The organism is Rheinheimera pacifica (assembly GCF_900108485.1).
Taxonomy (GTDB): Bacteria; Pseudomonadota; Gammaproteobacteria; order Enterobacterales; family Alteromonadaceae; genus Alishewanella; species Alishewanella pacifica.
Genome location: NZ_FNXF01000002.1, coordinates 56,810 through 445,656, shown reverse-complemented (window position 1 = coordinate 445,656; position 388,847 = coordinate 56,810). Strand labels below are relative to the sequence as shown.

General features: G+C 50.3%; 339 protein-coding genes and 2 tRNA genes (1 of these 341 cut by a window edge). 188 read left to right on the top strand and 153 right to left on the bottom strand.

The window, feature by feature from the left end:
* Positions 1–295 (top strand): transposase (locus tag BLW68_RS04495; protein ID WP_143039918.1); only part of this gene is annotated, 295 nt, incomplete at its 5' end.
* A 74-nt stretch (positions 296–369) separates the two neighbouring features.
* Here the strand turns inward: BLW68_RS04495 and glyS are convergent.
* From glyS to BLW68_RS04465, 6 genes are all read right to left on the bottom strand, one after another.
* On the bottom strand, positions 370–2,427 hold the full coding sequence (glyS, locus tag BLW68_RS04490; protein WP_092790630.1) for a glycine--tRNA ligase subunit beta: 2,058 nt from the start codon (positions 2,425–2,427) through the stop codon (positions 370–372).
* A complete protein-coding gene (gene glyQ, locus BLW68_RS04485; protein ID WP_068237157.1) occupies positions 2,427–3,347 on the bottom strand; it encodes a glycine--tRNA ligase subunit alpha in 921 nt (306 codons plus the stop codon). The genes glyS and glyQ overlap by 1 nt, the downstream gene beginning before the upstream one ends.
* Positions 3,348–3,505: 158 nt before the next feature.
* Positions 3,506–4,153 (bottom strand): hypothetical protein, encoded by a 648-nt coding sequence (locus BLW68_RS04480; protein WP_092790628.1) that lies wholly within the window; start codon positions 4,151–4,153, stop codon positions 3,506–3,508.
* Positions 4,143–5,312, bottom strand: a complete 1,170-nt coding sequence (locus BLW68_RS04475; protein ID WP_177172156.1) for a flagellar assembly protein T N-terminal domain-containing protein — start codon at positions 5,310–5,312, stop codon at positions 4,143–4,145. Before BLW68_RS04475 ends, BLW68_RS04480 begins: the two co-directional genes overlap by 11 nt.
* Positions 5,312–5,770, bottom strand: coding sequence for an LPP20 family lipoprotein (locus BLW68_RS04470; protein ID WP_092790624.1), 459 nt, complete (start codon positions 5,768–5,770; stop codon positions 5,312–5,314). The genes BLW68_RS04475 and BLW68_RS04470 overlap by 1 nt, the downstream gene beginning before the upstream one ends.
* A complete protein-coding gene (locus BLW68_RS04465) occupies positions 5,758–6,510 on the bottom strand; it encodes a flagellar basal body L-ring protein FlgH (protein WP_218141297.1) in 753 nt (250 codons plus the stop codon). Before BLW68_RS04465 ends, BLW68_RS04470 begins: the two co-directional genes overlap by 13 nt.
* Before the next feature lie 162 nt (positions 6,511–6,672).
* On the opposite strand from BLW68_RS04465, the gene BLW68_RS04460 reads away from it, so the two are divergent.
* The gene (locus BLW68_RS04460) at positions 6,673–7,215 is read left to right on the top strand and encodes a winged helix-turn-helix domain-containing protein (RefSeq protein ID WP_177172155.1); all 543 of its coding nucleotides are present in this window, start codon (positions 6,673–6,675) and stop codon (positions 7,213–7,215) included.
* Positions 7,216–7,264: 49 nt separating this feature from the next.
* Here the strand turns inward: BLW68_RS04460 and gyrB are convergent, their stop codons facing one another.
* From gyrB to dnaA, 4 genes are read right to left on the bottom strand one after another with little or no spacing between them, the layout of a single operon-like run.
* On the bottom strand, positions 7,265–9,682 hold the full coding sequence (gene gyrB / locus BLW68_RS04455; protein WP_092790693.1) for a DNA topoisomerase (ATP-hydrolyzing) subunit B: 2,418 nt from the start codon (positions 9,680–9,682) through the stop codon (positions 7,265–7,267).
* Positions 9,666–10,784: a DNA replication/repair protein RecF gene (gene recF, locus BLW68_RS04450; RefSeq protein WP_092790620.1), complete on the bottom strand. Its 1,119-nt coding sequence runs from the start codon at positions 10,782–10,784 to the stop codon at positions 9,666–9,668. The genes gyrB and recF overlap by 17 nt, the downstream gene beginning before the upstream one ends.
* A gap of 2 nt (positions 10,785–10,786) precedes the next feature.
* Entirely contained in the window at positions 10,787–11,890 is a 1,104-nt protein-coding gene (gene dnaN / locus BLW68_RS04445) for a DNA polymerase III subunit beta (protein WP_092790618.1), read from the bottom strand.
* 12 nt (positions 11,891–11,902) lie between these two features.
* Positions 11,903–13,273 carry a chromosomal replication initiator protein DnaA gene (dnaA, locus tag BLW68_RS04440; protein ID WP_092790691.1) on the bottom strand — a complete coding sequence of 457 codons (1,371 nt, stop codon included), beginning with the start codon at positions 13,271–13,273 and terminating at the stop codon, positions 11,903–11,905.
* A gap of 439 nt (positions 13,274–13,712) precedes the next feature.
* On the opposite strand from dnaA, the gene rpmH reads away from it, so the two are divergent.
* From rpmH to BLW68_RS04410, 6 genes are all read left to right on the top strand, one after another.
* On the top strand, positions 13,713–13,850 hold the full coding sequence (gene rpmH, locus BLW68_RS04435) for a 50S ribosomal protein L34 (RefSeq protein WP_068237138.1): 138 nt from the start codon (positions 13,713–13,715) through the stop codon (positions 13,848–13,850).
* Between the two features lie 18 nt (positions 13,851–13,868).
* Complete coding sequence (rnpA, locus tag BLW68_RS04430) at positions 13,869–14,237, top strand: ribonuclease P protein component (protein ID WP_068237135.1); 369 nt, start codon at positions 13,869–13,871, stop codon at positions 14,235–14,237.
* Positions 14,192–14,455: a membrane protein insertion efficiency factor YidD gene (gene yidD / locus BLW68_RS04425; RefSeq protein WP_082694829.1), complete on the top strand. Its 264-nt coding sequence runs from the start codon at positions 14,192–14,194 to the stop codon at positions 14,453–14,455. Before rnpA ends, yidD begins: the two co-directional genes overlap by 46 nt.
* 3 nt (positions 14,456–14,458) lie before the next feature.
* Positions 14,459–16,096: a membrane protein insertase YidC gene (gene yidC, locus BLW68_RS04420; protein WP_092790616.1), complete on the top strand. Its 1,638-nt coding sequence runs from the start codon at positions 14,459–14,461 to the stop codon at positions 16,094–16,096.
* Positions 16,097–16,202: 106 nt separating this feature from the next.
* A complete protein-coding gene (gene mnmE, locus BLW68_RS04415; RefSeq protein WP_092790614.1) occupies positions 16,203–17,579 on the top strand; it encodes a tRNA uridine-5-carboxymethylaminomethyl(34) synthesis GTPase MnmE in 1,377 nt (458 codons plus the stop codon).
* 321 nt (positions 17,580–17,900) lie between these two features.
* Positions 17,901–18,914 carry an aldo/keto reductase gene (locus BLW68_RS04410; protein WP_092790612.1) on the top strand — a complete coding sequence of 338 codons (1,014 nt, stop codon included), beginning with the start codon at positions 17,901–17,903 and terminating at the stop codon, positions 18,912–18,914.
* Between the two features lie 146 nt (positions 18,915–19,060).
* On the opposite strand, the gene BLW68_RS04405 is transcribed toward BLW68_RS04410, so the two are convergent.
* The 4 genes from BLW68_RS04405 to BLW68_RS04390 all read right to left on the bottom strand — a co-directional run bounded on the left by BLW68_RS04405 (position 19,061) and on the right by BLW68_RS04390 (position 23,329).
* Entirely contained in the window at positions 19,061–20,245 is a 1,185-nt protein-coding gene (locus tag BLW68_RS04405; protein ID WP_092790609.1) for a YbfB/YjiJ family MFS transporter, read from the bottom strand.
* A gap of 111 nt (positions 20,246–20,356) precedes the next feature.
* A complete protein-coding gene (locus tag BLW68_RS04400) occupies positions 20,357–20,848 on the bottom strand; it encodes a YbhB/YbcL family Raf kinase inhibitor-like protein (RefSeq protein WP_092790607.1) in 492 nt (163 codons plus the stop codon).
* A gap of 25 nt (positions 20,849–20,873) precedes the next feature.
* Positions 20,874–21,296 carry a thioredoxin TrxC gene (trxC, locus tag BLW68_RS04395; RefSeq protein ID WP_092790605.1) on the bottom strand — a complete coding sequence of 141 codons (423 nt, stop codon included), beginning with the start codon at positions 21,294–21,296 and terminating at the stop codon, positions 20,874–20,876.
* Positions 21,297–21,529: 233 nt separating this feature from the next.
* Positions 21,530–23,329 (bottom strand): DEAD/DEAH box helicase, encoded by a 1,800-nt coding sequence (locus tag BLW68_RS04390; RefSeq protein ID WP_177172154.1) that lies wholly within the window; start codon positions 23,327–23,329, stop codon positions 21,530–21,532.
* Between the two features lie 162 nt (positions 23,330–23,491).
* Here BLW68_RS04390 and mioC point away from each other — a divergent pair, with 162 nt between their 5' ends.
* The 16 genes from mioC (at position 23,492) to glmU (ending at position 38,266) form a co-directional block, all read left to right on the top strand.
* The gene (gene mioC / locus BLW68_RS04385) at positions 23,492–23,929 is read left to right on the top strand and encodes an FMN-binding protein MioC (protein ID WP_092790603.1); all 438 of its coding nucleotides are present in this window, start codon (positions 23,492–23,494) and stop codon (positions 23,927–23,929) included.
* A gap of 581 nt (positions 23,930–24,510) precedes the next feature.
* Entirely contained in the window at positions 24,511–26,400 is a 1,890-nt protein-coding gene (gene mnmG / locus BLW68_RS04380; protein WP_092790601.1) for a tRNA uridine-5-carboxymethylaminomethyl(34) synthesis enzyme MnmG, read from the top strand.
* A gap of 18 nt (positions 26,401–26,418) precedes the next feature.
* Complete coding sequence (rsmG, locus tag BLW68_RS04375; RefSeq protein ID WP_092790599.1) at positions 26,419–27,036, top strand: 16S rRNA (guanine(527)-N(7))-methyltransferase RsmG; 618 nt, start codon at positions 26,419–26,421, stop codon at positions 27,034–27,036.
* Between the two features lie 19 nt (positions 27,037–27,055).
* Positions 27,056–27,850, top strand: coding sequence for a ParA family protein (locus tag BLW68_RS04370; protein ID WP_092790597.1), 795 nt, complete (start codon positions 27,056–27,058; stop codon positions 27,848–27,850).
* 29 nt (positions 27,851–27,879) lie between these two features.
* The gene (locus BLW68_RS04365) at positions 27,880–28,752 is read left to right on the top strand and encodes a ParB/RepB/Spo0J family partition protein (protein ID WP_092790595.1); all 873 of its coding nucleotides are present in this window, start codon (positions 27,880–27,882) and stop codon (positions 28,750–28,752) included.
* 135 nt (positions 28,753–28,887) lie between these two features.
* Positions 28,888–29,268 (top strand): ATP synthase subunit I, encoded by a 381-nt coding sequence (locus BLW68_RS04360; protein WP_092790592.1) that lies wholly within the window; start codon positions 28,888–28,890, stop codon positions 29,266–29,268.
* A gap of 14 nt (positions 29,269–29,282) precedes the next feature.
* Positions 29,283–30,143, top strand: coding sequence for a F0F1 ATP synthase subunit A (atpB, locus tag BLW68_RS04355; protein WP_092790589.1), 861 nt, complete (start codon positions 29,283–29,285; stop codon positions 30,141–30,143).
* A gap of 45 nt (positions 30,144–30,188) precedes the next feature.
* On the top strand, positions 30,189–30,422 hold the full coding sequence (gene atpE / locus BLW68_RS04350; RefSeq protein WP_008985017.1) for a F0F1 ATP synthase subunit C: 234 nt from the start codon (positions 30,189–30,191) through the stop codon (positions 30,420–30,422).
* 49 nt (positions 30,423–30,471) lie between these two features.
* The gene (atpF, locus tag BLW68_RS04345; RefSeq protein ID WP_068237060.1) at positions 30,472–30,942 is read left to right on the top strand and encodes a F0F1 ATP synthase subunit B; all 471 of its coding nucleotides are present in this window, start codon (positions 30,472–30,474) and stop codon (positions 30,940–30,942) included.
* Between the two features lie 12 nt (positions 30,943–30,954).
* A complete protein-coding gene (gene atpH / locus BLW68_RS04340; protein WP_092790587.1) occupies positions 30,955–31,488 on the top strand; it encodes a F0F1 ATP synthase subunit delta in 534 nt (177 codons plus the stop codon).
* A gap of 14 nt (positions 31,489–31,502) precedes the next feature.
* Positions 31,503–33,044: a F0F1 ATP synthase subunit alpha gene (atpA, locus tag BLW68_RS04335; protein WP_068237054.1), complete on the top strand. Its 1,542-nt coding sequence runs from the start codon at positions 31,503–31,505 to the stop codon at positions 33,042–33,044.
* A 52-nt stretch (positions 33,045–33,096) separates the two neighbouring features.
* Positions 33,097–33,960, top strand: a complete 864-nt coding sequence (atpG, locus tag BLW68_RS04330; protein WP_092790585.1) for a F0F1 ATP synthase subunit gamma — start codon at positions 33,097–33,099, stop codon at positions 33,958–33,960.
* Positions 33,961–33,993: 33 nt separating this feature from the next.
* Positions 33,994–35,379 (top strand): F0F1 ATP synthase subunit beta, encoded by a 1,386-nt coding sequence (gene atpD / locus BLW68_RS04325; RefSeq protein ID WP_092790582.1) that lies wholly within the window; start codon positions 33,994–33,996, stop codon positions 35,377–35,379.
* Positions 35,380–35,402: 23 nt separating this feature from the next.
* Positions 35,403–35,819, top strand: a complete 417-nt coding sequence (locus BLW68_RS04320; protein WP_027670541.1) for a F0F1 ATP synthase subunit epsilon — start codon at positions 35,403–35,405, stop codon at positions 35,817–35,819.
* 113 nt (positions 35,820–35,932) lie between these two features.
* The gene (locus BLW68_RS04315; RefSeq protein ID WP_092790579.1) at positions 35,933–36,805 is read left to right on the top strand and encodes a TraB/GumN family protein; all 873 of its coding nucleotides are present in this window, start codon (positions 35,933–35,935) and stop codon (positions 36,803–36,805) included.
* A 96-nt stretch (positions 36,806–36,901) separates the two neighbouring features.
* Positions 36,902–38,266 carry a bifunctional UDP-N-acetylglucosamine diphosphorylase/glucosamine-1-phosphate N-acetyltransferase GlmU gene (gene glmU, locus BLW68_RS04310; RefSeq protein ID WP_092790576.1) on the top strand — a complete coding sequence of 455 codons (1,365 nt, stop codon included), beginning with the start codon at positions 36,902–36,904 and terminating at the stop codon, positions 38,264–38,266.
* 178 nt (positions 38,267–38,444) lie between these two features.
* Here the strand turns inward: glmU and BLW68_RS04305 are convergent, their stop codons facing one another.
* On the bottom strand, positions 38,445–39,584 hold the full coding sequence (locus tag BLW68_RS04305; protein ID WP_092790574.1) for a dicarboxylate/amino acid:cation symporter: 1,140 nt from the start codon (positions 39,582–39,584) through the stop codon (positions 38,445–38,447).
* Between the two features lie 232 nt (positions 39,585–39,816).
* Here BLW68_RS04305 and BLW68_RS04300 point away from each other — a divergent pair, with 232 nt between their 5' ends.
* The gene (locus BLW68_RS04300; RefSeq protein ID WP_092790572.1) at positions 39,817–40,377 is read left to right on the top strand and encodes a YceB family lipoprotein; all 561 of its coding nucleotides are present in this window, start codon (positions 39,817–39,819) and stop codon (positions 40,375–40,377) included.
* Here BLW68_RS04300 and BLW68_RS04295 read toward each other — a convergent pair.
* Together BLW68_RS04295 and BLW68_RS04290 are read right to left on the bottom strand one after the other, a co-directional pair.
* Positions 40,374–41,102, bottom strand: a complete 729-nt coding sequence (locus tag BLW68_RS04295) for a ferredoxin reductase domain-containing protein (RefSeq protein WP_092790570.1) — start codon at positions 41,100–41,102, stop codon at positions 40,374–40,376. The two genes, BLW68_RS04300 and BLW68_RS04295, sit on opposite strands and share 4 nt — an antisense overlap.
* A 41-nt stretch (positions 41,103–41,143) precedes the next feature.
* The gene (locus BLW68_RS04290) at positions 41,144–42,160 is read right to left on the bottom strand and encodes a flavodoxin domain-containing protein (RefSeq protein WP_092790568.1); all 1,017 of its coding nucleotides are present in this window, start codon (positions 42,158–42,160) and stop codon (positions 41,144–41,146) included.
* A 255-nt stretch (positions 42,161–42,415) separates the two neighbouring features.
* Between BLW68_RS04290 and BLW68_RS04285 the strand changes: the two genes are divergently transcribed.
* Positions 42,416–43,183 (top strand): DeoR/GlpR family DNA-binding transcription regulator, encoded by a 768-nt coding sequence (locus BLW68_RS04285; RefSeq protein WP_092790565.1) that lies wholly within the window; start codon positions 42,416–42,418, stop codon positions 43,181–43,183.
* 56 nt (positions 43,184–43,239) lie between these two features.
* Positions 43,240–45,069, top strand: a complete 1,830-nt coding sequence (glmS, locus tag BLW68_RS04280; RefSeq protein WP_092790563.1) for a glutamine--fructose-6-phosphate transaminase (isomerizing) — start codon at positions 43,240–43,242, stop codon at positions 45,067–45,069.
* Positions 45,070–45,132: 63 nt separating this feature from the next.
* Here glmS and BLW68_RS04275 read toward each other — a convergent pair whose 3' ends face one another.
* On the bottom strand, positions 45,133–45,534 hold the full coding sequence (locus tag BLW68_RS04275; RefSeq protein ID WP_092790561.1) for a hypothetical protein: 402 nt from the start codon (positions 45,532–45,534) through the stop codon (positions 45,133–45,135).
* A gap of 95 nt (positions 45,535–45,629) precedes the next feature.
* On the opposite strand from BLW68_RS04275, the gene BLW68_RS04270 reads away from it, so the two are divergent.
* Complete coding sequence (locus BLW68_RS04270; protein WP_245728264.1) at positions 45,630–46,748, top strand: SLC13 family permease; 1,119 nt, start codon at positions 45,630–45,632, stop codon at positions 46,746–46,748.
* A 22-nt stretch (positions 46,749–46,770) separates the two neighbouring features.
* Here BLW68_RS04270 and BLW68_RS04265 read toward each other — a convergent pair whose 3' ends face one another.
* On the bottom strand, positions 46,771–47,364 hold the full coding sequence (locus BLW68_RS04265; protein ID WP_092790559.1) for a hypothetical protein: 594 nt from the start codon (positions 47,362–47,364) through the stop codon (positions 46,771–46,773).
* Positions 47,354–47,878 (bottom strand): RNA polymerase sigma factor, encoded by a 525-nt coding sequence (locus tag BLW68_RS04260; protein ID WP_092790556.1) that lies wholly within the window; start codon positions 47,876–47,878, stop codon positions 47,354–47,356. Before BLW68_RS04260 ends, BLW68_RS04265 begins: the two co-directional genes overlap by 11 nt.
* Positions 47,879–48,065: 187 nt before the next feature.
* On the opposite strand from BLW68_RS04260, the gene BLW68_RS04255 reads away from it, so the two are divergent.
* Positions 48,066–49,526 carry an amidohydrolase family protein gene (locus BLW68_RS04255; protein ID WP_092790553.1) on the top strand — a complete coding sequence of 487 codons (1,461 nt, stop codon included), beginning with the start codon at positions 48,066–48,068 and terminating at the stop codon, positions 49,524–49,526.
* A gap of 44 nt (positions 49,527–49,570) precedes the next feature.
* Positions 49,571–49,849 carry a superinfection immunity protein gene (locus BLW68_RS04250; protein WP_068237003.1) on the top strand — a complete coding sequence of 93 codons (279 nt, stop codon included), beginning with the start codon at positions 49,571–49,573 and terminating at the stop codon, positions 49,847–49,849.
* 4 nt (positions 49,850–49,853) lie between these two features.
* Here the strand turns inward: BLW68_RS04250 and BLW68_RS04245 are convergent, their stop codons facing one another.
* From BLW68_RS04245 to BLW68_RS04230, 4 genes are read right to left on the bottom strand one after another with little or no spacing between them, the layout of a single operon-like run.
* A complete protein-coding gene (locus BLW68_RS04245) occupies positions 49,854–50,951 on the bottom strand; it encodes an MBL fold metallo-hydrolase (RefSeq protein ID WP_092790550.1) in 1,098 nt (365 codons plus the stop codon).
* 35 nt (positions 50,952–50,986) lie between these two features.
* A complete protein-coding gene (locus tag BLW68_RS04240) occupies positions 50,987–53,404 on the bottom strand; it encodes an ABC transporter permease (protein ID WP_092790547.1) in 2,418 nt (805 codons plus the stop codon).
* Entirely contained in the window at positions 53,397–54,098 is a 702-nt protein-coding gene (locus tag BLW68_RS04235) for an ABC transporter ATP-binding protein (protein WP_068237000.1), read from the bottom strand. Before BLW68_RS04235 ends, BLW68_RS04240 begins: the two co-directional genes overlap by 8 nt.
* Positions 54,099–54,108: 10 nt before the next feature.
* Positions 54,109–55,359 (bottom strand): efflux RND transporter periplasmic adaptor subunit, encoded by a 1,251-nt coding sequence (locus BLW68_RS04230; RefSeq protein ID WP_092790544.1) that lies wholly within the window; start codon positions 55,357–55,359, stop codon positions 54,109–54,111.
* Between the two features lie 244 nt (positions 55,360–55,603).
* On the opposite strand from BLW68_RS04230, the gene BLW68_RS04225 reads away from it, so the two are divergent.
* Positions 55,604–56,968, top strand: coding sequence for a sigma-54-dependent transcriptional regulator (locus tag BLW68_RS04225; RefSeq protein ID WP_092790541.1), 1,365 nt, complete (start codon positions 55,604–55,606; stop codon positions 56,966–56,968).
* A gap of 1 nt (position 56,969) precedes the next feature.
* Positions 56,970–58,277, top strand: coding sequence for a sensor histidine kinase (locus BLW68_RS04220; protein WP_177172153.1), 1,308 nt, complete (start codon positions 56,970–56,972; stop codon positions 58,275–58,277).
* Positions 58,278–58,288: 11 nt separating this feature from the next.
* On the opposite strand, the gene BLW68_RS04215 is transcribed toward BLW68_RS04220, so the two are convergent.
* Entirely contained in the window at positions 58,289–60,070 is a 1,782-nt protein-coding gene (locus tag BLW68_RS04215; protein ID WP_092790535.1) for a coiled-coil domain-containing protein, read from the bottom strand.
* A gap of 177 nt (positions 60,071–60,247) precedes the next feature.
* Here BLW68_RS04215 and BLW68_RS04210 point away from each other — a divergent pair, with 177 nt between their 5' ends.
* Entirely contained in the window at positions 60,248–62,227 is a 1,980-nt protein-coding gene (locus tag BLW68_RS04210; RefSeq protein ID WP_092790532.1) for a DNA topoisomerase III, read from the top strand.
* 75 nt (positions 62,228–62,302) lie between these two features.
* On the top strand, positions 62,303–63,079 hold the full coding sequence (locus BLW68_RS04205) for a peptidylprolyl isomerase (RefSeq protein WP_092790530.1): 777 nt from the start codon (positions 62,303–62,305) through the stop codon (positions 63,077–63,079).
* 46 nt (positions 63,080–63,125) lie between these two features.
* On the opposite strand, the gene BLW68_RS04200 is transcribed toward BLW68_RS04205, so the two are convergent.
* Both BLW68_RS04200 and BLW68_RS04195 read right to left on the bottom strand, forming a co-directional pair.
* Positions 63,126–63,548, bottom strand: coding sequence for a DUF3010 family protein (locus BLW68_RS04200; protein ID WP_068236982.1), 423 nt, complete (start codon positions 63,546–63,548; stop codon positions 63,126–63,128).
* A gap of 14 nt (positions 63,549–63,562) precedes the next feature.
* Positions 63,563–63,925, bottom strand: a complete 363-nt coding sequence (locus tag BLW68_RS04195; RefSeq protein WP_092790528.1) for a hypothetical protein — start codon at positions 63,923–63,925, stop codon at positions 63,563–63,565.
* 266 nt (positions 63,926–64,191) lie between these two features.
* Here BLW68_RS04195 and ccoG point away from each other — a divergent pair, with 266 nt between their 5' ends.
* Genes ccoG through BLW68_RS04180 form a run of 3 tightly spaced genes read left to right on the top strand, consistent with a single transcriptional unit; the run spans position 64,192 to position 67,309 of the window.
* Positions 64,192–65,619 (top strand): cytochrome c oxidase accessory protein CcoG, encoded by a 1,428-nt coding sequence (ccoG, locus tag BLW68_RS04190; protein WP_092790526.1) that lies wholly within the window; start codon positions 64,192–64,194, stop codon positions 65,617–65,619.
* An 8-nt stretch (positions 65,620–65,627) separates the two neighbouring features.
* A complete protein-coding gene (locus tag BLW68_RS04185; protein WP_092790524.1) occupies positions 65,628–66,623 on the top strand; it encodes a serine/threonine protein kinase in 996 nt (331 codons plus the stop codon).
* Between the two features lie 50 nt (positions 66,624–66,673).
* Entirely contained in the window at positions 66,674–67,309 is a 636-nt protein-coding gene (locus BLW68_RS04180) for a thiol:disulfide interchange protein DsbA/DsbL (RefSeq protein ID WP_092790522.1), read from the top strand.
* Between the two features lie 47 nt (positions 67,310–67,356).
* Here the strand turns inward: BLW68_RS04180 and BLW68_RS04175 are convergent, their stop codons facing one another.
* Complete coding sequence (locus BLW68_RS04175; protein WP_177172152.1) at positions 67,357–68,220, bottom strand: DUF817 domain-containing protein; 864 nt, start codon at positions 68,218–68,220, stop codon at positions 67,357–67,359.
* A 101-nt stretch (positions 68,221–68,321) separates the two neighbouring features.
* On the opposite strand from BLW68_RS04175, the gene BLW68_RS04170 reads away from it, so the two are divergent.
* Together BLW68_RS04170 and BLW68_RS04165 are read left to right on the top strand one after the other, a co-directional pair.
* Positions 68,322–68,867: a DUF6942 family protein gene (locus BLW68_RS04170; protein WP_092790681.1), complete on the top strand. Its 546-nt coding sequence runs from the start codon at positions 68,322–68,324 to the stop codon at positions 68,865–68,867.
* Entirely contained in the window at positions 68,854–69,321 is a 468-nt protein-coding gene (locus tag BLW68_RS04165) for a hypothetical protein (RefSeq protein ID WP_092790520.1), read from the top strand. Before BLW68_RS04170 ends, BLW68_RS04165 begins: the two co-directional genes overlap by 14 nt.
* A gap of 52 nt (positions 69,322–69,373) precedes the next feature.
* Here BLW68_RS04165 and BLW68_RS04160 read toward each other — a convergent pair whose 3' ends face one another.
* From BLW68_RS04160 to BLW68_RS04140, 5 genes are all read right to left on the bottom strand, one after another.
* Positions 69,374–70,900, bottom strand: a complete 1,527-nt coding sequence (locus tag BLW68_RS04160; RefSeq protein WP_092790519.1) for a PepSY-associated TM helix domain-containing protein — start codon at positions 70,898–70,900, stop codon at positions 69,374–69,376.
* Positions 70,901–71,164: a hypothetical protein gene (locus BLW68_RS04155; RefSeq protein ID WP_092790518.1), complete on the bottom strand. Its 264-nt coding sequence runs from the start codon at positions 71,162–71,164 to the stop codon at positions 70,901–70,903.
* Positions 71,154–71,420 carry a hypothetical protein gene (locus BLW68_RS04150; protein WP_092790516.1) on the bottom strand — a complete coding sequence of 89 codons (267 nt, stop codon included), beginning with the start codon at positions 71,418–71,420 and terminating at the stop codon, positions 71,154–71,156. Before BLW68_RS04150 ends, BLW68_RS04155 begins: the two co-directional genes overlap by 11 nt.
* Positions 71,421–71,427: 7 nt before the next feature.
* A complete protein-coding gene (locus BLW68_RS04145) occupies positions 71,428–73,701 on the bottom strand; it encodes a TonB-dependent receptor (protein WP_218141296.1) in 2,274 nt (757 codons plus the stop codon).
* 184 nt (positions 73,702–73,885) lie between these two features.
* Entirely contained in the window at positions 73,886–74,272 is a 387-nt protein-coding gene (locus BLW68_RS04140; protein WP_092790514.1) for a DUF4920 domain-containing protein, read from the bottom strand.
* Between the two features lie 245 nt (positions 74,273–74,517).
* Here BLW68_RS04140 and BLW68_RS04135 point away from each other — a divergent pair, with 245 nt between their 5' ends.
* The 3 genes from BLW68_RS04135 to BLW68_RS04125 all read left to right on the top strand — a co-directional run bounded on the left by BLW68_RS04135 (position 74,518) and on the right by BLW68_RS04125 (position 76,782).
* Positions 74,518–75,303, top strand: a complete 786-nt coding sequence (locus tag BLW68_RS04135; RefSeq protein WP_092790512.1) for a putative porin — start codon at positions 74,518–74,520, stop codon at positions 75,301–75,303.
* Between the two features lie 201 nt (positions 75,304–75,504).
* The gene (locus BLW68_RS04130; protein ID WP_245728263.1) at positions 75,505–76,179 is read left to right on the top strand and encodes an HNH endonuclease; all 675 of its coding nucleotides are present in this window, start codon (positions 75,505–75,507) and stop codon (positions 76,177–76,179) included.
* A gap of 141 nt (positions 76,180–76,320) precedes the next feature.
* Positions 76,321–76,782, top strand: coding sequence for a methyltransferase family protein (locus tag BLW68_RS04125; protein WP_092790508.1), 462 nt, complete (start codon positions 76,321–76,323; stop codon positions 76,780–76,782).
* On the opposite strand, the gene BLW68_RS04120 is transcribed toward BLW68_RS04125, so the two are convergent.
* The 4 genes from BLW68_RS04120 to BLW68_RS04105 all read right to left on the bottom strand — a co-directional run bounded on the left by BLW68_RS04120 (position 76,779) and on the right by BLW68_RS04105 (position 82,750).
* Positions 76,779–77,153 (bottom strand): helix-turn-helix domain-containing protein, encoded by a 375-nt coding sequence (locus BLW68_RS04120; RefSeq protein ID WP_425438493.1) that lies wholly within the window; start codon positions 77,151–77,153, stop codon positions 76,779–76,781. The genes BLW68_RS04125 and BLW68_RS04120 overlap by 4 nt on opposite strands.
* A 14-nt stretch (positions 77,154–77,167) precedes the next feature.
* Positions 77,168–77,470, bottom strand: coding sequence for a type II toxin-antitoxin system HigB family toxin (locus BLW68_RS04115; RefSeq protein WP_092790505.1), 303 nt, complete (start codon positions 77,468–77,470; stop codon positions 77,168–77,170).
* Between the two features lie 70 nt (positions 77,471–77,540).
* Positions 77,541–80,363, bottom strand: coding sequence for an excinuclease ABC subunit UvrA (gene uvrA, locus BLW68_RS04110; RefSeq protein ID WP_092790503.1), 2,823 nt, complete (start codon positions 80,361–80,363; stop codon positions 77,541–77,543).
* Between the two features lie 119 nt (positions 80,364–80,482).
* Positions 80,483–82,750 (bottom strand): TonB-dependent receptor, encoded by a 2,268-nt coding sequence (locus BLW68_RS04105; protein WP_092790500.1) that lies wholly within the window; start codon positions 82,748–82,750, stop codon positions 80,483–80,485.
* Positions 82,751–83,031: 281 nt separating this feature from the next.
* On the opposite strand from BLW68_RS04105, the gene BLW68_RS04100 reads away from it, so the two are divergent.
* The gene (locus BLW68_RS04100) at positions 83,032–84,063 is read left to right on the top strand and encodes a LacI family DNA-binding transcriptional regulator (protein ID WP_092790498.1); all 1,032 of its coding nucleotides are present in this window, start codon (positions 83,032–83,034) and stop codon (positions 84,061–84,063) included.
* Between the two features lie 157 nt (positions 84,064–84,220).
* Here BLW68_RS04100 and pgmB read toward each other — a convergent pair whose 3' ends face one another.
* Positions 84,221–84,868: a beta-phosphoglucomutase gene (pgmB, locus tag BLW68_RS04095; protein WP_092790496.1), complete on the bottom strand. Its 648-nt coding sequence runs from the start codon at positions 84,866–84,868 to the stop codon at positions 84,221–84,223.
* Complete coding sequence (locus tag BLW68_RS04090) at positions 84,865–87,201, bottom strand: glycoside hydrolase family 65 protein (RefSeq protein WP_092790494.1); 2,337 nt, start codon at positions 87,199–87,201, stop codon at positions 84,865–84,867. Before BLW68_RS04090 ends, pgmB begins: the two co-directional genes overlap by 4 nt.
* A 167-nt stretch (positions 87,202–87,368) precedes the next feature.
* Here BLW68_RS04090 and BLW68_RS04085 point away from each other — a divergent pair, with 167 nt between their 5' ends.
* The 4 genes from BLW68_RS04085 (at position 87,369) to BLW68_RS04070 (ending at position 92,246) form a co-directional block, all read left to right on the top strand.
* Positions 87,369–88,595, top strand: a complete 1,227-nt coding sequence (locus BLW68_RS04085; RefSeq protein WP_092790492.1) for an MFS transporter — start codon at positions 87,369–87,371, stop codon at positions 88,593–88,595.
* Positions 88,596–88,694: 99 nt separating this feature from the next.
* Positions 88,695–90,059: an MFS transporter gene (locus tag BLW68_RS04080; RefSeq protein ID WP_092790490.1), complete on the top strand. Its 1,365-nt coding sequence runs from the start codon at positions 88,695–88,697 to the stop codon at positions 90,057–90,059.
* A gap of 21 nt (positions 90,060–90,080) precedes the next feature.
* Positions 90,081–90,695 (top strand): single-stranded DNA-binding protein, encoded by a 615-nt coding sequence (gene ssb, locus BLW68_RS04075; RefSeq protein WP_092790488.1) that lies wholly within the window; start codon positions 90,081–90,083, stop codon positions 90,693–90,695.
* Positions 90,696–90,905: 210 nt separating this feature from the next.
* Positions 90,906–92,246 (top strand): sugar porter family MFS transporter, encoded by a 1,341-nt coding sequence (locus BLW68_RS04070; RefSeq protein WP_092790486.1) that lies wholly within the window; start codon positions 90,906–90,908, stop codon positions 92,244–92,246.
* 34 nt (positions 92,247–92,280) lie between these two features.
* On the opposite strand, the gene BLW68_RS04065 is transcribed toward BLW68_RS04070, so the two are convergent.
* A complete protein-coding gene (locus BLW68_RS04065) occupies positions 92,281–93,501 on the bottom strand; it encodes an ROK family transcriptional regulator (protein WP_177172151.1) in 1,221 nt (406 codons plus the stop codon).
* 152 nt (positions 93,502–93,653) lie between these two features.
* On the bottom strand, positions 93,654–94,589 hold the full coding sequence (locus BLW68_RS04060; protein ID WP_177172150.1) for a carbohydrate kinase family protein: 936 nt from the start codon (positions 94,587–94,589) through the stop codon (positions 93,654–93,656).
* A 540-nt stretch (positions 94,590–95,129) separates the two neighbouring features.
* On the opposite strand from BLW68_RS04060, the gene BLW68_RS04055 reads away from it, so the two are divergent.
* The 4 genes from BLW68_RS04055 (at position 95,130) to BLW68_RS04040 (ending at position 102,685) form a co-directional block, all read left to right on the top strand.
* Positions 95,130–98,090, top strand: coding sequence for a SusC/RagA family TonB-linked outer membrane protein (locus BLW68_RS04055; RefSeq protein ID WP_092790479.1), 2,961 nt, complete (start codon positions 95,130–95,132; stop codon positions 98,088–98,090).
* A gap of 26 nt (positions 98,091–98,116) precedes the next feature.
* A complete protein-coding gene (locus BLW68_RS04050) occupies positions 98,117–99,838 on the top strand; it encodes a RagB/SusD family nutrient uptake outer membrane protein (protein ID WP_092790477.1) in 1,722 nt (573 codons plus the stop codon).
* A 57-nt stretch (positions 99,839–99,895) separates the two neighbouring features.
* Positions 99,896–101,491 carry a glycoside hydrolase family 32 protein gene (locus BLW68_RS04045; RefSeq protein ID WP_092790674.1) on the top strand — a complete coding sequence of 532 codons (1,596 nt, stop codon included), beginning with the start codon at positions 99,896–99,898 and terminating at the stop codon, positions 101,489–101,491.
* A 207-nt stretch (positions 101,492–101,698) separates the two neighbouring features.
* Positions 101,699–102,685: an LLM class flavin-dependent oxidoreductase gene (locus BLW68_RS04040; protein WP_092790475.1), complete on the top strand. Its 987-nt coding sequence runs from the start codon at positions 101,699–101,701 to the stop codon at positions 102,683–102,685.
* A 72-nt stretch (positions 102,686–102,757) separates the two neighbouring features.
* On the opposite strand, the gene BLW68_RS04035 is transcribed toward BLW68_RS04040, so the two are convergent.
* The 5 genes from BLW68_RS04035 to BLW68_RS04015 form a co-directional block, all read right to left on the bottom strand.
* Complete coding sequence (locus BLW68_RS04035) at positions 102,758–104,875, bottom strand: TonB-dependent siderophore receptor (protein ID WP_092790472.1); 2,118 nt, start codon at positions 104,873–104,875, stop codon at positions 102,758–102,760.
* Between the two features lie 186 nt (positions 104,876–105,061).
* Positions 105,062–106,018, bottom strand: coding sequence for a glycoside hydrolase family 16 protein (locus BLW68_RS04030; protein WP_092790470.1), 957 nt, complete (start codon positions 106,016–106,018; stop codon positions 105,062–105,064).
* 150 nt (positions 106,019–106,168) lie between these two features.
* Positions 106,169–106,996, bottom strand: a complete 828-nt coding sequence (locus BLW68_RS04025; RefSeq protein WP_245728262.1) for a kinase — start codon at positions 106,994–106,996, stop codon at positions 106,169–106,171.
* Complete coding sequence (locus tag BLW68_RS04020; protein ID WP_092790467.1) at positions 106,993–108,363, bottom strand: sigma-54-dependent transcriptional regulator; 1,371 nt, start codon at positions 108,361–108,363, stop codon at positions 106,993–106,995. Before BLW68_RS04020 ends, BLW68_RS04025 begins: the two co-directional genes overlap by 4 nt.
* Positions 108,360–109,859: a sensor histidine kinase gene (locus BLW68_RS04015; protein ID WP_218141295.1), complete on the bottom strand. Its 1,500-nt coding sequence runs from the start codon at positions 109,857–109,859 to the stop codon at positions 108,360–108,362. The genes BLW68_RS04020 and BLW68_RS04015 overlap by 4 nt, the downstream gene beginning before the upstream one ends.
* A gap of 155 nt (positions 109,860–110,014) precedes the next feature.
* On the opposite strand from BLW68_RS04015, the gene BLW68_RS04010 reads away from it, so the two are divergent.
* The 12 genes from BLW68_RS04010 (at position 110,015) to dgt (ending at position 124,139) form a co-directional block, all read left to right on the top strand.
* On the top strand, positions 110,015–110,413 hold the full coding sequence (locus BLW68_RS04010) for a DUF4168 domain-containing protein (RefSeq protein ID WP_092790465.1): 399 nt from the start codon (positions 110,015–110,017) through the stop codon (positions 110,411–110,413).
* Between the two features lie 118 nt (positions 110,414–110,531).
* Positions 110,532–111,845, top strand: a complete 1,314-nt coding sequence (locus BLW68_RS04005; RefSeq protein WP_092790463.1) for a short-chain fatty acid transporter — start codon at positions 110,532–110,534, stop codon at positions 111,843–111,845.
* A 214-nt stretch (positions 111,846–112,059) separates the two neighbouring features.
* On the top strand, positions 112,060–113,208 hold the full coding sequence (locus BLW68_RS04000) for a PepSY-associated TM helix domain-containing protein (protein WP_092790461.1): 1,149 nt from the start codon (positions 112,060–112,062) through the stop codon (positions 113,206–113,208).
* On the top strand, positions 113,198–113,674 hold the full coding sequence (locus BLW68_RS03995) for a hypothetical protein (RefSeq protein WP_092790459.1): 477 nt from the start codon (positions 113,198–113,200) through the stop codon (positions 113,672–113,674). The genes BLW68_RS04000 and BLW68_RS03995 overlap by 11 nt, the downstream gene beginning before the upstream one ends.
* A 66-nt stretch (positions 113,675–113,740) precedes the next feature.
* On the top strand, positions 113,741–114,715 hold the full coding sequence (locus BLW68_RS03990; protein ID WP_092790457.1) for an NAD(P)/FAD-dependent oxidoreductase: 975 nt from the start codon (positions 113,741–113,743) through the stop codon (positions 114,713–114,715).
* Entirely contained in the window at positions 114,712–115,422 is a 711-nt protein-coding gene (locus BLW68_RS03985; RefSeq protein WP_092790454.1) for an SDR family NAD(P)-dependent oxidoreductase, read from the top strand. Before BLW68_RS03990 ends, BLW68_RS03985 begins: the two co-directional genes overlap by 4 nt.
* Before the next feature lie 118 nt (positions 115,423–115,540).
* Positions 115,541–116,797: a DUF2235 domain-containing protein gene (locus BLW68_RS03980; RefSeq protein ID WP_092790453.1), complete on the top strand. Its 1,257-nt coding sequence runs from the start codon at positions 115,541–115,543 to the stop codon at positions 116,795–116,797.
* A 131-nt stretch (positions 116,798–116,928) separates the two neighbouring features.
* Positions 116,929–119,052, top strand: coding sequence for a TonB-dependent siderophore receptor (locus BLW68_RS03975; protein WP_092790450.1), 2,124 nt, complete (start codon positions 116,929–116,931; stop codon positions 119,050–119,052).
* Positions 119,053–119,170: 118 nt separating this feature from the next.
* Complete coding sequence (locus BLW68_RS03970; RefSeq protein ID WP_218141294.1) at positions 119,171–119,836, top strand: ABC transporter ATP-binding protein; 666 nt, start codon at positions 119,171–119,173, stop codon at positions 119,834–119,836.
* A complete protein-coding gene (locus BLW68_RS03965; RefSeq protein WP_092790445.1) occupies positions 119,829–121,277 on the top strand; it encodes an ABC transporter permease in 1,449 nt (482 codons plus the stop codon). The genes BLW68_RS03970 and BLW68_RS03965 overlap by 8 nt, the downstream gene beginning before the upstream one ends.
* The gene (locus tag BLW68_RS03960; protein ID WP_092790443.1) at positions 121,274–122,521 is read left to right on the top strand and encodes a DUF3526 domain-containing protein; all 1,248 of its coding nucleotides are present in this window, start codon (positions 121,274–121,276) and stop codon (positions 122,519–122,521) included. The genes BLW68_RS03965 and BLW68_RS03960 overlap by 4 nt, the downstream gene beginning before the upstream one ends.
* A gap of 160 nt (positions 122,522–122,681) precedes the next feature.
* A complete protein-coding gene (gene dgt, locus BLW68_RS03955) occupies positions 122,682–124,139 on the top strand; it encodes a dGTPase (protein ID WP_092790441.1) in 1,458 nt (485 codons plus the stop codon).
* On the opposite strand, the gene BLW68_RS03950 is transcribed toward dgt, so the two are convergent.
* Positions 124,136–125,950: an alpha/beta fold hydrolase gene (locus BLW68_RS03950; protein WP_092790439.1), complete on the bottom strand. Its 1,815-nt coding sequence runs from the start codon at positions 125,948–125,950 to the stop codon at positions 124,136–124,138. The genes dgt and BLW68_RS03950 overlap by 4 nt on opposite strands.
* Before the next feature lie 107 nt (positions 125,951–126,057).
* On the opposite strand from BLW68_RS03950, the gene BLW68_RS03945 reads away from it, so the two are divergent.
* Complete coding sequence (locus BLW68_RS03945) at positions 126,058–128,094, top strand: winged helix-turn-helix domain-containing protein (protein ID WP_092790437.1); 2,037 nt, start codon at positions 126,058–126,060, stop codon at positions 128,092–128,094.
* Between the two features lie 23 nt (positions 128,095–128,117).
* Here BLW68_RS03945 and BLW68_RS03940 read toward each other — a convergent pair whose 3' ends face one another.
* The 4 genes from BLW68_RS03940 to BLW68_RS03925 form a co-directional block, all read right to left on the bottom strand.
* Positions 128,118–129,572, bottom strand: coding sequence for a coniferyl aldehyde dehydrogenase (locus BLW68_RS03940; protein ID WP_092790435.1), 1,455 nt, complete (start codon positions 129,570–129,572; stop codon positions 128,118–128,120).
* Positions 129,573–129,634: 62 nt separating this feature from the next.
* Complete coding sequence (locus tag BLW68_RS03935; protein WP_092790433.1) at positions 129,635–130,642, bottom strand: LacI family DNA-binding transcriptional regulator; 1,008 nt, start codon at positions 130,640–130,642, stop codon at positions 129,635–129,637.
* Positions 130,643–130,663: 21 nt separating this feature from the next.
* On the bottom strand, positions 130,664–132,025 hold the full coding sequence (locus BLW68_RS03930; protein ID WP_092790430.1) for a glycoside-pentoside-hexuronide (GPH):cation symporter: 1,362 nt from the start codon (positions 132,023–132,025) through the stop codon (positions 130,664–130,666).
* 27 nt (positions 132,026–132,052) lie between these two features.
* A complete protein-coding gene (locus BLW68_RS03925; protein ID WP_092790428.1) occupies positions 132,053–133,387 on the bottom strand; it encodes a GH1 family beta-glucosidase in 1,335 nt (444 codons plus the stop codon).
* Positions 133,388–133,543: 156 nt separating this feature from the next.
* On the opposite strand from BLW68_RS03925, the gene BLW68_RS03920 reads away from it, so the two are divergent.
* From BLW68_RS03920 to BLW68_RS03910, 3 genes are read left to right on the top strand one after another with little or no spacing between them, the layout of a single operon-like run.
* Positions 133,544–134,794, top strand: coding sequence for a sugar MFS transporter (locus BLW68_RS03920; protein WP_092790426.1), 1,251 nt, complete (start codon positions 133,544–133,546; stop codon positions 134,792–134,794).
* A 12-nt stretch (positions 134,795–134,806) separates the two neighbouring features.
* Positions 134,807–137,332: a glycoside hydrolase family 3 protein gene (locus tag BLW68_RS03915; protein WP_092790424.1), complete on the top strand. Its 2,526-nt coding sequence runs from the start codon at positions 134,807–134,809 to the stop codon at positions 137,330–137,332.
* Between the two features lie 3 nt (positions 137,333–137,335).
* Entirely contained in the window at positions 137,336–138,313 is a 978-nt protein-coding gene (locus BLW68_RS03910) for a glycoside hydrolase family 16 protein (protein WP_092790421.1), read from the top strand.
* Here BLW68_RS03910 and BLW68_RS03905 read toward each other — a convergent pair.
* The 7 genes from BLW68_RS03905 to BLW68_RS03880 form a co-directional block, all read right to left on the bottom strand.
* A complete protein-coding gene (locus tag BLW68_RS03905; protein WP_092790418.1) occupies positions 138,310–139,308 on the bottom strand; it encodes a cupin-like domain-containing protein in 999 nt (332 codons plus the stop codon). The two genes, BLW68_RS03910 and BLW68_RS03905, sit on opposite strands and share 4 nt — an antisense overlap.
* Before the next feature lie 15 nt (positions 139,309–139,323).
* Positions 139,324–140,037, bottom strand: a complete 714-nt coding sequence (locus tag BLW68_RS03900) for a SapC family protein (RefSeq protein ID WP_177172149.1) — start codon at positions 140,035–140,037, stop codon at positions 139,324–139,326.
* 83 nt (positions 140,038–140,120) lie between these two features.
* Positions 140,121–143,075: a TonB-dependent receptor gene (locus BLW68_RS03895; RefSeq protein ID WP_092790414.1), complete on the bottom strand. Its 2,955-nt coding sequence runs from the start codon at positions 143,073–143,075 to the stop codon at positions 140,121–140,123.
* Positions 143,076–143,496: 421 nt separating this feature from the next.
* Positions 143,497–144,009 carry an alpha/beta fold hydrolase gene (locus tag BLW68_RS21235; RefSeq protein WP_218141293.1) on the bottom strand — a complete coding sequence of 171 codons (513 nt, stop codon included), beginning with the start codon at positions 144,007–144,009 and terminating at the stop codon, positions 143,497–143,499.
* The gene (locus tag BLW68_RS21230; RefSeq protein ID WP_218141292.1) at positions 143,999–144,493 is read right to left on the bottom strand and encodes an alpha/beta fold hydrolase; all 495 of its coding nucleotides are present in this window, start codon (positions 144,491–144,493) and stop codon (positions 143,999–144,001) included. The genes BLW68_RS21235 and BLW68_RS21230 overlap by 11 nt, the downstream gene beginning before the upstream one ends.
* A gap of 105 nt (positions 144,494–144,598) precedes the next feature.
* Complete coding sequence (locus BLW68_RS03885; protein ID WP_092790412.1) at positions 144,599–145,054, bottom strand: DMT family transporter; 456 nt, start codon at positions 145,052–145,054, stop codon at positions 144,599–144,601.
* Between the two features lie 9 nt (positions 145,055–145,063).
* A complete protein-coding gene (locus BLW68_RS03880; RefSeq protein WP_092790410.1) occupies positions 145,064–145,498 on the bottom strand; it encodes a DMT family transporter in 435 nt (144 codons plus the stop codon).
* Positions 145,499–145,594: 96 nt separating this feature from the next.
* On the opposite strand from BLW68_RS03880, the gene BLW68_RS03875 reads away from it, so the two are divergent.
* From BLW68_RS03875 to BLW68_RS03845, 7 genes are all read left to right on the top strand, one after another.
* A complete protein-coding gene (locus BLW68_RS03875) occupies positions 145,595–146,530 on the top strand; it encodes a LysR family transcriptional regulator (protein ID WP_092790408.1) in 936 nt (311 codons plus the stop codon).
* 152 nt (positions 146,531–146,682) lie between these two features.
* Positions 146,683–147,837, top strand: coding sequence for an efflux RND transporter periplasmic adaptor subunit (locus BLW68_RS03870; RefSeq protein WP_092790406.1), 1,155 nt, complete (start codon positions 146,683–146,685; stop codon positions 147,835–147,837).
* A gap of 10 nt (positions 147,838–147,847) precedes the next feature.
* Positions 147,848–150,931: a multidrug efflux RND transporter permease subunit gene (locus BLW68_RS03865; protein ID WP_092790403.1), complete on the top strand. Its 3,084-nt coding sequence runs from the start codon at positions 147,848–147,850 to the stop codon at positions 150,929–150,931.
* A complete protein-coding gene (locus tag BLW68_RS03860) occupies positions 150,928–153,996 on the top strand; it encodes an efflux RND transporter permease subunit (protein WP_092790400.1) in 3,069 nt (1,022 codons plus the stop codon). Before BLW68_RS03865 ends, BLW68_RS03860 begins: the two co-directional genes overlap by 4 nt.
* Before the next feature lie 232 nt (positions 153,997–154,228).
* Positions 154,229–154,405: a DUF1328 domain-containing protein gene (locus BLW68_RS03855; protein WP_082694821.1), complete on the top strand. Its 177-nt coding sequence runs from the start codon at positions 154,229–154,231 to the stop codon at positions 154,403–154,405.
* A gap of 23 nt (positions 154,406–154,428) precedes the next feature.
* Positions 154,429–154,623 (top strand): hypothetical protein, encoded by a 195-nt coding sequence (locus BLW68_RS03850; RefSeq protein ID WP_092790398.1) that lies wholly within the window; start codon positions 154,429–154,431, stop codon positions 154,621–154,623.
* Between the two features lie 79 nt (positions 154,624–154,702).
* Positions 154,703–156,355 (top strand): diacylglycerol kinase family protein, encoded by a 1,653-nt coding sequence (locus BLW68_RS03845; RefSeq protein ID WP_092790396.1) that lies wholly within the window; start codon positions 154,703–154,705, stop codon positions 156,353–156,355.
* Positions 156,356–156,360: 5 nt separating this feature from the next.
* Here BLW68_RS03845 and BLW68_RS03840 read toward each other — a convergent pair whose 3' ends face one another.
* Positions 156,361–157,707: a sigma-54 interaction domain-containing protein gene (locus tag BLW68_RS03840; RefSeq protein WP_092790394.1), complete on the bottom strand. Its 1,347-nt coding sequence runs from the start codon at positions 157,705–157,707 to the stop codon at positions 156,361–156,363.
* Positions 157,708–157,902: 195 nt separating this feature from the next.
* Here BLW68_RS03840 and BLW68_RS03835 point away from each other — a divergent pair, with 195 nt between their 5' ends.
* The 4 genes from BLW68_RS03835 (at position 157,903) to sbcC (ending at position 163,390) form a co-directional block, all read left to right on the top strand.
* Positions 157,903–158,400, top strand: a complete 498-nt coding sequence (locus tag BLW68_RS03835) for a hypothetical protein (RefSeq protein ID WP_092790392.1) — start codon at positions 157,903–157,905, stop codon at positions 158,398–158,400.
* 101 nt (positions 158,401–158,501) lie between these two features.
* Entirely contained in the window at positions 158,502–159,041 is a 540-nt protein-coding gene (locus tag BLW68_RS03830; protein WP_092790390.1) for a BON domain-containing protein, read from the top strand.
* A 138-nt stretch (positions 159,042–159,179) separates the two neighbouring features.
* Entirely contained in the window at positions 159,180–160,397 is a 1,218-nt protein-coding gene (sbcD, locus tag BLW68_RS03825; protein ID WP_092790388.1) for an exonuclease subunit SbcD, read from the top strand.
* Positions 160,394–163,390 (top strand): exonuclease subunit SbcC, encoded by a 2,997-nt coding sequence (gene sbcC, locus BLW68_RS03820; RefSeq protein WP_092790386.1) that lies wholly within the window; start codon positions 160,394–160,396, stop codon positions 163,388–163,390. The genes sbcD and sbcC overlap by 4 nt, the downstream gene beginning before the upstream one ends.
* Positions 163,391–163,433: 43 nt before the next feature.
* Here the strand turns inward: sbcC and BLW68_RS03815 are convergent, their stop codons facing one another.
* Both BLW68_RS03815 and BLW68_RS03810 read right to left on the bottom strand, forming a co-directional pair.
* A complete protein-coding gene (locus BLW68_RS03815; protein WP_092790384.1) occupies positions 163,434–164,180 on the bottom strand; it encodes a DUF481 domain-containing protein in 747 nt (248 codons plus the stop codon).
* Between the two features lie 3 nt (positions 164,181–164,183).
* Positions 164,184–165,008, bottom strand: coding sequence for a mechanosensitive ion channel family protein (locus BLW68_RS03810; protein WP_092790382.1), 825 nt, complete (start codon positions 165,006–165,008; stop codon positions 164,184–164,186).
* A 156-nt stretch (positions 165,009–165,164) separates the two neighbouring features.
* Here BLW68_RS03810 and BLW68_RS03805 point away from each other — a divergent pair.
* The 3 genes from BLW68_RS03805 (at position 165,165) to BLW68_RS03795 (ending at position 167,227) form a co-directional block, all read left to right on the top strand.
* Positions 165,165–165,240 (top strand) — tRNA-His (locus tag BLW68_RS03805).
* Between the two features lie 55 nt (positions 165,241–165,295).
* Positions 165,296–165,838, top strand: coding sequence for a DUF1285 domain-containing protein (locus BLW68_RS03800; RefSeq protein WP_092790380.1), 543 nt, complete (start codon positions 165,296–165,298; stop codon positions 165,836–165,838).
* Between the two features lie 105 nt (positions 165,839–165,943).
* Positions 165,944–167,227, top strand: a complete 1,284-nt coding sequence (locus BLW68_RS03795) for a metal-dependent hydrolase family protein (RefSeq protein ID WP_092790378.1) — start codon at positions 165,944–165,946, stop codon at positions 167,225–167,227.
* Between the two features lie 32 nt (positions 167,228–167,259).
* Here the strand turns inward: BLW68_RS03795 and BLW68_RS03790 are convergent, their stop codons facing one another.
* The 4 genes from BLW68_RS03790 to BLW68_RS03775 form a co-directional block, all read right to left on the bottom strand.
* Positions 167,260–167,715 (bottom strand): DUF2489 domain-containing protein, encoded by a 456-nt coding sequence (locus tag BLW68_RS03790; protein ID WP_092790376.1) that lies wholly within the window; start codon positions 167,713–167,715, stop codon positions 167,260–167,262.
* A 2-nt stretch (positions 167,716–167,717) separates the two neighbouring features.
* A complete protein-coding gene (gene yihI / locus BLW68_RS03785; protein ID WP_092790374.1) occupies positions 167,718–168,272 on the bottom strand; it encodes a Der GTPase-activating protein YihI in 555 nt (184 codons plus the stop codon).
* 53 nt (positions 168,273–168,325) lie between these two features.
* Positions 168,326–168,976, bottom strand: coding sequence for a class I SAM-dependent methyltransferase (locus BLW68_RS03780; protein ID WP_092790372.1), 651 nt, complete (start codon positions 168,974–168,976; stop codon positions 168,326–168,328).
* Between the two features lie 591 nt (positions 168,977–169,567).
* A complete protein-coding gene (locus BLW68_RS03775) occupies positions 169,568–170,194 on the bottom strand; it encodes a c-type cytochrome (protein WP_092790370.1) in 627 nt (208 codons plus the stop codon).
* Positions 170,195–170,375: 181 nt separating this feature from the next.
* Between BLW68_RS03775 and yihA the strand changes: the two genes are divergently transcribed.
* The gene (yihA, locus tag BLW68_RS03770) at positions 170,376–171,008 is read left to right on the top strand and encodes a ribosome biogenesis GTP-binding protein YihA/YsxC (protein WP_092790368.1); all 633 of its coding nucleotides are present in this window, start codon (positions 170,376–170,378) and stop codon (positions 171,006–171,008) included.
* A gap of 590 nt (positions 171,009–171,598) precedes the next feature.
* Here the strand turns inward: yihA and polA are convergent.
* Positions 171,599–174,391: a DNA polymerase I gene (polA, locus tag BLW68_RS03765; RefSeq protein ID WP_092790366.1), complete on the bottom strand. Its 2,793-nt coding sequence runs from the start codon at positions 174,389–174,391 to the stop codon at positions 171,599–171,601.
* A gap of 560 nt (positions 174,392–174,951) precedes the next feature.
* Here polA and BLW68_RS03760 point away from each other — a divergent pair.
* Both BLW68_RS03760 and BLW68_RS03755 read left to right on the top strand, forming a co-directional pair.
* A complete protein-coding gene (locus BLW68_RS03760; protein WP_092790364.1) occupies positions 174,952–175,347 on the top strand; it encodes a c-type cytochrome in 396 nt (131 codons plus the stop codon).
* 191 nt (positions 175,348–175,538) lie between these two features.
* A complete protein-coding gene (locus BLW68_RS03755) occupies positions 175,539–178,148 on the top strand; it encodes a bifunctional diguanylate cyclase/phosphodiesterase (RefSeq protein ID WP_092790362.1) in 2,610 nt (869 codons plus the stop codon).
* On the opposite strand, the gene rep is transcribed toward BLW68_RS03755, so the two are convergent.
* Entirely contained in the window at positions 178,122–180,137 is a 2,016-nt protein-coding gene (rep, locus tag BLW68_RS03750; RefSeq protein WP_092790360.1) for a DNA helicase Rep, read from the bottom strand. The genes BLW68_RS03755 and rep overlap by 27 nt on opposite strands.
* Positions 180,138–180,241: 104 nt before the next feature.
* On the opposite strand from rep, the gene ubiK reads away from it, so the two are divergent.
* Complete coding sequence (gene ubiK, locus BLW68_RS03745) at positions 180,242–180,565, top strand: ubiquinone biosynthesis accessory factor UbiK (RefSeq protein ID WP_342741233.1); 324 nt, start codon at positions 180,242–180,244, stop codon at positions 180,563–180,565.
* Positions 180,566–180,612: 47 nt separating this feature from the next.
* On the opposite strand, the gene BLW68_RS03740 is transcribed toward ubiK, so the two are convergent.
* The 5 genes from BLW68_RS03740 to BLW68_RS03720 form a co-directional block, all read right to left on the bottom strand.
* A complete protein-coding gene (locus tag BLW68_RS03740) occupies positions 180,613–180,966 on the bottom strand; it encodes a hypothetical protein (protein ID WP_092790356.1) in 354 nt (117 codons plus the stop codon).
* A gap of 35 nt (positions 180,967–181,001) precedes the next feature.
* Positions 181,002–181,937 (bottom strand): SPFH domain-containing protein, encoded by a 936-nt coding sequence (locus BLW68_RS03735; protein ID WP_092790354.1) that lies wholly within the window; start codon positions 181,935–181,937, stop codon positions 181,002–181,004.
* Between the two features lie 42 nt (positions 181,938–181,979).
* Positions 181,980–182,426, bottom strand: coding sequence for an NfeD family protein (locus BLW68_RS03730; RefSeq protein WP_092790352.1), 447 nt, complete (start codon positions 182,424–182,426; stop codon positions 181,980–181,982).
* Between the two features lie 162 nt (positions 182,427–182,588).
* Positions 182,589–183,500: an ABC transporter ATP-binding protein gene (locus BLW68_RS03725; protein ID WP_092790351.1), complete on the bottom strand. Its 912-nt coding sequence runs from the start codon at positions 183,498–183,500 to the stop codon at positions 182,589–182,591.
* Positions 183,497–184,324, bottom strand: a complete 828-nt coding sequence (locus tag BLW68_RS03720; protein ID WP_092790349.1) for an ABC transporter permease subunit — start codon at positions 184,322–184,324, stop codon at positions 183,497–183,499. Before BLW68_RS03720 ends, BLW68_RS03725 begins: the two co-directional genes overlap by 4 nt.
* 303 nt (positions 184,325–184,627) lie before the next feature.
* On the opposite strand from BLW68_RS03720, the gene BLW68_RS03715 reads away from it, so the two are divergent.
* On the top strand, positions 184,628–186,139 hold the full coding sequence (locus BLW68_RS03715; RefSeq protein WP_092790347.1) for a catalase: 1,512 nt from the start codon (positions 184,628–184,630) through the stop codon (positions 186,137–186,139).
* Positions 186,140–186,294: 155 nt separating this feature from the next.
* Positions 186,295–186,789, top strand: a complete 495-nt coding sequence (locus tag BLW68_RS03710) for an ankyrin repeat domain-containing protein (RefSeq protein WP_092790345.1) — start codon at positions 186,295–186,297, stop codon at positions 186,787–186,789.
* Between the two features lie 7 nt (positions 186,790–186,796).
* Here BLW68_RS03710 and BLW68_RS03705 read toward each other — a convergent pair whose 3' ends face one another.
* Both BLW68_RS03705 and BLW68_RS03700 read right to left on the bottom strand, forming a co-directional pair.
* Positions 186,797–187,144, bottom strand: coding sequence for a RidA family protein (locus tag BLW68_RS03705; protein WP_092790343.1), 348 nt, complete (start codon positions 187,142–187,144; stop codon positions 186,797–186,799).
* Positions 187,145–187,313: 169 nt separating this feature from the next.
* Entirely contained in the window at positions 187,314–188,129 is an 816-nt protein-coding gene (locus BLW68_RS03700; RefSeq protein WP_092790341.1) for a YggN family protein, read from the bottom strand.
* Between the two features lie 287 nt (positions 188,130–188,416).
* On the opposite strand from BLW68_RS03700, the gene BLW68_RS03695 reads away from it, so the two are divergent.
* The 4 genes from BLW68_RS03695 to BLW68_RS03680 all read left to right on the top strand — a co-directional run bounded on the left by BLW68_RS03695 (position 188,417) and on the right by BLW68_RS03680 (position 193,544).
* Entirely contained in the window at positions 188,417–190,231 is a 1,815-nt protein-coding gene (locus tag BLW68_RS03695; RefSeq protein WP_092790339.1) for an assimilatory sulfite reductase (NADPH) flavoprotein subunit, read from the top strand.
* Complete coding sequence (cysI, locus tag BLW68_RS03690) at positions 190,231–191,952, top strand: assimilatory sulfite reductase (NADPH) hemoprotein subunit (protein WP_092790337.1); 1,722 nt, start codon at positions 190,231–190,233, stop codon at positions 191,950–191,952. Before BLW68_RS03695 ends, cysI begins: the two co-directional genes overlap by 1 nt.
* A complete protein-coding gene (locus BLW68_RS03685) occupies positions 191,936–192,697 on the top strand; it encodes a phosphoadenylyl-sulfate reductase (RefSeq protein WP_177172147.1) in 762 nt (253 codons plus the stop codon). Before cysI ends, BLW68_RS03685 begins: the two co-directional genes overlap by 17 nt.
* Positions 192,698–192,818: 121 nt before the next feature.
* Positions 192,819–193,544, top strand: coding sequence for a substrate-binding periplasmic protein (locus BLW68_RS03680; RefSeq protein ID WP_218141291.1), 726 nt, complete (start codon positions 192,819–192,821; stop codon positions 193,542–193,544).
* Here the strand turns inward: BLW68_RS03680 and BLW68_RS03675 are convergent.
* Positions 193,526–193,909, bottom strand: coding sequence for an META domain-containing protein (locus BLW68_RS03675; RefSeq protein WP_177172145.1), 384 nt, complete (start codon positions 193,907–193,909; stop codon positions 193,526–193,528). The genes BLW68_RS03680 and BLW68_RS03675 overlap by 19 nt on opposite strands.
* 201 nt (positions 193,910–194,110) lie before the next feature.
* Here BLW68_RS03675 and ahpC point away from each other — a divergent pair, with 201 nt between their 5' ends.
* From ahpC to BLW68_RS03615, 11 genes are all read left to right on the top strand, one after another.
* A complete protein-coding gene (gene ahpC / locus BLW68_RS03670) occupies positions 194,111–194,677 on the top strand; it encodes an alkyl hydroperoxide reductase subunit C (protein WP_092790333.1) in 567 nt (188 codons plus the stop codon).
* 228 nt (positions 194,678–194,905) lie between these two features.
* Positions 194,906–196,450 (top strand): alkyl hydroperoxide reductase subunit F, encoded by a 1,545-nt coding sequence (gene ahpF / locus BLW68_RS03665; RefSeq protein ID WP_092790331.1) that lies wholly within the window; start codon positions 194,906–194,908, stop codon positions 196,448–196,450.
* A gap of 231 nt (positions 196,451–196,681) precedes the next feature.
* Positions 196,682–198,103: a siroheme synthase CysG gene (cysG, locus tag BLW68_RS03660; protein ID WP_092790329.1), complete on the top strand. Its 1,422-nt coding sequence runs from the start codon at positions 196,682–196,684 to the stop codon at positions 198,101–198,103.
* Positions 198,104–198,113: 10 nt separating this feature from the next.
* Complete coding sequence (gene cysD / locus BLW68_RS03655) at positions 198,114–199,025, top strand: sulfate adenylyltransferase subunit CysD (protein WP_092790327.1); 912 nt, start codon at positions 198,114–198,116, stop codon at positions 199,023–199,025.
* Positions 199,025–200,479, top strand: coding sequence for a sulfate adenylyltransferase subunit CysN (gene cysN, locus BLW68_RS03650; protein ID WP_092790325.1), 1,455 nt, complete (start codon positions 199,025–199,027; stop codon positions 200,477–200,479). Before cysD ends, cysN begins: the two co-directional genes overlap by 1 nt.
* Positions 200,479–202,200, top strand: coding sequence for an SLC13 family permease (locus tag BLW68_RS03645; protein ID WP_092790323.1), 1,722 nt, complete (start codon positions 200,479–200,481; stop codon positions 202,198–202,200). The genes cysN and BLW68_RS03645 overlap by 1 nt, the downstream gene beginning before the upstream one ends.
* 13 nt (positions 202,201–202,213) lie before the next feature.
* Entirely contained in the window at positions 202,214–202,813 is a 600-nt protein-coding gene (gene cysC / locus BLW68_RS03640; protein WP_092790321.1) for an adenylyl-sulfate kinase, read from the top strand.
* A 285-nt stretch (positions 202,814–203,098) separates the two neighbouring features.
* Positions 203,099–203,860 (top strand): 3'(2'),5'-bisphosphate nucleotidase CysQ, encoded by a 762-nt coding sequence (gene cysQ, locus BLW68_RS03630; protein ID WP_092790317.1) that lies wholly within the window; start codon positions 203,099–203,101, stop codon positions 203,858–203,860.
* A gap of 45 nt (positions 203,861–203,905) precedes the next feature.
* Positions 203,906–204,601, top strand: coding sequence for a 16S rRNA pseudouridine(516) synthase RsuA (gene rsuA, locus BLW68_RS03625; protein ID WP_092790315.1), 696 nt, complete (start codon positions 203,906–203,908; stop codon positions 204,599–204,601).
* 4 nt (positions 204,602–204,605) lie between these two features.
* Positions 204,606–205,205, top strand: coding sequence for an START domain-containing protein (locus BLW68_RS03620; protein ID WP_092790313.1), 600 nt, complete (start codon positions 204,606–204,608; stop codon positions 205,203–205,205).
* A 231-nt stretch (positions 205,206–205,436) separates the two neighbouring features.
* Entirely contained in the window at positions 205,437–206,027 is a 591-nt protein-coding gene (locus BLW68_RS03615; protein WP_092790311.1) for a hypothetical protein, read from the top strand.
* Between the two features lie 39 nt (positions 206,028–206,066).
* Here BLW68_RS03615 and BLW68_RS03610 read toward each other — a convergent pair whose 3' ends face one another.
* The 20 genes from BLW68_RS03610 to BLW68_RS03515 all read right to left on the bottom strand — a co-directional run bounded on the left by BLW68_RS03610 (position 206,067) and on the right by BLW68_RS03515 (position 222,630).
* Positions 206,067–206,498 (bottom strand): excinuclease ABC subunit A, encoded by a 432-nt coding sequence (locus tag BLW68_RS03610; protein ID WP_092790310.1) that lies wholly within the window; start codon positions 206,496–206,498, stop codon positions 206,067–206,069.
* A gap of 66 nt (positions 206,499–206,564) precedes the next feature.
* Positions 206,565–207,794 carry a beta-ketoacyl-ACP synthase gene (locus BLW68_RS03605; protein WP_092790308.1) on the bottom strand — a complete coding sequence of 410 codons (1,230 nt, stop codon included), beginning with the start codon at positions 207,792–207,794 and terminating at the stop codon, positions 206,565–206,567.
* Positions 207,794–208,516 carry a 3-ketoacyl-ACP reductase FabG2 gene (locus tag BLW68_RS03600; protein ID WP_092790306.1) on the bottom strand — a complete coding sequence of 241 codons (723 nt, stop codon included), beginning with the start codon at positions 208,514–208,516 and terminating at the stop codon, positions 207,794–207,796. The genes BLW68_RS03605 and BLW68_RS03600 overlap by 1 nt, the downstream gene beginning before the upstream one ends.
* Before the next feature lie 2 nt (positions 208,517–208,518).
* Positions 208,519–208,971, bottom strand: a complete 453-nt coding sequence (locus BLW68_RS03595) for a hotdog family protein (protein WP_092790304.1) — start codon at positions 208,969–208,971, stop codon at positions 208,519–208,521.
* Positions 208,968–210,152, bottom strand: coding sequence for a beta-ketoacyl-[acyl-carrier-protein] synthase family protein (locus BLW68_RS03590; RefSeq protein WP_092790302.1), 1,185 nt, complete (start codon positions 210,150–210,152; stop codon positions 208,968–208,970). The genes BLW68_RS03595 and BLW68_RS03590 overlap by 4 nt, the downstream gene beginning before the upstream one ends.
* Entirely contained in the window at positions 210,149–210,736 is a 588-nt protein-coding gene (locus tag BLW68_RS03585) for a DUF3261 domain-containing protein (RefSeq protein WP_092790300.1), read from the bottom strand. Before BLW68_RS03585 ends, BLW68_RS03590 begins: the two co-directional genes overlap by 4 nt.
* Complete coding sequence (locus BLW68_RS03580) at positions 210,718–211,959, bottom strand: NAD(P)/FAD-dependent oxidoreductase (protein ID WP_092790298.1); 1,242 nt, start codon at positions 211,957–211,959, stop codon at positions 210,718–210,720. The genes BLW68_RS03585 and BLW68_RS03580 overlap by 19 nt, the downstream gene beginning before the upstream one ends.
* Positions 211,946–214,198: an MMPL family transporter gene (locus tag BLW68_RS03575; protein WP_092790296.1), complete on the bottom strand. Its 2,253-nt coding sequence runs from the start codon at positions 214,196–214,198 to the stop codon at positions 211,946–211,948. The genes BLW68_RS03580 and BLW68_RS03575 overlap by 14 nt, the downstream gene beginning before the upstream one ends.
* Before the next feature lie 2 nt (positions 214,199–214,200).
* Positions 214,201–214,737 (bottom strand): outer membrane lipoprotein carrier protein LolA, encoded by a 537-nt coding sequence (locus BLW68_RS03570; protein WP_092790294.1) that lies wholly within the window; start codon positions 214,735–214,737, stop codon positions 214,201–214,203.
* Positions 214,734–215,144: an acyl-CoA thioesterase gene (locus tag BLW68_RS03565; RefSeq protein WP_092790292.1), complete on the bottom strand. Its 411-nt coding sequence runs from the start codon at positions 215,142–215,144 to the stop codon at positions 214,734–214,736. Before BLW68_RS03565 ends, BLW68_RS03570 begins: the two co-directional genes overlap by 4 nt.
* A gap of 1 nt (position 215,145) precedes the next feature.
* Positions 215,146–216,735 carry an HAL/PAL/TAL family ammonia-lyase gene (locus BLW68_RS03560; RefSeq protein ID WP_245728261.1) on the bottom strand — a complete coding sequence of 530 codons (1,590 nt, stop codon included), beginning with the start codon at positions 216,733–216,735 and terminating at the stop codon, positions 215,146–215,148.
* Complete coding sequence (locus BLW68_RS03555) at positions 216,716–217,708, bottom strand: lysophospholipid acyltransferase family protein (RefSeq protein ID WP_092790288.1); 993 nt, start codon at positions 217,706–217,708, stop codon at positions 216,716–216,718. Before BLW68_RS03555 ends, BLW68_RS03560 begins: the two co-directional genes overlap by 20 nt.
* On the bottom strand, positions 217,705–218,442 hold the full coding sequence (locus tag BLW68_RS03550; protein WP_092790286.1) for a glycosyltransferase family 2 protein: 738 nt from the start codon (positions 218,440–218,442) through the stop codon (positions 217,705–217,707). The genes BLW68_RS03555 and BLW68_RS03550 overlap by 4 nt, the downstream gene beginning before the upstream one ends.
* Entirely contained in the window at positions 218,435–218,791 is a 357-nt protein-coding gene (locus BLW68_RS03545; protein WP_092790284.1) for an ApeI family dehydratase, read from the bottom strand. Before BLW68_RS03545 ends, BLW68_RS03550 begins: the two co-directional genes overlap by 8 nt.
* A complete protein-coding gene (locus BLW68_RS03540; RefSeq protein ID WP_092790282.1) occupies positions 218,784–220,124 on the bottom strand; it encodes an AMP-binding protein in 1,341 nt (446 codons plus the stop codon). The genes BLW68_RS03545 and BLW68_RS03540 overlap by 8 nt, the downstream gene beginning before the upstream one ends.
* Positions 220,105–220,659 carry a COG4648 family protein gene (locus tag BLW68_RS03535; protein ID WP_092790280.1) on the bottom strand — a complete coding sequence of 185 codons (555 nt, stop codon included), beginning with the start codon at positions 220,657–220,659 and terminating at the stop codon, positions 220,105–220,107. The genes BLW68_RS03540 and BLW68_RS03535 overlap by 20 nt, the downstream gene beginning before the upstream one ends.
* Positions 220,659–220,907 (bottom strand): acyl carrier protein, encoded by a 249-nt coding sequence (locus BLW68_RS03530; protein ID WP_092790278.1) that lies wholly within the window; start codon positions 220,905–220,907, stop codon positions 220,659–220,661. The genes BLW68_RS03535 and BLW68_RS03530 overlap by 1 nt, the downstream gene beginning before the upstream one ends.
* A gap of 16 nt (positions 220,908–220,923) precedes the next feature.
* Complete coding sequence (locus BLW68_RS03525) at positions 220,924–221,178, bottom strand: phosphopantetheine-binding protein (protein ID WP_092790276.1); 255 nt, start codon at positions 221,176–221,178, stop codon at positions 220,924–220,926.
* A gap of 1 nt (position 221,179) precedes the next feature.
* Complete coding sequence (locus BLW68_RS03520; protein WP_092790274.1) at positions 221,180–221,941, bottom strand: lysophospholipid acyltransferase family protein; 762 nt, start codon at positions 221,939–221,941, stop codon at positions 221,180–221,182.
* A gap of 2 nt (positions 221,942–221,943) precedes the next feature.
* The gene (locus tag BLW68_RS03515; RefSeq protein ID WP_092790272.1) at positions 221,944–222,630 is read right to left on the bottom strand and encodes a beta-ketoacyl synthase chain length factor; all 687 of its coding nucleotides are present in this window, start codon (positions 222,628–222,630) and stop codon (positions 221,944–221,946) included.
* 149 nt (positions 222,631–222,779) lie between these two features.
* Between BLW68_RS03515 and BLW68_RS03510 the strand changes: the two genes are divergently transcribed.
* From BLW68_RS03510 to BLW68_RS03500, 3 genes are all read left to right on the top strand, one after another.
* Complete coding sequence (locus BLW68_RS03510; RefSeq protein ID WP_092790270.1) at positions 222,780–223,415, top strand: 4'-phosphopantetheinyl transferase family protein; 636 nt, start codon at positions 222,780–222,782, stop codon at positions 223,413–223,415.
* On the top strand, positions 223,412–223,657 hold the full coding sequence (locus tag BLW68_RS03505) for a GlsB/YeaQ/YmgE family stress response membrane protein (protein ID WP_092790269.1): 246 nt from the start codon (positions 223,412–223,414) through the stop codon (positions 223,655–223,657). Before BLW68_RS03510 ends, BLW68_RS03505 begins: the two co-directional genes overlap by 4 nt.
* Before the next feature lie 89 nt (positions 223,658–223,746).
* Positions 223,747–224,730 carry a catalase family peroxidase gene (locus BLW68_RS03500; RefSeq protein ID WP_092790664.1) on the top strand — a complete coding sequence of 328 codons (984 nt, stop codon included), beginning with the start codon at positions 223,747–223,749 and terminating at the stop codon, positions 224,728–224,730.
* A 34-nt stretch (positions 224,731–224,764) separates the two neighbouring features.
* Here BLW68_RS03500 and BLW68_RS03495 read toward each other — a convergent pair whose 3' ends face one another.
* Positions 224,765–225,007: a DUF1289 domain-containing protein gene (locus BLW68_RS03495; protein WP_092790267.1), complete on the bottom strand. Its 243-nt coding sequence runs from the start codon at positions 225,005–225,007 to the stop codon at positions 224,765–224,767.
* A gap of 369 nt (positions 225,008–225,376) precedes the next feature.
* Between BLW68_RS03495 and ilvG the strand changes: the two genes are divergently transcribed.
* From ilvG to BLW68_RS03430, 13 genes are all read left to right on the top strand, one after another.
* Positions 225,377–227,032 (top strand): acetolactate synthase 2 catalytic subunit, encoded by a 1,656-nt coding sequence (gene ilvG / locus BLW68_RS03490; protein ID WP_092790265.1) that lies wholly within the window; start codon positions 225,377–225,379, stop codon positions 227,030–227,032.
* A complete protein-coding gene (gene ilvM, locus BLW68_RS03485; protein WP_092790263.1) occupies positions 227,029–227,283 on the top strand; it encodes an acetolactate synthase 2 small subunit in 255 nt (84 codons plus the stop codon). Before ilvG ends, ilvM begins: the two co-directional genes overlap by 4 nt.
* Positions 227,284–227,334: 51 nt before the next feature.
* Positions 227,335–229,185: a dihydroxy-acid dehydratase gene (gene ilvD, locus BLW68_RS03480; RefSeq protein WP_092790261.1), complete on the top strand. Its 1,851-nt coding sequence runs from the start codon at positions 227,335–227,337 to the stop codon at positions 229,183–229,185.
* Between the two features lie 346 nt (positions 229,186–229,531).
* Positions 229,532–231,100, top strand: coding sequence for a threonine ammonia-lyase, biosynthetic (ilvA, locus tag BLW68_RS03475; protein ID WP_092790260.1), 1,569 nt, complete (start codon positions 229,532–229,534; stop codon positions 231,098–231,100).
* 206 nt (positions 231,101–231,306) lie between these two features.
* Positions 231,307–232,509, top strand: coding sequence for a methyl-accepting chemotaxis protein (locus BLW68_RS03470; protein ID WP_143039915.1), 1,203 nt, complete (start codon positions 231,307–231,309; stop codon positions 232,507–232,509).
* Between the two features lie 11 nt (positions 232,510–232,520).
* A complete protein-coding gene (locus tag BLW68_RS03465; protein ID WP_092790258.1) occupies positions 232,521–232,889 on the top strand; it encodes a response regulator in 369 nt (122 codons plus the stop codon).
* 11 nt (positions 232,890–232,900) lie between these two features.
* A complete protein-coding gene (locus BLW68_RS03460; RefSeq protein WP_092790256.1) occupies positions 232,901–233,227 on the top strand; it encodes an STAS domain-containing protein in 327 nt (108 codons plus the stop codon).
* Positions 233,228–233,245: 18 nt separating this feature from the next.
* The gene (locus BLW68_RS03455; protein WP_092790254.1) at positions 233,246–235,432 is read left to right on the top strand and encodes a chemotaxis protein CheA; all 2,187 of its coding nucleotides are present in this window, start codon (positions 233,246–233,248) and stop codon (positions 235,430–235,432) included.
* A gap of 13 nt (positions 235,433–235,445) precedes the next feature.
* Entirely contained in the window at positions 235,446–237,071 is a 1,626-nt protein-coding gene (locus BLW68_RS03450; protein WP_092790252.1) for a methyl-accepting chemotaxis protein, read from the top strand.
* A gap of 12 nt (positions 237,072–237,083) precedes the next feature.
* Positions 237,084–237,590 (top strand): chemotaxis protein CheW, encoded by a 507-nt coding sequence (locus BLW68_RS03445; RefSeq protein ID WP_092790250.1) that lies wholly within the window; start codon positions 237,084–237,086, stop codon positions 237,588–237,590.
* 43 nt (positions 237,591–237,633) lie between these two features.
* Complete coding sequence (locus tag BLW68_RS03440; protein ID WP_092790247.1) at positions 237,634–238,434, top strand: CheR family methyltransferase; 801 nt, start codon at positions 237,634–237,636, stop codon at positions 238,432–238,434.
* Entirely contained in the window at positions 238,431–238,919 is a 489-nt protein-coding gene (locus BLW68_RS03435; RefSeq protein ID WP_092790245.1) for a chemotaxis protein CheD, read from the top strand. Before BLW68_RS03440 ends, BLW68_RS03435 begins: the two co-directional genes overlap by 4 nt.
* Positions 238,920–239,984 carry a protein-glutamate methylesterase/protein-glutamine glutaminase gene (locus tag BLW68_RS03430; protein WP_092790243.1) on the top strand — a complete coding sequence of 355 codons (1,065 nt, stop codon included), beginning with the start codon at positions 238,920–238,922 and terminating at the stop codon, positions 239,982–239,984.
* 116 nt (positions 239,985–240,100) lie between these two features.
* On the opposite strand, the gene BLW68_RS03425 is transcribed toward BLW68_RS03430, so the two are convergent.
* On the bottom strand, positions 240,101–240,832 hold the full coding sequence (locus tag BLW68_RS03425) for a MauE/DoxX family redox-associated membrane protein (protein WP_092790241.1): 732 nt from the start codon (positions 240,830–240,832) through the stop codon (positions 240,101–240,103).
* A 162-nt stretch (positions 240,833–240,994) separates the two neighbouring features.
* On the opposite strand from BLW68_RS03425, the gene BLW68_RS03420 reads away from it, so the two are divergent.
* A complete protein-coding gene (locus BLW68_RS03420) occupies positions 240,995–241,180 on the top strand; it encodes an alternative ribosome-rescue factor A (protein WP_092790238.1) in 186 nt (61 codons plus the stop codon).
* 46 nt (positions 241,181–241,226) lie between these two features.
* Positions 241,227–241,568, top strand: coding sequence for an FKBP-type peptidyl-prolyl cis-trans isomerase (locus BLW68_RS03415; RefSeq protein WP_092790236.1), 342 nt, complete (start codon positions 241,227–241,229; stop codon positions 241,566–241,568).
* Positions 241,569–241,622: 54 nt separating this feature from the next.
* Here BLW68_RS03415 and hslO read toward each other — a convergent pair whose 3' ends face one another.
* Positions 241,623–242,471, bottom strand: coding sequence for an Hsp33 family molecular chaperone HslO (gene hslO, locus BLW68_RS03410; protein WP_092790234.1), 849 nt, complete (start codon positions 242,469–242,471; stop codon positions 241,623–241,625).
* A gap of 9 nt (positions 242,472–242,480) precedes the next feature.
* Positions 242,481–242,894 (bottom strand): ribosome-associated heat shock protein Hsp15, encoded by a 414-nt coding sequence (hslR, locus tag BLW68_RS03405; RefSeq protein WP_092790232.1) that lies wholly within the window; start codon positions 242,892–242,894, stop codon positions 242,481–242,483.
* A 169-nt stretch (positions 242,895–243,063) separates the two neighbouring features.
* Here hslR and gspC point away from each other — a divergent pair, with 169 nt between their 5' ends.
* Genes gspC through BLW68_RS03345 form a run of 12 tightly spaced genes read left to right on the top strand, consistent with a single transcriptional unit; the run spans position 243,064 to position 254,316 of the window.
* Positions 243,064–244,008: a type II secretion system protein GspC gene (gene gspC / locus BLW68_RS03400; protein WP_092790230.1), complete on the top strand. Its 945-nt coding sequence runs from the start codon at positions 243,064–243,066 to the stop codon at positions 244,006–244,008.
* Positions 244,009–244,035: 27 nt separating this feature from the next.
* The gene (gspD, locus tag BLW68_RS03395; protein WP_092790228.1) at positions 244,036–246,159 is read left to right on the top strand and encodes a type II secretion system secretin GspD; all 2,124 of its coding nucleotides are present in this window, start codon (positions 244,036–244,038) and stop codon (positions 246,157–246,159) included.
* The gene (gene gspE, locus BLW68_RS03390) at positions 246,159–247,670 is read left to right on the top strand and encodes a type II secretion system ATPase GspE (protein WP_092790226.1); all 1,512 of its coding nucleotides are present in this window, start codon (positions 246,159–246,161) and stop codon (positions 247,668–247,670) included. The genes gspD and gspE overlap by 1 nt, the downstream gene beginning before the upstream one ends.
* Positions 247,670–248,893, top strand: a complete 1,224-nt coding sequence (gene gspF / locus BLW68_RS03385; protein ID WP_092790224.1) for a type II secretion system inner membrane protein GspF — start codon at positions 247,670–247,672, stop codon at positions 248,891–248,893. The genes gspE and gspF overlap by 1 nt, the downstream gene beginning before the upstream one ends.
* Before the next feature lies 1 nt (position 248,894).
* Positions 248,895–249,350, top strand: a complete 456-nt coding sequence (gspG, locus tag BLW68_RS03380; protein ID WP_092790660.1) for a type II secretion system major pseudopilin GspG — start codon at positions 248,895–248,897, stop codon at positions 249,348–249,350.
* A complete protein-coding gene (gene gspH, locus BLW68_RS03375; RefSeq protein WP_092790222.1) occupies positions 249,350–249,949 on the top strand; it encodes a type II secretion system minor pseudopilin GspH in 600 nt (199 codons plus the stop codon). Before gspG ends, gspH begins: the two co-directional genes overlap by 1 nt.
* Positions 249,946–250,314: a type II secretion system minor pseudopilin GspI gene (gspI, locus tag BLW68_RS03370; RefSeq protein WP_092790220.1), complete on the top strand. Its 369-nt coding sequence runs from the start codon at positions 249,946–249,948 to the stop codon at positions 250,312–250,314. The genes gspH and gspI overlap by 4 nt, the downstream gene beginning before the upstream one ends.
* Positions 250,307–250,930 carry a type II secretion system minor pseudopilin GspJ gene (gene gspJ, locus BLW68_RS03365; RefSeq protein WP_092790218.1) on the top strand — a complete coding sequence of 208 codons (624 nt, stop codon included), beginning with the start codon at positions 250,307–250,309 and terminating at the stop codon, positions 250,928–250,930. The genes gspI and gspJ overlap by 8 nt, the downstream gene beginning before the upstream one ends.
* Positions 250,927–251,913 (top strand): type II secretion system minor pseudopilin GspK, encoded by a 987-nt coding sequence (gspK, locus tag BLW68_RS03360; protein ID WP_177172144.1) that lies wholly within the window; start codon positions 250,927–250,929, stop codon positions 251,911–251,913. Before gspJ ends, gspK begins: the two co-directional genes overlap by 4 nt.
* Positions 251,910–253,097, top strand: a complete 1,188-nt coding sequence (gspL, locus tag BLW68_RS03355) for a type II secretion system protein GspL (RefSeq protein WP_092790216.1) — start codon at positions 251,910–251,912, stop codon at positions 253,095–253,097. Before gspK ends, gspL begins: the two co-directional genes overlap by 4 nt.
* Positions 253,094–253,564, top strand: a complete 471-nt coding sequence (gspM, locus tag BLW68_RS03350) for a type II secretion system protein GspM (RefSeq protein WP_092790214.1) — start codon at positions 253,094–253,096, stop codon at positions 253,562–253,564. The genes gspL and gspM overlap by 4 nt, the downstream gene beginning before the upstream one ends.
* 8 nt (positions 253,565–253,572) lie before the next feature.
* Positions 253,573–254,316: a type II secretion system protein N gene (locus BLW68_RS03345; protein WP_092790212.1), complete on the top strand. Its 744-nt coding sequence runs from the start codon at positions 253,573–253,575 to the stop codon at positions 254,314–254,316.
* 17 nt (positions 254,317–254,333) lie between these two features.
* Here the strand turns inward: BLW68_RS03345 and yrfG are convergent, their stop codons facing one another.
* Positions 254,334–255,005, bottom strand: coding sequence for a GMP/IMP nucleotidase (gene yrfG / locus BLW68_RS03340; RefSeq protein ID WP_092790210.1), 672 nt, complete (start codon positions 255,003–255,005; stop codon positions 254,334–254,336).
* A gap of 59 nt (positions 255,006–255,064) precedes the next feature.
* On the opposite strand from yrfG, the gene nudE reads away from it, so the two are divergent.
* The 4 genes from nudE (at position 255,065) to BLW68_RS03320 (ending at position 260,147) form a co-directional block, all read left to right on the top strand.
* Complete coding sequence (gene nudE, locus BLW68_RS03335) at positions 255,065–255,664, top strand: ADP compounds hydrolase NudE (RefSeq protein ID WP_092790208.1); 600 nt, start codon at positions 255,065–255,067, stop codon at positions 255,662–255,664.
* Positions 255,642–256,472: a 3'(2'),5'-bisphosphate nucleotidase CysQ gene (cysQ, locus tag BLW68_RS03330; RefSeq protein WP_092790206.1), complete on the top strand. Its 831-nt coding sequence runs from the start codon at positions 255,642–255,644 to the stop codon at positions 256,470–256,472. The genes nudE and cysQ (BLW68_RS03330) overlap by 23 nt, the downstream gene beginning before the upstream one ends.
* 252 nt (positions 256,473–256,724) lie before the next feature.
* Positions 256,725–258,326, top strand: coding sequence for a phosphoenolpyruvate carboxykinase (ATP) (gene pckA / locus BLW68_RS03325; protein WP_092790204.1), 1,602 nt, complete (start codon positions 256,725–256,727; stop codon positions 258,324–258,326).
* A 201-nt stretch (positions 258,327–258,527) separates the two neighbouring features.
* Positions 258,528–260,147, top strand: coding sequence for a methyl-accepting chemotaxis protein (locus tag BLW68_RS03320; protein WP_092790202.1), 1,620 nt, complete (start codon positions 258,528–258,530; stop codon positions 260,145–260,147).
* Positions 260,148–260,199: 52 nt separating this feature from the next.
* Here BLW68_RS03320 and BLW68_RS03315 read toward each other — a convergent pair whose 3' ends face one another.
* The 3 genes from BLW68_RS03315 to BLW68_RS03305 form a co-directional block, all read right to left on the bottom strand.
* The gene (locus BLW68_RS03315) at positions 260,200–262,050 is read right to left on the bottom strand and encodes a choice-of-anchor I family protein (protein WP_092790200.1); all 1,851 of its coding nucleotides are present in this window, start codon (positions 262,048–262,050) and stop codon (positions 260,200–260,202) included.
* Between the two features lie 92 nt (positions 262,051–262,142).
* Positions 262,143–262,376, bottom strand: a complete 234-nt coding sequence (locus BLW68_RS03310; protein ID WP_092790199.1) for a YheU family protein — start codon at positions 262,374–262,376, stop codon at positions 262,143–262,145.
* On the bottom strand, positions 262,373–263,377 hold the full coding sequence (locus BLW68_RS03305) for a hydrolase (RefSeq protein WP_092790197.1): 1,005 nt from the start codon (positions 263,375–263,377) through the stop codon (positions 262,373–262,375). The genes BLW68_RS03310 and BLW68_RS03305 overlap by 4 nt, the downstream gene beginning before the upstream one ends.
* Positions 263,378–263,429: 52 nt before the next feature.
* Between BLW68_RS03305 and BLW68_RS03300 the strand changes: the two genes are divergently transcribed.
* The 4 genes from BLW68_RS03300 (at position 263,430) to BLW68_RS03285 (ending at position 269,272) form a co-directional block, all read left to right on the top strand.
* Positions 263,430–263,927, top strand: coding sequence for a hypothetical protein (locus BLW68_RS03300; RefSeq protein ID WP_092790195.1), 498 nt, complete (start codon positions 263,430–263,432; stop codon positions 263,925–263,927).
* Positions 263,928–264,084: 157 nt separating this feature from the next.
* Positions 264,085–265,656, top strand: coding sequence for a GMC family oxidoreductase (locus BLW68_RS03295; RefSeq protein ID WP_092790193.1), 1,572 nt, complete (start codon positions 264,085–264,087; stop codon positions 265,654–265,656).
* A gap of 61 nt (positions 265,657–265,717) precedes the next feature.
* Positions 265,718–267,736: an amidohydrolase family protein gene (locus tag BLW68_RS03290; protein WP_092790191.1), complete on the top strand. Its 2,019-nt coding sequence runs from the start codon at positions 265,718–265,720 to the stop codon at positions 267,734–267,736.
* A gap of 138 nt (positions 267,737–267,874) precedes the next feature.
* Positions 267,875–269,272 (top strand): GGDEF domain-containing protein, encoded by a 1,398-nt coding sequence (locus tag BLW68_RS03285; RefSeq protein ID WP_092790189.1) that lies wholly within the window; start codon positions 267,875–267,877, stop codon positions 269,270–269,272.
* Positions 269,273–269,279: 7 nt separating this feature from the next.
* On the opposite strand, the gene BLW68_RS03280 is transcribed toward BLW68_RS03285, so the two are convergent.
* Entirely contained in the window at positions 269,280–270,881 is a 1,602-nt protein-coding gene (locus BLW68_RS03280) for an NAD(P)/FAD-dependent oxidoreductase (protein ID WP_092790187.1), read from the bottom strand.
* A 325-nt stretch (positions 270,882–271,206) separates the two neighbouring features.
* Between BLW68_RS03280 and fdxA the strand changes: the two genes are divergently transcribed.
* Positions 271,207–271,533 carry a ferredoxin FdxA gene (fdxA, locus tag BLW68_RS03275; RefSeq protein WP_092790185.1) on the top strand — a complete coding sequence of 109 codons (327 nt, stop codon included), beginning with the start codon at positions 271,207–271,209 and terminating at the stop codon, positions 271,531–271,533.
* 10 nt (positions 271,534–271,543) lie between these two features.
* On the opposite strand, the gene BLW68_RS20905 is transcribed toward fdxA, so the two are convergent.
* The 3 genes from BLW68_RS20905 to BLW68_RS03265 form a co-directional block, all read right to left on the bottom strand.
* A complete protein-coding gene (locus BLW68_RS20905) occupies positions 271,544–271,684 on the bottom strand; it encodes a DUF3149 domain-containing protein (protein ID WP_143039914.1) in 141 nt (46 codons plus the stop codon).
* A 76-nt stretch (positions 271,685–271,760) separates the two neighbouring features.
* Positions 271,761–272,261 carry a TIGR02444 family protein gene (locus tag BLW68_RS03270; RefSeq protein WP_092790656.1) on the bottom strand — a complete coding sequence of 167 codons (501 nt, stop codon included), beginning with the start codon at positions 272,259–272,261 and terminating at the stop codon, positions 271,761–271,763.
* 14 nt (positions 272,262–272,275) lie between these two features.
* Entirely contained in the window at positions 272,276–274,183 is a 1,908-nt protein-coding gene (locus BLW68_RS03265) for an ATP-binding cassette domain-containing protein (protein WP_092790183.1), read from the bottom strand.
* 103 nt (positions 274,184–274,286) lie between these two features.
* Here BLW68_RS03265 and BLW68_RS03260 point away from each other — a divergent pair, with 103 nt between their 5' ends.
* Positions 274,287–274,493 carry a YheV family putative zinc ribbon protein gene (locus BLW68_RS03260; RefSeq protein ID WP_092790180.1) on the top strand — a complete coding sequence of 69 codons (207 nt, stop codon included), beginning with the start codon at positions 274,287–274,289 and terminating at the stop codon, positions 274,491–274,493.
* A gap of 140 nt (positions 274,494–274,633) precedes the next feature.
* Here the strand turns inward: BLW68_RS03260 and BLW68_RS03255 are convergent, their stop codons facing one another.
* Complete coding sequence (locus tag BLW68_RS03255; RefSeq protein ID WP_068236801.1) at positions 274,634–274,861, bottom strand: SlyX family protein; 228 nt, start codon at positions 274,859–274,861, stop codon at positions 274,634–274,636.
* Positions 274,848–275,828 (bottom strand): WD40 repeat domain-containing protein, encoded by a 981-nt coding sequence (locus BLW68_RS03250; protein WP_092790179.1) that lies wholly within the window; start codon positions 275,826–275,828, stop codon positions 274,848–274,850. Before BLW68_RS03250 ends, BLW68_RS03255 begins: the two co-directional genes overlap by 14 nt.
* A 105-nt stretch (positions 275,829–275,933) precedes the next feature.
* On the opposite strand from BLW68_RS03250, the gene fkpA reads away from it, so the two are divergent.
* Positions 275,934–276,674 carry an FKBP-type peptidyl-prolyl cis-trans isomerase gene (fkpA, locus tag BLW68_RS03245; RefSeq protein ID WP_092790177.1) on the top strand — a complete coding sequence of 247 codons (741 nt, stop codon included), beginning with the start codon at positions 275,934–275,936 and terminating at the stop codon, positions 276,672–276,674.
* A gap of 56 nt (positions 276,675–276,730) precedes the next feature.
* On the opposite strand, the gene BLW68_RS03240 is transcribed toward fkpA, so the two are convergent.
* Positions 276,731–277,369, bottom strand: a complete 639-nt coding sequence (locus BLW68_RS03240) for a YiaD family glycine zipper/OmpA-like lipoprotein (protein ID WP_092790654.1) — start codon at positions 277,367–277,369, stop codon at positions 276,731–276,733.
* Between the two features lie 200 nt (positions 277,370–277,569).
* Here BLW68_RS03240 and BLW68_RS03235 point away from each other — a divergent pair, with 200 nt between their 5' ends.
* The 3 genes from BLW68_RS03235 to BLW68_RS03225 all read left to right on the top strand — a co-directional run bounded on the left by BLW68_RS03235 (position 277,570) and on the right by BLW68_RS03225 (position 280,336).
* On the top strand, positions 277,570–278,088 hold the full coding sequence (locus BLW68_RS03235) for a DUF4124 domain-containing protein (RefSeq protein ID WP_092790175.1): 519 nt from the start codon (positions 277,570–277,572) through the stop codon (positions 278,086–278,088).
* Positions 278,089–278,149: 61 nt separating this feature from the next.
* Positions 278,150–279,256 carry a glutamate 5-kinase gene (proB, locus tag BLW68_RS03230; RefSeq protein ID WP_092790173.1) on the top strand — a complete coding sequence of 369 codons (1,107 nt, stop codon included), beginning with the start codon at positions 278,150–278,152 and terminating at the stop codon, positions 279,254–279,256.
* A 12-nt stretch (positions 279,257–279,268) separates the two neighbouring features.
* The gene (locus BLW68_RS03225) at positions 279,269–280,336 is read left to right on the top strand and encodes a glycerol-3-phosphate dehydrogenase/oxidase (protein WP_092790171.1); all 1,068 of its coding nucleotides are present in this window, start codon (positions 279,269–279,271) and stop codon (positions 280,334–280,336) included.
* Here BLW68_RS03225 and BLW68_RS03220 read toward each other — a convergent pair.
* The 10 genes from BLW68_RS03220 to BLW68_RS03175 form a co-directional block, all read right to left on the bottom strand.
* A complete protein-coding gene (locus BLW68_RS03220; protein WP_092790169.1) occupies positions 280,319–282,421 on the bottom strand; it encodes a DUF6351 family protein in 2,103 nt (700 codons plus the stop codon). The two genes, BLW68_RS03225 and BLW68_RS03220, sit on opposite strands and share 18 nt — an antisense overlap.
* A gap of 139 nt (positions 282,422–282,560) precedes the next feature.
* Positions 282,561–283,880, bottom strand: a complete 1,320-nt coding sequence (gene argA, locus BLW68_RS03215; RefSeq protein ID WP_092790165.1) for an amino-acid N-acetyltransferase — start codon at positions 283,878–283,880, stop codon at positions 282,561–282,563.
* Positions 283,881–284,034: 154 nt separating this feature from the next.
* On the bottom strand, positions 284,035–284,670 hold the full coding sequence (locus BLW68_RS03210) for a hypothetical protein (protein WP_092790162.1): 636 nt from the start codon (positions 284,668–284,670) through the stop codon (positions 284,035–284,037).
* 71 nt (positions 284,671–284,741) lie between these two features.
* A complete protein-coding gene (locus BLW68_RS03205) occupies positions 284,742–288,110 on the bottom strand; it encodes a dockerin type I domain-containing protein (protein ID WP_092790160.1) in 3,369 nt (1,122 codons plus the stop codon).
* Between the two features lie 256 nt (positions 288,111–288,366).
* The gene (locus BLW68_RS03200) at positions 288,367–289,581 is read right to left on the bottom strand and encodes a lytic polysaccharide monooxygenase (protein WP_092790158.1); all 1,215 of its coding nucleotides are present in this window, start codon (positions 289,579–289,581) and stop codon (positions 288,367–288,369) included.
* Positions 289,582–289,812: 231 nt separating this feature from the next.
* A complete protein-coding gene (locus tag BLW68_RS03195) occupies positions 289,813–292,161 on the bottom strand; it encodes a glycosyl hydrolase family 18 protein (RefSeq protein WP_092790155.1) in 2,349 nt (782 codons plus the stop codon).
* Positions 292,162–292,336: 175 nt separating this feature from the next.
* On the bottom strand, positions 292,337–294,076 hold the full coding sequence (locus BLW68_RS03190) for a glycosyl hydrolase family 18 protein (RefSeq protein ID WP_092790153.1): 1,740 nt from the start codon (positions 294,074–294,076) through the stop codon (positions 292,337–292,339).
* Between the two features lie 366 nt (positions 294,077–294,442).
* On the bottom strand, positions 294,443–295,591 hold the full coding sequence (locus tag BLW68_RS03185; RefSeq protein ID WP_092790151.1) for a glutathionylspermidine synthase family protein: 1,149 nt from the start codon (positions 295,589–295,591) through the stop codon (positions 294,443–294,445).
* A gap of 6 nt (positions 295,592–295,597) precedes the next feature.
* On the bottom strand, positions 295,598–296,239 hold the full coding sequence (locus tag BLW68_RS03180) for a DUF1190 domain-containing protein (protein ID WP_092790149.1): 642 nt from the start codon (positions 296,237–296,239) through the stop codon (positions 295,598–295,600).
* Between the two features lie 10 nt (positions 296,240–296,249).
* A complete protein-coding gene (locus tag BLW68_RS03175; RefSeq protein WP_092790147.1) occupies positions 296,250–296,663 on the bottom strand; it encodes a DUF350 domain-containing protein in 414 nt (137 codons plus the stop codon).
* Positions 296,664–296,873: 210 nt separating this feature from the next.
* Here BLW68_RS03175 and BLW68_RS03170 point away from each other — a divergent pair, with 210 nt between their 5' ends.
* Positions 296,874–298,937: a M13 family metallopeptidase gene (locus tag BLW68_RS03170; protein ID WP_092790145.1), complete on the top strand. Its 2,064-nt coding sequence runs from the start codon at positions 296,874–296,876 to the stop codon at positions 298,935–298,937.
* An 88-nt stretch (positions 298,938–299,025) separates the two neighbouring features.
* Here BLW68_RS03170 and BLW68_RS03165 read toward each other — a convergent pair whose 3' ends face one another.
* The 3 genes from BLW68_RS03165 to BLW68_RS03155 all read right to left on the bottom strand — a co-directional run bounded on the left by BLW68_RS03165 (position 299,026) and on the right by BLW68_RS03155 (position 302,310).
* Positions 299,026–299,607, bottom strand: a complete 582-nt coding sequence (locus BLW68_RS03165) for a porin family protein (RefSeq protein ID WP_092790143.1) — start codon at positions 299,605–299,607, stop codon at positions 299,026–299,028.
* Between the two features lie 131 nt (positions 299,608–299,738).
* Complete coding sequence (gene malQ / locus BLW68_RS03160) at positions 299,739–301,877, bottom strand: 4-alpha-glucanotransferase (RefSeq protein WP_092790140.1); 2,139 nt, start codon at positions 301,875–301,877, stop codon at positions 299,739–299,741.
* A complete protein-coding gene (locus BLW68_RS03155; RefSeq protein WP_092790652.1) occupies positions 301,864–302,310 on the bottom strand; it encodes a helix-turn-helix domain-containing protein in 447 nt (148 codons plus the stop codon). Before BLW68_RS03155 ends, malQ begins: the two co-directional genes overlap by 14 nt.
* Before the next feature lie 409 nt (positions 302,311–302,719).
* Between BLW68_RS03155 and BLW68_RS03145 the strand changes: the two genes are divergently transcribed.
* Together BLW68_RS03145 and BLW68_RS03140 are read left to right on the top strand one after the other, a co-directional pair.
* Positions 302,720–305,425, top strand: a complete 2,706-nt coding sequence (locus BLW68_RS03145) for a TonB-dependent receptor (protein WP_092790136.1) — start codon at positions 302,720–302,722, stop codon at positions 305,423–305,425.
* Positions 305,426–305,507: 82 nt separating this feature from the next.
* Positions 305,508–306,998, top strand: a complete 1,491-nt coding sequence (locus tag BLW68_RS03140) for a tryptophan halogenase family protein (RefSeq protein WP_092790134.1) — start codon at positions 305,508–305,510, stop codon at positions 306,996–306,998.
* A gap of 51 nt (positions 306,999–307,049) precedes the next feature.
* Here BLW68_RS03140 and BLW68_RS03135 read toward each other — a convergent pair whose 3' ends face one another.
* The gene (locus BLW68_RS03135) at positions 307,050–308,948 is read right to left on the bottom strand and encodes a glycoside hydrolase family 13 protein (protein WP_218141289.1); all 1,899 of its coding nucleotides are present in this window, start codon (positions 308,946–308,948) and stop codon (positions 307,050–307,052) included.
* Between the two features lie 407 nt (positions 308,949–309,355).
* Here BLW68_RS03135 and BLW68_RS03130 point away from each other — a divergent pair, with 407 nt between their 5' ends.
* Both BLW68_RS03130 and pulA read left to right on the top strand, forming a co-directional pair.
* The gene (locus tag BLW68_RS03130) at positions 309,356–312,244 is read left to right on the top strand and encodes a TonB-dependent receptor (protein ID WP_092790648.1); all 2,889 of its coding nucleotides are present in this window, start codon (positions 309,356–309,358) and stop codon (positions 312,242–312,244) included.
* 21 nt (positions 312,245–312,265) lie between these two features.
* Positions 312,266–316,252, top strand: a complete 3,987-nt coding sequence (gene pulA / locus BLW68_RS03125; RefSeq protein ID WP_092790132.1) for a pullulanase-type alpha-1,6-glucosidase — start codon at positions 312,266–312,268, stop codon at positions 316,250–316,252.
* An 87-nt stretch (positions 316,253–316,339) separates the two neighbouring features.
* Here pulA and BLW68_RS03120 read toward each other — a convergent pair whose 3' ends face one another.
* Entirely contained in the window at positions 316,340–317,065 is a 726-nt protein-coding gene (locus BLW68_RS03120) for a substrate-binding periplasmic protein (RefSeq protein WP_092790130.1), read from the bottom strand.
* Positions 317,066–317,322: 257 nt separating this feature from the next.
* Between BLW68_RS03120 and BLW68_RS03115 the strand changes: the two genes are divergently transcribed.
* From BLW68_RS03115 to BLW68_RS03100, 4 genes are all read left to right on the top strand, one after another.
* Complete coding sequence (locus BLW68_RS03115) at positions 317,323–318,576, top strand: DEAD/DEAH box helicase (RefSeq protein ID WP_092790128.1); 1,254 nt, start codon at positions 317,323–317,325, stop codon at positions 318,574–318,576.
* Positions 318,577–318,739: 163 nt separating this feature from the next.
* On the top strand, positions 318,740–319,156 hold the full coding sequence (locus tag BLW68_RS03110; protein WP_092790125.1) for a hypothetical protein: 417 nt from the start codon (positions 318,740–318,742) through the stop codon (positions 319,154–319,156).
* Positions 319,149–320,333: a hypothetical protein gene (locus tag BLW68_RS03105; RefSeq protein ID WP_218141288.1), complete on the top strand. Its 1,185-nt coding sequence runs from the start codon at positions 319,149–319,151 to the stop codon at positions 320,331–320,333. The genes BLW68_RS03110 and BLW68_RS03105 overlap by 8 nt, the downstream gene beginning before the upstream one ends.
* Positions 320,334–320,336: 3 nt before the next feature.
* A complete protein-coding gene (locus BLW68_RS03100; RefSeq protein WP_092790122.1) occupies positions 320,337–322,763 on the top strand; it encodes a bifunctional diguanylate cyclase/phosphodiesterase in 2,427 nt (808 codons plus the stop codon).
* A 15-nt stretch (positions 322,764–322,778) separates the two neighbouring features.
* Here BLW68_RS03100 and BLW68_RS03095 read toward each other — a convergent pair whose 3' ends face one another.
* Entirely contained in the window at positions 322,779–324,785 is a 2,007-nt protein-coding gene (locus tag BLW68_RS03095; RefSeq protein ID WP_092790644.1) for a PhoX family protein, read from the bottom strand.
* A gap of 195 nt (positions 324,786–324,980) precedes the next feature.
* Here BLW68_RS03095 and BLW68_RS03090 point away from each other — a divergent pair, with 195 nt between their 5' ends.
* A complete protein-coding gene (locus BLW68_RS03090) occupies positions 324,981–325,436 on the top strand; it encodes a GNAT family N-acetyltransferase (RefSeq protein ID WP_092790120.1) in 456 nt (151 codons plus the stop codon).
* A gap of 40 nt (positions 325,437–325,476) precedes the next feature.
* Here BLW68_RS03090 and BLW68_RS03085 read toward each other — a convergent pair whose 3' ends face one another.
* Positions 325,477–327,912: a TonB-dependent receptor domain-containing protein gene (locus tag BLW68_RS03085; protein ID WP_092790118.1), complete on the bottom strand. Its 2,436-nt coding sequence runs from the start codon at positions 327,910–327,912 to the stop codon at positions 325,477–325,479.
* Positions 327,913–328,217: 305 nt separating this feature from the next.
* Here BLW68_RS03085 and BLW68_RS03080 point away from each other — a divergent pair, with 305 nt between their 5' ends.
* The gene (locus BLW68_RS03080) at positions 328,218–330,296 is read left to right on the top strand and encodes a TonB-dependent receptor family protein (protein WP_092790116.1); all 2,079 of its coding nucleotides are present in this window, start codon (positions 328,218–328,220) and stop codon (positions 330,294–330,296) included.
* A 74-nt stretch (positions 330,297–330,370) separates the two neighbouring features.
* Here BLW68_RS03080 and BLW68_RS03075 read toward each other — a convergent pair whose 3' ends face one another.
* Positions 330,371–331,075 (bottom strand): 2OG-Fe(II) oxygenase, encoded by a 705-nt coding sequence (locus tag BLW68_RS03075; protein WP_092790114.1) that lies wholly within the window; start codon positions 331,073–331,075, stop codon positions 330,371–330,373.
* A 12-nt stretch (positions 331,076–331,087) separates the two neighbouring features.
* On the opposite strand from BLW68_RS03075, the gene BLW68_RS03070 reads away from it, so the two are divergent.
* Positions 331,088–331,483 (top strand): acyl-CoA thioesterase, encoded by a 396-nt coding sequence (locus BLW68_RS03070; protein WP_092790112.1) that lies wholly within the window; start codon positions 331,088–331,090, stop codon positions 331,481–331,483.
* 93 nt (positions 331,484–331,576) lie between these two features.
* Entirely contained in the window at positions 331,577–333,301 is a 1,725-nt protein-coding gene (ggt, locus tag BLW68_RS03065) for a gamma-glutamyltransferase (RefSeq protein WP_092790110.1), read from the top strand.
* A gap of 137 nt (positions 333,302–333,438) precedes the next feature.
* Here ggt and BLW68_RS03060 read toward each other — a convergent pair whose 3' ends face one another.
* From BLW68_RS03060 to BLW68_RS03005, 12 genes are all read right to left on the bottom strand, one after another.
* Positions 333,439–334,353, bottom strand: coding sequence for a hypothetical protein (locus BLW68_RS03060; protein WP_092790107.1), 915 nt, complete (start codon positions 334,351–334,353; stop codon positions 333,439–333,441).
* Positions 334,343–336,343 (bottom strand): ORC-CDC6 family AAA ATPase, encoded by a 2,001-nt coding sequence (locus BLW68_RS03055; protein WP_092790105.1) that lies wholly within the window; start codon positions 336,341–336,343, stop codon positions 334,343–334,345. Before BLW68_RS03055 ends, BLW68_RS03060 begins: the two co-directional genes overlap by 11 nt.
* Before the next feature lies 1 nt (position 336,344).
* Entirely contained in the window at positions 336,345–337,262 is a 918-nt protein-coding gene (locus BLW68_RS03050) for a phosphoribosyltransferase-like protein (RefSeq protein WP_092790103.1), read from the bottom strand.
* Complete coding sequence (locus tag BLW68_RS03045) at positions 337,243–338,409, bottom strand: N-6 DNA methylase (protein ID WP_092790101.1); 1,167 nt, start codon at positions 338,407–338,409, stop codon at positions 337,243–337,245. The genes BLW68_RS03050 and BLW68_RS03045 overlap by 20 nt, the downstream gene beginning before the upstream one ends.
* Positions 338,410–338,522: 113 nt before the next feature.
* The gene (locus BLW68_RS03040; RefSeq protein ID WP_092790099.1) at positions 338,523–339,074 is read right to left on the bottom strand and encodes an acyl-CoA thioesterase; all 552 of its coding nucleotides are present in this window, start codon (positions 339,072–339,074) and stop codon (positions 338,523–338,525) included.
* A gap of 61 nt (positions 339,075–339,135) precedes the next feature.
* The gene (locus BLW68_RS03035; RefSeq protein WP_092790097.1) at positions 339,136–339,492 is read right to left on the bottom strand and encodes a DUF2288 domain-containing protein; all 357 of its coding nucleotides are present in this window, start codon (positions 339,490–339,492) and stop codon (positions 339,136–339,138) included.
* Between the two features lie 9 nt (positions 339,493–339,501).
* Positions 339,502–340,851, bottom strand: coding sequence for a sigma 54-interacting transcriptional regulator (locus BLW68_RS03030; RefSeq protein WP_092790095.1), 1,350 nt, complete (start codon positions 340,849–340,851; stop codon positions 339,502–339,504).
* Positions 340,838–341,443: a hypothetical protein gene (locus tag BLW68_RS03025; protein ID WP_092790092.1), complete on the bottom strand. Its 606-nt coding sequence runs from the start codon at positions 341,441–341,443 to the stop codon at positions 340,838–340,840. Before BLW68_RS03025 ends, BLW68_RS03030 begins: the two co-directional genes overlap by 14 nt.
* Positions 341,440–342,858, bottom strand: coding sequence for a sensor histidine kinase (locus BLW68_RS03020; protein ID WP_092790089.1), 1,419 nt, complete (start codon positions 342,856–342,858; stop codon positions 341,440–341,442). Before BLW68_RS03020 ends, BLW68_RS03025 begins: the two co-directional genes overlap by 4 nt.
* A gap of 132 nt (positions 342,859–342,990) precedes the next feature.
* On the bottom strand, positions 342,991–343,191 hold the full coding sequence (locus BLW68_RS03015; protein WP_068236355.1) for a hypothetical protein: 201 nt from the start codon (positions 343,189–343,191) through the stop codon (positions 342,991–342,993).
* A 344-nt stretch (positions 343,192–343,535) separates the two neighbouring features.
* Positions 343,536–344,762, bottom strand: a complete 1,227-nt coding sequence (locus BLW68_RS03010; protein ID WP_092790087.1) for an adenosine deaminase family protein — start codon at positions 344,760–344,762, stop codon at positions 343,536–343,538.
* An 84-nt stretch (positions 344,763–344,846) separates the two neighbouring features.
* A complete protein-coding gene (locus BLW68_RS03005) occupies positions 344,847–345,749 on the bottom strand; it encodes a LysR family transcriptional regulator (protein ID WP_092790085.1) in 903 nt (300 codons plus the stop codon).
* A 147-nt stretch (positions 345,750–345,896) separates the two neighbouring features.
* Between BLW68_RS03005 and BLW68_RS03000 the strand changes: the two genes are divergently transcribed.
* Together BLW68_RS03000 and BLW68_RS02995 are read left to right on the top strand one after the other, a co-directional pair.
* Positions 345,897–346,739: a type 1 glutamine amidotransferase domain-containing protein gene (locus tag BLW68_RS03000; RefSeq protein ID WP_092790083.1), complete on the top strand. Its 843-nt coding sequence runs from the start codon at positions 345,897–345,899 to the stop codon at positions 346,737–346,739.
* Positions 346,740–346,766: 27 nt separating this feature from the next.
* Entirely contained in the window at positions 346,767–347,921 is a 1,155-nt protein-coding gene (locus tag BLW68_RS02995) for an iron-containing alcohol dehydrogenase (RefSeq protein WP_092790081.1), read from the top strand.
* A gap of 84 nt (positions 347,922–348,005) precedes the next feature.
* On the opposite strand, the gene BLW68_RS02990 is transcribed toward BLW68_RS02995, so the two are convergent.
* The gene (locus BLW68_RS02990) at positions 348,006–348,737 is read right to left on the bottom strand and encodes an SDR family oxidoreductase (RefSeq protein ID WP_092790079.1); all 732 of its coding nucleotides are present in this window, start codon (positions 348,735–348,737) and stop codon (positions 348,006–348,008) included.
* Positions 348,738–348,887: 150 nt separating this feature from the next.
* Here BLW68_RS02990 and BLW68_RS02985 point away from each other — a divergent pair, with 150 nt between their 5' ends.
* From BLW68_RS02985 to BLW68_RS02975, 3 genes are all read left to right on the top strand, one after another.
* Complete coding sequence (locus BLW68_RS02985) at positions 348,888–349,775, top strand: AraC family transcriptional regulator (RefSeq protein WP_092790077.1); 888 nt, start codon at positions 348,888–348,890, stop codon at positions 349,773–349,775.
* Between the two features lie 221 nt (positions 349,776–349,996).
* Entirely contained in the window at positions 349,997–350,371 is a 375-nt protein-coding gene (locus BLW68_RS02980) for a PA2779 family protein (protein WP_245728260.1), read from the top strand.
* A 39-nt stretch (positions 350,372–350,410) separates the two neighbouring features.
* Positions 350,411–351,379 (top strand): PA2778 family cysteine peptidase, encoded by a 969-nt coding sequence (locus tag BLW68_RS02975; RefSeq protein ID WP_245728259.1) that lies wholly within the window; start codon positions 350,411–350,413, stop codon positions 351,377–351,379.
* A 1-nt stretch (position 351,380) separates the two neighbouring features.
* On the opposite strand, the gene BLW68_RS02970 is transcribed toward BLW68_RS02975, so the two are convergent.
* A tRNA-Leu gene (locus tag BLW68_RS02970) sits at positions 351,381–351,467 on the bottom strand.
* Positions 351,468–351,847: 380 nt separating this feature from the next.
* On the opposite strand from BLW68_RS02970, the gene leuA reads away from it, so the two are divergent.
* The 18 genes from leuA (at position 351,848) to BLW68_RS02880 (ending at position 368,356) form a co-directional block, all read left to right on the top strand.
* Positions 351,848–353,425, top strand: coding sequence for a 2-isopropylmalate synthase (gene leuA, locus BLW68_RS02965; protein ID WP_092790073.1), 1,578 nt, complete (start codon positions 351,848–351,850; stop codon positions 353,423–353,425).
* A 2-nt stretch (positions 353,426–353,427) separates the two neighbouring features.
* Positions 353,428–354,516: a 3-isopropylmalate dehydrogenase gene (gene leuB / locus BLW68_RS02960; RefSeq protein ID WP_092790071.1), complete on the top strand. Its 1,089-nt coding sequence runs from the start codon at positions 353,428–353,430 to the stop codon at positions 354,514–354,516.
* Positions 354,516–355,940 (top strand): 3-isopropylmalate dehydratase large subunit, encoded by a 1,425-nt coding sequence (gene leuC, locus BLW68_RS02955; protein WP_092790069.1) that lies wholly within the window; start codon positions 354,516–354,518, stop codon positions 355,938–355,940. The genes leuB and leuC overlap by 1 nt, the downstream gene beginning before the upstream one ends.
* A complete protein-coding gene (gene leuD, locus BLW68_RS02950) occupies positions 355,937–356,539 on the top strand; it encodes a 3-isopropylmalate dehydratase small subunit (protein WP_092790067.1) in 603 nt (200 codons plus the stop codon). Before leuC ends, leuD begins: the two co-directional genes overlap by 4 nt.
* Positions 356,540–356,750: 211 nt before the next feature.
* Positions 356,751–358,133: an NAD-dependent succinate-semialdehyde dehydrogenase gene (locus BLW68_RS02945; RefSeq protein ID WP_092790065.1), complete on the top strand. Its 1,383-nt coding sequence runs from the start codon at positions 356,751–356,753 to the stop codon at positions 358,131–358,133.
* A 403-nt stretch (positions 358,134–358,536) separates the two neighbouring features.
* Positions 358,537–358,944 (top strand): hypothetical protein, encoded by a 408-nt coding sequence (locus BLW68_RS02940; RefSeq protein ID WP_092790063.1) that lies wholly within the window; start codon positions 358,537–358,539, stop codon positions 358,942–358,944.
* A 117-nt stretch (positions 358,945–359,061) separates the two neighbouring features.
* Positions 359,062–359,622 carry a DUF6990 domain-containing protein gene (locus BLW68_RS02935; protein ID WP_092790061.1) on the top strand — a complete coding sequence of 187 codons (561 nt, stop codon included), beginning with the start codon at positions 359,062–359,064 and terminating at the stop codon, positions 359,620–359,622.
* 188 nt (positions 359,623–359,810) lie between these two features.
* Positions 359,811–360,941: an alpha/beta hydrolase-fold protein gene (locus BLW68_RS02930; RefSeq protein ID WP_092790059.1), complete on the top strand. Its 1,131-nt coding sequence runs from the start codon at positions 359,811–359,813 to the stop codon at positions 360,939–360,941.
* Between the two features lie 65 nt (positions 360,942–361,006).
* Positions 361,007–361,393, top strand: a complete 387-nt coding sequence (locus tag BLW68_RS02925; protein WP_092790057.1) for a DUF6152 family protein — start codon at positions 361,007–361,009, stop codon at positions 361,391–361,393.
* 6 nt (positions 361,394–361,399) lie between these two features.
* Positions 361,400–361,876 carry a DUF6644 family protein gene (locus tag BLW68_RS02920; protein ID WP_092790055.1) on the top strand — a complete coding sequence of 159 codons (477 nt, stop codon included), beginning with the start codon at positions 361,400–361,402 and terminating at the stop codon, positions 361,874–361,876.
* Between the two features lie 117 nt (positions 361,877–361,993).
* Entirely contained in the window at positions 361,994–362,335 is a 342-nt protein-coding gene (locus BLW68_RS02915; RefSeq protein ID WP_092790053.1) for a gamma-glutamylcyclotransferase family protein, read from the top strand.
* A gap of 35 nt (positions 362,336–362,370) precedes the next feature.
* A complete protein-coding gene (gene blaOXA, locus BLW68_RS02910) occupies positions 362,371–363,150 on the top strand; it encodes a class D beta-lactamase (protein ID WP_092790051.1) in 780 nt (259 codons plus the stop codon).
* A 267-nt stretch (positions 363,151–363,417) separates the two neighbouring features.
* Positions 363,418–363,864 (top strand): YybH family protein, encoded by a 447-nt coding sequence (locus BLW68_RS02905; protein ID WP_092790049.1) that lies wholly within the window; start codon positions 363,418–363,420, stop codon positions 363,862–363,864.
* A gap of 5 nt (positions 363,865–363,869) precedes the next feature.
* Positions 363,870–364,754 carry an RNA polymerase sigma factor SigJ gene (gene sigJ / locus BLW68_RS02900; RefSeq protein WP_092790047.1) on the top strand — a complete coding sequence of 295 codons (885 nt, stop codon included), beginning with the start codon at positions 363,870–363,872 and terminating at the stop codon, positions 364,752–364,754.
* Positions 364,755–364,774: 20 nt separating this feature from the next.
* Complete coding sequence (locus BLW68_RS02895) at positions 364,775–365,932, top strand: MFS transporter (protein ID WP_218141286.1); 1,158 nt, start codon at positions 364,775–364,777, stop codon at positions 365,930–365,932.
* 13 nt (positions 365,933–365,945) lie between these two features.
* The gene (locus BLW68_RS02890) at positions 365,946–366,548 is read left to right on the top strand and encodes a uracil-DNA glycosylase family protein (protein WP_092790042.1); all 603 of its coding nucleotides are present in this window, start codon (positions 365,946–365,948) and stop codon (positions 366,546–366,548) included.
* A gap of 83 nt (positions 366,549–366,631) precedes the next feature.
* A complete protein-coding gene (locus BLW68_RS02885) occupies positions 366,632–367,843 on the top strand; it encodes an NAD(P)/FAD-dependent oxidoreductase (protein WP_092790040.1) in 1,212 nt (403 codons plus the stop codon).
* A 102-nt stretch (positions 367,844–367,945) separates the two neighbouring features.
* Positions 367,946–368,356, top strand: a complete 411-nt coding sequence (locus tag BLW68_RS02880; protein WP_092790038.1) for a DUF2784 domain-containing protein — start codon at positions 367,946–367,948, stop codon at positions 368,354–368,356.
* Positions 368,357–368,433: 77 nt separating this feature from the next.
* Here the strand turns inward: BLW68_RS02880 and BLW68_RS02875 are convergent, their stop codons facing one another.
* Positions 368,434–369,384 carry a hypothetical protein gene (locus BLW68_RS02875; RefSeq protein ID WP_092790036.1) on the bottom strand — a complete coding sequence of 317 codons (951 nt, stop codon included), beginning with the start codon at positions 369,382–369,384 and terminating at the stop codon, positions 368,434–368,436.
* Positions 369,385–369,543: 159 nt separating this feature from the next.
* Between BLW68_RS02875 and BLW68_RS02870 the strand changes: the two genes are divergently transcribed.
* Complete coding sequence (locus tag BLW68_RS02870) at positions 369,544–370,176, top strand: trimeric intracellular cation channel family protein (RefSeq protein WP_092790034.1); 633 nt, start codon at positions 369,544–369,546, stop codon at positions 370,174–370,176.
* Here the strand turns inward: BLW68_RS02870 and BLW68_RS02865 are convergent.
* From BLW68_RS02865 to BLW68_RS02830, 8 genes are all read right to left on the bottom strand, one after another.
* The gene (locus tag BLW68_RS02865) at positions 370,142–371,215 is read right to left on the bottom strand and encodes a PepSY-associated TM helix domain-containing protein (RefSeq protein ID WP_092790032.1); all 1,074 of its coding nucleotides are present in this window, start codon (positions 371,213–371,215) and stop codon (positions 370,142–370,144) included. The genes BLW68_RS02870 and BLW68_RS02865 overlap by 35 nt on opposite strands.
* A 30-nt stretch (positions 371,216–371,245) precedes the next feature.
* Positions 371,246–373,333 carry a TonB-dependent receptor gene (locus BLW68_RS21545; RefSeq protein ID WP_092790030.1) on the bottom strand — a complete coding sequence of 696 codons (2,088 nt, stop codon included), beginning with the start codon at positions 373,331–373,333 and terminating at the stop codon, positions 371,246–371,248.
* Positions 373,334–373,424: 91 nt separating this feature from the next.
* On the bottom strand, positions 373,425–374,135 hold the full coding sequence (locus tag BLW68_RS02855; RefSeq protein ID WP_092790028.1) for a response regulator: 711 nt from the start codon (positions 374,133–374,135) through the stop codon (positions 373,425–373,427).
* Entirely contained in the window at positions 374,132–375,730 is a 1,599-nt protein-coding gene (locus tag BLW68_RS02850; RefSeq protein ID WP_092790026.1) for an ATP-binding protein, read from the bottom strand. Before BLW68_RS02850 ends, BLW68_RS02855 begins: the two co-directional genes overlap by 4 nt.
* 81 nt (positions 375,731–375,811) lie before the next feature.
* On the bottom strand, positions 375,812–377,320 hold the full coding sequence (locus tag BLW68_RS02845) for a tripartite tricarboxylate transporter permease (RefSeq protein ID WP_092790024.1): 1,509 nt from the start codon (positions 377,318–377,320) through the stop codon (positions 375,812–375,814).
* Between the two features lie 3 nt (positions 377,321–377,323).
* The gene (locus tag BLW68_RS02840; protein WP_092790022.1) at positions 377,324–377,794 is read right to left on the bottom strand and encodes a tripartite tricarboxylate transporter TctB family protein; all 471 of its coding nucleotides are present in this window, start codon (positions 377,792–377,794) and stop codon (positions 377,324–377,326) included.
* 15 nt (positions 377,795–377,809) lie between these two features.
* Entirely contained in the window at positions 377,810–378,775 is a 966-nt protein-coding gene (locus BLW68_RS02835; RefSeq protein ID WP_218141285.1) for a tripartite tricarboxylate transporter substrate binding protein, read from the bottom strand.
* An 11-nt stretch (positions 378,776–378,786) separates the two neighbouring features.
* On the bottom strand, positions 378,787–380,031 hold the full coding sequence (locus BLW68_RS02830; RefSeq protein WP_092790020.1) for an OprO/OprP family phosphate-selective porin: 1,245 nt from the start codon (positions 380,029–380,031) through the stop codon (positions 378,787–378,789).
* Positions 380,032–380,324: 293 nt separating this feature from the next.
* Here BLW68_RS02830 and BLW68_RS02825 point away from each other — a divergent pair, with 293 nt between their 5' ends.
* The 5 genes from BLW68_RS02825 (at position 380,325) to BLW68_RS02810 (ending at position 387,377) form a co-directional block, all read left to right on the top strand.
* Positions 380,325–383,990: an ATP-binding protein gene (locus BLW68_RS02825; protein WP_092790018.1), complete on the top strand. Its 3,666-nt coding sequence runs from the start codon at positions 380,325–380,327 to the stop codon at positions 383,988–383,990.
* Complete coding sequence (locus BLW68_RS02820) at positions 383,990–384,610, top strand: condensin complex protein MksE (protein ID WP_092790016.1); 621 nt, start codon at positions 383,990–383,992, stop codon at positions 384,608–384,610. The genes BLW68_RS02825 and BLW68_RS02820 overlap by 1 nt, the downstream gene beginning before the upstream one ends.
* Positions 384,610–385,851 carry a hypothetical protein gene (locus BLW68_RS02815; protein ID WP_092790014.1) on the top strand — a complete coding sequence of 414 codons (1,242 nt, stop codon included), beginning with the start codon at positions 384,610–384,612 and terminating at the stop codon, positions 385,849–385,851. Before BLW68_RS02820 ends, BLW68_RS02815 begins: the two co-directional genes overlap by 1 nt.
* Entirely contained in the window at positions 385,851–385,976 is a 126-nt protein-coding gene (locus BLW68_RS21540; RefSeq protein WP_281246193.1) for a hypothetical protein, read from the top strand. Before BLW68_RS02815 ends, BLW68_RS21540 begins: the two co-directional genes overlap by 1 nt.
* A gap of 258 nt (positions 385,977–386,234) precedes the next feature.
* Positions 386,235–387,377 carry a PQQ-dependent sugar dehydrogenase gene (locus tag BLW68_RS02810; RefSeq protein ID WP_092790012.1) on the top strand — a complete coding sequence of 381 codons (1,143 nt, stop codon included), beginning with the start codon at positions 386,235–386,237 and terminating at the stop codon, positions 387,375–387,377.
* 76 nt (positions 387,378–387,453) lie between these two features.
* Here BLW68_RS02810 and BLW68_RS02805 read toward each other — a convergent pair whose 3' ends face one another.
* Entirely contained in the window at positions 387,454–388,005 is a 552-nt protein-coding gene (locus BLW68_RS02805; protein ID WP_092790010.1) for a histidine phosphatase family protein, read from the bottom strand.
* Positions 388,006–388,067: 62 nt separating this feature from the next.
* Positions 388,068–388,847, bottom strand: the 3' portion of a protein-coding gene (locus BLW68_RS02800; RefSeq protein ID WP_092790008.1) for an acyltransferase family protein. 438 nt of this gene lie beyond the right edge of the window; 780 of the gene's 1,218 nt are visible here — the last part of the coding sequence; its start codon lies off the right edge, out of view; the stop codon is at positions 388,068–388,070.

Here is a 388,847-nt window from a genome sequence, read left to right as displayed (position 1 = left end):
GATTAAATCCTGGCGCAACAAATGGCAAACGCTATCAGCCTATTTTAAATACCCTGACTACGTCAGAACGGCTATCTACACCACCAATGCCGTGGAAGCCGTGCATCGCCAGTTCCGTAAACTGACCAAAACCAAGGGCGGATTCGCCAATGAAAACAGTTTGCTTAAGCTGCTTTATGCCGGTATCTTGCAGGCATCTGAGCGTTGGACACACCCGGTGCAAAACTGGAATCTGACGCTGTCACAGCTGTCGATACACTTCGAGGGGCGCTTAGACGCTCATATCGACCTGTGACCAAGCTGACACAGAATATTGAACACCCTCAAAAAAAAGGAGCCGAAGCTCCCTTTTTATCAATTAATTAAAAATCACTGCAGTACGGAAATATCGGCTACTTGCAAAAACAACTCGCGCAATTGCTTTAACAGTGCCTGACGGTTGGCCCGCACGGCGGCGTCATCAGCATTTACCATTACTTTGTCGAAGAAGCTGTCGATAACATCCCGCATTGACGCCAGGTGCGCCAGGCCTTCGGCATAGCTATGCTGGCCAGCCTGATAGGCTTGCTCCGCCACTATGGCGCTGTACAGCGCTTGCTCGGCCTCTTCCTGTAATAAAGCGCTATTTACCGTAGCAGCAATATCACCCTCTACTTTAGCCAGTATATTCGCAACCCGCTTATTCGCTGCGGCTAAGGCTGCCGCGGCGTCCAGCTTACCGAACTCTGCTACCGCCTTAACACGACGGTCAAAGTCCGCCGGGTTAGTTGGCCGGCGCGCTAATACGGCCTGGATCACATCGACACTGTAGCCTTCGGCTTCATACCAGGCACGGAAACGGCCGAGCATAAAGTCGAGTACTTCTTCCGCCACTTTGGCGTTACTCAGCTTAGTGCCGAAGGTTTGCTGGCTAAAGGCGATAATATCCACCAGATCCAACGGCAGCTGTTTTTCTACCATAATACGCAGCGCACCAATGGCAGCACGGCGCAGCGCAAACGGGTCTTTGTCGCCTTTCGGCGCCTGACCGATACCGAAAATACCGACTAAGGTATCCAGCTTATCGGCAATGGCAACAGCGGCACCTTCTAACCGGCTTGGCAGCTGGTCACCAGCAAAACGCGGCATATACTGTTCATTCAAAGCCAGTGCTACGGCTTCGCCTTCGCCATCCAGCCGGGCATAGTGCATGCCCATAATGCCCTGTACTTCGGGGAACTCGCCGACCATATTGGTCATTAAGTCCGCCTTCGACAGTAAGCCGGCCCGCTCGGCAGCGGCTTGCTCGGCGCCAATTTTCGCGGCAACAAAGCCAGCAACTTTACTGATACGCTCTGACTTTTCTGCCAACGTACCCAGCTGCTGCTGAAACAGTACCGTTTTTAAGCTGTCTAAACGCTGTTCCAGCTTTTGCTTGCGGTCGGTATTAAAGAAGAACTGCGCGTCAGACAAACGCGGCCGTACTACTTTTTCGTTACCTTCAATAATTTGCTGCGGATCTTTACTGGCAATATTGGCGACAAAGATAAACTTATTTAGCAGCTTGCCGTTTTGGTCCAGCAACGGGAAGTACTTCTGGTTATCTTTCATAGTAGAAATTAACGGCTCGGCCGGCACCTGCAGGAAGCTTTGCTCAAAGCTGCCCACTAACACCACCGGCCATTCTACCAGCGCCGTAACTTCTTCCAGCAAAGCATCGTCCATCAGCGCTTTACCGTTAAGGCCGGTTGCAGTTTTCGCTACCTCTGCGGCGATAAAGGCTTTGCGTTCGGCAAAATCTGCCACCACAAAAGCGTTACGCAGCGTTGGCAGATAGTCATCCGCATGCGTAACCGTGACTTTTTCCGGTGCATGAAAGCGATGGCCGTGGGTCTGGTTGCCACTAACGCGGCCCAGAATCGTCGCTGGTACCACGTCTTTGCCGTACAACATAATAATGGTGTGCACCGGGCGGATAAACTCAGCAGTAGAGTTGCCCCACCGCATTGGTTTGGCAATTGGTAATTTCGCCAGTGCCTGCTGCACCACTTCCGGCAGCAAAGTTACCGTAGCGGCGCCCACTACTTTAGCTTTATGCAGCAACCAGGCGCCTTTATCGGTTTCCAGCTTTTCCGCCTGTTCTACGGTAATACCACAACCGGCAGCCCAGCCCTGGGCGGCTTTAGTCGGTTTGCCATCAGCATCATAGGCACTGCTTAATGCCGGGCCACGTTTTTCAACCACTTTATCGGCTTGCTGCGCAGTTAACGCATTAATACGTACTGCTAAACGACGCGGTGCGGCATACCAAAGTACGTCAGCGTGGCTTAATTCCAGTTTGGCCAGTTCGGCACTCAGGTTGTCAGCAAAGGCGCTGGCCAGCGTTTTTAATGACTTGGGTGGCAGCTCTTCGGTGCCAATTTCAACAAAAAAATCTTGCACGCTCATTATGCCTCCTGCTTGCTGCGCTGGTTGTTACATAGTGGGAAACCCAGCTTCTCACGCGTGGCGTAATAGGCTTCTGCACAGGCTTTAGCCAGTGCCCGCACGCGCAGAATATAGCGCTGGCGCTCGGTTACCGAAATAGCATGGCGTGCATCGAGCATATTAAAAGCGTGCGAGGCCTTCATTACTTTCTCGTAGGCAGGTAAAGCCAGGCCTTGCTCAATTAAGTACTGGCTTTCTTTTTCGCACTGGTCAAAGTAGCTAAACAGCGCAGCAACGTCGGCGTGTTCAAAGTTATACGTGCTCTGCTCTACTTCATTCTGGTGGAACACATCGCCATAAGTTACCCGGCCCAGTGGGCCGTCGGTCCATACCAGGTCGTAAATAGAATCGACGCCCTGAATGTACATCGCTAGGCGCTCTAAACCGTAGGTAATTTCGCCGGTAACCGGGCGGCACTCTAAGCCACCTACCTGCTGGAAGTAAGTAAACTGGGTGACTTCCATACCGTTTAACCAGACTTCCCAGCCCAGACCCCAGGCGCCCAGCGTTGGCGATTCCCAGTTGTCTTCAACAAAGCGGATATCGTGTACCAGGGTATCAATACCCAGTTCACGCAGCGAGCCTAAATACAGCTCCTGAATATTGTCCGGAGATGGCTTTAAAATCACCTGAAACTGATAATAGTGCTGTAACCGGTTTGGGTTTTCACCATAGCGGCCATCTGTTGGCCGGCGGCACGGTTGCACATAGGCCACGTTAGTGGGTTCCGGCCCCAGTGAGCGTAAAAAGGTCATAGGGTGGAAAGTACCGGCACCTACTTCCAGATCCAGTGGCTGCACCAATACACAGCCCTGCCGCGCCCAGTAATCCTGTAAGGCCAGTATTAACCCCTGGAAGGTTTTAATATCGTACTTATGCATGCGTAGTGACTCACTGAAAAAATGACTGGAAAGTATACTTGGTTGTGGCGGCGATCTGTAGGGTCAGAACCGGCTTTTGGCAAAAATGTTAGCAGCCCGGTTGAGGTTATTGCAGGATTGGGGGCCGCAGTGGCCCCAAACAGATGAATTAACTGCCGTTAACTACTGGCAGGGCGTACTGTAGCCGGGGTTTTTGCTGCTGTTGCTGTATTACCAGTACTTACATCCGCAACATCGTCAGCGGCAAACAGCTGCTGAATATACTGCGACGGGCTTTTACCCATTACGCTGGTCAGGCCCAGGTTAACAAAAGAGGTGGCAACACCCACGCCGCCACCCCAGAAGGCGCCACCGGCCACTTGCGAAATATAACCCATATCATCGCCGGTCCAGTCGCGGTAGTACTGGCTTACCAGCGGAATATGCTGCAGCGGGTTAATAATATCCAGCGCATCAGCAAGGCCTGGTGCATTGCCATCAGCAAAGGCTGTTGGCGTAGGATCTGCCAGTTCTGCAGCCGCTGCGGCAGCTTGCTCCGGTGTGGGTTCCAGTGCTGCCTGCACCATGCTTTGCATCATATTTTGTGTTAACGCTGCAAACATTGCGTCCGGGCCGCTCATTGCTGTGGTATCGCTCTGGCCGCTTAGCATGCTTACCAGTTGGTTAACTTGCTGCTCTGCGTTTTCACTGTTGGGGTCCAGCGCCGAGTTCAGGGTTTGCATAAAGTCAGCATTGTTATCACTTTGTGCTGTGCCGTCACTTAACCAGTCTGTCATGGTGTTAAACATATTGCCGTTAATTTGCATATTGCCTCTCCCTCACACTGTCTAGTTGCACCTGATCCCGCACCTGCACCGGAGCCAGATAATGAGATTTAACCGCCCGTGTTTCTGCATGGTCCGGATACACCCGCACCACCTCAAGTTGGCTGTCATTTTCTGCGGTTACCGCGTAGCTGTTACCCCAGCTGTCGGTAAAGCTGTCGCTATGCAGCAAGCTGAACGTATCTCCCGGCTTTATCCCCTGTCTGGCGCCAACGCTGATAGTTATGTTGCTCCCCGCCACCCGGATAACCTGCGCCTTCACCCTTACACAACTCAGCGCATTGGCAATATCATCTACCGCCTCATACACCAACCGTTGCACTTCAAGGCCAAAATCGGCGCGCCACAGCTGATCGCTGGCGGGGTTTACTTCGGTGGTAATAGCAAAGGGCCACTGCACGCGGGTTTGGTATTGTTTAGTTTGGATCAACCGGCCACTTGCGCCGTCAAGCACACTGACTTCCAGTGCAAACTGACGCACCCAACGCTCTTTTTTTAATAACCCCGCCGCCTGACGGCCAAAAGCCAGATTACGTAACCGCCCGGCGACAATAAACTGCGCCTGTGCCGATTCCGCCATATAACGTAGTTGGTGCTGGGCGGTACTATGCTGAAATTGTTCAGGCGCAAATAACGGCTCGCTGCTGATGGCTTTCACCAGAAAATCGGCCGGGCTGCGCTGAATCGCCGTATGAAAGCGGCTGGTTATTTCTTTATTCAGTTCATTATTGCCCAGCGCAACCTGAGTCGCTCCGGCCGACAAACTAAACGGGGTTAGTACCAGCGCTTTTGCTATACTGCGATCGTCACATAAATTTACCTGCGGCCAGACGTCGGCCTTCAGTGTTATTGATAACTGACCGTCACGCTCATGCTCTTCCTGAATAATAATTTGCGATACCGGCACCGAGGAATGCAGCGTAAACAGCTCTTCGGCCAGGTCCTGCTGGCGGAATAACTCCAGCGCAGCCAGTGATACATCGGCCTGCAGCAACACTTCGCGCAACGCCTGCTTTGCTGCCTGTCGTCGTGCCAACTGGCGGTTATCATCAAAAATTACCGCGGTGCCGCTGCCGCTGTACCATTCGGCCTGTATATTAAATGTCAGTAACACTGCCAGTAGCAGCCAGAATATACGCATCAGCGCCACCATTTCTGCCGGGGGCTGGCCGGGGTTAAACTAGCCTGCGGCAGTGTAATTAAATTAGCCGTGTCCAGTTTTAGCCGGGTAACAAACAACTTGCCGTCTACTGTCGCTTCAATCAGTTCGGCCCCTTTTATCACGCCCTGCACCTGGCTTTGCACAGTATCCTCGAGCAGCACTGACTGTTCGGCGCTGGAGCTGGCGGTTAACTTTTTGCCGTACAGCTGCTCCGCCAACTGGCGGTACGCGTCCTGACGCGACGCCGCCATAGCCAGCAATAACTTGTCTTCATAACTGCTGCCGGGCTGTGATTCCACCACAGCATAGCCGGTTGCTTCCAGTATCAGCGTTTGCTCTGGCGGCTCCAGCGTATACCGGATGGTGCGCTCGTAGCTGCAGCCACTAAGCAGCATCAATGCTACGGCCAGCAACTGGCGGCGGTTTAAAATGGCCATAGCTCAGGATTATTCAGTTTTTCGGTTAACCAGCCCAAACGCTGGCTATCAGCCAGCGCGCCGGTACCGGAATATTCAATGCGGGCGTTGGCAATTTTGGTCGATTTAATTTTGTTATCTTTATCGACATCTTTGGCCCGGATAATTCCGGTTAACCTTATGAATTCTTTACCGTTATTAATAAGCATCCATTTGTCGCCACGCACCAGCAGATTATCGTTATTCAGCACCCGCATTACCGTTACAGTAAGCTCGCCTTCAAAGTCGTTACTTTGGCTGGCTGAACCATCCCCTTTAAAACGCTGATCCTGGCTTAGGCCCAGGTTGACTTCTCTACCGGCAATTTTCAGGTTACCGCCAGGGATTTGGATTGGGTCCAGGTTATAGTCAGAGCTTTTCTTCAGTTCGGTATTACCCTTTTTCGTCGCCCGGGTAGATTCCGACAATTGCACCGACACTATATCGCCGGCTTTAAAATGCGAGCGCTCAACATACAAACTGTGCAGCCGGTCGGGGTTAAATAATGAGCCATTTCTTTTTAGCGGCATCACTTCCGGCTCGGGTTCGAGCGCAGCGTAGTACGGATCATCCGGATCCGGGCTGTCCAGTTTTGACACCGGTAAACCAGCTGCCGGTTTTACTCTGTCCTCCAACCCGGCAGGTGGTGCCGTATCATTAAAAGCAGAGCACGCCGTTAGTGTATTTATGCTTAGCAGTAAGCCAACAAGATATTTGTTCATCGCCATTATTACCTTAACCGAGCCGTATTCAGCCAGCATCAGGTTAGCGAAACAATATGGAAAAATTATGGAAGAATTCGGGAAAAGAGTTAATAAAAGTAAAATACCCTTCACATTATTCAGTTTTCATTCATAGTATTGTTTTCGGGAGGTGTGATGATAGTGACAGATAAAACGGATAATCATGAAGGCGCACAGCTTTCACAGAAAGCGTTTTTGCTGGTATCGCTGCTGGAACAACAGGTGCGCAAATCTGATATTCCACCAGATCTCTATCAGCGTATGGCTGCACAGATCACCGAATTAAACGGCGTACTTGGCGACTTAAGCTCGCATTTAAAGGCCCTGGCTGGCCCGGCTAGCACTATTATTGCACCTGCCAGCCCGCAGCCACCGCCACTGTTAGTTATGGATACTCTGCGCTTTACGCTAAGCTCGCCGCAGCAATCGGTAAAGCTAACTAAACTGGAATTTAAGTTTCATCAGTTAATGGCAACCCACCCCAGGCAGGTATTTAGCCGTAGCCACTTAATTGACAGCAGCTATACCGACTATGCCGATATTTGCGAACGCACCATAGATTGCCATATTCGTAAACTGCGCGCCAAACACCGCCAGCTCTACCCCAAGCTGCGTTTTATCCACACTATGTACGGTGTCGGTTATTATTATGCCGAATCGGAAGTTAGCACTGAGCAGAAATAAAAACGGGCCCGCAGGCCCGTTTTTGATCGCACATCAGACTTCCGTCAAATTACACGTCCAGGTTAGCTACGTAGAGCGCGTTCTCTTCAATAAAGGCACGGCGTGGTTCTACGTGGTCGCCCATTAGCGTGGCAAACAACTGATCGGCGCCGATGGCGTCTTCAATCGTTACCTGCAGCATACGACGGCTTTGCGGGTCCATGGTGGTTTCCCACAGCTGGTCCGGGTTCATCTCACCCAGCCCTTTATAGCGCTGAATATACAGGCCGCGTTTTGATTCGCTCATCAGCCAGTCCAGCGCTTCCAGGAAAGTCTCTACCGGTTTGATCTTCTCACCACGGCGGATATAACCACCTTCTTCTACCAGATCACGGATGGCATCACCTAAAGCAGCAATGCTCAGGTAATCACGCGAGGTAATAAAGTCGTAGTGCAGCAGGTATTCGTTGTCGATACCGTGCTGGCGAATAATCACTTTTGGCAGGAACAATTGACGCTCGCGGTCTTCATGCACCACATAGCTGTAGCTTGAGCCGTCGCCTTCTTTGTCATCTAAACGCTGCACCAGCGTTTTCGCCCACTGCTCGCTGTACTCGGCCGATTTTGCCTTTGCAACATCTAATGCCGGTACGTAGATCAGCTCGTTTAACAGGTTGTACGGAATTTTCCGCGTTAACCGCATGATAGTGGCTGACACCTTGTGGTACTGGCGTACCAGAGTTTCCAGCGCTGCACCACCAATGCCCGGCGCTTCTGCATTAACATGCAGTGAGGCTTCGTCCAAGGCCAGTGTGGTCAGGTATTCTGTTAGGGCGGCTTCATCTTTAATGTATTGCTCTTGCTTGCCCTTTTTCACTTTGTACAGTGGTGGCTGAGCAATATAGATGTAACCACGTTCGATTAGCTCTGGCATTTGACGGTAGAAGAAGGTCAACAGCAGCGTACGGATGTGCGAGCCGTCGACGTCAGCATCCGTCATCAGGATGATGCTATGGTAGCGGGTTTTATCCGGGTTGTATTCTTCACGGCCGATGCCACAGCCCAGCGCAGTAATAAGCGTACCTACTTCCTGCGACGACAACATTTTGTCGAAGCGGGCTTTTTCTACGTTCAGAATTTTACCCTTCAACGGCAGTATCGCCTGGTTTTTGCGGTTACGGCCCTGCTTGGCAGAACCACCCGCAGAGTCACCCTCTACTATGTATAGTTCAGATAACGCCGGGTCTTTTTCCTGGCAGTCGGCCAGTTTGCCAGGTAAACCAGCGATATCCAGCGCGCCTTTACGGCGGGTCATTTCACGCGCTTTACGCGCTGCGTCACGGGCACGGGCAGCATCGACAATTTTGCCAACGATAATTTTGGCATCGCCCGGGTTTTCCAACAGGTATTCGTTCAGCTTCTCGCCCATTACGCTCTCTACCGCTGAGCGTACTTCGCTGGAAACCAGCTTGTCTTTGGTTTGCGAGCTGAATTTCGGGTCTGGCACTTTTACGCTGATAACAGCCGTTAAACCTTCACGGGCGTCGTCACCAGAGGCCTGTACCTTCATTTTTTTGGCGTAGCCTTCCTGCTCAATATAAGTATTTAATACCCGTGTTAAAGCACCGCGGAAGCCGGCTAAGTGGGTACCACCATCACGCTGTGGAATGTTGTTAGTAAAACAGAACACATTTTCCTGATAGCTGTCGTTCCACTGCATGGCCACTTCTACCGAAATGCCGTCGTCGCGCTGATCAGTAAAATAGAATGCCTTGGGGTGCACGCTGGTTTTTGTACGGTTTAGGTACTGCACAAAGGCTTCAATACCGCCTTCATATTTAAAGTGGTCTTTCTTGTCGGTGCGCTCGTCGGCCAGAATAATACTAACGCCAGAGTTTAAGAACGACAGCTCACGTAAACGCTTAGCCAGAATATCAAAGTGGTAGTTGATATCGGTAAATACCGTTGGGCTTGGCCAGAAACGAATGGTAGTACCCTTGTCTTCTGTTTCACCAATTACCGCTAATGGCGCTTGTGGTACACCCAGATGATAAATTTGCTGGTGTACTTTGCCAGCCCGGCGAATGGTCAATTCCAGCTTGTCAGACAGGGCGTTAACTACTGATACACCTACGCCGTGCAAACCACCGGATACTTTATAGGAGTTATCGTCAAACTTACCACCGGCGTGCAGCACTGTCATAATAACTTCAGCGGCCGATACACCCTCTTCGTGCATGTCGGTTGGAATACCACGGCCGTTGTCGCGCACGGATACTGAACCGTCGCTGTGAATGGTTACCCAAATATCAGAACAGTGGCCAGCTAAGGTTTCGTCGATAGAGTTATCAACGACTTCAAATACCATGTGGTGTAAGCCTGAGCCGTCATCGGTGTCGCCGATGTACATGCCCGGTCTTTTACGAACTGCATCCAGTCCTTTTAATACTTTAATGCTCGAGGAATCGTAGTTATGTTGTTCGGCCATCGTCATCTGTCCGTGCTGTTAGCTGCCCGTGTTCCACGTGAAACATCGCCAGTTGATCGGCGGTGATAAAAGGTGAAACCTGTTCAGCGTTAATTGCAGTAATAAAAACCTGTGAGTTAATATCGCGTAAATAGCTAAAAATCTGCCGGGTTGACTCTTGATCTAACTCCGACGCCAAATCATCGATTAACAACAGCGGTTGTTTCTGGCCGTTGTCACGAATTACGTTGTTTTGCGCAATTTTAAGCGCAAATAATAACACTTTTAACTGACCACGGGATAACACTTCTTCTGCTGCCCATTGGTCTTTTTTAATCTTTAAATCGGCTTTTTGCGGGCCATACTGGGTAAAACCCATACGGCTGTCCTGGCTAAAGCTTTGCTGCAACAACTGCAGCAGTTCTGCCGGCTGGGCTATTTTTTCTGGCCAGCCTTGCTGCAACTGAAAACTAAGCTGTTGCATTAACTCATCGCCGTTAGTTAGCTGGCGAAACGCTGCTTCCAGTTGGCTCACATAGTGCTGGCGCAACTGCTGTAGCTCAAACGCCAGCAATACAAATTGCTGATCCCAAAACTCGAACTGGCTGTCGTACTGGCGGCTGGTTTTCAGTAAAGCATTGCGCTGCTTTAATACTTTATTAAACCGTAACCAGCTATCGAAAAAGGCAGGTTCCACGTGGAACAATCCCATATCGAAAAACTGTCGCCGCTCTTTGGGGCCACCAAAAAATAACCGAAAGCTGTCTGGCGTAATCAGCTGCACCGGCAACAAGCTGGCAAATTCAGCCAGGCGATGAACATTAGCGCCATTAAGCCGCAGCACCAAATCGCCCTGTTTGTCGCGCTGTAAGCCTAAACTGTGCACCTGTTGCTGCGCTGACACCTTAGCATGAATAACAAAGGCATCGGTATCGTGCTGCACTAAACGCTGCGGCCGGCTGGTACGAAATGAGCGGCCATGAGCCAAGTAATAAATGGCCTCCAGCAAACTGGTTTTACCGCTGCCGTTCATACCAATAATTAAATTAAACTGAGCATGCGCGCTTAACGACACTGCCGTCAGATTGCGAAACTGACTGGCGCTAACTGACAACAGTGACATAGTTACAGGCGCATTGGCATAACAACGTAAGAAGCACCAATATTGCCAACACCCTCTACCAGCGCACTGGAGTTAGCGTCGTTCAGGTGCAGCACCACTAAATCGGTGGCTAAGGTATTGAGTACATCCAGCAGGTAACCCACATTAAAGCCGATTTCCAGGTTGTCGCCCTGGTATTCTACTTCAATAATTTCTTCAGCCTGCTCGTGCTCAGGGTTGTTGGCCACAATTTGCAGCTCGCCACTGGTAAGCGTGAAACGTACACCACGGTATTTTTCATTAGATAAAATAGATGCACGGGTACAGGCATCTTTTAATACGCTGCGGTGCGCAGTAACCAGCTTATTGCTGTTACGCGGCAATACCCGGCGGTAATCGGGGAAGCGGCCGTCAATCAGCTTACTGCTAAATACATAGTTGCTGTCAGTCAGGCGAATATGGTTCTGGCCCAGGCTCAGGGTAATAAGCTGATCATCGCTGGCCAGTAAGCGCATGACTTCAAGCACGCCTTTACGCGGAATAATAATTTGCTTTTGTTGCGCCGTCAGGCCCGGCAAATCAAGGCCGCTTAACGCCAAACGGTGGCCGTCAGTAGCTACTGCTTTTACTGCGCCGTTATCTACTTCAAACAGCAAGCCATTTAAGTAATAGCGCACATCCTGATTCGCCATAGAAAAGGCGGTGTCGTCTAATAATTTGCGCAGCTGCATCCGGCTCAGCTGAATGTCTACCTCGCCCTGCCAGCTTTCCAGGTTAGGATACTCAGACGCACTTAAGGTAGATAACGTAAATTTGGTTTTCCCGCAGGTAAGAATGCAATTATCACCCTGCAGCTGTACGCGAATGTCTGAACCTTCCGGCAGGCTGCGGCAAATATCCAGTAATTTTTTTGCTGGCACGGTAATACGGCCGGGGCTTTGAACGGTAAGGGCGTCAGTAGTGGCCACCAGCTCCACTTCTAAATCGGTGCCGGTAAGTGACAAGCTTGCTTCCGTTACTTCCAGTAATACGTTAGATAAAATAGGCAGCGTATGGCGGCGCTCTATAGCACCAGACACCATTTGTAATGGCTTAAGTAAGGCGTCTCTGTTGATAGTAAATTGCATGACCAAGTCCCTTTACGATGACAAAGTACGGATTAAATTCTGGAAGTCTTCTTTTATTTCGTGTGTTTCTTCTTTTAGCGACTCGATTTTACGACAGGCATGCAGCACTGTAGTGTGATCGCGCCCGCCAAAAGCATCGCCAATTTCCGGCAAGCTATGGTTGGTCAGCTCTTTTGACAACGCCATCGCCATTTGCCGCGGCCGTGCCACCGAGCGCGAGCGGCGCTTAGACAATAAATCGGCCACGCGGATTTTATAATACTCAGCCACTGTTTTCTGAATGTTTTCAATGGTAACCAGTTTATCCTGCAGCGCCAGTAAATCGCGCAGTGCTTCACGGACAAAGTCGATAGTAATAGGCCGACCGGTAAAGTTAGCGTTAGCAATAACCCGGTTTAATGCACCTTCCAGTTCGCGTACGTTTGAGCGCAGGCGTTTGGCAATAAAAAACGCCACTTCTTCGGGCAGGCGAATTTGGTTTTCGTGCGCTTTGCGCATCAAAATAGCCACCCGGGTTTCCAGCTCTGGCGGTTCAATGGCAATGGTTAAGCCCCAGCCAAAACGCGATTTTAAGCGGTCTTCGACACCGTCAATTTCTTTCGGGTAACGATCGCTGGTCAGAATAATTTGCTGGTTGCCTTCAAGCAGGGCGTTAAAGGTATGAAAAAACTCTTCCTGTGAGCGCTCTTTATTGGCAAAAAACTGAATATCATCAATAAGCAGTGCATCAACCGAGCGGTAATAGCGCTTAAACTCTTCTATCGCATTGTTTTGTAAGGCTTTTACCATATCCTGTACGAAACGCTCAGAGTGCATATAAATAACTTTAGCATCCGGCTTTTTCGCCAGTATGCCATTACCTACCGCGTGTAATAAGTGGGTTTTACCTAAACCGGTACCACCGTAGATAAACAACGGGTTGTAAGCGGTGCCGGGGTTATCGGCTACCTGGCTGGCTGCGGCGCGCGCAAGTTGGTTAGATTTACCTTCAACAAAATTAGTAAAGGTGTAGTTAGCGCGCACATTACTGGTAACGATCGTTTTAGGCGCTGGCTCCGGCACTTCTTTAACTACCCTTTCGGCCTGAGGCGCAGCAGCAAGTGCCGGGGCCGGAGTATTTGAGCGGGCTTTATTACTCTGGCTTGAACCTACGTCAAACTTCAGGCGTGGCGCGTCATCACCACAGTAGTCGTGGATCAGTTCCATGATCCGGTTCAGGTACTTCTCGCGCACCCAATCCAGCACAAAGCGGTTTGGCGCGTATAAGGTAAGCCCTGTGTCAGAACTGTCAGCTTGCAGTGGGCGGATCCACATACTGAAATGCTGCGCGGGTAACTCGGCTTGCAGCGCTTGCAGGCAATTTTGCCAAACGGACTGATACACCATATCTCCTGAAGCCTTAGTTATTATGATTAAAAAGGCTGGCGTAAGTTAACGAAGCGCACATTATGGTACTATCTTATCCACAACTTCAATATTGACTTTTGCAAATTAACGCATTAGCAGAAAAATTAACTGTAATAGATTGTTTTATATCACCTAATTTCTCTTATACCTTTTCATAATACCACTGCTTTTTGCCCGAATAATTTAAACTAAAAGCAAAATAACTCACACTTTATTCAGAGCGCACCCGCTTGCCTGTGGAAAACTTTAGTGAAAACAGGATCAGAGATGATCGCAGCGCAATAAAACACAGGATCAGATTGACTTTAAGCCGCAGACTACTTAAAATTCGCGCTCATTTTTGTCAGCTGCGTTTTGGTATATTTACTAAAACACAGAAACCTTTAGTAAATATTTCGACCGGACGGATGAAATTATGAGTAAAAGAACTTTTCAACCAAGCGTATTAAAGCGCAAGCGTAACCACGGTTTCCGTGCACGTATGGCTACCAAAGGTGGTCGTCAGGTATTAGCGCGTCGTCGTGCTAAAGGCCGTCAGCGTTTATCAGCTTAATTAGCTGCTAACCGCTGCGTGGTCAGCTTGAAATTCGGCAGGGAGTTACGACTGTTAACTCCCGGTCAATTCGATAACGTTTTCCAACTTCCTTTTCGGGTTTCTTCCCCGCTGTTCACCATCCTGGCAAAAGCCAATCATCTGCCTCATCCCCGATTAGGCCTTACTATCGCAAAAAAACGTGTTAAATTAGCCGTGCAACGCAATCGTATCAAGCGCTGCGTGCGTAACAGCTTTCGTTTGCATCAACATGAGTTGCCTGGTGTCGATTTGGTACTGATGGTAAAAGGTGATATTAGCAATACAGCTAATGATGAGTTACAGAGGCAACTGGAAAAGTTATGGCGCAAGATCGCTCGCCAGTACACCGCTTCGCTGTCAGCATAGCCTTAACGCTGCTGCGCGGTTACCAAAGACTGATTAGCCCACTATTTGGGCCTAGCTGCCGTTTCCATCCGACTTGTTCACATTACGCTATTACTGCGATAGAACGCTTTGGCATACTAAAAGGCAGTTGGTTAGCAGCGAAACGTTTATTAAAATGTCATCCCTTACATGCAGGCGGTGATGATCCTGTTCCTGAAAAGCACAATGAGAAAAGCTAAGCCATGGAATCACAACGTAGTTTATTAGTTATTGGCCTGGCACTGGTCAGTTTTTTACTTTGGCAACAGTGGAATATCTACACTGCGCCCAAACCAGTAGCCCCGGTAACGCAGCAAAGCCAAAGCGCTGGCGGCAGTTCTGCTGACTTACAGCTAACCACCGCTGATGCCGAACAACCTGCCACTGCAGTAGCCGCTGCGGCGCGCACTATCCGTATCAGCACTGACGTGCTGCAACTGAGCATTGACAGCCGCGGTGGCGATATTGTTGATCTGCAATTGCCCGAGTTTGAACTGAATAAAGGTGCCGGTGATGCTTACCCATTAATGCGCCGCCTGCCAGGTTTTGAGTATGTGGCCCAAAGTGGCCTGATTGGCCGTGATGGCCCGGACGACAGCCGTAACCCCCGCCCGGTGTATAGCAGCGCACAAAACAGCTATACGCTGGCCGAAGGTGCAACCGAGTTAGTGGTACCTTTGCTGTTTAACCATAACGGCCTGCAAATTGAAAAACGCTTCACCTTTACTGCCGGCCAATATGATGTCCGGGTAGAATATTTTATTCAAAACCAAAGCGGCGAAGTTAAAACGGTACAGCCATATCAGCACCTGGTGCAAACTATCGATAACGGTGAAAGCAGCAGCATGATGATGCCAATTTACCGTGGCGCGGCTTTCGGCACTACCTCAGAGCGTTACAACAAGTACGACTTTGATGATATGCAGAAAAAGAACCTGCTTGAAGCCACTAACGGCGGCTGGGTTGCCATGCTGGAGCACTACTTTGTTTCTGCCTGGGTGCCTGATCAACAAGCCGACAACCAGCTATATAGCATGGTGCGTAGCGGCCAGGGCGTTATCGGCTCTAAGGGCCCGACAGTAAATATTGAACCGGGTGCCGAAACGACCTTAAGCAGCACTTTTTACGCCGGCCCGAAAAATCAGGACAACCTGGCAAAACTGGCCAATGGTTTAGACTTAACAGTCGATTACGGCTTTCTGTGGTTTATCTCACAACCGCTGTTCTGGTTACTGACCACCATTCAGGGCTTTGTGGTGAACTGGGGTCTGGCCATTATCTGTATCACGCTGATTGTTAAAGGCGCCATGTACCCGCTGACGAAAGTACAGTACGAATCAATGGCGAAGATGCGTAACTTAAAGCCGAAGATTGAAGAGCTGCAGGCACGCTACAAAGATGACCGGCAGAAGATGGGCCCGGCGATGATGGAGCTGTATCGCAAAGAGAAAGTTAACCCTATGGGTGGCTGCTTACCGATGATTATCCAGATGCCAATTTTCCTGGCACTGTACTGGGTATTTGTTGAAAGCGTAGAGCTGCGCCACGCGCCCTTTATGTTGTGGATTGACGATTTATCCGCGCTGGATCCGTACTATGTATTACCGGTGTTATTTGGCGCCAGCATGTTCTTAATGCAAAAGCTAACGCCGATGCAGGTAACTGACCCAATGCAGCAGAAGATTATGATGTGGATGCCGGTGGCGTTCTCGGTATTCTTCCTCTGGTTCCCAAGTGGTCTGGTACTGTACTGGTTTGTCAGTAACCTGATCTCACTGGCACAGATGCTGTATATCTACCGTGGTATGGAAAAGAAAGGCTTACATACTAAGAAAGCCTGACACCTATACAATCAGGCCGGAACCGGGTGTTCCTGCTCTGGCCAATAACAACACCATCAGCCTGTCAGCATGCCGCGACAGGCTTTTTCCATTAAGAGGCAACCCCATGTTTACTACCGACACCATCGCCGCTTTAGCCACCGCACCGGGCCGCGCCGGTGTGGGTATTATCAGGATCTCCGGCCCCGACACCAAAGCCGTGGCTCAGGCTATCCTGCATAAGCTGCCTAAACCACGCTACGCTGAATACTTACCGTTTTTTGATGGCCAGGCTAAGGTGCTGGATCAAGGTATCGCCCTGCTCTTCCCAGGGCCGAATTCGTTTACCGGCGAAGATGTACTTGAGCTGCAGGGCCACGGCGGCCCGGTATTACTCGATATGCTGTTAAAACAGGTGCTGGCGCTACCCAATGTACGCATTGCCCGGCCGGGTGAATTTTCAGAGCGGGCTTTTTTAAACGACAAGCTCGACTTAGCACAGGCCGAAGCCATTGCCGACTTGATTGACGCCAGCAGCGAACAAGCCGCGCGCAGTGCTATGCAATCACTGCAAGGTGAGTTTTCTCACCGTATTCATCAGCTGGTAGAAAAAGTCATTCACCTGCGCATGTATGTTGAAGCAGCGATAGATTTCCCCGATGAAGAAATCGACTTTTTATCTGACGGCAAAGTCGCCGCTGACTTGGCTGAGATTATCGAAATTCTTTCCACAGTAAAAAAACAGGCCACTCAGGGCAGCATTCTGCGCGAAGGTATGAAGGTGGTAATAGCCGGCCGGCCTAATGCCGGTAAATCCAGCCTGCTAAATGCCTTAGCCGGCCGTGAAGCCGCTATTGTTACCGAAATTGCCGGCACCACCCGCGACGTGCTGCGCGAGCATATTCATATCGATGGCATGCCGCTACATATAATCGACACCGCTGGTTTACGTGACGCCACCGATCAGGTAGAGCAAATAGGTATAGAACGGGCGTGGAAAGAGATAGAGCAGGCCGACCGTGTGTTGTTTATGGTCGACGGCACCACCACCAACGCCACTGATCCGCATGATATCTGGCCCGACTTTATCGACCGCCTGCCAGCGAATTTGGGCGTAACGGTAATTCGCAATAAAGCTGATATTACCGGCGAGATGCTCACGCCAGAGTCGACAGCAGACTTAAGCCAGAAAGCACCGGTGTATCGGTTATCGGCTAAAACCGGTGCCGGTATTGATGCACTGCGCGAGCATTTAAAACAATGTATTGGTTTTGATGCCAGTACCGAGGGCAGCTTCCTCGCCCGCCGCCGCCATTTAGACGCGCTCGACCGCGCCGCCGAGCACCTTGCTATTGGTCAGGAGCAACTGCACAGCTATATCGCCGGCGAAATCCTCGCCGAAGAGCTGCGGCTAACCCAGCAGCACTTAAATGAAATAACCGGTGAGTTTAGTTCGGATGATTTACTCGGTAAGATTTTCAGCTCGTTTTGCATCGGTAAATAAATCTGCGGCAACAACACCTCAACCACGTCTAGCGCCGGGCACCGTTACAAAGCACAAACCAGCCGCAGTTTGGTCAATCGTGGTGATAATTGGCAAAATTTGCCGGTGATAAAACAGCGCTGTCCCGTCTATTTATGCCTTTACTTCCAAAGTGCCTGGAATGCTTAACGTCTACTCAGAGCCAAGCTTTTGCCCTATAACTATATACGTCCGGCAATGAAGCGGGTCGCTCTTGCCTCAGGTTTTCGGGCAAGAGGCAACTCTAGACTATGGCTGAACTAAAGAGTTCGCATCTGGTTAACTAACTTTAAGGTATTGATTATGAGTATTAAAAATATTCTTCCTGGCAAACTGGGGTTTGGCGCCGCCCCGCTTGGCAATATGTTCCGCAATATTCCGGAAGAAGAAGCTGTTGCCACAGTGGCGGCGGCCTGGAACAGTGGAATCCGTTATTACGATAATGCTCCTTTCTACGGGGCTGGTTTAGCAGAAATTCGTATGGGTAATGTGCTTTCTCAATACCCTCGCGAAGACTATGTAATTAGCAGCAAGGTAGGGCGTGTCATTCTCGATGAGATTGAAGATGTCAGTGCCCGCGATCTGGGAGAAAAAGGTGACGTATTCAAATACGGCCGACCAAATAAAATCGTCAATGACTATTCTGAAAATGCCACATTACGCTCCATTGAAGACAGCCTGAAGCGTCTGAATACCGATTATCTTGATATCATCTGGGTTCATGATGTGGCTCAGGATTTCTTTGGCGATGAATGGCTCAGCTACTTTGAAAGTGCCCGTAAAGGTGCATTCAAAGTCCTTGACCGTTTACGTGATGAAGGTGTCATCAAAGCCTGGGGTCTGGGCGTTAACCGCGTTGAGCCGATTGAGCTACTGCTTGATCTTGACGGACCACGTCCAGATGGTTTCCTATTGGCGGGCCGCTATACGCTATTGGATCATGACCGCGCACTACAACGTCTGATGCCTGAAGTAACGAAACAAGGTCTGGGTATAGTCGCCGGTGGTCCTTATAGTTCTGGCGCACTGGTTGGTGGGCCTAACTTTGAATATGCGCCAGCTACGCCAGAAATTCTGCTAAAGGTAGCAAAAATTAAAGCTATTGCCGACCGTTATGGCGTCAGTATGAAATCAGCTGGCCTGCAATTTGCGCTGGCAAACCCTGCAGTTGCAGCTGTGATCCCGGGAGCCAGCAAACCAAGCCGTCTCGCTGAAGACAGTGCAGCCCTTGAAGCTATAGTCCCGGCGGATTTCTGGAAACAGCTTCGTAATGACGGTTTGGTCAATCCTGCCGCACCGCTGCCAGTCGACAAGTAGCAGGAAGATTTAACATTGCAAAAGCTTCAACATTTATCAACTTACCGGTTAGGGCTGAGGATGAGATATCTGTGCTTTTTCAGGGCATTTATGAGGATGGATTAGAGGCTCTGAGAAAACACTTTACCAACAATTAGTATGTTAATTTAAGTTTTTGCGGCATCCAACTGCTGCGCGGTGTTGTCCGTTGTTATCAACACCGCAATCAGTAATGCCCCCAAAGCAACAAACCCAGCTGCCAGATACAAGCCAATATCATACTGGCTGGTGGCTTCGGCCAGATAACCGGTAAGGGCCGGAGCTATTACCTGGGCACTGCCGTAAGCCAGTGTCATTTTGCCCATTAATTTCGCCGGTTTACTTGGGTACAAGCGCCCTGCCATGGTCAGCACTAAACTGACCACGCCAACGAAAGTGGCGCCAAACAATGCTGCGCTTAGCAACACTGCCGTTAACGAGCTAAACCATAGCGGCAGCAAAATAGCGGCACTTTGTGCCAGCAACGCCAGCATAATGGCTTTCAGATAACCGGTTTTACGTGCGATTAAATCCCACAACAATACAGCCGGTGCTGCTGCTAAACCTAAAATGATAAAACTCAGATTACCGCTACCGGTTAAACCCGGCATACGCTCGACAATGGTAACGATAAAGGTAGCACTAATAACATAGCCGTAACCGGCGCAAAAATAGCTGGCCAGCATTAGCCGGATAAAACGCTTTGCCGGTGGCGTGTCGGCCACGCCGGTCTGCCTGGTTAGTGTTGTTTGCAGCGGCTTTGGCAACCAGAGCCAGGCCGGAATGGCCAACACCACGCCGAACAAAGCTAAGTACTGCCACTGGGCGCGCCAGTCCAGCTGCAGGCTTAGCATCAGCTCTACCAACACCGCAGCAAGTGCAATACCAAAGCCCAGACCGGCAAAGTGGATACCCAGCTCGGCCCGCTGTTTGTGGCTTAACAGCCAGTGCATAATCAGGCCGGAGGCAATCAGCATAGAACAGGCGCTGCTTAAGCCCGCCACAAAGCGCCAGAAGGACCACAGCCAGACGTTATCGGTTAACGCCATACCAAGGGTGCTTAACACAGCTAAGATCAAGCCAAGCCGGTACAGGGTATCTTTTAGTTTAAGATTACTCAGGCTGGCCGCCAGCAAAGCACCGGCCATATAACCCAGGTAGTTAACGGCTGCCAGATAACCGCCACTGGCGTCATCCAGCACGTTTTGCTGCTGCATTAGCGGTAACAGCGGCGTATAGGCAAAACGGGCGACACCCAGGCAAAGTAACTGGCTGAAAAACCCGGCCAGCAATACATAGAAACGTTGCGGCATAATGTTAGCTGTGGTTGTCAGAGTAATAACCCCGCAAGGCGAAAACATCAGCTTAGCGCAAGTAAAAAGGCCGCGGTATGCGGCCTTAGTCTGATGTCCCTTTTTTAACGATTAACGGGCATAGGTGGCCGTTAACGTGGCTTTACCGAGTGCCATGGCATTAAGCATAAAGCCCACTACAGCCGCGCTGGCACCATTATCTGCCGGTAGCGTCTCTTCGGGTAAGGCCCACACAGTAAACTGATAACGGTGCATACCATGGCCTTCTGGTGGGCAGGCGCCGCCAAAATTTTTACTGCCATAGTCATTAGTAAAACTGCGACAACCGGGTGGCAGACTGCCTTTACCGGCGCCACGGGCTAAACCTGTAGCGTCAAGCGGAATATCGGTTACTAACCAGTGCCAGAAACCCGAGCAAGTGGGTGCATCCGGATCAAATACGGTAACAGCAAAGCTTTTTGTCCCCGCCGGGGCGTTAGCCCAGTTAAGCTCAGGCGATATATTTTTGCCATCACAGCCAAAACCATCAAACTCGTGATCTTTGGCCATAAAATGGCCTTCTTTAATATCCGGACTGCTTAGCGTAAAAACCTTAGTTGTCATAGTGCCTCCATATGTAAGTAATTACTCACTTATTGCTTGATAGCCATTGATAAAAGGCTTGTTTGGGTAAAGCGCCGGCTTGTTGTGCGACGACCTTACCCTGTTTAAACAGCATTAAGGTGGGAATAGAGCGGATATTAAACTGTGCCGCCAACTGCTGTTGTTGCTCTGTATTGATTTTGCCAAAGCGAAAATGCGGCTCCAGCTCACGGGCCGCCTGGCTGAATATCGGTGCGAAACTCTGACAGGGGCCACACCAGCTGGCCCAGAAATCTACCACCAATGGCAGCTCACTTTTGTGGGCTTGGGCAGTAAAATTGGCGGCAGTTAATTCTATTGGCCCACCACTAAACAATGTCTGCTTACATTTACCACAACGCGCTTCAAGCGCCGGCTTATCAGCCGGCAAGCGGTTTAAACCGTTACAATACGGGCAGGCAACTATCATGTCGATACTCCGCGGATTATTCTGCACTACAGGCTTACAACACCCACTTTGGCTCGTCACAGCAACTCGCGTTTGCTGGCGCAAACACTCAGACACTCTGTGTCGCCCAAATAGGGGTTCTAAGCCTTTCGTTTCGTTAGAACTACATGGGGCGGGCTTTTCGCAGTTTAAAGCTGCAGCCATAAAAAAACCCTGCCGTGGCAGGGTTTTTTTATGTGATATTAAGCTAACACTTAATCGCGTGGTTTACGCGGTGCACGTGGTGCAGCACCAGGGCGTGGGCCAGGGCCGTTAGACGGACGACGCTCACCTGCTGGCGCAGCTGTAGCACCGCTGTCTACCGTGATATTCAGCTTTTGCTTACGCACATAGACTTTTTTCAGGTGCTGGAAAATTTCATTCGGAATAGTTGCCGGCAACTCTACCGTGCTGAAATGATCAAACAGCTTAATATTACCGATAAACTGGCTGTCGATATTGGCTTCGTTGGCGATGGCACCAACGATATCACCGGCACGCACACCATGCTCTTTACCTACCTCAATACGGTAAGTCTGGTAATCGCCTTTCATTTCACGCTTAACACGTGGGCCACGATCCGGACGCTCGCCACCACGGTCTGGGCGATCTGAACGCTCAGGCCGATCGCTACGCTCACGGCGTGGACGCTCGTCACGGTCACCACCACGGGCATGCGGCTCACGGATTTCCGGGAACTGGCTGGCCACATTTAACGGCTGGTCTTTCTGCGCTAAATACAACAATGCAGCTGCCAGATCGTTTTCTGTGGTTTCAATCTTCTCGCGCCAATCATTAATTAAGGTTTGGAAGAAGCTTAAATCCTGCGTTTCTATCGTTTGTGCTAACTGCTCACGGAACGATTCGATACGACGCTGTTCAATCACACGGCCGGTAGGCAGTGACATCTGCTCAATGGGCTGCTTGGTAGCATGCTCAATAGTACGCAGTAAACGGCGCTCGCGTGGCGAAACGAACAAAATCGCTTTACCTTCACGGCCGGCACGGCCGGTACGGCCAATACGGTGCACGTAAGCTTCACTGTCGTACGGAATGTCATAGTTTACGACCAGACTGATACGCTCTACGTCCAGACCACGGGCGGCTACGTCGGTTGCGACAATAATATCCAGCTGGTTAGCCTTCATTTTGCGGATAGTCAGCTCGCGGTGCGCCTGGTTCATATCACCGTTTAAGCAGGCCACAGCATAACCGCGGGCGCCCAGTTTTTCGGCAATTTCTTCAGTAGCACTTTTGGTGCGGACAAACACGATAGTAGCATCGTACTCTTCGCCTTCCAGTAAACGGGTTAACGCATCCAGTTTCTGGTTACCATCTAACATCACATAACGTTGGGTAATACGTTCAACGGTACTGGTTTTAGAAGCAATTTTAATTTCTTCAGCATTTTTTAAATGCTTTTGTGCAATAGCGCGGATCGGTGCAGGCATGGTTGCCGAGAACATCGCAACCTGACGGCCTGGCGGTGTGGCATCCATAATGGTTTGCACATCATCGATAAAACCCATCCGCAGCATTTCATCGGCTTCATCCAGCACGATAGCGCGCAGCTTATCCAGCTTTAAAGTGCCACGGTCTAAGTGATCCAGAATACGGCCAGGTGTACCAACAATAACCTGCGAGCCACGCTTCAGCGATTTCAGCTGGTTGGTATAGCTCTGGCCGCCGTATAACGGCAGAACATGAAAAGCCGGCATATAACGGGCATAAGCCTGAAAGGCTTCGGCAACCTGGATCGCCAGCTCACGGGTTGGCGCCAGTACCAGAATTTGTGGATCGTTTTGCGCAGGGTCAAGCCGTGCTAATAAAGGCAGCGCGAAAGCACCGGTTTTACCGGTACCGGTTTGCGCCTGGCCTAATACATCCTCGCCAGCTAATAATTTGGGAATGGCAGCAGCCTGGATAGGCGACGGCGTTTCATAGCCAAGTTCAGTAACAGCACGAACAATAGCTTCAGGCAGCATCAGCTGGGAAAATGACACAGTGTCAGACATACGTTGTTTAAACCTCAATAACACGCAGGCGTAGTGGTAGTGCTATTGTTGCTTTTACTTAGCCTGCAGAGCAGTAAAAGCACGTAAATCAGACCAAAGCATAGCTTTAACTGATTTTATTCCAGTAGTATAGCCAAACATTCTTATGACAAGAGGCATATCATGATAGACATCCTCGTTGGCAGCCAAATGGGCGCAGCGGAATATGTGGCAGAACAAGTTGCTGAAACACTGGTACAAGCGGGCTATGAAGCAACACTTCATCTGAAACCCGAACTGGATCACCTTAACCCTTCCGGGGTTTGGTTAGTGATCACATCCACCTATGGCGCAGGAGATCTGCCTGATAATATTCAACCCTTTGCGGATCAATTAGCACAAGATCGGCGTGATCTTACCACACTTTCTTATGCCGTGATCACTTTAGGTGACTCTGCCTACGATACTTTTTGTCTGGCGGGTGAAAAAATAGCAAGTTTATTAGATATGCGGCAGGCAAAACGCCTGTTACCGTCACTGCAAATTGATGCCCAGGATGCCGAATTGCCAGAGGATCATGCCCTAAGCTGGCTACCTGACTTTATTAAACTGCTGAAATAAAAAAAGCGGGTGGCAAGCACCCGCAAACACAAGTATATCTCAGGAAGAACAGGATAACGTTAGTCTCTCCCAGGTTGGCCTCAGCAATAAAACCAACTTGTTGTTACCTTACCGGCAATTTGGCTAATCGTCTTGATATCAGCATGATAAAGCCATGATAAAAGCGTTTTCTGCGTTAGGATCCAGTTACACCCAAGTTATCAACAAAATTACAATTTAATAAACCTATCTGTGTATAAGTATAGGTAAAACCGGTTACTAAGCTGTATTTATCCTAAATATAAAAAAAATATTTTTCTGACATGTGGATAAAGTGCCATTTTGATCACCGGTTCAACCGCAACAGATCCTAGCTTGATCACAGGATCTGATCCTTAGTAAGCGTCTGATCATTCATATAAAGATCCGCTTATGCACTGAAAACCGGCTCCTTAGTAGTAAAAATAATAAAAAGATCTCTAAAAAGATCTTATTTAATTTAGAAGATCCTAAGCCCGGTGCAGCATTCCACTTAACCCCGGATCGCGCTACAATAGCGCCCCTTGAACACTTTGACAGATTAACCAGATACTGAGGCAACTATGCTGTACCAAGAGACATTCGACGTTATCGTTGTAGGCGGTGGCCATGCCGGCACCGAAGCCGCTCTGGCAGCTGCACGCATGGGCCGTAAAACATTATTGCTAACCCACAATGTTGAAACACTCGGACAAATGTCCTGCAATCCGGCGATTGGTGGCATAGGCAAAGGCCATCTGGTTAAAGAAATTGATGCGCTGGGCGGTGCTATGGCAATAGCAGCTGACAAAGGCGGTATTCAGTTTCGCACCTTAAACAGCTCTAAAGGCCCGGCAGTAAGAGCCACCAGAGCCCAGGCAGACCGCCAGTTATACCGTGCTGCTATTCGTACTATGCTGGAAAACCAGCCGAATTTAAGTATTTTCCAGCAGGCTTGTGATGATCTGATAGTTGAAAACGATCAGGTCAGCGGTGTGGTAACCCAGATGGGTTTAAAGTTTCATGCTAAGTCTGTCGTACTTACTGTTGGCACCTTTTTAGGTGGCCAAATTCATATTGGTTTACAAAGCCATTCAGGGGGCAGAGCCGGCGATCCACCGTCAATTGCCTTGGCAAAACGGCTACGGGAACTGCCATTTCGGGTAGATCGTTTAAAAACCGGTACGCCACCACGTATTGATGCCCGTACTATTGATTTTTCGCTGATGCAGATTCAACCCGGTGATAACCCTACTCCGGTGTTTTCGTTTATGGGTAAACAGGCTGCTCATCCGGTACAAATACCCTGTTATATCACCTACACCAATGAAAACACCCATGATGTGATCCGCAATAATCTGGACAGATCACCGATGTATACCGGCGTCATTGAAGGTATAGGCCCGCGCTATTGCCCTTCTATTGAAGATAAAATTACCCGCTTTGCCGATAAAGACAAACACCAGATCTTTATCGAGCCTGAGGGCTTAACCACCCATGAAGTGTACCCGAACGGTATCTCCACCAGCCTGCCGTTTGATGTGCAGCTAAGCATAGTACGCTCGATTAAAGGTATGGAAAATGCTCATATTACCCGGCCAGGTTATGCCATTGAATATGACTTTTTTGACCCACGCGATCTGAAAAACAGCCTGGAAACCAAATTTATTACAGGCTTATTTTTTGCCGGCCAGATTAACGGCACCACGGGCTATGAAGAAGCCGGTGCTCAGGGCTTACTGGCGGGGCTAAATGCAGCGTTGTTTAGCCAGGGCAAAGACAGCTGGTCACCAGGCCGTGAACAAGCTTACTTAGGTGTATTGGTAGACGATTTAACGACGATGGGTACCAAAGAGCCGTACAGGATGTTTACCAGCCGTGCTGAATACCGCTTAATGTTGCGTGAAGATAACGCTGACTCACGTTTAACCGAAAAAGGCCGCGAACTGGGCTTAGTCGACGATGTGCGCTGGGCTGCGTTTAACCAGAAAATGGAGCAGATTGCGCTGGAACGCCAACGCTTAAAACAAAGCTGGATCCACCCGCAACATACAGCACTAACCAAAGTTAACGCTCTGGTTAAAACGCCGTTAAGCAAAGAGGCCAGCCTGGAAGAGTTAGTACGCCGGCCTGAGATTAATTACACAGATCTGATGCAAATAGCAGATCTTGGCCCAGGCCTGGCTGATCCTGTTGCTGCCGAACAGGTTGAAATTCAGATCAAGTATGAAGGCTATATTCACCGCCAGCAGGATGAAATTGCCAAACAGCAACGCAATGAACAAACCTTACTGCCACAACAGTTTGATTATAAACAAGTTAAGGGTTTATCGAACGAAGTTATCGTTAAACTAAACCAGACTCAGCCACAAACTGTCGGTCAGGCTTCACGTATTTCCGGTATTACCCCGGCGGCTATTTCGTTACTGCTGGTTTATCTGAAGAAACAAGGGTTACTGCGAAAATCAGCCTAAGCCAGTTTAAGGATTAAGATGTTAGACAAACTTAAAGCACTGGTGGCACAAACCAGCCTGACGCTGTCTGAACAGCAATTACAACAATGTATTGCTTATGTGCAATTGCTGGATAAGTGGAACAGCGCCTATAACCTGACATCTGTGCGTAACCCTGAAGAAATGCTAATCAAGCATGTAATGGACAGTTTAGTCGTAGCACCGTTTTTAACCGGACAGCGTTTTATCGACGTGGGTACCGGCCCCGGTTTACCCGGCGTGTTGCTGGCCATTTATTACCCCGATAAACACTTTACCCTGCTCGATAGCTTGGGCAAACGTATCCGTTTTTTAAATCAGGTTAAATTGCAACTGAAGCTGGCTAATATTCAACCACTGCAAAGCCGGGTAGAAGATCATAAGCCTGAACCTGGCTACGACGGTGTAATAAGCCGCGCTTTTGCCTCAATCAATGATATGCTCAGCTGGTGTCAGCATTTACCCGCGACAAACGGCTGCTTTTTCGCCATGAAAGGTGCTGCAGTACAAGAAGAAATTGCAGCTTTGCCTGATTTTGTTAAAGTAACTTCCGTTCAGCCTCTTGTGGTACCGCAGTTGCAAGCACAGCGGCATTTGGTAATACTGAACCCCTGCTAACTGATAACGAGGACATCTTGTGGCGAAAGTGATCGCAATAGCTAACCAGAAAGGTGGTGTGGGTAAAACCACTACGGCAGTGAATCTGGCTGCTTCACTGGCTGCGACCAAACGCAAGGTGCTACTGATCGATCTTGATCCGCAGGGCAATGCCACCATGGGCAGCGGCGTAGACAAGTATAGCCTGCCCGCTACCGCATACGATTTACTGGTTGATGAAAAACCCCTGGTTGATGTACTGGTAAAAGAGACAGCCGGCGGTTATCACCTGGTGGCGGCTAACTCTGATCTTACTGCGGCAGAAGTGCGTTTAATGAACGTGTTTGCTCGCGAGCTGCGTTTGCGTAACGCCCTGAAAGATTACCGTAACAGTTACGACTATATTTTTATCGACTGCCCGCCGTCACTGAATATGCTTACCGTTAATGCCATGGCTGCAGCCGATACCGTGCTGGTTCCTATGCAGTGTGAGTACTTTGCGCTGGAAGGTTTAACAGCCCTGGTTGATACCATTAATCAACTGGCGGCAGCGGTTAATCCGGAGTTAAAGATCGAAGGTATATTAAGAACCATGTACGATCCGCGTAATCGCCTGGCGAATGACGTATCAGAACAATTAAAACAACATTTTGGTGACAAGGTTTACCGCGCTGTGATCCCGCGCAATGTAAGGTTGGCTGAAGCGCCCAGTTTTGGTGCACCGGTAATGTATTACGATAAAAGCTCAACCGGGGCTAAAGCGTATCTGGCACTGGCGGGCGAAATGCTGCGCCGGGCAGATAAAAAAATGGTTAACAGCACTACCTCTGTCTGATCTGAATAATTTTAGGGAAGCTATTTAGCATGTCGGTAAAGAAACGCGGCCTGGGCCGGGGTCTGGATGCCTTACTTACGTCCAACAGAACCAGTAACAGCGATACTGCCACCACAACAGCCAGTGAACTGCAACAGCTGCCGGTGGAGTTTCTGGTGCCGGGCAAATACCAGCCACGTAAAGATATGTCGCAGGAAGCGCTGGAAGATTTAGCCAGCTCAATCCGTGCCCAAGGCATTATTCAACCGATAGTGGTGCGGCCGCTGGCAAAAGATAAGTTTGAAATTATCGCCGGTGAACGGCGTTGGCGGGCCAGCCAGCTGGCGCAACTGTCTGAAGTACCCTGTATTGTTAAAGATGTGCCGGACGAAGCGGCAGTCGCTATTGCACTTATTGAGAACATTCAGCGCGAAGATTTAAACGCGATGGAAGAAGCGGTAGCGCTGGATCGCTTACTGACAGAATTTGCTCTGACCCACCAGCAGGTAGCCGATGCGGTAGGTAAATCGCGTGCTTCAGTGACCAATTTACTACGCCTTAACCAGTTAAATGAAGACGTAAAGCTGTTGCTCGAGCACGGTGATATTGAAATGGGCCATGCCCGGGCGCTTTTGGCACTAAAAGATAATGAGCAATCGGATGCGGCGCGTTTAGTGGCGGCAAAACAACTTACGGTGCGAGAAACTGAAAACCTGGTACGGCGTATTCTGGAACCCAAACCTGCTGTGGCCGAAAAACCACGTGATCCAGATGTACTGGCGCTGGAACAGCGTTTAAGCGAGCGTTTTGCTGCACCGGTGCAAATTAGTTACAACAATAAAGGCAAAGGCAAATTAGAAATTAGTTATACCAGCCTGGATGAGTTAGACGGTATTATTAATAAGTTGAATGCAGCTGAGTAATAATGCACCACTATTTACCAATAATATGTACTAAACCAGTGCTGGTGCCGCTTTTTGTTGCAAATTAAAGGCAGATAAGTATACTTTCGCAAGTTTTTTCGACCCCCTTCACGGGCGATTTCAGGGGGACAAACAGTGACTGATAAAAATGCGGCGTTGGCGCGCAAATCAGCTTATAAGCTGGTACTGTGCCAGCTTGCAGTAGCCGGGGTTATAGCGCTGGCTTTTTTTTTAGCTGCCGATGCAGCCGCAGCCAAATCAGCCTTTAAAGGTGGCTTGGTTGCCGTAATACCGAATTGTGTATTTGTGTTTTTTGCCTTTCGTTACAGTGCATTAAATAACGCAAATGCAGTATTGGCGGCCTTTATGCGGGGGCAGTCATTAAAACTAATATTAACCGCTGTGCTTTTAGCCGTCGTATTTACGCAGCAACAACTGGTACCAGGTATTTTTTTAACCGGTTTTCTGCTTACGCTGTTAGCACAATGGACAGCACCAGTTTTTTTTAAACATTAACAATGGGATGAAACATGGCTGCAGGTGAAGAGTTAACCCTCTCTGGCCATATTCAGCACCACCTTACTAACGCCAAAATGTGTACCGTTGATGGTAGCGTTGCATTTAATAAAGCGTGTAGTGAGGCCGGGTTCTGGACATGGCATGTCGATACATTAGCGTGGTCTATTGGCCTTGGTTTGTTGTTTCTGTGGGTTTTCCGCAGTGCAGCAACAAAAGCCACTACCGGCGTTCCGGGTAAGTTTCAGTGCTTTATTGAAATGGTGGTCGAGTTGGTTGCCACTAACGTTAAAGACACTTATCACGGTAAAAGTAAATTAATCGCACCACTGGCACTGACCATCTTTGTCTGGGTGTTCCTGATGAACCTGATGGACTTAATCCCGGTAGATTTCCTGCCCGCTTTTGCCGGTTTTGTCGGTGAGCAAGCCCTGGGTATGGACTCGCACGATGTGTACATGAAAATTGTACCGACGACCGATATCAACCTAACTGCTGCACTGGCCATCGGGGTATTTATTCTGATGATCGGTTATTCAATTCGCATTAAAGGCGTATTGGGCTTTATCAAAGAATTAACGCTGCACCCGTTCAGCAGCAAAAATGTACCACTGCAAATTATCCTGATCCCGGCCAACTTATTGCTGGAAACCATAGCATTAGTTGCCAAGCCATTTTCACTGGCACTGCGGTTATTCGGTAACCTGTATGCCGGCGAGATGATCTTTATCCTGATTGGTGCCGTGGGTTTAGCGCAGTTACCACTGCACTTTGTCTGGGCGGTATTCCATATTCTGGTAATAGTGCTGCAGGCGTTTGTATTTATGATGCTGACCATTGTTTACTTAAGCATGGCCAGTTCAGATAACCACTGATTTTTTTAAACTTTAACTTTAACTATTGAAATATCGGAGAAAAAAATGGAACTAGTATTAGGTCTTAAATTAATCGCAGTTGCCTTGTTAATCGGTTTCGGTGCCATCGGTACTGCACTGGGTTTCGGTAACATGGGCGGTAAGTTCTTAGAAGCTTGTGCGCGTCAACCGGAACTGGCCCCTTCACTGCAAGTTAAAATGTTCATCCTGGCAGGTCTGATCGACGCCGTTGCGATGATTGGCGTGGGTATCGCCATGTACATGTTGTTCGCAATGTAATTGAAGCTTTGTGTTATTCCGAACAACTGTTAACTAAGGAGGAGCGGTCGTGAATTTAAACGCCACTCTGCTAGGCGAATTAATCGCATTTGCGGTGTTCGTGCTGTTCTGTATGAAATTTGTATGGCCGCCGCTGATCAATGCGATCGAAGCGCGCCAGAAAAAAATTGCTGACGGTTTAGCAGCTTCTGATCGTGCGGAAAAAGACCTGGCATTAGCACAGGACAAAGCCAAAGATCAGCTAAAAGATGCTAAAGCACAAGCAGCAGACATTATTGAGCAAGCGAAAAAACGCGAAGCCAAAATGCTGGATGAAGCCGTGCACAAAGCCAACGCCGAACGTGAAAACATTCTGGCCATTGGCAGAGCAGAACTGGAAGCGGAACGTAACCGTTTACGCGAAGAGCTGCGCAAGCAAGTTGCTGCATTAGCAGTAGCCGGCGCAGAGAAAATTCTGCAACGTTCTATTGATGAAGCTGCTCACAGCGACATTCTGGAAAAACTGGTTCAAGAACTGTAATGAGGATGAGCTATGTCTGATTTGACTAATATTGCTCGTCCTTACGCCAAAGCGGCCTTTGATTTTGCGGTAGAGCAAAAAGCACTGGACGCCTGGCTGCAGATGTTGGCCTTTGCTGCAGAAGTAGCAAAGAATGACCAGGTTGGTGCTTATTTAGGCGCCAACGGTGCTGCTGACAAGCAGGCCGGTCTGTTTATTCAGGTATGTGGTGAGCAACTCAATGAGCACGGCCAAAACTTTATTAAAGTGATGGCAGAAAATCATCGCTTGTTGGCGTTGCCTGAAGTGTTAGCTGCCTTTATTGCGCTTAAAGCTGAGTTTGAAAAAGAAATCGACGTTACTGTGGTTTCTGCAACCAAGCTGAATAAAGCACAACAAGACAAGCTAGCCGCAGCATTATCGCAACGTTTGGCACGCAAAGTTAAATTAAACTGTAGCGAAGATCCTGCAGTGGTTGGCGGTATGCTGATCAAAGCAGGTGACATGGTTATTGATGGCTCGATCCGCGGCAAGCTGGATCGTTTAGCAACTGCGCTGCAGTCATAATTGGGGAACAGAGAATGCAACTGAATTCCACTGAAATATCAGAACTGATCAAAAGTCGTATTGCTCAGTTTGAAGTGGTCAGTGAAGCTCGTAACGAAGGTACTATTGTTCAGGTAACAGACGGTATTATTCGTATCAATGGTCTTGCAGATTGTATGCAGGGCGAAATGATTGAGCTTCCTGGCAATCGCTATGCTATCGCGCTGAACTTAGAGCGCAACTCAGTTGGTGCTGTAGTTATGGGCCCGTACGCGGACTTAACTGAAGGCACTAAAGTAAAAAGCACCGGCCGTATCTTAGAAGTACCGGTTGGCCCGGCGTTATTAGGCCGTGTGGTTAACACCCTGGGTGCACCTATCGACGGTAAAGGCCCGATTGAAGCCGCTGGCTTTGAACCGGTAGAAAAAATCGCGCCAGGCGTTATCGACCGTCAATCGGTAGATCAGCCAATGCAGACTGGTTATAAGTCGGTTGATGCGATGATCCCTATCGGTCGTGGTCAACGTGAATTGCTGATCGGTGACCGTCAGACCGGTAAAACGGCGCTGGCGATTGATGCCATCATCAACCAAAAAGGCACCGGCGTTAAATGTATCTATGTGGCTATTGGGCAGAAAGCTTCTACCATCGCTAACGTAGTACGTAAGCTCGAAGAGCACGGCGCGCTGGCCCACACTATCGTGGTAGTGGCCTCTGCGTCTGAAGCGGCGGCACTGCAGTTCCTGGCGCCTTACTCAGGTTGTACCATGGGCGAGTACTTCCGTGACCGCGGTGAAGATGCGCTGATTGTATACGATGACTTGTCAAAGCAAGCTGTGGCTTACCGTCAAATCTCGTTACTGTTACGCCGTCCGCCAGGCCGTGAAGCTTACCCGGGTGACGTATTCTATTTGCACTCACGTCTGCTGGAGCGCGCATCACGCGTTAACGCTGACTACGTAGCACGTTTAACCAACGGCGAAGTAACAGGTAAAACCGGTTCTTTAACCGCGCTGCCTATTATTGAAACTCAGGCCGGTGACGTATCTGCGTTCGTACCTACTAACGTAATTTCGATTACTGATGGTCAGATCTTCTTAGAAACTGACTTATTCAACGCCGGTATCCGTCCTGCGGTGAACGCCGGTATTTCGGTATCGCGGGTAGGTGGTGCAGCACAAACCAAGATCATCAAGAAATTAGGTGGTGGTATTCGTCTGGCATTAGCCCAGTACTCAGAGCTGGCCGCGTTCGCGCAGTTTGCCTCTGACCTTGACGAAGCAACCCGCGCTCAGTTAGAGCACGGCCAGAAGGTAACTGAGCTGATGAAACAGCTGCAGTACAGCCCGATGTCTGTTGCCGAAATGGGTGTGTCTATTTTCGCTATCGAAAAAGGCTTTATGAAAGATGTTGAAGTGGCCAAAATCCTGGATTTTGAAGCTGGCTTAATCGCTTTTATGAAAGCTGAACACGCTGAGCTGATGGCTGATATCGATAAAACCGGTAACTACAACGACCAAATCGAGTCTACGTTCAAAGCTGCCATTGATAAATTCAAGGCAACGCAGACCTGGTAAGCAATGTGGGTGGCTTGCCACCCCGTTCGTTGAATGAAACGGAGATACAGTCATGGCCGGTGGTAAAGAGATAAAAAGTAAGATCGGGAGTATTAATAATACTCGCAAGATCACCAGTGCTATGGAAAAGGTTGCGGTCAGCAAAATGCGCAAAGCGCAAGACCGTGTAGCTGCAACACGCCCATACGCTGAAGGTATGCGCAAAGTGATCGGTAACGTTGCCAATGGCAGCCTGGAATACCGCCATCCGTATTTAGCGGAACGCGCAGTAAAACGGGTTGGCTATATTGTCATTTCTACTGATCGTGGTCTTTGCGGTGGCCTGAATACCAACGAGTTTAAGAAAGTTGCCCTTGAGCTGAAAAGCTGGAAAGACAAAGGTGTAGATGCGCAGTTTGCTGTTATCGGCAATAAAGCAACGGCCTTTTTCAAGCGTTTCGGTGGTAAGGTAGTCGCGCAACAGGCGGGTTCAGGTGACGTACCACGTTTGGCTGATGTGATTGGTTCGGTAAAAGTGATGCTGCAAGCATTTAACGAAGGCCGGATTGACCGCTTATTCCTGGTGTACAACAAGTTTGTTAACACCATGAAGCAAGAGCCAGTGATCGATCAACTCTTACCTTTGCCAAAAGCAGACATTGCACAAAAAGAGCATAACTGGGATTACCTGTACGAGCCGGATCCACAACCTATCATCGATATGTTATTGGACCGCTTCGTTGAATCGCAAGTTTATCAGGGCGTGGTAGAGAACTCTGCCAGTGAGCACGCGGCGCGGATGGTAGCTATGAAGGCTGCAACCGATAACGCCGGTAACCTGATGGACGACCTGAAGCTGGTGTACAACAAAGCACGTCAGGCCGCGATTACCCAGGAGCTTAGCGAGATCGTCGCAGGTGCGGCAGCTGTAGGCTAAGGTAAACAGTTTTGAGAAATTTGAGGAAACATCATGAGTCAAGGTAAGGTCGTCCAAATCATTGGCGCCGTTGTGGATATCGATTTTCCACAAGATGCGGTACCTGGTATCTATGACGCGTTAAACGTGACTGACGGTGATCTGGCTGGTTTAGTGCTGGAAGTGCAGCAGCAGCTGGGTGGCGGTACAGTACGTACTATCGCGTTAGGTACTACAGACGGTTTACGTCGCGGCGCTGCCGTGGCTAACACCGGTAAAGCAATTCACGTTCCGGTGGGTAAAGCCACACTGGGCCGTATTATGAACGTACTTGGCGAGCCAATCGACGAAGCAGGCCCAATCGGTGAAGAAGAGCGTATGCCTATTCACCGTGCCGCGCCAAGCTACGAAGATCAGGCAGCGTCTAACGCCCTGCTGGAAACCGGTATCAAGGTTATCGACCTGGTATGCCCGTTTGCTAAAGGTGGTAAGGTTGGTCTGTTCGGTGGTGCCGGTGTAGGTAAAACCGTAAACATGATGGAACTGATCCGGAACATCGCTATCGAGCACAGCGGCTACTCGGTATTCGCCGGTGTAGGTGAGCGTACCCGTGAAGGTAATGACTTCTATCACGAGATGAAAGACTCTAACGTACTGGATAAAGTATCGTTAGTGTACGGTCAGATGAACGAGCCGCCAGGCAACCGTCTGCGCGTAGCATTAACCGGCTTAACCATGGCGGAAAAATTCCGTGATGAAGGCCGTGACGTACTGTTCTTCGTTGATAACATTTACCGTTATACGCTGGCCGGTACTGAAGTGTCTGCACTTCTGGGCCGTATGCCATCAGCGGTAGGTTACCAGCCAACGCTGGCAGAAGAGATGGGTGCTCTGCAAGAGCGTATCACTTCTACCAAGACCGGTTCTATCACGTCAATCCAGGCCGTATACGTACCTGCGGATGACTTAACGGATCCGTCACCAGCTACCACCTTCTCGCACTTAGATGCGACGGTAGTACTGAGCCGTAACATTGCATCACTGGGTATTTACCCGGCGATCGACCCACTGGATTCTACTTCTCGTCAGTTAGATCCACTGGTTATCGGTAAAGAGCACTATGAAGTGGCCCGTGGCGTGCAATCAGTTCTGCAGCGTTACAAAGAACTGAAAGACATTATCGCGATCCTGGGTATGGACGAATTGTCTGATGACGACCGCACAACAGTATACCGTGCGCGTAAAATTCAGCGTTTCCTGTCACAGCCTTTCTTCGTAGCTGAAGTATTCACCGGTTCACCAGGTAAATACGTACCGCTGAAAGAAACTATCCGTGGCTTTAAAGGCATCCTGGAAGGCGAGTTCGACCATATGCCAGAGCAGGCGTTCTACATGGTTGGTTCTATCGACGAAGCGATCGAAAAAGCGAAGAAACTGTAAGTTCAGGCTTTAGGAGAGCGGAGATGGCGATGACAGTGCAACTGGATGTAGTAAGTGCCGAAGAAAAAATCTTCTCCGGCCTTGTCGAATCCGTGCAGGTCACAGGCAGTGAGGGCGAGTTAGGTATTTTACCTTTTCACGCCCCGTTACTGACCACCCTGAAACCTGGCATGGTCCGTATCGTGAAACAATTTGGCGAAGAACACGTGATATACGTAGCCGGCGGTGTACTTGAAGTACAGCCCGATACCATCACCGTACTGGCCGATGTCGCGGTACGCGGCGAAGACTTAGACGAGCAAGCCGCTTTGGACGCACAAAAACGTGCTGAAGAAGCAATGCAACACGCTGGCGCAGACTTCAACTATGCTGAAGCTGCGGCGCAACTGGCCGAAGCCATTGCCCAGCTACGCATTATTCAAAAAATGCGTAAAAAATAAGTTCGGGTTCCGAAATATAAAAAGCCACCTTCGGGTGGCTTTTTTATTGCGAACTATTCTGCAACGGATTAGCCTTCTGATAGTTAAGTAGATAATAGAAAGGTAAGCATATTATGCTAAATGTGAAAGTACTTTGCAGTGCTATGTTATTGGCCATTGGGATCAGTAGTACTGCACTGGCACAAACCTCAATGTGGAAAGTCAGCAAGGGTACTGATTATGTGTATATAGGTGGTACGGTGCACTTTCTGCCAGAATCAGCCTTTCCTTTGCCAGTTGAATTTGATGCTGCTTATAATGCGACCGATACACTGGTACTTGAAGTGAAAATACCTGAGCCAAACGATATCGCGGCTCAAACCAAGCTATTCTTAGCGATGCTTTATAAAGATGACCGCAGTTTATCTAAAGTACTATCGCCAGATGTTTACCAGCAAGTAAGAGATTATTTTGCGACACATGGTGTGCAGTTACAGCAATTTAATGGTTATAAGCCAGGTTTTATTATGCTGCAAATGCAGGCACTTGAAATGAAGAAAGCGCAGATGGCTGGCGAGGGGGTTGATAGCTATTTCGATAAACGCGCCAAAGCTGATGGTAAAACGCTGGCCTACCTGGAAAGTTTAGAAAGCCAGATCCGGCTGCTGGCCAATATGGGTGAAGGTAATGAAGACGATTTTATGACAATGAATCTGGAACAACTTGACGATTTTAAAAACTACTTTGCCAGCATGATTGCTGCTTGGCGTGTTGGAGATATAAACGAGCTGGACAAGCTTCTTCTAGAACCCTCCCGAGCATTAGACCCGATACTGTATCAGGCCCTGTTTGTTGAGCGAAACAGCGCGTGGTTACCGAAAATAGAGCAAATGTTTGGCAATGACAGCAAAGAGCTGGTGCTGGTGGGTGGCGGTCATTTAGCCGGCGAACATAGTGTGTTGGCGTTATTGCAACAGGCAGGTTACACAGTAGAACAGGTAAAATAGCATATTCAGCAAAACTTCACCCTGGCCCTGTAATCTGCTGCGTTATCTATTAGAATAACCACACTATCGATGAAGCATGATTACAGGGATTCTTTTATGGCATTAAATGTAGTGATTCTGGCGGCCGGTAAAGGCACAAGGATGAAATCTGATTTACCCAAAGTACTGCATAAAGTGGCTGAGCGGCCAATGGTTCAACATGTAATTGATACTGCCCGCGCCTTGGGCTCTGCAAAACCACAGTTGGTATATGGTTATGGTGCAGAAGCCTTACAAGCTGCTATGGGCGAGCAGCCACTGCATTGGGTATTGCAGGCCGAGCAGCTGGGTACTGGCCACGCAGTAGCGCAGGCTATTCCGAATATCGCCGATGATGACACCGTACTGGTGCTGTATGGCGATGTGCCGTTAACCCGTTTAGAAACCTTGCAGCAGCTGCTAGCGGTAAAACCGGCCAATGGGCTGGCCATTTTGACGGTAAATTTAGCCAACCCGACCGGTTATGGCCGTATTGTGCGTGAAAACGGTAAGGTAACTGGTATTGTTGAGCAAAAAGATGCCACGCCAGAGCAGTTGCAAATTACCGAAGTAAACAGCGGCATTATGGCACTGCCGGGTAAACAGTTAAAAAGCTGGTTGGGTCGCTTATCTAACAGCAATGCTCAGGGCGAATATTACTTAACTGATGTGATTGCCATGGCACACAGTGAAGGTGTGGAAATTGCCACTGCCCAGCCACAAAACCCGATGGAAGTGGAAGGCGCCAATAACCGGGTGCAATTAGCCGCCTTAGAGCGCGCTTACCAGCAGCGTAAAGCCGAAGAGTTAATGCTGGCCGGTGCTAACCTGCGCGACCCGGCGCGGGTTGATATCCGTGGCACGGTTGAGGTGGGTAATGACGTGATGATCGACATTAACGTGATTTTTGAAGGCAAAGTGATGCTGGGTAAAGGCGTGACTATTGGTGCTAACTGCATTTTAAAAGATTGTGTTATCGGCGATAACACACAAATTAAACCGAATTCAATGATTGAAAAGGCTACTGTGGGCAGCGATTGCTCTGTTGGTCCTTTTGCCCGCCTGCGGCCGGACAGCGTGATGCTGGATGACAGCCATGTCGGTAACTTTGTTGAGATGAAAAAAACCACTTTAGGCAAAGGCTCTAAAGCCAACCATTTAACCTACCTGGGTGACGCTATGATTGGTGCCAAGGTAAACGTGGGTGCCGGTACTATTACCTGCAACTATGATGGTGCGAATAAGTTTGTTACGACCATTAAAGACGGTGCCTTTATTGGCTCGAACAGTGCGTTAGTCGCGCCGGTTACGGTAGGCGTTAATGCCACTGTGGGTGCCGGCTCGGTGCTAACCCGGGATGCCGCTGATGGTGAGCTGGTGGTAGCCCGCGCCAAACAGCGGCATATTAGCGATTGGCAGCGGCCGGTAAAAATTAAAAAGTAAGTTAATAAAACAGCCCGCATTTGCGGGCTGTTTTATATCAGAACGGAGCTACAGTTTTGGCTGCAGGTTGGAATCCCGAATCGGGCGCCACAGAGTGTCTGAGTCCTGCCGCAGGCAAAAGGACGAGTTGCTGTGGCGAGCCGGAGCGGGAGTTGTAACCGGGCAGCTCACTGGATACCTACTCTGCCTTATCTACCAACACGGCAATAGCTCCGTCGCCGGTAACATTACAGGCGGTGCCAAAGCTATCCTGAGCCATATAAAGCGCGATCATCAGTGCAATGGCGCCTTCACCAAAGCCCAGCATGCTGCCCAGTAAGCCAACAGCCGACATTACGGCGCCACCGGGTACGCCAGGCGCAGCCAGCATCACTACGCCTAAGGTTAAAATAAACGGCAGCATGGTAAACAGCGACGGTATTTCCAGGTTACTTTTCATCATAATTACTGCCACAGCACAGCTGACAATGGTAATGGTAGAACCTGATAAGTGCACAGTGGCACACAGTGGCACGGTAAAGTTGGCCACATCTTCTTTTACGCCGTTGTTTTTGGTGGCCTGTAGCGCTACCGGAATCGTTGCCGCGCTCGACATAGTACCCAACGCAGTAAAATACGCCGGTAACATATTTTTGATCAGGCCAAGTGGCGATTTACCGGCCTTAATGCCGGCAATAACAAACAGTGAGCAAATCCAGACCCAGTGCAGCACTATAGCCAGCACCAGCACTATGCCGAAGGTTTGCAGCGTAACAAATACCGTACCTGCGGCAGCCATTTGGGCAAAAACACCGGCAATATACAGTGGCAAAAATGGGATAATAATTTTAGTCAGCAGTAGCTGAATAATGTCGCGGCCCTGATCAGATAACTGCTTTAGCGAGGTGGCCTGCGTACTGGCAATGCCCAGGCCAAAAATAAAGGCCAGGGCTAAGGCGGTCATGACACTAAATACCGGTGGAATATTCATTTCGATATAAGGCGTTAAATTTACCCCTTCGGTGCTGGCTAAGTCAGCCGCGGCTGGCGCCAACAACGGAATAACCAGTGTAGCTATCAAAAACGCCAGAGTGCCGGCGGCAATAGTTGATAAATAAGCTATGCCCAAAGTGCGGCCAAGTAATTTACCAGAACGTCGGGGTAAAGCAGCAATACCACTGGTAATAAAAAACAGGATCAGCAGCGGCACAGTAAAAAATAACAACTGGCCAAACAACGCTTTAAAGGTGATTAAAATCTGCGTAAGCCAATGCGGTGCATAAAGCCCCATCATTATACCCAGCAAAATACCGGCAATTAATTTCAGGATCAGTAACATACAGTATTCTCGTTCTTATAAACGCTTGGCGGTTGCCGGCAGGCAACCACGTACAGAGGGTGTCGAGTCAGAGCATACCATAAGTTGTTTATGCTGACTGCGCTTTGCTGGTCGGTTGTGTTTCACGTGGAGCAACTTATATTCAGGGAAAAGTCAGTCACTAAGCGTTATCGTATTGCCGTGTTAAACTACGCTCAATTCGAACTGGATAGTACATAAGGAAAGGGAAAATATGCGCAAGATAATGCTGTTAATCATAATGACGTTAGTGGCGGCGTGCAGCCAGTTACAGCAAATGTCGGCATATAACGTTACGGAGACAGATTTAGAGCAACTGTTGCGCCAGCAAATACCCAAATTAACCCGCCAGGCCAATGTGGCAGGTATTCCGCTAAAAATGCAGGTAAAAAGCATGCAGGTGGAAATAGGCCCGGATAACTCTGAAGTGGTGCGGGTTAATACCGCAGCCACTGCTGCGCTATCATTATTTGGTTTAAGTTATCCGGCCAATATGCAACTGCAGGTAGAAGGTGTGCCTTATTATGATGGTACAGAAAAAGCAGTATATCTGCGCTCGGTTAAATTACTGGGCTCACAGATTGAAGCTGCCGGTTATCGCGGCAACCTGGCACCGGTAACCAATGAGTTATTGCAGTTGGTTAACAGCTATCTGGCAGCGAACCCGGTTTACAAGCTGGATACTACTAACCCCACGGTTAAATTGCTTACTGCAGTGCCGGTAAATATGGCCGTGCAGAGTGGCCGCATCAGTTTTACGCCGGGTAAAAACTAATACAGATCGCGCCGGTAGCGGCCTTGTTGTTTAAGCAGCGCTAATCCGGCCTCGCCAACAACCTGTTGTAGTACCTCATGCACGGCTTCACCCATGCCGTGCAGGCTGCCACAAACATAAATAGCTGCGCCCTGTGCCAGCCATTGCCGTAACTGTTGCTGCTGCTCTGCCAGCACATGCTGCACATAGCGCTTTTCGGTCTGCTCCTGCGAAAAGGCCAGGCTGCAATGGCTGATAAAGCCCTGTTGCTGCCACTGCTGAATATCACGGGCAAAGAAAAAATCACTTTGTTGTTTGCGCTCACCAAACAGTAACCAGTTTTGCCGCTGGCCCAGGGCAACACGTTGTGCCAGCAAAGCCCGAATACCGGCGATGCCGGTACCATTGGCGATAAAAATAAGCGGTGTGTTACTGCTATCAGCCCGTAAATGAAACTGGTTATGGCTACGCAGGCGAATTTGCACCGGCTGCTGCTCCATCGCCCAGGCTGTTAGCCAGCCAGAGCCAATACCCAAAGCACCGTCTTTACATTGCACCTGGCGCACCAGTAATGTTATTGGGCCTTCAGCCGGTACCGACGCGATAGAATAGCTGCGCAATGGCAGTTTGGGCTGGGCTGCCAGCCATGGGGCTAACGATTCGCCGTGGGCCGGTGGTTGCACTTTGTCCAGTTGCAGCTCGGCCAATGCCCAGCATAGCGGAATGTGCCGGCCCTGATAATGCACGGCCTGGCAGCCATTAACTAAATGCCGTGTTAGCCACAGGGCTACGTTGCATTTGCTGTTTTCCGGTTGAATGTCAACAATATCGCCGGCTTGCCAGTGAGTGCCAGCTGGCGCTTGCAGCTTAACAATATAGCAAGGCAAGCCGGTGCTGGCCGGGTTGGCAATATAGCGGCTGCTAAGGTTGGCCTGCAGCCAGGTAGCGCTGTTGGCGCTTGTTGTGCTGTTAAGGGTGCTGTAAAGCCGGTCAGTAGCTGCTGCCACTGCGTTAATGCCGCGCTTTGCCGCTCAGAGCTGTCCAGCTCCAGCAGCGGTTGTAGCGCTTTTGCTTCACGGCTGTGCAGCCACTGCTGCAACCAGTGGCCAAAGGCACAAAACTGCTGATAGCTGCGATCGCCCAGCGCTAATACGGCAAACTGCAATTGATCGAGCGAGCTTTGCCATTGCTGCGCCAGCTGATAAAACTGGCTGGCGTTATCAGGCGCTTCACCTTCGCCATAAGTGCTTACAACAAAAAGCGCTTTCTGATACTGGTTTAGTTGCTGTTGGGTTAGCTGGTTCAGCTCTGCCAGCGCAACGCTAAAGCCTGCCTGCTGCAGTTGCCTGGCGCTACTTTGCGCCAGTTGTTGCGCCATACCAGACTGGCTGGCATAGCCCACCAGCCAGTTTTGCCCGCTGGTAGCAGGGGCTACGGGTTGCTTTTTCACCGCCCAGCAAAGCCGTAGCAGTAAACCGATAATGGTTAGTTGGGTGCTCAGCCACAACCACTGCGCCTGGGGCTGAATAAAAGGCGCTTGCGGCAGATAAAACCAGCACAACAGCGTAAGAATTAACGCCAGCAGTAAATGTTGCTCCAGCCAGGCTGACGCCGGCAGTTTTTTTACTGCAGCAGAGTAAGGTTTAAGGCGGAAACTGGCAATAAGAGCCGCTAGGTTAAACAGGTAAAGTAATGCCAGGCTACTCGGCAGCAAAGAGTCGGCAGAATAAAAATGATACAGCGGCAACAGCAGCAATACTGCTAAATTCAACCACTCCAGCTTGGTTTGCCAACGCTGTAACATAAAGCCTCAAAAGAAAAACAGGGGTGGCAAAACCCACCCCTTAACGTGCAAGACAAGTAAAACAACGACCAGAGAAGCCCATCCGGGGCCCGGAACTACCTTCATCCCTGAACGCTGCAAACTATAATACGACCAATTCTCAAATGCAAATGGTTCTCATTAAATAATTGCAGCAAATGGGTATCACAACGTTTTGCTTGCAAAAGCAGCAATAGCCAGTAAAATATGTTTCGTTTTGAAACTTAAGCGAAAGAAATGAACAAACGGAACACCCAACAACGGCGGCATCTTATTGTTAGTCAGTTGCAGCAACAGGGCGAATTGTCGGTTGAGCAGCTGGCCGGGCAGTTTAATACCTCTGAAGTGACTATTCGTAAAGACTTAACCGTGTTGGAACAAGCCGGTTTGCTGTTGCGCCGTTATGGCGGAGCCGTGCCGGTGCCGCAGGATTTTGTCAGCGACAGCAGTTTAGAAAAGGTTTCAAAACGAAAGCTGGCCATTGCCAAAGCCGCCGCCAGCCTGATCAAAGATCACTACCGCATTATTATCGACAGCGGCCGCACTACCGCCGCCTTATTGCCCGAGCTGGCGGCAAAACGTGGCTTAGTGGTAATGACAAACTCACTGGCCATTGCCAATACATTGCGTGAGCTGGAAAACGAGCCAACGCTGTTAATGACAGGCGGCACCTGGGATCCGCAATCTGAAGCTTTTCAGGGCCAGTTGGCAGAACAAATGCTGCGCAACTATGATTTTGACCAGTTATTTATTGGTGCCGATGGCATAGATTTAGCCCGTGGCACCACAACATACAACGAGTTATATAGCTTAAGCCGGGTAATGGCCGAAGTCGCCCGCGAAGTTATTGTAATGCTTGAATCCGATAAGCTGGGGCGCAAAATTCATAACCTTGAATTGCCCTGGGCTATGGTAAAAGTGCTGATCACAGATGAGGGCTTATCGTTAGCCGACGCCAAACAAATTGAACAACAGGGTGTTAAGGTAATACGGGTTCAGGCCTGATTCACCGCCACACCTTAACGTAACGTTATAATATTTAAGATTTCCGGAGAATAATTATGTGTGGAATAGTCGGCGCTGTAGCGCAACGTGATGTAGTGGATATTTTGGTTGAAGGCCTGCGCCGTCTGGAATACCGTGGTTATGATTCGGCCGGTGTGGCTGTGGTAAGCAGCGCTGGCGAGTTAACCCGGCTGCGCCGCCTGGGGAAAGTAAAAGAACTGGCCGATGCCGTAGCCGCTGCCCCGGTAACCGGCGGCACCGGTATCGCTCATACCCGCTGGGCAACGCATGGCGAGCCAAGCGAACGTAATGCCCACCCGCATGTTTCCAGCAATATTACTGTGGTGCATAACGGCATTATTGAAAACCACGCACCGCTGCGTGAAGCCTTACAAGCCAAAGGTTATGTATTTACCTCCGACACCGACACTGAAGTTATCGCGCATTTAGTTGAAGAAGAACTAAAAAGCGCCGGTAGCCTGTTAGCCGCAGTACAAAAATCGGTTAAGCAACTGCACGGTGCTTACGGCACTGTACTGCTGGATAAAACCGACGCCAGCCGCGTTGTTGTTGCCCGCTCAGGCAGCCCGCTGGTAATTGGCTTAGGTATTGGCGAAAACTTTATTGCTTCGGATCAACTGGCACTGCTGCCGGTAACCCGCCGCTTTATCTTTCTGGAAGAAGGCGACGTAGCAGAAATTACCCGCCACAGCGTGAGTATTTTTGATAGCAACGGCAATGCGATTGAGCGTGAAGTGCACGAATCAAACGTTAGTTACGATGCCGGCGACAAAGGCCAGTACCGCCACTTTATGCTAAAAGAAATTTATGAGCAGCCAAACGCCATCAACAACACATTGGAAGGCCGTTTAAGCAGTGATTCAGTACTGGACGAAACCTTCGGCAACGGTGCGGCCGAGCTGTTTAAACAAGTAAAACACGTACAAATTGTCGCCTGCGGTACCAGCTATCACTCCGGAATGGTAGCGCGCTACTGGTTGGAATCCTTGGGAGGTATTTCCTGTAATGTGGAAATTGCCTCAGAATTCCGTTACCGCATATCATTCGTGCAGCCAAACAGCTTACTGGTAAGTATTTCCCAGTCGGGCGAAACTGCTGACACCCTGGCCGCGCTGCGTCTGGCCAAAGAAGCCGGTTATGTTGGCAGCTTAACCATTTGCAACGTGGCCGGTTCATCACTGGTACGTGAATCAGATTTAGCCTTTATGACCCGCGCCGGCGCCGAAATTGGCGTAGCCTCAACCAAAGCTTTTACCACTCAGCTGGTGGGCCTGGCCATGTTAACGCTGGCAATTGGTAAATATAACGGTTTAACCGCTGCACAGCAGCGTGAACTGACCGAAGCGCTGAAAAGCTTACCGGGCAAACTGGAACAAGCCCTTACGCTGGCACCACAAATTGAAGCACTGGCCGAAGAGTTTGCCGATAAACACCACGCGCTGTTTTTAGGCCGTGGCGATCAATACCCCATCGCAATGGAAGGCGCATTAAAGCTAAAAGAAATTTCGTACATACACGCTGAAGCTTACGCCGCCGGCGAGTTAAAACACGGCCCGCTGGCGCTGATTGACGCCCAGATGCCAATTATCGTGGTAGCGCCGAATAACGACCTGTTGGAAAAGCTGAAATCGAACGTTGAAGAAGTGCGCGCCCGCGGCGGTATTTTGTACGTATTCGCCGACGCCGATGCCAAATTCCAGTCAGACGCCACTATGCGGGTCATCAACGTACCGCACGTAGCCGACATCCTGGCACCTATCGTCTACACCCTGCCACTGCAGTTACTCAGCTACTACGTTGCTATTATCAAAGGCACTGACGTAGACCAGCCACGTAATTTGGCGAAATCTGTTACAGTGGAATAAAACTGCGATAAAAAATACTAAGGCCATCAACAATATACTGTGATGGCCTTTTTTATTGCAGTTTTACTCACCGCTAAGCAACTGCAAAACAGGTTGCTGCTGTTTACCAAAGTAAATTTGTAGCGAGCGTTGCTCGCGGGCATCCAGCCGTAATTCAAAAGCATGGGGTAACACCCGGCTGCAATCGCCCAATACGGCGACAATATGTTCCTGATTATAAATACGCTGGCCGGATGCGCCGTTACGCAGTGTTACCAGTGCCACCCGCTCGCCGTTATTAGCCGCCATCAGGGCGTAATTTTCTAAAATCAGCGCACTGCGCTTGGGCGTAATCTGTTTGTCGCGCTCGCAGTTAAGCTCAATGTCTTTAAACGGTGTCGGGGTAAAGTGCAGCACGCTGTCTACATCGGCGATGGCAGCAGATGATACGGTAGCCAGCAGGGCGGCGATAAAAGCTTTTTTCATGCTTAACCTTATTCTAAATATTACATGCTGGTTACATTACAATATCCCGGCACTGGCGTCAGCATTCGCGCTAGAATAGCCGCATAATTTACCTTATGCCTTTTACTACTATGCCACTGATACGCCGGGTGTTATCCCGTGTTACGGAAGATTATTTGCTGCTGGCGTTGCTACTGCTGCTGCCACTGTTGTTATGGCTTAAGCCAACAGCACCGGCGGGCCTGTTTGCGTTGGTTGACTGGCATACGGTAGCGGCGCTGGCGGGTTTAATGTTGCTAAGCCGGGCGTTGGAAGACAGTGGCTACCTTGTGCGGTTTGCGGCCTGGCTGCTGCAGCTTTGCCATTCACAGCGTATGCTGGCAATACTGTTGGTGTTATTTGCAGCATTGTTATCTGCCATAGTAACCAACGATGTGGCGTTGTTTATTTTGCTGCCAATCAGCTTAAGTATTGGCCGCTTAACCGGCGTGCCGGCGGGGCGGTTAATTATTTTTCTGGCGCTGGCGGTGAATGCCGGTTCCAGCCTTACGCCCATTGGCAACCCGCAAAACCTGCTGCTGTGGCAGGCTTCCGGTTACAGCTTCTGGCAGTTCACACTGATGATGGCGCCGTTAGCGCTGAGTTTGTTGTTGCTGATCCTGTTATTAAGCTGTGCCGCATTTAGTGGCCACAAGCTGAGTATCTCAGTGCCGCATAACAGCAGCCATGATAACCGCCACTTGTTTGGCTGGTCACTGGCTGGTTACCCGCTATTTATTCTGGCGATGGAATATCAGTTAGCGCCCTATGCTGCGTTGCTGGTACTGGCGCTGTATGTGTTGCTAAAGCGCAGCGTGGTAACGGGGATCGACTGGCTACTGCTGCTGGTATTTATGCTGATGTTTATCGACTTGGGTTTGCTGGCACAATTACCACTGTTGCAGCAATTGGCGATGCAGTTAGTTGCCCTGCCAAATGGCAGCTATACGGGGGCGGCGCTATTGTCGCAGCTTATTTCTAATGTACCGGCAGCAATTTTTCTGCAGCATTTTACTGATGACTGGCGTGCACTTAGCTGGGGGGTAACTGTGGGCGGCTTTGGTTTGGCTATTGGCTCACTGGCCAATTTAATTGCACTTCGGCTTAGCAAACAAGCGGGGCTGTGGCGCGAGTTTCACTACTGGTCGCTGCCGGTATTTGCCGGCAGCTTATTACTTGGTTGGCTACTGTTGTAACTATGCCTGAGCCTTTACTGCGCTATTCGCTCTGCTGAAAATCTGCTGCCAGAGCGGTTAATTGCTGTAACTCAGCGGCTTTTTGCTGGGCTTTTAGCTGCAGCCGGTATAGGGCAAACAGGCAAAGCGGCGATGCGATCAGGCTGTAAAACAACAGCAAGTCGTTGGAGACATCTGCCAGTTGCCACCACTGCAACAGCCAGAGTATCAGCGTAAATAACAGCAGTGCCAAGCAGCTTAGCTGGGTGTAACGGTAGTAGCGCAGGCTTAGCTGGCAGGCTCGACAGCGAAATTGCAACAGCCCGCTGCTGCTCCAGTTGTCATACGCCAGAATAGGCCGGTGCACCTGCCAGCTAATATACAGAGTGCTGATTGCGCCAAGCACAAGGAACCCGGCTGCGATATAACCCAGCCAGCCCGGCAGAACTAATATTAACCAGCAGGCGGTGGCTGCCATTACCAGGGCGCCAAGCCATTCGCCGTACATTAATAGCCGTTGCTGGCGCTGCCGTTGGTTCGCCAGGGCTAAATCTTGCGCGGTTGGCGTGGCTTCAGTTGGGGTGAGCTGTTGTTGCCAGCTTTTTGCCAGGGCGGCAAAGTCAAAGCTATCTGCCATTTTGCATTAACTCCATCAATTCTGTTTTAGCGCGGTTTAACCGCACCCGCACGGCACCGTGGCTGATCTGCAAAATATCGGCGATCTCAGGTGCGTCTAAATCTTCCATGGCCAGTAATATTACCTGCCGGTTGGCGGGTGATAACCGCCGTACAGCCTGAATCAACTGCTGGCTTTGTTGTTGCTCACCTAATTGCTCTGACGGGCAATCATCAAGCATCTGCTGCTGCAAGTCTTCTTCCAGCGGTAGCCATTTATGCCGCTGCGCCCGGGCAATATGATCTACCGTTACATTGTGTACTATACGAAACAGGTAGGCGCGCGGCATGTCTGCAGCATGCAGCCGGCCGGCAGCCTGGTGCAGTGCCAGAAAAATATCCTGTTTTAAATCCTGCCGCGCTGCCGGATCGGCTTCAGACGCCAGCAAGGTGCGGCTTATTGCGCCCTGATTTTGTTGCCATAGCTGCAGTAAAAACTGCTCCGGCGTTATTGCGCTGGTATTGGATACTGTCAAAAACCCCTCGCTGATCAATGTTTTATTGTTCTTGTTAACGTTATCACTGTGTCATAAGTAAGTCTGCCGGGGCAGGCAAAGTGTTACATAAAAAAATAAAAAAAATTTTGTAACAGTGCACAAAACAACCACGACTTATCCAGCAAACACGGCAACTTATCACAACGTTATACCGGAGAACCTTACGATGAAAAAATCACTACTGGCATGTCTGATGGCCAGCCTGGCGCTGCCACAGGTTTGTGCTGATACCCCTTCTCACATACAGCATGAAGCGGTGCTGTACCTCAATGCCACCTTGCTGAACCCGGCAACAGAGCAGCAGCTTAACGATGGCTGGTTACTGGTAAAAGACGGCCGCATTGTGCAAATGGGCCAGCAACAGGCTGATGCCAGCTTACCTGCAGCGGCAAAGCAAATTGATCTGCAGCAGCAGTACGTATTGCCTGGCCTTATTGATGTGCACCTGCACCTGACTGCCGGGCCACACCGGGTTGAGATGCAGGATGGCAAGCCAGTACTTACCATGAAAGGCCATAGTCAAATTACCCGTTATCACGCGCTTAGCACCTTAGCCACCGGCGTTACCACCGCCTTTAGCCCGGCTGGTGCGCCAGAGGCTAATGCCGAGTATGTCCGCCAGCAGCAAGCGGGTAACTGGCCTGGCCCAAAGTTTAGCTATGCGGGGTTTGTGTTTGAACCTACGCCAATTTTAGGCGGCTCCGTGCATCCAAAAGATGAGGCCGGTTGGCAGGCCGAAATTGCCAGCCAGAAAGCGCTTGGCGCGCAGTACATAAAACTGTATCAGGGCCTGACGAAAGACGAACTGGCGATGGGCGTGCGTTTGGCCAAAGCCGCCGGGTTAAAAACCCTGGCACATCTGGACAATGTTAGCTGGCAATATGCGGCGGACCTGGGTATTGATGCCCTAACCCATGCCCTGCCAACAAGTAGCGAGCTGTTAACGGGCGAGGGCAAAACCGCTTATCTGGCCGAGCGCAACATTCCACACAGCGCCCGGTTTATTTACAGCTGGTTTAAGCATGTTGATTATGACAGCGCCCCAATGCAGCAGCTTTTCGACACGTTGGCGCGGCAGCAAACTCATGTCGATTTAACGCTGGTTGTCAACGAGCTGGTGTACTTCGCCCGCGAGCTGGACGGTTTATATCCGGAGCAGGATATGTGGGTGTATCACCCGCAAATGCGTAAGCGCTGGCGTGCGACGCTGGCCGCGCCCAGTTATGACTGGACAGCAGAAGAGCTGGCCACCGCACAGCAACAAATGCCCAAAGTACAGCAATTGTTTAAGCGCTTGTATGACGCCGGTGTGCCACTGGCCATTGGCACCGACAGTGTGGCCAGCGGGCCGTTTTACTTACGCGAATTACAGCTTAGCCAGGGCGCTGGCCTGACAAACTGGCAGGTATTGCAACTGGCTACGGTAGGCGGTGCCCGCCACCTTGGCTTAAAAGACACAGGTCAGCTGGCAAAAGGCTTTGCCGCCGACTTTATTGTGTTAACGGCCAACCCGCTGACCGATCTTAAAGCGCTAAATACGATACATACCGTGGTACAGCAAGGCAAAGCCTGGCAAGTGGATGAACTGAAAGCCCAACTGGCTATGTTGGCCGATATTGAACTTTAACGCTGATTTTCTCAATTAACTTAAAATATAAAGAGGATATAAAGATGGAAACGTTACAACAATTTATCTCTGCATTTAGTACTGCCTGGCAACAAGCCGATTGGGTATTTCTGCTGCTGTTTGGCGTGTTTTTTATAACGGTGTGGTTTTTACCCAGCCTGCTGGCGCTGGTGTTTAACCGCCAGCATGCCGGCAAAATTGCCCTGCTTAATATTCCGGCCGGCTTTTCCTGGATAGCCTGGGTAGCGCTGGCTGTTTGGGCGGTTACCGGCAAGCTGGGTGACAAACTTGCCGCTAAAGCCCGGTTAAAGCCAGTGGCCTGATACGTTACAAGGCTACACTGTCACCTTCGTTTAAAATCAGCAGCGGCACCTGGCTATTCAGTTGCTGCTGCATATGTAGCAGACGTAGCAGTGGTGAGTGCGAGCTGTGATCGCCCATCTGCCAGCTGGCATTACCATACCCCCAGGGGATCATCACTTTACAGCCCAGCTCTGCTGCGGCTACTAAAGCATCTTCCGGCGTGGTATGCACATAGCGGTACCAGTCACCGTCTTTATCATGATGATAAGACGCAATAGGTATCAGGCAGATATCAATATCACCATAGCGCTGCTGAATATCTTTAAAATGCTCTGAATAGCCGGTATCTCCGGCAAAAAACAGGGTTTTTCCGCTATGCTCCAGCAGCCAGCCACCCCACATCGCCTGGTTATGATCATTAAACAACTTACGGCTGTTAAAGTGGTGTGCCGGTACCAGATGGATATTCAGCCCATCCAACTGGCTGTGGCTATACCAGCCTTGTTCCACAACGTTATAGCCGCCTTTGGGCATATAATTTGCCATACCTAATGGCACATAATACTTAGCAGCAGTGCCTATTTGCGCGATGCTGGCATGGCTAAAATGATCGTAGTGTAAATGCGAATATAATACTGCATTGGTAGCTGCCAATTGTTCTGCGCTAAGCTTGGGTGTGTAGGGTCGTTTTATAATACCGGCAAAATGCTGCGCCCAGCTTACCGGCCAGTCAAACTGGCCGAATACCGGATCAATTAGCAGTTGCTGGCCATCAGGTGCATTAACTAAAAAGCTGGCATGCCCCAGCCATTGCAGGCTAAAACCAGTATCCAGCGCAGGTGACTGCTGCGGCCCGGTATACTGGCAATCCTGGGCGGGTGTTTTGCAACTCACCGCAGGATGCGCCGGATAGCAATCTGCTTCACAGTTTGCCGGATATTGGCGCTGTTCAACCGGTGTGCGATACAGATTGCGGTACATGCCTTTGTACTCGCCTTCTGTTACCTGCTCAATTACGGCATCTGCCCCCAGGTGTTGCTCTACCCGGTTGGGTGTACTGCAGGCACTGAGTAACACCGCGCTGCCAAGCAGCGCGGTGGGAGAAACTAAGGTTAGTTTCATTAATAATCCTTTATTTATCATTGTTATTATTGCGCTTATTGCTGTCTTAATACCATGGCAGGTTTACGCCCTGCAACCTGCCAGGCCAATGTGGCCACAGTGCACCAGCAAATAGCGAAGGTAGCGGCGGCGGCCAGCAAGTACCAAAGCGGGTTCTGGCTGATGCGCACGCTAAACTCAGCCAGCCAGCTATCCAGTGCCCAAAAAGTGGCGGGAATGGCCAGTACGGCGCTAATTGCCATTAGCCTGATATATTCGCTGGCCAGCAAATTAACCAGACTAAAGCGCCCGGCACCCAGCACTTTGCGCATTGCTACTTCGCGTGAGCGCTGCTCGGCACTAAAGGCGGCTAAACCAAATAAGCCGACACAGGTTAAGGCAATGGCCAGCGCAGCGAAGATAGCAATAACCTTAGTCTGGCGCTGCTGGTTCTGGTACATGGCGTTGTAGTCATCACTTAGCCAGCTTAGCTGCAGATCCTGACGTTGCAGGCGATCAGTCAGTAGTTGCTGCACTTTGCTGCGGGCGCTAAAGGCTTGCTCTGGCTGCAGATTTAGCAGGATATTGCCGTACGTCATGGGTGAGCGGCCGCAAATCAGTATTAACGGTTCCTGTTGTTTTAGGGCTGAGCCTATCTGGATATCTGCAACTACCCCAACAACTTTCATCTGTAAAACAGGGTTGTCGCCGGGTAACAGCCATTGCTGGCCGATGGCGTCCTGCACCTGGTTATAGCCCGCTTTACGTGCCAGTGATTCAGTAATAATAACTGCCGCAGTAGCATGATCGCCATGCGTTTGGTACCAGTCGCTTTGATAGGTTTCACTAAAATCGCGTCCGGCCAGTAAGGTAAAGCCCGCAGTTTTAACAATGTCAAAGCCTGCTGCCATCTGCGAAATAGGCGGCAGAGCGTTATCCTGGGTTTGCCCCGGCAACTGAATATTCATCGCCTGAGAAACAGTGTCTGTAAGCTGCATATCCATTATCGACGCGGCCGTTACGCCTTCAACCTGCCGCAGGCTTTGCAGCAGGTTTTGGTTGCCCGCCCAGAATACCTGCTCATTCTCAATACCGGAAACCATTAACCGGGCATCACGCTGATAACCGGTGGGCTGGTTTTGCAGCAGTTGCAGTTGTTGCTGCAATACTGCGCTGGAGACTAACAAACCTATAGTAATAGCACCCTGTATTACCAATAAGCCTTTACGCAGCAAAAGTGCCGTATTACCGCGCTGAAAATCACCGCTTAGCACTTTTTTGGCATCAAAGGCCGAAATAAATATCGCCGGATACACACCTGCCAGCATGCCGACACTTAGGGTGCTGCCAAGCAAAATCAGGCCAAAACTGCCAAAGTAGTGCAGTTGTAGCGGGCGGTTTACCAGCAAATTAAACTGCGGTAATACCAGCTCGACTAACACAGCAGCAAATAAACCGGCGCAGGCAGCAATTAGCACCGACTCCAGCATAAACTGCACAAACAACTGGCCACGGCTGGCGCCCAGCGCTTTGCGCACACCGACCTCTTTAGCACGCATAGCGGCGCGGGCGGTGCTCATATTAATAAAGTTAATGGCGGCAATCAGCAGCAGTAAAACCGCCAGCAACAAACAGATATTTACCGTACTGGCCGAGCCATTCACTTTAAATTCGTAAGCCAGGCTGGAGTGCAGGTGAATATCGGTAAGTGCCCGCAATTGCAGTTCAGTAATATGCCGGCCGGTATAAGCCTGTTCGTTTAGCTGGGCAGATAACTGCTGTAACAGAGCGCTGTGATCAATATCAGCAGGCAGTGAGATATAACTGTAAACATTATTCATTGCCAGACGGCTGGCAGCTACTTCATCACTGATCCGGCGCAATGATCCGGCCTGAAAATGGCTCTGCTCTGGCATACGGTACACTGCGCTAACAGTAAAACGCTGTTCTCCCAGTTGTAACTGCTGGCCTGTCACATTGGTGTTACTAAATAACCGCTTAGCTTCCTGCTCAGATAACGCAATCAGGTTGGGTTGCGCCAGGGTAGCGGCCAGATCACCAGACAATGTGTCTATCTGAAAAAAGTCGGTGATATTACTGTCCACCGCTTGTGGCCATTCCAGTGTCAGCTGTTGGTTGGAACCGGCCAGGCGTAGCGCCGGGGCGCCGGTATTAATGCGGGTTACCCGGATACGGTCATCATAATTGTGCAGCAGATCTTTCATCGCCGGGCTGGAGATAGGAAAACGCTGGTTTACCGGGTTAAAAAACTGCTCCAGCCGGTAGGTATTGGCCGCATTGGGGTGCATTTTGTCAAAGCCCAGCTCGTAACTGGCATACAGTAAAATCAGCAGGGCCGACGCCAGACCTGTGGTTAAGCCCAGTAAATTTAACGCTAAATGGGTTTTATGCCGCAGCACTGCACGCACGCCGGTGGTGAAGTAATTGCCCAGCATTGCCAGTGAATTACGCATATTTGGCCTCCATCTTTGCTTCCATGGCACGCTCGGTAATAATCTGGCCGTCCAGCATCCGCACTATGCGGCTGGCGTAGCGTGATTCATGCTCAGAGTGCGTTACCATTACCACCGTGGTGCCGTCGTGGTTTAGCTGGCGCAGCATCTGCATCACTTCTTCACTGTTTTTTGAATCCAGGTTACCGGTAGGTTCGTCGGCTAAAATCAGCGCCGGGTTAATTACCAGCGCCCGTGCCACGGCCACCCGCTGCTGCTGGCCACCGGATAACTGCAGTGGCAGGTGATCAGCGCGGTGGTCAATTTGCATGCGTTTTAATATCGCCTCTACCCGCTGTTTACGCTCGCCGGCCGCCACGCCCTGATACTGCAGCGGCAGCTCAACATTTTGAAATACCGTTAGCTCATCTATCAGGTTAAAGCTTTGAAACACAAAGCCGAGCTGGGTTTTGCGCAGTTGTGCCAGTTGTTTTTCACTGTAATTGGCAATATCCGTACCCTGAAACAAATAGGCGCCTGAGCTGGGGCTGTCCAGCATGCCTAAAATGCTTAGCAAGGTAGATTTACCGCAGCCTGATGGGCCCATAATGGCCACAAAATCGCCCTGCTGAATATGTAAATCAATCTGGTTCAGAGCGGTTGTTTCCAGTTCGCTGGTGCGAAATACCCGGTTTAATTGTTGTAATTGGATCATGATGCTGTCCTTATTGTTGTAATTGAATAGTATCGGCTTGCTGGAATTCGCGATAGCCGGAAATAATCACCTGATCACCGGCATTAAGGCCGCTGACAATTTCGATCTGGTTGGCGCTTTGTTTGCCCAGCGTAACGGCTTGCTTACGCGCCGTGGCGGTGCGGCCGTCCAGCACATACACATACTGGCCTGCGCTGTCGGCTAAGTAGGCGCCGCGTGGCAGCACCAGTGCGGTTTGTTGCTGCTGCTCCAGCAGCAGGTTCAGGTTAACCGACTGGCCGCGTTTTACGCTGTGCTCGCCCGGCAGGGCAAATTCAAGCTGAAACTGGTTGTTTACCACCCGGCTGTCGATGCGGCTTACGGTAAGTGGCAACTGCTGCTGGTTCAGGCTGGCTACTGCCTGCATACCGGTACTAACGCGGCTTAAGTAAAATTCGTCTACGCTGGCCACCAGCTTGTAACGCTCTGGCAGGTCAATCTGGCCCATGCGGCTGCCCGGCGCGCGTGATTCACCGGCTTCTACATTAAACTCGCTTAAATAGCCGCTTACCGGTGCGCGCACCAGCAGGTTTTGTACGTTTTGCCGGGCAAACTCGAGGTTTTTTGTCAGCATGTCTACGCTTTCGCTTAGCTGACTAAGTTGTTGCTGGCGAATGGCTTCTTCCTGCTGCTGTTGCCGCTTTGTCAGTTGTAAGCGTTGCTGCTGATAGCGTAAGTCCTGTTGCAGGTTTAGCAGGTGTTCCTGGGCTAACACGCCGGTTTTTACCAGTGGCTCGCTCTGAGCCCGGTTGCGGCTTAGCGTGGTTATCTGATGCTCAATATCCAGCACATCGCGCTGCAGGTTCAGCCGGTTGGTTTCTATCGTCATTTGCGTGTTGCGCAAAAAATTCATCTGCTCGGTTACCTGAGCTTCGCGGCTGATTAAATCCAGCTGCAAGGCGGTGTTGCTTAGTTTAACCAGTGGCTGGCCTTGCTCAACAAACTGGCCTTGTTCGGCCAGTTTTTCCTCTACCCGGCCGCCTTCAATAACATCCAGAAAAACCGTGTGCTGCGGCAGTACATTGGCGCGCAGCGCTATGCTTTCCTGCAGGCTTTGCTGTTGCACTATGGCGGTACTGACAGAGCTAAGCGGCAGCAATACCGACATTTGCGCGCTGGCCTGCCAGTTAGTGCCAAACCAGGCAGTGGCGGCCAGCAAGCTAAACACAACAACAGGCTTTATCAGCCGACTTTTGACACTGGGGCTTATCTTCTTGTCCATCTGTATGCTCCGAAAAAAATAGCGATGCGAGTTAGTGTTATTAACGCAAAGGCCATGCCAAACACTAAACTTTTAAAATTCAACACTTTATAGTTTTTTCGGTTGCAATAGTGTCCGCTGGTGGTACAGCCAGGTGTCCATTAACGGACACCTGCTGAAATCGCTAACTTGTTGGATTTAAAAGCTTGTTGCGCGGCGCTGGTATTTTCGGGTAGGGTGCAAAGATAAACCCAAGGATGTAACAATGAAGCAGCCATTTAATGTGCTGGTACTGGATGACAACCACGACATTCTTACCGCCAGCCGGATTTTTTTAAAACAGCACTTTGCCCAGGTGGTTACGCTGCATGAGCCGGCGCAACTGCAAAGTATGCTTGGCAGCCAGCCGTTTGATCTGTTGTTGCTGGATATGAATTTCAGCCGCGATACGCAAAGTGGCGAAGAAGGTTTGTTTTATTTAAAACAGGCATTAAAAGCCCGGCCCGGCTTAAAAGTAGTGATGATGACAGCCTACGCCGCTCTGCCGCTGGCGGTGCGAGCCATGCAGCTGGGGGCGGCTAATTTTATTGCCAAGCCCTGGCAGAATGAGCAACTGCTGGAGGCACTGCAGCAAGCATTATTGCAACAACCCCAACCTGGCAGCCCCGGCCACAGTGGCGCAGCAAACAGCAAGACCGCCGCCGCAGAAACGATTCCGCTGCTGGGCGACAGCCCTGCTATGCAACAGGTGTTACGCACTATTGAAAAAGTGGCAAAAACCGATGCTAACGTATTGCTGCTGGGGGAAAGCGGTACCGGTAAAGCCCTGGTTGCCCAGGCTATTCATCAGGCATCGCAGCGTGCAGCTGCACCTTTGGTAAGCGTTGATATGGGCAGCTTAAGCAGCAGCTTGCTGGAAAGTGAGTTATTCGGCCATAAAAAAGGCGCCTTTACCGATGCCAAAAGCGACTACGCCGGACGTTTTGTGCAGGCTAATGGCGGTACCCTGCTGCTGGACGAACTGGGCAACCTGCCGCTGGCGCAGCAGGCTAAGCTGTTAACGGCGTTGCAAAGCCGCACTGTGGTGCCGGTAGGTGGCAGCCAGAGTGTGGCGGTGGATATCCGCCTGGTGTGCGCCACCAATGAAGACTTATATCAGGCGGTGGCCGAAGGCGCCTTTCGCCAGGATCTGTTGTACCGCATTAATACCGTAGAAGTTGTACTGCCGCCGCTGCGGGCGCGCAAAAGCGATATTGCGCAGTTGCTGGACTGGTACCTTAAGCATTACAGCCAGAAATACCAGCGAGATGCTTTACAGATCAGTAGCAGTGATAAACATAAGCTGCAGCAGTACGACTGGCCGGGCAATGTGCGCCAGCTGGCACACGCGGTAGAGCGTGCCGTGGTATTGGCCGAGGGCAGTACACTGGATTTCAGCCAGTTGCCAACGGTAGCGGCTTCCGACAGTGCAGTGCACACTGCCGATAACGACTTTTTTCTTGATTTTGTTGAAGAAAAAACGATCCGCCAGGCGCTGCAGTATTATCAGGGCAATGTCAGCCAGGCCGCCAAAGCACTGGGTTTAACCCGTGGTGCTTTATACCGGCGGCTGGAAAAATATGGGCTTTAATATGCGCTTACTATTGCTGCTGGGCGGTTACACCCTGTTGCTGATGTTAGCCTGTCTGCAGTGGCTGGCCGGGCCTTCGGCGCTGGCTGTTATGCTGAGCCTGGCAGCGCTGTTGTGCGCACTGATTGTCTGGCGGCACAACCGCAGGCAGCAGCACCAGACTGCGCTGGTATTAAAAGCGCTGGCCAATCAGGATACATCACTGACACTGCGGGGCCAGAGCGCTTTACAGTCTTTGCTGGCACAGGTGCAGCAACAACTCAGCAGTAGCCGCCAGCAGGCGGAAGCCCGGGCGCAGTACCTGCAAACCCTGCTGAGCCAGTTGGATATTGCTGTGCTGGAGTTTGCCGATAACGGCCAGTTGCTGCAGGCTAACCCGGCAACGCAGCGCTTGTTGTCTGCGCAGCAGTGGCAACAGCTGCAACAGGGCCGGTTTGACGATACTAACTTACAGCAACTGGCGGCTATACTGAGCCAAACCAGTACGCATTATCAGGGCCAGTTGCAGTGGCAACAGCCGGGCTATACTGACCGGCTGGCGCTGAGCATAGTGTGCACCCGTATTCAGGGCCAGTTGCGTAAGCTGGTAACCTTACAAAGCATTCATCAGGCCTTGTTGCAGCAGGAAGTGCAGGCCTATCAGCAGATGACAAGGGTGCTGACACACGAAATAGCCAACTCGGTCACGCCGATGGCGTCGCTGGCGCAAAGTTGCCGGCAAATTCTGCCAGCGGCAGATACGGTGTTAAACCACAGCGACCATGCTGATCTTGATGAAGCTCTTAGTACTATTAACCGCCGTGGTCAGCACCTGGCGGGCTTTATTCAGTCATTTAAACAGTTAAGCCAACCGGTACAACCCCGGTTAGAACATACCGATCTGGTGGCAATTATTCATAGTTGCCTGGCGTTGCAGCGCAGTGCATTGGCGGAGCAAGGTATACAACTGCATACCAACTTACCGGCACAGGCCATGTTGTGGCTGGACGAAGCATTAATGGAGCAGGTGCTGATTAACCTGCTACAAAATGCCATGGATGCCATGACAGAAGTAACGCAAAAACAGTTAACCCTAAGCCTGCAACCCGACGCTCAGCGGCGCTGGCAACTGGATATTGCCGACAGTGGGCCAGGCATTAGCGAGGCAGTGGTGCAGCAGATATTTATTCCGTTTTTTACCACTAAACAAACGGGTTCCGGTATTGGTTTAAGTTTATCGCGGGCGTTATTGCAGGTGCAGGATGCGCAGCTACACTACGTGCCGGGTGAGGCGCCCGGCAGCTGTTTCCGTATTAGCTTTGCGCAGTAAGTGCGGCGTTATTAAGCGTCTGATGCTTTATTCATACCCAGTTTTTTCTCCAGCTTTTCTATTTTTTCCTGCGCTTGCTCGCGGTAACGGGTTAAGCGCTCAATAGTGGCTGCGGCGTTATCTTTAACAAAGCTGACTTGTTGTTCAAGCTGGTTTTTTTGTTTCTGCAGTTTTTCCTGCTCTATTTGCATATCGTGCACCATATCGCGCTGCTGCTGCAGTTCTTCACGCAGTTGCTTAATGGTTTCGCGCTGTTCGGCCTGATGGCCGGCGGTAATAGCGCTTTGCTCTTTTAGCATGGCATTGTTGGCTTTAAGCTGTGCCACCGTGGCATGAATATCGGTGTCATCGGCTTCATCACTCACTTGTGCCTGCTGCATGGCATCCAGCTGTTGCTGCACTTTTTGCGCAGCGTCACGTTGCTCGGCTGCTTCACGCAGCGCGGTTTCACGTTCTTTTTGCAGGGCTGACAACTGTTTTTCATAGGCGCTGAGTTGTTGTTGCAGTTTTTCCTGTTCGGCTATCTGCTGCGCAGACATTTCGGCTGCGGCCGGCTGTATGCTGTCTGCTGCGTTAAGTTGTGCTTGTGCCTGCTCCAGTTTCGCCAGGGCGTTGTTACGCTCTGCAAGCAATGTTTCAGAATGCTGCTGCAGTTTAGTCAGTTGCGCCTGAGCAGCGTCGCGCTCGGCCAGCAGGGCTGCTTGTTGCTCAGCCACTGCGCTATCATTGGTTGTTGTGCCTTGCTCAGTTGATGTTTGTTGCAACTGGTTTAACTGTGCCTGTAAGCGTTTGGTCAGGGCGACGGCCTGGGTTTCCGTTTTGGTGGCTTGGTGCAGTTTGTTTTCAAACTCTTCCAGCATCGCCTGTAGTTCGGTTACGTCGTGATCGCGGGTTTGCAAATCTTGCAGCGCCTTTTTATTGGCTTGCTGCGCCGCTTCAAGCGCGGCTTTTATTCTGGCTTCAGATTGCTGCAACGCCTGTAACTGCTGTTCGGTTTGTTCGGCTGCTTTGGCCTTGCTTTGCAGCGGCTCAAGTTCTTGTTCGGCGGCTGCCAGTTCGGCTTGCAACTGTTGCAGTTTTTGCTGGTTACGCTGTTGTTCGTGTTGTAGTTGTTCTTCCAGTTCATCCTGTGCCTGTTGCAAGCCAATAACTTTTAACTGGATGGTTTCAGCTTGCTGTTGCGCCTGTTGCTGCGCTTGCTCAGATGCGGCCAGTTGTTGCTGCAGGCCGGTAATGGCCTGGCGGGTTGTTGCCAGTTCCTGTTGCGCCATTGTCAGCGAGGCTTGTAACGTTTCAGACTGTTGCCGGGCGTCAGTTAGCTCTTGCTGCTGCTTCTGGGTTAGCTTAAGGGCCTGATCGCGTTCTTCGGTAAGGGCGGCATATTTTTCTGCCTGAGTGCTAAGTTGCTGTTGCTGCTGCTGTTGGCTGGTTTCAAGCTCGGCTTTACGCTGCTGCAGTTGCTGTAGTTCTTGTTGTAATTCGCGGTTGTGTTCTGCCGCCAGCACTTCGGCCTGCATCGCCTGTTGTAATTGTTGGTTAAGCTGATCGGTATGTTGTTTGGCGCGCAGTTCTGCTTCGTGTTGAAATGCGGCAACAAACTCGGGGCTGAACAGGCTTTCTGCGGATGTTTGCACCGGCGCCCGGTTGGCTTGTTCATTACGCCATTTTTGATAGTGCACTACCAGGCTGGCCTGTGCACCAGGCACTTGGGAAATTAAATAATCCAGAGAAACCGGCTTACCTGTTTTTTGTAACTCATCACAGATTTTCTTAACGTCACTATATTGCGTCATAGTTTACTTATCCGACTGCCTGGGGTGGAAGTACAAAGAAATATCGTAGGTCAACGCTACAAAGATCAGTATTCTATGCACTTTTCCGTTAAAACCAAATTTTTTTATTACATTTTATTTGCATCATGGCGTTTAACTGGCTAAATTACTGTATATAAAAACAGTTAGGTGTTGGCTATGATCCTCTATATCGCAGAAAAACCCAGTTTAGGCAGAGCGATAGCCGCAGTATTGCCCAAGCCACAGCACAAAGATAACGGTTTTATCCGGCTGGCTAATGGCGATGTTGTCAGCTGGTGTGTGGGCCATTTGCTGGAGCAGGCCGAGCCGGAAGATTATCACCCGGAGTATAAGCGCTGGCAAATAGCACAATTGCCGATAATCCCAGATAAATGGCAGTTAAAAGTAAGAAAGTCTGCCGCAAGCCAGTTAAGCATATTAACAAAGCTGATTAAACAGGCTGATCAGCTGGTGCATGCCGGCGATCCAGATCGTGAAGGCCAGTTGCTGGTAGACGAAGTGCTGGCGTACTGTGGTGTTAGCGGCCACAAACTGGCGGCAACGCAGCGCCTGCTGATCAGCGATTTAAATCCTCCGGCAGTAAAGCGGGCGCTGGCACAGCTACAATCAAATAAAGATTTTGTGCCCTTATCTACCTCAGCACTGGCACGCAGCCGCGCCGACTGGCTGTATGGTTTGAATATGACACGGGCTTACACCTTGCAGGGGCAAAAAGCCGGTTATCAGGGCGTGTTATCTGTTGGCCGGGTGCAAACGCCCTTATTGGGGCTGGTAGTGCGGCGGGATCAGGATATTGCTGATTTTGTCACCAAGCCGTTTTATCAGGTGCTGGCAGAGGTAGAAACCAGCGACAAACAGCGTTTTAGCGCCATGTGGCAACCCAGCGAGGCCTGCGCTTCCTGGCAGGATGAAGACGGCCGTGTGCTGTTAAAAGCGTTAGCAGAAAAAGTGCAGCAGAAAATTACCGGCCAACCGGCGCTGGTGAGTAACGTAGAGCAAAAAGAGCGTAAACAGCCGGCACCGCTACCTTATAATCTGTCGGCGTTGCAAATTGACGCTGCCAAACGCTACGGCATGACAGCCCAGCAAGTGCTGGATAATTGCCAGCAGTTGTATGAGCGACACAAGCTTATTACCTACCCGCGCTCGGACAGCCGGTACTTGCCACGCGGGCAGCTAAGCCGGGCTGCTGCGGTAACCGGCGCAATCGCTGCCAATGACAGCCAGCTCAGCGCGGCTGTGCAGCAGGCCGATATGGCACGGGTAAGCAAAGCCTGGAACGACAGTAAAGTTGAAGCGCACCACGCTATTGTCCCGACAGAAAAACGGCAGGCGTTTACCGGCTTAACCCAGGCGGAAAAACAGCTGTATTACCTGATTGCCCGCCAGTATCTGGCGCAGTTTTACCCGGCCTATTGCTATAGCGAAACGCTGGTTGAACTGACTATCGCCGGTGGTTTATTTCGTGCAAAAGCTAACACCGAGTTGTCTGTCGGCTGGAAGCAGTTATACCGCTCTGCCAGTAATCAGGAGGCAAGCCAAAAAAGCCAGCCAGACAATGATTTAATCCTGCAGAGCCTGCCGCAATTGCATAAAGGCCAGCAATTACATTGTTACGGCGCGCAGTTGCTGGAAAAACACACCCAGCCGCCACAACCTTTTACCGATGCCACTTTACTGGCAGCAATGACAGGTATCAGCCGCTATGTCAGTGATCCCGCTATTAAAGCGGTATTGCGCGAGACCGACGGCCTGGGTACTGAAGCCACCCGAGCCGGTATTATTGAACTGTTATTTAAGCGCGGCTTTTTGCAGCGCCAGGGTAAGCAAATTCGTGCTACCGATACCGGCAAGGCGCTGATCCATGCCCTGCCACCACAAGCCAGCCTGCCCGATATGACCGCCCGCTGGGAGGCTGAGTTAAGCCGCATTTGCCAGCGTGAAACCAGCTATCAGGCTTTTATGCAGCCGCTGCAAACTGAGCTTGGCCTGCTTATTAGCCAGGCTGCAACAGTCACGCCGGCCGGTTTACCGCAGGGCAAAACCAGACGCTGGGGCCGGAAAAAATCAACCAGACCGGCAGCCGGTAAAACCACAAACCTGCGGCGTGGCAGACAATCTGTAACTAAAGCGTAATTAATTGTTATCTGGCTGGATTTTGCCACTTTAACTGCCTTAAGCTGCAACTCAATTAAAACGGAGAATTCAGTAATGAAACGCAAGCTAATTAAAACCGCAGGTGCTGCTTTAGCGCTGCTTTGCAGCACGGCCAGTTACGCCACTATTGTTGAAGTAACCACTAATGTGGGCAAATTTGAAATTAATTTATTTGATCAAACTACGCCGGTAACTGTGCAAAATTTTCTTAGCTACGTTAATGCCGGCCGCTATAACGGCACTGTGTTTCATCGGTCAGTACCGGGTTTTGTGGTGCAGGGTGGTGGTTTCACCTTCGATAAGCAATTGCCGTTAAAGGCCGTTGCCACTTTTTCACCGATTGTAAATGAACCTAAATGGTCAAATGTGCGGGCTACGGTGGCTATGGCCAAGCAATCTAACAACCCAAACAGTGCTACCAATCAGTGGTTTATAAATTTAGCCAATAACAGTGGTGGTTCGCCGCGGCTGGATACACAAAATAGCGGCTTTACCGTGTTTGGCCAAATCACGGCACAGGGTATGGAGGTGGTAGATGCTATTGCAGGATTACAGCGTTTTACCTTCCCGGGTATTTCCGATTTGCCGTTGCGTAACTATAGCAGCAGTGACAGAGACGATAATAAACCTCTGGTGGCATCTAATTTAGTTACTATTGAAAGCATCGTTGTGGTTGATGCCCGTGTAAATACTGTTGCAGGCCTTAACCCGGTTGCTAATACGTCAGCTGGCGGTGGCAACAATAACGGTGATGGCGGTAGCTCAGGCAGTTTTGGCTGGTTAAGTTTGCTGGCGGGTATGCTGCTGGTAGCCAGAAGACGGCTGCGCTAGTGCAGGCGGCGGGTACTGTAGTGGTACCCGCTTATACAAGCGCTTTTTATTTAGCTAAAAAAGCGTAAGCGGTAAGAAAGGCAGTTTCCTGAAATACCTTTAAACCCGTGGCTTTAAAATCAACCGGTATCGGGTGGCGTTTTAGCTTCTCTTTCAGTTCGCTGGCGCTGATTAAGTGACAGTTACAACCGGCAATCAGTTGCAATGCTGCTTCAATTTTAAAACCTACCGCGCCACCGGCGAACTTACCTTTTTGTGGCCGCTCTTTAATAACCAGCTGGGTTATCTGGTAATCCTCAATAAACTTAGCGAAAGTAAATTGAAAATGGCGCATTTGCTCCTGATCCTGGTCTTTACTCAGCGCAAAACGGTTTTGCCGGCAATCCGGTAAGTCGAACAAGCCATTTTTCAGGGTCATAAGGCAAATAATGGCTTCGCTGCCTTTAATTTCGATACCACAGGTACGCATTGGCAATCCTCTGCTTAGGGTTTAGTCAGGTTGTGCATTTGGTTTTCAATTATTGCACAGCTTTGCTTTAACGGCTCACCATACAAAAACGGGTTAAAATCACCATTTTTGCAGTAATTCCGCTGAAATTGCAGCAGGTTGTCGATACTACTGCTGGCTTTATCCAACTGGGTACGCTGGCCTTCGCCCCATTGCTCAGATAAGGCCAGTAGTTGCTTGCGTGTAGTTCGCAGTGCAGCTTCTTTACTGTCGCCAGCTATAGCGGCTTTGTCCAATATCAACGTAAATAATTGCTCTTTATGGGGGCGGATCAGGTTATGGTCAGAAAAAGTAATCACCAGCAGAATAACAACAACCAGCCAAAACAACTTCTTCATCAGCTTCTACTCCGGTAAGCAATGGCGGCATTGTAACGGATAGTGCTGCGCTGCGCACGGGGCGGCAGTGAATATCTGCCAGCTGCATATTAAGTTTACACTTTAAGCAGTAGGTGTAAACTTAGTTTACGTTTTTCTGCGCTAGATTGGGTCCGATACAGCAAAAATGCTACAGGCACAGATATTGCTTTGTTTCATGTCAAAAATTCAGCCGGGCAAACTGTTATACTTGGCAGCTGGCGTAATATGCAGTAACGGGGTTTTCCTTGGATCAGCAAAAAATAGACATCAAAAATATTCCGGTACACGTTGAAGTACATAAACCGGATAGTAGCCATAGCGGACATTATAACCCGCGAGACCGCATCTATGTGCGGGCGGTAAAAGGCCTGCATCAGGCCATACGGCGCTATATGGGTTTTGTGTTTATGGGGCTGTTTATGCTGTTGCCCTGGCTGCAGTATGACGGCCATCAGGCCATCTTGCTGGATATTACTGAACAGAAATTCAATATTTTTGCCCTGACATTATGGCCGCAGGATTTCACCATTCTGGCGTGGCTGTTTATTATCGCCGCTTATGCATTGTTTTTTGTTACCGCGTTTTATGGCCGGGTATGGTGTGGCTATTTATGCCCGCAATCGGTATGGACCTTTATTTTTATCTGGTTTGAAGAAAAAATTCAGGGTACCCGTAACCAGCGGATTAAACTGGATAACGATGCCTGGTCTGTCAGCAAGTTTTTTAAAAAAGCCGCTACGCACTTTTGCTGGTTGGCATTTTCACTGCTTACTGCACTGATCTTTGTCGGCTACTTTACCCCTGTCGGGCCGTTATTTATTCAGTTTTTTACCTTTGAAGCCAGCTTCTGGGCGGTGGTTTCCGTGCTGTTTTTCACCCTGTGTACATACGGCAATGCCGGCTGGATGCGCGAAATTATGTGTACGCACATTTGCCCTTATGCCCGGTTTCAGTCGGCGATGTTTGATAAAGACACGTTTACCGTTACCTATGATGAAAAGCGCGGCGAAAACCGTGGCCCCCGCAGCCGGAAAGACAAAGACTACAAAGAAAAAGGCCTGGGTGACTGTATCGACTGCAACCTGTGTGTGCAGGTGTGCCCAACCGGGATAGATATACGCAACGGCCTGCAGTATGAGTGCATTAACTGTGGCGCCTGCATTGATGCCTGTGATGACACCATGAGCAAAATGGGCTACCCGCCGGGGCTTATCAGCTATACCACCGAACACAGCTTAAATGGTAAACCCACCAGGGTGTTAAGGCCTAAACTACTGGGTTATATGCTGGTGCTGGTTGCGGTGTGTGTGGCTTTTGCCTGGACACTGTACAGCCGGGTACCGCTGGAAATGAACATTATCCGCGACCGCGGCGAACTTTACCGTGAAACAAACGAAGGCCTGGTAGAAAATACCTATACCCTGAGTATCTCGAATAAGTCGCAGCATACGGTGCAGTTTGACCTTAGCGTGGCCGGTAGCGAAAGTTTTACCTGGATTGGCCCGCAGCAAGTGAGTATCAGTGCCGGTGAAACCCGTAGCGTACCGATAAGCCTGGCGCTGGACCCATACAGCACAGAGCAGCGCAGCCTGGATATTCGTTTTACTGTGCAGCAAGCTGATAACCCGGATGTTAAACTGGCTCAGTCCACTACCTTTTTTGTTGGCCGCTAAGGAGCCCTATGACGGCCTTTGATTTTTCAACCTTACAGCCGGATCTGATTATCGATGCTTTGCAACAACTGGGGCTGGATGTCAGCTCTGGTTTATCTGCACTAAACAGCTATGAAAACCGCGTGTATCAGTTCAGCGCCTATCGCGGTGATGCGCTAAAGCCGGAAAAGTTTGTCGTGAAGTTTTACCGGCCACAGCGCTGGACAGCAGAGCAACTGCAGGAAGAGCACGATTTTGCTTTTGAACTGGCTGCGGCTGATATTCCGGTAGTTGCGCCGTTAAAAGTAAACGGCCAGTCGTTGTTACAGTATGGTGGTTATTACTTTGCGCTGTTTCCAAGCCGCGGTGGCCGCACGCTGGAAATTGATAACGATGAACAGCTAGCCATGCTGGGCCGTTTTCTTGGACGTTTGCATCAGGTAGGTAAAGTAAAACCTTTTAGCCACCGCCCGGCGTTTAGCGTTGAAAGCCATCTGTTACAAAGCCGCGAGGTGCTAAGCGCATTGCAGTTTATACCGTCTTACCTGCGCCCGGCGTTTGACACTGCATTGGATCAGGTTATTGCGCTCTGTGTAAAACAATATAAGCCCACCAGCCTGATACGGCTGCATGGCGATTGTCATGCCGGTAATTTGTTTTATGTCGATCAGGGGCCCTTTTTCGTTGATCTGGACGATTGCCGCAGTGGCCCGGCGATTCAGGATATCTGGATGATGTTGTCCGGCGATCGGATGCAGCAGCGCGACACGCTGGAGCTGATGCTGGAAGAATATGAGCAATACTGCGAATTTGACCCTTCAGAGCTGAAATTAATTGAACCGCTGCGCGCCATGCGGATGGTGCATTATATGGCCTGGCTGGCGCGGCGCTGGCAGGACCCGGCGTTCCCGATGAACTTTCCGTGGTTTGCCACAGACAAATACTGGGAACAACAATGCCTGGCATTAAAAGAACAACTCTATCTGTTGCAACAAGCGCCACTTTCGCTAGTGCCAGACTACTGAGTTTTTGTTAAGCTGTGCTCCATCTGGTCTATTTAAGGACATAATCCGAAATGAAAAAGCTGTTATCTGTGATTGCGTTAACACTGTTGCTGCCTTTTGCTGCCCAGGCCAAGTTTGAACAGGGTAAGCACTATGAAGTGATCTCTGAGCAGAAAACCGCCAAGCCGGAAGTAAAAGAGTATTTTTCGTTTTACTGTGGTGGTTGTAATGCGTTCGAACCGGTAGCGCAAAGTATTGCTAAAAAGCTGCCAGAGGGTACCGAATTTAAAAAAGTGCACGTTGATTTTATCCGTGCTGCCTCACCCGAGCTGCAAAACGCGCTGGCCCGCGCTTATGTGGTAGCAAAAAGCCAGGGTAAAGGCGATCAGATAGCCAGTGCTATTTTTAATCAGATCCACCGTAACCGCGCCCCGTTTTCCAATGAAAACGAGATCCGCAGCCTGGTATTAATTCATGATATTGACGCCGACACCTATGATAAAGCGATGAAAAGCTTTTCAGTACGTGGTGCAGTTAATCAGATGAAAAAAGAGCAGGACGAGCTATCTGAAAAGCGTATTTTAACCGGCGTGCCTATGCTGGTAGTAAACGGTAAGTACAAAATTAATAATGCCGCGCTGGACTCGCGTAATTATGAAAAAGAAATGCAGGAACTGATTGATTTCCTGCTAAAAAAAGACGCTTAATCACTCATATCCATAGGGGCTGCCAGCAGGCGGCCCTTTTTTATTGCCTAGCGTGGCACATCAATACGTTGTTTTACGTATTTTAACTGCGCCACTATGGTAAAGGTCATAATCACCAGCAGTGACCACGAACTCCACTTACCTAAATGCACTACTGACCAGGCGCCGAGTTGGTTAGGGTAACTCCACAGCCCCATAAAGGTGCTGATATTTTCCGCCAGCCAGATAAAAAAGCCCACCAGCACAAAACCCAGTAACAGTGGCATGCTGCGCTCACGGTCCAGCGGCGTAAAGTACACCACGCTGCGGGCGTACAGCCCCAGGGTGGCAGCGGCAATATACCAGCGGTAATCACCAATATAGTGGTGGGTAAAAAAATTGGCGTATATCAGCAGTGCCACCAGCACTGCCATCCAGTAAGGCGGATGGTGCGCCACCCTTTGCTGCATTAAACGCCAGCTCTGAATAATATAACTGCCGACGGCGGCATACATAAAACCGGCAAATAGTGGCACGCCAAATACCTTAGTGTAGGCAAAATCGGGGTAACTCCAGGATTGAATAGCGCCCGAGGTTTTAAACACCTCCAGCGCAAAACCGACCAGGTGAAACAAACAAATCGCTTTTAGCTCATCGACGGTTTCCAGTTTACTCCACACCATCCAGTACTGAATTAACAGCGCCAGAATAAGCAAAACATCATAACGTGGTATGCCCAGAAACCCGGCGCGTGGCACCAGCAACACCGCGGCAAAAAACAAGGCAACAAATAAACAGGCCCGCGCCTGCTTTAAGCCAAAAAACCAGAATTCCCAGCAAAAGCGGCGAAAGCCGTTGGTATCGGCGGGCGGAGTAACCTGCATTAACCAATGGTCCAGCCGGTTAACAGCAGCAACAGAAAAAGATGACATATGCAGTCCCTGGCAAAGTAATGGCTAAAATTAACCTGCTATAACACTGCAGGCAAGGGCTTATGCTAAAGTAGCAGCCTGAATAAATGCTGAGCAAGGCTATGAAAACCCTACCTATATCAGCCGCAGGCTTTGGTGATACCACCGCTGGCATCCGCGTGTATATTGCTAACCGGCCGCCAATGGCAGAGTATGCTGATTTAGTGACAATGCAGCCGCTGCACAGTGGCGAAACAGAGCTGATCAATCGCGCCTGCGGCAATGGCTGGCGCAAGGTGTTTAATGTGTATGCCAAGCTGTTATTTGCGCTGGACACCAAACAATTTGCCTTTACGCAGCACGCCGGTAGCTGGCAGCAATACCGCGATCAATATTTATTGCAAGCCGGTAGCAATACAGCGTTAATGTTTAGTATGCCTGAGCTTCAGCCAGCAAAGGGCGCTGTACATATTATTGCTGGCCGCACTCACGCCAAAGCATTGCTGGAGGCCGGCTTACCAGCACAGCTTAGCTGGCTGAATAACGAATTTGCCGTTGATAAACATAACCGGCTGTTAGTATGTCCTTACTTTGACTATCGTCAGCTCAACAACGAAAAGCTGGCTTTTCTGGCCCGGCTGATAGGGGCACTGGATGAAGCACAATAATTTACCGGCACAATTGCAGCAACTCTGCACTGTGCTGCAACCCTTTCAGTTTGGTGTTGGCGGCAGTTGCCTGCTGTGGCAACTCGGGCTGGAAGCTAAACCGAATGATATTGATATTGTCTGTACCGAACAGGATTTTGCCGTTATATGTCAGGTGTTGCAGCCGCAGTTTTCGTTGCAGGTAACACCGGCGCATGCGGAATATGCTTCTGCGCATTTTGCCCGCTTTAGCCGTGACGGCTGGCCCGATATTGAACTCATGGCTGGTATAGCGGTAAAACAGGGTGATGCAGTAACCAACTGGCAATTTAATCCGCAGCGTTGCCACTGGCAGGACGGCATCTGCTGGATGCCGCCGGCCGACTGGTTGCAATTGTATCGGCTGTTCAACCGGCCGCAGCGGGTAGCACAGCTTAAAGCTTACTTGCTGCGGTTAACGGCACAAAGTATGTAAGCTGATACGTGTTGCCTCTGCCATACGTTTAGCTACGGTATTTAACAAGGGCTTATGATTTTGCCCAGATACTGTTATCGGTTTTATCTGCCCGCTTTTTCGCCGCGCGCGCCAGTAGCCAGAACAATACCGCCAGTAATATCGCCGTACCTTCCACCATAAAGCGTAAGACGTTGCCATCTAATAAAGCTGCCAGGAAAAACTGGCCACTGTGGTACCAGGCTGCAAAAGGCATCAGCAAGGTTAGCTGTGCCGTTAAATACAGTAACTCTGCACCGGCTTTGGCCGGCTGGCGCAAAAAAGCCCAGCCTAACGCTGCAAAAAACACACTGAAATACACCGTTTTATGCCAGGGTTCTGTCAGTAATATACCGGCGATAAACAACGCTGAAATACCGGCCATTGCGCCCAAACACACTCCAAGCGTAAGTGAGGCCATCAGCCGTATTTTTGCCGGTTGCGCGCTGCTATTGCGCCGCCGCACTTCCAGCCAGAGTAAGTTACCGGTATAAAACAGCAAAGCGCCTGCCAGGCCTAAGATAAAATACAGCCATTTGGAGGCATAGCCGGCAAAATCACCGTAATGCAGGTTTTGTAAACCACGCAGAAAGGTCGTGCCCGGTCGGAACTGCTCCGGGGTTTGCATCCCAGCCAGCTCGCCGGTGCTGCTGTTTAGTACGACTATCGCTCTTTGTGTAAGTGTTGGTGATGGCAATTCGCCGTAGATGGTAACAGTGCCGTTGGCATCGCCGGCATCATGGTAAAACAGCATCTCAGCCTGCATCGCCGGCAAGTGCTGCGCGGCCATGGCCAGCAGGGTTTCGGCGGGTAACAGCGGGGCGGCAATGCCAGATGGCTCAACATGAGCGACCACATCAAAGTCGGGCTCCAGTATTTGCAGCAGTTTGCTGTCAAACACCACAAACTGAAACGGTGCCAGCAGTAAAAAGCCGATGGTTAGTACTGCGCCGCTCCAGGCAAAAATAATATGAAATGGCAGCGACAGCACGCCAATAAGGTTATGTGCATCCTGCCATAGCCGCTTGGTGCTCTGGCCTAAACGCAGCGCAAATAAATCTTTAATAAACACCGGCGCGTAAATAACCACCCCACTTACCAGCGCCAGACCGTACAAAATGCAGGCCAGACCAAACAGATACAACCCCGCCTGACGCGGTAAGCCGGCAGTAAAATGCAGATCATAGATCAGGCTGATAAAATCCTGTCTGGCGGTTTGCTTTTGCAGTTGTTGCTGGCTGTCGGCAACAAATTTATATTGGGTTGCGCTGTCGCTGTCATACCAGAGTACCGCTAAATCGGCACCATGTACTCCCGGCAGCATCAGGTTAAAGCCATGTGCCGCTTCCGGGTATTGCTGCAGTACCTGCTCAATAAGCGGTTGTGCCTGTTGTAGCTGAGCAGTGGTTGCAGAGGGCTGAATGGTGGCATGCCACTGCTGCAGCTCGTGTACAAACACCGACACCGCACCGGCATAAAAGGCAATAAACAGCAGTAAGCCAGTCAGCAGGCCCGTCCAGGTGTGCAGGTTACGGAAGTTTTTTTGAGTAATAACTTTCATTTATATCGCCGTGCCGGTTGTTTTTAACAGCCATAATGCGCCGTAACTGAGGATGGTTAAGGCGCTAACCAGCAGCCACAACCGTTTACCGCTGCGGCTTAAGTACATCAGCGCCATAACCGCTACCCACAACGGAAAGGTCAGTAATAACCACGGCAAAATAGCTTGTTGTGCCGTGCCGGGAAATAACAACGCCAATATGCCAACCCAGGCGATGGTAAGTGGCAAGCCGAACAATGCCGCCGCCCAGTGTTTAGCCGCCATATTTCACCTTTTTAAATACTGCAATAAGCGGTAGCAACAGCCAAACCAGCATTAACCAGGTTAACGCCAGATAACAGGCTGGCCAGAAACCATAGCCCGGTGTTAGCAGTAGCACAGCCGCCAACAGGCTGCTGATAGCAATGCTGCCAAGCCATAGCGTGCGGGGTTTACGGCGTATTAATTGCTGCTGCGGCGCCAGCATATACACCGCCATGGCTGTGATACTCAGGCAGATTAAGGCCAGCAGTAACGTCATACAGCCACTACCATTGCCACTGCACGCCGGCGCCAATGACTCTTGGTGCGCCAAGGATTGCTACCGGCTCATCAAGCCAGCGGTACTGCTGGTAGCCTTTATCCAACAGGTTGTTGACGAACAGATAGGCTGACCAGTTGGTTTGATCATAACTTAGCCGGGCGTTAAACAGGGTTCTGGAGGACAGCCACAGCGTGCTATCGCGTGGGCCGGTACTGACTTTACTGCGAAAGTTACCGTTGACATTAAGTGCCCAGTTATCAGCCAGATACCAGTTTACCCCTGCTGCTGCGGTATGACGCGGTGCGTAAGCAAAAGGCTGGCCGGAAAAGTTGCTGATAATAGCGTCTGTTATGGTATCAAACTCGTCGTACTGGGTTTTCGAATACGCATAAGAGCCATACCAGTCGAACTGGTTATTTAGCCGCTGACGCAGCTCGAATTCTGCACCATATAAATGCGACTTACCGGCATTAACGGTATGGCTGTCGAAGTTATTAATACCAAAATTGGCAATAACCTGCTTATCTGTCCAGTCGATATAATACAGATTGCTGTTAATAGTCAGGTTTTGCTCTGGCCAGTTGCTACGCCAGGCCAGTTCATAGTTAGTGGTGTATTCCGGTTCGTAAGCAAACACCTCGCCGCGGGCAATATTGTAAGAGCTGCCACCAGAGCGGTAGCCGCGCTGCACGGTAAATGCCAGCGATTGCTCGGGGTGATATGACCAGCGCACGCCCAGTTTGGGTAAAAACGCAGTAAAATCGCGGCTGCTGGCCGGCGCATTGCTGCTGGCATCATCTACCATGGCTAATACCGCGGCGTTTACCCCGCTGAATATGGTATGCAGTGCCGACCCCGGCTGGCCGTAATTAGCTGGATCTGGCAGCGTGCCGGCAAACACAGCCGTGGTATCTGACTGATAATCATATTGTTCTTTATCCAGCCGGGCTCCGGCAAGCAGGGCCCACTGCGTTGATAGCTGATACTCACCATCAAAAAACACTGCCAGATTCTCCGATTGGGTCGGGGCTTTACTCTGATAATCTACCGGGATCAGCGGCAGTTCACTGGCGTACAGCGCCGCCAGTTGCGCTGCAGTAGTGCTGTCCAGGCCATTGCCCTGCAATACTGCGCTGATCGTTCCTACCGGGGTAATGACATTACTCAGGGTGGTAGTCAGGGTATCGTTTTCCCGCTTTGACCAGTAGCCGCCAACCAAACCCCGCAGTTTATCGCCGTTGTAATGCAGCCGCAGCTCTTGTGACAGCGTATCGTGCAGCCCTGCGACATTACCGAAAGAGATATTTTGCTCAGTCTGATCGGAATCGTAAGTACGGTTGACGTCAGAGCGGCTTTTAGCGGTAACAGCAGACAATGACCACTGTTCATTGAGCTGGTAGTCCAGCTCCAGCGTGGTGATATCCGTTACAATATCGGTACTGCCTTTGGCGTCCGATCTGTTGGTACGATCATCATAATAGTCGCCGTCGCTGATATCGCTGTAGACATACATATAAGGGCCGTCGCGGTCGTCGCGCATATGGCTTAATCTGGCAGTAAACCCCGGCAAAGCTGACGGTGTCCACAGCAACTTAATACGGCCCTGCAGGGATTCAACCGCGTCTTCCGGCTCATTACGGGTAACATTATGCACAAAACCATCAAAATCCCGCTTCTCCAGCGCCACTCTGAAAGCCAGTTCATCTTTTATTAACGGCCCGCCGCCGGCAACGGCGATACGCCGATCTGAAGGATCGGACCACTGCACTCTGGCTTTACCAGTCCAGTCCATTGTCGGCTCTGCCGAACGCATAATAATGGCGCCGGCCAGGGCATTTTCACCCTGAATGGTAGACTGTGGGCCGCGCATAACCTCGACCTGGGCAATATCCCATAAATCAGTCGGGCCGGAATCGCTGATCTGGCTGGACAGCGCGGCACCATCCAGATAAATGGTGGCCAGTGGGTTAGAGGCACCGGCTTCGTCTGCTATACCGCGGATAGTAAAACCCCGGCTGCCATACATCGCAGATACGTTGGCAGTGCGGTTTAAGATATCGTCCAGGTTTTGCAGATTTTCCTGCTCAATTCTCAATGCGGTGGTTACAGCGACACTACTGGAGGTATCTTGCAGCGAACGATCGGTTTTTTCGCCACGTACAGTAATGGTTTCAATCTGGCTTTCTTGCAGGGGTTGCTGCTGAGCCTGTACGGCTAATGGCAGGCACAGACTGGCCATTAAAACAGAAAGGTTAAAGCGTTTAGTTGGTACTGCCATTTAATTTCCACGTGCAGGTAAGCTGGTTTGTTTTGCAAAGGCTAACGCTAATGATAATAAATCTCAATAATAATTTATTGGTGCGGGCTAAATTTGTCGTCTGAAACACGCCCGGTAGTATTTATACGGGCTATTGTTGTGTGGTAGCGGTTGAATAGGTGGGCATAGCAGTATGCCCACTTTGTTAATCAGCTATTTCTACTGCTGTCGGGTAAAGCTGATAAGCATCAGGTTCATCTTCGCCTTGAGACCATAACCGCACAGTGCCGGTGGCGTAAGCAGTTTTGCCTTTTGCGCTTAGCGGAAACACCATATCGCCATCGCGCACTTTAATGCGGAACGGCCCTTGTTCACTGTTGGCGGTAAATTTCATCCAGCAGCCTTGTTTGCTGCATATCGAGTCTATTTTACCGCTGATCGTAACCACTTTATCCAGATAGCTTGCAGGCTGCACCAGCAATTGCTCAACCGGTATTACCGTCGTTTTATCAACTGCGGCACCAAATAGTGTGGCGGCATGAGCAGTAAATAGCAGGCCGGCAGAAGTAACCGCCAATAGTGTTTTTAACATACTTATTCTCCCTGTAGAAAAGTGTATTCTCAAAGTAAGGTGTTTAAAGACAACTGCAGATAAACCAAGCCAGGTGCTTCAAAGATTAAAGCGGAACTTGTTAGCAGCATAGAGCACTTATCTTTTTTTGTTTAAAAAGTAAACATTTGGTTTGTTTTGTGAGCTTAATTTGTGTTTTTATTTTACATTTGTATTTCCTGCCGTTAGTATGCGCGCCGCAATTACCAACTTAGGGAATAAAAACAATGACGTTAAAGTATGTATTACCTGTTATCGCACTGGCCGCTTCTGTAGCTGCATCTGCAGAAGAATATCAGTTATTCACTGGAGTGAGTGCTGATCATATTCGTGTAAGCGGTGATAACGAAACAAACTGGAGCCTGGACGGTACTTATTTTTTCGATAAAAAAGTGACCTTAGGGCCTTTAGATCAGTTTGAATACATTAATAAAGTAACCAACGTTTCCGCGGCATACCGTGATGATAACAATGTGTGGGCTATTAGCGGAGATTATTTCGCACAAAACGGCCTGGTAGTTTCTGCAGCACATAGCCGTGTCAGTGGTAATTATGCAAACCAAATCGGCCTGGGCTACTTGGTGTCTGATAACTTTATTATCCGTGCTCAGGCTATCAAGCCAAAAGATACAAGCGCTGCTTACCAGTTTTCTGCCAGTTACAACTACCAGTTGCAGGGTAACGACTATGTTGGTTTTACCGCTTATACCGATGACGAGTTCGAATTTTACGGTATCAGCAGCAAGTACTTCGCCGGTTTGAATGATGGCCGTTATATTGCTGTTGGCGTAAAGCTGACGGATCACGATGGCCGCTCATATTGGGCAACAGAAGCAGATTACTATTTCAATACAATGACCTCAGTTGGCGTGTCTTACGACAAAGTTGACAACTACAGCCTGAATGCCAAGCACTTCTTTAACCGCAGCTGGGCATTAGAAGCCGGCTTTGGCAGCAACGCCGATAGCTCTGGCTATAAAGTCTACAGCTTAGGCGTTATCGGCCAGTTCTAAGTTTTCCCTGGTAGCTACACTAGCGTTTTTTGGGGCAACAGTTGTTGCCCCTTTTTTATTGAAGACTTCAGTGACATTATGTTGTTTAAATAGAAATATTCAGACATTTCGGAATAGAGCATGGCGTCATCAGGCTGGACACGGCAGCAAAGTTTAGTGGCTTTTAGCCTTTATGGCCGCTTACCTTTTGGCCGCTTTCATATGCGTAATCCTGAAATTATTCAGTACGCAAATTTGATTGGTCGGACACCTTCGGCGTTGGCAATGAAGCTATCCAATATTGCCAGCTTAGACCCTGCCATCACCTCTACGGGACGCTCGGGTTTAAGCGGCGCATCTAGTGCTGATAAAGCAATGTGGCAAGAAATGCAGCAAGATTGGGCAGCTTTTTCTATTGCGATGGCGCAAGCAGAACAGGAACTTTGTACAACTAGCTTTCCAACTGCCATCGACGGGCCCAGTAACTTAATCACCTCAAAAATAGCCGAAGTGAAAGTGCGAATTGGCCAGCAGTTCTTTCGCGATGCGGTGTTAAGTGCTTACAATCAGCGTTGCTGTATTAGTGGCTTAGCTAACCCCAAATTATTGGTAGCCAGCCATATAGTGCCGTGGCATGAAGACGAGCATAATAGGTTAAACCCGCATAATGGTTTAGCGCTATCGGCACTGCATGACAAAGCCTTCGATTTGGGTATGATCACCATTGACGAGGATTATCGGGTAGTAGTGTCTAGCCAAAACACGGATACAAATGACCTGTTTTTTGACACGGCAATTGCTAGTTTTCATGGCCGACCAATAGTGCTGCCAGAAAAGTTTTACCCAGCAGCAAAATTCCTTGCTTTTCATCGTGAGCATATTTTTCAACAAGCCTGACTGCAGCTTCACACTTTTATGCGCATAAAAATGTAAAAGCTCAACACTTTTCTGCGCCTAAAAATGTAGTTTCAAACAAACTTCAGTTAATAAATCAATGTAAGTAGTATGATACAACGAAGAAAATCTTGGATGGCTGCGATGAAGGCTCTAGAACTTAAAATCCCGCCGCTTGTTTTGGTGGCGCTGTTTGCATTAGTGATGTGGCTACTGGCACAACTGGTGCCGCCTTTAGCCTTGCCTGCGGTTTGGGGGCTGGTATTGGCGTGTATTTTTGCCGGAGCCGGTGTTGCCGTGGCGTTGTCTGGTGTATTGGCATTTCGCCGCGCCAATACCACGGTAGACCCACGTGTGCCGCAGCAAACTTCCAGCCTGGTGGCGCGGGGTATTTACCGTTACAGCCGTAACCCTATGTATTTAGGCTTTTTACTGCTGCTTGCGGCACTGGCCTGTTACCTAATGAGCGCGGCAGCGTTGCTGTTGCTGCCGCTGTTTGTGCTGTATATGAACCGGTTTCAGATCGCGCCGGAAGAGCGCCACTTGCTGCATAAGTTTGGCACTAAGTATCAGGCCTATACCCACCAGGTAAGGCGCTGGCTTTAGTTTGACAAGTTTACCGGCGGTTTAATTAGCGATTCTGCCGGAATGCCTAAGCCTTGATGCAGCCGCCAGATCATTTTCAGGGTTAATGAGCGTTTGTAATTTAGAATCTCATAAACGCGGTTACTTTTGCCGATCATTGGTTCCAGATCTTTTACCGTTAAACCTTTGCGCTCCATTTCAAACTTAATGGCCTCAACAGGGTCTGGCAAGTCCATACGGAAGTGCTTTGCTTCGTAGGCTTCGAGCAACGTAACCATTACATCTAGCTTTTCGCCTTCTGGCGTATCCGGCTGTGCCAGCATAAGTTGCTCGACTTCCTGCAACGCTGCGCGGTAGTCGGCATCATTTCTGATCGGTTTAATATCCATCATTGCTGCTCCGGCGGTTATATGGTTTGCACATCAATCTGATCATACTGGCTGTGAGTACCAACAAACCGCACATAAACGACTTTGTAGGCATAGTTAATCCAAACCACCAGCCGGTATTTATTACCGGCTATGTTGAATACCACTCTGCCATCTTTGAGAATACTGGCATGTCTGAAATCCTGTTTTACATCTGCAGGCGAATGCCAGTCTGCATTTAATACGTGGCGATGCCAGGCAAGGATAGGCTCTTTGGCATCACTATATTCCGGCTTATCTTGCCAGAACGCCTTCAACGTAGACAGTGCAATTATTCTCATAGCGCAATCATAGTCCCGTATTGGGACTTTTGCAATGATGCATTTTTTTACCCGCCACTCAGAAAGCACCTTAACCCAACAACGGCTTTAAGTAATGCCCGGTGTAGGATTTTTCGCAGTCGCCAACTTGCTCTGGCGTACCGGCGATCAGTATTTCGCCGCCACCGCTGCCGCCTTCCGGGCCTAAGTCTACTATCCAGTCAGCGGTTTTTATCACGTCCAGATTATGCTCGATCACTACGATGGTATTGCCGTGGTCACGCAGCCGGTGCAGTACGTTCAGCAGTTGCTGAATATCGTAAAAATGCAGGCCGGTGGTGGGTTCATCCAGAATATACAGCGTTTTACCGGTATCACGTTTGCTTAGCTCACGTGCCAGTTTTACCCGCTGCGCTTCACCGCCCGATAGTGTGGTGGCTGATTGCCCCAGTTTGATATACGACAAGCCAACATCCATCAGCGTTTGTAGCTTGCGGTTAATCGCTGGTATGGCTTCAAAGTATGCCAGTGCGTCTTCGACTGTCATATCCAGCACTTCGTGGATATTTTTGCCTTTGTATTTAATCTCCAGCGTTTCGCGGTTATAGCGTTTGCCTTTACAGACATCGCACGGCACGTAAACATCGGGTAAAAAGTGCATTTCTACTTTAATAACACCGTCGCCCTGACAGGCTTCACAGCGGCCGCCTTTAACGTTAAAGCTGAAACGGCCCACCTGATAACCGCGTGAGCGTGATTCCTGAGTACCGGCAAACAGCTCGCGCACGGCGGTAAAAATACCGGTATAAGTAGCGGCATTAGAGCGTGGCGTACGGCCGATTGGGCTCTGATCAATATCGATAACCTTATCAAAGTGATCCAGGCCTTTAATTTCGCGATGCGCCGCCGGGTCGTCACCCTCGCCTTTGTTCAGTACCCGGTGTGCTACCCGGAACAGCGTGTCGTTGATCAGGGTAGATTTACCCGAGCCGGACACGCCGGTGATGCAGGTCATCAGGCCAAACGGGATGGCAAGATCAACATTTTTTAAGTTATTGCCGGTTGCGCCTACTACTTCTAACCATTTTTTACCCGGTTTATGGCGCTTTTTCGGTACTTCTATTTTGCGCGTACCGGATAAATACTGGCCTGTTAACGAGTCTGGCGCCGCCATAACCTGCTCCAGCGTGCCCTGGGCCACAATATGGCCGCCGTGTACACCTGCGCCGGGGCCGATATCAATAATATGGTCGGCCATGCGCACGGCATCTTCGTCGTGTTCGACCACGATCACGGTATTACCCAGATCGCGCAGGTGGCGCAGGGTGCCAAGCAGGCGATCGTTGTCGCGCTGGTGCAAGCCAATCGACGGTTCATCCAGTACATACATTACGCCAACCAGGCCAGCGCCAATCTGGCTGGCTAAGCGGATACGCTGCGCCTCGCCGCCGGATAAGGTTTCGGCGCTGCGCGATAGGTTAAGATAGTTAAGGCCCACGTTAACCAAAAAGCTCAGGCGGTCCTGAATTTCTTTTAATACTTTTTCAGCAATTTGTGCGCGCTGGCCGGTAAGAGCCAGTTGCTGGAAAAATGCCATGCAGTCGCCAATAGACAGCTCGACAATTTGCGGCAGGTTAGTCTGGCCGATAAACACATGGCGGGCTTCTTCGCGCAAACGGGTGCCGTTGCAGCTTGGGCAGGCCTGATGCGCCAGATATTTGCTTAACTCTTCACGCACCGAGTTAGATTCGGTTTCGCGGTAACGCCGCTCCATATTTGGCAAAATGCCTTCAAACGGGTGGCTGCGCTGCACGATATCGCCGCGATCATTCAGGTATTTAAAATCTATTACCGTTTTGCCGCTGCCTTGCAAAATCGCATCTTGCTGGGGCTTGGTCAGGCTGTTAAAGGGCACGTCCAGCGCAAAACCGTAATGCTCGGCCAGCGATTTCAGCATCTGGAAATAATAGAAGTTGCGTTTATCCCAGCCGCGTATAGCGCCGCCGGCCAGGCTGAGCTCGTCGCTGACAATGACTTTATTGCGGTCAAAGTACTGCTTCATGCCCAGGCCGTCACAGCTGGGGCAGGCACCGGCCGGGTTGTTAAACGAAAACAACCGTGGCTCCAGCTCTACCATCGAATAACCGCAGCTTGGGCAGGCAAAGTTGGCGGAAAACACCAGTTCGGCCGCACCGGGCTCGTCCATCAAAGCGACTTTGGCCACACCGCCGGATAACGCCAGCGCGGTTTCAAATGATTCGGCTAAACGCGTTTTTACGTCATCGCGCACTTTAATGCGGTCGATCACTACTTCAATGGTGTGCTTCTTGTGTAAATCCAGCGTTGGCGGGTCAGATAAATCACACACCTCGCCGTCGATCCGCGCACGGATATAACCCTGGGCGGCTAAGGTTTCCAGCGTTTTTACATGTTCGCCTTTGCGCTCTTGTACCACCGGAGCTAACACCATTAATTTGGTGCCCTCGGGGAAGGCGGTAACTTTATCGACCATTTCGCTGATGGTTTGCGCCGCCAGCGGTAAATCATGCGTTGGGCAGCGCGGCTCGCCGACGCGGGCAAACAGCAGGCGCAGGTAGTCATAAATTTCGGTAATGGTGCCGACAGTAGAACGCGGGTTATGTGAGGTTGATTTTTGCTCAATCGAAATTGCTGGTGATAAGCCCTCAATATGATCGACATCGGGCTTTTCCATCAAACTTAAAAACTGCCGCGCGTAAGCCGATAACGACTCAACATAGCGGCGCTGGCCTTCGGCATACAGCGTATCAAACGCCAGCGACGATTTACCGGAACCGGATAAACCGGTGATCACAATCAGCTTATCGCGTGGAATGGTCAGCGAAATATTTTTCAGGTTATGGGTACGGGCCCCGCGAATATCGATTTTATCCATTGTGGTTTCCGGTTATCAGCAGTGAAGGCATTAAGGCTGTACAAATATACACTATGTGGGGCAAAAAAAAAGCCTCCGCACTAAGCGGAGGCAATACGGGTGAAACAAGGGAGTGGATGTTAAAAGGTATAACTGATACTAAAATCGATACTGCGCGGCATAATATAGCGGCCGTTCGGGCTGCCGGCGCTACGCGGATCGCCTTCGGTAATACCGTCTTTGTCGGTCAGGTTAGCCACTGATAACTGCGCTTTTAGCTGTTGGGTAATATCCAGCTGTATGCCCAGATCGATTTTGCTGTAGCCATCCAGCTTCACGCTATTGGCATTATCACCGTAGCGATCCGCCACTGATGATAAAGTGCCGTAAACCGTAGCGTACATATCGGCCACATCAAAGCCATAGCTTGGCGTTATCCGTAGCATCCATTCGGGCTGGCGGAGGGCCTGATTACCCACTACCAATGGATCCGGGTGGTTGGTAATTTCAGTATCCTGCACGGTGGCGTTCAGGTTTACCGCAAAGCCGTTATCAGCACGGTAGTTGGCGTCAAACTCAATACCCATGGCTTCAGTGGTCAGCACTTCTGCCGGGGCACCTGGGCGGGATACAAACAGCTCGCCGTCGACTTCGTTGTAAAAGGCTGTCAGGTACATGCTGTAATTTTGTTCGGCCCATTTATAGCCCAGCTCGTACTGGGTGACTTCTTTAATCAGCTTATCGCCGCTTTCAAAAGCGCCATAGTTATCGCGGAAGTCATCAAAAAACGGCATTTTATTGCCTTTGTTAACCCGGGCGAACATACCCATATTGCGCTGCCACATCCAGTTAACGCCGGCGGTCCATGCGGTTTTGCTTTCGTCGTAATTTACTGCTTTGCTGATATCGCCGGTTAAGCCTTCATCTACCACGTAAGTAATTTTATGGTTTTCGCGCCGGGCACCTACGTCTACCCGCCATTGCTCATTTAACTGATATTCTACCGCTGCGTAAAAGGCGCTGGTATCACCATCGCCGGTGGCGTCGATATCGTAGTTCCAGCTGCAGCTGGCCAGTGTATCGTTACAATCAATGCCACGTAGTTCTTCGCCGCCTTTTTCTACCACAAACCAGGATTGGTTGCCGATAGACCACCAGTCCTGTACCGAGAAGTTAGTTGCGTAGTAGCCCAGCGTAAATACTGCATTGTCGGTAGTTTTGCTGAAGGATAAATCGTTAGTAAAAGCTTCAATATCTTTTAGTACCACCCAGCGGCCAATTTGCTGTACCACAGTATCACTACCATAGGTGGTACCGGTGGTAACGCCGGTTACCGGGCCATTAATGCCCTCTACGTTAGCCAGCGTAGTAGCGCCGCCTTCCGGTACCAGGCCAAAGGTATTGGCTTCACCTTCAATATGGCTAAAGCGGTACATTAGCCGCCAGCTGTCGGTTAAGTCTAAATCGACGGTACCGCCGGTAATGCCGCCGTTCCAGCCACGGCCATCGCCAAAGTCATAGCTTTTTTGCTCGTTGTCCGGGCCGTAGGCAATGCGGCCTAGACGGTTGTTCGGGCCAATCTGGCTGTATTTGTTATCTACGCCCGGTGCATTCAGTGCTACCGGCAAGTGCCATACACCGTGGTCGTCCGTCTGGCGGGTGTAAACATTAATACTACCGTTATCCAGCTCTTTGGTCACATTAACCGTAAACTGATGGCCTTTTTCTGAATTAAAGCCGGTTTCGCGCGGGCCTTCTGAGCTACTGATATAACCGCCGGCCATAACATACAGCCGATCAGCAATTTCACCGCTAACCACACCATCTACCCGGCGCAGGCCGTAGCTGGAGGTAGAAAACTTCACCAGGCCTTCGGTAACTTCACTGCCTTCTTTTAGCAAAAAGTTAGTGGTTAAGCCGGGCTGGCCGTTCGATAGCACCGGGGTAGAGCCGCCACGCAGAGCTTCCATAAAATGCACGGTTTCATCGAGGCGGAAAATCGACGAGTTTTCTAAAAAAGATAAGGTTGGCGGCGGAAAAATTGGCGCGCCGTTGAGCTGGATGGTTAAAAATGGCGCATCGCCAGTGCTGGGAAAGCCGCGCACAAACACATTAGCGCCTGCCACACCGCCTGAGCTTTCAGCCCAGACGCCCGGCACTACGGTAAACAGCTCTGCGGTACTTTTCGGTGCCAGCCGACCGATGTTTTCGGCCGACACGTTCGTAATGGCGTAACTGGTATCAACTTTAAAACCAGACATACCGCTGGCTTTACCGGTAACAACAATTTGTTCTATTTCACCCTGGCTTTCAGTTGGGGCTGTGGCGTCTGTATTAGTCTGTGCGATAAGGGGCATGCTGCAAACCAGTGCCAGAGCGGCGCTGATCTTATTAAGTCTGGCTACCATTTTTTGTTCTCCTGCTATCCTGTCGATGATTACACTGGCTGATTTTTGATCGCTTTTTAGGCGGTGCTTTAGTCGGTATAGTGCCGTGCGGATTTAAACATAGGCTATATTGCAATCGATTGCAATATGCTGAATGATGTTTTTGCATACGATTGCAAAGGAAATTTATCGGTTAAAAACATAAAATATGCCAGCAGTTGGCCGGTAGCGTTGCGACACCACGCTGCTTAAGGCATTATTGATGGCACAACAGGACATAGCTGTAAAACCAGGTAGGTAAAGTGACCATTAAACCGGCAAAAACCATGACCTTATCTGACATTGCCCGGCTGGCCGGGGTGTCGGAGTCTACCGCGTCGCGCGCCCTGCGCGATAATCCGGTAATTAACGCGCAAACGCGGCAGAAAGTGCAGCAAATTGCCGCTGATCATCAGTTTAAGGTAAATGCCACTGCACGCAGCCTGCGTACGCAAAAAAGCCATACTATCGCCGTCATTATTCTGTTTGACGCCAAAACCCAGCAGGCCATTACTGACCCGTTTCTGCTGGATATTCTGGGCGTCATTGCCGATGAGTTAACGCGGCAGGGCTACGATATGCTGCTAAGCACCAGCAAAACCACTGATAAAGACTGGCGTAGTTACTACTTTGATTCAAAACGGGCCGATGGCCTGATAGTTATCGGCCAGGGCGAGCATGACGAGCGGGTAGAGCAACTCAGCGACGCCGGTGTGCCCTTTGTGGTGTGGGGCGCTGCCACCGGCACAGAGCGTTTTCCGGTAATTGGCAGTGATAACCGTCAGGGCGCACAGCTGGCCGTAACACATTTGCTGGCACAGGGCTGTAAGCGTATCGCCTTTTTAGGTGATATCCGCCATACCGAAATTGAAATGCGTTATCTGGGGTATCAGGATGCGTTGCAAGCAGCCGGTATTAAACCGGAGGCTAAACTGCAGCTAAACACCGATTTTACTGCACAGGCCGGTTATTTACAGACACAGCAGGCGCTGTTTGGCGAACTTGGCAGCCTGGACGGTATTTTTGCTGCCAGCGATGCTATTGCCATGGGTGCAATGAAAGCACTGCTGGAGCGAGGCATTAAGGTGCCGCAGCAACTGGCACTGGTGGGTTTTGATGATATTGCTATGTCGGCCTACTGCACACCGTCGCTGACCACAGTAAAACAGGACACCCATGCTGGCGGTAAATTGCTGGTAGCGCAACTGCTGAGCCGGATTAATGGCGGCAAGGCCGCATCACAGCTGCTGCCGGTAAAGCTAATAGAACGCCAGTCCAGCTTGCGAAAAGAGTAGTTGCACGTAAAGCCGTCTGGTTAGGTTAAACTTTGCCGTGGCTTGCGTTACCATTGCCGTCGGGCTCGCCACAGCAACTCCTTCGCGCTGACGCGCTCAGTCAGACACTCTGTGTCGCCCCGTCAGCAATGCTAACCGCCACTATTTAAGATGTTGCTTATAGCTCAGTTATGTCGTTAAGCTTGAGCGCCTGTACTGTCGGATACACCTTTAGCGCCCCGTTTAACACCCTGGCATCACCAATACCTATCGCTTTCATACCGGCGCGGTTAATCGCTTCAATACCGGCCAGTGCATCTTCGACACCTATGCAGTGCTCAGGCGCCACACCCAAGCCGTTGGCGGCGAGTAAAAACACTTCCGGATCGGGTTTGCTGTTTATTACCTGATTGGCATCGGCAATATAGTCAAACTGCGCCGCTATACCTAAACGCTCAACCACAAAGGCGGCGTTTTTGCTGGCTGAAGCCAGACCGATTTTAATACCGCTCTGCCGCAGTTCAGCAAACAACTGCTGCACGCCGGGGTACAGGTCGGCTGTTGTCATATGGTCAATCAGCTCAAGATAATGCGCGTTTTTTTGCTGCATCAGCCGAGCTTCTTCAGCTTCGCTTAGCGTTAAGCCGCCCTTTTGCAAAATCCAGCGCAGCGAGCCCAAACGGTCAACGCCTTTTAGCTGCTCGTTGTCGTGTTCGGTAAAGGCAATACCCAGCTCATCGGCCAATGCCTTCCAGGCATGAAAATGGTAAATGGCGGTGTCGGTAAGTACGCCATCCAAATCAAAAATTACCGCGCGGCAGCTCATACTGATACTCCAATCGCTTTACTTACGGTTTGGCCGCTGGTTAGCGCTACAGCCTGGCTTGCGTGAAACAGTGTTAACGGTTCGCCACTTAGCAGCTGATAACTGGCCTGCTGGCTGTCAGCACTAAACTGCAGCACCCGGCCGCGGTAACTTAAACGGAAACTTAAGCGAGGTAACTGTGCAGGCAGCTGCGGCTTAAAATGCAGGGCATCGGGGCGCGAACGCATGCCGGCAAAGCCCATCACCAGCGACATCCAGCTGCCGGCCATACAGGCGATATGCACACCAAATTCGGTATTAGCATGGTGGTTATCCAGATCCATCCGCGCGCTGTCGCCAAAAAACTCATGCGCTCTTGTGGTGTCGCCGGTTTCGGCAAACAGAATGCTGTGAATACAGCTGGATAAGCTGGAGTCATGCGTGGTTAGCGGTTCGTAGTAGGCCAGATCGCGCTGCTTTTGTGCCGGTGGTACTGCATCATCCAACAGCAACAGTGCCAGCACCACATCGGCCTGTTTTAACACCTGATGGCGGTAGATCACCAGTGGGTGATAGTGCAGCAGCAGCGGGTACTTATCGGCTGGTGTATTGGCAAAATCCCACGGCTGGCGGCTTAAGAAATTATCATCCTGCGGGTGCACCTGCAGCTGTTCATCGAACGCCAGATACATGGTATCGGCAGCCTGTTGCCACTGTTGTATTTCTTCGTCGGTTACCGCCAACTGCTGTAACAGTGGGCTCTGCTCTGCTTGCAGTTTTTCTGTTATTTGCAGCGTAAAACGCAGCTGCAATTGCACCATGGCGTTGGTGTAAAAGTTATTGTTGACCAACGCCGAGTATTCATCCGGCCCGGTGACCATATGAATTTCAAACTTGCCGCTGCGTGCAGAGAAAAAGCCCAGTTGCAGCCACAATCGTGCAGTTTCAACCAACATCTCTGCGCCCATCTGCTGCATAAAGGCCCAGTCGTCAGTGGCCAGATAGTAACTACGGATAGCGTAGGCAATAGCCGCATTAATATGATACTGCGCCGTGCCGGCCGGGAAATACGCTGAGCATTCTTCGCCGCCAATAGTACGCCACGGGTACAGCGCGCCGTGGCTGTGTGACATCTGTCTTGCGCGCTCACGCGCCGCGCCTAGCTGGCTGTAGCGCTGGCTCAGTAACTGGCGGGCAATGTCCGGCTGGGTCAGGCTCATTACCGGCACCACGTAAATTTCAGTGTCCCAGAAATAATGGCCGTCATAGCCCGGGCCGGTTAAACCCTTAGCGGCAATATTACTCTGGCCGTTACGGCCGGCAGATTGCGCCAGGCTAAACAGGTTAAAACGGATGGCTTGCTGCAGGGCAATATCGCCATCTATGGTTACGTCTGCCTGCTGCCAGAATTGCTGCCACCACTGTTGATGCTCGCTGAGCAAGGCCGCAAAGCCTTGCTGCTGCGCGTTGCTCAGCAATTGCAGTGCCTGTTGCGCCAGGCTGTTGCTATCGTCAACATTGGTGCTGTGGCAGTAGATCACCAGTTTATGCAGCCTTTGTGTTTCGCCTTGCTGCAGTTGCAGAGCAAAGTGCTGGGTTAGTTTATTACTCTGGCTGTCGTCCTGTGACAGCAAAGTGGCATTGGCTGGCAGCACATGGCTTGTTGCTGCCGCGACAATAAAATCAGCGCCTTTGGCCCGGTGCAGCATCAGGCTGTGTTCGACTTCGAATTGCTGGCTAAGCAGGGTTAAGCTGTCAGCGATGGCCATTTCGCCAACGCGCGGATCGTCTTTTTTATAAAAACCCGGATAAGCGGCATCCAGGGCGCTGCTCAGTTTAATCTGGCCGGAGAAATTCAGCGCGGTAATACTTAGCTCAATGGCCATTACATGCGGGTTGGCCTGCGACACAAAACGCCGGCTGGCGATACGTAGCTGTTTACCGCTTTGGCTTTGCCATTCACTGTGCCGGCTAAGTACGCCCTGCTGCAAATCCAGTGTGCGGCTATGGCTGCCGGCTTTGTCAGCACTAAAGGTTTCGCCGTCTACGCTCAGTTGCAGCACTTTGCCATTGGCTACCTGCAGCATTTTATGGTTATGTTTGGCAAAGCCATAAGCCGATTCACCGTAATGAATTGGCTCACTGCTGTACACGCCGTTTAAATAGGTGCCTTCGCAACTGGCAACGCCAGCCGGAGCAGCTTCCTCCAGCGTGCCGCGTGTGCCGATATAGCCATTAGCCAGGCTAAGTAAAGTCTCATGCAGCAGCAGGTGTTGTGGCTGATAGCGGCTGTCGGTTAAAGCCCAGGGCTCGGTGGTAAGGGGCCGCACGGCAGCATGGGGATGTAACGACATTGGGCATACCTGATTTAATTGCAGTCAATAAGCTTAATATACAGTTTTTGCAATCGATTGCAATATGCAATAAAAGCGTTGTATAGTGCAAAATGTCAGCAAACAGACTGGCAACAGGGTAAAACAACTATAGCTGTGTCACACAGCATAAAAATGAGAACCAGACCATGGCCACTTTGCGTATCCGCTTGTCGCTACTGCTAACCTATTTTGTATTTGCCATCCTGCTAAACAGCGTTGGCACTGTTATTCTGCAGGTGATCCACACTTATCAAATCACAAAAGAAGCCGCCAGTGTGCTGGAGGGTTTTAAAGATATTCCTATTGCCGTGGTGTCTTTTATTATTGCTTCTTACCTGCCGCGGCTGGGCTATAAAACCGCCCTGCAAATTGCGCTGACGCTGGTTACGCTGGCTTGCATTATGATGCCGCTGATCCCGGCATTCTGGACCACCAAGTTGTTGTTTCTTACCGTTGGCGCCAGTTTTGCGCTGGTAAAGGTATCGGTGTACGCCAGTATCGGCGTGGTTACCAACACCAAAGCTGAGCATGCATCTTTGCTGAATTTTATTGAAGGCGGTTTTATGCTTGGCGTATTGTCGGGCTACTGGTTGTTTTCGGCTTTTATGGACCCTGCTGCACCAGAGTCTGGCAGTTGGCTGCAGGTGTATTGGCTACTGGCGCTACTTTGTCTAGCCAATCTGGCACTGCTTAGCAGCACGCCTTTTCCAAAACTGGAGTTGCCACCGGCCCAGCCATTAAAGCAGGATTTTATCGCCATGCTGCAGCTGGTGTATAAACCGCTGGTGTTCGTGTTTGTGCTATCGGCGTTTTTATATGTGCTGATAGAGCAAGGTATTGGCAGCTGGTTGCCAACGTTTAACAATGAAGTGTTGAAGCTGCCAAACCAGCTTAGCGTGCAGTTAACCAGCATTTTTGCTGCCAGCCTGGCACTGGGGCGTATTCTCGCTGGCGTAGTGCTGAAAAAGCTGTCCTGGTATGTGCTGTTAAACAGCTGTTTGCTGGCTATGGCACTGCTAATACTGCTGACTCTGCCATTAACCCGCGATATTCAGCACAATGCCGGGGTTGGCTTATTTACTGCGCCGCTGGCGGCCTATTTGTTTCCGCTGATTGGCCTGTTTATGGCACCGATTTATCCGGTAATTAACTCGGTAATATTAAGCGCGCTGCCCAAGGCGAGGCATGCCGCTATGACCGGCCTTATTGTGGTGTTTTCCGCCCTGGGTGGTACCACTGGCTCTATGGTTACCGGCTATACCTTTGCCAACTTTGACGGCCAGACGGCATTTTACCTTTGCCTGTTGCCGCTAAGCCTGCTGCTGTTGTCCGTGGGGTTATTTCATCGTCAGAGTAAACAGGTTGTGGCCTGATTTGTCGCATCTTACCGGCAAACCGGGCTGAAATCCGCTTAAAGCGCGCGGGTTCTGTGCTACACTGGCGCGCTTATTTGGGCGGTTAACTCATACCTGATGCATCAACTGAATTCTTTAGAAAAACGTGCAGCTATGGCGCTGGCGCTGGTGTTTTCCAGCCGGATGCTGGGCCTGTTTATGCTGCTGCCGGTATTTGCACTGTATGGCAGCGAGCTGGACGGTTTTTCGCCGTTATGGGTAGGCCTGGCTATTGGTGCTTATGGCTTAACCCAAGCCATTTTGCAAATTCCGCTTGGTTGGTTGTCTGATCGTATCGGCCGCCACAAAGTGATGCTGGGCGGGCTTACTCTGTTTGCCGTGGGCTCAGTGGTGGCCGCGCTGGCCGATTCTGTTTACATGGTTACGTTCGGCCGTATTTTGCAGGGCGCCGGTGCTATTGCCGGTGCCATACTGGCACTGGCTGCCGATCTAACCCGCGAAGAGCAGCGGCCTAAAGTAATGGCGATAATTGGCGCCAGTATCGGTTTAAGTTTTGCTGTGGCAATGGTACTGGGGCCTTTACTGGCAAAGTGGGCCGGGTTAAGTGGCGTATTCTGGTTTACTGCTGTGTTGGCTTGTGGCGCTATGCTGGTGGTGGCATTGTTACTGCCCAAAAGTGTTAACAAAGCACCGATGGCAGAAACGCTGGCGCTGCCGCAAAGTTTGGGGGCTATGCTTAAACACCGCCAACTGCTGCAGTTGGATCTGGGCGTATTACTGCTACATTTAATGCTGACGGCAATGTTTGTCGCACTGCCGGCACTGTTGCAAAACTACGGCCTGGTATCGGTAAAACACTGGCAGTTTTATTTGCCGGTGTTGCTGGGCTCTTTTGTGCTGATGATCCCAATGATGATTATTGCCATGCGCAAAGCCCAGGAAAAAGGCTTCTTTTTACTGGCCATAGCATTGCTGATCAGCGCTATGCTGCTGGCATTGCTGGTACCCGGTTTTACTGCGCTGACTTTGGCTTTACTGCTGTTTTTTATTGGCTTTAACTTTTTAGAAGCCAGCCTGCCAGCGTTGGTGTCACGCATTGCACCGGCAGGCCAACGTGGCAGTGCTATGGGTATTTATTCCAGTAGCCAGTTTTTTGGTGCATTTTTAGGCGGTGTAACCGGTGGTACACTGGTACAGCACTTCGGTTACCAAGCATTGTTTGCCGCATTGGCGGTTATTGGTTTAATATGGCTGTTAGTTGCCAGCACCCTTCAGCTTCCTCCACGCGCCCAGCGTTTGTCTCTGGCCGTGTCGTTAACCAGCGAACAGCAAGCCAGTGCACTGGCAGCGCAGCTGACCACACTGAATGGGGTGCAGGAAGTTACAATGGTTCTGGCAGAGCAGCGCTGTTATCTGAAAGTCAGTTCAGCACAGTTTGATCACACAGCAGCGCAGGCTGTTATTACAGCCGCCGGGGCTTAAACATTTTTTAGGAGAATTCGCATGGCGCGTGGCATTAATAAAGTTATTCTGATTGGTAACCTGGGTACTGACCCGGAAGTGCGCTATATGCCGCAAGGCGGCGCAGTGGCGAATTTAACGGTAGCAACCTCAGAGAGCTGGACCGACAAAGCCACTAACGAGAAAAAAGAGCAAACCGAATGGCACCGTGTAGTGATTTACCAGCGTTTAGCCGAAATTGCCGGTGAATACCTGCGTAAAGGCAGCAAAGTGTATATTGAAGGTAAGCTGAAAACCCGTAAATGGCAGGATAAAGACGGTGTAGAGCGTTACACCACCGAAATTATTGCCAACGAGCTGCAAATGTTGGATGGCCGCGGTGATGGCCAGCAACAAGGCGGTGGTATGGGCGGCGGCCAGCAAGGTGGCTACCAGAAACCCGCTCAGCCACAAGGCGGTTACCAGCAAGTGGCACCGCAGGCTGCACCGGCTTATCAGGCTCCACAGCAAGGTGGTTATCAGCAGGCTGCACCACAACAAGGTGGCTATCAACAACGCCCAGCCCAGCCACAAGGCGGTTACCAGCAGCCGGCACAGCCGCAACAACGTGCACCAATGGAACCGCCAATTGATTTTGACGACGATATTCCGTTCTAGCCACCTATATTTAAAACGGTAAATTCAAATCCTCTGAAGCCTCACATCTGTGGGGCTTTTTTGTTGGTGCCATTCATACTCACTCCCTGGCAATGCTGATAACGCCGGCTAAGGCTCTGCACCAAATTAGAGATTCTGCTTGACAATCTGCACCGATTTTATTCTACTCAGACGCAATAACTAAAACAGTGTTATTTAATCGGGGGAGTAATGAAGACTATTTTTTTATGGGCGATAACTGTGGCGCTGGCCGGATTTTTATTCGGTTTTGACACCGCAGTTATCTCCGGAGCCGATCTGCCAATCCAGCAGCTTTGGCAAACAGATCCGCTATTTCACGGCATGTTTATTATGTCATCGGCATTGTGGGGCACGGTCATTGGCGCGCTTTTTGGTAGTGTGCCGTGCGACCGGTTTGGTCGTAAGGCTACCCTTATTGCTATCGGTATTTTATATATTTTGTCGGCGCTGGGCTCGGCGTTGGCAGCAGATCCTTATACGTTTTCATTTATGCGGTTTATCGGTGGCTTAGGCGTTGGCATTTCGTCGATTGCAGTGCCGGCGTATATCGCTGAAATAGCACCGGCTAAACATCGTGGGCGCCTGGTTGCGATGTACCAGTTCCAGATTGTGTTCGGTATCTTAGTCGCATTTTTCAGCAACTACTTGTTATCAGGTATTTCAGCTGAGGATTGGCGCTGGATGTTGGGCGTTGAAGTTATTCCCGCTATGGTCTTTTTGTTTCTGGTGTTTAAGGTGTCGGAAAGCCCTCGTTGGCTGATCCTGCATAAAAGAGATGAAGCGGCAGCCAGAGTGGTATTTAACCAGCTGCAAGAGAAAGATGTAGATAGCATAGTGTCTGATATCAAGCGCACCCGGCCGACAGGAAAAAAATCCAGTTTGTTCTCAACCCGCTATCGCTTCCCGGTAATGTTGGCATTTTTTGTTGCTTTCTTTAATCAACTATCGGGGATTAATTTTATTATTTATTTTGCACCGCGCATTTTTTCGCTGGCTGGCCTCGATAGTGACTCCGCATTGCTTTCGTCAGCGGGCGTGGGGATTGTGAACCTGATCTTCACCATGTTGGGTTTGTATTTGATTGATAGAGCCGGCAGACGTTTGCTGATGCTGATAGGTTCAGTTGGCTATATTGTTTCGTTAAGTGTGGTTGCCTATGCCTTTTATGCTGGCATAGGGGGTATGGCTGTGGTGTTTTTTGTGTTTTTGTTTATTGCTTCGCACGCCATTGGTCAGGGCGCGGTGATCTGGGTGTTTATATCTGAAGTCTTTCCTAATGCGGTTCGTGCGAAAGGCCAGTCTCTCGGTGCCAGCACACACTGGGTATTTGCGGCATTAATTGCTTTACTGATGCCGTTTTTCTTAAGTGTATTTACACCCGCCACCATTTTTATCTTCTTTGCTTTTATGATGGTACTGCAGCTGGTTTTTGTGCTGTTTGTTATGCCTGAAACAAAGGGGCGTACGCTGGAGTCTATCTCGGAAGAGGTCCAGACAGAACATCCTGAGGCTATTGTATTAACGAAGTAAAACCAGACAGCATGGCGTACCATTCACCATGCTGTTATTTCTGTTGCAACCTGTCCGGCACGCCGCCTTTCAACAGTACAGTGCGGTCTGGTGCGAAATGCGAATAAAGCGGCAAAATAGCACCACCAATGGCGATCGCATCTTCACCCAGGCTGCCTTTTTCGATCTGTGGCACGAACAAATTTGACGTTGGCATCGCTGCCAAGCGTCTTTTGATCATGCTGATAAGCTCAATTAATAAGAACGCTGGCAGTTGGGAGTCAATAACAACTTTTTCCAAATCCAGGAAACTGACACAAGACATAATGCAGAATACGACGCCTTCTGCGCAGTCCTGCATCCAGTCATGCACCAGTGCCCGGTTATCATCAATAATATCGGCAAGATCGGCAATATTATCGATATTAACCTGATGAAACTGCAGGTGTCTGAGCAGTGTTGCTATCGAAGCCCGGTTAACTAAAGTATCCCAGCCTGAGGTGTTGCTTTGGCTGTCCAGCCTGGATTGCGGCACAGGTAAGGTTGCCAGATTGGCGGCGTTACTATGCACCCCTCTTTCCAGATTGCCATTGAGTATCAGACCGCCGCCGACAAAGGTATCTATGTATATGTAGAGGAAATTGTTTGCCGCTTTTATCTGGCCAAAGTACAGCTCAGCCGCCGCGGCCGCTGAGCAGTCATTTTCAAAGAATATGCTGTAAGGCAGGCGTTGTTCCAATTCATTGGCGAAGTCAATATCAACCCACTGCTGAGCGATGTCAGGTGCCATTTCATGCTGTGCGGCCCAATTGCCTAAAAACCAGGGCATCGCAATACCGACACCAACAAAACGCTGGCGTTGTGCTGGTGATAGTTTGCCCAGCATCACTTCAATGCCGCTACTTAAGCTATCGATAAGCTGCTCTGGAGTGGGTTCTTTATAACGATGGGATGCTTTATCTATTACCTGACCGGCAAAGTCAGATAGCACATACTCAATATTTTGTCTGCCCAGCTTGATACCAACCGAAAACAGGCCATCGGCTTTAATCTGGTACAGGTTGGATGGCTGACCAATACCAACACTGCGCCGGCCGGATTTTTCCAGTAAACCTTTTTCTTCTAGCGCATCGACAATGCGGGTTAACGATTGCAGGGTTAAACCAATACTTCTGGCAAGATCCGGTTTAGATGCGACGCCAGCCTTACGCACGGCGGAAATAACCACGCGCTCATTGTACTGCCTGAGAGTTGATGAATTACTGCCTTGCCCCATAAAATTCCACATTATCTTGGTTGTACAACGGTTGAACGGCGAAACGCCATATTTGCCGTGATAATAACCAGTTAAGGCACATTTTTCTATGATGATACTACGTACCCTAACGGTACGCAGAGTTTAATTGCAGTAAATCAATCACTAATGCATCAGCAAGCCAGTTTCTGTTGAACCTCCACTTTGCTCGGCGGCATACAACCATGGCGGGACACATTGATACTCGCGGCAACAATAGCATGCTTAAGTGCAGGGCGAAGTTGTGTGTCTGACAGCAATGAGGGAGCAATAGTGTCGAGGTTCTCTGACCAGAGGTAAGATAACAGCATACTGTAAAAGGTGTCACCCGCGCCGACGGTATCGCCGAATACGTCAGGACGTATTACCGGCATCGTAATTTCTACCGCTTGGGTGCATAAAAGTGCGCCCTTATCACCTTCAGTGTAAGCAAAGAGTGCATCCGGTATCAGGGATTTAAACTTTGCCAATGCATCGCTCAGTGGCATGTCCGGATACAGTTTAATCAGGTCTTCGTCACTTGCTTTAACGTAATCGCAAAGTGGCATCAGCTGTTCAATACCGGCAATGTAGGCCGTTTTATCGGTGACAAAATCCATTCTGATATTAATGTCTATGCTGATCCTGACCCCTCTGGATTTGGCAAAAGCTAAAAGTGTTTTAACTTTTGTTAAGTCCTCAGGCTCCAATGCCAAAGAGCCGGTGTGTAATATCCGGGTTTTTTCCGGCAGGCAAGAAACCAGCAACCCGGTACTGATATCCCTGTCGGCAACGTGATGGCGGTAAATACTATAATGGGGCTGGCGCTGCGTATCTAACGTGACGATAGCCGCCGAGCTTGGTAGCGCTGAGCGATGCGGCGCACCATACTCAACGCCGTGTGTTTGCATATAGCTCAGAAAGTTGTCACCAAACCTGTCCTGTGAAATGGGCGAAAGGTATGTAACAGGCACTTCCTGTTTGGCAATGCCAATGGCAACGTTAAACGGTGATCCCCCCAGATGAGGGCAAAAATTTCCATCAGGCTGCATTAACAGATCAACAACGTTCTCTCCAAGCACCGCAATCATAGTGTTCTCCGTGTTCATTTAAGGTGCAAACGCCACCTCGTCAATAGTAATGAGCCGCGTATCTTGGCATTACCATGCTTTCTGTTATATGTCACTTATTCTGTTTTAGCTTCATAACTAAATCAATGTTATTTTTTATTTTTGGTTTGTTATTTTCAATATTTTTTGTCAAATTATTGTTTTAAAAAGAAAATTGTAGCTAGTCTCAAAGCTGGTGTCTGATTATTTCTTAATTATTGCATTTTTCTGAACTGGTCAAACTTGATTAACTAAAACTGTGTTGTATATTGGTGCGTGGATGGTCGAATAATGTGCAATATGCAAAACAGGAAAATTGACGGTTTCCAAACATGCATGTGAGAACTGCCTTTAGCTGATACTGCAAAGGGCCAATACAGCCGGATCAGACCTCCAAAAGATAATAACTAAATAGAAATCATTTCTTCATAACAGCAAACCTTGGGGCGAGGCAGAACTGATGTCGTCTGGCCCGATACAGCGATGCTGTCTCTGAAGAAAATAAAACGAGACGGGGGAACTATGAAAAAACAAACTTTTGCGTTAAGTGCACTATGCTGTGCCTTGCAAAGTGCAGGGCTGGCAGCGCAGGTGCAGCAGGACGCAGTGCCTGATGAGTTGGTTGTTCAGCAACAAGACACTGAAGCACAACAACGTGCTCTGGAGAAAAAAGAGAAAGAAATTGAAACCATAGTGGTTGTTGGCTACAGCAGTACGCGGCAGGAAGATATTACCGGTGCCGCAATCGATGTAAAAATCGCCGATGTGAAAGATTTGTCTTCTGCCAATATTATGCAGAATTTGCAGGGGCGGGTACCTGGCGTGCAGATCCTGACCAACGGTAATCCAAATTCAACCGCTCAGGTAAAAATTCGCGGCCAGGGGCTTGGACCACTGGGGTATAACGACCCGTTGTACGTGGTAGACGGGGTGCCAATGAACTCCGGTTTGCACGAGATTAACAGTAACGATATTGAATCACTTGTTGTATTGCGTGATGCCGCCAGCGCGAGTATTTACGGTGCCCGGGCAGCGAATGGCGTCATTATTATTACCACCAAGAAAGGCAGCGGTGATTCGAAATTTGAAGTGAAATTAAATACCTCAACGGAAGACTTCGAGTACGACCTTAATCCGCTAAATACCAGGCAACGTGCTGAAGTTGTCTGGCGCGCAGCCGTTAACGACAGGGCTAACCCGAATAATGTCAGCCCGTTGTATCAGTACGACTGGAACGGTGACTACGATAATCCTCAGCTTAATAATGTCATTCTGAACACTTACATTGATAGTGCGCAAACCATGCGCCCGGCCGATACCGACTGGTTTGATGAAGTGACCCGGCGTTCTACGTCAAAAGATTTAAACCTGTCTTATTCCAGCGCCAGTGATACTTCTGCGGTGTATGCCTCATTTGGGTATCTTGATCGCAATGGCGTAGTGAAAAGCTCTGAATTTACCCGCATCAGTGGCCGGGTAAATTCACATGTTGAGCTATTTGACGGCAAAGTGCGGGTAGGTGAAAACCTTACCCTGACTGATCAAAAGCAGAATCTGGTCAACGACCTGGCTGGCGGTATTCTCGGCCTGGCGATTGAACAGCAGTCTATTATACCAATCCGCACTGAAGACGGCACTGGCTGGGGCGGGCCAACTGCCGGTATCACAGACCGTGATAATCCGGTACGGCTGCTGGAAATGAACAAAGACAACACCAACAGATTTAACAAGGTGCTTGGCAATGTTTATGTGGAATATCTGCCGCTGGATGATTTAACGCTTCGCACTAATTATGGCCTGAGCTATGGCAATTTTAAGTTCCGTAATTTCACCAAGGCGTTTCAGGCCGGTAGCCTGAATTTTAATGACCGTCTTACGGTGACGGACGACTGGAACAAAACTACTGTCTGGTCAAATACCGCAGAATACAAATACTTACTGAATTATGACCATATGTTTACCCTGTTGGTGGGTAATGAAACGGTTGAGTTTGAGAGTGAGTTTTTTAGCGCTTCCGGTTCTGGCTTTGCGTCGCAAGACCGTGACTATGCCTTTTTAGAGCAGGCAACCAGCGGCATTACTGCCAACGGCTTTGCTGATGCATGGACGCTGAAATCCTACTTTACCAAACTCGATTATGACTATGACAGAAAGTATCTCGCGTCTTTTACATTGCGCCGCGATGGTTCATCCCGTTTTGGTCAGAATAATCAATGGGGTAACTTCCCTGCTGCGTCGGTAGGTTGGCGTGTTTCGGATGAGGACTTCTTTAAGTTCGACGCGATGAACCAGCTGAAATTCAGAGCCAGTTGGGGACAAAATGGTAACCAGGAAATTAATACCCGGGCGACTTCATCCATCTTTCAGTCACGTTACGCCACACAGTCACTGTTTACCAACGAACAGGATGAAGGTACCGCATACGATTTAGCAGGCAGTGATCAGGGTAATCTACCGTCTGGCTTTGCCAAAGTCAGTTCCGGTAACCCGGACTTAAAGTGGGAAACCTCGACCCAACTGAACCTGGGCGTGGATTTTGATTTCTTTGACAGTGCGTTATACGGCAGCTTTGACTGGTTCAGAAAGCGCACCGAAGATATTCTGACCACAACGCAGCCGCTGGCGACAGAGGGCGAAGGTGCGCAGATGATCGTCAACGGCGGCACCATAGAAAACACCGGTATCGAGCTGATGCTGGGTTATACCGATGAGTTTACTGTGGCCAGCCTGGGCAACTTTACGTTCGATATTACCGGCAATATTTCAACCGCAAAAAACAAGGTGATTGCGCTGCCTGACTCGGTGGTGAACTCCTTTGGCGGTAATGGCCGGGATAAAACCATTCTGGGCAAGTCGGTAAATTCGGTATTTGGTTATGTTACCGATGGCCTGTTCCAAAGTGCGGAAGAAGTTGCCGCTCATGCCCGCCAGCCTGGTGCGGCTCCTGGCCGGATACGTTATGTTGACCTTAATGGTGATGGTGTCATTAACGATCAGGATCAGGATTTCTTTACCAATACCGATCCGGATTTTATCTACGGCCTGAATTTCACGCTAACCTACGGCCGTTGGGACTTCAATATGTTCTGGCAAGGTGTGAAAGGCGGCAGTGTTCGTAACAGCTGGCGCTTGTTTACTGATTTCACCTCACTGAATATCGGCTCAAACTATGGTGACAGGACACTGAATGCCTGGACACCAGATAATACCGGCAGCAATGTGCCGGCATTAACCCTACTGGATAACAACAATGAAGCCAGAGAGTCCAGTTTTTACTGGGAGGATGGTTCATACCTGAAGCTGCGCAATCTTTCTATCGCATACAACATCGACCCGGCAATTATTGATGCAAGGGTTTACTTAAGTGCACAGAACTTACTGACGATAACGCCAAGCGGCACTTTAAGTCAGGATCCTGAGGCGCCGAACAGTGTATTCCCCATTCCAAGAACCGTGACGTTAGGTCTGTCGATGACATTCTGAGTTGATGCTTAAATAGGACATGAATTATGTATAACAAACTAAAAGCAGGTGTAATGATAGTTGCCGGTACTGTGCTGCTGACAGTGGCGGGTTGTGGCGGCGATCTTGAGCAATCACCGAAAGGCACCTTAACGGAAGAGCAAATTACCAACGGTGGCAATATAGACGGGCTGGTGACGGCCACCTACGCTTATCTTGGTAATGATCACTATACTGCGCCCAATTTTCTCTGGCCAACCGGTAACCTGCGGGCCGGTGATGCTCATAAAGGCGGCAATGGACCCGGCGATATATTTGCCTACCATGCGCTGTCGATGTATACGTCGATTATTGCGGATATGGAGTCTTATCCACCGGATTTTGTCGATCTGAACAATAAAAAATGGGTAAGAAATTACACCGCCATCTCAAGAGCTAATACCGCTTTAAAGGCGCTAGCTAATACCACAGAGGCGCAGTTTGCGAAAAAGACGATTCGTGAGGCTGAGCTGAGGTTTTTACGCGCTTTCTTTTATTTCGATCTGAAGATACACCACAAACATATTCCTTATGTTGATGAAACCATGTCATCAGAGCAGATTAAAGCGCAGACGAACTTTGATTTAACCGATCAGCAATTGTGGGACAAAATCGCCGCAGATTTCCAGTTTGCCGCCGACAACTTGCCACTGACACAGAGTGAAATTGGCCGGGCCAATCAGTTAAGTGCCAAAGCCTATCTGGCGAAAACGAAGTTGTATCAGGCTTATGAGCAAAATGATGTGCATCAGGTCGTCAACATTGATCTGGAGAAACTACAAACGGTGGTCGATCTGGTGGATGATATTGAAGACGCCGGTGTCTATGGTTTGCAGGATGACTTCGGACAAAACTTTCTGCACCGTTTTGAAAACAGCAAAGAGTCGGTGTTTGCGATCCAGCGCTCACGCAATGACGGTTCGCCGGATGGCCGTGGTTCTTGGCCCACAGCATTAAATGCGCCTTTGCAGGGCGGCTTTGGCTGCTGTGGTTTTCATGTGCCGACAGAGAATTTTGTTAACGCATTTAAAACCGATGCTCAGGGCTTACCACAGTTTGATAGCTTTAACAGCAGCAATTATGTACTGGCACAGGACGCGGTTGACCCCAGGTTAGACCACACTGTTGCCATGCAAGGTAAGCCGTTTAAATATGACAGCGAGCTGATGATTGAAAATGGTAATGCCTGGGCACGGGCGCCGGCGGTTTACGGCAATTTCATTTCGATGAAAGAGCTGGAGCATCCGGATTGTGAATGTCGTATACAAAACGGGCCCTTCCCGGTGTTTTCGATGAATACGGTGTTGATCCGTTTTGCCGATGTGTTGCTGTGGAAAGCAGAGGCGCTGATCGAATTAAATCGTCTGGATGAAGCCTTGCAAATCATCAACCGGTTACGCAGCCGGGCTATGAATAGCACAGCAATGCTAAATAATGCCAGTATTTACAATGTCGGACTTTACACTGCATTTACGTCACAAGAGCAAGCCCGCCGCGCACTACGTATGGAGCGACGGTTAGAACTTGGCCTGGAAGGACACCGTTTCTTTGACCTGGTGCGCTGGGGCGTAGCAAAACAGACATTAGATACTTATCTTGAAGTTGAACGCACCCGTAAGCCTTATTTACAGGAAGCCTTATTCACCGCCGGGCGCGACGAGTATCTGCCGATCCCACAGCAACAAATCAATTTAAGCGGTGGTTTATACAAGCAACTACCCGGCTATTAATTGTATGGCAGCAGCTGAACTCAGATGCTGCCGTCTGTTAAAAAGGAATACAGTAAAATGAGAAAAACAGTTTTAGCTTTATGCTTAGCAGTGAGTAGCACTATGGTACCCAATGCCCTGGCGGTAGACGATTTATATCAGGAACCACACCGGCCGCAATTCCATTTCAGCCCAGAGCAGCAATGGATGAATGATCCCAATGGCATGGTGTATCTGGATGGTGAATATCACCTGTTTTATCAGTATAACCCGTACAGTAATATCTGGGGGCCTATGCACTGGGGGCATGCTATCAGTAAAGATTTAGTGCAGTGGGAGCAGCAACCCATAGCGTTGTATCCGGATCAACATGGCACCATCTTTTCAGGCAGTGCAGTAGTAGATTGGAACAATACCTCTGATTTTGGTAGCAAAGACAAGCCAGCTATGGTGGCCATTTACACCTATCATGATCATTTGCAGGAAAACTTCGGTTCAGACACCTTCCAGTCGCAGGGTATTGCATACAGTTTAGATAACGGCAGAACCTGGACTAAGTATGATGCTAACCCTGTGCTGAAAAGTCCTGATATCAGGGATTTTCGCGACCCTAAAGTGAGCTGGCACGAAGATTCTGAGCGCTGGGTGATGTCACTTGCAGTAAAAGATAAAATCAGCTTCTACACGTCAACGGACTTAAAAAACTGGCAGCATACCGGCGATTTTGGCCAGGGCATTGGTGCGCACGGCGGTGTATGGGAATGTCCTGATCTGATTAAGATGCGGGTTAATGGCAGTGACGAAGAAAAGTATGTGTTACTGGTCAGTATTAACCCGGGAGGCCCGAATGGTGGCTCGGGTACACAGTATTTTGTCGGTGACTTTGACGGTAAAACCTTTAAGCTTGATCCGGCATTTAACCAACAGCTTATGGCGGCGGAACAAAGTTCGCCTTCCAAACAACCAGCAGTTTGGCTGGATTACGGTACCGACAACTATGCCGGTGTAACCTGGTCTGATGTACCGAAACAAGATGGCCGGCATTTATTTATCGGTTGGATGAGCAACTGGCAATATGCCAATAACGTACCGACCCAACGTTGGCGCAGTGCTATGACTATTGCCCGGCAGCTGGAATTAGAAAAGCGGGGTAATAGTTATATAGTCAGCTCGCAACCGGTAGCTAGTCTGTCGTCGCTGGCGACGGATACTAAAGTTGTGCGCAATAGCAACGTAAAAGGCGGTAAACCCGTTGAATTAGTTAAGCTAACCAAATCCGCAGAGTTAGGCGAGCATATCAAGCTTAAGCTGGATTTAAAGCAGTCCAAGCTGGTCGAGCTGTCATTTGAAAATGCAAAGCACAGCCTGAAACTAAAAGTAGACGCCGTAGCGGGACAATTGATTTTAGACAGAACTAACGCAGGCATTGCCGATTTTGAAAGCGGCTTTGCCTCTGTGCAGCGGGCGCCATTAGAGATTAAAGCTGGCGTCGTGCAGTTAGAGATATTTCTGGATACCTCTTCTATAGAAGTGTTTGCCGACAATGGCCGCACGGTTATGACCAGTGTGGTATTTCCTGACGTACCCTATAGTCAGCTTAAACTCAGTACTGACAGTGCTGTTAACATTCAGCAGCTCTCTATAACGCAACTCAGGTCAATATGGCAAAAATAGCCATACAGTGTTGGTTAGCGGTTAACGACTTGTCGTTTTTTAAACGCCTAACGCTCCGCTAATTTTTCGGGAAAAGCCTCTAAAATCAGAGGCTTTTTTATTGCCGCTTAGCTAACCCTTGAAACCGCTGAGGTAGGCCCCCATTGCTGTTATAGTTTTATACCATTTGGTATGTAATATCCATATTCACAGCGATGCGGAGCGTACATGATCCCTTTATCCATTTTAGATTTAGCCCCGGTTTCAGCAGGCAGCAGCGTGGCCGACAGTTTTGCTGCCAGCAAAGCCCTGGCACAACATGCCGAACAGTTAGGTTATCACCGCTACTGGCTGGCTGAGCACCACAATATGCCGGGCATTGCCAGTGCTGCTACGTCGTTATTAATCAGCCATTTAGCTGCTGCGACGTCGCGTATTCGTTTGGGTGCCGGTGGTATTATGCTGCCGAACCACTCGCCGCTGGTTATCGCCGAACAATTCGGCACGCTGGCAACCCTGTACCCTAACCGTATCGACTTAGGCTTAGGCCGGGCACCGGGTAGTGATCAGGCCACAGCACGGGCGTTGCGCCGGCATAAAGTGGAAACCGAAGCGCAGTTCCCGGCTGATATCGCCGAGTTGCAGCAGTATTTTGCTGCCGCCAGGCCGGATCAGTTAGTGCAGGCCGTACCGGGGCAAGGGCTGAATGTGCCGTTATGGATATTAGGCTCCAGCTTATATGGCGCCCAATTAGCGGCGCAGTTGGGGTTGCCCTATGCCTTTGCTTCGCATTTTGCTCCGGGCATGATGCAGCAGGCCGCAGAGCTGTACCGGCGCGAGTTTAAACCCTCGGCGCAACTGGATAAACCTTACCTGATGCTGGCGCTGAATGTGTTTGCCGCAGACACTGCAACTGAAGCCAAACGGCTGTTTAGCTCACTGCAACAGCAGTTTGTTAATCTGACGCGGGGGACCCCCGGCTTATTGCCAAAACCGGTGGATAGCATGGACACTATCTGGCAGCCACATGAAAAAGCCTATGTACAGACAGCTCTAGCCTGCTCTGTGGTGGGCGATGCCGCTGCGGTGCAGCAAGGCATTAAGGATTTTATTGCCAAACATAACCCCGACGAGCTAATGCTGACCAGCATGATGCACGACCCGCAAGCGCGGCAAACCAGTTACCGCATAGCGGCAGAGTTACGGGCAGAATAAAGTACAGGTTTTTACAAAACGGGGCTTTCTGTAAGGGCGGCCCCGTTTTAACCGGCCGCTTAGCTTAATGCCTTAGTAGCGCCAGGTAACGGCCGCCTGCCATTGTGCTGGCGCGCCATAGTAAGCCTGTGTCCAGTACAGGCTTTCATAATGTTTGCGGTCAGTAAGGTTAGTTGCGTTGAGCGCAACTGACAGATTTTCGCTCAGGTTGTAGCGGACAAACATATCCACTAAGGCATAGCTGCCCTGACGGATACGGATATCTGTTTCAGGCGTAATGGCGATGCTATCCTGCCACTGCACACTGGCACCTACAGATAAGTTGGCAATGGCCTGCGGGTAATAAACTCCGGACAGTTTTACCAGATTACGCGGTACATAGGTGCGTACCTGCTTGCCGTCGTTGCCTTCTACACTTTGTAGCCAGGTATAACCAAAGCTAAGGTTAAACTGGTCGGTAATGCTGCCGGTAAGTTCCAGTTCAGCGCCTTGTGACTGATAATCAAGGCCGGTGTAGGTATTAACGCCGTTAATAACTTCAACAAATTCGCCGACGTTTTTCAGATCAGCACGAAACAGCGCGGCACTGGCAGTAGCACGGTTATTGTTGAGCAAGAACTTGACGCCCACTTCGCTGTTATCACCTTTGGCTACGCCCAGCGCCTTAAATCCGGTATCAACAAAAGATTGCGGTGTAAAAACCTCACTGTAGCTGGCGTACAGCGATACAGTATCGTTCAGCTGATAAACCCCGCCGACATAAGGCACTGTTTCGCTGGCATCTGAGCTGCTGTCAACGCCATAGCTGTAGCCACTTTGTTCAACCGACATGGCTCTGGCGCCCAGCAACACAGACAAGGCATCACTCAGGTGCAACCGCGTAGCCAGGTAAAACGATTGATGAATTTGTTTGTCCAGATGGCCGGTGGTGTAAGGATCAGTATCGTCAAATACTCCTTTGGGGGAAGAACCCGCTGCCCAGTCGGCGCCCAGCACCGGATAACCGGTTTCGTAATCGAAAAACGACTGGCCGAACAGGTCGATGTTAGCGTAATTAACCCCGGCCATCAGTTCGTGCTTACGCCCAGCCAGCGCATAACTGCCGCTGAGGTAAATATCGGCAATGCGATGTTTTTCATCAAGTTTGTAGGCGCTGGCATAGCCGTTAAGGCCAAGCTCTGTAGCTTTGTCCGGCGTGCCATAGACATAAAATAGCTCGGCATCCTGCAGCATTTTATTCTGGCTCAGTAAAATATTCAGGCTCCAGTCGTCGCTCAGTTGCTGGCGTAACTCGGCAAAGGTCTGGGTAGTTTTGTTATCGCGGTAAGCCCAATCGGTGGCGGTACTGGTAGCAATAGCATAGTTAGTTGGCGTGCCGTCGGTGTAATACAGCGGCAGAGCACCGGATAAGCTGCCATCCGCTTTATTGTTATTTACACTGTGGCCCAGTGTCAGCTCAGTGCGATCTGTCAGATCATACTCGCCCACCAGATACAATTGCGAGGTGTCGTCTGCTTTGCGGTCCAGGTATGAATCTGCCGTATCTTTAGCGGCTACTATTCTGCCGCGGAAACGCTCACTGATGCTGCCGGAAACATCACCTTCCAGCCGGCGGTGGTTTTCAGAACCGGCAGCCAGCGTAACATAGCCAAACAACTCCTGTGTCGGGCGTTTACGCAGGTAATTAACGGTGGCCGATGGATTCGCCAGCCCGGTAACCAAGCCGGCAGCACCTTTGATCACTTCAATCTGCTCAAAAATGGCGGTGTCATAACTGCCTTGTGATAACCCGGCTGAAAACGGTACACCTATGCCGTCATATTGAAAATTAACCACATCAAAACCGCGGGCGGTATAGTAAACGCGTTCAGTTTCTGCCTTTTCTACCGTGACGCCAGGGGTGTAACTAAGTAAATCGTTCACGGAGTAGAGTGCAAAATCTTCTATTTGCGACCGGGACATGACCGTGATGACCTGCGGTGTTTCATACACGGTCAGGTCCAGCTTGGTAGCTGAGCGGCTCTCACCCTGATGGCCATAAACCGCGATAACTTCAACTGCTGCCTCTGCTGCTGAGTTATTTACGCTGCTGTTTTCGGCCAGTACACAGGTGCTGAGAGTAACAAACGAAACGGGTAGTGCAACACGCAGAGCGCTTGCCAGTACAGAAGTTTTAAATTGGCCGGGCATAGAAAATGTTCCTGAAACGTCATGGGTTATTTAGCTGCATTTCAGGCATTTTAAAGCAAGTTTCACCATCTTTAAAGCTTAATGATAATTATTGTTATTCGTATATTATAATGTTGCCAGAGATAATTCAGCCCGGCGCGGGGTGCGGGCCCGGGCTGAGTGGGTATACCGGCAGCTAGGGTTGTATTACAAACCACAAGGCGAAGGTAAGGCCGGTACTGCTTCGGGTACGGTGTCGACAAAAAACTGCTGCCGGGCTCTTAGCTCTGTTACTTGTGCGTTAACTTCGTCAGTGCTGAGCTGTGTTTGCGGAATGTGCAGTACCCAGTCGATATCTTGCTGATACTGGCGTTGCTCAGTTGAGTCAATTGGGCCAACCGAGCCATCCGCCCCTTTTGGCATAAACCAGAGGTTAAAATTAACTGACATTGGTACTTCGGGTGCTACATTAGCGCTGTGTTCGCCAATCAATTCACCATCGACAAAGTAACGCACAGCATCGGCGCTGACGTTCATTACCAGCGTGCGCCAGCCGCTGTAGTCACCTTCAACCCGGCTGTATTCATTTACTTTGGTCCAGGGTTCTAGCTGAAAGGTTTCCCAGCTGGTAGTCCACATTGCGGGCTGGGTATTTTCACCCCATCCGCCATTGGGCAGATATTCGAAATCGACTTCGCTATAGTTGGGATCAAGCGGATACTCCAGTGGGCTGATGGCATAAAATGTCTGGATCACTTCGTCGCCATCCGGCCCGTAGGTTGGCTCATTGCGGAAAAATACCCTGGCGGCATAGGTGCCATATAAGTATTTACGTGCATGGCAAATTTGCGTATGCCGGGTGCCTTCACCTGTGCCATCGGTAACAGAGCTTAAGCGGGCTATACCAAACTGCGCCTGTTCAGGTGCCGGGTGCAGGCTGACGCCATCAACTGACCAGGCAGCCCCGGCAATGCCAGGGTGTCCGGTTTCTGAGCGTGCAGTCCAGCCATTAGCAAACAAGGCGTCAGTGCTGTCATAATTAAAATCATCAAACAGCAGAGCTGCGGTGTTGGCGTGATCTGCTGATGTTATCTCTGCCGCAGGATTACAACCTTGTAATGCCAGCATAATTGCGGTGGTTACTATTATTTTTGTTTTTGTCATTTACCCGTCCTTCCCCATAGTTTGCTGAAACCCGGCCTGACTGAAAGTGAAAGGTGTTAACCGGGCTGAGCATAAGCGCTCAAAAAACAGACTATCAGCAAATTGACAGCGCTGTCAATTTGGTTTTGTTATCTAAAATACCAACAGTTTTTACTGCATTAACCGGGGTTGCTGTTGTTTATTCAGGGCAATAATATAACTGGCCTGCTGCGGCAGCAGCTGCCAGCTGGCTTGGGTTAAACGCTGAAATGGCAACATAAACCGCGCCAGTTCGGCTTCTGTCATGCCTTTACCACGGCTTTGCCATAGTTTGCGTTCCTGCTGCGCGCGCCAGCGGCATACGCAATCCCAGTCGGGTGCCTGTAGCCAAATCAGTGGTGTCATTAAGCGCCAATATTCTGCGTAAGGCCCAGCCAGTTGCTGGTTTACGTAATGTCGCCAGCGGCAATCAGTGTCTGCTTTGGCTTCCAGTTCATTAACCGGCGTAGCCAGTTCTGCTTCGGTTTGCGCCGGTACGCCCAGGCACCAGCCTTCAACAATAAGGATATCCAGCGTTTGTGCCGGTAAGGCAGCTGCAGGTTCATCCAGCGCCTTATCAAACCGGGGTAGTGCTACCGGTACGCCTGCCAGCACAGCTTTGGCATCGGCCAGTGCCTGCGCAATATTATGCGTACCCGGTACGCCGCGTTGTGCCAGCAAGGGGTGTACATTTTCTGCCAGTTGCCGGCGCTGTGCTTTGCTCAGGTAGTAATCGTCCAGCGATACGGCAGCGGCGTTGCAGCCGGTTGCACTAAACATCTGCGCCAGCAGAGCAGCCAGCGTACTTTTGCCGCTGCCCTGAGCTCCGCTGATACCGATAACTACCGGGTGCGGCAGGTTCTGTAGTGCGCTGAATAGTTGCTGTAGCATTTGCCGGTAAGCCTGCTCTGCATCTGCATTAAGCTGTAGGTGTTGTAACCATGCGTTAAGTTGCATCATTGTTGCTCGGCCTGTTGTTCTTCCAGCCAGCGATACAGCGTACGGCGGGTAATACCGAGTATTTCTGCCGTCTGTTGTTTATTGCCATTGGTATACTGCAATACCTGGCGCATATAGTTGTGCTGCACCTGTTGCAGGCTGGGCCAGCTGGTGTCGCTGGCTTGCTGCGGCACTGCCGATTTGCCCTGGTAGCTGACAATACGTTCGGGTAAGTCGTCGGGGGTTATTTCATGGCTGGCAGCGAAGGTATAGGCCCGCTCCAGTGCGTTTTGCAGCTCACGCACATTGCCCGGAAACGGATAACGGTACAGGCAATCCAGCGCATCGCTGCTGATACTGTGTACATTCGCCGGTTGTTTTTGCTTTAACTGCGCCAGAAAATGCTGCGCCAGCAGCTCCAGATCGTCGGCCCGCTCCCGCAGTGGCGGTATATTCAGCGTAAAGGTTTCCAGCCGGAAGAATAAATCGGCACGGAACTGGCTGGCTTCAACCAGCTGTTCTAAATTCTGATGCGTGGCGGCAATAATGCGTACATCAACCGCTACTTCGTCATCGCCGCCCACCGGGCGCATGCGGCCTTCCTGCAATACGCGCAATAATTTGGCCTGCAGCAGCAGGGGCATTTCGGCTATTTCGTCCAGCAGCAGGGTGCCGCCATCGGCCTGTTTAAATAGCCCGGCGCGGCTACCTCTGGCACCTGTGTAGGCCCCGGCCGCATGGCCGAAGAATTCACTTTCCATTAGCTCGGCCGGAATGCCGGCACAATTTACCGCAATAAAAGGCTTGGCTGCGCGCTCACTTTGCTGGTGCAGTGCCTGCGCTACCAGCTCTTTACCGCTGCCGCTTTCGCCCAAAATTAATACGGCGCCCTGCGCTTTGGCTATGCGCTCAGTTTGCTGGTACAAGCGGCGCATGGCACGGCTTTGGCCGATCATGCCGCCCGGCCCTTGCTGGCTGCTCTGGCGGTATTGTTGCACTTCCTGTTGCAGCGCTTTATGCGCCAGTAAGCGCTCAACACTAAGCAGCAGATGTTCTAAATCCAGTGGTTTGGTAAGAAAGTCATCGGCCCCCTGTTTTAGGGCTGCCACGGCCTGGCGCACGGTGCCAAAAGCAGTAATTAGCAGCAGTGCCGGTGGCTTAGGTTGCTGGCGTAAGCGCTGTAACAGGGCCATACCATCAATACCCGGCAGGCGGATATCGCTTATTACCAGATCCGGTGTTAAATCTTCCAGTTGCGCCAGCAAGGCTTCGGCACTGTCACAGGCTGCTACCTGATAGCCATGGCTGGTTAGTTCTTCCTGCAGTAGCTCCAGCAGTGCCGGGTCGTCCTCCACTACTGCAATACGGTACGGTGAGGCGTTTTTCATACGTTGGCCTCCGGTTTAGCGGCTACTTCTGTCTGTAACGGTAAGGATATACGCACACAGCAGCCGCCCTGTGGCCGGTTCGACAACAACAGTTTCCCCTGATGCTCCAGCACAATTTGCTGCACTATGGCCAGCCCCAGCCCGGTGCCACGGCCCTGCGCTTTGGTAGACACAAAGGGTGATAACAGCTGTTCGGTACTAAATTGCGGCGGTAAACCGGCGCCATCGTCCAGCACACTAATGGCCAGCTCGCCGGCTTTTACTTCCACCTGTACCGATACACTGCTGGTTGCCGCCTGCACCGCATTGCGCAGTAAATTCACCAGTGCCAGTTCCAGCCGGCCGGGATCACCATACAGCGTTATTTTAGGGCACGGCTGCTGCAGCTGCGGTTGTGCATCTTCAGCCTGCAATTCAAAACTGAGGCTGTGAATGGCCTGTTGTAATAATTCGGCTACCGACAGCGGCTGGCGCTGGGCCACCGGCGTATAAGCAAATGCCTGTAATTGCCGTACCAGTGTGCTTAATCGCGATACCTGGTTACGCACGGCCTGCAACTGGCGCTCGGTGTCTTCATCATTGTGCTCGCGCAGCACACGTTGCACACGGCCATCAATTACCGTGAGCGGAGCGCCAAGCTCATGCGCTACGCCACTAACCAGCTGGCCGATTACCGCCATTTTTTCCTGTTCTTTCAGCTGTTGCGTTAGCTGTTGCTGCTGCAATTGTTGCTGGCGCAACTGTTGTTCAGATTGCTGCATACTGTCGAGCATAGTGTTTAAGCCACGGCTTACTTCCTGTAACTCGGCCGGGCCGGACAGCACCGCCCGGTGCTGTATTTCGCCCTGTGCTACCCGGCGCATACTGCCCAGTAATTGCCATAAATAGCGGCCAATAGCCTTGTTATGGCCAAAACGGATAATTAAAAAACTGAGCAGAGCCAGTGCGCCCCAGCTAAGCCAGGCCAGACGGGACAAATGGGTTAATGATTGCTCAAAGTCACTGGCACGGCGGGTAATTTGCAGCAGGCCATGAATGCGGCCGCTACGATCGGTTACAGGCATAAACTGCGAATATAACTGCCAGCCGGATACCACACTATAAGATTCCTGCTGCTCGCCGGTACGCACGGCTTCCGAGGCTGCCAGTGAGCGGGTTAAGTCGTTGTCGGCCAGCCCGGTAGAGGCCACCAGCCTGCCGCTGGTGTTATAAACCGCTGCGCCATAAATTTCATTGATAGCAAACACTGATTCCAGATTCGCCAGTATCGCATTGCCATCGCCGTTAAGCAGGGCGTCGCTGACGGGGGTACGAATAGCCCGGCCAATCAGCTCCAGATCACTGCGCAGGCTCTGGCTTACCAGTTCGTGGGTAAAGCTAAGGCCAAAGCGGATGGCCAGGCCACACAGCAATAACATTGGCAATACCACATAGCAGAACAAACTGCGCTGCAAGCTGCTTTGCGGCCAGCGTAGTAAACTGGATAGTTTTGTCACAATGCCTCCTTTGGTGTGTCATAAGTATACACAAGCTTGGCGATATAGCCGAACTTCAAACGGGCTATTAAATATAGTTGTTTATAATCAGTATCTTAAAAGTTGGCACACAACTGGCAATAGCAATACTGAATTATTATCAGAGGAGACTCTTTATGCGTAAAACGTATTTAGCCGCCATTCTGGCAGGCCTTACCTTATCTGGTGCTGCGCTGGCACAACAAACTGCCACAGAGGCGCCTACTCAGGCTGCAGCAACTACGCAGCAAAGTGCCGTAGATCTGAGCGATGCCAATCTGCTGAAGTTCAGTGTTGCAATGGATTCCATCCAGAAGGTTGGTGCAGAGTATGAAAGTAAGTTCCAGGCAGCCGAAACGCCGGAACAAGCCCAGCAAGTGCAGCAAGAAGCACAGGCTGAAATGGTAAAAGCGGTGGAAGCAGCAGGGTTAACTGCTGATGAATACAACGCCATCGCCCAACAGGCACAGCAGGATGAAGCCCTGCGCAACAAAATTCTCGCTATGGCAAAAACCCCTGCGTCAAACAAGGGCTAAACCAGGCAGAACCGCTGGGTAAACCTGCCAGCCAGGCCGGAGCTGATCCGACTGGCTGGCAACCTTTCACTTTTCACGTTAGGCTAAGTGCAACATTCTGTTGATTCAGTGAGTTGCCATGTTAAACGCTGCTGCTAAACCCCTTGTTAAACTGGTTGAACGCTACCTGCCCGATCCGTACATCTTTGTACTGTTACTCAGCATAGTGGTATTTGCCGCGGCAATATTATTTGAGCAGCAAAGCCCGCTGGCCGTTTTAGGCTATTGGGGTGACGGTTTCTGGGGCTTGCTCAGTTTTTCCATGCAAATGCTGCTGGTGCTGGTTACCGGCTTTATGCTGGCCAGTACGCCGCTGGTACAAGGCATACTGGATCGCTTGGCTGCCCTGGCAAAAACGGCCGGCCAGGCTATTTTGCTGGTAACGGTTATTTCGTTGCTGGCCAGCTGGATTAACTGGGGTTTTGGTTTAGTGGTAGGGGCGCTGTTCGCCAAAGCTTTGGCCAGAAAAGTAAGAGTGGATTACCGCTTACTGGTAGCCAGCGCTTACTCGGGTTTTGTGGTGTGGCATGGCGGGCTGGCAGGCTCAGTGCCGTTAACTATTGCCACGCCAAATCACTTTAGCGAAGCGCAAATAGGCATTATTCCCACCAGTGAAACGATTTTTGCCGGTTTTAACCTGCTATTAGTGGCTTTACTGTTTATTGCCGTGCCGCTGGTAAATTACTTAATGCTGCCCAAAGCCGGGGACAGTGTTTATGTTGACCCGGCTAAACTGCAGGAGCCAGCCGTGCTGGATACCGGTACCACGCGTCCGGCCGATAGGCTGGAAAACAGTATGCTGCTGGCGCTGTTAGTAGGTTTTGCCGGTATTGCTTATTTAGTGCAGTACTTTGCTAAGGGCGGCGGGCTTAACCTGAATATCGTTAACTTCTTATTTTTGTTTCTTGCCATAGTACTGCACGGCACACCAAGGCGTTTGCTGCACAGCCTGCAGCAGGCAATTGCCGGCGGCGCCGGTATTGTTATTCAGTTTCCGTTTTATGCCGGCATTATGGCCATTATGGTGCAATCCGGCCTGGCCCAGAGTATGTCGCAGTGGTTTATCAGCTTTGCCAGTGCCGAATCACTGGCGTTCTGGAGCTTTCTTAGCGCCGGTATTGTGAATATCTTTGTACCTTCAGGCGGCGGCCAGTGGGCGGTGCAGGCACCGGTAATGTTGCCGGCGGCGCTGGAGCTGGGGGCCGATGTTAGCCGCATTGCCATGGCAGTGGCCTGGGGCGACGCCTGGACCAATCTGATCCAGCCATTCTGGGCCTTACCGGTGCTGGCCATTGCCGGTTTAAAAGCAAAAGATATTATGGGTTTTTGTCTGGTGCAGCTGGTTATTACCGGGGTAATTATCAGCCTGGTACTGAGCTTTGCCCTAACCTGATAACTTAAGCCAAACTCGACTCTTCGCGGCAAAGACGTTTAAGCCTTCACGTTGCCGATAATATCGGCTGCGCTGTCCAACCGGCTGCCGCGCACCTGTATCACTCTAAATGGTAATCAATCTCAATTTCAATCTTGGTTGATAAGTATTCTTATTAACATTAATATAGTTGGCATTAATCGGGTACATCAGTGTAATCACAGGCAGTTTTAACATGGCTAAACTCAGCAATCGTTTCTGGTTTCAACTACATGGCTGGTTTTCATTACCAATATGGCTGATTTTCTGCTTTGTTTGTCTCACTGGCACTATTGCCGTTTTCAGCCATGAACTGACCTGGCTAACCAACCCGGCTTCGCGCGCGACAAACCCGGATAACTTAGCGGCCAGGCCGGTAGCCGAACTGGTAGCAACGGTACAGCAAGCCTACCCGACTGCTGATGTTGGCACAGTAATGGTATTTGAACCTTATCTGGTTAATGCAGTAATGTTTACCGATCACGATAAGCCGTTTGCTATTGCCTACGTAAACCAGTACAGCGGCGAAATTCAGCAAGTAAATGAAGGTATTACTTTTATCGGCTTTATGCGCAGCCTGCATGGCTGGTTATTATTTCCCTGGCCGGGTAGCTACAGCGTAGGTTATTACCTGGTGTCGGCAATGGCCATAGTGATGCTGGGCGCGCTGATCACCGGCCTGGTGATCTACAAAAACTTCTGGCGTAGTTTTATTCAACCAAAAATCCGTTTTAATCAGGGCAGAAAAACCGTACTGGCCGATTTACACCGGCTGGCCGGGGTGTGGTCGATCTGGTTTTTAATGCTGATGAGTGCTACCGGCCTGTGGTATTTGGTGCAGGCGGTAATGTGGCATGCCGATATTGATATAGAGCCGCATGCGCCTATTGTTGCGATAGCCGATATGCCGGCTGAGCAGAGTACACCGCCGGTCAGTTTTGCTGATGCAATGCATATTACCCAACAGCGTTTCCCGGATTTTCGCCCCAGTTACCTGATGCTGCCAGAGCATAACCGCGGCATGTATACGCTGATGGGCGGTGGCGACCATATTTTCTACGATGAGCAGTCTTATAACCTGAGTATTAACCCCTGGACCGGCGAGATTGCCCACGAGAAATCACCGCAATCGATGACGGCGTTGCAAACGGTAATGCATATTGCCGATCCGTTACACTACGGCACTATTGGTGGTATCTGGACCAAGGCTATCTGGTTTTTGTTTGGTTTGATCTTGTCCGGCATGTCGATTACCGGCTTTATGATATGGGGCAGCCGCACCGTTAAAGCGGTTCGGGCCAGCCGTAGCAGCGAAGCATTGCAGGAGGTTAACCATGGCGCGTAGTAACAGCGTGTGGCAGCGGCATAAATACAAACTGAATGGCCTGGTGCTGGTATTGCCATTCTGGTTTTTATATCAGTCACTGACACCGGAATTTCCGCCCGCCTGGCCGGCACAGCAAGTAGGGCAATTTGAAATTGCACCTATGCCACTAAACCTGAAACCACCTTATGCCCATCATGATGAGTATGTAAAAGATTTTATGCTGATGTTCGGCCAGGGCGATGTCAGCGATATTCGCCAGGGTTATGTCAATATTGGCCCGGCGCCTCTGCCAATTGAAGAACTGCAACAAGGCGATGAAGGCATTTTGCACGGCAGCCGCCATGGCCAGCATGTGCATGCGATAGCACCGAAGCAGTTTAGCGCCACAGATAAACTTTGGCTGACCATTGAAACCTGGCAGGGCGAACAGCTGACCAGCAGCTGGGAGCTACCACCGGAATTACTACCCAAAATTCTGCCATAGCCTGATCGCGCCGCAGTGTTGGCGCGTAACCTGTGCCATGCCAGAACAAACTACAGGTAGTAAAGGGTGACAATAGCAATTATTGGTGCCGGAATCGCCGGAGCCGCCTGTGCCGCTCGGCTGACACGGCAAGGCCACCAGATAGTAGTGTTTGATAAAGGCCGTAGTGCTGGCGGGCGCATGAGCAGTAAGCGCACTGAACAGGGCTACCTGGATTTAGGTGCGCAGTATTTTACCGCCCGCAGTGAGGCTTTTCAGGCGCAGTGCCATCAATGGCTGCAAGCGGGTACTATTAGCCGCTGGAACGGAAGCTTAGCCGTGTTTGATGACAGCGGCCTTCACCCTTCACCTGATGATACCGAGCGTTATATTGGCCAGCCTGCCATGCAGGCACCGGTTGTGCAGTTGCTGGGTAACATCAGCCTGCATTGCAACTGCCCGGTAGATCAACTGCAATTTGATGGTAACCACTGGCAACTGTTCAGTAAGGGTATTGCGCTTGGCAGCTTTAGCCAATTGGTGCTGGCGATACCACAGCAGCAAGCCAGGCAGTTATTACAACCTTTTCTGCCGCAAAGCCCCAAGCTTGCAACACTGTTCGCCGCTACGGCACTGTTGCCATGCTGGGCGGTAAATATACAGCTTGAACAACCTTTGCTGCCGTATGACGCTATTTTTGTTAAAAACCACCCTCTCAGTTGGCTGGCACGGCAAGCCGCCAAACCGGGGCGTTGCCGCGCAGAGCACTGGCTGTTGCATTTTAGCCCGGCGTTCTCAGCCCAACATCTTGAAGCCAGCATAGACGTAATAGTTGAGCAGGCCGTTATAGCCTTACAGCATATTAGCGGGCAACCAATAAAAGCGGTGACAACACTATGCCATCGCTGGCGGTATGCCCAGCAGGCGCCGCAGTACCCGGTGTCTGGCGCGGTATATTTACCGGCTTTAGCACTGGGTTTGGCCGGAGACTGGCTTAACGGTGGCCGGGTAGAAAATGCCTGGTTAAGCGGTGTACAACTGGCGCAGGAGTTAGTGTTATGACGCAGTCTGTGTTGGTTATTGGCGCCAGTAAAGGCATTGGGCTGGCGCTGGCCCGGCATTACGCGGATGCAGGCGCAACCGTTTGTGTTATAAGCCGGCAAAATAATAGTGCCGGCAATGCAGGCATGCATTGGCTGCAAGATCCGTTGTTATCGGAGGAGCACAGCGCACAGGTCGTAAAGCATGCATTGCTGTATCAGCCGGATACCATTTTCATTTGTAACGGCGTATTGCATGACGACAAAGCCATGCCGGAAAAAACTATTCGCCAGCTGGACACCGCCATTCTGGCTGACCGTTTTTTAACTAATGTGCAGGTGCCGGCGTTATACCTGAAACTGTTATTCCCCTACCTTAGCAAGCAAGCCAATGTGCGCGTGCTGGCACTTAGCGCTAAAGTGGGCAGTATAGGTGATAACGCCCTTGGCGGCTGGTACAGCTACCGTATCAGCAAAGCTGCGCTGAATATGCTGGTGAAAAACCTCAGTATTGAAGTGGGCAGACTAAACAAAACTGCCGCTATTGTCAGTGTTCACCCCGGCACCACAGACACCGCATTGTCACAGCCCTTTCAGCAAAATTTACCTCAGGGGCAATTGCAAACCCCGGCTGCGACTGCACAGCGGCTGGCACGTGTGGCCGCCGGGCTTAATGCAGAGAAAACCGGTTTGCTACTGAATTGGGATGGCACAGCGCTACCCTGGTAAATTGTGTATGGTACGTTTTTTAACCAGGTTTGAACTATACTGTTTTCGCAGTCCGGCGCAGTTATCGTAGTAAGGTCGCAGTTAGATATGCCGTTTTTCTGATATAAGGAGAACAGTTATGGCGGCTTCTAAACGGATAATAATTTGTTGTGACGGCACCTGGAATGAGCCCGATGATATTCCCACCAATGTAACTAAACTGGTACGCAGTATTAAGCCCATCGCCAGCGATGGTATACATCAGGTGGTGTTTTATGATGAGGGCGTTGGCACCGGCGGCAGAATAGACAGATTTATCGGCGGTGCTTTTGGCCGCGGGCTGGAAAAAAACGTACTCGATTGCTACCGCTTTTTGGTACACAACTATGAGCTGGGCGACGAAATATATTGCTTTGGTTTTAGCCGTGGCGCTTATACCGCCAGGGCTTTTGTCGGGTTAATACACACCGTTGGCCTGCTGGAAAAAGACCAGCTTGATCAGATGAGGCAAGTATACAAATACTATCGCACCCACCCGGAACAACGGCCGCAAACACAGTATTATGACAACTACCGGCCGGAAATCCGGATGGTAGGCGTGTTTGATACCGTTGGTGCGCTGGGGGCGCCCACGCCATTTCTGGGAAAACTGACCCGCGGCTGGGTTGGCTTTTTTAACACCCATATTTGTGAGCAGGTAAAGCATGCCTATCATGCTCTGGCGCTGGACGAGCGGCGGGCGCCGTTTCAACCTGATTTATGGACCGGCAGCTTAAAAGATGATCAGTATGTGGAGCAATGCTGGTTTGCCGGGGTGCATTCTGATATTGGTGGTGGTTATGAAGAGTGTGGCTTGTCTGATATTCCACTGCAATGGATGCTGATTAAAGCCTGCGCACTGGGGCTGGAATTTAATGACGAGTACCTGTTAACCCTGTGCCAGCCTGATTTACATATGCAGGTGCACAACTCTTATTCGTACAGTTACAAATTACTGGAAAAAATCGGCGCCGGTGAGTCGGTGCGGCGCATTTATGGCGATCCGGCTAACCCTCCTATCAATGTCAGTATTCACGATAGTGTGTATCAGCGCATAGCGGGCGGTAAATACCGGCCACCAAACCCTGATTTTCCAACTGCCGACAAACTGGCCGACCGGCGCAGGCAAATCCGCTATATGGCCACCGATACCCCTCTGGCCCAACTGACGTTAAAAGAGTTTGCTGCCCATTGCCAGCTGCTGGATTTTAGCGCGGCAGGCGGCGCGCGTATTCAGTACAACGGTGAGCTGAAAAAAGGTGACAGCGTTAGCCTTAAAAGCGAACGTTTTGGTAGTAGTACTGCACAATGCGTATGGAAAAAAGGCAATCAGTACGGCCTGCAGTTTGTTGCCTGATATCGTAGGCGGTAACGCACTCAACGCTTAGTACCTGCTTTATGCCTCAAGTTTTACGCAGTTTCATTGCGATGGTAGTTGTGATGTTATAACATTCATAAACCAATCATTTTCCGCAAGCAGTAAGACAGATGAAAAAGCGGTTTTTATTTTCGTTACTCGCTATCTCTACCAGTGCAGCAGCCCAAAATACCGGCAACAATACCATTCAACATCAAGAGGCTAATGCCGGTATTGAGCATATTGAAGTTAAAAAACACTGGCAGCCTTATCGTGGCAATGTACCACTTATTGATACGCCGCAAGCCATAGATCGCATTAGTGTTGATAAATTAGAAAACGAGGGCATTACACGTTTTAGTGACGCCTTAGACTTTTCAGCGTCTATCGTTAGACAAAACAACTCTGGTGGTATGTTTGATAGCTTTGCTATCCGCGGTTTTTCGGGCGATGAATCCAACCCAACTGGCTACTTAATCAATGGTTTTAACGTACGCGGCTACAGCGGCAACAGAAGTACGGTAAATATTGAAACCATTGAAGTTATGAAAGGGCCAGGTTCCGCGCTATACGGCCAGGGAGAGCCTGGTGGCACCATCAATGTGATTACCAAGAAACCGCTGTTTGATGCGCAGGGTTACCTGCAGGCAACAGTAGGAAACTACAACAAGAAAGCACTGGAATTTGACTACACTAACGGCCTTAACGATGCCAGTGCTTACCGTATTACCGGTGCTTATGAAGATTCTGATACACACCGGGATCATGTTTTCTTTAAAAATCTAACCTTAAACCCCTCTTTTATCTGGAATATTTCTGACCAGACCAGCCTCAGCTACGAGATGGAAATTCTTGATCAGGAAAAACCACTGGATCGTGGTGTTTATATTTTAGATAACGATTTTGACGCGGCCAATCCCAGCGATTTTTATGGTGATATTCGGGACCGTGCTCACGAAGTTAAAGCCTTTGGTCATCAATTGATCTTAAATCATACACTGAGTCAGGATTGGCACCTGTTAACCGGTTTTGCCTACAGAGATTCATCCATGAAGGGGCAATCATCAGATACAGAGTTATCAGATGGCAGGCAGTTGCTGTTAACTGATCCTAATCGCTTATCAAGACAACGCAGAGAGCGCGATTACCAGGCGCGGGATCTCTCTTTACGTTTTGAGCTAAGTGGTAACACCGAACTTGCCGGTTTTGTGAATAATATCTTGGTCGGTCTGGATTATTACAACTATCACCTGGACACTGATTACAGATTGTGGCGAACAGCCTGGGGATCTGGCGATACAACCTATAGCATTGACCCGAATAATCCTGATTACACCATCTTCCGCCCCGCAGTGTTACCGGCAACACTGACGGATGAAAAACAGCAAGGCTTAGGTTTTTATGCCCAGGACTTGATTGAACTGACAGAGAAAACGAAGTTACTGCTCGGGTTTCGCGTAGATCGGTTTGAGCAAGATATTTTCAACAGAATCAGTGAAGTATCTCAAAGCCAGGATAAAACACAATTCACACCACGGGCCGGTTTTGTTTATCAAATTACCGACAGTGTGAATTTGTACACCAGTTATGCTGAAGGCTTCAGACCCAATCCGGGGCTGGATTCTGACAGAAATGCCTTTGCGCCTGAAGAAACCAGCTCTTTTGAAATCGGTGCTAAATGGCAAAATCTCGCCGGACGTTTCTCAGGTAGTGTTGCTATTTTCGATGCAGAAAAAACCAATATGTTGACGGCTGTACCAAACTCCAATTTTTCAGCAACCTTAGGTGAAGTAGCAAGCCAAGGTATTGAATTTCAGCTAACGACCAGCCTGACAACCAGCACCAGTATCGACCTGGGCTATGCCTACGTTGACGCAAAAACTGCTAAAGAGGCAACCAATCTCGAGTGGGGTGTGCCTATTGCTAAAGGCTCACGGTTAATCAACATCGCTAAACACTCTGGCTATATCTCTGTGAATCACTTTACTCAGGTATTAGCCAAAGACGCTTTCTTTGCTGTAACGGTACGCCACGTGGGTGACCGCGTGGGTGAAACAACCGATGCGAACTACATTTTACCGTCGTATACCCTGGTTAACCTGGCAGCGTCTGTCGATTTAAGCCAACAGCTTAGCCTGAAGTTTGATGTAAATAACCTGTTTAATGAAGAATACATTGAGAACTCGTACCATAAGTTATGGAACCTGCCGGGTTCGCCGGTAAACTACAGTGTTAGTGTGAAATATCAGTTCTGAAGTTAAGGCTTTCCCCACTACATGTAATATTTTTTATTGAATTTCGGGATGATTTAAAATGCAGGAACTGGTTATAAGTGCTTCAAATTTATGCGTTAACGTAAAAGAAAAGCAAATATTGAAGAATGTTTCCTTTAGTGCCCGAAAAGGCGAAGTAATGGCGCTGCTGGGCGGTAATGGCGCAGGTAAATCCACTACCATTAAAACCTTTCTTGGTCTTATGACGCCATCATCCGGCTCTGTGTCATTGGCAGGGGTTAATGTGCACCAGCAACCGGATATTGTGCGGCAAAAAGTCGCTTATTTGCCTGAGTCTGTCATGCTGTACGGCCATTTAACGGCGATTGAAAATATAAAATATTTTTTATCATTGTCTGGTAAGCAAAAGACAGCTGGCGATATTGCTGAAGCTTTACAGCGTGTTGCATTGCAGGAAGCATCCTGGAATTCAGCACTGGCTGGTTATTCAAAAGGCATGCGGCAAAAAACCGCCATTGCCCTGGCATTGCTGCGTGACGCGCCCATTTTGTTTTTAGATGAACCTACATCCGGCCTGGACCCTGTTGCCATTGATGAATTCAACCGTTTAGTAAAACAGTTGGCCGCGCAGGGCTCTACTATTTTTATGGTAACCCACGATGTTTATGGTGCCTGTCATGTCGCTGACCGTATTGGCTTACTGCACAACGGAGAAATTGTCGGTATGTTCGACGCGCCCGAACACGGCAATATCGACTCTGAGGTCGTGCACAAAGCGTTTACTGCCGGGGCGCACAATGAGTAGCGCGGTAATGGGTAGTAAGGTATTGGCAATCGCCAAAGACGAATGGCGCTACTGGCGACGTTCCAAGTTGGCGCAAACCGTGTTGCTGATTGCGCTGGTGTTAGCAATTGCCTCGGTGTGGGTAACGCAAGCCGCCATTACGGCAACGGCTGAAAAGCGTCAGCATATGCAAGCTGAGGCGAAGCAGGTGTTTGAGGCACAACCAGACCGCCATCCCCACCGGATGATCCACTATGGACACTATTTATTTCGTGCTCCGCCGCCGTTAAGTGCATTAGATCCGGGTATCGATGCGTTTACCGGTAATGCCATTTTTCTTGAAGGCCACCAGCAAAACAGCGCCACCTTTGCCGAGCAAAAGCAAAGCAGTGGCTTAAACTGGCTCGGTAAACTCACCCCTGCCTATGTCATGCAAGTACTCACCCCTCTGCTGCTCATTGTACTGGGCTTCGGTGTGATGACCCGTGAGCGCGAGGCCGGCACCTTAGATTTTCTTAAGGTGCAGGGGGTGTCACCGCTAACGCTTATGCTGGGTAAAGCTGTGGCGCTGGCCGGTGCGGGCCTGTTAATACTGGCTCCGCTTGTTGTGGGTGCATTGCTGACGCTGTTAAACGGTGCTGCGGTGTTACCCGTGGTGGCTTTTGTGATTGCCTATCTGCTGTATCTGGCTATTTGGTGCGGCATCGTGCTGGCTGTTTCTGCTCTGGCATCCGCTAACAGCACCAGTTTTAGTGGCTTAATGGCGGTTTGGATCCTCATGTGTCTTATCCTGCCCAGAATTGCCGGCAACACTGCCAGTGTTGCTCTGGCCTCGCAGGGCAAACTGGAAACCGATTTTGCTGTGCTACAAAGTATTCGTGACACAGGCGACGGGCACAATGCTAACGATCCTGCTTTTAAAGCGCTTAAAGACAACCTTTTAGCTCAATATAACGTTGCGACAGTGGAAGAGTTACCGGTTAATTTCAGAGGTGTGGTATCACGCTATTCAGAGGCGCATCATACGGAAGTGTTGAACAAATTTGCCGAGCAAAAAATGCAAAGTGAACAAGCTCAGGCTGATATTGTCCGCAAATTTGGCTGGTTGTCACCTGCTATTGCCATTCAAACCGCTTCGATGAAACTGGCCGGCACCGATTTGGAAAACTACCAACGTTTCCTGCGCGAGGCAGAAACAATACGCTATGACTTTGTGCAGTCGATGAATACGCTGCACGCTGAAGGGCTTAGCTACGCGCAAGATGCAAACAGATATAGTAGCCAACAAGCAAAGCAAGAGGCGACTGTCAGCTCAGCTAACTGGCAAATACTGGATGATTTTCATTTTACACCGTTAGCGCCAACGCAACGTTTTGCCAACAGCATTATGGCGTTGTTACAGCTATTTTGTGCCATGGCTGTGGTGTTGGGATTTATTTTATTCGCAGGTAGACGTATATGAGTTGGTTAGACATTTGTCGTGAAACCCGATTTGTTTTACACAAGAACAGCGTAGCTTTAGTGCTTTTGGTGGGTTTTCTACTGGCTTTATTTTCTGTGTGGACCGGCAGCGTGGAAGTCGCACAGCAACATGCCACCATAGAACGTATGCAAAAAGCCGATCAACAGGATCAAGCCGATGTAGCACAGCGCTATGATGAGCCGGGTCTCCTTGCTTATTATACTTTCCATCTGACTTATGCGCCGCCATCTTCCCTGGCCTTTGCCGCTGCAGGCGTACGTGATGTTTACCCATGGAAGCATCGCATTCGCATGCTGGCACTTGAAGGGCAAATTCATGAGTCTGATACCCAAAACCCTGAGCTGGCAATGGTTGGTCGCATCGATTTTACCTTTGTTATCGCCGTTATTGCGCCATTACTGCTGATATTGTTACTGCATGACTTGCGGGCAAGCGAGCGGGCTGCCGGCCGGTTAGACTTTTTATCCATTACTGCGCGCACGGGCTATAGTTTGTGGCCATTACGCGCCGCAGTTGTTGTGCTGGCGTTGTGGTTAGTGCTTGTGCTGCCTTTTATCGCTGGCGCTATATTCAATGGTGTCTCTGCCGGGTTAATGCTATCGGTTATATTTATAGTGCTGGTTTATATTCTGCTATGGTCATTACTGTGTTATTGGGTGGCACGTTTTAGCTTTTCTGCCCCGGTACTGGCCTCGTTTTTAATCGGCTTTTGGTTATTAACCACCTTTATTATTCCTGCTGTCGCCAATGTCGCAATTGATAAAAGCTTTCATGGCCCGCAAGGCGGCGATATTCTGCTGACCCAGCGTGAAGCGGTAAATGATGCCTGGGATATTCCTATTGAAACAACCATGCAGGCTTTTGTGGTATCTCACCCGGAGTGGGCTGGCAAAACGCAGGTAAAATCGCTGTTTGAATGGAAATGGTATTACGCCTTTCAGCAACTGGGGGATGAAGCGGCCAAGCCATTAGCGCAAGCTTATCAGCAAACCGCAGCAGATAAATATCGGGCAGCGGGTTGGGTAGCATGGTTATCACCGGCAACCTTACTGCAAAGAACTCTTACCGATTGGGCGCACACAGACGCGAAAGCAGCATGGCGCTATGAGCAAAAAGTAAGAGATTTTCACGCGCAACTGCGTCATTTTTACTATCCGCTGTTGTTCAACGACGATAAATACCATGCAGAAGCCTTGGACGCCCGGCCAGTCTTTGAACCCTAAGGTTATAATGAAACACCGCCGGTTAAAAAAGGCGAGTCTGCGGTAGTGATTGGTATTGTTAATAGAAGCGAATGCCAAAACAGCTGGTTGTAGTTTCACCTTTACAGGTAGCCGGCTTTTGCGCCACACTGGGCCAATTGGTGCAATACCGGATACCTTTATGGATTTTTGCAATAAAATCAAAGCAGATCGCCCGTTGCAAAGCAGCCGCAGTGATTTACAAAGTGCGCTGGAAAGTGATCGTGGCCGTATTATCAACTCTGCAGCTGTGCGCCGCTTACAGCAGAAAACCCAGGTGTTTCCGCTGGAGCGTAACGCCGCTGTACGCAGCCGTTTAACCCATTCGCTGGAGGTGCAACAAAGCGGCCGCTTTATTGTGCAGTCGATATTCCGCCTGCTAACACCGCAACAACTGGCAGAATATGGCTTAACTGAGCTGGAGCGGCCAATGGAGTCGCTGGTAGAAATGGCCTGCCTGCTGCACGATGTCGGCAACCCACCGTTCGGCCACAGTGGTGAAAGTGCTATTAACACCTGGTTTAGCCAGATACTGCCTGAACTGACCACGCGCCATAAGCTGCAGGATAACGCCTTATGGCAGACACTGTGCGTCGAGCTGGCACAGTTTGAAGGCAATGCCCAGGCTATACGGCTGGTGCACAGCTTACAGCGCATGAACCTGACCTATGCGCAAACTGCCTGTATTTTAAAATACACCCGCTGCGCCACCGCCACTAAACCCGATAAGCAGCACAGCCTGAGCTATTTGCAGAAAAAGCCGGGATATTATTTCTCTGAGCAGCCGTTTGTTGACCAATTGTGGCAAGAACTGGACACCGCCCCGGGCTGCCGCCACCCGCTGACGTATATTATGGAGGCGGCAGACGACATTTCGTATTGCCTGGCCGATATTGAAGATGCAGTAGAAAAAGGCTTATTCAACCTCAAAGAACTGGCTCACCAGCTTAACATTGCCTTTGCTGAGCTTGAGCCTGACGGCCGTTTAATCACTACCCAGCGCGGTGGCAGCGCCAGCTTTTCTGCACTGATTAAAACCGCGCTGGACAGCGCTGAGGCTGAGCCGGTAAATACCGCCTCGACGTTTTTTATCAGATTGCGTGTCATGATGATACACCCACTGGTACGCCATGCAGCAGGTCAGTTTATCAGCAATATTGCTGCAGTTTATGACGGCAGTTTAAATCGCGCCCTGCTGGAAGATGGCAGCCAGTATCATGCTATTACCGCCACCTTTAAACAGGTTGCCCGCCAGTTTGTGTTTAACCAACCTGAGGTAGAAACACTGGAGCTACAGGGCTTTCGCATTATTGCCGGTTTGCTTGGCAGTTATCAGCCGTTGTTGCTGTTATCGCGTGCCGATTTTGCTGCTGTACTGCAAAACGACGGTTATCATTTAGCCCAACAGCAACGGCTGGCACACCGGCTGCCCAATAAACATCTGGCGGCCTACCAGCTTGCAGTAGCGCAAATAGCCCCGGACGACAACGCGCTGGAGTTGTATTACCGCTGCCGTTTATTGCAGGATTTTATCAGCGGCATGACCGACCATTTTGCCTTTGACGAGTACCAGACACTGGTAAATTGCCAGAGCGGTTAAGGCAGCTGTAGTGCTCTAAATAGCCAATCCAGTGCCTGTTTGATTTGCTCTGGTTTTTGCACCGGCACCAGATGGTCGCTATTACTTAGCGCAATATATTGACCATTTGAAATTAAAGCCTGCTCAGCACTCCAGGCACTGCCTTCCTGTTGCCACAGGCGCAGCGCTGCAGCCAGTTCGGGCTCGTCTTGTGCCAGATCTATCTGCTGTTGTTCAAAGTCACTGTCAATTACGCTGACGGGTATTGCAGACACCATTGGCAACTGAGCATAGCCGTCTAAGTCCGCGATATAAGCTGCAATTTCCCTGGCACGGGCCTGTTGCTGTGGAATAAGTAAACGTAGCTGCATAATCTGTTCAAAGTAGCTCCAGTCCAACTGCACATTATGCTGTGCCACTAACTGCTGCACTTCCTGATATTCAACATCGAGCTTATCTTTGGTTCTGCCAGTCCAGTTGCCGCCCGCCAGGTGGGGCAGTAAAGCCGGTAAATTCGCCAGATACCAGTCTGCAGGGTAGCCCTGATACAAACTTAACGAATGCGGCAGCGGAATATCGGGGTCAATATACACCATGGCTTTAATATCAAACTGCTGCTGATGCTGCTGATAAAACCAACGCGCACTTATGCTACTGCTGGAAAAGGCGACCAACGCCAGTTGTATTTCCTGTAACTGTTGCAGCACTGCCGCCAGGTCATCGGCAAAACGGCGATAAGATAACTCCTCAGTATTACTGCTATATGCATTACCCAGCCTGTCAATACTGTATACCCGGTACTGCTTTGCCAGTAATGGCTGTAGTGCAGCAAACCATGCACTGTCGCTGTGATAGTTATAATTAGGTCCTGCCAACAATACTACTGCAGGCCCAGGGTTATCCATCCCCATCGCCCGAACATGGAATTGCCCCTGCTCAGTTGATACTAACTGAGAGTGCTCAGGTAACTCAGGCTGTTCTACTTCAGCAAAAAAGTTCAGGATCTGGCGGCTGGTGTCAAAACCAGCAAACTGCCAGGTATGACCTCCGCCTTGCACACTGTACAGCTGAAACTTTTGTGTACCATTGTGATAACTGGTTAGATGGGTATGTGGTGCAACCTGCGTTTTGTGTAATGCATAAGGCAAAGCATCGTTTTTTCCAGCTATTAAAGCTATTGCATCCGCAGAGCTGATAAGTCCAAAGTTGTGATGAACCATGCCATTGTAGGGCAGGACTGTGTCGTCAGTACCATGTACCATCATTAGAGAGACTGCAGTCGATGGTGAGCAACTCGATGCCAGCTGGATTGACATCGGTGCAGCTACCACGGCCACAGCTTTAAATAGCTGTGGCAGGTTACATGCCAGATTTTGTACAAAAAGTCCGCCTTGAGAATAGCCTGCAGCGTATACTTCGTCTGGTATCACGTTATGGCGGCTTTGAATGTCAGTGATTATACGTGAAGTAAACCCCAGGTCATCGGCTCCCAACCGATGTGCAATATTGCAGTTGCAACCTTCGTTCCATTCCACCTGCTCGGAGTCTGGATAAGCGACAATATATTCATTACTGATTTGATCAAAGTGGGTGAATGATTGCATGTCTTTACCATTGCCACCTGAGGGGTGAAAAGCTAATAATAATTTGTAACTATTTGCAGCCTGATAACCTCTGGGTAGTGCTAGCCAGTAGTTTCGGCCATTAAGCTTCACCTGCTGTAATTGTGCCACAGACGTTTTATCGCCTTGATTTTTTTCTGAAGACTTGCAGCTTGCCAGGCCCAATAGCAGCATGATCAACCAGATTGTTGTTATTGTTTGACGTTTCATGTGAGTTTCCTGTTAACCTGAATACAGGCCAAGCATAAGTAACCAGCAGTGTTTTGCCGTGGTCATCCTAATGATGATTTTGTGATGAAAAGCTTACCGGACATTTTATGACGATACTTTCAGCCCCTATTAGCCATTGGCAGTTGGGACCGCTTTACTATGATGCCAGCCAGCGACAGTTAGCTGATACAAAGCAGCAGCTTTATCTGGAACCAAGACAGCATCAGCTGTTGATGTGTCTGTTGCAGAGGCCAGGGCAAGTGGTGAGTCGCGATACTCTGATTATGCAGGTATGGCAGGGGCGCATTGTCAGTGACAGTGCTATTAATCGGGCAGTATCTTTACTACGTAAAGCTTTTTCTCGGCTAGACAACACTCACAATTATATTGAGACCCTACCTAAACTGGGCTATCGCCTTCAGTTACCGGTGGAAACGGTAGTGGGCGACGCTAGTGTTAGCAGCAGACCTGTTATTAGGCCTTATCGGGCACCAGTGTTGTTGGTTTTAGCCAGTCTGGTGTTAGCATCTGTGGCGATGCTTTGGCCGGAATCACTGGAGCATTCTGAAGAGGTCATGTTACTTCGTATACCTTCAGTTCCGGTAACCAGTTTTAATGGTGCTGAATTCCATATTAGTACCGATCGTGCCGGCACCAAATTGTTATATCACCGCACTGCTGACAATGGCCATAATCAGCTTTGGTTGCATAACACCATAACAAAACAACACCAAACCGTTTCAGATACATTGGAAGATGCGCGTTATGGCAGGCTGAGCCCGGATGGTAATCAGATAGCCTACATCCGCTACTTTAATCAGCAGTGTCAGTTAATACTGCTGCATTTACCTGACGATGTATCTCCTTTGCAGGATTGTCCGTCTGACAGTGTGCCACAACTGATATGGCAGGGGGATAGTCGGGCACTTTACTATAGGCAGCGTACTGACAAAACTCAGCCTTATCATATTTTCAAATTATCGTTGATCAGTGGCGTCAGCAGGCAACTTACGCTAACAGCGGTAAATTATGCAGGTGAGGGGGATATCGCTCTCGCACTGTCAGAGACTACACAGCAATTAGCAGTGCTGCGCTACAACACGGCCCACAGCAGAACGTTGTTGTTACTGGACAGCGAAAGTGGTGCAGTGCAGCAGCAACACCAGATCAACCTTGCTGTAAGTCAGCTGTACTGGCACGGTGAACGGTTGCTACTGGTTGCTGGTAGTAACCTATATCAGTTTACACCGCAGCAATCCAACTTGCAGATGATGTATCGGGCGGCGCTGCCGATTAATTCAGTAGCATTAACGGCTGATCAGTTGTACTACTGCAGTAACGACAGCCGGTCTAATATCTGGCGTTACTCTCGCAATGGCGGCTCCAGCCTGGTAATTGACAGCTCACGTATCGACAGCCTGCCGCGCATAGCGCCAAATGGTTCAGCCCTGGTGTTTTTAAGCAACCGAGGTGGCCATTATCAGCTTTGGCAGCAGCAGCCAGAGCAACAGGCCGTTGTATTGGCTGACTTACCTGGAGAGCCCGGTTTCGCGCGTTTTAACTGGCACCCTGACAGTAGCCAACTGGTGCTGGTAAAAGATGGTGCGGCATATACCGTAAGCGTGCCCGATGGAGTAGTGAGAAAAATATTACCGGCTCATAGTCAGATTGCTGTAGCAGACTGGGATGAAGAGGGAAACGGACTTATATACAGTACAGATCGTCATGGTGACTGGCAACTCTGGCACTATGACTTGACCCATCGTGCTGAACAATTGCTGCCCGTTCTGGACGGATATAGCGGTCGTATCTGGCAGGGGCAGTTGTATTATACCCGATACCATCAGGATGGCTTGTGGCGCATGAACTTAGCCGGTGGGGAAAGTAAGCTGCTGTTGCCCGAGCTGGACAAAATAAACTGGCTGAACTGGCAATTGACAGAGGGACGCATTTTCTACTATCAGCCAGGAAATGGCATTTACCGGTACGATATTCAAACCACACAGCAAGAGAAACTTATGGAACAGGCAGACAACTTTGCACACCACTATAGCGTGCACGACAGTCAGGTTTATTATGTTAGGCGGGAACCAGCTCAAGGCGATATCTTTCGTATAGCTCTGAGTAATACAAATAAACTATAGCCCAGTAAAGGGGGGGGAGGTAATTAACCTTGACCTTTAAAGCGGATCAGCCAGTCCGTAAGTGTGCTTGCCAGCTTGCCATAAGGCGGTAGCAACATGCTGACGCTGTTAAAGGCGCCCTGATAAAACACCGGCCGCAGTTTGGAAAAGGTAATAAAACCTTCGTAGCCATGATAGTGCCCCATACCGCTGTGGCCAATGCCACCAAAGGGTAAGTCGTGCTGGCTGACATGCAAAATAGCGTGATTAACCGTTACACCGCCCGACATCACCTGTTCAAGATAAAATTGCTGCAGCGCTTTATCATAACTAAACGGATAAAATGCCAGTGGCCTGGGCCTGGCGTTAATGTAGTTAACCACTTCAGTTTTATCGCGGTAGGTTTTTACCGGTAGCAGCGGGCCGAAAATTTCGCGCTGCATCACCAGCATATCGTCAGTAACATTAAACAGTAGGGTTAGCGGAAATTTGCGCAGCCCAGGTGCCGTAGTTTGGCCCGGCATCAGGTTTACTGCTGTGGCGCCTTTAGCAATGGCATCGTCCAGCGTGTGCTGTAAGCGCTGGTAGGCGCGCTGGTCAATAATGGCTGTGTAATCGTTATGGTTAATGTCGGGGTAGCGCTGTGCCACCAGCTTTAGCGCCAGCCCGGTAAAGGCCTGCTCGCTGCCATGCGGTAAAAACAGATAATCGACATTGGTACAAATTTGCCCGGCATTAAATGCCTTGGCCCATAAAATGCGATCGGCAGCTTTATGCAGCGGGAAATCCGGTGCGACAACGGCGGGCGATTTTCCGCCCAGCTCCAGCGTTACCGGGGTCAGGTTTTTCGCGGCGCTGGCCATAACGGCCTTGCCGGTTTGCGCAGAGCCGGTAAAAAACAGATGATCAAACGGTTGGGCTGAAAAAGCCGGGCCGCTGCCGTTGTTATCGGCAAAAAACTGCAGTTTGTCGGGCGCAAAGTATTTTGGCGCCAGCTCAATTAGCAACTGTGCCAGCTGGCCGGAGTTTTCCGACATTTTTACCATGGCGCGGTTACCGGCAGCGAAAATGGCGACCAGTGGCGACAGTGCCAGCATAATGGGGAAATTCCACGGCACGATAACGCCGACCACGCCCAGCGGTTGTGGCAGCACTTTGCAGCTTGAGGTAGGAAACAACAACCGGTCTATGTGGCGCCGCTGTGGCTTAAGCCATTTTTTCAGCTGTTTTTTCGTGCGGCTAATATCTTCCAGCACCATTAAAATTTCAGAAAAACGGGTTTCAAACCGGCAACGGCTGCCGTAATCGGCATTTACCGCTTCAACCAGCGCGGCTTCGTTGTCGCTTACCAGTGCCGCCAGCGCAGTTAAATCGGCAAGGCGCTGCTGGTAATCAGACACCGGGTTGGCATGATAAGCCTGGCGCTGCAGTGTTAAAGCCTCGGCAAACAGCGCAAAAGAGGTGTGGGTTTCTGCGCTATTATCAGCGGGCAGATGCATAGCAAACTCCAAAAAAATAACAAAAACCCGTTAAGCGCCCGGGGGCGGCCCATTGGCTGCAGTTAACCCGCAGCAATAGCGCTGGCCGAATCGCGGCATACCAGCACCGGCTCAAATACATTCTTTAACTGTAACGCCTGTTGCTGGTAAATATTTTTCAGTACCCAGCGTGCCGCCATGCGGCCCATTTCGCCGATAGGGTAATCAATAGTGGTAAGTTTGGGGTAAATGTAGCGCGCCAGGATCAGGTTATCAAAACCAACAATAGATAAGTCTTGTGGCACATTCAGGCCATGCGCGCGCGCCACTTCCATCGCGCCGGCGGCCATTTCATCGTTGGCACACACCAGCGCGCTAAATGGCAGGCCTTTAGCCAGTAACTGTTGCATACAGGCGCTGCCGCTGCTGTCCTGAAAGTCACCTTCGGCCAGTAAGGCCGGGTTAAAACTCAGGCCATGCTCTGCCATGGCGCGTAAGTGGCCGTGGTAGCGATCTTTGGCATCGCTTTTCCACATTGGGCCGGCCAGATAGGCCAGTTGTGTATGGCCTTGCTGCAGTAATTGCTTGGTTGCCAGATAACCGCCCAGCTCGTTATCCAGGCTAATGCAATTATCTGCCAGTTGCGGGATAAAGCGGTTAATCAGCACTATTGGCATATTGCCACTGGCCAGTTTAATCAGGTAGTCGTCGGATACCGCTTCAACATGCAAAATCAGCGCATCGCAGCTGCGGCTGATTAAAAACTCAATGCCGTCTTTTTCACTGGCTTCTTCGCTGTGGCCGGCGGCAATAATAACGTGCTTACCAGCCGCGCGGCATTCGTTCTCAATGCCGCTGAGCATTTCACCATAAAAAGGGCCGTGCAGCTCAGACACCAGAATGCCTACACTGTTAGAACGGTTTGACGCCAGCGATTGGGCAATAGAATTGGGCCGGTAGCCCAGTTGCTCCATTGCTGCCAGCACTTTGTTGCGGGTGTTTTCGCTGACACGGGCGTTATTATTCATTACCCGGGATACTGTTGCCAGCGATACCCCGGCTAATTCTGATACTTGGTAAATGGTTGCCATGGCCTGCCTGCGTAATAACGTTTATGCAGTTACTCTAGCATGCCCGGGTGCAGTGCCACCAGCGCGCAGCGCCAGCTGGTGGTGGATATCCAGTACGCGTGGCCCGGTTAAGCGGTAACGGCTCATTACCACTGCCACCAGTATCGAGCCAATAGCAGGCAATACGGTAAAGCTGAGCAAAATGCCGTGTTGTGCTGTTGCGGTTTGTGGTACGTCGGCCTGGTAGCCGTATCCGGCCAGCAACCAGCCTGCCAGTGCACCACCTAACGCCAGCCCGAGTTTAATAAAGAATACGATAGACGAGTACACCAGGCCGGTAATACGAATACCGGTTTTATAGTGGCCGTAGTCAACAGTGTCGGCCATTTTTGCCCACAACAGTGGCGTGGCCATTTGTAAAAAGAAACCCCAGAGAAAATACAGTGCAAATGCCAGCACCAGTTGGTCGCTGCCAATAAAAAAGCTCAGTATGCAAATGGCAGCGGAGATCAGTTGCAAACCAATATAAGCTTTTACTTTATCAACATAACGGCTAAGCCATTGGGCTACGGCGCAACCGGCAATATTGCCAATCATACCCAGTGTAACAAAGGCAGTGATTAAGTCTTCCCGGCCTAAAAAGTATTTTACATAGTAAATGGCCAGTGTAGTGCGCAGCACCATGCCGGTAAGCAGAAAAAATGCAGCAACACACAAAATACGCCATTGATCATTTTGCCACAGCGAAGCAAAACTGTTGCGTAGCGTCAGCTGTTGATCCGCCGGAGCCTGCACCCGTTCCCGTGTGCCGGCAAAGCAGAGTAAAAACAGTACCAGGCCCAGCACACTCATGGCGGCGATGGTAAGCTGATAACCTTTGGCGTTATCGCCATTACCAAAAAAGTTAACCAGCGGCAGCGTACAGGCAGTAACCAGCAAACCACCGAGCATACCAAACACAAAACGGTAAGACTGCACCGACACCCGCTCGGTTGGATCTGCTGTTAATACACCACCGAGCGCTGAATACGGAATATTAATGGCGGTATAGGCCAGCATCAGCAAGGTATAAGTGGCGAAGGCGTAGATAACTTTACCGTTGGCAGATAAATCCGGTGTGGTAAATGCCAGCACACTGCACAGGGCAAAGGGTAATGCCAGCCAGAGCAGATAAGGCCGGTATTTGCCGTGGCGGCTTTTGGTTTTATCTGCCATGGCGCCCATTAACGGGTCGGTTACCGCATCAATAATGCGCACCAGCAAAAACATGCTGCCTACCACCGCCGGCGAAATACCAAAAATATCGGTGTAGAAAAAGGTTAAAAACAGCATTACCGTCTGAAACACAATATTGCTGGCGGTGTCGCCAAGGCCGTAGGCCACTTTTTCCCGTTTTGTCAGCATGCTAACCCCGTGATAACTGCTTTATTATTATTTTTTACGCCCGGCGAACACTTCACGCAGTGCTATAGCACTGTCTTTTAATGTGCGCTGTTGTGTAGCGTAATCGACATAGACTATACCAAAACGCTTGGCATAGCCTTCGGCCCACTCAAAATTATCCATCAGGCTCCAGGCAAAGTAGCCATCAATACGCATACCGGCGATAATGGCATCTTCTGTGGCTTGTAAGTGCTGTTCAAAGTACTTAACCCGCTGCGTATCGTGCACCTGGCCAAGGTGCATGGTGTCGGGTATAGCGGCACCATTTTCGGTAATATACACCGGCGGCAGTTTATAGCGCTTATGTATTGCCAGTAATATTTCGGTTAAGCCCTGCGGGTAAATTTCCCAGCCCATATCGGTTAACGGCGGTGTGGCAGGTGGCACATCACTAAACCAGCCTTTGCTGTTAGCGCGGTACACAGTGCGGGTGTAGTAATTTACACCGAGAAAATCCAGTGGCTGGGCAATGATAGCCATATCGCCGTCATGAATTTGCGGCTGCTCGGCCGCAGGCAGCTGTTGTAGCAGGGCCGGATAACAGCCTTCCATTAACGGCTGCAGGTACCATTGATTATGGTATTGATCCGCCATGTCGGCGGCGCGGATATCCGCTGCGCTGTTGCTGGCAGCATGGCAGGGGCTGAAGTTCAGCACTATGCCGTTAAGTGCCTGCGGCGCGTTTTTTTGCAACACCGGCATGGCCAAACCATGTGCCAGCAATAAATGGTGCGCTACCTGGCGGCCTTGCTGGCGGTTTTGCACGCCGGGGGCATGAATGCCGGCTTCATAACTTAAATAAGCACTACAAAACGGCTCATTTAATGTGGCGTAAGAATACACTCTGTCGCCAAAGGCCCGGCTGACAATATCGGCGTATTCTGCAAATTTATAGGCGGTGGCGCGGTTAAGCCAGCCGCCGTTATCTTGCAAATACTGCGGTAAATCCCAGTGATACAGCGTAACAAAGGCTTTGATATTGCGTTCGTTTAGCGCATCAAGTAATTGCCGGTAAAAATTCAGCCCGGCCTGGTTCACGCTGCCGTCGGCATTAATTACCCGGCCCCAGGCGATGGAAAAACGGTAGGCATCGACGCCCAGCGCCGCAATAAGCTCGACATCTTCCTGCCAGCGCGCGATATGGTCGCAGGCCACCAGGCCGTTTGAGCCATCTTTTATCCGGCCGGGTTGTGCACAAAAAGTATCCCAAATGCAGGCCTCGCGGCTATTGGCGGCACCTTCTATCTGGAACGAGGCAGTGGCAACACCAAACACAAAGTCGGGTTTTAGCAGAGGTGAGCTGTTGGCTAAAGTTATTTTCATCGGTTTTGCTATCTTCCGGTCGTATTGTTACGGGCTGCTGAGCGACAAAATGATTGCCAACAGCGTGATATATGCTATAAATGAAAGCGCTTACATCATACTAGACGGCGGCAAAGCGCGCGTCAATGAAAAACATAAAACACCGGGGAGGATAAGATGGCTGTAACACCAACGCTTAGCGAGGCCACGCCACAGGCTGCATCAGGCCAGATCAATTACAGATTTGCTTTAACATCATTAACCACATTATTTTTTATCTGGGGTTTTATTACCTGTCTGAATGACATTCTGGTGCCCTACCTCAAAGGCTTGTTTGAGCTCAGTTACACCGAGGCATTGCTCATTCAGTTTTGTTTTTTCAGTGCCTATTTTGTAGTTTCTGTCCCCGCCGGTATGCTGGTAAGCCGTATTGGCTACCAGTCGGGTATTGTTACCGGCCTGCTGATTGCCGGTGCCGGTTGTCTGTTGTTTTACCCTGCTGCGGCCGCGCATTATTACCCGCTGTTTCTGCTGGCGCTGTTTGTGCTGGCCGCCGGTATTACTATTTTGCAGGTGGCCGCTAACCCCTATGTAAGTGTACTTGGCCGGCCAGAAACAGCCTCCAGCCGCTTAACTATGACGCAAGCCTTTAACTCGCTGGGTACGACTTTGGCACCTTTTTTTGGTGCCTGGTTAATTTTTGGTGGCATGGAAGCGCCTACGCCGGGTGAAGTAACCGAATCTACCGTGCAAATGCCTTACCTGCTACTGGCGGCTGTGCTGATTGTAATGGCGCTGATTTTTGCCTTTTTGCGCCTGCCAAAGCTGGGTAAGAAAGATGCAAATCTGGATATAACCAGTGGCTCTGCCTGGCGTTACCGCCATCTGGTGCTGGGGGCTGTGGGTATTTTTGTTTATGTTGGTGCTGAAGTGGGCATTGGCAGTTTTCTGGTCAGCTTTATTACCCAGCCTGATATCAGCAGCCTGGATGCCCAAAAAGCGTCACATTATATTGCCTGGTATTTTGGCGGCGCCATGGTGGGCCGCTTTATCGGTGCTTATGTTATGCAGTATATCGCGCCCGGTAAGGTGCTGGCCTTTAACGCGGTATGTGCCGTGATCCTGCTGGCGCTAACGATCAGCAGCAGCGGCAGCCTGGCGATGTGGGCACTGTTATTGGTGGGCCTATGCAACTCTATTATGTTCCCGACTATTTTCAGCCTGGCTATTGCCGGCTTAAAGCAACATACCGGCCAGGGTTCGGGCATTTTATGTCTGGCAATTGTCGGTGGCGCAGTGCTGCCGCTGGCGCAGGCGCGGCTGGCTGACGTGGTTAATGTGCAGATCGCCTTTATTATTCCTTTGCTGTGTTATGTATTTATTGCCTGGTACGGCGCGGTTGGCAGCAAACCGCGTGCTGTGGCGTAACGGAGACCCACTATGACTTTTCGCCTGAAACTTTCGCTATTGAGTTTAAGCTGCGCTGTCATTTTGACAGCCTGTGCCAAAGCACCAACAGAGCCTGATACCGTGACAGATAAAACCGCTGCCATTTGGCCAGAATTACAGTTACCGGTAGCAAAAGATGCTGCTGTCGAGCAAAAAATTACCGACCTTATGGCTGGCATGACGCTGGCGCAGAAGGTTGCCCAGATGATCCAACCGGAAATCCGCGATATTACCGTTGAAGATATGCGTAAATACGGTTTTGGCTCGTTTTTAAACGGTGGTGGTGCCTTTCCAAACGATAATAAACATGCCACACCTGCCGACTGGATAGCACTGGCCGAGGCGATGTATCAGGCATCAGTAGACGACAGCCTGGACGGCAGCCGTATTCCAACTATGTGGGGCACCGACGCAGTGCACGGCCATAACAATGTGATTGGCGCGACATTATTTCCGCACAATATTGGCCTGGGTGCGGCAAATAACCCGGCACTAATTGAACAAATTGCCAAAGTAACCGCCCGCGAAGTCATGGTTACCGGTATCGACTGGGTGTTTGCGCCCACGGTTGCGGTGGTGCGTGATGATCGCTGGGGCCGCACCTATGAAGGTTATTCAGAAGACCCCGATATAGTGCACGACTACGCCGCCGCTATTGTTACCGGTTTGCAGGGGGCCGCAGATAAAGACTTCCTCGGTGACGAGCGGGTGATCAGCACCGTTAAGCATTTTGTTGGCGATGGCGGTACTGTGGGCGGTGATGATCAGGGCGACAATATTGCCAGCGAGCAAGAGTTGTTCAGTATTCATGCTCAGGGCTACGTGGGTGGCCTGCAAGCTGGCGCACAAAGTGTTATGGCATCATTTAACAGCTGGCACGGCAGTAAAATTCATGGTGATAAATACCTGCTAACCGACGTACTGAAAACCCGCATGGGTTTTGATGGCTTTGTCGTGGGCGACTGGAACGGCCACGGCCAGATCCCCGGTTGCACTAACGACAACTGCGCCCAGGCTGCACTGGCCGGGCTGGACGTTTACATGGTGCCAACGGCTGCCTGGAAGCCGCTGTATTACAACCTGATTGCACAGGTTGAAAACGGTGCTATTCCGCTAAGCCGGATAGATGATGCAGTACGGCGTATTTTGCGCGTAAAACTGCGCGCCGGTTTATTTGATAAGCCCAGCCCGGCGAAGCGGCCGTTGTCGGGTAAAACTGAACTGATTGGCTCGGCCGAACACCGTGCTGTAGCGCGTGAGGCAGTGCAGCAATCACTGGTGTTGCTAAAGAACAACGACGCTATTTTGCCACTAAACCCTAAGCAACGTATTTTGGTCACCGGTGAAGGTGCCGACAATATTGGTATGCAGTCGGGTGGCTGGACTATCAGCTGGCAGGGCACCGGCAACACTAACAGCGATTTCCCCGGTGGCAGCTCAATTTACGCCGGTATTAAACAAGCGGTAGACGCGGCAGGCGGCAGCACCGAGTTAAGTTCAGATGGCAGCTACAGCAGTAAACCCGATGTCGCGATAGTGGTATTTGGTGAGCAACCTTATGCTGAGGGCAATGGCGACCTGGATAATTTAGAATATCAGCGTGGCAATAAAACTGATTTAGCCCTGCTGCGTAAACTCAAAGCCGATGGCATTAAAGTGGTGTCGCTGTTTATCAGTGGCCGGCCGTTATGGGTAAACCCTGAGCTAAACGCCTCCGATGCTTTTGTTGCAGTGTGGCTGCCTGGTAGTGAAGGCGTTGGCGTGGCTGATGTTGTCATGGCAAAAGCCGACGGCAGTGTTAATGTCGATTTTCGCGGTAAGTTGTCATTTAGCTGGCCTGCCACAGTACAACAAATTGTAAACCGGCATGATGCTGACTATCAGCCGCTGCTGCCGTATGGCTTTGGTTTACGTTACGGTGATAAGAGCACGCTGAGTAACGCTTTGGAAGAGCAGGTAGCTACCGATACGGCACTGGATGATTTAGTGCTGTTTGAGCTGGCAGTAAAGGCGCCGTATCAGTTGCTGCTGCACAGTGGCGGTGAAACCCAGGCCGTGGTTAGCAGCGTACAGCAGCAAGGCAATGTCGCCGTACGCACTTTTGATAAAGTGGTACAGGAAGACGCGCGCCGTTTTGCCTTTAGCGGCGAGGCAAAGGTAGCACTGAGTAGTGCCTTCCCGGCCGATTTACGCTCTTATCAGGAGGCTGGCAGTGCGCTGGTGCTGCAGGTAAAACGCAGCGGTACGGTGCCTGACAGCGTAATGCTGGGTATGGATTGCGCCCAAAGCTGCAGCAGTGCCCTGAATATAGCGCCGCAATTACAGGCCATGGCAGATGAAACCTGGCAAACCATCAGTGTCGATTTAGCCTGTTTTGCCCGGCAAGGCGCTGACTTTAGCCAGATTTTCACGCCGGTATCATTAGCCACAACAGCGCCGCTGGTGCTAAGCTTGGCTGATATACGGCTAAAACCTGCGGCAGCAGGCGACGCCACTATTTCCTGCAACGGAGACTAAAATATGCGTCGTTATCTCGTTACCCTGCTTGCCAGCGCAGTGCTGGCAAGTTGCAGCACCGTGCCGCCAAAGCCAGCTGAAAAAAGTGTGGCACAACATCAGCCTGATGCCATTGCCAGCGCTGACTGGCAACTGGTGTGGCAGGACGAGTTTGACAGCAACAGTATTGATCAGAGCAAATGGAGCTTTGAGCAAAATTGCTGGGGTGGCGGTAACGACGAACAACAGTGCTATACCAACAGGCCGGAAAATGCCTATGTCGATAATGGCGTGTTATATATAGTGGCACGCAAAGAAACCTTCACCGGCCCGGCGTTAAACGAAGATGACCCGGATTTCAGTCCGCATCAGCGCAAAACCCTGCCTTATACCTCGGCACGCTTACGCAGCAAAGGTAAGGGCGACTGGTTGTATGGCCGTTTTGAAGTCCGCGCAAAATTGCCAACAGGTCAGGGCAGCTGGCCGGCAATATGGATGCTGCCAACAGACTGGTTGTACGGCCCCTGGCCGTTATCCGGTGAAATAGACATTATGGAAGCGGTAAACCTGGGTACAGTTTCTGATGAACCCAGCGCGCTGGCCGATGAACCTGAGCGGCGTATTCACGGCACCTTACATTACGGCGAACCCTGGCCAGATAATGTGCACAGTGGCAAGAGCTATAAACTGCCCAACGGACAAAGCCCGGCCGATAATTTTCACACCTATGCGATAGAATGGCAGCCGGGTGAAATTCGCTGGTATGTTGATGATGTGTTGTACTCGACGCAAAAAAGCAGCGATTGGCACACTGGGGCGGTTACGCTAAAAACAGCCCTGCCGCGCCATGCCCCTTTTGACCGGCCTTTTCATATGCTGCTGAATTTAGCCGTAGGCGGCAATTGGGCCGGCTCAGTAAATGAAACCGGCATAAACCCAAGTGCCTACCCGCAAAGCCTGCAAATTGACTATGTGCGGGTATATCAGCGCCAGCGGCCTTAACGGTTTAACCGGCTCAGCAGCATGGCACGTAGCTTACGTGCCGTTTGCTCCAGCATTGGCCCCAGTATGCCGCGTTTATCTGCCGGTAAATGTGCTGTGGTATCATCATTGGCATTAAACACATAGTGATCAAACTGTTGCTGCCAGATTTTACGCTGCACTGGTGGTAAGTTGCGTATGCTGAGCATGGCATGCAGCAGGGCATCGGTGGGTAAACCGCAGTAAGGCGGCGTTTGCCGCCACCAGTAGTTAAGCAGAATATTCAAATCACTTAAGCTGTCTACCTGATGCCACCACATCGACGGAATAAAAATGGCATCACCCGCGCCCAGCTCTGCCGTTAATGCATGCTGCAACGCAGTGCGAAAGCGCGGATAGCGGGCAAAATCCGGCTGGCGAAAATCTACCATGCTGACAGGTTGCCCGGCGGGGGTAACATCAAGCGGGCCTATATATAAATTGGCCATTTGCTCAGGCGCAAATAGCGTAAAACGCCGCTGCCCGGCCGCAACGCAGGCAATATTGTCCGGTACGTCATAATGGGCTACCACATGGCTGCGGTTACCCAGCCATACGCTGATCAGCGGATTAATGCTGTCCAGGGTTAGCGTGTTTTGTGCTGCTAGGCCCGGCACACAGTAATCTGCGGTAGTAGAACCCATATAAAACACCGGTGCGTCGGTTTGCCCGCCATGCTGCAGTATGCTGCTTAGCACGTCGCTAAGTTTGGTTTGGCGCTGCTGAAAATTAAACCCGCTTAAGTCATCATTATAAAAAAAGCGGCCCTTTGCTGCGGGCTCAGCAAAAAAAGCCTGCACCGGCACATCCGCAGCAAAACGTTGCAGATAGGCCGCGGCGGCGGCGTCAGAGTGTTTTGCCTGCTGCACCAACGGCCAGTGTTGCACCAGGCCACGCAGCACCAAAGGTGTAGTGCGATCTGCCAGTAAGCTGCTGATATTGCCACCGGTGTAATCTGTTTCGTCAATTGCCTGCATGTTTATGTCACCTGATTAGGCCTGCATCATACTCAGCATTTTGCTGATATTCGCCTGTGATGCCAGCAGCAGATAAATAGCTTCCAGATAGCCGTGCTGGTGCAACTGCTGCAACTGTGCTGCGGTTAGCTGGCTAAGTTGTTGCCGGTCAATATTATATAAACCGCCAAGCTTATGCACCGCGCCCTGATAACTTAGTTCCAGCGTCAGGCTTTGCAGTAAATGTAATTCGCTTAACATGGCACAAAATGCCTGATTCGCCTGATGCCCCTGCTGGATATGTTGCAAAACAGAGCTGATATGCTCAAGCAACGGGCTGTTGCCGCCATGCGGTAAGAATACCGCTTCGCCTTGGGTTAAACTGACCCGCGGGTGGTCCAGATCAATACATACTACCGGTATCTGTTGCGGTACACCGTTATGCAGCTGCTGTTGAAAGCCGATTAAAAATGGCTGGCGCTGCATACTCAGCGGTATATAACCGGTTTGCCAGCTATCGTGCTGCAAAAACAGATTTTGGCCCGGCTTTACGCCCAGCAACACCACCGGCTCAAAGTTATTCTGCTCAGTATTGTGGCGAAAAAACAGCGGGTACCAGCTTTGCAACTGCATAAATTCACTGATAAAGGCGGTGCTAAGGCTGACGTTGTCGCCGTAAGCGCTGCCACTTTGGGTAATAATTTTTATATCTTTATGGCTGATATTGTCCAGCACTGCATGGTTGGCCATCATCTCTCCCGGGCTTTGGGGCTAATAACTAACAAAAAGCCGCTTGTCACAGCGGCTTTTTGGTTTAGCAAAAGACGTTCTGTTTAAAAGGTATAACGTACGCCTAAATTGTAACGGGCACCATACTGGTAACCGCGCAGGAACTGCTCCGGAAAACGTACATAGGTGCGCTGGGTTTCTTCGGTAACGTTCAACCCTTCTACAAATACGGTCAGGTTGTCGGTTACAGCATAGTTTACGTTAATATCCCATTGGCCATACGACTCGGTAAATACCGGGGCTGAATGCTGATCAAAGCCGGACAGGAATTCGTCACGCCAGTTATATGACACCCGTACCGATAGGCCATAATTTTCATAAATCAATGAAAGGTTGGCAGAATCGCTTAAGCCGGGCAGGGCAAACTGGTAGCCAATAGCATTGCGGTCTGCTTCAACATCACCGTATACGAAGGTGGCGTTAGCCTGCACACCAAAACCGGTTTCGCCGAACATATGTTGCGCCGCCAGCTCCCAACCCCACAGGTTAGCGGTTTCGACGTTAGTATCACGCGCAACAGAGAAGATGGTCAGTGGATCATTTTCATCGCCGGTGATAGGAGTACCTTGCGGTGTACCCTGATTTGCGTTGATGCGGTCATGAATAGCCTGATCGGTAGGTTGCAAGCCTTCTGCTATTAAATCAGCAATAGCTTGATCTGCCCGCGGGCCGATAAAGGGGTCGCGAATGCCGGCCAGCTCTTCCTCAGTAGTGGTATTGACCAGAAAGTTCTCTACCTGCTTGCGATAGTAACCCATAGATACATAACTGCCCGGCTGGTAGTAATACTCCAGCGACAAATCGATATTGTCCGCGGTGTAAGGTTTTAACGCCGGGTTACCAACAGACACTTTACGTTGGCCCACTTTAGGGTTGCCGGCAAAAGTGGTGGTTGAGCGCAAAGCCCCTACCGGTGGCCGTGTTAACGAGCGACTGTAAGAGAAACGGCCAATCAGATCATCCGCAATCTCAATGTTCATATCAACATTAGGCAGAAACTCGCGGGTTTTACCGCTACCTTCAGAGAAAGTACGGTCAGTAGCATAGGTATAAGCCCACTCGTTGCCGTTTACCCACTGCATGCTAACTGCCGGGCGCTCTAAACTGTTTGCAGTGACATCAGTTTGCTCGTAACGCAAGCCGGTAGTGATATTTACCGGCATACCATTAAACTCGGTTTCAAACCGGGCCTGGGTATACAGGGCAACTGTCTCTTCTTTCACTCTGTGGTCATCATCAATCGGGCCGGCGCTAAATACGCCACCCAACTCTTCAGGCCAGCTGCAGGCTCCAATGCCGGCATCAGGATGGTCACAATCAATCCCTTCGGCGATATTTACAATATCGTAGAAGTCAGCCATGTAGAAATAGTTAATCTTCTTATCGCGGCCACCACCGGAGAACTTGTTAAGTAAACCGCTGGTATCGACACGGTAAAACATATCGTCCGGATACCAGTCAGCTGACCACAGCCACCAGCCGGCTGCCAGTTGGCCGGAATAGGCATTAACAGAGCGGAACGACATATCGGTATAGGTTGCGCCAAAATCAAAACTGACCAAGGCACTGTCGCTGCTGTTAAGCCACTGGCCTTTTAGCTGCAGCTGGTCCATTTTGTTTTTGTCTTCATTTTTGCTGACACCGCCAAATAATGAGCCCATATCCTGGGGTAGCAGTTCTGGCTGACCACCTGTCAGCGTAAAGTCGATTACCGGAATGCCACCAGCGCTGAAGTCAGCGGTTTTGGTCTCCAGATTAGCTGTTGCGTTGGGGTGAGCATCGTCACCCGCCCAAGATGTATTACCAATAATCATATAGGCATCATGGCCAAGGCCTGTGCCCATGCTGACTGCTTCTGAGCTATGGTAATCCAGCTCCAGGCTTAGTGCGTCACTAACCTGCCACTCCAGGTTCAGGCCAACTGATTTATTTTCGCTGGCAGAGCCGTTACGGTTCAGGTTCGTGGCATAGTCGCCGTTCACTTCCGTCATATTAACGTAAGTGCCGTTTTCATTAATGGTGGCGCTTTGTACGTTGCCGCCGTTATTAAACCAGACACCAAAGCCTACCCGTTCTACATCCAGTTCAGTTTTCGAATAGGTGTAATCCAGCGTGGCTTTAAACCTGTCGGTTGGGGCAAACTGCATAACCAACTGGCCGTTGGTACGTTTACGATCATTATCCAGAATTTCGTAACCGGCATTTTGCGGATACCAGGTATTGCCGTCAGCACGCTGGTTGTTATCGGTCAGCTGCAGGTTAGGTGAGTTCGACAGATCGACATTCGGGATCCAGTTATCTACGGCCATGCCTTCTGCACGGTTGTTGCGCTCTTGCACTGAGCCAGACAGCAAAATACCAAATTTATCATCAGCAAAGGTGTTGCTGAAAATAGCAGATACTTCCGGTGTAAAGTCGTCACCGACTTCGTTAGAGGTATCGTGTACGGCCTTTAACCCAACTGAAGCTTTCAGGCCGGGGTTGTCCAGAGGCCTTGCTGTAGAGATATTGACCGTGGCACCAATACCACCGCTGGGTACATCGGCGCGGCTGGTTTTATGCACTTGCACACCGCTGACGCCTTCAGTGGCGATATTACCAAAATCAAACGAGCGGCCACCGCCGGTGGTAGGCATCTGGCGGCCATTTAATGTCACCAGGTTAAATTCCGGACCAAAGCCGCGTACGGTAATGCGGCTACCTTCGTTATTTGAGCGGTCAATTGATACACCGGTAATACGTTGCAGTGACTCAGCAAGGTTGGTGTCCGGGAATTTACCAATATCTTCTGCCGTTATAGCATCCACTACCCCGGTTGATTCACGTTTAATATCCATCGACTTGGCTAAGCTGCCGCGAATACCGGTAACCTGTATAACTTCAACCTCAGTAGTTTGTGCTGTTTCGTCATTAGCATAAACAGGGGCCATTGCACCGGCACCTGTGATCAGAGACAAACTTATCGCCAGACGCGATAGCTTGAAACGTGTTTGGTTCATACCCTTTCTCCCGTGTTTTGCTGAGTGTCTAATCGTTTTAGTTATTTGGTAGCGCTTACATTTTTAATCTTGTGGCTAAAACTTATAATGTAAGCGCTTACAAAAGGTAGATGATTAATGCTGCAAGGTCAATACGTCAGCAGTAAAAAGCTGCACAATATTGCAGCGCGGTTGATTCGTGTTGGTGCAATGTATTGGCTTGATAGTGCTGGGTTGTCATTTTCTATTTTAAATACAAATGATTGCAGGTAATTGCGATGGCATGGGAAAAATAATGCCGTTGCGCTGAGTTAGTGCTTCAGAGCATGCTAAAGCGGGTTATGGGTTGTCGGATAGTTTCTGCCAGATGATATGTAAAAAAGCAGCAGCTTGAGAAACGCTGCTGCTATTCCCGTGATAAAGGGAGAAGCTTTTAATACGCCTAGTCTGCCAGGTGCTTTAATAACACCTGATGGAATTCCTGTTCAGCTTCTACCTGTGGTGAATGGCCCAGCTTAGGCAGTTCCACCAGAGTCGCCCGCATGGCTTTAGCGGCGGCCCGGCCCAGTTGTGGGTAGTTACCCAGTTTGGCTGCCAGCTCTTTGCTGGCACGGTTGGCACCCGGTGCGGTGCGATCTTTTCCGCCAATAATCAGCACCGCTGGTACGCGGATATTGGCAAATTCATGTACTACCGGCTGGGTGAATATCATCTCAGAGGTTTGTGCCTGGTTCATCGCTACTATGTTTTTGCCTGCTCCGCCATAAAGGCCGGCTTGCATATTTACCCATTGCTCATACTCTGGCTGCCAGTTGCCGTCGTAATAAAACTTCAGCTGATACGCTTTAATACTGTCGAAGCTGGTTTTCAGTTCGTTAGCATACAGGGCGTCAATAGTGGCATAAGGCACGCCTTTAGCCTGCCAGTCTTCCAGCCCGATAGGGTTAACCAGCACAATTTTTTCCACATCGTGTGGGTATTGCAGCGCATAGCGCGGTTAGCATACCGCCCATAGAATGGCCGATCATAACCGGCCGGGTAACCCCAATACTATTTAGTAAACTGTGTGTATTGGCGGCTAATTGCGCCAAACTAAACTGATAGCCCTGTGGCTTGCTGGATTTACAAAAACCGATTTGATCAGGCACTACCACGCGGTAACCTTGCTGGGTCAGCACTTTAATACTGGCTTGCCAGGTGGCGGCACAAAAGTTTTTGCCATGCAATAGTACGGCGGTTTTGCCGTTAGCTGTTGTCACAGGAGCAACATCCATATAAGCCATTTCCAGCTGTTGGCCCTGAGTTAACAGCGGGTAGTTTTTTACCTCAAACGGATAGTCAAAGCCCTCAAGCCGCGGGCCATAAGAGGTTTGGGCAAATGCCGGGGCAGAAAAAACGTAAGCCATAGCCGTGGCAACAATAGCAGTAAAAAGGCGCATAAAGTGTTCCTGTTTTGTTTTGACACTGTTTGAGTGTAAAGAAAAACGCTGTGATGAACCACCCGATTACGGCACAGGTGTTAACCAGACTATAGTAGCGTTACACTAAGTTGCAGTTTTCGCTTTACTGCCAGAGTGTATAAAAAACAGCGCAATGGCCAGGCAGGCAATGGCAGCCAGCCTGCTACCTGATAGCGTAATAGCTTCATTGCCCAGCCAGCCGAAGTTGTCAATCAGCACGCTCATCGTCAGTTGGCCAAAGATAACGGCTACTGTGGCCACCGCAGTACCAATACGCTGCACCGCAAGCACCATAATAATGATATAAGGCACACCACAGAGCGCACCAAGCAGTTGCCATTTCGGTACATCCAGCAAGGTAACTGCATGGCGTGGTTCAAAAAAGAAAATAAGTAATGCTGTAACTAAGGCGCCAACCGAAAAGGTTAAAAAGGCGCTGCGAAACACCCCCACATTACTGCCAAGCCGGCCATTTAACGCCGCTTGCACACTTAGCGTAGCGCCACCAATTATTGCCAACATAATCATTAAAATAGTCATAGCTTTACCTTACCCTTTGGCCATAAGCACAAGTGCGGCCACAATAAACAGCAGTGCTGTAATACGTTTAACGTCAATTTTGCGATGTGGTGTACCAAATAAACCATAGTGGTCAATAATTAAGCTTTTAAACACCTGGCCGGCCAAAATGCCAATCATGGTCATGGCAATACCAATAGCTGGTGCTGCCAGCGTCAGAATAACTACATAAACCGGGCCCAGTATGCCGCCAAGCAGCAGCAAGGGCGGCTGGGCAAAAAAGGACGGGCTGTTGCGCGGGCTGAAAAACAGCATTAGCAGAAAGGTTAGCGCTGCGCCAACACCAAAAATGCTGAAGGTAGCCCATAATTCACCCACTTCACTACCCAATGGCCCCAGCAAGCCGGCTTCAACCGACAACCCCATGCCACCTGCTACCACCAGCAATATCAATAAAATCTGCATAAACACGCTCTAATAATTCAGGTGGCGCAGCATATAGCAGTGTAGTGTTACGAAAAACGCTATAATCTGGAAATGACCTTTGCAGGAGTTGCACAAGTGAATGATGTAAATGCGGTCAGTATCAAGACATTACTGCTGTTTATCAGCGTGTTTAATGCACAGAGTTTTTCTGTAGTCGCGCGGCGGGAAGGTGTGTCGGCCTCGATGGTGTCACGTACCATACAACAGCTGGAAGATGCGTTGGGGCAGCAACTGTTTTACCGCAATACCCGTGCAGTGGTGCCTACAGAGGCGGGCAGGCTATTTGTTAACTACGCCAGAACTATTACCGAGCAGGTAAGTGAGGCACGTAAAGCACTGCAGGACAGAACCCTGGAGCCGGGCGGCCTGATCCGAATTAATGCTCCGGTATTTTTTGGCCAGCGCCATATTGCGCCCTGGCTGGCAGGTTTAACTGCATGTTACCCGCAGCTACAAATAGAGCTGACACAAACCGACGACTTTATCGATCCGCATCGGGATGCCACCGATCTGATCTTTCGCATCGGCGCCCTGACAGATTCTTCATTTCACGCCCGGGTTTTTGGCACTCAGGTGTATCATCTTGCCGCTTCGCCTGGCTATGTTAGCCAGCACGGTATGCTGCAAAGCCCGGCCGACTTAAACCAGCATAAATGTCTGGTGTATAAAGGCTCTTCCGGCCCCAACCGCTGGCTATTTAAACAGCAGCACGAAAACTGGACCCACTATCCGGTGGCCGCTTTGTTGGCATCTAATAATGCCGAAACCTTGCTGATTTCAGCGCTTAAAGGCATGGGTATAGTGCTGTTTCCCGACTGGCTACTGGGCGATTGTCTGAAAAAAGGTGAGCTGATTAAGTTGCTGCCGGAGCACGATGCGGCCATTAATACTGAGCCTCAACACATCGCGGCTATTTATCCTAATGTACGTCACCCGCCGCTGAATGTCAGGGCAACCATTGACTACTTTGCCGAAGTGTACGGTTCGCCACTTTACTGGCAACTGAGATAGCAGTTCATCCCTGTGCGTTTAACGCACTAAAGCAGTGTTCTGCCGAAATGCTGACAATCTTTACCTAATCTTGACGTTTGCTGCGTTGAGCCAATGTTAACGCTAACTTATAGTAAGCGCGGATTTTACTCAGGTTACAGGAATTACGGAAAATGGCGTTGCTGAAGAAACCTTTGCTGTTGGCAGGTGTGGTGGTAGTAGTTGCAGCTGCAGCTTATTTTTTATGGCCAAAGGCTGGCAATTCAGACGCAGCGCCCGTCGGGCAAATGAACCCCTGGGCAATGCCGGTTCCGGTACGGGTAGTAACGGCTGATGCCGCCGATTTACGGGTACAAATAAAAACTATTGGCACGGTTACGCCATTAAATACCGTAGTAGTGCAAAGCCGGGTAACCGGCATACTGCAGAAGCTAGCCTTTACCGAAGGCGACAAAGTTGAGCATGGCCAGTTGCTGGCAGAAATTGAGCAGGCCGATTATCAGATCCAATTGGCGCAGGCACAGGGCCAACTGGAGCAAAATCTGGCGCAGCTGAAAAACGCTGAAGCGGATTTACAGCTTTACAGCAAACTGCGTGAGCAAAGCTCTATTTCAGCGCAGCAGTATAATCAGCAGCAGGCGTTGGTAGCGCAGCTAAAAGGCACGATAAAATCGAATCAGGCACAAATTGACGCCGCCAAACTGCAATTGTCCTATACCCGTATTCATGCGCCTATCAGTGGTCGTTTGGGCCTGCGCCGGGTTGATCCGGGTAATCTTATTCAGGCCAATAATAGCGAAGGGCTGGTTACCATTACGCAAAGCGCCCCTATTGCGGTGGTGTTTGCCATTCCTGAAAGCCAGTTATTGCAGGTGCGGAATGCCGTGCGCCGTGGTGAAACTTTAACAGTGGAAGCCTGGGACAGATCTGAGCGGCAGTTACTCAGCCAGGGCACGCTTACGATACTGGACAACCAGATTGATGCCGCTACCGGTACATTGCGGCTAAAAGCTGAATTTGCTAATCAGCAGGAAGAACTGTTCCCTAACCAGTTTGTTAACGTCAGGCTGAATGTGGCAGTGCAGCAAGGCGCGGTAACGATTCCGCAAGATGCGGTGCAGTATGGCTCTGCCGGTAATTATGTGTATGTTATTGAGCAAAACAAAGCACAAATTCGTCAGGTTAAACTGGGCGCCACAGACAATGGCCTGGTGGCGGTGGAAGACGGTCTGCAAACCGGCGATCTGGTGGTGCTGGAAGGGCTGGACCGGTTAAGACCGGGCCGCGCAGTGGAAGTGATTACCGATCAACCGGTTCCGGCCAGTTAAGGAGCCGGTGATGAATTTATCCCGTCCTTTTATCCTGCGGCCTGTTGCCACGTCGTTGCTGATGCTGGCGATACTGATAGCCGGTATTCTCAGCTGGCGGCAGTTACCGGTAGCCGCGCTGCCACAGGTAGACTACCCGATTATTCAGGTATTTAGTTTTAACCCCGGCGCCAGCCCCGACATTATGGCGCGCACTGTTACCGCGCCGCTGGAGCGGCGGCTGGGGCAAATTCCCGGTTTAAAGCAAATGTCGTCCAGCAGCTCAGCCGGGGCATCGGTTATTACATTGCAGTTTGCACTGGTAGTGGATATGGGCGTGGCCGAACAGGAAGTGCAGGCCGCCATTAACACTGCGGCGTCACTGTTGCCGTCCGATCTGCCCACGCCACCGGTGTATCGCAAAGTAAACCCGGCTGATGCGCCTATTCTGACGCTGGCTGTAACCTCTGACACCCTGCGCTTACCACAGGTATACGATTTAGTTGATACCCGGATGGCACAAAAGCTGGCGCAGTTGCCCGGCGTGGGCATGGTAAGCCTGGCCGGTGGCCAGCGCCCGGCGATAAGGGTAAAAGCCAACCCGGCTGCACTGGCGAATATGGATTTAAGCCTGGAAAACCTGCGCACCTCTATTGCCGCCGCCAACACCAACCAACCCAAGGGCAGTTTTGATGGCCCGTTTCGCTCTACCATGCTCGATGCCAATGATCAGATCCGCGATATTGCCGAATACCAGCAACTGATTATTGCCTGGCGCGACGGTGCGCCGGTGCGGCTGGCAGATGTCGCCACGGTAGAGCAAGGCGCTGAAGACCGTTTTCTGGCGGCCTGGGCCAACGAGCAACCGGCTGTGCTGCTGAATATTCAGCGCCAGCCCGGCGCTAACGTTATCGAAGTGGCCGACAGAGTACAGGCACTGCTGCCACAGCTTACCGCCACCATGCCGGCAGCGGTAAATGTAACGGTATTAACCGATCGCACCCTGAGTATTCGCGCCTCGGTGCGTGATGTACAAAAAGAACTGATTTTTGCGGTGTGTCTGGTGATCCTGGTGACCTTTGTGTTTTTGCGCACCATACCGGCCACTATTATTCCCAGCCTGGCGGTGCCGTTATCGCTTATCGGTACATTTGCCGTTATGTTGCTGCTGGATTTCTCGGTAAATAACCTGACGCTAATGGCGCTGACTATCGCCACCGGCTTTGTCGTAGACGACGCCATAGTGATGCTGGAAAATATTGCCCGCCACCGCGAGCAGGGGGCTTCACCAATGGAAGCCGCGCTTAAAGGCGCTAAAGAAATTGGCTTTACGCTGATTTCGTTAACTTTTTCCCTGATTGCTGTGCTGATCCCGCTGCTATTTATGGCCGATGTAGTAGGCCGGCTGTTTTATGAGTTTGCAGTAACCCTGACTGTGGCAATACTGATTTCGTTGGTAGTGTCGTTAACCCTTACGCCGATGCTGTGTGCTCATATGCTGACAGCGGTACCACCGCACGACGACAAAGATAACCCCGGTACTATGCAGCGGGTTATCAACGCCTATGGCCGTGCGTTGCAATGGGTGCTGCGCCATCAGCGGCTGGCGATGGCCAGTATGCTGGCAACAGTGGCCCTGACGGCTGGCTTGTATATGATTGTGCCTAAAGGGTTTTTCCCGGTGCAGGATAGCGGTGTGATACAAATCATCACTGAGGCGCCACAGGATATTTCGTTTCAGGCAATGGCGCAGCGCCAGCAGCAACTGGCGGCAAATATTCTGCAGCATGCCGATGTTAGCAGCCTGTCGTCTTTTATCGGCGTAGATGGCAATAACAGCAGTATTAACAGCGGCCGTATTCTGGTGAATTTAAAGCCTCATGCTGAGCGCAGTGAATCGGCGGTGCAAATCATCCATCAACTGGAACAGCAGGTACTGGCCGTACCCGGCATTAAGGGCTGGTTCCAGCCGGTGCAGGAGCTTAGCATCGAAGACCGCATCAGCCGTACCCAGTATCAGTTTAGCCTCAGCACGCCGGACCATGAAATGCTCAGCCAGTGGCTGCCAGATTTATTTAGCGCTTTGCAGCAACGGCCGGAGTTGTCTGAGGTAGCACATGATTTCCAGCAGCAAGGGTTACAGGCTTATATTGATATTGACCGCACAGCCGCCGCACGGCTTGGCCTGAGCGTGGCGCAAATAAGCTCGGTATTGCAAAGTGCCTACAGCCAGCGCCAGGTTTCAACCTTGTTTACCCAGGCCAATCAGTACCGCATAGTGCTGGAGGCTGATCCGGCGCAGGTTACCGGCATCGATGCGCTGGACAGGTTGTACCTGACCAGTAGCAGCGGTGCCACCGTGCCCCTGTCGGCCGTGGCAACGGTAAGCCAGCGGCCGGCCCGGTTGCTGATTAACCAGCAGGGTCAGTTTCCGGCAGTAACGCTGTCGTTTAATCTGGCCGCCGGTTATTCGCTGGGTGAGGCAGTCGCAGCAATTGAACAGGTACAGCAACAAATGCAGCTGCCACCCGAAGTAGAGCTGACGTTTCAGGGCGCGGCCGAAGCATTCCGGGCTTCGCTTAGCAACACGCTGTGGTTAGTGCTGGCAGCTATTGTCACTATGTATATCGTACTGGGTATTTTGTATGAAAGCCTGATCCACCCGGTCACCATTTTATCTACGTTGCCCTCGGCCACGGTGGGCGCCTTGCTGGCTTTACTGATTACCGGCCAGCCGCTGGATCTTATTGCAGTAATCGGCATAGTGCTGCTGATTGGTCTGGTAAAGAAAAACGGTATTATGATGGTCGATTTTGCGCTCGATGCGCAGCGTAATCAGGGCTTAACGCCAGACGAGGCCATTTATCAGGCGGCTTTGATGCGGTTCAGACCCATTCTGATGACCACACTAGCGGCCTTATTTGGCGCTATACCACTGATGCTGGGTACGGGTTCGGGTGCCGAGCTGCGCCAGCCGCTGGGGCTGGTAATGGTAGGCGGTTTAATGGTCAGCCAGGTACTGACACTGTTTACCACACCGGTGGTGTATCTGTGGTTTGACCGGCTGTTCAGCCAGCGCAAACCTGCCGTGCAGCAACAGGCCACTGCAGTATGAATCTGGCGCAGCCTTTTATTCAGCGGCCGGTAGCCAGCTCGTTACTGGCCACCGCTATTTTGCTGCTGGGTTTATTAAGCTGGCGTTTGTTACCGGTGTCGCCGCTGCCCGCCATTGATTTTCCGATGATCGTTGTTACCGCCAGTTTACCCGGTGCCAGCCCGGAAAGCATGGCCGCAACAGTAGCCACGCCGCTGGAGCGTGCGCTTGGCAGTATTTCCGCTATTCGCCGCATCAGTTCGTCCAGTAGTCAGGGTTCTACCCAGGTGCGGCTGGAGTTTGAGCTGGACCGCAACGTCGATGATGCCGCCCGCGAAGTGCAGGCTGCCATTAACGCTGCCCGCAGCCAGCTGCCGTCTGGTATGCCGGGTAACCCGGTATACCGTAAGTTTAACCCGTCGCAGGCGCCTATTATGGCGTTGGCACTAAGTTCAGGCCATCTGGCTGGCAGTGTGTTGTACGACAACGCTTCTACCGTACTGGCACAAAAACTGGCGCAAATTACCGGCGTAGGTGAGGTAGAAGTAAGCGGCTCCTCGCTGCCGGCGGTGCGGGTGCAGCTTAACCCTGGCATGCTGGCACACTATGGTGTAGCGCTGGATGAAGTGCGGGCCGCCATCAGCAGTGTTAATGCCTCCGTGCCGCTTGGCGTGCTGGAAAGCGACAACCATCGCTGGCAGCTGGCTACCAGCGAAACCTTACGTCAGGCTGCCGACTACCAAGACCTGATTATTAAGTACATTAACGGTGCGCCAATCCGGCTGGCAGATGTGGCACTGGTAACGGATTCAACCGAAAACCGTTACAGCGCGGGTTTTCACAATGATAAAGATGCGGTGATCCTGCTGGTAAGCCGGCGTACCGGTGCCAATATTGTCGAAACTATTGATGCTATTTATCAGCAGCTGCCGTTGCTGCAGGCACTGACCCCGGCCGGAGCCGATTTAGCCGTAGTGATGGATCGCAGCCCGGTGATCCGCGCTACGCTGGCGGAAGCTCAGGTTAGCCTGCTGATTGCTGCCGTGCTGGTAGTGCTGGTGGTTTGGGCGTTCCTGGGTAGTTTGCGCAGTGCATTGATCCCCAGCCTGACCATACCGATATCGCTGATTGGCGCTTTTACCGTGATGTACCTGTGCGGTTTTTCACTGAATAACTTATCGGTAATGGCACTGATTGTTGCCACCGGCCTGGTGGTGGATGACGCCATCGTGGTGGTAGAAAATATTAAACGCCATTTAGAGCGCGGTTTGTCGCCGTTACAAGCTGCCCGGCAGGGCGTGGCAGAGGTCGGCTTTACCCTGCTGGCAATGAATCTGGCATTGATTGTTATTTTTCTGTCCATTTTATTTATGGGTGGTTTAGTTGAACGGCTATTTCGCGAATTCTCCATTACGCTGGTGGCCGCCATGGTTATTTCGCTGCTGGTGTCGTTAACTCTTACGCCAAGTATGTCGGCACTGATGTTAAAAACATCACCGTTGGCACAGCAGAAACAAGGGCTGTTTTACCGCTTTGGTCAGGGGTACCGGCGCAGCATTGATATTGGCCTGAACCATTACCGCTGGCTGTTATTGGCGTTGGTGTTACTGTTTGCCGCCAGCGGCTGGCTATACAGCAAACTACCGTCTGGTTTACTGCCAGAGCAGGATACCGGCCAGCTAAATGGTTTTGTGAGGGGCGATGATGGCGCCTCATTTCAGATGATGCAGCCCAAAATAGAAGCTTTCCGCCAGTTTGTTTTGCAAGACCCTGCCGTAGCCGATGTTACCGGCTCCAGCGGTGGCACCAGCGGTGTCAGTAATTCATGGATGCGGGTGCGGTTAAAACCACTGGCCGAGCGTCAGGTTTCTGCCCGCGCTGTGGTTGACCGGCTACGTGCTACTGCACCCAAGGTGCCCGGTGGCATTTTGTTTATGAATGTTGATCAGGATATCCGCTTGTCTTCGCCCTTTGGCCGCAGTGATTACGAAGTACAGCTGCTATCAGATGATCTGGCATTACTGCGCCAATGGGGCAAAAAAGTGGGTGAGAAACTGCAGGAATTGCCCGGTCTGGTCGATGTGAATACGCCGGGCGGCGAAGATGCCCAGCAAATTGAACTGCATATTGACCGAGAAGCGGCGCAACGGCTGGGCATTGATATGCGCACTGTAGCCACGTTATTAAATAATTCCTTTTCACAGCGCCAGATTGCCACCTTGTATGATCAGCAAAACCAGTACCGTATCGTGATGGAACTGATGCCAGGTTACACTGCTCAGCCAGAGGTACTGCAACAATTACAGGTTATTACCAGCGACGGCCGGCAGATACCGCTGTCGGCTATCGCCAGTTACCGCTATGGTCTGGTTAATGACAGGGTGCAGCACGACAGCCAGTTCGCCTCTGTTAACATTGGCTATGGCCTGGCGCCCGATACCACGATGGAACAAGCATCAGCAGCAATCGATCAGGCACTGGCAGAGCTGATGGTGCCCGGTGCTATTCATGCAGTAAGCGGTGAGAACCAGCGCAACGCTATGTTTAAGAGCAGCGACCAAACCTGGCTGATTATCGGCGTAATAGTGGCAGTGTATTTACTGCTGGGCATACTGTACGAGAGCCTGCTGCAGCCGTTGACTATTCTGTCTACTTTACCTTGTGCCGGGCTTGGCGCCCTGCTGGCGTTGTATCTTACCAACAGCGATTTTAATTTAATTGCGCTGCTGGGCCTGTTTTTGTTAATTGGCATCGTGATGAAAAACGCCATTTTATTGGTCGATTTTGCTCTGGCAGCCGAGCGCAGTCAGGGGTTATCGCCACAAGAAGCGGTCGCGCAGGCGGCCCAGCAGCGGCTGCGGCCTATTTTAATGACAAACTTTGCCGCTTTGCTTGGGGCTTTACCGTTATTATTAGGCGTAGGCGAGGGCTCTGAGCTGCGCCAGCCGCTGGGTATTACCATCGTAGGCGGTTTACTGGTAAGCCAGATCCTCACGTTGTACACCACCCCGGCGGTATATCTGCTGATCAGCAAGTGTCGCAAAAGCACGATGCGCACTGATGTCGTATCCTCTGCGGCTGGTTAAATAGTTAAAGCCCTACCGGTTGTCATCAGGCGCCCGGCGGCTGATGGCTTTTTTACCGGTCAACCGGTAAATTTTTCTGTATCCCGTTCATATAGTTGTTTTACGTTATTGCTGCATTTTCGTTAACTCATTAAATATCAATAGCATAGGTCGCGTTCTAAAAACTGGCATGTTATTGGCTATATTCCTACTGACAATTGACCCTGTGCATATCGCACATAAGGAGAACATTATGTTGGGCTGGGCATTAACATTCTTAATTATCGCGCTTATCGCTGCTGTGCTGGGCTTTGGTGGTATTGCTGGTGCAGCCGCAGGTATAGCTAAAGTTATTTTCTTTATCTTTATCGTGCTGTTAGTTATCTCATTATTGGCAGGTGCTTTACGCGGTAAATCGCCAAGGTTGTAAGTGGTAAAAAGAGGAAATGTAGTATGACAATAACTAACGTATTATTCCGTTTAATGTTGGTAGCAACACTGGTTTTTTCCGTCGTAGCATGTGAAAAAAATAATGCTGAAGAAGCGGGTGAAAAGATCGACGAAGTCGCTACTGACGTGGGTAATAAAGTGGAAGACTTATGTGAGGATGTCAAAGACAAAGCAGATGCTAAAGACAAAGATTGTTAAGCATATAACGTAGCCGCCAGCGGCGGCTACGTTTATCTTATTTGTCAGAAATGCAACTTTGCCAGGAGTACAACCGGCTATGATCATCGCTCTGTACTATGTGTTGCTGGCGTTACTGTTGGCTGTGGCTAGCTGGTTAGCACCCTACCTGTTGTTACAATTAGTGTTGGCCTGGGCTGCACTCTCTTTTCTGGTTGTCAGTTCCGCTTACTGGTTAAATACTGCAACGGTGTTTCGTAAACGCGTTAATGGCAGCTTGCCCTGGTATAGCCGTTGGTTGTTTATTCCTTTCTTGTTTAGTGCCAACCTGTACAACCTGCAGGCACGGCGTCGCGACAAAGTAGCGCCAATGCAACGGGTGAGTGGTGGTTTGTATCTTGGCGCCCGTTTAACCGCAGCCGATATGGCACAATTACGCGACGAGCAAATAACGGCTGTGCTTGACGTTACTGCTGAATTTGCCGCTCTGGACGAACTAAGCCAGTCGGATGATATCAGCTATCTGAATATCCCGGTGCTGGATCACGCCAGCCCCAGCCATACCCAGCTACAGCAAGCCGTAAACTGGCTGCAACGGCAGCGTGCTGATGGTCGCAAAGTATTAGTACACTGCGCGCTGGGACGTGGCCGCTCGGTGTTGGTGCTGGCCGCCTATTTACTTAGCCGGCATAACAGCCGCAGTGCCGAAAAAGCGGTAGCGCTGATCCGCCAGGTGCGGCAAACTGCCCGGCTTAATAAACATCAGCTGGCTGCGTTGCGACAATTTACCAACAGTTATACCGAGCAGGGGCAGCAGCCAGTATGGCTGATTGCTAACCCGGCTGCCGGTGGTGGCAAATGGGCAGACGCCGAAGCTGAAGTTGTTGATTTACTCTCGCCTTTTATGCGGCTGAGTCTGCATGTTAGCAGTGAGGACTGTACAGCGCGGCAACTGGCTCAGCAGGCAAAGCAGACTGGCTGCACTATGATAATTGCCTGCGGTGGTGACGGCACGGTAACCGAAGTTGCTTCAGAGCTGGTGGGCACTGAGATCCGTTTAGGCATTATTCCGCTGGGTACCACTAATGCCCTGAGCCATGCGCTATGGGGCATAAGTTCTAAGTTAATGCCGCTGCGTTCTGCTTGTCTGAATATTATTGAAGGCCAGAGCCGTGCCATAGATACGGCCCGTTGTAATGATAAATTAATGTTGTTGTTAGCCGGCGTTGGTTTTGAACAGCAAATGATTGAGGCGGCAGATCGCAGCAGTAAAGACCAGCTTGGCCAGCTGGCTTACCTCAATGGGTTATGGCAGGCGGTACAGGCTAATCATATTCAGCAGTTGCTGGTGCAATTTGACGAACAGCCCGAGCAGGAGTTAGATACCGCCAGTCTGGTGATAGCTAATGCGGCGCCGCTGACAACGTTACTGGCTCAGGGGCATGGTGCGCCGGATTTGACTGATGGCAAACTGGATATTACCTGGCTAACGGCCGACAACAATACCGACAACAATGCTGTATTTGGCCTGGCGGAGCTGGCATTGGCAGGCTTAACCAATATCAGCCTTAATGCGGTTAGTCAGCACTGTAGTGCCCGGCGGGTACAAATCCGCCGGCAAGACGGGCAACAGCTGCAGTATGTTATCGATGGTGAGCTTTACAGCGACAGCGCATTGGATATCAGTGTCGTTCCGGCGTCATTACAGGTAATGCTGGCTGACAGTGCTGACAGCCAGCAGGGAACAGTCTGAGGTATCTACTGTTCAGTTTGCTGATACTTTTCCAGTTTGTTGTACAGAGTTTTAACACTTATGCCGAGCTGTTGCGCGGTATCGGTTTTATTACCGGCATTTTGTTCCAGCGTATTTAAAATAGCGGCTTTTTCCAACTCTTCCAGCGAGACACCACAGGGCACCTCTGTCAGGCACTGCTCATCAGAATCATCTGCAGGCGTTTCTAACAACAAATGCTCGGGCAAAATGAGCTTGTCTGCCAGAATATAAGCCCGCTCTACCGCATGTTTTAACTCACGGACATTACCTGGCCAGCTGTGCTGAGCAATTAGCTGCAGCGTTTCAGCGGCCAGCTGTTTTTGTTGCTGTTCTTTGGCGTTGCGGTAAGCCAGAAAATGTTGCGCCAAACCGCAGATATCATCGCCGCGGTCGCGCAGTGGCGGTACGTGCACCGGAAATTGTGCCAGGCGAAAATACAAATCTTCCCGCAGTACACCCTCAGCGATAGCTTGTTGCGGATCGCGGTTTGTTGCCGCCACAATACGCACATTGGCCTGGCATACTTTGTCACTACCCACCGGGCGGTATTCACCGCTTTCCAGCACCCTTAATAGCTTAACTTGCTGATCCAGTGGCATTTCAGTAACTTCGTCCAGAAACAAGGTGCCGCCTTCAGCCTGGGAAAATACGCCTTGGTGTTCGCGTAATGCTCCGGTAAAAGCGCCTTTGGTATGGCCAAACAATTCGCTGTCAACCAGCTCAGGGCTTAACGCACCACAGTTAATAGCAACAAAAGGCTGCTCGGCACGGTAACTGGCTAAGTGTAGTGTATTAGCTACTAACTCTTTACCTGCCCCGCTTTCGCCGGCGATCAATACGTTGGCTTCCGTTACCGCCACTTTACGTAAAGTCCGGTATAACTTGAGCATAGAGCGGGAAGAGCCCACCAGCAAGCCAAACTGATCTAAGGCACTGACACTGGTTTTTGCCTGTTGCCGGCTGGTACTGAGCTGTTCATAAAAATCCTGCAAAATATCAAGAATACAGGCAATATCCAGCGGTTGACGGAAATGATAACCGGCACCGCTGCGCATCAGCTGATCCAGGGCCGGATCCGGGCAACCATCGCTCACTACAATAAAGTCGATTTCTGCCAGTAATTTACTGTTTAGTAGCCGTTGATAGTCGGCCTGGCTGTGTTTATCTGCCTGAATAAATGCCAGCTCACAAGGCTGTTGCTGCAATTGTTCTGACCAGGGGGCAGAATCGCTGCTTCTTACTACCACGAAGCGGCGTACTGCGGGTGACTGCAACAGCTGAGTGGCGAGCCCGGAGTCCTGCACATGCAAAAATAAACGTGGTTGTGTCATCTGTCAGATCTCAGTTGTGATACATAACTCTAAGCCAGCACTGTAACTTTAACAATGTGGATGGGTAAAACTTACCAGTATTTGTTACGGTGAGAAGGTGTGAACAGAAAATAATTAACGAAATCATTATCTTAAACCTTGGTATATGAATTGAATATGAACTATGACCGCTAAAACCGCACAGGAGGTACCCTTATGGAGTATGCAGGTTCAGCAAAGTCAGAACAATGGGCAGAGGAAAGAATATTAACTGGCGTTTATTCCGTTTGTGTTGCAGCACAGCGATTCTTCCAACAGGCGGCACAGCAAGTCGCCGACGGTAATCTGCGTTATAAATTTCTTGAACTGTCAAACTTACACGGCGCAACCGCACAGCAGTTACCTGTAGCAGCAAAACAGGAAGCCATACCACAGGATTACAGCAGCGAACTTGCCGCTGTGCAGTTTTGGTATCTGCACCAGCAAGCCGCTTTGCATAATCAACCTATGGCGCAATCTATGCTGACAGAACTGGCCGGTTTATTACAGCAGCAGCTGCACGTACTAAAGCAACTGATCCGGGCAGTGCATAGCCGTACAACAAAAGTCACATTGGCGCACTTATCTGCTGCACTGCAAATGGCCAGTGACCAGTTGCAGCCATTGCTGAAAGTTTTACCGGTTGGCAGGCAAAATCTACAAACAAAAAATTAACATAATCTGAATGGGAAAATAATTTTCTTATAAAACAGTTATTTAATTTTTGGCATCAAACTGGCATTAATTTTATCGTCTCAATAACAAGGAGCGACAACATGAAACGTACAACTTTAGCAATGATGATGACTCTGGCATTAACCACAACAGCAGTAGCGGCGAATGACTGGAAAGACGGCGCGAAAGATGCGTGGATTGACGGAAAGGCCGAAACCACATTAATGTTAAACGGTAATCTGAATTCGTTTGATATTAATACTGATGTTAAAAACGGCAAGGTTACTTTAACCGGGAAGGTAAAAAGTGATGTAGATAAAGCGCTGGCAGAAGAGCTGATTGAAAATCTGGATGGCGTAACCGGCGTAGATAACCAGCTGACAGTCGTCAATTCAGGTCAAAACGCTAACAGCAAAGAGGGTAGCGCTTTGAAAGACGCCAAAATTGCCACCGTAGTGAAAACCCGTTTGTTATTTGAATCAGAAGTAAGTGGTACTTCTATCAATGTTGACGCTGAAAACGGCGTAGTAACTTTGCATGGTGAAGTAGATTCTGACGCTGAAAAAGATTTAGCGGTAGCCATTGCAAAAAACACTTCTGATGTAAGCCGTGTAGTCGACAAACTGCAGGTTGCAAAGTAATACTTTAATACCCCTCTGCCGTAATACTGCGGCAGCAAATTAACCGCCGATCTGAGCCTGCCGGGCCAGATCGGCTTTTTGCTGTCTGGCGCAGTATCCGGTATGCTTTGCCGATGATTTCCCCGGCGTTTTTCCGCTATGCGTATTCTGCACACTTCTGACTGGCATCTGGGCCAGCATTTTATTGGCCGCAGCCGGTTGGCTGAGCATCACGCTTTTTTAACCTGGCTGGTGCAGCAGGTAACTGAGCTTAATATTGACGCCATTATCGTCGCCGGTGACATCTTCGATACCGCCACGCCGCCCAGCTATGCCCGTGAGCTTTATAACCAGTTTATTGTTGAACTACAGGGCAGTGGCTGTCAGCTGGTGATTTTAGGCGGTAACCATGATGCCGCCGCAGTGCTGAATGAAAGCAAAAACCTGTTGCATTACCTAAACACCCGGGTATTTGCCAGCAGCAGTGCTGATCTGGCCCAGCAGCTGGTATTGCTGCACCACCAGCAACAACAGCCTGCCGCGCTGTTGTGCGCTATACCTTTTTTGCGTGCCCGCGATTTACTGCAAAGCCAAAGCGGCCAAAGCGCACGCGACAAACAACTTAGTCTGCAACAAGCCATAGCACAGCACTATCAGCAGCTCTATGCACTGGCACAACATTACAACGCTGAGCACCAGCTGCAATTGCCCATTATCATGACCGGCCACCTGACCACCGTGGGTGTTAGCACCTCAGAATCGGTGCGCGACATTTATATTGGTACGCTGGAAGCCTTCCCTGCAGATGCATTTCCGCCAGCCGATTATATTGCGCTTGGCCATATTCATCAGAGCCAACAGTTAAAAGCTGCTACCGACATCCGTTACAGCGGCTCGCCGATAGCCCTGAGTTTTGATGAGGCCAAAGCACAAAAGCAGTTATGGCTGCTGGAATTTAATGGTGCTGTTAAAACGGTTACCAGCCTGCCCGTGCCTTGCTTTCAGCCGTTGCGCAGTATTAAAGCCAATCTGGCAGATGTGCCGGTAAAAGTGCAGCAGGCACTGCAGGGCATATCTGCCGGCAGTACCTTGTGGCTGGAACTGGTGATCAGCGAAACAGACGCTTATCTGACTGACTTACAGCAAAGAGTTGAGCAATTATTGCAGGGTTTACCGGTGCAGTTACTGCGCTTACGCCGCCAGCGTAGCAACCAGGCTGCCGGTTTAACTGCGCCGGTGCAGCAAAGTTTGTCTGAGCTAACGCCCGAGCAGGTATGGCAAAGCCGGCTACACACAGAAACACTGAGCGATGAGCAGCAACAGCAACTGACCACACTGCATCGTCAGGTGCTGGCTAAAGTGGCGCAAACGGCATGAAAATTCTGTCGGTAAGGCTGCAAAACCTCAACTCACTGCGCGGCGAGTGGCTGATAGATTTTCGCCTGCCGCCTTTTGATCAAAGCAATATTTTTGCCATTACCGGCCCTACCGGTGCCGGCAAAACCACCATACTCGATGCCATTTGTCTGGCGTTGTATCACGAAACGCCACGGCTAAGTACCTCCGCTACCAGCAATGAACTAATGACACGCCATACCAGTGAATGTCTGGCCGAAGTTGAGTTTGAGGTAGCCGGGGTTGGCTACCGGGCGTTTTGGAGCCAGCGCCGGGCCCGAGGCCAGAGTGATGGCAAATTACAGGCTGCTCAAACCGAACTGGCGAAACAGGACGGTACCATTCTGGCAGAAAAAACCAGCGATAAATTGCGCCTGGTTACCGAGATCACCGGGCTGGATTTCGGCCGCTTTACTAAATCTATGTTGCTGGCGCAGGGCGGCTTTGCTGCTTTTCTCAATGCCAAACCTAACGAGCGGGCCGAATTACTCGAAGAGTTAACCGGCACCGATATTTACGGCCGTATTTCACAGCAGGTATTTAATGATTGCCGCGAGCAAAAAAGCCAGCTGGACTTGCTGCAGGCCAGGGCCGGTGCGGTAGAGCTGCTTAGCGAGGAACAACAGCAAACGCTTAGCAGTGAGCTGGCCGTATTAAAAGCGGCACTGACAACACAGCAACAGACCATAGCGCAGCAGCGTAAAGCGCTGGCCTGGCGCGAGCAGCTTAGTAGCGCAGAGCAGGAGTTGCAGCGCTCAGAGCAGGAAGTGCAGCAAGCACTGGCGGCAAGTGCCGCACACCAAAATGAGCTGGCCCGGCTAAGTGCTTATCAGCCTGCCAGTAAGTTGCTGCCCTTGTTCACGGCTATGCAGCAGCTGCAGGTGCAACAACAGCAGTATCAGCAACAGCAGGCCACATTGGCGCAGCACTTAACCGCGGGTAGCCGGCAACAGGCCAATTTGCTATGGCAGGGGGTACAGTTTCTTCAGCAACAGCAGAGCAGTTTTGCCCGGCAGGCGCAGCAGCTTGCTGAACAGCAGCAACATATCGAACAACAGCAACTTGCACTGACAACGCAACTGGCTGAGCTAAACAGCCGGTATCAGCAACTAGATAAAGCGTTAAGCGGTGCCGAGCCAGACAGCCTGCGCCAGCAACAACAGCAGCGCCGTGAGCAGCAATATCAATTGCAGCAATTGCAGCAAAAATTACAACAGCAACACAAACTGCAGCAAAAAAGCACAGAGTTAAAGCAGCAGTTAAGCCATGCCGCCGAGGCGCTGGTGCCGGTAACTGCGCAGTTGCTAACGTTGCGCCAGCAGTACAAAGCATTAACAGAGCAGATCAGTGATAAAAAACAGTTATTGGCACAGCAACAGCTGATTATGCAACTGTCTGAGCATCGCTCCCGCTTGCAGCCGGATCAGCCCTGCCCGTTATGCGGTGCTACCGAACATCCGGCCGTTGCTGAATATCAGCAGCTTAGCAGCTCGGCCACCGAGCAACAGTTACAGGCAAAAGAGGCCGAGCTTAGCCAAACCCAGCGTCAGGGGGATCAGCTTAACAAGCGCGAGTCGGCGCTGCAGGCTGAGCAGCAGCATTTAACCCAGCAACTGGCGCAGCTGGATATTGAGCTGGCAGAGCTCAGCACTGATATTAACCAGCAGGCGCAAAACAGTTCGCTGGCAACCATAGCGGTGCAGCTTGAAGCCATTGCCACAGAGCTTACGAACAACGAGCAACATCTTCGCCAACTGGAGCAGTTGCAACTGCAGCGCCAGCAAGTAAAAGAGCAACAGCAGCAGCTTGAGCGGAAACTGGCAGATAATCAGCATCAGTTGCAATTATGGCAGCAACAGGCACTGCGCTTAGACGAGCAGCAGGCTGAGCTGGCCGCGCAGCACGAACACTGGCACCAGCAGTGGCAGACTATGCCAGAGCAAACCCGACAATCACCGGCATCAGCACAATCGGCGGTAACTGAGCTGGCTACCGTTACTGCAGCCTTGCAACAATTACAACAGCAAACACAACAGTGGCAGGGCCAGCAGCAGGTGCTGCAGCGTCAGCAACAGCAAACCGCTACAGAGTTACACCAGGCTGCGCAGCAATGGCAGCAAGCGCTGGCTGGTAGCAGTTTTGCTGACGAAGCGGCGTTTAAAGCCGCCTTGCTGAGCGAAGCCGAACTTAGCGCTTTACAGCAGTTGCAGCAACGCCTACAGCAAAGCGAAGTTGCTGCCAAACGGATGCTTGCCGACTGGCAGCAGCGGCTCCAGCTTATTGCCCAGCAGCAACTGTCGGTGTTATCTGCCGCTGAGCTGGCTAGTGAGCTGCAGCAGCAAGAAGCGCAAGTACAGCAAATGACCGAGCAACTCGGGCAGTTGCAGCAACAGCTTAGTAGCGATGCCCAGCGGCGCACCAGCCAGCAACAATTGCTGCAGGATATTGCCGGCAAACAGCAGCAGTATGAACACTGGCAACGGCTGAATAGCTTAATTGGCTCGGCAGATGGTGCCAGGTACCGGCGTTTTGCCCAGGGCTTAACGCTGCAACAGCTCATTGTGCTGGCCAACCGCCAGCTGGCGTTGTTACATAACCGCTATCAGCTGGCACGCCATACCGATGCCGAACTGGAATTGGTGGTACTGGACACCTGGCAGGCCGACAGTTTACGCGATACGAAAACCTTATCGGGTGGTGAGAGTTTTCTGGTTAGCCTGGCGCTGGCATTGGCACTGTCAGATTTGGTCAGCAGTAAAACCCGCATTGACTCGCTGTTTCTCGATGAAGGCTTTGGCACCCTCGATGCTGATACGCTGGACAGCGCATTAAGCGCGCTGGATAACCTAAACGCCAGTGGCAAGATGATAGGCATTATCAGCCATGTAGAGGCGTTAAAAGAGCGGATAGCGGTACAGATAAAAGTAGAAAAACAACAGGGCCTGGGTTACAGCCAGATCCGTGTTGTCAGTTAAGCGACAGGGAATAAAACTGCCCGCCAACAGGCGGGCACAGCAATTAAAACGAGTACACCAGAGTCAGAGAAGTTTGGGTGTCGGTGCTTTTTTTACCCACTGGCACATCAGAGTCATTTTGTACCAGAAAGGCGGCTTTCATTTGCAAGGCGCCATTAATTTTGGCCAGCAATGAAGTTTCTGCGATAGAGCGGGTATTATCGTCACCGTACTCTACGCTTAACGTCTGGGCAAAGCTGGCCGATTCACTGATTGTCCATTTAAATGAGGCTGCACCGCGCACAATCAGGCCATTTTCTGTTTCACCGGTAGAGCGTTTGCCAGTGAAATAACCCGGACCTATTTCTACATCCAGCGATTTATCTTCAACGTTGTACACCCGGGTGCCATAACCGACTGCCAAAGTGGTGTACTCGGTATAAGCACCGAACTCATCGTCAGTGTATGAGCCAAAAGCAAACAGTTTGTCGAATTCACTTTCCAGTTTGTAAGCCGTTTTTGCCGAGATCATATACCGCTCTGCTGACTTCTGCGTGACTTTGTCACCGTTGGCATCGGTTTTTTCATCTTCTTTAAAGAAGGCGCTGAAAATGTACTGGTTGCTCCACTGCTCCAACTCCTGTTTGGCATCAATCTTACCGGTAATAGAGGTACCAACAGTATTACCTGAGGTAGTAATGGCACCCAGCTCGGCAGAGGTGGTCCATACTTTGCCGGTTGCTGCTGCATCATGCGCCTGAGCCTGCACACCGCCAGCTACCGCCAGTGCCAGAATTGAAAAATACTTCATTACTTACTCCTGCTTGTCTTTTTTGATATGAACGTCCATCTGCGGGAATGGAATGCCAATACCTTGCTCATCGAAAATCAGTTTTACTTTTTCCAGCGTGTCCCAGTACACGCCCCAATAGTCGGCCGAATTTACCCAGGGCCTTACGTTAAGGTTGACTGAAGAATCAGCCAGCGCCGCTACTTTCACCGTGGCTGCCGGTTCCTGCAATACCCGTTCATCATTTTTCAGAATGTCTTCCAGTATCTGTTTGGCTTTGCGTAAGTCAGAGTCATAACTGATGCCAATCACCAGATCCACCCGGCGCCGTGGTTCAGCTGAATAGTTGGTGATAGGCCCGCCGGTTATCTGCGCATTGGGTACTATGACCCTTTTGTTATCAGGTGTGCGCATCATAGTCTGGAATATTTCAATTTTATCCACAGTGCCGCTGACACCGCCGGCATCAATAAAGTCGCCGGATTTAAACGGCCGGAATAAAATAATCAGAATGCCGGAGGCAAAGTTGGCTAAAGAGCCCTGTAATGCCAAACCGACCGCTAAGCCGGCAGCACCTAAAATGGCGATAAAGGACGTAGTTTGTACACCAATCTGTGATAGCGCCATCAACACGGTGGCGATCATAATAATGGCGTAAATCAGGCTGGCGATAAAAGCCACTACCGCTTTGTCTACAGAGCGCGCTACCAGCGTTCTTTCGATAAACCGCGAAATAGCCCTTGCCATCATACGGCCGATATAAAAAATTAAGATGGCGGCAATAATCTGGATCAGTAAGCCCAATAAAACTTCGTGGTTCTCTTCAAATAACTGGGTTATTTGCTCCATAACACTCTCCTTTGCTGGCGAAAATGGCAAAACGGCAAGAGGATACCACAGAATAAAAGCGGGCTAAATGAAAACGACAACAAGTTGTTAACTGATTTCCTGCTTGAAAAGGCTTGGTGTTGAAAAAAAACTTAGTTAGAATAACCGCCCGCAACGGTGACTGTAGCTCAGTTGGTAGAGCCCCGGATTGTGATTCCGGTTGTCGTGGGTTCGATCCCCATCAGTCACCCCACTTTGCTCTGCACTGCTACACTTGGCTAATTCTTCTCTGACTTCCAGGGTTTAAAATGACGGATCTGTCTGCATTGCAGCAACAGCTGGCCGGGCCTGATCTGGCACCGGTGGAAAGCTGGAACCCGCCGTTTTGTGGCGATATTCCGCTGCATATCGATGCACAAGGCCAGTGGTTTTATCAACACAGCCTGATCCAGCGCCCGGCGCTGGTTAAGCTTTTTGCTTCGGTGTTAATTTACCAACACGGTGAGCATTTTTTGCAGACGCCGGTAGAAAAAGTACGCATCACTGTGGCAGATGCGCCGTTATTAATTACCGACTGGCAGTGGACAGACACAGCCACAGGCCCGGCATTACTGCTGAGCACTAATCTGCAGCATCAACTGTTGCTAAGTGCTCAATACCCTATGATTGTCAGGCAGGATCCGCAGCAGCAATTATTGCCTTATATCCAGCTATGGCATGGTTTACAGGCTAAGCTTAGCCGCAATGTGTATTACCAGCTTAGTGGCCAGGCCAGGCCGGTGTATTGTAATGGTAAACAACATTTCCAGTTAAAAAGCGCCGGTTATCCTTACACTTTTGCTATTGTCTAACCCTACGCTGGTCGGCTAAAACCGTTCACCTGTCTCAAGCCGGTTGTTCATTGCTACGGTAATGCTATCACTGAAGCGCAAACTCAAACAGAAGGCACTAACAATATGAATAAAACGCCCCTTGCTATGCTAATCGGCACCTTATGTATCAGCCCCATCACCAGCGCCGCTACATTGATCCACGCTGGCACGCTTATTACCGCTGAAGATAAAAAAGTACTGTCTAATCATACTGTTGTGATAGAGCAGGATAAAATTACCGTTATCGAAGCCGGCTTTCGTAACCCCACTACGGCAGATCAGGTTATCGACCTGCGCCAGCATACGGTCATGCCGGGTTTAATGGATATGCATACGCATTTTTACAGCCAGTTTAGCCCAACGGTGTACAGCGAAGGCTTTACTATGAACGAAGCTGACTACGCACTACGCGGTGCAACCTTTGCTGAAAAAACCTTAATGGCGGGTTTTACCACGGTGCGGGAGCTGGGAGATAACCATCACATCAGTAGTGCCCTGAAAAAGGCTATTGCCAAAGGTTATATTAAAGGGCCGCGTATTTTTGCTGCCGGTAAATCAATTGCAACTACCGGCGGCCACGCCGACCCCACCAATGGTGTGGCCTATGCGTTAATGGGCGATCCGGGCCCGAAAGAGGGCGTTGTAAATGGTGCGGATGAAGCGCGTAAAGCCGTACGCCAGCGTTATAAAGAAGGCTCTGACCTGATTAAAATTACTGCGACAGGTGGCGTGCTCAGTGTAGTGAAAAGCGGCAGCAACCCACAGTTTACTGATGAAGAGCTGGCGGCTATCGTCAGTACTGCCAACGACTACGGTATGAAAGTCGCTGTACATGCGCACGGTAAAGAAGGCATGGAACGGGCAATTAAAGCCGGGGTGCATTCTATCGAACATGGTACCTATATGGATAAAAACACCATGGCGATGATGCGCAAACAGGGCACCTACTTTGTGCCAACCATCAGTGCCGGTAAATGGGCAGCAGAAAAAGCGGCTATTGCGGGGTTTTTCCCGGAGCTGGTGCGGCCCAAGGCGGCCACTATCGGCGCTAAAATTCAGCAAACCTTTGCCGAGGCGTATAAAGCCGGAGTGAAAATTGCTTTTGGTACCGATGCCGGAGTGTATGAGCACGGGGAAAACTGGCGCGAATTTATTTATATGACTGAAGCCGGTATGCCGATGTTGGAAGCCATTCACAGCGCCACTATTGAAGGCGCGCGTTTACTTGGCGTAGCAGACGAGCTGGGTAGTATTAAAGCCGGTAAAATTGCCGATATTATTGCTGTGCCGGGTGATCCGCTGCAGGATATCCAACAGATGGGTAAGGTAAGCTTTGTGATGAAAGCCGGTCAGATATACCGGCAGTAGAGCTACACGCGGCCATTAAAATGCCAGCCGGCTTAGCCCGGCTGGAAACGCTGCAACAGGGCGGCAGTATCTGCCAGAATAAAATCTTTTAAGTCTTGCTCCGCTTTAAGCCTGACTGCATCCTGCTGGCGGGTAAGCACTTTATCCTGTTGCTTGCGTGCTTTGTGCGTTGGCATGTCTTTAACCACCTGATACATCTGGTGCAAACCCGGATACGTAACAACCGGATCAGGCTGGCGCTCAGGTACCAGATGATCCAACAACACCCACAACCGTAACGCGCCCTCAGATAATTCGCACTGTTGCTCCAGCATCGCTTTGCAAATCAGCGTAATGCTGTCACGCAGGTACTGTTCTTTTTCGCTCTTTTGTTGCTGCTGTTGCCGGCTTTGCTGCTGCAGTTGCCACAGCAGGCTACCGGCATAAAATGCCAGGGCTGCTACGATCAGGCTGCCAACAATAATTACCGCTAATAGGGTACTGCTCAATATTAATCCTCGTCGCCCAGTAAATCTTTACGCCAGTCTTTACTCTCAAAAGCGGCCAGAGGATCAACAATAGCATCATCTTCGTCTTCTGTTAAACCCAGCTGTTGCAGTAGTTGCTCCAGGCGTGCTGTTTTAGCATTAAAGTACTTAGCGTCTTTACCTGTCAGCACTTCGTCTTTCTCTACCCGCTCCAGCAGTTGCTGCAAGTAGCTGTCGTTTTCAATCAGTGCCAGTTCCTGCTCTGCCGTTAATTCTACCGCTTTCACTTTAGCTAAGCTGGCTTTGGGTTGTAACAGCGGTTGCACCACAACCGGTTGCTCGGTTACAGGCAGCAGAGAGATAGGCGTTTTGCTACCAATGCGCTTGTCTTTTTTGGTTGAATCTTTAGTGGCTTCCGCTGTTTTCACCGGCGCAATATTATTGCGGTTACCGGATTTAAGGCCAGATCCCTTTTTTTTGGTTTCTTCTCTGGGCTCGCGGGTTTTGCGGGCGTCTTCCGCTGACAGATGGCGTAAACCATTAGGGCCGGCGGAACGGGTTTTTTTCTGACGAGTCATGTTTGTTACCTGTAAAAAAGGGCGCACATTTTAACCAGTTTTGTGCTGAAACACTAATGCTTTGTGCGCTGCAGAATAACCACATCTTTATCAGCAAAATTCAGGCTAAAACCGTCGCGTTGGGCTAAGTAAGTAAAAGTATAGTCAGCAAAAAAACTGACATGGGTTGGGTCCAGTTTGTAGTGCCAGTTAGCAAAAGCCTCTGCCGTAGTATAGCGTTTGGTCATAATAGCCAAAGTGCCGTGCGGTTTTAGCAAACTAAGCCACAGCGCCCATTCTGCTGCGGGCCGGGCAAAGTGCTCTATTGCCTCGCTACAGCTGATAAAGTCATATTGCTGCTGCAGTACAGTATTGTCAGCTGCAAAATAGGGGTCCCATAGCGACATGTGCTGGCCTGCTTCGCTCAGCATTCTGGCCAGCAATGGGCCGGGGCCGCAGCCAAAATCCAGCCCGCTAAGCCCTGTGGCCGGTAAAGCTGCCAGCAATGGCCCGGCCAGACGCTGTAAAAAGCGGCGATAGCCGGCATCGTTAATATCATTGTTGTGCAGCTGATATTGTGCCAGTTCATCTTCAGCAGCCAGCAAGCTGGCGCGATCGGCAAATACCAGCTGACATTGTTGGCATTGGTAGTAGCTTCGGCGTTTATCTTGGTGAAATAAGCCACAGTGCAGGTGTAAGCACAACGGGCATGCAGTGTCGGACATAAGGCTATTGCTGAATTTAAAATAAAAGAAAAGGCGATAAGATCACTTATCGCCCTGGATATGCTTGTGTCAAATGGACACTTCTCTCATTCGCTGTCATCATCCTGATGCTGCTGCAACGCCCTGTCTGTGTGTTCCCTTTGTTATTTTGGCTTTCCGTACCAATTATTTATTCTTTACGATCATCCTGATACTTTCGTAACCATCCCTGAGCGTGAATCACGCAGCACATCATCCTGATGTGTTTATTAAGGCACCGCGCACTTACGTACTGGTACAACCCCTTCCTTGCGACGAATCCCTGTTTTTTTCAGTTACAAAATGTAACAGGTGGTAATTTACTCTGATCTGCTGATATGGCAAGACATTGCTGCAAAAAAAACCATAGCTTTCTTTTTAGTTGAAAATATAGTTATAATTTTCATTGACTTAGGGTGTTTTTGCCAGATCAGAAAAGTTCCCTAAAATCACAAAGCGGGCGTTTGTCCTACAGTGTTTGTGAGATATATCTCACAAATTATGACTGGCTGAGTAGCAAAAACCGGCGATGAACGCCGGTTTTTTTGCGATTATCTGCGCAAAACAGGGTGATTAATGCAAGCCGCCCAGATACTGCGACAATACGTCGATATCATCATCAGTTAGTTTTTTCGCGATATCCTGCATCATGCCATTGAGATCATTAGCGCGCTGGCCACTGCGGAATTCCTGCAGAGTAGTTTTCAGGTAGGTAGCATTTTGAAACGATATTTTCGGAAAGCCGCCTAAGCTGCTGCCTGAGCCGCGCGGGCCATGGCAGGCAATACAGGCTGCGATACCACGGTCAGCATCGCCACCACGATAAAGCTGTTCGCCGCGGGCAATAACATTTTCCGGAGTAGTACCTGACTTCATTTTTTGCGAAGCAAAGTAGGCTGCTAAATCTTTCATGTCCTGATCAGATAACGCCGCTACCATGCCAAACATAATGCTGTTGTTACGCCCTTGTTTGCCTCCGGTTTCCATGCCTTGTTTGTACTGGCGTAATTGCTTATACAGATAAGGTGCATGTTGTCCGGCAATTTTCGGATACATATCAACCGGGCTGTTGCCATCAGGGCCATGACAGGCTGCACAGGTAGCAGATTTAGCTTTACCTGCTTCAGCATCACCGTCAAATGCATGGGCTGTTCCGATTAGACCGAATAACAGCGTCAGTGGAAGTAGAAGTTTTTTCATTTTTTATCCGTCTCTGTCCGCATTAAACCGCCAGCATACTGGCAACCAAGAGTAATAACCTTAATTTTTATGCCTATTTTACACGAAACTGCCCAAAGTAAAATCCCATACAGCGCGCAAAAGCTTCTGCCGATCCGCCAGATCCGCTACAATGGCATCAAATTATTCGCCGGAGAAGGCAGTGTACAAGTCAAAAATCAATTATCAGCAAGCTACTTTTTTAACCAGCGCGCCTGATATCAAAGCATTACCAGCAGACGAAGGCATTGAAGTTGCCTTCGCTGGCCGTTCAAATGCCGGTAAGTCCAGCGCGTTAAATACGCTGACGCGGCAAAATAGTTTAGCCCGCACCAGTAAAACACCGGGCCGCACTCAGCTGATTAACACTTTTAGCCTGGATGAACAGCGCCGGTTAATCGATTTACCCGGTTATGGTTTTGCTAAGGTGCCCTTGACGGTAAAAGAAAAGTGGCAAAAGTCCCTTGCCGAATATCTGATGAAGCGCACCAGTTTAAAAGGTTTGGTGGTGCTGATGGATATCCGTCATCCGTTAAAAGATTTAGATCAGGATCTTATTCACTGGGCGGTAGGCAGTGATCTGCCAGTGCTTATTCTGCTGACCAAAGCCGATAAGCTGGGGCCGGGAGCAAGAAAGAAAACCTTGCTTGAAGTGCGTGAAGCAACATTGGCATTTATGGGCGATATCACTGTGCATGCGTTTAGTTCGCTGAATAAACTTGGGCTGCCAGAGCTGGAGCAAGTGCTGGATCTGTGGTACGGCGTGGGTACAGATAGCGAAACTGCGCCACTGTAGCTTGCAGGCATAAAAAAACCGACACTCGGAAGTGTCGGTCATAGCAAACGGGGAGAAGCTATAATTTCAAATCAACAGGGTGTCTTATCGCTAAGACAACTTCATTATACAGCAAATTTTTATTGTTTGAAGTATTTGCTCTAAAAAATCTAATAAATTTTCATTTTAGTGGGTGTCTTGTTACTCAGTAACCATTTTGCTGTGCTGCTATTATCGGCAGATAGGCGCTGGGCTGCGGGTTTTTCAGGCAAAAAAAACGCCCCACTGCAAGCAGTGGGGCGGCTAAATAAGCCTACTTTCATTCGCTGGAGCCCTAAAGCTCTGGCACTGAAAGATAGAACATCTTACCTCTGTACCCTACGCGTCAAATTTTAACCAGCCCGCCTGATAATGCAAGTTCTTTTTGTAATAAAACTACAAAAACTGCTGATTTTTCGTTCTTATTACTATTTTTGGTAATTTAATTACTTTTTTGTGCAGTGTTGAACATAAAAAAAGCCCCGCTGGGTAGCGGGGCTGAAAAGTGTACACAGGAGAGATGAATAACTTAACTATAACGTCAGACTGACGTCTGCGCAGTTAGTTCAATATTAATGTGCTTCATCCCAATTATCACCGTCACCTGCCTCCGCCAGCAGCGGCACATCCAGCGTTGCAGCCGTTGCCATCAGCTCAACTAACTGCTGCTTTATCTGGCCGACTTTATCGGCATCTACTTCAAATACCAACTCATCGTGTACCTGCATAATCATGGTAGCAGCTGGCTGTTTTTGCTGTTGCAGCCAGTTATCTACAACTATCATGGCTTTTTTTATAATGTCGGCAGCAGTGCCCTGCATGGGGGCGTTAATTGCTGCACGTTCTGCGCCTTTACGCCGGGCCATATTCTGGGCATTGATCTCAGGCAGATATAAACGCCGGCCAAACAAGGTTTCAACATAACCCTGTTCATGCGCTTGCTTGCGGGTACGCTCCATATAGTTAAGTACACCGGGAAAGCGCTCAAAGTAACGGTCAACGTACTGCTGTGCTTCTGAGCGGCTGACGCCAAGCTGTTTGGCTAAACCAAATGCCGACATGCCGTAAATCAGGCCAAAGTTAACGGCTTTGGCACTGCGGCGCTGATCTGAGGTGACATCGTCCAGTTTAACGCCAAAAACTTCTGCTGCCGTAGCACGATGAATATCACGGCCCTGGGCAAAAGCGTCCAGCAGCGCCTGATCCTGTGACAAATGCGCCATAATGCGCAGTTCAATTTGAGAGTAATCCACCGCGACGATTTTTTTGCCTTTAGGGGCAATAAACGCCTGCCGGATACGCCGGCCTTCTTCAGTGCGGATAGGGATATTCTGCAGATTGGGATCGGTTGAGCTTAAACGGCCGGTTGCGGCAACTGCCTGGTGATAGGAGGTATGTACCCTGCCTGTTACCGGGTTCTGCATTTTCGGTAGTTTGTCAGTATAAGTGGATTTAAGCTTACTTAAGCCCCTGTGCTCGGTAATCAGCTTGGGAAATTCATATTCCAGCGCCAGTTCTGCCAATACGTCTTCAGCGGTAGAGGGGGTGCCGGTCGGTGTTTTTTTAAGTACTGGCAGCTTCATCTGCTCAAACAGAATTTCCTGCAACTGTTTGGGGGATGCTAGGTTAAAAGGTTTACCCGCCTGCTCATACGCCAGTTGTTCCAGTTCGGCAATACGGCTGGCCAGTTGCTCACTTTGTATCGCCAGCAACTTACTGTCTATCAGTACGCCATGGCGTTCAATCCGCGATAAAATATCTACCAGCGGCATTTCAATATCCTGCAACACGGTAACTAAGCCGGCATCCTGCTGTAGTTGTGGCCAAAGTGTCTGGTGCAGTTGCAGGGTAATGTCGGCGTCTTCTGCGGCATACCGGGCCGCTTTTTCCAGTTCTATCTGGTTAAACGTCAGCTGTTTCGCGCCTTTGCCGGCAATGTCTTCAAAGCTGATGGTTTTACGGCCTAAATACTTCAGTGCCAGGCTATCCATATCATGGCGCGAGGCCACTGAGTTAAGCACATAAGATTCCAGCATCGTATCAAAGCGCACACCTTTTAGCCTAATGTCGTAACGCGCCAGTACACTTTGATCATATTTCAGGTTCTGACCTACTTTGGCTTTGCTGTTATCTTCCAGCCAGGGTTTAAGCTGCGCCAGTACCCAGTCGCGCTTTAGTTGCTCTGGCGCACCAATATAATCATGTGCTACCGGCACATACCAGGCGTCGCCTGCAGCGGTGGCAACAGACAAACCAACCAGCTCAGCCTGCATATAATCCAGGCTGGTGGTTTCAGTATCAAAAGCAGCCAGTTCGCAACGGTTCAGTTGTTGCAGCATACTATTAAAAGCTGCTTCATCCAGTACAGTAAGGTAGGTATCAGGCGCCGGGTTACCTTCGTCTGGGGGGCTGTCAGTCTCATCGCTGCTGGCAAACATATCCGCTTGTGCTGCGCCGGTTTGCGGCTTGGCCGCTGCTGGTTCATTGTCTAATACTTCACTTAACCAGCGGCGAAATTCGCACTGCTTGTATAACTCGGCCAGTTGCCCGTTGTTTGCCGTTTTAATCATTAGGTCTGTCAGCTGATAAGGCAGGTCGACATCGGTTTTTATTGTTGCTAACTGATAAGATAACTCCAGCTGGGCACGAAACTCTTCCAGCTTTGCCACCATGGTTTTTGCGCCGCGAAAACTCAGTGTTGGCACCTTATCTAACTGCTGATAAATCTGCGCAATAGAGCCCAGCCCCTGCAATAATGCTGCGGCGGTTTTTTCACCTACACCCGGTAAGCCCGGAATGTTGTCTACTTTGTCGCCCATCAGCGCCAGATAATCGATAATCAGCTCAGGGCCCACGCCAAACTTATCTGTTACACCCTGCGGGTCGAGCAGGGTGTTGGTCATGGTATTAATTAATGTGACATGCTCATCTACCAGCTGTGCCATATCTTTATCGCCGGTAGAAATCAGCGTATGCCGGCCTTGTGCGCTGGCTTGGCGCGCCAGAGTACCAATCACATCGTCAGCTTCTACACCACTGACACACAACAGCGGTAACCCCATGGCTTCTATAATGCGGTGTAACGGTTCGATCTGGCTGCGCAGATCATCCGGCATAGGGGGGCGGTTGGCTTTGTATTCACTGTACATGTCGTTACGGAAAGTGGGGCCTTTAGCGTCAAATATCACAGCCATTTGTGTTGGCTGATACTGGCGCAGTAAACTTTTTAGCATATTAACCACACCATAAATGGCGCCGGTAGCTTCGCCACGCGAATTAGTTAAATGAGGTGGTGAATGATAAGCACGGAACAAATAAGACGAGCCATCGACCAGGATCAGTGGAGTGCCGGAGATAGAAACCATGGGTAGTAATATCCTGCAGAAATAAAGCTATAGCATGCCACAGCGCGTGCAGTGCTGCCAGTAATACGGCGGTGTTGTTCCGGATGATAAGCTGTGGATAACTTTGTGCAAAACATAGCTGAACGAACCATGGCGTTTAGTAAGACATAGTTTTCTTGTGTTTTAATGCTTTGTTTTATAAAGAGAAATTGGGGTTTGTCGCAGCGCCCATATTACTATTTTCTAATTTTTATTTTGTGGAAAAGCTTTTCCATGTTAATCAGGTACTTCACAAAACTGCAGAAGAAATCGTAAATTACCGGCCGACTAGACTACCACAAACTTGATGGATTCAAAGCAAAAACATTAAATAATTTAGCTTTAAAAGAACTTGTGTAAGGAACAAAAAAGCATATAGCAGAGCGGCTAATATCTGTTGCAGATTTAGCTTCAGGCTGGTAATAACGTCGTACTTTATTATGCATTTATAACCGCGGCTATTGTTGGGGCTTCCCCTTGCTGTGGCTTGGGGGCTATAATGCCTCAAATTTTGTGCGGCTTTTACCACAGGAACCAAGTAGATGAAAAAATTAACTCTCGCTTTCGCCTTGTTGTTAACAACAGTGAGTGTCAATGCCAGTTCGGATGCGGATAAAGAAGCGCTGGCTAAACGTCTTGCTCCTGTTGGTCAGGTTTATGTAGCCGGAGCTGCAGCTGCTTCTGACGCTGGCCCATCTGGCCCGCGTAGTGGTGAAAAAGTATACCAGACTGCCTGTTTTGCCTGTCATGGCACCGGCGCCCTAGATGCACCGAAAAAAGATGATGCCGCTTGGAAATCGCGTATGGATCAAGGCTTCGATGTTATGCTGAAGCATGCCATTGAAGGTATTCGCAATATGCCGGCTCGTGGTACCTGTGCCGATTGTTCGGATGATGAAATTGCCGCCGCCATTAAGTTTATGACCGACGGCGTATGACATTATATTGTCACACTAAGGCCGCTTAATGCGGCCTTAGTTGTTTTTATCCGCACAGAAAATAAATTAGCCTAAGCAATTGTTAATTAGTGCCGGTCCGGCTCTTCCATGTGGTTAAACTTTGTGCATAATGAGTCGGTCAAAAATAAAGTTGGCCAGCGGCGACTGGCCATATAAGAATCGTATCAGCGTTGAAGGGATCAACTAAACTGAATAAGCGTTTACGTCAGGCTGAAATCAGGTTGCGGCGCCTTACATTACTGGCGCAGCGCTATAAACAAGCCTATGTCATTCAGGGCGCATTGCTGCAGCTATCTGAACTAGCCAGTACTATCAGTGATATGCGGGAGTTTTATCCGGCTATTCACAAGATGGTATCTGAACTGCTGCACGCTGAAAATTTCTACGTAGTGTTTTATAACAACGCAACCGAGCAGTATTCCCCACAGTATTTTTCTGATGAAAAAGATCAGCAGCTTATTGCACAGGTGCCTTCAAGTGCTTTTTCAACCGGTTTAACCGGTTATGTTGCCCGCAGCGGCAAGGCGCTGATGTGCGACAGTGAGCAGTTTGAGCAACTGGTGCTTAACGGCCATATTCAGGCGCAGGGTTCACCTTGCGCGCACTGGCTGGGTATACCTTTGTGTCGGGGCGAGCAGGTTATTGGTGTCATGGCTATTCAGTCATATAACGCTGAGCATTTATATACCGAGGCCGATCTGGCATTGTTCAGCAATATTGGTGGCCACACTATTACTGCGCTGGACAGAGTAAAAAGCCGCGAATTGCTCGAAGACACCGTGCGCCAGCGCACACAGCAATTGCAAAGCATTAATCAGTCATTGCAAAAAGAAATAAAAGAACGCACCAGTGCTGAACAGCTGCAGGTGGCGCTGTACCGTATTTCAGAACTCACCGCCAGCAGCAGCGATATGAGCAGCTTTTATCGTTCGGTGCATCAGGTGTTGTCTGGTTTGATGCATGCAGACAACTGTTATATTGCTTTGCTTAACAGCGATAAAACCAAGCTGACTTTCCCGTTTTATATTGACCAATATTCACCCCCGGCGCGTGAGCGGCCGTTAAGCCGCGGTTTTACTGAATATGTAATACGTTGTGCCGACGTAAAGCTGATTAACGCTGATACCGCCGCAAAACTGGTTGCCAGCGGTGAAATATGCCGCGGCATCAGCGATCTGGCCTCTGCTGTGCGCTATTCTACCAGCTGGCTTGGGGCGCCGCTGATGCTGGATAAGCAGGTTATTGGTGTTATTGCACTGCAGTCTTACGAAAAAAGTTATTGTTATTCAGAGGCTGAGCTGAATATTCTGCGTTTTGTATCGCAGCATATAGCGGTGGCTATTCACCGTAAGCAAACGACTGAGCAGCAAAAGCGCCATCAGGAAGAGCTGGAGCGCAAAGTATTTGAAAGTACCCGCGAGCTGCGCCAAACCAATCTGTTTTTACGGCTGCAGGTAGAAGAGCGGAAAAAAGCTGAGCAAAAACTGTTTTATGAAGCCAACCATGATGCCTTAACCGGGCTGGCCAACCGGCAGATGTTTCTGCAACAGTTAAAGCAGCAGTTTGCGCTGAGTAAACGCCAGTCGCAGCTGAAAATAGCCCTGCTGTTTATCGACCTGGACCGTTTTAAACTGATTAACGACACCCTGGGGCATCATATTGGTGATGCATTTCTGGTGGAGGTAAGTAAGCGCCTGCAAACCACAGTACGCGAGCATGATATGGTGGCGCGCCTGGGGGGGGATGAATTTGTGGTGCTGCTCACCAGTCTGGCCGATGAAGTGGATGCTGAAGAAGTCGCCGAGCGTATTATTGAGATGATACGCCAGCCGTTTTTACTGCAGGGTCAGCAGGTGCACTCTGGCGCCAGTGTTGGTATTGCCCATTTTAGCCATGAGCACAGTAAAGCTGAAGCCTTACTGCGGGACGCCGATGCCGCCATGTATCAGGCCAAGTCAATGGGGCGTAACCGCTTTGTCATTTTTAATGAAACCATGCGCGAGCAAATGCTGCAGGCCCTGAGCACCGAGCAGGTAATGATGCAGGCTTTAGAGCAACAGCAATTTACTGCCGTGTACGAGCCGGTGCTTTGTGGCCAGGCGCGTAATTTAATGGGCTACGAGTTACATGCGCAGTGGCAGCATCCACAACTGGGCACCCAGTATAATTTTTGCCAGCATGCGGCCCAGGTGGGCATTTTGCCGCAAATTGAACAACTGTTGCTGCAACAGGCTTGCCGTCAGTTAATGCTAAGTGATACCAGTGCAGGTTTACTGACCGTGCGTCTTAGTGTGCAGCATTTACAGCAAAATGATTTATATGAAGCGTTAAAAAAACGGCTGGCAGAGGTAACTGAGATACACCGGCTATGTCTGGCATTTTCAGAGAGTGATTTGCTGCAAAGTGGTAATAATACAGTGCAGCATAATTTGCAGCAGTTAAAACAGCTGGGTGTGCGCCTGGCGCTGCATAACTTTGCTGCCGGCATGGCGCCGCTGAGTTTATTGCTGCAGCAGCAGTTTGATTTTGTCAAACTGGACGCCGCTTTTTGCCGCCAGCTGGTACGCAGTGAGCAAAAACGCCAGTTACTACAAATGCTGCAGTCGCTGGCGCTGAGTTATAAATTCCGCTTACTGGCCGATGGGGTTGATAACGCTGATTTATTAAACCTGCTGCTGGCCGAGGGCTGCTGCTTTATGCAAGGCAAATATGTCGCCGAACTGCTGTCGGCCCAAGAGCTAAGTACTACACCGTCAATTGTTCTTCAGCATTTGGCGTAAGCGTTCAATATGCGCCTGGCCGGTTTGCTGGCGCTGCTCAGCCGTTTTTACCGGCGCGGCGCTTTGCCACTCTAAATCGTCCTGCGGTAATTCATACAAAAACCGGCTGGGTTCGGGCCGCACCACTTCGCCAAACTGGCGCCGCTCTTTGGCGTAGGTAAAAATCAGCTCGCGCTGGGCGCGGGTAATACCGACATAAGCCAGCCGGCGTTCTTCTTCAACGTTATCTTCATCTATGCTGACCTGGTGCGGCAAAATGCCCTCTTCCATGCCTACCATAAACACATAAGGAAACTCTAACCCTTTAGACGCATGCAGCGTAAGCAGCTGAACCTGATCGGCGTTATCCTCCTGCTCCTGGCGCTCCATCATATCGCGCAGTGTTAAGCGGGTAACCACCTCGGGCAATGTCATCGGCTCGTCATCATCTTTGCCCTGCAGCATTTCGCTGATCCAGCGGTACAGCTCATTAACGTTTTTCAGCGCCATTTCGGCCGCTTTGGCACTGGTGCTGGTTTCAAACAGCCAGGCTTCATAATGGCTTTGGCGAATTAAATCGCGTATCGCTTCAGCCGGATCGGCGCGCTGCACATTGTCGGCAATGCCAACAATCCACTGGGCAAATTGTTTCACCGCATTGTGGGCGCGGGCCGATAAATGCATCGACAACTCACTGTCGCAGCAGGCCTCAAATAAACTAACTTGCTTCTGGTTCGCCAGATTACCAATATGCTGCAAGGTAGCCGCGCCAATTTCGCGCCGTGGCACATTAATAATGCGTAGCAGGGCGTTATCGTCGTCCTGGTTTACTATCAAGCGCAAATACGCCATCACATCTTTAATTTCACTGCGCGAAAAAAACGAGGTACCACCGGAGATTTTGTAGGGAATGCGGTTGGTCATCAGCGCTTTTTCAAATAAACGCGACTGATGGTTACCGCGGTACAATAAGGCATAATCGCGGTAATGGCTGCGGTTAATAAAGCGGTGCGAAATAATTTCGGCCACCACTTTTTCTGCTTCATCTTCCTCGTGCTTGCAAGGGATCACTTTTAGCGGCACACCATAACCGTTTTCGCTAAACAGCTGTTTTTCAAACTCATGCGGGTTGTTAGCAATTAAAATATTGGCGGCTTTTAAAATACGCTCGGCCGAGCGGTAATTTTGCTCCAGCTTAATCACATTTAAATTTGGGAAATCCGTTTTTAACAGCACCAGATTCTGTGGCCGCGCACCGCGCCAGGAATAAATAGACTGGTCATCATCGCCCACCACAGTAAAGCGCTGGCGCTCGCCCACCAGCCATTTCACCAGTTGGTACTGGCTGGTATTGGTATCCTGATATTCATCTACCAGCAGGTACTGAATTTTTTGCTGCCACTTTTGCCGTACCTCAGTATTATGTTGAAACAGCAAAGTAGGCATTAAAATTAAATCGTCAAAATCCAGCGCGTTATAGGCAGTTAGCTGCTGGGTGTAGTGCTGGTAATAATTCGCAAAGCTGATGCTTTGCGCATCCTGTGCTTCAGCTATAGCTTTGGCTGGCAGCGTCAGTTCGTTTTTCCAGCTACTAATGCGGCTTTGCAGTGCGCGCAGTAAGTCTTTATCGCCCTGAATATCGTTTTCGCTCAATTCCTTTAATAACGCCATACTGTCCTGATCATCAAACAGGGTAAAGTTGGCTTTATAGCCAATATGGCGGTATTCCTTTTTCAGAATTTCCAGCCCAAGGGTGTGAAAGGTAGAAATGGTCAGGCCGCGGGTGGCGGTTTTGGGTAGCTGATGGTTAATACGCTCACGCATTTCGCGGGCGGCTTTATTGGTAAAGGTAACCGCTGCTATGTGCCGGGCCGGCATGTCGCATTCCTGGATCAGGTAGGCAATTTTATTAATAATTACCCGGGTTTTACCACTGCCGGCACCGGCCAGCACCAGGCAGGGCCCGGAGATAAATTTAACGGCAGCATTTTGTTGCGGATTTAACTTCATTCACTCACCCTTACACTAAGGCTGGCATTGTAACGAAATTTGCCGCTAAATAGCATGCGTGATTACGGTTTTGGCCTGTAGAATAAGGCTTACGGTTCAGCATAATGTCGCAAGCTACTGATGCGATACAGGAGATCAGCATGATAGACCCGAAAAAAATTGAAGATATTGCCAAGCAAATCGGCAACGCCATTCCACCACAGCTACGCCAGTTTGCCGACGACGTTGAAACCAAGGTAAAGCAGGTACTGCAAAGCAAACTGGCCGATCTGGATTTTGTCAGCCGCGAGGAGTTTGACGTACAGCGCCAGGTATTACTGCGCACCCGTGAGAAAGTAGAAAAGCTGGAACAGCAACTCGCCGCTTTACTGGCCGAGAAAACCCAGCAGTTTGACACCAAAGAGCTGCCATCGTCTGATCAGCAGTAAGCCTAAAGTGCAATATCAGGCTGATATTGCACCATTTTTCCAGCTAATTACACCAGTAGTTGCTGGCGCAGGTAGTCGTACAAGCGGCGTTCTTTCTGGGCTTCTTCGCCATCGCTTTGCATAATCTGCTTAGCGGTATCCAGCGCTTTTTGTTTATCGAACATCAGCGCGTCTTTCAGCCCTGCCAGATAAACTTCGGTTTTATCAGCACGAATAGCTTCGCGCACATCAGCCATGGCCTGGCTTTGTACAGCGGTAATGCTGTTAACACCATCCCAGCTTAAGTTATCGGCTATTTCGTCAACCAGCTCCTGCTCATTCAGACGAATTTTACCGTCTATGCGATACATCATAATTGCCAGTTTCAACAGTGCTTCGTTAAACGCTTGTTGTGTCGCCATGTTATTTTCCTTTTGGCTATTACCCTACGTTAGCATTACTTCTTCGGCTGGGCGATTTTTAAAATTTCGGTTAAACCGGCTACGGCGCCGCCGATATTGGCCAGCTCGGCGGGTACTATCATGGTATTGTTGGCTTTGGCCAGGTTACCGAACTCTTTTACATATTGCTCGGCTACGCGCAGGCTTACCGCTTCTGAACCACCCGGATGGTTAATAGCTTCGGCAATCTGGCGGATACCTTCGGCGGTAGCGATGGCGATAAGCTCAATTTCTTTAGCGCGGCCTTCGGCTTCGTTAATCTGGCGCATCTTGTCACCTTCAGACAGGTTGATTACTTCCTGCTTTTGGCCTTCAGACACGTTAATCATGGCCTGGCGCTCACCTTCAGATTTGGCAATAGCAGCGCGGCGCTCACGCTCGGCGCGCATTTGCTGCTCTAACGCATCTTTAATGCTTAGCGGCAGTTCAATATCAGAAATTTCATAACGTAGCACCTTAATGCCCCATGGCGATGCCGCTTCGTCCAGTGCTTTTACTACTTCTTCGTTAATTTTGGCGCGCTCTTCAAAGGTTTTATCTAAGTCAGTCTGGCCGATAACAGAGCGCATTGTGGTTTGTGCCAGCTGGGAGGCGGCGTAGCGGTAATCGTTAATACCGTAACTGGCTTTGTGCGGGTCTACCACCTGCAAATACAGTACGCCGTTAATGCCCACCTGAATATTGTCGCGGGTAACACAGGTTTGCCGTTCTACGTCGATCACTTCTTCTTTTAAACTGTGGATATAGGCCACTTTATCAACAAAAGGGATCAGGATATGAAAGCCGGAATCCAGCGTGCGCGAGTATTTACCGAGGCGCTCTATCACAAAGTTGCTTTTTTGCGGCACCACGCGGGCACTTTTGGCAATGGTAATAACAACAGCCAGGGCGAAGCCGGCCATTAAAATAGTGTTTATATCTATTGTTTCCATCAGATTTACTCCTTAAACAGATGGTTAGCTATGACTGAAAAATTAGTCAGATTTGGCGGCAGACACCACCAGCTTGATACCGTGATTGGCTACCACAAAGGCAACATCACCGGCTTTTAGCGCATCGGCAGATTCAGCATCCCACTGCACGCCGTTTAACACCACGCGCCCGGCGCCCTGGTGAAAATCACTGTGTACAATAACGCGACGGCCAATATCATCGGCCAGCCTGGATGGTTGTTCTGTGCTGTCGGCGGTATAGCCAACAAACCAGCGTTTACAGCGGCCACGGGCAGTAAATAACAATACCAGCGATAACACGCCAAACAGTAAATACTGCACGCTGTAGCTTTCGATCAGGCCGAAGTTCAGCAATAAACCGACAATAATGGCGGCAATGCCGAAAAATACCGCCACTATGCTGGTGGCCATAAGTTCAGACAGGATCAGCACTATACCAACAATGATCCAGATGGTAGCGATGTTCACTTATTTTGCTCCGTAACAATTGTTATGCTGCACAGTAACGTAAGGTATACAAAGCGGTCAATCTAATACGTAATTGCTTTGTAACAGCATTTTACGCCGCTGGCACCAAAGCAATACAGCCCGGTGCCAGCAAGAAATGGGTAACATGAGGTGAGTAAGCGGCTATGCCGGATTAAACAGCTTTTGCTCCAGGGTCTGGCCTTTGGTCAGGTTACGGTAGCGCCAGCCGTTGGCAGCTAAGCATTGCAGCACGGCCAGGTCAAAATCGGCGTTGTGCTGCGGGTTATAGCTCAGTACCAGCTCTCTGCGCTGGGCACAGTGCAGATCAATCAGGCCGGGCAGTTGGCGCAGTGCCGCGCTGATGGCCTCGCTATTGTCCTGCTCTAACTGCAGTGTAAGGTATTGCAACTGCTGTGTGGTGGTGTCGCTGCTGCTGTGTTGTTTTAGCTGGCCGTTTTCCAGGTACAGCACTTTATTGCACAGTTGCTCCAGCTCAAAAATATTATGTGAGCTGATCATAAAGCTAACTTCACCACTTAAGCGGCTGATCAACTGGCGGATATGTAGCGCGTTTACCGGGTCCAGCCCGGCGGTGGGCTCGTCCAGCAGCACTAGCCGGGGTGTGCCAATAAACGCCTGGGCAATAGCCGCCCTTTTACGCATACCATGGCTTAGCGCGCCGGCTTTATGCTGCAGTTGCTCTGTCAGGTCTACCAGTGCCAGCACCCGTTTGCTTTCTTCACGCGCGGCTTTGCTGCTCAGGCCTTGTAAGCGGCCGTAAAAATCCAGTTGTTCGCCAATGCTGAAGGCCGGGTCAAACTGGGCATCTTGTGGCAGGGCGGCAACCTTACCAAACAGGGCACTGCTTCCGGCTTTATGGCCAAAAATGCTGGCATTGCCGCTGTCCGGGCGCAAATAACCACATAAAATGCTGAATAAAGTGGTTTTACCGGCGCCGTTGGGGCCAATAAGCGCGGCTACATCGCCCTGCTGTAATTCAAAACTAAGTTGCTGCAGCACGGTTTTGCTGCCAAAGCGCTTTGCCAGTTGCTGGCACTGAATAATAGCGTTCATAGGGCTTTCCTTGTTAACAGCAACGTGGCGCCGCTGAGTAATACCAGAGTTTGTAGCAGCGGCAACAAGGCATATTGCAGTGTTTGCCAGCCTTGCATCGGCAGTAACTGCATTACCTGGGTGCCGGGCATATAACCGAGCAAAAACAAGAAGTCAGGAAAGTAGAAAACAAAGGAGCTAAGCAGCACAAACACCAGCCCCAGGCTAACAATGGCCAGGCTTACCGCAAGGCGGGATGAGCGCACCATGGCAGAAAAACAGCTCATTAATGCCGTAAAAGGCAGTAACACCAGCAACAAATTAACAGCAATAACAGCGGCGGCATTTAGCATAGCCAGGGTTAAACCGCCCTCACGCCAGGCCGCCAGCGATAGGGTAGCCACCAGTGACAGCAAAATTAAGCAGCTTTGCACCAGCATCTGGCCACTAAAACGGCCCAGTACTATGCTTAACCGGCTGCTGCGCAGTGCCAGCAAGCGCAGGGTGCCGCGCTGCAAATCACTACACAGCTGGTTAGCAGTAAAAAATAAACACAGCAGCGGCAGCAGCATTAAACTCAGGATCCAGTAAATTGCCAGCTCTGGCGCTGGCCAGGCAAATAACTGGCTTAAACCAAAGGCGCCAAAAGCATCGCGAAACATTTGCTGAAAGCCTTCGCTGGCAATCAGATCGCTGGCGGGGGCTATGGCATAGCGCAGCAGAAAAAACCACAACACCGCGGTGGCGGCTAATGTCATCAGGCCGCGGCGGGTAAGCCACAGGCGGCGTAGTTCAAAACCGGCATATAAACCACAATGTTGTAAGGTTGTTATAAATAGCGCCATAGCGTGCTTCCTGTGCTGTGCATTATTGTCAGTATTACCACAATACTCCCGCTAGCTTAATGCAGTATTAGTGCCACTAGATAAGTGCTGTTAAATCATATCGTTATATTTTCGTTATCCAAGGCGCTTGCTGAGATCGGTGACTAAATCGTTAATTTAACCACTTTGCAGCCTATACTAATTACCTTCTCTAATCATAAAAATAGATTGAGTTAATTTAATTTAATCATTTTTTACATTTTCAATTAGCTACTACTCTTTAACCTGCAGGAAGGGATAGACAACATTTAAAAGGTAATAGCTATGTTTAAACGATCAATAATAGTAATGGCTATCGGTTTGTCGCTGGGAGTGCAGGCAGCGGGTACACTGACTAAAGACAACGGCGCGCCGGTAGGCGATAACCAGAACTCTATCACAGCCGGGCCAAATGGCAGCACTTTGCTGCAAGATGTGCATTTAATTCAGAAGTTACAACGTTTTGCCCGTGAGCGTATTCCAGAGCGGGTAGTGCATGCCCGTGGCACCGGTGCCCACGGCGAATTTGTTGCCAGTGCCGATTTATCTGATCAAACCGTTGCATCGCTGTTTGCCGCTGCCGGTAAAACCACGCCGGTGTTTGTGCGGTTTTCTACCGTAATTCATGGTAACCACAGCCCGGAAACACTGCGTGATCCGCGCGGTTTTGCGGTAAAGTTTTACACCGATCAGGGTAACTGGGACTTAGTGGGTAATAACCTGCCGGTGTTTTTTATCCGCGATGCGATTAAGTTTCCCGATATGGTGCACTCACTAAAACCCTCGCCGGTGAATAATATGCAGGACCCTAACCGGTTCTTCGATTTTTTCTCGCATGACGGCACCGCCACCCACATGTTAACTCAGCTGTATCACGATATTGGTATTCCGGCCAGTTACCGCCAGATGGACGGTTTTGGTGTGCACGCCTACAAGTTTGTTAATGAAGCCGGCGAAGTGCGCTATGTGAAATTTAACTGGCGCAGCCAGCAGGGCGTTAAAGGCCTAAGCCTGGACGAAGCCGCTAAGGTGCAAAGCAGCGATTTTAACCACCTAACCCGCGATTTATATGCGGCGATTAATGCCGGTGATTTGCCCAAATGGGATCTTTATATCCAAACTATTACTCCGGCACAGTTGAACAGCTTTAGCTACAACCCGCTGGATGCTACCAAAATATGGCCGGATGTACCTGAAGTAAAAGTGGGCACCATGACATTAAACCGGATGCCGGATAACTTCTTCCAGGAAACCGAGCAAGCCGCTTTTGCGCCGGGCAACCTGGTGCCGGGTATAGAGCCGTCAGAAGATCGCTTATTACAGGGGCGTATTTTTTCTTACAGCGATACCCAGTTATACCGTTTAGGCGCCAACCACCAGCAACTGCCTATTAACCGGCCATTGGTTGCGGTAAATAGCAATAATCAGGACGGTGCGGCCAACAGCGGTAACACTAAATCGAATGTAAATTATGAACCAAGCCGGGTTGAGCCTAAAGGCGCGTTAACTACAGCGCGGGCTGTTACCACAGCGTTAAACGGTACGGTACAGCAGCAAACCATAGATAAAACCGACAACTTTAGTCAGGCCGGAGCCTTGTACCGCGCTTACAGCAAAAAGGAAAAAGATAACCTGATCCGTAACCTGGCAGCCGACTTAGGCCAGGTAACAGACAGTGCCACCAAGCACGCCATGTTGTCTTACTTCTACAAAGCTGATGCCGATTACGGCAGCCGTATTACCAAAGCGGTAAAAGGTGATTTAGCCACGGTAAAACAATTGGCGGCACAGCTGTAACCCAGCCCGGCAATATTGCCACGGCCAATAGCGGTGCAGCGCTATTGGTACTGAATAAGCGTTAAAGCCCTGCAAAGCTCAATCAACCCTTCCTGCACTTGGGTGAGCTTTGCAGGCACTTATACAAACAAATACTTAAACACTGAGACCAGGTTATGAGAACACTGACATTAATACTAAGCCTGTGCCTGTTGCTGTCAGCGGGCATTAATACTGCTCAGGCCAGCAGCAATGACATACCTGACCAGACCCCAGCACAGCAACAATTGACCGACTATTTTTTTGCCGCTGCCCGCAGTGGTAACAGTGAAGTGTTAAGCGAATTTTTAGCCGCCGGGTTTCCGGTAAACCTGCAAAACAGCGACAGCTATACCGCGCTGATGACAGCCACTTACTACGGTCATGCCCAGGCAGTGGAGCTATTGCTATCTTACGGTGCTGACGCCTGTATCCGCGATAAACGCGACCACACAGCGATGATGGGCGCTATTGTAAAAGCTGAGTGGAGCATTGCCCGCACTTTATACCGCATAGACTGCGACAACCAAGCCGGGCAGCAAAATATGAAAACAGTGGAAGAATTTGCCGCAGTATTTGGCCAGAGCGAAAAATTAGCGGCATTAAAACAACAGATGCAGACACAGCGTTAAGCCGGGTTTACTGCGCGGCGATAATTTTAATTTCAATTTTCCAGCCCGGGTCGGCCAGTTTAGCTTCAACGGTGGCGCGGGCCGGAGCTTGGCCCGGTGCTACCCAGTTATCCCAGGCCAGGTTCATTGCTGCATAGTCGGCCATATCGGCCAAGTAAATAGTGGCGTCAACCAGTTTAGTTTTATCGCTGCCGCACTGAGCTAACAACGCATCAATTTGTGCCAGCACGTCTTCAGTTTGTAAGGTGGCATTGCTGCTGGTGGTAGATGGCACCATACCGGCACAAAAAATTAAACTGTTAACAATTACAGCTTCAGAATAGCGGCTGGCAGGTAAAATACGTTGAATGGTCATTGGTTACTCCTTGGATGTATCGCTACAGGCTAACCTGAAGTGGCGCGGATAACCAGTCGGAGCAGTAACGGCGGCAGGCAAAAAAAGACGCGCTGTCAGGATGAGAGCAGCGCGCCAAAGTCGTGGTTGGGAGGGTACACGAAACCTTTTTGTCAGTTGAATATGAGTATCAGTTGAACAAATAAAACGCAGTGCTGTTATTGCTGTTTACCTCAATTAAATCGTATTGCTGCATTTGCGGTATTGCCTGTTGAATTTGGCTTTCCAGCGTATCCAAAGCTTGCAGGTTGCTACACATTGCATCGCCACGTTGTTCCAGCGCCTGGGCTTTAATATCCATCCGTGCTTCTAAATCTTCACCAAAGCGTTCCATGCGTTCGCCAAAGGCTTGCATGCGCTGCTCAAAGTTGCCTTCGCCGCTCGTCATGGCCTTACCCACAAGCATTAAAATACTGCCCATCGAGTTAGTAACGGCTTCTTCAATCGCCTGTTCAAACTCGGCACCAAAGGCGTCATCCAGGTTGTCAAAACGGCTGCCGTAAATGTCGATGTTATCGCCGCTGCGCACCACGATGCTCTCGGTGCTGGTTTTAATTTTGTCCAGCGCGGTTTGCAGCGCCGGATGCTGTTGCAGCGAGTCACCGGTTAGTTCGGTTAGCACAGAGTCCACGGCATCAGCAGCCAGCACCAGCGCATCTTCTACCAGTGCCACGGTTTCCAGTGTTTGTGTGCGGATGCCAGCCTGATACTCGCGCAGCAATGCCTGGGTATTGCTGTCGGTAGTAACCGCTTTACCATCCAGCCACAGCTGACCGCTGTTATTAATGCGCCACAATTCAGTGCTGCCATCTTTCATGCTGACCAGTTGGCTGTTAATAGATAAGTCTTTATCAAAATTGATATTACAGCTGTGCTCGTCGTGTGCCATCACGGCAGTGCTGATACTGGTTAATACAAAACTGCTGGCGATAAGTAAGCTTTTCATTTTCGTTATCCTTTTGGCCGTTAGCCGCTATTAATTACGCCAGAGCTATTACAAAGTTAATGCCAATATTTAAGTCGATGTTATTTATAGAAAAGTTTGAATGCTGGCGATAAATATTTTTTCGTACTTAGTGCTTTTCACTATTTTTTGGTGTGTTTATCAGCGCTGTGGTATAGCCAAACGGTGGTTTTTAATTACTTATTGGAATAAAGAAGAGAGATCCATTCTTTTACCGGCATACATATAGACGGCTAAAATAGCTGTAATTATCGTGTGCAGGGTGTTTTATGCTTTTATCTTCTTTAGTGGCGCAGGCCAGTCCGTTGTCCGAGCAGCAGGTAAGCCAGCTGCAGGGCTTAGTCAGTCAGTTAAACCCTATTCAGCAAGCCTGGGTGAGCGGTTATCTGGCGGCCAGCGCTCAGCTTGCCGGGCAACTCTCAGGACAGCCAGCAACTGCACAGGCCGCTGCCAGTGCCAGCCTGACCATTTTATTTGGCTCGCAAACCGGCAATGCGCGGCATCTGGCAGAAGCCTTAGCTAAACAAGCCCAGGGTAAAGGCATAGTGGCCAAAGTGGTTGATATGGCCGAATACAAAACCACTCAGCTAAAGAACGAGCAATATCTGGTTATTGTTACCTCCACTTACGGTGAAGGTGAGCCACCGGAAAATGCCATTGGCCTGCATAACTTTTTATTCAGCAAAAAAGCGCCGAAATTAGCCGGGTTAAAATATGCCGTGCTGGGGCTGGGTGATACCAGCTATGAGTTTTTCTGTAAAACGGCGCAAGACTTTGATCAGCGCTTAGCCGAGCTGGGCGCGACATCAGTACTGCCACGCATTGATTTAGATGTCGATTACCAGGCACAGGCCGACAGCTGGAGCAACGAGCTGGTTACTAAGCTGGAGCCTGAGCTTAAAGCCTCTGCCGCCCCGTCAGCACAGGTTATTGCCTGGCCCGGTAGTGATGCTACAGCCGGTAGTGTTAGCCAATACAGCAAGCAGCAACCCTTTGCTGCCGAGTTGTACACTAACCAGAAAATTACCGGCCGCGACTCCACCAAAGATGTGCGCCATATCGAAATCTCATTGGCCGGCAGTGGTTTAACTTACCAGCCGGGCGATGCACTGGGCGTGTACTTCAGCAATGATCCGGAGTTAGTGCGCGAACTGCTGCTGTTAACCGCCATAGCGCGAGATACACCGGTTACGCTGTCTGATGACAAACTGACTGTAGAGCAGGCACTGACCGAACAACTGGAACTGACGCAGTCGTATCCGGCCTTTGTCGAGAAATACGCTGCAGCCACTAACAACGCAGCCTTAACCGCGCTGGCCGCCGATAAAGCCGCGCTGCGCGCTTATATTAGCGAGCGGCAGATTATTGATATCGTACGTGACTACCCGGGTTTGCTTAGTGCGCAACAATTGGTGGATGCACTGCGTAAGCAACAGCCGCGGTTATACTCTATTGCCTCATCGCAGGCAGAAGTGGAAGACGAAGTACATTTAACGGTGGGCGTGGTGCGTTACGACGCTTACGGCCAGCCGCATTTGGGTGGTGCCTCCGGCTTTTTGGCAGAACGTTTGGCTGAGGGCGCTACGCTAAAGGTGTTTGTAGAGCACAACAACAACTTCCGTTTGCCGGCCAATGACGATACGCCGGTAATTATGATTGGCCCTGGCACTGGCATAGCGCCGTTTCGCGCCTTTTTGCAACAGCGTGATGCCAACAGCGCAGCGGGCAAAAACTGGTTATTTTTCGGTAACCCGCATTTTACCCAGGACTTTTTATACCAGCTGGAGCTGCAAAATTACCTCAAGCGCGGCCTGCTAACTAAGCTGGATGTGGCCTTTAGCCGCGATCAGGCTGCTAAAGTGTATGTACAGGACAAACTGCGCCAACACGGCAGCGACGTATGGCAATGGCTTGAGGACGGCGCCCACCTGTATATTTGCGGTGACGCCAACCGGATGGCGAAAGATGTGCAACAGGCCTTACTGGATATAGTGCAACAATATGGCGGTAAAACCGCGGAACAAGCGCAAGCTTACTTAGACGAATTACGTGTCGCAAAACGTTATCAGAAGGATGTGTATTAATGAGCCAGTATCCAATTAATCCAGATTTAGTGGCACCGGGTGCACTGTCTGATAACGAGCGCTTAAAAGCAGAAAGCCAGCATTTGCGCGGCTCTATTGAAAGCGATCTGAAAGATGAGATCACCGGTGGTTTTAACGGCGATAACTTTATGCTGATCCGCTTTCACGGCATGTATCAGCAGGATGATCGTGATATCCGCGCCGAACGCACCGCGCAAAAACTGGAGCCGCTGCACAACGTGATGCTGCGCGCCCGGATGCCGGGCGGCATTATTACACCGCAGCAGTGGCTGGCGATTGATAAATTTGCTGCCGACAACACTATGTACGGCAGTATCCGTTTAACCACGCGGCAAACCTTTCAGTTTCACGGCGTGTTAAAGCCGCATATTAAGCCGATGCATCAGTTTTTAAACAGTATTGGCATTGATTCAATCGCCACCGCCGGCGACGTTAACCGCAATGTATTGTGTACCTCGAACCCGGTAGAGTCAGAGCTGCACCAGCAGGCGTACCAGTGGGCGGCGAAAATCAGTGAGCATTTGCTGCCAAAAACCCGCGCCTACGCTGAGATCTGGCTGGATGAAGAAAAGGTGGAAACCACCGAAGTAGAGCCAATCCTCGGTGACAGCTACCTGCCGCGTAAGTTTAAAACAGCGGTAGTTATTCCGCCGCACAACGATATCGACGTACACGCCAACGATTTAACCTTCGTTGCCGTAGCCGAACACGGCCAATTGGTAGGCTTTAATGTGCTGGTAGGTGGTGGTTTAGCCATGACGTTTGGTGATGAGGCCACTTACCCGCGCATGGCTGATGACCTGGGCTACGTTGCACTGGAACACACGTTAAAAGTGGCTGAGCATGTAGTAACGGTACAGCGCGATTACGGCAACCGTTCAAACCGCAAAAATGCCAAAACCAAATACACCATTGACCGCATCGGCCTGGAGGCGTTTCGCGCCGAAGTTGAAGCGCGCACCGGCGTGGCCTTTGCACCAGTGGTGCCATACAGCTTTACCAGCCGCGGCGATCGTATCGGCTGGGTAGAGGGTATCGACGGCAAACATCACTTAACACTGTTTATTGAAAACGGTCGCGTGCTGGATTTCCCGGGCAAACCGCTGAAAACCGGCTTAGCAAAAATTGCTGCTATTCATCAGGGTGATTTGCGTATGACCGCCAACCAAAACCTGATTATTGCCGGGGTGCCGGCGGCGCAAAAAGCCGAAATTGAAGCTATTGCCCGGGCCCACGGCTTAATTGACGATGGCCACAGTGAACAGCGTAAAAACTCGATGGCCTGTGTATCGTTCCCAACCTGCCCGCTGGCGATGGCCGAAGCCGAACGCTATTTGCCGGAATTGGTCACTAAAGTGGAAATCTTACTGGGCAAACACAGTGTTGCTGATGAGCATATAGTACTGCGCGTTACCGGCTGCCCGAACGGCTGTGGTCGCGCCATGCTGGCCGAAGTTGGCCTGGTCGGCCGTGGCCCGGGCAAATATAACCTGTATCTGGGCGGTAACCGTGAAGGTACCCGTATTCCGCGCCTGCTGCTGGATAACGTTGGCGAAGCTGAAATTTTAGCTACCCTGGATGGCTTAATTGGCCGCTGGGCCACTGAGCGCAGCAACAGCAGCGAAGGCTTTGGTGATTTCGTGATAAGGGCCGGTGTAATAGCACCGGTAGTGGTGCCAAAAGATGACTTCCATAGCTAAGTCACAACACACAGATTACAGCGCTATTCTGCAGCAGGATGATGCTACACAGCAGGCCTGGCTGGCTGAGATTAACCATTTGCTGACGCCGCTAAGCGCGGCAGAGCGGGTGCGCTGGGCGCTGCATAACCTGCCGCAAAACCCGATGCTTAGCTCCAGCTTTGGTATTCAGGCGGCGGTAATGTTGCATCTGGTAACACAGCAACAGCCGGATATCCCGGTGGTATTAACCGATACCGGTTATTTGTTCCCGGAAACCTATCAGTTTATTGACCAGCTTACTGAGCAACTTAAGCTGAACCTGAAAGTATACCGGGCACAGTTAAGCCCGGCCTGGCAGGAAGCACGCTTTGGTAAATTATGGCAAAGCGCTGAGGGCATTAAGCAGTACAACCAACTGAATAAAGTAGAGCCGATGCAACGTGCATTGCGGGAACTGAACGTAGGCAGTTGGTTTACCGGCCTGCGTCGCAGCCAAAGCAGCAGCCGTGCCGATAAAGCTATTGTTGAGATCAGCCGCGGCGTAGTGAAAATTCAGCCGATCATCGACTGGAGTAATAAAGATGTGTTTTATTACTTAAAAGAACACGGCTTAAGCTACCACCCGTTGTGGGAGCAGGGTTATGTCTCTGTAGGCGATACTCACTCCACGCAAAAGCTGGAGCTGGGGATGAGCGAAGAAGACACCCGCTTTAACAGCTTTGGCCGTGAGTGCGGCCTGCACGTAGATGGTGATGGTATTTAACCGCGGCCGCGGCAAAAAAACTAATGTTACTTTTGTTCAGTCTCTGCCATAGTCACGATCAGTAGTGTTACTAAGGCAGAAGTAGGGTATGCGGAAAATCTGGTCAGGCTTGGTTGTTATCATGTCCGTCTTTTTAACTGCTGCTGCGCCGGTGAGTGGCCAACTGACCATTTACACTGAGCATTTCCCGCCTTACAGCTATCTGGCCAGTGACACTGTTACCGGCATTAACACCGAACTGGTAAGGCTGAGCTGCGAAAAAGCAGGCTTAAATTGTAATTTCTTACTTTACCCCTGGCTGCGTGCTTATGACGCGGCACAAAAAGAGCCGGCAGCGGCCGTGTACTCTACCTCGCGTAACGCATTGCGCGAGCCGCTGTTTAAATGGGTTGGGCCGTTGGCGCATTCGCATGCCAATATGTACCGGTTAAAAAGCCGGCCTGATATTAACCCCGCAACGCTGGAAGAAGCAAAACGTTATGTGGTGGCGGTTGCGCGCGGCGATGTGTATGAACTGTATTTACAAAGCCAGGGCTTTGAGCATGGCGTTAATTTGCTTGGGCTTACCGCCAAGGCAGATGCTGTAGGTTTATTTTTGCAAGGCAAAGTGGATTTACTGATTGGCTCTGAGCTTATTTTGCCGGTGTGGCTGGCAAAATACAACGAAACCCTGGACAGCATTGAGCCGGTGCTGGATTTATCTGTAGTAGGGGCTAATTATTTAGCACTGAACCTGGCGGTACCAAACGAAACGGTCGAAAAATTACAGCTCGCCCTAGACGAGCTGTATGCCAACGGCGAGTATCAGCGTTTAATGCAGCTTTATATTCACAACAATTCAAACTGATATTCAGCGTCATCTTTACGTAATGTCATCACATTATTGTTAAACATTACTTTGGGTTTGCTTTGCAAAAAAGTGCTGAACGCTTGTTCACGCTGCATTATAGGTTCTGAACATGCCATCATAGTACTGGCCAGTTGAGAAACCACCAAACTGCCCTCATCTATGCTGTAATTGCCAATCATGTTGTTGCAACCGGTAAAACCTGTCAGGCGGTTGTCCTGTAGGCTAAGGCGCAGCGGTTTGAGAGTAGTGTCGTTGTTTAATTGCTGGTATTGGCCTTGCGGTAAGCTTAATTGCTGGCAGGCGGTAACTAACAGCAGCAGACAGCAAGCTGCAACAGTACAGATAAAATGCTTAGTAAACATAACAGGCTCCTGATGCGTTTTGTGGCTAAAGCACAATGCCATAGTGTAGCTAAGCGTAGGCTGAACAAGCGGCAAAAAATATTTTACATCAAAAAAAACGATTAAATTAATTTGTTTTATTCGTTTTGACAACTGATTGCAGCACGGTACACTGGCTGCAGTTGAAACATTACCTGTGAACCAACCTAAAGGAGTAAGACTATGTCTTCTATTATCAACACTAAAATCAAGCCGTTTAAAGCTACTGCATTCTATCAGGGTAAATTCGTACCAGTTACTGAGCAAGACTTAGCAGGCAAATGGTCAGTAGTGGTATTTTACCCGGCTGACTTCACATTCGTATGCCCGACTGAATTAGGCGACCTGGCTGATTTCTACGCTAAGTTCCAGGAAATCGGTGTTGAAGTGTATTCAGTATCTACTGACACCCACTTCACGCACAAAGCATGGCACGATGCGTCTGAAACCATCAAGAAAATCACTTACCCGATGATTGGCGACCCAACTGGCGCTATCACCCGTAATTTCGGTGTAATGATCGAAGAAGAAGGTTTAGCACTACGTGGTACTTTCGTAATTAACCCTGAAGGCGAAATCAAAGTTGCTGAAATTCACGACTTAGGTATCGGCCGCTCAGCTGCAGAACTGTTCCGTAAAGTACAGGCTGCACAGTATGTTGCTAACCACGATGGCGAAGTATGCCCAGCTAAGTGGACACCGGGTGAAGCTACTCTGGCTCCATCACTGGATCTGGTTGGTAAGATCTAAGTAGTGCAACAAGCTGCAGTTACTGCAGCGGGATCTGGTTACAGCCTGCATTAAGAAGCTGTAGCTCAGCTTCCCTCTGCCAAACTCCGGTTTGGTATCCGGGCAGGCAACACCTGCCCGGCTTACCCCAAAACTGAATATTCACAGTCTGTTTTACAGGCTGAGGCTTTGTGACGCTGATTTTTTTATCGTCTTATTATTTACCCAGTTAATTTTCCGGGAGTTTTTATGTTAGATACTAACCTGAAGCAACAATTAAAAACCTATCTGCAGAACCTGAAAACCGAGGTAGAGCTGGTGGTATCTTTAGACGATAGCGCCAAAGCTGCTGAAGTAAACCAACTGGCAACCGATATTGCTGGGTTATCTGATTTAGTGTCATTGCGCCGCGATGACAACGCCCTGACACGCAAGCCGGCGATGCTGGTACGGTCGGTGGCTAACGACACCCATATCACCTTTGCCGGTGTGCCGCTGGGCCACGAATTTACCTCTTTAGTGCTGGCACTGCTGCATTCAGGCGGCCACCCGATTAAAGTTGCTGCCGACACCATTGAGCAAATCCGCCAGCTACAGGGCAGCTTCGCCTTTGAGACCTATGTGTCGTTAAGCTGCCAAACTTGTCCGGAAGTGGTACAAGCGCTGAATATTATGTCGGCGATTAACCCCGGTATTACCAACGTAATGATTGACGGTGCCATGTTCCAGCAGGAAGTGGCCGACAAAAACATTATGGCCGTGCCATCAGTGTACTTAAACGGCGAGCTGTTTTCACAGGGTGCTATTACACTGGAAAAAATTATCCAGAAACTGGATGTCAATGCGGAAAAACGCCAGGCAGAAGCGCTGAAAAACAAAGCTGACTTTGATGTACTGGTAGTGGGCGGTGGCCCGGCCGGTGCTGCAGCCTCTATCTACGCGGCCCGTAAAGGCTTAAACACCGGTATTGTCGCCGAGCGTTTTGGTGGCCAGGTAGCGGATACCGTAGGTATCGAAAACTTTATTTCGGTGCAGTACACCGAAGGGCCAAAGCTGGTAAACAGTTTAGAAGCCCATGTGCGCGAATATAACGTTGATATTATGAACAACCAGCGTGCTGTAGCACTGCGTAAAGACGGCAAGGTACAGCTTGAGCTGCAAAACGGCGCCGTACTGAACAGCAAAACGGTTATTTTAAGCCCGGGCGCGCGCTGGAGAGAAATGAATGTGCCTGGCGAGCAGGAATATCGTGGTAAAGGCGTGGCGTACTGCCCGCATTGTGACGGCCCGCTGTTTAAAGACAAAAAGGTCGCAGTAATTGGCGGCGGTAATTCCGGTATTGAAGCCGCTATCGACTTAGCCGGTATTGTTGAACATGTTACCGTGCTGGAATTTGCTGCCGAACTGCGCGCCGATGCGGTACTGGTGAAAAAAGCCAAATCAATGGGCAATATCACTATTATCACTGAAGCGCAGTCTACCGAAGTCACTGGCGATGGTAGCCGTGTAACCGGTATTAACTACACGGACCGCAAAACCGGTGAAGCACATCATGTTGCACTGGCTGGCATCTTTGTGCAGATAGGTTTAGTGCCTAACACCGAATGGTTACGTGGTGCAGTGGAATTATCACCCCGCGGCGAAATTATTGTCGACGAGCGCGGCCAGACGTCACTGCCTGGCGTATTTGCTGCCGGTGATGCTACTACCGCACCGTACAAGCAAATTATTATCGCCATGGGTTCAGGTGCCAATGCTGCTCTGGGTGCCTTTGACTATATGATCCGCCAGTAAGCGGATAACGTAACAGTTTAGCTTCACTCTCTCTGTAGCTTTAACGGCAACTTCGGTTGCCGTTTTTTTTGCGCTGGCTTTACCGCTGCTGATTACAATTCCACTTATTACAATCTTTGCATTAATTCCTTTTAGTTATATCTGAGCGTAATTAACTATTTTATAAAAGCCATACAGACGGCTATGCTGCAAGCTTGAAATTCAAGTAGCAACCTGACAGCAGGAGCTGGTGTGCAGTACTTACCCTTATTTGTAAAGTTAACCGATAAACCGGTGCTGATTGTCGGCGGCGGCTCGGTAGCGCTGCGCAAAGCCGGTACTCTGTTAAGCGCCGGTGCTAAACTGACCGTAGTCGCACCGGAATTTGCTGCTGAGTTTGTGCAGTGGCAGTTGGAGGGTAAAGCCGAGCTGATCACTGGCTATTTTGAACCGGGCCTGCTTGATGGCAAGTTGCTGGTTATTGCCGCTACAGATAATGATGCTGTTAACGCTGCGGTATATGACGCCGCCACCGCGCGTAATATGCTGGTGAACACGGTAGACGATCAGCCCAAATGCGGTTTTATTTTTCCGTCGATTATCGATCGCAGCCCGATATTAATTGCTATCTCCAGCTTTGGCACTGCCCCGGTGCTGGCGCGGCGGTTGCGCGAAAAGCTGGAAACCTTATTGCCGCAGCATTTAGGACCCCTGGCAGAATTAGTTGGCCGCTTTCGTGATCAGGTTAAAGCGAAAATCCGCGGTTTTGCGGCGCGGCGGCAGTTTTGGGAAACCGTATTTGATTCAGATGTGGTGCGTGATGTGCAGGCCAACCAACTTGAAAATGCCGAACAACGCTTGCAGCAACTGCTGGACCAGCCGCAGCAACAAGCCGGTGAAGTTTATGTGGTGGGTGCCGGCCCGGGCGACCCGGAGCTGCTGACGTTAAAAGCATTACAACTGATGCAACAGGCTGACGTGGTGGTGTACGACTATTTGGTATCGGCTCCCATTATGGAGCTGGTGCGCCGCGATGCCGAGCGCATTTGCGTGGGCAAAAAAGCTGGCGATCACTCTGTGCCGCAGCAGGATACTAACCAACTGCTGATTGATTTAGCGCTGGCCGGTAAAAAAGTTTGCCGCTTAAAAGGTGGTGACCCCTTTATTTTCGGCCGTGGCGGCGAGGAAATTCAGGCGTTGATACCACACAATATTGCCTTTCAGGTAGTGCCGGGAGTTACCGCTGCCGCCGGCTGTGCGGCCTACGCCGGTATACCGCTAACCCACCGCGATCATGCGCAAAGTGTACAGTTTGTAACCGGCCATTGCCGGCCGGATGGCAGCGAGCCCGACTGGCACAGCATGAGTAAAGCTAATCAAACGCTGGTGATTTATATGGGGCTGATAAAAGCCGCCCATATTCAGCAGCAGCTATTACTGGCTGGCCGGGCGGCAAATACACCGGTCGCCATTATTGAAAACGGTACCCGCAGCGAGCAGCGCGTGGTAACAGGCAGCCTGGATCAACTGGCGCAACTTATTGCGCACTACCAGCTCGGCTCGCCGGCTTTGCTAGTTATTGGCGAAGTGGTAAGCTTGCAGCAGGACTTACATTGGTTTGGCAAGCGGCCGCAAACTGCGGTGTTCAGCCAGACCATTACCCAGATGGAATGAGGATCATAACATGTCTGACGTAGCAGGCACTTTGTCACATCTACAGCAGCTGGAAGCGGAAAGTATTCATATTTTTCGTGAAGTGGCCGCCGAGTTTAAAAAGCCGGTAATGCTGTATTCAATTGGTAAAGACTCATCAGTATTACTGCATTTAGCCCGCAAAGCCTTTGCACCGGGTAAAATCCCGTTTCCGTTATTGCACGTTGATACCAACTGGAAATTCCGCGAGATGATCGAATTTCGCGATCGCTTAGCCAAACAGTACAACTTTGAGTTGCTGGTGCATAAAAACCCGGAAGGCTTAGCGATGAATATTAACCCCTTTATTCATGGCAGTGCCAAGCACACCGACATTATGAAAACCCAGGGCTTAAAGCAGGCGCTGAATACCTACGGCTTTGATGCTGCCTTTGGTGGTGCACGGCGCGATGAAGAAAAATCCCGCGCTAAAGAACGGGTGTATTCGTTTCGTGATAAACACCACCGCTGGGACCCAAAAAACCAACGGCCAGAGCTGTGGAATATTTACAACGGCGCCATTAATGAAGGCGAAAGTATCCGCGTGTTTCCACTGTCAAACTGGACAGAGCTGGATATCTGGCTGTATATCCTGCAGGAAAATATCGACATAGTACCGCTGTATTTAGCCAAGCCACGGCCGGTTGTTGAGCGTAACGGCACCCTGATTATGGTAGACGATGAACGTATGCCATTAGAGCCCGGTGAAACGCCGCAGTTAAAGTCGGTACGCTTCAGAACCCTGGGCTGTTATCCGCTGACCGGTGCCATTGAATCTACCGCCGATACGCTGGAAGGCATAGTGGAAGAGATGCTGCGCGCCCGCACGTCGGAGCGCCAGGGCCGGGTGATTGATCAGGATCAGTCCGGTATGGAACTGAAAAAACGCGAGGGTTATTTCTAATGTCATCATCTTTGGTTACCTCGTTAAACGAGCAATTAAACAGCCTGGGTATCCGCGGCTATTTGCAGCAGCATCAGGACAAAGGCCTGCTACGGGTGCTGACCTGCGGCAGTGTTGATGATGGCAAAAGCACCTTAATTGGCCGCCTGCTGCACGACAGCCAGCAACTGTACGATGATCAGCTGGATGCGTTAAAACGCGATCATAAAGGCCGTAACAGCGACGGCGAGCTTGAACTGGCGATGCTGGTGGATGGCTTACAAGCTGAGCGCGAGCAGGGCATTACCATTGACGTGGCGTACCGTTATTTCTCTACTACCGAGCGCAAGTTTATTCTGGCTGATACGCCCGGCCATGAGCAATACACCCGCAATATGGCCACCGGCGCGTCAACCTCTGATGTCGCCATTTTGCTGATCGACGCCCGTTACGGCGTGCAAACGCAAACCCGGCGCCACAGCTTTATCTGCGCTTTGCTGGGTATTAAGCATTTAATTGTTGCCGTTAATAAAATGGATATCGTTGGCTACAGCGAGCACATTTATAACACTATAGTACAGGACGTTCAGGCACTGATGGCGCAATTACAGGTGCCAACGGTAGATGTGGTGCCAATAAGTGCGCTAAAAGGCGAGAACATTTTAACGCTGTCGGCCAATATGCCGTGGTACACCGGCACAGCCTTATTACCATTGCTGGAAACTCTGCCAATACCGCAACGCGGTGGTGCCGCTACCCGGTTCCCGGTGCAATATGTTAACCGGCCGGATCTGGATTTTCGCGGTTTTGCCGGCACTTTGGTCAGTGGCCGTTTAGCTGTAGGCCAGGCTGTTACGGCGTATCCGTCGGGCAAAAAAAGTACCATTAAGCAAATTGTCAGCTTTGCCGGTGAACAACCCTCTGCCAGCGCTGGCGAGGCGATTACGCTGACACTGAGCGACGAAATTGATATCAGCCGTGGCGATTGGCTGGTGCCGTCAGACGATACCGTTAACCTGAGCAACCGTGCGCTGGCCTATGTGGTGTGGTTTAACGAGCAGCCGCTGCAAACCGGCCGCTTGTACGATTTAAAACTGGCTACGCGAAAAAGCAGTGTCAGCATTAACCGGCTGAACCATAAGGTAAATATCAATACGCTGGCGCAGGAAGCAGCCGAGCAGGTAGCGATAAACGATATCGCGCTGGTAGAGCTGGAGCTAACCGAAACCCTGCCACTGGATACGTTCAGAACCCAGCCCGGCACTGGTAACTTTATTCTGATTGACCGCTTAACCAATGCTACTGTCGCAGCTGGGTTAATTCAGAACGTACTGGCAGAAGAAAAAGCCGCCAGCACCAATATCAGTGCCTTTGAGCTGGAACTGAATGCGCTGATCCGCAAGCATTTCCCACACTGGGGCGCGCAGGACGTGCGTGAGTTATTTAAGGCCGGGTTGGACAAGGAAGCTCCATAATGCCGTATCAGCAGTATGGTGTAATTGCCCTGCTACTGGCGTTGGTAGCGGGGCTGATACTCAGCAAACGCTCGCCGGCTCAGTGGTTTGGCGGCGCCCTGCTGCTGAGTTATTTGCTTGGCTGGTTACCACTGGAAAGCGCGTTACAAAATTTCGCCAATCCGTCGCTGATTACGTTGCTATTGCTGCTATTAGTGTCAATTGGTATTGAAAAATCGCAACTGGTTAGCTGGTTAAGCCGGGGTTTTGCTGGCAAGCGTTTAAGCAGTGTTATTGCCCGCTTAAGTTTATCCAGCGCGTTGATGTCGGCTTTTATTAACAACACTGCCGTGGTGTCAACGTTAATGTCGTCGCTTAGGCATCATAACCATTTTGCCGCTTCTAAATTGCTGCTACCGCTGTCTTACAGCGCTATTCTCGGCGGTATGCTGACATTAATCGGCACCTCAACCAACCTTATCGTTAATGGTTTTGTTGAGCAAAGCGGTGAACCGGCGCTGGGCTTTTTTGACTTTACCCTGCTCGGGGTATTAGTGTTGGCCGCCGGTACTGTGGTACTGGTGATCGGCAGCCACTGGTTACCCGATAACAGCAAAAATGCCAGCCAGGCAACACCCTATTATCTTACAGCCCATGTGCGTAGTGACAGCCAGCTAATTGGCAAAAGTGTAGAGCAAAACCAGCTGCGTGAATTGCAGGCACTGTTTCTAGCTGAAATTCAGCGCGGCCCGCAGCGTATTTGTCCGGTAACGCCGGAAACGGTAATTGAAGCCGGTGACGAGCTGCGGTTTGTCGGCGATCTGGAAGCGGTATCGCGCTTACAGCAATTTCCCGGTTTAGAACTGCTGCGCCAGGATCAGCAGCAGGGCGAATTGCTTGAAGCCGTGCTTAGCTACAGCTCACGTTTAGTGGGCAAAAGTTTAAAACAAATTCGTTTTCGCCATGAGTATGATGCGGTGGTCATTGCTGTGCGCCGTGGTCATGAGCGCTTGCAGGGCGGCTTAGGCGATCTGGTGCTGCATGCCGGTGATGTATTAATTTTGTCGGTGGGTAAGCATTTTCCCGGCCAGCATCAGCTTAGCCAGGAGTTTATTTACGTTAATGGTTTAGCCATTTCTACGCCATTATCAAAAAAACGCAGCCATTGGGTATTGCTCGGTTTTGTCGCTGCGCTGGCGTTGTCTATTTTCGAAATAGTGCCGTTGATAAAAAGTCTGCCGGTACTGCTTCTGGCCTACGTTGCCGGTGGTGCAGTAACGGTAAATGAAATTAAAAACCGTTTTCCGCTGGAGCTGTGGTTAATTGTCGGTTCGGCTATCGGCCTGGCGCAGCTGATGATCAAAACCGGGGTGGCCGGCCAGGTTGCCGCTGGTTTAATTACGCTGGTAGATGGCAGCGGCGCTTATGGTGCGCTGATCGCAGTATTTGTTGCCACCTGGTTGTTTACCGAGCTGGTTACCAATAATGCGGCGGCCGCGCTGACGTTTCCTATTGCCTATGCAATAGCGCAAAACCTGGGGGTGGACCCGGTGCCGTTTTTTATGGCCGTCGCCTTTGGTGCTTCAGCCAGTTTTATTTCGCCATTTGGTTATCAAACTAACCTGATGGTGTATTCGGCCGGTAATTACCAGTTGCGTGATTATATTCGTCTCGGCGTACCAATGGCCTTGGTATACAGTGCGGTAGTATTGATATTTTTACCGCTGATTTATCCGTTTTAAGTGATGAAGAGCAATGACACATAACGATATTAAATGGCAACAGCATGATGTTAACGCCGCGCAGCGCCAGACTTTATTTGGCCACCAAAGTGCGGTGATCTGGTTTACCGGTTTATCCGGCTCGGGCAAATCCAGTGTGGCCAATGCTCTGGAGCAGGCTTTGGCCGCACAGGGTAAACATACCTATTTGCTTGATGGTGACAATGTACGCCACGGTTTATGTGCCGATTTAGGCTTTAGCGCCGAGGACAGAACTGAAAACCTGCGCCGTGTTGGCGCGGTGGCAGGCTTAATGGTGGATGCCGGCTTGCTGGTATTAAGCGCCTTTATTTCGCCGTACCGTAGTCAGCGCGAACTGGTAAAAAGCCTTATTCCGCCGGGAAAATTTATTGAAGTGCATATTGCCACCCCGTTGGAAGTATGCGAGCAGCGCGATGTAAAAGGCCTGTATAAAAAAGCCCGCGCCGGCGAAATCAGCCACTTTACCGGTATTTCTGACCCGTACGAAGCACCGCAGCAAGCCGATTTGGTGCTGGACACTTCGGTAACATCGCTGGAAGATAGCGTGCAACAGTTGCTGATATTGCTGAAGCAAAGACAAATTATAAACTGATGCCGGGACGTAGCGACAAGGTGTGCTTTCGCAGCAGCGGCAGGGATGCCGCGCAGACTGAGACAGCACAGGGATGTGCTGTTGAAGGCGGCGAAGAAAGTATTTCCTTGTCGCAACGTTTACAGTGGAGCGGACAGCTTCCACAGCTAACAGCACTCGGGGACGCCGTAAATATGTCCCTATAGGCTCCTCTCCGGCATCCTTGCCGGAGACGCCCCGCTTAGCTGTTAGCTGTCTTCGCCGGGGATACCGGTGTAATATCGGATAAAATAAAAGGACATCCGCATGAATTATTTGCCCGCCATTATCGATATTGCAGAACAAGCCGGTCAGGCGATCCTGGCGGTATACCAGCAAGACAACGCTGCCTTTAATATCACCGGCAAAGCCGATGACTCACCGCTGACAGCAGCCGATTTAGCTGCGCATCAACTCATTGTTAAGGCCTTAACTGCACTAACACCAGAGCTGCCGATTTTGTCAGAAGAGGCAGCTGATATCAGTTGGGGTATCCGCCAAAACTGGCAGCGTTACTGGCTGGTCGACCCGCTGGACGGCACCAAAGAGTTTATTAAGCGTAACGGCGAATTTACCGTCAATATCGCGCTGATTGATAATGGCGAACCGGTGCTGGGCGTAATTCATGCGCCGGTGCTGGCTAAAACTTATTATGCCGCCAAAGGCGAAGGCGCCTTTGTTAAAACCGCCGGCGAAACGCGCGCCATTCAGGTTGCCAAGCCTGGTGATACTGTTCGTGTAGTCGGCAGCCGCAGCCATCCCAGCCCCGATTTAGGCGGTTACCTGGCACAATTTTCACAGCACGAAATGGTGCCGGTGGGCAGCTCATTAAAGTTCTGTTTAGTGGCCGAAGGCAGCGCCGATGTCTATCCGCGCTTTGGCCCAACCATGCAGTGGGACACCGGCGCCGGCCATATTATCGCACTGGAAGCCGGTGCCACTGTCAGCTTTGATGGTATTGCCACTAAAGTGTATCAACGTGAAAACCTGCGTAACCCCAACTTTATCGTGTCGGCAGTTAACGACTAACTTTAGAAAATTCGTTACACTAAACGTAATTACTATGGGTGAATTATGCGTTTAGATAAATATATATGTGACTGCACCGGCTTAACCCGCAGTCAGGCCGGTAAAGTGATCCGGCAAAAATTAGTAACAATGAACGGCGAACTGGTAAAGCAAGCCGCGCTGCAGGTAAAAGACAGTGACGTGGTATGCCTTGATGGCGAGCCACTGCAGCTGATAGGCCTGCGCTACTTTATGTTGCACAAGCCGGATGGCTATATCTGTTCTACTGAAGACCCGGATCACCCAACGGTATTTACCTTAATGGACGAGCCGTTAATCGAGCGGCTGCACACCGTCGGCCGGCTCGATTTAGATACCACCGGCCTAGTGTTAATCACCGATGATGGTCAGTGGTCGCACCGTATCAGCAGCCCCAAACATCATGTGGCTAAAACCTACCGCGTCTGGACGGCCGACCCAATCCCTACAGCCGCGATTGCGCAATTTGCCGAAGGTGTAATGCTGCGTAATGAAAAAAACGCCACCTTACCGGCACAGCTGGAAATAGTCAGCGAAAATCAAGCGCTGCTTACCATCCACGAAGGCCGCTATCACCAGGTAAAGCGTATGTTTGCCGCAATTGGTAATAAGGTTGAGCGACTGCACCGCGAGAAAATCGGCGGCCTGCAGCTGCCGGATGATTTAGCTGAAGGCGAGTATCGTGAATTGAGCGCTGAGCAGTTGTTATTGCTCAAAGGATAAAGCGATGCGTTTTTTGCTGAGTTGGCTGGTGTATTTTTCTCTGGCAGTAACGGCTGATGCCGCCGAATGGCAGCAATATAAAACTGTAGGTGCAACCAGCGTTGAGTATCGTCACAATGCAGAGAAGCTGCTGGAAGTCAGAGTGCAAACCGAGGTCAATGCAACAACAGCAGCGTTCCTGCATGTGTTGGAAGACACCGCCAACATCAGTAAATGGGCGGCAAATACCGAAAAAGCGCAGCTGCTGGGCCAGCCGGATGCCAAAACTCATATAGTACATACTTATTTTTCGGCTATTTGGCCGGTATCGAAACGGGATATGGTGACACAATCGGTTTGGCAACAAGACGCCGGCAGCGGTGTACTGACGATGGTTGTTACTGATATGGGCCAGCATTTTCCTGCGGTTAAAGGTTATGTACGTATGCATCAGGTAAAGGGGCGTTGGACCTTAACCCCTCTGGCGGGTGGTCGCCTGACGCTCCAATATCAGGGCCAGGCAGACCCCGCCGGTAAGCTGCCGCACTTTATCGGTGATAAAGTGGCGTTAAAATCCGTTTTGAAAACATTTCAGCAGCTGCAGCAAGTACTGCCCGCCTATTAACGGCCTTAAACGGATTTGCAGAGTAGTCCCAGTTCATATTGAACAACATCTGCCGCAACATTACATCTTGCGTCGCAATTTTTATTCAAGTACATTTTGCTGGTGCTTACATGGCACTGGGTACCCAAGTTGTAAAGCAGGGATTGCTTTAATAAAGCCTTTCTTTTCACTTCTTCAATCTTGTATGGGTTGAACATCGTATCCATAATAAAAAACATAAAGGATATCAAAATGAATAAATTACACTTAATAACGGTATTGTTATGTGCTGGTCTGATGGCAGGTTGTACTATTAAACATCCGATTGCTAAAGATTATCCGCAGTATCTTTCTAATAATAAAGGCGAAGTTTTGCTACCAAAATCAACGCTGGAAGCCGATTATGAAATTGCGGCGGGCACAGAAACGCATCGTTATGAGTTCCGTGCTGCTACTGTAGGTTATGCTCATTTATGGATCGTTGAATTTGGTCACATGCTGGATGCGACGTTAAAATCAGATGATGTACAGATGTCATTTGGCAAGCTGACTAAAGTAAATGGATCGCAACAGAACCCAGGTTTACTGCGCTTCAACTTGGAAAATTATGAGTTTAAAGATCATATGGCCCATGTGACCTTAAATATTAGTTTGGAACAGAATGGCAAAACCGTACTGAATAAGACATATCATGCCAAAGGTAAATCACAGGGCGGCAAGATGTTTTTTGGTGGTCCTTTTGCGATGAAAAATGCAACGCAACAATCGACTAAATTTGCTATTGATGAAATTCTGCGGGACTTTATCAATGACAGCAAAGCTGTAGCTGTGGCAGGTCTTTAATTAATTCAAAAAATAAGGCGCCATTTCGGCGCCTTAATATCAAAACTTAACCAAATCGCCTTTTAATGCGACACCGGCCATAATAGCACCCGCTCCGCATTGGAACTCAGTGGCGCTGGTGAATTCTTTATTCTGATAGTTAGAGCGGATATTAACGACAGCATCATAACCGCGTTGCTGGGCGGCTTCCTGTAATACTTTCAGTGCAGACAACAACACCCACTGACATGCTTCTTCATCTGATTTGCCAAATGCATTGGTCTTGCGACTGGTAGTTACTTCACCCCAATTGCTACTGATAGCTGGATGGCTTTGACCGGCAAAGTATACCGGTACATTATGTAGCGCCTGATTAGCTTTGTCGGTACCGATAATTTTATCCAGTGGCAGGTTTAATACATCGTTTCTGGCTTCAGCAGTACCGCAAATCAGTGCTGCTGACAGTGCAACTAACATTATTTTTTTATTCATCTAAAGCTCCGTATTGTCTGAATTTCCATCTCAAAACTTACACCGACATATCGCGGCAGGCTGCTGTCAGCTATGCCAGCGTTTAAAAATCAGTGAGGTATTAATGCCACCAAAGGCAAAATTGTTACTCATTACATAGTCGGTATCCAGCGTGCGACCATTGGCGGTTATATAATCCAGCTCAGCGCAGGCCGGGTCCACTTCGGTCAGGTTCAGGGTTGGCGCATACCAGTTGTCGCGCAGCATCATAATACTGGCCCAGCTTTCTATTGCGCCACAGGCGCCAAGCGTATGGCCAAGATAGCTCTTTAACGAACTAATCACTTGTTGCCGGCCAAATACTCTTGCTGTGGCGTGGCTTTCGGCGATATCGCCTCTGTCGGTGGCAGTGCCATGCGCATTAACATAGCCTATGTAACCCGCGTCCAGTTCAGCATCGGCCAGTGCCAGCCGCATAGCGGTTTCCATAGTGGTGTCTGTTGGCTGGGTAACGTGCACGCCGTCAGAGTTTGAACCAAAGCCCACCACTTCAGCGTAAATTGTTGCACCGCGCGCCAGGGCATGCTCCAGTTCTTCCAGAATCAGCGTACCGGCACCTTCGCCAATGACCAGGCCATCGCGTGTTTTATCAAAAGGTCGTGGCGTTAACTCCGGTGTGCTGTTTTTGGTGCTGGTTGCGTAGAGGGTGTCAAATACTGCGGCTTCGGTTGCACACAGTTCTTCAGCACCACCGGCGACCATCAGCAGCTGCTTGCCGTATTTTATCGCTTCATAGGCATAACCAATACCTTGTGAGCCTGAGGTACAGGCCGAGCTGGTGGTATACACCCGGCCTTTGATGCCAAAAAATACGCCGACATTGACTGCTGTGGTATGCGCCATCATTTGAATATAGCTGGTGGCGGTGACGCCGGTCATGTCGCCGGTAGACATCATGCGGCCAAACGCCAGTACCGGCTCTGTACTGCCTGTAGACGAACCATAAGCAATGCCACAACGGCCATCACTTATTGCCGGGTGTTGCAGCAGACCTGCGTCACTCAGTGCCAGTTCGGTGGCGCGGGTGGCCATTAATGATACCCTGCCCATAGAGCGAACCAGTTTTCTCGGATAATGCGCTGGCCGGACAAAATCTGGCACCGGTGCGGCCAGCCGGGTTGTCATACTGCTGAACCTGTCCCAATCGGGCATGGTGCAAACGGCGTTACGGCCCTGCTGCAGCGCCTGTTTAAATTGTGGCCAGTTATCACCCAAAGCGGTAACGACAGACATACCGGTAACAACAACTCTTTTCATTAAACTAAACCACCGTTTACCGAAATCACCTGCCGTGTAATATAAGCTGCAGGCTCGGAAAACAAAAATGCTACCGTGGCGGCGACTTCGTCGGCAGTGCCGGCGCGGCGCAGCGGTATCATTTTCATCAGTTCTTCCTGCACCAGCTCTTGTACCATGTCGGTGTCTATCAGGCCGGGGGCCACACAATTAACTGTAATTTTACGCTTGGCCAGCTCCAGCGCCAACGCTTTGGTGGCACCGATTAAGCCGGCTTTGGATGCACTGTAATTTACCTGGCCACGGTTGCCGGCAATGCCGGATACTGACGCAATAGTCACAATGCGGCCCCCGCTGCGCAGTTGGATCATCGGCATAACAGCCGGATGCAGCACATTGTAAAAGCCATCAAGGTTGGTATGAATAACACTGTCCCAGTCGGCTTCGGTTAACGCCGGAAAAGCGCCGTCACGGGTAATGCCGGCGTTACATACCACGCCATAATAAGCACCGTGCTCTGCAATATCCTGCTCCAACGCGGCTTTGGCAGCTGCCCGGTTGGCTACATCAAATTGTAATAGCCAGGCTTGCTTACCCAACTGGCGTACCTGGGTTACCACGGCTTCAGCGCTGGCACGATCACTGCGACAGTGCACGGCAATATCAAAACCGGCTGCTGCCAACTGCAGCGCTATGGCTTTGCCGATACCACGGCCTGAGCCGGTAACTAATACTCTTCTCATTACTACTCCGTTAGCCAGGAACGATGATCATCCGGTTGAAATACATTTAGTTTGGCGTCAACTAACAGTTGGTGTTGCTGATAGATCTGGCAGTCAAATACACTGAGGCCTGAGCTATCTGTCACCATCTGTGTGGCCCTGACAGTTAACTCTGTACCTACTGCAAACACAGTGGTTGAAGGAACATATTTACGGCAGCCAAGGAAAAAGCCTATCTGCACTTTATCGCCGTCTGCCAGGTTATTGGCTCCGGCATAAGCTGCGATAGTTTGTGCCATGTATTCAAGCCCGACATAACTGGGAACGCCAGCCAGTGCGGCATCGTAAAACGGGCTTTGGGGGCTAATCTGCACGCGGCACAGCGCATGCGCGCTGTCAGCTTCAATAAATTCATTCAGCAATATCATCGGGTGCGCATGGGGCAGCACGTGCTCTATGCTGTAGCCAGTAATCATCTTGTTTTACCCAGTATCAATGCCACGTTGTTGCCACCAAATGCGAAAGAATTAGACAGGCAATAGCTTACTGCCTGTTGCTGGCCAATGCTAACCAAGGATAACACTGGCAAAGCAGGGTCTGCCTGACCGTCCCAGCAGTGCGGCACCAGATGTTGGCCGGTATTATAATCAGACAAGGTCAGCCAGCAAAGCGCTGCTTCAATAGCTCCAGCCGCACCCAGCGTGTGGCCGGTCATACTCTTACTGGAACTGGCAGCAACCTGCGTTAGCCCTAGCGTAGCCAGTGCTTTGCTTTCCATGCTGTCATTCAGAGGGGTGGCAGTACCATGCAGATTAATATAATCCAGTTGTGCTGGCGTAATACCCGCCTGCTGGCAAGCTTGTGTTATAGCGTTAATCGCCCCCAGGCCTTCAGGCTGTGGTGCCGACATATGATGAGCATCACTGCTTGCGCCGCTACCTAGCAAGGCAATACCAGAGGCATGCTTTTGCATCAGAAACAGTGCTGCACCTTCGCCGATGTTAATACCATCACGTTGCTGACTAAATGGTTGGCAGTGTGCAGCAGCAACCGATTCCAGTGCGGCAAAACCATTGAACGTAAGCTGGCAGAGTGAATCCACGCCACCCACAATTACTGCGTCTGCCAGGTCGGCCAGTAATAGGGTACGGGCACTTATCAGTGCGCGGGCACTGGAAGAGCAGGCGGTAGAAATGGCATAACAGGGGCCACTGACATCAGCCAGCCGGGCAATAAAGTTGGCCGGGGCCAGCATTTCCTGTATCTGGTAGTGGTAACCTTGTGGATAACATTGCTGCGCCATATAGTGCTGCATTGCGCGTTCACCCTCGGCAATACCAGAGGTACTGGTGCCGATAATCACAGCAATACGTGCTGCGCCATATTGCTGGCGTGCTGTTGCCACATCGTCGGCAATTTGCTGATACGCCAACGCAGCCAACTGGTTGTTACGGCTTTGGTAAGGCACTGGCCAGACGCTCAGATCGGGTAAAGCACCACTGACTTCGCCAGCTATTACTGTCTTGCCACTGGTGAGTAAATCATTACGCCAGCGCATACCCGCACGGCTACCGGTAATGGCATTGTGCCAGACCTGCGATTTGTTATTACCCAAAGCGCAGCACAAACCCAGCGCGGTTAGGCGTGCTACTGTCATGGTAAAAAATCCTGCTGTAAGGTAGTAATTTGCAGCTGATAGTGGCGGCCTTTTAACGTGATTGGCACCGCGGTGCTGATTTGAGCACTGTGGTGAATTTGCAATATCAGCTTGCCGCTGACATGGCTGATATGCCGCTCAGTGCCATTGTCTATCTCATGCTCTGTCAGCGTTAAACCTTGTAAGCGCGGTGTAACTACGTCGCTATCGAGCAGGGCTAACTGCATTTCAGCCAGCAGGCGCTTGGTAAACTCTGGCTGGTTAAATGGCGCTATGCCTGATAACGTTAGCTGATGTTGAGGCTGGTAATGCAGGCGCCACAGCTCTTGCCCAATGGGTGATAACGCCACCAGCAATATACTGTCTGCTGTTAGCAAAACACTGAGCACAAATTGCTGTTGCTGCTGTTCATCGCGCCAGCTTACCTGTTGCAGCAACTGTTGCGGCCGGCCCGGCCAGTTATCAAGCAATTGATAATAACCGCCATCCAGCATTACCCAGCCTTTTGCCGCTGGCGTGCGCCACTGTTGGCAGCCGCTAAGTAATAGCAGGCAAAGTGCCAGTATTAGTCCACGTCCAGACATAGTTCCCTTAATACATTTAAGCGCCGCTCTGGCTCTGCTACATAGGGGTTGGCCTGATCCCAGGCGTAACCGGCCAGAATAGCGCTAATCATGGCTGTTATCTTAGCCTGGCGTTTTTCGCTGAAAATAACATCCTGAAACCGGCCATCATACCAGGCGGTAACAAAGGTACGGAAAGTATCTATCCCCTTACGCAGCGGTTTACTGTACTGCGCCTCCCAATCCGGCGTGTCACCGTTTAGCTGCCGCAATACCAGTGGCACCGCCATGGCGGCAGAGCGCAGTGCTATAGTGACACCGGATGAAAACACCGGATCAAGAAATTCACCGGCGTTACCCAGCAGCGCAAAATTATTGCCATGCAAAGTACGTACGTTGGCTGAGTAACCTGTCAGTGTTTGTACCTCATTCACCGGTGTGGCCTGCGCCAGCAATTCTGCCAGTTCCGGTGTCTGGCGGATATGCTGCCAGAGATTGTCTGTTGCACTTAACGCACTGTCAAAACGCTGTTGTTTACCCACTACACCCAGGCTTGCTGTGCCGTCACTAAATGGGATCAGCCAGAACCAGACATCCGACAGGCTGGAATGTACGGTGATCAGGATTTTATTGCGGTCAAAACGCCCATCGCTGATGTTGTCACGTATATGACAAAAGCACGCCTGGCGTACCGGAAAATCGGAAGGTAGTTCCAGGTCCAGCAGCCGTGGTAACACCCGGCCAAAGCCGCTGGCGTCGAGGATAAAACCGGCGCTTAGCTGATACTGGCTGTTATTTTCATCACTTACTGTCAGCACGGCCTGCTGTGCTTGCAAATGATCACAGTGTTGTACTGTAACGCCATAGCGTATTTGCAACCCCTGCTCAGCGGCGGCATCGGCCAGTAGCTTATCAAAAGCAGCACGCTTTACCTGAAATGTAGTGCCAGGGCCGGGGCTGAATTTGTCGGTAAAATCAAAGGCAGTGCGGATATCATTTTTCAAAAATGCTGCGCCATTTTTAAACTGAAACCCCAGGCTTTCGGCCTGTTGCTGCAAGGCAGATGTCATACCGGCGGCGGTTAAAAACTCCATGCAGTGCGGCAGTAAGCTTTCACCAATGCTAAAGCGCGGAAAATGCTGTTTTTCCAAACACAGCACCCGCTTACCGGCTTGTGCCAGCATGGCACCAGCGCAACTGCCCGCCGGGCCGGCACCAATAATAATAACATCAAAGTGTTCCATGCTTGTCGCTCTCCTTTACGCTGATTACAGTTAACAACGGGGCCAGCAATGCTGCCAGTGCAACGCCACAAAACACGGTAAAACCAAAGCTGGCTACGGCAGGTGTCTGGCTGAAACTCAGTAAACCAAAAGCCAGACAACTGGTAACTGCCGATAACAGTACGGCCTGGTAAACATCGGCGCTGCTTAAGCGGGCAGTAAAGAACACACCGTAATCCAGTGCCAACGCCAGCACCAATAAGGCCGCTACCAGATTAAAAATATTCAGCTGTTGCTGTAAAAGCTGGCTAAGTAACAAAGCGCCGCCTACAGCAATCAGCAACATCAGTGTAATGGCACAGGCCGCTTTGATGCCGCGCCGCCATAGCAAAATAAGTAACGTAACAGCCAATGCCAGTAACAACCAGTGGCTTAGTTGGCTGCGCAGCTGAGCCAGCACCTGATTCGTATCGGCAATCGGGTCCAGCCAGTGTATTTGCGCCATGCTATTAAGCTGGGCCCGCTCGGTATCCGGTATGTTAACACCGCTGAGTAATATTACGCTGGCACTGTGCTGTTGCAGGCTGAATAACTGTTGTAGTAGTACTGAGTTAAAGTTGTCCGGTTGTAAGCGCTCTGGCCGTGGGGCAGGCGCAGCCAGTTGTAGCTGCGATAAATATTGCTGCACCGGTTCACTCTGATAAGCCAGTTGCAGTTGTTGCTGTAGTTGATCCTGCAGTTGCACCGAAGGCAGTTGTTGTGACAGCGCCTGCCAGCCTTTCAGCCAGCCTCGCTGCTGCCAGTGCTTAAGTAACGGCAGCAGTTGTTGTTCTTGCTGCAATACCTGCTCTGCGTTATCGGCCAGCACGACAATAAAACGACTATCCCACTGCTGCGAGCCCAAACTGCGCACCTGCTGTTCTTGTGCCAGTAAACTGGCAGGGCTTTGGTTAAATAAGCGTACGTCATCAACAAACCGCGCCTGGTTTAGCAGCAACAGACAAACCAGTGTGGCGAGCACCAGTGCGCCACTCCACACCTTTAAGGCGGAGGTGTTGTTATAGCGGCCGCTTATCTGTTCACAGCAGTGCAGTAAACTGGCGTTATTATGCAGGCTTTGTGGTGCCAGCCAGTAAGGAAATAACAGCCAGACACTGATGAAAGCCGCAGTTAAACCGGCACACATAAAAATTGCCACCTGATTTAACAGCGCAAAAGGCAGCACTGTCAGGGTAAGGTAACCCAGTAAAGTCGTCAGCAGACCCAGCGCCAGGCTTGGCAGCATGGCGAGAAAATAGCGCTGGCCTTTGTTGGCTGCCAACATGCCATGAAAGGAGTAATCTATCGCTATGCCAATTAACGTGGTGGCAAATACCAGAGCCAGCACATGAGGTTGCGGCACCAGTATCAATAAAGCTGCCAGCCCGCTCAGAGTGGCGCAGCCGAGCACCACAGCGGCAAGCAGTAAAGGTTTGATACTGTAAAAACTAACTCCTAACAGCAGCAAAATGGCCACTAATGATAAGCCACCGTAAAACTGCATTTCAAAGCTGGCGTTGTCGGCCGCATTAACGGCATGAAATAACACTCCGCTGCGCGCCAGCTGTAACTCTGGCTCCTGGTGCTGTAACTGTTGCAGTTGGTGTTCCAGGGCGGCGGCCAGTTTACCGGCGTCAGTGCGGTCAAAGGGATCTATACTCAGGCTGGCATGTAACAAAATAGCCGCGGACTCATTGCTTTCAAACCAGGCCTGGCGTGGTTGCAGGGCTGAAAAAGGCGCTTGTTGTTCGATATACTGCTGTGTTAATAGTAAAGGGTCATACTGCAATGCTTCTGCCAGCATCGGCGCCGGGCTAAGCAGGCGCTGCCAGGCGGCATCCACCAGTTGCTGGTATTGCCCGCTTTGTAATTGCGTTAATGCCGTAGGTGATGCCAGCAGAGCCTGATGCTGCTGGTATTGCTGTTGCAGTTGCTGCATTAAAGCACCAGGCTGATACCAGCTCAGGCCGGGCAGTGTTTGCTGTTGTAATTGCACAGCGGCCTGGCGCAGTTGTGGCAGCGGTTGGCCGGTTAATAACAAGCTCAGATGATGGCTGCTGCTGTTTTGCTGCATTAGCTGGTTTTGCCAGGGTGTGGTTGTGCCGGGCATAGCGGCAGTAATACTGCTGTTCCAGTGCCGTTGTGGCAGTTGCAGCAGCACATACAACAGCATCAGCGCCACGGCTGCCAGCCACAGTATCAACGTAAAGTTGCGGCGCATAGCTAGGGCGTGCCTGGCACAGGTTGCAGGCTGATATCAGTATGGTTACCATTCAGCTCAGTTAGGGTCAGCTGTTCCAGAGTGTGTTGCCCACACAGTTCAATCTGGCTGAACAGCTGGCTCAACGGAGGTTGTACCGGCTGTAATAGCAGGCAGTTATTTTGCCTCGTCTCCAGCTGAAAATGTGCCAGAATAAAGTCCTGCTGTTGCTGCAGTACTGCCAGCAGTAACTGGCCGACAAATTCACTGCCTGCAACGGCAACATATTGTTGCTGCTGCCACTGGCTGACACCCGCCGGGCTTATCAGCAATTTGCTATCTACCGGTGCTGTGGTATGCCACAGCAGCTTGTCGGCACTGATCTGCAAATAACCACTACTACGCAATGGTACCGGTAAACCCTGTACTGTTTTCAACTGGACAAAGTCCAGTTGCCCCTGCAATGGCGCAAACCGTAACAGAGAAGCCGCCTGATCTGCCACTACAACAGGTGGCAGCAACACGATCAGCAGTAGCACCAAAGCAATAAACCGGTTCATGGTTTTGGGTATCCGAGTTTTTCAAACAAGACCGATGGCGACTCAAAGCACATCTGCTGAGTGCTGATATCAATGGCCACCTGAGTAGTACTGGCTTTAGTCAGTTTTTTACCGGTTTCGAGGTCGGTGATCAGATAGCTGATTTTTAACCGGTTTTCCCATTCTTTCAGTGTTGCTACTATCTTGATTTTTCTGGCAAAACGGGCAGAGCCCACATATTTTACGGCTAAATCGACAATAGGCCACATATAGCCGGATTCAGACATCTGCGGATAATCGTAATTAAAGCTGCGTAGCAGTTCACAGCGTGCTACTTCCAGATATTTTACATAATGGCCGTGCCACACCACCTGCATGGCATCAACGTCGAAAAATGGCACATCAATGATCACTTCTGCCGTTTTCATGTCAGGTGTCCTGATATAAAGGCCAGTGCTGCTGTTGCAGCTGGCTGACTAATTGCCGCAGGTTGTACTCTAGCGGTCTGTCTTCTGCAACTAACGGATGTTGCTGCTGCAGTTGTTGCAACATGTGCTGAATATTGCTGTTCAGGCTATTAAAGCATAATTCACCCTGAGCAATACGTAGCTGCACCGCTTGTTGTACGGCCAGCAATGATGCTGCCATTACCTGCTCTGTCAGCTGTAATACCCGCAGGCAATCACGGGCGGCAATGGTACCCATGCTAACTTTGTCCTGATTATGGCACTCGGTTGAACGCGAAAACACACTGGCCGGCATGGTCAGTTTTAACGCTTCTGCTGTCCAGGCGCTGCAACCAATTTGTACCGCTTTAAAGCCGTGATTAATATAGCGCCGCTCTGGTGTTGCGGCAGATAAGTTCGCTGGCAGGCCGTGGTTGAACTTAGTGTCCATCAGCAGTGCCATTTGCCGGTCGTGCAAATCGGCCAGATTGGCGACCGCGGTTTTCATTGTATCCATTACCATAGCGATATGGCCGCCGTAAAAATGGCCGCCATGCAACACATGCTCACCAATGCCGTCGATAATAGGGTTGTCATTGGCGCTGTTAAGTTCGTTCTCTATGGTTTGTTTAAACCACGGCAGCGCATCGCGCAATACACCAATAATATGCGGTGCACAGCGGATAGAATACCGGTCTTGCAGCCGGTCTGAATTGCGCGGATGCTCAACGTGATTTAAGTCTGCTCGGATCCAGGCCGCTACCTGATTCTGCCCCTGATGCGGTTTTACACTGAATAAAATATCATCAAAGTGGTGGCTGTTGCCCTGCAGCGCCAGGCTGGCCAGTGCAGTAATACGGCTGGATAGGCGGGTAAGATATTCTGCGCGCTGATAGGCCAGGCACGCCAGTGCCGTCATCACCGCCGTGCCGTTCATAATGGCCAGGCCTTCTTTGGGGCGCAGCCGGAGTGGTTGCAGCTGATGCAGCGGCAATACGTCTGCTACCGGGCGTATGTCATCGCCATAATATACATCCCGCTCGCCAATCAGGCAGGCAGCAACATAAGACAGCGGGGTTAAATCGCCGCTGGCGCCGACACTGCCTTCCTGCGGAATGCGCGGCACTATATTCAGGTTCAGATAAGCAGTTAACTGGTGTAGCAGCTCAAAGCTGACGCCGGAATAACCTTGTGTCAGCGAACACAAGCGGGTGGCCAGAATAGCGCGGCCTTCTTCAACACTGAAATAATCGCCCAGGCCGCAGCCATGAAAGCGGATCAGATGCACCGGCAGCTCGTATACCTGCTCCAGTGGCACTTTAACGGTAACGCTGTCGCCGTAACCAGTGGTTACGCCGTAAATCACGCCGTCTTCCTGCAACAGTTTATCTAAAAAGGCCACGCCGGCATTAATGCGGCGCACAAATGACGGCTGTTGGCTAAGGCTAACCGCATGTTGCTGGCGTGCAATGGCTGTTATTTGCTCTATGCTGATCCGGCCCTGGCCAAAGCAGACAGGATCCTCGCTGGCGATAGGTTGTGCTGTGCCGGGGTCAGTTACTGCTATTGTCACCGGGGCTTTCCTTTTGTTGTTTGGCTGCGGGCAATTGCCAGAAGTCATAAAAATTAAACCATTGCATAGGGTAACGGCAAGCAACTTGTTCCAGTTGCTGCGCATATTGTGTCACGATGTTTGTAAGTGCCTGCTGCCGGGTTTTGCGCGGCAGCACGATCTGCTCAGCAAAGGGTTCAAACATCAGGTTGTAGCTACGGGCTTCTTTAAGACAAAACATCAGATACACCGGGCATTGCAGCAGACTGGCCAGCACCCAGGGGCCAATAGCAAAAGGCGCTGGTTTGCCAAGAAAGTTGGCCCATACCGCACGCTCAGGTGCTTGCGCTGAAATGCGGTCGCCTACAATGACCACTAGCTCACCATTATCAATACAATCGGTCAGCATAGCGCTGACAGCTGGTGTTAGCTGTGTAACTTCAATCAGATGCAGGTCAACTTCGCTGTTACTCTCTTTCAAAATACGGTTAAACGCTGCAGTATGCCGGGTGTGTGCTAATACGTTAATCCGCACCGGGTATTTGCTGCGCACCAAAGCCCGGCACACTTCCAGATTACCCAAATGGCTACCTATCAGCACTGCACCTTTGTTAGACTGCATAATCTGTTCAAAACTGATGCTGCCGCCATACTGCACAGGTGTTGTATTTAACCGCCCAAGCCAGGCATCAATTTTTGCCAGTGCAGCCATGGCAAATTGCCAGAAATGTTGGTATGCCTGCAAATAACCCGGCATCGCGGTAAAAGGGCTGTGCTGGCCTTTGTAGCTGTGCAGCCGCTGCAGATAACCAAGCGATGAGCGCCGTGCAGTAGCGTCTTTAATAAAAAAATATGCCAGCACCGGCACTAGTACCAACAGAATCAACCATTTGCCACCATAACGATACAGGGTAAGCAGTAACCTAATGGCATAGTAGCTGCCATTTTCCTGCTTTTTAGCCCAGTGTATGCCGCTGTTATCAGAAGGTGTCATCCGTGGGTCCATTTGCGTTTTAGCAATAAGGGCATCCGCCATAACATGCCAAAAAACAGTTTTGTATGCATTTTGCTGATCAGCCAGTTATCCTGTAACAGGCTAAAATGAGAGCGGCCCCCCTGCGGATAAATTACCCGGGTTGGAATAAAGCGCACTTTAATGCCTTGCCAGTACAACCGCACCATAATTTCAATATCAAAGTCCATGCGCTGGCCCAGCTGCACCTGATCAATCAGCCTGATGCTAGCAGCGACCGGGTACACCCGGTAGCCCAGCATGGAATCACGGATATCGCGTGACAGGGTTTCGATATTAACCCAAAAGTGCGTAATGTGGCGGCCAATACGGCGGCTGCGGGGCATATATTCGTCATACAAAGGGGCGCCGCTAATCAGGTCATCCGGGTGTTGCGCCGCCAGTTGCCAGAACGCCGGAATGTCGTTGACATCATGCTGGGCATCCGCGTCGATTTGTAAAGCGTGGCTGAAGCTACGCGCGGCGGCACGGCGCAGCGCTGCACTAACTGCAGCACCTTTGCCGCCATTCCGGGCCAGTGTAACGATATCAACCAACGTGTAACGGCTGCCCAGTTGTTGCAGTGCCTGTTTAGTCTGACTGTCGGAACCATCATCAGCAATGATAATGGGCAGTTGATATGGCAGCAACGCCTCTACTGTAGTTGCTATGGTGTCGTGATGATTATAAATAGGGATGACAAAGCAGTTATGCATCTGGTTGCAGGCTCCATTTTAACCGGCCAGACGCTACTTTTTGTCCATCTTTAAGGTAAGTAAATAAGGTGGTGTTGCTGTTGCTGAGTTCCAGTTGTAATGTAAGGACATCCTCTGGGCGAATCATCAACTGAAACTTCAGCACTTCTACCGATATTACTTCATGTAAACCGGCAAAATATTGTTTGCTGTAGTGTACTACCCAATGCAGCTGGGTTACCCCTGCCAGCACCGGTGCCTGCGGAAAATGGCCGGCAAAATAATGAATATCGGCACTGATATGCAGTTGCAGCTCAACGCGCTGTGCGTTTTGGCTTTGCAGCTGAAGCAGTGGAAATAACTTAGTCATCAGTAAACAGAGCCTCCAGCAGTGACTGCGGTAATTTTCCCTGCTGATTGTAAGGTAATGCGGTTAAATAACGAAAACGTTTTGGTAGTAAAACGGGTTCAAAGCGCTGCAGCAGATGCTGTTTCAACAGGTTATTCACCGCAAGCTTGCCGTTATCACGTAATATTATTGTGCCAGTTGCAGATAACACAGCTACCAGTGCCAGCTGTGCTTTGGGCGTAGCCAACATAACTGCTGCAGCCTCTGTTACCAGCTCAGAACTACAGCAAAATTGCTCCAGCTCTGGCAGGGCCAAGCGTTTTTCTGCCAGTTTAACAATACGATCCAACCGGCCCAACAGGTGAAACTGTTGGTTTGTTATCAGCTGCACCTGATCCTGGGTTTGGAAAAAAGCATTGTTCTCAAGATGAGGCGACATGACCTGCAATGCCTGCTGTGCATCAGTGGCTAAGGTTACACCGGTAAATGCCTGCCAGGGTACATCAGGCCGGTTACGCTGACGAAAGGCAATGCCACCGGTTTCAGTGCTGCCAAATACTTCTGTTGGCGCTTGCCCCACTGCCTGCTGATACAACACCGGCACCGGCGCAGGCAAGGGGCCGCCAGAGCTGAAAATGCGGCTAACTTGTTGTTGCAGCGGCGAAATTTTGGCAATGTCATCAAAACGAGCCAGGTGCGCCGGGCTGGCAACCAGCACTACTTTATTTTGCTGCAACAATGCCTGCCATTGTTCAAAGAAACTGAGCTGCTGGCGATACAATGGCCGATTATTACACAGGGGCCACAACAAGCGGAACAGCAGGCCGTAAATATGCTGCTGCGATACAGTGGCGGCAAACAGGGTATTGGCATCCAGTTGGTTGCCAAACTGCTGCTCCAACGTTTGTACTTCGAGCAGCAACTGACACAACCGTTTGCTAATCAATTTTGGCTGGCCGCTAGAACCTGAGGTAAAAAAACTGATGCGGCATTCTTTACTGAGCAACAGCTGCAAAGGAATATTTGCCTGAGCAACACTAACAGGCTGCAGTTGTGCGGGTACCTGCCAGTCGCAGTGCTGCAACACCATGTGTGTGGTATGGGGCTGGTTGTCCGGTGCCAGCACTATATGTTTACCCAGCATGGCCAGCGCAACAAACCACAAGCTAAAACACAGGCTGTCTGGCTGATATAACAACACTGTATCGCCTGGCTGAGAGCCGGCATACTGCACGGCAGCTGGCAGCATAGCGTGCCATTGCTGGTAACTCAGGTGGTGGTGGTCATCCAGTATTATCGCTTGTGCCGGATAAGACCAGCTTAACTGCCAGTGTTTAGCGAGCTGTTTTAACACGACGACGCACCAGCCATTCAATCAGCATTAGTAAACCCATTAGCACATAGGCAATAAAGCCGTTGTATAACACCCATAAGTTCCAGTTACCCCACCAGGCAGTAAAGGTTGCGACGCTGCCGTTTAAGATAAAAAATACACACCACACCATAGTAACATTGCGGGTATAACGCACGCCTTTGGCATCCAGCCCACCTTCCATTAAGCGGGCGAGGCGCTCCACCACCGTTGGCGGATAACATAACGACCAGCCAAACAGCAGCAGCATACCGGCATTCATCCATACCGGATAATACAACATCGCTTGTTCGGCTTTACCCAGCAGGCTGGCGGCCAACAGCAACACGGCACTGAGCAGAAAAAACCAACGCTGTGAGGTATCGCTGTGGCTGGTTAGTGCTTTAGCTACCGCCAGTAACATTACCGGCAGTACCGCCAAGGCCGGATGCCAGTTACTGACTGCCCACCAAACATAAAAAGGATACAGCAAAAACGCTAGTTGTAAGCCCGCTTTTAGTGGTGTCCTGGCTTGCATCAGTCCTCGATCAACGCGTAAACTTGATCTACCACATTACCAACGGTACGCACTGCCTTAAAGGCATCAGGCTCAATTTTTTTGCCTGTCAGCTCACGCAGTTTCACGACCAGATCCACAGCATCAATACTGTCTAGATCTAAATCTTCGTACAGGTTGGCATCCAACTGAATTTGTTCTGCGTCCAGTTCAAACTCTTTTATCATCAGTTGTTGCAGAACGTTATATACATCTTGTTTGGTTTTCATGGCGAAGCTCCATTTACTACTGTTGTTGCTGCACATAAAGCGCCAGATTGTGCAGGCTGGCGAAATGCTGCTTATTTTGCTCTGAGTTAGCGTCAGGTTTTATGTTGTATTTTTTCTTTAATGCCTGCCCCAGTTCCAGAGCATCAATAGAGTCCAGGCCTAGACCTTCTACAAAGAGTGGCGCGTGGTCATCAATATCATCCGGGGTAATATCTTCTAATTCCAAGGTATTAATAATAAGTAGTTTTAGTTCTTGTTTTAACGTGTCCATCTTAGCTAAGTACCTGCTGATAATAAGCGTGTAAATCCCTTGTCAGCTGGCGGGCAGCTAACGAAGGGGACGACAAAGCCCGGTATTCATCAATATGAATCGGTCTTAAAAAATGGATTGCCAGTGTTGGTTTGGTGCTGGGTACGTTGTACCACTGCTCCTGTTTTGTCAGTGTACTTGGCTGACAGCAAATATGTAATGCCAGATAATCACTGCCTGAGCGTAACGCAATATTGGCGGCGCCCCGCTGAAACTGTAAACGCTGGCCAGGCGTGCTGCGGGTACCTTCCGGGAAAATAATCAGATTATTACCCTGCTGCAATGACGCTGCACAGTCATCCAGCAACTGATCCGGATCTGAGTTGCTGATATAGCCGGTACAGCGGATCACCCCCCGAATAAAAGGATTACGAAACAGCTGCGCTTTCACCACACAATCGGCATTAGGAGTCATTGCTATCAGGGCGACCACATCGATCAGGCAGGGGTGATTAGCAATAATAATTTTACCTTTGCACTGGCGCAGCTGCTCGCTGGCAGTAAAGTTAAAATTAAATACCCGAAAGAAGCGTATCAGGCTGATAAAAAAGCTGAAAGCACTATGCACCGTGCGCCGGGCTACCCGTTTGCGCTGCTGCAGATCAAAAATAAACAGGCGCTGTAATGGAAAAACCAGCACAGACAGCATCAGGGCGCCGATACCAAAACAGACAAAACACAATCCGGTCGCCAGAACGCGATAAGCATGATTCAGTTTTTGCATTATCAAGCCCGCTGCCATAACCAGTGGCGTTGATGCCCGGCGATACTCAGTTGCGTTACGTCACCCTGTAACAGGGGTAATAGTTGCAGCGCATGATCATCCGATGCGGTACTTGCAGCGTCAGGCTGCATTTCAAATAACAGTTTGTCGCCATCTCGTCCCAGCAGCAACGCCAGTGCTATAGGTATGGACGGATCTTTGCAGAATGTTTGGTAAGGGGCAGGTACCGGTTCATCGGCATACACTACCAGCAACTGCTGTAATTGCGGTTCGCTGCTAAAACGTGCTGCAGCTTCTAACAACGCATAGTGTAAACTGTCAGCTCCGGCGGCAATTGCGTTGCTGTCAGCATAATTCTGGCTGAAAATACTAAATTGCCCGCTGATGGCGTTGTGCACCGACAGCGCAAACTGAGATGGTGAAATATCATCACGCTCTGCCAGCTGTTGCAGTAAGCCCAGCGTTTTATGCAAATCGCCATGACGCGACGTAAAAATGGTGCTGATCTGTTGTCCGGTTACAACGGTATTTAGCGCAACCTCAAAGGCAAGTTTCGTCAACTTGCTTAAGCGGCGCCTTGTCATTGCGGGTACTGCAGTTAAAGCAGGCAAGCTGACATCAGGTGTATCCTGTTGTGTCATTGCTGACGGTGGCATCCATACCGCCCAGGACGTTAAATAAAGTTCCATCAGAATTTGTTACCCACTGAGCCGCAGAAATAACCACTAAAAAGCGGAGTATCATATAAAAAAATACACCAAAAAGTAAATAAAAGCTGGCCACCATCAAAGGCGGTGTTGTTATGCAGCTTTAAATCTTAGCTATCAGGCGCTGCGTTGTGGCAGTACTGGTAGCGCAGGTGAAGAAAAACAAACAGGAAATAGCAGCACATTTTATGATATCACTGGCGTATCGCTTACAAACATTAAGCGTGAAAGACTGTCGGGTATGGTTGCATGATAATGAGTGGCAGTACTGCCTGACGCTCAGCAATAAGCGTGCCCGTGAATTTTGTAATGGCCGGGCTCTGATACGGCAACTGTTGTTGCAGCAAAGCGGTGTAGCGGTTGCAGAGATCCAGATTACCCTACCTTCGGCGCAAGCCCCTGCTATGTATGTCGGAGGACAAGCAGTTGCATTAAGTATCAGCCATTCGCGCCAGGCAGTGGCAGTAGTATATAGCCCACAACAACCAGTAGGGGTGGATCTGGAATATATAAAAGTACGTGATTTTGTGCAGTTAAGCGGCCAGTTTGCCGCACTAAAAACTGCAACCGATAGCGCAACCTTTTATCAAAGCTGGACAGCAGCTGAAGCTTACAGCAAATTCAGCAAACAACCACTGTTGGCAGTGTTAGCTCAACCGCTTCCACAGAATATACAACTAACACACTTGCCATTACCCGGTTATATGCTTTGCTTATGTTATCAACATGCTGATACAAAACTAAAAATCACAGGGGATGTACCATGAGCTTTATTCTGTTTTTACTTATCGGTGCCATCGCCGGTTGGTTGGCTGGTACCATTATGAAAGGTCGCGGTTTTGGTCTGTTGGGTAATATTGTTGTAGGTATTGTCGGTGCTTTTATCGGCGGCTTTTTATTTAGCGCTGTTGGCCTGGCTTCTTACGGCCTGATTGGTTCGTTGATCACTGCCACTGTAGGTGCTGTGGTGCTGTTATTTTTGATTGGCCTGATAAGAAAAAGCAGCTGAATTTTCCGTTAACGGAAATATTTTTGGGCAAACATCTGTCCTGTAGTGCAATGCGTAATCTGGTTACGCGCTTGATACAGGATTTTTTTATGCCCGCTGTTTCACTTCGTAAACTGGTATTGTCTGCTGCCGTGGTGGCAGTTTTCCCCTTAGCAGCACAAGCAGCACCGGCGCAGCCGAACGATTTTATCGAGGTGTTTGCTAAAATTTTCGGTGAGCACAAAGGTATTCGTAAAGGTCATGCCAAAGGTGTCTGCGCAACGGGTGACTTTACCGCCAGCGCTGAAGCTACAGCGCGCTTTGATGCAGCGCTATTCTCCGGTTCCGCTATACCTGTCAGCTATCGTTTCTCCCTCGCTGGCGGCAACCCGGCGGCACCTGACTATGCCAGCTCACCACGAGGTTTAGCGGCGCAGTTTACGCTGGCTGACGGCAGCAAACATAATATTGCTACGTTAACCACACCGGTATTTGGTGCGAAAGACCCGGAGAATTTTTTAGGCTTGTTACAGGCCTCTGTGCCTAGCGCGGATGGCAAACCAGACATCGCCAAAATTCAGGCTTTCCGTACAGCCCATCCCGATACTCAACCACAGGCACAGTGGCTGGCAGCTAACCCACCGCCATGGAGTTATGCAACGGCTGAGTACTTCGGCATTCATACTTTTTATTTGGTCGATAAAGGCGGTGAAAAAGTTAAGATACGCTGGCATTTGCAGCCAAAAGATGGCGTTAAAGGGCTTTCTGCTAAAGAAATTGCGCAGCAAAATGCTGATTTTCTTGATGGCAGATTAAAACAGCGTTTAGCTGATGGTGCCGTCGAGTTTGACTGGATTATTAGCTTTGGCGAAGCCGCCGATAGCGAGAATGACCCGTCAGTGCAATGGCCAGCGCGGCCAACGTTAAACGCCGGTACCTTGCGTATCAATACCAGTGGTGACGGTAGCTGCGTCAATATTAACTTTGACCCCAATGTATTAAGCGGTGGCTTTAGCGCCAGTGACGACCCGGTGTTAAGAATGCGCTCGCCGGCTTATGCTATTTCATTTGGTAAACGGTTAAGCGGGCAGTAGTTGATCTCTTGGCAGGACGCTGATTAGCCTGCGTTTAAAACAAATCCAGCGACTCACCTCTGATTGGTAAGTCAGTGTCCTTTTTCGCTTTGGCGTTTAACCTGGCCCGACGTTGGCTTAGCAGCTTTAGAATATGCGCGCGCTCTTCTACCGGTTTGGCATGCCAGTTAAAGCGTTCATCGCGTGAGCGCAAGCAGCCAATGCAGTAGCCGCGGCTGTTGCTCTGGCACACACCGATACAGGGATTGGGCAGTTCAAACAGCTCTAACTGATCCACAGACAACGCCGCTGGTTAACGAATAACCTAAGTTTACACGGAATAATTTTTTAGCAAATCAGAAAAACCTGTTGACTTCAGACTGATAGACGGCTATTTCTATTAGCCAATTGCGCTGTTAAAAAGCGCTGAATAACAAATACAGATTTCAACCAAGCAGATAAGTAAGAATCAAATTATGCGTTTAGCTACTGTTCTGAACATTATTGTCCTCGTGGTCGTGGTGATTATTAATCTCCGCGGGGGCGGTGTTTTGGAAAAAAAGTAGCGTAAAAAGCGAATTCCAACAAAACCCCCGCTCCGCAAGGACCGGGGGTTTTGTCGTTTCCGGGCCTTGAAAAAAGCGGTTAAGCATACAGAGGATACAAAATGAAAGGCGCAGAATTGGTACTTAAGGTGCTGCAACAACACGGGGTCGATACCATTTTCGGCTACCCCGGCGGCGCTATTATGCCGATTTACGACGCATTATATCAAAGCGACGTTAAGCACTACCTGTGCCGGCATGAGCAGGGCGGCGCCTTCTCGGCCATTGGCTATGCCCGTGCTTCCGGCAAGGTTGGCGTTTGTATGGCCACCTCTGGCCCGGGCGCAACTAACCTTATCACCTCGCTGGCCGATGCTATGCTGGACTCCGTGCCGGTAGTGGCCATTACCGGCCAGGTCTCGCAAGCGGTGATGGGCACCGATGCGTTTCAGGAGATAGATGTACTGGGGTTAAGCCTGGCGGTGACCAAACACAGCTTTATGGTACGCAGTGTCGACGAGCTGGCTGCAACCTTACATGAAGCCTTTGCTATCGCCTGTAACGGCCGCCCGGGCCCGGTATTGGTCGATATCCCTAAAGACGTGCAGTTGGCTGACATCGACTATCAAGCCGAATTTAACGCTGCGCAGCCAGCCGCGCCAATTTACACCTCACTGGCTAATGCCGCCAAAGCGCGCGCTTTAATCGCGGCAGCGCAAAAGCCGATGGCCTATATCGGCGGTGGTGTGCATATGGCCGGCGCGATGAGCCAGCTGCAGCAGTTTTTAGCCGCTAACCCCATGCCTTCTGTGACCACCTTAAAAGCTATGGGCTCGGTAGCCAAAGATAACGCGCATTACCTGGGTATGTTGGGAATGCACGGCACTCAGGCGGCAAATTTAGCGGTGCAGCAGTGTGATTTACTGATCTGCCTGGGCGCCCGTTTTGATGATCGGGTAACCGGCAATCTGCAAAAATTCGCGCCGGATGCGAAGGTGATCCACGTCGATATCGACCCGGCTGAAATTAACAAGGTGCGTTTTGCCCATGTGGCGCTGCTGGGTGATATGAAGCAAATATTGCCGGCAATATCAGCCGGCACAAACTGCGTGGATTGGCTGGCGCAGTGTGCGCAGTTAAAGCAGCAATACGGCTGGCGCTATGATCACCCGGGCGAGCGCATTTATGCGCCGCTGATGTTAAAGCAATTAAGCGAGCGGATGCCGGATAACAGCGTGGTGTGCTGTGACGTGGGCCAGCACCAGATGTGGGTGGCGCAGCATATGCGCTTTAGCAGCCCGCGTAATCATTTATCCAGCGGCGGTCTGGGCACTATGGGTTTTGGCTTGCCGGCGGCGATAGGCGCCAAGTTAGCCCGGCCGCAGGATACGGTTATCACCGTTAGCGGCGATGGCTCTTTTATGATGAACGTGCAGGAGCTGGCCACTATTAAGCGTTTTCGCCTGCCGGTAAAAATTGTCATAGTCGATAACCAACGGCTGGGTATGGTGAAGCAGTGGCAGCAGCTGTTTTTTAACGAGCGTTACAGCGAAACCGATTTATCTGACAACCCGGATTTTGTTGCGCTGGCGGCGGCCTTTGCTATCCCCGGCCACTGCATAACGCGTAAGGACGAAGTAGAAAGCGCACTGGAAGCCATGTTTACCTGGCCCGGGCCTTATTTACTGCATGTATGTATTGACGATAAAGACAACGTTTGGCCGTTAGTACCGCCGGGTGCAGCCAATGAAGACATGATCACGGAGGCAAAAGCATGAACCACGTACTGAATATCACCGCCACTAATACCCCGGCTGTAGTTGAACGCTTGTTACAGGTTACCCGCTATCGCGGCTATGAGCTGGCCGGCTTGCAACTGACACCACGCAGTGATGCCAAAAGTTTGAATATTACTTTGACAGTCAGAAGCGATAAGCCGATTCACTTATTAACCAGCCAGCTGCATAAACTGTACGATATTCAGCAACTGGAACTGGCCGGCAGCGAGCTGGCAGTGCTAAGCGCATAACACTGAATTAAACCTATACTTTTTTATTTACCGAACACACGGAGTACCACAATGCCAAAGTTAAGATCCGCCACCGTTACTGAAGGCCGCAATATGGCGGGCGCCCGCGCACTGTGGCGTGCCACCGGCGTTAAAGACACCGATTTTGGCAAGCCGATTATTGCCGTAGTGAACTCATTTTGCGAGTTTGTGCCGGGCCATGTGCACCTGCGTGATTTAGGCAAGCTGGTGGCGAAAAGCATTGAAGATGCCGGTGGCATCGCCAAAGAATTCAATACCATAGCGGTGGATGACGGCATAGCCATGGGTCATGGTGGCATGTTGTACAGCCTGCCGTCGCGCGAGCTGATTGCCGACTCGGTGGAATATATGGTCAATGCGCACTGCGCCGATGCGATGGTGTGTATTTCTAATTGCGACAAGATCACGCCCGGTATGTTAATGGCGGCGATGCGCTTAAACGTACCGGCTATTTTTGTCTCCGGCGGCCCGATGGAAGCGGGTAAAACCAAGTTATCGGATCAAATTATCAAGCTCGATTTAGTTGATGCGATGGTGTCGGCGGCTGATCCTAAAGTAACCGACAGCGACAGCGAGCAAATTGAACGCAGCGCCTGCCCGACGTGCGGCAGCTGCTCCGGTATGTTTACCGCCAACTCAATGAATTGCTTAGTGGAAGCCTTAGGCTTAGGCCAACCCGGCAATGGCTCACTGCTGGCCACTCATGCTGATCGCAAAGAGTTATTTGTGCAGGCCGGTTTCAGAATTATGGAGCTGTGCAATCGCTGGTATAAAAATGATGATGCCAGTGCCTTACCGCGTAGTATCGGCAATAAAACCGCCTTTGAAAATGCCATGATGCTGGATATTGCCATGGGTGGCTCAACCAATACCGTGCTGCATTTGCTGGCTGCAGCGCAAGAGGCAGAAGTCGACTTTACCATGGCCGATATCGACCGTTTATCGCGCATAGTGCCGCATTTGTGCAAGGTGGCGCCGTCAACGCAAAAATACCATATGGAAGATGTGCACCGCGCCGGTGGCGTGATCGGCATTTTAGCCGAGCTGAACCGTGCCGGTTTGTTAAACCCCAATACGCCGCATGTGTCCGGTAGCTCGCTGGCAGCCGTGCTGGAGCAGTGGGATCTTAAAACCAGCCCTTCCACGGACGTGCAGCAGTTTTACGCCGCCGGCCCGGCCGGGATCCGTACCACCCAGGCCTTTTCACAAAACTGCCGTTACCCCAGTGTTGACGACGACCGGGTGGAAGGCTGTATCCGCAGTAAAGAACATGCTTATTCGCAAGACGGTGGCTTGGCCGTACTGTTTGGTAACCTGGCACCGCAGGGCTGTATTGTGAAAACCGCTGGTGTAGAGAAAGAAAACTTAGTTTTTACTGGCCGCGCCCGGGTGTTTGAAAGCCAGGATGATGCGGTAGAGGCGATATTAAAAGGTAAAGTCGTGGCCGGCGATGCGGTAATTATCCGCTACGAGGGCCCCAAAGGCGGCCCGGGTATGCAGGAAATGCTGTACCCCACCAGCTACTTAAAATCGATGGGTTTAGGTAAAGCCTGTGCCTTGATCACTGATGGCCGCTTCTCCGGTGGTACTTCGGGGTTATCGATTGGCCATGTGTCACCAGAAGCCGCCAGTGGCGGCGCTATCGCGCTGGTGCAGGAAGGTGACAAAATTGAGATTGATATTCCCAACCGCAAAATTGGTATCGCTATCAGCGATGACCAGCTGGCGCGCCGCCGTGTGGCGATGGATGCCAAAGGCAAGCAGGGCTGGAAGCCAGAGAACCGCCAGCGGGTGGTGAGTTCGGCATTGAAAGCCTATGCCCTGCTGGCCAGCAGTGCCGACAAAGGTGCTGTGCGGGATTTGTCTAAGTTAGAAGGGTAAATATCGGAACCTATTAAGTGGGCTTCGACCACAAACTGCACACAAGGACGCCGTAAATACGTCCATGTAGGCTCCTCTCCAGCATCCTTGCTGGAGACGCCTTGTTTAGCAGTTTATGGTCTTCGCTAGCGACTTAAGCGATACGGATGGCACAAGCAGCAAGACTTAAGACGAAGGGACAAGGTGTACTTTCGTAGCAGCGGCAGGGATGCCGCACAGGCTGAAAGGGCACAGGGATGTGATCCTTGAAGGCGGCGAAGAAAGTATTTCCTTGGCGCTGAGTTTAAACCTGGGTCGCAGGCTTGGACCACAACGAAAGTAGTAGAACCAAACAACCGGAGCAACAATGAACAACCTGGCAACAGTACAAGCAGCGCAGACAGATACCGATTTGATGCAGCAGTATCTGCGTGAAATTCTGCTGTCGCCGGTATATCAGGCTGCGGTAGAAACGCCGCTGGATAGCATGACAAAACTCAGCCAGCGGCTGGGCCACAACGTACTGTTAAAGCGCGAAGACAAGCAACCGGTGTACTCGTTTAAGCTGCGCGGTGCTTTTCATAAGCTGCACAAAGTAAAACAGCACAGCCCCAATGCCAGCGTGGTGTGTGCCTCGGCCGGTAACCATGCTCAGGGTGTGGCGTTATCTGCCAGCAAACTGGGGCTTAATGCTACTATTGTTATGCCGATCACTACACCGGAAATAAAAGTTGCGGCGGTAAAAGCGCTGGGTGGCAATGTGGTGCTGCACGGTACCGCCTTTGATGAAGCCAACAGCTACGCTATTAACCTGGCCAACAGCGAGGGCGCTATTTATATTCCACCCTTTGACGACAGCGACGTTATTGCCGGCCAGGGCACAGTGGCCAAAGAGTTGCTTAGTCAGCATAACCAGCTAAACGCGGTGTTTATTCCGGTTGGCGGTGGTGGCTTACTGGCCGGGATGGCGGTGTATATCAAGGCGATACAGCCGAATGTTAAAGTAATAGGTGTTGAGCCGGAAGACGCCGCCTGTTTAAAAGCCGCCATGGCCGCAGGGGCGCCGGTAACGCTGGAGCGGGTGGGCTTATTTGCCGATGGCGTGGCGGTAAAGCGCATCGGCAATGAAACCTTTAATCTGGCCAAACGTTTTTGCGATGAAGTAGTTACGGTTAGCAGTGACGAAATCTGTGCGGCAATAAAAGATATCTTTGATGATTTACGTGCGGTGGCCGAACCGGCTGGCGCGCTGGCATTGGCAGGCTTAAAAAAATACAGCCAGCAGCTGAAAAACAGCACCTTAGCTAAGCCGCAGCAGTTCGCTGCAGTGCTAAGCGGGGCCAATTTAAACTTTGATACACTGCGCTATGTGTCCGAGCGCTGTGAGCTGGGCGAGAAAAAAGAAGCGGTGTTTGCCGTAACTATTCCGGAAGAAAAAGGCAGTTTCCGCCGTTTTTGCCAGACGCTGGGCGGGCGCGCTATTACCGAATTTAATTACCGCTACGCCAGCGACAATAAAGCGCATATCTTTGTTGGTATTAAGCTGCGCCACGGCCAGCAGGAACTGAACACCGTCACCAAACTGCTGAGTGACGCCGGTTATGATTATCAGGATTTATCCGATGATGAGCTGGCCAAGCTGCATGTGCGGCATATGGTCGGCGGTATGCCACCACGTGAACTGCAAGAGCAGGTGTATCAGTTTAACTTCCCGGAATACCCGGGCGCGTTAATGAATTTTTTAAATACCCTGGGCGAACACTGGAATATTACCTTATTCCACTACCGTAACCACGGCGCCGCCACCGGCGATGTACTGGCCGGCTTTGAAGTTGCCAATCACAGCGATATTGCAGCTTACCTGGATAAACTGGGTTATCAGTATCAGCAGGTCAGCAATAACCGCAGCTACCGGACGTTTTTAACGGCAGGCTAGTCAGCTACTGTTAGATGCGATGTCACATTTTTGTTTCCGTTAACTTGACGGCATTAACTATGTTGCCCAGACTTGATGGGTATGTTGCTTGGCCGCGTTGTCCGTTTTCCTGCAGTTTAAATCTGCTTATCAACACTAACAGCGGTTATCACTAATCTTGCAACGTCGCCGGATACTGCTGTTATTTGTTAACAAGGATCCTGTTAATGCTGAATGATAATCTTGGCTCTGCTATGAGTCAGCCCGATGCTATGCCCTTTTACTGGCCGCTGCTGGCACTGCTGTTGCTGGCGTTGGTTCTGTTGTTAAGCCTGGCTGGTGTATCGCTGTTATCACTGCTGTGTGCCGGTTTGCTGCTGGCCGCTACAGCAGGAGGGCTGGTATGGACCCGCCGCACAGTGCAGCGGCAATGGGCGGCAACGCAGCACAGTGGTAATACGCCGGCAGACAGCAACACGCAACATGCCGCTTTTAGCCGCGATTTGATGCAGTTGTTTTTACAGGCCATGCCAATCTGGACCAAGCAGATAGAAAGCTCGCGCAGCCAGACCGAAGAGGCCATAGTCGCGCTCAGTAGCCGCTTTTCCGGCTTATACACCAAACTGGAACAGACAGTTGCCGGCGCTGAAGCGGCACAGGCTAGCGGCGGCAAAAGTGGCGCCTTAAGCGTGATGACGCAAAGCCAGAGTGAACTGACCCAGGTGATCAATTCACTGAAGCTTACCCAGCGCAGCCGCGATGACATGCTGACACAGATAACCAAATTAACCGACTACACCGGCGAGCTCAGAACCATGGCGACAGAAGTGGCGGCAATTGCACAGCAAACTAATCTGCTGGCACTTAATGCTGCTATAGAAGCTGCCCGCGCCGGCGAGGCCGGTCGCGGTTTTGCCGTGGTAGCTGATGCGGTCCGTACGCTGTCGAGCCAGTCGAGTGAAACCGGTCAGAAAATGTCGTCTACCGTCGATATTATTAACGCTGCCATTACCAAGGTAGTGCAAGTGGCCGGCAACGCCGCGCAGACCGATGCACAGTCTGTTAGTCAGTCTGAAGCCAGCATTCAGCAGGTGCTGGATCGCTTCGCCACGGTTACAGAGCAAATGTCTGCTTCGACAGCGCAATTGCAGCAGCAAAATAATGATATTCGCCATGAAATTTCTGCTGTGCTGGTGGCGCTGCAGTTTCAGGACCGGGTTAGCCAGATAGTGTCTCACGTGCGTGACAACATTACGGCGCTGCACCAGTATTTACAGCAATGTGAGCAGGATCCAGAGCAGCGGCCCACGCTGGATGCCAAAACCTGGCTTAAGCAGATGGAGCAAACCTATGCCACTGACGAACAACGGCTCAACCATCATGGCCGCTCTGCCGCCCCGGCGCAGCAGCAAGATATTACTTTCTTTTAGGAGGCACCCCGATGGCAAAAACGGTAATGGTAGTTGATGACTCCAGCAGTGTGCGGCAGGTAGTTAGTATTGCACTGAAAAGCGCCGGCTATGACGTTATTGAGGCCAGCGATGGTAAGGACGCACTGGCCAAACTGACAGGCCAGAAAGTGCACTTGATGATCAGTGACGTCAATATGCCAAATATGGACGGCATTACCTTTGTCAAAGAGGTGAAAAAGTTACCGGCGTACAAATTTACGCCAATTATTATGCTGACTACCGAATCGCAGGAAACAAAAAAGCTTGAGGGGCAGGCTGCCGGCGCCCGAGCCTGGGTAGTAAAACCGTTTCAGCCGGCACAAATGCTGGCCGCCGTATCCAAGCTGATTCTGCCTTAACAGGAGCAGGTATGACTATTCGTAGCAGTATGTTCAATGAAGTGCCACTGCTGCATATCGAAGGCGAGATGACAATCTATACCGCAGCCCTATTGCAGCAGCAACTGCAGTTATATATTGCGCAATATAGCGAGCTGGAGCTGAATTTATCGCAGGTCAGTGATATCGACAGTGCGGGGCTGCAGTTATTAATGGCGGCCAAACGGCAGGCCGCCAACCAGGGGGCTGTACTGCGGTTAACCGGCCACAGCCCGGCCGTGCTGGAGGTATTTGATCTGTGCAATATGGCAGCCTTTTTTGGTGATCCGCTAATTATACCGGATGTCAGCCATGGTTGACGCTAACTGGAGCCAGCGATGAGCCTTAATCTTGAGCAGGCACTGCAAACCTTTATTGCTGAAGCCTACGAATTATTAGAGGAAATGGAAACCTGTCTGCTGCAACTGGAGAATAACCCGGCAGACCTGGATGCGATTGGCGCCATATTTCGCGCCGCTCACACTATTAAAGGCTCTGCCGGCTTGTTTGGTCTGGAGCCCGTCGTCAGCTTTACCCATGTTGTGGAAGATGTGTTAGACAGGCTGCGCGCCGGCGACATTGCTATCAGCCGTACGCTGATAGCGCTGTTGCTCGAATGCGGCGATCATATTCATTATCTGGTAGATGTGGTGGCGGTGCGCGCGCAGCAGCCTGATGCGGCAGCGACAGAGCGTGAAGCAGGCCTGCGCCAGCGTTTACAGCTATACCGGCAGACGTCAGTGAGTGAAGCAGTCAGCACCACTCCAGGCGTTAGTGCCGTCCGCCAGGAAAGAGGTAGCAGCTTTGATTTATGGCATATCTCAGTGCGGTTTGGTACAGAAGTGCTGCGTAATGGCATGGATCCGCTGGCATTTTTACGGTATTTGAACAGTATCGGCCAGATTGTCCGTATTACCACGCTGGCCGATAGCCTGCCTGAACTGAGCCAGATGGATGCCGAGAGTTGCTATCTGGGTTTTGAAATAGACTATCAGTCTGATGCCAGCAAAGCAGCCATTGCCGATGCGTTTGAATTTGTCCGGGACGATTGTCAGCTGCATATTTTGCCGCCACACAGCAAAACCGAACACTATATAGAACTGATAAAAAATTTGCCGGAGCAGGCCACTTTATTGGGCGAATTGCTGGTAGCCAGCGGGGCACTGACGCTGAAAGAGCTGGAAGACGGCTTACAGCAACAGGTTGATGCTGCGTTAAAGCCGGCTACGCCACTGGGTGAAATTCTGATAGAACAGCGCTTTGTAGAGCCCGAGCTGGTACAGGCAGCACTGGAAAAACAAAACCAGATCCAGGAACACAAAAGCAAAGAAAGCCGCTTTGTGCGCGTGCAAGCCGACAAGCTTGATGAACTGATAAGTCTGGTTGGCGAGCTGGTAATCGCCGGCGCCGGAGCCAACCTGCTGGCAAAAACCAGTCAGGATGAAACGCTGTATGAAGCTACGTCAACCGTGACGGCGCTGGTAGAGCAAATCCGCGATGGTGCCCTGCGTCTGCGGATGGTGCCCATTGGTGATACCTTTAACCGGTTTCAGCGCGTTGTACGCGATGTCAGCCACGAGCTGGAAAAACAGATTGAGCTGCAGATCAGTGGTGCTGACACTGAACTGGATAAAACCGTAGTGGAAAAGATCAGCGATCCGCTGATGCATCTGCTGCGAAACGCGATGGATCATGGCATTGAATCACCCGCGGCCAGGCTGGCGGCTGGTAAAAGTGCGACCGGCGTATTGAAACTGAACGCTTATCATGACTCTGGCAGTATTGTTATTGAAATTGCCGATGATGGCGCCGGCCTGAATACGGAACGGATATTACAAAAAGCCCGTGAGCGCGGTTTAGTGGCCGCCACTGCGCAGCCGTCTGAGCAGGAAATTTATAACCTGATTTTTGAGCCGGGCTTCTCTACCGCCAGTGCCATTACCAGCCTGTCGGGCCGTGGCGTTGGCATGGATGTGGTAAAACGAAATATTACCGCTTTGCGCGGTACGGTAGATCTGAGCAGCGCGGCAGGCCTGGGTACTAAGGTAAGGATCCGGCTGCCGTTAACACTGGCCATTATTGATGGTTTTCTGGTTGGTGTTGGTGATGCCAGCTATGTGGTGCCACTGGATATGGTGCAGGAGTGTATTGAGCTGGCCGACGACAGCAAAGCTGCAGCCGAACCCCGGCATTATATAAACCTGCGCGGCGAGGTGTTGCCGCTGGTGTTTCTGCACCAGCATTTTAATACCGGTGGCGGCCAGCGGCGGCGGCAAAATGTGGTGGTGGTAAAAAATGCTGACCAAAAAGCAGGTCTGGTGGTAGACGAGCTGCAAGGCGAGTTTCAAACGGTCATTAAACCGTTAGGTAAATTATTCAGCAACTTACGCAGTATCAGTGGCTCCACGATATTGGGCAATGGCAAGGTCGCATTAATTCTTGATGTACCATCGTTAATCCAGCAACTGGCGCAACAGCAGGTCCAGCCAAGGCTGGCATTGCAGACGCCTGCACTGCGCAACTAAAAGGTAGATAAAAATGAACTGGTTTTATAACTTAAAAATTGCCACTAAGTTGATCGCCTCATTTCTTGCTGTGCTGACATTAACGGCTTTTATTGGCCTGTTTGCTATCACGCAGCTGGCCCAGGTGAATGAGTCAACCACTGAAATAGCTGAAAGCTGGATGCCATCAATGCGGGCAGCGCAGGGCATGCGGTTTTACGCTGCGCAGTACCGTTTGCGTGAGATGCGGCACATACTGGCAGATACGGTAACAGAGCGCAGCCAGATTGAGCAGGAGGCTGCGCAAGTGATCCGAGAATTTGACAGCCGGCGCCAGACATATGAAAGCCTGCTGGCCAACGCTGATGAGCGCCGCCTGTACGACCTGTTGGTGGCTCACTGGAATAAGTATTTAAGCCAAAGTAATACGATGCTGGATATTTCCCGGCAAAACAGAAACGAAGATGCCAGAAGTATGCTGGCCAACGAGCAAAAACAGCTGTTTGATCTGCTGGCAGCTGATATTCAGCAAATGGTGCAGCTGAACGACGATGGCGCCAATGCAGCGAATGCACGCGGTGACAAATTGTATGACGGTGCGCGGCTAGCCATTATTATCGCGCTCATTGCAGCGCTGTTAATTGGCATGGTGCTGGCGTTGTTTATTTCACGCATTATCTCCAGGCCATTAATCAGTGCTGCTGAAGTTGCGGCTCAACTGGCAGAAGGCGACTTAACGGTAACGATTGACGTTAACTCAAAAGATGAGACCGGCATTTTAATGCGCTCAATGCAAAATATGGTGGCAAAACTGGCACACATTATTGGCGAGGTGAGAAATTCGGCTGACAACCTGGCCAGCGCATCAGAAGAGGTCAGCGCCACAGCTCAGGCTATGAGCCAGGCTACCAGCGAACAGGCCGCCAGTGTGGAGGAAACCAGCGCCTCGATTGAACAGATGAGTGCCAGCATTAATCAGAACACCGAAAACGCCAAAGTTACCGACGGTATGGCCAGTAAAGCGGCGGCAGAAGCCACAGAGGGCGGAGCTTCAGTGCAACAAACCGTGGCCGCAATGAAACAAATAGCGCAGCGCATCGGTATTATTGATGACATTGCCTACCAGACGAACCTGCTGGCGCTGAATGCTGCCATTGAAGCGGCGCGGGCGGGCGAACACGGCAAAGGTTTTGCAGTGGTTGCAGCAGAAGTGCGAAAACTGGCAGAGCGTAGCCAGGTGGCCGCGCAGGAAATTGGCGAGTTATCGAGCAGCAGCGTCGAACTGGCAGAAAAAGCCGGCCGGCTGCTGGATACGATGCTGCCGTCTATTAACAAAACCTCCGATCTGGTGCAGGAGATCAGTGCAGCCTCAGAAGAGCAAGCGTCAGGCGTCGGCCAGATTAACGCTGCAATGAACCAACTCAACCAGATCACACAGCAAAATGCCTCCAGCAGTGAACAACTTGCGGCAACATCAGAAGAAATGAGCAGCCAGGCGGAGCAATTACAACAGGCAATGAGTTTCTTTACCGTCGATGCGGCCATTGGCAGGCCGCAGGCTGCGCCCATAACAAAGCCGGCTAAGCCCAGGTTTACAGCGGCGCCAGTAAAAGCGCGCGCTACAACCACGCCCTCTGAAACCGAATTTACCCGCTTTTAACCGGAGGTAGTGATGGCCACAATGATGACCACCCGCCAGCAGGCGCTAGCACCGGAAGATGCTCAGTATCTTACCTTTACACTGGGGGGGGAAATGTTTGCTATCGGCATTTTGCATATCAAAGAAATACTGGAATACGGCCACCTGACGACAGTGCCCATGATGCCGGCATTTATCCGCGGGGTTATTAACTTACGCGGCGCGGTGGTGCCGGTGGTGGATTTATCTGCCCGTTTTGGCCGGCCTTCATCAGAGGTAAGCCGCCGCAGTTGTATTGTGATTATGGAAGTTGAGGTAGATGCTGGCGTTCAGGATGTTGGCTTGCTGGTTGATGCGGTATCTGCCGTGCTGGAAATACCGGCCAGTGAAATAGAACCTGCGCCAAGCTTTGGTGCGAGGATCCGGGCCGACTTTATCAGTGGTATGGCTAAGGTAAATGGTAAGTTTGTCATTGTGCTGAACGTTAACAATGTGCTGTCTGTGGATGAAATGGCGCAGCTGGCTGAAGCTGCACAGTAAATTACCGGCAGGCCTGCGGTACTGAGAATTTGCAGGAGTAAAAATGGAGGTTGTGCTTAACGACACCGAGTTTGAGCATTTTCAGCGCTGGCTGCATCAGGCGGCGGGCATTAAACTGACGCCGGCCAAGAAAGCGCTGGTTGCAGGCAGGTTGTTTAAACGGCTCAAGCATTTTCAGTTAGCCAGCTACAGCGATTATTTTTCTCTGATCAGCAGTGGCGAAGTACCCTCTGAACTACAGGTAGCACTGGATTTACTGACCACTAACGAAACGTATTTTTTTCGCGAGCCGCGGCATTTTGACTTTCTGCAGCAACAGATACTGCCGACAGCACGGGCTGCGCGGTCATTCCGGATCTGGAGTGCGGCCTGCTCCAGCGGCGAAGAGCCGTACAGCATAGCGATGACGCTGAGCGAACAGCTGACTACCCCGTGGCAATTGCTGGCGTCTGATATCAGCAGTCAGGTACTGCAGCAAGCCCGTTCGGGGCATTATCCACTGGCCCGTGCTCAGCATATCCCCCGGCCATTACTGGTGAAATATTGTTTAAAAGGCATCGGTAATCAGGAGGGGACCTTTCTCATCAACCGGCAGTTGCGGGAGAAGATCCACTTTATGCAAATTAACCTGATAGAGCCGTTTCCTGATATTGGCGAGTTTGATGTTATTTTCCTGCGGAATGTGATGATTTATTTTGATCAGGACACCAAACGTAAAGTGGTGGCGCATATGCTACCCAGATTAAAACCAGGCGGCCATTTTATTGTCAGCCTGTCGGAAAGTCTGAATGGTGTTACCGCCGCGCTCAAACTGGTCAGCCCGTCGGTTTATCAGAAGCTATGACACCTGTCTTACCGGAAAGGGAGATTTTTTTACAGCCAGGCGAGTTTTATTTTGGTCAGGCCCCCGCGCGCATCCGCACCTTATTAGGTTCCTGTGTGGCCATTACACTGTGGCACCCCCGGCTGCTGATCGGTGGTATGTGCCACTATATGCTGCCACGGCGCAACCGCCATCAGCATGGACTTAGTGGCAAATATGCTGATGAAGCAATGCAGTTGTTTCAGCAACAGGCGCATCATTACGGCACCCGTATGCAGGAATATCAGATTAAGCTGTTTGGCGGTGGCAATATGTTCCTGCCTGCCAGCTACTCTGCTTATGCCGACGTCGCGCTGAACAATATCACTGCTGGTCATATGTTACTGGCACAGTATGGCCTGACACTAACAGCGCAGGATCTGGGACTAACGGGGCACAGAACAGTTATTTTTGATCTGACCGACGGCCATGTATGGGTTAAACATCAGCGGCTGCAGGAGAGTTAAATGGCATTAAAAAAAATCAAAGTGATGCTGATTGACGACTCTGCCGTCGTACGCCAGGTATTACAGGCGCTGCTGGATAAAGAGCCTGATATTGAGGTCAGTGGTGTGGCGTCTGATCCGCTGTTTGCGATGGAAAAAATGCAACGCGACTGGCCCGACGTTATCGTATTGGATATTGAAATGCCCCGAATGGATGGCATTACTTTTTTAAAGAAAATTATGCACGAGCGGCCGACGCCGGTAGTCATTTGTTCATCCCTGACAGAAAAAGGCGCCGAAACGACGATGCAGGCGCTGGCGGCCGGCGCAGTAGAAATTATTACCAAACCCAAAGTAGGGTTAAAAGGCTTTTTACAGCAGGCGTCAGCTGAACTGCTGGCAGCGGTGCGCTCGGCTGCCCAGGCCCGGGTAAGAAAGTTGTTCAACGCAACTGCGCCGGTGCCGGTAAAGCTCAGTGCAGAAGCGATACTGCCGGCAGGCAGCTCCGCCATGGCACAGACGACGGAAAGAATCATTGCTATCGGTACCTCTACCGGCGGCACCCAGGCACTGGAATATGTGCTGACCGCGCTACCCCGGGTGTCGCCGGGTATTGTTATTGTGCAGCATATGCCGGAAAAATTTACTGCCTCTTTTGCTGAGCGGCTAAACATGCTGGCTCAGATTGAAGTGCGCGAAGCGCGCAATAATGATCGGGTAATGCCCGGGTTGGCGCTGATTGCTCCCGGCGGCAAGCATATGTTACTAAAACGCAGTGGCGCTTTTTACCAGGTTGAGGTTGTCGACGGCCCCCAGGTTAACCGGCACCGGCCTTCTGTTGATGTGCTGTTTCGCTCGGTCGCCCGTTTTGCCGGCAAAAATGCGGTGGGCATTATTATGACAGGCATGGGCGATGACGGTGCCCGCGGCTTAAAAGAGCTGCATCAGACCGGTGCCCGCACCTATGCGCAGGACGAAGCCAGCTGTGTGGTATTCGGTATGCCAAAAGAAGCGATTAAACTGGGCGCGGTGGACCATACCATACCGCTCAGTGACATCGCGCAGGTCATTATCAATGTAAAGTAGCCCCACCGGCGAGAGCCGGGTAATAGCGCTGTAGCACATCATAGGTGACAGCGTTTGCCGTATCCTGATAATGGTGCCGGGGTTATTGCCGAGTGGAAGCGCAGCAACACGACCAGTTAACGCATAAACATCCATACCCCGGCGGCCAGCATAAACAGGTTCTCAGTTAGCGAGACAAAACCCAGTGGTACCTTGCTGTCGCCGCCAACGCAGGCGCAGGTTAGTTCACGCTTATCAATATACACAGCTTTGATAACTGATATAGCGCCCACAGTGCCAATTAAAATGGCTACCGGTGCCACCAGAATGGCAGATAACCCCGCTATCATGCCAAGGCCGGCATAAGCTTCTAAAAACGGATAGATATAAGCATAAGGGATCAGTTTCATTGCCAGTAAATCGTAAGTAATAAACGAATTGGAGAAGGTGTACAGGTCGCGTAGTTTTTGTATTGCCAGCATGATCATCGCCAGCGCGACAAACAGTTCTGTCACTTGTATCACACCGCCGCTGAAGCCCCGCGCAGAAGCGATGGCCAATGCTGTCAGTAGGGCGGTAGCAAAAACAGCAATCACAGGCGTATAGCTGGTACCTTGCTGGCCAGCAGGAGGTTTATCGAAATAGCGGCGCAGGTCGTCATAACCGCCAATGCGTTTACCGTCGATAAAGGTTTGTGGTGTCGTCTTTACGTCGTGCTGCTGCTTAAAGCCGTCAGTTTCTTTGCGTGATGTCAGCAGATGATCTGTCACAGTAAAACCTTGCTGGCGTAGCAGATACTTCGATTTCAGCCCAAACGGACAGATATGCTCATCTGTCTTCATCCGGTATAAGGTTGCGTGTTTTGTCATCTGCTGCTCCTGCAAACTTGTTTAAAAGACACCTGATACTACTGCAGTATAGACTGTCAGGTTTCGCCGCCGTTAAACAACGCTGCAGCCGGAACTTATTGCCGTTGCTCAGGCCTAAGCATGCGGTTACACTGTGCATGTTTTTTAACCAGGAGTAAAAAGATGAACAAACCAGCGGCAACCGAGCATGGCCGCGGCGAGATCCGTGATAATGCGATAAAGGCCTTAGTCACCAGCAAGTTGTTTCAAACCAGGGTGGTAAAGGCGAAAAAGGGCAAAGGGTCCTACAACCGAAAAGGGCGTAATTCAAAAGATTACGCCCTTGTTGTTTCTGCACATCGCCATTAAATATCTCGCTATAATACCGGCATTAATTTTATCTAAAGACCAACCCATGCAACCCGAAGTAAAAATTGAAGACCTTATCGAAGGCACCGGCAAAGCCGCTGAGCGCGGGGCGCTGATTACTGCGCATTACCGTGGCTGGCTTGAAGATGGCACTGAGTTTGATTCATCTTACAAACGCGGTGAGCCTTTTCAGATAGTGCTGAGCAATAACCGCGTAATTCAGGGCTGGATATTGGGCCTTAAGGGTATGAAAACCGGCGGAAAGCGTAAGCTGTGGGTACCGGCAGCGCTGGCGTATGGCGAGCGCCAGATAGGCACTATGATCCCGCCCAACAGTAATCTGGTCTTTGAGATCGAACTGCTGGAAGTGCTGACGCGGGATGATTAAGCCGTAAAAAGCTATTACAAAGCCGCCGCCGCGATAGCGACGGTGGCTGGCATACTATATTTGCTGTAGTAAAGCGCTTAAATCATCTGCATTAAAGTGGTAGGTTTTATTGCAGTATTCGCAGCTGATTTCGAGCTTACCTTCGGCGATATGTTCGTTAATGATGTCGCGGCCCAGGCTGATAATGGCTGAGGCGCATTTCTCTTTTGAACAACCACAAACAAAACTGACTGGCTGCGGGGCAAACAGTTCTACCTCTTCCTGATGGAATAAACGGTATAACAGTTGTTCGGCCGGCAGGCTGAATATTTCGTCTTTGGTTAGGGTATCGCTTAACATCACTAAATCTTCGAAGTCAGCTTTAGCTTTTTGCTGATCTACCGGCAGTACCTGCAACATAAAGCCGGCCGCGCGGCAGTGTGCTGCTTGTAAGTCGGTGTACAGGTATAAGCGGGTGGGCAGTTGCTCTGACTGGGCAAAATAGGCTTCCAGCGTGCTGGTTAAGCTATCACCGCTTAGCGGAATAATACCCTGATAACGCTCGCCCTGTTTTGGTGTAATAGTTACCAGCAGATAGCCTTCACCGATCAGATCGCGGAAGCTCTCACCGGAAATTTCTGCCTGCATCCGCACTACACCGCGAAACTGCTGTTGATCAGTGCCATTTACTGCGGCAAAACGTATTGGGCCATCGCCCTGAATTTGTACGGCAATATCGCCATCCAGTTTTAACGTGGCAGTTAATAAACTGGTGGCCGCAACCAGTTCAGCCAGCAGTTGCTTTACCGGCTGCGGGTAGTCGTGGTGCAGTAACATTTGGTCCAGGCTGTCTGCCAGCTGCACCAGCTCGCCGCGCACGTTGCGGTTTTGAAACAAAAAGCGGAATAAATTATCTGAATTCATGCTGTTCTCTTACTGCTGCGATTTTAATAAAAGCAGCTTACGCCGCTCTTTTTTGTCTGGTTTAGTATCCGGGTGCGGTGCAAACAGGCTGTTGGTTTTTCTCAGCTCAGCCCGTTTTAACCGTTGCTCTATGCTGTCGGCTGTTTCTTCGTACAGCTGTTGTGCCAGCGGCGCGGCCAGGCGTTTTTCCGACAAACCCAGCACTATTACCACTTTTTCATCCGTGCCCTGTGGCAGGCGCACGGTGGCGCCGGTCTCTACCGTTCTGCTGGCTTTGCAGCGCTGGCCATTATAATGTACTTTACCGCCCTCGATCATCTCTTTGGCTAAAGCGCGGGTTTTATAAAAGCGGCATGCCCATAGCCATTTATCTAAACGTAACGCAGGGCTGACAGAATGTCCGGATTGTTTTGCTGACGACATAATTTACACTGTGTGGTCGAACTAAGATCGCCATTATAGTGCCAAAGCAGGCAAAATGGCGGCAGATACGAAAAAAACATGGTTAATACCTTGTAAATTTTGGCGCTGGCCTTGTTGGCTGCCGGACAACTGGGTAAGATAAATTTCTCTCTTAAAGTAGAAGTGTGCAATGAAGCCGTTATTAGACACGCAGCAGTTAGTGAGACAACTACAAAAAGTGCCATTAAACCGGGTGCAGCAGGTGCTGAACCTGGTTTTGGTTATTGTACTGGCATGGTTGTTGGCACGCTTTAGCTGGCAGGTGGTGCCTGCGCCTGCAAATAATGCTTTACCACCGGCCACTGGCCTTGCTGCAGTTAAACAAAGCGGTGGTGTTAATCTGGCCGCGTTAACCGGCTTTTCGTTGTTTGGCAAAGCATCTGCTGGGCCGGTACCACGGGCTGCACCGGTAGTGACTGAGGCGCCGAAAACCCAGCTAAATGTTAAGTTGACCGGCCTGGTCGCGGTGGGCGCCAGCCCTAACCAGGGTAGTGCCATCATAGAAAGCCGCGGTAGTGAAGCAACTTATGCTATTGACGATACCATCGAAGGCACCAGTGCGGTGTTAAAACAGGTGTTGTCAGACCGGGTATTGCTACAACAAGCCGGACGCTATGAAACCCTGATGCTGGATGGTTTTGAATATACCAAAATTGCGCAGGCTAATGCCGGCCTTGGCCGCGCCGATGAGCAAACAGACGAGCCCATAATGGATATGGCGCCGGCACCTGAACCGATGGAAATGCAGCCATTGCAGGTAAGTGAAGACCTGGATTTACGCCGTGACGAGCTGATTGCCCAGCCGATGAAATTTTTCGATTATATCCGGGTGTCACCACACCGGGACAATGGGCAGCTGGCTGGGTACCGCTTAATGCCCGGCAAAGACCCGTCATTGTTTACCCAGCTTGGCTTGCAGCCTAATGATCTGGCGGTAGAAATTAATGGTATTCGGTTAAATGATATGCAGCAGGCAATGAACGTAATTAATGAATTGCGCGATGCCAAAGAAGCGGCAATAAAAATAGAGCGCGATGGCGAGATCAGGGATATTCTGGTTAATCTGTCACAATAATTATTAAAACTAATTGGTTATAAATTAATGAAATCAGGGCAATTTTCTTTATTTTCCCGTCGTTCGCTGGCCAGTTTGCTGGTGGCGGCTGCGCTCACTGCCGTTGTGCCTGGTGTTACTGTTGTAGCACAGGAAGAGGTGATGTATTCGCCTAACTTCAAAGGCACCGATATTAATGAATTTATTAATATCGTTGGCATGAACCTGAAAAAAACCATTATTGTTGATCCGCAGGTGCGTGGCCGTATTAATGTGCGCAGCTACGAAATGCTGAACGAGAAACAATATTATCAGTTTTTCCTTAACGTGCTCGAAGTTTACAGCTTTGCCGTAGTGGAAATGGATAATGGCGTATTAAAGGTAGTGCGCAATAAAGACGCCAAAACCAGCAATATTCCGGTAGTTACCGATGATGCTCCGGGCCAGGGCGACGAAATGGTTACCCGGGTGGTGCAGGTGCGTAATGTTTCGGTACGCGAGCTGGCGCCGTTATTACGCCAGTTTAGTAACCAGGCCGGTGGCGGCCACGTAGTAAACTACGACCCGTCTAACGTGATTATGATGACCGGCCCGGCGGCCGTAGTAAACAGGCTGGTCGATATTATTCAGCGCGTAGATAAAGCCGGCGATCAGGAACTGGAAATTGTTAAGCTGCAATACGCCTCTGCACCTGAGGTCGTGCGTATTCTGGAAAACATTTATAAAAGCCAGGGCCGGGCCGAACAACCGGATTTTCTGGTGCCGCGTATTGTTGCCGATGAGCGTACCAACAGCGTGATTGTCAGCGGCGAATTGCAGGCGCGCCAGCGCGTTATTGAACTGGCCAAACGGCTGGACAGCGAGCTGCAAACCAGCGGTAACACCCGGGTGTTTTATTTAAAATATGCCAAAGCAGAAGAGCTGGTGCCGGTATTAAAAGGCGTGAGCGAATCTATAGTGGCTGAAGTACAGGGCGGTAGCGGTGCAGCAGGCGCCCAGGGTGGCCGCGGTGCAGCGGCTAATACCGGCCGTGCTATTAGCATTGAAGCCCACGCCGACAGTAACTCACTGGTGATCACCGCCCAGCCGGATATGATGCGCTCGTTAGAAGAAGTGTTGCGGCAGTTGGATATCCGCCGCGCTCAGGTACTGGTAGAAGCTATTATTGTTGAAGTATTTGAAGGTGATGGCACCGATTTAGGTGTGCAATGGCTTAATAAAAACGGTGGTGGCACTAACTTTAGCAATGGCAATACCATTTCTATTATTGATGCTGCAGGGGCTGCTCTTGCTGCCAGGCCAATTAAAAACCCGCCACGGGTTGAACAATCAACTATTCCTGGTGTGCCCAGTGTGACTGTACCTGTTCCTGATACGGAAGGTGACTACACGCTTGCAGGGCAGGTATTGGGCGGATTAAATGGTGCTTTGCTGGGCTTTGTCAGCGGCGATTGGGCTGCCCTTATACAAGCTGTACGCACCAGTACAAATTCTAATGTACTGGCCACCCCGCATATTACTACGATGGATAACCAGGAAGCGTTCTTTCTGGTAGGTCAGGAAGTACCGGTTATTACCGGCTCTACCACTGGTTCCAATAATACCAACCCGTTCCAGCAGGTACAGCGCCAGGAAGTGGGTATTAAGCTTAAGGTTACACCGCAAATTAATGAAGGCGATGCAGTGCAATTAACCATCGAACAGGAAGTGTCCAGCATTGGTGGTGCTACTGCGGTGGATATCACTATTAATAAGCGTGAAATTAAAACCACAGTTATGGCAGATGACGGCGCCACCGTAGTGCTGGGTGGTTTAATTGATGAGGACGTTCAGGAAAGTGAGTCTAAGGTACCTATTTTAGGCGATATTCCTATTTTGGGGCATTTGTTTAAATCGACTAGCGTCACCAAGCAAAAACGTAACCTGATGGTATTTATTAAAGCCACCATAGTGCGTGAAGGCTCGGCTATTTCCGGTATTTCTAAAACCAAATATAACTATATCCGTGCTGAGCAGTTAAAGCGCGAGGAAGAGGGCATTCGTTTAATGCCAAACACCCGGCAGGTGGTATTGCCAGAGTGGGATGATTCATTAACCCTGCCACCTACTTTTGATGATTATATGAATAAGCAGCAACCACCTGCCGGTATTGAGCAAGGGAAGCAAGACTAATGGATGCGCTGGAAGCAGAACAGATAAAACCTGCCAGCAGCCGTATCCGCTTGCCGTTTGGTTTTGCCAAACGCCATGGCGTCTTACTGAAATTGCAGGCCGATGAAGGCTGGCGGCTGTATATTCATACCGCGACCACCGCCGCTGCCGTGTTAGAAGTGCGGCGGATGCTGGCTGAGCCGTTTCAAATTCAGCGTTTATCAGCGGTAGAGTTTGAAGCCATGCTGGAGGCCAGCTACCAGCGGGATTCCTCAGAAGCGCAGCAACTGATGGAAGACATTGGCAATGAAGTTAACCTGGCTTCGCTGGCTGATGATATTCAGGAAAGCGAAGACTTACTGGAAAACGAAGATGATGCGCCCATTATCAAGCTGATTAACGCCATGCTGGGCGAGGCCATTAAGCTGGGTGCATCCGATATTCACGTGGAAACCTTTGAGAAAGCTTTAATAGTGCGTTTTCGGGTAGACGGTATTTTGCGCGAAGTGCTGCGGCCAAACCGGCGCTTGTCCAGCCTGCTTGTGTCGCGTATTAAAGTAATGGCCAAACTGGATATTGCCGAAAAGCGCGTGCCGCAGGATGGCCGGATCAGCCTAAGGATTGCCGGCCGGGCGGTAGATGTGCGGGTATCTACCATGCCGTCCAGCCATGGCGAGCGGGTGGTAATGCGTTTGCTGGACAAAAACAATTCACACCTCAATTTAGCTGATCTTGGCATGACGTTGTCAGTGCAACAGGCGTTTTCGCAGCTTATTTTAAAGCCACACGGCATTATTCTGGTTACCGGCCCTACCGGCTCAGGTAAAAGTACGACCTTGTATGCCGGTTTAACCGAAATTAATACTAAAGATCGCAATATTCTTACCGTAGAAGACCCGATTGAATACGAGCTGGAAGGCATCGGCCAAACTCAGGTCAATACTAAAGTCAGCATGACCTTTGCCCGTGGCTTGCGCGCTATATTGCGGCAAGATCCTGATGTAGTAATGGTGGGTGAAATACGCGATCTTGAAACTGCACAAATTGCCGTGCAGGCCAGTTTAACCGGCCACTTAGTGTTATCTACACTGCACACCAATACTGCCGCCGGTGCCATTACCCGGCTGGAAGATATGGGCGTAGAAGCGTTTTTATTGTCGTCCAGTTTGCTGGGTGTACTGGCACAGCGTTTAGTGCGAACCTTATGTATACACTGCAAAGAAGCCCATGAGCCCGATAAAGAAGAGCGCAGCCTGCTAAGCGTGACCAAAAAAGAAGGTGTACTGATCTACCGCGCCAAAGGGTGCGATCAATGTAATTTTACCGGCTACCGTGGCCGTACCGGTATTCATGAATTGTTGCTGGTAGACGAACATATCCGCGAACTTATTCACAACGGCAAGGGTGAACAGGCCATCGAAAAATATGTGCGCCAACACAGCCCCAGCATTCGCGCCGATGGTTTTAGCAAAGTACTTAGCGGCGAAACCACGCTGGAAGAAGTGCTGCGTGTTACACGTGAGGATGTATAGTGCCAGCCTTTGAATATCAGGCACTGGATGCCAGAGGCAAAAACAGTAAAGGTGTACTGGAAGCCGACAACGCCCGCCATGCACGCTCATTGTTGCGTGAGCAAAAACTCACTCCGGTTAGCGTAGCGCTGGCGTCACAGCAGGAAAAAATGCTCGCCTCAGGCAAGCAATGGTTTAAGCGTAATATTTCAGCTTCTGAGCTGGCGCTTATTACCCGCCAGCTGGCTACGCTGGTTGAAGCCGCATTACCGATCGAAAGCGCATTGCTGGCCGTTGCCGAACAATGCGACAAGCCACGGCTAACCAATATGATGATGACCGTGCGCTCTAAGGTAGTAGAAGGTTACAGCCTGGCAGAAGGCCTGGCCGAGTTTCCGTATGTATTTGACCATTTGTTTCGTTCTATGGTGGCCGCGGGGGAAAAATCCGGCCATTTGGACCAGGTATTAAACCGGCTGGCCGATTACACCGAGCAGCGCCAGCATATGCGCAGCCAGATTTTGCAGGCCCTGCTGTACCCTATTATTCTGACCTGTTTTGCCGTGCTGGTGATATCAATCCTGCTGGCGGCGGTGGTACCCAAAATTGTCGGCCAGTTTGAACATATGGGCCAAACGCTGCCCGGCACTACCTTGTTTTTAATTGCCGCCAGTGATTTTTTACGCGCTTACGGCATCGTTGTACTGATTGGCTTTATGCTGTTGCTGGTGCTGTTTAAGCGGGCGCTGCGCAAACCGGCATTTCGTTTTCGCTGGGATGCTCTGGTGCTAAAAAGCCGTATTATCGGCAAGGTTACCAAAGGCCTGAATACCGCCCGTTTTGCCCGTACCTTAAGTATTCTTAATGCCTCGGCCGTGCCATTGCTGGAAGCTATGCGTATTAGTGCCGATGTGCTGAGCAATACTTATATGCGCCAGGCAGTAACAGATGCTACCGCCAGGGTGCGTGAGGGTACGTCGCTGCGAAACGCGTTGGAGCAAACCAAGCTGTTTCCGCCGATGATGCTGCATATGGTTGCCAGCGGCGAAAAAAGTGGTCAGCTTGATTCTATGCTTGAGCGTGCTGCCAATACGCAGGACCGCGAGTTTGAAACCTTAGTTACAGTGTCGTTAAAAGTGTTTGAGCCGGTGTTGGTAGCGGTAATGGCCGGTATGGTGTTATTTATTGTCATGGCGATTTTGCAGCCGATTTTAGCGTTAAACAATATGGTAGGTGGTGGTTAATATGTTAAGGCAACACAAATTCAGACAGCACAGCGGTTTTACGCTGTTAGAAGTGATGGTGGTTATTGTTATTCTGGGCATTATCGCCAGTATGGTGGTGCCTAACCTGATCGGTAACCAGGAAGCCGCCGCACGGCAAAAAGCCGTAGTGGATATTCAGCAGCTGGAAAGTGCACTGGATATGTACCGTTTGCGCAATGGCTTTTACCCCACCACAGAGCAAGGTATGCAGGCATTGGTTAACGCACCAACGTCGCAACCGGTGCCGCGCTCATTTCCGGAAGGTGGCTTTATCCGCCGCTTACCGAAAGACCCATGGGATGAAGACTATATCCTGATAAGCCCGGGCCAGGTTGGCCGTATTGATATATTAAGTAAAGGCCCGGATCGCACAGCCGGTACTGATGATGACATCGGTAACTGGAATCTGGATGCCAACGGGAATTCAAACAACTAATGCTCTCGCGGCCAGCTGTTCAGCATCGTAGCAACGGCTTTACCCTGGTTGAGGTAATGCTGGTGATGTTGCTGATTGGTTTGCTGGCTACCACAGTGGTAATGAATTTCAGTGGCGAATCACGCGAAGAGCGGCTGGAAAAAGAAGCCGAGCGGTTTCAGCAGTTATTTCAGTTTGTCGCAGAAACCGCCATGTTAAAGCAGCAGGAGTGGGGGCTGTATGTGCTGCCCGATCGCTACGGCTTTTTATATTACGACAACAAAGAAGGTAAATGGGCTGAGGCCAATGAACCTGCCGGCTTGCGGCAATATAAATTACCGCATGATATTGCTTTAAAGCTGGAGCTGGAAGGCTTGCCGGGCGAGGAAACCAACCTGCTAAGCCAGCTGGACTGGCAACTGGCTGACGATGACAAACAAAGCGACGAAGACAGCAAAGTACCGGTGCTGCCACAGGTATTTGTATTGTCGTCGGGCGAAATCAGCCCGTTTCAGTTGTTGCTGACCGAAAGTTCTGATTTGACACCGTTGTATAGCGCAGTATCGACCGATTTTGCCATACCGCTTACCCGCACGCCGGTATCTGCGGAGCTGCCATGAAACGCAACGGCTTTACCCTGCTGGAGCTGCTGGTAGCCATGGCCATTTTTGCCACTGCCGGCATGGCTATTATGCAGGCCAGTTCGGCCCATATCCGCAGTTTAAGCCAGTTAGATGATTTAACCATGGCCAGCTATATTGCCAATAATCAGATGCAACTGGCGATGATGGAAACAGAGTGGCCGGGCAAAGAAAAAGATCAGGGCCAGGTAGAAATGGCCAATCGCAACTGGCTATGGCAACAGCAGCTAACCAGAGTGCCAGACGAAGATTTGCGCCTGATACAAATCAGCGTCAGCCTGGCTGAATCGCCGGAGCAGGTACTGTTTCAGTTACAAAGCTACAGGGGCAAACCCGGTGGTTAAGGCAAACGGCGGTTTTACCTTTATTGAAATGCTGCTGGCGGCGGCCATTTTTGCTTTGGTGGGGCTGGCGTCGGTAGCGGTGCTAACCAGCGTAACGCAAAGTGATGAGTTATCGCAGCAAGCCAGCGAACGCCTGGTACAGCTGCAGCGCACTATGCTGATGCTGGAGCGGGATTTTATGCAAATTAGCGTGCGGCATGTACGTATTGATGGCGAAGCTGCGCAAAAATACCGCTTGTTTGGCGAGAAGTTTTTATTGGAAAGTGAAGATCATGGTGTCAGCTTTGCCCGGCAGGGCTGGCGTAACCCGGGCATGATTTTGCCACGCAGTGAAATTCAAACTGTTGCCTACCGGCTACAGGAAGGTACCTTGCAGCGCTTATTCACGCTGTACCCGGACGCCGTAACCGGCACCGAGGCTAAAATCCAGCAGCTACAAAGCGGTTTATCCGGTTTTGAAGTGCACTACCTGCAGGGTGAAGAATGGCTGGAGCGCTGGCAGGATGCGAATTTCCCGGCAGCAGTGCGCATTACGCTGGTTGATGAAAGCCTTGGCCGGTTAGAGCGTATTTTTATGCTGCCCGATGCTGCCGTTGCCGCAGGGGCAATAGAATGAGGCCGCACAAGCAAGCCGGCGTAGCACTGGTTGCGGTATTAATGATTATTGCCATCGTAGTGGTGATTGCAGTAAATATGACCGGCCGCTTACAACTGCAGCTGCAGCGCCAGCAGAATATGCAGCAACAACAGCAGGCATTTTGGTATGCCATGAGCGCCGAGCAGTTTGCCAGAGTATTGCTGGCACGCGAGCTGGCCGGGCAGGAAACCGTAAACCTGGCACAAAACTGGGCGTTGGCGGGTGCGACCTTTCCGGTAGAAAACGGCACTATCGCGGGCGATATTATCGATTTACGCAGCTGTTTTAATTTAAATGCGCTGCAAAATGTTACGCCGCAAAGCGGTGGCAGAGTAGAGCAAAGCACAGCACAAAAAGCGTTTCAGCGCTTACTGGAGCTAAAAGCAGCAGATTTATCCATGCCGGCCGAATATCTGACAGCGCGCCTGGGCGACTGGCTGGATGAAGACAGCCTGCTAAGCACTGCCGGTAGCGCCGAAGATGATGACTATGCCGCGCTGCGGTTTCCGTATTACGCCGCTAACAGCCTGATGGCCAGTGTGTCAGAGCTGCGGGTAATACTGGATATCACACCGGCAGATTACCAGTTACTGGCGCCTTTTGTTTGTGTGGTGCCGGAGGATAACCGTTTACTACTGAATATTAATACGCTGACTGAGAATACAGCAGTGTTGCTGGCGGCGCTTATTCCTGAACTGACAGAGCAGGCAGCACTGGATATTATCGCTAACCGGCCGGAAGAGGGTTTTGCTACATTAGAAGAGCTGTTTGCCACCGCTGAGCTTAGCGCTATTACCGTGCCGGAAGATGCGAAAAGTATGCTGTCGCTTAAGTCAGATAGTTTTCAGCTAACAGCGACAGCGGCCTATCTGGAAAGTGGCTTTGTATTAACGTCGGTACTTAAAATAAATGATAATAATCAGGTCAAAGTATTGGCCCGGCGATTTGGAGGCCAGGGGTGAGTGAACAGTTGGTGATCCGGCTAGGTAGCCGGGCAGAACAAAGCATCAGTTGGCTGGTGTGGGCCAGCCATAGCCAGGAAGTGATCGCCAGCGGCGAACTTACCGGCACTGAACAATTGCCGGAACTGGCAGTACGGCTGGGTAACCGGCCGGTGGTGGCACTGGTACCGGCATCCGATGTGGTGCTAAAGCAGGTAACCCTGCCGGGCAAGCCTAACCGGCAACTGCTGCAGGCATTACCTTATATGCTCGAAGAAGATCAGGCCGAAGATATTGAGCAGCTGTTTCTGGCACTGGGTGATGTAACGCACCACGACGGCCAGTACAGCCAGCAAGTGGCCGTGTGTCAGCATGAGCGGATGCAGCAATGGCTGGATGCGTTGCAAGGTGCCGGTTTTACTGTCAGCCGTATGGTGCCCGATGCTTTGTTACTGCCAGAGCAGCAGTTACCTGCCTGCATTCAGTTACATGAGCAGTGGTTGCTAAAACAAAGCAGCTGGCAGGTTGCGGCCATTGATGCGCCCTGGTGGGCAGATTACTTGCAACTGGCGGCTTTGCCGATGCTAACCAGTTACAGCCCCTGGCCAGCAGAGCTGATGCAACCACATCAACTGGCAGAGCCGGAATTACCCTTGGCGTTGCTGGCCAGCCAGCTAAGCCAGAATAGCTTTACGCTGCTGCAGGGTGAATATAAACCCAAGCGTCAGGTTAACCGGCACTTACAGCTGTGGCGCAGCAGCGCCATTCTGGCCGGTGCCTGTTTAACACTTTATGTACTGCAACTGGGTTTAACTAACTGGCAATTAGGGCGGCAAAGTGCTGCGCTGCAACAACAAAGCCTTAGCGTATACCAGCAGGCCTTTCCCAATGAGCGGGTGGTTAACCTTAACCTGCAATTGCAGCAAAAGCTTGCCGCTGTCGGTGGCAATAATGAACAAAGCTTTCTGGCATTGCTGGACAGCCTGCAGCAACAACTGGCAAAAGTGCCGGATATCAGCCTGGAAAACCTGCGTTTTGACGGCAAACGCGCCGAGCTGCGCTTTCAGGCCAAAGGCGAGGGTTTTCAGAGTTTTGAGCGCTTAAAAACAGCACTGGAACAGGCCGGTTTTATTGTTGAACAGGGCGCGCTGAGTAATGACGGCGGCAAGGTACAAGGCAGTGTCGCGATGCGGGGCAAAGTATGAAGCAGCAGTTTTTAACCTGGTGGACAGGGTTACAGCAACGCGAACAGCGGCTGGTTGCCGGTGCAGCAGTAGTAGTGGTATTGGGTTTATTTTACTGGATGCTATGGCAACCGCTGCATCAGGCCCGTGATGTACAGCAACAAAAAGTGCAAAGCGCCCAACGTCAGCTTAGCCAGTTACAGCAATTACTGCCGCAGTTAAAGGCTGCCTCGGTTACTACTGCACGTAGCGGCGGCAGCCTGGCACAAATTATCAGTAACAGTGCACGCAGCAGCGGTATCAGCGTCAGCCGGATGCAGCCGCAAAACGAGCAGCTAACACTGGTGCTGGAAGATGTCAGTTTCGACAAACTGTTAAGCTGGCTGCATGCGCTGCAGTATCAGCATGGTGTGAAACTGGTAAATTTAGACGTAGCCACTGCTGAAACACCCGGCATAGTGCGGGTGCGGCGTATGGTAGTGGAGTAAATAAAGCTATGTCAAAAACCAAACTTATTGTTATTGGTGTAACCTGCTATTTAGTGTTTACCTTGCTGTTAACGCCAGCCAGCTGGTGGTTAAAATTAGCACCGCTGCCAGCCCAGCTGCAGTTAGGTACCGTGTCGGGTACTTTATGGCAGGGCGAAATAGCCGGTTTGCGTTATCAGCAGCTGCAGTTTGACAGCCTGCAATGGTCTTTAAGCCCCTGGCGGTTATTTACCGGCAAATTACAGTTTGAGCTGCAAAGTGGCAGCGCACAAAACCCGGCTCAGCCTTATGTAAAAGCCACCGCCAGTTATGGCTTTGGCGGAGGCGCTTTGCAAAACAGTCTGTTAAAGCTGCCGGTAGCGCAATTGGTACCCATGTTACCCTTGCCATTGCCGGTAGATGCCAGCGGCGAGCTGGTGCTGGATGTGGCAGGGTTTAGCCAGGGCCAACCCTGGTGTAAGGCCTTAACCGGCCATGCCAGTTGGCAGGATGCCCGCCTACAAACACCGACCGGTACCTGGCTTGAGCTGCAAAGCCTGTTTGGTGATTTAAGCTGTGCTGATGGCACTATAGTGCTGACGACAGATGGCGCTAACCGGCTGGGGCTGGATATTAAAGCCGTGGTTAATGCTGAGCAGTTACTGGTAAACGGTACGCTAAAACCCGAGGCCGATATGCCCGGGGAAGTGCATCAGGCGATGCAATTCCTCGGTAAACCCGATGCACAGGGGCGGTACCGTATCAGCTTTTAAGCCGTGACTTTATCGGCTTAGCTGCGATAGTTGCGAATATCATCCAGCAGCACGGTGTAGTCGGTAATGGCCGGAAACTCGGTAATTTGCCGGCTTAATTGCTGGCTGTCCGGGTTGGCTACGGCCAGTAAATGCTTAATACCAAAATTCTGCGCGGCAGTTAAAATTGGCAGGCTGTCATCAACGAATAAGGTACGCTGCGGGTTAAATCCGAGCCGTTGCTGCAGCTTTTGCCACAAGGCCCAGTTTTCTTTGGTGACACCAAATTCGTGGGTAGAGATCAGCGTATCAATATAACTGGCCAGCTCAGTGCGCTCAATTTTAAGCGATAAACTATCCGGATGAGCATTGGTTACCAGGGCTATCTGGCGGCCACTTTGTTTTAACGCAGTAAGAAACGCCGGCACATCGGCACGCATGGCAATTTTATGCATCACTTCGCGCTTTAGCTCGTTGATCGGCAGTTGCAGGCGTTTACCCCAGTAATCCAGACAATACCATTCCAGTTTACCGGTAAGCTCGGCGTACTCGGCTTTTAATTGTGTTTCTGCCTCCGTAACGCTAATGCCACTAATCTCGGCCCAGCGTTTTGGCAAATGCTGTAGCCAGAAATAATTATCAAAGTGCAGATCCAGCAAAGTACCGTCCATATCCAACAACACGGTATCAATTTCAGCCCAGTTCAGCATAGGTTTTTCCTGTTAATCGTTTTATAGTAGCAGCATTGGATTGTACCAGAGGTGGCAGCATGGCGCAGCGGCAGGATGACAAACACAGCAGCAAACAAAAGCCTGAAATTTTAAGTACAGATATCGTTGCACAAAGCCGCTTATTTAAAATTGAACAACTGGAACTGATGTTCAGCAATGGTGAGCAGCGCACCTACGAGCGCATGCGTGGTAGTGGCCGGGGCGCGGTAATGATTATTGCCTGCCCTGATGCGGAACATTTTTATCTGATCCGTGAGTATTGCGCCGGCACCCATGATTACCAGCTGGGTTTTCCTAAAGGCTTAATTGATCCGGGCGAAGATGTGATTACTGCCGCGAACCGTGAGCTAAAAGAAGAAATTGGTTTTGGCGCGCAACGTTTTGTCCAGCTGAAGTCGCTGGCCTTAGCCCCGGGCTATTTTAATGCTACAATGCATATAGTTCTGGCCTTTGATTTATATGCAGAAAGCCTTGAAGGTGATGAACCCGAGCCACTTGAACTGGTGCCTTGGGCACGAAAAAACAGCGAAGCTCTGTTACAGCAGGCCGATTTTACTGAAGCCAGAAGTGTCGCCGCTCTGTTATTAGCGCAGCAATATTTGGAAGCGAACCCGGATGTTTTTAAGCAGACTGCTTGACCCTGTTAAATCTGCGGCCAGAGAGGCCGGCGCGGAGCTATGGCAGCTATACCAAAGCGGTGATTTTCAGCAGCAGCAAAAAGCCGATTTAAGCCCGGTAACCTCGGCCGATCTGGCCGCCAACCGTATTATTATTAACCGTTTGTCTGAGCTGACACCCGATATCCCGATTATTTCAGAAGAATCTCATCTTATTCCGCTGGCTCAGCGCCAGCACTGGCCACGTTACTGGCTGATCGATCCTATGGATGGTACCCAGGAATTTGTTGCCAAAAGCGGTGATTTTGCTGTCAGCATTGCGCTGGTGGAACATGGCTGGCCCGCGCTTGGGGTGATTTACTGGCCTAAAGAAGAGGTTATGTACTACGCCTGCCGAGGTAATGGCGCTTTTAAACAGCGGCGTAACCTGATTAACCGTATGCGGGTTAACCAGCACCAGGCCGGGCAAACACTGAAAATTGCTGTTAGCCGGCGCCAGCCGCTGCAGCCTATTGTCGATTTACTGCAAAGCCAGCACGATGTGGAATATATTGCCCTTGGCAGTTGTTCGCTAAAAAGCTGCCTGGTCGCAGAAGGCAAAGCCGATTGTTACATGCGCCTTGGCCCTACCGGCGAGTGGGACACCGGCGCAGTACATGTTATTGTTGAAGAAGCTGGCGGTAAAATTCTCGACAGCGAATTTACCCCGCTAAGCTACAACCAGCGCGATACACTGGCAAACCCTGACTTTATGGTAATGGGGCAAGCGAGCATTCCGTGGCCCAAATTAATTAAATCCCGACCTACCGAACGTAGCCTTACCGCTTGATACTGAAAGCTTTCAGTATGGGTTACGAAGTGTTTTTCCTTACTATTATCTTACCGCTGGTAGTTTGGCAACTCCATATCTGGTAAGGCTTTTAGCCAAATCAGCGCATTTTCCGGCTATCTTTTATTCTGGCAAAACGCTATTATGTAGCCGGGTTTTTGCACAGAAAAACAGCATATTGTGACAAAAATACCGAAAATTAAGTCCGCCAGAGACTGCACCCTTACCTACAGTACCCTTAGGAGTTACATCATGTCCGATCTGGATCTGGGCCAATACGGCATCACAGATGTCACGGAAATCGTTTATAACCCTTCGTATGATCAGCTATTTGCGGAAGAAACCCGCAGTGATTTACAAGGCTATGAACAAGGCAAACTGACCAAACTGGGCGCGGTTTCAGTCGATACCGGTATCTTTACTGGCCGCTCGCCAAAAGACAAATACATAGTACGCGACGACACTACGCGCGACACTGTGTGGTGGTCTGATCAAGGTAAAAACGACAACAAAGCCATTACACCTGCAGTATGGGCTGATCTGAAAATGCTGGTAACAACACAGCTTTCGGGTAAGCGGTTGTTTGTCGTAGATACTTTCTGTGGCGCCAACAGCGACACCCGCTTAGCGGTGCGTTTTATTACCGAAGTGGCCTGGCAGGCGCATTTCGTTAAAAACATGTTTATCCGCCCAACGGATGCCGAGCTGAAAACTTACAAGCCAGATTTCATTGTGATGAACGGTGCTAAGTGCACTAACCCTAACTGGCAGCAACAGGGCCTGAACTCAGAAAATTTTGTCGCCTTTAACCTGACTGAGCGCATTCAGCTGATTGGTGGTACCTGGTACGGCGGCGAAATGAAAAAAGGTATGTTCTCCATGATGAACTACTTTTTACCGCTGCAGGGTATTGCCTCCATGCACTGCTCAGCTAACGTGGGCAAAGACGGCGATGTTGCGGTATTTTTTGGTTTATCCGGCACCGGTAAAACTACCCTGTCTACCGATCCTAAGCGCCAGCTGATTGGCGACGACGAGCACGGCTGGGACGACGATGGCGTATTTAATTTTGAAGGTGGTTGTTATGCTAAAACCATTAACCTGTCGAAAGAAAACGAACCGGATATCTACAACGCTATTCGCCGCGATGCGCTGCTGGAAAACGTAACGGTATTAACTGACGGTGAAATTGACTTTAACGATGGCTCTAAAACCGAAAATACCCGCGTGTCTTACCCGATTTATCATATCGATAATATCGTTACACCGGTGTCTAAAGCGGGCCACGCGAAAAAAGTGATTTTTTTAACTGCTGATGCCTTTGGTGTATTACCACCGGTATCTAAGTTAACTAAAGATCAGGCCAAGTACCACTTCCTGTCTGGCTTTACTGCCAAGCTGGCCGGTACTGAGCGAGGTATTACTGAGCCAACACCCACCTTCTCCAGCTGTTTTGGTGCGGCGTTTTTAAGCTTGCACCCAACCAAGTATGCCGAAGTATTAGGCAAGCGTATGGCGGCATCGGGCGCAGAAGCTTATTTGGTGAATACCGGTTGGAATGGCAGCGGTAAGCGTATTTCCATTAAAGCCACCCGCGCCATTATTGATGCCATTTTAGATGGCAGCATTGAAAATGCGGAATTTGTGCAACTACCGTATTTTAATCTGGCAATGCCAACCGCACTGCACGGGGTGGATGATGTATCTATTCTCGATCCGCGGAACACTTACGCTAATGCGGCAGAATGGCAGCTAAAAGCCAAAGACTTAGCCACACGTTTTATTGATAACTTTATTAAATTTACCGATAACGAAGAAGGTAAAGCATTAGTGGCCGCAGGCCCGCTGCTTTAATTTTAAGGTTATTGTTTAAAAGGCCGCACCTGCGGCCTTTTTTTATGATGCGTTTTATGCTGTTGTTATTGATATGCTACTATGTGCAGTATTAAGGCTATTAGGAATGCAAAAAATAGTGCAAAAAAGTATGCTGGGTAAGAGTAGATGGCTTATAAACCCTAATTGGCAGTGAATCATTATTTGGGAACGAGGTAACCGATGTTAAGAACGATTTCGATTCAAAAGCGGCTGTTAGCTGCTTTCGGTACACTGGCACTGCTATTGGCTATTACAGGTGTGTTTAGCTTACACAGCTTATCTAAAGTGCGTGAGCAGGCTAATTTGGTAGAAACAAATTTATTGCCTTCGGTCAGTTACTTAGGCGATGTTGATGCTGATATTGCCCGAAGCCAGGCGCTGACATTGCGGCTACTGCTGGCGATTGATATCAGGCAGGAGAGTGCTACGTTTGACAGACTCGAAGTGCTGAGGCAAGGAGTTGAAAAGTCAGAGCAAGCTTACGCTGCAACGGTTTATATGCCCGAAGAGCGCAAGTTGTATGAGGCATTTAGCGGCGTTAAAACGCAATATTTCGCGTTACAACAACAGGCTCTGGCGCTGCTGAAGCAGGAAGAAGTTGGTGCGGCTACAGATATGCTGGACAAAATGAACCCGTTGGCTGATCAACTGACCAGCATTTTAAACCAGCTGTCAGAGCTTAATCACAAAGCAGCCGCTAATGCACGGCTGGAATCTATAGCTACTTATGGCTCGGCACAGATGACGGTTATAGTGTTAATTGTTATTGCAATTATGATTGCGTTGGCTATTGCTATGCTAATTTCCCGCAGTATTAATCAGCCTCTTTCACGGGCTGTAGTATCAGCACAGTATATTGCTGATGGCGATCTAACCCAACAGGTTACGGTAGAGGGTAGTGACGAGCTTACCCAACTGGCAACCGCGCTCATGCAAATGCAGGAAAAACTGCGAGATGCGATTGGTCACATTGCCAGCTCTTCTAATCAGCTGGCTTCAGCTGCTGAGGAACTGAATGTCGTTACTGATGAATCAGCCAAAGCACTGCAACTACAAAATGATGAAGTACAACAAGCCGCTACCGCTATTACTGAGATGAGCTCAGCAGTAGATGAAGTGGCAGGCACTGCTCTGAAAACTTCTGAAGCCTCCGCACTATCAGCTAATCTGGCTAAAGACGGCACACAAAAAGTGGTACAAACCCGCAGCGTTATTGAAAAAATGAATGCCGATGTGCGCCAGAGCACTACTGTTATTAACACCCTGGCCGAGAAAGTATCATCTATTAATCAGGTACTTGAAGTTATTCGCAATGTAGCCGACCAAACTAACCTGCTGGCGCTTAATGCTGCGATAGAAGCGGCCCGTGCCGGTGAAGCCGGCCGCGGTTTTGCCGTGGTAGCCGATGAAGTACGCAGCCTGGCACATCGCACTCAAACCTCTACCGGCGAAATTGAATTGATGATTCAGCAAGTGCAGTCATCCGCCAAAGAAGCGGTAAATGCTATGCAACTTATCAGCGGCAACGCAGACAACGCGCAGAATGTAGCAAAATCGGCGGCGGATGCATTGGAGCTGATAGCTGAAAATATTATGGCCATCAGCGATCAAAACCATGTCATCGCCGGGGCTGCAGAAGAGCAATCAAAAGTAGCGCGCGAAATAGATCGTAATATAGTGACTATCAGCGACTTAGCCGCACAAACGGCGGCAGGCTCCAACCAGACTACCGCCAGTGCATCAGAACTGTCGCGCCTGGCAGTTGAGTTAAATACACTGGTAAGCAAATTTAAGGTGTAGCGTTTGGCAGTAATAAAACAGGCCGCAATTGCGGCCTGTTTTATTGGAGATATTAGTAAGTTAAATCAATCTGATATATTGCCGTGGTGCCGCTGACTTCATTACCGATAAGCAGTAGCGGTTTACCGTTTGGTGAGTTTTCTGCACTGACAAAAGTAATGCCTTCAGGCCCCAGATCACCGGTATTCGCCAGGGTGGTGCCTGGGTTGGCTGTAGTCCAGTCTTCACGGGTATTGAGGTAATCAACAAAGGTGGGGGCTGTTGGTGTACTGATATCAAATACCATCACACCGCCCATGCGCTCTAAGCCAACAAAGGCGAAGGTCTTCTCACCGAAGCTGCCAATAGCCAGCGCTTCCGGCTCTGGCCCTTTGTTATCGCTGCGGTTACCAAAGCTGCTGCCGGCACTGTGGTTAGAGTTAAAATAGTCAGCACAGGCAATATCGCGGGCACTGCCAAGTTTGCACTCGTCACTGGCCAGGTACTGTTCAAAGAAATCGCCTGAGTCCCACACCAGTTCACCCGCGGCAGACCAGATAGCAAAAGAGCGGCCGCCGTAGGCATAGACTTTGTCATACATCAGGCGGTCACCGTTTTCATCTTCAACACCGCTGCGGTTAAACAGTACCGGGTTGCCGTTGGCGTCTTTACGATAGCCGTCGGTCCAGGCCACGGTTAAGCGGCCCAGCAAATCATCTTCCCGACAATTACCGGGTTCACCGGGCTCAGCACCGCAATAGGCAAATACTTCCGGGTTTAATAAGGCACCCGCCGCCAGATTAATCAGCTGTGGTGGCATATCTTCGCCGACCCGACGGGCAAAACCGCTTTTATGGAACAGGTGTTTAAAGCGGATTTCTTCAACAAAGCCCTGGCTGGCATCACCATTCCAGTATGCCGGGTTGGTTTCTCCCCAGGCGCGGGCATCGCCTTCATTGGCGGTTACAATATAGGTAGCACCGTCTGCGGTATAACTGGCGATAGTATCTGGCTGGTACATGCCTACCACACCAGGCCAGCGCGCAATATTAATGCTCTTTTGGGTATCGCTGGCGGCAATGCCATTGCCATCAATACCATGATCTTTGTAACCCAGCGGCAGGATATCGGTAATGGTCGCCGTGGCAATATCCAATACGGCCAGAGCATTGTTCTCCTGCAAGCTAACCCAGGCTGTTTTGCTGTCGGCTGACACGGTAATGTATTCTGGTTCTAAATCCTGCGCTACGCTGGCATTGGGGCCGAAAATACGTACGCCTGCAGTTTTCAGCTCGGCTTTTTTACTGTTAAAAGTGCGAAAATCTGCTGTGGCAGCAAACAGTACATCAGGGTTACTGACATTGATTACACTGACAGAACCTTCGGGATCAATTTGATAGTCGTCGCTGGGTTCGCCTTCGTTGGCCACCAGAATATAGTTGCCATCGGGGGTAAAGGTCAGCATATCCGGCAGGGCGCCAACTTCAATGCTGTCGCGCAGGCTCAGATCTGCGGCGTTATATACAGCAACGAAACCGCGGTCTGTTTTCGGGGCACTTTCAATTGCCAGCGCCACCAGGCCATTGTGCACCGCCACGCTGTTAACTACGGCATTTTCTGCTATCGCTGTGGCGCTGATGCTATCGAGATATACCGGGTTTTGCGGGTCAATCAGGTACAGCACATCCACTACACCAGATTGCGCATTCACCACAAAAGCGCGTTTGCTGTCCGGGTCGTAAGCGGTAATTTCAGCGGCACTAACCAGGTACTCGCCACTACTGTGGCGGCCTAACAAACTTAAGCTTAACGTCGTAGGTGTTTGCACAACAGGTTCAGTGACAACAGGTTCCCGGTTATCAGATGAATTACAGGCGGTAAGAACCGCCAGCGTCAGCGCGCTTAGCAGGTAGCGGGTTTTCATTATGGCTTGTTTCCTGAGGGTTAGAATAACTAGCCCGTTAACATAAACAAGAAAAATGAAAGAGTTATGGCAGTTTTATGTCGTAATTATGACTACTGGCTGTTTTCCTGCTGCAGAAATAACTGTTTTGGCATCAGGTTAATGCTTTCATGTAGTTCAGAATACACAATCACAATTTCGCCACTTTTTAGCTGGCGTTTTACCGCGGCGACTTTTTCTGCCATCGTTACTTCGTACTCGCCATAATCGGTGCCTTCACGCAGTACATAGTATTCAATCAGGTTGTTTAGCGTATCTTCAGCGATGTCGGTATAGGGAATAATCATAGGGCTAACTGCTCAGTAATAAATTGCGGAATACGCTGGTTTAACCAGAATTTGGGTTTTAACGGGCTGCCATAAACAAAACCGACATGGCCGCCACCGCTGGTTAGCTCGTAGTGAATATACGGGCTTAATTCGTTAGCTTTGGGGATCACCTCAGCACTTAAAAACGGGTCGTCTTTGGCATGAATAATCAGTGTGGGTATGCAAATATGGCGTAAAAACGCTTTGCCACTGGCTTTTTGGTAATAGTCCTGCGCGTTTAAAAAGCCATGAATAGGCGCAGTGTAGTGCTCATCAAACTGTTCAATACTGCTAAAACGCCTTACCTGCTGCGGCGTGAGTGGCAGCGGAAAATCAGCAAATTGCTCGAGTTTGCGTAAAGTGCTGTGCTTTAAGCGCCCCAGCAAATAATGCTGATATAACTTACTGCTGCCGGTATTAATGCGCTTAGCACAGGCCGACAGCGACAGCGGCGGGCACACGGCAACGGCTGCTGATAGCGGGTTTTGCCCGGCTTGCTCGCCGCAATATTTCAGCAATACATTACCACCCAGCGAATAACCTACTGCCACCAACGGCCGGTTTGGGTAGCGGCGCTTAACTTGTGTTATTACCAGTGCCGCATCGGCAGTATCGCCACTATGATAAGCCCGTGGCAGCTTGTTGGGTTTGCCGTTACAACCGCGAAAATGCAGTAATACTGCAGTCCAGCCCAGTGTGTTGCATTGGGCCAGCATCGCCTGAATATAATGGCTGTTAATATCTCCGGCTAAACCGTGCAACAAAATAACCACCGGAGCGTTATCACTGTTGTTTTTACTATTATGCAACCAGTTTAGCTGTACTTCATCGCCATCTGGCAGGGCAATTGTTTCTGCTTCAGTGTTCAACCGGTGTTTCGGGCTTAAATATTTGGCAAAAATGGTTTGCAGATGAGCATGTTTCAGCCACCAGGCAGGCTGAAACGGTGTATGGCTTACTGGTCTGATCTGGTCTTGCAAAGTAGCGTATCCTGATAAACAATAAGTGAGTTTTTACTGCAGGCGCAGCACTATGGATCGGCGGCAATTTATTTTATCTGGCATAGCCTTAGGTACAACAGCCAGCTTAGGTATCGTTAGCTTAAGTTGGCAGCAAAGCCTGCAGCAGCATAATGATAACCGTGATCTGGTACTGTCTGCTTTATTACCTGCCTTATTGTACGGTGCTTTGCCACAGGATGCGACTTTAGCCGCCACTGAGCTTAGCCGCACTAAAGCCGCTGTTGCCGACTTTATGCCGTTTTTACCGCTGCGCCAGCAGCAGGAGCTGCATCAGCTATTTAACCTGCTGGCCAACCGGGTTACGCAACTGGCGCTAACCGGCTATATTGCTGCCTTACCACAACTTTCGATCAGCCAGCGGTTGCAGTTGTTAAACCAGTGGCGTGACAGCTACCTTGGCTTATTGCAGCAGGCTTATCATGGCCTGCGCGAACTACTGTACGGTGCCTACTACGGCCAGAGTGAACACTGGCAAGCGCTGGCTTATACCGCGCCAAGGTTTAGATAAGTTAGACAGATGGCACGACAAGTTGGGACAAGGTGTTCTTACGTAGCAGCGGCAGGGATGCCGTGGAGGCTGAGACAGCACAGGGACGTGCTGTCGAAGGCGGCGGAGTAAGAATTTCCTTGTCGCAACTATTGCAGCAGATTAATGAGATAAATACATGATGACTCACCATCTTGATGCCAGCCAGTTTACGCAGAACCGGCAGTTTGAAGCGGATATCGTTATTATCGGCTCCGGCGCCGGTGGTGGTATTGCGGCAGAACAACTGGCGCAGGCTGGCTTTAAGGTGCTGCTGTTAGAAGAAGGCGCCTGGTATACCCGCGACGATTTTGTTATGCAGGAACGCTGGGCTTATCCGCAGCTATACCAGGAAGGTGCTGCGCGCAAAAGCCGCGATCAGGCAATTAGCATTTTACAGGGGCGCACCGTCGGCGGTTCTACCACCGTGAACTGGACGACGTCAATTCGCACACCAAAGCCAACTTTAGATTATTGGCATGCTGAATTTGGTGTCAATTTCAGTGGTGATGCCGATTTAACCCGCTATTTTGCAATGGCAGAGCAGCGGCTGAATATTCAGCCGTGGCAGGTAGCACCCAATGCCAATAACGCCAAACTGCAACAAGGCTGCCAAAAGCTGGGCTGGCAATACACCGTGATTAACCGCAACGTTAATGGTTGTGCCAATTTAGGTTATTGCGGCATGGGCTGCCCGATTAACGCCAAACAATCGATGCTGGTAACTACTATTCCGGCGGCAATGGCGCTGGGAGCCACGCTGATATCGCGTATTTCCGTACGCCAGCTGCAGTGGCAGGGCGATAGCATCACGGGGCTGGACGCCGTGCCGGTAGATCAGTATTTTCAGCCGCGCAGCGATCTGCGCATTCGTATTAAAGCAAAACACTATATTGTTGCCGCTGGTGCCATTGGTTCACCGGCGTTATTGCTGCGATCAAAGGTACCCAACCCGTCTGGCCGTTTAGGTAAACACACTTACCTGCATCCTACGGTGATTTCCGGCGCTTTATTCGATGAAGGCATTAATGGCCACAGCGGCGCGCCACAGTCGATTTATTCTGATCAATTTGTCTGGCCACAACATAGCGATAAAGCCGGTTATAAACTGGAAGTGCCGCCGCTGCACCCGGTGTTAATGGCCACCAAGCTAACAGGTACCGGCGGGCAGCATGCCGCGCTGATGCAGCAATTTAACCATTTGCAGGTCACTATAGCACTGCTGCGCGATGGTTTTCACCCGCAAAGCCAGGGTGGCACCGTGCAATTAGATGATGCACAGCAACCGGTGCTGGATTATCCGATCAGCGAATATCTGTGGCAGGGTATGCGCGAAGCCTTGCTGTCGATGGCGGAGTTGCAATTTGCTGCCGGTGCTAAGCAGGTGCTGCCAATACATCACGATGCCAAACTGTATAGCAACTGGGGTGAAGCAAAGCGCGCGATACAGGCGTTGCCAATGCAGGCGCTTAAGCAAACTGTGGTATCAGCCCATGTAATGGGCGGTTGTAATATGAGTGCCAGTGTGGCCAAAGGTGTGGTAAACCAAAATGGCCGGCATCATCAGTTGCAAAACTTATCGGTGTTCGATGGTTCTATCCTGCCAACCAGTCTTGGCGCTAACCCGCAACTGACTATTTACGCTTTGGTGTGGCGCAATTGTCAGCAGTTAATCACCAGCTTGCAGCAAAACCACAAATTCGCCAGCTGATCCTGCCTTAATATTAAGAGCTGCTATAGTTTCTGAGTTTATTTCCTGATAAGGACACACCATGAAACTTAGCTCTATGTTGATCTGCAGCCTGATGTTGTTGCGTTGCGCCGTGCTTAATGCGGCGGAACACAAAGTTGTTAATAAGTTATATTCAGAAAAAGGTGAGGCCGGAGAGCAGGTTATTACCCGGCAGGAAGACGGTAACTACAGCGCATCGCTTAAAATGAGCTGGAACAACCGGGTAGTTACCGTTAACGAAACGCTGCAGGTTGATGCCAAAGGGGTACCCATAGCGTTTTCTGCCAGCGGTACTTCGGCTTTTGGTGCGCCAATAGCTGAGCAATTTAGCCTGGTTGATGGCGTGGCGCGCTGGTCCGGCAATAAAGATGAAGGCATGCTGCAAACTGGCGAGCAACGTTTTTACGTGCCTACCGATGAAGCCGGTGCTGCCAGCCATGTGCTGATGAAAGCATTAATGGCATCGCCAACCCGCTCGGTCGACTTATTCCCCGGCGGCACAGCCAGGCTGGATGCGCTGAAAACCGTTACGGTAAGCAATGGCAGCAATAGTAAAGAAGTGACGTTATATGCCATCAGCGGCCTGGCGTTTAACCCATCCTTTGGCTGGTTTGATAAAGATGGCCACTATTTCGCTCAGGATTTCAGCGGTTTTATGCGGGTGATCCGCGATGGTTTTAGCCTGGATAATTTTGCTGAGCTGACAAAAATACAAAAGCAGGCCGAGAATGACTATCTGGCCGATATTGCTAAACATCTGAGCCATAGTTACAGCACCGTGTTGCTACAAGGCGGTAGCGTGGTAGATGTGCTTGAGCGCAAAGTGCTGCGCAATACCGACGTATTGCTGCAAGACGGCAAAATAATGGCGGTAGCAAGCGGCCTGACTGCCCCGGCTGGGGCAAAGGTGCTCGATGCGCGGGGCAAAACTATTATACCCGGCCTGTGGGATATGCATGGCCATTTGTCGAAAAACGATGGCTTACTGAATATTGCCGCCGGGGTTACCAGTGTGCGTGATATCGGTAACAGCCATGACAATATTATGGAAATTGCCGGTTTGTTTAACAGCGATCAACTGATTGGCAACCGGGTATATCGCGCCGGCTTTTTTGATAAACAAAGTGAATATTCGGCCGGTTTGTCGGTTAATTCCTTACAGGAAGCGCATGAAAAAATAGACTGGTTTGCTGATAACGGTTATCTGCAAATTAAGATCTACAGCTCCATAGACCCGACCTGGGTAAAACCTATTGCTGAGCATGCACACCGCCGCGGCATGCGTTTAAGCGGCCATGTACCGGCCTTTATGACAGCGCGCCAGGCGGTAGAGCAGGGTTTTGATGAAATTCAGCACGTAAATATGCTGTTTTTAAACTTTCTGGCCGGCACTGAAGTAGACACCCGCACCCAACTGCGGTTTTCGCTGCTCGGTGAAAAAGCCGGCAGCCTGGATTTAGCCAGCAAACCCGTAACGGATTTTATTAAGTTGCTGGCTGACAAACAAATAGTGGTTGACCCCACCGTCGCTACTTTTCGCAGTTTGTTACTGGGGCAGAATAAAAAAGTTGACCCGGAATTTGCCGCTATTGCCGATCATTTACCGCCTGGCGTTGTCAGGCAGTTAAAAGGCGCGTCAATGGATGTCACGCCAGAGCTGCAACCGGTGTATCAAAAGTCGGCCGATGCTATGCTGAAAATGGTAAAAAAGCTGTATGACGCTGGTGTGCCTATAGTACCTGGCACCGACCATATTGCCGGTTTTACCTTACACCGTGAGCTGGAACTGTATGCCCTGGCCGGTATACCGCCGCTGGATGTACTGCGCATTGCCAGTTATGAGCCGGCACGGCTGGTAGGCGCGGCCTACCACAGTGGCTCAGTTGATGTCGGCAAAGATGCCGATTTACTGCTGATAAACGGCGATCCCAGCACCAATATGGCTGATATCCGCAAAGTGGCAATGGTATTTAAAGGCAAACACTACTATAAACCGGATGAACTGTACCCGGTGCTTGGCGTAACGCCCTTTACCAGCCCGGTCGCGTTTAAACCATAACCAATACAGGGTGCTATAGCACCCTGTTGCTTTGTAATATTAGCTTTATTTTATGTAAACCGGCCTGTACCACCAGATATCCTTGCTGATCCATGCTAAGGTTTAACAAATTTCCTGTTGTAGTCGTTTCGCAGTTTTATGAATACTGACAGTTATAAAGCCCTTAGCCAATATATTGATTTACTGCTGGATGCTATCTGCGTAGTAGATAAAGATGGCCGGTTTGAATTTGTCAGCGCCGGTGCTGAACGTATTTTTGGTTATACCCCAGAGGAAATGTTGGGCAGGCCAATGATTGAACTGGTACACCCGGATGACAGAGCCCGCACGTTACAAACAGCCAGTGAAATAAATGCCGGTGCGGTAAAAGTAGACTTTGAAAACCGCTATATCCGCAAAGATGGCCAGACAGTGCATTTGCTCTGGTCGGCCCGTTGGTCACAAACCGATAAACGCCGCGTGGCAGTAGCGCGCGATATTACCCGCAGCAAACAAATTGAAGCACGCCAGGCGGCAATTTACGCGATTTCAGAAGCGGCCTTTGCCAGCGACGACCTACCTGCGTTGTATCGCAGCATTCAGCAAATTATCGCTGGTTTAATACCTATGCGCTGTTTTGCGATTGTACTGCCCGATGTTAGCAGCGGACAGCTGGGCTTTGTTTATACCTCGGTATTGCAGCAAACGGCTGCACCGGCTGGCTGCGATATACTGGCACTATGTGCTGAGGTAGTAAGACGGTGTGAAACAGTATTAGTTACCAGTGATAACCAGGCTGAACTGCCGGTAAAGTTACAGCAACTGGTAGCCGGTGCGGCAATAAACTGGCTTGGTGTGCCGCTAAAATCGCACAGCGCTGTGATGGGGGCTTTAATGGTGCAAAACAGTGCTGACGCGCCCCGTTACAGCAATAGTGAAATGGAATTGCTCGAATTTGTTTCGGTACAGGTGGCAGTGGCCATAGAGCGCAAACAAATGCTGGACCGGCTGCACCGCAATGCGCTGTATGATCAATTAACGCAATTGCCGAACCGTGAGCTGTTTTACGACAGATTGCAGCTGGCGCTGACGACGGCTGAGCGTGAACAAAGCCAGTTTGCGCTGTTATATCTGGATTTAGATAAATTTAAACAGATTAATGACAATTACGGCCATCATATTGGTGACGAATTACTGCAGCATACTGCACAGCGCATACAGTGTTGCTTGCGTAGCAGCGACACTGTGGCCCGCCTTGGTGGCGATGAATTTGTTATCTTACTGCCGCAGGTAGACAGTGAAGATTTGGCGCTGCTGCTGGCAGAAAAAATCCGCCAGGCGCTAAACCTGCCTTTTACTTTAGCTGACAACTCCCTGCAGGTGCAGCCCAGTATTGGCGTGGCCTTGTATCCGCAGCACAGTAAGGAGGCTCAGGCCTTGATGCTTAGCGCCGACAATGCCATGTACCGGGCAAAAAAAGCGGGCGGTAACAGAATTATGCTAAGCGACGCTACGGTAGTAAAACACCGTGTTACAGCACCTGGCGAGCCTGTTTAAGCCTGATTTAGCCCAGCATCGCCAGGGCTACTGCTTCGGCTACTTTAATGCCATCGATACCGGCGGATAAAATACCGCCGGCATAGCCTGCACCTTCACCGGCCGGATACAGGCCTTTGACGTTAATACTCTGATAATCGGCGCCGCGTTTAATGCAAATGGGCGACGAGGTGCGGGTTTCTACGCCGGTTAATAAACCGTCTGCTTTGGCAAAACCTTTAATTTGTTGATCAAATGCCGGTATGGCTTCGCGCATGGCAGTAACAGCAAACTCCGGCAGTAACTGGGTTAAATCAGTTAGCGTAATATTGGGTGTATAAGATGGTTTGACATCGCCAAGCTCGGTAGAGGGTTTGCCGGCCAGAAAGTCGCCAATCAGCTGCGCCGGCGCAAAGTAGTTTTCTCCGCCCAGTTTAAATGCCTGCTGCTCCAGCTTACGCTGTAGCGCAATACCGGCCAGCGGGTGGCCGGGGTAGTCACGCTCCGGGTCTATGCCGACGACAATAGCGCTGTTGGCATTACGCTCGTGGCGTGAATACTGGCTCATACCGTTGGTAACCACGCCGCCGGGTTCTGACGCAGCGGCTACCACAGTACCGCCGGGGCACATACAAAAGCTGTAAACGCTGCGGCCATTGCTGCAATGGTGCACTAATTTATAATCAGCAGCGCCTAAAATCGGGTTACCGGCGTTAGGGCCAAAGCGGCATTCGTCAATCATCGATTGCTCATGTTCAATCCGAAAGCCGATAGAAAACGGTTTGGCTTCAACATACACGCCTTTGTCATACAGCATCTGAAAAGTATCGCGCGCGCTGTGGCCTACGGCCAGCACCACGTGGCGGCTGTTTAGCCGCTCGCCACTGGCCAGTGTTAACCCGGTAAGCTGGCCATCGTCGATATGCAGCTCATCAACGCGGCTGCTAAAGCGGATCTCGCCCCCCAGTTCTATAATAGTGGCGCGCATTTTTTCCACCATCGCCACCAGCTTAAAGGTGCCGATATGTGGCTTGCTAACGTACATAATTTCATCCGGTGCACCGGCTGCGACAAACTCGCTCATGACTTTGCGGCCATAATGCTTAGGGTCTTTTACCTGGCTGTACAGTTTACCGTCAGAAAAGGTACCGGCACCGCCTTCACCATACTGCACGTTTGACTCGGGGTTTAACTCTTTACCGCGCCAAAAACCAAAGGTGTCTTTGGTGCGCTCACGTACTTCTTTGCCGCGTTCTAAAATAATCGGTTTAAAGCCCATTTGTGCCAAAATCAAGCCAGCAAATAAACCACAGGGGCCCAGGCCGATCACAATGGGCCGCTCGGTTAAACTGGCCGGAGCCTGCGCGACAAATTTATAACTGGTATCGGGTGATGGTTTTACATGCTGATCTTTGGCAAAGGTGTGCAGCAGAGCTGCTTCGTTATCCACCTCAATATCCAGCGTGTAAATAAGCTGGATATCGGTTTTTTTGCGTGCGTCAAAGCCACGTTTAAATACCGTATAACTGTGCAGCTGCTCTGGTTTTAGTTTTAGTTTGGCAATAATGGCGGCAGTTAGGGCATTTTCGTCATGGTTTAACGGCAGTTTTATTTCGGTCAGGCGCAGCATAGGGGTTCCAAATCGGTGTCATTGCTGCACAGCAACAGGCGGGCAGCTCACAAGATAGAGGCTATTTTACGCCAAGCCTGAGGCATTGTCCGTATTCGTTTGTGGCAGTCATGCAGAAAAGTCTGTCTGTGAGCTTCGATACGAACAGGTTTGCCCACACCAACGCGCCGTAAACCCGTCCCTGGGGGCTCGATTCGGCCATCCTGGCCTGCAACGGTTGGTTTAGGGCAAACCTGTTCTCACTTAAATCCGGGTTGGCAGATAGTTGTTTTTTTACAGCGCTGCAGTATGATCGCCAGCCTGAAACATTAGGAACCAATACACTATGGCCTTTGTGGTGCTGGATAACTGTATAAAATGCAAATACACCGACTGCGTAGCGGTATGTCCGGTAGATGCATTTTTTGAAGGGCCCAACTTTCTGGCAATTGATCCGGTTATTTGCATTGATTGCGGCTTATGCGAGCCGGAATGCCCGGCCAATGCGATAGTGCAGCAAGATAAAGTGCCGGCAGAGCAGCACGGCTTTATTCAGCTAAATGCCGAATTGGCCGCGCTGTGGCCAAATATCCGCGAAGTAAAACCGGCGCCAACAGATGCTGACACCTGGAATGGTGTACCGGATAAACTGCAGTATCTGGCAATAGAATAACTATCAGCAGTTATTTGCCGTCGGGCTGTTCGTGCCCGACCTTATACATAAAGTACACGGCGTAAAAAATACATAAGCCAATCACAATTGCCAAACCAGTAAAAGAGATAAAAATTACCGGATCGTTTAAAAATTCCTGCCACAGGTTCATAACTTTACCCTCTTGCTGTGTTGTTAGTGCAAGTGTAGGTAAAGCAATAATCGGCTTAACTGATACAGATCAAAGATCAGCCACTGTGCTGATTTAGGCGTTGGTAAGCTTGACGCAGATCAATTATTTGCGCGGCTAGGGTATCGCTGTCAGCGTTGCTATCGGTATTAAACTGGGCTAAATACAGCTCCAGCAACGGTGTGGCTTGGGACATTACTGGCGGGCAGTGTTGTAGCAGCAGTTGTTGTTCTAACTGCTCCAGTGTCAGTTCGGCCTGCAGCAAAGCCTGCTTTAACGCTTGCTGTTGTGCCGGTGTTACCGCAGCAACTGCGGTGTTTTTGCGTAGTGCGCGTAATGGCTTGGTAAACTGCGCGCTAAAGTTGTTTAACTGTGCTGCCAGTTGCTGCAGCTGGGCGGCACTTAAACTAAGTTGTTGTTGTTCTAGGTAGCACAGTAACAGCAGCAGATTTACATTTACGCCAAGCTCGTCCTGCCATTGCAGGCACAGCGCTTTAACCTGCGGATACAGCTGCAGGCTAAAGTGCCACAACTTGTCTGCTGTGATGGCTTCAGACATTTTTTCTGCCACGGTTAGGCATTGTTCTGCCAGAACTGCGCAGTTTTTTGCTCCAGTTCGTCCTGTGCCATAAACCAGTCTTCTTCAATGCTGGCCAGGCTGCTGCTGGCGTTGGCTTGTTTGGCTAATAGTTCAGTCAGTTCGGCTTTGCGTTTGGCTTCGTAAATATCCGGGTCGGCCATTTTTTCTTCTATCGCCGCCAGCTCTTTGGTCAGCTTTTCCTGCTGTTGTTCTAACTTTTCCACTTTTTGCTTTACAGGCCTGAGCAAATTGCGCAAGTCCGCTTCCAGCCGCTTCTGATCTTTACGTACCACGTTGCTGCTAACGGCGCTGTCAGCCTGGGCGGCATTGGCTGTTTGCCGGGCGTCTTGTTGCAGCCACTGGTAATAGTCGGCTAAATCGCCGTCAAACGGCGCAACCCGGCCATTAGCGACTAAATAAAACTCGTCGGTACAACTGCTAAGCAAATGCCGGTCGTGCGATACGATAACAATGGCGCCTTCAAACTCCTGCAGCGCCATCACTATGGCTTCACGCATATCTAAATCAAGGTGGTTGGTTGGCTCATCCAGCAGCAACAGGTTGGGGCGCTGGTAAACTATAAGTGCCAGCACTAAACGGGCTTTTTCACCGCCGGAAAACGGTGCGCAGGCTTCCAGCGCTTTATCGCCATGAAAGCCAAAACCGCCCAAAAAGTCGCGCAGCTTTTGCTCGGGTACTAACGGGTCTAAACGCACCAGGTGTTGTAGCGGTGAATCTTGCGGCCGCAGCGTTTCCAGCTGATGCTGGGCAAAGTAGCCTAAACTTACGCCATTGGCGTACCATACTTCACCGCTTTGCGGTGTCATGCCGCCAGACAGCAGTTTAATTAACGTAGATTTACCGGCGCCGTTGCGGCCAAGTAAACCAATGCGGCTGCCGGGCAGTAGCTGAAATTTAATCTGGCTTAAAATAATTTTGTCGGCATAACCGGCCTGCACGTTTTCCATTTTTAATAATGGATTGGGCAGCGCTTTGGGTTCACGAAAACTAAAACTGAATGGCGAATCAACATGCGCCGGCGCTAACACCGTCATCCGCTCCAGCGCTTTAATCCGGCTTTGTGCCTGCCGCGCTTTGGTAGCCTGGGCTTTAAAGCGGTCAATAAACTTTTGCAGGTGCGCCACCTGGCGCTGCTGTTTATCAAAATTGGCCTGATGCTGCGATAACTGCTCTGCACGCTGGCGTTCAAACTGGCTATAGTTACCTTTGTACACTGTCAGGGCTTGGCGCTCGATATGCACGATATTGTCGGTTACCGCATCGAGAAAATCGCGGTCGTGGCTGATCAGTAGCAAGGTGCCCTGATAGTTAGCCAGATATTTCTCCAGCCACAGCACAGCGTCTAAATCGAGGTGGTTGGTCGGTTCATCCAGTAACAACAGTTCGGCGCGTTGCATTAACGCCCGTGCCAGGTTTAACCGCATACGCCAGCCACCAGAGAATGACTTTACTGCATGCTGCTGTGCTTCACCGCTAAAGCCCAGACCGTCGAGCAAAATACCGGCTTTGGCTTCGGCACGGTAGCCGTCTAAGGCTTCAATTTGCAGGTGTATTGCAGCTAAATCACTTTCGCTGCAACCGGTGCGCACTTTTAACAATAACGGAAACAGCTGCTCGTCGCCTTGCAGTACATAATCCATGGCGCTGCAGTCCAGCGCCGGTGTTTCCTGGGCTACAGTAGAAATATGCCAGCTGGCCGGAATGCTGACATTACCTGCATCGGCGTGCAGTTTATTTTGCAGTAAGGCAAACAAGCTGGATTTACCACAGCCGTTAGCACCGACAATTCCCACCTTTTGCCCCGGAAATACGGTAAGATCGGCGCCCTGAAACAAACACTGAATACCGCGGCGCAATTCGACCTGTTGCAGTTGGATCATGTTTTTTCCTGTGTACTGAATTGGGTTGCTAATTTACCCGTATAACCGCAACAAACCAAGGCTTGCCGGATAAAATTGCTGCCACTGATAAATGAGATACAAGATGACAACACGTAAAAAGAAACGTTTTATTGCCGGTGCCAGCTGCCCGAAATGCAAAGCGATGGATACGCTGATGTTGTTTTTGGAAAATAACGTAGAAAAAGTCGAATGCGTGGAGTGTGGCCACCAGATGGTGCAGCCCGAAGCGCAGATAGCCAAAGCCAGCCGCGCCGCCGAGCAGGTTATTGGCGTTTTTAAGCCAGAATAACGTAAGCAAGGTTAAACTTTGCGAGAACAGGGTTGCCCACACCAACACGCCGTAAACCCTTCCCTGGGGGCTCGATTCGGCCATCCTGGCCTGCAACGGTTGGCTTAGAGCAACCCTATTCTCTCAGATAGACTAATAACTTAATAATGCGGCGGTGGTGGCTCTTCCTCCGGCCGCAATATACCCTGATCGTCCGGCAGGTTGCGTAGTTTTTCGGCCAGTAGCATTACCTGCTGCGCCAGCCGGTCTATGCGTTTTTGGTGCTCGAGCAATTCATTGCTTAAGCTGTTTACTGTATCTTCCTGAAACGCCAGCTTGCTCTCTAACTCAACAATATGCAGCTGTAATTCCTGCTCACTTGGTGTCATGTGTTATCTCCCATACTTCGGCTATGCCACTGGAGCTTTCGCTTATCAGCTTATTATCTGTTAAAAAGGCAACCGCATGCACTACCGCACTGGGCGGACGGCTGTCAGGTTTTACGCCGACTTGCCACTGCTGTAACTCGCGGCCGCTTTGTACATCCCATAATGCCAGTTTGCGCGTCGGGGCGCCGGTGGCCAGATATTTACCATCACGGCTAAAGCGCACTGCACTGAATATTTGCTGGCGTGCGACAAATTTTAACGCACTGACTAACTGGCCGGTTTGAATGTCCCAAATCTGGGCTAAATCCTGACTGTCGGCGGTAAAGGCATAGCGGCCTTGCGGGTCCAGCGCTACTTTGGTTACCCGGCTGGGGTGGCTAAAGCTATATAAAATTTGCGCACTTTGTGTGTCCCATAAATGTGCTTTGTAGTCATTGCCGCCGGTTAGGGCATAACGGCCATTGGGCGACATGGCCACACTATTAATGCGCTCGGTATGGCCCAAAAACTCCAGCCGCCGGCCTGATGCCAGCGTAATATGCTGTACACCACCATTGCTTTTGCCAATAAGTAAATGCGCGCCGTTGTCCGACACTGCGACATCACGTACCGTGGCAGCGTCTAACTGCCAAAACCCGACATTTTCGCCGTTACTAAGCTGCCATAACGCATAAGTATTTTGATCGGCCGTTAGTACATGGCTGTTGTTATTGCTGATAGCCAGGCTAAACACCAGGTTTTCAGCGCTGTCCTGATGCTTCCACTGGTATTTTAATGCATTCGTTTGCAAATCCCATAACGCCACGCCATCCTGAATTGACGATACGGCACTGTAGCGGCCATCATCTGACAGAGCAGCGGCGTAGCTACCTTGTGCTACATGCGGAAATTGTTGCAACGGTGGCGTTGATGTCAGTTTTTCGCAGCCACCAAGCAGTAATAGCAGAAAAAACACAGGATATTTCATGTCGGGTGTTAACCTCATCCGCACAAACCGTTAGTATAGGTCAGTTCATTGGACACTATTAAAACATACTTTTGCAGCCTGGCTGCGTAAATCTTGGAGAACCGAATGCGCTTAGTTACCAAAATGTCACTGGTCGCAGTGGCTGTTATTACTCTTGCAGCCTGTCAGAAAGAAGCAGAGCAAAAGCCAGCTGCGCTGGATACTGACGAAGCAAAACAATCTTACAGCTTAGGGGTGTCTGTTGGCCGTTACCTGGACAGCACGCTGGATGAGTACAACAAAATGGGCCTGTCGCTGGACAGCGCATTAATTTTACGTGGTGTACAAGACGCCATTGCTGATAAAACTGCACTGACCGAAGAAGAAGTGCAAACCATGATGACTGCGCTGGAAGAACAATTCCGTGAAAAGCAAGCTGCAGTAATGGAAGCTGAAGCGGCGCAGGCTATTGCAGCCGGTAAAACTTACTTAGAAGAAAACGCTAAGAAAGAAGGCGTAAAAGTAACTGAATCAGGCTTACAGTACGAAGTGCTGCAAGCGGCAGATGGTGCAAAACCGGCAGCAACTGACACAGTAAAAGTGCACTACGTTGGCACCTTAACCGATGGCACCAAGTTTGACAGTTCACTGGATCGTGGCGAACCGGCACAGTTCCCGTTAAACCGCGTTATTCCGGGCTGGACAGAAGGCGTGCAACTGATGAACGTGGGTTCTAAGTTTAAGTTTACTATTCCATCAGAGCTGGCCTACGGCGAGCGCGATATGGGCGTGATTAAGCCAAACAGCGTACTGGTATTTGAAGTAGAGTTATTGGAAATTGTCTCTGCAGAAACGGTAGAGCAATAATCCGAGCCAATAAAAAAAAGCGGCCCCGGCCGCTTTTTTTGCTTTATGCGTAATGCTTATTGCACTATAGGTTCAATATGAATTTCTACCCGGCGGTTTAGTGCGCGGTTAGCTTCAGAGGTGTTTGGCACTATGGGGTAACTTGGGCCATAGCCTTGTGTTTCAATACGAATAGCCTGCACATTTTGTGCTGTCAGATACTTTTTAACACTGTCAGCGCGCGCTTGCGACAGCGTCATATTGTATTGATAGGCACCGGTATCGTCAGTGTGGCCGGCAATAACCAGCATGGTTTTTTCATAATCGCGCAGTACCTTGGCAATATCATTAAATACCGGGTACAGGTTAGAGCGGATGTCTGAGCGGTTAATATCAAATGTCAGCTGGGCAGGAATGTCCAGGCGCAATTTGTCACCATCGCGTACCACTTTTACCCCACTGCCGCTTAATTCTTCTTTCAGCGCTTTTTCCTGATTGTCCATATAGCTGCCTACAGCGGCACCGGCTAAAGCACCTACAGCGGCACCAATAACCAGACGTTTGTCTTTATGGTTACCTGTGGCTTTACCTGCAACAGCACCTACTACACCACCTATAGCCGCACCCTTGGCGGTATTGGAATATTCTGTAGACGCGCAACCTGCCATCACCAGGCTGGCAGATAATAAAGATACTAACAAAGCTGAACGGCGCATAATAAACTCCCGATAAATTATTCTGTTTAGCATAGTGCTGACAGCTGAATTCGGGCTGAACTATAACGGAACTAAGCAAAAGGTTTTGTTGCTATTTTGTATGTTTATGTAAGCATGATTCACTTTAGGTAGTTTTTTCAGTATTGTAAGCAGGATTTTGTCAGCATACAGTTTGCCAGTGTGCGTTAAGGGATTGAATAATGACAATAATGATACGGTTATATTTGCTACTCGCCAGTTTGCTGGTTGTGCCTTATGCCAGTGCTGAAGTATATAAATGCACGGCAGCTAATGGCGATGTGGTATTTCAGGGCGAGCCTTGCCGCAGTGGTAGCGAAGTAAAAGTGGATATCCGCTTTGGTGAACAGCAGGTGGTGGACATTAACCAGCTGATTTCTGGCAGCTGGTGCGAGATAGGTACCTCCGTTGTGGCTGATGGCACTGTGACACTGGATAACGCCATGCGTAAAACCTGGATTTTCAGCGAGCGCCAGATGGTGCAGCACATCAGTCAGGGCCAGCGGCAAGACACTTTTAAATATGCCATTCGCCAGACTCCGGGCTCTTTTGTTATTGACCACCCGGCCTTTGGCAGTGGCCAGGTTAGCTGGCAGGTAAGAAAGCTCACAGACGAGCAACTGGTTATTTCTGCTTATGGCGGTTTTACCCATTTATCGCCCGGTAACTGTGACGTAAAAGTGGCCCGCGCTCAAAATTAAATAGACATATAGACGCCTGAACTTTAAGCTGCTGGCACTATAGCAGCGTGAAGGTGTGTCTATGTTAAATTCAGCCTGGCGGCGCATTGTGATCAAAGTAGGCAGTGCGCTGATCTCCCCCGATGCCAAAGGGTGTTCTACCCGTTATTTACTTGCTATTGCCCGCTTTATCAGCGAATGCCGCCAGCTCGGAGTTGAAGTGGTGCTGGTGTCCTCCGGCAGTGTGGCCGCCGGGCGCTCGGCTATTGCTTTCTCACACCATCCGTTACCTATCAATATTAAGCAGGCTATGGCTGCAGTTGGCCAAACCCAGATGATGGCTACCTGGAGCCATTTATTTGATTTTCGCTGTGCGCAGATTTTACTGACACATGACGATCTGGCCGACCGGCGCCGTTATCTTAATATCGACAATACGCTGCGTACCCTGCTGGCAAACCAGGTGTTGCCGGTAGTGAATGAAAACGACAGTGTTGCCACGGCGGAGCTGAAAGTAGGCGACAACGACAATCTGGCGGCCATGGTGGCGGTACTGGTTGATGCTGATGTACTGATTATTTGCTCGGATATCGACGGCCTGTACAGCGCCAACCCAAGAACTACACCAGATGCGCGGTTTATCCCCAGAGTAGAGCGGGTTGATGCCAGCATTTATGCTATGGCTGGCGGCAGCCACCACGCCATTGGTACCGGCGGCATGGTAACCAAAATTCAGGCGGCAGAAAAAGCTACCCGGCTTGGCGTAGATACACTGATTATTAACGGCCAGAAAGCCGAAAGTTTTGATGCTTTACTTAAAGGTGAGCAGGCCGGTACGTTATTTGTACGCCAGCAAGACCGGCTCAGTGCAAAAAAACACTGGCTGCTGCACAGCCTGAAAAGCCATGGCAGTATTGTGCTGGACAGTGGTGCGGTGCAGGCATTGCTACATAAGGGCGCATCGCTACTGGCAAAAGGCATTGTTGCCGCTGAAGGTGATTTTGATAAAGGCGATGCTATCTGGCTATGCGACAGCGGCGGCAAGCAACTGGCAAAAGGTATCAGCCAGTACAGCGTGACTGAACTACAGTTAATTAAAGGCTTACACAGCCAGCAAATTGCAGACACACTGGGATTTTGCCCCAGCGAAGAAGTGGTACACCGCGATGATATTGCACTGACCAACTAAGGCAAATACCGGATGAAAATAGCAGTAGTAGGCGGAGGTATTAACGGCTTAAGCAGTGCCTGGCAACTGGCACTGGCCGGGCATGATGTGAGCCTGTTTGAGCGTGACGGCCTGATGCAGGCTACCAGCCAGGCATCTTCCAAGCTGCTGCATGGTGGCCTGCGTTATTTAGAGCAGGGTGAGTTCCGGCTGGTGCGCGAAGCATTGCAAGAGCGGCGCTGGTGGCTTAAAAAAGCACCGCAGTTAACCCGCCGCCTGCCCATTTTGTATCCGCTGTATAACACCTCGCGCCGGGCCCGCTGGCAATTAAAAATAGGCCTGTGGCTGTATGATACTTTTGCCGGCAGAAAAGGCATTGGCCGCCATCGCTGGTTAACGGCTGCGCAGGCACTGCGCTGTTCACCGCAACTAAACAGCGAAGGTTTAGCCGGGGCTTACCTGTTTTTTGATGGCCAGATGGACGATAAAAAACTCGGCCTGTGGATGGCTCAGCAATGTACCAAAGCCGGAGTGCATATTTTTGAGCACAGCCCGGTGCAACAGGTAACCACGGATGGCAAGGTATTGCTGAGCAGTGGCTGGCAGCAGTTTGAACGCATAGTAAACGTGGCCGGGCCCTGGAGCCAACAGCTGTTGCAGCAATCGGACTTACCGCAGCAACCGCTGGATTTAGTGCGTGGCAGCCATTTATTGCTGCCGCCAATCAGCCGTTACGGCCATATGCTGGAAGTGCCTGGCGAAGCGCGGATTGTATTTGTGCTGCCGTATCAGGGCAAAACACTGCTGGGAACTACCGAAGTGCGCCAGCAATTGGATGAGCCCATAGTGTGCTCAGATGCCGAGCGTGATTACCTGCTTGGTGTATATAACCATTACTTTTTACCCGCGCGCCAGCGTGAGGCGGTGCTGGCAGATTTTGCCGGTGTGCGGCCTTTGCTTGGCGGCACGGCCAATGCCAGCAAAGCCAGCCGCGAATATCAGCTTAACTGGCAGGGCCAGCTGTTAACGGTGTCGGGCGGGAAATGGACTACCGCGCGGGCGCTGGGTAAGCAGGTTGCGCTGTCAGTACGTAAAAGCTAAATCTTCCGGCATGGCCTGATCCGGCCGGGTGTAATCGCACACCCCATCTGGAAACACTGCTTTGAGCTGTGCGGCAAAAGGGCGCATGTCCTGCGGCTGGTAATCGCCGCGCGCTATTGCTTGATCCACGCTGATAAGTGCACAGCTGAACATCAGACCATGCTCAGGCGCACCGGCCTGGCGCCTGCTGTTGCTGAGCGGGGGATAGGTTGCTGCACATAGCTCCCCGCTGTGCCAGACATGATCGCCGCTGGCGATAACAGAGCCATCGGCAGCAAAACACCGGTCGCTAGCCTGCATTGGCTTTTCCTGCCGGGTTAGCCACTGGTCCATCAGTGCGATGGCTTCAGTTAAAGGGGTATAGCCGGGGTGGCTTACCCAGATTAACTGGTTAGCAGTGTGGCCGTTGCGTTTTTGCAGGCGTTCGCGCGCAGCAAACGACGGCTCAAGGTGATGCATGTCCAGCTCCGGGTCCAGATAATGCCGCAGATCCAGAACAGGTTTTTCTGTCATGCCGAGAAACAGCTGACCATACCGGTAAGCACGGGCAATGGCAGCTATATTGGCACTAAAACGGGGGGCGGTTTCATTGTTATTACGGCTGATAATATTTTGCCGGCCAAAAGCGGTATGCCACAGCGGTACATCAACCAGCGGCAAGTAGCTAATTTGTTCTGTCCGCATATCTGCCTGCACCCGCCAACTGCCTATAGCCGCGTTAAGGACGATAAAGTCTTGCGCATCAAGCTCACCTTTAATTAATGCGCTAAGGCCGTATTGTACGCCGCTGTTACCCCACAGGCTGTGGCCAAAACCATGTTCGTCTTTACCAAAAATACCGGCCATATCGCCCCAGTAACTCCAGTTAACCTGCGCCAGCAGCGGATCTGTGGTTAGCCGCTTCAGTTTACCCTGGGTGGGGTTATGTATCAGTGACGATAAACCAAGCCAGGCATTGTGGCATTGGGTAGCACCGTCGGGCAGCGTGGGCCGGATACCGCTGCCAAGCTGAGCCAACACCACCTGTTGGCTGAATTTTAGGCTGTGCTGTGCCGACACACTCAGCCCTTCGAGCAACTGGCGCTGGCTAATCTGTTGCCAGCGGGTTTTATCTGCGGCATTAAAGTAGTAATAGTTATGCAGTAAATCACAATCGAGCGCATACAGGGTCTGGCTTAGCATATCGGGGTAACTGTACAGCGCTATACCGCCGTCGAGCAGATCCGGGTGGTTCTGCAGCAGCAGGTACTGTGCTATACCCCCGCCCGACCCACCAATACCCAGAGTGTACAGTGGCTGACCGTACAGGCTGATAAACTGGCGCTTTACCCGGCTGGCGGTATCTTCTGCCAATAAAAAGTTATAACCGTAACTGGTTTTATTAATGCTGGCACTGGCAACAGCAAAACCGGCCTGCAGTTCTGCCAGCCGGTCGCTAATCAACCGTTCGGGACGTAAATAACCCTGGCGGTAACCAATGCCAACGCCGCCATGAAACTGGTAAATCAGTTTGCCGTTCCATAGCTTAGCGCTGCTGCGTGACGCGCTTTCTTCCGGTAGTACCGGCATTAGCAGATAGTAAAAGAACCGGTTGATTGTACCCAGTTCAAGCCGCAGTAATATATCGCCGGGCATTAAAGGTTGCTGCTGATAATGGCTGATGCTGCCGGCGGCGTTGACATAAAAATACTGCTGGCTGGCCGGGTGCAGGCAGTCTTTGCTGTAACCCACAGTGTTGTCCTGCTGTGTTATAGCAATACCATAGCCTTGTGGGTTATCTGCCAGCGGTGGTGGTAAACCCTGTTGCGAAAAATCGCAATACAGCGGGTAACGCAAGCCGCCACTGTATAAGGGCATTACCGGGCCGGGTTCACCCAGTGGTATCGGGTACGGATAGGGATCTGCCGGGCGGGCACTGTGGCGAATATGAGTGGTTACGGCCAGGCTATAACCGGCCTGATCAGGGGCAATAGCCTGCACCGGGTTGGGCTCACGCCAGCGCGGACCAGGGGTGCCGCTGCATTGTATTAGCAGCAGTGCAGCCAGCAGCAGTAACAACAGGCTTAGTATGAGTATACGTAGCACAGCTATCTATCCGTTTGGGTGGCAGATATTTTTAGTGTAGCCAGTTTGCAGCCGTTGGCAGCTGGCAAAAATAATTTAGGCCTGGTTTTATTGCCGGGTAGTATAAAAACACCGGGCCGCTAAAGCGGCCCGGTGTGGATCACAAGGTAATGGCCAGAATTTTAGAGCGGCGCTGGTAGTTATACAGTTGCTTTTTCTGTGCCGGTAAATCATCTACCGTTAACAGTTCAAAGCCTTGTTCTAAAAACCAGTGAATGCTGCGGGTGGTCAGGGCAAACAGTTTGTCGTATTTACGCTGTCGCGCCTGCTGGATAATACTTTTTAGCAGCAGGCTGCCGCGGTCTGCATCGCGGTAATCCGGGTGCACTGCCAGACAGGCAAATTCGCCGACATTTTCTTCCGGAAACGGATACAGCGCTGCACAGCCAATTACCAAACCATCGCGTTCAATTAAGGTAAACTGGTTTATTTCCATTTCCAGTTGCTCGCGGGAGCGGCGCACCAGCAGGCCTTGCTGCTCCAGTGGGCGGATTAAATCCAGAATACCGCCAATATCTGAAATAGTGGCTGCGCGCAGTTTTTCTGCCGATTCAGTCACAATTTGCGTACCGATACCATCGCGTGAGAACAGCTCCTGCAGCAGGGCGCCATCTTCATCGTAACTAACTAAGTGGCAGCGCGGTACGCCAGCACGGCAGGCGGTAATAGCGGCATGCAAAAATGCCAGCGTACCGGGGCAGGCATTGGGTTGCTGCTCCATATCCAGCATGATTTTTTCGGCGTAGTTTGGCATTAACTCTGCTGTTATTTCGCCATTTTCGCCAACGATACCGCCAATTTCACTAAAGCCAATCATTTTGTCGGCTTTTAGTTTTACCGCGACCTGGGTAGCTATATCTTCAGCGGTAAGGTTAAAGCTTTCACCGGTAACCGAGGCCGCTATTGGCCCCATCAGCACTATGCCGTTGTTATCCAGCTGGCGGCGGATACCGGCCGCATCAATGCGCCGCACTCGGCCGCTGTGGTGATAATCAATACCTTCATCGACACCCAGTGGCTGGGCGATAACAAAGTTACCGCTTACCACGTTAATTTGCGCGCCTTGCATCGGGGTATTACTTAAACTCATCGACAGCCGGGCTGTTATATCCAGTTGCAGCGCACCGGCGACTTGCTTAATCAGTTTAAACGAGTCGTCATCGGTTACCCGTACACGGTTATGGTAGGTAGGTTCCAAACCGGCCTGTTGCAGCGCTGCGTTTATCTGCGGCCTGGCGCCATACACCAGCACAATTTTAATACCCAGGCTGTTTAGCAGGGCAATGTCGTTAATAATGCTGCGAAAACCGCTTTGGCTAATCGCTTCACCACCGAGCATTACCACAAAGGTTTTGCCGCGGTGAGCATTAACATAAGGGGCAGACTGACGAAAACCGGAAACAAGTTCAGTAGTGCGCACGGGCTTGGGGCTTCCTTCTGAAAAGACAACACAGGTGTAAGGCTTAAAGATGGCAGCAAGATGACAAAATGCCAACTGCAACTGCGACAAAGTCGGCATTTTAGGTGATTAGTGGGTGCATATCTACTTTTTAAGCATATTTATTCTGCGTCTGTTACGGCCTTGAAAAACGCATACTAACCACCAGCATACCAAGGCTGAGCAGCATCATTAGCAAAGTAGCAGGCTCTGAAATAGCAGTTGTACCTTCCACCATGATTGTAGCGTTAATAAGCTGACTGTTAAGCGCGTTTCCCAAACCATCGGCCAAGCCGTTTAAACTGACAGCTAAATCGGCGTGTCCAGGGCTCAGTGCTATCAATGTCAGGCTGGCAAGGACAAAGCTATTGGCCTGAAAATTATTCAGATCAGTGGGAAGGTCAAAAGACAAATCGAAAATTCGCAGTTGGCCCGGAGCCAGCAGTTCGGTTCCCAGTATGTTCAAACCCAAATTGAATAAATCCAATTGGCCGGACGGATCGATAATTACGTTATCCAGCACGCCATCAGCATCTGCATCGGTACTATCCACCCCCAGGCGTGCACTTGTAAACGTAAATACCAGATCAAAAGCGCCCAGCGATGGCGCACCGCCGGGAGCCAGCTGGTCAATAACAATGTCTACAGCAAAGCTTTGTCCGGGTAGCACAGAACTTTGTGAAGGAACAATGCTGATAAGCGCAGCCTGGCTAAAACCAGATACCAGTAATATCAGCAAACCTAACAGCAATTTTATTGGGTTGATGCTCATTTTTTTAATCCTTATCCTTCTTAGTTTAAATGTCGGGGAAAGTGTTAACTTTCCCCGCTCCTTTATCAGGTTCATTCCTCAGCACATTGAGGACGACTGCAACGTAACCTCAGTAAGCGTGCATCGAGGATGTTGATAATGCCATCCCGATTCAAATCCATGGCGGCATTGCCAGCGTTAACGGGTTGATTTAACTGGCTCATCAGTAACTCCAGATCTTGCCGGTCGACATCGCCATCACCGTCGAAATCGCCTTCAACCTGTCCGGTATAACCTTCAAACTGGTTGGCAGCATACGCCTGGGTGGTGGCACCGACTGTCGACACCAGATTGGCACCGTTATTACTGAATACCAGTAGATCCCGAACGGTGTAGGGCCCAGCTATGCCATTGCTACCGATGGCGTGTCCGGGATAGTTCAGGATTAATGACTGATTACCCTGATTCAGAAAGCCCTGGCCGCTGCCCAAAGACAGTACCCTGCCATTAACATCCACCAGGCTGGCGGTCCAGTTATAATTGCCGGCCAGTACCACCTCGATACCGATGCTTACCCGCAGGTTGTCAAACAGGCCGTTGCCATTGGTATCTATGCCCTGATCACTGTTGCTGCCATTAAGCCGCAATTGTGACGTCTGGCTGGTATTTTCGAATTCTTCATAACTGAAACTTTGCGTAGTCTGAGGCACGATAACGACATCAGATATATAGTTGTTGGCAGTCTGAACCAGTATCAGCGTCAGTGTGTAAGGACCATCCATTTGCAAGTTATATATAGCAGCACCATCAAACAGGAAGCGTAGTAACTGGTTGCTGTTGTCAAAACGGATACTTTGTTCAGCAACCAAAAGTTTATTGCCGCTACTGTCTCTGAGCGTGGCTCTGATATTGAAGTCACCAATGGTACGGCTCAACACCGGAATATCCACCTGCAACTGTTCAAATCTACCGTTGCCATTGCTGTCAATTCCTTGCGCCTGCAGGTTGCCGCTGAACTCGATCAGCCCTTCAAACTGCAAATATTGATAGGGCTGGCTGAGCAGGGTTTTGCTGGCTACCGTGCGATCATTCATATCGGCGATATTGATTGCAATCTCAAAAGGACCGTCCGTTTGGGCGCGATAAATGGCCACACCGGAGAAATCCAGGCTAAGGCTTTGGCTGCCTTGTATCAGGGTAACAGGCAGCAGGATATTCTGCACACTGTTGCCGGCACCAAGCAGTGTCGCTTTAACCTGATATTCGCCAGCTGTCATAACATTCAGCTCAACCTGAACACGCAGCAAATCGAACAGAGAGTCGGCGTCTACATCAATGCCCTGATCGGTTCCAGACAGTATAGACAACGGCCGTTCGCCAAACAGGCGATGATCCAGTATTGGTGACACTGCAGATACCGCAAAGTGGAGACCACCAGGTCCTACAGCCTGCAGATTGAGTTCATAAGGGCCATCAACACCAGATTCGAGGATCTGCTGGCCGGAGAAACGCAGGCTGATTTCGTGTGAACCCGCTGTTGGTGCATCAAAAAACAAACTCACCGGTCTGGAATCATTGTCACTGGTACGGTTGGCTACCAGCGAGCCATCTTTAGTCAGCGATGCCTGAATGAAATAGAAGCCTGCGCCGGGGAAATCCAGTGACAGTCGGACCTGTAATTGCTCAAACATATCGTTGCTATCCTGATCCAGGGGTTCAAATACAGCTTCGGCTTGTACAGACATTGTGGCTTGTTGCGGGGTATCTGCCAGCGGCACCACAGGAGCAAAAGGAACTGGTGCCAGATATTCATAAGCGCCCCAGGTTTGTTCGTACTTGTTGGGTATGGCCGGAGCATAACGATAAATTTTTGCACCCTCTAGCGTAGTATAATGTGGGCCTCTTCCATCGGCAGACACACCGTCGATATTCCAGGCAATAAACTCATCATCCTGGCTGTAACTGCCGTTAAAGGTGGCATCATAGTAAACGGCTGAGCGCAGACGCAGGCTGTGAGTGGAGAACAAATACCTGTCATAACTGCTGCCTATCGGCCTAGCACTGCCTGGAAAGGCTGGGTCGAGCGAGGGGGCAGCGTTTGTTATAAAAAGGCCATCTGCAGCGCTGCCAACTTTCGTGATCGGGCTAAGCCCACTGACGCCTAACAAACCAGACATATTTTCAAACACATCACTAAATACATAGCAATCCGAATAGTTGCAACTGATAGGGTCGGCCATCAGCTCTGTCCATGAACATTTTACCACTGACCCAAATGTGCCGGCATGTGCACCATAACCATACTCCCAATGGCTATTGCCATAGCTGTATACGCCCTGTAGTACCTTGGTCAGGATCTGCTGGTCATCAGATTCGCCGCTGGCCCAGGCAGTAGCTTGCTCATACCAGTATGACAGCGGTTTGGCCAGGGTAGGGGCGCGCTTGGTGACGTACAAACTGCGGGTAACGGTAGGTAAAGCCTCTCCGTTCACCTGATAGTCAAAGGTGACATTGTAGGCCCCTATTTGGGCCGGAACATCTAGCGAAACTGTGCCGGCAGAGCCGGTCCAGGATGCACTACCCTGTTTAGACGTGCCCTGAATTGCCCATTGCGCCTGCACCTGTGCATCGTTGAGTAAATCGCCTGGACAGGAGCTTAACTGGGCATCCACATCCACCAGAGCGACCTCACTGGCAGCTGAAAAAGGTTTGTCTGCTGCAGGACTGCTGTCGTCTGTAAGGTTGCAATTAGCATCCAGGCTTTGGGTAAAAATGTCGGTTATCCGGGTTGCATTATCTTTCCATACTGGATTGCTATTGCTCGGTGTCAGTTTTAACGCCACAACAGGTTTAATTTCCAGGATCAGCGCGACCCAGTCAATTGCGGTACACCAGCGTCCACTGGATAAGGTATCGATATTAATTTGGATCCGGTTAGCTTGCGGGACGCCACTGCCCGGCGCAGGGAATCTGACCCTCCGGATATCAACGCTAAAGTTGTTCAACATCCAGATATTATCGTCGCCGGTAAGGGTACCCAACGATTGACCGTTAAAGAGCACTTCATTGCGCTCCGGTGGCGGTGCTCCGTTAACATCCACGTCAAAAGCAGGCATCAGAATACCCACAGTAGAGGGAATTATCCCTTTCGCAATCAGAGCATCAGCATTCAGCAGATAACCATTTGCATCGACCGGACCTACTGCTTTGTCAATCATTACATCGATCAGCAGTGGATGTCCGGGATCGGTGTTAAAAGTGCAACCGGTATCCAGACCTGGCCCTGAATCTGCTACGAAGCTATGGTTGGCTGGCGGGTCAAAAGGGGAGGAGCGGGATAATATGTTGAACTGATTTCCTGCTTCTACCTGTATGTCACCATCTTGGGTATGCTGGTCGGCAGCAAAGCTGACGGTAGATGAGAATAAGACGGCAATAAAGCCAAGTGTTTTGTGTAGCATTGTTAGATTCCGTTAGTCGGGTTTGCTGAATACCGCTGGCAAACTTTTGCTCAATGTAATGGCGGTGAGAGAACATCTCCCTGACTCACCGGCCGCTGATTCAACAGCGTCGACAAAGCAATAATTGCACCACTATTTTTTACAATAGTAAAAACAATGAGGTAATAATTTAACATTTTGGTTTGGTGTAAATGTGACGGAGGTTGTAAAATATTTTGACAATTGAGGTCGCACAGGCGGTCTCAATACTGCCAGCTTACCAGCTACATAGCTGTACCCAGCTGCTGTCGCTGCCTGGTGTAGATTGTGTCCACCAGTTGGCCTGATACAACGCGTTTTGGTGGATCAGTTGATCACCACCGGCGGCGTGTCCGGGTTGGCCCTGAATGTTGCTTTGCGGCCAGTCAGGGTAGGTGTTTACGCTACTCAGGTCATAACCCGGGCAGTTACCAGGCAGGTTATTGCCACCGCTGTCTGCCGGGCGCAGGTCAAGGTTATAGAAGGTGTTGTTATCCCGCACATAGGCACGGTTAGTTGCCAGATCGCTGCTAAAAACCACATTATCGCCGCTTAACACGCCAATTTGCAGCAGATTACTGTATTGGGTGTTTATCTGTGTTGCCAGTTCAGTGGCCCAGAGTGCATTGCCGATATTGGCGTTGGTGATCTGCCAGCTTTCGTCTATCAGCTCTTGTCCATCGGCATCAAATAGCCGTAGCTGAGCATAACCGCCTATTTCTGCCGGCGTTTGCAGGTTAACAAAAGCACCTTTATCAAACCATAGCACTGGCGAAGGGTCGCTGTTGCCATTTACCAATTCGATATCTGAGCAGTTATAGAAACCTTCGCCAACTACATCGACCCGCTGCCAGCGGGTATAAAGCACTGCCGGGCCGCTGCGATCTGCTGGTAGCTGCACATTAAGATTATAGTAACCGGCCTCGGCGGTTACGTCGTTTTGCTGGTGTATCAGCTGTAGCTGGTTCCAGCTGAGTGTTTCGCTGGCGCTGTCGAAACCGGGTTTACTCAGGTAGATTTGCCAGTAGCTGGGGTTATGTGGCGTGGTGGCGCGAAAACGCAGCGTGATCTCATTGCTTTGTGTCAGGTTAATGCTGGTGCGTTGCCAGTCGGTTGAGGGAATATCCATACCACTTTTGCGGCTGTCACCGCCGGCGCACAGGCTGCCATCGCTGACGACTGCCTGCACCGCTGCCATATTGCGGTAATCGGCAACGTTGGCCGAAAACTCATGGTGCTGCGTTAGCATATAACCGCCCGATTGTTGGTAAGCGGCGCGACAGGCAGAGTTAGGTATGCCGCTGCCATCGGCCGGCCACCAGTAACCGCCGTCGTCTTTACAAATCTGTTGCCGGGCCTTGGGGTAGTCGACATAGCCATGGCTGCTGGCCTGCAGGCTGGTAAATAGCAGGCTTGTTGTTAGTAATGCGGGCACTACATATTTTGATTTCATCGTTGAATCTCCTATGCAGCCAGAGAACCTTCAGGCTGCACCTTAGTTGACATTGGTGAGCGGCGTGACCTTGGCAGGGCGGCGCAGAGTGTTTGAGTGCCCGCCGAAGCGGGCGCGAGTTGCTGCGACGAGCCTGAAAAGCGTTACCCGCTCACCGGATTGCGCCAGGCCATGACCCTCGCAAGGAAAAGCGGTAAGTCTGCTACTCACCGTTTTGCGCTTGGTAACAGCTTACAAATTACAGATAAAACTCCAGCTGCCATCACTGCCCGGCACTGAGTTTGTCCACCAGTTGGCTTTGTACACGCCGCCCTGATGCGACAGGTAATCACCGTTGACAGCGTGGCTTGGGTTACCGGCCCAGTCGGGTTGCGGCCAGGCCGGGTACGGGTGAATAGTGGCGGTAATACCGCCACAACTCTCGCCGTTACCGTCGCCATCTCCGTCACCGGGGCCATCACCATTGCCGATGCTAACAACCGGTAACTGCGGATGCTCTTCAGCAAAGGCATAGCTGTTACCATTGGTGCTAAGGATCCAGTTAGACGGCATCGGCATTGGCAGCTGATAATTCAGCGTAACGGTAACGCTTTCACCGTGGGCTACGCTTAAATAAGCCGGCAGATTAAAAGCGACCCGGTGCAGGCTATTTTGCAGGCCACCAATATTATTGCCGCTGGCGTTTCGGCCGCTTTCCACTACCGTTAAACCAAAACCGCTTTGATCGCTGATGGTATCGGGTATCGCTGTGGGTACATCAAAACTGATGTTACTGCCAGCGGGAATAGTGCTGTTGCTGTGGTTCGTCAGCGTAAGCTTGGGGTTGATAGGAAAGTTTTGATCGCCCAGTTTAAAATCGCTGATACTTAAGCGCACATCTACTGCCTGGGTTGGCATAACGCGTTCGGCTTTTACTGCGCCGTAAGGGCTGGCATTTTTAAAGCTGTTATAAAACAGCGATGTCAGCGTGTTACCAATAAAGTACTCGCCTTTAGCTGCGTCCCAGTCGTAGTCGCCAGCCAGCTCCCAAAACATCACGCCGCCAATGCCGTTGTCAATCACATACTGCGCTTTGGTAGCGATGCTTTGCTCGGTTTCTACCGATAAAAACACCTGTTTTTGCGCATTCCATAACCAGGGGCCTACGGCAGTAGCATCATAGTGGCGGTTGTAGCTGCCGGTCAGCTGATGCTCTGGGTTGCCTGGGTCAAGATCATACAGGCTAAAGTAGCTGGCGCTGATACCTTCGGCCAGGTTCATGGTATGCCAAAGCGGATTTGAACCTGCCGGCATTTCACTGCCCTGGGTGTTTTTATCATGCCACAGGTTATCGATGCCCACTGCACCGTTACCACATTTGCTTACCGTGCTGCCACCAGTGCCGGGAGGGCACTGGCTCTGGTTTGGTAACGCTGCCGTGCCCCATAAACCAAAGCTGCCACCTTGTACATCTTTCCAGCCGCGGCTGTAATACGGAATGCCAATATTAATACGACCTGCAGGCATGGTGCCGCGAAAATACCGGTACGCCCAGTCGGTATTCAGGTAGCCAATTTGCTGGTACTGGCTGGTGTTGTAGTAATTCCACGCTACCAGTTCGGCGTCCTGGCCGGTGTCAAACAGTGCCGCATTGTGGCCAACAAACTGGTTCCAGGCACCGTGCAGGTCGTAGGTCATAATGTTAACGTAGTCCAGATACTGGGTTACCTGAAAGGCTTCCATACCGCGTAACAGATAGCCGGACGAGGGGGAAGCGATGGTAAGCAGATAATGCTTACCGTCGGCAGCACCGGCGGCATCCAGTTTTTGCCGCAGCACTTTCATCAGCTCGATATAAGAGCGCATCAGGCCACCACGCAGGCTGTTAGCCAGCGTAAAGTCGTCCGGGTTGCCGGCATCATTCATGCTGGTGGGGTATTCGTAGTCAATATCCACGCCGTCAAAACCATACTGGCGGATAAAGGCCACGGCTGAGTCGGCAAAGGTATTAATGCCCTGAGTGTTAATGCTTAGATCGCTGTTGGTGGTCATCGTATAAAAACCACCACTGGCAATGCGCTCGCCGTCGTTGTCAAAATAGCCACCGCTTTCGGCCCAGCCACCGACCGAAATCAGCGTTTTTACGTGCGGGTGTTGCTGTTTGTATTTTTGCAGCAGGTTAAAGTGGCCTTTATAAGGCAGGTTAGGGTCCAGCTCAGCGCCGGCCACGCCAGGCCATTCCATACCGGTGGATGCATTATCAGGCGAACCCGTATTACCTACTGAAATCTGGTTCGCACCATTTACATGGGCAAAGGCGTAGTTGATATGGGTAATTTTATCCCACGGAATATCAGAGGCTAAGTAAGCCGGCTGGCCGTTTTTGCCATGGCGCCAGCTGGTAAAGTAGCCAATAATGCGCCGCGGATGATCCGGGCTGATTATTTCGCGGCCTTCAGTATCGTACACCGTGCAGTAGGGTACGTTAATGCCGGGGGTTTGGTACAGGCCATCGGGCCGGCAGTTGTTATGATCAGTTTGCTGTGAAAATGCTGCTGTGCTAACCAGTGCCAGCAGCGACAGTAAAATAGATTGTTTCATAGTGGTATTCCCGGAAAATGCCGCAGGTTGCTGCAGGTCGAACCGGCTTGCTCACACCAACACGCCGTAAATACATCCCTGTAGGCTCGATTCGGCCATCCTGGCCTGCAACGGTTGGTTTAGAGCAAGCCGATTCTCTCTATGCGAGATAGCAACAATCGGCCGGCAATGTCAGTTATTGCTGCGTATGGCCTAAGCCTTCATGCATCGCGTTTAAAATATGGCCGTTGTCGGCATCTATTTCCCAGGCGAAAATACCGCCCAGCTGATGCTGCAGAATATAAGCCCCTTTTTCCCGTACTGAGCGCTTGGTATCAATGCTGATCAGCGTATTGGTTGTAGGGTTCCAGACATAGCTGGCTTTGGCAGTGTTATCCCAGCCCACGGTAAAGCCATTAACGCCGCTGGCTTCAGGCCCGCCCATATAGTCGGTTTCAATTTTTTTGTAGTCCATAATGCCGGGTTCCCAACCGCCACTGATGCCTGCACCACCGGTGCCGGTAAAGGGGTTATTACCGGTTACTCCCGCCACGTTTTGCCAGCCGCGGCCATACATGGCAGCACCCAGCGCAATTTTGCCTGCCGGTACGCCACGGTTAAGCAAATATTGCACGGCTTCATGGGCGCTAAAGCCGGGAGTGGGAGAATTAGCCGACGGATACAGGCCCGTCTGGTGGCCCAGTACGCCGTTCCAGGCGCCGTAGTAGTCGTAGGTCATCAGGTTAATGTAATCCATGTACTGGTGGGCATCTTCCCAATCAACAACACTAAGCTTTTCTACCCCGCCAGACATAGCGGCGGCCAGCTCGTAGTCACGGCCGGTTTCTATACTCAGTGCATCCAGTGCGGCACGCAGTTCCTGCATCAGGGTGGCAAAACCGGCACCGTCCTGAGCAGAGCCCAAATTGGGGTTGGCGCCACCGCCGCCGGGGAATTCCCAGTCGATATCAATACCGTCGAAGAAATCATAGGTGCGGATAAAATCAATAATAGAATCGATAAATACCGCCCGTGCTGCCGGGTTAGTGCCTACGTCGTACAAGGGATCAGACAGCGTCCAGCCACCAACCGATGGCAAAATTTTAATATGCGGATGGGTTTGTTTTAAACGGTACAGCTCGGCAAAAATACCGCGTATCGGTTGATCCCAGACATCGCCGGGGTAGCCTTTTTCCAGCGCGGCAAATTTGTCGTGTACTACCACCGAGTAATCCGGTTTACCGGCACATTGGCTGTTAAGAGCAGCGTAGCCCTCAGGGTTTGCTTGTTGTAAGCCGGCGTTCGGGCCACATAGCGGAATAAAACCGTAGTAAATATGCGTCAGGTTCTGTGCCGGTATATCGGCGGCATGAAAGGCGCGGCCATAAATACCCCATTCGACAAAATAAGCACCCACTTTTTTGCCGGTGGTATTCTGATACGGCAGATTACTTTGTTTTAGCGGGTGCGGCCAGGCGGTTAAATCCAGATCAGTCCAGGGGTTAAAGCCGCCACCATTGTCACCACCACCGTTATCACCTCCATCACCGCCGCCGTTACCGCTAATATTAATAGTGGTAATGCCACTGCTGGCGCACTCTTCTACAGTACCCGTTACCTGGCACAAGCTTGCCTGTAATTGATAACTACCTGGCTGGGTAAAGGTAAGGTTGGTAGAGCCGGTTTGCGCATTCTGGCCGTTGGGCGTTATTGCAGCAGCAAAGACAACGCTGTCATTTTGTTTTAAATACCACTTGTTGCCGTTGGTGCCCCACCACATATCCCAGCGTACCGGTACCTGCACACTACCATTTTGCAGGCTGTATTCGGTGGGCATCCAGCTGATCACCGGTGCGTTTGGTGTGGCAGCCTGTATGCTGGCTGCCAGTAGCAGCAGTGAGACAGTGCTACATAGGTTAACTGTTTGTTTAAACATAACTTCCTCCAGTTTTGTTGCTTATTTTTATGTTTTATTATTTTGCGGTGCCTGGCTGGTTTTACCGTTACGGCACCCGCTTGATGTTGCACATTATGGCGCCAGCCTGGCGTAAAACCCGGATCCGTGTTGTGTAGAAAATGGGCGAATTGACTATGGCAAAAATGACAGCGTTGTCAAAAAAGTGGTTTAATTTTTCAGTGATAAATTTTTGATTTAAGCTTAAATGACTGAAATAAGGCGAAATATTTTTACAGCATAGTGCCGGATTTTTTTACATATTATCGGGCCAAAAATGCACTTATCGGGAAGGATGTTAATTTTAACCGGAGCGCTTTAACCTGCGCTCCGGTGTATAACGGTGGATCAGTCGAGGATAATATGTGGTAAAAAGCGGGAGCTGTCTTTGGTGATCAGGCTGTTGTCTTCACGGATGCAAATACCGGCAGCACTGTCAGCCACTACCCAGCTGCCAATCAGTGTATAGTTGCCGTTAAATTGCGGTAATGGCGCTAACGCCTGGCGGATATAGCCGCTGTCGTTATAAGGGCCGTCTTGCTTTAACGCTTTGCCATCGTTGGTTACCAGCTCAATGTTGGCACCTTCGCGCGATAACAGCGGTTTACGCACCCAGCCGTTTTGCAACGCGCTGCCGTCATCAAAAAAAGCCGGCAACAGGTTAGGGTGGCCCTGATATTTTTGCCATAACAGCGGCAATATGCCTTTGTTAGACAATAAACATTTCCACAATGGCTCAATAAACTGGGTCTGGCTGGTAAGAATAGTGCCGGCAAAATCTTCCTGCAGCATAAATTCCCACGGGTACAGTTTAAATAAGCCCTGTACCGGAAAACCGTCTAAATCGACCAACTGGCCATCAATATCACCCAGCTGCTCTAACTGAATATAACGGCTGTTTAGTCCTGCTTGCAGCGCAATATCCATCAGATAATCTACCGTGCCTTTATCTTCAATACTTTCGGTAACACTGGCAAAGTAAAACGGCTGTGGCAGGTCTAACTCGGCAAAAGCTTGTTGCAGTTTGTCCTGTAAAGAGTTGAACTGATCAGCGCCTTGCGGTAATTCGCCGCGCAGTAGTTGGTCTTCCAGCCATACCCACTGAAAAAAACCGGTTTCATACAGCGATGTCGGCGTATCGTAGTTTAGTTCCAGTAACTTAGCCGGGCCGGTACCGTTGTAGCTAAAATCCATGCGGCCGTATAAATGCGGTTCTTTGCTGCGCCAACTGGCGCGCACCGCATCCCAAAACTGCGATGGAATTTGCAATTGCCGCAGCTTTTGTTCATCACTAATGATATCGTCTACCAGATCCAGCGCCATTTGGTGCAGCTCTTCGGTCGGGTCTTCCAGATCCTGCTCTATCTGCTGCAGGCTAAACTGATAATAGGCGCTTTCATCCCAATACGGTTCGCCATCAAAGGTATGAAAATTAAAGCCGACGCTCTGCGCAAAAGCTTTCCAGCCCGGCCTTGGGGTGCTGTTAACGCGTTTCATCAGTAATTAACCACCGTTGCTGCTGACATTGCGCTGCGCCGCCTGAGCACCAAAGCCTCCACGGCGAGCCATGGCCGCCGGCTTAGGCTGTACCGCTGAGGGCCGTATGCTGGTGCTACCCGGCTGGCTGGCAACGGCAGTATTAGTTGCCGTACGAAAAGTGCTGCGATCATCGCGTGATTTATACAGCGGCTGATTTGGTACCGGTGAACGGTTGGCGGCGGCTGTTTGCTGCTGTGGTGCGCCGGCCATACCACCCCGGTTTAACATTTGGCCGGCCATAAAACCCATCATCATCGGCATAAAAAAGCCGCTGCTTTGCTGGCTTTGTTGCGTTTGTTCTGTTGGCACAGTGTTGTTTGCTGCTAGTACCGGTGCGGTTTCGCACTGGCCAGTGCCAAAATCGGTTTCACATTCCTGCCGGCTGGCGTAGCGTGGTGCCACTTGCGGGTGCAACGCTTTTGCATCGTCAAAGGCGGCTTTACATTCTGCCGGTGGGTTATAATAAGCGGCGCACTCATCCTGCGAGTTAAACACCTGTACCTCAACCGGCTTTTCGCCACAGCCTGCCAGTACCATACCTGCGGCAGGTACCATCATAATCAGGCGGGCGGTTTTGCTGCGTTTAAATGTTTTAGTGTTAGTCATAATGCGCTCCTTAATAACTCATACAGGCGGCGTTTAGTATACCTACGCTGACAGAACAACAAGCTGAGAAAATACCGGCGGCCAGTTCACCCTGCGTAATACGCTGCGGCAGCTTTTTTAGCACAGCGGTGCTGATGAAAAAAGTCAGTACCTGTACCAGCAAGGCTACGCCGCCCCAGATAGCACAGTCGAGTAACGACATGGAATGCGTAATGGCACTGGACAATGGCCAGGCAAAACCAATTAAGGCGCCACCAAAAGCAATAGCTGCAGAGGCGTTATTGGCGCGGATCAGCGCAAATTCGTCATGTGGTGTTACCAGCGTATACAAGCGGACAAACAGCAGCACCAGCACAACGGCCAGTGCAAAGTACGCGGCAAAAGCCGGTAAACCGGTTAGTGAAGTTAAAGCGGTATTTAGCATAATAAATCCTGTGTTGTGGCGGGCTGTTTTAACTCATAGTGCCGATCCTGCGGAAAATACGGCTACAGTTCAAGTTAAATCGGTCTGCTGCGGCAGGTTATTTATCGCAGCAGTCCTTCTGCTTAACCTGTATTGGCTGGACAGCACTAATCATGCTTCTACACTGGCCTGCGTTAAAACAATAAGAACGTTAATAACCAGGAACCACTAATGATAAAAATGACAACAGTAGCGCTGAGTATTGCGCTGGCGCTGGGTGTGGCTTCATGCTCAAACAGCAGTGTAACAACCGAAAATAATACTGCAGTACAAACTCAAACCGGCCTGAGCTCAGGTATCGAGCTGGCGAATATGGACACCAGTGTCGCGCCGCAGCAGGATTTCTTCCATTATGTAAACGGCAGCTGGATGGAGAAAACCGAGATCCCGGCAGACAAAGCACGCTGGGGCAGTTTTGATGAGCTGCGCGAAAACGCCGAAAAACAAGTGCTGGCAATAGTGCAGCAACTGGCGGCTGAACAGCAAGCTAAAGGCTCTGATGAGCAAAAAATTGCTGATTTGTATAAATCTTTCCTCGATGCAGAATTAGCCGAAGTGCTGGGGTTAAATCCGCTACGGCCTGAGCTGGCGCAAATTGACAACCTTAAATCACACCAGGATTTAACGGCGCTGTGGGGCGAATGGCAGCGTTACCGCGTTGGCACACCGGTGGCGCTGTTTGTCGGCCAGGATCAAAAACAATCTGATCAGTATATTACCGGCGCATCACAGGCGGGTTTAGGTTTACCTGATCGTGACTACTACTTAAAAGATGACGAACGCTCGGTTGAATTGCTGGGCCAGTATCAGGCTTTTATTGCCAAACTGTGGACCCTGGCCGGTATGGACAACGCTGAACAGGCCGCCGCCGATATCGTAGCGCTGGAAAAGCAAATTGCCGCCGCGCAGTGGAGCCGGGTACAAAACCGTGACCGTAACGCCACCTATAACAAACTGACCATCGCAGAGTTAACTAAACTGGCACCGGGTTTTAACTGGCAGGCCTTTGTAACTGCAGCGGGCCTTGGCAACATCAACGAGTTGGTGGTGCGCCAGCCCAGTTACTTTACTGAGTTTGCCAAACTACAGGCTAATACCCCGGTAGTGCAGTGGCAGCAGTATCTGAAGTTTCATTTAGTCCGCAGCAACGCCAGTAACCTCAGCAGCGCCTTTGCCGATGCCAGCTTTGAGTTTTACGGTAAAACCCTAAACGGCCTGCAAGAACAGCGTAGCCGTGAGAAGCGTGCAGTTAGCCTGGTAGATAGCAACCTGGGTTTTATGGTCGGTAAAAAATACGTAGAGCAACATTTTAAACCTGAAGCCAAAGCACGCATGGATCAGATGATTGAAAATCTGCGTGTGGCGTTTCGCCAGTCCATTGACGAACTGGAGTGGATGAGCCCGGTAACGAAAAAACAGGCGCAAATTAAGCTGGCCAAATTTAACACCAAAATTGGCTACCCGGATAAATGGCGTGATTACAGCTGTGTAGAAATTAGCCCGACTGACTTAATTGGTAACCTGCGCCGCAGCGCCGAGTGTGAATATCAGCGTATCATTGAGCGCTTAGGTAAACCGGTAGATCGCACTGAATGGGGTATGACACCGCAAACGGTAAATGCGTACTACAGCTCTACTATGAACGAAATTGTGTTTCCGGCAGCGATTTTACAACCGCCGTTTTTTAACGTAGACGCCGACGACGCGGTAAACTACGGTGCTATCGGCGGTGTTATCGGCCACGAATTTACCCACGGTTTTGACGATCAGGGCCGCCGTTCAGACGGCGACGGCAACCTGCGTGACTGGTGGACAGAACAAGACGCCGCTCAGTTTCAGGGCCGCGCTCAGTTGATGATTGACCAGTACAGCGCCTTTAACCCGATAGACGACTTACACCTGCAAGGCGCTTTAGGTCTAGGTGAGAATATCGCTGACTTAGGCGGTTTAACGGTGTCGTACAAAGCCTATCAGAACTCACTGAACGGCCAGGCTGGTGCAGTAATTGATGGCTTTACGCCAGAGCAGCGCTTTTTTATGGGCTGGGGCCAGGTATGGCGCATTAAATTCCGTGATGAAGCACTGCGCCAACAAGTGATCACCGGGCCACATTCACCGGGCATGTACCGTGTGTTAGGTACCTTGTCGAATATGCCGCAGTTTTATCAAGCCTATGACATAAAACCAGGTGATGGTATGTACCGTGACGATAAAGTGCGGGTAAAAATCTGGTAGGCTAAGTAGTTAAATAAGTAGTTCAATAAGCAAAAAAACAGGGGCTTAACCGCCCCTGTTTTATGTCAGCTCAGAATAAGATCCAAGTTTAGAAACGATAGTTTAAACCTACTGTCATCAGCGACACGTCAGACTCATAAAAGCCTTCGTCGTCATCTTCCAGCTTAGGCAGTACATTGTACTCGGCGACTAAACTTAACCTTTCTGTCAGGTTAAACGCGGCGCCGGCACCATACACCAGGCCTTTTTCTGTGCTCTTTTCAGAGCCACTGGCACCTAATATGTCATAAGCGAAGGCGTAACGGGTTTCACCGTAACCGGCAATACCGAAAATGGAGAAACGCTCACCCAGCGGTATACTGCCACGGGCCACTAACGCCATGTGGCGGTCAATTTCAAAGCGGGCTGAATCGTCGCCGTCGAAAATATCTTCGTCTTTAACGCCTACGGCATAACGCGCTTCCAGTGCCAGAAAGCTGGTCAGCTGGTAACCGGCATTCACACCGGCCACGCCAAATTTTAAATCGGTATCCGCTATATCAGATTCCAGTTCAACCTTATGCTGGCCATAATGACCACCAACGTAAAAACCGCTGTCCTGAGCTTGTGCATAACCCGCCACGGCAAGAAAAGAACCGGCAACAACGGTGGTAGGGATTAGCTTCAACATAATGATTCCTCATATTGGATTGCTAAAAGACACTGAAGGTATAGCAAAACCCAGATGAATCAATAATTAACAGATAGTGAAGAAATGTACCGGCAAACCGCTGCAGGGTTTGCCGGTACTTTGCGACGACGTTATTGTCTGGCAGTTTTAATATCGGCTATCAGTGCAAGTACATCCGGACGCTGCAAAATGACGTCGATGTTATCTGTCAGGCGCCGGCGCCAGTTTGGGTATTCGTTGCTGGTGCCCGGAATATTCACCGGGGTAGACATTAACAACAAATCCTCAAGCTGAAAGGCAAATAAGCGGGCCGGTTGTTGCGCGGTAAACAAGTGGCTGGCGCGGATCAACTGCTGATAGTCACCTTCATGTAATTGCAGGCGCTGGCTCATCAGTTGTTTTTCATCGGCACGCAGCTGATAAAGGCTGTCAGCTACCTGCGGGTTGGGAAATAAATCCAGCTCGTGGCGCAGCTGCAGATCATCTTGTTGCCAGTACCCCACCAGCGTGGGCATATCGTGCGTGGTTACCGTTGCCAGTGCCAGTTCCGGATAGGTTTGGGCGGCGTAATCATAGCTGCCTGGCTTTTGCTCAAGCATAAATACCCGGTACGACAATACCTGATATTGCGCCAGCAGGTGGCTGATCTCTACCGGTACTGTGCCTAAATCTTCCCCTATTACCACACAACTGTTGCGCTGGCTTTCCAGTGCCAGAATGGCAAACAGGTCGGCGGCCGGAAAACGGATATAGGCGCCGGCTGTGGCATCAGCACCCACCGGGCAACACCATAACCGTAACAGTGCCATCACGTGATCCAGGCGCAACGCGCCGGCAAAGCGCATATTGGCTTGCAGCAGTGCAATAAAAGGCTGATAAGCTTTTTGCCGCAACGTTTGCGGGTTGTAGGCTAACAAGCCCCAGTTCTGGCCTTTGGGCGCCATAATGTCGGCTGGTGCACCTACGCTTAAATCCAGCAGGTAATCTTCCGGTGCGCCCCAGCTTTCTGCACTGCTGCGGCTGGTGCCAACGGCAACATCGCAATACAGGCCAATGGCCATACCATGCTGCTGACACAAGCGTTTTACCTCTGCCAGTTGTAGTTGTGCCTGCCATTGCAAATACAGTTGCTGGTTGATGGCATCGCTGTTTGCGCTGGCAAATTCAGCCACGGCACTGCTGTGCGGATCGCGCAGTTGCTGCGGAAAGTTTTGCCAGGCGGCCATATTCCAGTCTTGCTGAAATAGCTGGCCCTGCAACACCTGATAAATAGTTAACTGGCGCAGGCTATCGCCACCGTCTGCTACAAACTGCTGAAACTGAGCAGCACGGGCGGTGTTTTTCGCCAGATGTTGCTGTTTAAACTGCTGAAACAATAACGTAGCCACTGCTTTTTTAGCTGCGGCTACGCCGATGTAGTCAACGTAAGTTTGTTCACGTAAATGTTGTAAGCGCTGCTGAAAGCTTTCAGAGTTAACCAGTTGCTGTGCAGCTGCACAGTCAGCATATTCTGCGGTGTGCTCCAGCGCGACATAGTCGGTATTTAGCCATAAGCGGCTGTTCGGGCTGTACGGACTGCAGTCTTGTGGCAGCTCAGGGTACAGAGCGTGTAGCGGGTTTAAGCCAATAAAGTCAACGCCTTGGGCGGCCAATGGCGCTACCATCTGCTGCAGATCGGCAAAGTCGCCAATGCCCCAGTTGCGCGCCGATTTAACCGCATACAGCTGAATGGCCGGGCCAAAAGTTTTATGCAGTACCGCTTTGTCATGCAGCTGAAAGCAGCGCTGCGGTGTAATAATCAGTTGCTGGCTATATTGCTGGCGGTTATTGCTTAGCGTTAACTGGTGATAGCCCAGCGGTAAGCTGATATCTAAAACCAGTTCGGCGGCCAGTACTTCGCCTTGGCGGGTTTGCCGGCGTTCGCTGATATCTTTGGCCGCGATGGTCAGGCTGCCGCTGAACTGCTGTTGCTCTTCGGTATTAATTTGCCATTGCCAGTCACTGACCGCGTTTTGTTGTAACTGCTGTACACGAATGCGCAGTGGCTCGCCTTGCTGGCATACGGTGACAGGGGCTATAACTTCATGCCAGGGTTGCTCGCTTAGCTCAACGATTTTGTCCTGTATCGCATCATTCGACGTTAAGTCATATCCCATGGCTTGCAATATGGCTTGTTGTTTGTCCAGGCTGATCACTTCAGTGTGGCCCTGCGCGTGTACGTAGCTGTCCTGCAAACCCACCAGTGCGGCGAGTTGCTTAATTAATTCCATAATTCACCTGTAACCCCGGCTGATTTAAGCCGGATAAATGACGACGTCTGTTTGCAGCGAGCTGTTGGCGCTGGCGAAATACGCCCGGTGAGCAACCCTGCCAGCACTTAAACGCTTTTTGAAAGCTGCTCTGTTCTGCAAATCCGAGCTGAAAAGCAATTTGCTGCAGGCTCAGGCTGGCGTCTTGTAAATAGTGATGTGCTAACTGTTGCCGGCACTGACACATCAACTGGCGAAAGCTGGTATCCGCTTGCTGCAGGGCCCGTTGCAACGTGCGGCTGCTCATATTTAATGTACTGGCGGCATCCGTTAATCTGGGTGCCTGTGGCAATTGCTGCAGTATAAACTGGCGCAGCTGCGCTAATACCGGTTGTGTACTCTGGCTGCTATCAAAAGCTGCCAGACTGTATCCCGTCGGACTATAATTTTTCATATTTTGCTCCGCGCTGGCAGCAAAGCAAGACCCACAAGTTTGCTACGGGCTGCCATATGGTGGTGCAAGCATAAATCAGGGTTATGTATTTATTAAACCTGTTGCATACGTATGCATTGAAAATATCATGCGACAGTACCCGGCAAGCAGCAGTAGAAGGGTTCAGGCAGGCGGCTTGAGCAGCAATCAGCTTGCCGTTATGCGTATAAAACGCAGCTTGCACCTTGTTGGTGCGTTTTTGCTACGGCCGCTCTGCATTTGTGCAAATTAGTAATTATGAATACGTATTCATGTTGAGGTGTTGCGCTAATAAGTTTAATAAATAGCCTTAGACAAAAGTCTGGTTGTACTGATACGGCTGCGCTTACAGCTGACAGACACCACACACAACACACCGGGGATGAAGGACATGACTAAATTTAAACTCAGTATGCTTACGCTGGCACTGGCTGCGGCCGGTACTGGCTCTATGGCATATGCGCAAACTACTGCTCAGGCTGCAGAAGAACAGGCCAAAGCTGATGAGCAAATCGAAGTAATTTCAGTAACGGGTTTTCGTCGCAGTTTGCAGGATTCGCAAAACATTAAGATGTTTAACTCATCTATTGTTGAGGCAGTGTCTGCAGAAGATATCGGTAAATTGCCGGACGTTAGTATTGCTGAGTCGCTGGCGCGTTTGCCAGGCCTGACCGCACAGCGGCTGAATGGCCGTGGCCAGGTGATCAGTATTCGTGGTTTGTCGCCAGATTTCAGCACTGCCTTGTTAAATGGCCGTGAGCAGGTAAGCTCCGGTGATAACCGCGGCGTAGAGTTTGACCAGTATCCTTCAGAGCTGTTAAGCGGAGTAGTGGTATATAAAACACCAGACGCCGCCTTAGTTGGCCAGGGTTTATCCGGTACGGCTGACATGCGTCTTATCAGCCCGCTGAAACATGGCGAAACCACTGTTGTTGTTAATGCCCGTTACGAGTGGAACCAGATCGATGCGTTAAATGCCGGCGCCGATGATAACGGCCAGCGTTTAAGCATTTCCTATATTGACCAGTTTGCAGATAACACCATTGGTGTGGCACTGGGTTATGCCAATATGTCTAACCCAACCCAGATTGAACGCTTTGAAGCCTGGGGTTACGCCGATACTGAAGATGGCAACAAAGTGATTGGCGGTGCCAAAATTTACGCTAACTCAAACCTGTTAGAACGTGATGGTTTTATTGGTGTATTTGAGTACAAACCTAATGCTGATTTCAGCACCACCCTGGATTTATACTACTCCAAGTTTGATGAAACCCAGCGTACCAGCTTTATTGAAATGCCACTGTTTTGGGGCGGCGCAGAGCTTAGCGATGCGGTGGTAGAAAATGGCCTGGTAACATCAGGCACCTACAGCGATGTAAAAGCCATAGTGCGTAACCATGGTAATTTCCGTGAAAGCGATTTGTTTTCTGCCGGCTGGAAAACCGAATTTAAACTGGCCGATAATTGGTTCGGTACCGTTGATGTCAGCCATTCAAAACTGGACCGTACCGACCTTATTCTGGAATCAGATGCCGGTACCGGTACTGCCGGTTCAGGTGCAACTGACACTATTCAGTTTCAGATGAACGGCAAAGGCGCCACCTTTAATGCCGGCCTGAATTATGCTGACCCAAGCCTGATTTTGCTTACCAGCCCACAAGGCTGGGGCGGCGATATCATTCCTGGCGGCCAGTTAGGCTATTACAATTCGCCTTCCATTACCGATGAGCTGAATCAAATTCGTCTGAGTGCAAAAACATTAACTGAGCATAATGTTTTTGACGAAGTAGAGTTTGGTTTGAACGTTAGCAGCCGCGAAAAAGACAAAAAAGCCAATGAGTTTTTCCTTGGCTTACCAAACGGTGCCACCAGTGCCACCATTCCTAATGTAAACGGTACTACCAGCCTGGCAGGTTTTGGTATTCCGGGCATGGTTAGTTACGACCCACGCGAATTAATATCGTCCGGCGTGTTAGAACTGGTGCGTAACCCTAATGCTGACGTACTGATCAAAGACTGGAATGTGCAGGAAGATGTGGTTACTGCTTTTGTTAAAGTAGGTATCAATACCAGCATTGGTGAAATTCCGGTAACCGGTAATTTTGGTACTCAGGTGGTGCATACCGATCAATCGTCTTATGCGCTGGCGGCCTCTGGTACCGGTATTGATGTATCGTCGTTCCGCCTTGAAGGCGGTGATAAATACTGGGAAGTGCTGCCAAGCATGAACCTGAGCTTTGATCTGGGCGCCGGGCATTTTGTCCGTTTAGGCCTGGCCCGTACTATGGCCCGTGCCCGTATGGACCAGCTGCGCGCCAGCCAGGATTACAGCTTTAACCCGGCTAACAATAACAGCCAGGCCACTCCTGAAAACAACTCGCCGTGGAGCGCAACCGGCGGTAACCCGGCACTTAAGCCATGGCTGGCTAATGCGCTGGACGTGTCATACGAATATTACTTCGATGACAGCCTGGGTTATATGTCTCTGGCCGCGTTCTATAAAGATCTTGAAACCTATATTTATGATCAGGCCACTATTCAGGATTTCACCGGTTATCCGTCAGGTGGTATTACTCCGGTAATTAATCAAGGTGTGGCCACCAAGCCGCAAAACGGCGACGGCGGCCGTATTAACGGCCTTGAGTTCAGCTTGTCATTAAGTGGCGCTATGGTGTCACCGATGTTAGAAAACTTCGGTACTATCCTGACGGGTTCATGGACAGACAGCAGCATAGAGTCTGATCCTAATAATCCAGCTACACCTTTACCTGGTTTGTCTAAGCGCGTTGCCAACGTAACCATGTACTATGAAAATGGCGGTTTTGCTGCCCGCGTCAGTGGCCGTTACCGTTCAGAGTTCCTGGGTGAGATTTCTGGTTTTGGCAGTGGCCGCGATTTAAAAATGATTGAAGCGGAAACCGTGGTTGATGCGCAAATAAGCTACAACTTCGACGAAGGTCAGTTTGAAGGTTTAACGCTGCTGTTGCAGGCCAACAACATTACTGATGAGCCCTTTGTTCGTACTGAAAATGGTCAGTTGATTGAATATCAACGTTATGGCCGTACCTTTATGGCGGGTTTATCTTATAAGTTTTAATCAGTAAGATAGCTGTCTATCAGGCCCTGCTTTAATGTTACGTTAAAGCAGGGCTTTTTTATTGCAGCAGGAGAGCTTCAACATGACAAACAACGCAGTAAAACAAGTGCTGATTGTTGGCGGCGGTACAGCCGGTTGGATGACCGCCGCTATGTTGTCAAAGCTGATGGGGCCCCAACTTAGCATCCGGCTGATAGAGTCAGACGCTATCGGTACTGTGGGGGTTGGCGAAGCCACCATACCGGCTATTCAGCACTTTAATGCGGCTTTGGGTATTAACGAGGCAGAGTTTTTACAATCTACCCAGGGCACTATTAAACTGGGTATCCAGTTTGAAAACTGGGGTAACGCCGGCGACAGCTACATGCACGCCTTTGGTCCGGTGGGCAGGCCACTGGGGTTTACCGCTTTTCATCACTACTGGCTGGCGGCGCAGGCGCGCGGTGATAACAGCAGTTTTTGGGATTATTCACTCAATTATCAGGCGGCCCATACCGGCAAGTATGCACCTTTGCCGCAAATTCCCAATACTCCGCTGCAAGGGTTAGTGCATGCGTACCATTTTGATGCCAGCCTGTACGCGGCTTTTTTACGCCGTTACAGCGAACAGCGTGGTGTGGTAAGAACTGAAGGCACCATTGGCGCAGTGGTTAAAACCCCGGCCGGTGATCTTGCTAGCGTGATATTAAAGGATGGCCAAAGCTTTAGTGCCGATTTATTTATAGATTGCTCCGGTTTACGCGCGTTGTTAATTGGCGGGGAATTGGGGGGCGGCTATGAAGACTGGCGCCACTGGCTGCCCTGTGACAGCGCCCTGGCCGTGCCAACAGCGGCTACCTTGCCGGTTATGCCTTATACCCGTGCTATTGCCCATAGCGGCGGCTGGCAGTGGCGTATTCCGCTGCAACACCGTACCGGTAATGGTTTGGTGTACAGCAGCCGGTTTTTGGACGATAACGCTGCGCGCCAAACCTTAATGAGTAATCTGGATGCTGAAGCCCTGGCCGAGCCGCGTAAAATCAGCTTTGTAACCGGGCGGCGTAACCAGCAGTGGTTGCAAAACTGCGTGGCTATTGGTTTATCCAGTGGTTTTCTTGAGCCGTTGGAATCAACCAGTATTCACCTGATCCAAAGTGCCGTGGTGCGGTTGGTGCAGTGTTTTCCGCAACAGACCGATATGGCCGCGCTGCGCCTGGAGTATAACCGCCAGTCACAGCAGGAGTTTGAAGCGATCCGCGATTTTATTATCCTGCATTACCATTTAAACCAGCGTAACGATAATGGCTTGTGGCAGTATTGCCGCACTATGGCGTTACCGGACTCACTGGCACAGCGCATTGAACTGTTTCGCCAGTCAGGAGCGGTATTTCGTCAACAGGATGAGTTGTTTACCGAAGTAGCCTGGCAGCAGGTAATGCTGGGGCAGCATTTACGGCCACAACATTATCACCCGCTGGCAGATAGCTTAACCGATGATCAGTTAAGCGGCTTTCTGGCCGATTTAAAAGCCATTATAAGCCGCACCGCCGCGCAGTTACCGGCGCATCAGCAGTTTTTGCAGCAAGGCCGTTAAGATAAAAAAGGCCACCTTAACCCGGTGGCCTTTGTGGTGTGGTTAAAGCCGCTATTGCGCCAGCAGCACCGCGCCCCATTTGGCCGGTATGGTCAGGCGGATTTTATCGCCGCTTACCGTTACCGGCAGTTGGTCAATCTGCTCTTGCCAGTTCAACTGGTCACGGCTTAGTGTTACTTGCTGCGGTTTATCGCTGTTGTTCAGAATAACCCGTACCCGTTGCTGCTGATAACGGCGCTCAAAGCCATACAGCTCTTTGTCGTTATCGGCAAGCAGGGTGCTGAAGTCACCCAGTTGTAACGCCGGCAGGCTGTTACGCAACCGGATCAGCTTACGGTAGTGCTGCTGCAGCGTTTTATTCACCGTAACCTTGTCGGCCGGGCGTTTGCTGCCGTCCGGGTTGGTTACTTCGTCTTCGTATTTAATATCTTCCCAGATCATCGGTTTGCGATCATCCGGGTCATTGGCGCCCCACATGCCTACTTCATCACCGTAATACACCATAGGCGCACCGACGTAGGTCATCTGAAAAATCACAAACAGCTTTTGCAAACGCAATTCTTCTTCATTGGGTTTACGTACTTTGTAATCCGGGTTGCTGCCAACCTGTGATAACTGAAAGTAGTCGCCCCAATCACGGAAGTTACCAATACCGCGGTTAACAATGTGCGAGCCAATCCGGTTGGAGTCATGGCTGCCAAACAGGTTTTGCGTTACATAAGCTACGCCTTTAGGGTATAAACCGCGCATTTCCAGCAGCTTGGCATCAAACTCTGTTGCGCTGATCTTATGTGGCGGCGGGTTAAACATAAACTCAGCGGCGGCAAAGGCGAAGTTGTAGTTCATCTCGCCATCAAACTCATCACCCTGCAGGTAGGGTTTTACCAGTTCGGGCGGCATCACAATTTCTGCGGTGATATACGCCTCTGGGTTAAGGGTTTTTACATGACCACGCCAGTCTTTCCAGAAACCATGCGCCACACAAAAAGCCACATCCAGCCGCCAGCCGTCGATACCATATTCGGCGCCTTTGCCTTTGGGGTTCATCCAGCGCTCGGTAGCGGCAAATACGTAATCGCGCGGGCCCTGCACCAGGCCGTTTTTATCTTCTTTAAATTCAGGCAGTGATGGCACACCAAACCAGCCTTCATAGCTAAATTCAGTGCCGGCTTTTTCGTCTTTAAAGCTGTTTACGGTAAACCAATCTTTATAAGGCGAGTTTTGCTGATGCTGTTTCAGGTGTTGAAAAGCAAAACTGTTGGCGCCCATATGGTTAAATACGCCGTCAAAAATTACCCTTATGCCGCGCTGTTTCGCTTGTTTAATCAGCTCCAGTGCCAGTTCGTCGGCTTTGGTCCATACCCAGGTAGACGGATCCAGCGGGTTTTCTTTCGCCATCAGCGCGCGGTCACCGTCCGGGTCCGGGCCAAAGTTAGGGTCGATATGGTGAAAGCTGGCGCCGTCGTACTTATGCAGCGAGGGGGCATCAAACACCGGGTTCAGGTAAATGGCGTTAAAGCCCATATCTTTAATGTAATCAAGCTTGTTGATCACGCCTTGCAAGTCACCGCCGTAGCGACGGCGCAGCAGGTGCTTCCACAGTTCCGGTTCGCCATTGCTAACTTCATACGGTTGCAATTTGTACCAGTCGCTGCCCCAGGGGTGTACCTGCCACACTTTGGGCTCTTCGACCGGATCTGCACCGGCAATATCGGCTACCGTTGGGTTATTTGCCGGGTCACCATCGCGAAAGCGCTCAGGAAATACCTGATACCAAACTGCACTTTTAGCCCAGCCAGGCACAAATTCGCCCTGTTCATTCAGTGCAATGGGGCCTTTGGGTGTGGCATCTGAAGTTTGCGGGCAAAAAGCCGCAGCTGCAGTGGCATAAAACAGTGTGCCTGCCGCCAGCAAGCCGGCCATTACCGGTGTCAGTTTAATGTTGAGCATATTATCTCTCTTTTTGGGGCAGGTGGCCTGCCGCGTACCTGTTAATTTGTTTTATTGGTTAACCATCCCGCTGGTTAATGGATAAACGTTTCGGCGGCTGCATACAAGTTTATGCATACGTATTCGTGCACCAAAGCTGTGCTTTGTCCTTACCTTGCCTGCACGCCAACAGTGCTTTGTGCGGTGTTCTACCTGTTTTATATACCAGTTTGGTGCGGCTGCGGGAACAGCGGTGGCCTTTTTGCACCGTGATGGACGACTGAATACGTATTCATATTGCGGGTTACCGTTTAACGGTCAATAAATAAACACTGAAACAACAGGCTGCAGGTTTTCATGCCGGTCGCATGGAACGCGCAACCCTTTATAAAAATAAACGCTATAAAAATAAAACGGGGATACAGGGCATGAATAAGTTCAAGCTTAGTCTGCTCACACTTGCTATGGCAGGGGTGGGTAGTCTGGCATGTTCTGCTGTGGCACAAACAGCAGAGCAGGCGCAGCAATCAGCAACTCAACAGGCAACTATACAAAACAATACTCAGCCGGCAGCGGAAGATGCGGTTGAGGTTATCCAGGTGCGCGGTTTTGCCAGCAGCCTGTTCCGTTCACTGGATGCCAAACGTTTTGGCGATACCGTATCAGAAACCATTTCGGCAGATGATTTAGGCGCCTTGCCGGATGTATCAATGGCCGATGCCTTAACCCGCTTGCCGGGCATTTCGGCGGTACGTACCGGTGGCCAGGCAGCAGAAATTAATATCCGCGGTATGTCGGGTGGTTTTGTGTTTTCTACGCTGAATGGCCGCGAGCAGGTATCTACCAGTGGCAAGCGTAATATTGAGTTTGATCAGTATCCGTCGGAGCTGATTAATTCGGCGGCAGTGTATAAATCGCCAAAAGCCTCATTAATTGAAGGCGGTGTGGCCGGCACGGTAGAGCTGCAAACGGCCAGCCCGCTACGTAATGACAAACAACACACCTTTACGGTAAATGCCCGCGGCATGTACAACGACCGCGCCAACGAAGTGCCGGACGGTGTCGATTTTGGCCACCGTTTCAGTATGTCGTATCAGGGTAAATTTCTTGGCGATACACTGGGTTTTGCTGCCGGTTATGCCCGGCTTTACCAGCCCAGCGTCGCCACACAGTTTGTCGGCCTGGCGTATAACGGCCAGAAAGACACTAACGATGATGGCGTAAATGAATATATCAGCGAAGGCTTTGAGTTGCAGCATAAAGGCGGTGAAGAAACCCGCGATGGTTACATGGCCGCGTTGGAGTGGACACCACATGATGCGTTTACGTTAAAAGCCGATGCGTTTTTATCTAAGTTTGACAAAGAAGCTTTTGCCCGCGGTTTTCGCGTTAAGTTTGGCGGCCCGACAGCGGCGTTGGGCAATCCGGTATTAAACGGCAGCTCAGTTATTGGCGGCACTTTTAACCGTACTTCCAGCAGCTTTACCCGGGTTGAACTGGTTAATGATGACAACCGCGACTACGACGAAGTACGCAGCTTTGGTATTAATGCCGACTGGGATGTCAGTACCAGCGTAAACCTGTCATTTGACGTATCGCACTCCAGCGCCAAAAGCGATTTTCGCAATGGTTTGTTATGGGGCCTGGTAGCTGAAGATGCTACCGCCGCAACGCCGGTACTGGATAGCAATGTGTCAATTTCTTACCTGCTAAATGGTCTTAACCTGCCAAGCGTGGGCTTTAATCAGGCGGCGGCGTTTTCTGATATCGACAAGGTAATGGTAAGCAAATACGGTATTTACCCTTACGTGAACGAAGATGAAGTTACCGCTTACCGCTTTGATGCCAGCTGGGTGCTGGATATGCCGGTTATTGCCTCACTGGAGGCTGGTGTACGTTACTCCGAGCGCACCTATAAAAATAATCGCTCAGTATTTGAATACGGCAGCGACGGTGCCTTTTTAACCTCGCAGCCACCGCTGCGCCTGACTGCCGACATGGTAGAAGTGGTGAATTTTAAAGGTGACTTTGCCACTTACCCCAGCTACCTGGCGATAGATTTGGATAAGGCATTAAATGCCTGGTTCCCGCAGGGTATTCCGCAACCGGTGCAAACCTGGGGCACCGGCAATGCCGGCATCCTGCCGTCCCAGCAAGTGGCTAATGGCCCTGATACAGGGTGGACAATGCTGGAAAGCGGTGAAGTATACGAAGATGTGCTGGCCGGTTATGTTATGGCGAACCTGGATACGGAAATTTTTGGTATTCCACTAACCGGGAATATTGGTGTGCGTGTAGTGCAAACCGATCAAAGTGCTACCGACTTAGCCGATGTAAATGGCGACCCGTTGCGCGGGGCGCAAAATATTACCGATGATGCCGGCCTGGTAAACACCCGTTATGCGCCTGGCATTTTGGGTGAAAAATACACTGATGTGTTGCCACAGCTTAATCTGAATTTTGCTATTACCGACAACTCGCAAATTCGTTTTGCCGCTGCCAAAGTGATGTCGCGACCACCGATTAACCGGCTGGCGTCTAATACCTCTATTACCATCAGCGATGACGGTGAAATTAATGGTAGCAGCGCCAACAGCCCGTTTTTACGGCCGTTTGAGGCTACCCAGTACGATTTGTCGTATGAATACTACATACCGTCGGGAGCAATCGCTTTTGCTTTGTTTTATAAAGACATTAAGTCATTTGTAAATGATTTTACCATTCAGGAGTTTGATTTCGCCGCGGCAGGTTTTGATGTTCCTGAGGTGATTATTGATGAAGATGGTATTCCGCGTACAACCTTTAACGGCGCTTTCTCTACTGCAGTAAATAACGGCGCAGGCGGTTATATCCGCGGCGCCGAGCTGGCCTTTACCAAGGTGTTCGATTTCCTGCCGGAGCTTTGGTCTGGCCTCGGCGTGCAGGGTAGTTACTCCTATACCGAAAGCGAAGTCAGCCTGATCAACAGCCTGGGTGGCGCCGCGATAGAAACTACCTTTGAAGGCCTGTCGCAGGATGTATTCAGCGGCACGGTGTTCTGGAACTATCAGGGCTTTGACGCCCGTATTAGTGCGCGTTACCGCTCGCCGTTTGTGTCGTCTCAGGTGGGTATAGATGAGCAAATCACTAACTTTGACAGCGAAACCGTTATTGATCTGCAAACCTCTTACGACATTACCGACCAGTTCAAAGTGCTGTTTCAGGTTAACAACCTGACAGACGAGCCAACAAAAAGCTATTTCGGTGACAAGGCACAAACCGGCACTATCCAGTTTTTTGGCCGCCAGTTCTACCTTGGCGCGGTGTACACCTTTTAACCGGATTTTGGAGCAAGAATAATGACTACAACTATAAAACTGCTAAAGCTCGCTGTACTGGCACTGGCTGTGCAACTGCTGGCTGCCTGCGGCGGCGGTGATTCAACTAAACCCGGTGAAGTGCTGCTAACCTGTAATGTGCCGCAAATTCCTGATGCGACAGGCACAGAATGTGTTGATCCACCACCGATAAAATGCAAAAAACCGTCGTTTCCCAGCGCGAATAATGAGTCCTGTATTATTGGCTATGACCCTGGCGCCCCTGTACCTGTGGTAATGGCTGGCGCAAATCAGGCGGTGTTATTCTATAAACGCCCCGATGGCAATTATACCGGTTGGATTTTACACACCTGGAATAATGAAAGCTGCGATGCGTATGAGCAATCCTCTGTTGCGCCATCCTGGCAAAATGGCCTGGTGCATAACGGTGTCGATGTAAACTATGGTGCTTATTGGCTACTTAACTTAAAACCGGGTTACGCTGGTACTGAAGGCGCCTGCGGTAACTTTATTGTGCACAAGGGCGATGAGAAAGACTTAAGCGACGCCGACATGAAAATGCCGCTGACCCAGCAGCAACCGGAAGGTGAGCCGGATTTCTCCCGCATGAACTGGACCTTCTCCGGCAAGCCGGATGTTTATCAGTACCCGGTGGTGTCGTTAGGTGTCAGCATTGCCGGGGCTGCTGCACACTGGATTGATCAGCATACGTTTGTCTGGAGTTCTGCGATAGCCGCAACAGCGACAGAGGTAAAGCTGCACTATGCTGTCGATGCCAGCCTTGACGTAAATTTCGACGAGAAAATAACCGGCAGTGCCGTGTCATTAACGCCGGTAAACCTTAGCGATGAGCAAAAAGCATTAGTGCCGCATCTGGCAGAGCAAAGCGCATTTAGCGTAGATTTTAGCACTGATGAAGCCAAAGCTATACTGAAAAACCAGTTAGTGCTGGCTGCGTATGACAGCGAAAACGTGCTGCTGGATGCGACCTGGGTGCAGGCGGCAAAAGTGCTGGATGATTTGTACACCAAAGCAGATAACGACGCCGATGAAGCCAGCTTAGGGATTATTTACGAGGGCGGTAATATTACTGCCAGAGTGTGGGCCCCCACAGCACGCAGTGTTAACCTGAAGATATACAGTGCGACGAAAACACTTACTGCCACCCATGCGATGACAGCAGACAGCGAAACCGGTATCTGGAGCCATACCGGCAGCAGTGCGCTGGACCGCCAATTTTATCGCTATGAAGTCACGGTATATCATCCGCAAACCCGCAAGGTAGAAACGACCGAAGCCACCGATCCGTATTCGCTCAGTGTATCCACCAATGGCCGTTACAGTCAGTTTGTTAACCTGGATGATGACGACTTAAAACCGGCTGGCTGGGATGCGCGTACTGTTCCTACTGTGGCCAAACCGGAAGATATCGTGATTTACGAAGGCCATGTGCGGGATTTTTCAATCCGTGATCAAAGTGTCAGTGCCGCTAACCGCGGTAAGTATCTGGCTTTTACCGAAACAGACTCTGCACCGGTAAAACACTTAAAATCTTTAGCGGATAACGGCTTAACCCATTTTCACCTGTTGCCGTTAAACGATCAGGCCAATATTAATGAAGATGCCAGCCGCCGTATTGAGCTTACCGATACCGTCGGCCGTTTATGCCAGTTAAATGCTGCCGCGCCGGTATGCGGCAATACCAGTGCCGGTGCAACCTTATTGTCGGTACTGGAAGGCTACTCGCTGTTTGGCGAGAAAGCACAGGAACTGGTGCAGGCTATCCGCGGTATTGATGGCTTTAACTGGGGTTATGATCCACAGCATTTTATTGCCCCGGAAGGCAGCTATGCCTCTAACCCGGAAGGTGTGGTGCGCATTAAAGAAGTGCGGGCAATGATTAAGGCGCTTAATGACCTTGGCCTGCGCACCGTGCTGGATGTAGTATACAACCATACCAGCACCTCCGGCCTGAACACCACCTCAGTGTTCGACAAAATCGTGCCCGGTTACTACCACCGCTACAACCCGGTTAGCGGCGCAATGGAGCGTTCCACCTGCTGCGAGAATACCGCTACTGAGCACCGGATGTTTGAGAAGTTTATGCAGGATTCGATGGTGATTCTGGCGCGGGATTTTGGCTTTAACGACTTCCGCTATGACGTAATGGGCCACCACCCGAAAGACAGTATCCTGGCGACCCGTGACATAGTGCGCAGCGTAGCACCTGATGTGTACTTTTACGGTGAAGGCTGGAACTTTGGCGAAGTAACTAACAACCGCTTATTTGTTCAGGCCAAGCAACAGGATATGGCCGGCTCAGGCGTTGGCACCTTTAACGACAGGCTGCGCGATGAAGTACGTGATGCCGTACTGTTTAGCGACAAAGCAACAGAGGAGAATCTGCGCAAACAGGATTTAATCCGTATCGGCCTGGCCGGTACGTTAAAAGACTATGTGCTGCAAAGTTATCAGGGCATCGCAGCTCCTGCATCCAGTTTTAACTGGGATGGCCAGGCCGCAGGCTATGCCGAAAAACCGGCTGATATTATTAACTATGTCTCCAAACATGATAACGAAACGCTGTGGGATCAGCTGCAGTATGGCTTGGCTCCGGGTGTTAGTATCGACGAGCGGGTACGGGTGCATAATATTGCGCTTGCCATACCACTGATGAGCCAGGGTATTCCATTCTTGCAAATGGGTGATGATTTTCTGCGCTCAAAATCAATGGACCGGGATAGCTACGACTCTGGCGATTGGTTTAACTATGTGGATTTCAGCATGCAAAGCAATAACTTTGCTATTGGTTTACCTCTGGCAGAGAAAAACCAAGCTAACTGGTCGCGTATCAGCAATATACTGACTAACCCCAATGCCAAACCGGCAGCAGACGATATCCGTTTTGCCAGCGACGTATTTAAAGAGTTTTTAAGTATCCGTGCCGGCAGCAACTTGTTCCGTTTGGTCAGCGCTGAGGATGTTATTGCGCGGGTGGGTTTTCACAATACCGGTAAAAACCAGACCCAGGGCTTAATTGTGATGAGCATTGACGACGGAGTCGGGTTAACCGATCTGGACCCGATGTTAGATGCCTTAGTGGTGGTGATTAACGGTACTCCAGAAGAGCAAGCGCATACTGTGCGCACGGCAGCAGGCTTTGACTTACACCCCATTCAGCAGGCATCTGCCGATACCAGGGTACGTGTAGCCAGTTTTAGCCAGGGCGCAGATGAGGGCACCTTTACCGTACCGGCGCAAACTATGGCGGTATTTGTAAAACAACAGCAGGGCGCACAGGGTACAGGGCTGGCAGCCGATGCTACCTCCGGTGCACCGGATATCCCGCCGTATGAAGCTACAACAGTGTTTGTTCGCGGTGCCATGAATGGCTGGGGTGAGGTTGATGCATTTAACTATGAAGGTAGCGGCATCTATATGGCCACCATTGATATAACTGCCGGCAGTTATGAGTTTAAAGTAGCATCGGGCGACTGGTCGTCGGTCGATTTTGGTGCGGGCGGCGATGGCCAGACTGTAACGCTGCAACAGGCGAAAACACTCAGCCCTGGTGGCGCTAACCTGCAGGTGAACTTTGCTAACTCAGCCACTTATGTATTTGTGCTTGATGCCACTAATAAAAATGCGCCGGTATTAACCGTACAGGAGCTGCCACCATACGGTGTGGGGGTTACGGTGTATCTGAAGGGCGATATGAACCCGGCCCCTTGGTCAAATGATAACCCTATGACTTACATCGGCAGCGATATTTACAGTATAGATGTGGTACTAAATACGATAAAAACCTACCAGTTTAAGTTTGCTGATGCGAACTGGGGCACTGTGAATTATGGTGCGCAAAATGGTGCTTTTGTTCTGGGGCAGGGCAAAACACTTGAGTTCGAAGGCGGCAACTTATCACTGGATGTCACCGAAGTCGGCACTTACCGCTTTAGCGTAAATGCCACTGACCCGGAGGCACCGGTAATGACAATCACCAAACTTTAACTGTGTTACCCCGGCATCAGCCGGGTTCCCCTGGTGTTTAGCCGCAGCTTGCTGCGGCTTTTTTATGCACCCGCAAGCATAACCGCTTTATTGATCCGCCTGCTGAAAGTATTTGAGCTGCAGTTGCCGGTATTGCGGGCTTTGCTGAAATGCCAGCAAAGCCTGATTAAAACGTTGTACCAGCCAGGTATCACGCCCCAGCAGGTGATAGCTGTTAATGCCAAACAGCGGCAGTTGCTGCAGGCGGGTATCACCGGGGGCGGTTTGCTGGTAATAGTACTCAAAAATATTTTTGTCCATTACCAATACATCAACCCGGCTTTTTAGCAGCATAGCCGGTAGCTGCTGCTGATCTACCACTTCCTGATAACTGGCAAAGCCGGGGATCAGCTGCGCGTAGTCTTGCGGTAAAAACAGGTGCGCATTTTGAAATGCCAGTACCCGCTTGCCGGTTAAATCGGCCAGCGTATTGACCGGAGGCTGCAGATCTTTGCGGGTAATCAGCACATTTTCGTAATGAATATAAGGCACCGTTGCATTAAAGCCATCCGGCACAGTGCGCTGCAGCGAAACAAAATCAGCCTGGCCTTGCTTAAACAGCTCCAGTAGCCGGCCATTAGGCGTATGCAGAAATACGGCGCAGCGGTGCATTTTTTGGCTGACCTGTTGCAATAACTCCAGCTCATAGCCGGTTTGCGTTGCCACCTCGATATAGGGTGGCTTATTTACGCCAACTAAAAATGTCAGCTCAGGCCATTGGCATGACAGTGCCGGGCAGCAGTAAAGTAAAAGTGCTGTTGTCCATAGCCTCATGCCTGCTCCGGTAGTGACAGCGTTACGCCCGCAGAGGTAACACTTTGCAGTAGTTAATAATTATAAAGTCAGCTTAACCAAGCTATAACGGTTGCGCCAGTGTCAGAATAGGAACAGTCAGCGGGTTGCTGCGGCAAAGGAATAACGGATACTCCTCGCGCTGACAGCGCTTTTGCTGTAAGCTGCGCGCCCCTCCGTATCGGAGGCAACTGCAGCTGCGGCAGACTTTTTTCGCAGCATTAACTGCGGGATATCGCATGCAATTTACTGATTTAAACCTATCGGCAGCGCTGCTTAAAGCCATTGCCGACAAGGGCTATACCACTCCTTCTCCTATTCAGCTGCAGGCAATTCCTGCAGTGCTTGGCGGCCGTGACTTAATGGCTGCGGCGCAAACAGGTACCGGCAAAACGGCGGGTTTTACCCTGCCGTTACTGCAATTACTGACCGATGGCCCTAAGGTGCAACCTAACCAGGTGCGGGCGCTTATTTTAACGCCAACGCGCGAACTGGCAGCCCAGGTAGCTGAAAGCGTTGCGGTGTATGGCAAGTACCTGCCACTGCGCAGCACTGTGGTATTTGGCGGCGTTAAAATTAACCCGCAAATGATGGCACTGCGCCGTGGCGTCGACATACTGGTGGCAACGCCGGGCCGCCTGCTGGATTTATACCAGCAAAATGCTGTGCGCTTTAGCCAACTGGAAGTGCTGGTGCTGGACGAAGCCGACCGCATGCTGGATATGGGCTTTATTAACGACATTAAAAAAGTGCTGGCACTGCTGCCGAAAAAACGCCAGAACCTGTTGTTCTCGGCCACTTTTTCCGATGACATCCGCAAACTGGCTAAAGGCCTGGTAAACAACCCGTTGGAAGTATCAGTCAGTCCGGCCAATACCACCGCTGAGCGGGTCGAGCAGGTTATTTACCCGGTAGATAAAAACCGCAAAGCCGCCTTGGTAACCAAGTTAATTAACGACAATAACTGGCAACAGGTGCTTATTTTTACCAAAACGAAGCATATGGCGAATAAACTTAGCCTGCATTTAGAAAATGCCGGTATTAAAGCTGCGCCTATTCATGGCAATAAAAGCCAGAATGCCCGCACCAAAGCCCTGGCCGATTTTAAAGCCGGCGCAGTACGTGCTTTGGTGGCTACCGATATCGCGGCCCGTGGCCTGGATATTGACCAGTTACCGCAGGTAGTTAACTTTGAACTGCCTAATGTTGCCGAAGATTATGTGCACCGTATTGGCCGTACCGGCCGTGCCGGTGCTGCCGGGCATGCTGTATCGCTGGTGTGTGCCGATGAAAGCAAAGAACTGGCCGGCATTGAGCGTTTAATTAAACAGGAATTACCACGCCAGATGCTGGATGGCTTTGTACCGGTAAATGTATTGCCGCCGTCTAAGCTGAATACCAAACCGTATTCACCGAAAAAGCCTAAAGCGCCTAAGCCAGAACATCGCGATGGCCAGCGCCCGCCAGCCCGGCCGGCTAACAGAGCAAAATAATCTTTAATCAGCTACATTTTGCCCGCGGCAAGGTGTAACCTGCTGTGCTAGAATGATATTTCCCCGAGTGCTCGTTATTTTAACCGGCACTTTTCTATTATAAGCAGATTGCAGTGATCAGAGCATATACCCGGTTTATAGCTATTTTCAGTGTGGTTAGGCAATGAGGTGGTTAGCCTTGTTGGCGGTAGTATTGTGGTGTTGCACCGTTAAAAGTGCAGCCGCAAGCACTGTTGTGGTCAATAACAGTGTGGTGCTGGATAAACTGACATCAGCACAATTACGCAGTATTTTTACCATGCGGCAAATTCAGTGGCCGGATGGCTCACCCATCTATGTTGTAGTGTTGCCCGATGACAGCGCCGAGCATCAACGTTTTAGCCGTGAACAGCTGCGGCTGTTTCCGTATCAGTTAACCAATATTTGGGACAGACAAAGCTTCTCTGGTACCGCCAGCCGGCCATGGCTGGCTAAAGACCAAGCACATATGATGGAGTTGTTACGCACTACGCCTGGCAGCATTGGCTATGTTGAGCAGTATCAGGCCGACCCGGCAGTAAAGGAGGTGCGCATTGAATAATACCTATAATATCGCAGCAGTGGCTTTGTTTAGCGTATGGCTTTATCCGGCCTCTGATGCTTCTGCCGCTATTGATTGGAACGGCTTTATTGCCCAGGGCCTGATCCAGGCCCCAGACAGCGGTTTTGTTAACAGCAGCGGGGATATTTCTGCTGAGCTAACCGAACTGGGCCTGAACAGCCGCCTGCGGTTAGCGCCAGCCTGGCACCTTTCCGGGCAGTTGGTCTATCTGGATGGCGGCAACCGTTATCCGCCGGGCTTGCGGCTGGACTACTTATTTCTGGACTGGTATTTCTACAACAGTAACGACCTGCAAGCCAACCTGTATCTGGGGCGGATAAAAAACCAGCATTGGCTGTATTCCAGTACCCGTGATGTGCCTTTTACCCGGCCTTCTATTGTGTTGCCGCAATCGGTGTATTTTGATGCCTTTCGCGATATAGCGGTAGGCAGTGATGGTATGGCATTGCAGGCGCGCCACTATAACAACCTGGGCGATTTCACCTTTAACTGGAGTCTCGGTACTACGCCGGTGTCAACGCAGCAAAGCGAGTTGCTGCTTGGCGGTGTTATTGACGGCAAACTAAAAATGAATTTTGACCATCAGGCCAGCCTGTATTGGCAGCCACAGCTTAGCCGCTTCAGTTTTGGTATGGTGCTGCTGGATTCTAACTTTAGTTACAGTGCCACTGACACCGAGCCTTTTTTTGCTGCTGACTTTACGGTAAGCCGGGTGATGCTGAATATGCGCTATCAACTGGAAAAATGGGAATTTTCCAGCGAAATCCAACAAGAACGGCTGCAAATTGACGGTTTTTTCTCACCACTATTTCGCCAGGACCAATTGGGCCAGGGCGGCTATGTGATGGCACAATACCGCCACTCAGCGCAGTTAAGATGGTTTGCTATGCTGGATTACTCAGTAGCCAATAAAGATGACCGGCGCGGGCAATTGTTAAATAAAAACAGTGGCGGTACTGTACCGGCATACTTTGCCTACCAGCAATCGGTAGCAGGTGGACTAAGTTATGATATCAGCAGCAGTTTAAGGTTAAGTGCGGAAATTCACTGGGTTGAGGGTGCAGGCCGTTTATCACCGGTAATATTGCCTGATGTGGTAACAAACCGGCACAAATACTGGCAGCTTTATGCCGCACAGCTGACATACAGGTTTTAACCGATGCGTTATCTGAGCCTGTCATGGAAGATACTGCTACTGATGCTAAGTATGTTGCTGCTGTTGCTGATCTGGTTTACCAGCCTGTCGCTGCTGCATATGAATGATCAGTTTAACCGCCAGCAAGCACTGCGTAAAACACAAGGCCAGCAGTATTTTCAATTATATAACCGCTCAGTAGATCAACAGTTATTAACCTGGATGCAAAGCTTTGCCGAGCTGCAACAGGTGACCGGCCGCGAGGGGTTTAGCCGGTTTGCTGCTGCGTTGCCGGGGCAGATTGAGTCATTACAACTTAACTTCGCTCTACGCCATCTGGCCCTGTTTAGCCCGGCACAGCAGGTCATTTATCAGAGTAGCCCGCAGTTATCCGCACACAGTAACGATATTGTGCAACACACCCTGCAGCAACAAAGCCCGCAAGCTATGATCCGCTGTGACGAACAATGCTATAAGCTACTGACTTTGCCATTGCTAAATGCCGATGGTGAGGTTGCAGTGGTGCTAATGGTTACTGAGCTGACAGAAGTGCTGTTTAATCTGCACCAGACACTGGGTACAGAAGTGGCTTTGCTTAGTTACCAGCCGGGCCAGACCATAACGCAGCAATTCCGCCTGCTGCAGGCATCTGACCGGCAGCTGATACGACAGTTGTATCAGCAGTTGCCAGACGATATAGAAGTGGGTTCATTACGCAGTAACGGCATTGTTATTGCGCTGAAAGATATGAGCTATTACCTGCATTTAATTCCGCTGGACCCTGACAACGCTATGTCGTATCAGCTGTTAATGGTAGAAGATGTCAGCAGTGCCATGCAGGATAAACAGCGCTATCAGCGGCAAATTTTATTGGTGGCAGCAGGTTGTTTTGTCGCTGTGCTGGTACTGATTCTATTTATTACCCGCCGTATTAGCAGCCGTATTTTACAACTGGCAGCTGCGTTGCCGTTGCTGGCACAGCGGCGGTATCACGAGTTTCGCCATGCCAGCCAATTGCCCGCTGGGTTACTGCAAGACGAACTAAGTACGTTTAGCCAGTCGGTACTTAACCTCAGTTACGAGCTGGAGCATCTGGATCAACGGTTAGCCGACAACACCACGGCACTGCAGCAAATTGCTATGTTTGACCCGCTTACCGGCCTGGCCAACCGTAACCTGCTGCAACAACAACTGCGGGTGGCACTGGCTGGTTTGCCGCTGCATAGCGGTTATGTCGGCTTGTTGTTTCTCGATTTGGATAAGTTTAAAACCATTAACAATAGCCGCAGCCATGCTACCGGTGACTTACTGTTAATCGAAACCGCACAGCGGCTGCAAAGCCTGTGCGATCACGGCGAGGTGGTATGTCGTTTTGGTGGCGACGAATTTGCACTGGTTATGCCGCATATCAGCGAACCGCAGCAAGCCGAGCTTATGGCATGGCGGGTGCTGGCGGTGTTTGATCAGCCGTTTTTACAAGGGCAGGGCGCCGTGTCGCTCAGTGCCAGTATCGGTATCAGCTTTACTGCAGAGCCAGCACTGGCAGAGGAGGAATTAATCCGCCGCGCTGATTTGGCTATGTACCAGGCCAAAAGTAATGGCCGCAATTGCTACTATGTATTTAATGAGCAGATGTCGAGCGACCTGGCTAACCGGCTGCAACTGGAGGCTGAACTGCGGCTGGCCATAAGCCAACAACAGTTTTCGTTAAACCTGCAGCCTAAAGTAAATTTACGCAGCGGCCAGCTAACCGGGTTCGAAGCCTTACTGCGCTGGCAGCACCCGTTACGTGGTATGGTGGGGCCGGATGAGTTTATCAGTGTGCTGGAGCAAGCCCAGCTGATTGTTGATGTGGGCTACTGGGTGTTTGAGCGCTGTTGTCAGCTAAGCAACGAGTTAGCTGAAATGGGCCTGCCGCATGTGGTTATTGCGCTTAACTTGTCGGCCGATCAGTTTTTGCAGCCAGGGTTGCCGGAGCGGTTTCGCCAGTTAATGCAGCAGTATAATGTCAGTGGCCAGCAGTTTGAGCTCGAACTGACCGAAAGCACCTTAGTCAGCCATGTCAGCCAGACGCTGGATATTATGCATCAACTAAAAGCGCTGGGGTTTAGCTTTGCTATCGACGATTTTGGTACGGGTTATTCATCGTTGAATTACCTAAAACGTATGCCGGTAGATACCATAAAAATTGATAAAAGTTTTGTACTTGGGATGCTGGATAACCCGTCTGACTACCAGATTATTGTGTCAACCATTGCCATGGTGCAAAAACTGGGGCTGCAAGTGGTGGCCGAAGGCGTGGAAAACTATCAGCAATTGCAGTTACTGCAACAGCATCACTGTGATTTGGTGCAGGGGTTCTACTTCTCAAGGCCGTTGCCAGAGGCGCAACTGGCAGCTTTTGTTAGCCAGGTTACGCAAAATAAATGGCCAGCGCAGTTGCTGCGCTGACCGTTTTATAACGTATTAACTACCTATCACACCGCCATCGTCTTTAGTAATAACAACGGTGGCAGAACGTGGCCGGCTGCTGCCGCCATCTGGCCAGTGGCTGGTGAAATCACCCGGTGCTGAGCGATCCCCCGGATGCTGGATATTAACAAACATGGTTTTCCGATCCGGTGTCATAATCACGCCGGTAACTTCGCAGTCAATTGGGCCAACTAAAAAGCGTTTTACTTCGCGGGTCACCGGGTCGGCGGCCAGCATCTGGTTGTTGCCGTAAGGGCCAGTACCTTGCTGCGAACCACTCATATCGGTTTGGATCCACAGTACGCCGTTAGGATCGAACCACAAACCATCCGGGCTGGCCAGATGATTGTCGGCTGTAAGCTCCAGTTCGGTGCCCGGTGTTTGAGTACCGACATCACCAGCCAACAGGAAAATATCCCAATCAAAGGCGGTAGCTGCCTGCGTTTCGCGCTCATTCCAACGGATAATATGGCCGGTGGCATTGCTGGCGCGCGGGTTGGCGGCGTCCACCTGGGCAGCAGTGCGCTGCGTATTGTTGGTCAGGGTAAAATACACTTCGCCTGTATCCGGGTGTACTGCACCCCATTCCGGCCGATCCATTTTGGTAGCACCGGCAATATCAGCAGCCAGACGGGTATTTAGCAACACATCAGCCTGATCGGCAAAGGTAACGCCTGCAGCTGTGGCTTTGGCAATAAAATCAGCGTTGTTGATATCCAGCGGTAACCATTCACCGCTGCCATCTTCGTTAAAGCGGGCCACATATAAAATACCGTCATTGAGTAAATGACCACCGGCGGTATTTTTGTGGTACGGCGCAGTAGAGACAAATTTGTAGATATATTCAAAGGTAGAATCGTCACCCGAGTACACTACTACAGGCTGGCCTTCTTCCAGTTTGCCAAAAATCACACCTTCATGGCCAAAGCGGCCCAGGGCCGTGCGTTTTTGTGGCACGCTGTCGGGGTTAAACGGGTCTATTTCTACTATCCAGCCAAAAGTGTTTGGCTCGTTACGGTAATCGTCTTTCGCTTCAGCGCCGATACTGCTGGCATTAAAGCGCTGATACACATCAGCTGCCGGTGCAGCGGTTTCCCAGAAATAACGGCCGTTAGCTGAAGCTACGCCATAACGGCTGTGTTCACGTGGTTTTTGCGCATCGGTATTAACAAAGTAACCGGCCCAGTTTTCTTCACAGGTTAAATAGGTGCCCCAAGGGGTAAAACCGTTGCCGCAGTTATTCAGTGTACCGCGGGTACGGCTGCCATCCGGGCTGTATTTGGTTACCACTTTCTCACTGCCGCGCACCGGGCCTGCCAGTTCCATCGGCGTTGCGCCGGTAATCCGGCGGTTAAACGGGCTGTTATTAACCAGTGCCCAGCTACCGTCAGCCTGCTGTTGAATATGTGCCACCGAGACACCGTGGGCAGCAACTTCTTTACGTACTTCGTCGGCCAGCCGCGGTACTGTGGTAATGCCATTGGTATGGATCAGGTTATTGTCGATATATTCATGGTTAAACACCAGCAAGCCTTCCTGCGAGTTTTCGCCAGCACCGCGTGCGTCAATTGGGAAAAAGTGTATACCGTCATGGTGGCTGCCCACTTGTTGTTCCTGATCGCTGCCGCTGTTACTGCCATCGTCCAGATATTCCGGGTAACTGCCATTTAACGGCGTACCCCAGGGCAAAAACGCCTGAGCACTATAACCTTGCGGCACGGTGATGGCATCGGCACGGTTAGTGGCAATGGCGGTAAAGCCCAGTAGTGGAACAGCAGTGTCCGGCGGTACTGTTACAGGGTCGTCATTACTGCTGCTGCCACAGCCTACCAGCGAGCCGCCGATAAAGGCTGCAACTGCGGCCCCGACACTGCCTTTAAGAAATTTACGCCGTGCCATACGGCTGTCAACAATGGCAGCAAAAGTAGGGTTAAGCGAAAAGTTAGTTTGCGGGTCAACGCCCGAATTATCTATCGTTACAACGGTTTTACTGTCTGACATTATTGTAGGCTCCATAATAAGCGCTTTAGAAGTTTGTGCTATTAAACCCATGCTTAATGTCAGTGTTGTTACAGTGAGATAGCAGTTTTATGATGCTAAGATGACATGGCGATGTCAGTGTCAGGGTTTCAGGATAGGCGTAAGGCTTTTTCCTCTGGTATAGTACGGTTTTACGTCGTCAGGGAGCGGGAATAAATGCAGTGGCAGGTACTAACCTTCGGTGAATTGGACACATACACGCTATATAGCTTGTTGCAGTTAAGGGTAGATGTGTTTGTGGTAGAGCAAAATTGCCCTTATCCGGAGCTGGATGATAAAGACTTACATACGCAAACCCGCCACATTATTCTGAAAAAAGGCGATAAAGTCATCGCCTATTCGCGGGTACTGGCGCCGGGTGTTAGCTTTGATGGTTTTCCGGGTATTGGCCGGGTATGCGTATCACAAACCGCACGCCGCTTAGGTTTGGGCCAGGTATTAGTAGAACAAACCCTCAGTGTGGCAGCAGAGCTGTGGCCGGATACCGATATTCATATTTCTGCCCAGTGTTACCTGCAACAGTTTTATCAGGATTTAGGCTTTAAGCCTGCCAGCGAACCTTACCTGGAAGATGATATTCCGCATATAAAAATGATAAAACCGGTGCAATAAAAAAGCCGCGTTAAACGCGGCTTTTTGCTGTTGCAAAGGGTTAGAAGCGTACGTTTACGCTAACCCAGAAATTACGCGCTTTATCTTTGTTATTGTAGTCATCCACATAGGTGGCGCTGTAACCATTGGCGCCATTGTCGTCGTAGATACAACTGGCGGCAGTATCACTACATTGAGTAAAGGCGATATTGTAGGTTGTGAAGTCACGGTCAAACAGATTATTAATGCGGGCATTAAAGGTAACCGATTCACTGGCTTCAAACGATGCGCCTAAATGGAATACATTATAGGCTTTGTAGTACAACGCTTCGTTTTTGATCGGATCCCATGAGCGGTAGCGCTTGGTGCGTAGTTCTGATGTCAGAAACACATTCAGTGCGTCTGTCGCTTCCCAGCTTAACGTCAGGTTTGCCATATGCTTAGCACTACTACCCAGTGGACGGCCTTTTTCAGCGCCACTTTTTTGCTCGCTATCGGTATAGGTGTAGTTGGCGCGAAAGGCAACGCTGTCAGTTATTGCCCAACGCCCGGCCAGCTCAGCACCCTCAATAGTCACTTTGTCGATATTCACCGTTTTAGTGCTGGTAGCGTAACCTAAATCAGCATACTCACCGGTGCTGCTACACTCCACATTGGTGCCGGTACCACAGGGCTGAGAAGCAATTTTGTCGTCAAAGTCATTTTTAAAGATGGTGGCATTAAAGTTATGGCCATTTGGATGCTGCCAGTACACGGCGATTTCTGAAGATACACTGGTTTCTGCTTTCAGATCCGGGTTACCAAACATTGGTGAGGTACCCTGGCCGCCAAAACCAACCACACCGTCATATAACTGGGTGGTTTTTGGCGTTTTAAAGCCGGTACTAACGCCACCTTTAATGGTCCATTGCTCATTTAACGTGTAAACACCATACAGTCGTGGGCTTAGCTGGCTGCCAAATACTTCATGGTCGTCACGACGTAAACCGGCAGTTAAAGAGAATGACTCAGTCGCATCCCAGGTATCTTCGGCAAAAATAGCCCACATATTATGCTCCTGGATTGCGCCAGGGGTGCCGCTTTCAATGCCAAACACACCGTCTTCCAGTTCACCGCGGATCACCTGGGCACCAGTGACCAAAATATGCTGGCCTGCCAGTTCAAACGGCATATCCAGTTTGGCATCCAGCGTGTATTGATTGCTGGCCATTTTACGTTTTTCACGCGGTAAGAAAGTCGCTTCAGCTAAGTCTTTGCGTGCATCCAGGCTTAAACCGGCATACTCACCGGTAGCGTCAAACATCGCCAGCAACAGTTCACGTTCAGAAGCGGTGAATGGCAAAGTACGGCCATGATTTTGGGTATCTACGTAAGATAGCGACACAAAGCTGTTACCAAAGTCCCATTTACCTTCATGGGTTAAAGACCAGGTATCACGGGTAAATTCCTGAGTGGGGCTGTAACCTACCTGCGGGTTGGCACGGCGTGCCCAGGTACCACCGCCATCAGCACATTTTTGCTGCTGATTACCGCCAGAAGAGGGGGTAAAGCCGCGACAGAAGTTACCTGCCACCCAGATACTGTCAATATTATCTACCGTACCTACCGGATATTCTTTGGTGCCGTTGTCATTGATAACCGGTGTATTGTCATATTGTTGTTTAGAGCTTTCAATATCAAACCAGATTGTTTGATTAGTAGCTGGGGTCCAGCTTAAGCGGCCGCCGAAAACTTCGTTTTCGTTGTCGACTGTTTTACCACCGGCACCAAAGCCTAGCGAGCGGTTGCGCACTTCACCATTGGGATATTCTACCGGCGCATATTGTGGCATAGAAGATAAACGGTTATAGAAGCTACCGCGCAGAGACATACCTAGCACGCCGGGGATTAATGGGCCCATCACGTTAAAATCGGTAGTGATATCATTGCCAAAAGCGTCATCGGTTTGTACTGTACGGCTGTGGCTGACAGAGCCCATCCACTTATCGGTAACTTTTTTGGTAATAATGTTTATTACACCGCCTAACGCATCGGCTCCGTATAGCGTTGATGCCGGGCCGCGGATTACTTCAATCCGGTCTACCGCATCCAGCGGCGGAATATGGCCAAACTGGTTGCCGCCGAAGCTGTTAGGGTATATATCACCGTGGTTATTCTGCCGCTTACCGTCTACCAGAATTAACGTATAGTCAGAGCCCATACCACGCATACTGATGGTACCCTGGCCGGTTTTATCACGGGTTTCGCCGATATCCACGCCTTCTAAATCCCGCACTGCGTCCAGCAGGGTGGTATAAGGCCGTTTACTTAGTTCTTCCTGTGTTATCACCGAAATACTGGCGGGTGCATCTACCAGCTTTTGCTCAAAACCAGAAGCCGTTACCACTATTACTTCCATATTGTAATCAGGGGCTGCAGCTGCAAGTTCTGCATGGGCAGAGGGGAGGGTAAACACAGCTGCAACAGCGCACGCCAGCGCGGTAGGGCGAAACAACATTTTGAACTCCTTTAATAGTGTTTTCAGGCAGCAGAGCCAGATCGCATGTAAATTAATGTAAATGATGCGGCGAATGATAATTATTATCATTATTAAGATCAATCATTATTCTGTAGTTATTTTCACAACACGAAAAGGCGAGTATTTAACTTAACATTAAGTTATCAATTTGGTTGCTATTCATATGTGCCGTGAGGTTGCGCTGTACCCCTTATAAATACTGAGTTCAAATGAGATTGATTCGTATTTTTTACTGTGTTCTAATTGCGCGCATTACAGGTTATTTGTTAACAAATGGAGTTTTTATGCAGCTGAAATTGTCGCGCTTAGCCGTTGCCGTTGTGCTGGCTTCGGTATCATTAAGTGCTGTGGCACAGCAACAAACCGCTACGAAAGAAAGCAATATTGAGCGTAAAAGTATTATGCCCACGCTGGAAGTCATACGGGTAGTAGGTGAGGCAGCACCTGTATTGTTGGAACAAACCGGTACTGTGGTGGTGATTGACCGCCAGCAAATAGAGCAAATTCAGCCCCTATCTACCGAAGACGTATTGCGCCGTATTGCCGGTATTAACGTCGCCAGCGAAGAAGAAACCTCAATTGTGTCTAACTTTGGTATGCGTGGTTTATCTGCCAGTGAATCAAAATCGTTAGTGCTTGAAGACGGTGTACCAGTAGCGCCTGGGTTGTTTATTGGCAACGACCGTTACTATAACCCACGCATTCAGCGGGTAGAGCAGGTTGAGATATTAAAAGGCTCATCGTCGTTACGTTATGGCCCTTCTACCATTGGTGGCGTAGTCAATTACCAGACCAAAACACCAGACGATGGCGTTAAACTGTCCGGCCGTGCCGGCTCGTTTGACTTGCGTGAAGTGAATGTAGAAGCCGGTGGCAAGAGTGTTTCAGGCGATGCCTTCGCCGGTGTCGTTGCCACCCATGCGACCAGCGATGGTTTTATGGACAAAGGTTACGAAATGACTGACGTGATGGCCAAAGCCGGTGTGGTATTCAGCGACAGCCACAAGTTGGGTATTAAAGCCTCACGCCATGAGAACGATGCCAACATCTCTTACCGGGGTTTATTACTGGCCGATTATCAGAATGGTGCAAAATATAACCCGGCACCGGATGACTATTATCTGACCGACCGTACCGCAATAGATCTGAATCATGAATGGACGTTATCGAGCCAGGCTACATTGAAAACGCTGCTGTACTGGAGCGAATTGACCCGGGATTACTGGCGTTATGATGTTAACACCGCAGCCTCAAATGCTGCTGGCCGCTGGGTATATGCTGATACGTTAACGGGGAACAACCGCAGCTTTGACCGGGTTGGTATAGAAACCCGTCTGACGCTGGATCACAACTTATTTGGCAGTGCAGCCAGCAGTGAGTTTGGTCTGCGTTTTATGCAAGAAGAGGCTAATGACACCCGTATTCGCGCTGTGCGTGGTTCAGACCGTACCGGCGTAAATGACCGGCATATTGTCGATTCAGCCGACAGTGTAGCCGCTTATGCGCAAAGCCGGATTGAGCTGACAAAGCGTTTTGCTGTTACACCGGGTTTACGGGTGGAATCTTACGAGCAAAAACGGCTGGTGTTATCCGACAATAACGCAACAGCCAAAACCAGCAATACAGAGTTTTTGCCTGGCGTTGGTGCAACCTATGATCTGAATCAGTCTGCGCAGTTGTATGGTGGGGTATACCGGGCTTTTTCACCCGCCTCTAATGGCGTGGCACTGGACGGTCTGACCGATCAACAGCTTGATGGCGAGCGCTCGACCAATTTTGAGCTGGGTATTCGTGGTAAACAAGGTGCTGTCAGTTATGAAGTGGCTGCCTTTGCTATGGACTTCAGTAATCAGGTTGTTACCGGCAACAGCGATCCAAACTTATCGCAGTCTAATGCAGGTAAAACTGAACACCGTGGTATGGAGTTTATGTTCGGTTATGCGTTGGGCGCCGGGTTTAGCCTGGATACCAATGCAACCTGGGTACCCACCTCAGAGTTTAAAACCGGCAGCAACCAGGGTAACCGCCTGCCGTATGCGCCGAAAATTATTGCTAACGTAGCGCTGAGCTACCAGTTAGAGCAATTAACTGCAGCATTAAGCGCGCACCATCGTGGTGAGCAATATGGCGATGCCAGCAACCGTGAAGATATTCCGGCAAATGCTGCCGGCGGGATCTGGGGTGGTTTAATACCGTCTTACACCGTGCTGGATTTAACCGCGCAGTACAAACTGGCAGATAACATTAGTGTCTCAGGCAGCGTAAAAAACCTGACCGACAAGCGTTATATTGCCGGCTTACGCCAGGGTATTTATGTCGGGCCAGAGCGTGCTTTCGAACTGGGTGTACGTTACAGCTTCTAACTAATGCCGTACCAATGGCAGCGTATACAGGGCAGACTATTCTGCCCTGTTTTATTTATGCTGTGGCGGCATACTTAACGTTGCGGCGGGCCGTATATTTGCTCGGCACTGTTAAACAGGATCCAGCTGGTTAAAATATACTTGTCATTTGAGACCGGTACACAGCCGCGATGGGTGTGGGTAAAGTAGGCCGGTGCTATTACCATACGGCCGGTTTTGGGCGAAATGCTTTTGTTTTGGTAGTAAAACTCGGTTTGGCCGCCCTCGGCTACGTCATTTAAATAAAACATAAACAATAAGGTACGGTGCAGTGGCTCAGTGCTGCCTTGCTGTGGATACACTTCACTATGCCAGTAACCGTAATTACCTACGCCAGCCTGATATTTCTGCGCCTGAATATTACCCAGCCGAAACAGCGCGCGCATAAAATCCAGTGTTTTGGGCTCACCCAGTTCGGCAAAGTTGTCATGTGTAATGGCGGTGGGCTGGCCGGTTTGCGGGTGCGCTATGGTTAACCCCATTGGGCCAATCAGGGCAAAATGGTACTTTTTAAAATAGTCACTGGCATAGCGGGTGGTGGCTTCCCAGATCACTTTTAGTAGCGGCTGGTATTCTGCATGTTGGTACAGATATAAATCTGTACTGATTTTTTTACTGGTATCCACACCGCCGCCGGTGCGGCCGGCCGTGGTATGCGGGCTTTGGTCAAACACCTTAATCAGCTGTTGGCAAAACTCGCTGCTTAACGCATTATCGTACACCTCTATAAAATCGGTCATCGGGTTACCTTTATGTGGCAAGACATTATTTCTCCGCGTTTCTCTGACACGGATGCGCTGGGGCATATCAACAATACTGTGTTTGCAGTCTGGTTTGAAGGCGCAAGACAAGATGTTTTCAAAATTTTTACACCAGAGCTTAATTTACGCCAGTGGCCGCTGATTATTGCCAGCGTCAAGCTGGATTACCATGCCCAAACGCATTACGGCGCCGATGTTGAAATCCGTACCTATATTAGCCGCATTGGCGGCAGCTCTTTTGATGTGTACCAGGAAGCCTGGCAGCACGGTGTAAAAACGGTGTCGGGTACGGCAGTATTGGTGCAGTTTGATTATGCAGCCAATAAAGCCGTGGTTATTAGTGCAGAACAAAAACAACAGCTTAACCAACACATGTATAAAGCGTAAACATCGCAGGCTACGTTTCACTGGTCGTAAAGCTCTGGTATGGTAGTCGCAAGCTGAGTAAGGTCGAGCAATAATCATTTTCCGGAGTCTGCTATGAAAAGCGTGTTTATGGGGCTGGCCGTTGGCGTAAGCCTGGTGTTGGCCGCTGGTGCCCAGGGTTACGACCGCATTACCGGCGCAGAGTTTGCCAGCCGTTCTGAAGTGATCGCTCCTAATGTTATGGCGGCTACCAGCCAGCCTTTAGCAACGCAAATTGCACTGGATATTATGCGCCGCGGTGGCAATGCCATCGACGCCGCCATTGCTGCCAATGCCGCCTTAGGGCTAATGGAGCCTACCGGCAATGGTATCGGCGGCGATTTATACGCTATTGTCTGGGATGCCAAAACGCAAAAGCTGCATGGCTTAAATGCCTCCGGCCGCTCGCCGCTGAGTTTAAGTTATGAAATGCTGGCGCATGAACTGCAAAAGCTTGGCCGCACCGATTTACCACCACATGGTATGTTGCCGATCAGCGTTCCCGGCGCGGTTGACGGCTGGTTTGAACTACACCAGAAATTTGGCAGTATGCCGATGCCGGAAATTTTGCAGCCTGCTATCAGTTATGCTGAAAACGGCTTACCCGTTAGTGAGTTGATTGCATATTACTGGGATCGCAGTGTGCCGGTATTAAGCCAGCAACCTGGTGATTTCAAAGGCACTTTTACCATTAATGGTAAAGCCCCGGCCAAAGGCGAAATGTTTAAAAACCCGGCGCTGGCCAATACTTTTAAAGCGCTGGCAAAAGACGGACGTGACGCCTTTTATAAAGGCGATATAGCTGTAGAAATTGATCGTTTTATGCGCGCCAATGCCGGTTATCTGCGTTATGCCGATTTTGCTAATCACCGTTCAAGCTGGGTAGAGCCGGTGGGGGTAGACTACAAAGGTTATACCCTGTGGGAACTGCCACCAAATGGCCAGGGTATAGCTGCCTTACAGATGCTGCAAATTCTGAAAAACTTCGATTTAAAAGCCGCTGGTTTTAACACGCCGGAAAGTTTGCACCTGCTGGTTGAGGCGAAAAAACTGGCCTTTGAAGACAGAGCTAAATTCTACGCGGATGAAGATTTTAACAAGGCGCCGGTAGAGGCACTCATTTCAGAGGAATATGGCCGCGAGCGCGCCAAACTGATTGGCGACAAAGCCGCCAAACGGGTTGATGCCGGTAACCCGAATTTGTATGAAGGCGATACTATTTATATGACCACCGCCGACAAAGACGGCAATATGGTGTCGTTAATTCAAAGCAATTACCGGGGCATGGGCTCAGGCGTAGTGGTGCCGGGGTTAGGTTTTGTATTTCAGGACCGTGGCCAGTTGTTTTCGATGGACAAAAAGCACGCCAATGCTTATCAGCCGGGCAAGCGGCCATTTAATACCATTATTCCTGCCTTTATCACCAAAGATGACAAACCGCTGGTGAGCTTTGGCGTCATGGGTGGTGCTATGCAGCCACAGGGCCATGTGCAGATTTTAATCAATATGGTGGATTACGGCATGAACCTGCAAGAAGCCGGAGACGCCGCACGCTGGCAGCATCTGGGCAGCACCGAGCCAACCGATGGCAGCGACATGTATCTGCAAAACGGTGGCTATATTGAAGTAGAGCGCGGCATACCTTACGAAACTGCGCGCGAGCTGATGAAAAAGGGCCACGATGTTCGCTACGGCTTAGGCGGCTACGGTGGTTATCAGGCCATTATGCGTGATCACGCCAACGGTGTTTGGGTGGGGGCATCTGAATCACGTAAAGACGGCCAGGCGGCAGGGTACTGACAAATTGATCTGCCGTCACAGCTACAAATTAGCTGTGACGGTAGCCAATTTAGCTATCTAACATCGTGATCAGAATACCCGGAATAATTCGAATCAACTGCGGGCTTTAGATTCTAATAATACGGCGATTGTTTTAATCACGCAAAGCTGACTTCATATAAGTGAATTTTGGTAACACCTGTACTTCTACCCTTGGAGTTAATTGGATGATCATACATCAACCCAACATTCTCATTCAGATTACTTAGGATAAAGAGACAAGCTCCGATTGCCATAGGTTTTGTGCCAATAGGTGCTATATGTAGTACCTTGTCTGGTAAGCATTTTTTAATAAACTTGAGTTTCCGGAATGTTTCAAAAGGGTTGCTCGCACAGCAAAATTCAGGCTTGTCAGAGACTCTGACAAGCCTATCTATATTTTGATAAGCGCTGTGTTTGTCAAATGAGGGGCGAAAACTCGGGACTCCAAAAATGGGTGTCACTGCTTCGATGAATGCACCTTCATCATTTTGAAGTAACTGCCCTAACCTAACTCTTTCGAATCCTAGTAGCGCTATTAAATGTGCCTTTTTTACGGTAGAAGTTGTTCTAGTGAAACCCGGAAGGGCTCTATATCCGACAGAAGACGAAGATAAATTAAAATGGTGACGTCCATAGTCGCTAGGTGCGTCAAAAACGCTGGGATAGTTCTTGGGTTCAGCGTAAATAATTTTTGCTTTGAGCTCCAGTCTTAATGCCCATCTAAGTATGTACAGTAATTCCGAAACGCCCAAGGTGGTTGCGTCGACGATAATTTGTCCAGTTATATTTTCCGGTGATATTTTATTTAGATATGACGAAAAATCTCTTAATGGAATACTCGCGCCATTAATAGTAAAAGTCATTTTAGAAGCGTCAAATTTAACAATTACTTTTTTGGGGCTTAAATTTTCCTGAAGAGCCAATACGACGAATTTCCCCCTGTCATCCAATGGCTCCCCAAAGAAGAATATGTCTGCTTTTATAGTTAATAGCTTGGAACGATCAACTTCTAATAAATTCTCAAATTTCATCGAACAGAGTTCCTTGCATTTCCCTTGCCGACGAAAAATCTGATTCACTTGTACTCTTGTTTAAATAGGGTTTGCAGAAAGTAATGAAATCATCTTCGGAGCCGCAGAATATTATCTCAATATCTTTTACGCTGAATGTGTGTTTTCGAATCTTTCTAAACGATATTGAGAAATTCGGGGAGAACATTGGGTGTAGCATGTATTCATAGGATGTGAAGTCTAAGTGAGATTTTCTCTTTGTATCTCCTTGATACTCTATTAGCACTGACCAGATCTTAAGCTCACTCAAGAGTAACTTAATATTTTCAGGCAACATTTCGACACTCGTTACCTCAATACCGAAATGGACGATTTCAGGTTCACTTTGAGACTTCCGTTTTTGCAGTAGTTGGAAGAAAAGCCCAAGACGGTTAACTATGAATCGAAGATTGTTTCCCCATCTGCCAAGTTCTACTACTTTTGCAACCTCTAGTTCACTGTTTTTTCGAGCTGCAAGAGCTTGTATAGATACGGGAATTGAAGGAATCACTGTCTCTGAAAGTTCACTAAATCTTTTGTACTCTACAAGGCATTGGTGACAGAACTCGAGGAAATGCCTCATGTTTGACCTTGCCATAAGACATATTCTGTCAAAACCAGAATAAATAGGAATTGTTCGTCTACCTGCGGATATATAAATCCATAGTAGTGCGCCTACAAGAACATCAGTGTAGCTTTTATAAAAGGTGTTATCACCACTCTTCTTGAGTTCATCAAATTTTTCTAAGATATACTTTTCTGATTGAGAGGGCCTATTCAATAGAATACCATTGAGAATAGATTCTACTGGAAATCTAGAATCTATGAAGAGCTCAGGAGTAAGTTTAGTAGAGTGCAATGCGGGCTTGACCAAAAAGTCTCTTAGTCTCTTTTCAAGGGTTTTATCTTGAAATACACCTTTTGCTACATCTTCATATGAAATAGACGGTAGGAAGTTATTTGCGAAAGCAAGTAGATTTTCTGAGTAATTATTGTCCAACCTATGATTTATGAGGGACTCGTCGCACAGTAACTTCCTGTATTCATTTATAAAGCTTTCTTCTACGCATCCTTGTAGTTTTAATATTAGTATTTCTGCAGCAAAGACTTTAAACTCATTAGTGCTAAAGTCCTCTAAATCAATTTTTCTGTAGTCGTTTCTTAAAACAAGACTTTCTTTTCCAGAAGTGCTTCTAGAAACATTAGCATGTTTTTTATACGCAGAGGATATTATTAAATCATCTGCTCCGTGCTTTATCCAATCATTTATTAATTCTTGTTGTTCAGTGGTGAGGTTTTCATATTCGTCGATGTACAAAGTGAAGGCAGTTGACTTTGTATGTTCTGAAAAATCTCTAAAGCTTTCTATAATTGATTTTAATATGCTGCGAGTATCGGGGAAAACAGGCTTTTCAAAATAATCAGGATCACTGACCCAATCGTTTAACTCTGCAAGCAATTCATCAGATAGCGTGCCCAACTCAGATATGTAAGTTAAATTAGTTCTCATTCTATCGTTGAATTTTCTAGGAAGCTCTAAATTAATTATGCTCTTTGACGGGAAGTTGCTTTTTTCGAAATTGCATTGCGATATATTGTTTACAACAGAAGAAAATTCTCTTAGTACGTTGATTAAGATGTATTTAGAAAATATCTTTTTCCATGATGCCCCATATATTTCTTCGGTTATACTGCTACAAAAATGAGTATCAGGTCGTAGATAGAGTCCAATCTTTCTAACCTCTCTTACTGCAACATTTTCTCTTTTATTGCTAAAACGAGTGTCATGGCAGTGATATCGTAGAAACATGGTCTTGCCAGATCCTCGACCACCTTCTACCATCACCGCTTTATCAAAATTAAATAGATTTATCGACTGATAATTTGGTGGAAGGACATATTCTCCCCAGACATCTATAGGGAACTCTTCAGCTCTGTTCTTGGCAAATATTTTAATTAGCTCAGAGTTCATTCTATTTATTCCTATAAAGTAGGTTGTCCCATTCCAACCCATTTTTTCTGTGATAGAGAATCTTTAGATTGTTATTAGGTGTAGAAAGGTAGAATGCAAAGCAAAGGCCTTGCTCACCTTTTCCAAACAGGTAGTTTTCCTTTCCAAAACCTTTGTTAGAGCAAAGCTTTTTATAAAAAGCTATTGCGCTATCGACAGTGTTTGTTTTATCACCTCTAAAGTAACCATTAATTGGATAAAAAAAGGAGTCTTCGAGAGTTAGTAATTCGACAGGAGAAACTTTAACTTCTGGCAACTGTTGTTGGATATGAGCCAATGCTTCGACGTGTGCAGCTAAAGGTATGAAAAGCACCTTAACACCATCAGGTAAAATATTTTTCAGCTGTTTTTGATAGAATCCTACAAACTGTTCTCCCGTTCCAGAGAAATCATCTACTATAACGATAGCTTTTACTGTCGCAGGCATATTAGGAATCTGGTCTATTTTTAGGGATAAATGTCCCGCGAGGTCTAGCGTCTGTTTTAACTGTCTGATAACTACAGGACCACTTTTCCCTGTTTTCTTGTCAACACTTTCTATTGAAATGAATCTTACCGGTACGTTCTGTCCAGTGCTTAAAGACGTTAGCCAACTTTCTATACACTGATTTAACGGGTGACCGATTTCATACAAAAATTTCGGGATTTTTGATGATGCAATTTCATTTATACTAGCATCAATCATTCTTTTTGTTCTGAAAACTAGAGAATCTAATATACAGACAGAAAAGTACTTTTCTTCGTCAGTCTTAAAATTTTCTAGCCAAGACTTGAGTTGGTACTTGTCGATATCTTCCCAGTAGCCGCTCTTGATATAGAACTCACATTTGTTCGTTATGTCGTCGTAGTAAGATTCCCAGTCAGTCGGTGCTTCGAACATCGTTCAGGAATTCCTTTATTATTTTTTGGGTTAGGTACTTCGCACCAACTCCAAGAGAGCGTTTATATAATAGATCTTTGGTGTCTGGTCTTGTGAGTTTGTGCCAAATTTTACTCGCAGACTCTTCGTTGTCGGGTCTAACAACTATAATACAGTCGCTTACAATCGCTTGCCCTGAAGTTACTCTCGCGATTCTACCTAAACATCTCCTTCCAACCCTTGCTATTAAAATGTCCCTAGGTTTAGTAACTACTTGACTCAGGCATGTTTTGTTATCAAAACTAATTTCTGAAGGGGTATTTGTTAGTCCAGTAGTATGTATAAAGTTATATTCGGTTCTCTTTAATTCGGCATAAGAGGTTTTCCCTCGGAAAATGGAGAATTCGATATTTTCTACTTTTTGCTTTATTGGGTTGGAAGTTTGGCTGGAATAAAACTCGTAATCGCTTCTCTGTATAGCTTCATCTTTTGAAATGAAAATAGAATAGTTTTTGTAAACATGAGATAATTCCACGAGATTATTTTTGTCTTTACTTCGCATTTTAAGTATCAGAATAAAAGCCTGAGCTTCTGTATTTTTAAAGCTGCCAGATGGGAGCTGAATTATTCTTTTTATATGAAACTTTTCTAAAAGATGGCTCCTAAGTGATGCCCATCGTTCACCAGAGATTAGCCCAGCAGGGAGTATGATTGCTAGTTCGCTATTTTCATTAAGGAGTCTTATATTCTGAGCAAGGAATACTAGTTCTGCTGGTATTGTTTTAACATTTGTTGAGATGAAGCTGTCAAATCCAACACTTTTAAGAATTTTTATAATATCAAGGTCTAACTCTCTGGAATAATATGGGGGATTGCTAATAAGTAAGTCTATGGTGCCATATTTTTCTGTTATGAGATCAGGTAGATGTGGACAGAATCCGTCGTGATGTATAGCGTTAATAGACTTTTTAAGATTTGCCTCTTGGACATTTCGAGGGTCTATATCGATTCCTATTAAATCTAAAGTGTTCCATCTTCGCTTAGCTGCATAAAGTAAATCACCTGCTCCAAAGCCAAGATCGACGGCACGATAAGGCGCTTCAAGGCTTAAGTTGCTTACAAGCAAATCACTGAACTCAGATTTCGTATAGTATTGGTTTAGATTCATACTTTACACTGGTAGCTAGGGCCAAGTTTTAATTAAATTATTTTAATAGTGCACAGTTATACAGCTAATAAAGCCATTAATGAAGTTGTAAATTCGCCTAGCAAAACATAATGTTAATTTAGTTCAACTTTGACTTGGTAATTGGCTGTGATTTGCTCGATGGCCTGCTGCATATCACCGTCAAAATCGGCGCACAGCTCGGCATAGCTGTGCCGCAGTTTCAGGCGTTGAGTGGTTTTTACAAAGCGCAGCACTTCTTCCTTACTGGTTAAAATCAGCCGGGGTACCCGTACATTGTTGCCCTGCTCATCTTTGGCGATCATGGTAAAGTACGATGAATTACAGTGCTTTACTTTACTGGTTTGAATATTCTGCGCTTCAACGCGAATACCCACCACCATTGAACTGTTACCGACAAAAATCACCGATGCTTTTAACGTGACCAGCTCGCCGACTTCAATCGGGTTAAGAAAATCGACTCTGTCTACCGAGGCAGTCACACAATAACGGCCACTGAATTTTGAACCGCAGGCAAAGGCGATTTGGTCCATCAGTGACAGCAGGTAACCACCGTGGATTTTACCGCTGAAATTGGAATGCGACGGCAGCATCAGCTGCGACAGTGTTACGCGGGAACTGCTGCTTTTTTTATAGAGATCAGTCATAACGACCCTGTATGTTGGTTAAGCTGCACCAAGTTTAGCAAAGCTTAGTGTGCAGCAAAGCTTAATTCAGTTCTTGCTGTAGTGGCTTATGTTGTACCAGTATCCACGGCGAAATTACCACCGCCCATAGCTCAGTTTGGTTATCAAACCACTGTTGTGCCTGCTGTTCACTGGTGCGCCCTACGGTACCCTTTGCCAGCAAGTCAGCAACTGTGGCTTTATCGTCCAAGCTAAAGGCAAACGCTACCTCGATTAGATCCAGCTCAGACGCCACCGTAATAACCGCACCGGCGGCGTAAAACTTCTGTAGCTCCAGCCAGTTAATACGGGCCGTTTCACTGACAATTTTAGCTTTTATCAGCTCAGGGCTTTCTGCTTCGTCAGCCAGATAAGCATCGGGTGGCGTTATTGCTGTCATACCTGCTCGCTATTCCGTTTCATCGCTTTGCTCAGTGATCTGAGCGGCGCTGAGTTCATGTTTTTTCAGTAATTTATAAAAGTCGGTGCGGTTACGCCCGGCCAGTTCTGCGGCGCGGGTAACATTGCCTTCTGTCATCTGCAATACGCGGATAAGGTACTGGCGCTCAAACTGGTCACGCGCTTCGGTTAATGTCGGCCAGTAGCTGCTGTCATGCGATAGCGCCTGTTCTACCTGGGCTGCACCAATAACCGGGCTGTGCGTTAACGCTACGCATTGCTCTACCACGTTTACCAGCTGGCGCACATTGCCGGGCCATTTTGCGGTGGCTAATAATTGCAGCGCATCATCAGAAAAACGGGTTACATCCACCTGGTGTCGTTCAACACTTTGCTGTAGCACATGGCGCGCCAGCAGCGGAATATCTTCCGGCCGCTGCTCCAGGCTGGGCAGTTGCAGGTTAACCACGTTTAAGCGGTAGTATAAGTCTTCACGAAAGCTGCCATCGCCCATCGCCTGCTGTAAATCGCGGTGAGTTGCCGACAGCACCCGTACGTTGATCGGGACGGTTTTACTGCTGCCTACCGGGCGTATTTGCCGCTCTTGCAGTGCACGCAACAGTTTTACCTGCAAAGACACCGGCATATCGCCAATTTCGTCTAAAAACAGGGTGCCGCCATCGGCTTCACGAAATAGGCCGCCGTGCTCGGTAACGGCACCGGTAAAGGCACCTTTGGTGTGGCCAAATAATTCCGATTCCAGCAGGTGCTCTGGCAGGGCGCCACAGTTAATAGCAACAAATGGCTTACTTCCGCGCGGGCTGGCTTTATGAATTGCTTTTGCCAACAGCTCTTTACCGGTACCGCTGGCGCCGGTGATCAGCACGCTGACATCGCGCTGTGCTACGCGGTAGCTTTGTTCCAGCAGCTCTTCCATTAAACGGGAGCGGGTAATAATTTCCGCACGCCATTCGGCCTGTTCCGGCACAGACTGATGCACCGCATTTTGCAGAATATCACGCAGCTCATTGGTGTTGAGCGGTTTGGTTAAAAAGCCAAATACACCGCGCTGAGTGGCAGCAACAGCCTCAGGGATTGAGCCATGTGCAGTCATCAACACCACTGGCAGGCCAGGGTAACGTTTGGCTATTTCATCAAACAGGCTCATACCGTCCAGGCCGGGCATCCGCAAGTCGCTTAGTACCACATCAACGCTGTTTTTCATCAGCAGTGGCAAAGCAGCTTCTGCTGAGTCAGCACTGATCACCTGATAACCTTCACCTTCAAGGCGCAAGGTTAGCAAACGCAGTAAGCTGGGATCATCGTCAACAAGCAATAACTTAGGCTTAGGGCTGGCCATTATTGTCCTCTTTAACCGGCGCGGGCTGGTTTAACTGCGCTTCTATCTGGGTTAGCGCATCAATTTTTTTCTGCAGTTCTTTGTTGGTTTTTTGCAGCCGTTCAAGATTATCGTGCTGCTGGGCATTAAGCCGGGTTAAGGCACTTACCGCCGATTCGGCTTCCAGTAATTTTTGGTTAAACACCAGATCCCAGCTTAGTAGTGCGGCCAAAGGCGCAGGTAAGGCCGCCAGTTGATCGGCCGACTGCATCTGTACCCGTAAGCGGGTAAGGTAAGGCGTATCCGGGTGCAGCTGTAAAATGGTGCGCTTTAATATCCAGACATCGTCCTGTGCCGTTTCGCTGTTAAGTAAATCGCGCTCTTCATTAATGCGGTTTAACATGGCAGCACGGTAATTTACCCAGGCCTGCAACGTTGCAGCATCATCGGCAATGGCTAAAGGGGTTTTTACCGGCTCAGGCTCAGGTAGTATTACCTGCTCTGGTTCGGCCTCCAGCAAGGGTTCGGGTATTGGTTCAGGCGCTACCGGTTGTGGCGTAAGCTGGCAGCCGCTAAGTGCCAGTATGGCCACAAAAATTAACCCAGTTCTCATCCCAGTTTTTCCTCTAATAACGGTAGCCGTACCCTAATACAGACATCGGCATAAATAACATCAACAATATCAGCATGACCGCCCAACAGGCGGGCACAATCGGCAACAATCGACAGCCCCAGGCCAGAGCCCTGCACTGAGTCAAAGCGTGGTGTAGTGCCGCGCTGAAATGGTTCAAACAGTTTTTCCCTTAATGATGTAGGAATAGGGTTGCCGTTATTTGCGACATCTAAAATCAGCTGATGTTCCTGCTGATATAATTTTACCCACACCGGGCTGTCCTGACTGCCATATGCTTGCGCATTGTTGATCAGATTGTCGAGTATACGCCGGAACAGCGTAATATCGGTATAAATTGCGCTTAGCTGGCAGCTAAGCTCAACAGCCTGGCCGCGTTGCTGCAGTGATAATGCATGGTCGTTAAAGCAGTCGGTAAATAATTGCTGTGGCGAATGCCAGTCTGGCTCGGGTTTGGCTTGCTGTAATAAGCGGTTGTAGTCCAGCAGTTGCTCAGTTAACTGGCTTAGCCGATCGGCACTGCCGTTTAGCAGGCCAACCACTTCCAGTTGTTGTTTGTTCAATGGCCCCACCAATTGTTCACTTAGTAAAGCGCAGCCTTCACGAATGCTGGACAGCGGCGTTTTTAACTCATGCGAAGCATGGCGCAGTAAAATCAACCGTAAGGCTTCCAGTTGTTGCAGGCGTGAACTAAGCCAGCGTAGCTGTTCGCCCAGCTCTGCCAACTCACGCGGGCCGGTAAGTTTTTCATCGGGGAATTGATGCTGCTGGCCAATAGCGCGGATCATTTTATCCAGTTTACGCACCGGGGCGGTGATCCGGCCAGACGCCCACAGCACTATCAGCAGCGTTAACAGCACCAGTGCTACTGTCTGCCAGGCTAACTGTTGCTGGCTTTCTACCACAAAGCGTTGTTGTTGTTGCAGGTTTTGCTCCAGTAGCAGCCAGATTTGTTGTGTAAGCTGTTGCTGTTGCTGGCGGAACTGCTGCATCAGCGGTTCAAGTTCTGTGCTGCTAAGCTCAGTAAAGTTATCCAGTAGTATGCCAAGCTGCAGCTGTTGTTGCTGACACAGTTGCGACTGGCCGACATTGTCACATACCTGGCGCAGCAATTGCTGATAACTATTCAGGTGCGTACGCGCTACCCGGGCCAGCGCATCGGTTTTTACCACCGCATGCTGGCGTACTGCGCGTTCTATATCCACCACCAGGTTTTGCATGTTTTCTGCCCGGCGCACACTGGCTACCGAGGTTTCGGCTTCGGCTACTGCATTCTGGCTAACACCGCTTAGTGCCTTATGGCTTTGCCATAGCAGCACCGCCACGGGGATCAGAGCCAGAAAAAAGCTCAGCAATACCAACTGGCGTAAAGACGCGGTCTGAATCGAAAAACGCATAATTGTTTGTCTTAATCTCTGGGTTGTTAAGCATACTCTATTTTCGCGGCAAAAAAAAAAGGCCAGTGGGGTGCTGGCCTTACAAAAATTCAGCAAGTGCTGAACTCATGGGATCATCATGCAAAAGTGCTGTTAAGCGGCCTTTGCCATATAAACCGGTTGATACTGAGTAGCCGGAACCTGAGGTGCTGCAACTGCTGGTGTTGCTACAACCTGAGCCTGCTCCCAAGCCAGTACGCTATCATTGTTTAAATTTACACGGCGTAACATGGATACTGCTACAGCTACGTTAGCCATTAAAAACAACACTGTACCAAGTAAGAAAAAGTCCATAACAACCTCCGTAAGTGCAGCGTCTATTTCGATTTGGCTGCGTTAAGACGTTTTGAAGGAGAATGTTGCAAAGGCAGCTTCCGGTGTATCTGGTTGCGCTTGCGACATTCTCCTGAATCGTCGCTTGCCATAACTAATACAAGCCTTGTGCCAACTTTGAAAATTATTTTATTTTACTTATAAATCAATCATTTAGTTTTATTTCGTGGGCGGGGCTAACAAGGTGGGGGAATTAACTGTCGCTGTTTAGCAACAGTTAATAGGATGCAATTTTAAAAGTGTTATTTTTCAATGATTTAGTGTGTATGCTTTTTGCGACACAGCATATATATTATTGATTTTAATCAAATAAATCCGTATCGCTTTGCTACGTGGTCAAAATACTCCAGACATTGTTTGGCATATTCGCGTTTTTCCACATAAGTGCCCGGAAAAAAGCTCTTTTTAAAGCCATAGGCTACGATGTCTTTTAGCCGCTTTAACGGAATATCAAAGTTATCCAGCGCCAGTTGGTATTCTTTGCTGACAGTGGTGTTAGACACTAAACGGTTGTCGGTACAAATAACGGTGGCAATGCGGCTTTCCAGCATATTTTTAAACTTATGCTGCTTTATATCGGTAATAGCCGGGTTGGTTTGCAGGTTGCTGGTTAAACAAACCTCTATCGCGATACGCTTATCAGCAATATAAGACGCCAGGTTGCGGATATAGGCTGTTTTATCGCTGATATCAGGGTCAGTGATCATCTCCGGGATAAACATAGAGTAACCATGGCCAATACGGTCGGCATAACACTCGGTAATGGCTTCAAATACGCTTTCAGCGCCATAGGCCTCACCGGCGTGCAGGGTTTTTAGCAAAAAGTGCTGATGGGCATATTCGTACACTTCTTTAAACTTACTGGCCGGATAACCGGATTCCTGGCCGGCTAAGTCCAGCCCGACAATAGGAATAGCTTCTTCGTCGCGTAATCGCACACTGGCGCGCACCAGCTCCATGGCGGCCAGCTTAATGACATCGATTGGCGCAAAATCACGCATTAGCTGAAACAGGTTGGTGTAGTAGGGCGAAAAGCCTTTATCGCCAAACATCCGCATGGCGCAGTTAATAATGCCGTAGGCAAACGGTGGCCTCTGGCCGCTCATTACCACTTCGCTGCGGTTATACTCACTCATTGCCCGCTTTAAACCGTTATTAACCGCATGCATTACGCGGTCAAAATCGATACCGTTGGGCAGATCAATTAACAGCTGCGGCGCAAAGCGCACTTCAATATAGTTTACGCCTTCCAACTGGTTATCTATTGCCAGCTCATAAGCTGCACGTTCTAAGTTTTCCATATCGCGCAGCACAGCACAGGTGTACTGAAAACAGTGCAAATATTCGCCCAGGTTGTTGTACTTTTCTTTAAATACCAGCTGTTTTAAGCCTTCCACTGTATCGGCTGGTAGTTTAGTGCCGGTGCGTTTGGCCATTTCTATCAGGCTATCAAGCCGCAGGCTGCCATCCAGATGCAGGTGCAAATCAGACTTGGGCATCTCTTTAATAAATTCAGCAGAATAACGTGGCATAGCGGCTCCTTAACAAACCCTTACTGCAACAAATAATTGTTGCTAAGTGTATCGCAATTTCCGTGGTTTTCGTTGGCAAAGCGCTTAGTTGGCGGCATATTTATTGATATTGGCAAAAGCCAGCAGAATATCTTTGGCGTAACTGACTCTGGGGTGCTTTAGTGCCCCTTTGCGCCACACCAGGTAAATAAAATTCTCTGGCCCGGCTTCACCCAGTTGCACCAGCTCGCCGCCACTTATTGCATCGCGGCATAAATAATCCGGCAGCACACTGTAACCGACACCGGCTTTTACAATACCGGCAATAGCGCGGATATCCGGGCAAATAGCGGCAATGGGTGATTGGCAGTTATCGTTAAACACGGCATTAAAGTAATGGCGGATCAGCGGCAGAGTTGGGTCATAACTGACCACCGGATATAGCCGCAGCCGCTCTGCACTTAGCGGTTGTTGCAATAAATGCGCGCCGGTAAAACGGTTGGCAACCAGCATCAGCCGTTCGCTGTCGATAATCTGATAGTCGTACAGGGCCGCATCGGGCGTTGAACCGCTGATCGCCAGTTCGGCCGTGCCGTCGGCCAGCCACTGGTAAATGCGGTCTTTATTGCCGATATGCACCACCAGATTCACTTCACCGGCCTGTAATAAATTGGCAAACTGTGCACCGGCAATATGGCTGACGTACTCGGCCGGGCCGGCAATGTTCAGCGTGCCGTATACGGCATTGCTGCGGTTACGCACCGAGGCTAGTTTTTGCTCAACAGCGTCTAAATGTGCTGATACCTGCAAGGCCAAATCGTGCGCGGCAGCGGTGGGTATTACGCCGCGTGCTTTGCGCTCAAATAACGCAAAGCCAACCAGCGATTCTATGCTTTGAATATGCGCCGTCGCCGCCGGTTGCGATAAACCCAGGTTAGCGGCGGCGCGGGTAATAGTGCCGCAGCGGTACACTTCAACAAAGGTACGTAACTGTACAAAATACGACATAACCTATCAGCCATCAGAAATATGATGGCTGATAATAAAAGCACTGAATTCTCATCGCAAGCTAAACCGCCTAAGCTGGTGCCACCTGAAACAGCACTGAGAGTGCTTTAATGCTCACCCCAGTGTTCACCTTAATGAGGAAAAACTATGTTTAAGCACACTATTTTAGCAGTGGCCCTGCTGGGCAGCTTTAGCCAAACGACACTGGCGGCCGATAGCAAAGGCCAGATTTTGGTGTTGTTATCCAGCGAAAGCCAGATGCAACTGCAGGATGGCAAAACACTCAGTACAGGCTACTACCTGAATGAATTTGGTGTGCCGGCCGATGCGTTTATTCAAGCCGGTTACGAGTTGGTATTAGCCACACCAAAGGGTAACGCTCCGGTGGTGGATCAGAAGTCGGTAACGGCACAGTATTTCGGTGGCAGTGAAGCTGAAATGCAGCGTATCAGCCAGGTTGTTGCGGCTATTCCGGGCATTGACGATACGCTGTCATTAAAACAGGTTATTGACGGCGGTTTGGCGCAATACGATGCCGTGTTTATTCCCGGCGGCCATGCGCCGTTAATTGATTTAGCCAATAACGCCGAAGTAGGCACTATTCTCACCCATTTTAATGCCGAGGCTAAACCTACCGCCGCCATCTGTCATGGCCCCATAGCGCTGTTGTCGGCGCAGCAAAACCCGCAACAGTATCAGCAGGCGCTGGTACAGCAAAATCCGGCCACGGCAACCAACTGGATTTATGCCGGTTACAAAATGACTATTTTTTCAGACGCCGAAGAAACTGTATTTGAAGGCTCATTAAACGGCGATAAGTTGCAATATTACCCGGGCAAGGCCATGCAACAAGCAGGTGGTACTATGCAATACAGCGAAGCCTGGACACCGAATGTAGTGGTGGATCGCGAGCTGATCACCGGGCAAAACCCGTTTTCAGATAAAGTGCTGGCGCAAGCTGTGTTAGAGCAACTGCAACAGCAGCGTTAATTGTCTTAAGTGAATACCGGAGTAGTTATGTTAAATTTTAACTTTAAAAATCAAACCGAAATCTTATTTGGCAAAGGCCAGATTAAAGAAGCGAAAAGCCGTTTACCCAAAGACGCCAAAGTATTGCTGTTGTACGGTGGCGGCTCGATCAAACGTAACGGCGTGTACGACGATGTGGTAAAGCTGCTGGAAGGTGTTAGTTACCACGAATTTGGCGGTGTTGAACCCAACCCGACACTGGAAACCCTGATGCAGGCAGTTGAACTGGTACGCGCCAAAGGTATTAATTTTATTATGGCTGTCGGCGGCGGTAGTGTAATCGACGGTGCCAAGTTTGTCGCCGCCGCAGCGCACTTTGACGGCGAGCCCTGGCATATCCTGGCCAAAGGTGCTGCTTTTACTTCGGCATTACCGATCGGTGCGGTGCTAACCCTGCCCGCTACAGGCTCAGAAAGCAACGGCAACTCTGTGGTGACCAATAAAGCCACAGCACAAAAACGTGCTTTTGGTTCAGATTTAGTGCAGCCGGTATTTGCCGTGCTCGACCCGGTATACACCTATTCGTTGCCGTTAAAGCAAGTGGGTAACGGTGTGGTAGATGCCTTTGTGCATGTGATAGAGCAATACCTGACTTATCCGGTAAACGCCCCGCTGCAGGATCGCTTTGCCGAAGGCATCTTGCAAACGCTGATCGGCGAAGGGCCCAAAGCACTGGCCACGCCACAAGATTACGATGTGCGCGCTAATGTTATGTGGTCTGCCACTATGGCACTTAATGGTTTGATTGGCAAAGGCGTACCGCAGGATTGGGCTACCCATATGATTGGCCACGAGCTAACTGCGCTATTTGGCCTGGATCACGCGCAAACCTTAGCTATAGTGCTACCGCCGCTAATGTATGTGCAGCGCGAGACTAAACGGCAAAAGCTGCTGCAGTTGGGTCAGCGGGTGTTTGATATCAGTAACGGTACTGAGGATGAGATTATTGATAAAGCCATTAAAGCCACGCAGGACTTTTTCGAGCATATGGGGGTAAAAACCCGCTTGTCGGACTACAACCTGGCCGCGACGGATATCGACAAACTTATCGCTAACCTGGAGCGTAACGGCATGACCGCCCTGGGTGAACACGCAGATATTGATTTAGCTAAAGCGCGGCAAATTCTAACGCTGGCGTTATAACGGTAAAGGTTGCACTGTACCGCTTCTATCAATAGAAAACCCCGGCGCATATGCTGCCGGGGTTTTTCGTTGGCTTACTGAGCTTTAGTAGCCGGACTGAGTGGGCTGCACTATGATCTCATCCACATTCACATCGTCGGGCTGGGCAATGGCATAAGCAATAGCGTTGGCTATGGCTTCTGGTTTTAACGCCACTTTACGGAAATCCTCCAACCACGCCTTAGTTGCGGTATCTGTAGTAGTGTGCGCCAGCTCACTTTCCACTACGCCCGGCGAAATGGTGGTAACCCGCACCTTTTTTGTTTCTAAGCGCAGGCCGTTTGAAATAGCACGCACGGCAAACTTAGTGGCACAATACACCGCAGCGGTGGGAAATACATTATGTGCGGCGATAGAAGCGGTATTAATAATGTGGCCGCCACGTTGTTCCATCGACGTTAAAACAGATTCGATGCCGTTTAGCACACCTTTAATATTAACGTCGATCATCTGCTCCCACTCATTCGATTTAAGCGCTGCCATCGGCGATAGCGGCATTAAACCGGCGTTGTTAACCAGTACATCAATCGGGCCGAACTCATCAGTAGCTGCTGTAACCACGGCTTTAAAATTGTCACGTGATGTCACATCCAGCGCATAGGCTTTGGCAATGCCGCCATCTTGCTTAATTGTCTGAACAAGAGCTTCCAGCCGGTCGGTGCGCCGGGCGGCAACGATAACCCTATGTCCGGCTTTTGCTAACACTTTTGCAGTGGTTTCGCCGATACCACTGCTGGCACCGGTGATCAGAATAACTTTGGCTTGATTAGTTGTCATAACAAAACTCCTTCATAGATAAACAAGACATACAGCTGGTTAAATACGGGTTGCCCCGATGCCTGTTATGCTAACGGTATGAAGCGCTGTTATGGATACCCAAAGATACGGTATCATTGCCTGATTATCCAACTTGTGCAGGTAAGCAATATGGAAAACAATATGCTACAGCAAAAGCTTTTGCAGCTGGTGCAGCAAGTTGCCGTGAATGAAGGCTTAAATAGCACGGCCATCCCCAACGTGTTCTGCTACAAAATCTGCTGCCCCCAAATCACTATGCCGGCTGTGTATGAGCCTTGCCTGTGCATTATTGTACAAGGCCGCAAAAACGTGCTGCTTGGCACGGAAATGCTGTCTTATGGCGAACTGGAGTTTCTTATCGCGTCGGTGGATTTGCCTATCCTGGGCACCGTGGTTGAAGCATCAGAACAACGGCCGTATTTTGTTATTCAGATAAATATTGATGTCCGGCTGCTTTCTGAGTTGTTGTTGCAAATGCAACATCTGGCTGTAGCCAACAAAACAGCGAAAAGCGGCTTATTTATCGGCCAGGTAGACCGGCAAATGGGCAACAGCCTGTTGCGCTTATTTACACTGCTCGAAGAGCCCGACGATATACCGGTGTTAAGCGAAGCACTTATTCGTGAGATGCACTATCGCATGCTGCGTAGTAATTATGGCAAAGAAATTGCCCAAATTTCGTTAAAAGGCACACCGACACAACGCATCTCTGTCGCCATTCAAAAGCTGCGTCGTGATTATGATCAAACAGTAACGATAGAAGAACTGGCGAGCCTTGCCGGTATGAGCGTGTCCTCTTTCCACGTGCATTTTAAATCTGTAACCAATATGAGCCCGCTGCAGTTCCAAAAATCAGTCCGGCTGGTAGAGGCACGAAGCTTAATGATCTCGCAGCAAATGGATGCAGCAAGCACGGCTTACAAAGTTGGCTATGAGAGCCCATCCCAGTTTAGCCGTGAATATGCCCGTATGTTCGGCCGCCCACCAGCACGGGATATTGCCAGAATAAGGCTGTAAACAGTTGAGGTGTTAAACCCTTAATTAAACGGCAACTTTCCTTGCTGTTGTCGGCGCACACAGCGGATCTGGTGCGTAACCGCCGGTTGCTCTTTGCTCAGTTGCACGGGGCCGGTATATGGTCTACTCTGTGAAGCTCCGCATATTTAATAGTCAGCGTTGTAAATCTTATCTATAGAAATTAAGTTTTCCCTAAAAACAATAAGTTGAAGGATACATGCATGATGAATAAATTTGTAGCAGTCGGCATCGCAACTGTGATGTTAATCTTCGGTATGGGCCAGGCAAGCGCCGGTGTATACAGTTCAGAGCAGGTAATTGCGGCGCAACAGCACCAATACAACAAGCAGCAGGTGTTATCTTTTGTCGACAGTGCAGAAGTACAGAACAAGCTGATTGAACTGGGGGTAAACCCTGATGATGCCAAACAACGTATTGCTGCCATGACCACTGCAGAGCTGGATGCGTTAAACAATGAGCTTAATGATATGCCGGCAGGTGGTATCGTGGGTGTTATCATTACAGTGCTGGTAGTCGTTGCCGTGCTGGACCTGATGGGGATTACTGACGTTTATCCGTTTATCCGCCCCATCTGATAAATGTTGTTTATCCGTTTAGTTTGGCAGACCAGCCTGTTGGCTGGTCTGTTGCTTGGTTTAAGCGCTTGCCAGACACCACCACAAACCCGGCAATTACTAGCCAATCCACCTGATATTGCCCGCCAGCATGTTATTGCCCAGGTACCGTTTTATCCGCAGCAACAGTTTTTCTGTGGCCCGACAACCTTAGCTGAAGTCGCGGGTTTTTATGGCCTGAGTAAAAGCCCTGACGATATTGCGCCAGCCACCTTTATCCCCGGTCTGGATGGCACCTTACAAATTGAGATGGCAGCCGCAACCCGGCAACTGGGTCTGGTGGCTTATGCACAGCCGCGTGCCACTATGGCGCAGCTACTTAGCCTGGTAGAAGAAAACATTCCGGTGATCGTGCTGCAAAACAACTCCATTGCGTGGTTGCCGCAGTGGCACTATGCCGTAGTAATTGGCTACGACCTTGACGCAGCTGAGGTGGTTTTGCATACCGGCGTGACAGAGGCGCACCGGCTTAACTTTGCCACCTTTGAGCGTACCTGGCAGCGCGGTAATTATTGGTTGTTAGCCATGCTGCCGCCGGATAAAACCAGTGCGCAATTAGAGCCGTTTTTATACACCAGAGCCAGCCAGGATTTACTCAACACCGGCCAGCCTGATGCCGGCCTTGCTGCGCTTAAAAGCGCCACCCGGCAATGGCCGGACTACTGGCTCAGCTACTTTTTACTGGGTAATCATTATTTTTCCACCCAGCCGGCTGTTGCCGCCAGCTGGTTTGCCCAGGGTTTGCCTTTCGCGCAGCAAGAGGTTAGCTACCTGAACAATTACGCCATGCTATTAAGTGAGCTTAGTTGCCACAGTAAAGCGGCAGAATTAATAGCAACGGCACTGCAAATAGCACCGCAGGATGACAATTTACTCGATAGTGAAAAACAAATCCGCGCGGCGCAGCCGGGCTCAGGTAAGCTTTTAGAATGTCAGGTAGAAACTGCCGGTTGGCAACAGAATAACTAAATGGTGCCCGGGGCCGGACTTGAACCGGCACGCCCTTTCGAGCGAGGGATTTTAAATCCCTTGTGTCTACCGATTTCACCACCCGGGCAGAGTCGTTTGCGCCAAAGCGCTTGGTAAGACGGCGCGCATCTTATGTAACCTGGCAGTAATATGCAAGTGCTTTTCAACGCTAATAAAAGTTTTTTGCCATTTAGCCATCTATACTGTTGCAGTTAAAAAATAACCATGCTATTACTATTGGCGTTTTGCTAACCAATCTAATGAACAGAGCAATCAATGAATTTTAACCGTCGCGTTTCTACAATTAGCCTCCTCGTGCTCCTCACCGGCGCGCGGGGTGCTGCTTATTGGTAAAAACGTAACGAACCGATAAAGCTAAAACCCCGTGCCACTGGCCGGGGTTTTTTGCATTTAAGCCCCCGCCACAGGTTGCAACCTACACCGAGATAACGGAACAGGAAACACAAGATGAGCGGCGACAATAAAATCTGGATCTTTGACACCACCTTACGCGACGGCGAACAGGCCTTACGCGCCAGCTTAAGCCAGAAGCAAAAAATTCAACTGGCGCATGCCATTGCCAGGCTGAATGTTGATGTAATGGAAGTGGGCTTTCCGGTATCCAGCCCCGGCGATTTTGACTCAGTGCAGCGCATAGCGCGGGAAGTAAAAGGCCCGATTATTTGCGGCCTGGCCCGTGCGGTTAGTGCTGACATTGAAGCCTGTGGCGCAGCGTTAAAAGACGCCGAACGGTGCCGTATTCATACCTTTATCGCCACCTCACCGCTGCATTTACAGTATAAATTGCGTAAAACCCTGGCTCAGGCCAGTGAGCAAGCCGTAGCCTGTATTAAACTGGCCAGCCGTTATACCGACGATATTGAATTCTCCTGTGAAGATGCCGGCCGCACGCCGATTGACGATTTATGCTGGATAGTTGAGCGCGCCATTGCCGCCGGGGCTACCACCATCAATATTCCGGATACCGTCGGCTACACTATCCCGAATGAGTTCGCGGCCATTATCAGCGCCTTACGTAATAAGGTGCCAAATATCGATAAAGCCCGCTTAAGCGTGCACTGCCATAACGATTTAGGCCTGGCAGTAGCCAACAGCATCAGCGCTATTCAGGCCGGGGCACGGCAAATTGAGTGCACGGTAAACGGCATTGGCGAGCGTGCCGGTAACTGTTCGCTGGAAGAAGTGGCGATGATTATTAACACCCGCAAAGACGTATTGGCACCGTTGTATACTGATATTAAAACTACCGAGATTTACCGCAGCAGCCACTTAGTCAGCCAAATTTGTAATATGCCGATCCAACCGAACAAGGCGATTGTCGGTGAAAACGCCTTTGCTCACAGCTCCGGCATTCACCAGGATGGTGTGTTAAAGGCACAAAACACTTACGAAATTATGGCGCCGGAGCAAGTCGGTATTCGCCAGAACGAGCTGAATTTAACCTCACGCTCGGGCCGGCATGTTATTTCGCACCGTTTAGCCGAATTAGGTTACACCGACGGCGATTATGACCTGGAAGCGGTGTACAAAAGCTTTGTCGCGCTGGCCGACCAAAAAGGCCGGGTGTTTGATTACGACTTAGAAGCACTGGTGTTTTTTGAAAACATGCAGGAGCAAAACGACTACTACGCGCTGGAGTTTTTAAGCTCGTCTACCCATACCGGTCATGTGGCAAGCGCTACGGTTGGCCTGCGCTGTGGCGATAAAGTCTTTACTGAAGCGGCGACCGGCAATGGCCCGGTTGAAGCGGCTTTTAGTGCCATTGCCCGTATCAGTAAGCTGAATATCAAGATGGTTGATTTTAACTTACAGGCCAAAGGCAGCGGCGAAGATGCGCTGGGCCAGGTCGACATTATTGCCGAGCATGAAGGCCGCCGCTTTCATGGCGCCGGTTTGGCCACCGACATAGTGCGCAGCTCGGTGCTGGCCTATGTGCATGTGCTGAATATGATCCAGCGCGCCCAGACTATCGACGCCCATAAACACGCCCGTCAGAACACCAACAAGATTGCCGCAGGGGAATAGTAATGAGTACACAGAGCAACAAGCATTATAAAATCGCGGTATTAGCCGGTGATGGCATAGGCCCGGAAGTGATGACCGAGGCGGAAAAAGTATTACAGGTCGTAGCCGATAAATTTCAGTTTGGCTTAACCTTAACACCGGCGTTAGTTGGCGGCGCGGCGATAGATGCTACCGGCGAGCCTTTGCCGGCGGCCACGCTGGAACTGTGCAAACAAAGCGATGCCATTTTATTTGGCTCGGTCGGCGGGCCAAAGTGGACCGGTTTAGCCCCGGATAAACAGCCCGAGCGCGGCTCGTTATTACCACTTCGAAAAACCTTCGATTTATTTTGTAACTTGCGGCCCGGCCAAATTTACCCGGCCTTTGCCGATTTATCGCCGCTGCACCCGCGCGTTAGCAGCTTGGGCATGGATGTACTGTGCGTACGCGAGTTAACCGGCGGTATTTATTTTGGCGAAAAAGGCCGCAGCGATACCGATGCCTTTGATACCCAGCGCTACAGCGTGCGCGAGATTGAACGCATTGCCAAAGTAGCCTTTGAAGCCGCGCAAAAGCGCAGTAATAAAGTTACTTCTATTGATAAAGCCAATGTGCTGCAAACCAGTATTTTATGGCGCGAAACGGTAGAGCGGGTAGCCAAACATTACCCGGGCGTAACCCTGGAGCATATGTATATCGACAACGCTGCTATGCAGCTGATTCGTAGCCCGCAGCAGTTTGATGTATTACTGTGCGACAACCTGTTTGGCGATATTTTATCTGATGAAATTGCTGCTATTGCCGGTTCCTTGGGCCTGTTGCCTTCGGCCAGTTTAAACGGCAAGGGCTTTGGCTTATACGAGCCGGCTGGTGGCAGCGCGCCGGACATTGCCGGTAAGGGCATTGCTAACCCGATAGCACAAATTTTAAGTGCCGCTTTAATGCTGCGCTACAGCTTTGGCGAAGAAGACGCCGCCCGCGCTATTGAGCAGGCGGTACAGCATTGTTTAGCGCAGCACATAGTAACGCGCGATATTAATCCGAAATCCACTTATGGCACGGCTGCGGTTGGTGCAGCCATTGTTGCCACTTTGCGCCAGGAGCAAAACTAATGGCTAAAACCTTATACCAGAAAATCTACTCCAGCCATGTAGTGGGCAAGCTAAACCCCAGCACCGACTTGTTATATGTGGATCGGCATTTAATTCACGAGGTCACCTCGCCGCAGGCGTTTTCCGGCTTAAAGCTGGCCAACCGCAGCGTGCGCCGGCCCGACTTAACCTTTGCCACTATGGATCATAACGTGTCAACCCAGCGCCGCAGTATTGATGCCGCCGGTGAGACTTCGCGCAAGCAGCTGGAAGCCTTAGCGGCCAACTGTGACGAAAACCGCATTCCACTGCTGGATTTAACCCACCCCGATCAGGGCATAGTGCATGTGATTGGGCCGGAGCAGGGCCTAACCCAGCCTGGCATGATTATCGTTTGTGGTGATTCGCACACCTCTACCCACGGCGCTTTCGGTGCGCTGGCTTTTGGTATTGGTACCTCAGAAGTCGAGCACGTACTGGCGACGCAAACCCTGCCGCAGCAGCAGGCCAAAACATTAAAGGTGGAGATTAATGGCGAGTTAAGCGCCCATGTGACGCCAAAAGACGTGATCATGGCGGTAATAGGCAAGCTGGGTACTGCCGGTGGTAATGGTTATGTAGCTGAGTTTAGCGGCAGTGCTATCCATGCTATGAGCATGGAAGGGCGCATGACGCTGTGCAATATGAGCATTGAAATGGGCGCCAAAGCCGGGCTGATAGCGCCGGATCAAATCACCTTCGATTATATCAAAGGCAAGGCGCATGCGCCCAAAGCCGAGCATTGGGACGGCGCAGTAGCCTACTGGCAAAGCCTGTATTCTGACGCCGATGCGGTGTTTGACACTGTGGTGGAAATTGATGCCGCCACTATTACGCCGCAAATTACCTGGGGCACTAACCCGGAGCAGGTAATGGCAGTGGATCAAAGTGTACCTTCACCAAACAGTTTTACTGATGCTACCAAGCGCGACGCCGCCGAGCGCGCACTGGCTTATATGGGGCTGGAACCGGGGCAAAAGCTGACCGACTGTAAAGTAGATGTGGTGTTTATCGGTAGCTGCACCAATAGCCGGATAGAAGATTTACGCGCTGCCGCAACTGTGGTGCAGGGTAAAAAAGTCGCTGCCGGCGTGCGCGCCTTAGTGGTACCGGGCTCGGGCGTGGTAAAACGCCAGGCCGAGGCAGAAGGTTTAGCGGCTATTTTTACCGACGCCGGTTTTGAATGGCGGGAACCCGGCTGCAGTATGTGCCTGGGCATGAATGACGACAGAGTCGAAGCCGGCCAGCGCTGTGCTTCTACATCAAACCGTAACTTTGAAGGCCGTCAGGGCCGCGGCGCCCGCACCCATTTGGTTAGCCCGGCGATGGCAGCGGCAGCGGCGATTGCCGGTAAGTTTGTTAATATCGCAGCGGCGACAACCACAACCAACGGAGAGCAGGCATGAGTAAGATATTTGCACAGGGCCTGGTGTGCCCGCTGGATAAAAACAACGTTGATACCGACCAGATTATTCCAAAGCAGTTTTTAACCAGCGTTAGCCGTGACGGCTTTGCCGAAGCAATGTTTTTTGACTGGCGCTATTTAGCCGATGGCAGCCCAAACCCGGACTTTGTTGTTAATAAGCCGGAATACCAGGGCGCCAGTATATTGCTGACCCGCGCTAACTTTGGCTGTGGCTCCAGCCGCGAGCACGCGCCCTGGGCCATTAAGCAATACGGTTTTAGCGTGATTATTGCTGAAAGCTTTGCCGATATTTTCTTTAATAACAGCGTAAATAACGCCATGTTATTAATTCAGCTGAGCAAAACCAATATCGACTTGTTGTTTAATCGTTGCCAGCAAGGCCCGCAGCAGTGGCAAATTGACTTAGCCAGCCAGGAAATTATGTTCGGCAATAACGCCGCTATGGGCTTTAATATCGACGCCGATATTAAACAACGGCTGTTATCCGGGCTGGATTTTATCGGCTCAAGCGAGCAGTTAAACTCACAAATTGCCGATTACGAGCAAAGCCGAAAAGCCAGCCAACCCTGGCTGGGGTAAGAGGCTGGCTACAGAGCACCGGCACTGTAAATAAGGTGCCGGTGTTCTGCAAAATTTTCACACGGCATGGCTGGCGTACTGATTCCAACCGTGATTATCTTTAATTAAAGATTAATATAATCAAAGTGTTAAATTAATCTGTGGCGTAACTTCACACTTGGCACTGCCTTTGCGTCCTTTACCCTATTTGCATAAGTTGAAGGGGTAAACCATGACTAGCACCGTTACTACTATTAACCCATACACCGAACAACCGATTACAGAATATCAGTTACTGGATAAAGAAGCCGCGCAGCAGGCGGTAGACAATGCCGATAAACGCTTCCAAACCTGGAAGCTGACCAGTATCGGGCAGCGTGCCGAGTACGCGCTGAAACTGGCGCAGGTACTGGAAAGCCATCAGCAGCAACTGGCGCAACTAATGACAGATGAAATGGGTAAAGTGCGCGCCCAAGGCTTAGACGAAGTGCAGCTTTGCGCCGAAATTTGTCGTTACACCGCTCAGCAGGCCAGTAAAGTATTGGCCGATGAAGAGCGTGATGTGGAGAGCGGCAGGGCCATTATCAGCTACCAGCCAATTGGCGTAATTTTAGGCATTCAACCGTGGAATTTCCCCTTATATCAGGTGATCCGCTATAGCATTGCTAACCTGATGGCGGGTAACACCACAGTGCTAAAGCATGCTTCAAACGTGTTTGGCATGGCAGAAAAAATTGAGGCCATGTTTATTGAAGCCGGTTTTCCAAAATACTGCTATCAGTCGTTATTAATTGACGGCGATACCGCCACCAGCTTAATCAGCTACCCTAAAGTGCAAGGCGTTAGCTTTACCGGTAGCGACGAAGTAGGTAAGGCAGTAGCCGGAGCTGCAGCGAAACTGGCGAAAAAAACCGTACTGGAGCTGGGCAGCAACGATGCTTATCTTATCCTGGACGATGCCGATATTGAGTTAGCGGTAAAGACCTGCGTGAAAGGCCGCATTGTTAATAATGGCCAAACGTGCGTGGCGGCAAAACGCTTTATTGTTACCGAAAAAAATTATGCTGCCTTTAAAAGCGCAATCTCAGCGGCGATGAGCAGCCTGAAAATGGGCGATCCTAACGCTGAGGACACCGATATTGGGCCGCTGGCAAGAGCTGACTTACGCGATAAAATTCACCAGCAAGTAACCGAATCTATCGAAGCCGGCGCGACGGTGGTTTGCGGTTGCGAAATTCCTGAGCAAACAGGGTTTTTCTATCCACCGTCGATTTTAGAAAATGTCAGCCCGCAAATGCCAGCTTACGATGAAGAGTTGTTCGGCCCGGTGGCGTCACTTATTCGGGCAAAAGATGATGCTCAAGCCATGCAAATTGCCAACGACTCCCGCTACGGCTTAGGTGGCGGGATATTTTCTGCCAATGTCGGCCGTGCTGTTGAACTGGCAAAAAAGCATTTTGATACCGGTATGGTAAATATTAACGGCTACGCACTGGCGCAGCCTAATCTGCCGTTTGGTGGTGTAAAAGACAGTGGCTACGGCCGCGAGCATGGCGGGTTTGGTCTGCGCGAGTTTGTGAATATAAAGCTGATTATGATAGCAGCTAGCGACTAAACGAGTCTTTTATATTGTATTCAACACCAAGCGCGATAGGGCCAGGCGGTGCTTTTGCCAATTAACCAGGCAAGACACAGAACCCGTCCCTAGTAACCCAACTGCGATCCAACAGGCTGGCAGTTAATAAAAACACCTTAGCGGCATATCTGCCCTAAGGTGTTTTTTTATATTGTTGCCTGTGCCAGCTAGCTGCTATAAATTAGGAACTTAAGGCAGGGTGGCATAGAAATATAACGCACGGCCACCGAAATATAATGCATGCTTGTTTTTTCCAGACTGTGAAAGTAGAAATTGAAAATTTATGTTTATTTTCCAATGAATTATTAATTCATGTTTCCTTTATCGGAATTTAGAAAATGAGCTTGCGCAAGAATAAAAAGTTAGTTTCTTAAGGATAGTTATGAAAAGTATTTTAATGCTGTTGTTTTGCACTGTGTTTTTCAATGTGGATGCAGCCACCCTAAATAAAAATGATTTATTTGTTAGGTGGATTCCTCAAAATGAGCATTTTAAGACCATATCTAGTTATATGGAATATAAAGCAGATGGAGAAGTTATATTTTCTCATGGTGCCAGCGGTGAGAATATCTATAGGTCGAAAATGGTTAAAGAAGTTGATGATCTATATATATTTCATTTTTATAACCCTGATAGCACTCTGCGTTTTAAATTTGTGGCCTCTGGCTGGAAAACTGAAACGAGCTATATAAGGATGTTATTTGGTATTTTGTATGAATATAATGTGATTGAGGGAAAAGAACAAATAGTGAATGGTTTTCCCTTGAATTATCTCCTTAGAGAAAACTAACAAGGCGCAGCAATCGCGGCATGCTGCCGCAGGGATGTCTACCCGCTGCGCGGCTCGTCTCCTGTGTGCTAAGCGGTCTGTGTACGCTTCGAACTGCAACGGAAAATAGGCTAATCAATGAATGAAAAGGAGCTTCTGGAAACTTTAATAGGCGAGGGATGGAGGGTTTCGTCAGATGAAGTTGGTGACCAATATTGCCGAAAAGAAAAAAATGGGATGCTCGTCCAGTTGCTGCCATACATAAAACGAAGATCCAATCATTACAGGCTTGGGCTAATGCCATCACTTTCTACAAGACAATTCTCCGAAGCCGTATCGTATATTTGCGACACTGAAGTAGACTTTGAGCCAATAGTATCTAGCAATTTGCCCGCAACAAAGCTGAGTTATGTTTCGCAGGGATCTGTTCTTGACTTACTTGATAGCGCAGAAAAATGGGCAGAGAGTCAATGTATTGAGGACGGATTAAGAAGGTATTGTGAATTACAAACTGACTGTAAAGGGGCTTATCCATTGCGCCATTTGGCCGCGCTTGCTGTGGCCGGCGAAGTTTCTAGATTGGAAGACTATGCAAGTAGCTTCCTACAAGGTAATAGACTTGGCTTCGTAAATTACATAAAAAAAGAGTTTATTGATAGGGCAGCCGCATTCTCTAAGACCACGAAGCAGAGGGGTTAGGAAATGTGTTTTTTACCATCAAATTAAAGAATCACATAACAAACGCGCGCAGTTCGCCGCAAAAAGCGCGGCAGGATTGCCTGTACTGCGTTTCGGCAACCCTTGGCGCGGGCGTTAGCGCCAAAATCGTTTCACATTCTAATCTCGGCTGACATTTTCAATTTTTTTTAAAATTAAACGGAATAATAATGAAAAAAATAATTTTTAGTTTAATGCTGCTTATTTTTGGGGGCCATTGCAGTACTTGGGCTGCGGGGAATTACACTGAAATTCAACAGCTGGGTATTGATAGCACGGTGCTGGGAGAACAGCGTAACCTGGTGGTGTATCTGCCTGCGGGTTATCAAAATAACAAAGATCATTTTCCGGTTTTATATATCACCGATGGCGATATACAAGGGCCGCATACGGCCGGTACTTTAGATTACCTGGCAAAATTCGATCAAACGCCAAAGATGATAGTCGTGGGTATTGTGAACCCGCCGCAGACTCGTGTCAGAGATCTGACTGTTACCAGTGCAGATAAGCAAAACACACAGCAGTTAGACAATGCAGACCGGTTTTTAGCCTTTATTGAGCAGGAAGTTATCCCTTTAGTTAAACAGCGGTACCGTACCCTGGATTATCAAGCGCTGTCTGGTACGTCACATGGTGGTCAGTTTGCTATTAATGCACTGGTAAAGCGCCCGGGGTTGTTCAATGGTGTTATCGCTATCAGCCCGTCTTTATATTGGGATAAACATCAAATGCTTGAGTTAGCAGAGCTGGCGATGAAGCGCCAGCAACTACAAGGGCGTTTATATGTTTCTATTGCCAATGAAGAGTCGACAATGACGGAACCCTTCCAGAAATTTGTCGAATTAACACAACGCCATTCCAGCGAAAAGCTGACCGTGGCGAACCAGACTTTTAGCAACGAAACTCATAACACAACCGTGTTACAAGGGCAGTATTATGGTTTAAAACACTTATTCTCAGGTTGGGCCATCCCTGAATCGCCGCAAACCTTAGCCGATTTGCAAACTATCTTCGAGAATCGTTCGGAACTACTGAATACGCAAATGGTGATTCCTGAAGACACAGCCGCTGGATATGGCCAGTGGTTACAATACTTAAACCGGCAGGATGATGCGTTGGCACTACTCAAGTGGAATCGGAAAACCTACCCTCAATCTTTGAACGCGCATGTCGCCTTAATCAGGGCTTACTTACATTTTAAATTAGCGGATGATGCTAAAGCAGCACTTGAAAATGCATTGAAATCGATAAATGACCTTAGCACTGAACAAAAAGCACAGCTTGAAGGTTTATTTGCTTAACATGGCAATACCCTGTCAGCTTTGTATACTTAAGGTCGGTTTAATTTAGCGGCGGGGTAAAATATATGCGTAGCAAAAACACGAAAATTACTGTTATCAGCGCGCTGGCGGCGATAATGCTTTGGTTACCCGAAGTGGCAGCGCACCATGGCTGGGCCTGGACCGAAGACAAACAAACAGAAATGACCGGCACTATCACAGAGGTTTTTATCGGCCCGCCTCACCCACGGCTGATGATTGAAACCGATGCCGGCCCCTGGCAGGTGGATTTAGGTAACCCCCGGCAAACCAAAGCTGCCGGTTTTGTTGAAGGCGAAGCCAAAACAGGCGACAAGGTACTGATACGTGGCCACCGCTCTGCCAACAAAGATGAACATATTATCAAAGCCGTACGTGCCACTATTAATAGCAAGCAATATACCTTTTACCCGGAATTGCTGCGTGAGGATTAAACCGCAATGCTGACGGCGTTGTTGCTGGGCCTGGGCGATACAGCGTTAGCATCGGCACTGCGCCAGTCGGAAATCGGCTATCCGCTGGTAGCCTCAGCACATATTCTGGGCCTGGGTTTGCTGGTGGGTAGTATCGTCACGCTCGACTTACGTATTTTAAACCTCATTAAGCGTGGCACTCTTAGCGAACTGGCACCGTTATTAAGCCGGGTTGCTGCGGGCGGCTTTATGCTGGCAATACTAACCGGGGGGCTGTTATTCAGCGTGCAGCCTGCGCACTATCTTGGCAACAGCGCTTTTCTGCTGAAATTGTCATTAATTAGTCTGGCTTTAATCAATGTAATGGTGGTGCATTGCCTGCCGTCTTGGCGCACCATGCTGGCAGGCCAGCCAGCCACGTTACTGCTGAAACTCACCGCCTTTATCTCACTTACTTTATGGCTTGCCACTATAACTGCCGGGCGTTGGATCGCCTTTGTCTAGCTTGGCGTAAGATGCTGATTTGCAGCCCGAAAGGCGCTGTACCTTCGCCTATTGCGGCAGTAAACTTATCGCACTCAACACTCAACACTCAACACTCAACACTGAGCAAGGTTAACCATGGCTAAACTATTCTCTTACGGCACCCTGCAGCAAAAAAACGTCCAGTTGGCTAACTTTGGCCGCGAGCTAAGCGGCAGCAAAGATATTCTGCAGGGCTATATTATTGGCGAGGTGGAAATAACCGACGAGCGCGTGCTGCGCGAAAGCGGCAAGGCATTTCACCCGATTTTACGCCTTAGCGGTAATACTGCCGATGAGGTACCCGGCACCGTATTTGAGCTGACCGATGCTGAACTGGCCCAAGCCGATGACTATGAAGTAGATGCTTATGTGCGCGTAAAAGCGACGCTGAAATCCGGTATTGAGTGCTGGATTTATGCGGCGGCAGATCTTATTTAACGATGTTTGGCATAGTTCTGACTTAAGGAGATAAGATGAAATCACTATTTGCCATATTGCTACTTGTTACCTTGCCTGGCTTCGCATCTGACTGGCGTGACAACTCAGAAATTGAAGCTTTGTTCACGCAGGCGGGTATAGCCGGCACTTTTGTACTGTATGATGTCGATGCTGATCAGTTTATTGGTTACAACCAGACTCGCGGCAAAACACGATTCATTCCAGCGTCGACGTTTAAGATCCCCAATAGCCTGATTGGTCTGGCAGTAGGCTCAGTAAAAAATGTTGATGACATTCTGCCTTATGGCGGCCAGCCACAACCTTTTGCTGCCTGGGAAAAAGACATGGCTCTGCGTGATGCGATTACCGTATCCAATGTGCCGGTTTATCAGGAGCTGGCCCGGCGCACTGGTCTTGAACGCATGCGTGAATATGTTTCGGCATTTGATTTTGGTAATGCAGATATTGGTGTAACGGTTGATACCTTCTGGCTGCAAGGGCCGCTGAAAATAAGCGCAGCTGAGCAGACACTGTTCTTGGCAAAACTGGCTAAAAACCAGTTACCTCTCCCTAAACACATTCAGCAAAATGTGCGTGAAATTATCTTACTGGAACAAGGCGAGAACTGGCAGCTATATGGCAAAACCGGTTGGGAAAATGTGCCTGGTCCCGGTGTAGGCTGGTGGGTTGGCTGGGTACAAAAAGAGGGGCGTATTTATACGTTTGCGTTAAATCTGGATATTAAAAACGCGTCCGATGCAGGTAAGCGGGTAACGCTGGGTAAAGCTAGCCTGGAATTGCTGGGGTTATTGTGAAATAACATGGCAAAAACCTCGTTACTTCAAAAACCTCGTTAATTATAGTACTGGCCGATACCATTTTAGTTGCTCACTTCTTATTTGGGTTATTCGTGGTATTTGGCCTGGTGGCCATTTAATGCGGCTATGGCCTGCATTGGCGTTGGGTAAAAAACAGGCCTTTTCGTATTTTGCATTGAGTCGCTCCGGACGTGCTAGCACACCGCTGTCACGTTTTACTGCGCTGATTTGTCTTATTGGTACTGACAACTGCAGGAGTTACCGATGACGACAAAACAAGTATGCCAGCCAGCTGAATCGCCGCTGTGGCAAGGCGAATTTAGCGAACAGGACAAACACGACATTGAACAGCTGCGTGCCGGCCAGGCGGCGGCTATAGTGGCCGGTGATGCCAGCGCCTATGCAGAGCTTTGCAGCGATGATATACAGCTGTTAATCCCATCTAAAGAGCTGGTTTCAGGTAAAACCGCGTTTCTGCAGGTAGAGCAGGCACTGTTTCGCTCTGCCAGCTTTACCGGCTTTGAAAAACAGCCGGCGCTGGTGGTGCGCAGTGGCGATTTGGCCTACGAAGTGGGCGTGCAGCAGGTACAGATAAAAAACCAGGCAGATGCCGCCGGCGTTTATGCCGCCAGGCAGAAGTATACGCATATCTTCCGCTGTACCCGCCAGGGCTGGCGCTTTGCTGTGTTAATGTCTAATCCAAACGAGTAGCGGGTATGGCTGACCAAAGAACAGAAATTTTTGCACAGCATCGTAAAACCATAGAAGGGTTGGCTTACCGCATGCTGGGCACGCTTGCCGAGGCCCATGATGCGGTGCAGGAAACCTATCTGAAGTGGCACCATGCTGATATTACGGCAATAGAGCGGCCACGGGCCTGGTTAATTACTGTATGCAGCAGAATTGCGCTGAATCAGTTGCAATCAGCCCGCAGGCAGCGGGAAATGTATAGCGGCGAGTGGTTGCCAGAACCTTTTTTGGATGAGGTTGCCATGCAACCGGATGACCCTGCATGGCAGACAGAGCTTAACAATAGTATGTCATTTGCCTTGCTGCTGGCGTTAGAAAAGCTGTCGCCACTGGAGCGGGCCGCATTTTTGCTGCATGATATTTTTGAGTTGAGTTTTGCTGAAATTGCCCAGGTACTGCAGAAGTCTGCTGTGCAATGCCGGCAGTGGGCAACGCGGGCCAGAAAACATATTCGTCAGCAGGGCCGCCGTTTTGTCACCACGCCGGAGATGCACAGCGCCTTGCTGGAGGGGTTTATAGCTGCAGCGCAACAACATGATAGCGATAAGTTGCTTACGCTGTTGGCGCAGGATGTGGAGCTCTACTCTGATGGTGGCGGTAAGGTGCAGGCGTTGGCAGAAGTGATGCGGGGCGCCGGCGAAGTGGCAGGCTTTCTGGCCGGAATTTTCTCGGCTTACCGGCAAAATGGTATTGAAATCTGCTTTCAACCGCAACGTTTTAATGGCTCGCTAGGCGTGTTAGTGTTTGAAGATCAGCAGCTTGCCACTGCCTTCACCATCGAAACCCACGCCGGGCGCATTCAGCATATCTATGCTGTGCGTAACCCGGACAAGCTAAGTGGGCTGCATTAATGATGCGTAGCTATCACAGCATGTGGTTTAGCATAATATTGCTATTTGGCGCCGGTGTGATGGCGGCTTGTCAGGTTGGCAAGGCGCCAATGGCAATGCTGGCGGTGCAGCAGGAGCTAGGCCTTAGTTTGAGTACCGCATCCTGGCTGATCTCAGCATTTGCGGTAGTAGGGGCGATTGCCGGCGCGCCTGTCGGACTGTTTGTCGACCGTGTTGGCGCAAAGCAAATGGTGGTGCTGAGCTTATTATTAATGGCGGCGGGCTCTGCCCTGGGCGCAATAACAGCCGGCGCCGGCAGCCTGATGGCAAGCCGTGTGCTGGAAGGGCTTGGTTTTCTTGGTCTTATTGTCGCGGCACCGGCCCTCATTGTCGCCGTGGCTACAGAGCAAAGCCGTGGCAGGGCTATGGCGCTGTGGGCCACGTTTATGCCGGTCGGTATGACGATAGCAATGCTGGCAGCACCATTGCTGCACTGGCTGAGCTGGCGCGGTTTCTGGCTACTGAACGGTGCAGTGTTGCTAAGCTATGCCTTGCTGTTGCTGTGGGTTTTGCCTGCGGTAAAAGCGGCCACAGTAACGCCGCGGTCTGTGCTGAAGGATATCGGCGAAGCGATTACGGCGCCCGGCCCCTGGTTGCTGTGCGGCTTGTTTGCCGCCTTCTCCGTGTTATTTTTTGCCCTGTTTGGCTTTTTGCCGGCGCTGCTGACGCAGCGGCTTAATATCAGCAGTGAAGCGGCCAGCATGCTCAGTGCAGTGGCCATTGCAACCAGTGGTGCAGGTAACCTTGTTTGTGGCCAATTGCTGGCACGCGGCGTGCAGCCGGCGCGGCTACTGTTGCTTAGTTTTGCCATCATGGCGATCTGTGCTGTGGGCGCATTTAGCGCACTGCTACCGGGGCCGGTAATGTACGTTTTATGTATAGTGTTTTCTTTTGCCGGCGGCTTAGTGCCGGTGGTTATTTTTACCAGTGCAGCGCGCTTTGCGCCCCGCAAGGAACTGCTCGGTGCCACCCTGGGTTTTGCTATGCAGGGCAATAATATCGGCCTGTTGCTTGGCCCCGTTGCCGCGGGTGCAATTGCCGGCGCTTTTGGCTGGCCAGCGGTGTCGCTGCTGGTTGTTATAACGGCGTTGCTTGCTTTTATGCTGATAGCTGCAGCGGTGAAGCACTCTTTTGATTGACGGGGTCACGCAAATGGATAATCACAACGATGCCGGCACCGAGCTACTTAATAAGGTGCGCCACTGCACCTTGTGTGCGGAGGTTTTGCCGCTGGCGCCGAAGCCCATTTTACAATGGCACCCGGCGGCACGCATTTTAATTGCCGGCCAGGCTCCCGGGCGAAAGGCGCATGATGCTGGCGTGCCATTTGCTGATGCAAGTGGCGAGCGTTTGCGACAGTGGCTGGGTTTAACGGCTGAGCAATTTTACAACCCGCAACTGGTGGCAATTTTGCCGATGGGTTTTTGTTTCCCCGGTACCGGCAAAAGTGGTGATTTACCGCCGCGGCCGGAATGTGCCGCCACTTGGCGCCAGGCACTGCTGCAGCCGTTAAAAAATCTGCAACTGACGATTGTGATAGGCCAGTATGCTCAGGCTTATCATTTACCGGCAGCCCAATCGTCGGTAACTCACACCGTGGCGTCCTGGCAGGATTACTGGCCAGACATCATACCGCTGCCACACCCCAGCCCGCGCAATAATATCTGGTTGAAACGCAACCCCTGGTTTACCGAGCAGCTGTTGCCAAAGCTGCAGGCCCGGGTTAAACAGGTTTTGTTACGGAAAATGGAATAGCCTTGCCAGGCTAATCGGCGTACTGTGCTTAGTAAGCAATAATAACATTATATTAATAAGCATAGTGACCTGAGGACGGACGGATGGATCTGAAAAGCGGCTACCCTTTCTGGGCCATCAAAAACGGCCTGATGTGTGTTTTTCCGCAACTGCAGGCCGATATTCATTGCGATGTCGTTGTAGTGGGTGGTGGTATCACCGGCTCACTAATCGCTGATGAGCTGGCAGCGCATGGTTTTGACACCGTTGTGGTAGAGCAGCGCGATATTGGCTGGGGCAGCTCTGCAGCAAGTACTGCTTTATTGCAGTATGAAATTGATACCCATATGGTCGATTTAGCCACAATGTATGGCGAAACTCAGGCCGTGCTGGCTTATAAGGCGTGCGCTACGGCAATTACAGATATCGGTAAACTGGCAAATGAGCTGGGCGATGTCGACTTCAGCCTGCAGCACAGCCTTTATTACGCCAGTAAACGCAGTGACAAAGCAGCAATACGCGAGGAATATCTGCTGCGCAAAAAGCATCAGTTTGCTATGCAGTGGCTCGATGCTACAGGTGTAAAAGAGCAATTTGGTATTAAAGCGCCGTGCGCTATTCTCAGCAAGCAGGCCGGTTGTATTGACCCATACCGGATGGCATCCCGGTTATTGCTGCGCCTGGCAGAACGTGGTGGCAGGGTGTTTGACCGCACGGTCATAGCCAGCATTAAGCCCACTGCAAACAAGGTTACGTTGCGCACTGCTGAAGGGCATCAGATCCACACTAAACACGTGGTAATGGCGGCAGGTTACGCTTCGCAAAAATGGCTGAAGCAGCCGGTGGCAAAAAATCGCAGCAGCTATGCATTTATAACCGATCCGATGGCGGCAGAAGATCTGGGGTGGCTAGCCTCCACCATGGCATGGGAATCGGCCCGGCCGTATCTGTATATGCGTACCACTGGTGATAACCGCTTGCTGGTGGGCGGCGATGACGACGATACCGACATACCGGCGCGCCGTGATAAACGAGTTGAAAGCAAAGCCAAAGGGCTGGTTAAAAAAGTAGAAAAGCTGCTGCCGCAGCTGACTTTGCGCCCGGCGTTTTCCTGGGGCGGCACCTTTGCCGAAACCGAAGATGGCCTGCCGTTTTTTGGTGAACACCCACAATGGGGCCCAAGGGTATTGTTTGCCATGGCGTATGGTGGCAATGGTATTAGTTACAGCATGATAGGGGCTGGTTTACTGCGTGCCACTATTGAAGGGCGTAGCCATCCACTGGCGCCATTATTTGGCTTTTCACGGCTAAGTTAGTTTTGCAGTAATAAAGTGGATTATCTGCAGTAAGCAGGCTTGCGCTGTTTGAAAATGTAAAGCCAGCACGCTGTTGCTGCTTTAGCTTACAGGAGGATCTGTATGTCAAAAGCGTCGTTACTGCTTGGGCTTGCCGATTTCATTTTAACGCTGCACTTTCTGTTTGTGTTACTCGTAGTATTGGGTTTGCTTGCTATTTACCTGGGGTATTTTCTCAATTGGCGTTGGGTTAGAAACCGCACCTTTCGCATCCTGCATTTAATCGCAATAGGTATAGTGGTGCTGCAGTCGTGGCTTGGGGTTATTTGCCCGTTAACCATTTGGGAAATGGCGTTGCGGCAAAAGGCCGGTGCAGCGACTTATGCCGGTTCCTTTATTCAACACTGGTTGCAAAGCTTGTTGTATTACACGGCGCCGGATTGGGTTTTTATGCTGTTGTATACCGGCTTTGCTGGGTTGGTAGCAGTGAGTTGGTTTTTAGTACCGCCGCAGGCCAGCCGGCGCGGCGGTTGACAGAACAGCTCTGCCAAAGCTGCAGTTTGGCGTATAAATAAAAAAGCCGGCGGGGCAGCCGGCTTATCAGGCGTATCTTAGTTAGCGGTCAGTTTCAGATTGGCGTATTCAATCATCGCTTCCGGTGTCTCCAGGCCAGGCATGGGTTCACCGGTCGCCAGTTTTTCAAATTGCAGTGGCTCGGCAAAGCTAAAGGTTAGCTTTAACTTTTCCGGTTTATTGACAAAGGTTGTCAGGCTATCTTTCATTGGCTGTGGCAGCGGTTCCAGCATCGAAATATTCAGCAGCGCCATGCCCTGTATGGTTTTCAGATCCGGTGCCTGGCCTTGCTCGGCCGCCATGGCCACAGCGCGCTCGATAAAACCTTTGTTTTCAATGACAACATTGCCATTGCTTAATGCGCCGCTAGCCAGTTTAGCCATTACCTGCTGTACATAGTCTTCGCTGACAGTCAGTGCTTGTTGTTGCTCTGGTGGCAGGGCACTGAATTCTTTGGCGTATTGCCAGAACTGCTGCATTTGCGCCAGTGTGAAGTCATAACTCAGGCTAAACTCGTCGTTAATACGGGTTTGCTGGCTAAATAACAGTTGGCCATTGGCCTGATACTCGTAACTGTAATCACCGTGCAGCGCCAGGCTTTGCACAAAGGCGCTGACATGGGGCGGCAGCAATTGCAGTGCGGCAGGAGCGGCTTTAATGCCGGTTATTTGCATGCTGGCTTTGTCGGCCAGGCTTTGTGGTTTAACACCTTTGGCAGTAATAAGGTCGATAGTGGCAATATTGCCCAGTTCTGCCATGGTTACTTCCAGGCCACTAATGCTATAGCTGGAGGTTAGTACGTTGGCCGATACATCTTTATAAGCCAATGAGAACTGCGGCATTTCGCCGTTATCGGCAAGGTCGCGGTAGCTTTGGTTTGCCTGTTCAATCTGCTGTTTAATGGCGTCTTCTGCCAGCATATTGGCATAATACAACCCGCCGCCTGCGGCTACAGCTACCACAACCAACGCTATCACTGACTTGTTCATACTAATCCTTTAAAAGTGTTTGTTAAAAAAACGGTAAAATGTTAACACAAGCCGGGCTGGCCGAACAGCAAAGCGGGCGGCTTTTTTATCGTTATGCCACCTATTTACGCTGTTGCCAAAGCCTGTTACTTTGGCCGCTGAAACAGCCCGGGGGCAGATATGGAAAGCTATTTTCACTGGTTTGATTTACTTGGCATTGCGGTATTTGCTATTTCCGGCACTTTAGCAGCATGGCGCAACCAGATGGACGGCTTTGGCGTGATAGTGCTGGCCAGTGTTACCGCTATTGGCGGCGGCACCTTGCGCGATGTTATTCTGGATACCCCGGTGATCTGGATTAACAATAACAGCTATTTTTACGCCATTTTTATTGCGGCTGTGGCCACCATTTTACTGGTACGCAACCGTTTAACCATTCCGCATAATACTCTGCAATTGTTTGATGCGCTGGGGCTGGCATTCTTCGTTATTATGGGTACGCAAAAGGCGCTGGATCACGGCACCTCAACCATGGTAGCAATATTGCTGGGCACTATGAGCGGGGTTTGCGGCGGGATGATCCGCGACGTGCTGTGCCGTGAGGTGCCCATGGTGTTTCGTGGCGAGCTATACGCCGTAACCTGTATTTTTGGCGGTGTGGTATACACCGGCTTGCTGGCACTGGGCGTGGCGCAACTACCCGCTATGCTCAGCGGTATGCTGGCGTTGTTGTTGCTGCGCTTAGCGGCAATGAAATGGCAATTAACGATACCGGTGTTCAGCAAGCACCATAACGAGCTGAACGAGCCTTAAGCCGGCGCCAGCTAAACAGTAGCCCCAGCAGCAATAACACCAGGCTAAACACGCCGGTGCACAATAACGCCAGCTGATACAGGGTGCCACCCACCGCAGCAAGATGCAGCGGGTAGAAACTATTACGCAGTCGATCGGCCAGCGCCAGTTCAGCTGCCGGCAGCGCGAACAACACACTGTTATCTGACGGGTTAATTTGCAGTACACCGCGGCCATTCGGGTGCCATTCGTCTGCGGCTTTGGCACGAAAGCTTATTGGGTCGCTGTCTTTTTGCCGCAGGCTTACCAGGCGCAGTGCCTGCACGGGCCAATGCTGCTGTGCGCTCTGTAAGGCTGCGGTCCAGTTGGTGGCATTAAGCGGCACCGGCGCGATACTGCGCAGCGGTTGTGCCGGCGGCGCAGAGGGCGGTATTAAGGTATGCAGTACGGTTTGGGTTTGTGTACTGAATACCATCATGGCGCCGGTGGCACTGGTTAACAGCAGTAACGGCAATAGCAGCAACGCCAGCACACTATGGTATTGGCGTAAGCTGCGCAGGCTGCTGTCAGGTTTTGGCAGGTTAAACAGGCGGCGGTTAAAGCGGCGCGGCCACCATTGCCACAGGCCGCTGAGTAATAGCAGCATGCTAAGCAGGCCAATAACACCGTTTGCGGTATGGCCGCTCTCACCAGAGAGCAAATGCAGATGAAAATCGTACAACCAATCCAGCCAGTCGCCATGTACGTCGCGGGTTAACAACAGCTGGTGCTGTTGATTGTAATAGTGCCGCTGGTTATCAAATGTAACGGCTTCCAGCCAGAGCGCATCGGCGGCGGGGAATTTCACATAACGAAATTGCGCATCCTGCTGCAATTGGTTTAGCAGCGGCCCCCAATGGCTGATATTCGCTACCGGCTGAATGTGCTGCAACTGCGGGTATTGCCAGCGCAGCAGCGGGTTTTTATACAGCAACACCGCGCCGCTAACGCTCAGCAATACCAGCCAGATGCCAAGCGCCCAGCTTAGGTAGCGATGCAGCCTTGAAGCGGTGAAGGCCATTCAGAATAAGCTCATTTAAAGTGAACCCATTTAAAAGCTATGGCTCCAGCTTAAGTTCAGCGTACGGCCGATACCGGCGAAGTAACGGGCATTGGCCGGTGTACTTTGCGCATAGTAGGTAAAGTACTGTTTGTCGGTCAGGTTTTCTATGCCCAATGTCCAGCGGCCGTAGGCTGTATCGTAATTGCTGCTGAGATCCAGCGTGGTGTAACCGTTAAACTGCTCAGCCGTGTTCAGCCTGTGGCTAAACAGAATATTGGCTTGTAAGCGGCTGCTCAGTGCCGGCAGCCACTGCTGTTGCCAGTACAGGTTTAACCGCTCCGGTGCGATATTCACGCCGCCCAGATCGGTGTCAACCTTGCCGTCGTTATCACTGTCGAACCGGCCATTAGTGCGGGCATAACTAAAGCCAAGCTGGCTGTCGCTGCTGAAATAGTACTGACCTTCGGCTTCAATACCGTCTATCTCGGTTTTCTCCCGCATTACGCTGTAAATGCCGTCGGCATCGGGTTCTAAGCGTGAGCCTAAGTCAGAGTCCGAGCGATAGGCGCTGGCACGCAGTTGCCAGTTGTCAAAGCTGAACTCCACCCCCAGCTCCAGGTTATCGGAAATCACCGGCTGCAATGTCAGAAAACTGTCTACTGACAAGCCCGGGGTGTTGATATCCCGCAGCACGCGGCCGACATCCGGCATGCTAAAGCCTTCGCTGTAGCTACCGTACAACCTTACATTAGGGTGAAATTGCCATACCACACCGGCATTGGTTAGCAGCTCGTTAAAGTCCGGTTCGCCGCCCTCAACAAAGGTACTGTTGTATGACGCCAGCGTAGTAAAATCAGCGACTTTTAGTTTGCCGTATTCATAACGGCCACCAACGCTGAACGTCCAGTCGGGCACGGCGCTGTAACGTAATTGGGCAAAGGGCGCGATATTGTTAAATTTCGCCTCTGGTACCCAGTTGCGGCCGGTCAGCGCCAGTTCCTGATAGGTTTTATCCTGCAACCAATCAACGCCGGTGCTTAGATCCAGCGCGCTTAATGCCAGGTTAGGCTTAAACCAGGTTAAACGGCTACCGTACTTGGTGGATTTATTCTGGGATTGGTCATACAGGTTTTCGCCGTAAGCCGGGTCCTGAAATGCCGCAAAGCGACCACCGCCATACAGCGCCGCAAAATCTTGTAAAAACAGCTGCCAGCTTAAACTGCCGCCCAACACCGCCTGGTTAGTGTAATCAAGCGAGGCCGTTGTTATCTTGTTTTGTGGGGCTTTGCCTTCGGTTTCGCCGCGTACCGAGGTAGCCGCTACTCCTTGTGCTACATTGCCCGGCACCTGCACATAGTCGCCGTTACCGCGCAGTTTATAATGGTTAACCATCAGCTGCAGTGTTTCCGTAGCGCTTAATTGCTGCCGGGTCTTAATAAACACATCAATGCTGCGCGAGTCCATCGTATCGCCCTGGGTACCGTCAACGCCAATCAGCTTACCATTGCCATCGCGGTACATACCGGTATTGCTGGCTGCTACGCCGGCCACCACAGCAAAACCCTGCTGCTGATAGCTGTGCAAATAACTGGCTTTATAGCTTTGGCTATCGCTGCCGCCGGCCGTAGGCGCAGTAAAACCGGCGCTAAGCTGATGGCGGTTGTCTGCGGCTGATTTGGTAATAATATTAATAATGCCGCCGCTGGCGCCCATACCCTGGATGGCATTAGCGCCGCGGATCACTTCAATGCGTTCTATCATTGCCGGATCGATGGTTTTGCCATCGCGTGAGCCGTTACGCAGCGGGTTAGACTGTGGCACGCCGTCAATCATATACAGCGGCTCGCGGCCACGCAGCGTTTCACCGGCCGAGGTCAGTTTTTGCCGGCTAGGCGAAAAACCGGGTAACAGGTTGCCCAAAATGGCCGAAATATCCTGGGTAAACGCCAGCTGGCTGGCAATTTGCTCTTGCGTGATCACGGTAATGGTGGCCGGCACTGTACTGACCGGCGCACTGCTGCGGGTAGCGCTCACCTGAATATGCTCTATAGCATCGTCGTTGGCCTGCAACAGTGGGCTGCATAATAACAATGCCAAAGCGAGGCGCGATGGGGTAAAGCGGGGCAGAGCAGACATAACCAACCTTATTAACACAAAATGCAATGAGAATGGTTCGCATTTATAATGCTGTTGTTAACAAAAGTCAAGCCAGCACTGCATAAGCCGGCTAACGGCACTTACGATAGCTGCGTTCCGGCCGGCCGATAGCGCCGTAGTGTTGATCGACCATCAGTTCTGCACTTTCCAGCAAATATTCCAGATAGCGCCGTGCGGTAGAGCGGCTAATGCCCAGTTGCTCGCCAATGCGCTGAGCTGTGTAGGCTTGCTCGGGCGTAGCATTGAACACCTGCCGTACTTTTTGTAGTGTCAGGCTGTCTACCCCTTTGGGCAGGCGGATACTAGTGTTGTCTTTCGGGTTGTCGGCCGGGTTTAAAAACAGCGCATCTACCATTGATTGTGTGACTTCACGCGCAGCAGATAAATGCTGCTGTTTTTCTTCAAACCGGCTTAATGCCTGGTCCAGCCGGGATAACATTATCGGCTTGACCAGAAAGTCGCAAACGCCCAGTTGCATGGCTTTTTCCAGCACCTGTACTTCTTTAGCGGCGGTTAATAACATAATTTCGCTGTTGGTATCGCGGGCCCGCAGTTCAGACAATAAAGTCAGGCCGCTGCCATCAGGCAGATACACATCCAGCAGGATCAGCGCCGGGTTGAGAGCCGACAGCACTGAGCGCGCCGTGGCCAGATCGCTGGCAATGCCCAGCACCTGATAACGCGGCGCATTGGCGCGCCTTTTGTCCGGCGACAGTAAGTATTGCGCCAGTAATTGTGCCACTTCTATTTCATCTTCCACTATAACAACGCTGTAGGTCATGCGTTTTGCCTGCCGTGTTTGGGAATAAACACACTGAGCCTGGCGCCGCCAAGATCAGACTTACCCACTTCCAGCGTGCCGTGGCAAGCGTCAAGGTGGGTTTTTACCAGATACATACCAATGCCGTGGCGGGCATCGCTTTTAGAGCTGTACTGTGGCGTAAAAATGGTGTCCAGATCGGCTGCCAGGCCAAAGCCGCTGTCTTCAACATCAAAAATCAGGTTAGTACCGACATCATCCAGCGTTACCCGTACCGCCGGCGCCCTAAAGCGCACTGCATTTTGCGCTGCTTCCAGGGCGTTGTCGATCAGGTTACCCAATATAGATACCAGTTCTGCCATGTCCTGGCGCTGGATGGAGGCTAGCTGGCTGTCGCTGCTAACTTCAAAGCGGATATTCATTTCACGGGCTTTATGGTGTTTACCCAGTAACAACCCGGCAATCAAAGGCTCGCTGATATGCTCGAGCAGGTTATGAATTTGTGCCTGAAAGCCCTGCGATTCCTGGCCAATCAGCTCTATGGCTTTATCGTAGGCGCCCATCTGGATTAATGCGCCCAGGGTGTTGAGTTTATTGGCGTAGTCGTGGGTTTGCACCCGCAGCAGCTCGGCAAATTCTTGCAACTTGGCCAGTTGCTGGCTTAGGTATTCCAGCTCATCCACCGGGCGCATGCTTAGTAGTACGCCGTCGGTTTGGCCCTGTACCTGCAATACCGAGCGGCCCATCACAATGCGTTTACCGGCAGCAAACAGCTCGAAACCGCGGATCGGCAGGTGTTGATCGGCCAGCAGATAAGCGCTGTGAGCGGGCAGGACTTCATGCAGGCTGAGTTTGCCGTTATGCCGTGCTGGCGCCAGTTCAAGAATTTCACAAGCGCGTTGGTTCAGCTTGCGGATACGGCCATCCGGGTCTACCGCGATAATGCCGGAGCGCACGGTATTTAAAATGGCTTCCTGCTCGGCAAATAACCGGCCGATTTCATCCGGCTGCAGGCCAAAAATAGCATGGCGTACACGGCGGCTGATCCAGATAGAGCTAAATATACTTAATGCCACCAGCAATAAGCCCAGTAGCAGTAACTGCAAGCCGTGGCTGTACAACAAAGGCCGGATAGATTGCTCTAAATAGCCTACCGACACCAAACCAATAATAGCGCCGCTGTCGCTTAGCACCGGCACCTTGCCGCGGATAGACAAACCTAAACTGCCGGTGGCTTCAGAAATATAACGCTCGCCGCTAAGCGCACGCTGGCTGTCATCGCCGACCATTGGCAGGCCAATTTTGCTGCTGTCCGGGTGCACCAGCCGCAGCTGGGCAGTATCGCCAATTACAATAAAGTCGGCGCCGGTATGCTGGCGCAATTGTTCTACAGTATTAAGCAGGTTGGCATCGGCCCGTTGTTGCAGCAAGGCGCGTTGCACATCGGGCCGGTTGGCCACGGCGTTGGCCAGTGTTAACGCCCGTTCACCGGTTTGCTGTTGCAGGTTTTCTGCCAGCAACGCATACACTATGCTGCCAAATACCAGCAATTGCAGCAGGCACAGGCCGGTAACCCAGAGAATTAACCTTGTTTCGAGCTTTTTAGGTCGTTTCATACTGTTCCTGCTGCATATTCGCACTTAGCTCAGAGAACCGGCTTACTCACGCTAACTTAGAGTAAGCCGGTTCTCTTTATCTTACTGTTTCAGCGCCGCTTTACGTAAGCGTAAAAAGCTTAGCAACGGCATAGCCAGTACCACGATAGCCAGCAGCATAATACCCAGTGTCAGTGGCTTATCCCAGAAGATACTCAGTGAGCCGTCTGATGTCATCATGGCGCGGCGAAAGTTACTTTCGATCATATCACCGAGGATAAACCCCAGCAGCAGCGGCGCCATCGGGAACGCCAGCAGGCGCAGCACCAAGGCAACCAGCGCAAAGCCAATCATCATAAACAGGTCAAAGGTATTAAACGACACCAGATAAACGCCAATCAGGCTGAAAAACAGGATCATCATAGTCAGGATAGCTTTGGGCATAATCAGCACCCGCGCCAGATATGGGATCAGCGGCAGGTTAAGAATAAGCAGCACTATATTACCCAAATACATACTGATAATTACCGCCCAGAATACATCGGGGTTGTCCTGCATCAGCATTGGCCCCGGCTGAATACCATAGGCAATTAAGGCACCCAGCATAATGGCCGTGGTGCCGGAGCCCGGAATACCCAGCGTGAGCAGTGGCACAAAAGATCCGGTACAGGCGGCGTTATTGGCCGACTCCGGCGCGGCCAGGCCACGCAATGCGCCTTTGCCGAATTTTTCCTGTAAGGCTTTGGGGGCCAGATTACGCTCGGCAGCATAAGCCATAAAGCTGGCAATAGTGGCACCGGCACCCGGCAGTACGCCGATAATAAAACCCAGTATTGATGAGCGGCCAACAGCCGGGCTGATTTCTTTTACTTCCGCTTTGCTTAAGCGGATAGAGCCAATTTGCATCGGTTGTTCGCTGTTGGCTTGTTTTACTTCCGGTTTCAGTACATTGCTCAGGGCTTCGGCCAGCGCAAAGGTCGACATGGCAATCAGTAAAAACGAGATGCCGTCCAGCAGGTCGGTATTGCCAAAAGTAAAGCGCTCGGTGCCGGAAGACGGGTCTATGCCGACGGTAGATAATGTCAGGCCGAACACTGTCATCATCATGGCTTTTAAAAAGGTACCTTTGTTAGAAAACGCTGCTATGGCGGTCAGGCCCAAACACATTAGCGCCACATAGTCGGCCGATTGAAAGCTTAGCGAGACTTTAGCCAGCGTGGGGGCGGCCAGCATCAGCAATAACGCACCGATAGTACCGCCGGTAAACGACGCCCAGGCAGCAATGGCCAGTGCTTTACCGGCCATGCCTTGTTTGGCCAGCGGATAGCCGTCAAACGATGACGCCACCGTGCCAGCTACGCCGGGTGCGTTAATTAAAATAGACGAGGTAGAGCCACCGAAAATAGCGCCGTAATAAACCCCTGCCATCAGTATCATGCCTGAGCTGGGGTCAATGCTGTAAGTAATGGGGATCATCAGTGCAATAGCGGTAATGGGCCCAAGGCCGGGCAGCATGCCGATAAAGGTACCGACAAAACAACCGGCAATAACGTATAGCAGATTCTGCCACTGCAGGGCGGTCGACAGACCCAGTAAAATGCCATCTAACATAAGTTAACTCCACAGTTCGCCGGGTACCAGATAGATCCCCAGCAACTTTGTCATAATCAGCCAGAACACCACGGCAACCGGCACCGAGGCCAGCAGCAACACGCGCCAGCGGCGTTCACCCATAATAAAAAAGCCGGCAGACAAAAACGCAGAGGTTGCCAGCAAAAAGCCGATAGGTTCCAGTAACGCGGTATAAACCCACATTAACAGCAGCAATATCGCGGTTTGGCCGATGCTTCTGCGGTTAATCTGTGGCCAGCCAGCGTCGCGGTTATGCTGGCGCTTAATAGCTTGTGCCAGCAGTGCCAGCAGGCTGAATATCAGCCCCAGCACGGCATAAACTTTGGGGATAGACGCCGAGTTAACGGCGTCCATTTCTTCAAACGGCAGCAACGGAATTTGCCAGGCAAACACTGCATAAGCGGTGAAAAATGCCAGGAAAATCAGTGCGCCTAACGTATCGCGATTTAACATTGCTGCCTCTGACGGTTAGTTACGGATAAAACCCAGGTCCAGCATGACCTGCTTAAGTTCCTGCTCTTGTTCGGCCAGTGCGGCAGCAAACTCCTCCGGCCCCTGATACAGGTTGAGCCAGCCGTTACGTGCGCGTACGGTTTCCCATTCAGGCGTTTGCAGCATTTTCTGTAGTGTGTCGTTATAGGCGGCTATTTGCTCTGGCGCAGTGCCGGGGGCGGCGAAAAAACCACGCCAGTTAGTAAAGCTCATGTCATAACCGAGCGACTGCAGCGTAGGGATCTCCGGGTAATCAGCCACCGGCTGCTCTGCCGTCATCGCCAGAATGCGCGCCTGGCCGCCGTTGGCCAGCTCCAGTGCTTCACTTAACCCGGTAGACAGCAGCTCTACTTCACCTGACAGCAAACCGGCTTTTGCCTGGCCGCCAGCGTCGTAAGGGATATAGCGCAGGTTGCGGCCGGGGATGCCGGCTGCTGCAATAGCCTGCGCTGCCACCAGATGATCCATACTGCCGCGCGCCGAGCCACCGGCAAACTTTAAACTGGACGGGTTAACTTTCAACTGCTCAATCACCTGCTGCCAGCTGGTTAGTGGCGAGTCGTTACGTACTACAAAGGCGCCGTAGTCGGCTATCAGGTTAGCTACCGGGGTTAAGTCGCGGTGGCTGAACGGAATGGCACCCGACAAAGCGCGGATCACGATCGGGGTAGAATTCACCATCAGAATGTCGTTTTTCTTGTTACCTATTTCAATCATATAGGCAATAGCGCGGCCACCGCCGCCGCCAGACATATTCTGAAATGAAGTACGGCTTTCCAGGCCTGATTTCATCAGTGCTTCACCTACACTACGTGCTGTGGTGTCCCAGCCGCCACCGGGGCCGCCGGGAATAATAATGTGCAGTTCGGCCAGTGCGCTGTGGCAAAAGCCCGCCAGTACCGCTGCAAGAACGGATTTTTTCAGTAAGCTGATCATCTTCATAATAAGGTTTCCTAGAATAAGTACTGTACGCGGGCGGCAAAGCCGGTGCCGCTGTCTTCTTCGCCGCTAAGCGCCTGCTGGCCTGCGCCAGACACGCTGCTGTGCATCAGGTTGGCCATAAATTTTACTTTCGGGTTGAGGTAATAAGCGCCGCCGAGGGTGTAAGTGGTGACATCGGTACCCTGACCCGCGTTGGCGGTGTCAAGCTGGCTGACACGGGCTACCAGCTCCCAGGCATTGCGGATGTCTTTCGGCTGGCCAAATACGGCAGAGCCAGCACTGTAAGGGCGTTGCTGCCCGCCCGGAAAAAAGCTGACACTGAGGTGATAACCGCTGTGATCGGTGCCATCAAGCAGGCTGCTGTTATCGAAGGTATTCAGTGTGCGTTGGGCGTATTCCGCTTCCACTGTCAGGCTGCGCAGCTGATAAGCCAGCTCCAATCCGGACTGGCGTAAACTGTCCAGCGCGACCACATCGCCACCGGCGGCATAATCAACCAGCCGTACTGCAGTTTCCCGCAGTTCGCCGCGGGCAACCCGTGCTGCCAGTTCATTGCCGCCCATATCGCGCTGCGAATGCCAGGCACCCAGGTGCCACACCTGATCGGCAGAGGTTTTCGACCAGGTTAAGCGGCCGGTGTAGGCCAGCGCTAACTTGCCGCTGTCATCTTCGCCGTCTGAGCCAAAAGCATCATTTTTATATACCCCCAACGCCCAGCGTAGGCCGTTGTCTTTATTGTACTGATACGCCGATGCGCCCCAGCGGAAGTAAGGTGAGAAGGTATCGGCCAGGCTGCTGCGTTCAATCAGGCTGATATTGTTGCTGCTGGTGAGGGCGTTAAGTGAGATATCTTCGCGCAATTTACCAAATTGCAGGCGCAGGCCATTGTCGAAACCGGAATAGCGCACCCGCGCCATAATAATTTCGGCGGTGCCTTCGGCAAATTCCAGCAGTAAGGTGTGGTCCCAGTTTTCAAATTCTGAATCTATCGCCGCCCGCACGCGGCGTGGAAATAAATCACTGCCGCTGCTGCCGTTTTCATTGGCGTTATAGGCGCCGTTAAACCAGTTGTAATCCAGCTGTACGCGGCCGCTGAAACTGATAGCAGGGGAGTCAGCCTGTTTTTGCAGTTCAGCTACCTGTTCGCTGAGTTTGGCAACCTGTGCCGCTAAATCTTGTTCGGTTTCAGTGGCGTACGACGGTGCCGCCAGGCACGACAATGCGAGCACCGGCAAAAGTGTATTATATGGTTTCATCTATCCAGCCCTGTTGATCATAGTTTTATTTTTGTAGCGGCTGAACAGCAAATGAACTCAGGCCGCAACGCAAGCCTGGAAGCAAACAGGGTTTTGCTCAACATTGTGTGCTTAAGCTGCAATTAGAGCGTTTTGCTGATTTTGTGCATTTTGTTCATGCACATTAGTGGTGCGGTGGCTTGTTGTGCTGCCAGCGCTTTTCAAACTGGCATTTAGCCGCATTCCATGGATAATAAGCCGCATTAAAATATTGACTGCGGTGCGCAGTGATTGCACCGCTGACAGGATGCGCTATGTCTCAATTACTTCGTATTGTGCTTATTCACACCCACCTGCCTGGAGTGGTGGAACTGCAACTGGATGAACACACCAATATCTGCGGTACTAATGCCTCGGGTAAAACCACCTTACAACGCCTGGTGCCGGTATTTTTTGGTGAGCAGCCCAACCGTGTGGTACCGAAAACCCGCAAAAAGTTTGATGAATTTTATCTGCCGTTTTCTAACAGCTATATCGTGTATGAATACCAGCGCGAAAACGGTGATATTTGCCAGGTGGTATTAACACGCAAAAATGATGGCGGTGTCGATTACCGCTTTATCAATGCGCCTTACAACAGTGAGCAGTATTTGCAGCACACCGCAGAGGGCGTAAAAGGCCACAGCTATAACGACTGGGCCGCTGCTATGCGCAGCCTGGCTGATGTGCAGGTATCGCATAAAATCAGTGCTACCAGTGAATACCGCAGCATTATTCAGAACGACGCTGCCGCGCTGCGTGGCAACAACGCCGATAGCGTAAAATTACGCCGTTTAGCAGCCAGCTTTAGTTTGGTCAGCAGTGGCCATAAGCTGCGCCACATTGAAAAGCTGGTAAGCGCCGTGCATGCCAAAGAAGGCAAAATGGATACGCTAAAAGCGATGTTAGCGGCCATTTTTGAAGAAGACGGCGTAACTCTGCCTACTACCAAGGTGAAAAACACCAAGGCGCGCGAGTGGATCCAGCAAATGCGCCAGTCGATGCGGCTGGACAAACTGCAGCAGGATTTTGAACGCTTAAAACAACTGGCATTACAACTGGACAGCGCTGAAGCCCAACTGGCCGCGTTACTGCCGTTATTGCAGCAGGACGAGCAGCAACAAAAACTGCAAAAGGCCGATGCCGAGCAACAGGTGCAGCTATTACGCGGCCAGCTGCAACAGTTAAAGCAGCAGTTTGAACAGCAGCAGATGGAGCAAAACAGCAAACTGAGCAAAGCTGAAGCAGACTTAACCGAAACCAGCGCGCGGTTAGATCAGCTGCAACAGCAGTACGATAATTTTGAAAGCCGCGATATGGCCAAACTGCAGCGCGATACCGACGCGCTGCCATTGTGGCGCGATACGCTGCAGGAATTGCTGGAGCAATACCAACTGATGGTAGAGCAGCACGGCGATATGGAGCGGCAGTTAGAGCAGCGCAAAGCCAAACTGCTGGAGGCTTTTAACCGCTTAAGTGAGCAGCAGCGCGGTAAAGCCAAACAACTGCAACAGCAAAAAGACAGCACCCGCGAGCAGCAAGATACTAAACTCTCGGCGCTCGAAAATGCTTTTCAACAGCGTTTACAGCAACAACAACAGCGCTTTGCCGAACAATTAACCCAGTGCAGTAACGGTATTGCGGTACTGCAAAGCCAGCTGAGCCATTCGGCGTTAACCGACACCGAACATGATGAATTGCGCAGTGCTGAGCTGCGGCTGGAGCAAACCCAGCAGCAGGCCCAGCAGCAGGCGCGGCAGGTACAGCAACTGCAGCAGCAATATCAGCAAGCCCGGCAACAGCGCGAACAGGCCGATAAGCAACTGGAACACGCCAGTAAAGCGCGGCATCTGGCTGAACAACAACTGCAGCAACTACACCGCCAGCTTACGCCGGAGCAGGGCAGTTTACGCCATTATCTGCGCCTGCATTACAGCGGCTGGGAGCAAAAATTAGGTAAGGTGCTGGACGAGCGTTTATTAGAACGGCAGGACTTACAGCCGCATTTGGCAGAACTGGGCGACAGCCTCTATGGCCTGCAACTGGAGCTGGCGGCAATAGACACGCCCGACTACGCTCAGGATGAAGCCGCCATCCGCCACCGCATACACAGTGCAGAGCAACAACTGGAGCAGGCAACGGCTGCTAAGGCTGCCGCCGAAAAAACGCTGAAAGACAGCCATCAGCAAGCCGAGCTGGTGCAGGCTCAACTGGAGCAGGCGCAGTGGCAATATACCCAGGCTGAGCAGAATATTGACTACGCCCGCGACGCCCGTAACCGGCTGGAAGCTGCGCAGCGCGAGCTGGTTAAACAACGCCAGGCCAGTGCGCGTGCCGAACTGGCAGAGCAGCAGCAACAACTGGAAAAGCTGCAACAGCAGCAACAACAGGATTTACAGGCGCTTAAAGCCGATCATCAAACACAAAAAATTGAGCTGAAAGCCGACTGGCAGGCCGAACTGCAGGTATTTGATGAACAACTGGACGAGCTGGAACGCCAGCTGGAGCGCAAGCGCGACGACAATAAACAACAGCTTAGTGAGTTGCAGCAAGCATTTAACGAAGAGTTATCGGCCAAGGGCATAGATCCGAAACGGCTGGTCGAGCTGAAGCAGCGCCAGGAGCAACTGAAAACCGATATTAAAGCCACCGAAAGCCGCCAGGACGAACTGACGCAGTGGCAACGCTTTATGCAACTGGACTGGCAGCAGCTGCGGCCACAGTTACTGAGCAAAGAAACTGAATTAAAACAACAGCAACGTGAGCTCAGCCAACTGCTTGGCCAGTTAAAAGCCGATTTTGCTGCCAGCCAGAAACGGCTGGACGAACAAAAACGCCAGTGGCAGGAAAAAATGCAGCAGGCCGATGTCTGGCTAAGCCAGTTAAAACCGTTGCTGTTAAAACTGGCAGAGCTGCATCTGGCAGAGGTCACACCGGCCGCGCTTGCCGCATCAGCCGATTTAGTGGAGCGTTTAGCCCGCAGCAATGAAGCGCTGGAGCAGCGCAGCAAGCTGGATCAGCAGTTAAAATTACAACTGGAACAGTTTGAGACCACGCTGAGTAAAGATGCCGGTAGTGAGTTTCTTGACCGGCTGGAGCACGAAAAACGCAAACTGCCCGATTACGCCGGTAAACGCCAGCAATTGCCTATTCTGGCCGACTTACTGCGGATCTTACAGGATCAGCAACAGCAGTTGCTGGAAATGGGCGAAAACATTGGCGGCGATCTGAAAAAGTTTTTTACCGTATTCAGCGACATTAACCGCCGTATTGCCCTGCAAAGCCGCCGTTTAAGCGAAGCGGTGGCCGACGATCTGGTGCTCGAAGGCATCAGCAAATCCGAAGTGCGTATTTTATCTACCATTGACGAGCTGGGCTTTTGGCAGCCGCTGAAACACTTTGCCAAACTGTACGACGACTGGGGCGCCTCGGGCAAAGCATTGCCTTCCGAGCAGTACCTCAATGCGCTGGCCGATGTGGTAGAACTGCTGCGCGCTGATGAGCAATATACTATTGAATCCTTACTGCGGCTTGAGCTGCATTTGAGCGAAGGCGGCTCTGAGCTGGTGATTAAAAATGACCGCCAGTTGCTGGAGTCATCCAGCCACGGTATGGCTTATCTTATTTTATGTAAGTACCTGCTGGCCTTTACCCGCTTATTGCGTGGCGAGGCCAAAGTGGCGATTCACTGGCCGATAGATGAAATTGGCACCCTGGCCTATCACAACGTAGAAAAACTGTTTGCGGCCTGCAGCGCCAATAACATTATTATTGTCGGTGCCTTTCCTAACCCTGAGTCTGACGTGCTGATGCTGTTTAAACACCGCTATCTGATCGAACCCAGCCAGCAAGATCCGAGCAAACGCCAGTTAAAACGTATTCAACCTAAAACCAGCCGGTTAGCTGAGCGGCTGGCACAGCGGCAACAGGAGGCCAGCTAATGTTACAACATGGTCCTTTACTGGAACGGCTGCTGGCCGGTGATTTTATCTGCCAGGTTAGCGACGAAGATGCATTCCGCCATTTAAGCCTGGAACAAACGCAGCAGGATATTAACCACTATCTGCGCCCGCTAAACCGTCGTTTAGTTAGCAATGAAGATAACAGCGTGTATTTTCTGGCGTATCACGAACTGAATAAAGCCGCGCGCGAGCAATTAAGCGGCCAGTTTGCCTTAACCGTACAATCGCTGTTGCCACTGCTGGAATGGCTGCAACTGGTGCAGGAAACCCTGGGCCGCGACAGCGCCTTAACGGCAGGCGATACCATTAAGCTGCAGGAGTTTGTTCTGCGCACCGAGGACAACCAAAGCCTGCGCCAACGCTTAAACCAACTGGCCAGCGACCGCTTTTTTAACAGCCAGAGTGATGCGCTGGACAACCAGGTAAAACTGATTTTCCGCCGCTTAAAAGAGCACGGCTACCTGCTGCAACCGCACAGCGACCGGCAGTACTATATTGTTACCGGCAAAATTGACTATTTAATTGATGTTATTCGGTTTATCCGTGATGAAGAGCATCTGCCAGTAGATGACACCCCAACCCAGCAGGCGATATTGTAATGGCGCCGCTGGACACGGGTTCTGCCTCTAACCTGTTTAGCGTCGGCGCCGAACGGCTGGCGCTGCTGGGCAAGCACCATAAAGCACTGATGCAGGGTTATCTGGACGGTTTTATCGATGAAGCCGCCTTTAGCGAAACTGCGCTAAAAAAGCTGATTGCGGCGCGTATTTTGTGGCGGCCGGATGAGCAGCAACCGCTGGCGCTAAGGCCACTGGTTAGCGAGCTGATTGCCAGTATGGTGGCCGACGAAAACCGCCGCCAGATTAATGCCGATGTGGCAGAAAAGCTGGAGCAAATTCGTAACCGGGTGCAGGCGTACCGCGATGCACAGTACAAAGGCGATTACAGTGTGGCCGAGCTGCAACTGCAACGGTTAACCGAGCATGTACACGACTTAAGCGGCCAGTTTGAAGAGGCGATAGACAGCTTATGGCACCGGCTGAACAGCGATTTTGGTTTTGTTGCCAGCCTGGATGATAAAATCCGCGAGAACGAGCGGGCGCAAAAGCAATTACGCCGTTTGCTCGATGGCCTGGTGTTACTGGATTTTAACGAGTTAATTGAGCTGTCAGAAGGCAATAACCACCTGCGCAAATTACTGGTCAGCCAGCTGCAAAACCAGCTTAGCTCGCACCACAGCAGCCTGTTGGAAGTGCAAAAACGCTTAGTCGAGCTGTTAGCGCGTTTTCGCCAGCAGCAGTCGCGTTCCATGCTGATCACCAATATGGCGGCATTTTTGCGCCAGCACCCGAAGTATCAGCCAGCCGATTATCCTAACCGCTCTGACGTGCCGGTGTTATTTAATCAGGCTGCAGCAATACAGCCACAAGCGGCTATTGCGCTGGATAAAGCCAGCGAACGCCAGATCCTGGCCGAACTGGTGCGGGCGTTACCCAGAACCGCCGTTATAAACCTGCCGGATCAGCAAAGCGCCAGTTTTGCCGCAGTAATGGAAGATGAAGAAATTGCCGCCCGCCAGCAAGCGCTGAAAACTGACGTGGAAAACTTCTACCTGCGGGTGATTGATAAAGCCGGACCTTTAAGTGCGCTGGATTATCTGGCCGAGCACCAGCTAAACTGGGACAGCGAAATCTGGCTGTATCAGATCATTGCCGAGTATCAGGCGCTGCCGGTAGATGAAAAGCATATGTTTGCCATTAAGCGCGACGAAGTGCCAGCCAGCGCCGTTAACAGCCTGCTGCTTATCCGCGATATCAGCCTGAGCCTGCAGGCGGCCTGATGAGCTACCCGCCGCTGAGTGCACAAACACTGCGCTATTTGCAGCAACTGCAACAGCGGCTTAATGCCAGCGGCAGCTACAACAAGCCTGCTATCTGGATGCGCCAGATCAACACAGCAGATTAGACAATGCCGCGCGTAGCCAGCAAGAGCTAAAAAGCATCGGTCTGCAGCCGCGCCAGCAACGGGTTTTACTAAAACTAAATACGCCACTCGATAGCGGTCTGGGTATACAGGGTGTAGGGCAGTGCGGCGGTCTCTGCCCTCTTAACTTCATCAGAAGCAAATGGCTGACACTAACTATCATGGCGTAGGCCAAAAGCAGGTTGCAAGGGCTTTGCTATACTAACGGCTGACTTATTCATCACAGGCTGGAGATATGTTATGACTCGGCAGCTGTATGCGCTTCTTCTAGGGTTAGTTATCACGTTCTTGGCATCGGCGCAGGATAAGCTGCCGTTTCAGACTGAGGAAATCACCCGGTTTGACGAGCCATGGTCGATGGCCTTTCTGCCAGATGGGCGCATACTGGTCACTGAAAAGAAAGGGCGACTGACCATTGTTACGCAGCAGGGAGAGAAATCTCAACCAGTTGGTGGGTTACCGAACGTGGATTATGGCGGCCAGGGTGGCTTGGGGGATGTGGCGTTGCATCCTGACTTCGCCAATAACAAACTTATCTACATCAGCTACGCTGAGTCAGGTGAGGGCGGAGTGCGCGGTGCAGCTGTGGCCCGCGGCACTATGGTTGAGGGCGGAAGCAGTCCTCAGCTGAAAAACCTGCAGGTGATCTGGCGACAGTACCCCAAAGTGCTGGGCTATGGCCACTATGGCCACCGCCTGCTGTTTGATAACAGCGGCTATCTGTGGATTTCCTCGGGTGACCGGCAAAAGTTCACGCCTGCCCAGGATATGCAATCATCTATGGGCAAGATACTGCGCTTACATGACGATGGTTCGGAGCCCAAAGACAACCCCTTTGTTAATTACAGTGATGAAGATCCCTTTGTCGGCAACGAAGCAATTTACTCACAGATCTGGTCGCTGGGTCATCGCAACCCGCTGGGGATGACGTTCGATCTGACTGGCAAATTATGGGTCCTTGAGATGGGCCCAGCTGGCGGTGACGAACTTAATTTAATTAAACGGGGCGCCAATTATGGCTACCCGGAAGTATCTGATGGCATACATTACGATGGCCGGGACATCCCCAACCACGACACTCGGCCTGAGTTCACTGCACCGGCAATCAGCTGGACACCGGTGATTTCACCGGCCGATATTATAGTGTACCGTGGCAACCTTTTTGCCGGCTGGCGGGGCGATGCCTTAGCGGCTGGCCTCTCCTCTCAGGGCATAGTGCGCATTAAGTTCGATGGCGAGAGTGCCACCGAGGTAGCGCGTTATAACATGGGCGCGCGTATTCGCAAGGTTACCGAGAGCCCGGATGGAGCTATCTGGGTACTCGAGGATGAACGCGGGGATAGCAAGGGGCGCCTGCTGAAGTTAACGCCTGTTGCTCGTTAGTCACAATTCTAAATACTAATAACGTTAGCCAGCATTCGCTCTGACACTCAGAGCGAATAGCTAATTTCTGCTTGTATCAAGGTATGTTTAGCTGCGCTAATACTGTTGCCGGTTGTCTTAGCGGCAAAGCTACAATAACCGCTTCACCCGAGCGGGGGAAAATACCGGTTAGGGCGGTGAAATTTACCTGATGGGTTACCAGTACTGTGGGCTGGCGTAACTGAGCTTGGGAAAAGTACTGCATTAACGCCTGAGTTTGTTTATCGCCATCACCGCGGCCGGCAAAAAAGGAATTAAGCAGCGGCAGCGGTTGTGGGGTAGATAGTGCCATCAGCCGGGCAGTATCTAAACAGCGGCACCATTGGCTGCTGTAAAGCTGTATATTGCCGCGGTATTGCTGGCGCAATAATTTACCCCAGCGTAGTGCCTGCTGCTGTCCTTCGCTATTCAGGTTACGCTGGGTACTGCAATCGTCTAGTACAAAACCGGCGGGGTCACCGGTGCCGGGGGCTAAGGCATGGCGCATTAGCAACAATGCTTTACCCTCACGCCAGGCTGCCCAGGCGGTGTCATCTGCCTGGGCGGTGGTGGGTATTAGTATAAATAACAGCAAGATAAGGGCTTTCATTAAGTAGTTTATCCGCGATATTTGGCAGTTATACGCAGGTTTAGCTCTACAGGTTTACTGCTTTATTGCATCACTGTACTTTTTCGGCCGCTACTGGCTGGCAGCTTCACCTTTAAACCAAACAGCCAGCGGCTAAGCCAGAAGCGCTTGATTAGCTCGTAACCGGCCCAGCAGCCCAGGCAAGTCAACACGATCAACGCTATGGCTTCAATCCCCACCGGCAGTGCTAAAGGTTTTAGCCATACAGCAAATACAATAATCAGCGTCTGGTGCAGCATATACCAGGGCAAGATAGCGTTATTACTGTAGTGCAGCAGGCTGCCGTCTTTATCCAGCTTACTGGTTGGCCGGTTCAGGTAGCGGCCTGCGTAACCGACTAATGCCAGGATCCAGCACCAGTGATTAAGCGAAAGTACGACAGAGAAAACCAGCCGCAGCACAAAGCTAATTTCATTGTCCGGTAGGCTGCCAAATACACCGTTACGATCAGCAATAATCAGGCAGTAGCACAGCAAAGCGGCCAGCAGAAAGTAACGCCGGCAACGGATAACCTGTTGCCACCAGTTCCCTTGCTGTGCAAACAGGTAACCGCCAACAAACGCCAGCATATATTTACCATGGTTATACCAGTCATCAAGCAGCGCATGGGTAGATGGAAAATGCGCACGTAATGTCAGCCAGACTACCATCATGCTGGGCACGATAAGTAAAAATGCATAGCGTCCGGGTAGCGCCTGCAACCAGTTGGCCTGAGCAAGCCGGTTTAACGGGCCGGCGAACAACAGCACCAGTGCGCTGTAGCACCATAAATACGGCAAAAACCACAGATGGTTCCAGGTTAG

Bases quoted from the DNA above. Each gene is read 5' to 3' on its own strand.
- BLW68_RS03320 (WP_092790202.1), top strand. From the start codon at position 258,528: ATGTTAAGAACGATTTCGATTCAAAAGCGGCTGTTAGCTGCTTTCGGT.
- BLW68_RS04140 (WP_092790514.1), bottom strand. From the start codon at position 74,272: ATGTTAAAAACACTATTGGCGGTTACTTCTGCCGGCCTGCTATTTACT.
- BLW68_RS03170 (WP_092790145.1), top strand. From the start codon at position 296,874: ATGATAAAAATGACAACAGTAGCGCTGAGTATTGCGCTGGCGCTGGGT.
- BLW68_RS02920 (WP_092790055.1), top strand. From the start codon at position 361,400: ATGCTGACGGCGTTGTTGCTGGGCCTGGGCGATACAGCGTTAGCATCG.
- pckA (WP_092790204.1), top strand. From the start codon at position 256,725: ATGTCCGATCTGGATCTGGGCCAATACGGCATCACAGATGTCACGGAA.
- recF (WP_092790620.1), bottom strand. From the start codon at position 10,784: ATGTCACTGTTGTCAGTTAGCGCCAGTCAGTTTCGCAATCTGACGGCA.
- gspM (WP_092790214.1), top strand. From the start codon at position 253,094: ATGAAGCAGCAGTTTTTAACCTGGTGGACAGGGTTACAGCAACGCGAA.
- BLW68_RS03200 (WP_092790158.1), bottom strand. From the start codon at position 289,581: ATGAAATCAAAATATGTAGTGCCCGCATTACTAACAACAAGCCTGCTA.
- BLW68_RS03700 (WP_092790341.1), bottom strand. From the start codon at position 188,129: ATGAAAAGCTTACTTATCGCCAGCAGTTTTGTATTAACCAGTATCAGC.
- BLW68_RS03255 (WP_068236801.1), bottom strand. From the start codon at position 274,861: ATGACACCAAGTGAGCAGGAATTACAGCTGCATATTGTTGAGTTAGAG.
- BLW68_RS02865 (WP_092790032.1), bottom strand. From the start codon at position 371,215: ATGGCCTTCACCGCTTCAAGGCTGCATCGCTACCTAAGCTGGGCGCTT.
- pulA (WP_092790132.1), top strand. From the start codon at position 312,266: ATGACTACAACTATAAAACTGCTAAAGCTCGCTGTACTGGCACTGGCT.
- BLW68_RS03135 (WP_218141289.1), bottom strand. From the start codon at position 308,948: ATGCTCAACATTAAACTGACACCGGTAATGGCCGGCTTGCTGGCGGCA.
- yidC (WP_092790616.1), top strand. From the start codon at position 14,459: ATGGAATCACAACGTAGTTTATTAGTTATTGGCCTGGCACTGGTCAGT.
- BLW68_RS04005 (WP_092790463.1), top strand. From the start codon at position 110,532: ATGTTAAACGCTGCTGCTAAACCCCTTGTTAAACTGGTTGAACGCTAC.
- BLW68_RS02905 (WP_092790049.1), top strand. From the start codon at position 363,418: ATGACGACAAAACAAGTATGCCAGCCAGCTGAATCGCCGCTGTGGCAA.
- BLW68_RS03520 (WP_092790274.1), bottom strand. From the start codon at position 221,941: ATGCAAAAACTGAATCATGCTTATCGCGTTCTGGCGACCGGATTGTGT.
- ilvG (WP_092790265.1), top strand. From the start codon at position 225,377: ATGAAAGGCGCAGAATTGGTACTTAAGGTGCTGCAACAACACGGGGTC.
- leuB (WP_092790071.1), top strand. From the start codon at position 353,428: ATGAGTACACAGAGCAACAAGCATTATAAAATCGCGGTATTAGCCGGT.
- BLW68_RS03780 (WP_092790372.1), bottom strand. From the start codon at position 168,976: ATGTCCGACACTGCATGCCCGTTGTGCTTACACCTGCACTGTGGCTTA.
- BLW68_RS02815 (WP_092790014.1), top strand. From the start codon at position 384,610: ATGGCGCCGCTGGACACGGGTTCTGCCTCTAACCTGTTTAGCGTCGGC.
- BLW68_RS03280 (WP_092790187.1), bottom strand. From the start codon at position 270,881: ATGCTGCGCCTGACCGAAATAAAACTGCCGTTAAACCATGACGAAAAT.
- BLW68_RS02925 (WP_092790057.1), top strand. From the start codon at position 361,007: ATGCGTAGCAAAAACACGAAAATTACTGTTATCAGCGCGCTGGCGGCG.
- BLW68_RS03210 (WP_092790162.1), bottom strand. From the start codon at position 284,670: ATGAGCATCAACCCAATAAAATTGCTGTTAGGTTTGCTGATATTACTG.
- gspE (WP_092790226.1), top strand. From the start codon at position 246,159: ATGGATGCGCTGGAAGCAGAACAGATAAAACCTGCCAGCAGCCGTATC.
- BLW68_RS04155 (WP_092790518.1), bottom strand. From the start codon at position 71,164: ATGGCGGCTAAACACTGGGCGGCGGCATTGTTCGGCTTGCCACTTACC.
- BLW68_RS03500 (WP_092790664.1), top strand. From the start codon at position 223,747: ATGCCCGCTGTTTCACTTCGTAAACTGGTATTGTCTGCTGCCGTGGTG.
- BLW68_RS02820 (WP_092790016.1), top strand. From the start codon at position 383,990: ATGTTACAACATGGTCCTTTACTGGAACGGCTGCTGGCCGGTGATTTT.
- BLW68_RS03675 (WP_177172145.1), bottom strand. From the start codon at position 193,909: ATGTTTACTAAGCATTTTATCTGTACTGTTGCAGCTTGCTGTCTGCTG.
- atpE (WP_008985017.1), top strand. From the start codon at position 30,189: ATGGAACTAGTATTAGGTCTTAAATTAATCGCAGTTGCCTTGTTAATC.
- ahpF (WP_092790331.1), top strand. From the start codon at position 194,906: ATGTTAGATACTAACCTGAAGCAACAATTAAAAACCTATCTGCAGAAC.
- BLW68_RS04270 (WP_245728264.1), top strand. From the start codon at position 45,630: ATGCCTTTTACTACTATGCCACTGATACGCCGGGTGTTATCCCGTGTT.
- BLW68_RS04470 (WP_092790624.1), bottom strand. From the start codon at position 5,770: ATGGCCATTTTAAACCGCCGCCAGTTGCTGGCCGTAGCATTGATGCTG.
- BLW68_RS04315 (WP_092790579.1), top strand. From the start codon at position 35,933: ATGCTAAATGTGAAAGTACTTTGCAGTGCTATGTTATTGGCCATTGGG.
- BLW68_RS03620 (WP_092790313.1), top strand. From the start codon at position 204,606: ATGCGTTTTTTGCTGAGTTGGCTGGTGTATTTTTCTCTGGCAGTAACG.
- BLW68_RS03545 (WP_092790284.1), bottom strand. From the start codon at position 218,791: ATGACTAAGTTATTTCCACTGCTTCAGCTGCAAAGCCAAAACGCACAG.
- BLW68_RS02940 (WP_092790063.1), top strand. From the start codon at position 358,537: ATGAAAAGTATTTTAATGCTGTTGTTTTGCACTGTGTTTTTCAATGTG.
- cysQ (WP_092790317.1), top strand. From the start codon at position 203,099: ATGAATTATTTGCCCGCCATTATCGATATTGCAGAACAAGCCGGTCAG.
- leuA (WP_092790073.1), top strand. From the start codon at position 351,848: ATGAGCGGCGACAATAAAATCTGGATCTTTGACACCACCTTACGCGAC.
- BLW68_RS03100 (WP_092790122.1), top strand. From the start codon at position 320,337: ATGCGTTATCTGAGCCTGTCATGGAAGATACTGCTACTGATGCTAAGT.
- BLW68_RS03980 (WP_092790453.1), top strand. From the start codon at position 115,541: ATGGCGGCTTCTAAACGGATAATAATTTGTTGTGACGGCACCTGGAAT.
- fdxA (WP_092790185.1), top strand. From the start codon at position 271,207: ATGGCCTTTGTGGTGCTGGATAACTGTATAAAATGCAAATACACCGAC.
- BLW68_RS02855 (WP_092790028.1), bottom strand. From the start codon at position 374,135: ATGACCTACAGCGTTGTTATAGTGGAAGATGAAATAGAAGTGGCACAA.
- BLW68_RS03445 (WP_092790250.1), top strand. From the start codon at position 237,084: ATGGCCACAATGATGACCACCCGCCAGCAGGCGCTAGCACCGGAAGAT.
- pgmB (WP_092790496.1), bottom strand. From the start codon at position 84,868: ATGAGCTGCCGCGCGGTAATTTTTGATTTGGATGGCGTACTTACCGAC.
- cysN (WP_092790325.1), top strand. From the start codon at position 199,025: ATGTCATCATCTTTGGTTACCTCGTTAAACGAGCAATTAAACAGCCTG.
- BLW68_RS03995 (WP_092790459.1), top strand. From the start codon at position 113,198: ATGGCGCGTAGTAACAGCGTGTGGCAGCGGCATAAATACAAACTGAAT.
- BLW68_RS02830 (WP_092790020.1), bottom strand. From the start codon at position 380,031: ATGAAACCATATAATACACTTTTGCCGGTGCTCGCATTGTCGTGCCTG.
- BLW68_RS04210 (WP_092790532.1), top strand. From the start codon at position 60,248: ATGATCCTCTATATCGCAGAAAAACCCAGTTTAGGCAGAGCGATAGCC.
- BLW68_RS03050 (WP_092790103.1), bottom strand. From the start codon at position 337,262: ATGTTCGAAGCACCGACTGACTGGGAATCTTACTACGACGACATAACG.
- yidD (WP_082694829.1), top strand. From the start codon at position 14,192: ATGGCGCAAGATCGCTCGCCAGTACACCGCTTCGCTGTCAGCATAGCC.
- BLW68_RS03530 (WP_092790278.1), bottom strand. From the start codon at position 220,907: ATGAAAACCAAACAAGATGTATATAACGTTCTGCAACAACTGATGATA.
- sigJ (WP_092790047.1), top strand. From the start codon at position 363,870: ATGGCTGACCAAAGAACAGAAATTTTTGCACAGCATCGTAAAACCATA.
- BLW68_RS04200 (WP_068236982.1), bottom strand. From the start codon at position 63,548: ATGCGTACCTGTGGTATCGAAATTAAAGGCAGCGAAGCCATTATTTGC.
- BLW68_RS03880 (WP_092790410.1), bottom strand. From the start codon at position 145,498: ATGCAGATTTTATTGATATTGCTGGTGGTAGCAGGTGGCATGGGGTTG.
- BLW68_RS03740 (WP_092790356.1), bottom strand. From the start codon at position 180,966: ATGGCGACACAACAAGCGTTTAACGAAGCACTGTTGAAACTGGCAATT.
- BLW68_RS03580 (WP_092790298.1), bottom strand. From the start codon at position 211,959: ATGGAACACTTTGATGTTATTATTATTGGTGCCGGCCCGGCGGGCAGT.
- BLW68_RS02995 (WP_092790081.1), top strand. From the start codon at position 346,767: ATGTTAAATTTTAACTTTAAAAATCAAACCGAAATCTTATTTGGCAAA.
- BLW68_RS03085 (WP_092790118.1), bottom strand. From the start codon at position 327,912: ATGTTGTTTCGCCCTACCGCGCTGGCGTGCGCTGTTGCAGCTGTGTTT.
- BLW68_RS04145 (WP_218141296.1), bottom strand. From the start codon at position 73,701: ATGGCAGTACCAACTAAACGCTTTAACCTTTCTGTTTTAATGGCCAGT.
- BLW68_RS03045 (WP_092790101.1), bottom strand. From the start codon at position 338,409: ATGAATCTAAACCAATACTATACGAAATCTGAGTTCAGTGATTTGCTT.
- BLW68_RS02980 (WP_245728260.1), top strand. From the start codon at position 349,997: ATGATGAATAAATTTGTAGCAGTCGGCATCGCAACTGTGATGTTAATC.
- BLW68_RS03025 (WP_092790092.1), bottom strand. From the start codon at position 341,443: ATGAGAACTGGGTTAATTTTTGTGGCCATACTGGCACTTAGCGGCTGC.
- BLW68_RS03615 (WP_092790311.1), top strand. From the start codon at position 205,437: ATGAATAAATTACACTTAATAACGGTATTGTTATGTGCTGGTCTGATG.
- BLW68_RS03075 (WP_092790114.1), bottom strand. From the start codon at position 331,075: ATGACCGATTTTATAGAGGTGTACGATAATGCGTTAAGCAGCGAGTTT.
- BLW68_RS02890 (WP_092790042.1), top strand. From the start codon at position 365,946: ATGGATAATCACAACGATGCCGGCACCGAGCTACTTAATAAGGTGCGC.
- BLW68_RS03925 (WP_092790428.1), bottom strand. From the start codon at position 133,387: ATGAAAATAACTTTAGCCAACAGCTCACCTCTGCTAAAACCCGACTTT.
- BLW68_RS03570 (WP_092790294.1), bottom strand. From the start codon at position 214,737: ATGAACCGGTTTATTGCTTTGGTGCTACTGCTGATCGTGTTGCTGCCA.
- BLW68_RS03935 (WP_092790433.1), bottom strand. From the start codon at position 130,642: ATGGCAACCATTTACCAAGTATCAGAATTAGCCGGGGTATCGCTGGCA.
- BLW68_RS03795 (WP_092790378.1), top strand. From the start codon at position 165,944: ATGAATAAAACGCCCCTTGCTATGCTAATCGGCACCTTATGTATCAGC.
- mnmE (WP_092790614.1), top strand. From the start codon at position 16,203: ATGTTTACTACCGACACCATCGCCGCTTTAGCCACCGCACCGGGCCGC.
- ahpC (WP_092790333.1), top strand. From the start codon at position 194,111: ATGTCTTCTATTATCAACACTAAAATCAAGCCGTTTAAAGCTACTGCA.
- BLW68_RS03940 (WP_092790435.1), bottom strand. From the start codon at position 129,572: ATGCATCTGCCCGCTGATAATAGCGCAGAAACCCACACCTCTTTTGCG.
- BLW68_RS04060 (WP_177172150.1), bottom strand. From the start codon at position 94,589: ATGATTGCGGTGCTTGGAGAGAACGTTGTTGATCTGTTAATGCAGCCT.
- gspH (WP_092790222.1), top strand. From the start codon at position 249,350: ATGCTCTCGCGGCCAGCTGTTCAGCATCGTAGCAACGGCTTTACCCTG.
- BLW68_RS03090 (WP_092790120.1), top strand. From the start codon at position 324,981: ATGCAGTGGCAGGTACTAACCTTCGGTGAATTGGACACATACACGCTA.
- BLW68_RS03310 (WP_092790199.1), bottom strand. From the start codon at position 262,376: ATGATTATTCCCTATACCGACATCGCTGAAGATACGCTAAACAACCTG.
- BLW68_RS03250 (WP_092790179.1), bottom strand. From the start codon at position 275,828: ATGAAATATCCTGTGTTTTTTCTGCTATTACTGCTTGGTGGCTGCGAA.
- BLW68_RS04220 (WP_177172153.1), top strand. From the start codon at position 56,970: ATGCGCTTACTATTGCTGCTGGGCGGTTACACCCTGTTGCTGATGTTA.
- BLW68_RS03465 (WP_092790258.1), top strand. From the start codon at position 232,521: ATGGCAAAAACGGTAATGGTAGTTGATGACTCCAGCAGTGTGCGGCAG.
- BLW68_RS03885 (WP_092790412.1), bottom strand. From the start codon at position 145,054: ATGACTATTTTAATGATTATGTTGGCAATAATTGGTGGCGCTACGCTA.
- BLW68_RS02935 (WP_092790061.1), top strand. From the start codon at position 359,062: ATGAATGAAAAGGAGCTTCTGGAAACTTTAATAGGCGAGGGATGGAGG.
- BLW68_RS03140 (WP_092790134.1), top strand. From the start codon at position 305,508: ATGACAAACAACGCAGTAAAACAAGTGCTGATTGTTGGCGGCGGTACA.
- gyrB (WP_092790693.1), bottom strand. From the start codon at position 9,682: ATGGCCGAACAACATAACTACGATTCCTCGAGCATTAAAGTATTAAAA.
- nudE (WP_092790208.1), top strand. From the start codon at position 255,065: ATGGCGCAGCGGCAGGATGACAAACACAGCAGCAAACAAAAGCCTGAA.
- ggt (WP_092790110.1), top strand. From the start codon at position 331,577: ATGAAAAGCGTGTTTATGGGGCTGGCCGTTGGCGTAAGCCTGGTGTTG.
- BLW68_RS03080 (WP_092790116.1), top strand. From the start codon at position 328,218: ATGCAGCTGAAATTGTCGCGCTTAGCCGTTGCCGTTGTGCTGGCTTCG.
- BLW68_RS03155 (WP_092790652.1), bottom strand. From the start codon at position 302,310: ATGAAAAATTATAGTCCGACGGGATACAGTCTGGCAGCTTTTGATAGC.
- BLW68_RS03565 (WP_092790292.1), bottom strand. From the start codon at position 215,144: ATGAAAACGGCAGAAGTGATCATTGATGTGCCATTTTTCGACGTTGAT.
- atpG (WP_092790585.1), top strand. From the start codon at position 33,097: ATGGCCGGTGGTAAAGAGATAAAAAGTAAGATCGGGAGTATTAATAAT.
- rep (WP_092790360.1), bottom strand. From the start codon at position 180,137: ATGAAGTTAAATCCGCAACAAAATGCTGCCGTTAAATTTATCTCCGGG.
- ubiK (WP_342741233.1), top strand. From the start codon at position 180,242: ATGTCGCAAGCTACTGATGCGATACAGGAGATCAGCATGATAGACCCG.
- BLW68_RS02840 (WP_092790022.1), bottom strand. From the start codon at position 377,794: ATGTTAAATCGCGATACGTTAGGCGCACTGATTTTCCTGGCATTTTTC.
- BLW68_RS04475 (WP_177172156.1), bottom strand. From the start codon at position 5,312: ATGCGTATATTCTGGCTGCTACTGGCAGTGTTACTGACATTTAATATA.
- BLW68_RS03985 (WP_092790454.1), top strand. From the start codon at position 114,712: ATGACGCAGTCTGTGTTGGTTATTGGCGCCAGTAAAGGCATTGGGCTG.
- BLW68_RS03115 (WP_092790128.1), top strand. From the start codon at position 317,323: ATGCAATTTACTGATTTAAACCTATCGGCAGCGCTGCTTAAAGCCATT.
- BLW68_RS03420 (WP_092790238.1), top strand. From the start codon at position 240,995: ATGAACAAACCAGCGGCAACCGAGCATGGCCGCGGCGAGATCCGTGAT.
- BLW68_RS04035 (WP_092790472.1), bottom strand. From the start codon at position 104,875: ATGCCCGGCCAATTTAAAACTTCTGTACTGGCAAGCGCTCTGCGTGTT.
- BLW68_RS04205 (WP_092790530.1), top strand. From the start codon at position 62,303: ATGAAACGCAAGCTAATTAAAACCGCAGGTGCTGCTTTAGCGCTGCTT.
- yrfG (WP_092790210.1), bottom strand. From the start codon at position 255,005: ATGCTGAACTGGGCTGAAATTGATACCGTGTTGTTGGATATGGACGGT.
- BLW68_RS03800 (WP_092790380.1), top strand. From the start codon at position 165,296: ATGACGGATCTGTCTGCATTGCAGCAACAGCTGGCCGGGCCTGATCTG.
- BLW68_RS03185 (WP_092790151.1), bottom strand. From the start codon at position 295,591: ATGAAACGCGTTAACAGCACCCCAAGGCCGGGCTGGAAAGCTTTTGCG.
- BLW68_RS02990 (WP_092790079.1), bottom strand. From the start codon at position 348,737: ATGACAACTAATCAAGCCAAAGTTATTCTGATCACCGGTGCCAGCAGT.
- glyQ (WP_068237157.1), bottom strand. From the start codon at position 3,347: ATGCATAAGTACGATATTAAAACCTTCCAGGGGTTAATACTGGCCTTA.
- BLW68_RS04410 (WP_092790612.1), top strand. From the start codon at position 17,901: ATGAGTATTAAAAATATTCTTCCTGGCAAACTGGGGTTTGGCGCCGCC.
- BLW68_RS04085 (WP_092790492.1), top strand. From the start codon at position 87,369: ATGGCCACTTTGCGTATCCGCTTGTCGCTACTGCTAACCTATTTTGTA.
- BLW68_RS04225 (WP_092790541.1), top strand. From the start codon at position 55,604: ATGAAGCAGCCATTTAATGTGCTGGTACTGGATGACAACCACGACATT.
- ssb (WP_092790488.1), top strand. From the start codon at position 90,081: ATGGCGCGTGGCATTAATAAAGTTATTCTGATTGGTAACCTGGGTACT.
- BLW68_RS03555 (WP_092790288.1), bottom strand. From the start codon at position 217,708: ATGACACCTTCTGATAACAGCGGCATACACTGGGCTAAAAAGCAGGAA.
- BLW68_RS03965 (WP_092790445.1), top strand. From the start codon at position 119,829: ATGAGTAGCGCGGTAATGGGTAGTAAGGTATTGGCAATCGCCAAAGAC.
- BLW68_RS03605 (WP_092790308.1), bottom strand. From the start codon at position 207,794: ATGAAAAGAGTTGTTGTTACCGGTATGTCTGTCGTTACCGCTTTGGGT.
- BLW68_RS02895 (WP_218141286.1), top strand. From the start codon at position 364,775: ATGTGGTTTAGCATAATATTGCTATTTGGCGCCGGTGTGATGGCGGCT.
- BLW68_RS03725 (WP_092790351.1), bottom strand. From the start codon at position 183,500: ATGAACGCTATTATTCAGTGCCAGCAACTGGCAAAGCGCTTTGGCAGC.
- BLW68_RS03915 (WP_092790424.1), top strand. From the start codon at position 134,807: ATGACTTTTCGCCTGAAACTTTCGCTATTGAGTTTAAGCTGCGCTGTC.
- BLW68_RS04320 (WP_027670541.1), top strand. From the start codon at position 35,403: ATGGCGATGACAGTGCAACTGGATGTAGTAAGTGCCGAAGAAAAAATC.
- BLW68_RS04185 (WP_092790524.1), top strand. From the start codon at position 65,628: ATGACGGCCTTTGATTTTTCAACCTTACAGCCGGATCTGATTATCGAT.
- ilvM (WP_092790263.1), top strand. From the start codon at position 227,029: ATGAACCACGTACTGAATATCACCGCCACTAATACCCCGGCTGTAGTT.
- BLW68_RS04255 (WP_092790553.1), top strand. From the start codon at position 48,066: ATGAAAAAATCACTACTGGCATGTCTGATGGCCAGCCTGGCGCTGCCA.
- BLW68_RS03535 (WP_092790280.1), bottom strand. From the start codon at position 220,659: ATGCAAGCCAGGACACCACTAAAAGCGGGCTTACAACTAGCGTTTTTG.
- BLW68_RS02875 (WP_092790036.1), bottom strand. From the start codon at position 369,384: ATGAACAAGTCAGTGATAGCGTTGGTTGTGGTAGCTGTAGCCGCAGGC.
- BLW68_RS03600 (WP_092790306.1), bottom strand. From the start codon at position 208,516: ATGAGAAGAGTATTAGTTACCGGCTCAGGCCGTGGTATCGGCAAAGCC.
- gspI (WP_092790220.1), top strand. From the start codon at position 249,946: ATGAAACGCAACGGCTTTACCCTGCTGGAGCTGCTGGTAGCCATGGCC.
- BLW68_RS03840 (WP_092790394.1), bottom strand. From the start codon at position 157,707: ATGACACAACCACGTTTATTTTTGCATGTGCAGGACTCCGGGCTCGCC.
- BLW68_RS03830 (WP_092790390.1), top strand. From the start codon at position 158,502: ATGAAACGTACAACTTTAGCAATGATGATGACTCTGGCATTAACCACA.
- BLW68_RS03810 (WP_092790382.1), bottom strand. From the start codon at position 165,008: ATGGAGCAAATAACCCAGTTATTTGAAGAGAACCACGAAGTTTTATTG.
- BLW68_RS03000 (WP_092790083.1), top strand. From the start codon at position 345,897: ATGTTTAAGCACACTATTTTAGCAGTGGCCCTGCTGGGCAGCTTTAGC.
- gspK (WP_177172144.1), top strand. From the start codon at position 250,927: ATGAGGCCGCACAAGCAAGCCGGCGTAGCACTGGTTGCGGTATTAATG.
- mnmG (WP_092790601.1), top strand. From the start codon at position 24,511: ATGCTGTACCAAGAGACATTCGACGTTATCGTTGTAGGCGGTGGCCAT.
- BLW68_RS03900 (WP_177172149.1), bottom strand. From the start codon at position 140,037: ATGGCCAACCATGCAGTGCTGGACAATATCAGCCATAAAGATATAAAA.
- BLW68_RS03715 (WP_092790347.1), top strand. From the start codon at position 184,628: ATGTTTAAACGATCAATAATAGTAATGGCTATCGGTTTGTCGCTGGGA.
- BLW68_RS04480 (WP_092790628.1), bottom strand. From the start codon at position 4,153: ATGCAAATTAACGGCAATATGTTTAACACCATGACAGACTGGTTAAGT.
- BLW68_RS04125 (WP_092790508.1), top strand. From the start codon at position 76,321: ATGAAGGCTCTAGAACTTAAAATCCCGCCGCTTGTTTTGGTGGCGCTG.
- BLW68_RS04050 (WP_092790477.1), top strand. From the start codon at position 98,117: ATGTATAACAAACTAAAAGCAGGTGTAATGATAGTTGCCGGTACTGTG.
- BLW68_RS04400 (WP_092790607.1), bottom strand. From the start codon at position 20,848: ATGACAACTAAGGTTTTTACGCTAAGCAGTCCGGATATTAAAGAAGGC.
- BLW68_RS03515 (WP_092790272.1), bottom strand. From the start codon at position 222,630: ATGGAACTTTATTTAACGTCCTGGGCGGTATGGATGCCACCGTCAGCA.
- BLW68_RS03180 (WP_092790149.1), bottom strand. From the start codon at position 296,239: ATGACTAACACTAAAACATTTAAACGCAGCAAAACCGCCCGCCTGATT.
- BLW68_RS03910 (WP_092790421.1), top strand. From the start codon at position 137,336: ATGCGTCGTTATCTCGTTACCCTGCTTGCCAGCGCAGTGCTGGCAAGT.
- BLW68_RS02880 (WP_092790038.1), top strand. From the start codon at position 367,946: ATGTCAAAAGCGTCGTTACTGCTTGGGCTTGCCGATTTCATTTTAACG.
- BLW68_RS04040 (WP_092790475.1), top strand. From the start codon at position 101,699: ATGATCCCTTTATCCATTTTAGATTTAGCCCCGGTTTCAGCAGGCAGC.
- BLW68_RS21540 (WP_281246193.1), top strand. From the start codon at position 385,851: ATGAGCTACCCGCCGCTGAGTGCACAAACACTGCGCTATTTGCAGCAA.
- leuD (WP_092790067.1), top strand. From the start codon at position 355,937: ATGAGTAAGATATTTGCACAGGGCCTGGTGTGCCCGCTGGATAAAAAC.
- BLW68_RS03035 (WP_092790097.1), bottom strand. From the start codon at position 339,492: ATGACAGCAATAACGCCACCCGATGCTTATCTGGCTGACGAAGCAGAA.
- BLW68_RS03525 (WP_092790276.1), bottom strand. From the start codon at position 221,178: ATGGACACGTTAAAACAAGAACTAAAACTACTTATTATTAATACCTTG.
- BLW68_RS04080 (WP_092790490.1), top strand. From the start codon at position 88,695: ATGCATCAACTGAATTCTTTAGAAAAACGTGCAGCTATGGCGCTGGCG.
- BLW68_RS04070 (WP_092790486.1), top strand. From the start codon at position 90,906: ATGAAGACTATTTTTTTATGGGCGATAACTGTGGCGCTGGCCGGATTT.
- BLW68_RS03575 (WP_092790296.1), bottom strand. From the start codon at position 214,198: ATGCGCCGCAACTTTACGTTGATACTGTGGCTGGCAGCCGTGGCGCTG.
- BLW68_RS03775 (WP_092790370.1), bottom strand. From the start codon at position 170,194: ATGAAAAAACTTCTACTTCCACTGACGCTGTTATTCGGTCTAATCGGA.
- BLW68_RS03595 (WP_092790304.1), bottom strand. From the start codon at position 208,971: ATGATTACTGGCTACAGCATAGAGCACGTGCTGCCCCATGCGCACCCG.
- BLW68_RS03290 (WP_092790191.1), top strand. From the start codon at position 265,718: ATGAAACTTAGCTCTATGTTGATCTGCAGCCTGATGTTGTTGCGTTGC.
- BLW68_RS04025 (WP_245728262.1), bottom strand. From the start codon at position 106,996: ATGATGCAACTTAACGCATGGTTACAACACCTACAGCTTAATGCAGAT.
- BLW68_RS04165 (WP_092790520.1), top strand. From the start codon at position 68,854: ATGAAGCACAATAATTTACCGGCACAATTGCAGCAACTCTGCACTGTG.
- gspD (WP_092790228.1), top strand. From the start codon at position 244,036: ATGAAATCAGGGCAATTTTCTTTATTTTCCCGTCGTTCGCTGGCCAGT.
- BLW68_RS04055 (WP_092790479.1), top strand. From the start codon at position 95,130: ATGAAAAAACAAACTTTTGCGTTAAGTGCACTATGCTGTGCCTTGCAA.
- BLW68_RS03680 (WP_218141291.1), top strand. From the start codon at position 192,819: ATGTCCGTCTTTTTAACTGCTGCTGCGCCGGTGAGTGGCCAACTGACC.
- BLW68_RS03645 (WP_092790323.1), top strand. From the start codon at position 200,479: ATGCCGTATCAGCAGTATGGTGTAATTGCCCTGCTACTGGCGTTGGTA.
- BLW68_RS21230 (WP_218141292.1), bottom strand. From the start codon at position 144,493: ATGCGCCTTTTTACTGCTATTGTTGCCACGGCTATGGCTTACGTTTTT.
- atpA (WP_068237054.1), top strand. From the start codon at position 31,503: ATGCAACTGAATTCCACTGAAATATCAGAACTGATCAAAAGTCGTATT.
- gspC (WP_092790230.1), top strand. From the start codon at position 243,064: ATGAAGCCGTTATTAGACACGCAGCAGTTAGTGAGACAACTACAAAAA.
- BLW68_RS03920 (WP_092790426.1), top strand. From the start codon at position 133,544: ATGGCTGTAACACCAACGCTTAGCGAGGCCACGCCACAGGCTGCATCA.
- uvrA (WP_092790503.1), bottom strand. From the start codon at position 80,363: ATGGATAAAATCGATATTCGCGGGGCCCGTACCCATAACCTGAAAAAT.
- BLW68_RS04150 (WP_092790516.1), bottom strand. From the start codon at position 71,420: ATGACGTTACTGCTGGCCTTAATCTGCCTGAGTATCACAGCCATGGCG.
- BLW68_RS20905 (WP_143039914.1), bottom strand. From the start codon at position 271,684: ATGAACCTGTGGCAGGAATTTTTAAACGATCCGGTAATTTTTATCTCT.
- BLW68_RS04285 (WP_092790565.1), top strand. From the start codon at position 42,416: ATGAACAAACGGAACACCCAACAACGGCGGCATCTTATTGTTAGTCAG.
- BLW68_RS03850 (WP_092790398.1), top strand. From the start codon at position 154,429: ATGACAATAACTAACGTATTATTCCGTTTAATGTTGGTAGCAACACTG.
- hslR (WP_092790232.1), bottom strand. From the start codon at position 242,894: ATGTCGTCAGCAAAACAATCCGGACATTCTGTCAGCCCTGCGTTACGT.
- glmU (WP_092790576.1), top strand. From the start codon at position 36,902: ATGGCATTAAATGTAGTGATTCTGGCGGCCGGTAAAGGCACAAGGATG.
- BLW68_RS03505 (WP_092790269.1), top strand. From the start codon at position 223,412: ATGAGCTTTATTCTGTTTTTACTTATCGGTGCCATCGCCGGTTGGTTG.
- BLW68_RS03460 (WP_092790256.1), top strand. From the start codon at position 232,901: ATGACTATTCGTAGCAGTATGTTCAATGAAGTGCCACTGCTGCATATC.
- BLW68_RS03300 (WP_092790195.1), top strand. From the start codon at position 263,430: ATGGATCGGCGGCAATTTATTTTATCTGGCATAGCCTTAGGTACAACA.
- BLW68_RS03550 (WP_092790286.1), bottom strand. From the start codon at position 218,442: ATGCATAACTGCTTTGTCATCCCTATTTATAATCATCACGACACCATA.
- BLW68_RS03190 (WP_092790153.1), bottom strand. From the start codon at position 294,076: ATGTTTAAACAAACAGTTAACCTATGTAGCACTGTCTCACTGCTGCTA.
- BLW68_RS04230 (WP_092790544.1), bottom strand. From the start codon at position 55,359: ATGGACAAGAAGATAAGCCCCAGTGTCAAAAGTCGGCTGATAAAGCCT.
- BLW68_RS04390 (WP_177172154.1), bottom strand. From the start codon at position 23,329: ATGTCTGACACTGTGTCATTTTCCCAGCTGATGCTGCCTGAAGCTATT.
- BLW68_RS03055 (WP_092790105.1), bottom strand. From the start codon at position 336,343: ATGAACTCTGAGCTAATTAAAATATTTGCCAAGAACAGAGCTGAAGAG.
- cysI (WP_092790337.1), top strand. From the start codon at position 190,231: ATGAGCCAGTATCCAATTAATCCAGATTTAGTGGCACCGGGTGCACTG.
- BLW68_RS03195 (WP_092790155.1), bottom strand. From the start codon at position 292,161: ATGAAACAATCTATTTTACTGTCGCTGCTGGCACTGGTTAGCACAGCA.
- BLW68_RS02985 (WP_092790077.1), top strand. From the start codon at position 348,888: ATGGAAAACAATATGCTACAGCAAAAGCTTTTGCAGCTGGTGCAGCAA.
- BLW68_RS03440 (WP_092790247.1), top strand. From the start codon at position 237,634: ATGGAGGTTGTGCTTAACGACACCGAGTTTGAGCATTTTCAGCGCTGG.
- BLW68_RS04020 (WP_092790467.1), bottom strand. From the start codon at position 108,363: ATGAAAAACGCCTCACCGTACCGTATTGCAGTAGTGGAGGACGACCCG.
- BLW68_RS03070 (WP_092790112.1), top strand. From the start codon at position 331,088: ATGTGGCAAGACATTATTTCTCCGCGTTTCTCTGACACGGATGCGCTG.
- BLW68_RS03905 (WP_092790418.1), bottom strand. From the start codon at position 139,308: ATGCAGGCAATTGACGAAACAGATTACACCGGTGGCAATATCAGCAGC.
- hslO (WP_092790234.1), bottom strand. From the start codon at position 242,471: ATGAATTCAGATAATTTATTCCGCTTTTTGTTTCAAAACCGCAACGTG.
- BLW68_RS04275 (WP_092790561.1), bottom strand. From the start codon at position 45,534: ATGAAAAAAGCTTTTATCGCCGCCCTGCTGGCTACCGTATCATCTGCT.
- BLW68_RS03260 (WP_092790180.1), top strand. From the start codon at position 274,287: ATGACAACACGTAAAAAGAAACGTTTTATTGCCGGTGCCAGCTGCCCG.
- BLW68_RS03345 (WP_092790212.1), top strand. From the start codon at position 253,573: ATGTCAAAAACCAAACTTATTGTTATTGGTGTAACCTGCTATTTAGTG.
- BLW68_RS03895 (WP_092790414.1), bottom strand. From the start codon at position 143,075: ATGAACCAAACACGTTTCAAGCTATCGCGTCTGGCGATAAGTTTGTCT.
- rpmH (WP_068237138.1), top strand. From the start codon at position 13,713: ATGAGTAAAAGAACTTTTCAACCAAGCGTATTAAAGCGCAAGCGTAAC.
- BLW68_RS03865 (WP_092790403.1), top strand. From the start codon at position 147,848: ATGAATTTATCCCGTCCTTTTATCCTGCGGCCTGTTGCCACGTCGTTG.
- BLW68_RS04065 (WP_177172151.1), bottom strand. From the start codon at position 93,501: ATGGGGCAAGGCAGTAATTCATCAACTCTCAGGCAGTACAATGAGCGC.
- atpD (WP_092790582.1), top strand. From the start codon at position 33,994: ATGAGTCAAGGTAAGGTCGTCCAAATCATTGGCGCCGTTGTGGATATC.
- BLW68_RS04240 (WP_092790547.1), bottom strand. From the start codon at position 53,404: ATGCGTAATTCACTGGCAATGCTGGGCAATTACTTCACCACCGGCGTG.
- BLW68_RS02915 (WP_092790053.1), top strand. From the start codon at position 361,994: ATGGCTAAACTATTCTCTTACGGCACCCTGCAGCAAAAAAACGTCCAG.
- BLW68_RS03315 (WP_092790200.1), bottom strand. From the start codon at position 262,050: ATGAAAACCCGCTACCTGCTAAGCGCGCTGACGCTGGCGGTTCTTACC.
- BLW68_RS03010 (WP_092790087.1), bottom strand. From the start codon at position 344,762: ATGCCACGTTATTCTGCTGAATTTATTAAAGAGATGCCCAAGTCTGAT.
- cysQ (WP_092790206.1), top strand. From the start codon at position 255,642: ATGTTTTTAAGCAGACTGCTTGACCCTGTTAAATCTGCGGCCAGAGAG.
- BLW68_RS03095 (WP_092790644.1), bottom strand. From the start codon at position 324,785: ATGTCAGACAGTAAAACCGTTGTAACGATAGATAATTCGGGCGTTGAC.
- mioC (WP_092790603.1), top strand. From the start codon at position 23,492: ATGATAGACATCCTCGTTGGCAGCCAAATGGGCGCAGCGGAATATGTG.
- BLW68_RS03235 (WP_092790175.1), top strand. From the start codon at position 277,570: ATGACAATAATGATACGGTTATATTTGCTACTCGCCAGTTTGCTGGTT.
- BLW68_RS03415 (WP_092790236.1), top strand. From the start codon at position 241,227: ATGCAACCCGAAGTAAAAATTGAAGACCTTATCGAAGGCACCGGCAAA.
- BLW68_RS04160 (WP_092790519.1), bottom strand. From the start codon at position 70,900: ATGAAAGTTATTACTCAAAAAAACTTCCGTAACCTGCACACCTGGACG.
- BLW68_RS04130 (WP_245728263.1), top strand. From the start codon at position 75,505: ATGCGTAATCCTGAAATTATTCAGTACGCAAATTTGATTGGTCGGACA.
- ilvD (WP_092790261.1), top strand. From the start codon at position 227,335: ATGCCAAAGTTAAGATCCGCCACCGTTACTGAAGGCCGCAATATGGCG.
- BLW68_RS03590 (WP_092790302.1), bottom strand. From the start codon at position 210,152: ATGACAGTAGCACGCCTAACCGCGCTGGGTTTGTGCTGCGCTTTGGGT.
- BLW68_RS04030 (WP_092790470.1), bottom strand. From the start codon at position 106,018: ATGACAAAAACAAAAATAATAGTAACCACCGCAATTATGCTGGCATTA.
- BLW68_RS03610 (WP_092790310.1), bottom strand. From the start codon at position 206,498: ATGAATAAAAAAATAATGTTAGTTGCACTGTCAGCAGCACTGATTTGC.
- glmS (WP_092790563.1), top strand. From the start codon at position 43,240: ATGTGTGGAATAGTCGGCGCTGTAGCGCAACGTGATGTAGTGGATATT.
- rsuA (WP_092790315.1), top strand. From the start codon at position 203,906: ATGCGTTTAGATAAATATATATGTGACTGCACCGGCTTAACCCGCAGT.
- yihI (WP_092790374.1), bottom strand. From the start codon at position 168,272: ATGACTCGTCAGAAAAAAACCCGTTCCGCCGGCCCTAATGGTTTACGC.
- BLW68_RS03285 (WP_092790189.1), top strand. From the start codon at position 267,875: ATGAATACTGACAGTTATAAAGCCCTTAGCCAATATATTGATTTACTG.
- BLW68_RS21545 (WP_092790030.1), bottom strand. From the start codon at position 373,333: ATGTCTGCTCTGCCCCGCTTTACCCCATCGCGCCTCGCTTTGGCATTG.
- BLW68_RS04405 (WP_092790609.1), bottom strand. From the start codon at position 20,245: ATGCCGCAACGTTTCTATGTATTGCTGGCCGGGTTTTTCAGCCAGTTA.
- leuC (WP_092790069.1), top strand. From the start codon at position 354,516: ATGGCTAAAACCTTATACCAGAAAATCTACTCCAGCCATGTAGTGGGC.
- BLW68_RS04180 (WP_092790522.1), top strand. From the start codon at position 66,674: ATGAAAAAGCTGTTATCTGTGATTGCGTTAACACTGTTGCTGCCTTTT.
- BLW68_RS03130 (WP_092790648.1), top strand. From the start codon at position 309,356: ATGAATAAGTTCAAGCTTAGTCTGCTCACACTTGCTATGGCAGGGGTG.
- BLW68_RS04120 (WP_425438493.1), bottom strand. From the start codon at position 77,153: ATGATGGATATTAAACCGATCAGAAATGATGCCGACTACCGCGCAGCG.
- BLW68_RS03425 (WP_092790241.1), bottom strand. From the start codon at position 240,832: ATGACAAAACACGCAACCTTATACCGGATGAAGACAGATGAGCATATC.
- BLW68_RS02870 (WP_092790034.1), top strand. From the start codon at position 369,544: ATGGAAAGCTATTTTCACTGGTTTGATTTACTTGGCATTGCGGTATTT.
- BLW68_RS04235 (WP_068237000.1), bottom strand. From the start codon at position 54,098: ATGATCCAATTACAACAATTAAACCGGGTATTTCGCACCAGCGAACTG.
- BLW68_RS03265 (WP_092790183.1), bottom strand. From the start codon at position 274,183: ATGATCCAACTGCAACAGGTCGAATTGCGCCGCGGTATTCAGTGTTTG.
- BLW68_RS03225 (WP_092790171.1), top strand. From the start codon at position 279,269: ATGAAAATAGCAGTAGTAGGCGGAGGTATTAACGGCTTAAGCAGTGCC.
- BLW68_RS03760 (WP_092790364.1), top strand. From the start codon at position 174,952: ATGAAAAAATTAACTCTCGCTTTCGCCTTGTTGTTAACAACAGTGAGT.
- BLW68_RS03015 (WP_068236355.1), bottom strand. From the start codon at position 343,191: ATGGACTTTTTCTTACTTGGTACAGTGTTGTTTTTAATGGCTAACGTA.
- cysC (WP_092790321.1), top strand. From the start codon at position 202,214: ATGACACATAACGATATTAAATGGCAACAGCATGATGTTAACGCCGCG.
- dnaN (WP_092790618.1), bottom strand. From the start codon at position 11,890: ATGCAATTTACTATCAACAGAGACGCCTTACTTAAGCCATTACAAATG.
- BLW68_RS04115 (WP_092790505.1), bottom strand. From the start codon at position 77,470: ATGAGAATAATTGCACTGTCTACGTTGAAGGCGTTCTGGCAAGATAAG.
- sbcC (WP_092790386.1), top strand. From the start codon at position 160,394: ATGAAAATTCTGTCGGTAAGGCTGCAAAACCTCAACTCACTGCGCGGC.
- polA (WP_092790366.1), bottom strand. From the start codon at position 174,391: ATGGTTTCTATCTCCGGCACTCCACTGATCCTGGTCGATGGCTCGTCT.
- BLW68_RS02885 (WP_092790040.1), top strand. From the start codon at position 366,632: ATGGATCTGAAAAGCGGCTACCCTTTCTGGGCCATCAAAAACGGCCTG.
- sbcD (WP_092790388.1), top strand. From the start codon at position 159,180: ATGCGTATTCTGCACACTTCTGACTGGCATCTGGGCCAGCATTTTATT.
- BLW68_RS03945 (WP_092790437.1), top strand. From the start codon at position 126,058: ATGACGATACTTTCAGCCCCTATTAGCCATTGGCAGTTGGGACCGCTT.
- BLW68_RS03145 (WP_092790136.1), top strand. From the start codon at position 302,720: ATGACTAAATTTAAACTCAGTATGCTTACGCTGGCACTGGCTGCGGCC.
- BLW68_RS03005 (WP_092790085.1), bottom strand. From the start codon at position 345,749: ATGTCGTATTTTGTACAGTTACGTACCTTTGTTGAAGTGTACCGCTGC.
- BLW68_RS04170 (WP_092790681.1), top strand. From the start codon at position 68,322: ATGAAAACCCTACCTATATCAGCCGCAGGCTTTGGTGATACCACCGCT.
- BLW68_RS04245 (WP_092790550.1), bottom strand. From the start codon at position 50,951: ATGAAACTAACCTTAGTTTCTCCCACCGCGCTGCTTGGCAGCGCGGTG.
- BLW68_RS03705 (WP_092790343.1), bottom strand. From the start codon at position 187,144: ATGACCATTCAACGTATTTTACCTGCCAGCCGCTATTCTGAAGCTGTA.
- BLW68_RS04265 (WP_092790559.1), bottom strand. From the start codon at position 47,364: ATGGCAGATAGCTTTGACTTTGCCGCCCTGGCAAAAAGCTGGCAACAA.
- BLW68_RS03835 (WP_092790392.1), top strand. From the start codon at position 157,903: ATGGAGTATGCAGGTTCAGCAAAGTCAGAACAATGGGCAGAGGAAAGA.
- BLW68_RS02825 (WP_092790018.1), top strand. From the start codon at position 380,325: ATGTCTCAATTACTTCGTATTGTGCTTATTCACACCCACCTGCCTGGA.
- BLW68_RS04195 (WP_092790528.1), bottom strand. From the start codon at position 63,925: ATGAAGAAGTTGTTTTGGCTGGTTGTTGTTATTCTGCTGGTGATTACT.
- BLW68_RS03975 (WP_092790450.1), top strand. From the start codon at position 116,929: ATGAAAAAGCGGTTTTTATTTTCGTTACTCGCTATCTCTACCAGTGCA.
- rsmG (WP_092790599.1), top strand. From the start codon at position 26,419: ATGTTAGACAAACTTAAAGCACTGGTGGCACAAACCAGCCTGACGCTG.
- BLW68_RS03695 (WP_092790339.1), top strand. From the start codon at position 188,417: ATGCTTTTATCTTCTTTAGTGGCGCAGGCCAGTCCGTTGTCCGAGCAG.
- blaOXA (WP_092790051.1), top strand. From the start codon at position 362,371: ATGAAATCACTATTTGCCATATTGCTACTTGTTACCTTGCCTGGCTTC.
- BLW68_RS03120 (WP_092790130.1), bottom strand. From the start codon at position 317,065: ATGAGGCTATGGACAACAGCACTTTTACTTTACTGCTGCCCGGCACTG.
- BLW68_RS02810 (WP_092790012.1), top strand. From the start codon at position 386,235: ATGACTCGGCAGCTGTATGCGCTTCTTCTAGGGTTAGTTATCACGTTC.
- BLW68_RS03950 (WP_092790439.1), bottom strand. From the start codon at position 125,950: ATGAAACGTCAAACAATAACAACAATCTGGTTGATCATGCTGCTATTG.
- BLW68_RS02930 (WP_092790059.1), top strand. From the start codon at position 359,811: ATGAAAAAAATAATTTTTAGTTTAATGCTGCTTATTTTTGGGGGCCAT.
- BLW68_RS03960 (WP_092790443.1), top strand. From the start codon at position 121,274: ATGAGTTGGTTAGACATTTGTCGTGAAACCCGATTTGTTTTACACAAG.
- fkpA (WP_092790177.1), top strand. From the start codon at position 275,934: ATGCGCTTAGTTACCAAAATGTCACTGGTCGCAGTGGCTGTTATTACT.
- BLW68_RS03295 (WP_092790193.1), top strand. From the start codon at position 264,085: ATGATGACTCACCATCTTGATGCCAGCCAGTTTACGCAGAACCGGCAG.
- BLW68_RS04365 (WP_092790595.1), top strand. From the start codon at position 27,880: ATGTCGGTAAAGAAACGCGGCCTGGGCCGGGGTCTGGATGCCTTACTT.
- BLW68_RS03735 (WP_092790354.1), bottom strand. From the start codon at position 181,937: ATGGAAACAATAGATATAAACACTATTTTAATGGCCGGCTTCGCCCTG.
- BLW68_RS03685 (WP_177172147.1), top strand. From the start codon at position 191,936: ATGACTTCCATAGCTAAGTCACAACACACAGATTACAGCGCTATTCTG.
- BLW68_RS02850 (WP_092790026.1), bottom strand. From the start codon at position 375,730: ATGAAACGACCTAAAAAGCTCGAAACAAGGTTAATTCTCTGGGTTACC.
- BLW68_RS03205 (WP_092790160.1), bottom strand. From the start codon at position 288,110: ATGCTACACAAAACACTTGGCTTTATTGCCGTCTTATTCTCATCTACC.
- BLW68_RS04105 (WP_092790500.1), bottom strand. From the start codon at position 82,750: ATGGTAGCCAGACTTAATAAGATCAGCGCCGCTCTGGCACTGGTTTGC.
- BLW68_RS03870 (WP_092790406.1), top strand. From the start codon at position 146,683: ATGGCGTTGCTGAAGAAACCTTTGCTGTTGGCAGGTGTGGTGGTAGTA.
- atpB (WP_092790589.1), top strand. From the start codon at position 29,283: ATGGCTGCAGGTGAAGAGTTAACCCTCTCTGGCCATATTCAGCACCAC.
- BLW68_RS04250 (WP_068237003.1), top strand. From the start codon at position 49,571: ATGGAAACGTTACAACAATTTATCTCTGCATTTAGTACTGCCTGGCAA.
- malQ (WP_092790140.1), bottom strand. From the start codon at position 301,877: ATGGAATTAATTAAGCAACTCGCCGCACTGGTGGGTTTGCAGGACAGC.
- BLW68_RS03175 (WP_092790147.1), bottom strand. From the start codon at position 296,663: ATGCTAAATACCGCTTTAACTTCACTAACCGGTTTACCGGCTTTTGCC.
- BLW68_RS03040 (WP_092790099.1), bottom strand. From the start codon at position 339,074: ATGACTGATCTCTATAAAAAAAGCAGCAGTTCCCGCGTAACACTGTCG.
- BLW68_RS03585 (WP_092790300.1), bottom strand. From the start codon at position 210,736: ATGTCTGGACGTGGACTAATACTGGCACTTTGCCTGCTATTACTTAGC.
- BLW68_RS04135 (WP_092790512.1), top strand. From the start codon at position 74,518: ATGACGTTAAAGTATGTATTACCTGTTATCGCACTGGCCGCTTCTGTA.
- BLW68_RS03240 (WP_092790654.1), bottom strand. From the start codon at position 277,369: ATGCGCCGTTCAGCTTTGTTAGTATCTTTATTATCTGCCAGCCTGGTG.
- BLW68_RS03720 (WP_092790349.1), bottom strand. From the start codon at position 184,324: ATGGCGCTATTTATAACAACCTTACAACATTGTGGTTTATATGCCGGT.
- BLW68_RS03430 (WP_092790243.1), top strand. From the start codon at position 238,920: ATGGCATTAAAAAAAATCAAAGTGATGCTGATTGACGACTCTGCCGTC.
- BLW68_RS04465 (WP_218141297.1), bottom strand. From the start codon at position 6,510: ATGAACAAATATCTTGTTGGCTTACTGCTAAGCATAAATACACTAACG.
- BLW68_RS04090 (WP_092790494.1), bottom strand. From the start codon at position 87,201: ATGTCGTTACATCCCCATGCTGCCGTGCGGCCCCTTACCACCGAGCCC.
- BLW68_RS03020 (WP_092790089.1), bottom strand. From the start codon at position 342,858: ATGCGTTTTTCGATTCAGACCGCGTCTTTACGCCAGTTGGTATTGCTG.
- BLW68_RS02835 (WP_218141285.1), bottom strand. From the start codon at position 378,775: ATGAAGATGATCAGCTTACTGAAAAAATCCGTTCTTGCAGCGGTACTG.
- BLW68_RS03470 (WP_143039915.1), top strand. From the start codon at position 231,307: ATGCTGAATGATAATCTTGGCTCTGCTATGAGTCAGCCCGATGCTATG.
- BLW68_RS03845 (WP_092790396.1), top strand. From the start codon at position 154,703: ATGATCATCGCTCTGTACTATGTGTTGCTGGCGTTACTGTTGGCTGTG.
- BLW68_RS03435 (WP_092790245.1), top strand. From the start codon at position 238,431: ATGACACCTGTCTTACCGGAAAGGGAGATTTTTTTACAGCCAGGCGAG.
- BLW68_RS03450 (WP_092790252.1), top strand. From the start codon at position 235,446: ATGAACTGGTTTTATAACTTAAAAATTGCCACTAAGTTGATCGCCTCA.
- BLW68_RS03860 (WP_092790400.1), top strand. From the start codon at position 150,928: ATGAATCTGGCGCAGCCTTTTATTCAGCGGCCGGTAGCCAGCTCGTTA.
- BLW68_RS02805 (WP_092790010.1), bottom strand. From the start codon at position 388,005: ATGAAAGCCCTTATCTTGCTGTTATTTATACTAATACCCACCACCGCC.
- glyS (WP_092790630.1), bottom strand. From the start codon at position 2,427: ATGAGCGTGCAAGATTTTTTTGTTGAAATTGGCACCGAAGAGCTGCCA.
- ilvA (WP_092790260.1), top strand. From the start codon at position 229,532: ATGAACAACCTGGCAACAGTACAAGCAGCGCAGACAGATACCGATTTG.
- BLW68_RS04045 (WP_092790674.1), top strand. From the start codon at position 99,896: ATGAGAAAAACAGTTTTAGCTTTATGCTTAGCAGTGAGTAGCACTATG.
- BLW68_RS04000 (WP_092790461.1), top strand. From the start codon at position 112,060: ATGGCTAAACTCAGCAATCGTTTCTGGTTTCAACTACATGGCTGGTTT.
- BLW68_RS04215 (WP_092790535.1), bottom strand. From the start codon at position 60,070: ATGACGCAATATAGTGACGTTAAGAAAATCTGTGATGAGTTACAAAAA.
- BLW68_RS04300 (WP_092790572.1), top strand. From the start codon at position 39,817: ATGCGCAAGATAATGCTGTTAATCATAATGACGTTAGTGGCGGCGTGC.
- BLW68_RS03060 (WP_092790107.1), bottom strand. From the start codon at position 334,353: ATGAAATTTGAGAATTTATTAGAAGTTGATCGTTCCAAGCTATTAACT.
- BLW68_RS03855 (WP_082694821.1), top strand. From the start codon at position 154,229: ATGTTGGGCTGGGCATTAACATTCTTAATTATCGCGCTTATCGCTGCT.
- BLW68_RS04290 (WP_092790568.1), bottom strand. From the start codon at position 42,160: ATGTTACAGCGTTGGCAAACCAAGCTGGAGTGGTTGAATTTAGCAGTA.
- dgt (WP_092790441.1), top strand. From the start codon at position 122,682: ATGGATTTTTGCAATAAAATCAAAGCAGATCGCCCGTTGCAAAGCAGC.
- BLW68_RS03710 (WP_092790345.1), top strand. From the start codon at position 186,295: ATGAGAACACTGACATTAATACTAAGCCTGTGCCTGTTGCTGTCAGCG.
- BLW68_RS03455 (WP_092790254.1), top strand. From the start codon at position 233,246: ATGAGCCTTAATCTTGAGCAGGCACTGCAAACCTTTATTGCTGAAGCC.
- BLW68_RS02945 (WP_092790065.1), top strand. From the start codon at position 356,751: ATGACTAGCACCGTTACTACTATTAACCCATACACCGAACAACCGATT.
- trxC (WP_092790605.1), bottom strand. From the start codon at position 21,296: ATGATAGTTGCCTGCCCGTATTGTAACGGTTTAAACCGCTTGCCGGCT.
- BLW68_RS04175 (WP_177172152.1), bottom strand. From the start codon at position 68,220: ATGTCATCTTTTTCTGTTGCTGCTGTTAACCGGCTGGACCATTGGTTA.
- cysD (WP_092790327.1), top strand. From the start codon at position 198,114: ATGTCTGACGTAGCAGGCACTTTGTCACATCTACAGCAGCTGGAAGCG.
- BLW68_RS04305 (WP_092790574.1), bottom strand. From the start codon at position 39,584: ATGTTACTGATCCTGAAATTAATTGCCGGTATTTTGCTGGGTATAATG.
- BLW68_RS03815 (WP_092790384.1), bottom strand. From the start codon at position 164,180: ATGAAGTATTTTTCAATTCTGGCACTGGCGGTAGCTGGCGGTGTGCAG.
- BLW68_RS03165 (WP_092790143.1), bottom strand. From the start codon at position 299,607: ATGTTGAAGCTAATCCCTACCACCGTTGTTGCCGGTTCTTTTCTTGCC.
- BLW68_RS03270 (WP_092790656.1), bottom strand. From the start codon at position 272,261: ATGTCTGAAGCCATCACAGCAGACAAGTTGTGGCACTTTAGCCTGCAG.
- BLW68_RS02845 (WP_092790024.1), bottom strand. From the start codon at position 377,320: ATGTTAGATGGCATTTTACTGGGTCTGTCGACCGCCCTGCAGTGGCAG.
- BLW68_RS04010 (WP_092790465.1), top strand. From the start codon at position 110,015: ATGCGTAAAACGTATTTAGCCGCCATTCTGGCAGGCCTTACCTTATCT.
- BLW68_RS03930 (WP_092790430.1), bottom strand. From the start codon at position 132,025: ATGCTGACAAAACGGGAAAAAGTGGCCTACGGCCTTGGCGACACCGCC.
- BLW68_RS03110 (WP_092790125.1), top strand. From the start codon at position 318,740: ATGAGGTGGTTAGCCTTGTTGGCGGTAGTATTGTGGTGTTGCACCGTT.
- BLW68_RS03030 (WP_092790095.1), bottom strand. From the start codon at position 340,851: ATGGCCAGCCCTAAGCCTAAGTTATTGCTTGTTGACGATGATCCCAGC.
- proB (WP_092790173.1), top strand. From the start codon at position 278,150: ATGTTAAATTCAGCCTGGCGGCGCATTGTGATCAAAGTAGGCAGTGCG.
- gspG (WP_092790660.1), top strand. From the start codon at position 248,895: ATGTTAAGGCAACACAAATTCAGACAGCACAGCGGTTTTACGCTGTTA.
- atpH (WP_092790587.1), top strand. From the start codon at position 30,955: ATGTCTGATTTGACTAATATTGCTCGTCCTTACGCCAAAGCGGCCTTT.